373 protein-coding genes, 4 tRNA genes, 1 other RNA gene, 1 pseudogene and 2 riboswitches (1 of these 381 running past the window's edge) are annotated in these 461,373 nt (G+C 38.3%); of the genes and pseudogenes, 171 read left to right on the top strand and 208 right to left on the bottom strand.

Annotated features, from left to right (window positions below):
• Positions 1-46: 46 nt before the first annotated feature.
• Positions 47-544, bottom strand: a complete 498-nt coding sequence (locus AC1DNH_RS03690) for a hypothetical protein (RefSeq protein ID WP_477611243.1) — start codon at positions 542-544, stop codon at positions 47-49.
• A 107-nt stretch (positions 545-651) separates the two neighbouring features.
• On the bottom strand, positions 652-1,254 hold the full coding sequence (locus AC1DNH_RS03685; RefSeq protein ID WP_477585951.1) for a hypothetical protein: 603 nt from the start codon (positions 1,252-1,254) through the stop codon (positions 652-654).
• Positions 1,255-1,395: 141 nt separating this feature from the next.
• On the opposite strand from AC1DNH_RS03685, the gene gatB reads away from it, so the two are divergent.
• The 5 genes from gatB (at position 1,396) to AC1DNH_RS03660 (ending at position 7,703) form a co-directional block, all read left to right on the top strand.
• Positions 1,396-2,853 (top strand): Asp-tRNA(Asn)/Glu-tRNA(Gln) amidotransferase subunit GatB, encoded by a 1,458-nt coding sequence (gene gatB, locus AC1DNH_RS03680; protein ID WP_477625175.1) that lies wholly within the window; start codon positions 1,396-1,398, stop codon positions 2,851-2,853.
• A complete protein-coding gene (locus AC1DNH_RS03675; RefSeq protein ID WP_477611115.1) occupies positions 2,853-3,965 on the top strand; it encodes a redoxin domain-containing protein in 1,113 nt (370 codons plus the stop codon). The genes gatB and AC1DNH_RS03675 overlap by 1 nt, the downstream gene beginning before the upstream one ends.
• 103 nt (positions 3,966-4,068) lie before the next feature.
• A complete protein-coding gene (locus tag AC1DNH_RS03670) occupies positions 4,069-4,758 on the top strand; it encodes a response regulator transcription factor (protein WP_055913791.1) in 690 nt (229 codons plus the stop codon).
• A 356-nt stretch (positions 4,759-5,114) separates the two neighbouring features.
• Positions 5,115-5,837: an RluA family pseudouridine synthase gene (locus AC1DNH_RS03665; protein WP_029274339.1), complete on the top strand. Its 723-nt coding sequence runs from the start codon at positions 5,115-5,117 to the stop codon at positions 5,835-5,837.
• 75 nt (positions 5,838-5,912) lie between these two features.
• Positions 5,913-7,703, top strand: a complete 1,791-nt coding sequence (locus AC1DNH_RS03660) for a chloride channel protein (protein ID WP_477585005.1) — start codon at positions 5,913-5,915, stop codon at positions 7,701-7,703.
• Positions 7,704-7,781: 78 nt separating this feature from the next.
• Here the strand turns inward: AC1DNH_RS03660 and AC1DNH_RS03655 are convergent, their stop codons facing one another.
• Both AC1DNH_RS03655 and AC1DNH_RS03650 read right to left on the bottom strand, forming a co-directional pair.
• Positions 7,782-9,185 (bottom strand): sigma-54-dependent transcriptional regulator, encoded by a 1,404-nt coding sequence (locus AC1DNH_RS03655; RefSeq protein ID WP_477608527.1) that lies wholly within the window; start codon positions 9,183-9,185, stop codon positions 7,782-7,784.
• A 107-nt stretch (positions 9,186-9,292) separates the two neighbouring features.
• Positions 9,293-10,540 carry a serine hydrolase gene (locus tag AC1DNH_RS03650; RefSeq protein WP_477582829.1) on the bottom strand — a complete coding sequence of 416 codons (1,248 nt, stop codon included), beginning with the start codon at positions 10,538-10,540 and terminating at the stop codon, positions 9,293-9,295.
• Between the two features lie 84 nt (positions 10,541-10,624).
• Positions 10,625-10,819: riboswitch (cobalamin riboswitch) on the top strand.
• 97 nt (positions 10,820-10,916) lie between these two features.
• Between AC1DNH_RS03650 and AC1DNH_RS03645 the strand changes: the two genes are divergently transcribed.
• From AC1DNH_RS03645 to AC1DNH_RS03615, 7 genes are all read left to right on the top strand, one after another.
• Entirely contained in the window at positions 10,917-12,785 is a 1,869-nt protein-coding gene (locus AC1DNH_RS03645; RefSeq protein ID WP_477608524.1) for a TonB-dependent receptor plug domain-containing protein, read from the top strand.
• Between the two features lie 39 nt (positions 12,786-12,824).
• Positions 12,825-13,412, top strand: a complete 588-nt coding sequence (locus AC1DNH_RS03640; protein ID WP_477582831.1) for a DUF6580 family putative transport protein — start codon at positions 12,825-12,827, stop codon at positions 13,410-13,412.
• A gap of 125 nt (positions 13,413-13,537) precedes the next feature.
• The gene (locus tag AC1DNH_RS03635) at positions 13,538-14,479 is read left to right on the top strand and encodes an ABC transporter substrate-binding protein (protein WP_477582833.1); all 942 of its coding nucleotides are present in this window, start codon (positions 13,538-13,540) and stop codon (positions 14,477-14,479) included.
• A gap of 26 nt (positions 14,480-14,505) precedes the next feature.
• On the top strand, positions 14,506-15,192 hold the full coding sequence (locus AC1DNH_RS03630) for an SIR2 family NAD-dependent protein deacylase (RefSeq protein WP_477582835.1): 687 nt from the start codon (positions 14,506-14,508) through the stop codon (positions 15,190-15,192).
• A complete protein-coding gene (locus AC1DNH_RS03625) occupies positions 15,182-15,907 on the top strand; it encodes a Dph6-related ATP pyrophosphatase (RefSeq protein ID WP_477608523.1) in 726 nt (241 codons plus the stop codon). The genes AC1DNH_RS03630 and AC1DNH_RS03625 overlap by 11 nt, the downstream gene beginning before the upstream one ends.
• Positions 15,908-16,038: 131 nt before the next feature.
• Positions 16,039-16,533 (top strand): YMGG-like glycine zipper-containing protein, encoded by a 495-nt coding sequence (locus tag AC1DNH_RS03620; RefSeq protein ID WP_440821821.1) that lies wholly within the window; start codon positions 16,039-16,041, stop codon positions 16,531-16,533.
• A 92-nt stretch (positions 16,534-16,625) separates the two neighbouring features.
• Complete coding sequence (locus AC1DNH_RS03615) at positions 16,626-16,961, top strand: Dabb family protein (RefSeq protein WP_477583429.1); 336 nt, start codon at positions 16,626-16,628, stop codon at positions 16,959-16,961.
• Positions 16,962-17,410: 449 nt separating this feature from the next.
• On the opposite strand, the gene AC1DNH_RS03610 is transcribed toward AC1DNH_RS03615, so the two are convergent.
• The gene (locus tag AC1DNH_RS03610; RefSeq protein WP_477583427.1) at positions 17,411-17,662 is read right to left on the bottom strand and encodes a hypothetical protein; all 252 of its coding nucleotides are present in this window, start codon (positions 17,660-17,662) and stop codon (positions 17,411-17,413) included.
• 17 nt (positions 17,663-17,679) lie between these two features.
• Entirely contained in the window at positions 17,680-18,369 is a 690-nt protein-coding gene (locus tag AC1DNH_RS03605; protein ID WP_477583426.1) for a DUF3291 domain-containing protein, read from the bottom strand.
• Between the two features lie 131 nt (positions 18,370-18,500).
• Between AC1DNH_RS03605 and AC1DNH_RS03600 the strand changes: the two genes are divergently transcribed.
• From AC1DNH_RS03600 to AC1DNH_RS03570, 7 genes are all read left to right on the top strand, one after another.
• Positions 18,501-18,980: a GAF domain-containing protein gene (locus AC1DNH_RS03600; RefSeq protein ID WP_477583424.1), complete on the top strand. Its 480-nt coding sequence runs from the start codon at positions 18,501-18,503 to the stop codon at positions 18,978-18,980.
• A 13-nt stretch (positions 18,981-18,993) separates the two neighbouring features.
• Positions 18,994-19,599, top strand: coding sequence for a DNA-3-methyladenine glycosylase (locus AC1DNH_RS03595; RefSeq protein ID WP_477583422.1), 606 nt, complete (start codon positions 18,994-18,996; stop codon positions 19,597-19,599).
• Between the two features lie 65 nt (positions 19,600-19,664).
• On the top strand, positions 19,665-20,954 hold the full coding sequence (gene kynU / locus AC1DNH_RS03590) for a kynureninase (protein WP_477625174.1): 1,290 nt from the start codon (positions 19,665-19,667) through the stop codon (positions 20,952-20,954).
• Between the two features lie 28 nt (positions 20,955-20,982).
• On the top strand, positions 20,983-21,843 hold the full coding sequence (locus AC1DNH_RS03585) for a bestrophin family protein (protein WP_215128713.1): 861 nt from the start codon (positions 20,983-20,985) through the stop codon (positions 21,841-21,843).
• Positions 21,843-22,745 (top strand): histone deacetylase family protein, encoded by a 903-nt coding sequence (locus AC1DNH_RS03580; protein WP_477583418.1) that lies wholly within the window; start codon positions 21,843-21,845, stop codon positions 22,743-22,745. Before AC1DNH_RS03585 ends, AC1DNH_RS03580 begins: the two co-directional genes overlap by 1 nt.
• 41 nt (positions 22,746-22,786) lie before the next feature.
• Entirely contained in the window at positions 22,787-23,470 is a 684-nt protein-coding gene (locus AC1DNH_RS03575) for a pseudouridine synthase (RefSeq protein WP_477583416.1), read from the top strand.
• A 38-nt stretch (positions 23,471-23,508) separates the two neighbouring features.
• Positions 23,509-24,243: a hypothetical protein gene (locus AC1DNH_RS03570; protein WP_477610525.1), complete on the top strand. Its 735-nt coding sequence runs from the start codon at positions 23,509-23,511 to the stop codon at positions 24,241-24,243.
• A gap of 459 nt (positions 24,244-24,702) precedes the next feature.
• Here AC1DNH_RS03570 and AC1DNH_RS03565 read toward each other — a convergent pair whose 3' ends face one another.
• From AC1DNH_RS03565 to AC1DNH_RS03555, 3 genes are all read right to left on the bottom strand, one after another.
• Entirely contained in the window at positions 24,703-26,067 is a 1,365-nt protein-coding gene (locus AC1DNH_RS03565; protein WP_477583412.1) for an MATE family efflux transporter, read from the bottom strand.
• 190 nt (positions 26,068-26,257) lie between these two features.
• Positions 26,258-26,887 (bottom strand): AlbA family DNA-binding domain-containing protein, encoded by a 630-nt coding sequence (locus tag AC1DNH_RS03560; RefSeq protein WP_477625173.1) that lies wholly within the window; start codon positions 26,885-26,887, stop codon positions 26,258-26,260.
• A gap of 11 nt (positions 26,888-26,898) precedes the next feature.
• Positions 26,899-27,384, bottom strand: a complete 486-nt coding sequence (locus tag AC1DNH_RS03555; protein ID WP_057934675.1) for a DUF4442 domain-containing protein — start codon at positions 27,382-27,384, stop codon at positions 26,899-26,901.
• 80 nt (positions 27,385-27,464) lie between these two features.
• Here AC1DNH_RS03555 and AC1DNH_RS03550 point away from each other — a divergent pair, with 80 nt between their 5' ends.
• The 5 genes from AC1DNH_RS03550 (at position 27,465) to AC1DNH_RS03530 (ending at position 30,807) form a co-directional block, all read left to right on the top strand.
• Positions 27,465-27,773: a phosphoribosylpyrophosphate synthetase gene (locus tag AC1DNH_RS03550; RefSeq protein ID WP_477583312.1), complete on the top strand. Its 309-nt coding sequence runs from the start codon at positions 27,465-27,467 to the stop codon at positions 27,771-27,773.
• 126 nt (positions 27,774-27,899) lie between these two features.
• The gene (locus AC1DNH_RS03545; RefSeq protein ID WP_215128697.1) at positions 27,900-28,121 is read left to right on the top strand and encodes a coproporphyrinogen III oxidase; all 222 of its coding nucleotides are present in this window, start codon (positions 27,900-27,902) and stop codon (positions 28,119-28,121) included.
• Positions 28,122-28,223: 102 nt separating this feature from the next.
• Positions 28,224-29,456, top strand: a complete 1,233-nt coding sequence (locus AC1DNH_RS03540; protein WP_477583310.1) for an MFS transporter — start codon at positions 28,224-28,226, stop codon at positions 29,454-29,456.
• Positions 29,457-29,547: 91 nt separating this feature from the next.
• Positions 29,548-30,462: an oxygen-dependent coproporphyrinogen oxidase gene (hemF, locus tag AC1DNH_RS03535; protein ID WP_477583308.1), complete on the top strand. Its 915-nt coding sequence runs from the start codon at positions 29,548-29,550 to the stop codon at positions 30,460-30,462.
• Positions 30,463-30,807, top strand: a complete 345-nt coding sequence (locus tag AC1DNH_RS03530; protein ID WP_477583306.1) for a hypothetical protein — start codon at positions 30,463-30,465, stop codon at positions 30,805-30,807.
• 8 nt (positions 30,808-30,815) lie between these two features.
• Here AC1DNH_RS03530 and AC1DNH_RS03525 read toward each other — a convergent pair whose 3' ends face one another.
• The 6 genes from AC1DNH_RS03525 to gyrA form a co-directional block, all read right to left on the bottom strand.
• Positions 30,816-30,971, bottom strand: coding sequence for a PLDc N-terminal domain-containing protein (locus AC1DNH_RS03525; RefSeq protein WP_477583316.1), 156 nt, complete (start codon positions 30,969-30,971; stop codon positions 30,816-30,818).
• A gap of 62 nt (positions 30,972-31,033) precedes the next feature.
• A complete protein-coding gene (locus AC1DNH_RS03520; RefSeq protein WP_477583304.1) occupies positions 31,034-31,735 on the bottom strand; it encodes an endonuclease V in 702 nt (233 codons plus the stop codon).
• Between the two features lie 8 nt (positions 31,736-31,743).
• Positions 31,744-32,904, bottom strand: a complete 1,161-nt coding sequence (locus tag AC1DNH_RS03515) for an alpha/beta hydrolase (protein WP_477610435.1) — start codon at positions 32,902-32,904, stop codon at positions 31,744-31,746.
• Between the two features lie 193 nt (positions 32,905-33,097).
• Positions 33,098-34,243, bottom strand: a complete 1,146-nt coding sequence (locus AC1DNH_RS03510; protein ID WP_477625172.1) for a tetratricopeptide repeat protein — start codon at positions 34,241-34,243, stop codon at positions 33,098-33,100.
• A gap of 99 nt (positions 34,244-34,342) precedes the next feature.
• Positions 34,343-35,431 (bottom strand): tetratricopeptide repeat protein, encoded by a 1,089-nt coding sequence (locus AC1DNH_RS03505; RefSeq protein WP_477625171.1) that lies wholly within the window; start codon positions 35,429-35,431, stop codon positions 34,343-34,345.
• A 26-nt stretch (positions 35,432-35,457) separates the two neighbouring features.
• Positions 35,458-38,037, bottom strand: coding sequence for a DNA gyrase subunit A (gene gyrA / locus AC1DNH_RS03500; protein ID WP_477583298.1), 2,580 nt, complete (start codon positions 38,035-38,037; stop codon positions 35,458-35,460).
• 434 nt (positions 38,038-38,471) lie between these two features.
• Between gyrA and AC1DNH_RS03495 the strand changes: the two genes are divergently transcribed.
• Positions 38,472-39,683 carry a TCR/Tet family MFS transporter gene (locus tag AC1DNH_RS03495; protein WP_230149915.1) on the top strand — a complete coding sequence of 404 codons (1,212 nt, stop codon included), beginning with the start codon at positions 38,472-38,474 and terminating at the stop codon, positions 39,681-39,683.
• 137 nt (positions 39,684-39,820) lie between these two features.
• On the opposite strand, the gene AC1DNH_RS03490 is transcribed toward AC1DNH_RS03495, so the two are convergent.
• Complete coding sequence (locus AC1DNH_RS03490) at positions 39,821-41,173, bottom strand: PhoH family protein (protein ID WP_477625170.1); 1,353 nt, start codon at positions 41,171-41,173, stop codon at positions 39,821-39,823.
• A 756-nt stretch (positions 41,174-41,929) separates the two neighbouring features.
• Here AC1DNH_RS03490 and AC1DNH_RS03485 point away from each other — a divergent pair.
• Together AC1DNH_RS03485 and AC1DNH_RS03480 are read left to right on the top strand one after the other, a co-directional pair.
• The gene (locus tag AC1DNH_RS03485) at positions 41,930-44,089 is read left to right on the top strand and encodes an FUSC family protein (RefSeq protein ID WP_477610343.1); all 2,160 of its coding nucleotides are present in this window, start codon (positions 41,930-41,932) and stop codon (positions 44,087-44,089) included.
• Positions 44,090-44,206: 117 nt separating this feature from the next.
• On the top strand, positions 44,207-44,617 hold the full coding sequence (locus tag AC1DNH_RS03480; protein ID WP_108198657.1) for an organic hydroperoxide resistance protein: 411 nt from the start codon (positions 44,207-44,209) through the stop codon (positions 44,615-44,617).
• 207 nt (positions 44,618-44,824) lie between these two features.
• Here the strand turns inward: AC1DNH_RS03480 and bioB are convergent, their stop codons facing one another.
• From bioB to AC1DNH_RS03450, 6 genes are all read right to left on the bottom strand, one after another.
• Complete coding sequence (gene bioB, locus AC1DNH_RS03475) at positions 44,825-45,826, bottom strand: biotin synthase BioB (protein ID WP_477583115.1); 1,002 nt, start codon at positions 45,824-45,826, stop codon at positions 44,825-44,827.
• Positions 45,827-45,937: 111 nt separating this feature from the next.
• The gene (gene mgtE / locus AC1DNH_RS03470; RefSeq protein ID WP_215132336.1) at positions 45,938-47,287 is read right to left on the bottom strand and encodes a magnesium transporter; all 1,350 of its coding nucleotides are present in this window, start codon (positions 47,285-47,287) and stop codon (positions 45,938-45,940) included.
• A 51-nt stretch (positions 47,288-47,338) separates the two neighbouring features.
• Positions 47,339-47,635 (bottom strand): type II toxin-antitoxin system RelE/ParE family toxin, encoded by a 297-nt coding sequence (locus AC1DNH_RS03465; protein ID WP_477583117.1) that lies wholly within the window; start codon positions 47,633-47,635, stop codon positions 47,339-47,341.
• Positions 47,635-47,877 carry a type II toxin-antitoxin system ParD family antitoxin gene (locus AC1DNH_RS03460; RefSeq protein WP_477583118.1) on the bottom strand — a complete coding sequence of 81 codons (243 nt, stop codon included), beginning with the start codon at positions 47,875-47,877 and terminating at the stop codon, positions 47,635-47,637. The genes AC1DNH_RS03465 and AC1DNH_RS03460 overlap by 1 nt, the downstream gene beginning before the upstream one ends.
• Before the next feature lie 52 nt (positions 47,878-47,929).
• On the bottom strand, positions 47,930-49,051 hold the full coding sequence (corA, locus tag AC1DNH_RS03455) for a magnesium/cobalt transporter CorA (RefSeq protein WP_477583119.1): 1,122 nt from the start codon (positions 49,049-49,051) through the stop codon (positions 47,930-47,932).
• Positions 49,052-49,053: 2 nt separating this feature from the next.
• Positions 49,054-49,665: a WbqC family protein gene (locus AC1DNH_RS03450; protein WP_477583121.1), complete on the bottom strand. Its 612-nt coding sequence runs from the start codon at positions 49,663-49,665 to the stop codon at positions 49,054-49,056.
• A gap of 39 nt (positions 49,666-49,704) precedes the next feature.
• On the opposite strand from AC1DNH_RS03450, the gene AC1DNH_RS03445 reads away from it, so the two are divergent.
• Together AC1DNH_RS03445 and AC1DNH_RS03440 are read left to right on the top strand one after the other, a co-directional pair.
• On the top strand, positions 49,705-50,577 hold the full coding sequence (locus AC1DNH_RS03445; RefSeq protein ID WP_477609796.1) for a lysophospholipid acyltransferase family protein: 873 nt from the start codon (positions 49,705-49,707) through the stop codon (positions 50,575-50,577).
• Between the two features lie 5 nt (positions 50,578-50,582).
• Positions 50,583-51,596, top strand: coding sequence for a glycosyltransferase family 2 protein (locus AC1DNH_RS03440; protein ID WP_477583123.1), 1,014 nt, complete (start codon positions 50,583-50,585; stop codon positions 51,594-51,596).
• Between the two features lie 149 nt (positions 51,597-51,745).
• Here the strand turns inward: AC1DNH_RS03440 and aroQ are convergent, their stop codons facing one another.
• Entirely contained in the window at positions 51,746-52,162 is a 417-nt protein-coding gene (aroQ, locus tag AC1DNH_RS03435) for a type II 3-dehydroquinate dehydratase (RefSeq protein WP_230149900.1), read from the bottom strand.
• A gap of 49 nt (positions 52,163-52,211) precedes the next feature.
• On the opposite strand from aroQ, the gene xerD reads away from it, so the two are divergent.
• Entirely contained in the window at positions 52,212-53,111 is a 900-nt protein-coding gene (gene xerD, locus AC1DNH_RS03430; protein ID WP_477609798.1) for a site-specific tyrosine recombinase XerD, read from the top strand.
• A gap of 126 nt (positions 53,112-53,237) precedes the next feature.
• On the opposite strand, the gene prmC is transcribed toward xerD, so the two are convergent.
• Complete coding sequence (prmC, locus tag AC1DNH_RS03425) at positions 53,238-54,098, bottom strand: peptide chain release factor N(5)-glutamine methyltransferase (RefSeq protein WP_477585972.1); 861 nt, start codon at positions 54,096-54,098, stop codon at positions 53,238-53,240.
• Between the two features lie 80 nt (positions 54,099-54,178).
• On the opposite strand from prmC, the gene ribD reads away from it, so the two are divergent.
• From ribD to AC1DNH_RS03405, 4 genes are all read left to right on the top strand, one after another.
• Complete coding sequence (gene ribD, locus AC1DNH_RS03420; protein ID WP_477610701.1) at positions 54,179-55,231, top strand: bifunctional diaminohydroxyphosphoribosylaminopyrimidine deaminase/5-amino-6-(5-phosphoribosylamino)uracil reductase RibD; 1,053 nt, start codon at positions 54,179-54,181, stop codon at positions 55,229-55,231.
• Positions 55,232-56,101, top strand: coding sequence for an EamA family transporter (locus AC1DNH_RS03415; RefSeq protein ID WP_477610700.1), 870 nt, complete (start codon positions 55,232-55,234; stop codon positions 56,099-56,101).
• Positions 56,088-56,702 (top strand): IMPACT family protein, encoded by a 615-nt coding sequence (locus tag AC1DNH_RS03410; protein ID WP_477583857.1) that lies wholly within the window; start codon positions 56,088-56,090, stop codon positions 56,700-56,702. The genes AC1DNH_RS03415 and AC1DNH_RS03410 overlap by 14 nt, the downstream gene beginning before the upstream one ends.
• Positions 56,703-56,778: 76 nt before the next feature.
• Positions 56,779-57,639 (top strand): nucleoside phosphorylase, encoded by an 861-nt coding sequence (locus AC1DNH_RS03405; protein WP_477583855.1) that lies wholly within the window; start codon positions 56,779-56,781, stop codon positions 57,637-57,639.
• 246 nt (positions 57,640-57,885) lie between these two features.
• Here AC1DNH_RS03405 and AC1DNH_RS03400 read toward each other — a convergent pair whose 3' ends face one another.
• Together AC1DNH_RS03400 and AC1DNH_RS03395 are read right to left on the bottom strand one after the other, a co-directional pair.
• The gene (locus AC1DNH_RS03400) at positions 57,886-58,281 is read right to left on the bottom strand and encodes a DUF1398 domain-containing protein (RefSeq protein WP_477611239.1); all 396 of its coding nucleotides are present in this window, start codon (positions 58,279-58,281) and stop codon (positions 57,886-57,888) included.
• 3 nt (positions 58,282-58,284) lie between these two features.
• A complete protein-coding gene (locus AC1DNH_RS03395) occupies positions 58,285-59,334 on the bottom strand; it encodes an aldose epimerase family protein (protein ID WP_029274395.1) in 1,050 nt (349 codons plus the stop codon).
• Between the two features lie 76 nt (positions 59,335-59,410).
• Between AC1DNH_RS03395 and AC1DNH_RS03390 the strand changes: the two genes are divergently transcribed.
• The 4 genes from AC1DNH_RS03390 to AC1DNH_RS03375 all read left to right on the top strand — a co-directional run bounded on the left by AC1DNH_RS03390 (position 59,411) and on the right by AC1DNH_RS03375 (position 63,578).
• Positions 59,411-60,562 carry a galactokinase gene (locus AC1DNH_RS03390; protein ID WP_477583851.1) on the top strand — a complete coding sequence of 384 codons (1,152 nt, stop codon included), beginning with the start codon at positions 59,411-59,413 and terminating at the stop codon, positions 60,560-60,562.
• A gap of 198 nt (positions 60,563-60,760) precedes the next feature.
• Complete coding sequence (locus tag AC1DNH_RS03385) at positions 60,761-61,291, top strand: RNA methyltransferase (protein WP_477583849.1); 531 nt, start codon at positions 60,761-60,763, stop codon at positions 61,289-61,291.
• Between the two features lie 50 nt (positions 61,292-61,341).
• Entirely contained in the window at positions 61,342-62,004 is a 663-nt protein-coding gene (locus tag AC1DNH_RS03380) for a YdeI/OmpD-associated family protein (RefSeq protein WP_477583848.1), read from the top strand.
• A gap of 236 nt (positions 62,005-62,240) precedes the next feature.
• Positions 62,241-63,578 carry an OmpA family protein gene (locus AC1DNH_RS03375; RefSeq protein WP_477625169.1) on the top strand — a complete coding sequence of 446 codons (1,338 nt, stop codon included), beginning with the start codon at positions 62,241-62,243 and terminating at the stop codon, positions 63,576-63,578.
• 457 nt (positions 63,579-64,035) lie between these two features.
• On the opposite strand, the gene AC1DNH_RS03370 is transcribed toward AC1DNH_RS03375, so the two are convergent.
• On the bottom strand, positions 64,036-65,502 hold the full coding sequence (locus tag AC1DNH_RS03370; protein ID WP_477584643.1) for a glutamate synthase subunit beta: 1,467 nt from the start codon (positions 65,500-65,502) through the stop codon (positions 64,036-64,038).
• Between the two features lie 3 nt (positions 65,503-65,505).
• A complete protein-coding gene (gltB, locus tag AC1DNH_RS03365) occupies positions 65,506-70,005 on the bottom strand; it encodes a glutamate synthase large subunit (RefSeq protein WP_477625168.1) in 4,500 nt (1,499 codons plus the stop codon).
• A 422-nt stretch (positions 70,006-70,427) separates the two neighbouring features.
• Here gltB and ffs point away from each other — a divergent pair.
• Positions 70,428-70,527: signal recognition particle sRNA small type (gene ffs, locus AC1DNH_RS03360), an RNA gene on the top strand.
• Between the two features lie 87 nt (positions 70,528-70,614).
• Positions 70,615-71,274, top strand: a complete 660-nt coding sequence (gene fsa, locus AC1DNH_RS03355; protein WP_029274402.1) for a fructose-6-phosphate aldolase — start codon at positions 70,615-70,617, stop codon at positions 71,272-71,274.
• 947 nt (positions 71,275-72,221) lie between these two features.
• On the opposite strand, the gene AC1DNH_RS03350 is transcribed toward fsa, so the two are convergent.
• From AC1DNH_RS03350 to AC1DNH_RS03340, 3 genes are all read right to left on the bottom strand, one after another.
• A complete protein-coding gene (locus AC1DNH_RS03350) occupies positions 72,222-72,728 on the bottom strand; it encodes a D-glycero-alpha-D-manno-heptose-1,7-bisphosphate 7-phosphatase (protein WP_477586292.1) in 507 nt (168 codons plus the stop codon).
• 271 nt (positions 72,729-72,999) lie between these two features.
• Positions 73,000-74,286 carry a sugar MFS transporter gene (locus AC1DNH_RS03345; protein ID WP_477610886.1) on the bottom strand — a complete coding sequence of 429 codons (1,287 nt, stop codon included), beginning with the start codon at positions 74,284-74,286 and terminating at the stop codon, positions 73,000-73,002.
• Positions 74,287-74,390: 104 nt separating this feature from the next.
• Positions 74,391-75,512: a formylglycine-generating enzyme family protein gene (locus AC1DNH_RS03340; protein ID WP_477625167.1), complete on the bottom strand. Its 1,122-nt coding sequence runs from the start codon at positions 75,510-75,512 to the stop codon at positions 74,391-74,393.
• A 182-nt stretch (positions 75,513-75,694) separates the two neighbouring features.
• On the opposite strand from AC1DNH_RS03340, the gene AC1DNH_RS03335 reads away from it, so the two are divergent.
• The 5 genes and pseudogenes from AC1DNH_RS03335 to AC1DNH_RS03315 all read left to right on the top strand — a co-directional run bounded on the left by AC1DNH_RS03335 (position 75,695) and on the right by AC1DNH_RS03315 (position 79,609).
• Positions 75,695-75,767, top strand: a tRNA-Lys gene (locus AC1DNH_RS03335).
• A 161-nt stretch (positions 75,768-75,928) separates the two neighbouring features.
• The gene (locus AC1DNH_RS03330; protein WP_477610405.1) at positions 75,929-76,969 is read left to right on the top strand and encodes an SDR family oxidoreductase; all 1,041 of its coding nucleotides are present in this window, start codon (positions 75,929-75,931) and stop codon (positions 76,967-76,969) included.
• A gap of 43 nt (positions 76,970-77,012) precedes the next feature.
• Complete coding sequence (locus AC1DNH_RS03325) at positions 77,013-77,741, top strand: AraC family transcriptional regulator (protein WP_477584062.1); 729 nt, start codon at positions 77,013-77,015, stop codon at positions 77,739-77,741.
• Positions 77,742-77,756: 15 nt separating this feature from the next.
• Positions 77,757-77,927 (top strand): annotated as a pseudogene (locus AC1DNH_RS03320) (helix-turn-helix domain-containing protein); the annotation flags it as partial.
• Between the two features lie 350 nt (positions 77,928-78,277).
• Positions 78,278-79,609, top strand: coding sequence for a Gfo/Idh/MocA family protein (locus tag AC1DNH_RS03315; protein WP_477584064.1), 1,332 nt, complete (start codon positions 78,278-78,280; stop codon positions 79,607-79,609).
• Positions 79,610-79,988: 379 nt separating this feature from the next.
• Here the strand turns inward: AC1DNH_RS03315 and AC1DNH_RS03310 are convergent, their stop codons facing one another.
• The 7 genes from AC1DNH_RS03310 to AC1DNH_RS03280 all read right to left on the bottom strand — a co-directional run bounded on the left by AC1DNH_RS03310 (position 79,989) and on the right by AC1DNH_RS03280 (position 83,149).
• Positions 79,989-80,282: a hypothetical protein gene (locus tag AC1DNH_RS03310; RefSeq protein ID WP_477584066.1), complete on the bottom strand. Its 294-nt coding sequence runs from the start codon at positions 80,280-80,282 to the stop codon at positions 79,989-79,991.
• A 30-nt stretch (positions 80,283-80,312) separates the two neighbouring features.
• Complete coding sequence (locus AC1DNH_RS03305; protein ID WP_477584068.1) at positions 80,313-80,489, bottom strand: hypothetical protein; 177 nt, start codon at positions 80,487-80,489, stop codon at positions 80,313-80,315.
• A gap of 598 nt (positions 80,490-81,087) precedes the next feature.
• Positions 81,088-81,324 carry a hypothetical protein gene (locus AC1DNH_RS03300; protein WP_477585018.1) on the bottom strand — a complete coding sequence of 79 codons (237 nt, stop codon included), beginning with the start codon at positions 81,322-81,324 and terminating at the stop codon, positions 81,088-81,090.
• A gap of 37 nt (positions 81,325-81,361) precedes the next feature.
• Positions 81,362-81,655, bottom strand: a complete 294-nt coding sequence (locus tag AC1DNH_RS03295; protein ID WP_477585017.1) for a hypothetical protein — start codon at positions 81,653-81,655, stop codon at positions 81,362-81,364.
• A gap of 9 nt (positions 81,656-81,664) precedes the next feature.
• Positions 81,665-82,216 (bottom strand): hypothetical protein, encoded by a 552-nt coding sequence (locus AC1DNH_RS03290; RefSeq protein ID WP_477585016.1) that lies wholly within the window; start codon positions 82,214-82,216, stop codon positions 81,665-81,667.
• Positions 82,217-82,279: 63 nt separating this feature from the next.
• Positions 82,280-82,768, bottom strand: a complete 489-nt coding sequence (locus AC1DNH_RS03285) for a hypothetical protein (protein WP_477585015.1) — start codon at positions 82,766-82,768, stop codon at positions 82,280-82,282.
• Positions 82,769-82,786: 18 nt separating this feature from the next.
• Entirely contained in the window at positions 82,787-83,149 is a 363-nt protein-coding gene (locus tag AC1DNH_RS03280; protein ID WP_477585014.1) for a hypothetical protein, read from the bottom strand.
• Between the two features lie 742 nt (positions 83,150-83,891).
• On the opposite strand from AC1DNH_RS03280, the gene AC1DNH_RS03275 reads away from it, so the two are divergent.
• The 3 genes from AC1DNH_RS03275 to AC1DNH_RS03265 are packed head-to-tail and all read left to right on the top strand — an operon-like array spanning position 83,892 to position 87,316.
• Complete coding sequence (locus AC1DNH_RS03275; protein ID WP_477610274.1) at positions 83,892-85,268, top strand: sensor histidine kinase; 1,377 nt, start codon at positions 83,892-83,894, stop codon at positions 85,266-85,268.
• A gap of 8 nt (positions 85,269-85,276) precedes the next feature.
• Entirely contained in the window at positions 85,277-85,717 is a 441-nt protein-coding gene (locus AC1DNH_RS03270) for a response regulator (RefSeq protein ID WP_477585870.1), read from the top strand.
• A 12-nt stretch (positions 85,718-85,729) separates the two neighbouring features.
• On the top strand, positions 85,730-87,316 hold the full coding sequence (locus tag AC1DNH_RS03265; protein WP_477625166.1) for an ATP-binding protein: 1,587 nt from the start codon (positions 85,730-85,732) through the stop codon (positions 87,314-87,316).
• Between the two features lie 148 nt (positions 87,317-87,464).
• Here AC1DNH_RS03265 and AC1DNH_RS03260 read toward each other — a convergent pair whose 3' ends face one another.
• Together AC1DNH_RS03260 and AC1DNH_RS03255 are read right to left on the bottom strand one after the other, a co-directional pair.
• Positions 87,465-88,283 (bottom strand): hypothetical protein, encoded by an 819-nt coding sequence (locus tag AC1DNH_RS03260; protein ID WP_477580534.1) that lies wholly within the window; start codon positions 88,281-88,283, stop codon positions 87,465-87,467.
• A 115-nt stretch (positions 88,284-88,398) separates the two neighbouring features.
• Positions 88,399-88,749 (bottom strand): cupin domain-containing protein, encoded by a 351-nt coding sequence (locus tag AC1DNH_RS03255; RefSeq protein WP_477580536.1) that lies wholly within the window; start codon positions 88,747-88,749, stop codon positions 88,399-88,401.
• A gap of 217 nt (positions 88,750-88,966) precedes the next feature.
• Here AC1DNH_RS03255 and AC1DNH_RS03250 point away from each other — a divergent pair, with 217 nt between their 5' ends.
• The 5 genes from AC1DNH_RS03250 to araA all read left to right on the top strand — a co-directional run bounded on the left by AC1DNH_RS03250 (position 88,967) and on the right by araA (position 94,985).
• A complete protein-coding gene (locus AC1DNH_RS03250; protein WP_477580538.1) occupies positions 88,967-89,419 on the top strand; it encodes a VOC family protein in 453 nt (150 codons plus the stop codon).
• Between the two features lie 189 nt (positions 89,420-89,608).
• Positions 89,609-90,499, top strand: a complete 891-nt coding sequence (locus tag AC1DNH_RS03245; protein ID WP_477580540.1) for an alpha/beta hydrolase — start codon at positions 89,609-89,611, stop codon at positions 90,497-90,499.
• Between the two features lie 149 nt (positions 90,500-90,648).
• Positions 90,649-92,349, top strand: a complete 1,701-nt coding sequence (locus AC1DNH_RS03240) for a ribulokinase (protein ID WP_477580541.1) — start codon at positions 90,649-90,651, stop codon at positions 92,347-92,349.
• Positions 92,346-93,047: an L-ribulose-5-phosphate 4-epimerase gene (locus AC1DNH_RS03235; RefSeq protein ID WP_477608314.1), complete on the top strand. Its 702-nt coding sequence runs from the start codon at positions 92,346-92,348 to the stop codon at positions 93,045-93,047. The genes AC1DNH_RS03240 and AC1DNH_RS03235 overlap by 4 nt, the downstream gene beginning before the upstream one ends.
• 447 nt (positions 93,048-93,494) lie before the next feature.
• Positions 93,495-94,985, top strand: coding sequence for an L-arabinose isomerase (gene araA, locus AC1DNH_RS03230; protein ID WP_477580545.1), 1,491 nt, complete (start codon positions 93,495-93,497; stop codon positions 94,983-94,985).
• Between the two features lie 390 nt (positions 94,986-95,375).
• On the opposite strand, the gene AC1DNH_RS03225 is transcribed toward araA, so the two are convergent.
• The 18 genes from AC1DNH_RS03225 to AC1DNH_RS03140 form a co-directional block, all read right to left on the bottom strand.
• Positions 95,376-96,395, bottom strand: a complete 1,020-nt coding sequence (locus tag AC1DNH_RS03225) for a zinc-binding alcohol dehydrogenase family protein (RefSeq protein WP_215126998.1) — start codon at positions 96,393-96,395, stop codon at positions 95,376-95,378.
• Positions 96,396-96,482: 87 nt separating this feature from the next.
• Positions 96,483-97,271: an SDR family oxidoreductase gene (locus AC1DNH_RS03220; protein WP_477580547.1), complete on the bottom strand. Its 789-nt coding sequence runs from the start codon at positions 97,269-97,271 to the stop codon at positions 96,483-96,485.
• A 95-nt stretch (positions 97,272-97,366) separates the two neighbouring features.
• Positions 97,367-99,628, bottom strand: a complete 2,262-nt coding sequence (locus tag AC1DNH_RS03215) for a DUF5703 domain-containing protein (protein WP_477608319.1) — start codon at positions 99,626-99,628, stop codon at positions 97,367-97,369.
• A gap of 247 nt (positions 99,629-99,875) precedes the next feature.
• Complete coding sequence (locus AC1DNH_RS03210) at positions 99,876-101,303, bottom strand: sialate O-acetylesterase (RefSeq protein WP_477582906.1); 1,428 nt, start codon at positions 101,301-101,303, stop codon at positions 99,876-99,878.
• Between the two features lie 117 nt (positions 101,304-101,420).
• Positions 101,421-103,484 (bottom strand): aceric acid hydrolase, encoded by a 2,064-nt coding sequence (locus AC1DNH_RS03205; RefSeq protein ID WP_477582905.1) that lies wholly within the window; start codon positions 103,482-103,484, stop codon positions 101,421-101,423.
• 45 nt (positions 103,485-103,529) lie between these two features.
• Positions 103,530-103,796, bottom strand: coding sequence for a hypothetical protein (locus AC1DNH_RS03200; RefSeq protein ID WP_477582903.1), 267 nt, complete (start codon positions 103,794-103,796; stop codon positions 103,530-103,532).
• A gap of 16 nt (positions 103,797-103,812) precedes the next feature.
• The gene (locus tag AC1DNH_RS03195; RefSeq protein WP_477582901.1) at positions 103,813-104,121 is read right to left on the bottom strand and encodes a hypothetical protein; all 309 of its coding nucleotides are present in this window, start codon (positions 104,119-104,121) and stop codon (positions 103,813-103,815) included.
• Between the two features lie 24 nt (positions 104,122-104,145).
• Positions 104,146-107,583, bottom strand: coding sequence for a glycosyl hydrolase (locus AC1DNH_RS03190; protein ID WP_477625165.1), 3,438 nt, complete (start codon positions 107,581-107,583; stop codon positions 104,146-104,148).
• 107 nt (positions 107,584-107,690) lie between these two features.
• Complete coding sequence (gene fucP, locus AC1DNH_RS03185) at positions 107,691-108,992, bottom strand: L-fucose:H+ symporter permease (RefSeq protein ID WP_477608648.1); 1,302 nt, start codon at positions 108,990-108,992, stop codon at positions 107,691-107,693.
• A 169-nt stretch (positions 108,993-109,161) separates the two neighbouring features.
• Positions 109,162-109,605, bottom strand: coding sequence for a MaoC/PaaZ C-terminal domain-containing protein (locus tag AC1DNH_RS03180; RefSeq protein ID WP_477608644.1), 444 nt, complete (start codon positions 109,603-109,605; stop codon positions 109,162-109,164).
• A 395-nt stretch (positions 109,606-110,000) separates the two neighbouring features.
• Positions 110,001-111,083 carry a Gfo/Idh/MocA family protein gene (locus tag AC1DNH_RS03175; RefSeq protein WP_477608642.1) on the bottom strand — a complete coding sequence of 361 codons (1,083 nt, stop codon included), beginning with the start codon at positions 111,081-111,083 and terminating at the stop codon, positions 110,001-110,003.
• Positions 111,080-112,318 (bottom strand): extracellular solute-binding protein, encoded by a 1,239-nt coding sequence (locus AC1DNH_RS03170; RefSeq protein WP_477625164.1) that lies wholly within the window; start codon positions 112,316-112,318, stop codon positions 111,080-111,082. The genes AC1DNH_RS03175 and AC1DNH_RS03170 overlap by 4 nt, the downstream gene beginning before the upstream one ends.
• On the bottom strand, positions 112,311-113,474 hold the full coding sequence (locus tag AC1DNH_RS03165) for a CaiB/BaiF CoA transferase family protein (protein ID WP_477608638.1): 1,164 nt from the start codon (positions 113,472-113,474) through the stop codon (positions 112,311-112,313). The genes AC1DNH_RS03170 and AC1DNH_RS03165 overlap by 8 nt, the downstream gene beginning before the upstream one ends.
• 139 nt (positions 113,475-113,613) lie before the next feature.
• Complete coding sequence (locus AC1DNH_RS03160) at positions 113,614-114,765, bottom strand: CaiB/BaiF CoA transferase family protein (protein ID WP_477583875.1); 1,152 nt, start codon at positions 114,763-114,765, stop codon at positions 113,614-113,616.
• The gene (locus tag AC1DNH_RS03155; protein WP_477583877.1) at positions 114,762-115,922 is read right to left on the bottom strand and encodes an ABC transporter substrate-binding protein; all 1,161 of its coding nucleotides are present in this window, start codon (positions 115,920-115,922) and stop codon (positions 114,762-114,764) included. Before AC1DNH_RS03155 ends, AC1DNH_RS03160 begins: the two co-directional genes overlap by 4 nt.
• A gap of 240 nt (positions 115,923-116,162) precedes the next feature.
• Entirely contained in the window at positions 116,163-118,586 is a 2,424-nt protein-coding gene (locus tag AC1DNH_RS03150; protein ID WP_477625163.1) for a glycoside hydrolase family 2 TIM barrel-domain containing protein, read from the bottom strand.
• A 160-nt stretch (positions 118,587-118,746) separates the two neighbouring features.
• Positions 118,747-119,859, bottom strand: coding sequence for a glycoside hydrolase family protein (locus tag AC1DNH_RS03145; RefSeq protein WP_477625162.1), 1,113 nt, complete (start codon positions 119,857-119,859; stop codon positions 118,747-118,749).
• Positions 119,856-122,615, bottom strand: coding sequence for a family 78 glycoside hydrolase catalytic domain (locus AC1DNH_RS03140; RefSeq protein ID WP_477580728.1), 2,760 nt, complete (start codon positions 122,613-122,615; stop codon positions 119,856-119,858). The genes AC1DNH_RS03145 and AC1DNH_RS03140 overlap by 4 nt, the downstream gene beginning before the upstream one ends.
• A 275-nt stretch (positions 122,616-122,890) precedes the next feature.
• On the opposite strand from AC1DNH_RS03140, the gene AC1DNH_RS03135 reads away from it, so the two are divergent.
• A complete protein-coding gene (locus tag AC1DNH_RS03135) occupies positions 122,891-123,664 on the top strand; it encodes an IclR family transcriptional regulator (RefSeq protein WP_230140880.1) in 774 nt (257 codons plus the stop codon).
• Positions 123,665-124,441: 777 nt separating this feature from the next.
• Here the strand turns inward: AC1DNH_RS03135 and AC1DNH_RS03130 are convergent.
• From AC1DNH_RS03130 to AC1DNH_RS03015, 24 genes are all read right to left on the bottom strand, one after another.
• A complete protein-coding gene (locus AC1DNH_RS03130) occupies positions 124,442-126,607 on the bottom strand; it encodes an alpha-L-rhamnosidase-related protein (RefSeq protein WP_477580726.1) in 2,166 nt (721 codons plus the stop codon).
• Between the two features lie 88 nt (positions 126,608-126,695).
• Positions 126,696-128,285 (bottom strand): sodium:solute symporter family transporter, encoded by a 1,590-nt coding sequence (locus AC1DNH_RS03125; RefSeq protein WP_477580724.1) that lies wholly within the window; start codon positions 128,283-128,285, stop codon positions 126,696-126,698.
• 209 nt (positions 128,286-128,494) lie between these two features.
• Positions 128,495-129,580, bottom strand: coding sequence for a Gfo/Idh/MocA family protein (locus tag AC1DNH_RS03120; RefSeq protein WP_477580722.1), 1,086 nt, complete (start codon positions 129,578-129,580; stop codon positions 128,495-128,497).
• A gap of 184 nt (positions 129,581-129,764) precedes the next feature.
• A complete protein-coding gene (locus AC1DNH_RS03115) occupies positions 129,765-132,338 on the bottom strand; it encodes an L-rhamnose mutarotase (protein ID WP_477625161.1) in 2,574 nt (857 codons plus the stop codon).
• 13 nt (positions 132,339-132,351) lie between these two features.
• Positions 132,352-133,221, bottom strand: coding sequence for a sugar phosphate isomerase/epimerase family protein (locus AC1DNH_RS03110; RefSeq protein WP_477584968.1), 870 nt, complete (start codon positions 133,219-133,221; stop codon positions 132,352-132,354).
• A 65-nt stretch (positions 133,222-133,286) separates the two neighbouring features.
• The gene (locus tag AC1DNH_RS03105; RefSeq protein WP_477625160.1) at positions 133,287-134,747 is read right to left on the bottom strand and encodes an acetylxylan esterase; all 1,461 of its coding nucleotides are present in this window, start codon (positions 134,745-134,747) and stop codon (positions 133,287-133,289) included.
• Positions 134,748-134,913: 166 nt separating this feature from the next.
• A complete protein-coding gene (locus AC1DNH_RS03100) occupies positions 134,914-136,050 on the bottom strand; it encodes a sialidase family protein (protein WP_477608719.1) in 1,137 nt (378 codons plus the stop codon).
• Positions 136,051-136,143: 93 nt separating this feature from the next.
• Entirely contained in the window at positions 136,144-136,809 is a 666-nt protein-coding gene (locus AC1DNH_RS03095; protein WP_477580666.1) for a DUF3826 domain-containing protein, read from the bottom strand.
• A gap of 97 nt (positions 136,810-136,906) precedes the next feature.
• Positions 136,907-139,645 carry an alpha-L-rhamnosidase gene (locus AC1DNH_RS03090; protein ID WP_477580668.1) on the bottom strand — a complete coding sequence of 913 codons (2,739 nt, stop codon included), beginning with the start codon at positions 139,643-139,645 and terminating at the stop codon, positions 136,907-136,909.
• A gap of 552 nt (positions 139,646-140,197) precedes the next feature.
• Positions 140,198-142,978, bottom strand: coding sequence for a glycoside hydrolase family 2 protein (locus tag AC1DNH_RS03085; protein WP_477580670.1), 2,781 nt, complete (start codon positions 142,976-142,978; stop codon positions 140,198-140,200).
• Positions 142,978-144,312: a sialate O-acetylesterase gene (locus AC1DNH_RS03080; protein WP_477625159.1), complete on the bottom strand. Its 1,335-nt coding sequence runs from the start codon at positions 144,310-144,312 to the stop codon at positions 142,978-142,980. Before AC1DNH_RS03080 ends, AC1DNH_RS03085 begins: the two co-directional genes overlap by 1 nt.
• 194 nt (positions 144,313-144,506) lie before the next feature.
• Positions 144,507-146,339, bottom strand: a complete 1,833-nt coding sequence (locus AC1DNH_RS03075; RefSeq protein WP_477580674.1) for a six-hairpin glycosidase — start codon at positions 146,337-146,339, stop codon at positions 144,507-144,509.
• 147 nt (positions 146,340-146,486) lie between these two features.
• The gene (locus tag AC1DNH_RS03070; RefSeq protein WP_477608351.1) at positions 146,487-147,413 is read right to left on the bottom strand and encodes a glycoside hydrolase family 43 protein; all 927 of its coding nucleotides are present in this window, start codon (positions 147,411-147,413) and stop codon (positions 146,487-146,489) included.
• 278 nt (positions 147,414-147,691) lie between these two features.
• On the bottom strand, positions 147,692-149,092 hold the full coding sequence (locus tag AC1DNH_RS03065; RefSeq protein WP_477582277.1) for a glycoside hydrolase family 140 protein: 1,401 nt from the start codon (positions 149,090-149,092) through the stop codon (positions 147,692-147,694).
• Position 149,093: 1 nt separating this feature from the next.
• Positions 149,094-152,255, bottom strand: coding sequence for a DUF6298 domain-containing protein (locus AC1DNH_RS03060; RefSeq protein WP_477582275.1), 3,162 nt, complete (start codon positions 152,253-152,255; stop codon positions 149,094-149,096).
• A 172-nt stretch (positions 152,256-152,427) separates the two neighbouring features.
• Positions 152,428-154,059, bottom strand: a complete 1,632-nt coding sequence (locus tag AC1DNH_RS03055) for a pectate lyase family protein (protein ID WP_477625158.1) — start codon at positions 154,057-154,059, stop codon at positions 152,428-152,430.
• Between the two features lies 1 nt (position 154,060).
• Positions 154,061-155,716, bottom strand: coding sequence for a pectate lyase family protein (locus AC1DNH_RS03050; protein WP_477610756.1), 1,656 nt, complete (start codon positions 155,714-155,716; stop codon positions 154,061-154,063).
• A gap of 392 nt (positions 155,717-156,108) precedes the next feature.
• Entirely contained in the window at positions 156,109-158,124 is a 2,016-nt protein-coding gene (locus AC1DNH_RS03045) for a RagB/SusD family nutrient uptake outer membrane protein (protein ID WP_477625157.1), read from the bottom strand.
• 36 nt (positions 158,125-158,160) lie between these two features.
• A complete protein-coding gene (locus AC1DNH_RS03040; protein ID WP_477625156.1) occupies positions 158,161-161,397 on the bottom strand; it encodes a SusC/RagA family TonB-linked outer membrane protein in 3,237 nt (1,078 codons plus the stop codon).
• 543 nt (positions 161,398-161,940) lie between these two features.
• The gene (locus AC1DNH_RS03035; protein ID WP_477610837.1) at positions 161,941-162,870 is read right to left on the bottom strand and encodes a hypothetical protein; all 930 of its coding nucleotides are present in this window, start codon (positions 162,868-162,870) and stop codon (positions 161,941-161,943) included.
• A 24-nt stretch (positions 162,871-162,894) separates the two neighbouring features.
• Complete coding sequence (locus AC1DNH_RS03030; protein ID WP_477625155.1) at positions 162,895-164,733, bottom strand: RagB/SusD family nutrient uptake outer membrane protein; 1,839 nt, start codon at positions 164,731-164,733, stop codon at positions 162,895-162,897.
• A gap of 25 nt (positions 164,734-164,758) precedes the next feature.
• A complete protein-coding gene (locus AC1DNH_RS03025) occupies positions 164,759-167,896 on the bottom strand; it encodes a SusC/RagA family TonB-linked outer membrane protein (RefSeq protein WP_477625154.1) in 3,138 nt (1,045 codons plus the stop codon).
• A 505-nt stretch (positions 167,897-168,401) separates the two neighbouring features.
• Complete coding sequence (locus AC1DNH_RS03020) at positions 168,402-169,070, bottom strand: DUF3826 domain-containing protein (protein WP_477610373.1); 669 nt, start codon at positions 169,068-169,070, stop codon at positions 168,402-168,404.
• Positions 169,071-169,080: 10 nt separating this feature from the next.
• Entirely contained in the window at positions 169,081-170,715 is a 1,635-nt protein-coding gene (locus tag AC1DNH_RS03015) for a fucose isomerase (RefSeq protein WP_477585227.1), read from the bottom strand.
• Positions 170,716-170,938: 223 nt separating this feature from the next.
• Here AC1DNH_RS03015 and AC1DNH_RS03010 point away from each other — a divergent pair, with 223 nt between their 5' ends.
• On the top strand, positions 170,939-171,808 hold the full coding sequence (locus AC1DNH_RS03010) for an AraC family transcriptional regulator (protein WP_057935132.1): 870 nt from the start codon (positions 170,939-170,941) through the stop codon (positions 171,806-171,808).
• Positions 171,809-171,860: 52 nt separating this feature from the next.
• Here the strand turns inward: AC1DNH_RS03010 and AC1DNH_RS03005 are convergent, their stop codons facing one another.
• The 7 genes from AC1DNH_RS03005 to AC1DNH_RS02975 form a co-directional block, all read right to left on the bottom strand.
• Positions 171,861-172,793, bottom strand: a complete 933-nt coding sequence (locus AC1DNH_RS03005) for a dihydrodipicolinate synthase family protein (RefSeq protein WP_477610474.1) — start codon at positions 172,791-172,793, stop codon at positions 171,861-171,863.
• 57 nt (positions 172,794-172,850) lie between these two features.
• Positions 172,851-174,419 carry a sodium:solute symporter family protein gene (locus AC1DNH_RS03000; RefSeq protein ID WP_477625153.1) on the bottom strand — a complete coding sequence of 523 codons (1,569 nt, stop codon included), beginning with the start codon at positions 174,417-174,419 and terminating at the stop codon, positions 172,851-172,853.
• A gap of 98 nt (positions 174,420-174,517) precedes the next feature.
• Positions 174,518-177,952, bottom strand: a complete 3,435-nt coding sequence (locus AC1DNH_RS02995; RefSeq protein WP_477625152.1) for a malectin domain-containing carbohydrate-binding protein — start codon at positions 177,950-177,952, stop codon at positions 174,518-174,520.
• 227 nt (positions 177,953-178,179) lie between these two features.
• Positions 178,180-180,996, bottom strand: coding sequence for a glycoside hydrolase family 95 protein (locus AC1DNH_RS02990; RefSeq protein WP_477584654.1), 2,817 nt, complete (start codon positions 180,994-180,996; stop codon positions 178,180-178,182).
• 1 nt (position 180,997) lies between these two features.
• Positions 180,998-182,575, bottom strand: a complete 1,578-nt coding sequence (locus AC1DNH_RS02985) for a glycoside hydrolase family 28 protein (RefSeq protein ID WP_477608184.1) — start codon at positions 182,573-182,575, stop codon at positions 180,998-181,000.
• 169 nt (positions 182,576-182,744) lie between these two features.
• Positions 182,745-184,298, bottom strand: a complete 1,554-nt coding sequence (locus AC1DNH_RS02980) for an MGH1-like glycoside hydrolase domain-containing protein (RefSeq protein WP_477625151.1) — start codon at positions 184,296-184,298, stop codon at positions 182,745-182,747.
• Positions 184,298-187,033 (bottom strand): alpha-d-galacturonidase, encoded by a 2,736-nt coding sequence (locus AC1DNH_RS02975; RefSeq protein WP_477583816.1) that lies wholly within the window; start codon positions 187,031-187,033, stop codon positions 184,298-184,300. Before AC1DNH_RS02975 ends, AC1DNH_RS02980 begins: the two co-directional genes overlap by 1 nt.
• A 270-nt stretch (positions 187,034-187,303) precedes the next feature.
• Here AC1DNH_RS02975 and AC1DNH_RS02970 point away from each other — a divergent pair, with 270 nt between their 5' ends.
• From AC1DNH_RS02970 to AC1DNH_RS02950, 5 genes are all read left to right on the top strand, one after another.
• Positions 187,304-188,068 carry an SDR family NAD(P)-dependent oxidoreductase gene (locus AC1DNH_RS02970; protein ID WP_477583814.1) on the top strand — a complete coding sequence of 255 codons (765 nt, stop codon included), beginning with the start codon at positions 187,304-187,306 and terminating at the stop codon, positions 188,066-188,068.
• Positions 188,069-188,101: 33 nt separating this feature from the next.
• The gene (locus AC1DNH_RS02965) at positions 188,102-188,956 is read left to right on the top strand and encodes a fumarylacetoacetate hydrolase family protein (protein WP_477608180.1); all 855 of its coding nucleotides are present in this window, start codon (positions 188,102-188,104) and stop codon (positions 188,954-188,956) included.
• Between the two features lies 1 nt (position 188,957).
• On the top strand, positions 188,958-189,287 hold the full coding sequence (locus AC1DNH_RS02960) for an L-rhamnose mutarotase (RefSeq protein ID WP_477608178.1): 330 nt from the start codon (positions 188,958-188,960) through the stop codon (positions 189,285-189,287).
• Positions 189,288-189,299: 12 nt separating this feature from the next.
• Complete coding sequence (locus tag AC1DNH_RS02955) at positions 189,300-190,121, top strand: amidohydrolase family protein (RefSeq protein ID WP_477625150.1); 822 nt, start codon at positions 189,300-189,302, stop codon at positions 190,119-190,121.
• 223 nt (positions 190,122-190,344) lie between these two features.
• Complete coding sequence (locus AC1DNH_RS02950; protein WP_477584588.1) at positions 190,345-191,514, top strand: alpha-hydroxy acid oxidase; 1,170 nt, start codon at positions 190,345-190,347, stop codon at positions 191,512-191,514.
• Between the two features lie 156 nt (positions 191,515-191,670).
• On the opposite strand, the gene AC1DNH_RS02945 is transcribed toward AC1DNH_RS02950, so the two are convergent.
• Entirely contained in the window at positions 191,671-192,822 is a 1,152-nt protein-coding gene (locus AC1DNH_RS02945; protein ID WP_477625149.1) for an aldose epimerase family protein, read from the bottom strand.
• Positions 192,823-193,011: 189 nt separating this feature from the next.
• On the opposite strand from AC1DNH_RS02945, the gene AC1DNH_RS02940 reads away from it, so the two are divergent.
• The 3 genes from AC1DNH_RS02940 (at position 193,012) to AC1DNH_RS02930 (ending at position 194,647) form a co-directional block, all read left to right on the top strand.
• Positions 193,012-193,683 (top strand): HAD family hydrolase, encoded by a 672-nt coding sequence (locus AC1DNH_RS02940; RefSeq protein WP_477625148.1) that lies wholly within the window; start codon positions 193,012-193,014, stop codon positions 193,681-193,683.
• Position 193,684: 1 nt separating this feature from the next.
• Complete coding sequence (locus AC1DNH_RS02935; protein WP_477584590.1) at positions 193,685-194,383, top strand: NUDIX hydrolase; 699 nt, start codon at positions 193,685-193,687, stop codon at positions 194,381-194,383.
• 191 nt (positions 194,384-194,574) lie between these two features.
• Positions 194,575-194,647 (top strand) — tRNA-Lys (locus AC1DNH_RS02930).
• Positions 194,648-194,834: 187 nt separating this feature from the next.
• On the opposite strand, the gene AC1DNH_RS02925 is transcribed toward AC1DNH_RS02930, so the two are convergent.
• The gene (locus AC1DNH_RS02925) at positions 194,835-195,725 is read right to left on the bottom strand and encodes a PhzF family phenazine biosynthesis protein (protein WP_477584591.1); all 891 of its coding nucleotides are present in this window, start codon (positions 195,723-195,725) and stop codon (positions 194,835-194,837) included.
• A 98-nt stretch (positions 195,726-195,823) separates the two neighbouring features.
• Between AC1DNH_RS02925 and AC1DNH_RS02920 the strand changes: the two genes are divergently transcribed.
• The 6 genes from AC1DNH_RS02920 (at position 195,824) to AC1DNH_RS02895 (ending at position 210,206) form a co-directional block, all read left to right on the top strand.
• On the top strand, positions 195,824-196,177 hold the full coding sequence (locus AC1DNH_RS02920; RefSeq protein ID WP_029275327.1) for a winged helix-turn-helix transcriptional regulator: 354 nt from the start codon (positions 195,824-195,826) through the stop codon (positions 196,175-196,177).
• A gap of 1,309 nt (positions 196,178-197,486) precedes the next feature.
• The gene (locus AC1DNH_RS02915; protein ID WP_477625147.1) at positions 197,487-198,374 is read left to right on the top strand and encodes a hypothetical protein; all 888 of its coding nucleotides are present in this window, start codon (positions 197,487-197,489) and stop codon (positions 198,372-198,374) included.
• Between the two features lie 147 nt (positions 198,375-198,521).
• Positions 198,522-200,486, top strand: a complete 1,965-nt coding sequence (locus AC1DNH_RS02910; RefSeq protein ID WP_477625146.1) for a hypothetical protein — start codon at positions 198,522-198,524, stop codon at positions 200,484-200,486.
• Positions 200,487-200,512: 26 nt separating this feature from the next.
• Positions 200,513-201,337, top strand: a complete 825-nt coding sequence (locus tag AC1DNH_RS02905) for a phytanoyl-CoA dioxygenase family protein (protein WP_477609687.1) — start codon at positions 200,513-200,515, stop codon at positions 201,335-201,337.
• 82 nt (positions 201,338-201,419) lie between these two features.
• The gene (locus AC1DNH_RS02900) at positions 201,420-209,546 is read left to right on the top strand and encodes an RHS repeat-associated core domain-containing protein (protein ID WP_477625145.1); all 8,127 of its coding nucleotides are present in this window, start codon (positions 201,420-201,422) and stop codon (positions 209,544-209,546) included.
• A gap of 87 nt (positions 209,547-209,633) precedes the next feature.
• Entirely contained in the window at positions 209,634-210,206 is a 573-nt protein-coding gene (locus AC1DNH_RS02895) for a TIGR02466 family protein (RefSeq protein ID WP_477580274.1), read from the top strand.
• A gap of 287 nt (positions 210,207-210,493) precedes the next feature.
• On the opposite strand, the gene AC1DNH_RS02890 is transcribed toward AC1DNH_RS02895, so the two are convergent.
• From AC1DNH_RS02890 to AC1DNH_RS02880, 3 genes are all read right to left on the bottom strand, one after another.
• On the bottom strand, positions 210,494-211,243 hold the full coding sequence (locus AC1DNH_RS02890; protein ID WP_477609485.1) for an SAM-dependent methyltransferase: 750 nt from the start codon (positions 211,241-211,243) through the stop codon (positions 210,494-210,496).
• Positions 211,233-212,423, bottom strand: coding sequence for a cytochrome P450 (locus tag AC1DNH_RS02885; RefSeq protein ID WP_477580265.1), 1,191 nt, complete (start codon positions 212,421-212,423; stop codon positions 211,233-211,235). The genes AC1DNH_RS02890 and AC1DNH_RS02885 overlap by 11 nt, the downstream gene beginning before the upstream one ends.
• A gap of 173 nt (positions 212,424-212,596) precedes the next feature.
• Positions 212,597-212,971 (bottom strand): hypothetical protein, encoded by a 375-nt coding sequence (locus AC1DNH_RS02880; protein ID WP_477609487.1) that lies wholly within the window; start codon positions 212,969-212,971, stop codon positions 212,597-212,599.
• Positions 212,972-213,154: 183 nt separating this feature from the next.
• On the opposite strand from AC1DNH_RS02880, the gene AC1DNH_RS02875 reads away from it, so the two are divergent.
• Entirely contained in the window at positions 213,155-213,358 is a 204-nt protein-coding gene (locus tag AC1DNH_RS02875; RefSeq protein WP_477580267.1) for a DUF4160 domain-containing protein, read from the top strand.
• A gap of 12 nt (positions 213,359-213,370) precedes the next feature.
• Positions 213,371-213,745: a DUF2442 domain-containing protein gene (locus AC1DNH_RS02870; protein WP_477580269.1), complete on the top strand. Its 375-nt coding sequence runs from the start codon at positions 213,371-213,373 to the stop codon at positions 213,743-213,745.
• A gap of 232 nt (positions 213,746-213,977) precedes the next feature.
• Here AC1DNH_RS02870 and AC1DNH_RS02865 read toward each other — a convergent pair whose 3' ends face one another.
• Positions 213,978-216,131, bottom strand: a complete 2,154-nt coding sequence (locus AC1DNH_RS02865) for a GH92 family glycosyl hydrolase (protein ID WP_477580270.1) — start codon at positions 216,129-216,131, stop codon at positions 213,978-213,980.
• 224 nt (positions 216,132-216,355) lie between these two features.
• Here AC1DNH_RS02865 and AC1DNH_RS02860 point away from each other — a divergent pair, with 224 nt between their 5' ends.
• Together AC1DNH_RS02860 and AC1DNH_RS02855 are read left to right on the top strand one after the other, a co-directional pair.
• Positions 216,356-218,623: a glycoside hydrolase family 95 protein gene (locus tag AC1DNH_RS02860; protein ID WP_477625144.1), complete on the top strand. Its 2,268-nt coding sequence runs from the start codon at positions 216,356-216,358 to the stop codon at positions 218,621-218,623.
• A gap of 147 nt (positions 218,624-218,770) precedes the next feature.
• On the top strand, positions 218,771-219,124 hold the full coding sequence (locus AC1DNH_RS02855; protein ID WP_477584795.1) for a nuclear transport factor 2 family protein: 354 nt from the start codon (positions 218,771-218,773) through the stop codon (positions 219,122-219,124).
• Positions 219,125-219,544: 420 nt separating this feature from the next.
• Here the strand turns inward: AC1DNH_RS02855 and AC1DNH_RS02850 are convergent, their stop codons facing one another.
• Positions 219,545-219,739 carry a hypothetical protein gene (locus AC1DNH_RS02850; RefSeq protein ID WP_477584796.1) on the bottom strand — a complete coding sequence of 65 codons (195 nt, stop codon included), beginning with the start codon at positions 219,737-219,739 and terminating at the stop codon, positions 219,545-219,547.
• 172 nt (positions 219,740-219,911) lie between these two features.
• The gene (locus tag AC1DNH_RS02845) at positions 219,912-221,336 is read right to left on the bottom strand and encodes a glycoside hydrolase family 125 protein (RefSeq protein ID WP_477584797.1); all 1,425 of its coding nucleotides are present in this window, start codon (positions 221,334-221,336) and stop codon (positions 219,912-219,914) included.
• A 287-nt stretch (positions 221,337-221,623) separates the two neighbouring features.
• Between AC1DNH_RS02845 and AC1DNH_RS02840 the strand changes: the two genes are divergently transcribed.
• Entirely contained in the window at positions 221,624-222,811 is a 1,188-nt protein-coding gene (locus AC1DNH_RS02840; RefSeq protein WP_477609840.1) for an acetyltransferase domain-containing protein, read from the top strand.
• Positions 222,812-223,158: 347 nt separating this feature from the next.
• Here the strand turns inward: AC1DNH_RS02840 and AC1DNH_RS02835 are convergent, their stop codons facing one another.
• The 4 genes from AC1DNH_RS02835 to mutS all read right to left on the bottom strand — a co-directional run bounded on the left by AC1DNH_RS02835 (position 223,159) and on the right by mutS (position 227,550).
• Positions 223,159-223,764, bottom strand: coding sequence for a thioredoxin family protein (locus tag AC1DNH_RS02835; RefSeq protein WP_477580470.1), 606 nt, complete (start codon positions 223,762-223,764; stop codon positions 223,159-223,161).
• A 6-nt stretch (positions 223,765-223,770) separates the two neighbouring features.
• Entirely contained in the window at positions 223,771-224,238 is a 468-nt protein-coding gene (locus tag AC1DNH_RS02830) for a TlpA disulfide reductase family protein (RefSeq protein ID WP_477580472.1), read from the bottom strand.
• A gap of 156 nt (positions 224,239-224,394) precedes the next feature.
• Positions 224,395-224,892, bottom strand: coding sequence for a C40 family peptidase (locus tag AC1DNH_RS02825; protein WP_477580474.1), 498 nt, complete (start codon positions 224,890-224,892; stop codon positions 224,395-224,397).
• Positions 224,893-224,970: 78 nt separating this feature from the next.
• A complete protein-coding gene (gene mutS, locus AC1DNH_RS02820) occupies positions 224,971-227,550 on the bottom strand; it encodes a DNA mismatch repair protein MutS (protein ID WP_477625143.1) in 2,580 nt (859 codons plus the stop codon).
• Between the two features lie 613 nt (positions 227,551-228,163).
• On the opposite strand from mutS, the gene AC1DNH_RS02815 reads away from it, so the two are divergent.
• Positions 228,164-228,913: a phospholipase D-like domain-containing protein gene (locus tag AC1DNH_RS02815; protein WP_477580478.1), complete on the top strand. Its 750-nt coding sequence runs from the start codon at positions 228,164-228,166 to the stop codon at positions 228,911-228,913.
• Positions 228,914-228,988: 75 nt separating this feature from the next.
• Positions 228,989-229,303 (top strand): HPF/RaiA family ribosome-associated protein, encoded by a 315-nt coding sequence (locus tag AC1DNH_RS02810; protein ID WP_057935301.1) that lies wholly within the window; start codon positions 228,989-228,991, stop codon positions 229,301-229,303.
• Between the two features lie 100 nt (positions 229,304-229,403).
• Here the strand turns inward: AC1DNH_RS02810 and AC1DNH_RS02805 are convergent, their stop codons facing one another.
• The 4 genes from AC1DNH_RS02805 to AC1DNH_RS02790 form a co-directional block, all read right to left on the bottom strand.
• Positions 229,404-230,144 carry a menaquinone biosynthetic enzyme MqnA/MqnD family protein gene (locus tag AC1DNH_RS02805; RefSeq protein ID WP_477610596.1) on the bottom strand — a complete coding sequence of 247 codons (741 nt, stop codon included), beginning with the start codon at positions 230,142-230,144 and terminating at the stop codon, positions 229,404-229,406.
• A 39-nt stretch (positions 230,145-230,183) separates the two neighbouring features.
• Complete coding sequence (locus AC1DNH_RS02800) at positions 230,184-230,807, bottom strand: histidine phosphatase family protein (protein WP_477610597.1); 624 nt, start codon at positions 230,805-230,807, stop codon at positions 230,184-230,186.
• Between the two features lie 126 nt (positions 230,808-230,933).
• Positions 230,934-232,127 carry an aminofutalosine synthase MqnE gene (gene mqnE / locus AC1DNH_RS02795; protein ID WP_477580482.1) on the bottom strand — a complete coding sequence of 398 codons (1,194 nt, stop codon included), beginning with the start codon at positions 232,125-232,127 and terminating at the stop codon, positions 230,934-230,936.
• 498 nt (positions 232,128-232,625) lie between these two features.
• Positions 232,626-233,120, bottom strand: coding sequence for a hypothetical protein (locus AC1DNH_RS02790; RefSeq protein WP_477580484.1), 495 nt, complete (start codon positions 233,118-233,120; stop codon positions 232,626-232,628).
• A gap of 122 nt (positions 233,121-233,242) precedes the next feature.
• Between AC1DNH_RS02790 and AC1DNH_RS02785 the strand changes: the two genes are divergently transcribed.
• Positions 233,243-234,358: a trans-sulfuration enzyme family protein gene (locus tag AC1DNH_RS02785; RefSeq protein ID WP_477611342.1), complete on the top strand. Its 1,116-nt coding sequence runs from the start codon at positions 233,243-233,245 to the stop codon at positions 234,356-234,358.
• A 125-nt stretch (positions 234,359-234,483) separates the two neighbouring features.
• On the opposite strand, the gene AC1DNH_RS02780 is transcribed toward AC1DNH_RS02785, so the two are convergent.
• Positions 234,484-235,497 (bottom strand): hypothetical protein, encoded by a 1,014-nt coding sequence (locus AC1DNH_RS02780; RefSeq protein WP_477580488.1) that lies wholly within the window; start codon positions 235,495-235,497, stop codon positions 234,484-234,486.
• Between the two features lie 211 nt (positions 235,498-235,708).
• Positions 235,709-235,819, top strand: a riboswitch (SAM riboswitch).
• Positions 235,820-236,082: 263 nt separating this feature from the next.
• Here AC1DNH_RS02780 and AC1DNH_RS02775 point away from each other — a divergent pair.
• The 3 genes from AC1DNH_RS02775 (at position 236,083) to AC1DNH_RS02765 (ending at position 239,934) form a co-directional block, all read left to right on the top strand.
• Positions 236,083-237,414, top strand: coding sequence for an O-acetylhomoserine aminocarboxypropyltransferase/cysteine synthase family protein (locus AC1DNH_RS02775; RefSeq protein WP_477610470.1), 1,332 nt, complete (start codon positions 236,083-236,085; stop codon positions 237,412-237,414).
• Between the two features lie 45 nt (positions 237,415-237,459).
• On the top strand, positions 237,460-238,557 hold the full coding sequence (locus AC1DNH_RS02770; RefSeq protein WP_215127335.1) for a homoserine O-acetyltransferase family protein: 1,098 nt from the start codon (positions 237,460-237,462) through the stop codon (positions 238,555-238,557).
• A 132-nt stretch (positions 238,558-238,689) separates the two neighbouring features.
• Entirely contained in the window at positions 238,690-239,934 is a 1,245-nt protein-coding gene (locus AC1DNH_RS02765) for a homoserine dehydrogenase (protein WP_477580492.1), read from the top strand.
• Positions 239,935-240,012: 78 nt separating this feature from the next.
• Here the strand turns inward: AC1DNH_RS02765 and AC1DNH_RS02760 are convergent, their stop codons facing one another.
• Together AC1DNH_RS02760 and AC1DNH_RS02755 are read right to left on the bottom strand one after the other, a co-directional pair.
• Entirely contained in the window at positions 240,013-240,462 is a 450-nt protein-coding gene (locus AC1DNH_RS02760) for a hypothetical protein (protein ID WP_477625142.1), read from the bottom strand.
• A gap of 37 nt (positions 240,463-240,499) precedes the next feature.
• Positions 240,500-241,270, bottom strand: a complete 771-nt coding sequence (locus AC1DNH_RS02755; protein ID WP_477580496.1) for a queuosine precursor transporter — start codon at positions 241,268-241,270, stop codon at positions 240,500-240,502.
• A gap of 197 nt (positions 241,271-241,467) precedes the next feature.
• Between AC1DNH_RS02755 and AC1DNH_RS02750 the strand changes: the two genes are divergently transcribed.
• Positions 241,468-242,694: a multidrug effflux MFS transporter gene (locus AC1DNH_RS02750; protein ID WP_477610003.1), complete on the top strand. Its 1,227-nt coding sequence runs from the start codon at positions 241,468-241,470 to the stop codon at positions 242,692-242,694.
• Between the two features lie 289 nt (positions 242,695-242,983).
• On the opposite strand, the gene AC1DNH_RS02745 is transcribed toward AC1DNH_RS02750, so the two are convergent.
• Entirely contained in the window at positions 242,984-243,673 is a 690-nt protein-coding gene (locus tag AC1DNH_RS02745; RefSeq protein WP_477580500.1) for a PepSY-associated TM helix domain-containing protein, read from the bottom strand.
• A complete protein-coding gene (locus AC1DNH_RS02740; RefSeq protein WP_477625141.1) occupies positions 243,639-245,171 on the bottom strand; it encodes a DUF2271 domain-containing protein in 1,533 nt (510 codons plus the stop codon). Before AC1DNH_RS02740 ends, AC1DNH_RS02745 begins: the two co-directional genes overlap by 35 nt.
• Before the next feature lie 281 nt (positions 245,172-245,452).
• Here AC1DNH_RS02740 and AC1DNH_RS02735 point away from each other — a divergent pair, with 281 nt between their 5' ends.
• The 8 genes from AC1DNH_RS02735 (at position 245,453) to AC1DNH_RS02700 (ending at position 252,585) form a co-directional block, all read left to right on the top strand.
• Positions 245,453-246,598: a methionine aminotransferase gene (locus AC1DNH_RS02735; protein WP_477580504.1), complete on the top strand. Its 1,146-nt coding sequence runs from the start codon at positions 245,453-245,455 to the stop codon at positions 246,596-246,598.
• Positions 246,599-246,618: 20 nt separating this feature from the next.
• Positions 246,619-247,422, top strand: coding sequence for an amidohydrolase (locus AC1DNH_RS02730; protein WP_477580506.1), 804 nt, complete (start codon positions 246,619-246,621; stop codon positions 247,420-247,422).
• A gap of 31 nt (positions 247,423-247,453) precedes the next feature.
• Positions 247,454-248,488 carry a glycosylasparaginase gene (locus AC1DNH_RS02725; protein WP_477580510.1) on the top strand — a complete coding sequence of 345 codons (1,035 nt, stop codon included), beginning with the start codon at positions 247,454-247,456 and terminating at the stop codon, positions 248,486-248,488.
• Positions 248,489-248,531: 43 nt separating this feature from the next.
• Entirely contained in the window at positions 248,532-249,410 is an 879-nt protein-coding gene (locus AC1DNH_RS02720; protein WP_477609999.1) for a YegJ family protein, read from the top strand.
• 22 nt (positions 249,411-249,432) lie between these two features.
• Positions 249,433-250,194 carry a copper homeostasis protein CutC gene (locus AC1DNH_RS02715; RefSeq protein ID WP_477583551.1) on the top strand — a complete coding sequence of 254 codons (762 nt, stop codon included), beginning with the start codon at positions 249,433-249,435 and terminating at the stop codon, positions 250,192-250,194.
• Between the two features lie 463 nt (positions 250,195-250,657).
• Complete coding sequence (locus AC1DNH_RS02710; RefSeq protein ID WP_477611591.1) at positions 250,658-251,185, top strand: nuclear transport factor 2-like protein; 528 nt, start codon at positions 250,658-250,660, stop codon at positions 251,183-251,185.
• 100 nt (positions 251,186-251,285) lie between these two features.
• Positions 251,286-251,807: a hypothetical protein gene (locus AC1DNH_RS02705; protein WP_477625140.1), complete on the top strand. Its 522-nt coding sequence runs from the start codon at positions 251,286-251,288 to the stop codon at positions 251,805-251,807.
• A 163-nt stretch (positions 251,808-251,970) separates the two neighbouring features.
• Complete coding sequence (locus tag AC1DNH_RS02700) at positions 251,971-252,585, top strand: lysostaphin resistance A-like protein (protein ID WP_477583556.1); 615 nt, start codon at positions 251,971-251,973, stop codon at positions 252,583-252,585.
• A gap of 2 nt (positions 252,586-252,587) precedes the next feature.
• Here AC1DNH_RS02700 and AC1DNH_RS02695 read toward each other — a convergent pair whose 3' ends face one another.
• The 3 genes from AC1DNH_RS02695 to AC1DNH_RS02685 all read right to left on the bottom strand — a co-directional run bounded on the left by AC1DNH_RS02695 (position 252,588) and on the right by AC1DNH_RS02685 (position 254,908).
• Positions 252,588-252,980, bottom strand: coding sequence for a DUF983 domain-containing protein (locus tag AC1DNH_RS02695; RefSeq protein ID WP_215127369.1), 393 nt, complete (start codon positions 252,978-252,980; stop codon positions 252,588-252,590).
• Between the two features lie 138 nt (positions 252,981-253,118).
• A complete protein-coding gene (locus AC1DNH_RS02690; RefSeq protein WP_477583558.1) occupies positions 253,119-253,703 on the bottom strand; it encodes a Crp/Fnr family transcriptional regulator in 585 nt (194 codons plus the stop codon).
• Between the two features lie 218 nt (positions 253,704-253,921).
• On the bottom strand, positions 253,922-254,908 hold the full coding sequence (locus AC1DNH_RS02685) for a D-alanine--D-alanine ligase (protein WP_477583560.1): 987 nt from the start codon (positions 254,906-254,908) through the stop codon (positions 253,922-253,924).
• Positions 254,909-255,096: 188 nt separating this feature from the next.
• On the opposite strand from AC1DNH_RS02685, the gene AC1DNH_RS02680 reads away from it, so the two are divergent.
• The 5 genes from AC1DNH_RS02680 (at position 255,097) to AC1DNH_RS02660 (ending at position 258,527) form a co-directional block, all read left to right on the top strand.
• Positions 255,097-255,867, top strand: a complete 771-nt coding sequence (locus AC1DNH_RS02680; protein WP_230140703.1) for a PASTA domain-containing protein — start codon at positions 255,097-255,099, stop codon at positions 255,865-255,867.
• Positions 255,868-255,886: 19 nt separating this feature from the next.
• Positions 255,887-256,942, top strand: coding sequence for an endolytic transglycosylase MltG (gene mltG / locus AC1DNH_RS02675; RefSeq protein WP_230149768.1), 1,056 nt, complete (start codon positions 255,887-255,889; stop codon positions 256,940-256,942).
• Complete coding sequence (locus AC1DNH_RS02670; RefSeq protein ID WP_477583564.1) at positions 256,942-257,349, top strand: acyl-CoA thioesterase; 408 nt, start codon at positions 256,942-256,944, stop codon at positions 257,347-257,349. The genes mltG and AC1DNH_RS02670 overlap by 1 nt, the downstream gene beginning before the upstream one ends.
• A gap of 8 nt (positions 257,350-257,357) precedes the next feature.
• Complete coding sequence (locus tag AC1DNH_RS02665) at positions 257,358-258,347, top strand: YihY/virulence factor BrkB family protein (protein WP_307529608.1); 990 nt, start codon at positions 257,358-257,360, stop codon at positions 258,345-258,347.
• Between the two features lie 95 nt (positions 258,348-258,442).
• Positions 258,443-258,527, top strand: a tRNA-Ser gene (locus tag AC1DNH_RS02660).
• 181 nt (positions 258,528-258,708) lie between these two features.
• Here the strand turns inward: AC1DNH_RS02660 and AC1DNH_RS02655 are convergent.
• Together AC1DNH_RS02655 and AC1DNH_RS02650 are read right to left on the bottom strand one after the other, a co-directional pair.
• On the bottom strand, positions 258,709-259,110 hold the full coding sequence (locus AC1DNH_RS02655; RefSeq protein ID WP_477585844.1) for a VOC family protein: 402 nt from the start codon (positions 259,108-259,110) through the stop codon (positions 258,709-258,711).
• A 33-nt stretch (positions 259,111-259,143) separates the two neighbouring features.
• The gene (locus tag AC1DNH_RS02650; RefSeq protein ID WP_477611442.1) at positions 259,144-259,893 is read right to left on the bottom strand and encodes a DUF6597 domain-containing transcriptional factor; all 750 of its coding nucleotides are present in this window, start codon (positions 259,891-259,893) and stop codon (positions 259,144-259,146) included.
• A gap of 423 nt (positions 259,894-260,316) precedes the next feature.
• On the opposite strand from AC1DNH_RS02650, the gene AC1DNH_RS02645 reads away from it, so the two are divergent.
• Complete coding sequence (locus AC1DNH_RS02645; protein WP_131029825.1) at positions 260,317-260,766, top strand: SRPBCC family protein; 450 nt, start codon at positions 260,317-260,319, stop codon at positions 260,764-260,766.
• Positions 260,767-260,960: 194 nt separating this feature from the next.
• Here the strand turns inward: AC1DNH_RS02645 and AC1DNH_RS02640 are convergent, their stop codons facing one another.
• The gene (locus AC1DNH_RS02640; protein ID WP_477585621.1) at positions 260,961-261,875 is read right to left on the bottom strand and encodes a pentapeptide repeat-containing protein; all 915 of its coding nucleotides are present in this window, start codon (positions 261,873-261,875) and stop codon (positions 260,961-260,963) included.
• Between the two features lie 112 nt (positions 261,876-261,987).
• The gene (locus AC1DNH_RS02635) at positions 261,988-262,836 is read right to left on the bottom strand and encodes an AraC family transcriptional regulator (RefSeq protein ID WP_477625139.1); all 849 of its coding nucleotides are present in this window, start codon (positions 262,834-262,836) and stop codon (positions 261,988-261,990) included.
• A gap of 119 nt (positions 262,837-262,955) precedes the next feature.
• Between AC1DNH_RS02635 and AC1DNH_RS02630 the strand changes: the two genes are divergently transcribed.
• Complete coding sequence (locus AC1DNH_RS02630; RefSeq protein WP_477585618.1) at positions 262,956-263,969, top strand: zinc-binding alcohol dehydrogenase family protein; 1,014 nt, start codon at positions 262,956-262,958, stop codon at positions 263,967-263,969.
• 346 nt (positions 263,970-264,315) lie between these two features.
• On the opposite strand, the gene AC1DNH_RS02625 is transcribed toward AC1DNH_RS02630, so the two are convergent.
• The 27 genes from AC1DNH_RS02625 to AC1DNH_RS02495 all read right to left on the bottom strand — a co-directional run bounded on the left by AC1DNH_RS02625 (position 264,316) and on the right by AC1DNH_RS02495 (position 294,419).
• A complete protein-coding gene (locus AC1DNH_RS02625) occupies positions 264,316-264,615 on the bottom strand; it encodes a hypothetical protein (protein ID WP_029276618.1) in 300 nt (99 codons plus the stop codon).
• Between the two features lie 41 nt (positions 264,616-264,656).
• Positions 264,657-265,214 carry a hypothetical protein gene (locus AC1DNH_RS02620; RefSeq protein WP_477585221.1) on the bottom strand — a complete coding sequence of 186 codons (558 nt, stop codon included), beginning with the start codon at positions 265,212-265,214 and terminating at the stop codon, positions 264,657-264,659.
• Positions 265,215-265,368: 154 nt separating this feature from the next.
• The gene (locus AC1DNH_RS02615) at positions 265,369-265,785 is read right to left on the bottom strand and encodes a helix-turn-helix domain-containing protein (protein ID WP_051691792.1); all 417 of its coding nucleotides are present in this window, start codon (positions 265,783-265,785) and stop codon (positions 265,369-265,371) included.
• Positions 265,786-265,919: 134 nt separating this feature from the next.
• Positions 265,920-267,848 carry a polysaccharide biosynthesis protein gene (locus AC1DNH_RS02610; protein ID WP_477625138.1) on the bottom strand — a complete coding sequence of 643 codons (1,929 nt, stop codon included), beginning with the start codon at positions 267,846-267,848 and terminating at the stop codon, positions 265,920-265,922.
• 31 nt (positions 267,849-267,879) lie between these two features.
• Positions 267,880-268,938: a GNAT family N-acetyltransferase gene (locus AC1DNH_RS02605; protein ID WP_477609330.1), complete on the bottom strand. Its 1,059-nt coding sequence runs from the start codon at positions 268,936-268,938 to the stop codon at positions 267,880-267,882.
• A gap of 30 nt (positions 268,939-268,968) precedes the next feature.
• Positions 268,969-270,006 (bottom strand): GNAT family N-acetyltransferase, encoded by a 1,038-nt coding sequence (locus AC1DNH_RS02600; RefSeq protein ID WP_477585656.1) that lies wholly within the window; start codon positions 270,004-270,006, stop codon positions 268,969-268,971.
• A gap of 39 nt (positions 270,007-270,045) precedes the next feature.
• On the bottom strand, positions 270,046-270,540 hold the full coding sequence (locus tag AC1DNH_RS02595) for a GNAT family N-acetyltransferase (protein ID WP_477585654.1): 495 nt from the start codon (positions 270,538-270,540) through the stop codon (positions 270,046-270,048).
• Positions 270,537-271,508, bottom strand: a complete 972-nt coding sequence (locus AC1DNH_RS02590; protein ID WP_477625137.1) for a hypothetical protein — start codon at positions 271,506-271,508, stop codon at positions 270,537-270,539. Before AC1DNH_RS02590 ends, AC1DNH_RS02595 begins: the two co-directional genes overlap by 4 nt.
• An 11-nt stretch (positions 271,509-271,519) precedes the next feature.
• Complete coding sequence (locus AC1DNH_RS02585; protein ID WP_477585674.1) at positions 271,520-272,323, bottom strand: phytanoyl-CoA dioxygenase family protein; 804 nt, start codon at positions 272,321-272,323, stop codon at positions 271,520-271,522.
• A 52-nt stretch (positions 272,324-272,375) separates the two neighbouring features.
• The gene (locus AC1DNH_RS02580; RefSeq protein ID WP_477609324.1) at positions 272,376-273,530 is read right to left on the bottom strand and encodes a glycosyltransferase family 4 protein; all 1,155 of its coding nucleotides are present in this window, start codon (positions 273,528-273,530) and stop codon (positions 272,376-272,378) included.
• A gap of 78 nt (positions 273,531-273,608) precedes the next feature.
• Positions 273,609-275,009 carry a pectate lyase family protein gene (locus tag AC1DNH_RS02575; RefSeq protein WP_477625136.1) on the bottom strand — a complete coding sequence of 467 codons (1,401 nt, stop codon included), beginning with the start codon at positions 275,007-275,009 and terminating at the stop codon, positions 273,609-273,611.
• Positions 275,010-275,221: 212 nt separating this feature from the next.
• On the bottom strand, positions 275,222-276,313 hold the full coding sequence (locus AC1DNH_RS02570) for an NAD-dependent epimerase (protein ID WP_477584880.1): 1,092 nt from the start codon (positions 276,311-276,313) through the stop codon (positions 275,222-275,224).
• Between the two features lie 120 nt (positions 276,314-276,433).
• A complete protein-coding gene (locus AC1DNH_RS02565) occupies positions 276,434-277,516 on the bottom strand; it encodes a glycosyltransferase (protein ID WP_477625135.1) in 1,083 nt (360 codons plus the stop codon).
• 13 nt (positions 277,517-277,529) lie between these two features.
• Positions 277,530-278,423, bottom strand: coding sequence for a glucosamine inositolphosphorylceramide transferase family protein (locus AC1DNH_RS02560; RefSeq protein ID WP_477625134.1), 894 nt, complete (start codon positions 278,421-278,423; stop codon positions 277,530-277,532).
• A gap of 4 nt (positions 278,424-278,427) precedes the next feature.
• A complete protein-coding gene (gene asnB / locus AC1DNH_RS02555) occupies positions 278,428-280,269 on the bottom strand; it encodes an asparagine synthase (glutamine-hydrolyzing) (RefSeq protein ID WP_477625133.1) in 1,842 nt (613 codons plus the stop codon).
• 20 nt (positions 280,270-280,289) lie between these two features.
• On the bottom strand, positions 280,290-281,390 hold the full coding sequence (locus AC1DNH_RS02550; protein WP_477581880.1) for a glycosyltransferase: 1,101 nt from the start codon (positions 281,388-281,390) through the stop codon (positions 280,290-280,292).
• Between the two features lie 6 nt (positions 281,391-281,396).
• On the bottom strand, positions 281,397-281,999 hold the full coding sequence (locus AC1DNH_RS02545; RefSeq protein WP_477581878.1) for a sugar transferase: 603 nt from the start codon (positions 281,997-281,999) through the stop codon (positions 281,397-281,399).
• Complete coding sequence (locus AC1DNH_RS02540; protein WP_477581876.1) at positions 281,996-283,270, bottom strand: DegT/DnrJ/EryC1/StrS family aminotransferase; 1,275 nt, start codon at positions 283,268-283,270, stop codon at positions 281,996-281,998. Before AC1DNH_RS02540 ends, AC1DNH_RS02545 begins: the two co-directional genes overlap by 4 nt.
• 19 nt (positions 283,271-283,289) lie before the next feature.
• On the bottom strand, positions 283,290-284,507 hold the full coding sequence (locus AC1DNH_RS02535; protein WP_477581874.1) for a hypothetical protein: 1,218 nt from the start codon (positions 284,505-284,507) through the stop codon (positions 283,290-283,292).
• On the bottom strand, positions 284,504-285,598 hold the full coding sequence (locus AC1DNH_RS02530) for a glycosyltransferase family 4 protein (RefSeq protein ID WP_477581873.1): 1,095 nt from the start codon (positions 285,596-285,598) through the stop codon (positions 284,504-284,506). The genes AC1DNH_RS02535 and AC1DNH_RS02530 overlap by 4 nt, the downstream gene beginning before the upstream one ends.
• A 6-nt stretch (positions 285,599-285,604) precedes the next feature.
• Positions 285,605-286,474, bottom strand: a complete 870-nt coding sequence (locus AC1DNH_RS02525; RefSeq protein WP_477581871.1) for a glycosyltransferase — start codon at positions 286,472-286,474, stop codon at positions 285,605-285,607.
• Between the two features lie 14 nt (positions 286,475-286,488).
• Positions 286,489-287,646, bottom strand: a complete 1,158-nt coding sequence (locus AC1DNH_RS02520; RefSeq protein WP_477581869.1) for a DegT/DnrJ/EryC1/StrS family aminotransferase — start codon at positions 287,644-287,646, stop codon at positions 286,489-286,491.
• Positions 287,643-289,085, bottom strand: a complete 1,443-nt coding sequence (locus AC1DNH_RS02515) for a lipopolysaccharide biosynthesis protein (RefSeq protein WP_477625132.1) — start codon at positions 289,083-289,085, stop codon at positions 287,643-287,645. The genes AC1DNH_RS02520 and AC1DNH_RS02515 overlap by 4 nt, the downstream gene beginning before the upstream one ends.
• 4 nt (positions 289,086-289,089) lie before the next feature.
• Entirely contained in the window at positions 289,090-290,388 is a 1,299-nt protein-coding gene (locus tag AC1DNH_RS02510; RefSeq protein WP_477584689.1) for a nucleotide sugar dehydrogenase, read from the bottom strand.
• Positions 290,381-290,929 (bottom strand): UpxY family transcription antiterminator, encoded by a 549-nt coding sequence (locus tag AC1DNH_RS02505; RefSeq protein WP_029276571.1) that lies wholly within the window; start codon positions 290,927-290,929, stop codon positions 290,381-290,383. Before AC1DNH_RS02505 ends, AC1DNH_RS02510 begins: the two co-directional genes overlap by 8 nt.
• Positions 290,930-291,349: 420 nt before the next feature.
• On the bottom strand, positions 291,350-293,638 hold the full coding sequence (locus AC1DNH_RS02500) for a GumC family protein (RefSeq protein WP_477625131.1): 2,289 nt from the start codon (positions 293,636-293,638) through the stop codon (positions 291,350-291,352).
• Between the two features lie 22 nt (positions 293,639-293,660).
• Positions 293,661-294,419: a polysaccharide biosynthesis/export family protein gene (locus AC1DNH_RS02495; RefSeq protein WP_477610150.1), complete on the bottom strand. Its 759-nt coding sequence runs from the start codon at positions 294,417-294,419 to the stop codon at positions 293,661-293,663.
• A gap of 716 nt (positions 294,420-295,135) precedes the next feature.
• Between AC1DNH_RS02495 and AC1DNH_RS02490 the strand changes: the two genes are divergently transcribed.
• Complete coding sequence (locus AC1DNH_RS02490; RefSeq protein ID WP_477610148.1) at positions 295,136-295,813, top strand: acetyltransferase; 678 nt, start codon at positions 295,136-295,138, stop codon at positions 295,811-295,813.
• A 66-nt stretch (positions 295,814-295,879) separates the two neighbouring features.
• Here AC1DNH_RS02490 and AC1DNH_RS02485 read toward each other — a convergent pair whose 3' ends face one another.
• Together AC1DNH_RS02485 and AC1DNH_RS02480 are read right to left on the bottom strand one after the other, a co-directional pair.
• Entirely contained in the window at positions 295,880-296,269 is a 390-nt protein-coding gene (locus AC1DNH_RS02485) for a response regulator transcription factor (RefSeq protein WP_477585608.1), read from the bottom strand.
• Positions 296,270-296,313: 44 nt separating this feature from the next.
• A complete protein-coding gene (locus tag AC1DNH_RS02480) occupies positions 296,314-297,078 on the bottom strand; it encodes a DeoR/GlpR family DNA-binding transcription regulator (protein WP_131029794.1) in 765 nt (254 codons plus the stop codon).
• Positions 297,079-297,236: 158 nt separating this feature from the next.
• On the opposite strand from AC1DNH_RS02480, the gene AC1DNH_RS02475 reads away from it, so the two are divergent.
• The 3 genes from AC1DNH_RS02475 to AC1DNH_RS02465 are packed head-to-tail and all read left to right on the top strand — an operon-like array spanning position 297,237 to position 301,106.
• Positions 297,237-298,829 carry a glycerol-3-phosphate dehydrogenase/oxidase gene (locus tag AC1DNH_RS02475; RefSeq protein ID WP_477625130.1) on the top strand — a complete coding sequence of 531 codons (1,593 nt, stop codon included), beginning with the start codon at positions 297,237-297,239 and terminating at the stop codon, positions 298,827-298,829.
• 14 nt (positions 298,830-298,843) lie between these two features.
• The gene (gene glpK, locus AC1DNH_RS02470; protein ID WP_477582064.1) at positions 298,844-300,334 is read left to right on the top strand and encodes a glycerol kinase GlpK; all 1,491 of its coding nucleotides are present in this window, start codon (positions 298,844-298,846) and stop codon (positions 300,332-300,334) included.
• Positions 300,335-300,368: 34 nt separating this feature from the next.
• Positions 300,369-301,106, top strand: a complete 738-nt coding sequence (locus tag AC1DNH_RS02465; protein WP_477582062.1) for an MIP/aquaporin family protein — start codon at positions 300,369-300,371, stop codon at positions 301,104-301,106.
• Positions 301,107-301,219: 113 nt separating this feature from the next.
• Here AC1DNH_RS02465 and AC1DNH_RS02460 read toward each other — a convergent pair whose 3' ends face one another.
• Together AC1DNH_RS02460 and AC1DNH_RS02455 are read right to left on the bottom strand one after the other, a co-directional pair.
• Positions 301,220-302,503: a M16 family metallopeptidase gene (locus AC1DNH_RS02460; protein ID WP_477582060.1), complete on the bottom strand. Its 1,284-nt coding sequence runs from the start codon at positions 302,501-302,503 to the stop codon at positions 301,220-301,222.
• 11 nt (positions 302,504-302,514) lie between these two features.
• Positions 302,515-303,885 (bottom strand): M16 family metallopeptidase, encoded by a 1,371-nt coding sequence (locus AC1DNH_RS02455; RefSeq protein WP_477582059.1) that lies wholly within the window; start codon positions 303,883-303,885, stop codon positions 302,515-302,517.
• A 161-nt stretch (positions 303,886-304,046) separates the two neighbouring features.
• Between AC1DNH_RS02455 and AC1DNH_RS02450 the strand changes: the two genes are divergently transcribed.
• The 4 genes from AC1DNH_RS02450 (at position 304,047) to AC1DNH_RS02435 (ending at position 308,873) form a co-directional block, all read left to right on the top strand.
• Positions 304,047-304,724 (top strand): 3'-5' exonuclease, encoded by a 678-nt coding sequence (locus AC1DNH_RS02450; RefSeq protein WP_477582058.1) that lies wholly within the window; start codon positions 304,047-304,049, stop codon positions 304,722-304,724.
• On the top strand, positions 304,714-306,165 hold the full coding sequence (locus AC1DNH_RS02445; protein ID WP_477582056.1) for a DUF294 nucleotidyltransferase-like domain-containing protein: 1,452 nt from the start codon (positions 304,714-304,716) through the stop codon (positions 306,163-306,165). The genes AC1DNH_RS02450 and AC1DNH_RS02445 overlap by 11 nt, the downstream gene beginning before the upstream one ends.
• 123 nt (positions 306,166-306,288) lie before the next feature.
• Positions 306,289-306,618 carry a YegP family protein gene (locus tag AC1DNH_RS02440; protein WP_477582055.1) on the top strand — a complete coding sequence of 110 codons (330 nt, stop codon included), beginning with the start codon at positions 306,289-306,291 and terminating at the stop codon, positions 306,616-306,618.
• Positions 306,619-307,259: 641 nt separating this feature from the next.
• On the top strand, positions 307,260-308,873 hold the full coding sequence (locus AC1DNH_RS02435) for a discoidin domain-containing protein (protein ID WP_477625129.1): 1,614 nt from the start codon (positions 307,260-307,262) through the stop codon (positions 308,871-308,873).
• Positions 308,874-308,956: 83 nt separating this feature from the next.
• Here the strand turns inward: AC1DNH_RS02435 and rplT are convergent, their stop codons facing one another.
• The 10 genes from rplT to AC1DNH_RS02385 form a co-directional block, all read right to left on the bottom strand.
• The gene (gene rplT, locus AC1DNH_RS02430; protein ID WP_025144714.1) at positions 308,957-309,301 is read right to left on the bottom strand and encodes a 50S ribosomal protein L20; all 345 of its coding nucleotides are present in this window, start codon (positions 309,299-309,301) and stop codon (positions 308,957-308,959) included.
• 75 nt (positions 309,302-309,376) lie between these two features.
• Complete coding sequence (gene rpmI, locus AC1DNH_RS02425) at positions 309,377-309,577, bottom strand: 50S ribosomal protein L35 (protein WP_029279105.1); 201 nt, start codon at positions 309,575-309,577, stop codon at positions 309,377-309,379.
• A gap of 29 nt (positions 309,578-309,606) precedes the next feature.
• Positions 309,607-310,176 (bottom strand): translation initiation factor IF-3, encoded by a 570-nt coding sequence (gene infC, locus AC1DNH_RS02420; RefSeq protein ID WP_051691975.1) that lies wholly within the window; start codon positions 310,174-310,176, stop codon positions 309,607-309,609.
• A gap of 16 nt (positions 310,177-310,192) precedes the next feature.
• Entirely contained in the window at positions 310,193-312,118 is a 1,926-nt protein-coding gene (gene thrS, locus AC1DNH_RS02415; protein WP_477625128.1) for a threonine--tRNA ligase, read from the bottom strand.
• Positions 312,119-312,234: 116 nt separating this feature from the next.
• The gene (locus AC1DNH_RS02410) at positions 312,235-312,729 is read right to left on the bottom strand and encodes a hypothetical protein (protein WP_477584927.1); all 495 of its coding nucleotides are present in this window, start codon (positions 312,727-312,729) and stop codon (positions 312,235-312,237) included.
• Positions 312,726-313,823, bottom strand: a complete 1,098-nt coding sequence (locus tag AC1DNH_RS02405; RefSeq protein WP_477584928.1) for an acyltransferase family protein — start codon at positions 313,821-313,823, stop codon at positions 312,726-312,728. The genes AC1DNH_RS02410 and AC1DNH_RS02405 overlap by 4 nt, the downstream gene beginning before the upstream one ends.
• Before the next feature lie 218 nt (positions 313,824-314,041).
• The gene (locus tag AC1DNH_RS02400) at positions 314,042-314,938 is read right to left on the bottom strand and encodes a hypothetical protein (RefSeq protein ID WP_477611579.1); all 897 of its coding nucleotides are present in this window, start codon (positions 314,936-314,938) and stop codon (positions 314,042-314,044) included.
• Positions 314,939-315,295: 357 nt separating this feature from the next.
• Entirely contained in the window at positions 315,296-316,033 is a 738-nt protein-coding gene (locus tag AC1DNH_RS02395; RefSeq protein ID WP_477579844.1) for a (Fe-S)-binding protein, read from the bottom strand.
• Between the two features lie 22 nt (positions 316,034-316,055).
• Entirely contained in the window at positions 316,056-317,363 is a 1,308-nt protein-coding gene (locus tag AC1DNH_RS02390; protein ID WP_477579842.1) for an MFS transporter, read from the bottom strand.
• Positions 317,364-317,571: 208 nt separating this feature from the next.
• Entirely contained in the window at positions 317,572-319,464 is a 1,893-nt protein-coding gene (locus AC1DNH_RS02385) for a RecQ family ATP-dependent DNA helicase (RefSeq protein WP_477625127.1), read from the bottom strand.
• 72 nt (positions 319,465-319,536) lie between these two features.
• Here AC1DNH_RS02385 and AC1DNH_RS02380 point away from each other — a divergent pair, with 72 nt between their 5' ends.
• Together AC1DNH_RS02380 and AC1DNH_RS02375 are read left to right on the top strand one after the other, a co-directional pair.
• Positions 319,537-322,764, top strand: a complete 3,228-nt coding sequence (locus AC1DNH_RS02380) for an amidohydrolase family protein (protein WP_477625126.1) — start codon at positions 319,537-319,539, stop codon at positions 322,762-322,764.
• A 66-nt stretch (positions 322,765-322,830) separates the two neighbouring features.
• Complete coding sequence (locus AC1DNH_RS02375; protein ID WP_477609256.1) at positions 322,831-323,094, top strand: hypothetical protein; 264 nt, start codon at positions 322,831-322,833, stop codon at positions 323,092-323,094.
• 222 nt (positions 323,095-323,316) lie between these two features.
• Here AC1DNH_RS02375 and AC1DNH_RS02370 read toward each other — a convergent pair whose 3' ends face one another.
• Entirely contained in the window at positions 323,317-325,533 is a 2,217-nt protein-coding gene (locus AC1DNH_RS02370; protein WP_477579834.1) for a B12-binding domain-containing radical SAM protein, read from the bottom strand.
• A gap of 224 nt (positions 325,534-325,757) precedes the next feature.
• Here AC1DNH_RS02370 and AC1DNH_RS02365 point away from each other — a divergent pair, with 224 nt between their 5' ends.
• Complete coding sequence (locus AC1DNH_RS02365; RefSeq protein ID WP_477579832.1) at positions 325,758-326,474, top strand: hypothetical protein; 717 nt, start codon at positions 325,758-325,760, stop codon at positions 326,472-326,474.
• A 358-nt stretch (positions 326,475-326,832) separates the two neighbouring features.
• Here AC1DNH_RS02365 and AC1DNH_RS02360 read toward each other — a convergent pair whose 3' ends face one another.
• On the bottom strand, positions 326,833-328,023 hold the full coding sequence (locus tag AC1DNH_RS02360; RefSeq protein ID WP_477609258.1) for a BaiN/RdsA family NAD(P)/FAD-dependent oxidoreductase: 1,191 nt from the start codon (positions 328,021-328,023) through the stop codon (positions 326,833-326,835).
• 54 nt (positions 328,024-328,077) lie between these two features.
• On the opposite strand from AC1DNH_RS02360, the gene AC1DNH_RS02355 reads away from it, so the two are divergent.
• Together AC1DNH_RS02355 and purE are read left to right on the top strand one after the other, a co-directional pair.
• Entirely contained in the window at positions 328,078-329,217 is a 1,140-nt protein-coding gene (locus AC1DNH_RS02355) for a 5-(carboxyamino)imidazole ribonucleotide synthase (protein WP_477625125.1), read from the top strand.
• A gap of 81 nt (positions 329,218-329,298) precedes the next feature.
• Positions 329,299-329,805, top strand: coding sequence for a 5-(carboxyamino)imidazole ribonucleotide mutase (gene purE, locus AC1DNH_RS02350; protein ID WP_230149725.1), 507 nt, complete (start codon positions 329,299-329,301; stop codon positions 329,803-329,805).
• 307 nt (positions 329,806-330,112) lie between these two features.
• Here the strand turns inward: purE and AC1DNH_RS02345 are convergent, their stop codons facing one another.
• A complete protein-coding gene (locus AC1DNH_RS02345) occupies positions 330,113-330,676 on the bottom strand; it encodes a YqgE/AlgH family protein (protein WP_029277901.1) in 564 nt (187 codons plus the stop codon).
• Between the two features lie 46 nt (positions 330,677-330,722).
• Here AC1DNH_RS02345 and pdxH point away from each other — a divergent pair, with 46 nt between their 5' ends.
• From pdxH to AC1DNH_RS02325, 4 genes are all read left to right on the top strand, one after another.
• Complete coding sequence (pdxH, locus tag AC1DNH_RS02340; RefSeq protein WP_477610706.1) at positions 330,723-331,373, top strand: pyridoxamine 5'-phosphate oxidase; 651 nt, start codon at positions 330,723-330,725, stop codon at positions 331,371-331,373.
• 93 nt (positions 331,374-331,466) lie between these two features.
• Positions 331,467-332,360 (top strand): 3-hydroxybutyryl-CoA dehydrogenase, encoded by an 894-nt coding sequence (locus tag AC1DNH_RS02335; RefSeq protein WP_477582308.1) that lies wholly within the window; start codon positions 331,467-331,469, stop codon positions 332,358-332,360.
• A gap of 31 nt (positions 332,361-332,391) precedes the next feature.
• A complete protein-coding gene (gene ruvB / locus AC1DNH_RS02330) occupies positions 332,392-333,414 on the top strand; it encodes a Holliday junction branch migration DNA helicase RuvB (protein WP_029277907.1) in 1,023 nt (340 codons plus the stop codon).
• A gap of 281 nt (positions 333,415-333,695) precedes the next feature.
• A complete protein-coding gene (locus AC1DNH_RS02325) occupies positions 333,696-335,204 on the top strand; it encodes a bifunctional GNAT family N-acetyltransferase/carbon-nitrogen hydrolase family protein (RefSeq protein WP_029277909.1) in 1,509 nt (502 codons plus the stop codon).
• Between the two features lie 62 nt (positions 335,205-335,266).
• On the opposite strand, the gene AC1DNH_RS02320 is transcribed toward AC1DNH_RS02325, so the two are convergent.
• A complete protein-coding gene (locus tag AC1DNH_RS02320; RefSeq protein ID WP_477582305.1) occupies positions 335,267-335,473 on the bottom strand; it encodes a hypothetical protein in 207 nt (68 codons plus the stop codon).
• A gap of 138 nt (positions 335,474-335,611) precedes the next feature.
• On the opposite strand from AC1DNH_RS02320, the gene queG reads away from it, so the two are divergent.
• Genes queG through AC1DNH_RS02305 form a run of 3 tightly spaced genes read left to right on the top strand, consistent with a single transcriptional unit; the run spans position 335,612 to position 337,164 of the window.
• On the top strand, positions 335,612-336,547 hold the full coding sequence (gene queG, locus AC1DNH_RS02315) for a tRNA epoxyqueuosine(34) reductase QueG (protein ID WP_477582313.1): 936 nt from the start codon (positions 335,612-335,614) through the stop codon (positions 336,545-336,547).
• A 27-nt stretch (positions 336,548-336,574) separates the two neighbouring features.
• Complete coding sequence (vapB, locus tag AC1DNH_RS02310; RefSeq protein ID WP_116250987.1) at positions 336,575-336,778, top strand: type II toxin-antitoxin system VapB family antitoxin; 204 nt, start codon at positions 336,575-336,577, stop codon at positions 336,776-336,778.
• A complete protein-coding gene (locus AC1DNH_RS02305) occupies positions 336,778-337,164 on the top strand; it encodes a type II toxin-antitoxin system VapC family toxin (protein WP_477582303.1) in 387 nt (128 codons plus the stop codon). Before vapB ends, AC1DNH_RS02305 begins: the two co-directional genes overlap by 1 nt.
• Positions 337,165-337,325: 161 nt before the next feature.
• Here AC1DNH_RS02305 and AC1DNH_RS02300 read toward each other — a convergent pair whose 3' ends face one another.
• Positions 337,326-339,185: a M1 family metallopeptidase gene (locus tag AC1DNH_RS02300; RefSeq protein WP_477625124.1), complete on the bottom strand. Its 1,860-nt coding sequence runs from the start codon at positions 339,183-339,185 to the stop codon at positions 337,326-337,328.
• Positions 339,186-339,269: 84 nt separating this feature from the next.
• On the bottom strand, positions 339,270-340,223 hold the full coding sequence (locus AC1DNH_RS02295; protein WP_477582300.1) for an exonuclease domain-containing protein: 954 nt from the start codon (positions 340,221-340,223) through the stop codon (positions 339,270-339,272).
• Between the two features lie 184 nt (positions 340,224-340,407).
• Here AC1DNH_RS02295 and AC1DNH_RS02290 point away from each other — a divergent pair, with 184 nt between their 5' ends.
• Positions 340,408-342,381, top strand: coding sequence for a transglutaminase family protein (locus AC1DNH_RS02290; protein ID WP_477607592.1), 1,974 nt, complete (start codon positions 340,408-340,410; stop codon positions 342,379-342,381).
• Entirely contained in the window at positions 342,382-344,289 is a 1,908-nt protein-coding gene (locus tag AC1DNH_RS02285; protein WP_477607594.1) for a DUF3857 domain-containing protein, read from the top strand. It begins immediately after the preceding gene.
• Here AC1DNH_RS02285 and AC1DNH_RS02280 read toward each other — a convergent pair.
• The gene (locus AC1DNH_RS02280) at positions 344,273-344,395 is read right to left on the bottom strand and encodes a hypothetical protein (protein ID WP_255512125.1); all 123 of its coding nucleotides are present in this window, start codon (positions 344,393-344,395) and stop codon (positions 344,273-344,275) included. The genes AC1DNH_RS02285 and AC1DNH_RS02280 overlap by 17 nt on opposite strands.
• 340 nt (positions 344,396-344,735) lie before the next feature.
• Between AC1DNH_RS02280 and AC1DNH_RS02275 the strand changes: the two genes are divergently transcribed.
• On the top strand, positions 344,736-345,521 hold the full coding sequence (locus AC1DNH_RS02275) for a murein L,D-transpeptidase catalytic domain family protein (protein WP_477582387.1): 786 nt from the start codon (positions 344,736-344,738) through the stop codon (positions 345,519-345,521).
• Here AC1DNH_RS02275 and AC1DNH_RS02270 read toward each other — a convergent pair.
• Positions 345,518-345,961 carry a hypothetical protein gene (locus AC1DNH_RS02270; protein ID WP_051691878.1) on the bottom strand — a complete coding sequence of 148 codons (444 nt, stop codon included), beginning with the start codon at positions 345,959-345,961 and terminating at the stop codon, positions 345,518-345,520. The two genes, AC1DNH_RS02275 and AC1DNH_RS02270, sit on opposite strands and share 4 nt — an antisense overlap.
• Before the next feature lie 203 nt (positions 345,962-346,164).
• Here AC1DNH_RS02270 and topB point away from each other — a divergent pair, with 203 nt between their 5' ends.
• Positions 346,165-348,018, top strand: coding sequence for a DNA topoisomerase III (gene topB / locus AC1DNH_RS02265; RefSeq protein WP_477582388.1), 1,854 nt, complete (start codon positions 346,165-346,167; stop codon positions 348,016-348,018).
• A 54-nt stretch (positions 348,019-348,072) separates the two neighbouring features.
• Here topB and AC1DNH_RS02260 read toward each other — a convergent pair whose 3' ends face one another.
• From AC1DNH_RS02260 to AC1DNH_RS02245, 4 genes are all read right to left on the bottom strand, one after another.
• Positions 348,073-349,986, bottom strand: coding sequence for an AAA domain-containing protein (locus tag AC1DNH_RS02260; RefSeq protein WP_477607596.1), 1,914 nt, complete (start codon positions 349,984-349,986; stop codon positions 348,073-348,075).
• A gap of 182 nt (positions 349,987-350,168) precedes the next feature.
• Positions 350,169-350,552, bottom strand: coding sequence for a DUF3037 domain-containing protein (locus tag AC1DNH_RS02255; RefSeq protein ID WP_477582393.1), 384 nt, complete (start codon positions 350,550-350,552; stop codon positions 350,169-350,171).
• Positions 350,530-351,321 carry a HipA family kinase gene (locus AC1DNH_RS02250; RefSeq protein WP_477582394.1) on the bottom strand — a complete coding sequence of 264 codons (792 nt, stop codon included), beginning with the start codon at positions 351,319-351,321 and terminating at the stop codon, positions 350,530-350,532. The genes AC1DNH_RS02255 and AC1DNH_RS02250 overlap by 23 nt, the downstream gene beginning before the upstream one ends.
• 605 nt (positions 351,322-351,926) lie before the next feature.
• On the bottom strand, positions 351,927-352,115 hold the full coding sequence (locus AC1DNH_RS02245; protein ID WP_057934571.1) for a hypothetical protein: 189 nt from the start codon (positions 352,113-352,115) through the stop codon (positions 351,927-351,929).
• Between the two features lie 113 nt (positions 352,116-352,228).
• On the opposite strand from AC1DNH_RS02245, the gene AC1DNH_RS02240 reads away from it, so the two are divergent.
• Complete coding sequence (locus AC1DNH_RS02240; protein ID WP_477582395.1) at positions 352,229-352,609, top strand: hypothetical protein; 381 nt, start codon at positions 352,229-352,231, stop codon at positions 352,607-352,609.
• A 45-nt stretch (positions 352,610-352,654) separates the two neighbouring features.
• Positions 352,655-352,858 (top strand): KTSC domain-containing protein, encoded by a 204-nt coding sequence (locus tag AC1DNH_RS02235; RefSeq protein ID WP_477582397.1) that lies wholly within the window; start codon positions 352,655-352,657, stop codon positions 352,856-352,858.
• A gap of 294 nt (positions 352,859-353,152) precedes the next feature.
• Here AC1DNH_RS02235 and idi read toward each other — a convergent pair whose 3' ends face one another.
• The 4 genes from idi to AC1DNH_RS02215 all read right to left on the bottom strand — a co-directional run bounded on the left by idi (position 353,153) and on the right by AC1DNH_RS02215 (position 355,871).
• Positions 353,153-353,695: an isopentenyl-diphosphate Delta-isomerase gene (gene idi / locus AC1DNH_RS02230; RefSeq protein WP_477582399.1), complete on the bottom strand. Its 543-nt coding sequence runs from the start codon at positions 353,693-353,695 to the stop codon at positions 353,153-353,155.
• Positions 353,696-354,532 (bottom strand): phytoene/squalene synthase family protein, encoded by an 837-nt coding sequence (locus tag AC1DNH_RS02225; RefSeq protein WP_477607598.1) that lies wholly within the window; start codon positions 354,530-354,532, stop codon positions 353,696-353,698.
• A complete protein-coding gene (locus AC1DNH_RS02220; protein WP_477585272.1) occupies positions 354,516-355,418 on the bottom strand; it encodes a MerR family transcriptional regulator in 903 nt (300 codons plus the stop codon). Before AC1DNH_RS02220 ends, AC1DNH_RS02225 begins: the two co-directional genes overlap by 17 nt.
• Before the next feature lie 177 nt (positions 355,419-355,595).
• Positions 355,596-355,871, bottom strand: a complete 276-nt coding sequence (locus AC1DNH_RS02215) for a hypothetical protein (RefSeq protein ID WP_215127552.1) — start codon at positions 355,869-355,871, stop codon at positions 355,596-355,598.
• A 288-nt stretch (positions 355,872-356,159) separates the two neighbouring features.
• Between AC1DNH_RS02215 and AC1DNH_RS02210 the strand changes: the two genes are divergently transcribed.
• From AC1DNH_RS02210 to AC1DNH_RS02165, 10 genes are all read left to right on the top strand, one after another.
• Positions 356,160-356,900 carry a LytR/AlgR family response regulator transcription factor gene (locus tag AC1DNH_RS02210; protein ID WP_477585273.1) on the top strand — a complete coding sequence of 247 codons (741 nt, stop codon included), beginning with the start codon at positions 356,160-356,162 and terminating at the stop codon, positions 356,898-356,900.
• 266 nt (positions 356,901-357,166) lie between these two features.
• Complete coding sequence (locus AC1DNH_RS02205; protein WP_477607600.1) at positions 357,167-358,075, top strand: sensor histidine kinase; 909 nt, start codon at positions 357,167-357,169, stop codon at positions 358,073-358,075.
• 163 nt (positions 358,076-358,238) lie between these two features.
• Positions 358,239-358,997: a LytR/AlgR family response regulator transcription factor gene (locus tag AC1DNH_RS02200; RefSeq protein ID WP_477583237.1), complete on the top strand. Its 759-nt coding sequence runs from the start codon at positions 358,239-358,241 to the stop codon at positions 358,995-358,997.
• Positions 358,998-359,119: 122 nt separating this feature from the next.
• Positions 359,120-359,473 carry a response regulator gene (locus tag AC1DNH_RS02195; protein WP_477583241.1) on the top strand — a complete coding sequence of 118 codons (354 nt, stop codon included), beginning with the start codon at positions 359,120-359,122 and terminating at the stop codon, positions 359,471-359,473.
• 10 nt (positions 359,474-359,483) lie between these two features.
• A complete protein-coding gene (locus tag AC1DNH_RS02190) occupies positions 359,484-360,110 on the top strand; it encodes a hypothetical protein (RefSeq protein ID WP_477583235.1) in 627 nt (208 codons plus the stop codon).
• A gap of 127 nt (positions 360,111-360,237) precedes the next feature.
• Positions 360,238-361,611 carry an exonuclease domain-containing protein gene (locus AC1DNH_RS02185; protein WP_477583233.1) on the top strand — a complete coding sequence of 458 codons (1,374 nt, stop codon included), beginning with the start codon at positions 360,238-360,240 and terminating at the stop codon, positions 361,609-361,611.
• 16 nt (positions 361,612-361,627) lie between these two features.
• Positions 361,628-361,963 carry an MmcQ/YjbR family DNA-binding protein gene (locus tag AC1DNH_RS02180; RefSeq protein ID WP_477583231.1) on the top strand — a complete coding sequence of 112 codons (336 nt, stop codon included), beginning with the start codon at positions 361,628-361,630 and terminating at the stop codon, positions 361,961-361,963.
• A 297-nt stretch (positions 361,964-362,260) separates the two neighbouring features.
• A complete protein-coding gene (locus tag AC1DNH_RS02175; protein WP_477583229.1) occupies positions 362,261-362,677 on the top strand; it encodes a VOC family protein in 417 nt (138 codons plus the stop codon).
• Positions 362,678-362,762: 85 nt separating this feature from the next.
• Positions 362,763-363,080 (top strand): ArsR/SmtB family transcription factor, encoded by a 318-nt coding sequence (locus AC1DNH_RS02170; protein WP_477583228.1) that lies wholly within the window; start codon positions 362,763-362,765, stop codon positions 363,078-363,080.
• 2 nt (positions 363,081-363,082) lie between these two features.
• Positions 363,083-363,517, top strand: coding sequence for an SRPBCC family protein (locus tag AC1DNH_RS02165; RefSeq protein ID WP_477609470.1), 435 nt, complete (start codon positions 363,083-363,085; stop codon positions 363,515-363,517).
• 237 nt (positions 363,518-363,754) lie between these two features.
• Here the strand turns inward: AC1DNH_RS02165 and bioA are convergent, their stop codons facing one another.
• Genes bioA through AC1DNH_RS02150 form a run of 3 tightly spaced genes read right to left on the bottom strand, consistent with a single transcriptional unit; the run spans position 363,755 to position 366,487 of the window.
• A complete protein-coding gene (bioA, locus tag AC1DNH_RS02160; protein ID WP_477625123.1) occupies positions 363,755-365,059 on the bottom strand; it encodes an adenosylmethionine--8-amino-7-oxononanoate transaminase in 1,305 nt (434 codons plus the stop codon).
• 2 nt (positions 365,060-365,061) lie between these two features.
• On the bottom strand, positions 365,062-365,514 hold the full coding sequence (locus AC1DNH_RS02155) for an NUDIX domain-containing protein (RefSeq protein WP_477583478.1): 453 nt from the start codon (positions 365,512-365,514) through the stop codon (positions 365,062-365,064).
• Positions 365,501-366,487: a cation diffusion facilitator family transporter gene (locus AC1DNH_RS02150; protein ID WP_131031170.1), complete on the bottom strand. Its 987-nt coding sequence runs from the start codon at positions 366,485-366,487 to the stop codon at positions 365,501-365,503. Before AC1DNH_RS02150 ends, AC1DNH_RS02155 begins: the two co-directional genes overlap by 14 nt.
• A gap of 113 nt (positions 366,488-366,600) precedes the next feature.
• Here AC1DNH_RS02150 and AC1DNH_RS02145 point away from each other — a divergent pair, with 113 nt between their 5' ends.
• The gene (locus AC1DNH_RS02145) at positions 366,601-367,797 is read left to right on the top strand and encodes a pyridoxal phosphate-dependent aminotransferase (protein ID WP_209435043.1); all 1,197 of its coding nucleotides are present in this window, start codon (positions 366,601-366,603) and stop codon (positions 367,795-367,797) included.
• Between the two features lie 688 nt (positions 367,798-368,485).
• Here AC1DNH_RS02145 and AC1DNH_RS02140 read toward each other — a convergent pair.
• Positions 368,486-369,730, bottom strand: a complete 1,245-nt coding sequence (locus AC1DNH_RS02140) for an ABC transporter permease (protein WP_215127580.1) — start codon at positions 369,728-369,730, stop codon at positions 368,486-368,488.
• Between the two features lie 200 nt (positions 369,731-369,930).
• Here AC1DNH_RS02140 and queA point away from each other — a divergent pair, with 200 nt between their 5' ends.
• A complete protein-coding gene (queA, locus tag AC1DNH_RS02135; protein WP_029278727.1) occupies positions 369,931-370,980 on the top strand; it encodes a tRNA preQ1(34) S-adenosylmethionine ribosyltransferase-isomerase QueA in 1,050 nt (349 codons plus the stop codon).
• Between the two features lie 75 nt (positions 370,981-371,055).
• Positions 371,056-371,721, top strand: a complete 666-nt coding sequence (locus tag AC1DNH_RS02130) for a 2-C-methyl-D-erythritol 4-phosphate cytidylyltransferase (RefSeq protein WP_477583480.1) — start codon at positions 371,056-371,058, stop codon at positions 371,719-371,721.
• A 103-nt stretch (positions 371,722-371,824) separates the two neighbouring features.
• Here AC1DNH_RS02130 and AC1DNH_RS02125 read toward each other — a convergent pair whose 3' ends face one another.
• The 6 genes from AC1DNH_RS02125 to AC1DNH_RS02100 form a co-directional block, all read right to left on the bottom strand.
• The gene (locus tag AC1DNH_RS02125) at positions 371,825-371,983 is read right to left on the bottom strand and encodes a lmo0937 family membrane protein (protein WP_139180130.1); all 159 of its coding nucleotides are present in this window, start codon (positions 371,981-371,983) and stop codon (positions 371,825-371,827) included.
• 166 nt (positions 371,984-372,149) lie between these two features.
• A complete protein-coding gene (locus AC1DNH_RS02120) occupies positions 372,150-372,371 on the bottom strand; it encodes a DUF2795 domain-containing protein (RefSeq protein WP_010603503.1) in 222 nt (73 codons plus the stop codon).
• 85 nt (positions 372,372-372,456) lie between these two features.
• On the bottom strand, positions 372,457-373,005 hold the full coding sequence (locus tag AC1DNH_RS02115) for a cob(I)yrinic acid a,c-diamide adenosyltransferase (RefSeq protein ID WP_477583482.1): 549 nt from the start codon (positions 373,003-373,005) through the stop codon (positions 372,457-372,459).
• 72 nt (positions 373,006-373,077) lie between these two features.
• The gene (locus AC1DNH_RS02110; protein ID WP_477583484.1) at positions 373,078-373,836 is read right to left on the bottom strand and encodes an ABC transporter ATP-binding protein; all 759 of its coding nucleotides are present in this window, start codon (positions 373,834-373,836) and stop codon (positions 373,078-373,080) included.
• 113 nt (positions 373,837-373,949) lie between these two features.
• Positions 373,950-374,240: an Asp-tRNA(Asn)/Glu-tRNA(Gln) amidotransferase subunit GatC gene (gene gatC / locus AC1DNH_RS02105; RefSeq protein ID WP_029278731.1), complete on the bottom strand. Its 291-nt coding sequence runs from the start codon at positions 374,238-374,240 to the stop codon at positions 373,950-373,952.
• Positions 374,241-374,242: 2 nt separating this feature from the next.
• Positions 374,243-374,968 carry a lysophospholipid acyltransferase family protein gene (locus AC1DNH_RS02100; RefSeq protein ID WP_477625122.1) on the bottom strand — a complete coding sequence of 242 codons (726 nt, stop codon included), beginning with the start codon at positions 374,966-374,968 and terminating at the stop codon, positions 374,243-374,245.
• Positions 374,969-375,698: 730 nt separating this feature from the next.
• On the opposite strand from AC1DNH_RS02100, the gene trpS reads away from it, so the two are divergent.
• From trpS to kdsB, 4 genes are all read left to right on the top strand, one after another.
• Complete coding sequence (gene trpS, locus AC1DNH_RS02095; RefSeq protein ID WP_131031177.1) at positions 375,699-376,697, top strand: tryptophan--tRNA ligase; 999 nt, start codon at positions 375,699-375,701, stop codon at positions 376,695-376,697.
• A 118-nt stretch (positions 376,698-376,815) separates the two neighbouring features.
• Complete coding sequence (locus AC1DNH_RS02090; RefSeq protein ID WP_025144984.1) at positions 376,816-377,430, top strand: deoxynucleoside kinase; 615 nt, start codon at positions 376,816-376,818, stop codon at positions 377,428-377,430.
• Between the two features lie 14 nt (positions 377,431-377,444).
• The gene (locus AC1DNH_RS02085) at positions 377,445-377,645 is read left to right on the top strand and encodes a DUF5808 domain-containing protein (protein ID WP_477583517.1); all 201 of its coding nucleotides are present in this window, start codon (positions 377,445-377,447) and stop codon (positions 377,643-377,645) included.
• A gap of 1 nt (position 377,646) precedes the next feature.
• Positions 377,647-378,402, top strand: coding sequence for a 3-deoxy-manno-octulosonate cytidylyltransferase (kdsB, locus tag AC1DNH_RS02080; RefSeq protein WP_215127599.1), 756 nt, complete (start codon positions 377,647-377,649; stop codon positions 378,400-378,402).
• Between the two features lie 68 nt (positions 378,403-378,470).
• On the opposite strand, the gene AC1DNH_RS02075 is transcribed toward kdsB, so the two are convergent.
• Positions 378,471-379,424 (bottom strand): bifunctional helix-turn-helix transcriptional regulator/GNAT family N-acetyltransferase, encoded by a 954-nt coding sequence (locus AC1DNH_RS02075; protein WP_477583518.1) that lies wholly within the window; start codon positions 379,422-379,424, stop codon positions 378,471-378,473.
• Positions 379,425-379,530: 106 nt separating this feature from the next.
• Here AC1DNH_RS02075 and AC1DNH_RS02070 point away from each other — a divergent pair, with 106 nt between their 5' ends.
• The 9 genes from AC1DNH_RS02070 to AC1DNH_RS02030 all read left to right on the top strand — a co-directional run bounded on the left by AC1DNH_RS02070 (position 379,531) and on the right by AC1DNH_RS02030 (position 393,075).
• Positions 379,531-380,100 (top strand): DUF3575 domain-containing protein, encoded by a 570-nt coding sequence (locus tag AC1DNH_RS02070; protein WP_477625121.1) that lies wholly within the window; start codon positions 379,531-379,533, stop codon positions 380,098-380,100.
• A 59-nt stretch (positions 380,101-380,159) separates the two neighbouring features.
• On the top strand, positions 380,160-380,702 hold the full coding sequence (locus AC1DNH_RS02065) for a hypothetical protein (RefSeq protein WP_215127606.1): 543 nt from the start codon (positions 380,160-380,162) through the stop codon (positions 380,700-380,702).
• Positions 380,703-380,732: 30 nt separating this feature from the next.
• On the top strand, positions 380,733-381,071 hold the full coding sequence (locus tag AC1DNH_RS02060; protein WP_477586008.1) for a hypothetical protein: 339 nt from the start codon (positions 380,733-380,735) through the stop codon (positions 381,069-381,071).
• A 251-nt stretch (positions 381,072-381,322) separates the two neighbouring features.
• Positions 381,323-384,100, top strand: coding sequence for an outer membrane beta-barrel protein (locus tag AC1DNH_RS02055; RefSeq protein ID WP_477625120.1), 2,778 nt, complete (start codon positions 381,323-381,325; stop codon positions 384,098-384,100).
• 6 nt (positions 384,101-384,106) lie between these two features.
• Positions 384,107-384,868: a GLPGLI family protein gene (locus AC1DNH_RS02050; RefSeq protein ID WP_477584107.1), complete on the top strand. Its 762-nt coding sequence runs from the start codon at positions 384,107-384,109 to the stop codon at positions 384,866-384,868.
• 161 nt (positions 384,869-385,029) lie between these two features.
• On the top strand, positions 385,030-386,646 hold the full coding sequence (locus tag AC1DNH_RS02045; RefSeq protein ID WP_029274708.1) for a CTP synthase: 1,617 nt from the start codon (positions 385,030-385,032) through the stop codon (positions 386,644-386,646).
• A gap of 20 nt (positions 386,647-386,666) precedes the next feature.
• Positions 386,667-388,460, top strand: coding sequence for a membrane protein insertase YidC (gene yidC, locus AC1DNH_RS02040; protein ID WP_477625119.1), 1,794 nt, complete (start codon positions 386,667-386,669; stop codon positions 388,458-388,460).
• Between the two features lie 196 nt (positions 388,461-388,656).
• On the top strand, positions 388,657-391,515 hold the full coding sequence (locus tag AC1DNH_RS02035) for a S9 family peptidase (protein WP_477625118.1): 2,859 nt from the start codon (positions 388,657-388,659) through the stop codon (positions 391,513-391,515).
• A gap of 288 nt (positions 391,516-391,803) precedes the next feature.
• A complete protein-coding gene (locus AC1DNH_RS02030; protein ID WP_477609108.1) occupies positions 391,804-393,075 on the top strand; it encodes a nucleoside recognition domain-containing protein in 1,272 nt (423 codons plus the stop codon).
• A gap of 105 nt (positions 393,076-393,180) precedes the next feature.
• On the opposite strand, the gene AC1DNH_RS02025 is transcribed toward AC1DNH_RS02030, so the two are convergent.
• From AC1DNH_RS02025 to AC1DNH_RS02015, 3 genes are all read right to left on the bottom strand, one after another.
• The gene (locus AC1DNH_RS02025) at positions 393,181-393,423 is read right to left on the bottom strand and encodes a hypothetical protein (protein ID WP_029274704.1); all 243 of its coding nucleotides are present in this window, start codon (positions 393,421-393,423) and stop codon (positions 393,181-393,183) included.
• A 100-nt stretch (positions 393,424-393,523) separates the two neighbouring features.
• Positions 393,524-393,964 carry a PaaI family thioesterase gene (locus AC1DNH_RS02020; RefSeq protein WP_477625117.1) on the bottom strand — a complete coding sequence of 147 codons (441 nt, stop codon included), beginning with the start codon at positions 393,962-393,964 and terminating at the stop codon, positions 393,524-393,526.
• A 303-nt stretch (positions 393,965-394,267) separates the two neighbouring features.
• Complete coding sequence (locus tag AC1DNH_RS02015) at positions 394,268-396,724, bottom strand: TonB-dependent receptor (RefSeq protein ID WP_477625116.1); 2,457 nt, start codon at positions 396,722-396,724, stop codon at positions 394,268-394,270.
• A 554-nt stretch (positions 396,725-397,278) separates the two neighbouring features.
• On the opposite strand from AC1DNH_RS02015, the gene AC1DNH_RS02010 reads away from it, so the two are divergent.
• Complete coding sequence (locus tag AC1DNH_RS02010; RefSeq protein ID WP_029274701.1) at positions 397,279-397,737, top strand: MaoC family dehydratase; 459 nt, start codon at positions 397,279-397,281, stop codon at positions 397,735-397,737.
• Between the two features lie 2 nt (positions 397,738-397,739).
• Here the strand turns inward: AC1DNH_RS02010 and AC1DNH_RS02005 are convergent, their stop codons facing one another.
• Complete coding sequence (locus AC1DNH_RS02005) at positions 397,740-398,369, bottom strand: hypothetical protein (protein WP_477585441.1); 630 nt, start codon at positions 398,367-398,369, stop codon at positions 397,740-397,742.
• A gap of 1,086 nt (positions 398,370-399,455) precedes the next feature.
• Here AC1DNH_RS02005 and AC1DNH_RS02000 point away from each other — a divergent pair.
• The 3 genes from AC1DNH_RS02000 to AC1DNH_RS01990 all read left to right on the top strand — a co-directional run bounded on the left by AC1DNH_RS02000 (position 399,456) and on the right by AC1DNH_RS01990 (position 402,003).
• Complete coding sequence (locus AC1DNH_RS02000) at positions 399,456-400,145, top strand: phosphonatase-like hydrolase (RefSeq protein WP_477625115.1); 690 nt, start codon at positions 399,456-399,458, stop codon at positions 400,143-400,145.
• A 311-nt stretch (positions 400,146-400,456) separates the two neighbouring features.
• Positions 400,457-400,819 carry a nuclear transport factor 2 family protein gene (locus tag AC1DNH_RS01995; protein ID WP_057935321.1) on the top strand — a complete coding sequence of 121 codons (363 nt, stop codon included), beginning with the start codon at positions 400,457-400,459 and terminating at the stop codon, positions 400,817-400,819.
• Positions 400,820-401,109: 290 nt separating this feature from the next.
• Complete coding sequence (locus AC1DNH_RS01990; protein WP_477584803.1) at positions 401,110-402,003, top strand: phytanoyl-CoA dioxygenase family protein; 894 nt, start codon at positions 401,110-401,112, stop codon at positions 402,001-402,003.
• A 348-nt stretch (positions 402,004-402,351) separates the two neighbouring features.
• Here the strand turns inward: AC1DNH_RS01990 and AC1DNH_RS01985 are convergent, their stop codons facing one another.
• From AC1DNH_RS01985 to AC1DNH_RS01970, 4 genes are all read right to left on the bottom strand, one after another.
• Positions 402,352-404,367, bottom strand: a complete 2,016-nt coding sequence (locus AC1DNH_RS01985; protein WP_477625114.1) for a fibronectin type III domain-containing protein — start codon at positions 404,365-404,367, stop codon at positions 402,352-402,354.
• A gap of 2 nt (positions 404,368-404,369) precedes the next feature.
• Positions 404,370-411,674: a hypothetical protein gene (locus AC1DNH_RS01980; protein ID WP_477625113.1), complete on the bottom strand. Its 7,305-nt coding sequence runs from the start codon at positions 411,672-411,674 to the stop codon at positions 404,370-404,372.
• Positions 411,675-411,692: 18 nt separating this feature from the next.
• A complete protein-coding gene (locus tag AC1DNH_RS01975; RefSeq protein WP_477579175.1) occupies positions 411,693-413,369 on the bottom strand; it encodes a hypothetical protein in 1,677 nt (558 codons plus the stop codon).
• Positions 413,370-413,432: 63 nt separating this feature from the next.
• Positions 413,433-415,256, bottom strand: a complete 1,824-nt coding sequence (locus AC1DNH_RS01970; protein WP_477579173.1) for a collagen-like domain-containing protein — start codon at positions 415,254-415,256, stop codon at positions 413,433-413,435.
• Positions 415,257-415,540: 284 nt separating this feature from the next.
• On the opposite strand from AC1DNH_RS01970, the gene AC1DNH_RS01965 reads away from it, so the two are divergent.
• The gene (locus tag AC1DNH_RS01965; RefSeq protein WP_477579171.1) at positions 415,541-416,380 is read left to right on the top strand and encodes a helix-turn-helix domain-containing protein; all 840 of its coding nucleotides are present in this window, start codon (positions 415,541-415,543) and stop codon (positions 416,378-416,380) included.
• A 2-nt stretch (positions 416,381-416,382) separates the two neighbouring features.
• On the opposite strand, the gene AC1DNH_RS01960 is transcribed toward AC1DNH_RS01965, so the two are convergent.
• Entirely contained in the window at positions 416,383-418,506 is a 2,124-nt protein-coding gene (locus tag AC1DNH_RS01960) for an ATP-binding protein (protein WP_477579169.1), read from the bottom strand.
• A gap of 22 nt (positions 418,507-418,528) precedes the next feature.
• The gene (locus tag AC1DNH_RS01955) at positions 418,529-419,239 is read right to left on the bottom strand and encodes a LytR/AlgR family response regulator transcription factor (RefSeq protein ID WP_477610554.1); all 711 of its coding nucleotides are present in this window, start codon (positions 419,237-419,239) and stop codon (positions 418,529-418,531) included.
• Between the two features lie 266 nt (positions 419,240-419,505).
• On the opposite strand from AC1DNH_RS01955, the gene AC1DNH_RS01950 reads away from it, so the two are divergent.
• On the top strand, positions 419,506-420,084 hold the full coding sequence (locus AC1DNH_RS01950; protein WP_477582562.1) for a hypothetical protein: 579 nt from the start codon (positions 419,506-419,508) through the stop codon (positions 420,082-420,084).
• Positions 420,085-420,502: 418 nt separating this feature from the next.
• On the opposite strand, the gene AC1DNH_RS01945 is transcribed toward AC1DNH_RS01950, so the two are convergent.
• From AC1DNH_RS01945 to AC1DNH_RS01935, 3 genes are all read right to left on the bottom strand, one after another.
• Positions 420,503-422,701 carry a beta-glucosidase gene (locus tag AC1DNH_RS01945; protein ID WP_477625112.1) on the bottom strand — a complete coding sequence of 733 codons (2,199 nt, stop codon included), beginning with the start codon at positions 422,699-422,701 and terminating at the stop codon, positions 420,503-420,505.
• 415 nt (positions 422,702-423,116) lie between these two features.
• Positions 423,117-425,933 carry a TIM-barrel domain-containing protein gene (locus AC1DNH_RS01940; RefSeq protein WP_477582565.1) on the bottom strand — a complete coding sequence of 939 codons (2,817 nt, stop codon included), beginning with the start codon at positions 425,931-425,933 and terminating at the stop codon, positions 423,117-423,119.
• Positions 425,934-426,166: 233 nt separating this feature from the next.
• Complete coding sequence (locus tag AC1DNH_RS01935) at positions 426,167-426,865, bottom strand: DUF1826 domain-containing protein (RefSeq protein WP_477586028.1); 699 nt, start codon at positions 426,863-426,865, stop codon at positions 426,167-426,169.
• A gap of 457 nt (positions 426,866-427,322) precedes the next feature.
• Between AC1DNH_RS01935 and AC1DNH_RS01930 the strand changes: the two genes are divergently transcribed.
• The 8 genes from AC1DNH_RS01930 (at position 427,323) to AC1DNH_RS01895 (ending at position 433,350) form a co-directional block, all read left to right on the top strand.
• On the top strand, positions 427,323-428,222 hold the full coding sequence (locus AC1DNH_RS01930; protein ID WP_477609262.1) for a hypothetical protein: 900 nt from the start codon (positions 427,323-427,325) through the stop codon (positions 428,220-428,222).
• A gap of 311 nt (positions 428,223-428,533) precedes the next feature.
• Positions 428,534-429,136: a hypothetical protein gene (locus AC1DNH_RS01925; RefSeq protein ID WP_477583575.1), complete on the top strand. Its 603-nt coding sequence runs from the start codon at positions 428,534-428,536 to the stop codon at positions 429,134-429,136.
• A 148-nt stretch (positions 429,137-429,284) separates the two neighbouring features.
• On the top strand, positions 429,285-430,031 hold the full coding sequence (locus tag AC1DNH_RS01920) for an FRG domain-containing protein (protein WP_477583573.1): 747 nt from the start codon (positions 429,285-429,287) through the stop codon (positions 430,029-430,031).
• Positions 430,028-430,948, top strand: coding sequence for a hypothetical protein (locus AC1DNH_RS01915; protein WP_477583571.1), 921 nt, complete (start codon positions 430,028-430,030; stop codon positions 430,946-430,948). Before AC1DNH_RS01920 ends, AC1DNH_RS01915 begins: the two co-directional genes overlap by 4 nt.
• Positions 430,949-431,059: 111 nt before the next feature.
• Entirely contained in the window at positions 431,060-431,566 is a 507-nt protein-coding gene (locus AC1DNH_RS01910; RefSeq protein ID WP_477583569.1) for a hypothetical protein, read from the top strand.
• Complete coding sequence (locus AC1DNH_RS01905; RefSeq protein ID WP_477583568.1) at positions 431,556-432,197, top strand: hypothetical protein; 642 nt, start codon at positions 431,556-431,558, stop codon at positions 432,195-432,197. The genes AC1DNH_RS01910 and AC1DNH_RS01905 overlap by 11 nt, the downstream gene beginning before the upstream one ends.
• Positions 432,198-432,281: 84 nt before the next feature.
• Positions 432,282-432,719 (top strand): DUF4304 domain-containing protein, encoded by a 438-nt coding sequence (locus AC1DNH_RS01900; protein WP_477583566.1) that lies wholly within the window; start codon positions 432,282-432,284, stop codon positions 432,717-432,719.
• Positions 432,720-432,894: 175 nt separating this feature from the next.
• Positions 432,895-433,350 (top strand): JAB domain-containing protein, encoded by a 456-nt coding sequence (locus tag AC1DNH_RS01895; RefSeq protein WP_477610819.1) that lies wholly within the window; start codon positions 432,895-432,897, stop codon positions 433,348-433,350.
• 149 nt (positions 433,351-433,499) lie between these two features.
• Here AC1DNH_RS01895 and AC1DNH_RS01890 read toward each other — a convergent pair.
• From AC1DNH_RS01890 to AC1DNH_RS01870, 5 genes are all read right to left on the bottom strand, one after another.
• Positions 433,500-433,573, bottom strand: a tRNA-Arg gene (locus AC1DNH_RS01890).
• 229 nt (positions 433,574-433,802) lie between these two features.
• Positions 433,803-434,036 carry a hypothetical protein gene (locus AC1DNH_RS01885; RefSeq protein ID WP_477610820.1) on the bottom strand — a complete coding sequence of 78 codons (234 nt, stop codon included), beginning with the start codon at positions 434,034-434,036 and terminating at the stop codon, positions 433,803-433,805.
• A 256-nt stretch (positions 434,037-434,292) separates the two neighbouring features.
• Positions 434,293-435,462 (bottom strand): mannonate dehydratase, encoded by a 1,170-nt coding sequence (uxuA, locus tag AC1DNH_RS01880; protein WP_477585101.1) that lies wholly within the window; start codon positions 435,460-435,462, stop codon positions 434,293-434,295.
• A 53-nt stretch (positions 435,463-435,515) separates the two neighbouring features.
• Complete coding sequence (locus AC1DNH_RS01875; RefSeq protein WP_215127668.1) at positions 435,516-436,340, bottom strand: SDR family oxidoreductase; 825 nt, start codon at positions 436,338-436,340, stop codon at positions 435,516-435,518.
• A gap of 88 nt (positions 436,341-436,428) precedes the next feature.
• Positions 436,429-438,258, bottom strand: coding sequence for a glycoside hydrolase family 2 protein (locus tag AC1DNH_RS01870; RefSeq protein WP_477625111.1), 1,830 nt, complete (start codon positions 438,256-438,258; stop codon positions 436,429-436,431).
• 349 nt (positions 438,259-438,607) lie between these two features.
• Between AC1DNH_RS01870 and AC1DNH_RS01865 the strand changes: the two genes are divergently transcribed.
• Positions 438,608-439,624 carry a LacI family DNA-binding transcriptional regulator gene (locus AC1DNH_RS01865; RefSeq protein ID WP_477585248.1) on the top strand — a complete coding sequence of 339 codons (1,017 nt, stop codon included), beginning with the start codon at positions 438,608-438,610 and terminating at the stop codon, positions 439,622-439,624.
• Positions 439,625-439,900: 276 nt separating this feature from the next.
• On the opposite strand, the gene AC1DNH_RS01860 is transcribed toward AC1DNH_RS01865, so the two are convergent.
• Positions 439,901-441,130 carry an MFS transporter gene (locus tag AC1DNH_RS01860; protein WP_477611187.1) on the bottom strand — a complete coding sequence of 410 codons (1,230 nt, stop codon included), beginning with the start codon at positions 441,128-441,130 and terminating at the stop codon, positions 439,901-439,903.
• 170 nt (positions 441,131-441,300) lie between these two features.
• On the opposite strand from AC1DNH_RS01860, the gene AC1DNH_RS01855 reads away from it, so the two are divergent.
• The 3 genes from AC1DNH_RS01855 to aqpZ all read left to right on the top strand — a co-directional run bounded on the left by AC1DNH_RS01855 (position 441,301) and on the right by aqpZ (position 443,694).
• Positions 441,301-441,744 (top strand): MarR family winged helix-turn-helix transcriptional regulator, encoded by a 444-nt coding sequence (locus AC1DNH_RS01855; protein ID WP_477584915.1) that lies wholly within the window; start codon positions 441,301-441,303, stop codon positions 441,742-441,744.
• A gap of 47 nt (positions 441,745-441,791) precedes the next feature.
• Positions 441,792-442,628 (top strand): MBL fold metallo-hydrolase, encoded by an 837-nt coding sequence (locus AC1DNH_RS01850; RefSeq protein WP_477584916.1) that lies wholly within the window; start codon positions 441,792-441,794, stop codon positions 442,626-442,628.
• 358 nt (positions 442,629-442,986) lie between these two features.
• A complete protein-coding gene (gene aqpZ, locus AC1DNH_RS01845; RefSeq protein ID WP_477584917.1) occupies positions 442,987-443,694 on the top strand; it encodes an aquaporin Z in 708 nt (235 codons plus the stop codon).
• A gap of 71 nt (positions 443,695-443,765) precedes the next feature.
• Here aqpZ and AC1DNH_RS01840 read toward each other — a convergent pair whose 3' ends face one another.
• The gene (locus AC1DNH_RS01840) at positions 443,766-444,278 is read right to left on the bottom strand and encodes a glutathione peroxidase (protein ID WP_477584918.1); all 513 of its coding nucleotides are present in this window, start codon (positions 444,276-444,278) and stop codon (positions 443,766-443,768) included.
• Positions 444,279-444,872: 594 nt separating this feature from the next.
• On the opposite strand from AC1DNH_RS01840, the gene topA reads away from it, so the two are divergent.
• Together topA and AC1DNH_RS01830 are read left to right on the top strand one after the other, a co-directional pair.
• Positions 444,873-447,434, top strand: coding sequence for a type I DNA topoisomerase (topA, locus tag AC1DNH_RS01835; protein WP_477608881.1), 2,562 nt, complete (start codon positions 444,873-444,875; stop codon positions 447,432-447,434).
• Positions 447,435-447,518: 84 nt separating this feature from the next.
• On the top strand, positions 447,519-447,923 hold the full coding sequence (locus AC1DNH_RS01830) for a hypothetical protein (protein WP_029274671.1): 405 nt from the start codon (positions 447,519-447,521) through the stop codon (positions 447,921-447,923).
• A gap of 123 nt (positions 447,924-448,046) precedes the next feature.
• Here AC1DNH_RS01830 and AC1DNH_RS01825 read toward each other — a convergent pair whose 3' ends face one another.
• Positions 448,047-448,469, bottom strand: a complete 423-nt coding sequence (locus AC1DNH_RS01825) for a nuclear transport factor 2 family protein (RefSeq protein WP_477585704.1) — start codon at positions 448,467-448,469, stop codon at positions 448,047-448,049.
• 213 nt (positions 448,470-448,682) lie between these two features.
• Between AC1DNH_RS01825 and AC1DNH_RS01820 the strand changes: the two genes are divergently transcribed.
• The 3 genes from AC1DNH_RS01820 to AC1DNH_RS01810 all read left to right on the top strand — a co-directional run bounded on the left by AC1DNH_RS01820 (position 448,683) and on the right by AC1DNH_RS01810 (position 457,858).
• Entirely contained in the window at positions 448,683-454,274 is a 5,592-nt protein-coding gene (locus AC1DNH_RS01820; RefSeq protein WP_477625110.1) for an alpha-2-macroglobulin family protein, read from the top strand.
• A 68-nt stretch (positions 454,275-454,342) separates the two neighbouring features.
• Complete coding sequence (gene pbpC / locus AC1DNH_RS01815) at positions 454,343-456,721, top strand: penicillin-binding protein 1C (RefSeq protein ID WP_477625109.1); 2,379 nt, start codon at positions 454,343-454,345, stop codon at positions 456,719-456,721.
• A 156-nt stretch (positions 456,722-456,877) separates the two neighbouring features.
• Positions 456,878-457,858 carry an SH3 domain-containing protein gene (locus tag AC1DNH_RS01810; protein ID WP_477581074.1) on the top strand — a complete coding sequence of 327 codons (981 nt, stop codon included), beginning with the start codon at positions 456,878-456,880 and terminating at the stop codon, positions 457,856-457,858.
• 8 nt (positions 457,859-457,866) lie between these two features.
• Here AC1DNH_RS01810 and AC1DNH_RS01805 read toward each other — a convergent pair whose 3' ends face one another.
• Positions 457,867-458,406 carry a hypothetical protein gene (locus AC1DNH_RS01805; RefSeq protein ID WP_477581076.1) on the bottom strand — a complete coding sequence of 180 codons (540 nt, stop codon included), beginning with the start codon at positions 458,404-458,406 and terminating at the stop codon, positions 457,867-457,869.
• A 2-nt stretch (positions 458,407-458,408) separates the two neighbouring features.
• Positions 458,409-461,373 carry the 3' portion of an eCIS core domain-containing protein gene (locus tag AC1DNH_RS01800; protein WP_477581078.1) on the bottom strand. 743 nt of this gene lie beyond the right edge of the window, so the window shows 2,965 of its 3,708 coding nt (coding positions 744-3,708); its start codon lies beyond the right edge, outside the window — the gene reads right to left on this strand; it ends in the stop codon at positions 458,409-458,411.

Raw genomic sequence — 461,373 nt, 5'->3', positions numbered from 1 at the left:
GAGCTTCGAACGAAGCTCTTTTTAAATCGGTTAATAAAATTAGGTATTAGTGCTTTCCTTTACCATTTCCGTGGCCCTTACCGTTATTTCCTTTTCCATAAATCTTTTTAGCCTGTCCTGGAGGCATACCATGAGGATGTCCTTTTACGACATAATATTTGCTATCACGGCTATCCCTAATTACAAATTGCCCTTTATTGCCTTTATATTTTGCATACTTTACTTTATCATTCCTGAAATTCAAATAGGGTTTAGGCGAATTGATCACAACTTTATAACCATTGTATAAATTGTAATTACCATATTTTGCAGGTAAAGAATTTGCAAAAACCCAATCATTTCCATTTAAGTAAACAAACTGCTTTTGCGGAACATAATAATAACTTTCTACGTCAGGAAGATAGTAATAATCAACATGATCATAACCTGTTGGTCCCCAAAGCGGTTGCGAGCCGATGTTAACATTCACATTTAACTGTGCTTTAGCGGGGATGCTGAACAATGAAACCATCATCACTGCAGCAACTAAAAATAATCTTTTCATATTAATTCATTTAGTGTTTATTGTTTATAGCCAAACCACGTGCCAAATTAAGTGAACAAAAAAGGAGCCTCTCTCAAAGCTCCTTTATTTACAACTAAATATTAATATTAATGGCGCTCGTTACCACGGCCTTGACCGTTATTTCTTTCAGGACGATCATTCCCGCCTTTGTTATCAGTTTTGTGTTCATTGTTGCGGGCAGACCTTGAATTTTGATTTACCCTTACAACAGTTTTCTCCCTACGTATAGGGCGATTATTGTTAATCACGACAGTTTTGTTTCCATTATAGTTCGGATGTCCTTTAACTACATAATATTTGGTATCACGACTATCTCTTATAATACCTTGGCGACCACCATAATTTTTATATTTACCATACTTGGTTACATAAATATTGTTTCTTAAATATGGTTTTGGCTCGTTGATTACCACCTTGTAGGCGCGGTATAAATCAAAGTTCCTGTATTGAGTAGGCAAGCTGTTTCCCCAAACCCAACGTCCGCCATTCGAGTAAATGTATTGTGCAGAAGGCACATTATAATAGGCGTCTATATCAGGAAAATAATAATAATCTACATGATTATATCCTGTTGGCCCCCAAACTGGCTGAGAACCAATATTGATATTTAAGCTAACCTGTGCTTTTGCATTGTTTATGCTGAATAATGAAACCATCAGAACTGCAGCAAATAAAACTAACTTTTTCATAATGTTTTTTAATTAAAGGTTTCTTTTGTGTGTTTGCTGAGATAGACAATAGCTGTACACGGTAGTTTAATTAAAGCAATTTCATTTAACATTCTTTAACTATATTTGCCTCCATAATACATTTAAAGGGATCATTTTAATATGAGTTTAGGAACATCCGAAAACAATTACGAACTCGTTTCAGGACTAGAAATCCACGTTCAGTTAAACACCAACACTAAAATATTTTCTGCTGATAGTGCATCTTTCGGGGCTTTACCCAATCAAAATATATCTACGGTTTCACTGGCATTGCCTGGAGCCTTACCGAAGTTAAATAAAGAAGTAGTAGCAAAAGCCATCCGTATCGGTCTGGCTTTAAACTGTACCATTAACCAGATCAACCATTTTGATAGGAAAAACTATTTCTACGCCGACTTGCCAAAAGGTTATCAGATTACCCAGGATAACCAACCGATCTGCGTTAATGGTTTTCTGGAGCTGCAACTGGCTAATGGCTCTATGAAGAAAATCGGAATCAATCGCATTCACCTGGAAGAAGATGCCGGAAAAAGTATCCATGATCAGGATGATAACTATTCGTTGGTTGATTTGAACCGTGCGGGGGTACCTTTAATTGAGATTGTAACCGAACCCGATATCCGCAGTTCGGAAGAAGCATCTGTTTTATTAAGCGAAATCAGGAAACTGGTGAGGCATTTAAATGTAAGCGATGGCAATATGGAAGAAGGTAGTTTGCGTTGCGATGCCAATATTTCTATACGGCCACAGGGCACTACCGAATTTGGAACACGTTGTGAAGTAAAAAACCTAAACTCGATGCGTAATGTACGTAGAGCGATGGATTTCGAATTTGGCCGTCAGGTAGAAGTGATTAGCAATGGGGGAAGAATTATTCAGAGCACATTGAATTTTGATGCTGATAAAGGCACTACATCACCGATGCGTACTAAAGAGGAGGCGAATGATTATCGATATTTTTCAGATCCAGATCTGCAACCCATTTATATTTCTGATGATTGGTTAGCAGAGATTAAATCTTTAATGCCGGCTTTGCCAAATGAAATTTCTCAGCAGATGGTTGCTGATTTTGGGATCAGTAAAGCTGATGCGGCTCTTTTTGCCGAAGATTTAGACCTGTTAAACTACTTTAACCAGGCACAATCAGTCGTTCACAATAAAAAAAGCTTAATTAATTGGTTAATTGGTCCGATTAGAGCTGTTTTAAATGAAAAAGGGATTACGATCTCTGATTTCAAAGTCAATCCAGCACAACTGGCAGAAGCTATCAATCTGGTTGATGATAAAAAAATCACACAGCAAATTGCCATTCAACAATTATTACCAGCTGTTGAGCTGGAAGAAAATGCAAAAGTTACCGATTTGGCACAGTCATTAAACTTACTGATCTCTGAAAACGGAGACGAATTAAGTAGTTTTATTGATGAAGTGTTAAATAAATACCCACAACAGGTAGAAGCGTACAAGAAAGGCAAAAAGGGCGTTTTAGGTTTGTTTGTTGGTGATGTAATGAAATTAGCCAAAGGAAAAGCTGATGCTAAAAAATTAAATGAATTAATACTTGAAAAACTGAAATAATGAGATTAAAACAATTAAGCCTGATTATGCTGATCGCGATTGCCTTCACTGCATGTAAACCCAAAGATAGCTTTACGATTGACGGAACTTTTCAAAACCCAGGCACGGAGAAGAAAGTATTTTTATATGGGATGCAAAATAGCAATATGGTTGCAATCGATTCTACCAATCTATCAGAAAAAGGTGAATTTAAATTCATCCGCAAAACCCCATCGGTTGATTTCTTTAGGGTATCTGTAGGTAATCATGAGTTTATGTTAATTGCAAAAAATGGCGACGACATTAAATTAGAAGCTGATTTAGCCGACAAAACAATGGCATATAAAATTTCGGGGGCAAATGAGGTAGAAAAATTATCAGAACTAAATACGATTAGAAACAACTTTGCCAAACAGGTAGAAAAACTACAGGCCGATTTCGAGGCAAAAGTAGCAACACAACCTCAAAACAGGGCAGCTGTGCTAGAAGCAATGAAACCTCAGTACGAATCGTATATCAATCAATTAAATACGCAGATCATAAAATTTGCTAAAGACAATAAAGGTACGCTTGCCAGTTTCTATGCCATGAATACTTTGAGTCCGCAGGAATTTGAAGCAGAACTGGTACAATTTGCGGATGAAGTGAAAGAAGAAATTAAAGGCAATGCCACAGTTGATACTTTTGTAAAACAGATGGCACTTTTAAAAGCAGTTCAGGTAGGGCAGGTTGCTCCGGCATTCACCATTAATACAGCTGACGACAAACCTGTAAGTTTATCAGACTATAAGGGAAAATACGTACTGATTGATTTTTGGGCATCATGGTGCCAGCCTTGCCGTCAGGAAAATCCGAACGTGGTTAAGGTTTACAATAAATATAAAAATAAGAACTTTGATATCATCGGCATTTCGTTAGACACCGACAAGGCTGCATGGTTAGGTGCGGTGAAAGCAGATGGATTAACCTGGGCGCACGTTTCCGAATTAAAAGATTTTAACGGAGCAACCGTAAAAAAATACCAGGTACAGGCTATCCCAACTTCTTACTTAGTTGATCCCTCTGGGAAAATAATTGCTAAAAACCTGCGTGGCGACGAATTAGAAACGTTTTTAGCTAAAACGTTACTTTAAAACAAAATCCATGTTAAACTAATTTAAGTAATTAACAATTTCTTAACTTAGGCTTAACTAAATATTGCATCATAGACACTACTTTCGTAACAAATATTTAACTATGAACAACGCAGGTCAGAAAATATTAATTGTTGATGATGAACCAGATATTCTGGAGCTTATTGAATATAACCTTAAAAAAGAGGGTTATCAGGTTTTCACAGCTACCAATGGCCAAGAAGGAATTACTGTTGCGAAAAAGGTGCATCCGGATTTGATTATTCTGGATATTATGATGCCTAAAATGGATGGAATTGAGGCTTGCCGTTTAATGCGTGCAATACCCGAATTCAAGAATACATTTATGGTTTTCTTAACCGCCAGAAGTGAAGAGTATTCAGAAATAGCAGGTTTTAATGTGGGTGCTGATGATTATATCGCAAAACCAATTAAACCACGTGCTTTAGTTAGCCGAATTAATGCAATTTTAAGACGAAATACAGGAACAGAAGAAATATCTGAAAACAAATTGGAAATTGGCGATTTAGTAATCGATCGTGAAGCCTATTTGGTTTTTCAAGGCGGTAATAAAGTGGTATTGGCAAAAAAAGAATTTGAACTTTTATACTTGTTGGCATCAAAACCAGGAAAAGTTTATACCCGCGAATCGATCCTTAAAAATATCTGGGAGGATTCGGTAGTAGTAACCAATAGAACCATTGATGTTCACATCCGCAAACTAAGGGAAAAATTAGGCGAAACTTATGTATCAACCGTAAAAGGGGTAGGTTATAAGTTTGAGCTTTCTTAAATAGCTTTACCATAGATAGACACAGATTAGCACAGATTTTTTCTGATGATTAATCTGTGTTTTTTTATGCTGTCATTCTGAGGTACGAAGAATCTCTTACATTTTAGCTCTGCCGCTAAAATACCTCTGCTTTTTTTTCGATGCTTTTATTTTACAACACATTCTATGTCTTGGAGATTCTTCACTGCGTTCAGAATGACAAAATGCGCCAGGAAGACGAAACTCTGCGCAAAACCGTCAAACTATCGCCAATCTTACTTCCTCCATATCTGTATTTATCCTTTTTTATCTGCGGTTAATATCTTAACCAATAAAAATAAAATCGTATTTTTGCGCTTCATTAATTACAGCACAGTTTGAAGTTTCCAAATTTTAAAGACCTTATTCTTTTCGAAGACAACGATTTTATTGTTATCAATAAACCTCCATTTTTAGCCTCGCTCGATGAACGTGGTGGATCTGGAGAAACCAATGTGTTACGCCTGGCCAAACAGTATAGCGATGATGCACAGGTTTGTCACCGTTTGGATAAAGAAACTTCTGGCGCTTTAATTATCGCCAAAAATCCTGAAGGTTACCGTCATGCTTCTATGCAGTTCGAAAGAAGAAAGGTGAATAAAACCTATCATGCGGTAGTAGATGGGCATGTCATTTTCGATCAGTTAACCGTTGATCTTCCGATTTTGAACGATGGCAATAAAAATGTAACCATTGATAGGGCAGAAGGTAAAAGAGCAGAAACCATTTTCGATTCGTTAAAATACTACAAACATTATACACTGGTTGAATGCAAGCCAATAACTGGTCGTATGCACCAGATCCGTATTCACTTAGCAACACAAAGGGCAGCCATTGTTGGCGATGATATGTACAAAGGGAAACCTGTTTTTCTTTCGTCAATTAAGAGAGGTTATAAATTAACCAAAGGCGAAGAGGAGCAACCCATTATGAAACGTTTCGCATTACATGCCAGGCACCTGGTTTTTAAAGGATTAGATGACAAAGATATTGTGATCGATGCACCATACCCAAAAGATTTCGCAACCTTAATTAAGTTATTGGATAAATTTGATGCATAAAGGAAGCCTTTAAATTGGCTTCTCTTGTTGTTTTTGTTACTTTTGGGCATTCGCCCTCTATTAAAAAACAATAGGATGTATATCAGATTTGTAAATTACCTTGATCAGGTTAATCAGTACCGAAAATCTAAAATATCAAACCGTAATTTCTTAATTATCCTCGCTGTAATTGTTGGGGTTTTAGCAGGATTAGCCGCCGCCGCTCTAAAGAGCCTAACGCATCACATCGAAGAATTTCTTCAATCAGATTGGCACTGGAAATATAAATACTACCTGTATTTTGTGTTTCCGATGATCGGTATTTTCTTAACGGTTTTGTACATCAAGTATTTTATCCGTAAAACTAAATTCGAAACGGGTTTAACCCCATTGCTTTATGCCATTTCGAAAAAATCGAGCAAGGTAGAAGCACACAATATTTATTCGCAGATTATTACCGCAGCCGTTACGGTAGGTTTTGGTGGTTCAACAGGTTTGGAAGCGCCAATTGTTACCAGTGGATCGGCAATAGGCTCAAACCTTGGCCGTTTACTTGGCTTATCTTATCGCGAAATTACCATGCTAGTGGCCTGTGGCGCAGCAGCAGGTATTGCAGGAGCATTTAATAGCCCAGTAGCTGGGATTGTATTTGCTATCGAAATTTTATTACCAGAGTTTACCATCCCTGCGTTTATCCCACTTTTATTATCGGCTGCAACAGCTGCAGTAGTAGCAAGATTATTCTATACACAGCAACTTTTCTTTTTGGTTACAGAAGGATGGAAGGTGAATGCATTGTTTTATTATGTGATACTGGCTTGTTTTATAGGCTTATTCTCCATTTATTTTACAAAAGCCAATTATGCCGTAAAAGGCTTATTCTATAAAATAAAACATCCTTATACCAAAGTTATTGTGGGTGGTTTAATGCTTGGAGTTTTGGTTTTTCTATTCCCAACACTTTACGGCGAAGGTTATATCACAATAAAGGGACTGTTAAAAGGCGATTACCAAACAGTGATCAATAATAGTATTTTCTCCGATTACAATACCATTCCGGCTTTAGTGGTGTTGTTTACAGTAGTAACTATTTTCATGAAGTCGATAGCGACTTTGGTTACCTTGGGCGCTGGTGGTAACGGCGGAACGTTTGCGCCCAGTTTAATTATGGGCGGTTTAATCGGGTTTATCTTTGCCTATGTGGTAAATCTATCTGGTTTGGCGCAATTAAATGTTTCGAACTTTATTGTTGCAGGTATGGCAGCTGCTTTGGGCTCGATTATGCATGCTCCCTTAACTGGCATCTTCCTGATTGCCGAAATTACGGGTGGATATATCTTAATGGTACCACTAATGATTACCACTGCCATTTCTTATGCCATTAACCGCAGCGCTCAAAAACATTCTATTTATACAAAAGCATTAGCGGATAAAGGAGAACTGTTATCGCATGATGATAAGGATACGACTGTTTTAAATCAGATGAAACTAAAGTATTTGATCGAGAAAACCTATCCTCGATTAAACATGAATGATCAGATTTCGATTAAGATGAATGAGATCATGCAATCGCGTAAAAATATATGTGCTGTTACAGATGAACTGGGCGATTTTAAGGGCATCATTTACATAGAAGAGCTATTTAACGAAATGATTAATCACCCTGATAAGGAAAATTTGCTAGCTTCTTATTTGGTACAACCTGCACCGAACGCCGTCACCGAAAATGATGATCTGAAAATGGTATTAGAGAAGATGGAGCAAGATAATGTATGGATTTTACCCGTATTAACTGCGCAGAACCAATATTTAGGTTTCGTTTCTAAAACAGCAATCTTTAATAAATACAGGGCATTGCTGATGAGGCAGAATGATTATATGGGGTAGTTGTGGCTCATAAATAGAGGAGAAATATCATTAAACGAAAGAAGTCAAGTTTTTAAAACTTGACTTCTTATTATGATCTTACTCAGCTCTTTTTAAGCCAAACTTTTCAATTTTGCTGTACAAATGACTTCTTTGGATATCAATCTCATCCGCCGTTTTTGATACGTTCCAGTTGTTTTTTTCCAATTTGAATTTGATAAATTCGCGCTCTGCATGATCTTTATAATCCTGAAAATTATTGAACGAATCGAAAGAAAAAGCAAGGCTTGAACCGCCAGCACCTGCAATCTGTGCACTGGTTGCAGCACCAATGTTTGTACCACCGCCTGGATTAGCGAATGCACGTACATCATTTTCGGTAATTACCTTATCGCTCAAAATAATTAAACGCTCAATCATGTTATGTAGCTCACGCACGTTACCTGTCCACGGTAAGGCCTTTAAAGCAGCCATACCAGTATCATTTATTTTCTTAACCGGCATCCCATAATCACTGCATATATTCTCTAAAAAGTTTTGTGCAATAACCGGAATATCATCTGTACGCTCCGTTAAATGTGGAACATGGATATTGATTACATTTAACCGGTGGTATAAATCCATACGGAAGTTACCATCTTCGATTTCTTTCATTAAATCTTTATTGGTTGCCGCTAAAACACGAACATTTACTTCAATTTCCTTTTCGCCACCTACACGCGAAATTTTATGCTCTTGTAAGGCACGTAAAACTTTTGCCTGGGCAGAAAGGCTCATATCGCCAATCTCATCCAAAAATAGCGTACCACCATTAGCCAGTTCAAATTTACCAATACGTTGTTTAACAGCAGAGGTAAATGAACCTTTCTCGTGGCCAAACAATTCACTTTCAATCAGTTCTGATGGAATAGCGGCGCAGTTCACCTCAATTAGAGGGCTATCGGCACGGTTCGATTTTTCATGTAACCAACGGGCTACCAATTCTTTACCACTACCATTTGCACCCGTAATTAATACACGGGCCTCGGTCGGAGCCACACGTTCTATGGTTTCTTTAATTTTAGAAATACTTTCCGATTCGCCTAAAATCTCTCGGGTTTTACTTGCTTTACGTTTTAAAACCTTGGTTTCGGTAACTAAATTTCCACGGTCTAAACCATTACGAACCGTAATTAATAACCTGTTTAAGTCAGGTGGTTTCGAAATAAAATCAAAAGCTCCTTTTTTACTGGCTTCAATGGCAGTTTCAACTGTTCCATGACCAGATATCATAATGAATGGCAAATCGGGTTTGATGATCTGTGCCTGTTCCAGCACTTCCATACCATCCATCTTATTCATCTTGATATCGCAAAGTACCAGGTCGAAATTTCCTTTTTTGATCATTTCGAGGCCATCAATACCGTTATCGATATCTTCAACATCGTAATTTTCGTACTCCAGAATTTCGCGTAAGGTACTCCTTATCGCACGCTCATCATCAATTATTAATAGTTTAGCCATTAGAGATGTATCCTTTAATTTTGAAATGCGAATATATTATTTTTTAATTAATGTATAGTTTTTTATACAATTAATACGCAATAAACCTTAAAAGATGAGAAAGGTTTTTAATAAGTGTAATCCATCTTAAACTTATTTAAATCGGGCTTTTGTTTTTTAGCTCTTTTTAGTTCCAATTCGTAAATGGTTCTGCCCAGATTTTTCATAAAAGGAAAACAAACTGTTTCGTATTCGTATTTATTATCGTTAAATATGCCATCCTCATTACTATGAACAACAGCGGTTAGGAAATATTCAATTCCATTTTTAAAATCAACGAAATATGAGTTATCAATGATGTAGCCATAGCTATCGCCATATTTATTGAAGATGCGGATATTTGGATCAGGAGTTACCTGTTCCCGTCCATAGTATAACATTTTTGCATAGGTAGTCCAAAATTCTTTCGGATCGTATTTAGGAAAATTACTTTCGGTTGGATATTTACTCATATAAGTATAAATGAGCTTATAATCTTCTTTAGTAAGGTTAAACCGTTCTTTAAGCGGAAAAGCATCAGGAAAAATCAATTTCTGCATCAGTTTCTGTTGATCGTTAATGGCGAAAGCGTTTTTCCCCGCTAAACTGAAAGGTTTGTTTACCAGCTTGTTGGTACTATCCATGTATCCGGTACCCATTACCAAATTGCTTAATTTTAATTCATATTCTTTTGAATCGTACCGGGCAGCCTGATCATACACCAATTGTTCGCCATTGTAAAATTTGATGGGATTGGTATGTTTAGCTGATTCTCCTGCATCGCCAATGGCCAGGCGATTTAAAATGCGGCTATCGTATAATCCGTTAGCTTTCAGTTTTTCATTAATTTCGGCACGACCAATAAACTCGAATAAACGGTTAAAAGCATCATTATCACTGGTAAGCAAAATCTTTTTAACGTAATGCTCTATTGATGGAAGTCCATTTTTAGCACTTGTATCTGTTAAAACCTTCGTTTGTCCTTTATAGGCGCTATCGGTAATCATGGTACTCTTAGCCGTTAAGCCTGTATTTTTTAAGCGGTTTACTTTTTCCAAGGCAAAAATTACAGCGGCTAGTTTAACCGTACTGGCAGGATAAAAATAATGGTGTGGGTCTAAATTGTAGCTAAAGGTTTTAAAAGTGGGTTTATTCTTCGCACCACGGTTAATCTGGGTATAGAGAATCTGGATCTGGTTTTGATCAGGATGATGAAGTACAGCGGAAAAAAGCTCAGGCTTAGACTCCATCAGTTTCTTCAAAAAAACAGTATCGGTTTTTTGCGCCATAACAGATAGGCTTATTAATGAAAATGTAACAATTAATATTCTTCTCATGGGTAAAAATTTGATTCCTAATTTAGCTTTTTCTATTAAAACCACCATTTTCCATCATGCATTTTACATGTTGCTTAATTTTGTTACTTTTGCAGCGCTTTTGGTTTCCGGCATTACACCCGGAATTAAAAGGGAATACAGTGTAAATCTGTAACTGTCCCGCAGCTGTAAGCTCTATAACGGATTTCCAATCAATCTGCCACTGTTCCGACTTGTCGGGATGGGAAGGCCGGAAACCCGGGAGTAAGTCAGAAGACCTGCCTTCAGCATTTAATTTCATAGCTTTCGGGGATTGAAGCTAGGATTGAGATACTTAACGTTTTTCGTATTTTCATTTCCTTTTCTATCTGTTGGCTGTGGGCAAAACCACAATCAAATGAACAAAAAAAGAATGCTAACTGTAGCCAGTTTAGGGCTAGCACAGTTAATGATTAGCCAGGTGGCTAATGCTCAAACACAAGACAGTTTGCAGCTCAAAGATGTTGTAATTTCTGCAACAAAAAATGACCAGAAACAATCACAGACAGGTAAAGTGGTTACGATCATCAGTCGTGAAGTATTGGAGCGCAGTAACGGAAAATCATTGCCAGAACTTATTAGCGAGCAGGCAGGGATTATTGTAGCAGGTTCAAGCAGCAATCCGGGATTAAACAAATCGGTATTTTTTAGAGGTGCAGGAAGTGCTTATGCCGTGGTTTTAATCGATGGTATTGTGCAAAACGATCCATCAGGAAACGGAGGTGCATTCGATTTAAGATTGATTTCTATCGATCAGATCGATCATATCGAAATTTTAAGAGGCGGTCAGTCTACCATTTATGGTTCTGATGCCGTTGCAGGAGTAATCAATATCATCACTAAAAAAGGTGGCCCAAAAGGCAATACCATTTATGGTGTGGCCAGTGCAGGCAGTTACGAAACTTACAAAGGAACCATTGGTTTAAACGGTGGTGTTGAAGGTTTTTCGTATAATATTAACTATACCCACGCCAAAACCGATGGAATTTCAGAAGCAGCAACACCAGTGGGAAGTACAGCTGTATTTGATAAAGACGGCTTTAAAACTGATGCCTTAAATGCGAATTTCGGAATCAAACTGGATAAGCATTTCTCTGTAAATCCATTTGTACGCTACTATTATGGCAATTACAAGTTTGATGGTGGCGCTTTTACCGATGCAAACAATTATTCTATCCTGAAAAACTTTGCTGCAGGTACCAATGCCAAATACGAATTTGCAACTGGTAAAGTAACGTTAAACTATAGTTTCGAAAGTACCAGAAACGATGCGCATAGCCAGTACCCAAGCATTAACGAAGGAAGGGTATCACTATTGGATTTATTCTACAACCAAAAATTGGGTAACAAACTCGATTTATTGGTGGGTATCGATAACCGTGTGATGAAATTATCATCAGCAACAAATAAACCGGAAACCAACATTTTTGCCGCTTACGGATCATTATTCTTACACGATTTAAGTGTGTTTAACCTTGAAGTAGGCGGACGTTACAATAAACACGAACAATATGGCGAAAACTATACCTACTCAATTACCCCAAGCATCAATGTCATTAAAGAGATAAAATTATTTGGAACGGTTTCAACAGCATTTAAAGTTCCTACCTTAAACATGCTTTTTGGTCAGTTTGGTGCTAATTTGGATTTAAAGCCGGAAAAATCGAAGAATTACGAAGCTGGCGTTAATTTTAGCTTTGCTGGCGACAAATTTAGCTTACGTTTAGCAGGTTACAAACGCGATTTAACTGACGCCATTATTTATGCTTACCCTAACGGATACATTAACCAGGTAAGTCAGAAAACCAAAGGTTTCGAAGTTGAACCAGCAGTTAAATTCAGTGTGTTTAACATTAATGGCTATTACGCTTATGTAGAAGGCAATGAGTTCAACTTTGTTGATAATGCCGTTGCTAACTATCTTTTCCGCAGACCAAAACATACATTTGGCATTACTGCAGGTGCACAGGCAACAAGCAATTTATATGTGAGTGCAAATTACCGTTATTTCGGCAAACGTACCGATGGTAATTTTAACACGTATACAGTCGACAATCTACCTGCTTATAAATTGTTAAATGCTTATGCCGAATATGCATTGGCAAAGAAACGTGTAAAGATATTTTTTGATGCAAAAAATATTCTGAACGAAAAATACAGCGAAATTATTGGTTACAATAGTTTGGGCTTCAACTTTAATACAGGTGTAAGTTTTAATATCCGCTAATAAAAATTTAACTTTGTTTAAATATTAACCAGAAATAGCATGTCTCATTTAAAATTTAATCCACGCACTTTAATTTTGTTGTTAATGATATTGGCAATAACGGCTTTACGTTTGCTGGTAACATTCAACTCAGATGAATTAAAGTTTGCTAATTTTTCATCAATAGGAGCAGTAGCCTTATTTGGAGGAGCATATTTTAAAGATCATCTTAAAGCATTCGCTTTTCCGCTATTGAGTTTGTTTTTAAGCGATTTAGTACTTTATACAACCATCTATAAACAGTATGTAGATTTGTTTTTAGTTCAAGAACTTTGGACATACCTTGCAATTGCATTAATGGTTTTAGCGGGTCGTTTCTTATTAAAGAAGGTAAATATTGCCAGCTTATTCCTATCTACAATCGTAATTGTATTCATCCATTGGATTGTAAGTGATATCGGTTCATGGTATAAAAACCCATTGTATACGCAAAACTTAAATGGTTTTATAGATTGCTTAATTAAAGCCATTCCATTCGAGATCAGATTCTTAGAAGGAACAATAATCTATGGTGCTTTGCTTTTTGGCGCTTTTGAAATCTTAAAAGCAAAATACCCAGTATTAAAACTGCAAACACAAGAGCTGTAGAAAGATCCATTGTTTGGCATAACACCAATAAAGTAAAAACAAGATAGAAATCCTCTTTTGATTCGATTCAAAAGAGGATTTTTTTTAACTTAGAATATCAATTCCATTTTACCTTTTACATCCTAATGAAAGTTGTTTCCTTTTTACCTGCTGCCACTAAAATGATTTACGATATGGGCCTGCAAGAATACCTGCATGGCGTAACATTCGAATGCCCTAAAGAGGCTGCAGATCAACCAAAAGTTGTACGTTGCATATTAGAAGGCAAAAACTATTCGAGTATCGAAATAGACCGGATCTTTTCGGCATCAAAAGCGCAAGGCAAAAGTTTGTATTGGGTAGATGATGCACTGTTGGAAAGCATCGCACCCGATGTGGTTTTCACACAAGATATATGCGAGGTGTGCAACATCGATACTGTTTGTACCGAAACAGCCGTAATGAAGCTTAGCAAACAGCCAACGCTGGTACCTTTATCGCCAAATAACTTACAGGATGTTTTCGATTGCGCCATTACCATTGCCAGGGCTTTAGGAAAGGAAGAGGTAGCGTTAAACTATCTGGCAGGCCTGCAAAAGAAAACGGATCATATTTTAGATCAGCTTAGGGCAAACCGTGCACCGTTAAAAAGGATTATGCTAATGGAATGGATCGAACCGATATACAATTGCGGACACTGGATTCCTTTTCAGATTGCAGCAGCCGGTGGCGTTGATATGTTGTCCAATCCTGGTGGCGACTCTATTGTAACCCAGTGGGATAAAATCCTGAAATATAACCCAGAGGTTTTGATTATCGCACCATGTGGCTTTGATATGAAACGAAGCATGGAAGAAATGGAGCTGTTAACGTCAAAATCAGGCTGGATCGATCTTGAGGCAGTAAAAAACAATCAGGTTTATATTGCTGATTTTGATATGTTCACCCAACCTAGCGTAGGTACGCTGGTTGAAGGTATAGAAGCTTTAGCCTGCATGTTCCACCCGGAGATATTTAAGGCAGACGAAAACATAGCCAAAAAATTCATCAGCCACAGCCGGTCTGTGAAATCACTAAAATCAGTGTAATCATTTAATCTGTGTAATCATAATTTATGAAATTAGTTGTTTTAACAGGAGCAGGGATCAGTGCCGAAAGTGGGTTAAAAACATTTAGGGATTCTGATGGATTATGGGAGGGCTATAATGTTTATGATGTAGCTACCCCCGAGGCCTGGGAGAGAAACCCCGAATTGGTACAAGAATTTTATAATGAAAGGAGAAGACAGGTTTTAGCCGCAAAACCCAATTTGGCTCACCAGGTGCTTGCTGAGCTGGAAAAAGACTTCGACGTTGAAATTATTACCCAAAACATTGATGATTTACATGAAAGAGCAGGTTCTACCAAAGTTACCCATCTTCATGGCGTTATTACCAAGTCTCAATCAGATAGAAAAGCTGATTTAACTTATCCAATCGTTGGTTCAGAAATCAAAATGGGCGAGCTTTGCGAGTTGGGTTCTCAACTTCGGCCGCATGTAGTCTGGTTTGGTGAAGCTGTACCCATGATAGAGGTAGCCGCTAAACTTTGCAAACAGGCAGACTTGTTTGTACTGATCGGAACTTCATTGGCCGTTTATCCGGCGGCAGGTTTAATCGATTTTGTGCCTTCCTTTGTCGACAAATACATTATCGATCCAAGAACACCCGATGTAAAACGTTATAAAAACGTGATCAACATTGAGAAAAACGCTGTAGAAGGCATTACAGAATTAAAAGAAATATTAGTCAATGCCAGATAAAAAGCTTTGCATTTTTAATTGGAGCGGTGGTAAAGACAGTACATTGGCCTTACACTATGTCTTACAAGATCCTACTATCGAAATCCGTTACCTGATTACAACAGTTACCGAAAAATATAACCGTGTTTCGATGCATGGCGTTAGAGAAGCTTTACTGATTAAACAGGCCGAAAGCATTGGTATTCCACTGTATCAGATCCGTTTGGGCGAAATGCCAGATATGGAAACCTACGACAGTACCATGAAGCATCATCTTTCTAAATTTAAGGAGGAGGGTATTACCCATTCTATTTTTGGTGATATCTTTTTAGCGGACTTACGTAATTATCGTGAAAATAAATTAGCAGAAATTGGGCTTAAGGCTATTTTTCCGCTTTGGAAAAAAGATACAAAACATTTAATTGAAGAATTCCTAAACCTGAACTATAAAACCATCATTGTTTGCACACAGCAAAATCTCGAAAATTTTTGTGGAAAAGTAATCAGCCTTGATTTAATCAAGCAATTTCCTGCAGATATTGATCCATGTGGCGAAAACGGAGAGTTTCATACCTTTGCTTTTGAAGGACCAATTTTCAAGAACAAAATCACTTTCACCATCGGAGAGAAGGTATTCAGGACTTATAACGCACCAAGTAAAACAACTGCTAATGAGGATTCTCCTTGTTCAACAACAGCACTTTCTGGTTTCTGGTATATAGATTTATTGGAATAATTTTTCTTTTCAAAACATTTTGGCATCATTTTTTCTTTAGTATGGGTAATTAACTAAATCACACATCCCATTGAAACCTGTTTAGTGAGGTTAGGTAACTAAACAAGCGTCATATTAAAAAATTAAGAGTTATGAAAAAGATATTGGTAGTAATCGCATTAAGTTCTTCAGTTTTATTTGCTTGTAATAATAAGGCAAAAGAAGAAGCAGCATTAAAACAACAACAGGCCGAAAAACAATTGGCAATTAAAGCAGTTAAAGATAGTTTAAGGTTAGATAGCTTTAAAAAAGCCGAAGTGGCCAAAGTAGAACAGGAAAAAGAAGCTAAACACCAGGCAGAATTAGCTGCTGCAAGAAGAGCAAGCTCATCTAGATCTTATGCAAGCTCAGGTGGTGGTTCTAGCAGTGCTTACGGAGGTACACAACCAACAGCTAAGAAAAAAGGCTGGAGCGATGCAGCTAAAGGTGCTGTTATTGGTGGTGCAGCCGGAGCGGTTGGTGGTGCTTTAATCGATAAGAAAAAAGGCAGAGGTGCCATTATTGGTGGATTAGTTGGAGCTGGTGGCGGTTACTTAATCGGTAGAGGTGAAGACAGAAAATCTGGCCGTGTGCAGCCTAAAAACTAAAAAAAGGTTTTTAAAGATAAAAAAGTCCCGATGTAAATCGGGACTTTTTTTGTGTCAAAAAAAATGATTTATATATTAGCAAAAAAAGAACCATGATAGAAACCCAAACCGCAGATAAAGGACAGATCCAACACTTCGTAATGTTCTGGTTAAAACCTCAACTAACCAAAACCGAGATCACAGATTTCGCTAACTTCTTTGAAAGTTTAAAACCTATAAAATACATTAAAACGTTAAGTTATGGCTTAGCAGCAGGTACACCTGTACGCCCTGTTACCGATAACTCTTTTACTTATTCGCTAACCATTACCTTTGCAAACATTGCAGACCATAATGCTTACCAGGAAGATAAAGTGCATTTAGATGCTGTAGAAAAATTCTCTAATAACTGGTACAGGGTAGTGGTACACGATACAGTGATTGCTTAATAAGTTTTAGCTAGGGAAACATAGATTATAACATGGAAGATTTCTTTCTGTCGTCATCCTGAACTTGTTTCAGGATCTTTTCCACCCTAACATAAATGCGCTTAGATGAATCTAAATTCAGCTAAGCGCATTTTTTATTTGTCACCCTAAACGCAGCCAAGAACCTTTCARCTAAGTTCAAAGATTTCTCTCTCGAAAATTCGGGACTGCACTACTGTCGAAATGACGATTTACCCAAAACCTCCCATTTATTTGGCGAAATAAGGACTCGGAATTATATTTTGTTGGTAAATTTAAAAATAAGTATATCAATGAGTTATCTTAAATCACTTAAATAAAAACTGATATTCAGCATGTTGCTGATAGCGAATAATGGCTTTAAAATCAAAATATAATTTCGATAAACGATTAAATGAACTAGTAATCAGCAACTTACATAAGTTAAGTCATTAATATTGATGCCTATTATATGCAGCCGTAAAATCAGAACGCATTAGCTTAAATCGCGCTATTACTGCCTGAATAAATTCCTCATCAATAATTTCAAACACATCGTTAACACCACCTCCACTCAGATCAAGTTCAGCGAGTTTATAACTTTGCTCAAAGGTACCCTGCTCAAACTTTACAATGTATTTTTGATTCATCGAAAAAATCGTGATCTTACATTCCGGATGCGGAAGTTCTGCTACTACTCTCATTTATTTTATATTTTAATTTATAATTCAACAGATACGCCATTAAGCGTGCCCCAGCTATCTACAATCGAGAACCGGGCAAACAACTCTTCCTTATACCATTCGCGCTCCCTGGTAAGCTTAATCACGTCAGAATGATCAAAAGATCTGTAAGCATAGTTTTTCATGCTATCAGCATCGGCCCAGATTGAAAAGGTAGCCTGATCGAAAAATGGATTTTCGCCAATACCTGCCGACAAGATAAAACCCGGAGCAGTGCGCATGGCATCAGCTGCTCTTTTAATATTCCGCCTAAACTCTTTTAACTTATTAAATTTAATTGCCGCCCTTGTAATTACAGCAATCTTACCCGTATGGGTATTACTTATTTTATCGGATTTAAATGGCTCTACTGCTGACCATAAGCCATGAGTAGATAAAGGGTTTAATAAGATAGTAAAACTTTCAATCCCAAAGAAACCAAACCATTTTAGCACAAAAGAACGACGATAAAAATCATCACAATCCCTCCGGTTATCCCAGGTGGTAAGCACGGCCCAATGTTTATAATCAGGAGCTAAATCTACCTGAGCATCTTTTCCGCTCCCCATTAACTTCCAGAACCTGCATCTCTTATTTAACCACAATGGCAACCGTAAAACAGCCATCCCTACAAATGCAAAAGGAACGGTAAGGCCAGGGAATTTGGTAATGGTTAAGGCTACAATCATAAACTCACGGTTAATGATGCCAAAACTAAGGATTTTAAGAATAGATTGTCATTCAAATTTTCGTCATTAAAATTCACTATTGCCTTACATCTCACAAATCATAATTAACTTTGATTATAGAAATAAAAAAAATGGCAGAAGACTTAACCATCACCAGAAATACATCAAAGGAAGAGCAATATCAATCGATCATCCCTCAGATAGACGCTTTACTTTACGGCGAAACCGATTTTATTGCAAACCTTGCAAACGTTGCAGCAGCACTTAAAGAACAGTTTAACTGGTTTTGGGTAGGTTTCTATCTGGTAAAGCAAGGTGAACTGGTATTGGGCCCATTTCAAGGGCCGGTAGCCTGTACACGGATTAAAAAAGGAAAAGGGGTATGTGGAGCCTCTTGGCAACAGGCAGAAACCATTATTGTTCCAGATGTTGAAGAGTTTCCTGGTCACATTGCCTGTGCATCTGCTTCTAAATCAGAAATTGTTTTACCATTAATTGTTAATGGTGAAGTGATAGGCGTTTTAGATGTAGACAGCGAAGTATTAAATAAATTCGATGAAACAGATAAGGCTTATTTAGAGCAAGTTATATCAATTATATTAAATAGATAGTTAAAGTAAAATATTGAAACTAAAAGAAGAATATTATCTAAATGAAGACGTGGTTAGTCTGGCTAAAGATCTGTTAGGCAAAATACTCTATACCAAAATTGACAACGAAATCACCGCAGGCATCATCGTCGAAACCGAAGCTTATTTTGGTGTAAAGGATAAAGCTTCGCATGCTTACGGCGGCCGCAGAACCAACCGAACAGAAACGATGTATAGCAATGGAGGCATTGCTTATGTATATCTTTGTTATGGCATGCACAACCTCTTCAATATTGTAAGTTCGAAAGAAAACGACCCGCATGCTGTTTTGATCAGGGGTATAGAACCTTTGGTTGGCATCGACATTATTGAGCAACGTAGAAATATGCCGCATACAAAGGGCGCTATTTCGGCTGGCCCAGGCTCTGCCGCAAAAGCACTGGGAATAGATAAAGCTTTTAACGCCAAAAATCTAACCGGAGATGAAATCTGGATCGAGGATCATGCTATCCGCTACCTAGATGAAGATATTGCTGCCACACCTCGCGTGGGCATTGCATACGCAAAAGAGCATGCTTTATTACCGTGGCGGTTCTTTGTAAAAGGCAATAAATATGTGAGCAAACCAAACAAGGTTTGATAAAATAACATAAATTGAAAAGCAGGTTTGGAAACAATACCTGCTTTTTTTGTATTATTGAGGCAATGAATTTTGAAAACAACTTATTATTCGCACAAACACAAGACGAAACCGACCAGCTACGCGATTTCAGGTCTCAGTTTTTATTTCCAAACCATAACGGAAAATATTTTATTTACCTGTGCGGCAACTCATTAGGACTTCAACCTAAAGTAGCCAGTGAGGTTTTAAAAAATCAGCTTAACAACTGGGCTAACTATGCAGTAGAGGGCTGGTTCGATGGAAATGAACCCTGGATGTTCTATCACAAGGCACTCAAAAAGTTAATGGCCCCGATTGTTGGCGCACTACCATCAGAGGTATGCCCGATGAATACCCTAACTGTAAACCTCCATTTATTAATGGTTAGTTTCTATCAGCCTAAAGGTAAACGATTTAAGATCATCATGGAGGGTGGCGCATTCCCATCCGACCAATACGCAATAGAAAGCCAGGTAAGATTTCATGGTTTCGACCCAAAAGAAGCGATTATAGAGGTTTTCCCCAATGAAGGCGAAGAAATACTTCATACCGAAGATATCTTGGCTAAAATCAAAGAAAATGCAGATGAGATCGCTTTGGTTTTATTTGGTGGAATAAACTATTACACAGGACAATGGTACGATATGGAAACCATTACAAAGGCAGGGCATGAAATCGGCGCAATTGTAGGCTGGGATCTGGCGCATGCCGCAGGTAATGTTCCTGTAAAACTTCACGATTGGGATATTGATTTTGCCTGTTGGTGCTCATATAAATATCAAAATTCAGGTCCGGGGGGAATAAGCGGAATCTTTGTTCACGAAAAACATTTCAGCAACACCGAATTAAACCGCTTTGCAGGATGGTGGGGTTATCAGGAAAGTAAGCGTTTTAAAATGGAAAAAGGCTTTATTCCAGAAGCCGGGGCAGACGGCTGGCAGGTAAGTTGCACACAGGTAATGCCAATGGCTTTATATCATGCTTCACTTCAGATTTTCGAACAAGCAGGCTTTATTGAACCATTAAGAAATAAAAGTGTTACTTTAACTGCATATCTTGAATTTATTATAAATGAAGTGAATAAGGAATTAGGCATAATGCAATATAAAATCATCACACCTAAAGTAACTAAAGATAGAGGCGCCCAGTTATCCATCATCGCACAGCAAAATGGTAAACAGATTTTTGATGGCTTAATGGCAAACCACGTACTTGGCGATTGGCGCGAACCTGATGTAATCCGCTTAAGCGCAGTCCCTCTTTATAACTCTTTCGAAGATGTTTATTTGGCCGGACAAGCACTTTTAAAAGTAAGTAAAGAGGTTTTACGATAAAAGGTTCATCAAATAAAAAAGCAAGAAAATGATCAATTACAACCCTAAAGACTGGAGTACCTTCATTTTTCATATCCATAAAAGTGATACTTTTAGAAAACTGTGGCCATTAATGCTTGCGGTAGCTGTTTTTTCGGGCCTGGTTGCATTTGCCGAACTCAATTTTTTTCAACTTTCTAAAAGCAGCTATGTGACCAATATAGGCATGATGCATAGCTTATTGGGCTTTGTATTATCAATGCTACTGGTTTTCAGAACAAATACAGCATACGACAGGTGGTGGGAAGGAAGAAAGTTATTGGGATCGTTAACGAATGTGAGCCGCAACCTGGCCTTGAAAATAAAAGCGCTTAAATTAACAGAAGAAGATGTCCGTTTTTTCGAATACGGCATTCCTAAATATGCTTTTGCTTTAAAAGAACATTTACGCGAAAGGATGTATTTTGGCAAAAACAGTCTTTTGATAGAGGTTGAAGAAGGTAAGCACGTACCAAACCAGATTGCAGGCAGCTTAATTAACAGGTTATACGAACTACTCGAAAAAGGCGCTATTTCGCAGGAACAATTTATTGTGCTTTCTGGCGATTTTAATCAATTTACCGATATCTGTGGTGCTTGCGAACGCATTAAAAACACACCGATCCCATATTCTTACAGTGCTTTTATCAAGAAATTCATCTTTATTTACGTAATTACTTTACCTATTGGATGGGTATTTAGTTTAGGTTATTTTGTGGTACCCATTGTTCCCTTTATTCTCTATGTATTAGCGAGTTTGGAGTTAATAGCTGAAGAAATAGAAAACCCATTTGGAGAAGATGCGAACGATCTTCCTGTGGATCAGATCTGCACGAACATCGAAAAACACGTGGAGGAAATTTTAGGCTAATGATTAAGATTGCCTGGCATCCACTCTACGCACACCCCTTACCAGAAGGGCACCGTTTTCCGATGCTGAAATATGAATTGATACCCGAACAACTTTTACATGAAGGGACTATAGCACAGCAGAATTTATTTAGCCCAGAACCAGTTTCGGAAGATATTATACTCCTGACTCACGAAAAAACATATTGGGAACAGCTTAGAGATTTAACACTTTCAGCGAAAGACCAAAGAAGAATAGGTTTCCCATTAAACGCGCAGCTATTAGAACGCGAGCTGCGAATTGCTCAAGGTACAATCGATGCAGCCCATTTTGCAATGAGTAACGGAATTGCCTTTAATGTAGCAGGTGGCACCCATCATGCAGGCAGCAATTGGGGCGAAGGTTTTTGTTTGTTGAATGATCAGGCTGTTGCAGCTAATTACTTGTTAAATAAAAATTTAGCTAAGCGGATCTTAATTATCGATTTAGATGTACATCAGGGAAATGGCACGGCAGAAATCTTTCAAAAGGAGCCAAGGGTGTTCACTTTTTCGATGCATGGCGATAAAAATTTTCCTTTCAGAAAAGAAATGTCAAGTCTGGATGTTCCTTTAAATGATGGTGTACAGGATGAAGAATATCTATCATCTTTAAAGGTAAATTTGAAAAAGGCATTCGAAAGGACCAAACCTGATTTTGTATTTTATCTATCGGGGGTTGATGTGCTTTCTACCGATAAGCTGGGCAAATTGGCATTAAGCAAGGCCGCATGTAAAGAACGCGACAGAATGGTGCTGCAGGCCTGTAAAGATAAAAATCTGGCTGTGCAGGTGAGTATGGGCGGTGGCTACTCGATCGATATCAGAGATATTGTAGATGCGCACTGCAACACCTACCGCCTGGCTTTTGATTTATTTGGATAAGCTCATCCACAAAACCAGAATATCCTTATCTTCGCGGCCATATGTTGGAGATTATTTATCAGGACGAAAATCTAATTGCAATTAACAAACCCCATGGGTTATTGGTTCATCAATCTTCCATTGCAAGAGATGCCACGGAGTTCGCACTTCAGTTACTCAGAGACCAGGTAGGCAAACATGTTAGTCCGGTACATAGGCTAGACAGGAAGACAAGCGGAATCTTATTATTTGCTTTCGACAAAGTATCTGAAATCGCTATGCATCAACAATTTATGAATGCAGAAACCGATAAAAAATACCTGGCTATCTTGCGTGGTTTTACACCTGATACAATGGACATTGATTATCCATTAGCCAAAGAAAACGGAACGATGCAGGATGCTTTCACTTCGTTTAGAACACTTCAAAGGGCGGAGGTAGCCGTAGCTTTCGGTAAACATCCAACCTCACGGTATTCATTGGTAGAGGCCACACCCAAAACCGGGAGGATGCATCAATTGAGAAGACACTTTAGCCATATCCTACATCCAATTATTGGCGATAGGACACATGGCTGCAACAAACAAAACAAATTCTTTAAAGCGCAATGGGATATGACAACCATGTTGCTCCATGCCTCGGAGCTAGCATTCACTCATCCCGTTACAAAAGAAAAAATCCATTTAAAAGCCGGTTTACACGATGAGTTTAAAAGAGTGATGGATTTCATGAAAATGGAACATTAGCACAATTTTTGCCATCAAAATCTGTTTATATAACATCTATGATTAAATACTTACGTTTTACACTTCCAGTTTTAGCGCTTTTCGCAGCCAGTTGTTCTTCTGTTTATATGCCAAACGTACCAAATACCCCCATGTTAAGTAAACAGGGCGAATTTAGCGGCGGCGCGCACATCTCTTTAAAAGGCAATGCCAGTGTTAATGGTGCTTATGCGGTTTCTGATCACATTGGTGTACTTTTTAGTGGTTCGAGGATGAATAGTGAACGAAAAAGCAAAGATTTCGGGCATAAACTTATCGAAATTGGGGGAGGATACTTTGATACTTTTGGTCCGGATAACAACCGGATTATTGAAATTTATGCAGGCGTAGGGAAGGGCTGGAGTGATATTACCTTCCGCGATTATAAAAACGACATCCTCATCAGCAGCGAATTGCAGGAAGTAGATTACCGGAAAACATTTTTACAGGTTAATTACAGTTCGAAAAAGAAAAACAACCTTCGGTTATTTGGAACAGATTTCCCAATTAACTATGGTACAGCATTAAGGATTAGCCATATTAAGATGGATAGGTTCTTTTTAAACGGTATTGTTCAGCCGAAAGAAGATAATATTTTCTTTGAACCGGTTTTCTTTACGCGTATGGCGCTCAGCAAAACTTTTCAACTACAATATACCACCAGCAGTAATATTGGCTTAAAGAACCGTAAATACATGTCTGCAGGCAATTCTATCTTCACTATTGGTGTTGTGGTTAATGTAGGGGGTAAATAAAATGAGTAAAGGTCCTTCAACTGGCAGGAGACATCATAAATATTTAACTACGTATTAATCCCCCAATTCAAAAAGATTTATCATTCTGAGCCTGTCGAAGACCACTAACTAAGATTCTTCGCTTCGCTCAGATTGACAATTACCCCACACTCAAAGCCTTTGTTTTATTCTGAAAGCGCATAGGTAATAAAATAGACTCCGTTAATTTTTCGTTTCCTGGTTGTAGATCCTTCTATCAACATCGGATTTTACCTGCACAAACCTTTCATTATAAACCCGATAGCAGTAGATGCCGATTGTTTACCGAAAAAGTCGCCACTGAATCAGCATCGGCTGGAACGGATAGCGGGACTACTGTACCCCATGAAACACTGGCATTCATTTCCAAAACCTGATGGCGCTAAAAAGGTAATCAATGTTGATTTTCGCAAAGTAAATTAACCACTAGCTATTTAAAAATCATAACACACCTGCCTTCAAAGCCCTCGTTTTATTCTGAAAACGCATAAACAACAGGATAGAAGCCGTTAACAAACCCAGGGTTAATCCATACCAGATGCCATTAACGCCTAAGTTAAAATGAAAGCCTAATACATAACCAATTGGAATACCAACTACCCAATAGGCTAAAAAGGTAATAAAAGTTGGAATATTAACATCACCAATACCACGTAAAACACCTAGGCCAACCACCTGTGTGCCATCAAACAGCTGAAAAAAGCCAGCGATAATCAATAATTGGGCAGCAATGGGAATAACAGCCGCATCTTCCGTGTAAATGAAGGGCATGATGTTATTGGCCAAAACAAAAATCACTGCAGTAATAGACATAAACAACAAAATAACATGGTAGCTGGCTATGGCAGATTTACGTAAATCGTCGAAATTTTTCTTACCAAAGTTATTTCCCGTTTTAATGGTGGCTGCCGAAGCTACACCGCTGGCAATCATATAGGTCATGGCGGCTAAACTAATCGCGATTTGATGCGCAGCCTGTTCTACGGCCCCAATTGTACCGATAAGCACTGCAGCGCCGCTAAAAGCACTGATTTCGAAAGCGTATTGCATAGCAACAGGCATCCCGATTTTAGCAATCTTAATCGCCCTTATTTTATCAAAAAACGTGGCTTTAAAACTGATCAGGTATTTTTTGAAATGCTGAGAACGTAATACATAAAAACACATTACGGTGGCCATTAAAATCCTGTCGATTAAAGTACTTAACCCCACACCACTAACACCCATCGATTTAATGCCGAACATACCTTTTACGAAAATGATTCCTAAAATGATGTTGATCGCATTTCCCCAGATAGAAACAAACATGGCTTGTTTGGTAAATCCCAAACCTTCCGCAAACTGCTTAAAAGTCTGAAAAATCAGTAGAGGGATAATTGAGACAGATAAAAGATTCAGATAAGGTTTTGCATAACGCACTACCTCGGGCGTTTGCTCCAGGTGGTCAATCACAAAAAATATCCCTAATTGAACCAGTATGTATAAAAATATCCCCACACAGATATTAATAATTAAGCTGTTTGATAAAAGCTTTCCGCATTCATCATAATTCTGACGACCATTCTCCTGTGCGATAAGCGGCGTTAACCCATACGAAATACCCAAACCAATTACGAGGATAAGCATAAATATGCTGTTCACTAACGAAACAGCCGCCAATTGAATGGTATCAGTAAAATGACCTACAATAATACTATCGGCCATATGTACCAAAGTATGACCAACCTGAGAACCTACAATTGGCAATGCCAAATGAAGATTTTCTTTGTAATATGGCTTATATTTGGTGTAAATTTTAGAAAACATAGGGTTACAAAGGTCGCGTTTTTAAAGCTCAAAAAGTAGGTGTGTAGAAAAGTTAATGTTCGGTTTACAAAAGGCGATCGTCATGCTGAATTTATTTCAGCATCTTTCTTGTTAGTTTTTATATAATTAAAACCCGGGTAAAATAGATCCTGAAACAAGTTCAGGATGACGACCATCGAGAAAAAGCACCTTACCTCACCACCGTAAAGTATTCTTCTTTTTCTGAAGTATGCGATTTGATTACATTGGTTAAAATTAAATTAACCAAAACCTTTTGTGCCTTACGGTAAGAACTGCGTAACAGTTTACTAAACTCTTTCAGCGTAATCTTTTCGTTCTCTTCCAGGTATTCGAGCAGCTTTTTTTCATTTTCAGAATAGGAGATAAGTACACCATTGTTTTTATATTCCTGTTTCAACACTTCAAGAATAATGCGACTGGCGAGAACGCTTTTATCGTCTATGCGGATATAAGCCCACCATTTTTTTTGATCATCGAGTGCGTAATGTGGCTTAGTGTCACTTTCAGGAATATTAACTACCAATACCAATTTATCATCAACATAAATTTCTTCGAAGTAAGGCTCAATTGCCGGTTTGCAGAACTGATGTGCTGCAGTTAAAATCATGTATTTCTCTTCTTCTTCTGATTTTACCCCTTTAATAGATCCATCATCAGCAACACCAATCAATAGTTTACCACCTTTGTTATTGGCAAAAGCAACCAAGCTCTTGGCAATTTTCTCGGTATTGGTAATGGTTTTCTTGAAATCGAGCATAACGCCCTCGCCCTGCAAAATTAAACTCTTAATACTCGGCATAATCTAAAAAATTAGTAAGCAACTCTAGGGGTTTCGCCCTGATGCAGGTTTCGGATATACACTTCATTCATCACGGTAGCGCACAGCTCGCCATCCTTATTGGTAATTTCCATCGGGTAGGCCTTTACAAACTTTCCAACGGTTTTTAGTGCGTGCTCTGCTTCGTTCAACATCTCATCAGTTACGGTTATGGTAAAGTATAATGTAGAACGACCAGGCTTTAAATATTGTATAGAAGCGCTTTTTAGCCAAACACGGACTTTAAAGCCTCGGCGCTGCATTAACTGATCGAACAATAAGGCATAAAACGGATCTGTTGCTGCATAAATAGTACCACCAAAAATAGAACCGTTATAATTTTTATTCAAAAAACTCTTGCTCAGCTTAACCGTACAACTTCTAAATTCATTTTCAAATTTCTGAACCCAAATGCGTTGAAAAAATAGGGGTGGGTAAAAACGCATTACCCATTTCAGGGTGTTTTGAGAAATAATCATATTCACTAATATCAGAAAGTTTTATCACCTTTTAAAGTTTTGAAGATCTTGTTTTAGTAATATTTCCGTAATTTAGAATTATGCATGTTTATGATACCATTACCGACGCTTTAACAGATTTAGATAGTCGTGGTTATAATTTAGATTTCAATTTAACGGCAGAAAGTTTAGCATGTAAATCAGTCAATTTGTTCCTGAAACCTGAAGAATTTGAAATTGAAGAAGTGTACCGTTTCGAAGGAATGACCGACCCGGCTGATAGCTCGGTTGTTTATGCCATTTCATCAAATGTGGGAAATTTAAAGGGAGTATTGGTAGATGGTTATGGTGTATATGCTGAAAATATATCGCCAGAATTGCTGAATAAGTTAAAGATTCATCATGAATAATACATTTATTTGTTTCACAATACATTAATAATCAATACAATAGTTGAAAAATAACCAATATGGAATAAAAAAAAATAAAACCAAATGATTATAAGGTTGTTAGGTTAATAGATAACAATAAAAACTATGAAAAAAATAATCTTAAGTCTTGCTTTTGCGGGTTCTCTTATGATAGCCACTTCAGCATGCAATTCGTCTAAAAATATGGCTGGTTCTTCAGACAGTACTGCGACGGATTCTACAAAAATGATGGATACGACTAAAAAGATGCCAGACACAACCTCTAAAAAAATGCCTGACACTACCAAAATGCCACCTGATACCACAAAAAAAAATCCTCCAATGTAGGAAGGTAAGAGCCACTCTAAAACAAGAGTGGCTTTTATTTTAAAAATCTATTTTAAATATTTGTGTTATTGCGTACTTTCAGCGTTTAAACCAAATAATTAAATGGATCTTCAAGCAAAAGCAAACAACCGTAATGTAATTTTCTTAGTTATTGTAGCTGCTCTGGGTTACTTCGTAGACATTTACGATCTTGTTCTATTCTCTGTTGTTCGTGTTCAAAGTTTAACTGAAATTGGCGTTTCCCAGGCAAATATGCAATCTGATGGCTTTTTGATCATCAATTCTCAGATGTTCGGTCTACTTTTAGGCGGAATTTTGTGGGGAATACTGGGCGATAAACTGGGAAGGATCAAAGTTCTATTTGGTTCAATCCTTTTATATTCACTGGCCAATATTGCCAATGGTTTTGTCACATCGGTTAACAGTTATGCCATCATCAGGTTTATTGCCGGTATAGGTTTAGCTGGCGAGCTTGGTGCAGGGATTACTTTGGTTGCTGAAACCATGGATAAAGAAAAACGCGGTTATGGAACCATGATTGTTGGTGCTGTAGGTTTATTGGGTGCAGCCGTTGCAGCAACTGTAGCAGCCGAATTTACCTGGCAAACCTCATACTTTGTAGGTGGCGGAATGGGCCTGGTACTGCTTTTATTACGTGTTGGTACTTTCGAATCGGGCATGTTTAAACACGCCGCTAACCAATCAGAAGTATCAAAAGGAAATATCTTTATGCTGTTTAACAACTGGAAACGTTTTTCGAAATATCTCTATTGTATCTTAATCGGTATTCCTTTATGGTTTGTGGTGGGGATCCTGGTTACCTTAGCGCCAGAATTCGGTAAAGCTTTAGGTGCGACAGAGCCACTAAAAGCTGGTACCGGCATTATGTTTACCTATTTTGGAATTGCAATAGGCGATGTGGTTACGGGTCTACTCTCTCAGGTATTAAAATCGAGAAAAAAAACAGTCTTTATCTTCCACCTGCTTTCTGTTGCGAGTGTAGTTGTTTATTTAACCAGTTTCGGCTTAACGGGTAGCAATTTTATCTGGATCTGCTTGTTTATGGGCTTCTCTGTAGGTTATTGGGCCACATTTGTTACCATTGCATCAGAACAATTCGGCACAAACATTAGGGCTACGGTAACTACAACTGCACCTAATTTTGTTAGGGGCGCATTAATCCCTATTACATTCTTATTCGAATTTTTAACCCATAAATACGGATTAATTACTGCCGGATATTTAGTGATGGGAATCTTAACCCTGATTGCGATGTTTGGTTTGAGCCAATTAAAAGAAAGTTTCAACAAAGATTTGGATTATTTAGAAGAGTAATAAGCTCCCGACTTCTGACTAAAAACAATGTCAATAAAATGTACTATCTAAAGATAAATCAATATAGCTGCCTGAATAGCTTTAAATTTGTATGGAAATAGAAAGAGCCATCATGTTTAAAGAAGAAGTAGCGGAACGGTATAAGCAAATTCAGGATGAAATTTGCAGGGGATTGGAAATTGCCGATGGCAAAGGAAAGTTTGAAGAGGAACTTTGGGAAAGAAACGGTGGGGGAGGCGGACGCACCAGGATTATGCAAAATGGTGCAATTATCGAAAAAGGTGGCGTAAATTTCTCTGCGGTGCATGGTAAATTGCCCGAAGCTGTAAAAAAAGCCTTTAATGTAAGCGAAGATGATTTTTTTGCTACCGGAGTTTCAATTGTAATTCATCCAAACCATCCACTGGTTCCGATTATCCACATGAATATCCGCTATTTCGAACTTAATGAAGAAACACGCTGGTTTGGCGGTGGTATCGATTTAACACCACATTACGTATTCGAAAACGATGCCCGTTTTTTTCACCATAAATTAAAGCAGGCTTGCGATGATTTCAGTGGAGATTTTTATCCAAAATTTAAAACACATGCCGATGATTATTTCTTTATTAAACACCGTGAAGAAACCCGTGGTATCGGCGGTATTTTTTATGATAGACTGAAGCCAGAAAACACCAATTTATCATGGGAGCAGATTTTAGATTTTTCTATTAATATTGGCGAAACATTTTTGCCGATTTACACCGAATTGATTGATAGGAACCGCGATAAAGAGTTTACAGAAGCCCAGAAACAATGGCAATATCAGCGCCGTAGTCGTTATGTAGAATTTAATTTAGTTTACGACTCTGGAACAAAATTCGGCTTAGAAACCAACGGACGGATAGAATCTATTTTAATGAGTTTACCACCACAGGCTAACTGGGGTTATAATGTTCAGCCAGAAATTAATTCTGATGAATACAACACCCAGCAGCTACTAAAAAAAGGAATTAACTGGATCTAAATGACCGAATTAAAAGAATTTGAGCGTCTGCTACTTAAAACGATAATAAAAGATAATGCAGAAAAATTCGGCTATTTGTCTGAACACTTAGATTTTATAAGGATCGAAACTACTAAAACAACCGGTACAGGTTTGTACATAAATTTTGTCTACCTAAAGGAATTTCAAGAAGAAGAATTTGAAAACGGTTTACTCAGTGCTGAAGCAAAACTAACTGCTCCGAGCCTGAAAAATGAATTAACTTATTGCTTGGATGTTACGAACTGTAAAATAGATTCTCTAGAAATTTTAACCAATGAAAAAGAAAATTGGGACGGTGATTTAGAGAATTGTAGTTTGAATTAATTTCGGATTTAATTTTCGCTAAGTATTTTTTTACCAACCAAAAAATAAATTAAAGACCCAAAAAGAGGCAAGAACAATACCACATTGGTCCACATCCATTTTTGTCGTCTCTTGTTGTATGGGAATTTCGAAATGTCTAAAATAACGTAAATGTTTATCAACATGATAAGCATTACGACAATAGCGAGAATTATCAAATAAGCGTTCATACGTAAATATAGTCATTTTAAAACAATGTTAAAGATGGCGCCACCTCATGAAAGCCAGTTTTTAGTTTGCCAAGCCTGAAATCATTTACTAGGTTATGAGCCAGGCGTGTTGGTTCGGGGATACGATAATTTCCAACAGATTTTTTAATTGTATTTAAACTTTCTTCTTGCGTAATTAAATGTCCGGCAGAAATATAAACAGGTGCGCAATTGCGCTTTGTTCTCAATGCAAAACCAAGCATTTCGCCCGCATTATTTTTAATTTCTGCAGTACTAAATTTGACATTTTGAGGCTGATGGTTTTGTCCGTGTAAAAGACTTTTAGCACAGCCAATTGTGGCTTGGTTAGCAAGAATTCCAAAATGCGAAGCAACACCCATACGGCGTGGATGCAAAATTCCGTTTCCATCAAGCACTACAACATTAGGTTTATTGGGTATCAATTCCCAAACTTTCAATAATGCAGGAACTTCTTTAAATCCCAAAAACCCTGCTTTATAAGGAAAACTGGTTTCGTAAGTTTCTAATGCAAATGATTTTAAAACCATTCCTGGATAAGTTAAGATCACAATTCCCGCATACATGGTCGAACTGTTTTTATTGAAAGAAATATCTGCGCCAGCAATGGTTTCAATTTTGTTAAGTGACTGAAACTTTAACTGTTTGGCTAATTCAATTTGGTAAGCAGTAGCATCTTCAAAGCTGTAGTGGTCGTACATGGGATATCTTATTTCTGTAACTCCTGCAAGCGTAATTTAATTTCATTTGAACTGGGATTCAATTCACTGGCCTTTTTATACGAAGCGATAGCATTTTGCTTTTCTCCTTTCATCGCATATGCTGCCCCCAAAGCCGTGAAGGCCTTTGACGAAGATGGATAATTGACCGTATTCATTTCCAATATCTGTATGCCATTATCTAAGGTTTTCGGATTTTTTACCAACCATTGCGCCAAGCCGTTGAAATATGCTTCGTCAGGCAAAATTAGATACCCAAACCTTTGCGACAATCCTTTATAATGTTTCATAATAGCCTCTGAATTTATCTTTTCATCACTTACAGGAGGAAGAACCCATTGACGATAGACAAATCGAAGTCCGTCATAATACGATTTAATAGGGACTGTCATGTGGCTCTCAATTGGATAGCTCGCATATTCGAAATTTAATCCTTTAATATTGCGGCTTTTGAGCAGCGAATCAAATTTTAAAACATCTTTATGAAAAGGTGATCCTGGTGAAGAACCTTCATTTCCATCACTAAAAAAAAGCGTTTTTGATAAAGTTGACCCTGCTTTCAGTTTTTTATCAGCAAGTTTGAGAAGAAATTTCTGATCCCACCAGAAGGATGGGCTTACGGCAATATATGCGTTAAACATATCCGGATAATTAATCAGACAATTAATGGCTGTCAGACCTCCAAATGAATGTCCAGCTAAAATGCGGTAAGGTTGAGTTTTATAATTCGAATTAACATAGGGCAGGAGTTCCTTCTGGATGAATTGTAAAAAATGTTCATTTCCTCCGCTATTCTTATAGGGGGCGTTAGCAGTGGTATCCGGTTTCCCAGAATAGTCAAAATTGCTTTTAGATGGAGTGAGGTCACGAACACGGTCTGTATTTGTTATTCCTACAACAATCATTGGCGGGATAACATACACATCTTGCCGACTGAGGTATTTAGAATATTCTACCATTTGCATGAAATGATTGTCAGCATCCAGAACATAGATCACTGGATATCGTTTCTCGGGATTGTCAGGGTCTTTAGGTGTGTAGATTAATATCTTTCGGTCTTCGTTTAAGATGCTGGAATGCATCGTTACAACTTCGCCATAATCAGATTTTTGAGCATTTGTTTTAAATGAAAAAAGTAGAATTACGCTCACACACACGAATTTAAAAAGCAAGTTTTGCATAGTAGACAGCATTATTTTAGAATAAGTAACGAATAAACACATTAAATATATAAATAACGTATAAATCAAAGCAATAATGCTAATCGTAATTTGTCTTATAATTAATATTATGTTAAGTTAAATTTTCTAACACCATCCTGTCCTCACAAATTACTCAATAAAATTATAGTTCTTGAAGTTTACGGTTAAGCTCTTGTACTTTGTTCGTTACTCCCTTTTTAGTGTAGATATCGATCAGCAACTGTACAGTTTTTTTATCGTTCGGGTTAATTTCATTTGCGCGTTGCAAAGCAAACTGTGCACGATTGATGAGGCCTTTATATTTTTCAGTTTTATCAGCGTCATTTTTGCTCAAGATTTCATTGGCTGTATTGATGTAAGCCAAACTCAATTGGTACAATGCATCAAAATAATTTTGATCTGTAGACAAAGCTTTATCGTAAGCCAAAATTGCTGTAGCGTTATTTCCACCAACCTGTTGCAGGTAACCATAAAGAAAATAAAGTAGTTTATTTCCTTTTTCTACTTTTAAATTGTTTTCTATCAATCCCTGAGCTTTACTATAATTCTCGGTATCAAGTAATAGATTAATATAATCGTTTGTTAAAAAGCGATTGAACGGATTAAGCACAAGACCATCCTCCAAAGTTTTAATAGCGGTTTCATTTTCTGATTTCACTACATACATCTGCGCCATTTTCTGAAAAACCGATGGATTTCTAATTCCGTTTTCTTTTGCACGTTTAAAATAGGTTAAAGATTCGTCGTAAGACTGAATATTTAATGCGCAAATTGCTGTATTTAATGCCAATGTGGTATCTGCAGGGAAATTATCACATACTTCTTTCAAATCAGCAAATGCTTCTTTAAAATCGTTATTAAAAAAAGCTTCATTACCTTTTTCCTGTTTTTTGATGAGAATATTGTGATTAGAGGCTTTAATAAGGCCACCATTATCATCATAACGATCTAAAGACTTGGCTTTTGCTACAGCTTCAACAGCTGAATCGTAAAATTTATTCGCATTATTGGGATCAGTATCAATTAATGAAGCGAAAGAAGTAAGATAAGATTTAATAGACCAGGTTTCACTCCAGTTTTTAGTTTTATTATCTTTCTCAGCTGATTCTATTGATTTTAAGCCTTCTGTAATAATCGATAACTGTTTTTTTTCATCCTCTTTGTTGGCAATTGAAGCTTGTAGTTTACCAACAGCATTTCTGGCGATAAGAATTTGACTTTTTTGCGCTACAGCATTAAAAGAAACGAAAATTAAAGCGGTTAATGATATTTTAAGGCAATTCTGCATAATATAAATAATGTGGTAAAACCGTAATAAACGATAAAAATAAACATAAAAAAAAGAGCCCCGAAATTTCAGGGCTCTTTTTTTGGATCGATCAATAAATTATTGTTTAGGCAATGCGTCTAAACGTTTCTTGATATCTTCGTAATTTTTAGTATCATTTCTAAAAGCATAGATCGTTTTCAAGGTTTCTAATGCGCCTTGATTTTTGGCATCAACCTCAAGTGCTTTTTTGTAAAAAGGAAGAGATTTATCTAACAGCGCATTCATTTTGCCTGTTACTTCATTAAACTCTTTCACTTTTTTAGAATCGATTTTATTTCTATCGGCCTGTAATTTTAAAGCCTGACTGAAATAAATGTTGCCCAAAAGAACCTGATAGTTAGGGTTGTTAGGTTCTTTTGCAGCTAAAGCAACCAACATTTGCTCAGATTTGGCAGCATCACCCCTATCAATATAAATCTGGGTTTCAGTTTTAATCCAGTCGGTATTTTCGGGGAATTTAGCAGTTGCTTCTTTAATAACGGCCAAAGCAGCTGTTGTATCTTTTTGTTTAGCCAACGTGGTTGTGATAATCTCAGAATATAAATCTTTAGACTGTGGGGAATTTAAAGAGATTACTTTTTTGAATTGGCTAATCATGTTTGGATAATCCTCATTAAGTCTTGCCGCAATACCCGCATTTAGATACATGGCGGTATCGTTTGGATTAATTACTGTTGCTGCAACAAATTTTGCGTAAGCAGTTTTGTAATCTTTTTTATTGTAAGCAATTACACCACCATTTCTAACTGCGTTGCTAATATTGGTTTCAGCTAGATTAATATTATCTTTTTCACTCCCTTTTGTATCCAGTTTCTTGGCTTCAACAACTGCATCCTGAGCAATTTTTAGGTTTGCATCTGCATTCGCTGTACTTGTTGAATCCAGAATAGCCGCAGAAGAAGCAAATAAAGCGCGGTACGACCATGCTTCAGGCATTACTTTAGATTTTTCATCAGCAATTGCTTTGTCGGTATGGGCCAAGCCTTTTGCTAAGGCTTCAAGCTTTTTCGCCAACGGCGTAGATGCACTTGAAGAAGTTAGCTGGAATAAACCCCAGTCGTTTTTTGCCGCGGTTATTTCACTTTTCTGAGCAAATGCAGAGCTTACCGCACCTGCTAGAACTATACTTAGAAATACTCTTTTCATAATTTTTATTCTAATCTTATTTTTAGTTAATTTTCTTCTTCCGTTTCGCCTTCTTCTTCAGTATCATCTGCCTCAGGAGTAGTATCTGCTTCTACTTCTTCACCGTCAGTAACTACTACATCTGTTAAATCTACTGTTTCTTCTTCATCTTCTTCGTGATCAATTTTAGTAACTGACGCAATTTCGTCATCACCTTTTAACGAGATCAAACGAACCCCTTGTGTGGCACGGCCCATTACCCTTAATGCTGATACCGGAATTCTGATTACAATACCTGAACGGTTAATGATCATCAAATCTTCGCTATCTGTAACGTCTTTTATTGAAACTAATTGTCCCGTTTTTTCAGTAACATTAATTGTTTTTACCCCTTTACCACCACGGTTAGTTACACGGTAATCTTCAATATCGGTACGTTTACCGTATCCTTTTTCTGATACTACTAACACTGTAACTTCAGGATTGTTTACAGCAATCATGCCAACAACTTCATCCTGATCGTGTGCAAGCCTAACACCGCGTACGCCAGTAGCTGTTCTACCCATCGGACGAACCGTACTTTCGTTGAAACGGATTGCTCTACCAGAACGTAATGCCATTACAATTTCGCTTTGTCCGTTAGTTAAACAAGCTTCCAATAATACATCACCATCATTAATATTGATGGCATTAATACCATTTACACGTGGACGTGAATAGGCTTCAAGAGAAGTTTTCTTAATGGTACCTTTTTTAGTACACATAATAATGAAATTGTTCTCTAAATATTCCTGATCTTTCAGGTTTTTAACCTTAATGTAGGCTTTAATTTTTTCCTCTTTCGGGATATTGATAATATTCTGGATCGCTCTTCCTTTACTGGTTCGTGAACCTTCTGGAATTTCGTAAACCCTCAACCAGAAACACCTTCCGGCTTCGGTAAAGAACAGCATATAATTGTGGTTTGTGGCCACAAGCATGTGTTCAATAAAATCTTCGTTTCTTGAGTTACTGCCTTTAGATCCTTTTCCGCCTCTACCCTGTGCTCTAAATTCGGTTGCCGGCGTACGTTTTACGTAACCTTCGTGAGAGATGGTGATTACCACTTCTTCATCATCGATGAAATCTTCCATGCTCATGTCTTCGGCTGAGTGAACGATAGTTGTTCTACGCTCATCACCAAATTTCTGACGGATTTCTGCTAACTCATCTTTGATGATCTGCATACGCAAACCTTCATCTGCTAAGATAGATTTTAAATGCTCGATGGTTTTCATTAACTCTGCATACTCTTCTTTGATCTTATCGCGCTCTAGTCCTGTTAAACGACGAAGCGTCATATCCAAAATCGCACGTGCCTGAAGATCGCTCAGTCCGAATTTTTCCATCAAGCCTAAACGGGCATCTTCAGGGGTTTCGGAAGCACGGATTAATTTAATTACTTCATCTAAATGATCTAAAGCAATTAAATAACCTTCTAAAATGTGTGCGCGTTTTTCGGCTTCTGCCAATTCGTAACGGGTACGGCGAACAATCACATCATGGCGGTGATCCACAAAATGCACAATCAAATCTTTAAGATTTAACATTTGTGGACGGCCTTTTACCAATGCAATGTTATTTACACTGAAAGAAGTTTGTAATGCGGTATATTTATATAAGTTGTTTAAAACGATAGAAGCATTTGCATCACGTTTAATTTCATAAACGATGCGGATACCATCTTTGTTCGATTCGTCTTTAATATTCGAAATGCCTTCAAGTTTTTTCTCGCCAACCAATTCAGCAGTACGCTCAATCATCTGTGCTTTGTTAACCTGGTAAGGGATTTCGGTAACAATAATTACCTCGCGGTCTTTAATATTCTCGATTTCGGCTTTTGCACGCATTACAATACGACCACGACCTGTTTCGAAAGCTTCTTTTACCCCCGTATAACCATAAATAATACCACCGGTAGGGAAATCCGGAGCTTTTACAAACTTCATCAATTCCTCGATCGTAATATCTCTATTATCGATATAGCTTACCACACCATCAATTACTTCGGTTAAGTTGTGAGGTGCCATATTGGTGGCCATACCTACCGCAATACCAGAAGATCCGTTAACCAATAAGTTCGGGATTTTTGCAGGTAAAACGGTTGGTTCTTGTAAGGTATCATCAAAGTTTAACTGAAAATCTACAGTATCTTTATTGATATCAGCAAGCATTTCTTCGGCTATTTTCGAAAAACGTGCCTCAGTATAACGCATTGCAGCCGGAGAGTCACCATCAATGTGACCAAAGTTTCCTTGTCCATCAACCATTGGGTAACGTAAGCTCCAATCCTGAGCCATACGAACCATAGTAAAGTATACAGATGCATCACCATGTGGGTGATACTTACCTAAAACCTCCCCTACAATACGGGCAGATTTTTTATGTGGTTTATTACTGGTTACACCAAGATCGAGCATACCATATAAAACACGGCGGTGTACCGGTTTCAATCCATCACGTACATCAGGCAAAGCCCTCGATACGATTACCGACATTGAGTAATCAATGTAGGCCGATTTCATCTGCTCCTCTATATTAATTTGAATGATTTTGTCGTTCTGCTGATTTTCTAAATCTTCTGCCATAAATTATTATTCTCGCTACTTAAAACGATATTAAAAAGGGTATTACTATAACCTTGCGAATTTAACAAAATTTAGCCGAATTAAGGCATTGTGGAAAAGTTTTGACCTTTGTTATAGGTTTTTTATTCCCAATGGGATTTTAATTTATTGAGGGCCAGTTTAACGAGTTTTACAGCATTTGCAAAAAAATGGGTTGAAAGTTTTTTTGAAAATGTGAGGTTCTATTTCAGTGGCGGTCTGTAGTCCTGCTACCGCTGCAAGTCCTCGTTCGTACCTCATTGTGGGTTTTCCGCTATATCAGGTTTATATACAGAGGACAGTATTTCATATTTGGACCTAAACCTCGCAAGATTCAAAAACCTACGAGGTTTGTAGAGAACTAAAATTTACAATCTTAACTAATTCTGATACTTTTGCGTTTCAAATTACATATAATGGCAAACGGAAAGAAATCTGCAATGAGTTTTATTATGGTTACCCTCCTGATCGATTTTACGGGTTTTGGGTTGATCATTCCGGTTTTACCAAAACTTATTCAGGATTTCACTGGCGGTGGCTTTGGTTTAGCGGCAGAATATGGTGGCTGGCTCACCCTTGCATATGCATCAGTACAATTTATATTCTCTCCAATTATCGGTGCAATGAGCGATCGGTACGGACGAAGACCGGTATTATTAAGCTCTTTGTTCGGTTTAGGTATCGATTACATCTTTCTAGCTTTCGCCCCTTCTATTGTTTGGTTATTTGTAGGAAGGATTATTGCAGGAATAACAGGCGCAAGTTTTACAACCGCACAAGCATACATTGCTGATGTTTCTCCTCCAGAAAAAAGAGCGCAAAATTTCGGCCTGGTTGGTGCAGCATTTGGTGTTGGATTTATCTTAGGTCCGGTTTTAGGTGGGGCTTTCAGCCATTTTGGTACCCGGGTTCCTTTTATGATTGCTGCAGGTTTATCTTTAATTAACTGGCTTTACGGTTATTTTATACTGCCAGAATCTTTACCTGTTGAAAAACGCAGGGCTTTTGACTGGAAAAGGGCAAATCCAATCGGTTCGTTGTTAAGCATTGGCAAATACCCTGCATTATTGGGCTTAATGGCTACCTTATTCTTACTATACTTTGCCAGTCACGCTGTTCAATCCAACTGGACATTTTATACCATGGAGAAATTTAAATGGGATGCTGCATGGGTAGGCTATTCATTAGGTTTTGTGGGTTTGGTTGTGGGCCTTGTTCAAGGTGGTTTAATAAGGGTGATCCTTCCTAAAATCGGAGAAAAGAAAGCGGTTTACTTTGGTCTTATTTTATACATCATAGGCTTCATAGCTTTTGCTTTTGCAAGCAAGGGCTGGATGATGTTTGCTTTTATGCTTCCTTATGGTTTAGCCGGAATCTGCGGACCGGCCATGCAGGGCTTGATTTCGAATCAGGTACCTTCGAATGCACAAGGTGAAATGCAGGGTGTTTTAACAGGTTTACAAAGTTTAGCGGCCATATTTGCCCCTTGGGTAATGACACATATATTTGCTTATTTTATCGAAGGCAAGGCTCCGGTTTATTTTCCGGGCGCACCATTTATATTGAGTGCGGTGTTAACTTTAATCGGATTGTTTATCTGTTTAAGGAGCTTGAAGAAATACCATTAGTAAGCCTTAAACGCGGTCATCGTTGACTGAAGTAGACGCAACCCAAAAACCTACCCTGTTTGAATGAAGTCCCTGAAACAAGTTCAGGGTGACGCAACCATTGTAGTCCTTTTCTGTAGATGAACGGGAAAAAAAGCTTAAAGCAACTCATTAGCCAAATTAGCCAACTCGCTCCTCTCGCCTTTATGTAAGGTAATATGGGCATACAGCGGGTGGTTTTTAGCGTTTTCGATTAAATAAGACAGGCCATTACTTTCAGAATCTAGGTATGGCGTATCAATCTGATAAATATCGCCTGTGAAAACTATTTTGGTATGTTCGCCCGCCCTCGAAATTATCGTTTTCACTTCATGGGGTGTTAAATTCTGTGCCTCATCAATAATAAAGAAAATTTTGGTGAGGGTTCTTCCCCGGATAAAAGCCAATGGCGCAATCGCTATTTTTTCGGTTATAATCAGTTCATCAATCTTTTCCGACATTTTATCATCGCCGATAAACTGCTCTTTAATAAACCGCAGATTATCCCAAATGGGTGCCATAAAAGGATCAGTTTTCGATTTTGCATCGCCTGGTAAGAAACCGATGTCTTTATTGCTCAGGGAAACAATCGGTCGCGTTACATAAATCTGTCTAAAGTTTTTACGCTGTTCTAAAGCGCTTGCCAAAGCCAATAGCGTTTTACCTGTTCCGGCATTCCCTTGTATGCTCACCAGCTTAATTTCAGGATCTAAAAGTGCATGAATGGCAAATGCCTGTTCAATATTTTTAGGTTTGATTTTAAATATAGGATCAGTAGAAACTGCAGAAATTGTTTTTAAACTGTTGTTATAAAATACATTTGCTGTTTTTCTCTTATTCCTTAAAATATAAAAGTGATTGCCATTTTTAGGTGGCAGTTCTACTTCATTAGCATCAATAAAAAGTTGTTTTTTTATTTCATCTATAATTTCCACCGGAAAGTTGGCTATTTCGGTTTTTCCGGCGTAAAGCTCATCTACATTTTTAATTTTACCAGTTTCATAATCTTCTGCATTTAAATCCAAAGCTTTTGCTTTTAACCTCAGGCAGATGTCTTTCGATACCAGTACTACTTTCTTATCGGGATATTCTTCTTTTAAACTTAATGCTGCATTTAAAATCTTATGGTCTGTTTTACCTTTTCCATACACTTCTTCCGCATTTATAGTTAAAGGCCTTTCATTTAAAACCACCTTAAATTTTCCTGAATCAGGGCTTTTTAACGAAATCCAATCGCTGATGAGTTTTTGTTTTGAAGTTTCATCAATAAGGCGGATAAAACTTCTGGCCTCAAAATTCCGGGTATCGTTACCGCTTTTAAAATTATCGAGCTCTTCTAAAACCTGAATGGGAATAGCTACATCGTGCTCGTGGAAGTTATTTATCGCATCATGGTCGTACAAAATAACCGAGGTATCTAAAACGAATATCTTTTTTGACGGATTGGAGATTGATTTACCTTTTTTGGCCATTTGGTAAATTTAATATTTTAGGGATAATATGCGGAAGGATTCGCTATTCTTTTTTTGTTCGAAAGATCAAAATTTAAGGCAAAATAAAAACGGGGTTCTTCTTCTTTCGATTCAGTTCCCCGTTTTAACTTTAAAAACAACCGTAGTCGCATTTTAAAGCATCTAATTCTTGTTACTTTGATTTTTCCGTTATCGTTAGGTTTTGCAACTTTTGCGATTCGTGAAAATTTATTTCCAACTCCTCCGTCCGTAAACTTCCTAGTTTTCAATAATCTCTGTTTGGGCCTGTGCGATTTTCTTATGATCCAATCTTTCGATGGTTATATATATCCTTACTCGGTTTAACCCTTTCAGAAATTAATCGTTTTCCCTGTAAACACTCCGAAACAATTCCCCTTTCGGTTCTTTATCTCTTTTGGGTTGTTTTATCAGAATTCAAAGTACTTCGTATTTGATATGATCTAATTTAGTAGGAAAACACGCATTTGTCAAGAGAAAAATGAGAGTTTTTATAAACAAAGTTATCCACTTAAAATTGCTGGTTATCAACAGTTTATTGTTTTTAAAATGTCGTTTCTGAGCGCTTTTTGTGGGTTTTCGATTAGGTTATCAACATTTCTAAAATCACACTTATAAACAATTCATAATATTTTGTTAATCAAACCATTACCTATTTTCTGCTTAAAAGTTTAAAAAAAGCAAAAAACTTAATTTTAATCGCAACAAAAAACTTCGCTATTATGTTATTTTTGTATCATGCAGATTAGGCAACCCATTAGAAATATACAAGACTTTTTATTGAGTACGTATTTTGCCGACGGTCTCCGCATCACCATTGGTGTATTGCTCCCCTCTTTAATTCTTGCCCAGTTTGGCATGTTAAAGTACGGTATGACTTTATCATTAGGCGCTTTATGTGTAAGTGTGGTAGATAGTCCGGGGCCAATGGTGCACCGAAGAAATGCAATGCTGATTACTACTGCGCTCATCTTTACCTTCTCTATCATAACGGGGTTAACCAACAAGAACCATTATTTTATCGGCTTTTTATTGGCTGTATCCAGTTTTGTATTTTCGATGTTTTACATCTACGGTATTAGAGCTGCATCGGTTGGTACCGCGGTTTTACTGATTATGGTATTAAGCATTGATGATGTACGCCCATGGCAGGAAGTATTGCTACATGCAGTTATGATCCTGATAGGTAGCCTTTGGTATACTGGCTTAAGTTATTTTGTGTACCGCTTACGCCCCTTCCGTTTGGTGCAGCAATCGTTAAGCGATTCTATCCTGGAAGTTGCAGAGTTTCTACGCGAAAAAGCCAAGTTCTATCATCAAAATAACAATTACGATAAAACCTATTCAGATCTGTTGCAGCTTCAGGTTTCTGTTCATGAAAAACAGGATGCGGTAAGAGAATTGCTTTTTAGAACCCGCGAAATTGTAAGGGATTCTACTCCTGAGGGCAGATTTTTGTTATTGGTATTTGTAGATATGGTCGATCTTTTCGAGCAGGTAATGTCTACCTATTATAATTACCAGCATTTGCACGATCAGTTTGATAAAGCAGGTATATTATCAGATTATGAAATGGCCATTAAGCGGATCTCTTACGCCCTTGATGATATTGCTTTTGCCTTAAAAAGTGGTGGAATACCCGTGGTTTCAAAACGTTTATTGATTGAGATTGAAAGGTTAAAGATCAAAATCAACAACCTGGAAAAGAACAATCAAAATCAGGAATACAATACCTTAGGCATAATTGCCCTGAAAAATATTGAGGTGAACATCGAAAATATACTATCAAGGGTTAAAACTATTTTCAGCTATTTTAAAATCAGAAACAGCAAAGATATTAGACAAGCTGAGGTAGATACAGAGAAATTTATCACCAGGCAAAAATTCGATTTTAAACTGTTTACAGAGAATTTAACCTATACTTCTTCTACTTTCAGGCATTCGTTACGGGTTACTGTGGTGATGCTTTTGGGTTTTATCGTGGCGCAGATTCTCAATTTCTCACATAGCTACTGGATTCTCCTTACCATTCTGGTAATTTCGAAACCGGGATTTAGTTTAACCAAAGAACGTAATTATCAACGTTTAATCGGCACCACGATTGGGGCGTTCATTGGTATGGGTGTGATTACTTATATCCACGATCGGAATACTTTATTTGTGATCCTATTAATCTGTATGATTGGCTGTTATAGTTTCCAAAGGAAAAATTACGTAGTGAGTGTGCTCTTTATGACGCCATATATCTTAATCCTATTTGATTTTCTGGGTATGGGATCGATAGCGCTGGCCCGCGAAAGGATTTATGATACTTTTATAGGCTCTGGTATTGCGCTATTGGCCAGTTATTCTTTATTCCCGACTTGGGAGCATGAAAAACTCAAAGAGGCCATGCTCGATATTTTAAAGGCTAATAAGGCTTATTATGGACAGGTGATTAAATTGTATTTTGAGAAAAATTACAACAGAACGGAATATAAATTGGCACGGAAAGAAGTGTATGTAAGTACGGCAAATTTGGCTTCCCTGTTTCAAAGAATGTTTTCTGAACCAAAAAGCAAACAGTTGTTTATTAAAGAAGTACATCAGTTTACAGCGCTCAGCCATTTATTGTCTTCTTATGTTGCAACACTTTCGCTCTACAATAAGGAACATCAATTTATCTTCGAAAGTTTCGACTCCTTAAAGCCTATTGCCAACAATACCAATTATTTATTGGATACGTCTATTGAAAATCTGGAAAAAGGCGCCAGCACAATTGAGAATGTACCGTTAATCAGGCTAAATGATAACGGTTTAGCCATTAAAAAAGGAGAAGATTTGGTTCCCGAGCAATTCGACCTTATCCAGAAGGTGGCCTACGATATTTACAAACTATCGGTAAAAATCAAGATTTAGATCGATTTATTACGCAAGTAGTCATGCTGCATTAGTTCAGGATTTAAACTCTCAAATACCTTGTATTAAAAACAAAGGCCACTAAAAATTGTTAAGTATCCATATTAAGAAAACATTATGGAAAAGCTATATACGGCTGAAGTTACAGCTACTGGAGGACGAGACGGACACATTAAATCGAGTGATGGAATTTTAGATTTCGATTTAAGAAAGCCAAAAGAGCTTGGCGGTCAAGGAGGCGCCACAAACCCAGAAGAATTGTTTGCTGCTGCCTGGGGGCCATGCTATTTGGGAGCCTTAGGTGGTGTAGCGGAGCGAGAAGGTGTTGATATTAGTGAAGCAAATGTAAAAGTATTGGTTTCTTTTAATAAAGATGGTAATGCATTTGTTCTCTCTGCAGACCTGGATGTACATATTCCAGGGATTTCGCATGAGGAAGCACAGGCCTTGGCTGATAAAGCGCATAGGGCATGTCCGTATTCTAAAGCAACCAGAGGAAATATTGAGGTAAGGGTAACCGCAGTTTAAAGCGAAGCCGGATACCGGGATGTCAGATGTTACCATCTCACATTAAAATAGGATTCAACTTGGTGTCAGATAGAAATATATGATACCGCTATAAAAAAGTCCCGATTTTAGTCGGGACTTTTTTATTTACAGTACTTAAGAATCGAAACTTATCTTTGTGTCAGTTGGAAACAATTGACACCACGGATATCAGTTTATATTTTTTGATTAAATAGCTTCCTGTTCAATTCTTGTATTTGCTGGTCTGCCATTTTTAAAGGCGTCGCGGGTTTTTAGTCCCAGTAATTCAAACATGGCCATATCATCAACAAATGCAGGATTTGGTGTGGTTAATAATTTATCGCCTGCAAAAATAGAGCTTGCCCCTGCCATAAAGCAAAAAGCTTGTTCTAGCGTACTCATTTCGTTTCTACCGGCTGATAAACGCACCACCGAGTTTGGCATTACGATTCGTGCTGTAGCAATCATTCTTACCATATCCCAGATTGGAACACGGGGCTGATTTTCTAAAGGAGTACCTTTTACGGGCACTAAAGCATTAACGGGAACTGATTCAGGATGTTTTTCCATGTTTGATAAAGTCTGCAACATTGAAACACGGTCTTCTACCGTTTCGCCTAAACCAATAATACCACCACTACATACCGTTAATTTGGCTTTACGAACATTTTTAATGGTATTTAATCGATCATCGTAAGTTCTGGTCGAAATAATACGTTTGTAATCATCTTCAGAGGTATCGATGTTATGGTTATATGCATATAAACCAGCATCAGCTAAACGTTGTGCCTGGTTTTCGGTAAGCATACCTAAAGTACAGCAAACTTCCATATCCATATCATTCACGGCTTTCACCATTTCAATTACACGGTCAAAATCGCGGTTATCACGTACTTCGCGCCATGCGGCTCCCATACATAAACGTGATGCCCCCCCCTCTTTTGCCTTAACTGCGGCGCTAACCACTTGGCTAACCTGCATCAATGGTTGAACTTCTAATTCGGTATGGTAGCGGGCTGCCTGTGGGCAATATGAACAGTCTTCAGCACAACCTCCAGTTTTGATCGAGATTAATGAACTTACCTGAACTTCATTGTAATCTTTATTTTCTCTGTGGATGCTTGCGGCTTCGTAAACCAGATCTAAAAATGGTCTGTTATAAATTTCTTGTATTTCTTCTTTTGTCCAATCGTGTCTTGTTTTTTGCATCGGGATCAGATTTTACAGATTTAAAGTTTGTAGTCTAAGTTAAATTAACAGGCGCTCAATTTAGTTTTGCAAGTTTTAAATCTTGAAATCCTAAAATCAAGTAAATCCTGATTATAGTAAAAGTTTGCTGGCCAATCCTAAAATTAATAGGAAACCAAAAACGTCGGTAAAAGTAGTAATAATTATAGATGATGCAATGGCAGGATCGATACCTACCCGTTTTAAAATTAATGGAATACCAGCACCCGTGATGCCTGCAATTACCAGATTGCCCGTCATAGCCAGGAAGATAACCAATCCAAGCATTGGGTTTCCATCAAAAAAGTAAGCAAAAATAAATACGATTAATCCATTGGATGCACCATTTATTAAGCCTACGGTAAATTCTTTTAAAACGGTACGATAGGCCTGTTTATCAGTCAAGTCGTAAAGTGAAATACGCCTAACGGTTACGGCAAGTGCCTGGGTAGCTGCATTTCCACCCATCCCCGCAATAATGGTCATGTAGGCCGCTAAGGAAGGAATTAACTTAATGGTTGGATCAAAATAACGTACTACAGATGAAGCTAAAAATGCTGTACCGAGGTTGATAATTAACCATGGCAAACGCGATTTTACCGCTTCTACCCAGTTACCGCTCAATTCTTCATCTTCTGATACCCCCGAAATTTTCAAGATATCTTCGGTACTTTCAGCCTCCATTACATCGATCACATCATCGAATGTTACCCTACCGAGTAATTTCTGGTGATCATCTATTACTGGAATACTGGTTAAGTTATATTGTGAAATTAGGTTCGCCACTTCTTCCTGATCGGTATCGGGATGCACATAAACTGCATCTATTTTAACCAATTCGGTTATTTTGGCATTGTGTTTTGCTTTAATAATGTCTTTTAATGAAACAATACCTTTAAAAATCTCCTCATCATCCACTACATAAATGGTGTAAAACTCCTCCATTTCTTCACTCTGCCGGATGATCTCGTCGATTGCATCTTTTTTAGTGAGGTTGATGTTTACACAGATCAGCTCCGTATTCATCAAACCACCCGCGGTTTTTTCGTCGTAAGTTAAAAGGTTCCGGATTTCTGAGGCATGATCTTCGGTAAGGTCTTCTAAAATCTCTTTCTGCTCATGATCCTCCAGTTGGGAAATGATGTCGGTCGCATCATCATAATCCAGTTCTTCAACAATCTCCGTACGTTTATCGGGATGGAGCTCAAAAAGTAAATCTTCCGGATGGGATTCTTCATCCATCTCAGAAATAATCTCTGAAGCTATTTCTGCCGGAAGCAGGTTGATAATATGCCGCTGTTCGGATTTATCTAAACGCTCAAACAAAATCGCGATTTCTGAGGCATGGTACTCCTCTAAAACTACTTTTAAAGTTTCATCACCAGCTAAAATTGCATTTTTAACCTTGAGTACGTCGCTTTTATCTATTTCGAATGACTGCATCTATAACCTAACCAAAAACGCCCTAAAGCTACAAATATTAAAAATTGATTTTTACAATAAGTGACTTTTAATGTTAGTCATTTGATGTAATATTCTGATTATTTCCACTAAGCCATCCGCTCCCAGTTTATAGAATATTAGATGCGATTTAACCGCCGAACACCTATACCCCTTTAATATATGATCCATTATCTTTCCATATTCAAAATGGTTTGATATATATTCACACTCACTGAGTAATAAACCGTAGTATCTATCTGCTTGATCTTTAGACCAATTCTTAAATGTATATAACCAAATATCTTCCAGATCTGTCTGCGCAGGTTCACTGATACGGTAGGTAACCATTATAAATGCTTGCGGTGCAACTCCTGCAAATGTTTTACAGGGTCGAAATTCTTCACGAACCCACTTGCCTCTCCTATTTTTAGCGCTTCACGCAGCAATTCGATTTGCTTCTCTTCTTCCTCTAATAGCCTTAAACTTGTTCTAATTACCTCACTGGCTGAACTAAATTTCCCAGAGGCGATTTTTTCGCTGATAAAATTATCGAAGTGATCTCCTAGTAGTATTGATGTATTTCGTCCCATAACTTTATATATTTAGCTTAAATATACCAATAATTGGTATAAATACAAAACACTATTTAAACCAACCTTTGCGCCAAAAATAAATCACCTGCAAAATCGCTATTATAGCCATTACAATCCAGGTGTACAAATAACCATGTTCGGCGTATAATTCGGGCATATTGTCTTTTAGTATCTTTCCGGTTGCTGGGTCTTCCCTACTAAAGTTCATTCCGTAAATACCTGCAATAAAGGTTAGTGGAATAAATATGGAAGAAATGATGGTCAAAACCTTCATGATTTCGTTCATCCGGTTACTGATAATGGATAAATTCATATCAATATTGGCTGAAGCAATCTCTTTTAATGATTCGATAAAGTCAATGATCTGGATACAATGATCGTAGGCATCCTTCATGTAGGTTTTGGTGAGATCTGATATTAATGGACTATCGGTACGGATAATATCATTCAGTTTATCCCGCTCCGGCCAGGCTACTTTTCGGATCATGATCAATGACCTTTTAATCGCCTGTGTATCGTACATGATTCTCCTGTCAGGATGATCATATAAACGATCTTCAATTGTATCCAGTTCTTCGCCCCAAAAATTTAACAGGGAAAAATAATTATCCACTATCACGTCCATAATGGCATACATCAGGTAACTAATACCACCTATACGAATGTTTCCCTTCCCTATTTCCAAACGTTTCCTAACGGGCTCAAAACAATCGGCATAAGTTTCCTGAAAGGTAATCAATGTACGTTCTGACAGGATAAAAGAAACCTGATCATTATTTAAAATATTCTCCTCATTTAAAAACAGGTGCCTGCTAACTGCAAAAATGTACTTGTCATTATCATATTCATCCAGCTTGGGTCGCTGGTAAGAACTGGTAATATCTTCTAATACAAGCCTGCTGATACCTAATTTTGAATAAAGTGTTTCGAATATATTAGGATCTGCTAATCCTTTAATGTCAAACCAATAGCAGAAATCTTTATTTTCAATCAGTTTATCAATGTTATTGATATTCTCCAATTCCACTTTTTTATAACTTTTATCGTTATAAATATGAAGTACAATAATTGGCTTTAATGCATCTTCATCAATAGTGTATAAACCCGGGCTGGTACCTGGGGCTGGAACTTTATAGTGCTTATGGCGGTTACGCGGCTTATTTTTTCCCATAATTATAAATATAGCCGGGCTTGTGGACCCTGGTTAAACAACAAATCAACAATACTTAAGTTGGGCAAAAATTGATGTCTATCTTCAAAAACCTGATAATATGGCTTATTTTTTACAATATCGTCCTCCTTTTTAGGGTTCATAATGGTACGAAAATCCAGCTCAGGAGCAATATCATCAAAATATTCGGTAGTAACTTCGAAGCTTTTATTGAGCTTTAACTTTTTGGAGAGCCATTCTACCAATTCGAGGTTATAATCGAAAAGAAATTCAAATTTTTGATTATAGAACCGTGAAAGTTCATCTTCATAAAACTCAAAATAGGCCGAACTTCTATAGCAACTTTCTAAGCTCAACCAATGTAAACGTTGCCATTTAAAGTCATAACTAATCCGCACATCCTTCATTTGCGTGTGTGTTTTTGAACCTTTAACCACAGGAACGGTAATATCGAGTTTTCCGTTTGGAGAATAAATACTGGCCCTGTTGCGGTAAGTTTGCTTCGCTAAATGTTCATGTTTTTCGATTAAAAAATCTACCTCCAGCTTTTGTAATAAACTAAAATAGCCTACTGGTGGAAGATAAAATAATGGAAGTATAGCTGTATTCTGCATTTGAAAATTTATGTTTGTAGTTGAAACGTTTTAAAAATAATGATTAAAAGAGGGATTGCGCACGTTGGCGTATTTTTTTTATACCTGTTATCGCTGCTGCCTTTATCTTTGCTCTTTTTTTTTGCAAGATTACTATATTATCTGCTTTATTACATAATAGGCTATAGAAAAAAAGTTGTCAGGCAGAATTTAACCCACTCTTTTCCCGAAAAATCTCCGGTAGAAATTAAGGCTATTGAGAAAAAATTTTTCCTGTATTTGGCTGAACTTATTTTCGAAATTATTAAAATGAGCAGCATTTCAAAAGCTGAAACGCTAAAAAGGGTAAAGTTTACAGGACTGGAGCAGCTCGAAACCCATTTTGCGGCAGGAGAAAGTATATTGGCTTGTACAGGCCACTATGGTAACTGGGAATTGGGCACATTAGCTTTAGGGCTTAGTATTTCTGCCAAAACCATGGTGATTTTTAAACCCATCAAAAATAAAATTTTTGAAACCTGGTTTGATTGTATGCGTACAAAATATGGTAATGTTTTCATTGCCATGCGACAAACTTTACGGGGCATGGCCACCTATAAAAATGAACCTACGCTTTTGTGTTTCGCAAGCGATCAATCTCCTACAAGAGAAGAAACCAAATACTTTGTAGATTTTTTACACCAACAAACTGCTGCGCTTTTGGGTGTAGAAAAAATAGCAAAATCTACTAAAAGACCGATATACTACTTTAAAGTCAGTGTAGTAAAAAAAGGTTATTATCATGTAGAAGTTTTGCCCATGTGCCTCGATCCGGCTAACATGGATGAGTTTGCGATTACGAATCTGCACTTTAAGTTTTTAGAAAATATTATCAAAGAACAGCCTCAATATTGGCTTTGGAGCCATAAACGCTGGAAATTTAAACCCGAATAAAAAGAATGAACCCATCAGTAGCCGTTGTAATTTTAAACTGGAATGGAAAAGCATATTTACAGCAGTTTTTGCCCGGAATTTTGCTTTCTGAGTATGATAATCTGCAAATTGTTGTGGGCGATAATGCTTCCACCGATGATTCAGTTTTGTTTTTACAAGAAAACTTTCCTAGCGTTAAAATTATCCAGAACGACCAGAATTACGGTTTTGCTGGGGGCTATAACAAGGTTTTAGAACGTGTTGAGGCCGATTATTTTATCCTGCTCAATTCGGATGTAGAGGTAACCCCTAATTGGATAAAGCCGGTAATTGATTTAATGGAAAGCGATGCACAGATCGCAGCAGCACAGCCTAAAATTAAATGGCAGTTAAACAAGAAACAATTCGAGTATGCGGGTGCTGCCGGAGGTTATCTAGACATCTATTCTTTTCCTTTCTGCCGTGGCAGACTGTTTAATGTGTATGAGTTTGACAATGACCAGTACAATGATAAAACGGAAGTTTTTTGGGCCAGTGGAGCTGCTTTTTTTATTAAAAGTAAATGCTGGCAAGAAGCGGGCGGTTTAGATGCCGATCTTTTTGCTCATATGGAGGAGATAGATCTGTGCTGGCGTTTAAAGAACCTGAACTATAAAATTATGTACTGTCCGGACGCCGAAGTTTACCATGTAGGCGGTGGAACTTTGCAGACGGAGAATCCTTTTAAAACTTATCTCAATTTCAGAAACAACCTCATCATCATGCAGAAAAACCTACCTGCCAGTGATGCCGTTTTCCGAATAACAATCAGGATGTTTATTGATTTTATTGCGTGGTGGCACTTTTTGCTTACCGGAAAACCTAAATTTACAATCGCAGTTACGAAAGGCCATTGGCATTTTCTTAAATCGCTTTCAAAAACGAACAAAAAGCGGAAAACCGTTCAAAAAGCGTATAGCCAACATGCTGGAGTATATAACAATAGCGTTGTTTGGGCATTTTTTATTAAGAAAATTAAATATTTTTCGAACTTGAAGTAAATCGTGAATCGTCATTCCCAACCCGATTGGGAATCGTAATGCATAAGTTTTAAGATTCCCGTCTGCACGGGAATGACGACCAATCTTTTTGAACTTTTATTGGAGTGCTGTCAGATGTTGCCATCTGACAGAATTAATATCAGAATAGATTAAATCAGCAAACTTTCAATAGCTAAACGATAACCTTTTATGCCAAAGCCAGTTAAAACACCTTGACAGTTTTTACCGGTTAAAGAGACATGACGATATTCTTCGCGGGCATAAATATTAGATATGTGCACCTCAACCACAGGGGTTTTAATAGCTGCAATCGCATCAGCAATAGCAACGGAGGTATGGGTGTAACCTCCTGCATTAAGCACTACCCCATCATAACTAAAACCAACTTCATGCAATTTATTAATAATTTCGCCCTCAACATTACTCTGATAGTATTCAATTTCTATATCCGGATAAACCGTTTTTAATTCTTTAATATAATCTTCAATACTGGTGTTTCCGTAAATAGATGGCTCGCGTACACCTAATAAGTTTAAGTTTGGGCCGTTAATAATTTGTATTTTCATAATATAATGTTGTAACGTTGCAATGTTATAAAAAATCTCAAATAAAAGCATGCTTTTGCCATCATATATTAAAGGATTTAAATCGTATTTAAAGTTAGAGCGGTCGTTATCTGGTAATTCTGTTGATGCCTATCTGAGTGATATTGATAAATTGATCCAGTATTTTCAATCTTTAAACAAAGAGCCTAAACTAACTGACATTACCATCATTGATCTAAAATCCTTTATCTCTTGGTTGAATGAACTGGGTATGCAAGCCAGTACACAAGCCCGGGTAATATCAGGATTAAAAGCTTTCTTTGCCTATTTAATGCTCGAAGATGTAATTTCAACTGATCCTACAGCATTGCTCGAAGCACCAAAACTCAGCAGAAAATTACCAGATACTTTGAATATATACGAGATTAATGAACTTATTTCTGCCATAGATGCTTCAAAGCCTGAAGGCATGCGTAATAAAGCTATTATGGAAGTGTTATATGGCTGCGGCTTGCGTGTAACTGAATTAACCGAACTAAAGATCTCAAATGTGTTCCCACAGATCGAATTTATAAAAGTAATTGGAAAAGGAAATAAAGAACGTTTAGTGCCCATTGGAAGCGTAGCCTTAAAACTGCTCGATATTTACATCAACGAAGTACGTGTACATGCTAATATTAAAAAAGGGCATGAAGATTTCATCTTTTTAAACCGTTTTGGCGCTAAACTTTCGCGTATTTCGATTTTTAACCTGATTAAAAGCCTGGCTATATCTACCGGATTAAAGAAAACAATCAGTCCACATACGTTAAGGCATTCTTTCGCCACACATTTAATTGAAGGTGGTGCCGATTTGCGTGCTGTACAGGAAATGCTTGGCCATTCGAGTATTACCACTACAGAAATTTATACGCACATTGATAGAGATTATTTAAGAGAGGTAATTACGCAGTTTCATCCGAGGGCTTAGTTGAAGAGCAGAAAGACTAAAGTACCTTTAATTATAGATCCTGAAACAAGTTCAGGAGGACGAACGGCAGGGAATTTATTCCTTTGCAACATATCTTCAGACCTCCATCCTCGGACTTCAAATACCTTAAATCCCTGCCCTCACCATTCTGTCTTTACCTTGCATATCTTGTCTTAACTCAATATTAATAAAGCCTTTAGCTGCTAACATTTCAATTGTTTCGTTGCCTAAATATTCATTGATTTCAAAATAAAGTTGCCCGTTGGGTTTTAGGTTTGTTCTTGCAAAATCAGCAATAGCTTTATAAAATATTAAGGGGTTTTCATCACGAACAAATAATGCTAAATGTGGTTCGTACACTAACACGTTATTATGCATATCCGCTTTCTCTAAATCCCTGATATAAGGAGGATTACTTACGATGATATCAAACTTCTCTTCAGATTTGAAGGTCAAAATGTCTGCTTCAATAAATTTAATCCTCACATTGATCTGTTCTGCATTTTCTTTGGCTACTGTAATGGCATTAGCAGAGACGTCCAATGTAGCTACTTCAGCTTTTGGTAAATGTTTTTTAAGTGTGATGGGAATGCATCCAGAGCCGGTTCCAATATCAAGAATACTGATTTTATGGTTAGTGTCAACTGAAAACTGCGAACTGTTATCTGAAATGATCCAATCTACCAGTTCTTCTGTTTCTGGCCTCGGGATAAGCACTTGTTCGTTAACTTTAAACACAGCGCCATAAAAATGAGCTTCTTCCAAAATATGCTGAATGGGTTTTCCGATCTGCAAATCGTTGAGGATGCTCAAAAGTTTCTGCATATTGATAAAGCTGATATCGATATCTTTTTGCATGATCAGTTTAGCTGAAGATAAAGCCAAAACTTGCTCGGCAGCAATACTAAATAATGCTTTTGCTTCATTACTATCGTATAAAGGCTCAAGTTCGAGTTCGTAATGCGCCGCTAATTCTCCTATCTTCATATGTACAAAATTACTTAATTGGGATGATAACAGCTCTCTTTTGATAAGGCCATGACTCTTTTTTTACTACTTTTGCGCTAATGAGCGATGAATTTTATATAAAACGCTGTCTTGACTTAGCAGCCTTAGCTTTAGGGAATGTTAGTCCGAACCCAATGGTTGGCTGTGTTATCGTTGTAGATGGCAGAATTATTGGAGAAGGATATCATCAGGAATATGGAAAATCGCATGCCGAACCCAATGCCGTTAAAGCTGTTTTTGATAAACACGGCGATGAGGCCGAAAATCTCTTGAAACAGGCTACTGTTTATGTTAACCTAGAGCCCTGTGCCCATTTTGGCAAAACGCCTCCCTGTGCTGATTTATTGGTAAAACATCAGCTAAAGAAGGTAGTGATTGGCAATAGAGACCCTTTTTCAGGTGTCGATGGCAAAGGCATCGAAAAACTCAGAAATGCAGGAATTGAAGTGGCGAGTGGAATTTTGGATGATGAATGCCGCTATTTCAACAGAAGATTTTTTACCCGGATACAAAAACAAAGACCTTATATTATTTTAAAATGGGCCCAAACCGCAAATGGTTATTTCGCAACAAAGGATGGTCACCAGAAATGGATCAGCGGCGCTTTGGCCAAACGTTTGGCGCATCAATGGCGTAGCGAAGAAGATGCGATCCTGATCGGCAAGCAAACTGCCATTATGGATAATCCGCAATTAACCGCTCGGGAATGGACAGGCAAAAACCCAATCCGCCTGGTAATCGACAAGAACCTTCAGGTGCCAATAACGAACCATATCTTCAATGCAGCAGCCAAAACCATTATCTTTAATGAGGTTAAAACTGATGTTATAGAGAATATCCATTATATCCAGATGGAAGATATGCACTTTTATTTAGCCCAAAAAATCGCCTTTCAGCTTTACCTGATGGATATACAATCGGTAATCATTGAGGGCGGCGCCAATATTTTAAATCAATTTTTAAATACCAACCTATGGGATGAAGCACGTATTTTTACTTCATCTGCCAGCTGGAGCGATGGGGTTTCTTCTCCAAACATTAATGGAAATCTGCAGGAAACAGTTCAAATCGGAAATGACAAACTCTCTATCTATCTAAACGACATCAAATAAATGATCTACATTATTTTAAGCATTTGCTGTAGTGTTACCGTAGCCGTTTTATTAAAGCTGGCAAAACGGTACCAAATCAGTATTATTCAAGCCGTTACCATTAATTATTTTACTGCATTAAGCTTATGTTTTCTTTTTTTTAAGCCCGATGTTAAACTGATCACCTCTACCGCACCGTGGCCTATTTATATTGCCCTGGCTATTCTATTGCCGTCGATATTTTTATTCCTTGCGGCATCGGTAAAAAACCTTGGCATTGTTAAAACAGATATCGCACAACGTTTATCGCTATTTATCCCGATACTGGCGGCTTATTTTATTTTTAAAGAAGATTTTAATAACCTGAAAATTATTGGTCTGGCGATTGGTTTTGTGGCTATTTTTTTAACTTTTCTTCGGAAATCTGATCAGGAAGAAAGCAATAAAGGAAGCCTGCTCTACCCCATTATGGTTTTCGTCGGTTTTGGGGTAATCGACGTCCTTTTTAAACAAATTGCATTATATAAAGAATTGCCTTATACCACCTCGCTTTTTACTGTTTTTTGCCTGGCGTTTATTGTTTCATTGCTTATTGTAATTTCGATGGTAATGGCTGGCAAAATAAAAATACAACTGGTAAATGTGGTTTGCGGATTTATTTTAGGCTTCTTCAATTTTGGGAATATCCTTTTTTACATGAAAGCCCATAAAGCGCTGGCAGAAAATCCATCTACCGTGTTTGCAGCGATGAATTTAGGCGTAATCATAGTAGGCACCTTAATTGGTGTTATTGCTTTTAAAGAAAAGCTGAGCAAGTTAAATTACGCAGGCATCATCTTCGCTATTGCTGCTATTATTTTCATTACACTATCGCAAAATGCTGTTCGATGATTCTTATAAAACCATCGAAAGTGCCTCAGAGGGTATCTTTCGAGATAAAGGAAGCAAATTTATTGCATATGCCTATCCTATCCGTAGTGAAGTAGAATTAAAGCCGGTTATCACCAAACTTCGCGCAGAACATGTTAAGGCCAATCATTTTTGTTATGCATATCGTTTAACACCAGATCGATCTGTTTATCGAATGAATGATGATGGCGAACCTTCGGGTACCGCAGGCAGGCCTATTCTGAACTGTTTATTGTCAGAAGATATCACCAATACATTAATTGTTGTTGTACGTTATTTCGGTGGAACCTTACTGGGTGTTCCAGGTTTAATTAATGCATACAAAACAGCTAGTGTTGAGGCAATTAAAGCAGCTTCGGTTATCAGCAAAACCGTGAATGATGTTTATGAAGTGCATTTCGATTACCTTCAGATGAACGATGTAATGAAGTTGAGCAAAGAGGAGAACTTACAGATTTTGGCGCAACAGTTTGATACCAATTGCATATTGAAATTTGAAGTCAGAAAAGCACAACTCAACCAGGTTTTAAGTAAATTTGATAAAATTGAAGGTGTTAAATTAAAATACCTGCAAACCGTTTAATAACCACAGATTAAAAGGGTGAACACGGATGAAATCTGAGTGAATCATCGAAATCAGCGGGCAAAATAAACCAAATATGAAAATATCCGAAAGCGACTTAATCATCAATCCTGATGGGAGCATATACCACTTAAACCTTTTACCGGGTGATATTGCTGATACTGTAATTACCGTTGGCGATCCTGACCGCGTTGGCGAGGTAAGCAAATATTTCGACAAAATAGAATTTAAAAAAGGTAAACGCGAGTTTATCACCCACACTGGTTATTTAGGCAAAAAACGCGTTACCGTACTCTCAACAGGTATTGGTACCGATAACATTGATATTGTTTTTAATGAGTTAGATGCCCTGGTTAATGTTGATTTTGAAACCCGTGAAATTAAAAAAGAGCTTACTTCATTAAATATTATCAGAGTGGGTACCTCTGGTGCTGTTCAACCGGATATTCCGATGGGAACAATTTTAGCTTCTTCTTATGGCTTAGGGATGGATGCCTTAATGAATTATTACCTTCAAAAATTATCTGGTGATGAACAGATTTTAATGGATGATATCAAAGCACACTTTGGGCATCTTAAAAATATCAATCCTTATTTAACGGCAGCGAGTGAAACATTATTGAATACGATTGGAAAAGACATGGCGAAAGGCATAACCATTACGGCGCCTGGCTTTTATGCTCCACAGGGTAGAATTGTACGTGCTAAAAACGCGGTTCCCGATTTTATTGGCTTGATTAATAGCTTTAAAAGCAATCAGCACCGTATTACCAATCTGGAAATGGAAACCGCAGGGATTTATGCACTAGCCAAAGTTTTGGGTCATAACGCAATTTCAGTAAATGCCATTTTAGCCAGTCGTGTAAATTTCGAATTTAGCAAAGAACCAAACAAAATTGTAGCGCAAGCGATAAAAATGGTGCTTGAAAGAATTTAAATAAAAATCTATTGAATGTCAGATGGTAACATCTGACATTACAGAAATCGAAGCGTGGTAGATTCAAGGACGATCACAGACTAAGGAATCTGGATGTCAATCGCAGCAATAAAAAGACAGCTATATCATAAATATAGAATTGTCATCCTGAGCTTGTCGAAGGACATGCTTTAGATGTCTTACAAGGTGTTTCGACAGGCTCAACATGACAAATTCAAAGCAAATTACAATTTATGATACAGCCTCTTATACTTTTCGTATCTTCTCCTTCATCAGTTCATTGCCTTCAGCATCTAAATAAGTACAGGTCATTTCTTCGAGGTCGGTTACCCATTTCTCTACGCCCGCATCTGCGGCTTGCTTGCAAAAGGTAAAATAATCGGTTTCTCCCTGCTGATGTATTTTCAAAGCATGTGTTAACTTACCAGCAGACGCTTCATCATTTATAATCAAAGCCGGATACTCATCAGGACTGATCTGCTGTACATTATCTTCATCATCGAAATAAATCGAAAGGCCATCGGATACATATACATCGTTTCGCTTAACACCCATTTCCTTAATTTCTTTAATAAACTGAGGGAAATCTGCACCAGTTTTAATTTTTGATTCTGCTGCCCGGATGTCTTCGATGGTGAACATAATCTATCTGTTTAATGAAACTTTGTAAATTGTAGTTTGCGTGTACAAATCATCCGGTCTTAAAATGGTACTAGGAAAAGTTGGAACATTAACCGCATTTGGGTGGTGTTGTGTTTCTACACAAAAGGCTCCATAACTGTCATAATCTTTTCCACCTTTACCGTTTTTTACTCCTAAATATTTCGCTGTGTACAAATGGGCTACCGGTTCTGTGGTGTATACGCTTAAAACTAAACCACTTTCTTCTTCAATTGTTTTACTGGCCAGCGATAAATCGCCATAGATCTTATCCAAAACGAAAGTTTGGTCGTATCCTTCATCTTCATTCCAATCCTGCCCTATTGCTTTAGATTTCGTAAAATCCAATGGTGTACCTTCCACAGGAATTAATGTACCTGTTACCGAATAATTATCATCTTGCTCCAAATAATTTGAAGCGAAAATCTGTTGCTTATGGTTTTTGATGTTTCCACCCTCAGGCGCCAGGTTAAAATAACTATGGTGCGTTAAGTTAATGGCTGTAGCTTTATCTGTTTCGGCTTCATAACTTAAAATCAATTCATCATTTTCAGTCAGTTCGAAAGTTAAATCAATAACCAGGTTTCCAGGGAAATTTTCCTCTCCGTCTACACTTTCATATTGCAGGGTAACTGAAGGTTGAGGCCCATCATTAATTTCAACAATATCCCAAACTTTTTTATCAAAGCCTACTATACCACCATGCAGGGTATCGGTACCGGCATTTTGTGCCAGCTGATAGGTTTCATCATCAATAACGAGTCTTCCATTTTTTATGCGGTTGGCATATCGGCCAACAATAGCGCCAAAATAAGGATAGTTTGCCAAATAAGCAGGATCAAGGTATTCTTCAAAAGTATCGAAACCAAGAACGATATCCTGTTTTTCGCCTTTAGCATTCTTAACTACAAATTTGTTGATAATGGTGCCATAATTGAATATTTTGACATAAGTGCCTTTACTGTTGGTTAGTTCGATTGCGATAACTTCTTCGCCATCAATAATTTTTCCGGTAGGTATTTGCTGAACGCTCATAAATTGTAACTTAGGGCTTTTGTTTCCTAAACAAACATACTATTATTAATGCTTTTTATAAATATATTTTAGCCAAATGAACATTAACCTTGAGGAAAAATTTGCCGAGCAATACCATAAAAAAGCTGATGCCGTTTATTTTACCCCCGGGCGTGTTAACCTGATAGGCGAACACATCGATTATAATGGCGGTTTGGTTATGCCCTGTGCCATTACCTTGGGAACCTGGGTAGCCATTTCCTCAAATAACGATCATAAATTCAGGTTTAAAAGCTTAAACTTCGAAGTTCAAACTGAGGTAACAAGTAATACCACAAACGATAAAGATGGCAGCTTATGGGCCAATTACCCTATAGGTGTGATCAACGAATTTATTAATGATGGAAAAGAAATTAATGGCGTGGATTTTCTGTTTTATGGAAATATTCCAATCGGATCTGGTCTCTCCTCTTCAGCTTCTATAGAAATTGCCACTGCTTATGCTTTAAATACTTATTTTAATCTTGGTTATGATCAACTGGAACTGGTTAAAATCGCCAAACGCGTTGAGAATGATTTTATAGGCTTAAATTCTGGTATTATGGATCAGTTTGCAGTTGTTTTTGGCGAAAAAAACAAAGCGATTGTTTTAGACTGTGAGACCTTAAAATACAAAATGGTTGATGTTGACCTGGGCAATTATGTTTTGGCCATCATCAATACCAATAAACCAAGAGAATTAGCAGATTCTAAATACAACGAACGTGTAGCAGAATGCCAAACTGCACTGAAATTGCTGAACCAGGAAATAACACTTCATTATCTTTGCGAATTAACCGCTGAGAAATTTGCATTACACAGCCATTTAATAACAGATGAAACTATTTTAAACCGTACAACACATGTGGTCAAAGAAAATGATCGGGTTCATTTAGCGGCTAAAGCCTTAAACGGCGGAAACCTGGAAGAATTTGGCCGCTTGATGTATGCCTCGCACGAATCATTAAAAACATTATATGAAGTAAGCGGAAAAGAATTGGATACAGTAGTAGATTTTTGCACAGATTATGAGCATGTTATAGGTGCCCGTATGACCGGTGCTGGATTTGGCGGATGTGCAATAGCTTTGTTGGAGAAAGGCTTTGAAGAAGACTTTGCAAAACATTTAACCGATTATTACGTAGATAAAATTGGCTATCCCGCTGCGATTTACATTAGCGAAATTGGCTATGGGCCAATTAGATTATAAAATATTAACCACAGATTTGCACAGATAACCACAGATTTTGGTTAGAAAAATTTGCATTCTGTTTTTCATCAAGGTTAAACTTAATAAAAATATAGTAGACAAAAAACTGGGCTATCAGTTGATAATTATTTAGTTACGAACAAAAAAATATACCATCTGTGTTCATCCTGTTTATCTGTGGTAAAACATTAAATGTTAATGAGAAAATTAAAATTAGACGAGCTTAATCGTCCGGATATTGAAGCGTTTAAAGCACAGGAAAAATTACCTGTTGTGGTGGTGTTGGATAATGTGCGCAGTATGCACAACGTAGGTTCTATATTCCGCACAGCCGACGGATTTGCATTGGAAAAAGTTATCCTTTGTGGCATAACGGCTCAACCACCGCACCGCGAAATTGAGAAAACAGCGCTAGGCGCTACACAATCTGTAGATTGGATTCATTATACCGATACCTTACAGGCAGTTGATGCCTTAAGGGCCTTGGGTTATGAGATCATTGCAATAGAACAAGCCGAAAACAGTACCATGCTGAACACTTTCCAGCCCGATCAGAATAAAAAATATGCACTGATTTTTGGAAACGAGGTTGATGGTGTGAGCGACGAAGTGATGGCAAAAATTGATGAATGTATCGAAATTCCTCAATTTGGAACCAAACATTCCTTTAACATCGTAATCTCTGCCGGTATTGTTTTTTGGGATTTCTTCGCTAAATTAAGGTTGTAATCCATCTATTTTTTAACCACAAAGAACACAATGTTGATCAGACTTATAAAATGGAAAATTTATTATTAAAAAAACTTCAGGTTAAACCTAACTACACTGTTAGGGTAATAAATGCACCCGAGGATGCGCTTATCATTTTTGGTGAGGTCGATCCATATATCGCTATAAAATATACTGAAGAAGTTTATTTTAATGTATTAATCATTTTTACCACGAGCACAGATCAACTTAACCAGCAAATTGAAAGTAATATTTGCCATATTGATGCAAAAACTACTTTTTGGGTATTCTATCCCAAAAAATCTTCAAAAATCAAATCCGATCTTGATCTGATGAAAAGCTGGCAAGAGCTTAAAAAGTTTGGTTTAACACCCTGTGCTTCGGTTGCAGTAAACGAAACCTGGACTGCCCTGCGTTTAAAATTCATTACTGAAGTAAAGCCATCGGGCTTGAGAAATGATCATATTAAGACCAACGAATTTGGCGGATATATAGATCCAGTGAACAGAACTGTTAAACTCCCTGAAGATTTAAAAACCCTTTTAGAAAGCCATCCTAAAGCATTAGATTACTTTAACCAACTCGCTTACTCCCACAGGAAAGAATACGTACTTTGGCTTTTATCTGCGAAACAGGAAAAGACGCGTACAAACAGGCTCGAAAAAACACTGGAGATGTTACTGAACAATAAGAAAAATCCGTCAGACAAGTAGAATTTAAACTACTACACAAAGGTTCTTTTTAATTTTTTGTATAGAATACTATACAAAAATCAACGTGATTTCAGTTACGTAGTAATATTTTTGTGGAATTTATTTACCCTCCTAATCTTCTGATAACATGCTATTTGTAAGAAAAATAATGCTTTTGGCAGGGTTTTTTCTTAGTCCATGCAAAACAGTATGATGCAAAAACTGTTAAGAGACTAATATTTACAAAATAGAAAAACATGAATACAAGAATTACTAAATCAACAATGTTGATTGCTTTATTAGGTTTATCATCACAATTATTTGCACAGGAAACGCCAACCAGCACAAGCGCTGCAGGCCGTTTCTCTCCTACTCAATTCCGTACCTGGTCTATTGGTGTTCATGGAGGTTTATTAACCCCGAGAACTATTTTTGGCAATTCGAACCATCAATTTGAAACTCCGGTTGAGCACATCGGTTACGGTGGTTACATTAAAAAACAAATTTTACCTTCTTTAGGCATTCAAGCCGATTTCCTGGGCGGTAAAGTTGAAGAATTGAGATTGGCCAATGGAGTTGACGCAAATGGAAATACTACTTATGCTGCAAACACAGGTTATAAAACCAATATCCAATGGTCGGGTGCTTTATCTGCAGTTTGGAATGTAGCAAACATTAACATCAACCAAGAAAATGCAGTACTTATCCCTTATTTAAAAGCTGGTGCTGGTTATATGTCGTCAGGCGCTACCACAACTCCTAATACCAATGATGCCGGTTCTTACAGAGAAGGTTGGTTTGTACCAGTTGGTGCTGGTTTAAAACTAGGTGTAGCTAAAGGTATTAATGTTGATTTAGGTTACGATGTTAACTTTGTTAAATCGGCTAAATTTGATGGATTTAATGGTCCTACAAACGATAGGTTTGCTTATGCACACGCTGGTTTAGAGTTTGCCATTGGAGATAAATCAAAACCTCAGTTACAAAACTATAGCTCATTGGCCAATTTAAACAAGCAAACTGCTGAGGAAAGTGCTGAATTAAGAAGAGCATTATCAACCGCTGAGCAAAATGCACAACGCGATAGAGAGCAGTATGCTAAAGATCTAGGCGATGATGATAATGATGGTGTAGCAAACAAATTCGACAAATGCCCTGGCACTGCATCGGGTACTGTTGTTGATGGCTCTGGTTGTCCGATCAAAGTTCAACGTGAAGTAATTAAAGAAACCAGAGTAATTACTGAAGCTGACCGTAAAGTTGTTAAAGATGCGATTTCTAACTTAGAGTTCGATTTAGGTAAATCAACTATCCGTTCTAAATCATTTGCTACTTTAAATCGTGTTGCTGGTTTATTGGTTGAGAAAAACTTCAGCTTAAAATTAGCTGGTCATACTGATAATACCGGCGGTAGAGAATTAAACTTACGTTTATCTAAAGACAGAGCAGAATCGGTAAAAGCTTATTTAGTATCTCAAGGTGCAAATGCATCAAGAATTGAAGCTACAGGTTACGGACCTGACCAACCAATTGCAACAAACAAAACTGCAGCTGGCCGTCAACAAAACCGTCGTGTAGAGTTTACTTTATACTAATGGTAAATAAAGGTTAACAAAAAAGCTCCTCAGATTAATTTCTGAGGAGCTTTTTTTATATACGTTGCGTCATGCTGAATTTACTTCACTTTTGTCAGGTTAAAATTGATATAGAAAATAAATGGAGGTTTATTAGTTAGCTAATTTGTTTATGTTTTAAAATCTATTTCCAAGGTTCCCAATTTTAAACGGTCAGGGTGTGTACCTTGATCCCGCCCCTGTTTCCTCGTTCATCTTGCTGGTACTGGGCCCAGCGGGTATCCGTTGAAAAAGTATGCTGGTGAAAGAATTCACAATGAAGCGTTTATCATATTGCTTTAACTGGCTGTCTGGTAAAAGATGCTGATACCGTTTATACAAAAGCTCGTAATGAAACAAGGTCAGTATGACGACCGCATAAAAACAAAAAAAGGTCGTGGTGCAAACCACGACCCTAAAAATATAGAATTTAAACCTACTATGCGTATGCAACCGCATCTTTCGATGCCAGTTTGGTTGTTCCCATTAAGTATTCGTCTACCTTACGGGCAGCTTCTCTACCTTCTGAAATGGCCCAGACTACTAATGATTGTCCGCGGCGAACATCACCTGCGGCAAAAATCTTAGCAATATTGGTTTGGTAAGTGTGTTCAGATGCTTTTACGTTTCCGCGGTTATCCAATTCCACACCTAATTTCTCAATTAAACCTTCTTTTTGAGGATGTAAGAAACCCATTGCTAAAAGTACCAGTTCGCATGGAAGATCTCTTTCGGTACCAGCCACTTCTTTAAAAGTAACCGGACGTCCGTTTGCATCAATTTCCCACTCTACATCAACTACTTTTAATGCTTTAAGGTTTCCTTTTTCATCAGCAATAAAGTTTTTAGTATTTACCGACCAAGCCCTTTGTGCACCTTCTTCATGAGAAGACGTATTTTTTAGCAACATTGGGTAATTTGGCCAAGGCATATGCTCGTTACGTGCCTGTGGCGGCATTGGCATAATCTCGAATTGTGTAACCGATTTCGCACCATGACGGTTTGAAGTACCAATACAGTCAGATCCCGTATCGCCACCACCAATTACGATTACATTTTTACCGGTAGCCATAATATCTTCCGTTTCAACGGCTCTGCTCGCTACACGTTTATTTTGTTGTTTCAAGAAATCCATTGCAAAGTGAACCCCTTTGGCAGAACGGCCATTAATTGGTAAATCGCGTGGAATAGTTGAACCTCCTGCCAATACAATCGCGTTGAAATCGCGTAACAATGTACCGATCTCAACATTCTCGCCAACATTGGCATTACATTTAAAAATAATGCCTTCTTCTTTCATTAAATCGATACGGCGATCCACTACATTTTTTTGTAGTTTAAAATCAGGAATACCGTATCTTAATAAACCACCTGGAGCATCGTCACGTTCGAAAACGGTAACTTCATGCCCAACCTTATTTAACTGAGCAGCAGCAGCTAAGCCCGCAGGACCTGAACCAATTACAGCTACTTTTTTGCCAGTTCTGATTAATGGTGCTTTTGCTTTGATAAATCCTTTTTCGAAAGCAATTTCGATGATATGTTTTTCAATTTCCTCGATAGAAACCGGCGGACGGTTAATGCCTAATACGCATGCTGATTCGCATGGCGCAGGACAAATTCTACCTGTAAATTCAGGGAAATTATTGGTGCTTAATAAAATATTTGCAGCTAATTCCCATTTACCCTGATAAACGGCATCGTTAAATTCTGGTATCACGTTACCCAATGGGCAGCCTGATTGGCAGAAAGGTACGCCGCAATCCATACAACGGGCAGCTTGATTATTTAATTCTTTTGAGGGCAATTCATTTAAAAATTCCCCATAGTGTTTTACTCGTGTTGCAGCCTCTTCTCTGGTGGGCGCAACTCTATCGTATTCTTGAAATCCTGTTACTTTTCCCATGGCCTAGTGTGTTTTTACTTGTTGATTACGTTTGCTTAAAACTGCTTTATATTCTTTAGGGAATACTTTTACGAAATGAGCAGATTGAGTTTTCCAGTCGCTTAAGATAAACTCAGCTACTCTACTATCCGTTAAGCGGATATGCGTTTTAAGTAAAGCTAAAATGCGTTCTTCATCCTCAGCTTGTAATGGATCAAGATCAACCATTTCTTTATTGCATTTGCGTGCAAAAGTTCCGTTGGCATCATAAATCCAGGCTACACCACCACTCATACCAGCAGCGAAATTGCTTCCGGTATCACCAAGAATCAACACTTCACCACCTGTCATGTATTCGCAACCGTGATCGCCCACTCCTTCAACAACAGCTGTTGCACCAGAGTTACGTACGGCGAAACGCTCACCTGCTTTACCACGGGCAAATAACTCACCAGAAGTTGCGCCATAAAGGGCTACGTTACCGATAATGATATTTTGCTCAGGGATAAAAGTTGAGTTTGAGAAAGGATAAATGGCCAATCTTGCGCCCGATAATCCTTTACCTACGTAATCGTTCGCTTCACCTTCTAATGATAACGTTACCCCACGGGTATTGAAAGCACCGAAACTCTGCCCGGCCGAACCAACAAATTTAAAGTTGATCGTGTCAGGAGGTAAACCAGGGCCTAAATGAACTTTCGAAATTTCATTTGATAACATGGTACCCAGTGCACGGTCGGTATTTTTTACATCGAAACTGGCAAATACCGGTTCGTTATGATCAATGGCAGGTTGTGCAGCGGCAATTAATTTATGATCTAAAACATGATCCAAACCATGATCCTGGCCTTCAGTATTAAATAAAGGCAAACCATTTTCTTCAGCTTTATATAATATAGCTGATAAATCAAGGTGTTTCAATTTCCAGTCTTCAGCAGGCAATTCGCGTACTTTTAAAATATCAGCCTGACCGATCATTTCGTGGATCGTTCTGAAACCTAATTCAGCCATAATCTCACGTAACTCTTCCGCAAGGAAGTAAAATAAGTTCACTACATGGTCAGCATCACCGGTAAATAATTTTCTTAATTCCGGATCTTGTGTTGCTACGCCAACCGGACAAGTATTTAAATGGCATTTACGCATCATAATACATCCCGAAGTTACCAAGGCTGCTGTTGCAACACCCCATTCTTCAGCACCTAATAATGCAGCGATAGCGATATCTCTACCCGTTTTAAGCTGACCATCTGTTTGTAACACGATACGGTTACGCAATTTGTTTTTTACCAAAGTTTGGTGTGCTTCTGCTAAGCCTAACTCCCATGGTAAACCAGCATGTTGAATTGAAGTTAAAGGAGATGCTCCCGTTCCACCATCAAAACCAGATACCAGAATCACATCGGCATGTGCTTTAGCAACACCCGCGGCAATAGTACCCACGCCAGCTTTCGAAACCAGTTTTACATTGATCCTTGCTGCACGGTTAGCATTTTTCAAATCAAAAATTAACTGTGCTAAATCTTCGATCGAATAAATATCGTGGTGAGGCGGAGGTGAAATTAAACCAACGCCTGGTGTAGAGTGACGAACTTTTGCAATCCAGTCATCCACTTTGTGCCCTGGTAATTGACCACCTTCTCCTGGTTTAGCGCCCTGAGCCATTTTAATCTGTAACTCATCGGCATTGGTTAAATAGTAACTGGTTACACCAAAACGTGCAGAAGCCACTTGTTTAATTGCCGAGCGCATACTATCGCCATTTGGCAATTTAGTATAACGCATTTCATCTTCACCACCCTCTCCGGTATTGCTCTTTCCACCGATACGGTTCATGGCAATCGCTAAAGTAGAATGCGCCTCATGAGAAATTGAACCGAAGGACATTGCCCCTGTTGCAAATCTTTTTAAAATTGCCTCGGTTGATTCTACCTCATTTAAAGGTACCGATGGGCGGCTATAGTTAAATTCGAACAATCCACGGATGGTATAAGCTTGTTGTGTTTGCTCATTCACCAGTTTAGAGTACTGTTTGAAAATATTGTAATCGTTTTTACGGGTTGCGTTTTGCAACAAGTGAATGGTTTGCGGGTTAAACAAATGCGCTTCACCTTTACGGCGGAATTTATAAGTTCCACCTGCTGGTAACAGGTTTTCGGTTTCTGTTAACGGACCAAAACTGCGGTGATGTTTAATTAACGTTTCTTTTGCAATTTCATCCAGTCCTAAACCACCAATACGTGAAACTGCGCCGGTGAAATAAGTATTCACTACTTGTTTATTTAAACCTAAAATCTCGAAAATCTGCGCCCCCTGGTATGATTGCAAGGTTGAGATTCCCATTTTAGAGAAAATTTTAAGTAAACCGCTATTTACCGCATAGATATAGTTTTTGGTAAGCTGCTCTGTTGATAAGCCCGATTCTTCTTTAAACTCATTAATGGTTTCTAAAGCCAGGTAAGGGTTAATCGCCGTAACACCAAAGCCCAGTAATGTGGCAAAATGATGTACTTCCCAGATATCACCAGCCTCGATCACAATACCTACAGCACCACGGTATCCCTTGCGGATTAAGTGATGGTGTACAGCAGAAACCGCCAATAAAGAAGGCATGGCAGCATGCTCAGAGTCAATAGCCCTATCAGTTAATACAATTACCTGGAAACCATCTTCAACTGCATCAACCGCATAACGGCATAAACGGTCTAAGGCTTTTGCCATAGCGCCCGGTTTGCCATCAGCCCTGAAATAAGTCTGTAAAGTTTTCGCCTGGAAAACACCTGTATCAATACTTCTTAACTTTTCTAATTCCTGATTGGTTAAGATTGGGTGTTTAATGGCTACACAGTGCGCTTGTTTTGGAGTTTCTTCCAACAAGTTACCCATGCTACCCATAAAACTGGCCAAACTCATTACCACTTTCTCCCTGATCGGATCAATTGGCGGATTGGTTACCTGTGCAAATAACTGCTTAAAATAAGAAGATAAATGCTGAGGACGTTTTGATAAAATAGCCAATGGTGTATCGGTACCCATCGAGCCAATTGGTTCTTTACCTTCAATGGCCATAGGTTTAAGCAAAAGATCTACATCTTCTCTGCTGTAACCAAAAACCTGTTGATATTTGAAAATAGACTCTGTAGATAAGCCGGTGAACATTACACGTGGCTCAGGTAATTCCTCTAAACGGATCTGGTATTGATTAATCCAATCGGCATAAGGGCTTTTACCACAAACTTCTTCTTTAATTTCGTTATCGCTGATAATTCTACCCTGCTCCATATCCACCACGAACATTTTGCCTGGCGTTAAACGGCCTTTTTCAATTACAGTACTTTGGTCGATAGCTAATGCACCAGCCTCAGAACCCATAATTACACGGTCGTCAGAAGTAATGGCATAACGTGAAGGACGAAGACCATTACGGTCTAAAGTAGCACCTATTAATTTACCGTCGGTAAAAGCAATGGCTGCAGGTCCATCCCATGGCTCCATTAAAGTAGCATGGAATTCGTAGAATGCCCTTTTAACAGGATCCATATCTTCATTACCATCCCAGGCTTCCGGCACCAACATCATTAATACATGAGGCAGGGTTCTTCCAGAGTGAAGTAACAGCTCAATAACATTATCTAAACAGCCTGAATCTGAATTGGTTTCGTCAATTACAGGCAATAACATATCTAATTCTTCCGGCGTAAAGTAAGCAGAAGCAAAAGACTTAACGCCTGCTCTAAACCAGTTTAAATTTCCTTGTAAAGTGTTAATCTCACCATTATGTGCAATAAAGCGGAATGGCTGCGCCAACCTCCACGAAGGGAAAGTATTGGTTGCAAAACGTGAGTGAACTAAACCTAAAGCAGAAACCATGCGCTTATCGGTTAGATCGGTAAAATATGTACGTACCTGTAAAGAAGTAAGCTGACCTTTATATATAATGGTTTGCGCAGAAAGCGAAACAATATAAAAATCTTTACCACCATGAACGGTGTTTACGATCAGTTTAATCAGGTAATTTTTAAAAATATAAAGTTTACGTTCGAAATCTGCTCCTGGTGCTACTGCATAAGGACGGGCAATAAATACCTGCTCAATTTCTGGTTCAACAGAAAGGGCCATATTGCCAATATCTGTTGTGTCAACATCAACTTTTCTAAAGCCTAAAATTTCCAGGCCTAATTTTTCGGCGGCACGGTAAATCAATTCTCTGCACTCTTCTCTCGATCTGATATCTTTCGGCATAAATAACATACCTACACCATAATTATTGGTTTCTGGTAGGCTAAAGCCAGCTTTTAAACATTCGTCGTAAAAAAATTCGTGAGGAATCTGAATCATAATACCTGCACCATCGCCTGTATTTGGTTCTGCTCCACATGCCCCTCTATGATCTAGATTCTCTAAAATAGTAAGTGCATCAGAGATGATTTGATGCGATTTTCGCCCTTTCACATGTGCAACGAACCCAATACCGCAGGCATCGTGTTCAAATTGCGCATCGTACAATCCACTGTTTGGTTCCATTCTTTGCTCGTTAGTTGTTAGTGTATAGGAAACACTAAGATACGAAAAACAAATCTTAAATTACAGAGTTGACACGATTTTTAGAAAAATTTTAGTCCTTAAGTAATTTAAAGCTTTTAGATTAAAAAAATGATAATAATATGGATGAATATTTGTCAAATTTATAATGGTAATATTATACAATAAATGCGCTTTTTCTGCTAAATCTCAACATAAATCGTTTTAATTGTTGATTTATTTGTGAATATTTAATTTATATATAAATAGTATGCTTGAAAAATTATTTATCTTGTATTTCCTGCTAACTTCTAAAAATACACATTTTAATTTTATTAATTTACTAATCAGCTACATAGCCTAAAAGAGAAAAAAAATACAAAAATGCATTTTGTGTAACAACTTCTTTTTCTACCTTTGTGGCCGGGCAAGTCTTTTACGACCAGCTCCCTTTGAACTCCCCCAGGGTGGGAACACAGCAAGGGTAGAAGGTTGTAGCGGTGCGATAGAAGGTGCTTGCCCTTTTTTTTCTTTTCCCTTAATCCCCTGAAGGGGGAACTAAATTCTTCAGGGTTCAATCATAGAAACTCAAATATTTAAGAATTTATAAACATGAAATTTTTTATTGACACAGCAAATCTTGATCAAATCAAAGAAGCGCAAGATCTTGGCATTTTAGATGGCGTAACCACCAACCCTAGCTTAATGGCGAAAGAAGGTATTACTGGCGAACAAAATGTAATTAACCACTACAAAGCTATCTGCGATATTGTTGATGATAACGTAAGTGCTGAAGTTATTGCTACTACTTTCGATGAGATTATTAAAGAAGGTGAAGCTTTAGCCGCTTTAAACCCGAAAATCGTAGTAAAAGTACCAATGATTAAAGATGGTGTTAAAGCCATTAAATATTTCTCGTCAAAAGGAATTAAAACAAACTGTACTTTAATTTTTTCTGCCGGACAGGCATTATTAGCTGCTAAAGCTGGAGCTACTTATGTTTCTCCGTTTTTAGGCCGTTTAGATGATATTTCTAGCGATGGTTTGGTTTTAATTGAAGATATCAGAACTATTTTTGATAACTACGGTTACGAAACTCAGATTTTAGCTGCATCAATCCGCGGACCATTACACATCGTTAACTGTGCTAAATTAGGTGCTGATGTAATTACTGCACCATTGGCTGCTATTGCAGGTTTATTAAAACACCCACTAACAGATAGCGGTTTAGCTACATTTTTAGCCGACCACGCTAAAGCTGCTGGGAAATAAGAATTATAAAGTCGAAAGTCTTTTAGTCCTAAGTCTTGAGTCGGATTTCCGGTTTAAGACTTAGGATTTTTGTTTTATGGGCACTTACGAAATCTCAATGGCTAAGCGCCTGGAAGGATTTCGTAAGTATGAGGTGGGGAAAATCGTAATAGAATTTCAGAAGCTTCTGACTTGCGAAGTTATTCATCCGCTCCTTCCCTTTCTAAACTTTGTAAGTCATTGCGAAGTTTATTTTTTTGGAGCGCAGAAACAGTGCTCGTAGGCAGCTGTAGTCCTGCTTTCCATTATATTCCGGTGAATTTTCGATAAGGTTAAATAGTCGAATACCGGAATGCCATTTCAATCAGGTCTAGGTGGCCAGGTACTTACGAAATCTCAATGGGCAAGCGCATGGAAGGATTTCGTAAGTATTAGGTGGGGAAAAGCGTAATAGAATTCCAGAAGCTTCTGACTTACGAAGTTTATTTTTTTGGAGCGCAGAAACAGTGCTCGTAGGCAGCTGTAGTCCTGCTTTCCATTATATTCCGGTGAATTTTCGATAAGGTTAAATAGTCGAAAACCGGAATGCCATTTCAATCAGGTCTAGGTGGCCAGGTACTTACGAAATCTCAATGGGCAAGCGCATGGAAGGATTTCGTAAGTATTAGGTGGGGAAAGGCGTAATAGAATTCCAGAAGCTTCTGACTTACGAAGTTATTCATCCGCTCCTTCCCTTTCTAAACTTCGTAAGTCATCGCGTTATTTTGCGTTAACGATGGAAACGGCATCCTTTTTGGCTGTCATCCTGTCCAAAGGACTCCTGTGGAGAGTGTAGTCGAAGGACAGCCAAAAAGATACAGTGTACAGCGTGTTAAAACGCCCAAATGATCAAACTTTAATCAATAATCTAATCCATAAATCAATATAAATCTGGACTTAGCGTTTTTTATGCACTTTAAAAAGAGACTTTAGACTAAAGACTCACGACTAAGGACTTCCTTTATTTTCTCATAACTGATCTGCTCATCAGGTTCGATTAGAATACCTTTCACTCCTGCCCCATTTGCAGCTTCAACATCTCTTGGTTTATCGCCGATCATAATAGATTGTGCCGGGTCGATATCGTACATCTCAATTGCATCCAAAATCATTCCCGAAGCAGGTTTTCTACACTTGCATTCGCCACCAACAGTTGGATGATGCGGGCAATAATAAAAACCAGCAATATCGGCTCCTTGAGCAACAAAAGCATTGCGGAGCATTTGGTGCATAATGGCCAGCTCTTGTTCGGTATAACGTTTTAAGGCAATACCACCCTGGTTGGTAATTACGATTAAAAGATAACCTTCATCGAATAGTTTTTTTAATACTGGAATCTGGTAATCGAGGATTTTAAAATCTTCAACACGGCAGATGTAATCATATATTTCGTGATTGAGTACACCATCACGGTCTAGAAAAATAGCTTTATTCATTATTGAGATATGAGTATTGTGATTTGAGACGGTATCATAAATATAAATTTGTCATCCTGTCCAAAGGACTCCTACGGAGAGCCTGTCGAAGGACCTGTTTAAATGCCTCTCAGCGTTTCGACAAGCTCAACGTGACAAAATTCGAATGGAATAAATTATAACAAATGATACATCCTCTTTATAATTCGCCAAAATAACTGAAAATTAAGGACAAAAGAAAGCCCAATCTAATTAAAGACCGGGCTTAATCATAAAATTTATTTGGTTTTGGTTATTTCAGATTCAATCCTGCTTTATGGCCTTTTATAGCAAAATACAGAATGTACAAGTAACAAGGTAATACAGTTAAAAGATAAGCCAGTTGAAAGTTAACATGTAATTTTTCATTTAAGAAAGCATATAATAATGGCATTAAAGCACCACCTGCAATACCCATAATCATTATCGCCGAACCGATTTTGGTAAATTTACCCAAGTGGCTAATGCCCAGCGGGAAAATTGCCGGCCACATTAACGAATTGGCTAAACCCAATAAGGCTACAAAAATTACGGCAAACCAACTGGAAATAGCAAAAGATAAAACAGTAAATATGATGCCTAAAATAGCACAGATTCTAAGGGCTTTTTGCTGAGATATATATTTTGGAATGGTAACGATACCAATAATATAACCGATTAACATACTAAAAAGCGTAATAGAAGTTAGTTTACCGCTAATCTCTGGACTAATGCCTAGCTCGCGGCCATAAATACCGATAATATCGCCAGCCATAACCTCTGCGCCTACATATACAAAAATACAAAGTGCACCCAGGAACAAGTGTGGGAACTGAAAAATACTTGTATGTTTTACCACCTCTCCTTTGCTTTCGTCGATCACATCTTCTTCCACTTCAACTTCTGGAAGGTTGGTGAATTTAATAAAAACTGCAAAAAGGCAGAAAACGATAGCTAAAACAATGTAAGGCATATTTACACGGCCTAAAACATCGTTTAATAACTGCTCGTGAACAGCGCCGGTAGCCGCTTTGATCTGTTTCTCCACTTCAGTAGCATTTTTCAAAAACAGACTGCCCATAATTAAAGGCACAATCATTCCGGCAAATTTATTACAAATACCCGCAAAACTGATCCGTTTTGCAGCACTTTCTATTGGGCCGATAATGGTTAAGTACGGGTTTGATGCGGTTTGCAACAAAGCTAATGCAGCACCCTGAACAAAAATCCCGGTTAAAAACAAACCAAACGTTCTGGTTTGGGCCGCAGGTATAAATATCAAAGAACCCAGGCCTAAAATAACCAAGCCTAAAACAATTCCATTTTTAAAACCCACTTTTTTAAGTATCCACGATGATGGCAGCGCTAAAAAGAAGTAAGCCATGTACGATGCAAAGGTTACGAAGAACGCCTGTAAGTTTGATAATCCGAAAGATAATTTAAAGAAAGGAATTAATGTTCCGTTTGCCCAGGTTACAAAGCCAAAAATAAAGAATAGGGCACAAATGATAATAAGTGGTTTTGGCCCTTGCGTTTGACCTGATTTTGTTGTTTGTTGCATAAAGTTTTGGTTCGGTTTAATTTGTTTGGACCAAACTAAACAATAATATTTAATAAAATAAGGGTCAAACGTTTGCGTAATTTTAACTTTAACAGAAAAGGGCTTTAGTTGGTGCTCACACACCTAAAACCGGTATGCTCTAAGCCCGTATCAACAGAAGTTTTCATTCTCGAAGTTACCCGGTAACCTTTACAATAAGAGGCATTACACATAAAAGAACCACCCCTTACCACTCTTTTAGGTATAGTCGGCTCCATAGGGTCGTAGCTATCTGACGGACCTTTAGGATTGGTGCTCAACCCTGAAAGCGTGCTATAATAATCAGGTCGGTACCAATCGCTGCACCACTCCCACACGTTGCCCGCCATATCATAAAGCCCATAACCGTTCGGCTTAAATTTTTTCACTGCAGCTAAACCATTAAAACCATCCCAATTGGTGTTTTTAACCGGGAAGCTCCCCTGCCAGGTATTGGCTTTTACCTTACCCTTTTCTATATCTTCATTCCCCCATGGATATTTTTCATTTTTCAGAGCACCTCTTGCCGCATACTCCCACTCTGCCTCTGTTGGTAAACGTTTACCCGACCATTTACAATAGGCCATGGCATCATCCCAGGATACATGTACAACCGGAAAATTTTCTTTTCCTTTAATATCGCTGTTGGGGCCATGAGGATGTTTCCAATTGGCGCCTTTAACCCAACGCCACCATTGCGAGGCATCGTTTAAAGAGGTAACACTTTTAGGCTGATAGAAAACTAAAGAGGCTGCAACAAAAACACTGTCTGGCGGTTTTGGCGTACCTGCCGGAAGCTGTTTTTTCATTTCTTCCCAATCTGGTTTACGTTCGGCCGTAGTAAGATACCCGGTAGCATCAACAAACTTTTTAAAACTGGCATTGGTTACTTCGGTAGCATCAATCCAGAAGGAAGAGACTTTAACCTGATGTTGTGGGTATTCATCATCCCTGCCCTCTTTATCAGAAGCGCCCATGGCAAATTCGCCAGCTGGAATTAAAACCATGCCTTCATGACTTACTTTATTATTGGAAGCGAAACTTGAAGCATCTTTTACCGCACCAAAACGGCTTGGCATATTTTTTTCGCATGAGGCTAAAGAATCTTGCTTGTGTTTAGCCTTTTCTTCTTCCTTAGCATGGTTAGATTGACAGGAAAATATAAAGAGAAGCGGCAAAAAAAACAAAGCAGAAAGAAATCTATACATGATTGATATTAAATTAGGAGCGATAAAAATATCAATTAAGTTTAAAAAAGAGAAGCTAAATAATTAATTCGCCTATAAATCAATACACTAACGCATTTGGCAATTTTTTATTTGTAAGAAATGCTTCATAACCCTATATTTGCACCACTTTAAAGGAAACGGATAACGTTTTAAGCAAAGTAGATTCCGTAGCTCAGCTGGTAGAGCATTACACTTTTAATGTAGTGGTCCTGGGTTCGAATCCCAGCGGGATCACAGAAAACCTCACAGAAATGTGAGGTTTTTTTGTTTTATGTCTGTTGGGATTCGAACAGAAGCGCCGGCCTGGGTTCGATTTGTAAAAGGCTCAGGGCTGAGCCAATCCCAGCGGGATCACAGAAAATAGCATAAAAAATACGTAAAATCTTGTAGATCAAATGATTGCAAGCTTTTCATTTTATTTACCCGAAATGCCAAAATATGCAATAAATCGCATTTCGGCTACAAGAAAATACTTTTCGGCTACAAGAGTACAGAAACGAAATCTGAACTTTGCTTCATTAAATTATATCAAAATGAAAGTATTTGTTACAGGCGCTACAGGTTTCGTAGGAACTGCCGTAGTACAGGAATTATTAGCCCATGGGCACCAGGTTTTGGGATTGGCTCGTTCGCAAGAATCAGTAAACAAATTGATTGAAGCCGGCGCAGAAGCACACAGCGGAGATTTAAACGATTTTGAAAGTTTGAAATCAGGAGCTATCGCTTCAGATGCAGTGATTCATTTAGGATTTGTCCACGATTTTACAAGATTTGAGGAAATGTGTAAACTTGATGGAAAAGTGATTGAAACAATAGGCGAAGCTTTAATGGGAACAGACAAATCTTTTCTCATCACTTCAGGAACTGCACTTTTTTCAAAAGAGGGAATCACAACTGAAAAAGATCTTTCCGCAAACAATCCGCATCCCAGAATCGCAACAGAAAATGCAGCTGACGCCGTAGCTGCAAAAGGTGTGAAAGTTGCCGTTGTAAGACTCTCTCCATCTGTTCACGGTAAAGGAGATGTAATTGGTTTTGTTCCGACCTCGATTAATATTGCAAAAGAAAAAAGAAAGGCTGCAATTATTAATGATGGCAATAATTTCTGGCCTGCTGTCCACAGACTTGATGCAGCAAAACTGTACCGATTAGCTTTGGAAAAACCTTTTATAAGCGGAACTAGATATCACGCAGTTGCAGAACAGGGAATTCCATTTAAAGACATTGCAACTTTTATTGCAGAAAAATTGCAGATTCCACTTGTTTCCCTAACAAACGATGAAGCAGCAGCACATTTCGGCTGGTTTGCACATTTTGTAAAGCTTAACAATCTGACTTCAAGTGAAGTAACTAAGACAACATTAGGTTGGAATCCTCAACACCCAACTTTGATGGAAGATTTGCAAAATGATGTTTATTTCTCTGAGGCAAAATAGTCTGTACCTTTATATTCATTAAATTTGATTAAATATTAAACGGATGTCTGATTCGCCAATAAGAATAAAAACCATCTCTCAATTTCACACTTTGCGTGGCTTGCCAAAGCCAAAACATCCGCTCATCAGTGTGATTAATTTTGAAGATATGGCGCCGGCTTTGGAAAGCGGAAAGCAGCGTTTGATGTTTGATTTTTATATGATTTCTGTCAAGAGAGATATGAATCATAAATATAGATATGGGCAGCAGGATTACGATTTTGATGAAGGCGTGATGTTCTGTATGGCTCCACATCAGATTCTGAGCGTCATACGAGAAGAAAATGGCAAAAATCCGTCCGGATGGATGATGATGATTCATCCGGATTTTCTTTGGAATACGCCATTGGCAAGCGCAATCAAGAAATATGAATTCTTTGACTATTCTGTCCATGAAGCATTATTTTTATCCGAAGATGAAGAAATAAAAATCCAGCAAATTACTGATAACATCAAGCAGGAATATCAAACCAACATTGATAAATTCAGTCAGCGCATTATTATTTCTCAGTTAGAAACGCTTTTGAATTATTCTCAAAGATTTTATCAGCGACAGTTTATTACGCGTTATAAAGCGCATCATCAATTTTTGGAACGTCTGGAAATTCTGCTCAAAGATTATTTCAAAGGAAATAATCTCAAAGAACAAGGTTTGCCGAGTGTTCGGCTTCTTTCAGACAAATTCAATATGTCGCAATACTATATGCGGAGTCTTTTGAAAAATTTAACCTGACAAACCACGCAACAGCACATCCACGAAAAGCTGATTGAAAAAGCCAAAGAAAAACTCTCAACAACTGAACTTTCAGTGAGTGAAATTGCTTATGAATTGGGGTTTGAGCATTCTCAATCTTTTAGTAAATTATTTAAAGCTAAAACTGATATTTCGCCTCTTGAATTCAGGAAGTCGTTAAATTAAAATTATTCTAAGTCTTCTTAATTCATCAATTTTTATTCACAATCCCGAAATTTCCTGAAATTTTTCACTTAAAATATTTCATTAATAGCAATTGCATCTAAAACATATAGAGCGATTAGGTGAGTCAAAATTTAAACCGCATTAAATACTATTAAGTGCTGATCTTCGCACTAAGTGTACGTTTCAGCGCGATCATAGAAATGCTCCAACGAATTTGGCGGATTTTTTGTTTAAAAGGGATTCGAACAGAAGCGCCGGCCTGGTAACATTCTTATTAATTTTACCCATACCCTGGATGCTCCGCTAATTATTTTGTAATTTACTTTCAGTATAAATCTAACCTAAATTAAATGTTAAACCGTAGAAATTTCCTCAACTACGCTGCAACCGCAGTAGGAACCACTGCCCTGCTTTCTGCCTTAGACAATCCTGCCTATGCCCTTTTCAGTAAGACTATTAGCGCAAACGACCAAATCAATATTGGTGTAATAGGAATCAAAGGCATGGGATGGTCCGACCTCAAAGCGGCCCTCAAAGTACCGGGCGTAAACCTGATCGCCCTGTGCGACAGTGATGCCAATGTGCTTGATGAAAGGATGGCCGAATTAAAGTCGATGAATGTTGACGCCGCGAAAGTAAAAAGATATAAAGATTATCGTGCGCTGCTCGATAACAAAGATGTCGACGCCGTAATTATCGGCACACCCGATCACTGGCATGCCCTGATGATGATCCATGCAGTACAGGCAGGTAAAGATGTATATGTCGAAAAACCGGTCGGCAACTCTATTGTCGAATGCAGTACCATGGTCAAAGCGCAGGAAAAATACAATAAGGTTGTGCAGGCAGGTCAATGGCAGCGCAGTCAGCAACATTTTAAAGATGCTGTTGATTTTGTAAAGAGTGGCCAGCTAGGAAATATCAGAACGGTAAAAGTATGGTGTTACCAGGGCTGGATGAAACCTGCCCCCATAGTACCAGATACCCTACCCCCTGCAGGCGTTGATTATGCCATGTGGCTTGGGCCGGCGAATAAAAGAGCATTCAATGCCAGCAGATATCACTTCAATTTCCGCTGGTTCTGGGATTATGCCGGTGGGTTAATGACCGACTGGGGCGTGCATTTATTGGATTATGGCTTGCTGGGCATGAATTCACCCGTACCAAAAACCATATCTGCACTGGGTGGCCGCTTCGCCTATCCCGATCTGTATGAAGAAACGCCTGATACGCTCACTACCTTATATGAGTTTGACAAGTTCAACATGGTATGGGATTCTGCCATGGGCATTGATAACGGCTCTTACAACCGCAACCATGGGATTGCCTATATCGGTAACAACGGCACGCTGATCCTCAACAGGCAAGGCTGGGAAGTTATTGAAGAAAAGGTAAGCGGCAATAAAGTGAGTAAGCCCTTTGTTAAATCTTCAGACAATGGACTGGACAATCATATGGTCAATTTCTTTAGTGTGGTGAGATCCAGAAAAAAAGAAGAACTGAATTGTTCTATACAAGATGCTGCGCATGTAGCTACCGTTGCCCAAATGGGAAATCTTGCCTTCAGAAGCGGACAAAAATTATCATGGGACAATGCCAAACATCAGTTTACAGACCAGAAGGTAAACGATAAATACCTGTTGGCCCAGTATCACAACGGCTACAGCTTACCTAAAGTTTAACGCTACAGTCTAAACAGATCAGGAGGTATACATGTCCCTCCGGGATCATACTAAAGACCATCAAAATGTATCAAACCCTGCAATCGCACGATTAGCAGGGTTTTTGCTTTTGGGGATTGCCAAAATTCGCGCGAATTCACAAAAAATGGTGGGTGATTCGGTGTTAAAGGCAAAAGGGATAAAAAAACAAGGTCTTCTGTACCGCTAGTGCCAACAGCCGTCGAAATTGTCTAAAAATATGCCACTAATAAAGTTTGCCTAAATAGAGATTCGCTCTTTCCTGTGCGGAATTAAGAAAAAACTGACCTCGCACATTGCCGACATACATTTGCTGAGCGGGAATGGCCGGAGATCATTTCCGCTTTTATTTAAACGATTTCTAATTCAATTGTATAATTTCTTGCTTTAATTCCTTGGGAATGTTTGTCCATATAGTTTCGTCGTTCAATACCAGCTTATAACCACACTCATTATTCACTACGTCAACTATGTGTTTGTACCAATCTAAGTAACTCCATTCTCTCGGCTTCGGTGAAAATAGGAAAAGTCCGCTCGCATCCCAGTGTACTTCTGTAGCTGTTCTGTAAATGAGATCAAAACGGGCTGATGAGGGTTTTATGTAAAACCTTTGCTGCGCATCTATTCCAATTTCTGATATTTGATCAATTTTCATAAATCGAACTAAATTTCATAAGTACAAAAACTAGAGGTCATTCTTTTTTAAAGCAATCCCCTTACTTCCATTTCCGAAACCGTAAAGAACATTTTTTCGGATAACATATTTAGTGGAATCTGTAGTTAGATAATATTCCTTATTAGACTCAACAAACTTTCCTTCCAGAAATTCCAATGATGTGCCAGGATCTAGTTGTTCACTCATGCTAAAAGTACCTTCTGATTTCCAATGTACTATCTCATATATCCTGTTGTTATATTTGAATTTCCAACTTTCAAGTCGATTTCTCTGATGTCTACTAATTTCTGCACTAAAAAGAAAATTTATGATTAATGCTGAAATCACTGCATTAATCAAAAAAAATTTCGAGTACTGTTTTTTGAAGAAAAATAAAATTCCTGCGATAATAAGATTTATTACAATCACAAATGGAATTAGCAAAATTATGCCAATTGATACACTGGGATCGGGATCCATTGTTCTCACCCAGACCCATATAATGCAGAAGTCGATAATGACAAGTAATAATATTTTGGTCAAAAATTTCATTTGAATATTTACGAGTTGTAGTAAAACTACTATTTACTTTTATTCCTATCTAGATAATTCTCAAATACCTTCCCAATTATTCGGTCGATATTTGTGCTGTCTGCACCATCCCAGTACCACTGTACCTCTGATTCATTGAGATCACTTTTCGCAGAGTATAACAAATAGAAATCCATGTATTTTTTTTCCATATCTAACGCAATGCAGATGTCTTTGATTTCTCTAAGAACTGAAAGATATCTGGTTGGCTCATTTATAGTAGTTGAATAATGTAATAGACATAATTTGCAATCATCAATCCCTTGTCCTCATAGTCAAGATTAAGATCAGCGAAAACTTTATCTGTTAACCTTTGCATTTCAAACTGATGGTAGGGGCTGGTCATTCCTGCAAGCATATAAAGATTATCAGATTCATAGCCTGCCTGAATCATTTCCAAAGCCCAATCAATCCAGGCTTCATCAATATCTTCGTTAAAGGCCTTTTTCATTAAGACCCTGTAAGTTGAAATAACTTTATGGGGAAAATTAGTCATAAGTTACGTTACCAGAAATGACAAATTCTTCTTCGTTGGTATGCTCGTTTATTATGCTTCCGTTAACACCCACAGAATAATATTGCTGTAATGGTTTAAAGGTTTCGTTCTTCATACTTGGTGTGAGCATCAAGATATTACTGGAAAATGTTCTCCCTTTAATGCGTCGAGTAAGCCGAACCTTGAGCTTATCACCGCCACGTTCGGAAACAATTTCACCGAAAAGGTTACCTTGGTTCCATTCACTTGGCTCTAGTACAATAATTCTTACGGTAAGTCTATTCATTGGCTTCTTTTAGTTAATCTTCTTTTCAACCGACATACTTATCCAGTAAATTCCCATCTGTCCCCTGTTATCCATTGTGCCTTTTGGCAACTGATTTTTAGGACAGCTTAAAATGGAAGTATCTACCCCTTTTACAAATGCAGTTAAGGCTTCAAGTTTATGTTCTGAAAATGGAAGTATAGTGTAATCCCAACTGGAATAAAAAGATAACATCCACTTAAATTCTGCATCGATTTTTCCATTGATTAAATATTGATCTAAAATGGAATACGATTCAGATACGGTTGCATTGTCAAGATCTTCAATTCCTGTATAACAACTCGGTTCCACCAGAGCGTACCAATTTAAAAATATCATTCGCTTTAAGATCTCAAGCTTTGCAGTTTCATTATCAATGCGAAAATACAGTTCAAGATAAGACTTATGAATATTTCGATACTGCTCGAATATTTCTTCTGCGGAAAGTTTTTTAGTTACAAAATCCATTGTTCCATTTTGAGATTCAGCATAGTCCCAAATTTCTACTTCTCTATCAGATAAAATGTCGATTTCGGTTTTCATGGTATAATCGCTCTTTTCAGTTACTGGGCTCAATTATTGATATCTTCAATAAAACCAAATAGGTTATATGTTAAGTAACCTATTAACTTGCTTCCACTTCGGATCAAAATCTATTTCGTAGGTGAAAGATACCAATCTGTTTTCTGCAAGACTAACCTTTCTTAAAAATTGCTCGATAGGTTCATTCTTTTCCGAATAACATTCGATTTCCATTCCTCTGTCTGATACCAGCCTGGAAACCAAGTGGCAAATGCATATCCTCTTCAATTCATCTGAAAAGAAATCCTCAATTGTACCCATATCCAAGTCGGGATTATTCTCGGCAACTTTACCAGTGAGATCAATACTTATCCCGATATGATAAGGGCAAAATCCTTTGAACTCGTACTTTCTATATGATTTATCAACCCAGCCAGTGCCTAGCTTGCCATTTTGCATGGTTAACTTTAAGAGGGTAAAAGAATGTTTCGGATATATCTGATCCGAATATTTTACCATCTCCCAATCAACAACAGGAGGTTTGTTTCCAAAAAACTTGTTTAAAAAGTTCACTTTTTTAGGGGAGTATTGTTAGTTACGAGGCTTTTGCTTTTCGTCGTTGATCCTCCTGTAAAGCAGTTTAACTATCCAATCAAGTTCGCTCTGCTCACACCAATATTCACTAATATGTCCATAAGTCTGGTATGTTGATACGTTAAAGCCTTCCTCAATGTCGTTGTAATAAACTACTGCATTACCGAGGATTGCTACAACCCAAAATCCTCCGCCCTCGTCTCCATATTCGGTTTCCTGCCATTTACTGGGCTTGATTTTTATGAGATTCCAGAAGCTTAATATTTGACCACTCAGTTTTAATTCTCCACGTATGATTCTTGTATCTAACTCATCTATTGAAATAGGTGTCCACATGTTAAGCATTTTAGCAGCAAGCATAACAATTTTCTGAAGTATCCAACTCCATAAAATTTCCGGATTGCTATTGTTCTACATCAAAATTATTTATTTTTTTTATTGGTTGGAGTCTTCAATAAAGCAAATTTCCAATTTTCCCTTTTGGCGTTACTTCTCCGTTTTTGTACTATTCAGCTAAACATACACAAATTTGATAGCTTTTTACAACGATATTCGATCAGGTGTTTCCAGCTTAGCAATAGAATAATTCCAGTTCTCAATGCCCTTAATCTTTAATGCGATCTTGGTCCGCTCTTCCAGAAAATTTATTAAAGTGCTAAATTTTATTGTATTTGAATTAGGCAGGATTCTTGTCATCTGACTTAATACCGTTCTTCCAAATTCTGCTTTGAAATTTTTAAGAAAAATATAACTAGCTGTTCTAGTTTTTCTAATTGCCCTACAGAGTTAATATCTGTCAGTCTACTATTGTTGTCGATCTGGATCTTTTTCAAATTAACCAATCCCTTCAGGTCGGACTAATTATGTTTTTTACTGCTGCACTATTCAGTTATTTTGTGAGTAGTAAAAAAGAAAGCAGCTAGTTAAATTTATAAAAACACTAATTCATACCATTCATTTATACCTCTTTTTTAAGAATAAAATTATAAATCGAGCTTTGCTGCTTTTAATACCTTAGCTTTAGCAACTTACTACCGAATATTACTCAATCTTTAAAAGTAAGCTTATACTTAATTCTATTTAAAATAATGCATTTAAGTATATGAAAAAGGACGATTCTGCCAAATTGATTATTGCAAATAAAGAAATTGCTTCCCAGTTTAATGAAAACGAAACACTTGCCGCCGAATTGGTTATCGCCAATAAGGAACTTGATTTTCAGAATGAAGAGAAAGAAAATCGTGCTGCTGAATTGATCATAGCCAACAAAGAACTTATTTTTCAGAATGAAGAGAAAGAAAATCGTGCTGCTGAACTGATTATTGCCAATAAAGAACTTGCCTTTCAAAATGAGGAGAAAGAGAATAGAGCAGCTGAATTAATTATAGCGAATAAGGAACTTATTTTTCAGAATGAGGAGAAAGAAAACCGTGCTGCCGAATTAGTTATTGCCAATAAAGAATTGGCTTTTCAGAATGAAGAAAAAGAAAAACGTGCTGCCGAACTCATTATTGCCAACAAAGAACTTATCTTTCAAAATGAGGAGAAAGAAAAAAGAGCTAATGAGTTAATTATTGCCAACGAAGAGCTTGCCTTTCAAAACGAAGAAAAGGGCAAAAGAGCAGAAGAATTAAATATTGCCAATAAGGAATTAGCATTTCAGAATAAAGAAAAAGAGAAACGAGCAAACGAGTTACTTACTGCTAATAGAGCGCTTAAAGTTGCACAAGATAATATACGTAAGCTTAATGATGAATTGGAACAAAAAGTAATTGAACGTACTGCCCAATTAGAAGCGGTTAATAAAGAACTAGAATCTTTCTCCTACTCTGTATCTCATGATTTACGTGCACCAATTAGAGCAATTAATGGTTACACTAAAATAATAGCCGAAGATTATGGTGATAAATTTGATGCTGATGGCATAAAAATTCTCCAATCGGTAATGAACAACTCCAAAAAAATGGGCGAATTGATTGACGATCTGCTTGCTTTTTCAAAATTGGGAAGAAAATCTGTGGCTTTTGCCGATATAGATATGGTTGAGCTAGTTTCTACGGTAAGGGAAGAGCTATTATTTGAAGGAGATGGAAATATTCCTGATTTTAAAATTGCTGCTTTACCGGCTGCCAAAGGAGATAAATCATTAATTAAACAAGTTTGGGTTAACCTCATCTCTAATGCCATTAAGTACGCTAGCCATAAAAAAAACACAACAATAACAATAGACTCCTACACAAAAGATAAGCTGAATGTTTATTGTGTAAAAGATGAGGGAGCTGGATTTGATATGCAATATTATGATAAGCTTTTTGGTGTTTTTCAGCGATTACATTCTCAAGAAGAATTTGAAGGTACCGGAATAGGTTTGGCTATTGTACAAAAGATTATCAACAAACATAATGGTACGGTTTGGGCAGAATCAACACTAAATATAGGCAGTTGTTTTTACTTCAGTTTAAATCATACCACCAATTAAATAAAAATATGGATTACGATAACGTTGAAATTTTATTTGTAGAAGACAGTGTAGATGATGCCGCATTAACCATAAGGGCATTAAATAAAAGTGGTTTTACCAACAAACTTTACCATGTTAAAGATGGTGCAGCTGCATTAGATTTTATTTATTGTAAGGGTGATTTTGAAAACCGCAAACCAAAAGAGTTTCCAAAATTAATACTATTGGATCTTAAAATGCCAAAGGTATCAGGTATACAGGTACTAGAAAAGCTTAAATCTGACCCAGAAACAAAGTCAATCCCAATAGTAATGCTCACTTCTTCTAATGAAGGGCCTGATATTGAAAAATGCTTTTTACTAGGTGTAAACAGTTACATTGTTAAGCCTGTTGATAGTGATAATTTTTTTAAGGCCATTAAAGAAATTGGCTTATACTGGATGATAACAAATCAATCACCAAACTAACAGTTGCTTCAAATGTTAACTAAGCTTAAAATTCTTATTGTTGAAGATAATCAAAGTGATGCCGATTTACTGAAACGTGAACTAAAGAAAGCGGGATTGGATTTTATTGATGAAATTGTTCAAACACGTGTAAGTTTTGAGTATGCCTTAGTTAATTTTAATCCAGATATTATTTTATCAGATTATTCACTTCCATCTTTTGATGCAGTAACTGCTTTTAGGATTAAGCAGAACAAAAATGCGCACATACCTTTTATAATTGTTTCTGGCATTATTGGCGAAGAAAATGCTGTAGAACTAATTAAGGATGGTGTTACTGATTACGTTTCTAAAGCTAAGTTATTTACAGTATCTACTAAAATTAATAGAGCACTTAGTGATACGGCGATAAGAAATGAAAAAAATATAATTGATGGTAATTTAAAAATTCAGCAACAAGAATTATTAAAGTCTAATGGATTATTAATTCAACAAAAAGCCAAAGTTAAAGCAATTAACCTCGAACTTTCTAAATTAAATCTCGAACTAGAAGAACGAGTAGCAAATAGAACCAAAGCCTTGGCAGAAAGTGAATATAGGTTTCGCAACATGATCGAAACCATTCCTCAAATTGCCTGGACTAATACAAAAAAGGGAAAAGTTATTTTTTATAATCAGCGTTGGTACGATTATACCGGTTTAAACAATAAACAAACACAATTAGCGGGTTTTAATTTCGTAATCCATCCAGATGATCTTCAAAATAGTATCGTTTCATTTAGCGCAATACTAAAGACAAAAAAAGGTGGTGAGTTTCAAACCAGAGGCAAAAGTGCTGATGGATTCTACAGGTGGCATTTGGTCCGTTTAATGCCAATTTTGGATGAAGGTGGCGAGATGCATTTATGGATTGGTACCGCAACCGACATAGAAGAGCTGCGAATTTTACAACAACAAAAAGATGATTTTATTAGCATCGCTAGCCATGAGCTAAAAACACCAATTACCACTTTAAAAGCATCATTACAACTTTTAGATCGTTTAAAAGATAAATCAGCATCACCAACGTTGGCTAAATTAATAGTACAGGCTAATAAAAGCATGGAAAAAGTAAATGGTTTAATAGATGATTTATTAAATGCTAGCATGGCAAATAATGGTCAGCTTCACATTAACCAACAGCAATTTCTATTGGCTGATGTAATTACTGAATCATGTCAAGATATACGTGTTCAGGCAGAATATAACCTTATTACTATAGGCGATTTAAGTTTAAAAGTTAATGCAGACCCGATTAGGATTGAACAGATCATTATCAATTTTGTAAACAATGCCATTAAATACGCATCAAACTCAAAACACATAACAATCTCAATTGAAAAGCAGGGTATTATGGCTAAGGTTTCGGTTATTGATCAGGGAGCAGGAATTGCAAAAGAAAAATTGCCTTATCTTTTCGAGCGTTATTTTAGAGCAGAAGACAGAGTAACTAATTATAACGGTTTAGGGCTTGGGTTATATATCTGCGCAGAGATTATTAAAAAGCACAATGGAAAAATTGGTGTAGACAGTGTAGTGGGTAAAGGAAGTACATTTTGGTTTATACTGCCCCTTGTATAAAATTAGGATATAATGAAAGATAGTAGTCTTAAACAATTTGTTTTTATAGGTATTTCTTCCCTGGAATATTCTAGGAGTTTTTCCAACGGTCTATCTAATCACCGGGCCCTTAGCTGCTGATGTAATTCAGTTCTGGTCATTTGTTTTTTTATGAATTGACAACAGCGATAATCGCATTATTGATCGCGATATAAAGTGCTGAAGACACGGCTTCATATCGCATCTGGATTTGTTTATCTTCGAATCCCATATCGTTCCAGGAACCCATTCCCCCAAACACCCATGCACGCGAGGCGGCGAACAGCAGCTGTTGCGCTGCCAACCCATAGGCATTTTCAGGCAATAAGTCGCTGTGATAATAATCCTGGTCAGGATGTGCGGAGGTCAATGCCGCATTAGCTCTTTGGAAAACCTGGGAAAAATTTTCCAGGTCTATTTCCTTGGCAAATGCCTCTATTTCACTCAGTGCTTTTGAAAGGACTTCTCTTTGCATCCCTACGTTGAACTGAAGGTTTCTGGAATCAATCTCCTGCTCGATGCACCTGTATTCAACCGACCAGATGCGGTTATCCTCTGCATGTTCCCTGCTCACTATCCATTCGCCATACCAAAAATCCGAATACTTGGGATACATCGCCTCGATCAGCCAGGTACCTCCTCCGCCGATCATGCCGGCGAGTTTATGGTCTGCAGCACCCGAACTTCTATCCGAAGGCTCATAGTATAACCTCAGTGCCTGACATCCGTCCAGACCAAGATACCTGAACCATTCTTGCGGGTTTTCGGCAACGGTTGTACGTTTTCCTGCTGAAAAGAAATATTTTTTCTTTTCGGTAGTAAAAAAGACCTTTTCGCAGAACTGGAAAGTGCTATGATGTTGAACGAACTCTTGGTGTGTGCCCGGATCGGCAATACACTTGTTTCCATATGCAACCAAAGCGATGAGCTGGGCCAGGGTTCCTGTCATGTTTTATTTGAGTGTGTTAGATAAAAAATAGATCATGAAAGATATACCTTTCAATTGATTACTCAAAATTATTTACAGGTATGTTTATCAGAAGGCATAAACCAAAATGCAATGATCAACTTGCATCGCAGCTCACCGTTTCCATTTCAGCAAGTTCGAAGGTAAGGTTCACCGAACGTCCATCAAGCGGTCTGGTACAGTGCTTAACCCTTGCAGGAATGGTGAATAGCTGTCCCGGTTTCAGCTCAACCGTACGGTCCTCAAGATCAATTAATAAAGTGCCTTCAATGCCCATAAAGGTTTCATCACTATTGGGATGGTAGTGCCAGTAAAAGGGCTCCGTCATTACCCCAACCCTTACAACATGGTCATTAAAGAGGGTAAGCGGAATATTTTTGTATCTGCTTACACCAGCGGTTTCCTGCTCAATATCAATCACCGTAAGCTGAGGTATGGTCTTGATCATTTTTTATTTTAGCCTTAAAATTACATATTTTCTGATTTAAACCCTATTAACAGGTGACTACATCTTTAATACCGGAGTCATCAATGACTGAAAGGTAGCGGGACACCTGGTGCGCATAATGCATATCATACCCGCTGTTCCGATCTGTACAATTTATTCCATAAAGCATCGATTAGCTTTGTGAAATTCCTTAATTTTAAATTATAACCAAATCCTTATGGAACAGAACCAATTGATCAGAATGGATAATATGGGCATTGTTGTGGCATTGCTTGACAATGCAATCTCTTTTTTCACCGAAATCGGACTGAAACTTGAAGGCCGGGCAACAATCGAGGGAGAATGGGCAGGTAAGGTTACGGGACTGGGTAACCAGCACGTGGAAGTGGCCATGATGGTTACCCCCGACGGCCATAGCCGACTTGAAATTTCACGGTTTCTTACTCCCCTTACCATTTCAGACCACCGCGAAGCACCGGTTAATTCTCTTGGCTACCTGCGTGTAATGTTTACGGTTTCAGATATCGACGAGTTGTTGCCAAGACTGCAAAAACACGGCGCCACATTGGTTGGTGAAGTTGTTCAATATGAAGACGTTTACAAACTTTGCTACATCAGGGGATCAGAAGGTCTTCTAATCGGGCTTGCGCAGGAGCTTAAAAGAAGATGAGCGCATGGCTAAGCTGATAGCTTAAAAGATATTGGAATTGGACCTGTGTGATAATTCGGTACGGCTAAATTCAAAGCCTTAAGATATTTCATGTTAATTTTAGCCATATTGGCCCAATCCTTCCAAAGAAATTGCTAATTTTCGGCGAATCTGATCAATAAGATAGATTCTGCCTAAAACCGCTATTTAATGAAAGTACAAGCGTATACCTTTAAAATATTTTTTGTTACCTTATTGATTTTTTGCCAGCTAATGGCCATTGCACAAACCAAAAAACAAAAAGCTGTGAGTACCACTAAAGCTTTCGTGCTTGGTGTGGTAGACGAAATCCAATCAAAAGAATTGGCTGAGAAAAGAATCTTGAACATTTACCTTCCTGAAGGCTATCAACAAAACGATACCACAAAATATCCTGTAATTTATTTGCTTGATGGTTCTGCAGATGAAGATTTTATCCATATTGTAGGTCTGGTACAGTTTAATAGTTTCGAATGGGTAAATCAGGTGCCTAAATCAATTGTGGTGGGCATTGCCACTGTAGATCGGAAACGGGATTTTACTTTCCCAACATCTATCGAGGGCGACAAGAAAAGGTATCCTACAACAGGCCATTCGGATAAATTTATTTCGTTCATCGAAAAAGAGCTTCAATCCTATATTCAGGCAAAATATAAAACGGATGCGAACAAAACCCTTATTGGTCAATCTTTAGGTGGTTTGCTGGCCACTGAAATCCTGATTAAAAACCCTACACTTTTTAATAAATACATTATCATTAGTCCTAGTTTATGGTGGGACAATGCTTCGTTGTTGAATCAGGATTCCGAATTAAAGGAAAATACTTTTAAGCAACAAACTGATGTTTACATTGCTGTTGGTAAAGAAGGCCTAACGCCAACCGAAATACCCAGGGTGATGGAAGTGGATGCAAATTTATTGACTGAAAAAATAAAAGGTTTCAAAAACAAAAATGTAAAAGTATATTTTGATTTTTTGCCACAGGAGAACCATGCAACGATTATGCACCAGGCGGTATCCAATTCTTTTAAATTTCTATACCCGGCAGTGAAAAAAGAATAGGTTTTAAAAAATATCCAACACTGGTGGATACAAAAACCGATATACAAATTCATGCTACTAAAACGTTAAAATGAAGGTTTTTGATTAAAAAAGCAATAAAATTTTTTAATTCAAATAAATAAACGTTAATTAGACATTTATTTATTGTTATGAGCACAGCAAACTATGTAATTGGAGTGGATTACGGGACAGATTCTGTCCGGTCAGTTCTAGTCGATACCGCAAACGGAAAGGAAATAGCATCGTCTGTTTTTCTTTATCCAAGATGGCAGAAAGGTTTATATTGTAAACCGGCTGTTAATCAGTTCCGCCAGCATCCGTTAGATTATATTGAAGGTTTAACACACACTATAAAAGATTGTTTAACAAAAGCAGGTGGTGGCGATATTGCACATCTGGTAAAGGGGATTTCAGTTGATACAACCGGATCAAGTCCGGTGGCTGTTGATGCAACGGGTACTCCCCTTGTCCTGACCAAAGGTTTTGAAGAAAATCCAAATGCCATGTTTGTGCTTTGGAAAGACCATACCTCAGTTAAAGAAGCTGCAGAAATTAACGAACATGCTACTAAATTTAGTACCAATTACCTTAAATATGTAGGTGGTATTTATTCGTCAGAATGGTTCTGGTCTAAATTATTACACATATTAAGGGTCGATTCGACTATTAAAAAAGGTGCGGCATCGTGGGTAGAACATTGCGACTGGGTTCCGTTTTTGCTTTGTGGTGGAAACGACATTACAACAATGAAACGTAGCCGTTGTGCCGCGGGGCATAAAGCACTTTGGGCAGAAGAGTTTAACGGTTTACCTCCTGAAGATTTCTTTAGCAGTCTTGATCCGCTTTTAGCAGGCTTTAGAGATAAATTATTCACCGATACCTATACTTCTGATATTTCTGCGGGAACATTGAGCGAAGAATGGGCAACTAAACTGGGCTTAAGTACAGATGTAGTTGTTGGTGTTGGTGCATTTGATGCACACATGGGAGCGGTTGGTGGACAGATTGAACCTTACTACCTAAGTAAAGTAATGGGTACGAGTACCTGCGATATTCTGGTTGCTCCCAATCAGGATTTACATGGAAAATTGATCAACGGTATCTGCGGACAGGTTAATGGCTCGGTAATTCCGGGTATGGCAGGTTTAGAAGCCGGTCAATCTGCTTTCGGTGATGTTTATGCCTGGTTCAAGAATTTAATCAGCTGGCCATTAAACCATTTACTTACTGAATCTGATGTAATTGATGAAGCTACAGCTACTGCATTAAAGGCAGAGCTCGAAGGAAAAATAATCGCTAAGTTAAGCAACGAGGCTGCAGCTTTACCAGAGGGCGACTACGCCGAACTGGCAATAGACTGGTTGAATGGCCGTAGAACACCAGATGCAAATCAGGAACTTAAAGGCGCCATAACCGGTTTAGGTTTAGGAACAGATGCACCACGGTTTTTCCGTGCCTTAGCTGCCGCCACCTGTTTTGGTGCGAAAGCCATTGTAGATCGTTTTAAAGAACAGGGTGTTCCGGTTAAAGGAATTATCGGTATTGGTGGTGTAGCAAAAAAATCGGCTTATATTATGCAAATGATGGCGGATGTATTGGAAATGCCCATTAGAATCCATCGTTTTGAGCATACCTGTGCATTAGGTGCGGCAATGTTCGCTGCTGTAGCAGCTGGTATTTATCCAGATATCGAAGCAGCAATGGCGGCCATGGGAACAGGCTTTGAGAAAGAATACAAACCCAATATTAAAAAACAAAAACTTTACCGCCAGCATTACCAACAATATTTGGGACTAGGCAGGTACCTGGAGAAATACAATAAAAAAGATGTAAAACCTTACTTATCATGAGCAACTATCAAGATATAAAAGAGCAGGCTTACCAGGCCAACATGCAGTTGCCCAAATTGGGACTGGTACTTTTTACCTTTGGCAATGTGAGTGCTGCAGATCGGTCGAAAGGTGTTTTTGCCATTAAGCCAAGCGGCGTACCTTACGAAGATCTATCGCCGGAGAAAATGGTGATTGTAGATTTTGACGGAAATACTGTTGAAGGCAGTTTACGTCCCTCATCAGATACTAAAACCCATGCGGTTTTATATAAACACTGGGCAGAAATTGGCGGAATTGTACATACACATTCTACTTATGGCACAGCCTGGGCGCAGGCGCAAAGGGCAATTCCAATTTTCGGAACTACCCATGCCGACCATTTAACAGTAGATATTCCTTGTGCACCACCAATGGCTGATGAAATGATTAAAGGGAATTATGAGTACGAAACGGGGTTTCAGATCATGAACCATTTTGAAAGTTTGGGTTTAAGTTATAAGGAGGTCGAGATGATTTTGGTGGGTAACCACGCTCCTTTTACCTGGGGAAAAACAGCCGAGAAAGCGGTTTATAACAGTGCGGTTTTAGAAACCGTGGCGCAAATGGCTTTGTTAACAGAACAGATCAATCCGCAGGCACCAAAGCTGAAAGATTCGTTGATAGAGAAACATTACGAGCGTAAACATGGTGATGGTGCTTATTATGGACAGCTTTGAGGTAGTCTTTAGTCACGAGTCTAAAGTCTTTAGTCTTGGGTGCAGAGATAACGTTGCATAATAAGTTTTGGAAAGCAGGTACAGTAGTGCTTGGGGAACGAAAGCCCCGCCATTCGCTATAGTCCCGATGCTAATTTAGTGCCGATTCATCGGTAAAGAATCGGGAGCTGCCGCTGCTGTCGGGTTTAACTTAATAAGGTCTACCTAAGTAACCTAAACCTGATTGGAGTGAGCATCCCGATGTAAAATCGGGATAAAACGGAAAGCAGGACTACCCTAACCGATGAAATACGGAACCTTGCTTTTCAAAAAAAAAAGAATATGCATAATGTTCTGTGAGGACATAGCCCACGAAAGAAGAGTGGTAGGCTTTAAAAAAGATATACATAATGGTCTGTGAGGACACAGACCATGGCATTGAATAAATTAAAAATAACATAAATAGTAATGATTGATTTAAAAAAATTACAAGTTTGGTTTATTACAGGTACGCAGCATTTGTACGGTGAAGAAACCTTAAAACAAGTAGCGGAGCACGCTCAACAAGTGGCCGATTCGTTAAACCAAAATGGAAGTATTTCTGTTTCGGTCGTGTACAAACCGATTGTAAAAACTACAGAGGAGATTTTCGAAACCTTACAACAAGCCAATATTGATGAGAACTGTATCGGCGTAATTACCTGGATGCATACCTTCTCTCCTGCTAAAATGTGGATCAGGGGCTTAAATGTTTTGCAGAAACCATTATTACACTTACACACACAGTTTAATCGCGATATTCCTTGGAATACCATTGATATGGATTTCATGAATCTGAATCAAAGTGCACATGGAGACCGTGAATTTGGTTTTATGGTTTCGCGTATGCGTAAAGACCGTAAAGTAGTTGTAGGTCACTGGCAGGATGAAGAAGTAGCTAAACAGATTGATACCTGGTGCAGGGCTGCTGCCGGATGGCACGATTGGCAAGGTGCTAAATTCGCTCGTTTTGGCGATAATATGCGTTATGTGGCCGTTACAGATGGCGATAAGGTAGAAGCCGAAATGAAATTTGGTTTCGCAGTAAACACTTATGGTATAGGTGATTTAGTAGCAGTAATTAATGGAATAAGTGAGGAGTCTATTCAAGCGTTATTAAAAGAATACGAAGCGACTTACGAGATGACTGCCGATTTAAAAGTTGGTGGTGCCAGACATTCATCTGTTTATGAAGCGGCCAAAATTGAACTGGGTTTAAGAAAATTCCTGGAAGACGGAGGTTTTAAAGGGTTCTCTGATACTTTTGAAGATCTACATGGTATGATCCAGTTACCTGGGATTGCAGCACAACGTTTGATGGCCGATGGTTATGGTTTTGCTGGTGAAGGTGATTGGAAAACGGCTGCTTTGGTACGTGCCTGTAAAGTAATGGGTGCTGGTTTAGCGGGTGGAAATGCATTTATGGAAGATTATACGTATCATTTCGATCCGGCAAACTCGATGGTTTTAGGCTCACACATGCTCGAGGTTGATGCTTCATTGGCAAGTGGTAAAGCGAGTTTAGAGGTTCATCCACTGGGTATTGGCGGCAAAGCAGATCCTGCGCGTTTGGTTTTTAACGTTGCTGGTGGCGATGCTTTAAATGCATCTTTAATAGATATGGGCAACCGTTTCCGTTTATTAGTGAACGAAGTAAAAGCTGTTGAAGCTGAACATGATTTACCAAACTTACCGGTAGCCCGTGTATTGTGGAAACCACTACCTGATATGAAAACGGGTTGTGCGGCATGGATTTATGCTGGTGGTGCCCACCATACCGCTTATAGTCAGAACTTAACTACCGAGCATTTATTAGATTTTGCGAATATTGCCGGCTTAGAATATGTAAATATTGGTGCCGATACCAAAATCAATCAATTCAGGAATGAATTGCATTGGAATGAGGTTTTTTATAAATAATTTTAATAAATTAATGCTCAATAAAAAGCCGATAATCTTAGGGTTATCGGCTTTTTTATGCGATTATCATTCTGTGATTAACATCCCCTTTGACCGTCCTCCTGAACTTGTTTCAGGAGCTTAGCTTAATAGGCATAACCACGGTCATTCTGAAGCTTCGGGAAAGCGCTAAATAAATTGCTTTGGGGCGATAAAATCGCCATCCTCATGCATCCTCGTTACAAACGAGGACGATTTATGAGATAGTCACCCCTTGATCGTCCTCCTGAACTTGTTTCAGGATCTTTGAAAATGAATATTATATGTAATAGATGCTGAACTAAATTTACTGCGTAGCTTTCCGCTTTGCTACAGGTCAGCATGACGCCCCAGTAAAAGTATGGCTAAAGTTTAATTTCCTACACTAACCATCGCTTTAATCACTCCATTCTTTGGATCTAACCAGCTTTCAAACTCATCTTTTACTTCCTCAAATTTAACTTGATGCGTAATATAATTGGTAGGATTAACCAAACCAGCTTTCATTGATTTGATTACATGTTCAAAATCTTCAATGGTGGCATTTCTACTGCTCATTAATGTCGATTCGCGCTTATGAAACTCAGGGTGGTTAAAAATTAAATCTCCTTTTTGCAAGCCGATTAAAACGAACCTCGCTCCATGTGCCATATAGTTTATAGCATTGTTAATGGCCTTCTGATTACCTGTAGCATCGATTACTACCGTCGGCATATCGCCATTGGTAATATCACTCAGTTGTTGCACAACATCAGGCGAAAGCGCATTAACCACATGTGCTACCTTTAATTTATCTTTACAGAAAGCCAAACGGTCTTCGTTAATATCTAAGGCGATTACGTTGGCCCCGGCAATTCTGGCGAATTCCATCGTACCCAAACCAATTGGCCCGGCACCAATAACCAGAACAAATTCTCCAGGTTGAACATCTGCCCTACGCACACCATGCGCACCGATAGCTAATGGTTCAACTAAAGCGAGTTCATCATAACTCAAGCCCTCGCCATGTAAAAGTGTTCTTGATGGAACCTGTAAATATTCGCGCATACCACCATCAACATGTACACCACAAACCTGCATTTTAACACAGCAGTTTGGTTTGTTCATTCGGCAGGCAATGCATTCGCCACAATTAAAATATGGGATAAAAGTAACAGCCTCTCCTATTTTGAAACTATTGGCTCCATCGGCTTCAACCAATTCGCCAGATAACTCGTGACCTAAAACTCTGGGGTAGTTAAAGAAAGGTTGGGTACCTTCAAAGGCATGTAAATCGGTCCCACAGATACCGATTCTTTTAATTTTTATAATCGCATGGTCTTTTTTAAGCTCAGGTTTTTCTGTTTCTGAATATTCGAAAGTTCCAGGTGTAGTACAGGTAAGGGTTTTCATTGTAATTTATTTATTGTCAGTCTGAGCCTGTCGAAGACCATCAATAGTCCTTCGACAGGCTCAGGATGACATGATCTCGTAATTAATTTAAGCGTTCGCCAAAGCCCTGTCTAAATGAACATAGCCGCCATCAACATGGATAATCTGTCCGGTGGTATGACTTGATTTGTTAGACATTAAAAAGGCTGTCATGTTTGCAATTTCTTCAGCGGTTGTCATTCTATTTTCCAATGGAATTTTGGAAGTGATCTCTTTTAGTTTTTCTTCCGCATTATCTAAAGTCTCTATCCAGGTTTCGTAAGCAGGTGTCCAGCATTCGGCAACCACTACTGCATTTACACGGATGCCATATTTTAATAATTCAACAGCCCATTCGCGGGTTAATGCATTTCTACCTCCATTTGCGGCAGCATAGGCTGAAGTATTTCCTTGTCCGGTTTCGGCAGTTTTAGAGGTGATATTTACAATAGCACCTTTGCTTTTAATTAATTCCGGCAAGGCATGGTGTGCCATCAGATAATAATGCACTACGTTTTTATGTAACGAAGCCATAAAGTCTTTATAATTTCCACTTTCTAAACCTACTCCATCGTTAACGCCCGCATTATTTACTAAACCATCAATCCTTCCAAATTTAGCGACGATTTCTTTAACTACTTTTTCGCAATCCTCTGGATTGGAAAGTTCTGCAACAAATTGTTCCGCTTGTTTGCCTTGTGCAACAATCTCATCAACTACTTTTTGGTTATCTTCTGCTTTTCTACCTACGATTACCGCAATTGCATTTTCATTCGCAAATACTTCTGCAATGCTTCTACCAATGCCTTTTGCAGCCCCGGTAATGATAATAACTTTTTCTTTTAATTGTAAATCCATTTTTTACTAATTTTATATTGCTCGTCACCCTAAATTTATTTCAGGGTCTATCTTGTTGTTCAGATCCTGAAACAAGTTCAGGAAGACGATACCATTTATTTAATCATATTAATTACATCTGCCCTTCTTGATTCAGGCCATACTTTTAAATCTATTAATTTTCCATTCTTCAACTGCCCTTCAACGGTGGTTTGGTAAGGCGCATAGAGCTTGAAATGTACATCCCACTCTTTAGGCCATGCAGGGTAAAGATAAATTTTTTTTCCGTCTACCTGCATCAGCATTTCCTGTAAACCAATCATACCAGAGCCGCCCCAATTATGGTCTGGTGTCCAGTCGAAGCCAGGTCCCCAGAATGCCGGAAATCTCCTTCCTGAGTCTTTTAACTTTGCGGTGGTTAGATTTGCAGCATCTTCAGTTAAACCTAATCTGGCAGCAAAAATATTGTCCTGTTTCCAGCCTACAAAACTGCGGAATTTCAATACATCTGTATCGTATTTAAAGGTATTGATAGCGGTGTCTAAACCAGGTTTACCAATTCCATAAATGCCCCAGGGATAAACGGGATACAACTGCGGACTTTCGGTATTGTTAATGCGCTCCCAAAGTTTTGCCGGAGCAATTGTGGTGCGACCTTCAAATGCCCTAAAACTGATGGGTGGAATGGTTTTCAGCATTGCTTTCCATTCCAACTTTTGCTTTTCAGCTAAATTGGGACGCTCCAGAAGTCGTTCTAAAACGGTTTTTAGTGCGGCAATGGTTGAGGTGGCGTTATAGGCCATTTTATAGGTTTCAGCGCCCGATCCAGGATACAAAACCACATGTCCATCGGCATCTAAAACTTTTGCTCCGCGTTGTTTGGCTAAATAGGTATAATGTTCTTTAAAAAAGCTAAGTGAACTTTCAATCAATGGAAGATATTTTTCGATGTTATTGCCATTATACCTTTCTGTTTCCAATATCATCATACAGAACTCTAAAACAGTATCCCACTGGTATTCTAACCAGGCATTGTATTCCATGCCTTTGTTAAAATCGGCAGGACGTTTCCAGCCATATTCTGCTGGGTTTGGTAATCCAAAATTTTCCAATTGCTCTGTAAAACTGGCGCCATTATGTCCCCAGGCAGACTGTGTCCTGATTTCAGCATTTTTTAACAAATTCAGGTAGAAATCGAACTGAGGTTTCATCATTTCAAAATCGCCGCTTTTTAACATCGGCCAATAGACCAAACGTTGATTTTGAGCGGTGTGGGTACCTCCTCCCCAATTCCTGAAATCGGGTGTATATTTCAGCACCGTATCAGTAAGTTGTGGATCGAAGGTAAATAAACCGCCATTAAATTTCGTAGGGTATTTGCCAAAGGCATTGCAACCCAACATATACCTGAATAACTGATAATTTTTAGCCGATTGATTGGCTGATTCATCTTTCGAATCGATATAAATGAAACTCTTTTCAAAGTAATCATTCCACCATTTTATACTGGATTTATGCTTGTTATTGATTTTTAATGAAGTTAACTGTTTTTCCCAGTCAGAAATTGATTCAGTTTTAACTGTATGTAAAGCAATGGTAATGTGGCTTGAACGCGAAGGTTTTTTACTTTTCAACGTCCAGCCTTTAAAAGGTGTACTTAAATAGATACCTTCATCATTTCCTGCCTGAAACAGGTTATCTCCCTGCATCAATCCGCCGAAAATCATGTTTTTTAACGGATTGAACAATTCGGCTTTTCTATCATCAAGACCTTGCTGTTTTACTGTAATATCGAATACGGTCTCGGCTTTATTTTGATGGTAAAATTGAACGTTATTGTTTTTAAAAGCAATTTCATCTTTAAAGGTTTTTACAATGCCCTGAGGCGCCCATTTATACGAATTTTGGTTGTTCTCTTTGCCTTTTGTAATGCGGTCTTCAAAGCGCCAGCTTTCGTAACTGGCTTCTGTTGTGATGCTTTGGCTGGATTTAATGTCTAAATGGATAACGGGATTAAAAACATCTACCCAAACATTGATTTTCGTACTTAATTTACCATTTGAGCCTGAGATCTGCGCGTAACCATCTTTTAAGATCAGTTCTTGCTTAAATGTTTTCCCTTGAAAAGGGTTTGGGGATAATTTGAGTTTTACACGACCAAGTTTAAGCAAGGTATTATTCTCGTCGAAGGTGCCGCTTTTGGATAGATAGAGGTAAACATTACCATTTTCTACCCATAGGTTAAGGCCGATATCGCCACCACCTACAGGCATGGAGGCTGAGGAATTAAGGCTTTGGGTATTCCAAACCAAGTTAGGTGGGCTTTTTTCCTGTGAAAAAGCACTTGAAGTGAGGAAGCACAAAGACAGGGAGCACACCAAGAAAAGGTTGAGTTTTTTTGACCATATAAGGCCTATAACAACATATAAGTTTCTAAATGAAGTGCTTAGTGTGCTTTGTGCCTTTGTGGTTAGTGTTTTTTGGCCTGTGGTATTGAACCACCTAAGCCAGCTGAGAACACCTGAGGCATGGTTCAAAGACTTTGACCATATAAGACATATCAGAACATTTAAGTTCCTAAATAAAATACTTTGTGTCTTCGTGGTAAAATTCATTTTATAATTATTAATTCTCCCAATCATCGGTACGGAATGAAGAAACGGGTAAGCCATCGTTCCCAAATAAATCGCCGGTTACAAAATCTTTAAAGGCATAGCGAACAGCCACGGGTACTTTAACCTGCGCTGCTGAAACAGTGATGCTACTTCCGGTTATGGTTGCTTTTGCAGGGTAAAATATATGGTCTGCCCCCGCTACTTCAAATAAGGCCAAATCTTTGCCAAATGAAGTTAAGCCATTTGTTACATTTTGAAACTTGATCACGGCTTTATTTTTATCAATGTTCAAAGATTCATAGTTCGGGCTTAATGCACCAAAACCTTTTATACCATAAGTTTGAGATAAGGCCAGGTAAGCCAAACGGGTTCCGCCCTGTTTTTTGTTTGCGGGATGGATTGATTTTTCCTCGCCGATATCCATTAAAACTGCCATCCCCGAATTTTGAATTTTAGTTAGGGATTTACGTTGTGCATCCCGTAAAAAGGCCGAGTTAAATTTTCCACCAACATGGTAAGGCGGCAATTGGGCATAGTTGTAGGGCGCGATTTGCGCATAATAGAAGGGAAAATCGCCATTATCCCAATTTTTTCTCCAGGAAGAAACCATCGCAGGGAACAAATCTTCGTAGCGGTCTGGACGTTCATAATTCGATTCGCCCTGATACCAAATGGCACCTTTTATGCCATAACCGATTACAGGATAAAGCATGCCATTGTATAAGGTTGTGGGCGTTCTGCTTACTTCTTTTATACTGTCGGTTTTTGAGGGGATTTTAACCTCAGGGAATGCTTTTAAATCCTCAGGCGACATCCAGGCCTCAATTGTAGAACCACCATAACTATCGTTGATGATCCCGATAGGAACATTTAACATCTCGCTTAATAAGGAACCAAAGTAATAAGCGGTTGCGCTAAAATTGGCAACGGTTTCTGGGGCAGCTAATTTCCATTGCGAAGCTTTGCTGTTTTCTTGTCGTTCGGTGATGGAAGAACGCGGAACAGTATAAAGCCTGATGTTTTTATTGGTAGATTTTAGAATGGCCTCATTTGAACCAATTATCGGCTGACTTTTAAAACCTTTCATGGGCATTTCCATGTTTGATTGGCCACCACAGAACCAAACTTCACCAATTAAAATATCCGTCAGGACAAGTTTTTCACCATCATTTAATTCAATATTATATGGGCCTCCGGCCGATGGAGTAGCAATTTTTATTTTCCATTTACCGGCCTGATCAGTAATAACAGTGTAGTGCTGTTTGTTCCAGGAGGTATTGATTTTCACCTTGGTAGCAGCTTTGGCCCAGCCCCATATGGCAACATTGCTTTGTTGTTGTAACACCATATGATCAGTAAAAATCGACGCAGGCTTTACCATGGCTGATGCGATGAGGCAACATGCGAAGTTTAGGAATATGAAGAGTTTTAGTTTCATTTTTGTTTTTTATTTTTTTAGTCGGTCGTCACCCTGAATTTATTTCAGGGTCTTAATTGTGATGCTGCTTAGCATTAAAGATGCTGAAACAAGTTCAGCATGACGCGCCCTATTACATCATCTACTCACCGGCAGCCACACCGACATTTCTGAATGCCCTCTGTTTCCCCAGGCAAAGTATGGCACCAGTTTAATTTCTGTTATTGTATTTTTATCTTCAATCGGCCTGTACAACACATTTTTCCAGTCGTTTGTCGCTACCATTTTTGCATTTCCTACTAAACTCATCATTGCAGCTCCATCTATATTAATGGGTTTGACCTCAAATTTGGTTGAAGCTGGGATGAAAGCATTAAAAATACTTTTACCAGGTAAATCTGTCGATTCGAGGCAGTAAACAATTGGTCCGCGTTTTACCGCTACCTGATTCCTGTTTTCTTCGACCAAAGGATTGGCTTCAATCAAAGTGGCATCCATAGGGAGATTTAATTCTATTACATCACCTTTTTTCCAAACGCGGCTTATTTCTGCATAAGTCCCGGAAACGGCTTTAAGATTTTCAGTTTTTCCATTGATTGTGATCTGTGCATCATGTGTCCACGACGGGATTCTCAAAAATAACGAATAAGCTTTATTCCCTATTTCTTTAATGCTGATTTTGATCTTCCCATCCCAGGGATAATTGGTTTCTTGCGACAAAGAAATTTTCTGACCATTGGTTAATGTAGTATTTAAGTTATTGCCACCATATAAATTGAACCACAATCCTTTATCTGAAGTACTGTAGGCATAATCACTAACTTCTGCGATCGTTCTGACTATGTTTGGTGGGCAGCAATTGGATAACGCGATATAAGGCACCCTATCTTTCGACCAGCGTTGTTTAAAAGGTAAATCGTCTGATTGCGCCAAAGGATTGGTGTATAAGAAGTTTTTTCCATCCAAACTGATTCCAGATAAAACGCTGTTGTGCAAAGCGAGTTCCATTACATCAGCATATTTGGCATCGCCTGTAATCTGCAACATGCGCCAGTTCCAGAGTACGTTACCAATGTTGGCGCAGGTTTCGTTATGTGCGGTAAAATTTGGCAATTGAAAATCACGACCGAAAGCCTGGTGAATTTTCTGCACATCGGCCGGATTATAGGATGTGCCATCGGGCGAAGTCCCATCGTAAAGCGAGCCACAGCCACCCGTGATGTACATTTTGTGCTGATTGACATCATCCCACATTAAATTCAATGTTTTTAAAAGAGAATCTTTACCCGTTTCGGCATATAAATCTGCTACACCCGCATAAAGGTAGTTGGCACGTACGGCATGGCCCATGGCTTTGGTTTGTTGTAGAAAAGGGATCCGATCCTGGTTATCATCGGTACCATCATTAATTTTACCTTTTATGGCAATTAAATGCTGGGCCAGTTCTAAATACCGGGGATCTTTCGTGGTGCGGTACATTTCTATCACGCCCATGTAATGCGATGGACAAATGGCGTTTCGTACCAATGTCGGTGAAGCAGATTTATAGAAATTATACAGATAATCTGTCGCTTTTTTAGCAATGTTGAGCAAAGTAGTTTTTCCGGTTGCACGATAATGGATGCAGCCAGCTGTCATTAAATGGCCTATATTGTACGATTCGAAGCTCAACCTATCCTGAAACTGGTTTTTAGACCCTGTTTTGCGCTGCTCAATCATTGCTTTGGTATAGATGTAACCATCGTCGCGTTGTGATTTACCGATTACCACAATGGCTTTATCCATCATTTCGTTCAGTTTTGGGTTTTTGGTTGAAGTGTATAAAACAGCTACAGCCTCCAAGGTTTTGTAATAATCGCCATCATGGAAAGATGGACCAGCATGTGAGCCGGTATCTAAACCTGCTGCAATTTTGAAATTTTCAAAAGCGTGACTGATCTTTGGATCGTTATAAATGGCCCACATATTGGGTACCATGGTTTCGGTGGCTACTTTAAACCGATCGGCCCAAAATCCTTTTGTCCAGGTTACATCAGTCATATTGATGCTGTGCAATTTCGCGTAAGGCGAATTTGACGTATTTACCAAAGCTTTGTCTTGTGCTTTAGCGCTTAACGTTAGAAAAAGCGTTACGCAAATAATTACCTGAAGTCGTAGAGTCTGCAGGGCAAAATTTTTGGTTATATGGAGTAGCTTTTTCATTATTTTTTAGTTTTTAAACTGCAAATGCTTCTTGTTTTGGTGTTATTAATCTAATTTATTGCCAAAAGTCCTTAGATTCTGAAGCGTAGGTAATGGCCTGATCATTATTTTCTTTGTATTTTTCTTTAAGATTTTTTCGGAACCCAATAATGTTGTAGTTTCCGTTCTCACTCCTGTTAAAAGATTAAATACAGTCTCGGTTGTCGAATTTTTCCCATCATAAACGACACTAGAGACTTTAATCAACTGAAAAACTCCATTTTTGTAGATGAATTTATACTCAAAGCGAACATCATTTTTTTCAGTGTTCATTAATAAAAATCCGTCTTCAATAAAAAAAAAAAGGGATTTGATTTTTAGTATGTACACCGTTTACATATTGGGGTTCAATTACATCAGTTGAAGAGAAAACCATTTTAAATTTCTTATTTGGCTGTAATAAAAATATTTGTAACCTTAATGGGACCGCTGTATCAATCGTATCCATCATAATTATGGTTTTGTCCGTTAAACCATCTTTATTTAAATCGCCCTTTTCTAATCTGATCTGGACATTAAAATTATCCTTTACTTTCTTTTGTTGAGCGTAAACCACAGTTTGGGTAAATGCCAGAATTAATACAATTATTTTTTTCATATATTTTGAAATATTAAATCCCATTTACTCTTCCACTTGTATCACTACCGGCCCTAATAATCCCGCAGGATTTAAAGCTTTACCTTCCAATCGGAAAGGTGCAGTTGTTTTGGTAATTCTTTTATTTTCTGGCAATTTGCTATCGCCTATTAAACGGTTAGCCCAGGTATTTGTCACTTCGATGGTAATTTGGTTCTCGCCTTTTTTAATGGCTTTACTAATTTCTAAACGGTGCGGAGCAGTCCACAAAGTGCCGCAGTTTATTCCATTGATTTTTACTTCGGCAATACTGGAGAATTCGCCTAAATCGAGCCAGATCTTACCTTTAAAATCTTCATTGAAGGTGAAATTTTTACTATAAGTTCCAGTTCCTGAATAATATTTAACCAAACTATCTGTGTTTTGTGTCCAATCAGTTAAATCATTAAAAATAACAGGTTTTGATGGGCCAGCATAAGCCGTATTGAATTTTGCCTGCCAGGTTTTAGAAATATCCTGAATAGTTTTTAAGTTAGACCAGTTTTGGCCATTCTCGGCCTTAAGGAGAGTGTCTTTCTTGAAGATTACAAATAATGATTGATTTGGCGCAAATTTTAAATCTAAATAGGTGATTCCAAAAGGATTTCCTGACCAATGCTTTGGTTGCATATATTCATTCGTAACTGCATCATAAATGACTGGCGAAACCTTGTGTTGATTAAAAATTAAGTCAAGTACGCGCTCCCTATTTTCTTGATTTGAAATAAAATAAATTTCCTTATTATTTGATGATCTATGGGTAAACCCTACGTTTTTAGCATAAGTTCCTTCAGGGAGAACATCTTTTTCTGAAGCAAAAAAATCTGGGCTTACTCCCATTGCTTCAAATGTATCGTCAGTAATTGGAGCCTTGTAGATGTTTCCTTTTCCAATTTTTTTGAACAATGTATTAGTCATTACCGCATCAAATCTACTAGGAAATGAATCTATAACACTAAAACTTCCTCCCCAAATTTCTTCTACAACTTTATTAAATTCATTTGGATTAACTTGTTTAATTCCATTTTGATAGCGTGGTTTATCAGCAACAATTACCTTTGCGCCAGCTTTAATCAATTCTAAAAGTTTTTTAATCGTTTGATAGCTGATGTATTGATAATTTGGATTCATCTTTAATTTTCCGGTAAATACCAAAATTTTATAGGTTGCACCACTTTCGAAAACAACATTGCCATCTTTAACGCTTGCGGTACTCAATACATCGGGATTAAAACTATCATAAGCATATCCACGTAATGGATTTACCCAATTTTCAGGATCTGCCATATTTGCTGAATGTGTTACACCGGCTGGCATTTGCCTTAAAGGTTCACGAATATTTGCGAGGCGTTTCTTTTCAGCTTCCACTACATCTTCACCAAAAATACCGGGCAAGGTTTCTACCAGCCTATCTGGTAAAACAGAACGGCGTGGTAATTCTTCACCAGTAAAAACGGCGATATCTACAACAGGTTTGCCTTGCTGTAACAAGCTTTGCGTTCTTTCTGCATAATCTATCCATGCTTTACCAGCCTTCCACCAGGTTTGATCGCGTTGGAAATAAAGGCCAACACCATCTAAGGTCATTCCAGGTTTCCGGTCTGTCCAGGGATTATGTGTAAAAACGTGATACACCAGTTTATTGACCCCTAAAGCATAATTACGATCCTGTAAGGTTTTCATATTGGCTGGACTTTCGTTCCAGTCCATTCTGACTGTTGTAAAAGCTTCGGCCTGGATGATGTTTTTACCATAAATATGTGCGCCAGAAATGGCATCCAACATATCATTTGGCTTATCATGGGTTGGGCTGTTTAACCAAAATTCGCCCATGGGAATGTCAACCGTTTTGTAATGCATCAATCCGTCACTCATCATCGTTGGTGCAATACTTTCGGCCGTAAAAGTTACGCCTTGATCCTTTGCCAGTTTCGCAAGCGTTTTATAAAACTGATCTACAACCAATTCCGAAATCGTTTTTCTAACATCGTAAAGGAAATTTTCGGACACGGACACATTCTCTACGGGTAATCCGGTCATGATGGGTAAATAAGGCGTTAAATCGTAACCTCTACGCTTTAAAAATTCTGCTTTAAATACTGGCGACCAATTCTGGCTGCCACATTCCCAACTATCTACATGGAAAACGCTTAGAACTTTTTTGGCTATATCTGGTCCACCATGTTTTAAGGCTTCGCCATACCAATTCTTGAACTGTAATTTTACGGCTTCTGGATTAAATTTATCACATTCCAATCCTTTTCCACCACCACCTGTTGCGTTGGTATGCCCTGTTGAGGCATGCCCGATCCGTAAAATTGTCCAGTTTCCTTTCGGCGCTTTCCAGTTTAAGGTTCCATCTGGATTTAATTTATTTGTTAGGTTAATAATTTTATTTAACGGCACACAAAGTTTTTTTGCAATTTCTGCTTCTGTGCTTCTCTTACTTACCCGCCAAACTGAACCATTTTTGCCTTCGAACTGATTGAGCTGTGCTTCGGAAGATAATTCGAGATTTACGAGCTTTAATGATGGCTTCCATTTGGCTGCATCTAAATCCTCTGAACCTGGTTCTGATCCCTTTTTATCATAAATAAACCTAAAAAACTTAGCGGTGGTAGGTACAATGGAATGGGTAACATCTTCATCTGTGTCTTGCCAGCCATGGCGGGGCGCTTCCAACCTACCTATTGATCGGAAATTTTTACCATCATCACTTACCTCAATAGCCAAGCGTTGTGCCTGATAGTTATTGCCGCTGATTTTAATGCTTATCGTTCGGCAGGTGAAAGGTTTTTCAAATTCGTACTGAATATAACATGGTTCATTTGAACCAAAGTTTTTCTTATTCCCTGGCTGAACGAGACCAGTGGCATCAGCACCATTGCTGGCTGTAATTTTTGGGGCAACCGTTCTTGTTGAAATGCTTTCACCAATTGGTGAGGGGTAAGCGTAAACGGCAATATCTTTATAATAATTTTCTTTTGATTCTGGTTGAGGTAAATTGATCTTAGTAACTGTATTACTGATATTTATTTTTGACCAAACTACTTTCTGCATCGAAAATTCAGGTGTTATCCATGGGCCACCTGCCAACGCGAAACCATCGCTCACATGCATGCCTAATTTCAGATCCAACCGTTTCGCCTCACTCATTGCAAACTCAACCATTTTCCACCATTCGGGTGTTAGTTGAACGGCAGGCGGCGAATAAACTGGTACTTTATCAGGCCCCTGAATGCTCATTAAATAAGCACCCGCGATGCCGTTTGATTTCATGGCTTCCAGATCGGCGGTGATGCCGGCTTTTGAAACCGCACCTTTAACCCAATACCAAAATACCCAAGGTTTTGCACTTTCGTTCTGTTGCGCAAAAAGGCTTGTTGAAAAGCCAAAGCAAAACAACAGAATGAATATAAAAATCTTGCTAAACCTAAATTTCATTTTTTTTATTTTCTTGTAAATACCAAAGGTGACTTTCAACCCGCTCAACAATCTTTATTCGAGAATAGATTGCTACGTCGTTCCTCCTCGAAATGACGGACTTATATTTATTTGTGTGCGATTTTATATCCTCGCAAGCCGAAATAAAGAATCACCAGGAAACATACCAGCGGAATACTGTAGCCGATCTGAATATTATCTCCATACATATCGATTAAACTTCCCATTCCGAATGGTAAAATTGCGCCACCTACAATCGACATGATCAACCATGAAGAGCCTGGTTTAGTATCATCACCTATACCCTCGATTCCTAACGCGAAAATGGTTGGAAACATAATCGACATAAAGAATCCGACAGCACCTAAAGCATAAACTACATAAGAACCTTGTCCTAAAATGGCAACCAAACACAAGATTATTGATATAATTGCATAAATCACAAGCAATTTATTTGAAGATATGAACTGTAAGAGCGCCGTTCCAGCGAAACGGCCAGCGGTAAATAAAAATCCATAAACAACTAAATATGATGCAGCTGTTTTTTCGTCAAAACCACCGCCTTGTTGAGCCATTCTAATAAAGAAACTGGTAACACATACCTGCGCACCAACATAAAAGAACTGAGCAATAACCGCCCACTTTAAATGTTTGTGACGTAATGCACCAAAAAAACTTCCTTTAGCTTGTCCATCAATACTTTTGGTTTTGATTTCGGGAAGGTGAATAAAGTAAAATACAGCGGCTATTATTAATAAAACAATGCCAAGGGAAATGTATGGTGTTTTAACTGATGCTGCCTCTTCTAAGAAATAACTGTTTCTACCTGCCTCCGTCATGGCTGCCAATTCTTCTTTGGTGTGCGATTTACCTGAAAGGATAAACAATCCGCCAATCATTGGTGCCACCATAGCAGCCAATCCGTTGAAAGATGCAGCAAGGTTTAATCTACTCGTTGCTTTTGCAGGATCTCCCAATACAGCAGCATAAGGATTAGCAGAAGTTTCAAGCATGGTTAAACCACAGCCAATAATGAAAAGCGCAATTAAAAATGTAATGTATGATAAGTTATTGGCGGCAGGAACAAATAAAAATGCACCAAACGCAAAAGCCAACAAACCTGAGATCATCGTTGCTTTATAACCCCACTTTTTCAAAATCATTCCGGCAGGAATAGCCATTAAAAAGTAGGCAAAGAAAACAGAAGTATCAATCAATGTGGATTGTTTATTATTGAGGTTACATGCTTTCTTTAGGTGCGGAATCAGGATTGAATCGAGGTTATGTGCCATTCCCCAAAGGAAAAACAAGCTGATTACGAGTATAAAAGGCAATAGATACTTCTTTCCTGATGACGGATCGCCCTCAGTTACAATTTCTGGCTGTGTGGTTGTTGGTTCATTAGTCATTGGTTCATTGGTTAGGTTATTAGTCATTAGTTCATTTGTTAATAGCGATATGTTCAATAATTGTTTGGTTCATTAGTCATTAGTTCATTGGTGTCTGTCGATCGTTTTAATGATCTCTGGTAAGACTGTCGCTATAGGCGCCCAGACCAATGAACTATTGACCATTGAACTAATGAACCTTTTTCACCACCAAAAGATGGTCACAAACTAATACAACCGCTCCGTGTTGGTTGATGATTTCTACATGTTCGGTTACGGTGCCGTATTCGGGTCTTTTGCTCTCTCCTTTTTCAGTGATTGTGATTTCAGAATGAATGGTATCGCCGATAAAAACAGGTTTTACGAACCGCAATTTATCATATCCTTTACTCATGGCTTCAGGATTGATTTCTGAAGCTGTTAAACCGATCCCAATGCTAAAAATCATGGTTCCGTGGGCGATTCGTTGTTTGAACGGTTGTGTTGCACACCATTCGGCATCCATATGGTGTGGAAAGAAATCACCGGTATGGCCAGCGTGAACCACGAAATCGGTTTCGGTTATGGTACGACCTAGTGTTACACGTTTATCCTGTAATTGATAATCTTCAAAAAATGTTGATTTGAAATACATAGTTTTTAATTTATAGCGATACAATCGCTTATCTCGTGCATCCTCGTAACAAACGAGGACGATATATCATTTTAATTGTTAGCCCTTCAACCAACCTTTATTGCACCTTAAATTTTACATTGGCATTTCCATCCAATAAAGCCTAAGTAGTACGCCTACGTTCTACTTCAACCCGGCCTAATAAATTTTTCGGATTGCAGTCCCTAGCCTAAGCAGAAACTTTAAAAGAAAAATTTTAAGCCGGGAGTTTTGTTTTTTCATGGGCTTTTATGTTTTCAACTGCATTCAAGCTAGCTCTGCTGGTCTTTTGCGATCAAAAGAAAAGAGCCCGTCTGGCCAAGACATAGTGAATCAGATTGCTTCGGTTCGCTTATTCCCTGTCTCACAATAACGATTTAATTATTTAATTGTTCTTTAATCTTTACCCCACCAATATCACTCGATTGGTAGGCACTTTCTACCACGGCCATAGTTTGAATCACATCCTCGACACTGGTGTGTAAAACATCGCTTGAACCTTCATTATAGCGCATTAAATTGGCCATCGTACCTATAAATGCCTCCGGAAACCAAGATCCCTCTAACTTAACGGTTTGCCATTCTGGTGATTTTCCATCTTCTACAATACAGTATTCAAAAACATCAGGTACGCCATGCGGGTAATCCATCAATAAGCCAATTTTAGCCACAATGGCGCCTTTGGTTCCTTCCCATTTAATATAACTTTCCTGATGATTTGGACCGAAATCGTGGTCGTGGTTGGTGTTGATTACCGCATGCATCGTATCTCCATAATCGAATAAGATCGTAGAACGAGATGATGACAAACTTTTCGCCGGATGTTTTAAGGTTTTTGCTAAAATACTCTCAGGATTACCCAAAAATGACCGGATCAAATCAATATAATGAATGCTGTGGTATTGAATTTCTAACCTAGGGTGGATAATTACATGCGGAAAAATCTCCCACGGCGTTTTAATCGTTACGCGAACTTCCATATCATATAATTCGCCGATTAAACCTTTATCGATGATGTATTTTGCCGCACTTACAAATGGCGCAAAACGTAATTGAAAGTTTATAGCCGCTTTTAAATTCTTGGTTCTGCAGAGTTCGAGAATTTCTTTTGCCTGTGTAAAATCATCGCCCATGGGTTTTTGAATTAACACCGCACTTCCATCGGGCAACTGCTTTAATGTTTCGATGTATTGCTCAGGCATGATCGTTAAATCGTAAACTGTATTTGCTGGAGCAAGTTTAACCGCCTCATCAACAGAGTCATAAACGTTTGGAATACCAAAAACATCAGCTAATTTTTGTGCCCGTTCTTTCGTCCGGTTTACAATACCATGCACTTCAAAACCAGCAATTTTATAGGCTGGAAGATGCGCATCTGCCACTATTCCCCCTGCCCCAATAATAATGATAGGCTGTTTGGTATCTGGTAGTTGGGGTTTATATTTGATGTCAATACTCATTTGTCAATTTCGTTAATCTGGTTCTGTGCAAGCTGGATGAGCGCTTCAGTTGCGGCATCGGTATTGATGGCCTGTAAAACCATTTGGTCGATGATGGCGGCAATAGCAGCCCAATTTTGTTTCTGTGGCAACATATTGGCCACCTCGTGTAATTGTTCCAGTTTATGGTAATAAGGAATAATCTGGTTGATCTCTTCATCTTTCCAGGTCGAGATCCTGCAGCCGATTCCTCCTGCTAACGTGAGCTGTTTATCCTGTTCTGCAGCCAGTGCGAAGCGGAGAAAATCGTAGGCAATGTCTTTATTTTTACTGCCCTTTGCAATGGTGTAAAGCCAGTATACGTTTAACGAAGCTGAGTTTTTACCTGGAGCGCAAGGCAATCGTTCCACATCAATTTTTCCTTTTACCTTAGCGTTCGAATCTACTTCGCACATGGCCGCAAAACCGAACCAATTGATCATCATGGCGGCTTCACCTTGTGAAAAGGCTATTCCTGCAGCTACAGATTCGAATGCTGCAGATTTTGGATGAACAGCAGTTTTATCGTTAACAATTTTACGGTAAAAGTTTAAACCATCGATGGCTGCCTGGGTATTAATCTGGATAAAACCATTTTTATCAACCAGTGTACCGCCCCTCGTCCATAATTGCAAAGCAAAATCGAAAACGGTATTGTGGCCATCGGGATAACAGGCGAAAATACTGCCATATAAATTTTGCTCAGGACGGTTGAAAAAACGGGCAATCTGATGAAAATCTTCCCAGGTTTTAGGTATTGCTAAGGTTTTGCCGAATTGAGCAAAATATTGAGCCTTTTCAGTTTCACTTTCGAATAAATCTCTTCTATAAATAAAACATTCTGGTCCATCATGAAATGGTAAACCTACCACTTCCCAGCCGAAGCGCTGCAGTCCTAAAAGCGATTTGCTCCATCCCCTCGGGAAATCGTCGGGTTTGTTTTTGTTGATATATGGATTTAAAACTTCGAAATCATTGGCCGAATAGCCTTCCAAAACCCAATCGGTACTGATGTGCGCAAGATCAAAATCGCCTTTTGCCAAACCTTTTTGAGTGATGGTACTGTTGTAAAGTTCGTGCAGGTCCATTACCACCATTTCCAACTTTAGTGTACAGCCCGAACGGATACAATATTGTTCCCAGAATTTCTGCATCGCAGCTTCAAATGGCGCAAATTTACGAACGGCTATCCTGAAAGTTTCTACTTGGTTATGCATTTGCAATGGTATGCTGTGTTATAAATTCTTTGATAATTTTTTCATTATCCTGTCCTAATTTTGGCGAACCAATTGCTGAAGTCAATAATTCGCCATCAATTCGGATCGGGCATCTGGTGGTTTCATATTTGTAACCATCAATCATTTCCACTTCCTGAACCATCTTCAACACCTTAAAACCCTCATGGGCCATTAAAGCATTCCAGTTTAATACATCGGCACACCAAATATCGGCAGGTTCTAAAATGGAAAGCCATTTTTCGGTAGTCGCCGATAAAAGATGATCAGCCAAAATGGCTTTAATCTCATCACGTTTATCGAATGCTTCGCTTACTTCCACATATTCTTCCAATTTCTCGCAGCCAAGTAAATTTCCCAACTGTGGAATTGAACCCATCGCCAGGGCTAAATATCCGTTTTCTGTTTGATAAATCCCATAAGGAGCGCCTAAATATGCATTTGCATTGTTCTTTTTAGAACGTTGGGGCAAAGATCCGCCATCATTCATAAAAGTGGTGATGGTTTCAAACTGGAAATCGTAAACGGATTCCATCATGCTGATCTGTACAAAACCGCCTTCGTTTTTTAACGCTTTTCGGTATAAACAGGCCAGGATACCCTGCGCCAAATGCGCGCCCGCCAACATATCAATAATCGATAAACCCATTGCTACAGGACCACTATCGGCATTTCCGGTTAAACCGGTTAGGCCGGTAACCGATTGCAAAAGTAAATCCTGACCGGGTTTGTTTTTCCATTCCGTGTTGTTGCCATAGCCTGAAATTTCGCCATAAATTAGGGTTGGATTTAAAGCGATAACGGATTGATAATCGAAACCCAAACGCTCCATTACCCCTGGTCGGAAATTATGGATCATTACATCTGCTTTTTTAAGCAGTTCGCGTACCATTTCACAATCTTCTTCGCGTTTTAAATCAACTTCAAAACTTTCTTTATTCCTGTTGATGGCATGAAAAACAGATGATTCGCCATTCATAATCAGATTTGAGGTATAGAGCGTGCGGCAAATGTCGCCTACACCCAAACGCTCAATTTTGATTACACGCGCACCCATATCGGCCAGGCGCAAACTTGCTGATGGCCCCGATAGGAACTGGCTGAAATCGATAACTAAATAATCTTCAAGCGGTAGCATAATTTTGTTTATTTATTCTTAACTCGTCTCGTCATGCTGTCCCGAAGATTCGGGATCAGCATCTTTCCTGCTAGATAGACCCTGACCTGTAGCGAAGCGGAAAGCTACGCAGTAAAATAAATTCAGGGTGACGCACACTCTAACTCAACTCAAACTCCCTGTCAATCTCAGCCGTATCAAAACCAAGTTTTGGCGCAGCTTTCGAAGCAAATAACTTTTCATTATCCAATCTAATCGGGCTTACTGTTGTCTTTATTTTTTTGCCTTCATCTAAATCCAGTTCCTGTTCAATCTGTAGGCTTTTATAGGTATTCAATGCTGTAGCGGTTTGATAATTTAATACTTCTGCGCACCAAATACCATGGCCTTCCAAAAGATCAACCCAAAGTTTTGTATCTTCTTTTTTAAAGGTTTCGGCGAGGCGGACAATTAATTTATCGCGGTTTTCGAATGCTGAACCTGCCTCCACATACAGATCGGTAATATCGCAATTGATGATCGTACAAATATTTGGCAGGTTGCCCATGGCCATGGCAATATAACCATCATTGGTTTCGTACATGCCATAAGGAGCGCTTAAATAAGCGTGTGCACTGCCTTTTGCTCCGCTTCTATCGGGTAATTTACCACCATCGTTTAAGTAGGTGGTTAATACTTCAAACTGTACGTCTAAAATGGATTCGAGCAAACTCACCTCAACCAAAACACTTTTATTGGTTTTTGCCCTTTTGATCAAAGCGGCCATAATACCTTGTGCCAAATGGTTTCCGCACATAATATCCGAAACGGAAAGTCCGAAAGGAACTGGTCCGTCTACATCAACACCCGATAAAAATGTTAATCCTGAAACGGATTGTACCAATAAGTCCTGGCCTGGCTTGTTTTTCCACGGGCCTTCACTTCCGTAGCCTGTAACTACACCATAGACAATTTTAGGATTAATGGATTGAACATTTTCGTAATCCAGACCAATTTTCTCCATCACACCAGGACGGAAATTATGTGTCATCACATCGGCCTTGCTGATTAATTTTTTAAGTCTTTCTAAATCTTCCGGATTTTTTAAATCGGCGGTATAACTTTCTTTATTCCGGTTGATGGTGTGAAAAAGCAGGCTATCTTCATCAACGAAAAGATTTTTGATGGATAAAGACCTGCAAGCATCGCCTGTTTTTGGTCGTTCGATTTTAATTACACGGGCACCCAAATCGGCCAGTTTCAAGCCAGCCGATGGTCCTGCCAAAAATTGACAAAACTCTAAAACCAAAAGTCCTTCAAGCGGTCTGTTCATGATAACACTAAACTTTTAGATTGCCCATATAATTTGTTCATGGCTGATAAAACCTTGATTTCATCTCTACCATTTATTAAATAATCGCGCACCACATCGCCTGCATGATCTTGAAAATACATCGAACCATGGTAACGTGGACGGAGAAAAGCTCTTTGCAAGGCCGGTAAAGTATTCAGAAAATAATGCTGGCTCTGGCGGTTGACTTCTTCATTTTTCCATGCGGCCAAATGCCCTGGCTGACCACCACTCTCAAAAAACAAGGTAGACTGACAGGCTGGCGAACCTACGAATTCTACATATTTGGCAGCAATCTCCAATGCTTCGCATTTAGCAGAAATGGCTAAGCCTGTTCCACCCAATGTGCTTCTCAGATTGGTTTTACCATCTAAAGAAATCATATCGTGGAAATGCAAGATTTTGCGGGCATAACCATTACGCGAATAGTTCGAGTAGCCATAAGCAAACGGGCAATACGCAATTTCGTCGGTTAAAGTCATTGCTTCATATACCTGGATCGGATTTCTGTTGAAGTTTGCTTTATCTATTTTCGAGGCCAGTTCCCGATACATTTGCAAAGCCATGCTACCAATTTCCTTAGAGACCACCTCTTCGTTTCCTTGACAAGGATCTTCACCTAAAGAGCAGCATAGGGTATAAAAATTCATTAATACATCAATCGGAATACCTGCAAAGGCAACTAAACCTTTATCGGCAAGTGCCAATAGATCTTCAAAAGATTTAGGCAATAGCAAATCCTTTTGAGCTAATAAATCTGGTCTTGAGGCTGCTACAGGAGTTGCCGCATCTATCGGTAAAGCCCATAAGTGTTCATTATAAAAATAACTCTCGTAAGATTGACCTACAGAATTTTCTTCCTGATCTTTCAAATATTCTTTAGAAAGATAAAGATCCAAAGGCACTATTGATTTTGTTTTTGCGGCAAAACCTGCCCAAGGATGATCGATAACCAACAGATCAAATCGTTCTGCCAACTCCTGGATTGAAAAATCGGCAAATTGCTGCAAGCTTCTTTTCTCCCAGGTGATGTTTACATTTGGGTACAATTCAGAAAATCGCTGTGCCGTAGCCACCATTGGCAAAAGCCCACGGCTATGGTTCCAGGTTATTCCTTTTAAATTTATCGTCTTCTCCACTATATTTCTTCTTTTTATTTCTTTGTCATTCTGAACGTAGTGAAGAATCTTTCCTATTTCACAAAGCCTATTCAATTGCTGCCTTAGCAGAGCCTGTTTCCCATAGTTTGCAGATTCTTCGTTCCTCAGAATGACAATGCCTTTTATTGTTCTCTAATGGTTGGTGTCTCCACCGGCCATATTTTTATTTTACTTATTTCGGTTGCTGAGACACCAACCGATAGGTTCATTTCTGTTATTCTATTTTCCTGTTTTTATAATTATCGATGATGATGTTAAACCAGCTGATGAGGCTGTTAATTTTATGGTTCCGGTTTTTTCTGTTGATTGAAGAATGGCCAAACATAAACCATGGAAAGCTTTACGGTAACTGGCTTTAAAAGGCTCTAAACTTGCCTGAAACCCATTATCAACACCTGCAATAAAACCAACACCTTCAACCTGAAAATCAACCAGATTATCTGCATTTGGCACTACATTACCAGCAGCGTCTAAAACACGAACGGTTACAAAAGATAAATCTTTACCATCAGCTTTAATATTTTTCCGGTCTGCGATTAATTCAATTTTCGCCGGGTCCCCTGCGGTTTTCACTTCACGTACTAAAACATCTTTGCCACTTTTACGGGATACTGCTTTTAAAGTTCCAGGTTCAAAAGGCACATTCCAAAGCACATGTAAATCATCGCCCTGTTTTGATTTTTTCCCTAACGATTTTCCGTTCAGGTACAATTCTACCTCATCGGCATTGTTGTAATAGGCCCAAACTTCTACCGATTTTCCTTGTTTCCAGTTCCAATGAGGCAGAAGGTGTAACACAGGTTTGTTTGTCCACTCGCTTTGGTACATGTAATATGAATCTTTCGGGAAACCTGCTAAATCAACAATTCCAAAGTATGAGCTTCTTGCTGGCCACGGATAAGGTAAAGGCTCACCCAGGTAATCAAAACCCGTCCAAACAAATAAACCTGAAACATGATCGTATTTTTTAGCTGCTGCCCAGGTTTCTTCATGTGTAGAACCCCAATAAGCCGAAACATTATCGTAAGCCGATGCCGACCACTCGTTATTTCCCTCTGTAAATTTCGTTTTTCCATCTTTTGGCCAACGACGGATGGTATCGGCTGTATCGTAAAAACCCCTGGTTTCTAAAGCCGAAGTGGTTTCTGTAGCCAAAAACTTCACTCCAGGATAATTTTTAGGGAAATCTTTATACAGTTTGTGGTTGTAGTTTAATCCATAAACATCTAATGCATTGGCCTGATAGATGAAGTTCTTTTCAGCTTTTGTTTCCGTTAACGCCGAAATTACAGGACGGGTTTTATCCAGATTTTTAACGATTGAGACTAACTCTCTTGTAATCGCAATGCCTGTACTATCAAACTGCTCGCGGATTTCGTTGCCGATGCTCCAAAGGATAATCGACGGGTGATTACGATCGCGTTTAATCATATCTTCCAGATCTCTTTTATGCCAGGCTGGAAAATCTAAGTGGTAATCGTTTTTGGTTTTCTTTTTCACCCACATATCGAAAGCCTCATCCATAACGAGGAAGCCCATTTTATCACATAAATCTAAAAATTCAGGTCCAGGTGGGTTATGGGCTGTACGGATAGCGTTCACCCCCATTGCTTTCATTATTTCCAGTTGGCGTTCCATTGCCCTCACATTCACGGCAGCACCCAGGGCACCTAAATCGTGGTGTAAACAAACACCTAAAATTTTCATTGGTTTTCCGTTTAATGAAAAGCCTTTAGCTGCATCGAAATTGAACTCACGAAGCCCAAAAGGTGTTGTATATTGATCAATAATCTTCCCATCAGCTTGCGCAATTTCTACCACCAACTTGTACATGTTCGGATGATCAACTGACCACAGTTTAGGATTAACTATTCCAAGACCATTAATTGCCATTATTGTAGAATTTTCGCTTGTATTGAGCGGCCATTCCTTTTTTTGCAATTGGATATTTTTATCATCCAAAATGGTCGTTAGGATTTTATAAGCACCTTTTGTGTTGAATTTATTTTCAATCTCGATTTCCGCATTTACTGAAGCGATACTTTCACCAGGTTTTAATTTTCTGCTTTCGTTGCTTTGACCTTTATCGCCGCTGATTAGGAAGGTTTTCACAAAAGTGCCATTGCGTTTGATTGAAACTTTTGCTGCAGATGTAAGCCATACATTTCTATAAATCCCCGAACCCGAATACCAGCGCGAATCAGGCTGTGCTGAATTATCAACTTTAACTGCAATGATATTTTTCCCAGCTTTTAAGAATCTGCTGATCTCGTAAGAAAAAGAGCTGTAGCCGTAAGGCCTTTTGCCCAGATACTGACCGTTGATCCAAACCTCACTATTTTTATACACGCCATCGAATTCGATAGTGATTAATCTATCCTTAAAATTCGCAGGAGCTGTAAATTCTTTTCTGTACCAGCCAATGCCTGTGGGTAAACCGCCACCTTCAGGTTTTGCAGGGCTTTTCTCGTCGAATTTCCCCTCAATGCTCCAATCGTGCGGTAAAGTGAGTTTTCTCCATTTAAGATCGTTGTATGCTGGAGATTTTGCATTTGGTTCGTCTCCTAAAAGGAATTTCCAATCTTTGTTAAAGCTGGTTCTGATGCGGGGTTCCGGCCTAATCTTATATCGATTGGTCGTCATTGCGAGGCACGAAGCAATCTTACTACTATGGGTTGGCCGTTCTTTCGCATTAGGATTGCATTCCCGAAAAGTCGGGACAGGCAGTGCCTCGCAATGACGGGACGCCAACAAACCGAATGTCAGAAAAATTACAACTTTAAAATCAGGTAGCCTCTTCATCTTAATTCTTCCTTTCGCTTACAAAATTCACTTTACTCTTACCCAAATCTTTCGATGTGGCCACAGCAATGCCACGCTGATCCAGTTTATTAACTGCACAATAAAAATGGTATACTGTGCCTTTATATTTCAGTACAAAAGATTTATGTGCGTATAATTCATCATATTTTTCTGACGACTCAATCAGGTTACCACCGGTCCAATCGGTCCAGTTTACCAGGTCATTTGAGGCAGCAAAGCGATTAAATGAACCCTTTCTATCTTGCCAGAAAGCACCGAAGTAAAACATTACCCAGGTTCCATTAATGTTTTGAATTACAGCATCTCCTGTAATGCCAACAGGGTGATGAACAACAGGGTTTTTATTGAACCGTTGCCAATGAACCATGTCATCAGAAACCGCCATACCGATGCGTTCGTACCAGCGTGTTTTTTTATTGTTTGCTAAAGAATCACCTACAGCATTGTAGTACATTACAAAACGATGTCCTGTCAACTTCTGTTTATCTTCAATTACTGTGCTTTTAAATAATTTGTTCCGGTTTTCCCACCAACGTACATCTGCATCACCCGAAGTCAAAACAGGTTTGTCTAACCTATTCCATTCTTGAACCATTAATGGATCTTTTGTGGTATAAGCCATCCCGATAGATAAGGGTTCCACTTCATATCCTTTTTCTTTACCTCCGAAATACGACATCCAATATTTACCATCGAATTTATCAACACCATACTTTCCACCCCATTTGGTATCCAATAAAGCGTTGTAACCTGCTTTTTGGTTGTCGTCCCAATGGCCAGCATCTCCAAACGACATCAGTTTACCCTGATTTTCCCAGTGTAATAAATCTTTACTTTTTGCCAGCCAGGTTTCGTAACCACGACCGCTAAAAATAAGATAGGTCATGTACCAAAACTTTCCCTTACGGAAAACTGTTGGGCAATCCATTTTATGTTGATTGTCTTCGGGGACCATTACCAAGCCATATTTATAAGGCGTTTTTACTTCCTGATAAATCTTTTCCATGGTTTCGGCTGAAACAGGATTCGTGGTTTGAGCATTCAATGTTAATGCACTTACAAAAAGGAAAAATGCGAGGATTATCTTTTTCATTTGTACTTTAAATTAAACTTATAATAACCTGATCCTAGAGCAACCTTAGCTTTCCCCGCTTCTATACCTGCATCTGTAAACGTCGAATTGTATTCTTCGGAGATTTCATATTTCGGCAAAACCGGAAAGTAAATAGTTGCTTTTGTATTTACGGGGATATTCACCTCCAGTGTAAAAGTTCGGTCTGTTTTTTCCCATTTGCAAGAAATTTCGCCGTAGGGGGAATTGTAACGCACATCAGCTGAGGTTAAATCGCCCACCACTTCTGGTTCGATTTTAATATGGCTAAAAGCAATTGAATTTTCTGCCTGACGGATGCCGCCAACACCACTATACAGCCATTCCATTAAGTGCCCGAGCATAAAATGATTGTTGGATACGGTTGGCAAAGCGGCCCAAGATTCGGTTAAAGCCGTTGCGCCTTTGGCTAGCTGCATACCATAACCAGGTACATCCGAACGGCTGTTCATATCAAAAATCACATCCGATTTACCGGCATCTTCTAAAACACGTAACACATAACGATAACCGATATCGCCTGCTGTTAAACTGTTTTTACGATCTCTGATATCTTTAACCAAATTATCGATTACTGCATTTTTATGCTTTTCTTCAACCAGTTCCATATAAACCGCCATTGCATTTGCAGTTTGAGATCCTGTTGCATACTGTTTGCTTTTTGCATCAAAGAATTTATGGTTGAATGCATTTTTTACTTCAAGGGCAAGTTTTGCATAGGCCATTGCATCAGCTTTTTTGCCCAGCAGCGCAGCCGTTTTTTCTAAAATTTTTAAATCATAGTAATAAATGGCTGTACCCGTAATGCCCATTGGCGTTAACTGAGAAACGCCGGGAGGTTTTGGCCCCAGATCATACCAATCGCCTAAACCTTGCGATAAAATGTGGTTATTTGCTTTGGTGCCCAAATAATCGATGTAACGCTGCATCATTGGGTAATAATCAACCATAGCCTGTTTATCGCCATACCACTGATATAAATACCATGGTATTAAAATGCCACTGCTGCCCCATTCAGGCGAATCACGGAACATATCGCCACCCCATTCAAATTTTACATACTCAGGCGCAATTTCAGGGATCAAGCCGCTAGCCAATTGCGAGTTTTTCATGTCTTGCAAGGCTTTTTTAAACAAAGCTGCAGCATTGTAATTATATCTTACAGAACTGCCCATTAAATGCAATTCCTCTAACCAACCCAATTTTTCACGGTGTGGGCAATCGGTAAAAACACTAACCATGTTGCTTTTAATCGCCCAATCGATCAGGCTGAAAGTTTTATTGAACAACTCGTTAGACGATGAAAACTTACCTACCTGCTCAGCAGCATTTCGGATATGTAAAGCTTTTAAACCTTCTACTACCGATTTGTTAGATGGATTTTCTTTACCGTTTGGAACAGCCCCTTTAACCTGCAGATAGCGAAAGCCTGTATAAAAGAACTTAGGACGCCAGATTTCCAAACCATCTCCTTTTAAAATGTAGGTAAAATAAGATGGGCTGCCTATATTTTTTTGTGTTACCGAACCATCAGCTTTTAATAATTCGGCCGGGGTAATGCGAACCGTATCGCCTTTTTTACCTCGGACTTTCAATTCGATAATTGCAGAAGCGTTCTGGCCCATATCATAAACCCATTCGCCATGGGCAACCGGATTAATATTTTGAGGAGAAAAATTTTCGAAAATCTTTACAGGTTCTTCTCTTTGGGCATTTAGTTTCGGACCATCAGCTAATAACGACGATTTCCATCTGCTATCGTTAAAACCTGCTAAATTCCAGCCTTTTTGCTCGAGGTTGGCATTGTAATCTTCACCGCCATAAATGCTTGAAAAAGTTATGGGTGATGGCGCGGTTTTCCAACTTTGGTTACTGATGATATTCGCTGAAGTTCCATCCGTATATTCGATCAACAGCCTGCAGATCATTTTCGGATAACCATAAGCTACTTTTAATTTTCTATACCTTTCTTTAACTGGAGGAATATAATAAAAACCATTGCCCAGCATCACTCCTATTGCATTTTCACCTCTCTTAAGCTGTTTAGTTAAATCATAAGTCAGGTACAAGGCCTCTTTATCATACTTCGTCCAGCCGGGTGCTAAAAAGTCGTCGCCAACTTTCGCTCCGTTTAAACTCATTTCAAAATGGCCTAAACCAGAAATAAAAGCAGTAGCTTTTTTAATTGTCTTCGTTACCGTAAAACCTTTGCGGAACATCGGCAAGATATTATTGCCAATGTATTTGTCTTTTTTACCATCCGTTGGCAGACTATTTACGTTAGAGTCTGCCAGTTTTTCGTAGGCAATCCATTTTGCACCTTTCCAATCGGCTGTGTTGAGCAATCCCATTTGCCAAAAGGCCGAAGCGCTCCAGCCAGATTCATGCCCGAAATTATCCCAAACACGGACTTTCCAATAATAGGTTTTGCTTGATAATAACTTTTTACCTTTATATTTAATCTGTAATGATTGGCCTGAGTTTACTTTTTTAGTATCCCAAACATCCCCAATATTTTTATTTAAATTGCTTAAACTGCTAGAAACTACGATTTGATAGCTTGTTTGCATAATATTGTGTTTAGCTGATTGCAGTTTCCAGCTCAAACCCGGCGAAAGAACATCGATGCCAATAGGATTATTCCGATACGCACAATCCAATTGAGCAACCTTAATATCTTGCGCAAAAAGCGGGATGCTTAACAGATAAAGCCAAGAAAATATTACAAGTTTGCTCATTCACTATTGCACACCGTTTCGGATGTTTTGGTTAGGTTTATAAATGGTCATCAGCGATAAATTTTTTCAGAAATAAATTCTCAATTCTATGGAATTAAGCCTTATAAATTTATTAACTTTAAAATGCGATCACTAATTCAAATATAAATGTTTTTTTTAAATATGAAAACATATATTCGTATTTAAATTATACAAAATCTTCTCTTGGATAAATAAGAAAGCATTTTGTATGTTTGAAATTGTAAAAAATACGATACAGCCAAATTTAAACCCGCATGAACGAAAAAGAATCGAAGTACCAAGCCCCTGCTTTGGATAAAGGACTTGATATATTGGAGTATTTATCAGCACAATCTATCCCATTGTCTCAAACTGAAATTGCTATTGGTATTGAGAAAACGCCAAACGAAATTTACAGGATGTTGATGAGTCTGGAAAGTCGTGGCTATATTTTACGTGATGAAGTTTCGGGCAAGTATAGGCTATCGTTAAAGCTTTTTTACCTCTCGCACCGGCACTCGCCTATTGATGAACTGCGTAAAGCTGCCCAGTTTCCTTTAGAGGAACTGGCAAATAGTATCCGTCAATCTTGCCATTTGAGTATTTTGTACATGAACCAGGTAATGGTGATTATTCATGCGAAAAGTCCGGGGCCGATTGCGCTTTCTATCGAGGAGGGAAATTTGTTTCCATTACCTTTAACTGCATCAGGAAAGGTTTTATTGGCTTATATGCCCGAGGCTGAGCGTAGCACAACATTAAAAAACAATTCCATTTTTAAAAAATATGCTAAAGCCCAGCAAGAAGATTTTTTGACCTCATTGGAAGATATTCAGCAAACTGGCTCTTATTTCAAAAATAGTGATTCAGTTTCTGGTGTTACCGATCTTTCGGTACCAATTGGTATTAATGGCAATAATGGAATTATCGCCTGTTTAACCATTTCAATGTTAAATGCGATAAATGTAGATCAAGCGATTGAAAATGATGTGATCCTTGCCGAGGCCTATAAATGTGTTAAAAAAATAGAACAACGGATTGGGGTTTAATTGTTGATTTTACTTGTCAAGTCGTCATCCTGAACCCGATAGCTATCGGGTTGTTTCAGGATCTATCTTTTTATTAAAGTACTGATCCTGATGTAGAAATTGAGCGTGTAAGAAACCGCAATTCATTTGGGCGTTCCCCAAGCTACGCAAGGGTCCGGGCTTTTCAGGGCTGCGCTTCGCTCCGGTACCGATGAAAAATCGGTACTGAACCCTTACAATCCCTAACGCGAAGCTACCGTATCATGATATTTCGCTTAATTGCTTGCGCTCGTTTCCCAACGAGTGCATGAATAACTTTACGATTTTATCGTTTGTAAACGACAAGCTATTCAACGCTCGTTAGAAACGAGCGTTAGCCCAGAACCCTTACAATCCCTAACTCGGTATCTATCGCAATAAGCTATAGACAGGTTGATGTGTAGCCAAGAACTACTGAGTTTGGTTAAATAAACCTGATAGAACGGAAAGCCCGGAGCGAAGAATGAGTGAGGACTTGGAGGGAGAGCAGGACTTTCATAACCTAAAAGCACCGAACCCCGCTTTTCTAAATAATATGACCGGCTAAATAAAACCTCCGCTTCGCTCTGGTACCGATGAGGAATTGGTACAATCCCTAACGCGAAGTTACCGTATTGAGATTTTCGTTTCAAACCTCACAGGTTTATAAGCTTATAGTCATTGCGAGGAAGAATGACGAAGCAATCTTAAAGCGGTCGCTATAATCCATAGTAGTAAGATTGCTTCGTCGGCTGAAAAAGCCTTCTCGCAATGACGAAACTAGCCCGAATACTTCACGCTATAATCCTTGCCTTTTTCAATTGTAATTTCATACGAACCTTTCGATACTTCTTTCATTTCAGTGCCTTTCACAACTGGTTTGGTTTTGCTTTTTATCTTTAGTTTACCTACGCCTGTTGGAGAAGAAACTTTGATTTCTTTTTTACTGCAAAACACTGAAATATCACCATTCGCAGTTGGGACTTTGCCCTCCATCCAGGCTAAGCCACCCAGATTAGGTTCAATGGTGTAAGTTTCATAACCTGGTGTGGTAGGTTGTACGCCTAAATAATATTTTCCCAATAAATAAATCGGACTTGCACCCCAGGCGTGGCAAAGGCTTTTTCCAAACGGGCGGCCGTACATAGCCAAGTGTTCGGTTCCCTTTTTATCTGGGTTGTATTCCTCCCAAAAAGAGGTTGCGCCCAATTTTAACATGCCGCCCCAATAATTTTTCATTTCCTTTAATACATAAGGTTGTTCGCCCATGGCACATAATGCTTCGAGCTCATAAAAACGCATATAAGGTGTGGTAATTTTGGCAATCTGATCGTTTAAAAGCACATTCTTTTTAACCGATAACTTTTGTTCCGGTGTAAAATAATCAAAGAAAATCCCGAACATGTTGGCATAACGGGTTACATTATCTGTTTGTTTATCGTCAATCCGGCTGTGAACCAAAGCGCTTTTTTGCTGATTCCAATAAAGTTCAAAAATCTTGTTTTTCAGCTCTTTAGCCTGTTTATCGTATTTGGCAATGCCTTCTGCATCATTGGCTAATTTGGCACATAAAGCCATTGTTTCTAAACTCCTGGCATATAACAACTGTTCGAAACTTACTTCACCATCTTTACTTAGTTTATCTGCCCAATCGATAAAAATCCAGTCACCAGGCATCCATTCTAACAGGCCATTTTTATTCTTTCTTCCATCGATGTAAGTCATTAGCGACTGCATTCGTGGGTAAATATCCTGTACGAACTTCTGGTCGCCGGTAAATTTATAGTAATCATAAATCCCTAAAAACCAATAAAAAGAGTAATCCATAATGGTATTGATGTGCGCCGTTACGGGATCTTTTCCACGCTGAGCCAATAAAGTCCGTTTTACAGTTGGTGCATCAAAAAACGAGTAATAGTTCATCAAATAACTTTGATAAGCATCGCCACTCCACACCCAGCGATCGCGTTTTATGCCATCGATAAAGAACTCGCGGGTATTTAAATGGAAGGTATATTTGGCCACATCGTAAATTTTGTTTAGCTCCTCATCCGAAGATTTAAAACTTCCGCGTTCTGTTACTGGTGAATACTCATATAACATGGAAATAGAATCGACTGTTACATTTCCAGTTGTTTGGCGGTTCACATATCTAAATGCTTTCGAAAGTGGCATAATGGAATCCTTTTTCACAGCCAAATCAATATCCACATAATCTAAAGTCTCACATTTATCTTCAGAATAAGCTTCTTCAGCAGATTCACCATAAAATAAACTCAATCTACCTTTACCTTTTAAACCATGAACCTTAATGAAGCCAAAAGTTTCTTTTCCAAAATCTAATAGTTCTCCCCCCTCATTCTTTTTTCTACTTACCGCGGCAATACCTTTAACAGGCAATTTAAACTGTGATGGCAATTGAGTTGGATCAGTTAAATTCCATGAGCCTGCTAAAACAAAGGTAGTTCCCGATTTATCAGAGGTTTTTCCACTCGCATCGATCCATTCTTTATCCTCGAAAGTAGTGAGCCAGGTTTCATCAGAAACTACCGTTTTACCCTGAACAAAAATCGCCGGAACATGCGCCTGGTTGTAAACCTTCAAACTCAATTTGTGTTTCCCTGCTGGAATCTGAATGCTTTTTGGAAAACCCGCAATGGCCTGACCATCGATTTTAACGTTGTAAGTACCTTCTACAAACAATTTAACCTCTTCAGCCTGAGCAAGATTAAATTCTTTGTGAAAATCGACCAAAACATAATGACTATCCATTTTCCAGAAGACAGGGAAAAAGGAGCCTCTTTCGGTTCTGCGGTTCTGCATCACATTGCTCATGTAAATATCTAAATCGCCGGGGTACCAGATCCATGAGGCTTTTTGCGCGAAAAGCTGTGCTGCCGAGCAGGTGAAAATGGCAATGAGAATAAGTTTTTTTAAATTTTTCATATTATTGAATTTTTTAGCCACAGATTAACACAGATAAGCACAGATTTTTATATCTGTGTGCATCCTTTTCATCTGTGGTTCATTATTTTTAATGCCCATTAAATAAAATGTAAAGTGCAACCATTACGATGGCTAATGCAATCCACGAAATCCAAACTGTTCTTGCTGGTTTTTCTATATTGGCCTGGTGTTCTTCATTAACCGTGTAAATACTTGGTGATCTATCCAATAAAGAAATCAAAATCGCAATGATCATTAATCCTGCGAAAATGAAAAACGAAAGCATCAGATAATGCGGCCAGAAAGTGTATTTATCCGATGGTAAAATCCATAAATAAGTTACACCAACGCCCAAGCTTAAAATGGAGCCGATTGAAAGTGTAAAATTCACCGCTTTTCTTGTGGTTCTTTTCCAGAAAACAGTGAGTAAAAACACCACCGATAATGGCGGTGCAATAAAGCCCAAAACCGATTGAAAAACATCGAATAAATTCAATCCTTTAATATTGTCAATGGCCAAAACCACTATAACCGCGAAAATACATCCCGCAACAACTGCCCATCGGCCAATGCGGATGATCTGTTTATTACTCGCCTGTGGGTTGATTTTCTTTACATAAATATCCATCGTAAAAACGGTACTTAATGAATTTAAAGAAGATCCGATGGTACCCACCAAAACCGCAATCAGCACAACGATTACCAAGCCATTCATGCCAGGCGGGAATAAATTGGTTACCATGGTCATATAAGCTTCGTTCGGATCTTTTAATCCAGGAAATAACACATAACAAAGGATTCCTGTTCCAATAAATAATGGTAAGGAAAGGATTTTTAGCCAGCCAATAAAACTCACGCCCAATTGCCCTTGTTTTAAGTTCTTAGCACCCAGAACAGATTGAACCATCGATTGATCGGTACAGAAAAAGGCCACAGCTGCAACCGGATACCCCAACAAAATGGCGTACCATGGATATTTTGGATCGCTGGCGGGTTGGATTAAATTCCAGAAATGATGCGGTGTTTTTTGATATAAAGCAGAAAGTCCACCAACTTTATTCAGTCCCAAAAGCATGAGCGATAATGAAACGGCGATCAATAAAATCATTTGGAAAACATTTACTTTGGCAATGGCTTTTAAACCGCCGAAAAAGGTAAACAGTCCGGCAAAAGCGACCAATACGGTAACCGATTGCCACATCGGTATGCCCAAAATCTGGCGGACCAAAAAACCTCCGGCAAACAAACCGAGCGATAACCACGAAATTAAAATCTTAACCAGTGCATACCAGGCGAGGATGTTTTGTGTAGAATCGCCATAACGGTTGCCCATAAACTCGGGCATGGTACTCACTTTGGCGGCAAGGTATTTTGGAGCGAAAACGATGGCCAGTAAGAATAAAAAGATAAAGGCATACCAATCGAAATTAACGGCTACGATACCGGTGCTATAGCCAATACTTGCGAAAGCCAATAACATCGACGGACCTACATTGGTGCCCCACATGTTAAAGCCGATGCTACTCCAGTTTAATGATTTATTGGCCAAAAATAAGGTCTCATCATCGTTCTTCTTTTTAGAAAAACTGGCCCGATAACCAATGAAGATCAGGATGATGAGGTAAGCAATTACGATAAAGTAATCTAAACTGGTTAATCGTTCTACAATGTTTCCCATTAGGTTTATTTTGGTTAGTTATTTAGTTTTGCCACGGAATCACAGAATTCACGGAGTCCTGACGACCATTTTTATAGTTACGTCATGCTGAATTTATTTCAGCATCTATTTTACTGGACAGATTGCTTCGTGCCTCGCAATTACTGGTTCGTGAGACACAAACCATGGCGCATTATGTTCCGTGTTTTCTGTGTCTCCGTGGCAAACAATTACAATCCTATCGATTCCCTTGTAATGTGATTTGCTTTCAAAATTTCATCAACTTTTACTGGCAAACCGGTTTCTAAAGATTGATCCATTGCTTGTAATAGTGCCACAGTCCCGATGCCTTCTTTTAAATCAGGGTATGCGGTAAAATTATTGTTGATGCTATCTGCAAAATATTCTAAATAATTCTGGTATTCTCCGGCGTGATGGCTTTGCCCTTCGAAACGGAAATAGTGCTTTAAAGTAGAATCGCCCCAGGTGATGATCTTTTCTTCGCCGGTTTTGGTTGTAACAGAATATCGTAGTTCATGGTAATCGGCCTGGCTAGCGCCTTCTGTTCCTCGCAGGATACAGCTCATGCCACTATCGCGACTTGCAGGCTGTGTTGGACCAGTGTAAGCACCGCTAACCCGCGCAATTCTGCCATCTTTTGCTTTAAAAATAAAGTGCATGGTATCCTGATTTTTCAGTCCGGCTTTTAAACCGTTGCTACTCAACATGCCATAACCCATAACTTCTTCAATATCTGGCATGTACCACCTGATGAAATCAACAGGGTGACTTAAACCGCCATACAACCATTTAAATGATTGTTTTAACGACCAGCCTTTTTCCAAAAACCAGCGATGATCGGCATGGTAATGACTTTCGATAGTGATCAGTTCTCCGATTAAGCCCTTATCAAAATCTTTTTTCTGGCGCATGGCGGGTTCAAAAAAACGAGAGCTTTGCCCTACGAAAATCTTTTTTCTTGATTTCTTTGCTAACTCCAACAGCTCATTGGCCTGAGCTAAATCATCGATAAATGGTTTGGTACACACCACATGCTTCCCATGTTCAAGCGCCAGTTTAATGTGCTCAAAATGCAGATGATCTGGCGTGTAAATCGCAATCATATCGATTTTGTCGCTGGTTAACATATCCTCGTAATTGGTTGTCCAGTTTTGAAAATCAAATTCTAAAGCCCGTTCTTCGCAAAGCTTTTTATTGGCATCGCAAATCTGGATAAGCTTAAACTTTTTGCTTGCCAATGATGCAGAAATGGTACTTCTGCCCTCTCCTAAACCTAAAATCCCTAATCTTAACATGATATTATTTTTATAAGCGTTTTTGTTTTTATAAATTGTTGTCATTCTGACGCAGGAAGAATCTCTAACCTAACTGCGCCGAACCCACGGTTTTATTCGAGTTTTTTGTTGTACTGTACTTTAAGCCAGTTTTCCACTGTTAAAAGATCCTTCGTGCCTCAGGATGACATATATCTAAAAATATTTACTCAACCGGTTTAAAGAAAACCCAAACCTCTTCTGGTTTTGTTCCTTCAATCCCTTCCTGGTATTTTTTCATTATTGCATTCCATTCGTCTACTTTTGGATTGTTCTCAGTGGTTTTTGGATTCAATTCATCTAAACTTTTTCCTTTAGGAATACTAATGATCAGCATTAACTGTCTATCGTTTTTAAAGATGGCTAACCGCTGAAACTCGGCCTTACAAAATCCTTTCGATATCTCTGGCCATTTTTCAAACTGTGTTTTATGGTAAGCCAGATATTCTTTCTGGAGTTTTTCATCCTTTACCAAATTGGCTGATAAAATGATATTATCCCATTCTGCTACTGGTTTATCGCCACAATTCTTTTCTCTGTTGAAGTCGTAAAACAGATTGTCGTACAATTTAATTTCTGTCGCATTTAAGCGTTTTAAAGTTTGCTGCAAACTCTCCACTTTTAAACTTGAAGTATAAATTACCAATCGATTTCCCCATTTATAAATTGAACCTGGCAGGAGATTATTTTCTTTTGCAAAAGTTTTTAAGGCACTGTTACCCGGTAGATTACCTGTCTTATAAACCAATTCGAATACAACAGATTGATCTACGGCCTGATTGGTGCCTCTTTTTGAACAATTGGTTTTCTCTTTCAATAAATATTGAAAAGGCTTTTCTAAACCCGCACTTTGCTTGATATGATCGGCAACTTTTGGTCCGTTGCTTTCCCATAAATTGTCTGGTCCATTGGCATTTTGAAGATACTTTTCAGTTGGCGTCCAGTTATTTTTGATGGTAAAATACGAAGAACCTTCATCTGTATAAAGGTAAAACCAATGATCAGGCAGGTGCGAATATGGTGCTTTGTAAATGCTATCGACTACATTTTCGGTAATGAATGATCCGGGCTGAGCAGATAGTGTATAAATTCCGGCTACATCGTACATGTGTTTTCCGTAGTGATGAATCTTATTGCCGCTGATGGTATTGTTTTCCATCGCATTTCGGGTTTTCGTCCAGCCCCAACCTACGCTGATGCCTGAATAAGACACATCGCTAATTTCGTTATGCAGAATTTTAATCCCCCTAACATAACCTGCGCCTATACCAACAGCGCCCCAATCTTCGTTGGTCACATCGGTAATCAGGTTGTTCTCGATTTTATTGTTCGTCGAAATTTCTCTTTGGTCTGTGGGATTGTAAGGCAAATGCACTTCGGTCACTTCATCAGAGAAAGTTCCGATTAGAATGGCTGAACCACCAATATCCTTAAATAAGTTGCCATTGATTGCATTATCTGCAGTTCCTTTTTTATAATCCAAACCTGTTGACGCCAGGTGCTCGAACTGGCAAGATTCGAAAGCAGTGTGATTGGCATAACTCACTTCGACTGCAGCAACCGGACGGCCAACCCAGGCCTGATTTTCTAGCGTAGGTTTGTCTGGTGTCCCGGCTTTTTCGAGTTTATAGGCATCAAGCATGTACATGCCGGCCTGATGAGGAACATGACCTTGTTTTGATGGCCTTAACCAAGTGGAGTGCTGAAATGAAATGCCCTTGAAATTTACATAGGAAACCGGTTGATCAATTGTTCCTTCGATTTTAACCAGGTTTTCTAAAACGGGAGCAATTATTTCGGCATTTAGCATATTTTCTGATGCTTTGGGCCAATAATAAAGTTTGTGGTGCTGTAAATCTTCAAACCATTCTCCAGGTTCGTTCAAGAATTGAATGGCATTTGTAAGGTAAAAAGCAGAATTCCCTGTTTTGTCTGAAATCCATGGTGCTGGCCAGGGATGCTCGGATTGGATCCTGCTTTCGGGCTGCATAAAAGAAAGTTCTGCAGCATTTCCTATAATTTTAACAGACTTTACACGAAGATTTGCAATGGCCCACCATTGGTGGATCAGCATTTCCATTCCTTTGATACTGCCTAAACTGATGTTTTTTTGAAGTGGAATTTTACAGGTTTGCTTTTCGCTATCCCATGATAAAATCCTCCCCATTTCTTCTCCATTATAGTTTTTTGCGCGAACGGCCTTATTGCCATCTACCCATAGCTGTCTGAACTGTAGGTCGCCCCCATCTAAATTTGGAATATCAGCTACCCAAACCCTCCCTATAGATTCGTTTGGCAGACCAGCAATGGTGTGATTTAACTTTTTCCAGTTTTTTATTTGAATGCCTCCGCTCAAAATAACTTTTTCGTTAGGTGCTGAAATAATTGTTGTCGGACTATCTTTTGTACCAGAATCTTCAGGTCGAAGAACTACGGGTTCGTGCAATTGGTAAAAACCCTTGCCGATTATAATCCGGATTCCATCCTTAGTGGAAGCATCATCTAAACGCCTCAATTCGCGGGCTTTTCTGATGGCAGAATGTAGTGTGGCCAAAGGCTTTTCCTTGGTTCCTACATTAGTATCATTGCCATTTACGGATACGTAAATATCTATTGCATTAACTTTAAAACATAATAATGATAAAAAAATCAGCAGACTAAAGAATGGTTTAATTTGTTTGGTTCGTGGAGACACGAACCAAGGCAGCTGTATTGTTTGTATTATTGTAGTTAAACCCATTTTTATAATTCTACTATTGAGATTGCTTCGTGCCTCGCAATGACGATCCCTCACTTTGAAAAACTGATTTCAGGTAGCTTGTATTGGCACTGAAATTATATTTTACATTTGTTGGCTGTTTGGCATCCCTGCTTCTTTCTACAACCAGCCAACCACTCCAACCCATATCATCTAAAGTTTCTTTAACTTTGTTCAAATCAATTTTCGGATCGTTCTGTAACCAAACACCATCTTCATTTGTGGCATGGATCTGAACGATGTTCTTTTTGCCTAAAATTCTCAGCTCTTGGTGTAAATCCCTTCCATTCTTTATGGCATTCGAGAAATTGAAGTAGCTTTTAACATGCTTGCAATCAATATCTTTTAATAATTGCAATTCACCTTTTGCATCTAAAGCGCTTTCAATTCCAATAGTAATTCCCACTTTGGCAGCCATTTTTCCAGCAACTTTTAACCGCTCTATAATAGGTTCACGGAGTTCTGGGTTTTTAACCAAATCACCTTGAATACCCAATGGAAGAAAGACCACTTTAATATGCATTGCTTTAGCAGTATCTAAACAATCCTGGATCATTTTCTGATAAGTTGGTCGCTTGGCAAATGATTGCGCATAAAATCCGGTCATCGCCAACGAACAGATTTCAAGATTTAATTCCTTTGCCTTATCCAGATACTCCTGCCTGATTTTTGGATCGGCCAGTTTATTGTCAAATGTTTCCCGATCGCCCAAACCACCCATGTCTATTTCCAATCCGTCTGCACCGATTTCTTTTGCGAGTGGCAAAGCGCTGATTTTCTGACGTTTTAAAATCATTAAATCAATCACGGCAACTTTATAATCGTTCTTTTTCTCTGCTGCCAAAAGCAATTGATTCGGGATCATTAAAGCGCCTGTTAGCAATGTCACATGACCAATAAAAGACCTCCTGTTTTGATGCTCCATATCTATTATTTGCTTGTACTTAAAGGGAATAATTTTTCCAGATTTTCAAATCCCATCACTGCATTTTTAGGTAGTTTTTCGCCTTTATCGCCAAAAACATAAAGGGCATTTTCCTTTTCGATGGTTACTTTACTTTCATTGTATTTACCGGCTTTATCTTTAACTGCAGTACCATTTAGTTTGAAGTTTTTGATCAGGAAATCGTAAAGTGCAATGCGCTTATTAATGCCAAAATCATGTTTTTCATCCGGAAGATGAACATTCTCGACCTTATCTTTCACACCATAATAACTGTACATTTTTTGTAGATAAGGAAAATCGTGTTCTGGTGTGTGTGCTGTCCAGTCGCTACCATCTGACACCAATAACTGGGGCCGAGGTGCTGCCATTGCAGCCAGTTCTACATTATCAGTTCCACCACCACATTGGTGGATTGGCATTCCGCTTTCGCAAGGGCAGCCACCATAAAAGTAAGACGACATCGCCACTACGGGAGCACTTAGTTTAATCCTGTTATCCATGGCGGTCATTAAAATGGAATGACTTCCTGCACCCGAACCTCCACTGATGCCAATTCTGGCTGTATCGGTTTCTTTTAGCGCACTGAAGTAGTCTAAAATCCTGATTCCTCCCAAAGCCTGAATGGTTTGCGCTAAGCTTTTGCGATGATCTTCATATTTAAACTGGAGCATCGATTCGCCCCAGGCAAATAAGTCGTAGCTAAAGGCCATAGCGCCCATTCTGGCAATCATTGCACAGCGGATCTGACAATCAGGTCTAAAACGTTGTTTTTCCCAGTGTCCGTCAGGACTTAAAACCAATGGGATTTTTCCTTTAAAATTTAACGGTTTATATAGTGAGCCATTAATCCAAACCCCAGGTAAAATTTCTAATGCAATGTTTTCGACCGAATAACCGTCAAAAATTCTTTTCGCTGTCATAATCGGTTTTGAATTTGGTTTGGCAGGCAATGGCGATAACAATAAGGCTTGGTATAATTCGGGCTTTATTTGTGCCTTACGTTTTTCCCAACTGGCCTGATCGTGGTATTTTGTTGCCAAGCTATCCAAATAGGCCCATCCATCCTGAACCTCCCAACGGTAATATTCATATTCTTTCAATTTGTAAACACCTGGCTTTTCCTTGTTTACTTTCATATCCAACGGTGCAAGTACGTTTGCAAGAGTTTCATCAACGTTTGCACGGAAACGCCATTCTGCATAGTTCACCCATTTATCTTTTACCTGTGGTTCTGAATATTTGATCTGTACTTTGAAGCGTGTTTGGATCTCTTTCAAAACTTCTACAAGCGGCTTTTTATAGAAGTTATCGGTGTTTTGGATTTGGGCGGATGTGGCTAAAGAAATGGAGAAAAGCAGCATTAATGCTAAACTTATCTTTCTTCCAATCGATCGATCGTCACCCTGAACTTGTTTCAGGGTCTTAATAGCAAGGCGGCTTAACATGAAAGATGCTGAAATAAATTCAGCATGACGAGCGCAAAATCCATGACAAATAAATAGTTCATCAGCCGAAGCAATCTTTCTTGACAGGATAGATTGCCACGTCGTGCCTCCTCGCAATGACGATCGCAACAACCTCGAAATGACGTATCTCATTGAATCTATCATCTTAACCCTCCTCATTTTTAGTTTCAGTAATTACCGGAGCCGTATAACCTTTCAGTTTCGGCCAGATCCCATTTTTGATTTTCTTTAATTTTAGCTTCGAAGGATCAACCACAACGTGTTTAATTTTCTCTCTTCTCCAGGTATAAATGAAATGTAACATGCCATCAGCAGTTTGAATCACCGCAGGATAAGAATACTGGCTGATGGGCGAATCTTCCAGAATCAATGCGGCCGACCATTTTTTTCCGTCTTTTGAAACCGAAACATTTAATGGAGTACGTGGCCCTTTGGCTAAATCGCCCGGAGGCAAAACATGGTTGTAAACCAATACGTGGCGGCCATCTTTCATGGTTACGGCGTCTGTACCGGAGTTGTTATTGGGTAATGATGTTTTGGTTAATACCGACCAGGTTTCGCCGTTATCTTCAGACCAGGATTCTACAATGGCTCGATTTGCTGTTCTGGCCAATAGCTGCAATTTTCCATTTCCATGTTGTAAAATGCTCGGTTGAATGGCTTTGATTCCATTTTCGGGCAATGGGCCTACGGTTCTCCAGGTTTTACCATTATCCTTGGTTACCTCGAAGTGAATTTTCCAACCGTCGCCTTCTTTACTCGATGGTGCAAAGAGATTCCCGTTGCTTAATAAAACGGGTTTGTTTTTTACAGGGCCAATATAACCATCGGGCAATTTTGTAGCATCCGACCAGGTTTTACCGCCATCTTTTGAGGTTCTCATCATGCCCCACCATTCTGATGGTTTTGGCCCGATTTTATAAAACAACAGTAAATCTCCACTAGGAACCTGATATAAAACAGGATTCCATGTAGGTAATCTTTTACCATCAGGTTGGATACCATTAGCAGCCGAAACCGGTGCCAGCCATTTGCCATCCACAAAACGACTGATGTAGATTTCTACATCGGGATTCCGTTCTTTTGTGCCACCAAAAAATGAAGCGACTAAGCCCGTTGGCGTTTCTGCGATTGTTGCAGAGTGGCACGATGGGAATGGTGCTTTGTCGTATAGGAATTCTTGTTTTACGATTCCAGTTTGCCATTTCTCTACCTGAGCTTTGGCACTAAGTGTTACTGCTAAAATAAGTCCTATTGTGGTGTATATTTTTTTTGATATCATAATTCTTTCTCTTCGAGGTTGATTACACAGATTATTTGATTGCACAGATTTGCTTTATTACTCAAAAACTGAAAACTTTTCACTGGAAATTGCCTACTGCTTTTGTTTTGCTGCTTTCTCTTCCTTTATCTTTTTAGTGTAAGCACTATAAAGCGCTCTCCAGCTGCGACCGTTATTATTTAACATCTGCTCTGATTTCGTTTTGTAAATCTCGAAAATGGCCGAAATCTGCTTCATGTTTTTATAATCGACAGCTTGTTCCCTGGCTTGCTTCAAAAAAGCCAAAATCTTGGCTTCCTCATCGGCAGTTAAATCAGGAACAATCGCTTTGTAACCTTTCATCGTGAAATCAACCTTTCCGATGGTGTATTTGTCTAAAATGGTTTCTACCTGCTCTGGTGTTAAATTCTTTTTCAATCCATCCATAAGCGATTGATGAACCATTGATGGCATAGCAGAATCAGCAATGATCTGTTTATCTAAATCACTTAGTTTATTGCCGGTAACAGGGTTTATTCCGTCAGGAACAGTTGATGATGGGTGGTCGTTATGCCAATCTCTAATTGTGGTTAAATGAGCCGCAATTACATTTTCAACAGCAGATTTTTTTGTTGCATCACTTAAATTTAATGCAGAAGTCCATTCTTTTGCCTTTGTCAGGATTTCTTCTGGCACAACAATATCTTTGGTTTGGCTGAATGCATTTACTGCGGTGATCAGTAAGCTGAGTAGCATAAATGGTTTAAAAAACTTTCTCATAATTCTATTTTTCTTTAAGCGTCACCCTGCCCCGATTTTACATCGGGATCTTATCAAATAAGATGCTGAAACAAGTTCAGCATGACGACCGTAATAATTATTTTTTCTCCACCACAAAAGCATAATCGCCAGAACCAAGTTCATAAACAGCGTTATTATGCTCCATTTTTACAAATTTTAAATCCTTTATTGACTTATTTTTTTCTGAAACTTCATTTTTATTATTTGCAGGAATATAAACCAACGCCGTTGTATTTGCTGGGATGGTAATGTTCCAGTTAAACTGGTTAGCCGTTTTGCTATAACTGCTTTTGATTAACCCATAAACCGAATTGTAACTTGCATTTACCGAGTTTAAACCATTGATCATTTCAGGTTTCATGGTGATTTTTTTAAAAGCAGCCTCCTCCGATTTTATACCAGCCAGATTTTCGTAATACCAGATCAGCAGATCGCCTAGCATCATCACGTGGTTCTGTGAATTCATTTTCGGATCAGCCGTATTGCCATTCCATAATTCCCAAATGGTGGTTGCACCATTATCAACCATATAGCCCCAGCTAGGATAAGATTTTCGCGTAGCCACAGTATAAGCTAAATCTGGTCGCCCATAGTCGTTTAAACAGCGCATTAGCCACTGAATACCGACTAAACCATTACTTAAATGGCCTTTATTTGTCACTTCAACAGTATAAGTGATATTCTTAAAAACCTGATCTATTTTGTTCTGTGGAACCATTCCGAAATAAAGTGGAATGATGTTATCCGTTAAGGCATTAGAAGCATAATAACCTTTATCGTTATAATATTTCTGGTTGAAAGCTTCCTTGATTTTATTCCCCAAAAGTTCATATGCTTTTACATCTTCATCATTGCCGCTTACCTTAGCGAATTGTATCATCAACTGCGTGAAATGATAATAATAAGCCGTCGAAATTAATTCAGAAGGATATTTCTTGTCTGCGCTTTTGCCCTGGCCAAATTCGATGGTAATAGGAGGCATACACCAATCGCCGTAACTATCTTTAGTTAAAATATAATCTTTCATGTAGCGATCTTGCATGTAAGCTAACCACTTTTTCATTGCTGGGTAATTATCCCGAACGGCCGAAACATCACCGGTTTGTTTGTAAAGCATTTCGGTCACCAAAAGCATTGCTCCTGGCCAGGTCATGTTATCGCTGTAGTACCTCCAGAAAGCAGGTGCCACATCAGGAATAGCTCCATCTTCCTTTTGCGAGTTTCTGATGTCCTGTAACCATTTGGTATAAAAGCGTCCGTTATCAAAAAGAAAACTTTCTCCGTAAGCCACAGCGCCCCTATCGCCAAGCCAAGGCATCCGCTCGTTGCGTTGAGGACAATCAACCGGAATCCCCTTATAACTTCCGGCAATGCCCCACCAGGCATTTTTGAAGATCTGATTGGTTAAAGCATCTGAAGTTTCGAAAGTTCCGACCGTTTTAATGTTATCATAAATCATTTTGCCAAGAAAATCATTCACCGATGGTTGGTAAGTATATCCTGAAAGCTCTACGTATCTAAATCCGCGGTATGCAAAAGTAGGCCCCCAGATTTCTAATTCTCCTCCTTTTAAAGTGTATAAATCGGTACATTTCGCATTACGAAGATTAGCCGTAAAAAGTTCTCCATTATTTTGTAACGACTCTGCAAAACGCATTTTGATTTGTTTGCCCTTTACGCCTTTTACCTTGATCTGCAGCCAACCCACCATGTTTTGACCCATATCCAAAATATACCGGCCACCAGAAAGTTTAGTGATTGAAACAGGCTTTATTGTATTCATCACTTTCATGTTTTCATTCATCTGGGCTTCAATGGTTCCTGTTGGTTCTTGTACAAATTCGGCTTTTGCCCACTTGCTATCGTCAAAACCGACCTTATTCCAGCCTGGAGCTTCTTTTGTAGCATCGTATTCTTCCCCATCATATTCGTTATTGGTTCTGATAGGTCCATCTGCTGTGCCTTTCCAGCTATCGTCGGTATCAATATTTGCTGTTGTTCCATCGGTGTAAACAATGTTGATGTTCATCAGCATTTTCGGAAAACCAAATGTTTTAATTTTATAAGGTTTTTCATTTTGACGCATCGCGAAGAAACGGCCATTTCCGAGTATCGTGCCAACTGCATTTTTACCGTTCTGAAGGTAACTGCTTACATCGTAAGTGTTATATTTTACGTTTTTGGTATAATCTGTAGGCGATGGAGATAAAACATCATTTCCAACTTTTTTGCCGTTGATGTAGAGTTCGTACAAACCTAAACCAATGATTGATGCCGTAGCAGACTTGATTTCTTTCGTACTCTGAAACTCTTTTCTGAAATACCTGGCTGATAAACGCGAATCCGTTTTAATGTTATCCCATGGGAATGCCCTGTCAAAACCAATCCAGCCTTTCGGCCAATCTTTGTAGTATAGCAAACCCATAGAAAAATAGTTGTTAGCAGACCATTCGCTTTGCCCAACATTGGTCCACACTTTAACTTTCCAATAGGCTTTCATCCGGCTTTTAAGCACTTTTCCGTTGTAAGCTATATGAATAGATTCTGGTGAGTTAATCTTTCCTGAATCCCATAAATCGCCCTCATTAGCATTTAATTTCTCAGGCGAAGAAGATACCAAAATCTGATAAGCCGTTTGCATTACATTTCTTTCATTTGAGATGATATGCCATGCCAATCGAGGTTTCAAAACATCAATACCCAAAGGATTCTCGAGCATTTCGCAGGTCGTGTTTTGCAACGAGATCTGCGCCATCACTTTTGAAAAGGATAGAAACCAAATGCTGATGATCGCTATGTAGATTTTAATGTTCATTATACTTCGTGGTTGATTACACAGATTAATTGACTTCACTGATTTTCTACTTCTTTAATTATTCTTTCTTCTTTTGCTTTGCGAAAAACTTAGTGTTCTTTGCGGTTAAACATTTATTTGCTCCCGCTGATTTCGAAGATTTACGCAGACCAATAATTTTCTCATCTGCGTAAATCCGCGTTATCTGCGGGCTATTCTTTTTCTTTGCAATGCGAAAAACTTAGCGTTCTTTGCGGTTAAACATTTATTTGCTCCCGCTGATTTCGAAGATTTACGCAGACCAATATTTTCTCATCTGCGTAAATCCGCGTTATCTGCAGGCTATTTTTTCTTTGCTTTGCGAAAAACTTAGCATTCTTTGCGGTTAAACATTTATTTGCTCCCGCTGATTTCGAAGATCTACGCAGACCGATATTTTCTCATCTGCGTAAATCTGCGTTATCTGCGGGCCATTATTCTTCTTTACGCTTCGCGGTTGATTACATAGATTAATGGATTACACTGATTTTTTAATTCTTTAATTATTCTTTCTTCTTTTCTTTGCGGTTAAACCTATCTACCTGAAAAATCAAAATACAAGGTCATATTTAGTGCTCTATTTGGGGCTTTATCAAAATCGTAATAGATATTCTTCATTCCCATGGGGCCTGTAGTTTCTGGTTTTTGTGTTTTTGTGCCAATTGCCGAAATTGCGTTCATAAATGAAATATCACCATTCGGAAATGTCGGACTCATGTTATCATATTCTGTATCTTTCGATTTTTTTGGCGTAAACAACCTTAAAAACACATCTTCCCTATCTGTAACCACTTTAAAAGATTGTTTTTTACCAATAAACTCACACCAATACATGTTTGAATAATAGCCCTTAAATTCAGGGTATTGCCAAGGTGCTTCACCAGTTGCTGAATTATTATAATCCTTTTTCCAAATGCCAAAAGCTGTGCCCTTCATTCGGTTTTTCCAAACGCGGTATGGTCCGCTTCCTTTATATTCAACTGCTTTGATTTCTGATTCAGGATAAGAGAAGTTCAGTCCTACGAAAGTGGTAAAGTAATCTGATGGAAAATATTTCACTTCCATTTTTAACCAGCCTGATGGATAAATCGTCCATTGTAAAGTGTTCCAACTTTTTTTTTTATCAAATTTTGATGAAATCACTAAATTTTCACCATCCATTTTTTGAATGAAGTTTTTAAAATTATTTACACCCTCCTGTAAAATGGGGCCATTTGAAAACGGAATTACACCTTTGGCATTCTGTGCCTGTTGCAGCAAACCTGTTATTTTATCGAATGTTAAATCGATGCCGTTGGCAGATACCTGATAAACTTTCGCATCCTCTTTAATATTTACCTTTGAAGAACCTGTTTTTACAACAATCTTCTCTGCATCATCTTTAGGCAGTGTTATTGGGAAACTCCAGGTAAACAATTCCTTACCATCAGGTGCATTTGCAGTGAGATAAAGTGCATCAAAGTTCCTCCAGTCGCTTGGAAGATCGACTTGTAATTTTCCTTTTTCGAAAGGTTTTATATTTGGTGCATTGGCTCTTCCAGATTTGAATGCTGCATCTGTTCCCGCTTTTAATTTCTTTAATTTCCAGTTGAATGTACATTGATTGAGATTGGTAAATGCATAACGGTTTTCTAATGTAAACGAACCATCAAAACTGGCAGTCATTTCTCTTTTCTCTACAAAAACAGGACTCCAGACTTCTTTAATGGTAAAGAAACTACCTTCTTTTTCGTGGTAAGGTCCAACAATTCCGTCAGGGCCATGATTTCCATCGGTATCTAATTCGCCATTTTTATCGGTACGTACCACAGCCTGATCGGCAAAATCCCAAAGGAAACCACCTGCAGAAAGTGGATTGTTCCACATGGCATTCCAGTAATCTTCAATGCCTGCACCATGACCGCCATCCCACATGCCATGCAGAAATTCGGTCGGCATTAGAATATTGTGTCCGTGATCGTAATTGCCGATTCCGTAGTTAAATTCGCGGTAATGGGTGGTTTCGAAACCTCCAAAAACTTCCCAAGGGTGGATTAAAGGACGTTTTTGTATATCTTCTTCAGCAAAAAGGTGATCAAGTTCGCGGTTATGTCCGCCTTCATTTCCATTTGCCCAAAATATAATCGATGGATGATTTTCATCATTCAGCATCATTTCTTTCATCAATTTTGTTCCCGTAGGCGTATCATAAGTACCATGCCAGCCTGCCAATTCATCCATTACGAATAAGCCGAGCGAATCACAAACGTCTAAGAAGTGTCCATCTGGTGGATAATGCGACATCCGAACGGCATTCATGTTCATTTCTTTCATTAACAGCACATCAGCAATACTGATTTTTTTACTCGTTGTTCTGCCTGAGGATGGATAAAAAGAGTGACGGTTTACACCTTTAAATTTCATTTTCACCCCATTCACATATACACCATCACGTTCTTTTACTTCTACCGTTCTGAAACCTATCTTTCTAGAAAGCTGATGGATTTCTTTGCCATTTTTAACTAAAGTGAATGTTGCAGTGTAAAGATTTGGAAATTCTGACGACCACAATTCCGGATTAGAAAACTGATGGCTAAGGCTAAGCGTTATACTTTGTGTTCCTTTCTTTATTGAAGTGGTAAATCGATCTCCAAAACGTTTAGCATCTTTCGTAAAAACTTCTACTTCAACTTTATCGGCATCGCCAGTGTAAGCAAGTTTGGCATCGAAATTTCCGTTGGCTTTGGCATCGACCTGAATTCTATCGATATGTGTTAAAGGCAAAGATTCAAGATAAACTGGTCTGAAGATGCCACCAAAAATCCAGAAATCGGCCTTCCGTTCAGCCTCGTTAACGGATTGATTAGCTGAATGTTTGGATACTTTTACTTCAAGTAAATTATCGCCACCAAGTTTTACCAATTTAGAAATATCGTATCTAAACACATAAAACGAACCCTGATGTGTTTCTCCGGCAGATTTTCCGTTGATTTTAACTTCGGTATCCGTCATCGATCCCTCGAAAACAATATTGATTTTTCGGTTTTTCCAATCTGCAGGAACCTTAAATTTATGCTTATAAAGTCCTTGTTCTTTGCCTTTGTTTTCCTCTTTGTTGAAACCGTAATTATATTTTCCAAAACCTTGCAATTCCCAGTTTGAAGGCACGGGGATGGTGGTCCATTTGCCCGAATTTGCACCAGCTGTACAGAAGAAATCCCAGTTAACAGTGTTATCGTTCCCTGTTCCTGATAGGTATAATTTCTCCGTTTGCTGTGCTTTTAGGGAGCAAAACATGGTTGTTAAACACAAGAAAAGTATAAATCTGCGTTTCATTAATTGGTTTTAAATTGTTTTGATAATGGATTATCGGTTCTAAAAGGCAATGCTGGCAAACCGTAACAGTTAAAATTTCCTGTTGGATTTTCTGTCCAGTTATAGCGAACCACAGTTGGTTCGGCAATTTCTTTTGAAGAAACCACCACTTTATCGTCTTTTACGATAGCTTCAGCATTTACGAATTTACCCTCTTTCCCCGCGATTGTAAATCCTAAAATAGGTTTATTGTTTAATTCCAGGTATGTAAAATGGAGCAATGCTTTTCCGTTTTTAAAGGACGCAGACTGGTAAATCGGCCCAGAAAAAGGTATGTCTTTGTTGTATGTTTTTGCCAGCGCCAAAAGCGATAATCTTCTACCTATTTCCCATTTATAAGTTGGATGTAAATCTCCCCCATTATCGTTTAAATCTGATGTAGAAATCATCCCCGTATTGGGCAAAAGTAATAGCTGTTGTTGCGCCTCCCAAAAAGTTGGTTCCGTTTCGGCAGTTAATACAACCTTATCGCTTTTTTGTTTACTATAATCGAAAGGTGCAATTTGAACATAATAAAACGGCAGATCCTTTTCTTTCCAGGCTTTTCTCCAACTATTGATCAATACTTTCATTTTATAGGCGTAGCTGATTTTCTCGTTCAGAAAACAATTGGTTTCGCCCTGATACCAAAGAAAGCCGCGGATTTTAAATTGTGTTAAAGGTTCGATCATGGTCGGATAAAATTTACCAGGATCATTATTTACTTTTTGGTTTTTGAAGTAGTCTTCCTGCGCAAATGCATTTTCTGCTATCCAAGGTTCAATGGCGCTGCCTGGAATGGCCGAAGAGATCATGCCTACGGGAATACCTAATTTTTCCTGAATTTCTTTCGCGAAGAAATAACCTACGGCCGAGAAAGCACGTAATGCCGAATCTTGGGCTACAGACCAGCTTTTGTGGATCGAATCGGGTTTGTTTAATGTTTTACGGTTAACCAGGAAAATCCTGATCTGATTATTGTGTGCTTTGTCTACTTCGTCGGATGGAAAACCAAAGTACTCATTTTTGGGCTTGGGGATTTTAGCCAATTTCCGCATCGCGTATTCCATATTGGATTGACCTGAACACACCCAAACTTCGCCAACCAGAATATTGGTTAATATAATTTTATTTGAGCCTGTGATAGACATTGTTTGCGGCTTTGCTGATGTTTTGAGTGGAGCTAAAACAAGAAGCCAGTTCCCATTTTTATCGGTTATTGTCTGTTTTTTTTGTCCAGCAAAAGTGACTTCAACTTTCTCATCCGGAGATGCAAAACCCCAGATATTGATGGGTTTATCCCGTTGTAAAACCATATTGCTCGATAAGATCTGAGGCAAGAGTATTTTTGCACTGGTGGAGAGGGAGCATAAAGCAAGAATGGCTACGAGTAAGAAAGATTGCCACGTCGTGCCTCCTCGCAATGACGATGAGGCGGTCGGAATGACGAACGCTTTAGAACGCAACGAGGGGAAAACTGAAAACCTCAAACTAAAAACTGCCAACTGTCTCAAAATCCCTCCGTTTTTAAGTATTTAATCGAATAAACAGCTTCCGTTTTCTCTGATTCCCCTGCATTTTTCAAATCATAGGTTTGATCCGCAGGTGTATCTACATCAGGAAAACGACGAACATCGCCGGTGCGGAAAACAATTCTGGAAACATCGGCAACTGGCTGAAAAGCCAGACTTGTTAATGCATCTTTTCCATTTACGGTGATGGTGTAAAATCGGGTAAACGCATCTAATTTCAACTTGATATCATAACTTTTACCTGCTTCATATTTCATGAAGTTTTTATACCGTGCACCAGCTTTTGCGCTTAAAGTTCCTGCAGTATCAAAAGTCAGGCGTACAGTTGCCATTCCTTTCGTATCCTGCAATTCGATTTCCAACAAACCAAAATCATTTTGCTTTGGCGTAACCGAAAACGAAGCAACAATTTTTCTGGACGCAGGAAACAGTCTTTCGGCTTTTGCATAGTCGAACGGATCTTTATCTTTTAAAACCAAAGTACCGTTATCGACGTTAACAGGCGCCCAAAGCGGACTGTATATGTTCCACATTTCGAGCGCTTTATCAGCCGGCATTTTACTAAAATCATCATTTACATGTTGTGTAGTTTTGTCATTAACGGGTACCGGAACCGAAGAAACCCAGATGTCTTCTTTATTCATGCTGTAGGTTACCCATAATTTTCCATCCGCGGGTTTTCCGTTCCCTTCTTCAATACCACGAACATACTGCGGACCGTAAGATTTGTAATTGCCTCCGTAGCGCATTGGCGTAATTTCACCATGCACCAGTAAAAGATTGGTATAATCGAGTCCGTTTTTGCTTGTTGAAATGGCTAAAGGCCACCTATACTCTGAAGGATTATAAACCGTCGCGTAGTTACCATCAGCAGTTTTTTGACCCCATATTTTGGCATTGCTGTTTACAAAACCCGGTGCACGCGACGCGTTTTCAGGCCAGCTTTTACCGTTATCATTGCTGATTGCTGTTAAGGCATTTTTCCATAAACCAACTACTCTTCCATCAGGCAAGTGATAATAGCTGAAGGCTTTATACTGTTTTTGTAAAGTAATCAAAGGATCTTTTCTATCTGCCTCTTCATTCCATTGTTGCGTCATTAATTTATTAGTTAATAACTCATTACAAGCCTCAATAAAAGCTTTACTTTTACTTCTGGTGTACAATGGGTATTTGGTGTTTTTCTCCGAATAACCTGGATTGTAATGGATGAAATAAATCGGGCCGTATTTTCCGTCTGCCTGAATTTCTCTTACTGCCCTGCCAATCCCGTGACCATCGTTCGGATCATCTTTTGCATCAAAACTGATGGCGTAAAAACCCAAAACAAGGAACACGTTTTTAGAAGAAACATAAAAGCCCATGCGTTGATGCATCACGGCATCTAAATCTTTCGCTACATCAGTTCTACCCTCTTTTGTGGTTCCATCAGGAATTCTGTAAATCGGAAAAACAACATCCGGCTTAGTCCAGGTGTAACCATCTTTTGAGGACTGTAATAATGTTTGTCCTGGCGGGATACTTTCTCCAACTTTATCGCTCAAATATTCGATGTAAAATTTGTTGTTCCAATAAGCCAACATCGGCGCATGGTTGTAGGTCCAGCCAAAGTTTTCGGCCAGTTCTGGATGTTCTCTGTTTGCCCTGAAAGTTTGGATACTGTGTACGCCCATCACCGGCGAAAGTTGGCCATGATGATAGTCTGCGTTTACCAAGGTTTTACCTGTATAACGCACCGTATCCTGCGCCTGCGAGGTTGATCCTGCAAATGCCAATAGTAAGCTTAAACAAAGTATTTTAAATATTTTCATGTTTATTATCCTAAAATCTCGCGTCATTCTGAACTTGTTTCAGAATCTATTCAATTCTTGAATGATGCTGAACTGAATTTACTGCGTAGCTTTCCGCTTTGCTACAGGTCAGCATGACGATCGAGTATATATATTGCGTTAAGGTTCTTACCTCAATAATTTCTCAATCACTTTCCTTTTCACTTTTATAATTGTTCCGTGTTTATGTCCTTCGGGGATTGAAACCTCCGCAGTTACATCTTTAAAAGACTTAAAATCGGCTGTTTTATAAGCTGAATAAATCTTTTCTCCGTAAGCATCAAAATAAATCAACCAATCCTTTCCAGCTTTTACAACCGTTGGTCCCTCCGTTAATTTCGGACTAAAAGTTTCAGAAACATTTGCATAAGGACCTAAAGCATCTTTTGCAAAAGCAACTTTTAAATTCCTATTCGGGCGGGTATTATCTTTTAAAACCAGCACATAATCTTTGGTTGCGCGTTTCACAATCACCGCATCGATTACACTAAAACCAGGGTCGAGAAACAGTTTTGGCTTTGAGAAAGTCTCAAAATCTTTGGTTGTAATACTATACATCCGGTGGTTATTCTCCTCTTCTTCTATTCCTTTAGCAAAGCGGAACGGTATGGTTGAAGCCCAGATGATTACATATTCTTTTTTCTCGTTATCGTAAAAGATTTCCGGTGCCCACACATTTACCGTTTTTGGCTCACTTTCCATTACCGGAAGAAACTTTTGCGCACTCCAGTTGATCAGGTCTTTCGAACTTGCGTAACCGAAGCCCTTATCGCCTTTCCAGCTACAGGTCCAAACCAAATGAAAGGTTCCATCCGGGCCTTGAACGATTGATGGATCGCGTAAAACTTTCTGTGTTCCCACTTCAGGTTTCAAGAAGGTTTTATTTAAATCTGTCCAATGGTAAGCATCATAACTGTACAAAAGCCTCAAGCCTTCATTTGCGGGTTCATGGAAGGAGGTAAATATATAAGCCTGTTTTGTGCAGGATGTTAAGCCACAAAGCAGCAGGCCAATTATAGCTAAGCGAAATGATGATATGGAATTGGGTTTAAACACTGTTTTTTATTCTTTCGTTATTTTTTTCGTTTGATCGTCATTCTCGCGCAGGCGGGAATCTTAATGCAAACGCTTTAAGATTCCCCATCAAGTTGGGAATGACGACCGAAGTCGAGAAATCTATTAATCGTTGTGTATAGATTTCTCCATTCCGTTGCACTCCAGTCGAAATGACGTTTCTCGCGGTCGTCATTCCCGCGCAGGCGGGGATCTTAATACACAAACAATAGCCAAAGCATTACGATTCCCAATCAAGTTGGGAATGACGACCTAACTATTTATATCTCCTCCAACACCAATACCCAATCCTTGCCATTTGCAGGCTCGCCTGGTGGGTTAAACTCTTTTATTCCTTTATTTTCAAATTCTCCAATTGGGATGATTTTCCCTGTTCTTGGATCAAACCATGATGCTTTTACTTCGTCACCATCTATTTTGCCTAGCTGCACGCTGAAATTGCGCCCGGTATAAGTGTAAAGCAGTGCAAATTCTTCACCTCTTGTGGCAAGAATCCGATCGTACTTTTCGCCGTTTTTACCTGCTACCAAAGTCTGATCAGGCACACGGTCGAAATAAGGATGAGATAACATTAAATCTTTCAAATACTGCATTTGTTTAGCGCCTGGCGCATTTATGGCCGTTATCCATTGGTCTTTAGGGCCATAAGCAGGCTTTAAATCTGTTTTTTTATACATCTGCATCACCGAATTATGGCCATAGGTATAGCCAAAGGCACCCGCAAAAACCGACCAGTAACCATATCTTCTTACATCACTATCTGTCCAACGTGGTTGGAGGGTGTCGTGTAAACCTTGTGGAATATCCTCATAAGAAGGCTCTCCATCAATTGTCGGCTTAGTTGGTTTCAGTTTATAATCGGCTTCAATGTATTTCCAGTTATCTTCTCCATAATGTAATTTCTCATTTTTAGAGGTATCCTGATCGTAACGGCGGTGGCCAGATTGTACCATATCAAAATCGCACCATTTTGCATTCTGAAACCACTGTGATGAGGCTGTTCTTCCCCTAGGGTGAAAAGTAATAAGGTGATTGGGATCATTTGCCCTTAAAGTTTCGCCAATGGTATTCCAAACTTCTTTTTTATCGCTGCCTTTAATATCGCCGCCATTGAGCCAGATTATATTCCATTTCTCTTTATAACGTTTCGCCAAAAACTCAGAATAAGCTTTTGCTTGCTCCTTTTTAACTTTTCCAGCTTTAACATTTGTACCCCAAACAGGCACTAATGCCATATAGAGACCTTTTTCGGCGGCTTTATCGATAATGTAATCAACATGGTCCCAATAATCATAGGCTAAAGAATCTTTTGGATTATTGCCCGGGGTAAGCATCGGTTTTGAAACATCGGCATGAACAACTGAGGAATCGAGGTATACATTTCTCGATGGAACATCATGTAATAACATTACCTGGATGACATTAAAACCTTTTTGTTTGCGGTCTTTGAGATAAGTATTTGCCTCTTCTCTTGTTAACCTGCCAAACAATAACCAGCCAGTGTCGCCAAGCCAGAAGAATGGTTTACCATCACCGGTGGTTAAATATCTTCCATTCTCTGAAACCAAGAGACTTTTATCACCAAAATGCGATTTTTTCTTACAGCCAAAAGCTAAGCAAGAAACCACAACAAGCAGAAATATTTTAGATTTAATGTTCATGTTAAATTTTATTGATGATAATGACTTCGTCTCCTGATCCAACCTTCTCTAACTTAGCAATAGCGCCGGCATTAATTTTCTCTTCTTTAAGCAGTTTCCCTGTTTTGGAGTTCAGCACTTTCACATTGAATTTCCCAGATACTTTGCTCAAATCGAGGTTGATGCCATTAGCAGAAGCGTTATACAAAATATAAGCTTTGCCAGGGTTTTCTAAACCATATTGTTTTGCAGATTTATCTGTAGGTAAAAAGGGTTTCATCGAAGATGCCGCAGTTAAAATTGAAGCATCAATTACATCGACATTGGAGAGCGAACCTCCTGCCATTAAAATTGCCCAACCGAAACTGTCAAAGCTATCTCCTGAATAAATCACCGCTTTTTCGGGAAATTTATTTTTATACGCTGAAACAGCATCATAAACTTCTTCAAAAGATGTTTTTTTAGGTTTTAACAAACGTGCATGCTGACGTGGCGCCAAACTTAAACCACCTTGTGGCGCATAAGCCGTTCCATCGGCCTGGTAATGCCAGTACCTGATATCGATCAGATCAACAACACCAGCACGCTTTGGATCAGCCAAAATCGCGTCCTGAACATCTTTGGTTACGCTTAAACCGATAATTGGGTGCTTGCCTGTTTCTTTTTCCCATTCGTTAATGGTATCGATCCAGAACTGAACAAAGTGCAACGGACCTGTAAATTCGGCACCGATTAATTGGATAACGCCTGTGTTTCCATCAAAATTCTCTAAACATTTTCTGATATAAGCTTTATGGATTGCCTTGCGGTGTTCGTTGCTGATATCGTAAAACTGCTCAGCCATAAAAATGCGTTTGTCGCCGGCATATGGTACAGGTTCAGGGAAACCTGTGTCGTTTATGTTGTTTGCGGTACGCCAAGGAAAATCGGCATAATGCGCCCCGGCCTCGATAATGTTGTGTTGAAAATAGTTCTCGTGGATTAAAACCAAGCCTTTTTGATCAGCCAGATTAGCAAATTGCTTTAACCTGTCCCAATACCAAAGGTTGTATTTGGTAATATCATATTTGCTCAAACCATCCCAGGCTTTATCCTGTCCGCTACGAGCAAATGGCAATTCATAAAAAGGTGCCCAAACTTCGCCATCCATACGGCGGATGCGCTCGTGATCATCTCTTCTTCTATCGTACCATAGGCCATAATTGTGATCTAGCACTTTAACCTGACCGTTTTTCATGGCATCGGTCATCGAATCCAGATCATCTGTTAAACCATTACCTGAACGACCAGGAACGAAACGTGTGATATGAAACTTGGCATTTTTTAATCCATACGGACGGGGGCTTCCGTTCCACCAGGGCACATCCTGACGACCGCCGAGAACGATTTCGCTGCCACGAACCAACCAACCATTTTTGATGCCCATCGCACCCGCAAGAGCAGGTTGAATAACTTGATCTAAGCCGATCTTATCAATGCTCTTTGCCGAACCGGCATCTGTAGGGATTTTATTCCTGTCAGAAGCTGCATCAATATATTCTGAAACGGTTAAAGCAGGTTTGTAGGCTAATTTTGTCAGTTTTAATGCCACATCTACAGGCGGACTGCTTGATGCTTCCGTTTCAACAGGTAGCACAAAATTCCTGCTATCCGCCTCACTTCCCAATCTATCCTTTAGTTGGGCATAATATAAGCTTCGCGGCTGAATCTGTTCGTTTGACATATCCCAATAGCCATTTCCGGCAAATTGAGACCAGGTTCCAAAAGCCCAGTTTTGAGCTGTTGGTGGCTGAAAATTATCAACCCTTGCGGCGCTACATTGCCAAAAAACACTATTTGCAGCACTCCAGCCAGCACCTTGCCCATCCTGTCCACGGTTTAAATAACTCAACGCTTGTCCATCAATATTTACGATATCGAATAATACACCTGATGCCCAGCTATCAATTGCGCCGCTAAAACTGAAAGGTAAATAAGACTGACACTGCACAAAAACATTGGGGCCTGGAGTACAGAAACCTACTGCAAAATCATGGTAGCCATATTCTGAGTACAACCTTTGGAAAAGCGTTTGCTGACCGGTTGTTAAAAAGGTAAAACGGCGCTCGCCACCGATTTCGGAAATTGGAGCTAACGATTTACAATCTTCAACAGTAATCCTTTTTGAAGTTTCCAAAACATTTACTGCAGAACCTGCAAAATGCTCAAAAACCACCTGACGAACCCATGCATCTTGTACGTTTTCTAAACAGATAGCTGTCCAACGGTGATATTCGTCTTTAATATTTTCTTTATGATAATCTGATTCAATTTTCAGATTTTCAACACCAGATTGCGTAATTCTTCCATCCCATTTATATTTCGAAACAGTTGCGCCACCATATTTAGCATCTAAAGCTGTTGTAATTGGCACATCGAAAGTTATTGTATTGCCATTTATGGCGATAATTTTTCTATCCCAATGAATATCTCTTGTCCCTGGTTTCCAGCCCAAAGCACTTTCACCGCCCCCAAATTCGACCGTTTTGAGGATTTCGATCCATTCTTTAGTTGAAGGTCTGTTAATGATGATCTGATCACCTACTTTAAATCCATTGGCATTAGACAGTGTAATTTTATTTGCATTAACGGGCACATAAGGATCAGTAACCGCGATTGCCTGTTCTTCTATCCTGTTTTTTTGACCTATAATCCTGATTACACCAATCCGGTCTAAACCAGTTGCAAAAATCTTTGTACCGTTTTCACCCATTCCACTTCCCCGTAGTACCACCCCAGAAGCTGACAACCTTAATGTTCCGGCAACTTCGTAAGTTCCTTTTTCTAATAAAACGGCACCTCGTAAACCATCTTTACCAAGGGGTAATTTCGAAACATAATTAATTGCTGACTGAATCCTTAAGGTGGCATCGCCCTTTGAAACTGGAACAATGACCTTTATTGTTGCATTAGGAATGGCTTTTTCGCCTGCCATGTAACCAGCATAAGAAAAATCGGGAATCCGGTTTCCATCTGTATCCGGTGTATAAGCTATTTTGCCATCCTTCCCTTTAAAGATAGGTTTTGGTGGCTCTACCGGTTTTGTTTTTTGGGCAAACGAAAAGTTAGTCGCCAAAAGCGCCATTACCAAAAACGGTAAGGTTTTTAGTTGTATAACTTTTAATATGTGGTTAGTTTTTGGCATTGATGTTTTTTTCTTTGTCAACAATCTATGAACGGTCGTCACCCTGAATTCATTTCAGGGTCTTTATAGCATGAAAGATGCTGAAATAAATTCAGCATGACGACAGCCGAAAAGCAAAATTGCTATGCGACTGCCAAGCCTTTCCGCTTTCAACTTTGGCCTTTCTCCTTTCTTAAGGTCTCACTTTATTGATATCCACCAAGCTATTTAAATAAACTTCGATATTGGCATAACCTGATTTCGAAATTTTTGAGGCATCCTTAGCATCTTTCGGATTTAGTCCGTTTTTTGTTTCCCAGGCATCCGGTATTCCATCATGATCTGTGTCTACATAAGGTTTTCCTTTATATTCTGGATAACCGCCAACTTGTGCGATATCAGAAATGATACCTTGTTTATAGGAATTTGCCGGTAAACGGCGTTTTACATAACTTTGTTGAGCAGGCAATTTCCCATCTTCCACATGTTCAATTTTGCCTGTTGTAACCTGTTTAATAATACGTTGATCAACAGCGTCTCTAACAGGAAGAGATGCACCAGCATTGGCCAAAACATAATCATAAGCTTTTTTGGTATCGATGATGGAAATTTTCGCCATTGGCAAAGGTTTATCCACTTTCATCGAATCTAACAACTTTTGTTTATCTCTTTTGCTTTCAGGTTGAACACCACCATCCCAATTATTTTTGGTTACCTTTTCGTTTCCTTCTATAATATTTCCGGTTATATAAGCTTTACCAAATTCGTTGGCAAACTTTTTATCTCTGCCCGATTCAGGTTTTAAGATACGATAAGAAATCGGTTCCCCTGCAGGAGTAATCGGTCCTGGTTTATAGTAGTTGTTAATGAAACTATAAAATGAAGCATTATCGCCACCATCGGCACTTCTGTTCCACCAGTTAAAGATCACATTATTGGCAAAACCAAAATCCCCATACATCCCAACAGATGGATTCCGACTGATATTTGACGCCCAAAGGTTACGCATAAAAGTACTGTTCAAACCACCAATTGTACTTCCAAAAGCATGGTTATAGGTATCTAAAGCCTCAGAAAAGATCGAATTTTGAATGGTAACGTTTACCGTAGGCAATTTTACAGGTTTAGAACCGTCTTTTGGATCATAAACATGGCGGTAAATCGACATATTTTCATCTAATCCCCAACTTGTTGAAACGTGATCGATGATGATGTTTCCGACAGGATTTCCGCCAATGGCATCATCTCTACGGGTAACATCGGTTGCTCCCCGACGGAAACGCATATAACGGATCACTACATCATGGGTGTTGATCCAAACTGATTCGCCAGCCACACAGATCCCATCGCCAGGCGCACTTTGACCGGCAATGGTAATATAAGGTGCACGGATAATCAAGGGCGTTTTTAATTTGATGATCCCCGAAACATTAAAAACAATGATTCGGGCACCGCCTTGCTCGCAAGCCTCACGTAAAGTTCCGCTGCCCGAATCTTCAAGACTGGTTACTACGTAAACTTTTCCTCCGCGGCCACCAAAAGAATAAGCACCACCACCTTCAGCACCCGGAAAGGCCACTGTTTTAGCCTGCGGCAAATCGCCTGGTTTTGCTGCCCATGGAATATAAGGTTTACCATGTTTTGCTTCTTCATCTACAATGTGTTTTACTTTTAAAAATTGCAGTTCAGATTTTTCTTCAATACTTTTTAAAAGCGAATCGGCTTTCTTTTCCATAGCCTCTGGGATTACCGGATATTGTGCAAAAGCTACATTTCCAATGCCACAAAGCGCTATTATGCTAAAAATTGAACTCCAGATACGCATATTAGTTTGGCTTAACAATTGAAACGGGAACAACACTATTTAGATATACTTCGATGTTCGCATAACCACTTTTTGTAATTTTAACAGCATCAGATGCATCCTTAGGGTTTAAACCATTTTTAAGCTCGTAAGCATCGGGCATGCCATCATCATCACTGTCTTTATATGGCGTGCCTTTATATTCTGGGTAACCTCCAACCTGAGAAACTTCTGTAATGATACCTTGCTTGTAAGAATCGCCAGGTAATCTGCGGTGTTCAAATTGAAAAGCAGATGGTTTAGCATCAGGGTGAACTTCAATTTTACCTGTAGCAACCTGTTTAACTACGCGGGTATCAACCGGATCTCTTTTCGGTAAAGTTGCACCAGCATTTGCCAAAACATATTCTTTAGCTTTTAAAGTAGGGATAATGCTAATCTTAGGCATTGGAAACGGATTCTTAGCTTTCATCGCAGCGAAATATTTACTTGCTTCGTCGAACGACATTAAATTTCCTTTTTTATCTTCTAACTGAACACCTCCATCCCAGTTATTTTTGGTTACTTTTTCATTACCGTCAATTATATTTCCAGATACATAAGCCCTGCCAAAAACAACATAGGGTAATTTACTGCGTCCAGATTCTGGTTTTAAAATGCGGTAACTGATAGGATCTTTTAGTTCGGTAACCGGACCTGGTTTATAAAAGTTATTGATGATGTTATATTGTGCGGTATAATCGCCGCCATCGGTTGAGCGGTTGTTCCAGTTAAAAACCACATTATTAGCAAAATTAAAAATTCCATTCCAGCCAATTGATGGGTTACGTGCGCCATTATCTGCCCAAAGGTTACGAACAAAGGCACAGTTTTCTCCACCTAAGGTGCTACCGAAAGCATGGTTCCAATAATCTAGTGCCTCTGAGAAAATAGAGTTTTGTATCGTAATATTAACCGTTCCCAATTTTTCTTCGGTTTTACCTGTACTATCATTGTACATATGGCGGTACATCGACATGTTTTCATCCAATCCCCAGCTTGCCGAAACGTGATCGATCATAATGTTACCTACAGGATTACCACCAATGGCATCATCGCGACGGCCAACAAAGGTTTCACCCCTTCTAAAACGCATAAAGCGAACAATAACATCATGAGTGTTTAACCAAACCGATTCGCCGGCCACGCAAACTCCATCACCAGGTGCGGTTTGACCAGCTATAGTGATATAAGGCGCGCGGATAATAAGCGGGGTTTTTAATCTGATGATCCCTGAAACATTGAATACCACAATCCTTGCACCACCTTGTTCACAGGCATCACGTAAAGAACCAGGTCCTTTATCATTTAAGTTTTTAACCACAATAACCCTACCGCCATGGCCACCAAAACTATAGGCGCCACCACCTTCTGCACCTGGAAAAGCCAATAAATCTGATTGTGGTAAATCATTTGGCCTACCCGCCCAAGGAATATATGGCTTGCCCTGAGCGGCCTCTTTTGCAATAATAGGCTTTGCTTTCTCCCAGGCAATATCAGATTGGTGATAGGCTTCTTTCATCATCGAATCAGATGATTTTTTAATATCGGCGGGAATGTTTGGATATTGGGCAAACGTATAATTTGCGGAGAGTATTAACGCTGTTGTTAGCAACAGATTTAAAATGTTCTTTTTCATTTGTGTTGTTCGTTGGGAAGAGAAAGAAATTACGAAATATTTTTAACTAGCAGAAAAATCTAATTGCTGATATTGAAAATCGTGGCTCATTTCTTTGTCTATCCTTGTAAGTAATTTTGGTTAGAAAGTATATTATCTTTCAAATTTGCATGCAAAAAGCACCTGTTTAATGTATAATTTTGGCTATCTATTGTATCATCTTATCAATTGGCAAAAATGCCTGTAACAAATTAAATTCATTCTCGCAGCCATGTTACAAGATAGGAATAAAATTCATATATAAATGTAACATTCTTAAATAAAAAAAAGGAAACAAATTAATGTCCCCTTTTTCCAAACCAAATATAAAAAAACCGGGGTGGTGAGCAAACCGCCCCGAAGATATTCTGTAATTACTTTAATGGATCGAAGGTACCAGCACCATTCATGCTATCCCAACCTGTTGTTTGTTGGAGATATGGACTTGCTGATAATACCGTTTGATTGATGCCGAAGAAATAATATTGTGGGTACCATGTAAATTTCCAGTTAGCCGGGCTTGTTTTATCAAGATCGTCTCTTACACTGATCTTGAAATAGTTATCGTAAAGGTAATCAACGTATTGATCGTAGGTGGTAATTCCAGCAGGATAAGTTGCAGGATCTCTATCAATAAGCGGAGCCGTTCCTGAGGCCGGTTTTAATAAAGGATCATTTGCACCAACGTAATCAGCACCTGCAAGTGTTTTAACTCCAATATAAAACCCTGTTCTACGCGTGCCATTTAATGGTGTAAAACCTAACCTTGTGGCGGTAGGACCAGATTCAAAAAGCATCCATCTTCTTAGATCCCAGAAGCGTTTGCTTTCGTAGGCGAATTCTACTTTTCTTTCGTTTAAAGCAGCTGCAAATAATTGGTCGCGGCTTAAACCAACATCCAAACCATAAGACCCGTCTGTACCGGCTAAAATGCCTGCCCTATCTCTTATAGATTTAATGCCTTCAAAACCTTCGCTAAGTTTATCTGCACCGATAGCTGATTCAGCAAGATTTAGTACAACTTCTGCAAATCTTATCTCCATATAGTCGGTTGGACTATTGCTAAAGTTACCAATTGTATTGTTTGCGTTTGGATTATTTGCTTTACATAAATATATACCGCTTGCATTGGCTCCTTTTGTTTCAGTAGTGCCATTATAGCCAGCTGTTGACGTTTTTTTCCAAACATAAGTCCATTGCTTATAATTAGTTGCACCCGAATACGGCCAGATGGCTCCATTATATACAAATGTTTTATAAAACCTAGGGTCTCTGTTTTTGTAAAATTTAGCGTCCGAATATGGATATGCAGCAGATGAAGCATTAATAGATTTACCATCCCTCATCGGAAAAGCATCCACAATCTGTTTGGTTGGCGATATTGATCCTCCGCCATTAATTTCTCTCGATCTGGTAGCTTGTTCCCAACCGTTGTTTTTTTGTGGATTTCCGGTTGTTAATGCATTAAAGCCAAAAGCGAATACAGATTCGATACTGTTATCAGCTATAAACATATTTCCCCAGGCCACTCCATTTGCTGTTCCTCCTACTTTATATAAGCCAAAGCCATTAGCTTCTAATAAAGTTTTGGCTGCTAAATTTGCTTGGTAGGCTCTATCCCAACGTGCCCTGTCATCGGTGCGGTTAAAAAGTGGGCTTGCCCATGTTAACAATACCCTACCTTTTAGCGCAGCAGCTGCGCCTGATGTAATTCTACCATTATCTACTCCTGTCCATTTTCCAGGCAATAAGGAGATGGCCATATCCAAGTCTTTAACAATCTGTTCTATACAGGCAGAAGATGAGCTTCTTTGTATTTCATTCGCAGGTCCGGAAGAAACAATTGGATCTTGAGGCGTTAAAACCAGTGGTACCCCGCCATATAACTTTACCAGTTCGAAATATTGCCAGGCTCTCCAAAAGTACATCTGTCCTTTAAACTTATTGGTTATATCTGTTGTTAAACCATGCTTATCAATTTCCTGTAGAAAAAGATTGATCTCTTTCATGCGTGTCCAGGTGTTATTGGCTACACTATTTGGCAAACGTTGTCCAAAGTATTTTAATGCATTTGTATTTACATATGAAATTTGGGCCCATTCTTTATTCCAATCCGTTTCACCTGCCAGCTCATCGGTAGTTTGAGTAAATGCCGAACTGTAAGTGCCGTTATCTGTAGCACTCTGCACCTGCACATTTGGAGTGCCATTGTTTGCTGGTAAAAACAACCCGTATACATAATCTACATAGCCCTGAGCCAGTGAGGCTTCTTGAAAAACCTGCTCATTAAAGCCTGCATAATCTTTTTTCTCTTCTAAAAAACTGTCTTTGCAGCTCGCAGTTAATATAACCAGCGAAACCAAAACATATATTTTATTAATCTTTTTCATGTCTCTAAAATCTAATAGTACAACTATTTTTAATTGTTAAAAAGTTACGTTTAATCCAAAAGAAAAAGTTTTCAGATTCGGAAAAACGTCGTATGCTGTATCACTATCCCTATAAGAATATGGGTTATAGAAATTATAAGGGTTTAACGCGCTTGCGTAAACACGTACATTACTTACTTTAACTTGTTCGAGCCAGCGCTTAGGAAGAGAATAATTTAACTGTATGCTAGCTAAACGCATTCTAAATGAAGAAACCTTCCAGAAATTTGATGTTGGACTTAAGCTTGTAGCTTCCCAATTTGGGTTTGGCATAGTACCTGTTGGGTTTAGGATGGGATCATAAATATCGCCCCAGATCTCAGGCACACTTGCAAAAGTGCGTGAAATAGAATTGTTCATTTTTTTACGGGCATCGATTTCCGACCATCCCCCAAACGAACCTGAAATTACCGCCTCTATTCCTATTCCTTTATAATTTGCTTTTAATGTTGTTCCGTAACCATAATGGTTGGTGGCTTTTTTTGATAACTGTACCTGATCATTAAAGTCAATTATACCGTCTGGACCTGCAAAAGATCCATCAGGCTGTAAAGGTCCTCTAACATCTCTATAATAGAGCATGCCTGGCTTTAAATCTTTGGCCAACACTGCTGATCCGCTACCGGCAGCACCTGGATTTACGGAGGTAATTTTGTACTGACTTAAATAAGCATCGATTTCTTGCTGATCTTTAAACATGCCTAAATAATCATAACCCCATTTACCAACGTCAGATGAAGTTCCATTACGTGGATTCCAAGGATATAGAACATCATTTGCATTGTAATCTGCTTTGATTACTTTATTATCTGACCAAGCAAACCTAAAATCTACGCCATAACTAAAATCCTTGCCAATTTTATCGTTCCAACCAATTCCCAGTTCGTAGCCAAAGTAATCTGCTGTAGCATAATTTTGTGAGGCTACTGAACCACCAATCGTGATTGGAATATTAGATGTTACCTCTGTTAAAATATTTGTTGCGTGATTATAATAACCATCCAGAGATAATGTAAGTCGGTTTTTTAAAAATTTAGCATCAATACCCACGTTATTTTTAAGCTCGTCGCTCCAGGTTGCATCAGGGTTTGGAGATGCTTCCATTTTATAACCTGCAGTTGCATTTCCATCTCCACCAAATACTGCTCCTTTACCATCCTGGAAGGTGTAACGCTGTCTCCATAACCAGGCCTTAGTTTGGTCGTTACCTAATAAACCTATTGAGTACCTTAGTTTTAAGAAGTCAATACCAGGTACTTTAAAAAAATCTTCTTCTGAAATTACCCAGCCCAATGAGCCTGAATAGAAATTACCCCAATAGTTACCCGGTGCAAATTTGGTAGAAGCATCACTTCTAAACATAAATTCTGCAAGGTACTTATCTGCGTAACTGTAGTTTGCTCTTGCAACATATGATAGTGATCCTCCTTCTGATTTTGTAGTGCTTCCGTCTATCGCGCCGGTTGCTGAGTTAAACTGGCCATTCGTTTGTTGGATCGGATCTGCTTTAAATACAACCTCATTATTAAAGGCTTGCTCAGATCTTTCTACCGTAGCTAAAGCACCTATCGTATGTTTTCCGAACGACCTGTTATAGGTTAGCACAAAGTTTGATTGTGTTGAACTTTGTGTCGTATTGGAATAATATAACCGATTACCATTAGAAGCAACAAGAGCTGTTGGTAATGTTGCCCCGTCGTAAATATGTTCATTAGTACCTAATTTTTTAAAGGTGTAAACATTATATTTTGTTCCGATCTGTGATCCATTGCTACTACCCATATTTCTAGAATATGCAGCTCTTGCACTTAGACCTTTAACGAAGGGAATATCGTATTGAGCATTTAAATTTATCGTAAAGTTGGTATTTCTGGTATTCGCCAGATTGCCTAATTTTTCGATTTCGTAGAAATGATAGGTAGAAAAATCATTAGTGGTTCCCGGTAGTTTTACAGGATATCCATTAATGTACATCGGCACGTAACGAGGCGCAAGGATGAGGTTCCTGTAATCGTTGTCATCTAACTCACTACCAATTTTATTGAATGTTTTAATGAGTTCGCTATTGTTTCCTGAAACCTGCAAACCAACCTTCAGATTGGTTGCCACCTTAATATCGGCACCTGATCTAAAGTTCCAACGTTTAAAATCAAGACTCGAAAGGTTTCCATCTTGCTTGTAATAAGCTACATCACCGAAATAGGTTGCGCGGTCTGTACCTCCGGAGATACTTAAAGTGTGTTTCATGTTATAGGATGATTTCCAGGCATCTTCTAACCAATCGTAATTAATGTTTTTAAAATGCTCTAATTCGTCCTGACTAAAAAAACTATCAGCTGCTGAAGCGCCTGTTGGATTTACATTAGCTCCATTCGGTCCGTTCATAATGTTATAATACATCCCAAACTGATAGGCGCTCATCATTTTAGTTCGGTAAGCTTCATCATTAAAGGCATACGAGCCGCTATAACTGATGCGTGGAGGTCCGATTTTACCGCGTTTAGTTTTTACTAGTACTACTCCATTACCTGCTCTTGTACCATAAATAGCTGCAGATGCATCTTTTAGGAAAGATAAACTTTCTATTTCAGAAGGATCCAGGTTATTAAAGAGTGTAGCATCAGGTTGTCCGTTTTGAGGATTGATCTGAATTACATCATCAATTACATATAGCGGGTCTGTAGAACCGCCGTCTTTAGAGAAAATAGTGTTAGGATTTCTAATGGTCAACTTTGCTGTAGAACCTGGTCTTGAAATACCCCCGCTCACCCCAACACCTAATATTTTTCCAGCCAGTGCAGCACCGATATTACTTGCAGGTAAGTCCTCCACCTCGGTTGCCTTTATATCTACAACAGCACCTGTTAAATGACTTCTCTTTTGGGTACCATAACCAACAACAACCACATCTTCGAGGCTCTTGTTTTCCGGAACTAAACGAACTACAATATTAGTTTGCTTGCCTATGGTTACCTGTTGTCTTACATATCCTATAAATGAGAATACAAGAACATCTGCATCAGATTTTACCTGGATGGTGTAAACACCGTCAGAATTGGTGCTCACATTGCTTGGAACACCTTTTAGACTTACATTTACTCCAGGGATTCCCTGCCCATCTGCCTGATCGACAACTTTACCCGTAATCTTTCGGTCTTGAGCAAAAAGGATTGTGCTTGCCAGTAGCATAAATAGCAAGGACAAAGAAATTTTGCGTAAAAATTTTAAGTTCATCTTATTATTTGGTTAGTTTTTAATTCTATTTAGACAATTTCCCGTCTGCTTTTAATGGTGTGATCTCTTCAATGATCAAAAGTTTCAACCTTCAATCGATTGAGCAACTATAGTATCGTTTTAACTTTACAAATGGAGCGTATTAAGAGAGCAGAGAAAATAGATGTAAAATTATTTTATGATAAAAGAATCAACCACGGCTTCTAATAAAAAAAATCGGTGATAATATGGGTAATTTGGCTCATTTTTTACTTTGATCTTGGTATTTATTCTGGTTAGAAAGTATATTATATCTCAAAATTGCAATCAATAATCGGCTATTTACTGTATGATTTTGGCTACATATTATAGGCTATTAACGTAACTAAATCAAATCAATATAGTTCTTTGCTTGATCTGTATTTGATGATCTAAGATATGGAAATATATTCATATATAAATGTAACATTCTTAAATAAAAATAAATTAAAAAAAACGAGACAGATTTTGCCTCGTTTTAGATGAATTAAAGCCCATGTTATTGAGCGCTCACAAATGATAGTATTAATTCTGAATTTTCACATCAACGTTTAAGAATACACCGCCAGAAGAGTTGTTACTCGAAACAGAATTCACATAAAAAGCACCATACTTTCCGTCAGCAGTTAAAAAATAAAATAAACTCCCTGGAATCAGCCCGGTAGATATACCTTTAAGTGTGGGCTTTGCACTTTTACCTGCCGTAATAATCTGATCGCCTGTTCGAAGATTTAAAAAGGCGGCAGACTGTGCGGTTTTTGGTGCGGCAAATAACGTTGCTTTTTTGGTCCAAGCGTTAATGTCGTAGGAAGTAAAAGGAATCGGGCTCGAATTTAAAGCATAAACATTGTACAAATATGCATTTGGTGTCCCGGTTACGGGCGACCTATACAATCCCAGATCTATTTTATCAGAACTGGCTGCACCGTTACTGTAATTGAATAGTTCTCCTGTTGAAAGTGACATATAACAGTTCTTCACTTTACCTAATGTATCAGGAATATATAATTCTCTTGAAGACCAATATTTATAATCTGACCTTACCTCTATTGTAATCGTTTTGTAACCGTCACCCAAATAAACCCCTGCTTTATCCAAAGCCCAAATGCGATAGGATGTTTTGCCAACCCGGGTATTCATTTTCAGTTTTACAACTCCCGAATAATTTCTTCTTTGATTATCGTTAACTATAATTTTAGAGGGTATAGCCGCCGATGTTTCGAAAATACAGACAGCATACATATCCTCCTTTGCAGAAGTTATGGTGTAATCCAGATACACGCTATCACCTGCATTTACTTCTTTATAATCGGTTACTGCATAAGGGCTTGTTGAATGATAGGTTACTGTTACATCATCAAACATATTAAATATATTTTCTCCTTCTTTTTTACATGAAGAAAATACGACGGCTCCTACAGCCAAAAAGCCTAAATATTTTAAAATTCTTTTCATGATTTTATCTGTTTAAATAAAGAATTATTTTAAAGGATCAAAAGTGCCACCATCCCAACCGATTGTTTGCTCTAATAACGGGCTAGAATTCATAAATGTTGATGGCAAAGCATAGAAATAATAGGTATCTGGTATACTGAAGCCAGTTACGCCCTGGTTCAATATTGAGGTTTTGAAGTATTTCTCAAAAGATGTTTTGTCATTGACATTAACTCCTTCTCTAAACCGTGCTCCATTTGCCGTAACTACTTCAAGTTCAGTTTTTAGTGCTGCAGATTTTGTTTCCCACTGTATGGTTTGCATTGAGCCTTGTAAAAGATGGTAATTTCTGGTACGTCTTAAATCGTAGGCACGTTTACCTTCGAACGCAAATTCTATCATTCTTTCTTTCAGTATTAAATCTCGCATTAGTAATTTCGATGAAGCCAGATCTAGTCCGTAATTTTTTGTTCCAGCCTGAATGCCAGCGCGAATTCTGATTTCTTTTACTAAATTTTGTGCTTCTGCGAGGTTACCGATTTCATTGGCACATTCTGCCAAATTCATAATTACTTCAGCATAACGCAACTCTATCCAGTCTAAGCCATTCCCCCCAAAATCATTGGCATAAGCCACAGCGCCTTTCGCCAGTTCAGGATCGCAAAATCGTTTCATATAAAAGCCCTGCGGCGATGGTTCGGTAATGTTCGAAACATAATTCCATTGTCTCCTGCTGCTTGCACCGCTTAATTTCCAGCTGCTTCCATTGTAGGCTATCGTTGCATCCAATCTTGGATCGCGGTTTACCCAAAATAGCACAGGATCGTAAGTGAACGAGCTGGCCTGCCCAACCGGAACTCCATCCTTCATGGTATAAGTGTTTACAAGATTTAAGGTCGGAATAAATGCAGATGCACCACCACCCTCTTCTGTGGGCCTTGCTTTGGCTTCTACATTCTGACCTCTTTTTTCAACTTTATTAGAATAGGAACGGACAATTATAGCCTCCGTATTACTGGTTCCTTCCTTCAAAAAAATATCTCCATAGTTTGGTAATAAACTGTTACCTGAAGCTTTGCATATATCATAAGCTTCTTTACAAGCCTGATATGCAGTAGTCCACCTGCTTTGATCAAAGGGGTGTGATGGATTATCTAGGGGATTAAACTGCGGACTTGCCCAGTATAACAATACCCGGCCTTTTAATGCGGCCGCTGCCTTACGTGTAAATTTACCCCGTTCATTCCCGTCATTCCAGGTTACATTATTTAATAAAACCATTGCAGAATCCAAATCGCTCACAACAGATTTAAAACATGCTGATGCGCTGGATCTTCCACTTAACTCTACATTATCTGGATTTTGCGGTGTAAGTACCAGAGGAACACCACCGTAAAGTCGAGTCAGTTCAAAGTAAGAGAGTGCTCTCAATGCAAAAAATTGTCCCCGCAGTTTATTTTTAGAATCTTGTGCAAGGTTGCCTCCAGGAATTTCCTTGATGGCAACGTTACAGCGTGCAATGTCGAAATACCTGTTATCACCTTTTGTCCCCTGGTATTTCGTAGCAATAAACTTCACGTCGTTAGAAGTTAGGGTACCGTTTACGCCAATTGCTTTGCGCATAATACTTTCTGATGAAGAAAAACGGTCTTCATCACTTGCGTATATTACATTGTTAGCAGCCAACTCGTAAGGGAAATCGGGCATAACAACGTCATAGGTATCATTTAATAGGAACTGTATTGCCCCTTCATTGTCCCATATTCTGGAGTCAATCCCATTTCTGTCTTTTACATCGAAGAAATCTTTCTTACATCCCGAAAAAGATGCCATCAGCATAGCAAGCATGCCAATTGCCAAAGTATTTTTATATTTAAATTTCATTGTTCAGATTTTAAGTTTGTAACCTTTATAAACTTATATTCAAGCCTAAGGAAATTGTCCTCAGAGTTGGATAGTCATAAATTGTTGAAGAGTACGGATCTTTGTATTTGAGCGGATTTACGATAGTCCATAGGTTGTTTCCTGTTAAAACCAATCGAGAATCTGCGATACCGACCCTGCTAAGCAAGCTTTTGGGCATCTTATAGGTTAAGGTCATATTGTTTATCCTGATCATTGTGCCGCTTCTGGCCCAGAAAGTCGAATTCCAACCGGCTGCTATACCGGCATCATCAAACCTTGGAAATTCTGCATTTGGATTTTCTGGTGTCCAGTGATCGCGCCAATAAGCCGGAACATTAACCGTAGTACTTGCAGGTGCTTTTGATTTGCTATCAAAAAACACCTTTCCGCCAAACCTGGTTACAAAGTTTGTACTTAAACTCAATGTTTTGTAAGAAATGGCCACATTAAAGCCAATACCAAAAGAATTGGTAGACTCGAACATAGGAACCTGATCTTTTTCAGTAATTTTTCCATCGCCATTAGTATCTTCATAATACAGCCAACCAACTTGTGGTACCCTGTTGTTAATGGTATATGTTGGGTATTGATTGAGAAGTGCATCTACATCCGCTTGTGTTCTCAGCATCCCCTTCGAAATCAATCCATAGTTGCCACTGTTATATTTATTGGGATCCGTTCCGAACTGGTATTTTAAATCAGGATAGGTAATATCCCATAACTGAAATTCATTATAAAACATCTGATCAATCCGACTATTGGCAAAACCAAAGAGAATATCGGTATTTACACCCCAGTTTTTATCAATTTTTGCTTTATAACCTATTGAAAACTCATGTCCCCAATTGGTACGCTGCTGGTAATTTAGCAGTGGTGCTTCAAAGCCTGCATACATTGGGAAATTTTCATTGTTCCCTTTATCAAACATATCGTAAGAATACCTGTGGTAAAATTCGTAGGTGAAATTGATTTTGTTTTTCAAAAAAGAGGCGTCTAAACCTAAGTTGAAAGTACGGGCCTTTTCCCAGGTAATATCAGGATTAGGCATGATCTCAGGATTGAGTCCACCGGTTAATGTTTCATTATATAGGTATCCTGCCGGATCAACTGTGTATCTCGATTGCCATAACCTGGCATTAATCCTGCTTTCTCCCACCAATCCATAATTGGCTCTAACTTTTAAACGATCTACAAATTTGACGTTGTCTTTAAAAAAATCTTCTTCACTTATTGCCCATCCTAAACCAACACTTGGAAACAAGCCCCATCGGTTGCCAGGTGCAAAATTTGAAGATGCATCCATACGAGCAATTGCTTCAATAAAGTATTTCTTGCCATAATCGTAATTTAACCTGCCGATGTAAGAACGCTGAACCGATTCGAAAATGCTTTTGTTCTGTAGCGTGAAAGTTGAGCGATCGAAACCCCAATACTCGTCAATACCCGGTAAAACCTGGTTTCGCCAGTACACATTCAATTGCTCACTTACACCCTCTGATTGATCGAAAGCAGCTAGCACATTCAAGCTATGTTTTCCAAATGTCCTGTCGTAACTTAGTGATGCAATAGCCTGATAACTTGAAGATGAGTTTGTGCCCGAAGAGAGCTGCGTATTTGCAGCACCTACTGCAGTTATTGTACTTACAACTTCATTGGTGTAAAGTAAATTGTTTTGTCCGGTTGTTTTGAAATTATAAACGGTGTATGGTGGCACGTATTGGCCACTTGTACCGCTTCGGTTATTTTTGCCAAATTGCAGGCGCCCGGTTAAACCTGGTATAAATTTTGGTTTATAATCAACAGAAGCATTTAGCGCCAGTCCTTGAGATTTATCGAAAATATTATTTCCTGAATTTACAACAGCAAGCGGATTGGTATTGCTATTGTAATTAATTGGTTTGCCATCAATTTGAATCGGCACCCATTTAGGTGTTGTAATCAACTGTTGGAAAAAAGCTTGATCGTTTTCTCCGCCATTTTTATAAGTATCACTTGTCTTTTTCGAAAAATCTGCACTTAAGGTAACAGTAGCTGTTAATCCATCGATAATTTTAGCATTCATACCCGATCTGAAAGCATATTTACTGTAGTTAATACCACCGTAGTTACCAGATTCATCATAATAATTTCCTCCGGCGAAAAAGGTGATGGCTTCAGACCCTCCAGAAACATTCATATTATGCCGGTTTACCTTAGAAACCTTCCATAATTCGTCAAACCAGCCTTTAATACTGCTGTTTTTCAGTTGTTCTAAATCTGCAGCAGAAAACATAGAAGAAGTTGGCGAATTTGCAATTCTATAACCGTCATTTAGCAGCTGGGCATGCTCGTATGCAGAAAGCATATCTACATTTGCTGCATTATCCGAAAAGCCTAAAAACCCGGTATAACTGATTTGTGGCTTTCCTCTTTTTCCTTTTTTAGTAGTAATTAAAACTACTCCCTTTGCACCCGATGCGCCATAAATAGCTGCTGAAGCATCTTTTAGGAAAGAGATATCTTCAACCATAGTTAGATCTAAATTATCGAAATCATCGCGGGTAACTGTAATCCCATCAATTACGTATAATGGTTCGGTAGTCGCGCCCAGTAAGGCCGATTGTTCTGATCTTGATGCTCCTCTTATATTAATGGTAACCGAAGAACCAGGTTTGCCTGAAACAGAGTTAACACCAACACCAGCAATCTTATTCCGAAGTGCAGCAGCAATGTTCGGCACAGGTAAATCCTGAATTTCTTCAGCCCTGATATTGGCCACTGAACCTAAAATCTCACTGCGTTTCTTCGTTCCATAACCAATAACAACAACGGCATCCTGATCTAAATTCTGACTGTCTTCTACAAAATTTACCGTTAAACTGGTTTTTCCGACCAGTGGAATAGTTTGCCTGATAAAGCCAATATAAGAAAATACTAATGCGTCGGTGGCAGGATCGGCGATCAATGCAAACTCACCTTTATCATTGGTACTTACGTTGTTAGTTTTGCCGCGTATCCCGACAGTTACACCCGGAATGGGTTGCCCGTCTTTTTTGTCTACCACCTTACCGGTAATCTGTTTTTGTTGCGCAAAAACAGCGGCACATGTGAATAACATGAGCACTAAAACCCATGAGGTTTTTCGTAAAAATTTTGAGTTCATATTTGTTATTTGGTTAGTTTTTTTACTAATACAGCTAATCTGATATCAATCATGCATTGAGTTTGATTAATTTCATTAGCATATATAAGCTGTACAGGCAATTGCTATACAGTTTATTCAATAGTGTTTCCGGTTAAGGATGGGTTTGTTTGTATTTGCTTTTACAGCATGCTAGTTAGGCATAAGAATTAGACAGCGTTATTTTAAAAATCTATCTAACATTAATTGTCTTTGTGGTGGCTCATATTTTTGTTTTTAGATTAAAAAATTATTGGTTAGAAAGTATATTTTAACTTTACATTAATGAAGGAATATCAATTTTTCAAACAAAATAGCAACGGTTATTGTATAATTTTATCAATTAAAGATTAACCTTTTCTCTATAAGCTATTTAGTGATTTTATTCACAATACAATATAAGTATAAATTCATATATAAATGAAATATTCTTGAATAAAAAAATATAAAAAATAATGGAGCGTTTAAATACGCTCCATCAGCCATGCTAGTTTGTTTGCGCTTTTGCTTTTCTCCTTTTCTCCCACTCTGCTCCTTCTTTCTTCAGATCGTATCCGGCAGCTGATAAGTAATTGTTAATGCGTCCTTTGTATTTACCAAACCATGCATGCTTTTTATCTGATGATTCTGCATCCATAGCATGTTCACGTGCTTCGGTAAGCCAGATCAGGATCTGTTTTTTCTGATCTTCGGTCAGCGTTAAAATTTCTTCCTGATAAGCTTTGTAAGTGATGGGCAATACATTATAGGTCATACCGTTTTTAACCAGCTCAACCTGCTCATTAGTTAGTTGCGCAGAAAGTTTGCCGGTGTATTTTTTATGGAGTTTAGCTAATGATGTTTCTACCACACGGCTATCCTTAGCAAGGGCTGAATCGCGTTCTACTTTATTGTCTTTGTTTTTTTCTTTAATTGCTTTAACACGAATGTCGCGCGCGGCATAGATGTCGTTTAAATTGCTATATTGATCTCTGATGATTACCGTCACTTTTTCGGTTTTCTTCGCATCTGTAATTCCAAGATTGGCAACAATTTTAGCCGAACGCTCGGTAATCATTTTCACATAGGCTTCTTTATCGTTCACAGGATTGTTCTGAGCAAAAATTGCAGTAATGCTCGAGAAGGTTAACAGTAAGGCTAAAATTGATGATTTCATGTCTTTATATTTAAATTGTATTTATTTTTTTTAGGTTCACATCTCCGCAAAAGTGCACTTTTAAGCCAAGTTCATCCATTGCAGCTGCTTTAATGCGGCAAGCTTCGTGCGCTCCGGCTTCATAATTGGTATAAACCACCTGAATATGGTTAGCTTTATGTCTGGCCATCAACTGATCGCGGCTCACGCCTTTCAAAATGGCATGCATAATTGGCCATTCGGGTGTTGTTCCGTCCCAACGTCTTTTGGTTTCGGCCGCAGGCAAAGCTACTACTTCTCCAACGCCCAAATCGCAATGTAATTCGTTATCCATTACATAAACTCGGCTCCAAACAATGAAACCTGGTTTACTGATGCCTTTTAACGATCCACCACCTAAACGGAAATACATAGCTGGCTGCCTATCGCTGCTTGCTCCGGCATAACCATCAATAAAATGTGCAGGTGGTGCTGCTCCAGAGATTAAAAACAGCCAAACAAAACCGTCTACATCATCATTTTTGTAATATTCACCCCAACGGATGTCATGAAGGGTGTTTTCTCCGGTCATTCCTAATTCTTTCCAAAGATTGTAGGTTACCAGGGCATCTAAACCGGCACATTCGTCTACCTCGTTAAAATGTGGTAAAGCCCGTTTTGGGTAAAGTTCTTTACCATCTACAGAAAATGCCGGCGGACGGTCTTCGTTATTTAATAAACCCTCTACTAAATCGCTGGCTACAGTTAAATCTTTCAATCCTTGCTGATACTGGATTCCAATGGTATCGCAGCTAAAATGATCAGCAATCCTCAGGGCGGCGATATACATTTTACACTGTTCGAGGGTTTGGTTTTTAGTTAATTGTGTCTCCTCTTCAGTTCCCCAGTTAAAGGTCATTCCTTTTTGCAAAAGCCAATCTAAAACAGCCTCTGCTTCACCATTGGTAACCTGCAGCATACCTGCATATAATGCCGATTGACTTAAACGCTCTTTAAAGAAACCGGTTTTGTGCAGCAGTTCGTCAGGAATGATAGCATTGTACATACCCATGCAGCCTTCGTCAAACACGCCCATGATCACTTTTCGCTCTTTTAAGCTTTTGGCAAAAGTTCTTCCTTTCTTGTCGTCGCTTAGTGGGATCTTACTTAAGGCAAAACTTTTTACATGACTTTGATCGTAACTGACCTTGCCGGTTGTGAGCCATTCTTGCAGGCCATCGGTAAAAAAATCATCCGTAAAATTTTCACTCCATAAAGTACTATATGGAATTGCCGCTTTGGTTAAGCAACCGTTCAGATTTAACATGCCTACCAAACCAGGCCATTGTCCGCTCCAGTTGGCTACGGTTAGTATCGGGCCACGATGTGTGGTAAGCCCTGCAAGTACATGATGTGAGTATTGCCAAACACTTTCTGCTACAATTATAGGTTGGTTGGGATCAATATTTCTAAAGATATCCATACCCATTCTTTGCGAATCGATAAAGCCATGTTTTTTTGTTGAATTGTATGAATGGGCACGTTTAACTTTCCAGCCAAATTGTTCGATGGCTAAAGTTAATTTTCGCTCCATTTCGACTTGAGCAGCCCAGCAATTTTGATTTGCTGAAAGCCGTAGATCGCCACTTGAAACCAGTAGAATTTCTCCTTGTTTACCTTGTCTCATAATTTATTAATGAACAAATAATTTATATAAAAATAATTTGTCAGCTTATATTTTGGTTACGCCTATATGGCTATATACAAAACTCAACAATGAAAAACACTATTTTCTGATAGTTTTTATCAAATTAATATAGGATGTTATCATTAAACTCGTTAACTTTAGACCGCTGTGGTATAATTTGTAGAATATTGTAATACAGCCCTAACCAAATATTTATTTTTACATGAAACCTCATTTTCATAAAGTTCCAATTACCTTACAAAGTTCCTTTAGTATCCGTCATGATATCAAACCCGATTTTGGGAATATCTGGCATTATCATCCTGAGCTAGAACTGCATTATGTAATCAAAGGAGAAGGCGTTCGTTTTATTGGTGATAACATCAGTAATTTTGTGCCAGATGAGATGGTGCTATTAGGCGAAAATCTGCCTCATACCTGGCGTTGTAAAGATGAATACTTCCAGAATAACCCCGATCTTACAACTGAAGCCATGGTGATTCATTTCTTGCCCGATTGTTTGGGTAAATACATGCTTACTTTACCTGAAGCTTACCTGATCCCTAAATTATTCGAAAAAGCAAAAAGCGGAATGGTAATTAAAGGGAAAGCTAAAGATAAACTGGTTGATTTAATGCGGGCTGCAGTTGATGCAACCAATTTAGACCGGATCATTATCCTCTTATCTATCCTTAAAACATTGGCCGAGACGGATGAATTTTCGACAATTGTAACGAGCAAAAATACATTCTATCAAAGCAATGAGTCTGAAACACTCCGTATCAATAAAATATGTAATTATACCCTGAGTAATTATAAAAAGGATATTACATTGGAAGAAGTGGCTTCATTAAGTAACTTAAGTGTAACTTCTTTCTGCAGGTATTTTAAACTGATGACGAAAAAGACCTTTTATGATTTCCTGATTGAAATTAGGGTGAGTCATGCCTGCCGTTTTTTAATTGAAAACAAGCTACCAACCGAAATGATCTGTTTTGATTGCGGTTTTAATAATGTATCTAATTTCTACAGGCACTTTAAAAAAGTTACCGGAATGACACCTTTGGACTATAAAAGGAAGTATTTGAATTAGATTTCAATACCAAACCTCGCAGGTTTTTAAAACCTGCGAGGTTTAAACAAGACTATATAAAAACCTTAATATTTAAATTATTGCGTAATAAAGTGTAATCATCAAACAATGTTTCTACTTCTTTAACTACACTTGGCGTAAACGAGCCAACATTTCTGCGGGTAAAAGTTGAGATATTAAGCCCGCGCTTTTGCAGGAAATATTTCGACACCACTGGATAAACATTATGCATTACGTCCATGTTATCGATTAAAAACTGTTGTACCACTTGTACTTCATCTTTAAAAGCTTCATCATTATAATGGTCGCAAAGCCAAACAATCAATTCAGGGAAATAATTACCTTGAATGCACGATAAGCCCGAAGCTCCAGCTTTTAATGATTCTACCGCATGCACGATATAGGCATCGTACAATCCAAAAGCCCTGCCTTCAGTCAGTTTCAGTTTTTCTTTAATCTGACTAAGATCCAGGCAGGTATCTTTATGGTAAATCACTCTTCCGGTTGACACAAAATCGGCCAGTTGAGTAGGTTTTAATACCCTTTTATAAGGCACCGGACATTCATAAAATCCCAATGGAATTTTATCTGTTTGATCGATAAGATCGAAAACACGATCATTAAAAACCTCGTCCGATTCACTTTCATCAGCCAACAAGCTTGTAATGGCAATCACGGCCTCTACCCCTGCATCGCTCACTTCTTTTACAAAATCGGCCTGTTCGGAAATCGCGCCACCAAAAGTTCCTGTGGCTACCACTGGCACGGCGCCATTAACAACTTTAATCACATGTTTTATGGCCTGAATTCGTTCTTTACCAGTCAATTCAAACATTTCGCTCGACAGACAATTGGCAAATAAGCCTGATGATCCGGCCTGTAAATAAATCTCGGTAAGCTGTGTAAGGGCTGGGTAATCGATGTTCCCATTGCTTAAAAAAGGCGTGAGCATTACCGGGATGAACCCTTTTTGTGAGTTTTCCATTATATTCTGATATGGTAAATTGTTCTATTTAATTGCCTGATAAAGCCAGAATGGCTTTTAATGGGCTGTTTTAGTTTTTCTATCTTTAATTTTCGTCAGGAAAAGTCCTGCTAAAAAAATGGTTAAAGTGCCGATCACGATAATCATGTTTTTATGTAAAGGATTTCTAAAAATTTCATATTCTGGAGGAAGAAGTGAAGAAAATGTCATCCATATAATTACGGCAATGCCTATCATTGTTGCTGTTATGGCTTCATGGTTTTTAGTTTGCCTGCTAATAATACCCAAAAGGAATAGTCCTAACATCCCTGCAGCAAAAATCCCTGATAATTCCCACCACACATCTAAAATGCTTTTTACACCAATCATGGCAATACCAGCAATCATACCCAATAAACCAAAGCCAATGGTGGCCAAATGTAACAGTGATAAATTCTGCTTTTCGGTTACATCAGGTTTAAAATATCTTTTGTAAATATCTACCGAAAACACCGTTGCCGAGGCGTTCATCCCTGAACTTATGGTACTCATTGCTGCAGATAAAATGGCCGATACAATTAAACCAACCAAACCTATGGGGATTTTAGTCACCATAAAATGTGGCATAATTTTGTCACCATAATCCGATGGCTGTAATGCATGTTGTACCTTCAACACCTCTGCTGCCGAAGCATGTAAAGGCAAACGCTCAATAGCTACCTGGTGTTTTATCGACTGCACCAATTCCGGATTGATTTCATAATAGGCATACAAGCAAGATCCTATAATAAAAAAGAGCAATGATGCCGGGATATACAACCAAACACACAGCCAGATCGATTTCGAAGCTGCTTTACTTGAGGATGCAGTATGGTATCGCTGAATGTAGTTTTGGTCCATTCCGAAGTTATTCAGGTTGATAAAAAAACCATAAAGCAACACGCCCCAAAACGATGATCCTACAAAATCGAGCTTAAAACTACCTAAGCTAAACTTATTGGCCGATTTCCCGATCTCTACAATCTTAGAAACTCCTCCTGGCATATTCGAAATGATTAAGTACAGAATAAGCAAGGCGCCAAAAGTCTTCACTACTGCTTGTACCACTTCTGTCCATATTACCGCTTCAATTCCTCCTAAAACGGTATAAACAATGATACAAATGCCCATTACGATCATAATCATCTGCATAGAATAGCCTGTGAGTGCTTGTAAGCTCAAGGCAATTCCAAAAAATATCGATCCCATTCTGGCCAGTTGCGTTAACAAGAAACACACCACTGCGTAAACCCTCGCCCAGGCGCCAAAACGTTTTTCTAAATGCGTATAGGCCGATATTTCGCCGGTATTCCGATAAAAGGGTACAAAATATTTTGAAGCGATCCAGGCGGCCAACGGCATCGAAATGCTGAATACAAATGCATTCCAATTGCTACCAAAGGCTTTTCCGGGCACCCCTAAAAAGGTATTGCTACTTAAAAATGTTGCATAAATTGATAAACCTATCGCCCATCCGGGGATCAGGCCCGAAGCTTTTGTAAATTGCTCGGAGTTTTTATTTTTCCTCGAAAAATAAACCCCAACTAATATCATTCCAACAAGATAAATGAAGATTATTGCAAGATCGACTACAGGAAGTCCTTTCATTATTTGTTGGCTCGTTTATTAATTTGGTTAAAACAAATATGCATGTCTAAATATCAACATTAATATAAGATTTTGGCTACATATTGTACCATCTTATCTTATTGAACATCTAAAGCATCAACTGCCAGTCCTTTGGTTTCTGTAGCAATCAATTTGAGTTTATAAGTCCCTGCATTAATCATACTCCCGGTATTGGTACTGAGGTAGTTCCATTTTCCGGTTTTAGTTGGCGCAAATTCGACCATTTCTGTTTTCATTAATGTTCCATCTGCCGATAAAAACTCGAGTTTCCCTTTCAAAAGCTGCTCTGACGGGTTATGGTATTTTAGGGTTAAGGAATAGGTATCGGCAACGCCAACTGATAACTGCCAGGTTAAGCTCCCTTGGCTCGCTGCATTAAAAATTACACGCTGTTTATCCATTAAAATTGCTTTCACAACCTCACTGCCTTCTAAAATACCATCAGTAGCTTTATAAGTAGTTGTGGTTTTTAAATCGTAAGCGGGTTGTAAATGGGTAACCGGTAATACAAAAACGGTAGCTATTCTACTGTCAAAAATTATGCGCTCATTCGGAATAAGTCTTTTCCGATAAAGACCGAATATCTCATCCTTACTATTGGTTAGTGAAGTTTTGGTGTCTTCGAATCCCTGAGGCACACTACTATTGATATTCAGTGCCACAAACGTATCCACAGTATCAGTTGCAGTAAATTCGATACTTTCCTGTGCGCGTGATGCCTTTAGCCACTCGGCACCGTATAAATTCGAAGGCAGATCGGTAAAAGTTGAATTTTCACCTTTAAACTGCTCTTCTCCAATATCCAACCAATCGCATAGTGCTGCATTTTTAATTTTGCTCAGGAGTGATTTACTTGATGGTGCAGCTTGGATGTTTTGGTTCAGACCTGAAATTGCAATGGCAGAAATCACTGCCTGTGCAACTTTTACTTCTGGGAAATTAATATCCAAAAAGCCACCTTTAACAGTCGTTTTAATCGTTTTCTTTAGTAAGGTATTACTTCCTGCTTCCTTCCAGATATCTAAATCTTTAATAACCGTTTTACCATTAAATGCTACATCAAATAAACGCATGGCTTTGGCATCAAAACCTCCGCCTATACCCAGCCAAGGCTCTATAAAATAAAGTTCAACCAGGTATTCACCGTCTGGAAGCGGAAAATGATATTTTAACCGATCTCTGCCATATCTAAAAGTTTGAAAAAGCTTCCAATCTTTAGTCCCGTCTATAGGTTGAAAAGTACGGCGCTGACTAGCAAAAAATGTTGGAACACCAGTAAAATCCGCGGTCCAAGAGGTTGAGCCAAAGTTATCAGGAGCACTTAAATTTCGATCAGCAGACCATTTATTGCCATTGGTATCAATATAATCTCCACCACCACAATTTACGCGGTATACATATTTATATCCCTGTGTAGGAACGGTTAACTTTTTATCATTTATTAAAGCATTAAAATTTGGACTTTGGGGTAAATTCTGCAGCACGATTTTATCTATGGCTACTGCTTTTCCATTTACGTAACCCACGGCATACAATACATTATACCGGATATCAGGCTTGTTCCATTGGAAATGTGTGCCGATTGTACCGCGTTTTCTTCTACCTAAAGATTTGCCGTTTACATCATTAAAAAGTTCTACTTCATCGCAGTTAGAATAAACCACTATACTGTCTTTTATACCTGGTTTGTTCCAAAGGTTAGGCCAGGTATGAGAAACAATATACACCATAGGTTCAGTTTGTTTTGGTGCATAATTTGCCCTGAACATATAAAATACATCAGTAGGTTCTTCCCAAGGTGTAAACATGCCCTTGTAATTTACCGGGCCTACCCGATCCAGATCTCTCAATCCTTCACCACCCTGCACCCTGCCCGGGTTATCGTGTGAGCTATACAACCAGAAAAAATGACCAGCAGTTTTATCTTTTACCGACTCGGCCAAGCGTACCTTAGTCTCCATTAAATCGGTCATTTTGTTCTCCGTATAACCTTTTCCATTGGCATCGGGTTTGTGAAGATCAATTGTTCTCCAGGCACCGTATTCACCAACCAAAACCTGCCGCTGAAGATCTTCTCCATAAGTTAACGGATTACCACCATAGGTGCCGGTCCAGTTTTGGGGAACATCCCAATCCGTTCCTTTTCCGCCATTACAAGTGGTTACTTTTCTTTGTGATGAAGCTGTCGGATCGAGTTTTCTAATCAGCTCTGTACATTCTTTTGCGAAATCTTCAGGCAAAGTACTCTCGTTTTCCAAGCCCCATAAAACAACTGCCGGACTGTTTCTGCGCTCTTTTACCCAGTCTGTTAAAAGTGATTTAAAGTTCTTTCTGAATTCGGGTGTATCATACCAGATATGAGCAGCCATTTGGGTCCAGCATAAAATCCCTTCTTTATCCCAATAATCAGAATACAATAAATGATGTGGTTGATGTGCATCGCGGAAAGCATTAAAACCAGCAGCTTTAATTTGCCTAACTCTCGAACTGATCTGCTCGTTACTAAAAGCATGGCTCTGCCCGATTAGATGTTCATATTCGGCAATACCGTTAATAAAAACCGGTTTTCCATTTAACAGAAACTGTTTCTGGTTTGCTTGTTCACCAATGGGCCAGCTGATCCATCTGATTCCGTAAGGGGTTTTCAACTCATCTACAATCTTTCCATTTTCCATAATGGTAGTTTGTAAAGTATAGAGATACGGATTTTCTAACGACCAAAGTTTTGGATTGATGATCTTGTCTGTCTGCTGATCGATCTGAATTTCTTTTCCGACAGGAACAACAACAGATTTTTTCAGTTCTTTAATCTGTTTTCCATTCAGATCCAGCAATCTGTTTACAAGGTTTATATTTTTAGGCTTTAAACCATAGTTTTTAAGTGTGGTACTCAGGTTTAAAACAGCAGATTCTGCAGAGATTTTATTATCGTTCCAAATGTGAACACCAAAAGGTTCAACACGGATATCATTAGTCACAATTAAATGAACCGGCCGGAAAATGCCCATTGGTTGCGAACCTTCTGAAAAACCGCGTTCTGTAGAACAACCACCATCAACCCAGGGTAAATCCTGGATATTTGCAGGATGATCGGCCCTTACCGCTAGTACATTTTCCTGGTTATTTAATTTGATGGCTGAAGTGACATCCAAAGTAAAAGTTGTTCTCCCACCAGCGTGATAACCCACTTTTTTACCGTTTAACCAAACAGTTGCATACGAACCCACACCTTCAAAATACAGAAAAAAACGTTTTCCAAACTTAATTCCGTTATTTTTAAATGTTTTGCGGTACCAGGCATAGCCATGTTTATTGCCATGAAGTTTCCGTTGATAGCCTTCATATTGATCCCAGTTGTGCGGAACATTTACTTTTTTCCAGTTTAAGGTTTTGTAGCTGGCTAACTGAAAACCATCAAAAGTATTGTTGTTTTTTTCATCGGCAATACTGAGCCAGTTTGAATTTAATAAAACATCTTTCCTGGTTTGATTTTGTGCATAGAGTGAACTCACTCCATAAAAATTGATGAAGCATAACAGCAGTAAAAGCAATTGTTTAAATTGAATTCTTTTTGGTTCGTACGGGCTCAAACCGAGGCAACTAGCCAAGGTACGTGTCCCCACGTACCTCTTCGGGAAATTTCGCGGGGATGTGTTCAGGCAAATCTGGCGTGTGTTAATCCAGGCTAAGACTGACGAAATCTTCTCCCGCTCAGTCCTTTTAGATTTCGTAAGTTGATTCATCTCGCTTTCAAATCTCCATTCAACTTATAACTTTCACCAGCTTTAGTTTCGAACGTTGCATTATTGTTTTTGTAGCGGATTTTACAGTTTCCTCCTGTTTTAGATTTTATGGTAAGTGAGGTTAGTAAACCTTTATCCCAGGTTAAATCCAGTTCGAAACCTCCTCGGGCCAGAAGCCCTTTAATTTCTCCGTTTGGAATTGCCGTTGGCAATGCGGGTAAAATATCCAGATAGCCCTGGTGACTTTGCACAACCATTTCGGCAATTCCGGCTGCACCACCAAAGTTTCCATCTATCTGGAAAGGCGGGTGTGCATCAAAAAGATTCACATAAGAACCTGCGCCATTATTGGCTGGCTTCATTAACATTTTAACCAGTTTCATGGCATGATCGCCATCTTTAAACCTCGCCCAGAAATTGATTTTCCAGGCTAAACTCCAGCCTGTAGCGTCATCTCCGCGGTACAACAAAGACTGTTTTGCCGCTTGCATCATCTTTTCATTACTATCCCAGGTGATGTCATTTCCAGGATAAACGCCCCACAAATGAGAAACATGGCGGTGTTTACTTGCGGTATCATCTACATCGGTTAACCATTCTTGTAACTGTCCGTATTTACCAATCTGGTTTGGCGCCAGCTGTTTAACTTTTTCTGCTAGCGATTTTCTGAATTCGGCATCTACATTAAGCGTTTCGGCTGCTGTTATACAATTTCTGAAAAGCGATCTGATAATCTGGTGGTCCATTGTTGGGCCAGCCACTAAACCTCCATTTTCCGGTGAATTAGAAGGTGTACTAATTAACCAACCTGTTTTCGGGTCTTTCACTAAAAAATCTTCGTAAAATAAAGCAGCTTGTTTCATTAAAGGATAGGCTTCACTTTCCAGAAACTTACGGTCTTTACTAAATTGATAATGCTCCCATAAATGATCACTTAACCAACCGCCCCCACTTACCCAAATACCATGATTGGAGGCATTAATTGGTGCTGTACCGTTCCATAAATCGGTATTGTGGTGTAAAACCCAACCACGGGCATTGTAATACGCTTTTGCCGTTTCAGCTCCGGTTTTCGCCAGTCCTTTGATTTTGTTGAAAAGCGGCTCGTTTAAGGCTGATAAATTAAGAATTTCAGTCGGCCAGTAGTTCATTTCGAGGTTAATATTGGTAGTGTACTTGCTTCCCCATGGTGGTGTAAGCAGATCATTCCAAATCCCTTGAAGATTGGCTGGCTGAGTACCAGGCCTGGAGCTGGAAATCAACAAATATCTTCCATACTGCATATATAACGCAGCAAAAGCAGGATCGTTTGCAGTTGCAAATTTTGTTAATCTTTCATCTGTAGGAAGGTTTTCATTATCCGAACGGCCAAAATCGACATTAAAAGTGTTGTAATAGCTTTGATATTCTTTAATGTGCTTCTGTTTGATTTCGGTGTAAGGTTTACCTTTTAAACTATTGAGTGCTTTAACATTGGCGGCTGCAGGGTTCCCAGAAACATCCTGCGCATTGATAAAATTGGTTCCGCCCGTCAAGTAAAGTGTTACTTCATCTGCCTGATTGATGCTAATTTTGCCATTCATCACCTTCACAGATCCATTTTTGATTAAAGCCGTTAATCGACTCTCTCCCTTAATCGCACCATCTTTTACCTGAACAGATAAGGCAATCACATTATTCCCTAAAGCTTTTACGGACGATTTTCGGTGAGCGCTTGAAAGTTCAGCATCGAAACTAATGGATGCCTTTTTATCGGCCGTTAAATGGATTACAACAGCTTGATTCGGCTGGCTAGCAAAATACTCACGCACATAGTTTACGCCATTTAAAGTATAAGTGGTTTTCGCAACGGCAGTAGTGATATCTAAAGATCTTTTGTAATTAGATACAATCGATTTGGTCTGCTTGAAATACAAATTCAAATCACCAAAAGGCTGATAACTGCCCTGATATTGTGGAACGGCAGGTGGATCTTCGTCCTGAATTTTATATTTCCACTCTTTATGTAAGGAGATGCCCTGTTCTACACTGCTTCCAATAGGATAAATGCCAATCTTTTTTGTGGTGTCTTTATAACCAGCCAATCCGCCTTTATCGAAGTAGTTGAGTACCTGAATGGCAATTACATTTTTACCCTTTTTAATCAGCTTTACAGGAATAGTATATTTTCTTGGCTCCGTATTATCAGTATTACCGACCAATTCACCGTTTATATAAGTAAAATCCTGATCACGGATGCGATTAAGATCGAGTACAAGATCTTTTCCAACCCAGTTTTCGGGCACTTCAAAAGTGGTTCTGAACCAAACCGCGCCATCCAGATTGGCCAATCCTACAGTTTCCCAACCCTCATAGGAAGGCACTTTAATCGTTTTCCAAAGCTGATCATCAAAATTTGCCAAAGCAGGATTGCCTTGAATGCCTTTTCCGGCTTTCATTTCATTTACCCAAATTTTTCTGTCACCCGATGTACTTTGCAAGCTCATAAAATGTTCTTGTGCCAAAGCTTCTGCTGCTGCCTGTTTTCCTTCAAAAAGTAATTTCCTGATCTCAGGCAGATATTGGTAAGCTCCTTTCCGGTTATAATCCCTTGGTTTGCCTGTCCAAACGGTTTCCTCGTTAAATTGGATATGATCTACAGCCGCTCCGGCGAAAATCATGGCGCCTAATCTACCGTTTCCGATTGGCAAGGCATCCGTCCACTTTTCTGCAGCTTTATTGTACCATAACGTATGGTTGTTTTCTTGTGCAAAGCTGCAAAAATGAGCCGCCAATATTAAAAATGATGTACTTAATAAAAGTTTAAACCTCATATTATTGTCCTTTATCGCCTGAAATAATTTCGATGTTACTGCTTACTTCTTTTTCTTTTTTAACAGCCTCTTTCACACGTCTAAAATTATTATTTCCTAAGAATATATTTTTAGTCTCGGCCCCGCTTAATTTCAAATAAGTAACCGTTTCTTTCGTTGGGAAAGCATTGTACAGAAACAGATCAGATACATTGGTGATATCAATTACAGCAGCATTGGCATGAGGTTTATTACTTTTTAAACCATCAACAATTAAATTATTCACCTTTAATGCCTTTATCGATGCACCTAATTCGGTGTTCACGGTTACGTTATGAAACTCAATATTACTGGAATTTTGAATAGAAAAACCAGTTTTGGCGTCCATATTAATATCATTGAAGGTAATATTATCGATAGGCATTTCTTCTAAGCCATTTAAATAACCTGCCTGGTTAACCTGACCGGTGATATTGCTGAAATGGATATTCCTAAAAATCGGTGTACGATCAGAAACGGGCTCTACATTTGTTTTGGCGTATTGCATATCGAGCACAATCGCCTGATCTTTAATGTTTTTCATGATGATGTTACTCACCCTAATTTCTTCAACCACACCACCCCTGCCACGGGCTGTTTTAATGCGGATTCCCCTATCTGTTCCGTCGAAGACACAGTTCGAGATGGCTATTTTACGTACATTGCCCGACATTTCACTGCCGATAACCACTCCGCCATGACCTGATAACATGGTACAATTTGTAATCACATAATTTTCTGCAGGAACAGCCATTTTTCGTCCAGGCGCATCTTTGCCCGATTTGATGGTAATACAGTCATCGCCCACACTGATGTGGCAATCTGAAATGTGCACATTTTTACAAGATTCAGGATTAATGCCGTCTGTATTTGGCGAATGGGGATTGTTGATGGTAACGGCATGAACCTTAACGTTTTCACAGAACTCGGGATTTATGGTCCAAAAAGGCGAATTGCGGATGGTTATCCCATCTATCAGCACATTTTTACAGAACATCGGTTGTATAAACGGCGGACGAAGAAAACCGCGTTTCATCTGCTTAGGATCATCTGGCAAAATAATATCCTTGTTCAAGCCATCAAATGTGGTTTGCCATTTCGATCGCGCTTGCCCTTCCTTATAACCTTCTACAAAATCCCACCATTTTTTGCCATGTCCATCGATAATTCCCCTACCAATAATCGAGATATTCTCTGCTTTATAGGCATAAAACAAAGGCGAAAAACTGGTTACATCAACTCCTTCGTAACGGCTTTTCACCATGGGTAAATAATCGTCAAAGTTATCGCTGAAATGCAATTCGGCACCGGCATCAATCAATATAGTAATGTTACTTTTTAAATGAATCGAGCCAGTTAGGTATTTTCCCGCAGGAAAATAAACGGTTCCACCACCCGCTTTTGATGCCGCTTCTATCGCATTTTTGATCGCTGTTGTAGCCAGTTTACTGCTGTCGTTTTTAGCGCCGTATTTAACTACGTTGTAATAAGACTGGGCTTTTGCAGTTAAGCAATTAGCTATTACAATTAGGAAAAATAAGCTTTTGAAAATGTATTTCATTTGTTTTCGTTATTTAATAGTCGCGTCATGCTGAATTCATTTCAGCATCTGTCATGCAAAGAGACCCTGAAATAAATTCAGGGTGACGACGAGAGGTTAAAAATATCTATAGGCAACTTCAAATGGATGTTTAACTGAACTAATGCCCCATATCCTTCGACCATATTCTTTAATTCATCTGCACTTTTAAAGGCTTTAAATCCTTTCCTTTATAAATTTCTTTACCATCTGCAAATACCAATAATCCTTTGCCTTTATTGTATTTTTTTCCGGTTTTATCCCACAAAATGGTTAACGTTTTATGGTGATACGAAACTTGATCTAACATGAACCAATCCCACTGGTTTTTAGGGATTAATGGAAAAATCTCAAGCACATTATCCTGACGTGGTTTTATTCCGATCAGATCGTTGATGATTAGATCATTAAATGTAGAGTGATTGTAAAAACTGCTCCGTGGATTATCACCTTTTAACCATTCACCTATTTTTTCATCCTGATACTCACCGATGTAAGGTTTTCCATTTTTGACATGAGAAGCAGCATACTGGTGCAGTTCCCGGTAAAAGACTTCGGCATTCATTTTACCATTTTTTTTATAATTCGTGAGTAGATTTGCCAATCCTTTTAAAGTTTGTGAGCTGGCAAACGGCCAAAGTGCTCCATCCCATTCGCAACTGTGCCCTGTTCCCCTTGTTCTAAATGTTGGGTTTCTTCTTTCAGCCGTGGTTAAGCCCCAGGGTGCTTTAAATCCAGCAGTATCCAATAACTGATCCCAGGCTTTTGCATAATTTGACTGATCATCCGGCAAGTTAAATTCCCATGGCGTAAAACCGATGGCCTCTCTAACATCAGATGAACCTCCTTTGGCTTTTCTTGTTTCAAAAAACAAAGAAGAAGCATTCCACAAACTATCCTGAACCAGTTTTTTAAGCGCAATTGCTTTATTTTTGTATTTGTCAGCTAAGGTTTTATCACCTAACAGAACTGCAATTTTATCCAAAGCCATTGCATTGCCATACATATAACTGTTTATGGTTGGTCGTTGATTCTGGTCTTTTCGCGATCCGCTAATCGATTCTTCCATGCCATCCTTAACATCATGTTGCCAGAACAGGCCGTTTTTAAGCTGTCTTTCAGCTTCCCATTTGGCGTAATCTTTATCCAGCGCTGGCAAAATTTCCTTCAAAAATTCTTGATCGGGTTGTACCAGATAATTCTGATAAACAGCATCATCAACCCAGCTGCTAAATTGATGGAAACGTTGTTTCGTTTGGCCAACATCGGCATGGTAAAGCCAGAATTTGATGTAATCTTTTAAATAGCTATTATCCTTTAACCACCTGCCCTCGTAAATATGGTGACCTAATGCGCAGCTAATGGAATTATATTTCCCTGCATGTTTAACCGGTTCGATAAATTCAGTGAATATAAAACCATCAGGCGTTTTAACCAGGTGTTTGCGGTAAGTCCACCAGCGGTAATAATAGTTTTGCTCCAATACCGAATCTGGGCATTCGAATAAAGGTACCTGCTCAGCTAACCATGTAAAGGCTTCGGCATTGGGCACATGGTTTTTTACCGCCTCGGTGTCGATAGAATTGAAATAAGTAACATATTTCTTCAGCTTTTCGGTACCCAGAATTGATTTCTGTTGTGCAAAGCCTGTGATTGTCAATACCGACAATGCTGCTGTTGCAATTAAATTTATTGTATTCATCATTATTCAAATAACCAATCGATGTCTTTTCCTCTACCATCTAAACCTGCATTAAAAATCCGCAGTTCCTGTTTGTCATCAATAAACCCTAAAACCAGGCAGGCCCCTTTACCTAAATTTAAAGTATGTGTTCCTGCAGGGAAAGAATAAGCATGAACATTTACCGGTGGAAAACCATAAGGCACCAATGCATTCGATATCTTGATTTCAGACTGACCATAGTTATTGGCACTCGCATCTGTTTCCAGCTGTGGAGGAGCAAGATATTGAGGATCTTTCTGATTAAAAAAGCCTATCAGCAATTTTACAGGTGCTTTGGTGCTGAATCTAATTTCTGTTCCAATTTTAATTTGCTTTTCCTTTGTCAGCTTAATCCCCCTTAAACCCACCAACTGCGCTGCAACTTCTTTAATCTTAATTGCAGTATCTGCGAAAAGTGGTGCATCTTTGGCTATCACATAACTTTCTGTTTCATTTAAGACTTTAACATCAGCAGCTTTGTAAGGCACAATTGCAGTTACCGTTCCCTGTTTTATTGATTTCAGAGAATCGATACTTCTTTTAAAATGATTGAGCTCTTTGGCGAAAACCGGTAGCATCTCTTTCCAATGGATAAAGGTTTTATCCACACCACGCATCGGGATTTTCCGCTGTTTGGTTTGCATACTATTGGCATACAGGTAACTGTGTTCAGTCAATTTAACCAGTTTAGCATAATGATCTACGCTTTTTTGGAGAAAAGGCAATGCCTGCTCTAAATCAGCTACCTGGTTCGAATTTTTATACCGCAATATCCACAGGGCTGCCTTAACTTTCTCAGCATAAAAATTAGCCATTTCATCATAACAATAGATATCATTTCTAAGCCGCTTAAACTCTGCAGTATCTTTTGTTATACTGGGTGCAGCCTCATTAATAGATTGAATGGCTTTTTTGCCATGTTCAACCACTTCGCGTGCCACCTGAACCGGGGTTTCACCAATATGGCCTTGTTTCTTCCATTCTTTTTCGGCGTATTCGATAATCATTTCGCCTTCTGGGGCTTCCGATTCGTACATTAATGTAAACAACCCATAACGGAACGGATTAATGAGCTGAGTCATCAGCATGCCCAGGGTTAACGTTTGTCGGTTACCATCGGTAATGCCATACCTGCGCAAAAGTTTGGGTGATATCTCACCCGATTCTTCATAGGCATTCAGAATAGCTTTACCTCCAGTTAAATTAGCACCATATTTATTAGCCAGCTCATTTCCCCAATAGTTAATTTCTTCACTACGGTCTCTCTGCGAATTCCACGAATATCTTGCCCATTCCTTGTACCAGATCCAATCGCGGTCTACCTCCAATAACCTTCCTTTTACCTCATCAGCCGAATAAGGCCAATCCCAATAGCTGGCTTGAGGATATAAATGCAAGCCTTTTGCACCATAAATCTTGTTCATCGCCTGAACTGATTTCTGGATAAAGTCTGCCGAACCGTAGCGAAAAGGCTCTAAATTGGCTAAAATATGCACGTTAGAGATATTGATCGTACCAATAGCAGCTAATTTCCTGTTTAGATCTGCCCATGCCCCACGCGGGGTATAAGTAGTTAAAGCCTCACCATTAAACTTATTTTCGGTATATAGATTTTTATAAAAGGGCAGCGCTGCTTTCATCACACTTGGTGCGTCGGTATCATGTGCACGCAGTACAATCGGGGGTTCTTCCTTAATGCCGGCTGCTTTTAATCCATCTTTCACCCCGGGAATAATCGTTTTGGTAAACCAATCAATATCATCTTGACCAACACCCTCCATTGCCTCACCCAAAGCCACCATTAAACCAACGTTTGGGTACTTCTCTACAAAGGATGAAATCGATTTTCGGGTATAATCGGCAATTAAAGGAATAATCGGACGGTTCCGATCTTGTGTTTTCAGGCCATGTTTATCTGCAAATGGTTTAGGAATAATAATATTATAAAACATCTGGATCACCCAAATGCCACGTTTGTCAGCTTCTTTCGTTAAAAACTGGAAGATTTCTTCGTTCTTTTTTAAAGTAGCATCATCTACCTCTACTGCATAAGGATAATCTTTTAAGCGCAGTAGCGACGAAAAAGGGTGCCCATTCCATAGATAAAGTGAGTTATAGCGGTTTTCGACCATCATATCCAGGTACTTAATCCATAAAGCTTTATCATAAAGCCAGGGGAAAGTTTCAGGGGTATAAGGATATTCATAAACATCATGGCCTGGCAGGTAATCTGGTTTCTGCAGACCGATACAGGTACCTCTTAATACCATTTCAGGTTGATCGGAAAGTGCTATCCGTATAGGTAATTTACCCGTGCTGCTGATCTGATCGGCCAATTCTATACAGCCATATAAAGCACCGGATGCATCGTTGCCAATTACATAAAGCAGCCCGTTTTTCCCCGTGTAGATATGAAAGCCTTCTTTTTTAGCAACTGAGATTTTATTCTTGATTTCTAGCGGAAGGTGATTGATAAAAAGTTTATCAGAAAACACACCAATTGCAATAACATTGTTATTTGCGGTAAGTTTATTCTTTTGTTCGATTTTGGTCGAATAATTTAATTTAACTAAAGCTTTTAACAATTTTTCTGCGCCAAAACGCACACGAATATGATTTTCTGTAGAAATTACAATTGTTTTTTGCGCGCGCTCAGTAGCGTTAGAAAATGGTACAGCTAAAAAATAACAGGAAATAAAAATCAGAAAATTTCTCATTCAAATTGGCTCTAATAACAAAACCTATTTTAACAGGTTTTTTATGTGATATTTGGTTAATACTATATTTAAATATAAATATATTATTCAAATATAAGTAATAATACCGAATGGCTTTGTAAAATTTATGCAAGGTAAGGCTATTGGAATAGCCGGAATAACATATGACAATATCTGTTAATATTTAGGCAAGAAGATAAAATTTTTAATCAAGAATATTTATTTTATTTGTATTCGTATTCTAATCAATTATAATTTATAATCATATACATGTTTTCACTAAAAAACAAAAAAGCCGTAGTTACAGGCGGGGGAAGCGGCATAGGAAGAGCTATTGCAACTATTTTAGCTAAACAGGGCGCTGAGGTGCACATCATCGAACTGGGGACTGAACACGCCCAGGATACTTTAGATGAAATTAAAACAAATGGTGGATCAGCATTCAGTTATGGATGTGATGTTTCAGACCATAATGCAGTTCACGAAGTTTTTAAGCAGATCGGAAATATCAATATCCTGATTAATAACGCAGGTATTGCACATATTGGCAAAGCTGATACTACAGAAGAAGCTGATTTTGACCGTGTTATGCGCGTAAACGTAAAAGGTGTTTATAACTGTTTGCATGCAGCTGTCCCACAAATCCGTTTGTCTGGCGGAGGTGTAATTATCAATATGGCCTCAATTGCGGCATTAGTTGGTCTTCCAGATCGTTTTGTTTATAGTGCGGCAAAAGGTGCGGTAAAAGCAATTACCATGAGTGTGGCGAAAGATTATATTGGTGAAAACATCAGGTGTAACTCTATTTCGCCTGCACGGGTTCATACGCCCTTCGTGGATGGTTTCTTACAGAAAAACTACCCGGATAATATCCCTGAAATGTTCGAAAAACTTTCTAAAACGCAGCCTATCGGCAGAATGGCCAAACCAGAAGAGGTTGGTGCCCTGGCTTTATACCTATGTAGCGATGAAGCTTCATTTATTACAGGCTGCGATTACCCAATTGACGGTGGATTTACTACCTTAAACAATTAATAAATATTTTCAAATACAATAAAGCATTTTATAATGAAATTAATACGATTTGGCGAAACCGGAGCTGAAAAACCTGGGGTAATTATAAACGATAATTATTTCGATGTTTCTGCATTGGTTAGAGATTATAATGAAGAATTTTTTGGTGGTGATGGTTTAGCGCAATTAAAGGCTGCTATTGCATCGGCTGATTTACCACAGGTTGATAAAGGTGTACGCCTTGGTCCTGCTTTAGCCCGTCCTTCAAAAATTATCTGTGTGGGCTTAAACTATAAAGACCACGCAGCAGAAACCAATGCTCCTATCCCTTCAGAGCCCATTTTGTTTTTCAAAGCTACTTCAGCAATTGTTGGACCTAACGATGACCTGATTATTCCAAAAAACAGTAAAAAAACCGACTGGGAAGTGGAATTGGCCATTGTGATTGGTAAAAAAGCGAGCTATGTTGCTGAAGAAAATGCTTTAGACCACATTGCTGGTTATGTTTTGCATAACGATTATAGCGAGCGCGAGTTCCAGATTGAAAGAAACGGACAATGGGTAAAGGGAAAAAGCTGCGATACCTTCGCACCTATCGGACCATTTATTGCTACCCAGGATGAAATTGCCGATGTGCACAATCTTCGCCTTTGGTTAACGGTAAACGGAAAAACCCTGCAGGATGGTAATACCTCAAACCTGATTTTTAATGTTCCGTTTATGATTGCTTACATCAGCCAGTTTATGACACTTTTACCAGGAGATGTAATTACGACGGGAACACCGGCAGGCGTAGGTTTAGGTCAAAAACCTGAACCTTGGTATTTAAAAGCTGGTGATGTGGTAGAATTGGGTATTGATGGCTTAGGCTCGAGCAAGCAAACTGTTAAAGCCTACAGCGGAAACTAATATGAAAAGATACTGTTTAACACTCGATCTTGTAAACGATGAAAAGCTTATAGAAGCGTATAAGCAGTATCATCAATCGATTTGGCCTGAAATTAAAGAAAGTATTATTTCTTCTGGAATTGATGATCTGGAAATCTATTTATTAGGAAACAGGCTATTTATGATTATGGAAGTGAATGAAAGCTTTTCTTTTGAGGAAAAATCGAAAGCCGATTTAGCCAATCCAAAAGTGCAGGAATGGGAAAATTTGATGTGGAAATTCCAGCAGGCACTACCAGGTTCGAAACCAGGAGAAAAATGGATCTTGATGGATCAGATCTTTAAACTTTAAATTGCTTTTTTTATGATTGATACACACGTACATTTTTGGAATTTCGATCCGGTTAGAGATAGCTGGATAAATGAAGATATGTTTGCCATCCGTAATGATTTTTCTCCGAAAGATCTTATAGGGGTTTATAACGATCATCAAATCACGGGATGTATAGCTGTGCAGGCTAGCCAATCGGAAGAGGAAAACCAGTTTTTGTTATCGCTGGCAGCGCAAAATGAAATTGTAAAAGGGATTGTTGGATGGGTAGATTTACTCGATCCGAATTTAGACGAACGTTTAACTTATTGGAGTAATTTCAAGAAGATTAAGGGCTGGCGACATATTTTACAAGCTGAAAACGCAGATTTTATCCTGAATAAAAAGTTTATTGCTGGCGTTAATCTTTTAAAAAAATACAATTACACTTACGATTTATTGTGCTATCACGATCAATTAGCAGCTATCATACAAATGGTTGATCAAATCCCCGATCAACCATTTGTATTGGATCATTGTGGCAAACCGGATGTTAAAAGTCAGGAGATAAAATCTTGGTCTGAAAATATTAAAGTATTGGCTTCAAATCCAAATGTACTTTGCAAGGTATCCGGTTTACTTACTGAAGCAGACTGGAAAAACTGGACAGAAAAAGAGCTTTTTAATTGCTTTGATGTGGTATTCGAACATTTTGGTCCTGAAAGGGTAATGTACGGTAGCGATTGGCCGGTAATGCTGCTCAGCAGACCGTATCAGGATTGGTTTAATTTAGTTTATAAGTATGCGCAACAATTTTCCTCAGCAGAACAGAAATTGATTTTTAATGATAATGCAACTGCGTTTTACGGAGTTTAACAACATAATTTTGACCTATTTGTCATCCTGAATGCAATGAAGGATCTTTTTGATGGTGATTTATTTGCAAAGGATTCTTCACTTCGTTCAGAATGACACATCAAAACCCTACGCAAAAATCCTTAACTAGAATTAAAAAAAGCAGATAGAGCAGGACGGGAATTATAATATAAAATATTAGTTTTCGCTTTTTGAAATAGATCTGACCAATACAATATTAAATATGAGTAAAAAGATTACATTCCCTTACAATCCTCAATTCCCTTCTGTAGCCGACTTAAGAAAAAAGGCAAAGTCAAGGATTCCTAAATTTGCTTTTGACTACCTGGAGGGTGGTTGTAATGAGGGGCTTAATTTATCGAGAAATGAGAGCGACTTCGACAATATCTACCTTAAACCGAATTACTTACGCGTTGGTGGAGATATCGACATGTCGGTCGAATTATTTGGCCGTCGTTACAGTGCTCCATTTGGGGTATCTCCTATTGGTTTGCAAGGTTTGATGTGGCCTAATGCTCCCGAAATTTTAGCTAAGGCCGCCGCTAAAGCCGATATTCCTTATACATTAAGCACCGTATCCACCAGTAGTATCGAACGAATTGCCGAAGTATCTGAAGGAAAAGCATGGTTTCAATTGTACCACCCTACGGAGAATAGCCTGAGGGATGACATCTTAAATCGCTTAAAAGGCGTTGAATGCCCGGTATTGGTTGTGCTGGTAGATGTGCCTGCATTTGGTTTACGATATAAAGAAATCAAGAGCGGCTTATCCATTCCACCAAAAATGTCAGTCAATAATATCCTGCAGGCTTTTGCCCGTCCGTTATGGGGAATTAAAACCCTACAACATGGAATTCCATCGTTTGCTACCTTAAAGCCTTACATGGAAAAAGGAATGGATATGTCGCAACTTGGACAGTTCATGAACAAAACATTTACCGGTAAGGTTGATATTGAAAAGGTTTCTGCCATTCGTGATCTTTGGAAAGGACCTTTAGTATTGAAGGGAATCGCGACTGATGAAGATATGCAGGCTGCTATCCAAATCGGTGCCGATGGTGTGATTGTTTCCAATCATGGCGGCAGACAAATTGATGCAGGCGAATCCTCAATCAATTCACTGATCAAATTGGCGAACAATCCACTATACAAATCAAAATTGAAGATCATGTTAGATGGCGGTATCCGTTCAGGTGTTGATTTAGCAAGAGCACATGCCGTTGGATCTGAATTCAACTTTATGGGCCGGCCTTTTATGTATGGAGTTGGCGCTTTAGGTAATGAAGGAGGCGATCATACCATCAATATGTTCAAAACTCACTTATACCAGATCATGCAACAATTAACCATTGAGAAAATCACACAATTTCCTGATCGGTTATTAAACCCTTAAAGCCGAATTTGGAGTAAAATAAGAGGTTGTATCATAAACATAGTTTCTCTAGAAATTTGTCACGTTGAGCCTGTCGAAACGCCGTAACGGCATTATGATAGGTCCTTCGACAAGCTCAGGATGACAATTCTATATTTATGATGCAACCCGTTAACGTTATTTCAAAAACTTATAAGTAGTACTCGTTTTATATGTTTCGCCCGGTTTAAGCACTGTTGATGCAAAATTTGCATGATTTGGCGCATCAGGAAAATGTTGTGTTTCTAAGCAGAAAGCTGAACGGTGAGGATATGATTTCCCACCTTTACCGTCTTTATCAGCGCCTGTTAAAAAGTTGCCGCTATAAAACTGTAAGCCTGGCTCGGTGGTATAAACTTCCATTGTTATTCCTGTAACAGGACTTTTAACGGTTGCAATAGCCGTTTTGCCATCATGATGGGTCAATACAAAATTATGATCGTAACCTTTGCCGAACTTTAACTGCTGATCATTTTCTTCGATCGATTTTCCGATGGTTTTCGCTTTGTTGAAATCAAATGCTGTTCCAGCTACAGGCTGCAATTTACCTGTTGGAATAAGCGTAGAGTCTACTGGTGTGTAGGCATTTGCATCAATCGTTAATTCGTGATCTAAAATCGTATTGTTTCCCTCTCCATTTAGGTTGAAATAAGCATGATTGGTTAAATTTACCACAGTCGTTTTATCAGTAGTAGCTAAATAATCAATCTGCAAAGCATTATCATCAGTTAAGGTATAAGTTACCTTAACATCTAATTTCCCTGGATAACCTGCTTCGCCGTCATTTGAAACATAACTCAACTCTAATTTTTGTCCATCTAATTGTTTAGCATCCCAAACTTTCGAGAAAAAGCCATCTGTACCACCGTGGAGGGTATTAACACCATCATTAAGCTGTAAATCATATTCTTTCCCATCCAGCGTAAATTTACCTTTACCAATGCGGTTTCCGTATCTGCCAATTAATGCACCAAAAAATGGCTCACCTTTTTTGCGGTACGAACCTACGCTATCGTAACCCAAAACCACATCAGTTAACTTGTTATTTTTATCGGGTACCAAAAGTGATACTACCCTCCCGCCATAATTGGTAATGGAAACTGAAGCACCTTGTTTATTTTTTAAAGTATAAAGCTTCACACTTTTCCCATCAATAGTAGTGGTATATTTTAACGAATCAGTTTGCTCGGTTGTTTGTGTCCCTTTATCCGATTTTTGGTTACAAGAAGTAAAAGCTACAGCTAAACACAATGTAGCGAAGGGCAAAGCCTTAAGAAATATTTTTTTCATGGATTAAAAATTTGAGGAAGCAGACCTGCAATTGCACACAAAATTAGATACGGCTTCATATTGATTTATTTTTGGTTAAGGCTAATGTAGGAAAAAATTATTAACGTTAAAGTAACGATTATACTTATTTTTTCATAATATCGGTGAGGATTCTCAACAGTAAAAAAAATCACATAATTTAGCAGCCATATGCATAATTTAAATTTCAAGCCAAAGGCTTTTCTTTTTGATTTGAACGGCACTATGATTAACGATATGGAATACCATACCTTAGCCTGGTACAGCATCATGACAGAAGATTTAGGTGCCAAACTTGATTACGAAAACGTAAAAAAGGAAATGTATGGTAAAAACCACGAAGTTTTAGAACGCGTTTTCGGAAAAGATAAATTTAACGCTGAAGAAATAGAACGCCTTTCTATTGATAAAGAAAAGCGTTATCAGGAAGGCTACATGCCCCATTTAGCACTGATTGATGGACTCGATCATTTTTTGGAACGCACAAAAGAGGCTAACATTCCTATGGCGATCGGATCTGCTGCGATACCTTTTAATATAGATTTTGTAGTAGATGGATTGAATATCCGTCGTTATTTGGATGCAATAGTGAGTGCAGATGACGTAAAAACAAGTAAACCAGATCCAGAAACTTTTATAAAGGCAGCGGCAGCATTAAATATAACACCGGCAGATTGCCTGGTTTTCGAAGACGCACCAAAGGGCGTAGAATCGGCTTTAAATGCAGGTATGCCTTGCATTGTATTAACCACAACACATACTATCGAAGAATTTGAAGGTTATCCGAATATCTTGGGTTATATTACAGATTATAACGATGCTAAATTAAATACGCTATTTTAACATGGGAAAATATTTAAATCAAAAACCTGTTCTTGTTGCAGTAGACTGCATTATTTTTGGTTATGACGGCGATCAGCTAAAACTTTTGGTAATAAAAAGGGCAATAGAACCCGTAAAAGATAAGTGGAGTTTAATGGGTGGTTTTATCGGTGAACATGAAGATCTTGATGGTGCCGCCAAAAGAATTTTATTGGAATTAACAGGATTACACGATGTTTACCTGGAGCAACTTCATGCTTATGGCAGTCCAGATCGGGATCCTATCGAACGTACGGTTTCGGTAGTCTACTTTGCACTGATCGATATAAATAAATATAGTAAACAGATCAATGACCAGTACCATGCCGAGTGGTTTAAGCTAAAAGAAGTTCCCGAATTAATTTTCGACCACGATATAATGGTTAAGGCCGCTATGGATAAAATCCGCTATCAGGCAGCCCTCCATCCTATTTTATTTGAGCTTTTACCAAAACGGTTTACTATACCGCAATTGCAGGCTTTATACGAGCAGGTTTACGATTCGCCGATAGATAACCGGAACTTTATCCGTAAGATTACGGCCAGTGGATTGTTAATTAAACAAGCCGACAAGGACAAATCGAGTTCGCGCCGTGGGGCCTTTTATTTTAAACTGGACAAAAACAAACACAAGGCACAGTTTCAGTCTTTTCTCAATTTTATCCCAAAAGCGAGTGAATAGGCAATGATTTGAGAAAATATTACTCAAATAAAAATAAATTTTAAAATTGTTTTTGGGCTTACAAAATTTAAAATCAACCAGTTAGAAGCGCCAATTTTACATAGACTAAAAAACAATAAAAACATTTTCAAAAAATGTTTGCAAGAAAAGGATAAATCCCTATATTTGCACCTCCTTAAACAAAAGGAAATGATTCCGTAGCTCAGCTGGTAGAGCATTACACTTTTAATGTAGTGGTCCTGGGTTCGAATCCCAGCGGGATCACGAAAAACCTCACAGAAATGTGAGGTTTTTTTGTTTTATTCCTGCTGGCTTTGCATTGCTAATAGATTAAATTATAGATCGTCAAAAGGGTTTTTTATTGATTTATTATTTTGGTACTCAATTGCATTTTTTGTCATTTTGCTGCCGCTATGGAAAATCAATTTCCGAAAAGCTCCCCGGGTCCGAATCAATCTAAATACATTACACCTTCCATAACGATTATAGAAGATCCGCTTATCCAAATTCCATCGTCAACTACTTCTGCCTCAATAAAAGAGGGCCTCCTAACATGAGCACCTTGTAAGATGCGATAACTTTGGTTTTTTTCCACATAGCCAAGATTTTCAAGGTAACCGGTTAAAGGCCCCGCTGCAGTTCCGGTAGCAGGATCTTCATCAATACCAATACTGGGGTTAAAAAAACGTGTTTCTGCAAGAAATTCACTTTTGCCATGTTCAGTAGTAAAAAGATAGCAACCTTCAAATCCGAATTTGGAGGAAGCTTCTTTCAAAAGACTTTTATTCAATACTGCTTTGTTTAAGAATTCCGAATTCTTTATGGGAACCATCAGGTGTCCCACTTCTGTTTTTACAATATTGATATTCCAATCGTTAAGGGTAAGATCGTCGGTACCTAGTCCAATGGCTTCGGCAATTATGCTGGCAGGTACCGTTACCATGATTTCAGCAGGTCTCTGTTTCATGCCAACGTAAGGAATTCCATCCTTCTCAGTGACCTTAAGGGGAATCTTTTCACTTGCCATTAACACCCAGGTCTGTCCTTTTTGTTCGCGGAAAATATCCCATTTTTTTAAGATAGCCAAGCATACTGCACCCAAAAGATTATGTCCAGCTCCGGTAATCTCAAAATTCGCTGGCGTAAATGACCTTACGCTAAACACTTTCTCAGCTACCGAATAATTTACAAAAGAAGTCTCTGAATATCCAAACTCCCTGGCGATGTCATAATATTGTTCCAGTTCCAATTGTTCCTCAGTATAAACTACAGACAACTGATTTCCTTTAAATTTTTGATCCGTAAAAACATCCAATACGTAATAGTCAACTTTCTTTTTCATTTGTTTTCATTTTTATGATTTCAAAATTAGGACACAAAACTTTAAGTTTGTTATCGGTTAACTAATGGTTACCGGTTACCTTTTGTTAACTATCAAATATGGAAACACCAATCAAACGGGAAGCGACCTGCGAGCAGGAGCTGGCGGCTATCCGGGATAGCCTGGAAATACTTGGCGGCAAGTGGAAGCTACGGATTATGCGATATCTTAACAATCATATAGATGAAAAAAACACATTTAAGAAGATCCAGCGTGAGGTTGAGGGTATATCTGCAAAAATGCTTTCCAAAGAGTTGAGGGAACTTGAAATAAACCTCCTCGTTACCCGAACGGTTATGGAAACCAGGCCTATTACCGTGAATTATGCAATGACAGAATATGGGCTAAGTGTTTTCCCGGTCACCGAAACATTGGTTGATTGGGGATTAAACCACCGTGAAAAAATAAAGTAGCATTCAAAAGCATTATACCACAGTTCCGACTCGGTATTAAGAAAGGGCTAACGTTTAATACATAACATTTAAAAAAAACAATACTGCTCGCGACCGGGTTAATCGATACAGCAGGCAATTGATAAAATCGAATACAAAAGTATTCGAGATAATGTCGGGAGGATCATCAAATACCTCGATAATTTGAATAATCCCAAAGCCGTTTTATTGCCCCTTCACTCAGGCTGCTCCGACACAGCTCCAGACCAACAATACCTCACGATAACTTTCTCTTTACCTTTCATTTAGCTATTGTGAACTCGCTGATCTTAAGCGACGCAAACCTTTGACCTACCTGATCTACACCAGGGCTACAACTCAACCGAAGCATGTGCGAAGCAGTATGCAAGCAAGCCTGGCCGGAAGGTGGCCTAAACGTGGAGTAAATGTGGCGTAAAGGTGGACTTTAGAATATTTTTTTTGGGGAATTTTTAATCAGATGGATTGATTTGGGGTACCATCCCTTTTGATTATCCTAATATACTAAAATTATGGCTGCTTGGATGGAATTATCAAAATTAACGGGCAAACGGGACTTTTCTTTACAAACGCGGAATTAAGGTTATTTTAAGAAAAGAAATGGTAACAGCCTAATGGCCTTGAAGATTTGTCGAGACTTTCCTTCTACTTCATCCTGGACGATTCCATAAAAATAATCCTGCATTTGTCTTTTCGGGTTGATCATTCTTTACATCACAATCGCCTGTTCGGTGTGCATTGGTGAAAACACTGCCAAATTCTACAAACTAGATTTTTTAAATAAAATGGGGTGGTGTTTACAGTTGCTTTATCTTACTCGATCGTCTTGTAGATACTACGTGGTCAGCATCTTCCTGCTATTAAGACCCTGACACTAATACTAAACCACCTAAAGAATAGCGCTAAAAGYCAGATTGTTAATTGAGTTCAAGTTATATAATCCTTAGCATTAACAGGTTAGCAAGAGCTAACGCTCAAAGCAAAGAGCGTGTAGTTTAACAAAATCTATCCACAAAAGACGCGATGGAAAGAAAACTTCGATAATTATTTTTCATAGAAATACTGCCAAGATTCGTTCAATGGGCTGTTTTTACTAATTATCATCGAAATCATCAGCATTAATTTTAAAAAAAAACAATTAAATATTAGGAAATTAAAATATAAATATATTAATTTTATACAACAAAATAACTATAGTATTACATTAGATTATACATTAATATTACAATTTGTTTGGATATTATCTTACAATTCTTTTCTACTAAATTTTTAACCCTCTAAAAAACCTTCTATGTCAACCTCATCAAATTCTACCCCATTAGACGTGACAGTAAGTCCGTCAAATCCGCTGTACATCACGGACACTAACAATCAGTTCGGAACAGTAACCGTTTTACCTGGCGGACAAATTTTTGTCCAGACAACAGGTAAAATTTCTATTGCTGTCCTAATCAAATCAACTACTAATGCTGCGAAAGTATTAGCTGCGCAACAAGCCACCGGCGACATCAACATTCTTGGTGCACCAGGTACAGCGGGCACAAATGGCCAGCCAGGCGGAAGCGGCCAGAATGGCGTTGCTGGTCAGAACGCAAGTTGCAACTGGGCTTCCGGATGTAACGACGGTTCCAATGGTACTAGTGGTGCCATTGCTGGTAATGGTGGTAATGCCAGTGTTGGCGGCAACGGCGGCGATTCTCCCGCTACTACCATGTACATTGGTAAAGTTACCGGTACTTTCTCTGTTGTAGGCGGAGGCGGCAATGGTGGCGATGGCGGAAGCGGTGGTAATGGTGGAAGCGGCGGTAATGGTGGCAATGGTGGTAATKGCTCCAGTTCAGGAGCTTATTCCCGTGGTGGCTATAACGGCGGTAACGGCGGTAACGGTGGAGCCGGAGGAAACGGAGCTAATGGTGGCAATGGCGGTAATGGTAATGTGATCAATATCACTTACGGAAGTCTGGATGCTGGCTCTCAGCTTATTGGCCATCCTATAGCTGGTCTTCCTGGTAATGGAGGCAGCGGCGGTGTTGGCGGCACAGGCGGCACAGCCGGTACTGGCGGCTCATCAGGTGGCGCAAACGGAACACCAGGAAATACTGGTTCAAATGGCACATCCGGTTCAACAGGCAGCAATACGGGTCAGACTCCACAGATCAATATTCAACCAGGTGGTTAATTCATAATTTACGATTGTAACATTCTTCGTTTGCAATCGCAATTTAAACTATTCAAACCCCGCTGCTGATGTTCAAATCAGCTGTGGGGTTTATAAGCTCCTAAACCAAAATCTAATTTATCCTGTCTTCTCAACCTTAAAACTTATATGATTCGTAGTGTACGCCTCGGCCAAAAAGTTCAACGGCTTATTTCGCTTGCTGAGCGACTCCAACCTACGGCTAACTCTTTAACAGATAGCTGTTACCAGCTTCTTGATTCTGATTCTGGTACTGAAGATTTTATTACCGGTGCTTCATGCCTGAACAACGACGGTTCACCATTGCAGCTTTGCCTTACAACTTCCGGCAAGGGAACATCGCTCCGCGTTATTGGCGATCCAGGCGCATTTCATACTGCCACTGAATCACGTTATCATTCATCCATCAAAACACTTAGGCATGCTATTGACAGCAGCGAAAGCAGTGATTTGAAAGAGATTGCTGAAAAGACGATTGAAATATTATTGCCAAAAAATAAAGATGACCGCAACATTTACAAACAAGGATTTGTATGGATTGGCACAAGCCCGCAACAGGCTGGAATTGCTTTCTACCTGGAAATGGCACCCCTTAGCCAGGAAAAAGGATGGAATACTGTAACCACCTGGCTCAAAGCAATTTTACCTTCGGCCAATGATGCAATAACCATAATAAATAAATTAAAGGAACACTGTATTGTTGCAAGTGCGGGATTGGAAGGAAGCACACTTGAAAATTCAAGGGCGAAGATCTACTTCCGGATGCGCGAGACTACAGACTTTCAGCATTTAGGGATCGACCTGTTTTCATCGCAGGAAATGAAAGATTTCCTTGCCATTGCAACGGAAAAATATAAAACAGATTTGAATGGGTTGGTGATGAGTATTGGCTTTAATCTCCTGACCGGAGCTCATGCCGATGTAAAAGCAGACCTGTGTGGCCATTGCCTCAGATATACTTCTGACGAGTGGTCATCGATTATTAGCCAATTAACAACGCGATTTTTACTTACGCCTGTAGATACCGGCATGATGCTGAACTGTCAGGAATACCAGATAGCTTTCATTGGGTTTGGACTAACCACGGATCAAAAACCAAGGTTGAATCTATACCTAAAGCATGATGTACAAAACGGCATGCCGGAATCAGATGAAATATGGGGAGCGCTCAAAGATTCGATGCGGTACCTCCTATCGGTTCAAAACGAAAATGGCAGCTGGGACGATTATCACTTGCCTGTAGGTACATCAGACCAATGGGTTACCGCATACGCAGCACAGGCGCTGGCCCAGTATGGAAAAAAAAGCGGCAATAACGACGCTATTAATGCTGCAATCAAAGCTGCCAGCTGGCTAGCCGAAAAAAGAAGTTATAATTCCGGGTGGGGATTCAATGCCATGACAGGACCTGATGCAGACTCAACTGCAATGGCTGTTGCATTATTCGATGAACTTGCACTTCCCGTTGCAGCGGCTGACCGTTTATTTTTCCGGGAACACTGGCGGGAAGATGACTGTATTGCCACTTATACCGAACCTGATGCATGGGCCACAGGTCATTGGGATGTTACTCCCTGGGGTTATCACGGAATGTCTGCGGAAGATAGGACCACGTTTCTTGATCCGTTTCAAAAAGCTTTACACACCCACCGGATGGACAACGGCTTTTGGCGTTCCTACTGGTGGCGAAACCCCTATTACAGTACATTCATAACGTTGGAAGTACTGGATCGCTTGGGCCTACAGGAACCGCTGGATACTTATGAATATGATGTATCTTCTATTCAGATAGACAATGCTTTTGATCTTGCCTGTTATATCGGCATTGAATGCATCAGAGGTTATGCTGATGAAAAAATAGGCGCTCATCTTCGCACCTTGCTCAACTGGCAGGCAGAGAATGGGCAGTGGTATGGTTCGGCAAATCTCCGCGTGACAGATAACTTCTGTTACGAGCCCTGGAACAATCCTTCGGGAACATACTACGAAGATAAGAGGTCCATCATTACGACTGCAACTATTATGCGGGTACTTTCGAAAATTATTCCAACGAAAGCACCACACAACAGCAGCGTTATATATAACTGGATGTGATTTTCATTTTTTTAATCCAATAAATTATGGTACAAAATGTATTCGTTGACCAAAAATATAATGCAACTTTCCAGGAGCAGGGATATTTGGTTTTGGATCTTCTTAGCACAAAAGATATAGCAGACTTAAAGTCGGTTTTTACAACTGTGGAGGTGCAACATACATTCGATTTTGTTGCTTCTGTGGTACTTCAGGATATTGAAATGCGGCGTTTCATCCATCAAAATATCTTACCGGTTTTTGAACGGAGCCTGCTTCCTGCACTAAATGAATATAAATTTGTTTTAGGAAGCTTCGTGGCCAAGCGCGCAGACTCAGAATATGGTAAGTTCCCGCTGCATCAGGATCCCACTTTTGTAGAAGAAGAAAATCACACAGGACTTAGTATCTGGTGCCCGCTCGTTGACGTAGATAAAACCAATGGCTGCCTTGGCGTTTTGCCTGGAAGCCATCGCTTAAAAAATCTTTACCGTTCACCTACCATGCTACCTTATACCGAATGGGTAGACACTATTGAAGCCAGGCACATGCATTACATTCCTATGAAGGCTGGACAAGTGTTATTCATGAATACGAGAGCAGTCCATGGCTCACCGCCCAATTTAAGCATGGCCATTAGACCCGTTGCCGCAGGTGTGGCTATACCAGCCCATTTACCGCTGCTTTGTTGTCATGTAGACGAAGAGGCAGACCCCGCACAAACAAGTGTATTCCATGTTCCTGATGACTTCTATCTGAGGCATATGATGACAACCCTGCCCAAAGAAGGAACCTGTTTTAGAACCCTTCCAAGACAAATAGAACAAATTTCCCTAGAAAAGATAGAGAAACAGTTTACTGTTTTGAATTAAAATACTAGGTCTACATTTTTTAGCCAAATAACGCATCTCCAACTTCAATCACTAAAAGTTCTCAAATAAAATCCATCCTGTTATGTCTACTAAACCATCAAATAATGGCAGCGGTGCTGCTCAATCTGAAGTGCCTGCATTACACTCTTTTGAGTTTGATAAAACGGCAATAGGCAACATTAAAAGCAGCGTCAATAAATTTCGCGGCTGTGTATCTATGCCATTGGATCTGATGACTTTACCGGGGCTCGAAGGCCTTGATGTAAAGCTATCTGTTCTTTATTCCAGCAATATAAAAAACAACTTAAATACCTGGAATACAGAGGCTCCTACAGGCATCCTTGGGCTGGGCTGGCAGATGCCTATTGAAATGATTACAGTAGACAAAGGAGGAAGTGCATCGGTAACGTCTGACACCTACTACCTGGTCTCCGGAGGCAGTTCCAACCCAATGGTAAAAACCGGTGAAACCGTAAGCGGCAACTGGATATTTCAACTGCGGAATTTTCAGTTTTGGTCAGTACAGTATAATCCTGCACTAAAGATTTGGATCATTATAAAAGAAGACGGGTTCACCTACACTTATGGCGCGGGAAACGACACCGCTTCAAATGCAACCCAATGGGGTATAAGCTGGGGAAACTGGATCGGTTCCAGTAATGTTGGCGCAACGCAGGTGCTCTATCCCACGTCCTGGAATCTCGCATCCATTGTAACGCCAATGGGCAATTCAGTTAACTATCAATACACAAACGTAGCACAGAAATTAATTTCCTCCGGACTTGCGTATACACAGGCCTCTTATTTGGGAAAGGTAATTGACAGCTATGGCCGGGTCATTACTTTGAATTATGGAAATAAATTCGGCATCCTTAATCCTGGCGGTGCAAGTGACGGCACTCCAATTGTCGAATACCAGCCATTGCATACCCAGATAGCGCCCCCCTCTCCCAACGCCTATCAAGACAGGTATGAAACCTATTTTTTAGATTCTGTTGACGTGGCAGATGCAGATGGCAACCCACTCTCGGGTATGAAGTTCACCTACGAATTCATCAATAATGCGGCATCATCAAACAGCAATTATTCATTGATGTACAAACGGTGTCTCCAGTCGGTGTTTCAGTACACAAATAACGGCGAAACACTTCCGGCAATGAATTTTGAATATTTCCCGACAAATCCGTCCAGCATCAACCCTGGCGCCCTAAGTGCCGTTGTATATCCCGAAGGCGGCAAAGCGTCATTTGAATACAAGGCACAAACCATAACATCTACTAATTCATCAAAAAAAGTGCAACTGCAAAATCCGATCACCGGCAGTATTCCCCGAGTTTGGTTTGGTTCCAATTACGTTGTATTCACTTACCAGAGCAGCAACCAGGTACAGGTAAAAATCCAATCGTGGAATGGACAATGGGTTAACCAAACCATCAGCATTAGTAAGACTGTAGCGACCGGTAGCCTGATGGTACAAACAACGGAGAATTTCTTCGCGCTTTCCCTCCGCAATAGTTCCACAGGCAACGATGAATTGTACCTGTTCCGTAACGATGACGCAGGACAGGACTTAAAATTCGGAAACTGGGTTATGTACAATAATCAGCCTTTCGTGCTTACCGTAAAGGCCAATTCAGAAGCTCAGTCCGTTTTTGTTGCAGGAGACAGCTTTGTAATGGCTTATAACACCGATTATACCACCACCCGGGTACAGGGATTTTCGTATAACTGGCAGGATGGAATGTGGAACGGGAACGGATCTCCGCTGTTGCCAAATTCTTCTGATTGTGTACTGGCTGCCATTACTGCGGTTCAGAATTTTTATGCAGTGTCCTGTTATCTCCCGAGTTCCCGACAACTGAAAAATTATCTGTTTTACCGCGCTTTAGATGGCACATGGAACGCCGGCAGTACATGGACTTTAAGCAATATCGATATAGTAGTAGATCAGCCAACCAATATGGCCTTCCTCGCCGTAAGCCCCACGCCAAGCTCATTGGTACTTACATTTGCTACATCTACTACCGATACGGCTATTAATTATAGCCTTAGATTATTTAACTGGGACGAGAATTTCTTTGTCCTGAACACGTCATCACCAGGCATGGTTGATTTGTCTTCTCCTATAGTAAGCGGAAATTTACTCTATCAAATATTCCAGACATCTATAGTTGGATCCACCGTAAATAATAATCTCGCAATGTTGCGGGATGCCGGCGGCGATCAGAGCTATGGCTCGGTTTGGAATCCAAAAAGCTTTTCTTCTCCTGGCGCTACAATTGGTTTGAACATGGCCACTGGTGAGGATATATCCATTCTTTCTCCTGCCAGCGGTTCTGCAGCAAATCAATGGGCAGCGTTCAATCCCAATGCCGGCTCATGGTCTATTTTGTCAAATGTTCCATCCGGGACTAACCCGAGTGTTTCTGGTAATTATATGACGGTTGGCAAAACCATTTATTTCCGCGGCACAGATGGCACATGGCGATCATTGTCAACACAACTCAACAGTTTCAATTATCCGCAAAGTCTCCAAAACCGGGGTCCGAGATTTATTAGCTACCAGGATGCCAGCGACAATACAGCATCATCCTACGTAGCAGCTTTAAGAAATGGAAATGCACAAGTGCCGCAGAAGCTGAATAATGTAAAATCATATGTACCCGATGGCACTGCCGGAACAATGTTGGTTGCCGGCCGCTTTCTGGTCACCTATCCTTCGTCTGCAGCTTCTTTCGATGCAAGCCCTACAATGGATTTATGGAATCTGGATGAAGTTAATTTCAACCAGTCCGTGACAGATACACCCGTGGCATACCTTGTGATTGAGGATCAGTACGACACCACGCAAAGTTTTACACAATCCTACTACTACGCCAACTCCCCCGAATCTCAAATTGTTTACAATGCCTTAATGGGCGTGGCGCAGTATCCACTGGTAATTGTAGTTCCCGGTGTTAAAGAGATAGCTGCCTTACCAACATCCACACCAGAAGGAAGTAGTCAGTTTTATTATTCCAACGGATTGGCCCAGCAATCGACGCTTTATCCTTCCGGTGGGCTCCAGAATTTTCAGAATATTCTTAATGGAATTCAACTGGGCCAAAAAGATTTTGCAAACGACGGCAGTCTCGTATCGTCGCAGCTGAATTACTGGACCATCTATTCAAAAGATGTTTCCGGTAAATATCTTTTAGGCGGATATGCACGTTGCGAAAAGACGGCCAATATGAAAGATGGCATTGTACAATGGTCAACAGGCACTTACGACAAGACAACCGGCGTATTATTATCTCAGGAGAAATCTTATTATGATGCAGACGGTGTGCAGAAAAATCTCCGCATAGAAACCTTATACGCTTACCAGGTTCCGGCATATGCTGCTTCGTTCAACAAGCTGCACATGTTCTCTACGGTGGCTATGACAACCCAAAGTGTAGCGCCGGCAGATAATAGTTCAAGAAATTATGTGAAGAGCCAGGCGACCATTTTCCGTAACTGGGCGAACAATGTCGTGAACACCGATTGTACTGGTGCCGGTTCGTGCAAACTGGCTGCTTATCAAATTTTTGACTGGACAACACCAGGCACTGTGGCACCACAATTCCCATCCGACACGCCGACAGCTGCATGGCAATTAAAGACTAAAATCATTTCCAGATCAGGTACCGGTAACCTCATAACAGAGCAGGTAGATGGCAATGGACTTGTTTCGTCATTCATTTACGATAAAAACCAGCAGTCATTAGTTGCCAAATTTCCAAATGGCAGTCTATCGGGAAATGAAGTGAGCTATTATGATTTTGAAACTTACGAAACGCCAATTGGCTGGGTAATTGGATCTGGTGGGACTATTGTTCCTAATAGCCAAAATACCGTGGTGGATGCCCATACAGGCACTAATAGCCTAAGCATTGCAGCAGGCAGCCACGGCGCAGCAGGCGTGCAAGGCTCATTTACCCCTATTCGCCAGGATCAGCAATATATATTTTCTGCCTGGGTTAAAAAACCCTCAACATTTAACAATAGCGCCGGTAATGCCTCCTGGCAAATATCGGTTGCCGGCGGCACCCCGACTGTTCTCAACTTCCCCGATACCGTTGGTCAGTGGGTGTATGTATCCCAATTAATTGATCTTCCCAACCCGAAGGGCACTGCGCAGATTACAATTATTTGTGAAAATGCGAATACATCCTGCAACGTGCTTGTAGATAATCTGCGGTTCACACCATTGGCATGTATCTTCGAGGCTTACAGCTATAATAACACTTTAGAACAGCCTACAGCCGTACTTGGCGCAAATGGCGAAATAAGCCGTAAAGTATTGGACAGTTTCCAGCAGGAAATTTTATCCACCAATGCGGCAGACAGGACTTCAAAAATTCAAAATGGTTACTTGTCCCGTAGTGGAAACCTGGGGGTATTTGCTCCCGCAAACCCTAATGCTTCACTTACTATTACCGGGACCAATGGCGGCGAGCTCACCGAATTTACACGTGGCCCAGAGTGGTCGTCCGTATGGCAGCAAGGAGCCGGTAACTGGATTGTAACTGGAACCGTCCTTACGCAGCAATCAGCTGGTACAGCAGGCTCGCTCACATATGCCGACGGTAATTTGACCTCAGATTATGCGTTGGATGTTGAATTCAATCTGCTCGAAACGCCTGATGCGCCATTGGGAATCCACCTGGGATCGGTACTTACCATTCAGTGGAATCCGCAATTAACTTCCTGGCAATTGCTGGATTCGACCGGAGCAAACGTGCTGCCTGCTGTGGATGCACGCGCATTTAACCTTCCCCAGAATCCGTTTGCAGCCCAGCTTGATGCAGGTACCTTGTCCGCTGCTCTTTGCATTGCATTTAATAATGCCGGCTTCCTGCTTCCTGCAACATCTACTATCAGCACAGGCGCTGCCACGGGCAAAGGCTGGACGATTACCAGTCCCGACAACGCTTACCGTTATGCGCTGAAACTGGATGGTGCTAATATAGCAGTATATACCATGAACAAGCAGTGGACATTGCTTGCCGGCCAGTCAACTGCTGTTTTCTGGGCAGATGGAAAAATGATCTTCAGCTATACAGCATCTGCTAATTTGTCTGGTGTACCCACCATTTTCTTTGGCAACAAGGTAGCCATTTCACAAATCGCTACAGCAGTAACACCAATGGCTGCTATCTCATTCGACGATGCAAATGGCAAAAATATCCAGGCGCAGCAATATGCTGGCACACAAATGGTGGTTGGTCAGCTGGTATCCGACAATCTGGGCAGAATGGCCATAAGGACGAAACAGGCATATATTTCTCCCCAACAAAACCCAATGTTTAGCTACTGCAGCGATTTTGCCGCCATGAACTGGACTGCAGGAACCATGACAGGCCTAGTGAGCACGGCCTACCCTGCTGATAATGGTTATCCATTTGCAAGGCAAACATTTGAAACATCTCCACTTGCCCGAGTAGTCCAGGAAAGTGTGCCTGGCGAAGATTTCAGCGTAAATGGTGGCAAATGCACCTATACGAGTTATAGTGCTGTAGCTGGCCAGCCGGGAGTTATGATTTATTCGAAAAAGACAACAACGAATCCCAACGGCAACGTCTTCTACGAGGTAAGCACATTGCTTGATCAGGTGATCCAAAATGTGTCTGCTAACGGCACCGAAATCAAAAATGAAACCGGCTTTGATGATGCTGGCAACCCAACAATCGTCCGCTCTCCAAACTATTTCAACCCACCTGCCAATTCTGTGCAGAACGATTGGGTGACACTACAGACTTTCGATTATTTAAACCAGCTACTCACACTGCAGCAAGGAACGAATGCGCCAGCTACATTTATCTATGACCAGGCTGGGAATATTCGCTTTAAACAGGATCCGCAGGGAGCAGCAGACGGAAATTTCATTTATATAAAGTATGATCTCCTCTCCCGCCCTGTTGAAACCGGCTACATTGCGGGAACCTGGAACCAACAGCAGTTGCAGCAATATGCCAATACTAACCCACTCTGGCCACAGAATACGCCGACCTGGAGACAAAAGAACGTGTATGATGGAGGTGGTATTGGTTCAAATGCAATCGGCAGAATTTCTTCCATGCAAGYCAATAATGGTACTACCGGAACCGCAGATGTAACGGAAAACCTCGCTTACGATATTTTTGGCAATGTAATTTCCGACACCCTGACCGTGAATTCTTTTGATAGCGGTAACGACCGGGTTGTTAATTACGAATACAATGATTTTGGCACCATTACCCAAATTCAATATCCGAATGAAACCTATGACTATTCTATATTTTACCAGCTAAATTCATTGAACCAGATTACCGGCATTACAGACGAGATATCATCTCAGACACCGGGCCAATCGGGAACCAGTACGATCGGAAATTTCAGCTATGATGCAACGGGTACACCTTTGGAAAATCATTTGGCGCTCGCAAATGCAACTATCAAACAGACCTATGGTTTCAATGCACCAAACTGGTTGCTGAACATCAATAATCAGAACCAGGCAGGCTCAAGCCTTTTCCAGGAAACCCTTACTTATACATCGGGAGGCTATGGCGGCGCAGGATATTTTGATGGCACCATTGCTTCTTCTGCAGCCCAGGTTAGTGGCCAGGCCAATGACCAGCTACAGTATGCCTACGACTCCATTGGCCAGCTACAGAACGCGAAAGCCCTGACAAACCCACCAGCCAGCCCATCCGCGGCACCTGATGTAAGTTATGATTCAAACGGCAACATACAGAACTTTTCGGGCAGTAGTATCTCGTGTGCCTACGCCTATAACCAAGGTAGCCAACAGGTAAACACCATTAGTGACGTCAATAACTCACAGGTGATCGCACAGTTTGGCTATAACCATAACGGGAACGCCATTTTAATGACCACAGCTGATTCAAAGATCAGCAAACCATTTGCCCTGGGCTTTACTTACGACCCTGCTACTATGCTGGCTGTAAGTATTGCAGATACCACACAGGGTGGTGCCACGTTGAATTTCACTTACGGTTGCCGTAACGAACGATTGCTAAAAACCGTTACGGGAGGATCTACGCCTGCCGGCACAAAATTATATGTCCGGGGTACGAGCGCAATGCCATTACAGGAGATCTTTATCAGTGCAGATGGAAAAACAAGGTCCTCTGTGAACTATGTCTATGGTCCTGGTGGACTTATCGCTATGCGAAAGTTTGACGGTACTACTCTTGATCTGTATCATATCCTAAAAGATCATCTTGGGTCTGCGAGGGCGGTTATCGATCTCACTGGCAATGTGGTTGCCTCATACGAATACCTCACATTTGGCGCTTTGTCGAATGTCAATGAGCCGAGTCCCGGGTTCCTGTCTTATCTGTACACCGGTCAGGAATTTGATTCGGAAATAGGATTGTACAACTACAGGGCCCGTTTCTACAGTGCTGCCATCGGAAGGTTTATAGCAACCGACCCTGGTCGCCAGTATTTCAGTCCTTATATCTACGCATCCAACAATCCGGTGTTGTTTATTGATCCAACCGGTATGTTCTCTATCGGTAGTTTCTTCAGTGCCATCGGAGGAATAGTTATTGGAGCTGTAGAAATCCTAGTAGGTGTTGTTATCGACGTGGCGGCTGCTGTTATCGATGTACTTACGGTTGGATTGGGCACACCAGCTTCCGTTGGAATGGCGGCACTTTCCGGCTTTTTCTACGGAGCCGGTGTGAGTTCGATTACCTATTCGGCTTTTCACTTCGATGATTTTAGCTGGAAAGATTATGGTATCCAGATGGGCATTGGTGCGCTTACTGGCGCATTAAGCGGAGGTTTTGGAGCTGGTTTGGGTATTGCAGCAAAATCAGCCCAGGTAGCACTTACAGAATTTACGGCTACAGCGCGCGCTGCCGCAGGAGTGTTAGAAGTTTTCGGTCAGCCTGGAATGGCAACAGCTGTAAAGGCAGGAGCATGGGTTACCGAGAAAGGCGCAGCGCTTGCAGGGTTGGCTGTTAATGGGCCTGTAGCAGCCGGATGGGGAGCTTTGGCCAAGGGAATTGGAACCGGGATAATCAAGAGCGAGGCAATTGGAATTTCCAACAATACCATCAGTAACCTGGCATTTGGCAATAACTGGGATGCTGGTCTTGGCCAGGTCGTATTTAGCTCGGCACTCAGCGGATCAATTGGAGGATTGCAGGTTTCAAACCGGATCAGATATTGAGCACCTTATTGAAAATTGCCTTTGAAGATTTAACAGCTGACATAACGTTATTTTTCATTAATGCACGAATAATTAACTGACTTGTATATGCCTATAGAATATTTCTTTCCCAAAGCATTTTATTATAAGGATGAACTCATCAGTGAAGATGCGAATGAGCGACTGGTCGAAGCCGCTCATTCGCTAAGGCAGGAGTTTCCATTGTCTACAAGGTCCAACCTGTACACTACATACGGTTCTGTCCCAGACATTTTTGCGCGCAGCGAATTTAGTGTTTTGCACAATGGACTGATTAATGAGATCAGCCAATATCTTGATATCCTGGAAACCCGGCCGGGCAACAAGTACGCCATCTCCGATTCATGGGTCAGTATTTCCTCCCCCGGAAATTATGAACGTATGCACACACATGACGGATCTTACATCAGTGGTGTTTATTACATCAGGACGGCCCCGAACTGCGGTGATCTTTCGTTTGAAGAGCTATCGGACAATTTATGGGCATCAGCCCGTACAAAACCCGAAAACTTCAATACGGTAAGGTATGCACCGAAGGATCGGCGTCTTATTTTGTTTAACAGCAAAATACCGCATTCAGTAGGCCAGAATCTTTCATCAAGCGAGCGTATTGCGCTAAGTTTCAACATTATCATCGTATAGCCATTTCACAAAAATGTCTTATTAAGCCCCCATTCAACGCTGGCTTTCTGAAGGAGCTCGCGAAGCGCAGAAACCAACAAAATGGCCGGGTAAACGCATTCGAAAGCTTTAAGACCAAACAGGATCCCAACAATCTTCCTGAACGATTATGTACGGGCTATGCTTAGTTAACCCAAGCAGCCAGACATTCTTAAATAGTCTGGTATCCAGGTTGATGAATGCATCGTCGGAATATCAAACAATTTGTCGTTTAATTGTGCCCATAACGACCATCATTTTTTTTATGATTATTGTTTCTTCAAACTCGTTAGCAGGTAGGCAATAACCGAGTCTTCAAGCCCATCGGCGAGATCTGTCAGCTGCATTGAAGTACGGAGATAATTGCAAAATCCCTTTATGGAAAAATGCTTGATATCGATGCATTGGAGTAGCTGAAAGCCAGCGCCGATGCATAGTTTCGTATAATTATTTATATCAGTAATCAGGTTTGCAGCCGGCACAGACCAGTTTCCAACCCAATCGGTATTGTTCAACAACATGTCCGAAAAAATAAGTTGACCGCCTGGACGAAGTTTTCTGTAAGCGCAATCAAGAAAATCTTTTCGGGTATCAAAATGAAATGCAGCTTCAACACTGACGATTAAATCAAAATATTCGTCCGGGAATTCCATTCGTGTAGCATCCATCACCTGGAAATCAATACCAGCATGAACTTCCTGTGCAAACGAAATCTGCTTTTCAGAAATATTGATACCAACAACGTGCGCGTTACTGAACCGTCGGGCAATGACACTGGAACCCGTTCCCAGTCCGCATCCCGCATCCAATATCCTAATGGGATCCTGCTGCATTGCTACCTGATCAAGATGTTTTATGACGAGCGCCTCGCATGCAGCTTCCAGGGTCGCATGATTGTTGGTCCAATCGCCTACATTATAAAAACCTGAATTGCCATACATGGCTTTCATGGTTTCAGACAGGATCATGTGATCGTACCTCTCAATAAAACCACCCGCAGTGGCCAATTCATTTTTCATGATTCCAGTTTATATCCAATAAAATAGAAGATGGCCCTCTTTGAACGCTGAAATGACTCCAGCTTATATGATCAGCAACAGGAGCGTAAGTGCGCACATGCGCAAAAAAACGGTGCAGGCCAATACCGCCCTGAATTTGCGCAAGTCTCGCGCCTATACACCTAAAAGCACCCGCGCCAAAACCAAGATGGTTTGGTCTTCTGGTCAATATTAATTGATCCGGGTTGTCAAATTTTGCAGGATCCCTGTTTGCCGCACCTATGCTAATGAGCAATTGGCTACCGGCAGGAATAGTAGTGCCGTGAAGATGTATCGGTTCCTGAGTAATTAGCAAAACGGATTGTAGCGGAGAATCATAACGGATCAATTCATCCACGCTATTTATCGCAAACGGCAAGCTTTCGCGAAGCATTGACTGGTCTTCAGTTCTGTCTTGTAATGCTACCAAAGCATTTCCCATAAAATTCATCATATTCTGATGGCCGGCATAAAAAAGTAACACCATCAGTGAAATTATATAAGAATCATTCCGGTCATCAGCTGGCACAACGGTGAGGATAGCACTGCACAAATCCTTACCAGGTGTTTGCCGTTTCAACCCGATCAGCCTTCGCAGCGTGTCGATGAATGTTTTTTTTTGTTCGTCCCCACCATTTATCCATGATTTTTCATCAATAAAACTCAGGTATCCCCCTTGCAAGCGACTCACTATTTGGGAAAACGCATCCACCTCTTCTTGTGGCATCCCCATTACCCGGCAAATCGTTCCGAATGTAAATGGATGGGCATAATCACTCATGAATTCCATACGGGAGGAAAAACGAAGCGCATCGAAAATTTCATCTGCCTGTCGCTTCATGTCATCTTCATCGACTTGGAGCGTTCTGGCAGCAAGCTGGTGCATGATCTGCTTGCGAAATGCAGGCGTATTACCGGGTGCCAGCGCATGTAATGTTTGCGCAATGGCTTTTTCAACCGGACTCAAATACTGAAAAGTTCTGCTGTCCTGCCCCCAATGCGAACAGCGGGGATCACTTAATAACATCATTGCATCCTCATAGCCTGTGATCATCCACATACCTTCGGACGTTCTAAAAACAGGTTTTTCCTGTTGAACCCATTTATACCATGGGTAAGGATCAGCAATTGAATATCGAGGTTCGTCTGCGTTTATTATCATGTTATAGGTAATGGAATGACCAGATGGCTTAAATTTAGAAAATCAGATATAATGTAGAACAGCAGAAAAACAATAAGACATCATCCATTCTCTTCGTAAATGTAAGTAAATTTAATCAACCCCTCAAACCAAATACCAGGGAAGCTTTGGAAAAGATCGATACGTACGGATCACTAAGCTCTAAAGTCTATTCTTTCACTGCCTGTTTCGATATAGAAATAGCTACGATGGATAAAAAGGCTTATAATGAACACAAAGATGAGCGCTATCCAATGACTTAAGTCAGATTTGCTTACACTAGAAGCGAATATAAAGGCCAAAAATCCCCAAGCCAATGAAAAAACAATCGAAAAAATATAACGGAAAACTTTGAATCGAAAAAATAGCATTCCAATAGCGACAATACAAGTCAAGAAAATGGCAATGCCCATAATCCAATCCCAACCATAATGTTTACATAGCCAATAGGCCAAAAATATAGAGATGCCAGCTATCTCAATAAAAACAAGAGGGTACCTGCTTCTTTGTGTTACAGTATATCTTGCCATGCAATTAAAATTAATAAATATTTGAATCAACAAATCTGAGCTTCAGACAATATTTTATACTAAAATATTAAAATTTATTGTAATTGAATAAACACCGTTTTACATCAAACCTTTTCGGTAAGCTAGAGCTTACCATGTAATAGCTTGCTTGGTTAATAACTAAAATAACCATATTTTTGTTATATGCCTACAGTCTTTGAAATCTTCGGATACAGATTCTTTTTTTACAGTAATGAAAATAATGAGCCAATACACGTACATGTAGAAAAAGGTGACGCAGAGGCCAAGATTTGGATGAATCCAATTTTAGAACAATATGTATACGGTTTCAAGCCTCGTGAACGTGAAGAAATTATGGGATTAGTAAAAGAACATGTGATGGAATAATTAAAAGCTGGAATGAACACTTCAAAAAATAAAAATAAAAATACAGACAGTATTGTAAATAAAAGGTCTTCAGATCCGTTTGATAAGTTGATCTTTGAAAAAGGAATTCGCATTCAACAATTTATCATTAGCAAAGAATTAAACCTAATTGTTTTGCTTTTGACAAATAGTGCGGTAATTAAAGTTGCATTAAAGCATTTCCCTAGAATAAAAAATGCCAAGAAGAAAGAGTTAGAAACAGTTGAAATAAGAGGTAATGGTATTGGCCTCCGCTGGAGTTTGATAGATGAAGACATTTCATTAAAAGGTTTGATCAAGGAAGTAGGAATAAATGAAGCACTGAATCGATTACAATCAAAAGATAATCAAGAACTTGCTTTTGTATAATTGGCTCGCTATTAAGCTATTATTTTCTTACAATCTTGAATAAAGCAGATTAAGCATTCAGTAATTCTAACACGCTCTAATTTAAGAATTTTATGATACCAAATCTGCTTTTATTGATAGGGTTGTTTGTATTAGAAATTTGTTTTAACAAAAAAGCGGCTTCCTATTTAGGAGAACGCTTTGCTAGCCATATTTTCTTTCTTCAAATAAACAAATAGTTGCTTAAATAAACTTATCGTGTACCAATTTCTACCTTACCGCCGTTTTTAAACAGATCGTGGGAGATGAAATATCCGTTATTTGCTTTCCCGTTAACTTTAATGTTGGTGATTCCCCTTCCCTTTCCAGGTTTAGTTATTGTTAACAATTTTCCTGTACTGGTTTTCCATTTTACCTCATCAAAAAGTGGAGCCGTAACCAAATATTCGGCATCTGTTGCGGAGAATGGATACAAACCTAAAGAACTGAATACATACCAGGCCGACATTTCACCAGCATCATCCATCCCTGAAAGCGCCAAACCATCGCTCCCTATACCATATAGCTCATTTAAGATTTTATCAATAATTTTTTGTGATTTTTCTGGCTTCCCGATAAATGTATAAGCAAAAGGAGCTTCATGATCGGGCTGATTTCCCTGGCAGTATTGACCAATCATGGTTTCTACATTTCTTGCAATATATTTCGGGTTCCAGGGCACAGTAAACAGGGAATCTAGCTTAGATTCGAACCCTTTTGCACCACCATATAGTTTGATTAAACCTTTCATATCATGAGGCGCATAAAACGAAACCTGCCAGGCGTTGGCTTCCCTGTACATATATTCGTAATAAGGGTATTGTGGATTAAAAGGTTTGATCCAATCGCCATTCTCTAATCTGCCCCTCATAAAGCGCGTACCAGGATCAAACATGTTTTTATAGTTTTTCGATCTCGCCATCAAGGTGCGGTAATTGCTGCTATCACCCAGTTTTTTAGCGATTTGGGCCAGCGAATAATCATCGTAAGCGTATTCCAGTGTTTTAGAAACACCCGCCTTGGCTTTGGTTTCGACATGTGGATTTTTAACATCAGGGTCTGAGATATAACCCTTCTCGATATATTCTTTCACAAATGGACGGGCGCCACCATCTACATTGGCATTACGTAATAAAATTTGATATGTCCCCCTGATATCGAAATCATCTATTCCCCTCAAATAAGCGCCTGCAATAGAAGATGCGCCATGGTCGCCATGAAAAAACGTTGGGATGAAACCTGTTTTATCGCCAACCTCTTTCATCGATTTAATTACATCCAGGGTAACCTTAGGCGTAATTAAACCCAGCAGTACATCCTTATTGCGATAAGTATCCCAAAGGGAAGGTTCGGTATAATAGTTGAAATTACCCTTTACAACGTTGTGCTTAGCATCCTTAAATTCGCCGTTTACATCACTCCGCAAAGCCGGCCATAAAAAAGACCGGTACAAACAAGAATATAACATTTGCTTCTGCTTTTCGGTACCACCCTTTACCTGTATGGTAGATAAAAGCGTTTCCCATTTTGCAGTCGCTTCATTGCGAGTCTCCTGAAAAGTCTTGTTGCCAATCTCTCGTTCCAGGTTTTCTTTGGCATTAGCCGTACTTACAAACGATAAGCCGATTTTAAGTTCCACAGGCGCTGAACCGCCATCAGCCAGGTGCATAATCGCATAGCCTGAGCGTTTACCTACATCAGTCTGATCAAGTTTTTCGATCTTGGCATTTACCGTTGCATAGAAATATACATTTTCTCCACCTTGGAATCCCTGTATAGCAGAAGTACTAACTTGCTCGATATTCCATGTAGAAACCCTGCTATTGGCCTTTCCCATGTCGAAAAGAATCTGTCTGTTAGTGGTATTCTTATAGTCATATTGATGAAATCCACACCTCAAAGTTGAAGTAAGCTTTACATTTATCTTATAATCATTGAGATAAACCTGGTAAAAACCTGGTGCCGAACTTTCATTTTTGTGCGAAAATTTCGATCCGAATTTACCGTTAGCATTAGATAGTGGTAGAATTGGAATGTTGCACAGGTTCCAGTGCCCTTTATTGGTGTGCGCAAAGCCATAAATAGTATCATCTTCATATTCGTAACCTGCACCAGATCCAAATTCGGTAATCGGACTTAACTGCACCATAGCATTGGGTAATGAGCTACCTGGAAAAGTTAAACCCGCCCACGATCGCCAACCCTGTGGCAACTCATAACCTAAAATTTTAGAATCGGTTAAGGGCGCTGTGCCGATAAAAGTATTTACATACTTGGTAAAAGCTGTTTTGGATTGACTTTGAGCGGTATATATGCGCGTAAGGCTCAAAACCAAGATTAAGGTTAGCAATTTGGTTAGCGATTTCATTTTACATAAAACGTTTTAGTGTGTCGTATCAAATATAGAAAATCTATTAAAATCCATTCTAAAATATCATAATAGTTACCAACTAAAATTTCGCTAGTGCAAATTATCGCATGCTTAAATAATTGAATAGTATGCCAATAATCGATATATATTCATCTACTTAGCGGGCAGCGCAATCGTTTGATTATCTATATATTTGATTACACACTAATCAAATAACCAACATGTTTTTTAATTGCAAGCAAGCTATTCTCTGCACGCTAATCTCATTTTCAGCCTTTAGCTTTTTCACGCCTGTTTTCGCTCAACAGAAAGAAAAACCATCTTTATTGCTTTGGGACGATAAACCTGCAAAGAACTGGATGACAGAAGCCTACCCCATTGGTAATGGTCGCATTGGTGGTATGATTTTCGGCAATGTAAATCACGAACATATTCAGTTTAATGATAATACGCTCTGGACCGGAGATGAAAATGATCGCGGTATGTACCAGGCTTTTGGCGATATATTTATTGATTTCGATAATAAAGAACAAAATTTCAGCAATTATACACGGAAATTAAATCTAACGGATGCGGTCCATTCCATCAATTACACTCAAAATGGGACCACCTATAAACGTGAATATTTTTGCAGCTTTCCGGATAAAGTAATGGTTTTAAGGTTAACTGCTGATCAGAAAAAATCATACTCAGGCACGGTTAGGCTTAAAAACGCACATCAGGGCAATGTAACAGTAAACGGAAATACCATCCAGTTTACTGGCAAGTTATCCAACGGAATGCCTTATCAGGCCACTGCCTTGGTTAAAATCGAAAATGGCAGCAGCCATGCAGTTAAAGACGATGATGGCGAAAAATTAAAAATAGCAAATGCCGATGCCATAACCATCCTCTTTACCGCTGCTACGAATTATAGCAATAAACGTAGCGATAACTGGAAAGGAGAAGAACCGGCTTCAAAGATAGACCGCATCCTGAAACAAGCAAGTACAAAATCATATTCAAATCTGTTAAAAGCACATATTCAGGATTACCAGCAATTATTTAACCGTTTGGCTATTAATTTAGGTGAGCATGATATTAAAAACAACAGTTTACCAACTTATCAAAGGCTAATCAATTATAAAAAGACTCCTGATCCAGCCTTAGAAGCGTTGATTTTTCAATACGGAAGATACCTCTTGATCAGTTCATCAAGACTGGGCGGTTTACCGGCCAACCTACAGGGTCTCTGGAACGAAAGCAATACTCCGCCATGGGGCAGCGATTATCATTCTAACATCAATATCCAGATGAATTATTGGCTGGCAGGGCCGACCAATCTTTCTGAATGTCAGCTCCCATACCTCGATTACATTAACAGCATGCGGGAAGTGAGTGCTGTTGCCACACGCAAACAATATCCGAATACCCGTGGCTGGACCGTAAAAACTGAAAATAATATTTTCGGCGGAATGAGTTTTTTATGGAACACGCCTGGTAGCGCGTGGTATGCACAAGCACTTTGGGAGCACTATGCTTTTACAAAAGACAAGGATTATCTAAAGAATTTTGCTTACCCAATTATAAAGGAGATATCGGAGTTTTGGGACGACCACTTGAAAAGAAGACCAGATGGGACTTTGGTATCGCCATTGGGCTGGTCGCCAGAGCATGGGCCAACTGAAGATGGCGTAACGCACGATCAGCAAATTGTATACGATCTCTTCACCAATTATATAGAAGCAGCCGAAATTTTAGGCATTGATGGTGATTACAAAAAACACATTGCAGACCTTAAAGCACACTTATTAAAGCCTAAAATTGGCAAATGGGGGCAATTGCAGGAATGGGAAACCGACCGTGATGATCCCAAAGATCAACATAGACACATTTCTCATCTGTTTGGTCTGCATCCAGGGAGAGAAATCAGCACCATTAAAACACCAGAACTTGCCAAAGCCGCGAGGGTAACTTTAACTGCACGTGGCGACGAATCGACAGGATGGTCTATGGCCTGGAAGATTAACTTTTGGGCCAGACTACAGGATGGAAATCATGCCTACAAAATATTACAGAACTTCATTACACCAGTAGGTGGCTCAGGTACCGATTACAACAAAGGTGGCGGCATTTACACCAATCTTTTCTGTGCACATCCACCGTTCCAGATTGATGGAAATTTTGGTTATACTGCGGGCGTTTCAGAAATGCTCTTACAAAGCCAGGCTGGTGAATTGCAATTTTTACCTGCCCTGCCCGATCAATGGTCAACAGGAAGTATTCAGGGTTTAAGAGCAAGAGGGAACTTCGAAATTACAGATCTGCAGTGGAAAGATGGTAAAGTCATAAGACTGTCGATCAAATCGTTATCAGGCGAAGATTGCATTGTGAGGTCTCCTAATGCGTTAAAACCTAAGCTTAAAGGCATCGATGAAGAAAAATCAGGAAATGACTTTAAATACAGTTTTAAAACACAGGTTGGAAAAGTATATAGTTTTGAAGGCTAAAGCAAATGAGAGAATGATTGGGTTTTGAATGATTGAATGTTGGAGTAACCTGTTTAACCATTCCGTCATTCAATCATTCACTCATTCAATTATTCCCTTCCAAACATTTCTCTTCCAATTTTCGTTTAATCATAAATAGATTTTGTTATGAGCACATCCGATAAACTATTAACCGAACATAATGCTAAAGTTGTTGTCCTTGATTTTATCAATGCCTTAAACACCGAAAACTTTGAAATGGCCAGAGCACAACTGCATGACGATATGACTTTTAAAGGTGTTATGGGCGAAAGAAATGGCGCAGATATTTACATCGAAGACATGAAGAAAATGAAATTCAAATATGATGTTAAAAAAGTATTTGTAGATCAGGAAGAAGTTTGCCTTTGGTACGATATCAACATGGGTGAAAAAACAATCTTTTCAAGCGGCTGGTACAAACTGGAAGACGAGAAGATTAAATCATTCCAAGTGATTTTCGATCCGAGGCCTATATTGTAAGGGAGATGGAAACATTGTAGTATCGTCATTGCAAGAAGGCTTTTTCAGCTAACGAAGAGACCATATCAAATATATCGAATTATCATCCTGAGCCTGTCGAAGGACATAGTTAAATAATCTTTTATGTGTTTCGACAGGCTCAACATGACAAAATCTGGGAAGAAATTGTCTTTATGATACAGCCTCAATCTTAACACGATCGCTACAGGACACGCTTTAAGATTATTCATTTGTGCAGTTGTTTTTAAAGGCATTCATGAACTCAATCATTGGGTTATCTTCGGCCCCGCAATGACTAGCATTCTAAGAATATGTAAATGAGGACGTTGTCAAAAAATATTTACCAATTTATAGTTAAATAGGTAGTTAACAATAAGATTGTTCCATTCATGTTTAAGTAGAATGACGAATACTAATATACTAACAGACCTGCTTAAGCCTCCTAACAATGATGTGGCCATCTTCCAACTGAAAAAGAAACATTAAAAGCTCATCCGTTTCACTGATTTCAATACTTTTAACTGTGCCAGATTGGCCCTTTCCATCTGTTATAACCTCTCCTATTTTAATTTCTAAAAGTATAGAGGTAGGCAAATTATCATTTATTATTGTCATTTTGTAAAAGGTAAGTTCAGTGTGAATATGTTTTTTTAGACGTAAAAGATACCTTTATGGGCATTGGCAATTTCTGATACAATGTATGGAAAGATAAAACAAAACCGTATTGATTGGGAATTGAACTGAAGTCAATATCAGTCATTAACAACAATCAATACGGTCGGTTATATTAAGCTTTTAATAAAGCTGGTTTTTCGTGGTAGGTTCTCCAAAGTAACTCACCAAATAAGGTGTTAGACCAAGCAAACCAAGCCCTTGTAAAGTTTGCCGGGTTGTCTTTATTGAAAGACTCGTGCATAAAACCTTTACCAGCATGTGTCTTGCGTAACATTTCGATACAGGCTTTAATCTCTGCATCATTTTTTGAAGTTAAAGCACGCATTGTGATACTCATTGGCCAGATCATATCCTGACCAGCGTGCGGCCCACCAATTCCCTCGGCAGCTGTTCCTTTAAAGAAATACGGATTATCTTTAGAAAGGGCGAATTTCCTCGTATTCTGATAGATCGGATCTTCAATTTTCATTGCACCTAAATAAGGTAAGCCCAACAAGCTTGGTACATTAGAATCGTCCATCAGATACGAGCTTCCAAAACCATCTACCTCAAAGGCGTAAATTTTACCATATTTTGGATGACTAACGATAGCGTGTTTCTGTAGCGCTGCACTCACTTCATCAGCCAGGTTTAACAAACCGCTTTCCAAAGCCTGGTCATGCTGTAAAGCTTTAATCATTTCTGCTGCCTGCTTTAAGCTTGATACCGCAAAAAAGTTAGAAGGAACCAGGAATGGAAAAATGGTGGCGTCATCACTCGGACGGAATGCCGAACAAATTAATCCAACCGGATTTACCGGAAAACCATAACCCGCCATCGGTAATGAATCGGTAGGTTGGGTAGTTTCGCGTTGAAAATGATATGGCCCTTTATCCGTTTTTCGTTGTTGTTCTTTAAATGTTTTTAAAGTAGCTTCAATTCCTTTTTTCCAATTGGCATCAAAAGGGGTTTTATCGCCTGTTTTTTTCCAATAATGGTAAGCCAGACGGATTGGATAACATAAAGAATCTATTTCCCATTTACGCTCATGTACACCAGGCTGCATGGCCGTTTTATCGGTTTTCCACTCACCTACCTTTGTGGCATCGCCATAAAAAGCATTTGCATAAGGATCTTTTAAAACACATTTCGTTTGGTGGATAATTACGCCCGCTATCAATTTTTTAAGTGGTTCATCTTCGTTTACGAACTGAAGATATGGCCAAACCTGTGCGGAGCTATCGCGCAACCACATCGCATCAATATCACCGGTAATTACATAAGTGTCTGGTCTACCCTCTTTTTCTGAATGGTAAACCGTAGTATCTAAAGTATTGGGAAAACAGTTTTCGAACAGCCAGGCCAATTCGGGGTTTTTAACGTTTGCCTGGAAAGTTTTAATTGCGGCATCTACAGCTTTACTTTGAAAGTGCCGTTTTGCGGCAGCTACACGTACCACAGGGAATTCCGGTGCGAGATTAGCGGCAAAAGAAAATTTCGATGCGACAACTCCTGCCCCTAACAAGCCTGTGTTTTGTATAAATGTTCTTCTTTTCATTATGATGTGTTATGATATTTTGGTTTAATTTCTACTAAACGAAATCTATATATTATCGATTATGATAAATTTAGTGGTAAGATTTTATTCGGTTAGCGCTTAACAAATATTATTATAATTTTTCGAACATCAAAATCACTATAGTCAATTAAACTATTCCTAAATCGATTTTCTTATGCATCATACTGAAATTGATTCAGATAACATTTTTGACGGACCTAAAGGTAATAATTATGTCAGTAAAAATAATTTTGAATGAGTATATTTAAATAACCAAACCTATTTATATGAATGCTGATAACAGTCCCCTATCAAAACGAATTTTATCTATTGATATACTCCGCGGATTAGTGATGATCATTATGGCACTGGATCATACAAGAGATTTCTTTCATGTTGGCGCCATGACCGGCGATCCGCTAAATCCAGACACCACTACGGGGATGTTGTTTTTTACCCGTTGGATTACACATTTTTGTGCACCAACCTTTGTTTTCTTATCAGGATTATCTGCTTATTTATCGGCACAGAACAAAACGGCAGCCCAGGCGAGTTCATTTTTGTTAAAACGGGGTTTATGGTTAATACTGATAGAAATTGTTGTCATCACATTCGGGTTAACCTTTAATGGAACATATAATTTTATTATTCTTCAGGTGATCTGGGCTATAGGAACCAGTATGATATTCCTTGGATTGGCCAGTCGAATTTCGTATAAAACTGTGCTGATAACCGGCCTGATATTGGTTTTTGGGCATAATCTTTTCAATTTATTCCCTGCTCCACCAGATTCAAATGGTGGCTTGATCTTAAAAATATTTTTCACGGCATCAGGAACCGTTGTGCCGCTTTCTGCCAATCATTTTGTTGGTGTATTTTACGCCATCCTCCCATGGACAGGCGTGATGTTTGTGGGCTATGGCGTTGGTGCCTGGTATAAAAAAGGTTACGCCGCCGACCGCCGGCAGCGCAATTTATTAATTGTAGGTTTGCTCACTATCTTTGTGTTTATCTCCCTGAGGTTGATCAATATATATGGCGATCCCGTTCCGCGAAAAGAATATCACGATTTCTTTAAAAACGTGCTTGCTTTTTTTAATGTAAACAAATATCCGCCATCTTTACAGTATATCGCTATGACTTTAGGTCCGGCCATGTTATTTTTGGCCTTTACTGAAAAACTGAGCAACCGGTTTGCCAGGATAACTTCTGTATACGGTGCTGTCCCCTTCTTTTATTATGTAATACACTTTTATCTGTTGCACACCCTCTTAATTGTGATATTTTTTGCCACAGGACATAGCAACAAAGAAATTGTACAGGTTCCATTTTTATTTAGACCTGCAGCCTTTGGCTTTGGTTTACCAATCGTGTATTTAATATGGCTTTGCGTGGTGGCCTCTTTGTATCTTCCATGCAGGTGGTTTAAACGATATAAGGAAACACACAGGCAATGGTGGTTAAGGTATATTTAAAACCAAGAGGGGGTTCATAAAGGCGATTTCACCTCAGACGCTGTCATGTTGTCCAAAGGACTCCTACGGAGAGCCTCCGATGAAAATCGGGACAAGTCGTCGAAATACTTTAAGGCGTATTTAAACGGGCCCTTCGACAGGTTACTATTGACAGACTAACAGCGTCGTCGTCTTTCCCGCGCAGGCGGGAATCTTAAAGCGCTTGCATTACGATTATTCATAAGTTTTCCTTTGTTCAGAGGCACTCATGAGCACTTCGTGGTTCCCAATCAAGTTGGGAATGACGAACCGCCAAAACCTGTCATCAACCTCTCGAGATGCTAAATATTATAATACAACCTTTTTGTTTAGCCTTTTTTCCATTTTATACCACAGCCAACAGCTTTAGTTGATGCAATTGCAGGTTTTTTACCGATGGATAATTCGTTAACTGCATTTTTAACATACTCTACTTTTGTACTGTTTGCTTCTTCCGGATCGTTATCTATGGCACCAATGTACTCAACAACATTTCCTTTATCGGTTTTGTTCAGCACAAAAACATGCGGTGTTCTGGTAGCACCAAATTGTTTGGTTACCGCATGGTTGGGATCTAGAAGATAAGGGAAATTGAATTTCTTTTCTGTGGCCAGTGCCTGCATTTTTTGGAAACTTTCGTCCGGAACGGCCCCAGCATCGTTTGGATTAATGGCCACAACAGGATAACCTTTTGCAGCATAAGTTGCGTTTAAAGCAGAGATACGCTCCTGATAAGCTTTTGCCACCGGACAGGTATTACAGGTAAAAACCACAATATAGCCCTTTGCATCCTTGTAATCGGCCAAGGCAACCATTTTGTTGTTTACGTTTTTCAGCGAGAAATCTTTTACTACATCGCCCACTTTATAACCTTCAGTCTGGGCAAATGCGAATCCTGAAACCAGCATAAAAGCCACTAAAATCAATCTTTTCATAACGATCTATTTTAAGTTTAACAAAGTATTTTTCAGTTCAGTTTCTGTAAATTCCTTCTCGTAAAAACGTCTGGCTTTCTTGTTTACAAATAATGTAGCAGGAATAGCACCCGACCATTTTTTGTCTATCCGTTCAATATACTGTTGCTGATCGGGTTCGTTTAAAAGAAATACTTCGGCATTAATTTTATTGTTCAACACAAATGGAATCACTTCCTTTTGCAATTTTGACTTGAAATCTAAACTCACCAAAAGCACCTTAACAGGCTTTTTTAAATTGGCTAAACGTAATTTCTCGAAATTCGGCAACTCAGCCACACATGGTGAACACCAGGTGGCCCAGAAATTGATTACATAAGTTGTATCTTTTCCATTAGCGATGCGTTTATCCAACTCATCCAACTTGAGCAATGTTACCTGCGCTGTAGCGAAATAAGTGGTTAAAGATAAGCAGATTATGAAAAATATACGCATAAATGAATAACGAAATTTGGTGGGGATTGTTTTGTTTTTAACGTCCGTCACCCTGAACTTGTTTCAGGGTCTTTAAAAGAATAATACTCATTGTAATTCATTTTGAGTAATAAGATGCTGAAACAAGTTCAGCATGACGACAAGTATAGGAATTAACTAATTCACCGATCCCGATTTAACCAATACACGTTGATAAGCAGGAAGCGTTAAATCATCAACAATTACGCCTCTGGTAGTGCTGGCGTGTACGAAAAAACCATTATTGAGGTATACCCCTACATGATCTACATCATTACCGCCAAAAGAGAAAAACACCAGATCTCCTTCTTTTAAATTATCTATATTTTTACACTTCACCACATTAGCTTGCTCGCGGGAAATACGCGGAAGTGTAACTCCGTAAATTTCTTTCTCCAATAAAAAAGCAAAACCAGAACAATCAATACCGCCTTTATCTAAACCCCCAAAACGGTATTTTACACCTGTCCAATCGGTAATGAAACGATAGAGCGGTTTGCTCTGTAAATTTGCCATTGCATCTGCCGCTTTCGAAGCTTTCGTATCACTTTTAACGGTGTATTTTCTTGTTCCGCAAGAAGTTATGATGATTGAGAGAACTAAAAATAAAGAAAAAGAATATTTAGTTTTTATCATAATTTTTAATTCTTTTGATCACACATTCACACAGATATTTATAATACTAACATCTGTGTTCATCCTTTTTATCTGTGGTTAATTTTTAATTAATCGTTGTATTTCGTCCAGTTTCAACAAAGCTTCTACAGGCGTTAATGCGTTTACATCCAAATTATTCAATGTATCGCGGATTTTAACCAGAACAGGATCATCAATAGCAAACATCTGTAACTGATAAGCCTGGTTCTGCACTTTTTTAATGCTGTCTTTTATACTTTGACCTTCTGTACGGTCTATTTCGAGTTTTTTCAATATCTCATTCGCGCGACCAATTAACTTGCTTGGCATACCAGCCATTTTCGCTACGTGTATACCAAAACTATGCTCACTGCCACCAGGAACGAGTTTCCGTAAAAAGATAACTTTATTGGTCATTTCTTTTACCGATACATTAAAGTTTTTAATGCGCGGCATAGTATTGGCCAGTTCATTTAATTCATGGTAGTGCGTAGCAAATAAGGTTTTTGGTCTGGCAGTTGGATGTTGATGCAAAAATTCGGCAATGGCCCAGGCGATTGAAATGCCATCGTAGGTACTCGTTCCACGCCCAATTTCATCAAGTAAGATTAAACTGTCATCCGAAATGTTGTTCAGGATACTGGCCGTTTCATTCATTTCGACCATAAACGTACTTTCTCCTGAAGAAATATTATCAGATGCCCCTACCCGGGTAAAAATCTTATCTACAATACCTACTTCAGCATCTTTAGCAGGAACGAATGATCCCATTTGCGCCATCAGTACAATTAACGCCGTTTGCCTTAAAATGGCCGACTTACCCGCCATGTTGGGACCAGTAATCATAATAATCTGTTGACTTTCCGTATCGAGATATACATCATTGGTAATGTATTCTTCTCCAACGGGCAATTGTTTCTCAATTACCGGGTGGCGGCCACCTTTAATATCAAGCACTTTATTTTCGGTAACTTTTGGCTTGTTATAATGGTTTTTGGCCGCTAACTGTGCGAAACACAGTAAACAATCCAGCTGCGCAATTAAAAACGAATCGAGTTGGATCGGTTTGATGTAACTGGCTGTTTCGTACATCAGTTCGTTGTATAAACGGATTTCGATAGCCTGTATCTTCTCTTCCGCACCCAAAATCTGATCTTCGTATTCTTTAAGCTCCGGTGTAATGTAACGTTCGGCATTTACCAGCGTTTGTTTACGGATCCAGCCTGCTGGCACTTTATCTTTATGGGTATGGGTAACTTCCAAATAATAGCCGAAAACATTATTAAAGGCGATTTTTAACGATGGGATACCCGTTGCTTCTGCTTCACGTTTTTGTATCTGAACCAGATAATCTTTACCACCAAAAGCTATTTTACGCAAGCGATCTAGATCTTCATCAATTCCGTCTGCAATTACATTTCCTTTAATCAGCAAAGCTGGTGGTTCGGGCTGTAATTCCCTTTCAATTCTCTCCCTAATGGCTAAACACGGATTTAACTGATCCGCTATTTTAATCAGGAAAGGGTTTTTAGAATTGGCAGCCAGTTTTTTTACCGCCTCAATATGGTAAAGTGCGCGTTTTAAAGCAACCAATTCTCTCGGACCAACGCGTTGAAGGCCGACTTTAGAAATGAGTCGTTCTAAATCGCCAATCTGTTTAATGTTATTTAAAAATTCGCCTTGTAATTCTTCATGTTTTACAAAATACTCCACCATTCCAAGTCGCTCCTGGATGGGCTTCAATTCTTTTAAGGGCATGATGATCCACTTCTGCAACAAACGTGCGCCCATTGGCGTACAGGTATGATCCAAAATATCGAACAAGGTTACGGCATTGTCGTTAGGCGAATTCACCAATTCCAGGTTGCGAATGGTGAAACGGTCTAACCACATGTAACGGTCTTCCTCAATACGGCCGATCGAACTGATGTGTTGTAGATTACGATGCTCCGTTTCGCCCAAATAGTGTAGAATAACACCAGCAGCAACAATTCCGCTCTGTAAACGCTCTACACCAAAACCTTTTAACGAAGAAACCTCAAAGTGTTTCATCAGCGTTTCGTTCCCAAAATCAGTGGTAAAAGGCCATTCGTCTAAACCAAAAGTGTAAAAACGGTCGCCGAAGTGCTCGGTAAATGCCTGTCGTTTCGATTTCTGAAAAATAACCTCTGTAGGTTTAAAACCTTGCAAAAGTTTATCAATATAATCGCTGTTGCCCTGCGCAATTAAGAATTCACCTGTCGATATATCTAAAAATGAAACGCCCAGTTGTGTTTTATCAAAGAAAACACAGGCCAGGAAATTGTTCGATTTTTGGTTTACAATATTATCACCGTAAGCTACTCCAGGCGTAACCAATTCTGTTACACCACGTTTAACAATGGTTTTTGTGGTTTTAGGGTCTTCCAGCTGATCGCAAATGGCTACCCGTTGTCCTGCCCGTACCAGTTTGGATAAATAATTATCTAACGAGTGATGCGGAAAACCAGCCAGTTCTAAAGCGCCGCCATTGGGCCCGGTACCTCTTCTGGTTAATACTATGCCTAATATCTGTGCCGTTTTAATGGCATCTTCGCCAAAGGTTTCATAAAAATCGCCAACCCTAAATAGTAAAAGTGCGCCCGGATACTTCGCTTTAATCGCGTTGTATTGCTGCATTAACGGGGTTTCTTTATTCGTGTCTTTAGCCAAAACTGAAATTAATTTACAAAAGCCATAAAGATAACACGAATAAGCATTTTACAACTGTTTTGTTGAAAAGTTAAAAGATTGTTAGTTTGTTTAACCGGTTTACTGCTCAAGTCGGTTAATTGAGGCATATCACGGTGAACCGATTTCTACCGCTTGAACAATTAAACATTTCTTGAAAATTAAGGGTTCTGTACATTTGGGGGGCTGTGGCCCTGCTTTTTGCTTGTAGTCCCTCTTTTCAATCGGGAGCTACCGCTTCAATCAGGTTTATGAACTATGGGCTGTTTTAACCCTTTGCATCATAGTTCTCATTCTTCAATAGTTCACCAGTTTATACAATTTAAACAGTTAACTATTATTTGAAAATGAAGGGTTCTGTGCCTTTTGGTTGGTATAGTCCTGTTATCCGCTTTACTTCGTTACACTCGTGTTCGCTCCTACCAGGTTTAGCTACAATGGTTTGATTAATAAAATTCTTATTATTTGTCAAAAAATATTACCTTAATCATAATACTACTTGCATTAAATAAATATATTATAATGAGATAGTTAACAAAAACAGAAACTTAAGATCTCAGTTATGTACTACAATAACGCACTTTGTGATATTTATATAGGAAAAGGGGCAGGTAAAAAGTTAATGGATGATATGAGGAGTGCAAAACATTCTGTCAAAATCATATCCCCTTACCTATCACCATACCTAATTTCAGAATTGATTAATCTAAAAGATAAAAACATTGATGTTAAGTTAATTACCACAAACAATATCGAGGATTTTTATGGTGATCGTGAAAGAAATATCTATAAACTCATTATTCAGAAATGCAATACAGACTTTGATAAACAAATAATCAGGAATAAGTGGATTAAGCTTGCAGAAACACTTTCATACATTAGCTACGGCCTAATAGCACTATTGATTGTATTGGCTTATTATTTCAGAGACCTTAGAATATTCCTAGGTTTTATACCTATTATTATTCTATTCTTCATACGGGGTTTGTACAAGATAAAAATTAAAAACCTTCGGATCTATTCTTACAACTATACTCAGCTATTTCCTTTTAAAGTATATATGTGTAATGAAAAAACATCTTTAATTCACAGTAAAATATACCTAATTGATGGTCAAATCGCTTACATGGGATCGTTAAACTTTACCGCAAGCGGAACCCAGCACAACCATGAAACTCGAATTAGAACTTCGGACATTAACGCAATTGAGAAAATAAATAAGGAAATTGACGACCTTTTTGAAAACCCTTATATGCTTGCGGCAGATCTACAGCTATGGGGAAGACAATTATACATTGAACCTATTAACTAAAATTAACACTAATTTCAAAACGTTTTGGCCCTATTGCTGTTACATTAATATAAATTTATACCTAATATTTTAATTATGACGATCCAATTGAATACCGACAAAAACTTAACCATACACCAAGAATACGACGAAAAAATTCAGACACAGCTAAATGAAGGCTTGAGCAGATATAGCGATCTAATTACGCGCTTAGAAGTTCATCTATCTGATGAAAACGGCAGTAAAGATGGCTTAGATGATAAAAGGTGTTTATTAGAAGCCAGAATAACAGGAAAAGACCCTATAGCCGTAACCAATATGGGTAATACCTACGATTTGGCTATTACAGGTGCTTTAACAAAATTAAAAAGTACACTCGAAAAAGTGGCTGGTAAAATGAAAGCACACTAAATTTCTTTGGCGAGGCCGTCATTCCCGCGTAGGCGGGAATCTTAAAGCAGTCATAGCAATGCATTAAGATTCCCAATCAAGTTGGGAATGACGATTTTATTTATATACTTACTTTTTCCAATTCTTCAATATATCCCAAAAACAGATTTAATGCTTTTTTTCTATCATCGGTAACATCAAATTGAAGTTTGTAGTACAGGTAATCCTCCAGATCGAAATTCGGCACTTCAGGTAATTCCTGTAAAACATTTTTTCTATGGGCTAAGCCAAATTTTAAAGCGGCATTAAATTCAGCCTTAAATTCTAGTGAGATTTCTTTGTTGGCCACCCAGGCCGCATACATAAATGGTAATCCGGTAAAGTTTTTCCACTCCTCACCCATGTCGTAAGCGTAAGCAAAGTCTTCTTTTTTACCAAAGGTTCTATCACCGATTAAAACAAAAGCATCGGTTTTTGCAGCAGGGTCGGTAGTAAACTCCACTTCTTTTTTCCAATGAAACTTAAGCAATACCTTGGCTAAATTGTTCGAAGTACGCGAGTGGGTGTCCAGTCTAACCGTTTTAATTTCCTGGGCAGGAACTTCACTAAAAATGAATACAGAATTTACACCTCCATCACTTCCAATACAATAATCGGCTACAATATTGGCATTTGGAACCAAGGGAATAGCTGCTACAGGCATTAAACCGATATCAACCTGACCGTTAATTACTTTAGCTGCGCAATCTGAAGGAATATCTAAACTTAAATCAATTTTATTTATAATGTCCGAATGTTCTAATCCGTATATAAAAGCTTTGGTATTGGTATAGGCAACAGCCGATATTTTAATCTTATTCAAGGTGTTATGTTTTGCGCTTCGCGTTTGGCGTTAAGCGAATTATTCAATTACTAAACCGTCTAAATGAACGGCACTATTAAATTCAAGAACAGTAAATTTTCCATCTTCGAATCCCATTTTATAAAGCACCGTATTTTGATGTGGAAACTCGGTCATTTCGCTCAGTGGTTTACCCAACAATAAACACAAGAAAACGCGCATTGCTCTACCATGCATGCAAAGTAAAACTGTTTTCTCTTCAGGTCTGCTCATCAAAACTTCCATCGGTTGTTTTAAACGTTCGTAAACATCCTGAACGCTTTCGCCACCTTCGAAATGAGCAGTATAATCACCATCCTGCCAGCTTTGCAGCATCTCACGGAAAGCATCTCGTGCATCTTCTGTATTCGGTTTCCCTTCCCAAATGCCCCAGGCCAATTCGTCTAAACCCGAAAGTTTTTCCCAGGGTAATCTCGAATCAATAAACTTCTGGACGGTTTGCCAGGTACGTTTTAAATCCGAAGTGTAAATCTTATCAAATGGGACATTTTTATAGGTTTGATAAAACGCTTCGGCCTGTGCCCTACCTAAATCATTTAAGTCAGAATTTATACCTCTGCCCTGTACTATGCCTTGTCTGTTAAGTTCCGTTTCGCCGTGGCGTATAATGTATATTTCCTTCATCAATAATGATTGAATTTTGAATGATTGAGTTTATTGATTGTTTAATTAATGAATGATTGAGTTTTGATGATCGAATACCGAGTTGCCTATCACATTCACTCAATCTCTCATTCTTTCATTCGATTATTAATTCACAACGGGTAGCTTATAATACTGAGGTTTCTTTTCTTCTTCGAAAACTACGTGCTCGAAATCGGTAACCACATTATACAAAGTATCACGCTCTATTGCTTTTCTCCCCACTTGTTTAATCAGATTCACCAGCTCTTTGGTACTCATTGCGGGTGTTTGCTCTTCGGCTCCGGCCATTGAATATATTTTGGTGGTATCATCCAAGGTTCCGTCTATATCATCAACACCATAATTTAAGGATAGCTGAGCTGTTTCACGACTGATCATTGCCCAATAAGCTTTAATATGATCGAAGTTGTCCATATAAATACGGGCGATGGCGTAATTCCTTAAGTCTTCAATTACTGAAGATTCAGGCACATTACTCATCTGGTTATGTTGATTTCTGAATTTTAGTGGAATAAAAGTCTGGAAACCACCCGTGCGATCCTGCAATTCCCGTAATTTCTCCATATGATCTACCCGGTGCCAATATTTTTCAATATGACCATAAAGCATGGTGGCATTACTGCGCATACCAAGTTTATGCCATTCTTCATGAATATCAAGCCATTGCTGACCAGTACATTTATCTTTAGCAATCTGTTCTCTGATTTCAGGGTGAAAAATCTCTGCTCCTCCACCTGGTATTGATTCTAATCCGGCCTCTTTCATCAAACGCATACCTGTTGCATAATCGATTTTGGCTTTCTTAAAGATATAATGGTACTCAACAGGTGTTAATGCTTTCACATGCAAATCAGGGCGATGCTGTTTAATAGCCGAAAATAAAGCAGAATAAAAGGCAACATCATATTGAGGAAGTACCCCACCTACAATATGCACTTCCGTTACAGGTTCGCCATCATATTTTTTAACGATATCGAGCATTTGCTCCATTGTTAAGGCCCAGCCTTCTTCTTTTTGTTTGATTAAACGGGAGTATGAGCAAAATTTGCAGTCGTAAACGCAAAGATTGGTAGGTTCTAAATGGAAGTTCCGGTTGAAATAAGTTTTATCACCGTGTTTCTGTTCGCGGATAAAATTTGCCAGAATACCAAGGTAACCCAGTTCTGCATGTTCGTACAAGTGAACGCCTTCATCAAAGGTAATCCGTTCTCCGTGAAGGACTTTGTGTGCTATGTTTTGTAATTCAGTTGATAAATTGGTATCAGCTAATATCTTTTCAACTTGCTCAGTTGTATTCATTCCTGATTTATTTTGAACAAAAATACAATAATGAGGCGATTTGAAAATCATTTTCTTGTAACAAACCGCGATTTTTGAATGTTGGCTGTGAGAATCAACCACAGATGAACACTGATATTGATTGCTTTTAATGTGAGCTTAGCTGTAGGCGTTAATATTAGCCACGGAAACACGGAAGTCACGGAAAAATAACTGTCAAACTTCAGTATAAATTGATGTTCCCCGCTTGACGGACAGGCTTGTAAGACAAAACCTGATTCTAATTTATATCTGTATTAATCTATGGTAAAACCCTATTATAAAAGAGTCTAAGAAACTCCGTGTAAATCCGTGTTTCCGTGGCACCTAAAAAACAGTAAACAAAAAAAGCACCTCTTTTCAGAAGTGCTCTCACTATATGTTTTTCACTGGCAATTTATGTGTTTCAGTGATAGTAATGCTATCATGAACATTTATTATTAGTTATGAAGCCGTTCATAACGGTTACGTAACTAATGCTTAATTGGCTGCTGGAGAAAACGTCAACACGATATTAGCTGTTTTTCCACCGAATTCAATTGGCGATTTCATAACCATATTTCCTTTAGAAAGTTGAGTTAACACCAAACGGTAACCCTCTGTTACATTTTTAGCTTTATCACCTTCAAAAATTTTCTTGAATTGGAAAGTTTCATCAGCAGGTGTTGCCGACCAGAAAATAGTTTGCATTACTGAACCACAAGTACTTGATGCTGGTAAAGTATAAGAACCATTACCGCTATTGGTTAATTTCCATGTACTTCCCTGAAAACATTTATATGATTTTTCGCCGAATAAACCTTGAACAGCTTGGTCAGGCAAACCCTCTAAAGTTACATTGTTTAAAACCCAGGTACCAGTAATTGTTCCTCTACCACCATTAATACCTGTTGCAGCATTTTTAGTTGATGAACAACTTTGTAACATTACTAAAGTAGAACATGCTATTGCGATAGCTATAAATAATCTTTTCATTTTCGTTTAATTTAATTTCGTCAAACTTGTTACATAAATCTTGCCAAAACCATTACGAACCTTAAATTAGCGCCAAATTATTAAATTGCATCACCATATCACTTCGATCAAAATCAATTATCATGAAACCCGAAACCCTTGCTATTCACGCTGCTAATCTTGTAAAAAGCATTACTGGCGATGTTACCCTGCCTATTAATTTATCAACAACTTTTTTTCGTGATGAAGATGGAGGTTATCCCGGAGGGCATATGTATAGCAGGGTAAGCAATCCAAACCGGTCTGCTTTAGAAAACACTGTAGCCACATTAGAATATGGCGAAGATGCTGCTGCTTTTTCTTCGGGCAATACCTGTGGTATGGTTTTGTTCCAGGCCTTAAAACCTGGTAGCCACATTATTGCTCCTGATGATATGTATTGGGGAATTAAAAAACAGCTTCTTACGATTTTTAACGATAGTTTGGAATTTGATTTTGTTGACCAAACTGATTTAAACCTAATCCAATCGAGCATCAAACCTAACACCAAATTGATCTGGATCGAAACCCCATCCAACCCATTATTAAAGATTACCGATATCGAACAAATTGCCAAAATAGCTAAAGCTAAAAACATTACAATGGCCTGCGACAGCACCTTTGCTTCGCCTATTTTACAAAACCCGATTTTACTGGGTGCTGATATTGTAATGCATAGCAGTACCAAATACCTGGGTGGCCATAGCGATGTACTTGGTGGAATTCTGGCAACAGCAAAAAAAGATGCGTTATGGGAGAAAATCAAAAATATTCAGCAAACGGGTGGTGCGGTTCCTTCTCCCTTTGATTGTTTCCTGTTAACCAGAAGCATTAAAACACTGGCTTACCGCATGAAAGGCCACTGTGAAAATGGAAAAATCATAGCTGACTATTTAAACGGACATCCAAATGTTGAAGCTGTTTTTTATCCAGGTTTGGAAAGTCACCCACAGCACGAAATTGCAAAGAAACAAATGAAAGATTTTGGTGGGATGATGTCGTTTTTGGTTAAAGGAGGTGTTGAAGTGGCCCACAAAGTAGTAAATAAGGTTCAGCTATTTGCGCAGGCTACCAGTTTAGGTGGTGTAGAAAGTTTAATTGAGCACCGTTATTCGGTGGAAGGCCCTGATAGTAAAACGCCAAAAAATTTACTCCGTATTTCTGTGGGCTTAGAGCATGTAGACGATATTATCGCCGATTTAGCGCAGGCTTTGGGTTAAAAAGAATCGTCATTGCGAGAAGGCTTTTTCAGCCGACGAAGCAATCTTACAACGRTCGCTACTAGCGTGCGCTTTAAGATTGCTTCGTCGTTCCTCCTCGCAATGACGAATATTTGTTTTGAAATCTATTTAGGATTACAAATCGTAGTCAACTTCAACGAATAATTTGCCTCCAGAGGCTCATTAGTCTGCGCTAAACGTTGCGAGCCTGTATTAGCTGGGCAGGCAATGTCACCAGCAGCATCATATATTAATTTTGTACCACCAGCCAATAATTCTTTAGGTACATAAACCTGTACCTTGGTAATCGAATAACCAGAAGGAAAATAACGTACATAATAACCGTCAGGGTGTTTGGTCCAGATACCGCTTGGCACATCGCTTCTTGGTGGCGCCATACCCGCTATAATCGCATATTTTTCCATATCAGCATAAGTATAATTCCCAGACGAAACCAGTTGACGGATATTATTTTCTGTTTCAAAAACAGCCCTCACCCCCGATGGTAACTGGTCTTTAGCCTTTTCCATTACATCGAAAGGCAAAACACCTAAAGCACCACCTTCCAATTGTGTAAGTTGTTTTGGTGTTAATAATTTAATGGCAGTTACTTTAACCTGTCCGTTAAAATCGGCAAATTTTGTTCTTGCAATAATGGTCCATAATAATGCCTGAATATCGTGCTGGTCTACATCAGGATGTTTCTCAGCGCTTTTCAGTATAGAAACCACAATTTCTTCCTTCGGGCCTAAAACAGGTGCAAACATGTAACCATCACCCTTTGATGGGGCAAAAGTTCCTGCTTTTAGACAATAACTTTTATTGGTCATTTCGTAAAGCCCCTCACAAAGCACAAAACCACCATCTGGATTTTTAGGCAGTAAATACAAGGGCTGGGCTTTTAAATTTAATGAATTAATAAAATCAGGCAGCTTTTCGCCTTCTCTATTTACGTCTTCAAAATTAGTGGTAATGGCAGCAGGTTGTTTTAAAAACTTGTCTACGCCTAAAGCTTTAGCACCCTGGGCAGTGCCCACTTTTAATAATTTATCTTTTAAGCCTCCGAATTGAGCATTTACATTATTTAAACAAGCAATAGTAAACAACAGGCCTAAACATAGTGATTTTGTATTTTTCATCATAATTAATTTAGATAGGTACCACAAACTTAGAATTTTAAGCGTTAATTCAGTATTAAAGTTTCAGATTGTCATTGCATCATAAAAATACGCAATTCATTTTCAATGAGTTAATGTAATTTCGAAATTTTATTTTGTGGATTAAAATTAAATTCAGACATTTGAAATATTATTTGGCAGATAGCTAAATAAAAGTCAATCTTCACGGGTTGATTTATAAAGAAGTGGCGAGAGACTGGCTCGATGACCCACTGGCAACCCTCAGAAAGAGAAGGTGCCAATTCCTGACCGGATAACATGGTGTTATTTGGAGATATAAATTAGAACTGATGAAAACATTAAATCTTCAATCGCTAAGCGAACCCAGTACAGACCTTAAAAAGGTAGAACAAGCTTCTATTTCTTTTATTTGTTGTGATATGCGTGCGTTTACTTGTATGTGCTGTTGCATACAGTAATTTAAAAATCTTCCTTTTTTGTTTCTTTCAAATTGGAAGGTCCCGGGAAACCGGGATACGCCCTGCTAGGTTTTAGGATTATCCTAATTTCTGCTATCTAATCACATCAACTAAAAAAATAGAAATTATGTCAACATCATATAAATTTGAAACTTTACAACTGCACGCTGGCCAGGAAATAGATCCAACAACAGGATCAAGAGCTGTTCCTATTTACCAAACCACTTCTTATGGTTTTAAAAATGCAGAACACGGCGCCAATTTATTTGCCTTAAAAGAGTTTGGTAATATCTACACCAGGATCATGAATCCAACCAGCGATGTTTTCGAAAAACGTATTGCCGCTTTAGAAGGTGGCGTGGCAGCTTTAGCAGTCGCATCGGGGCAAGCCGCTCAATTTATCGCACTAAATAACATATTGGAGGCTGGTGATAGCATCGTTTCTTCATCTCACATTTACGGCGGAACCTATAATCAATTCAAAGTAGCTTTTAAGCGCTTGGGTATTCATGTCGATTTTGCAAATCCAGATGTACCTGAAGAATTTGAAAGTAAAATAACCGATAAAACAAAAGCAATCTTTTTAGAAACCATTGGCAACCCTGCATTTAGTGTGCCTGATTTCGAAAAAATTGCCGCAATTGCAAAAAAATACGATCTACCATTAGTGGTCGACAATACTTTTGGTGCAGGAGGTTATTTGTTTAAACCATTGGAACATGGCGCCAACATTGTTGTAGAATCTGCAACTAAATGGATCGGCGGGCATGGAACAAGTATTGGCGGGGTTATCGTTGACGGTGGAAATTACAACTGGGGCAATGGGAAATTCCCTCAATTCTCTGAGCCTTCAGAAGGTTATCATGGTTTGGTTTTCAGCGATGTTTTTGGTATCGGCGGACCATTTGGTAACATCCAGTTTATCATCCGTGCCCGGGTAGAAGGATTAAGAGATCTGGGACCTGCCCTATCGCCTTTCAATTCTTTTCTTTTATTACAAGGATTAGAAACTTTATCACTCCGCGTTCAGCGCCATGTAGATAATGCGTTAGAATTGGCAACCTGGTTAGAAAACCATCCACTAGTTAAAGAAGTTCAGTACCCTGGCTTAGCCAGCAGTAAATATAACAACCTGGCTAAAAAATATTTAAGCAATGGTTTTGGCGCAGTTTTGTCTTTCGAATTAGCTGGAAGCAAAGAAAATGCATCACAGGTAATTGATAACTTAAAACTGGCGTCGCACCTGGCCAATGTGGGTGATGCAAAAACGCTGATCATTCAGCCTTCTGCCACAACGCACCAGCAATTAAGCGAAACAGAGCAATTAGCAGCAGGAGTAAAACCGAATGCACTGAGGGTTTCGGTAGGCATTGAGCATATTGATGATATTAAAGCCGATTTCGAACAGGCATTTGCAACCATTAATGCTACAGTTCCCGCAGAGAATTTACAAGCCTAAACCCTAAACCCCTTTATGGGCTTTTAACAACAACAACATTACAAAATGCATAACAGTAAAAACGATAATGTAAAATCCACTTCAGGGAATTTTGCATCAACATATAGTTATAACAAACAGTTTAAATTAGAGAGCGGAAAAAAGATCCGTAACCTGCAAGTTGCTTATCAAACTTATGGCAAATTAAATGCAAATAAAGATAATGTAATTTGGGTTTGCCATGCACTTACCGCCAATGCTGACGTTTTTGAATGGTGGGAAGGTTTGTTCGGCGAAAATGCTTTGTTCAATCCCGAAGAGCATTATATCGTTTGCGCTAATGTTTTAGGCTCGCATTACGGCAGCACAAATCCATTAAGTACTAATCCCGTAACAGGCTTACCTTATTACCTTTCGTTTCCGCAGTTTACTATCCGCGATTTAGTATCGGCACACCAGTTATTGGCTTCGCATTTAGGCATTGATTATATTAAATTATTGATCGGAGGTTCTTTAGGCGGACAGCAAGCTGTTGAGTGGAGTATTTCGGAGCCGAATAAAATTGAAAACCTGATCTTGATTGCGACTAATGCAGCCCATTCTCCATGGGGAATTGCTTTTAACGAAAGTCAGCGTTTGGCCATTACTACCGATAGAACTTTTTATGCCAACCAGCCAAACGGTGGCAGCAAAGGTTTAAAAACAGCCCGTAGCATTGCACTTTTAAGTTATAGAACCTACAGTGCTTACGGCAGTACACAGGTAGAAAGCGTAAACGATAAAACCGACAATTTCAGATCCTCTTCTTATCAGAATTATCAGGGAGAAAAACTGATTAACCGTTTTAACGCCTACAGTTATTATTATTTAACCAAAGCAATGGACAGCCACAATGTGGGCCGTAACCGCAAAAGCATTGCTGATGCACTAAAATTAATTACGGCAAATACTTTGGTAATCGGGATAGAAAATGACGTTTTGTTTCCTTTATCGGAGCAAAAATACCTGGCCGATCATATCCCAGGAGCAGAATTTAGTGCCTTGCACTCAGATTATGGTCACGATGGATTTTTAATCGAAACAGATGCCTTGACTAACGTAATTGGAAACTTCATCAAAGAAAGCCGGAATAAAAAAATAATCAAACTACAGCATACCGCCTAGAGAGGTAAAAGGTAGAGGGTGTAAAGGTTGAAGGTGAAAAACTGGGTACCATAATAAAATTTAAAATAAATCACAAAATAAGAACAGCTATATCGGTGTAATCCATCTATCTGTGTAATCACAAAAATAACAATGAGTAAGAATTTAAAAATCGGTTTATTTGGTTTCGGTGTTGTAGGACAAGGTTTATTGGATATTATCCAAAGCCAGAACCTAAACCTGGAGATCATTAAAATTGCAATAAAAGACCCAAGAAAGAAGCGTACCCTTAATAAAGATCTGTTCACCACTGATCGCAACGAAATACTGAACAATACAGAGATCAATACAATTGTAGAATTAATTAACGATGCCGATGCTGCTTACGAAATTGTAACCACTGCATTAAAAAACGGTAAAAACGTAGTTTCTGCCAATAAAAAAATGATCGCCACACACTTAAAAGAGCTGGTTGATTTACAACAAGAGTATGGTACTTCTTTATTGTACGAAGGGGCCGTTTGCGGCAGTATTCCAATTATCCGTAACCTGGAGGAATATTACGACAATGAATTATTCCATGCTTTGAGTGGAATTTTTAATGGCTCATCTAATTACATTTTGTCGAAAATATTTAATGAGAACCAAAGTTACGACTCGGCTTTAAAAGAAGCACAAGATTTAGGTTTCGCAGAAACCGACCCGATTTTGGATGTGGGGGGCTACGATCCGAAATATAAACTGGCTATTGCCACAGCACACGCATATGGTTTATTTGTAAATCCAGATGCCATTTTAAACATCGGTATACAGAACCTTTCTAACCACGACATTAAATATGCGCGTGAGAAAAACTTTAAAATCAAATTGGTTCCTACGGCACGTAAAGTGAATACAAAAGATATCGTAACTTATGTACTACCGAAGCTGGTAGCTAAAGATGATTTCCTTTACAACGTAGAAAACGAGTACAATGCAGTTGCAGTTCAGGCGGCTTTTGCTGATAAACAATTTTTCTACGGTAAAGGTGCCGGAGGCCACCCTACTGGTGCTGCTGTACTTTCTGACATTGCTGCCTTGCGTTACGATTACCGTTACGAGTATAAAAAATACCACTCAGAAAATGGCGTAAAACATACGGAAGAAATTTTATTGGAGATTTACCTACGTTATGCGGATGAAGATCTGATTACACTGTTAGAATTTGACAACATCAGCGAACGTTATGCTGCAAGCAGCTATAAATATGTGGTTGGAACAGTTAAGTTGGAGAGTTTAATTAAGAACCGCGACTTGCTTTTGGATGAATCTGTTTTTGTGGCTTACACAGGCAGACAGATATACAAACAAGAGCAATTGAGTGAAAATGTATTTGCCCAGGAATTGGCAAGCCTATAATTTATTTTTAAGGTTAATTTTTTTATTTGTTTTGTTGTTAAGCACAAAGGTCGGAGCGAGTCCGACCTTTTGCGTTAATTACTTTACCTTAATGTATTTTTCGATAATCACCCGGTCTACCCCTGCTTTTTCTACCTTCTCAATGCCTTTCTGAATCAAAGTATCTTTATGGATAGCGAGTTTAAACTTAAAAGTTTTGCCTTCCCAATCTTTGTTTTTATAATATTCTAAATGCTCGGTATAATCATCTTTATCCAGTACATAACTTCCTCCACCAGCATCAAAACTGCTGGTATCTTTAGGATTAAGGCTGTGTTTTAAGAATGCAAAATGTGTGTYATTAAACATCTTGATCATTTTCAGCTTGCCGGAATAATCTGTTGTTTGGCTAGTTCCATTTTCGATGGTTGTAGCCGAAACTAACTGCCAGGTACCTTGAATATTAAGATCTGAACCTTTTTTGCCTGCATCTTTGTTAACACAAGAAAATAATGAAAGCACTGCCAATAGCATTAAAATGTTTCTCATAAATAGGATTAATTTGGTTATTATTTGTTTTAAATGTTTATCCCCTTCCAGCCATTTTGATCAGCTTGTGTGCGAGGTCTTTCCCTAAGTAACCATCAATTATGGCGTGTACGATATATAAAATCGGGGTCATTAAAATAGCCACAACGAACTTATAGGTATATCCTACTAAACCAATGGCAAAAACCTGTTGCCAGCTATAATGGTATTGAGGATTTATGTAAAATGCGATAAAAATGACCACAAAACTATCAATAAACTGAGAGACCAAAGTAGAACCTGTAGCGCGTAGCCAAAGTGCCCGCTCCCCTGTTATTCTTTTTATTTTATGGAATATCATTACATCAACCATTTGCCCGATAATAAAGGCCGTAATCGATCCTACAATGATCCACATCCCTTGCCCGAATATCCCCGCAAATGCATTATTCATATTGAGGTCTTCTCCGTTTATATTTTGATGCACCCAGAAATCGGCGGCAGTTAAATGCATCGATCCCCAAACCACAAGAAAGGCAAATGCAATTAATATGGCGGTAAGAATAGATAAGAACCGAACTTGTTTAACACCAAAATATTCATTGATAATATCCGTCATGATGAAAATAATCGGCCAGGTTAATACTCCTGCCGACATTACAAAGGATAGATGCGGAACACCCAGTAAGTTTATGTCGAACTTTTTAAAGCCCAGCGTTTCTTCAACACTGAACAATTTAACCCCAATAAACTCTGATAATATAGCATTTGCTACAAAAAAGCTACCCAGAATGAGTAGTAAACGGCTTTCTTTCGTCTTAAAAGTCATAGACTATAAATCTATAAATAAATAGCAGATTTAGCATAACAATCATCGTATTTTTAACAGGGCTAACACAAAGATTACGCAGCCACTCGCTTTAATCGTTCAATAATAAAATATGATTTTTACAATCGTTCGACGGTAAAAATAGGTTAGCAAATTAAATCTCCCAATCTTTGCGCTAACAAAATCTGGTAATCTTCATGGCTAAAAAACAACACTTCTATCTCATACTCATTTTAGGTTCATTGGCAGCTCTTGGCCCCTTCTCTATTGATATGTACCTACCTGGTTTTGTTGATATTGCAAAGGATTTAAGAAGTAATGAATCAACTGTAGCCCTATCATTATCAAGCTTTTTTATCGGGATTTCTGCCGGCCAGTTATTGTATGGTCCGCTATTAGATAAATTTGGGAGAAAGAAACCGTTATATTTTGGTTTAGCACTTTATATCCTTGCCTCTTTTCTTTGTTTGGCTGTAACTGATGTTAATCAACTAATTGTTTTACGTTTTGTGCAGGCCATTGGAAGTTGTGCCACAGCTGTAGCCTCTGTTGCCATGGTACGGGATCTGTTTTCGGTAGAAGAAAGCCCGAAAGTATTTGCTTCCTTAATGCTGGTGATCGCGGTTTCGCCTATGCTTGCCCCAACTGCAGGGGGCTACTTAATTTCGGCCCTGGGCTGGAAATATGTGTTTGTATTTTTAGGATTGATGGCCGTTTTAATGCTCCTGGCTTCAATTTTCAAGCTACCGGAGAGTTATAAACCTGATCCGAATTACTCTTTAAAACCAAAACCTATTTTAAACAATTTCTTTACCGTTTTAAAAGAGCCTCAATTTTACACCTATGCGCTAATCAGTTCGATTACCTTTTCGGGATTATTCGCCTATGTATCTTCGTCGCCTCAGGTATTTATGAAAATATATGAGGTAAGTAAAACAGGCTACGGCTGGATCTTCGCACTGCTTTCTGTATCATTTATTGGATCGAGTCAAGTGAACAGCTTGATACTAAAATGGTTTACCAGCAAAAATATTGTAACCTATGCACTTATTGCACAATGTATTTTCAGTTTAATCTTTTTGGTTTTCGCCTTAAATAACTGGTTAAATTTATATTCTACCATAGGCTTTATCGCCTTATTTTTGGCCTGCTTAGGTTTAATTAACCCAAATGCGGCTGCCTTGTCACTCGCTCCGTTTACCAAAAATGCGGGTAGTGCATCGGCCCTAATGGGTGCCTTACAAATGGGATTAGGCGCACTGGCCTCGGTAATGGTAAGTTTATTTAGCGAACACTCGGTTGTGCCTATGCCTTTGGTAATGACAGCAGCTGCGTTTATTGCTTTAGGCTGTTTGTTAATCGGTAGAAGGTTTATCACCACTGAAGTGGAGGCATCGCCTGATGCTGCTGTTGCAGCGCATTAATATTTTACCACAAAGACACCAAGAGGTTTTTAGTGCTATGTGTCGGCGAGGAATCGTCATTGCGAGGAGGCCTTTTCAGCCGACAAAGCAATCTTACAACTATCGCTAGTAGCGAGCGCTTTAAGATTGCTTCGTGCCTCGCAATGACGATTTATCTACGGAATCTATCAACAATAGCCTGTCGAAGGACTTGTTTAAATGCCACGCAAAGCGTTTCGATAAGCTCAGCGTGACAAGTTCGAATGGAATCACAAATATGATACAGTCTCTCCGTGTGTTGGAATTAAAACTATGGTACAAATAACTTGTAAATCAAATAGCAAACAATCGTACCCACTGCTGCGATGATGAAGCCGCTTAATCGTTTCTTTTTAATAAAACAGATTAAGATAATTCCTGAAATAGATACCAACGTCATCAGCACTGCCGAAATATCGATAATCCACGACCAGGCCTTACCAGAATCTCTTCCTTTATGCAAATCGTTAATCACAGCAACAACACCAAATCTGGTTGTGGTTAATTCGTATTTTCCGGTTTCACGATCAATAAAGGAATCGGCCAGGTAACCTGGTCCGTTAAAGGTTAAGCTCAGTTCCCTGTCATCTATCCTAAAATCGCTCAATGCGCCTTTAACCTCATGTTTACCCCTAAAAAATTCAACAATTTGTAACTTATTGATCTTATTGGTATCTGGTTGGTTTACCCATTTTAAACTTACTGATCCAGAATCTTTAGTAACCACTTCCTTACCAGAAGTAAACCAATCTGCATGATTTAAGGTTAAGCCCGATACAGCAAAGAATAGTAGAATCGTAAAACTCACCATCGATAAATAAATGTGCAACCAGCGTGATAAACCGGCTAAACGCTTTTTACCCTTACCTTTTCCATTATCTTTTTTAACCTGCTTTTTGCCCAGGCCGCTAGGTGCAACCGTTATCTTATTTTTTTGCGGTTCCGATTTTTCTGTAGTCAAGAGATGCTGATGTTAGTTCTGTATTTGGCGTTAATTCTATTCTTTTTGCTGAGCTGGTAAATTTCATTTCTTGAGCAATTACCTGATAAGTTCCATGTTCGCGGGCTACTTCAATAAAAACGGTGTAATTACCTGCTTTTACCAACTTCCCGCTATCGTCTTTTCCATCCCATGATAAGCTATATTTACCTGGGCCACGTGTTGCAGAACTTGTTGAGCTTAGTTTTCCTTCCGCTCCTTTTTTAAACTCATCGCCATTGGCACGGCTCCACGATTTTAAATCTGGCAACCAACGTGGTTTGTTATACCAAATAGCCAGATTACGCACTGGGCTTTTAGCTGCATCCTCAATCCATACTGCCACAAACGGACGACGGACACGTTTACCATCTGTAGATTCGATGTTGGCAATTTCTAAGTTTACCACTAATTCATATTTAGTATTCCAAAGTTTATCCGCTTTGTTTGCTTTTTCTAAAACAGGAGCTGGCTTATTTAAAGCAAGCTCGTAATTAGCCCATTCTTTGCTTTTAATTTCTTTGCCATCTTTAGTGATTAACAAGTAGGCGATGTCATTTCTAGTCGCAGTCAATGCCTCGATCTCGGCAATAGAAAGTACATTAAAAGAAGTAGCCAAAGCACCTGCTTCACTAGCATCTGGGCCAATAACCGTTGCACTAATTATTTCCGAAGCAGGTTTTCCAGTACGTGGATCAACAATATGCGAATACCATTTTCCATTTACATTAAAACCCCTGCGGTAATTACCACTGGTTGCCACGGCCATATTCGACACTTTGACTGTTGTTAGTGCGGCATCGTTCTCGGCATCAGCTTTAGGGTTTGCTATTTCGATAGCTTCGGGCTGATTTCCTTTAATTACCATATCGCCACCAATATTCACAACCACGTTTTCAATTCCCTGGCTTTGAAGCGCTTTCTCAGCAGCTTTATTAATGATATAACTTTTTGCAAAAGAATTTAATGCCAATGGTGCATCATCCAAACGGGTAACCGTTTTATCCTGTTCGTTTAAAATGTAGTGTTTTTGTTTAACCAAAGTAACTGCATGCGCTAATGCTTCAGCAGATGGTAAACGATCTTCGGCCGCTGCTTTTTTCCAAACATCACCTATTACTTTAGCTGATGCATCAAGTGCGCCATTGGTTAATACTTTATAATGCTCAAATTGCTTTAAAACTTCAAACAAATCTGCCGAAACTTTGGTGGTTTGTTTACCATTGCTCATCCATTTACTAAACTCGCTGTCAGCTTTATAAGCACTTAAAATATCATCTAACCTATCTATTTCGTTTAATGCACGCGCTTCGGCTACATCTGCATCGGCCTGATTGGTTGTTTTAAATTTTAATTCTAAGGATGTGCCCAATACATTTTCGTAGTTGGAAACAAATGTTCTTAAAGCTTTTTTCGGGCTAACAAATGCAGATGCACTTATTACCAGTAAAAAGGCAGCGGTTAAGTGTTTAAACTTCATATTTAATGAATAATTGAGATTTTAAAATGCAAAGAAAGGGGTTTATCTGGAATAATTTTAAATAAGCGAAAATATATTTGAAATAATACAAAAATTCCGAACTAAAATTCATTGACAACCGCCTGTTTAATACGCTGGTTATTGACGTTAATTTAACACGAGGGTTTAATGATTCTTAAAATTTTCTCTTTATGCAGAATTGCAATCGCACGATCAAGTAGCGGGGCTTTTGGCATGGGTTTTTACGCTTTAAGCTTTTTTTTCCTATTTTCGCTTATAAGATGCTTAATATACAATCTAAACTTCCTGGCGTAAGTACCACCATTTTTTCGGTGATGAGTAAACTTGCCGCAGAACACAATGCCATTAATCTTTCTCAGGGATTTCCTGACTACGCCTGCGATCCAAAACTAGTTGAATTGGTAAATAAAGCCATGCAAGATGGTTATAATCAATATGCTCCGATGCCTGGTTCTGGTTTTTTAAAAGAAACCATTGCTGAGAAAGTTGAAAAATTATATAACATAAAATATAATCCTGAAACAGAAATTACGGTTACAGCAGGTGGAACGCAAGCTATTTTTACAGCATTGGCCGCCATTATCAATGCAGGTGATGAAGTTATCATTTTCGAGCCAGCCTATGATAGTTACGCACCTACCATTAAACTTTTAGGAGGCCTGGTTAAAACCTACGAGCTTGCCCCGCCGAGTTATGCAATTGACTGGGATATGGTTAAGAAATTGTTTACGGCCAAAACCACAATGATCATCTTAAATACGCCACAAAACCCAACGGGTAGTATTTTATCGTCAGATGATATGAAATCGCTTATTAAACTGATTACAGGAACCGATATTTTAATCTTGAGCGACGAAGTTTATGAACATCTAATTTACGATGAACAAAAACACCAAAGTGTAATGCTTTACCCTGAATTAAAGCAAAGAAGTTTTATTGTAGCCTCCTTTGGTAAGCTCTTACATGCTACTGGCTGGAAACTGGGTTACTGTTTGGCACCAGAGAAACTAACCAAAGAATTTAGGAAGGTACACCAATTTAATGTTTTCAGCGTTAATAGTCCCATGCAGCAGGCTATTGCCGATTATATTAAAGAACCAAAAAATTATACTGAAATAGGCACATTCTTTCAACAAAAAAGAGATTATTTCAGAAGTCTTTTGGCTGAAAGCCGTTTTAAGCTTTTACCTTGCAACGGTTCGTATTTTCAATGCGCAAGCTACAGCAGTATCAGCGATGAAAAAGACACTGATTTTAGTATGAGGCTGATCAAGGAATTTGGCGTGGCCACCATTCCGGTTTCTGCATTTTACCAAAAAGCAACCGATCATAAAATTATCAGGTTTTGCTTTGCTAAAGAAAATGCTACACTTGCCTTAGCGGCAGAGAAATTAAAAAACGTTTAACCAGACTAAACCTATATACAATGGAAACACCTGTGTACACTCAAATAGAAAATCTGAAAGTAACTGTCTTTCAGGCCTATCTTTTTTGGGAAAACATTGAGAAAAACCTTTTGAATCTGGCACTTAGATTATCGATGGGTGTAAGGGAGAAAACCGATATTATTATTTTACCCGAAATGTTTAACACAGGTTTTAGCATGAACTCTGAAGCCTTAGCCGAAGAAATGGGTGGAAAAACGATGCAGTGGATGCAAAAAATGGCACATCAGTACAACTGCGTAGTTACGGGAAGCATCATCATAAAAGAAAACAATCAATATTTTAACCGTTTAATCTGGATGGAGCCAGATGGTAAAAACCAGCATTACGATAAACGCCATTTGTTTGGCATGGGTGATGAAGATCACCACTTTAGTCCGGGTAAAGAAAAACTTATTGTCGAACTTAAAGGATGGAAAATCAGATTAGCCATTTGTTACGATTTGCGTTTTCCGGTTTGGTTACGCAATGTAGATCAGGAATACGATATCTTACTCTTAGTTGCCAACTGGCCTGATAAACGATCGGCACATTGGAAAGCATTAATTCCGGCCAGGGCAATAGAAAACCAAAGTTATGTTATTGCTGTAAACCGCGTTGGGCATGATGGAAATCAGATTTACCACAGTGGATTATCCATGTGCTTAGATCCTTACGGTAATACCGTTTATTATAAACCGGAAGACGAAGATTTATATACATTCAGTATTAATTACGAAGAATTGGTCAAAATCAGAAGACAATTTCCATTTTTAAAGGATGCAGATCGGTTTACCATTAGTTAAATTAATAACACCACAAACAATAACCACACACATGTTTAACCGCCGCAAATTTATAAAAGCATCTGCCCTATCGGCTGGATTGCTGGCTATTGATAAAAGTAGTATCGCTAATGTAATTCCGCATGAAGAAACAAAAGCAGAAAATTTCCCGATTGTAATTTCGACCTGGGACTTTGGAATTGCGGCTAATGCTGATGCATGGAAGGTCTTATCAACCGGTGGACGTGCCTTAGATGCTGTAGAGCAAGGCGTTTGGGTACCCGAGGCTGATGAGAACAACCAATCTGTTGGATATGGTGGTTTGCCAGATCGCGATGGACACGTTACCCTCGATGCCTGTATTATGGATGAACTCGGTAACTGTGGCGCCGTTTTAGCACTCGAACATATTAAACATCCTATCTCGGTTGCGCGTAAAGTGATGGAAAAAACGCCGCACGTAATGTTGGCTGGCGATGGTGCTTTGCAGTTTGCGTTAGAACAGGGTTTTAAAAAAGAAAACTTACTTACTCCTGCCAGCGAAAAAGCTTGGAAAGAATGGTTAAAAACGGCGAAATATGCGCCTGTAATGAACATCGAAAATAAGCTCTACCAGAAAGCTGCGCCGCAAAAACTTCCTGGAAACCAATATAATCACGATACCATTGGCATGCTCGCAATTGATGCTAAAGGAAACATTTCTGGTGCCTGTACAACCAGTGGCATGGCCTATAAATTACATGGAAGAATTGGTGATAGCCCGATTATAGGCGCTGGCCTTTACGTAGACAATGAAGTTGGCGGTGCAACTTCAACAGGTGTAGGTGAAGAGGTGGTAAGAAACGTTGGATCATTTTTGGTGGTAGAATTAATGCGTCAGGGTTATACTCCCGAAGCCGCCTGTAAAGAAGCGGTAATGCGTATCATTAAAAAGAAACCCGAAACTGCCAAAAACATACAGGTAGGATTTTTAGCTATCAACAAAAAAGGCGAGTATGGTGCCTATGCCATCCAGAAAGGTTTTAGCTATGCCGTTTGCAATGCAGAAAAACAAGATCTTTTAATCAAAGGCAAAAGCTATTATTAATATGTTGAATTTTCCCAAACGATTAACAAAAATGAAACGGTAAATGGGATTATTATCCAAAATTTTCGGAAAGAAAAATGTTGCCGAGCGAGAGGGTGAGCCAGATATGGTTTATGTGCCGAGCGAAGATGAACGCATGAAATGGGCGATCGAAAAAGCCAATTTAACCCTTTGGTATTTCGAAGAAAGTTTAAAAAACAAACAACCTTACCAAAATTATTTTTCTATTAAAGTACTCATTACCGATGGTGATGAAGGCGAACATATTTGGTTAACAGACCCACATTTTGACGATGAAGGAAACTTATTTGGTACCGTTGGAAACGAACCGGTAAATATTCGTTCTGTAAAATTTAATCAAAAAATCGGCATAAAGCGCGATTTAATCTCTGATTGGATGATTATTGAAAACGGCAGATTAATTGGCGGTTATACCATACGGGCCATTAGGGATGGCGTTGCAGAAAAAGAGAAAGCAGCATTTGACAACAGCATAGGTTTATATATTGATGAGGGCGTTGATCATTTCAAAGCCAATCTCGAAACACCGGAAGGTGCAATTCTGGCGATTGAAAAAGCCTACAACAATAAAGATATTGATGCTGCCATAGCCTGTAAGGATTTTTTTGAAGAAGCTAAATCCTTACTTTCTGTGATGAAAATGGAGATTGATCAGGATATCATCAACGAAACTGCCGAAGTGCTTAAACTATCTTTCATCAACAATATAGAAGAACATGGTTTTCCTGATTTTTCCACTATCCAAAATGCTTTTCCGGAACGTAAAAAAGTTGACGAAACCCATTGGGTAATTACAGAGGTATGCTGGTATCCGGATGGCGGAAAATCAGTGCAGTTACTTAACACCTACAAATCGCCAAAGGGATGGGTAGTTTTAGGGCCAGCAGGGCCACAGGAATAATTTAAATTAATAAATCTATATAATGAATGAAGTGGCAATTGGTTGCTTAGAAGTATGTGCTAATTCCTATCAATCGGCATTGGCTGCGCAAAATGGTGGAGCAAAAAGAGTGGAGCTTTGTGATAACCTGGCAGAAGGTGGTACAACACCAAGTTATGCTCAAATTGCCCTGTCTAAGAAAAACCTATCCATCGAAGTTTGGCCAATTATCCGTCCGCGTGGAGGCGATTTTCTATATTCCGAAATCGAATTTGAGTTAATGAAAGAAGATATAAAAATCTGCAAATCATTAAATTGTGAAGGTATAGTTACCGGAATACTTAAAGCAGATGGCACTATCGATAAAGAAAGGTGTGCTGAATTAATTGAACTGGCTAAACCTATGGAGGTGGCTTTCCACAGGGCATTTGATATGAGCAACGATATGAATCAGGCATTGGAAGATTTAATCGCACTCAACATAAAAAGGGTACTTACCTCTGGAGGTGCTTCTTCTGCGATTCTGGGAGCAGAAAAACTAGCACAGCTTGTAAAAAAGGCCAATGGCCGGATTACCATCATGCCTGGTGCAGGTATAAATGAAAACAATATCAAAAACCTTATTAATCAAACGGGTGCCAGGCAATTTCATGCTTCAGCAAAGGAATTTGTGCCAAGTAAAATGGGATTCAGAAATACGGAAACCAAAATGGGCAGTATTGAGGATGAATATCGATACGAACTCACTTCCGAAATAAAAGTAAAGGCTTTGGTAGATGGTATTACCAGTACAATAAATAAATAATTAATTTCAATCGTCATTTCGACCGTAGTGTTCCAAAGGAACTCTTTCGGAGGAGAAATCTTTGACTGTACAGAAACATAAAACGGCCCTCGTTTGCAACGAGGACTGTTGAGATCCGCATTTGTAATGCAAAATGAACAGTTTAAAGGCGATAAAATCGCCCTTCCCCTCCATCCTCGTTACAAACGAGGACGATAAGCACAGCTTTAAATTAATGCGCTAACAAAATGAATAATCTTTAAACCCTATTCGTTTGTGATATTTTTATTCGTTTTTGCATTATTCTACAAATTGTTAAAATCATTTTTAGCATCCAATACTTTGAGCTGGCTTTACATTTTGTTAGCTGTATTATTTAGTTGTTCCTATTTCAGGTATGTAAACTCAGGGAACAAAAACTGTATACATTCCATTAATATTCAAGTAATTAGTTATATTTAATCAAACCAATAAACTAATTATCATGAAAAAATTATCATCCCTGATTATGGCTACCTTACTTTTTGCAGCATGTGAAAATAAGGAAGCTAAAACTACTGATATGGCAGTAGCAGCAGATAGTACCAAGTACCCCTATACCATTAAACAGGTGCAAAACTGGGAAATGAACCCCGATACAAAAAATGCGGTAACCGCAATGACCCTTATTAAAACATTCGAAAGTTTAGATACAGCCAGTATGAGCAAGGTGCTTGCCGACAGTGTGGCCTTAGACCTGGATGGTTACAAATTTAAGGGGACAAAATCTCAGCTCTTGAAAGAATTACAAGGCGAATTCGACAAAATGAAGAGTTTTAAAATCGACATGCAAGACATGGAATCGGTTGTGAACAAAGATAAAAGTGAAGAATGGGTAAGCCTGTGGTACAACCAGGTGTCTTCGACAAAAGATGGAAAAACCGATACAGTGGCTTTATTTAACGATATTAAATTGAAAAATGGAAAGGTTGTGAGACTATCTGAATATGTTCAGCACCCGATGAAGAAGTAGTTTTTTTAGAAATTACGACAAAACGGGGAAATATTTCCTCGTTTTTTTTGGATTGTTTTTTTTCAATTCTATATTTACACAAAATATTAACGCTCATATTATGGAAAACCAAAGCGAAAGCTTATGTAGTAGCTGCTACAGACCATTTGTTCCTTCAGATACCTATTGCAACAATTGCGGCTTCCCTTTTCAAGGAACCAAAGAAGAAAAAGACCATCACATTGCGAACAGAACCGTTAAGGAGATAGATCTTAGCGATTTGAATAGATCGRTAGAAAGTGCCTGTAATTCGCTGTATTGGATTGCTGGTATCAATGCCGTATCAGCTGTTTTCATTTTCTTTACTGCAGCACCGGAAGATCAGTTTACATTATTAATTATGAATGTAATCCTTGTAGGAGCATTTGTGGCTTTTGGTGTTTTAGGCAAAACCAAACCTATTACGGCCATGGTTTCAGGCCTATCACTTTATGTAATCATTCAAATCTTAAACCTTATTGCCGACCCAACTAGTATTTTTAAGGGCATTATTTTTAAAGTTGCGATCATCATTTATCTAATTAAAGGTATTCGGGCAGTTCTTGAAGCTGATAAAATAAAAAAAGAGCTTAATATCGATTAACTTGGAGGAGCTGCAAATTTCGGATAATTTATGTGATCATTGCTAAAATGAAGTTCCTGTAGGCCATAAATTCTGTAGCCATTGCGGTAGCGCCCAAAATTATAAGGAAGTTGTAATTCACAGTAAGAAGTGGCCAAACATACAACAAATCGGCCTGTTCTTTATGATAGAGATATTGTGCTGTGCAACTTCATTGCTCATAGAAGAACATTCTTTAACTACGTTTTTTTGTATCGATGGTATAATGGGTATCGCTGCCACTTTGTTCTTTTTTAATAGCTGGTCGGAAAATAAAAATATACTAAAATGGCCAGGTTTTTCTATATGGAAATTAACGGGCTTAATAACTGCTACTATTTTGGCTTCCATTATGGTCACATTTGTGGTTGACCATTTAAACGAACTTGTTTTTAAAAAGGAAATGGAGTATTATTCCATATTCGCATTTCATAAATATGGTACCTGGTTAATGTTTGCTTCTATTGCCCTCTACCCTGCTATATTCGAAGAATTGGCTTACAGAGGCTATTTAATGCAGAAGTTATTAAGTGTGGTTGACGAAAAAGAAGCTATTTATATTTCCTCTATTTTATTTTTCATCATTCATTTCAGCCTGATTTCGGTATTCTGGTTGCTGCCTTTTGCTTTATTTCTTGGTTGGCTCAGAATTAGAACTAAAACATTGTGGTATGGTGTTTTTATTCACTTTTTCTTTAATTTTACCGCTTGCTTTTTAGACCTCTACCCGCTGGAAGACCTTTTTGGATTAGTTTTTTAGCACTAATCCCCACTTCCGGGAACATAGTGCAATCCTGGTGTAAGGTAATGAAGCAAAATAACTCTCGAATAGCGGTAATTAATTGGAGATAACAATAAAACACCCGTTAAGATTAAACTTACATAATACCACAGGTTTTCATAAATTAAAGGCAAGCCTAAAACATACGATGCTACTCCAATGGTAATAATTTCTGCAACATTCATGGCATAACTTACAAACATCGCTACGTAGAAAAATCCAGGTTCACGTTCAAATTTTAAATTGCAATGCGGACAGGTAATATTTGTTTTTTGTAATCTGAAAGAATAAGCACTTCCGGTAAAGATATCTCCTTTGCGGCAGCGCGGGCATTTACACTGTAAAAATGCTTGAAATTTAGATAACTCAGCCATAATCTTCTAATTTGATACCACAAAGGTAAGGCTAAAATTAAAAACTAATTTATGATCTACGTCATGTTTGAGGGATGGTTTGTTAGTTCATTAGTCATTTGTTCACTGGTCATTTGTTTATTGGTTCCAAATAAAATGCTAAACCTTTACTATTTTCCCTTTAATGGTTTTGATCAGGCCTCTTTCGGCTAGTATTTTAGTGCCACGAATCACTGTTTCTACCCTTAAACCAGTCATATCGGCTAATTCTTGTCGCGTTACCTTTAAATTTTCACCCACAGCAATATCGTCGAGAAGGTAATTGATAATCGTTAACAACCGATGCTCTGCTTTTTCGCTTGCCAGTTCTTCCAGCATCATCGATTTATAAAAAAGGCGGTGACTTAGCGTCCGGATCAGGTGCATGCTAAAATCGGGTTCGTTTTTGATCAAATCAAAGAAATCTTCTTTATTTACAGCAATAATGTGCGAATCTTTATTGGTGATGGTAAAAGCTAAATAAGGCCTGTCGATCAATAATGCAGGTTCGCCAAAATATTGCCCTGTTTTAAAAACCCCTTGAATAAATTCCTTTCCTTCATCGCTAACGGTAACCATTCTTACCTCACCTGATTTGATAAAATACACGTAGCGCGGCTGCATACCGGGCTCGTAAACAACCGAATCTTTTGGATAGCTTTTGAGTTTTAAACCTTTATCAATCAGTTTCTGGAAGTTCATCATAATTTAGGCCAATAAGTACTTAAGTAGGTCTATAAAAGATCTTAAAGATTATTTTCGATATAATTATATGTCACTTGTCATTCTGAACGAAGTGAAGAATCCCTAGCCAATGAAACACCTAACCTAAATTACCTCGCTAACAAAGCCAATAGATCATAAAAGCATGCTAATATCTTAAAGATTCTTCATTGCATTCAGAATGACAAAGTTCACGAAGACTACCCTAATGTTTCTTTCATTAAACGGGTGTAAAACTCTTTCAGTGTAATACCCATTGCCGCTACCTGTTGTGGGATAAAACTGGTTGCTGTTTGCCCGGGAATGGTATTGATTTCGATAAAATAAAATTTACCAGTTCCTTCTTCCAGGAAATAATCAACACGTACCACTCCCCTGCAATTTAGTTTCTTATATACATCCTTTACCACCTGCTGTACGCGACTCACCTCTTCTTCATTCATTCTGCCCGGTGTAATTTCTTCAGTTGCGCCTGGCGTATATTTGGCTTCGAAATCAAAAAATTCATTTACCGGGATAACTTCTGTGGTTGGCAAGACAATAATTTTTCCTTCAGCGCCAAAAATGCCTATCGAAAACTCTCTACCACTAACAAACTCCTCAATTAAAATCTGACCATCCTCTTTAAAAGCCTTTTCTATAGCACTTTCCAGATCATCAGCATGTTTTACCTTACTCATGCCAATACTACTGCCACCACTATTTGGTTTAACAAAATAAGGCAATCTTAGATCTTGCTTAATTTGATTTAAATTATAGTTGCCACCTTTAAATATCTGAACAGATTTTGCGGTGTACAGGTTATCAATGCCTTCTACAACCGCTTTGGTGTAACCTTTATTCATCGTAATTGATGAAGTTAGTGCATCACAGGCCGTGTATGGGATACCTAACATATCAAAATAGCCTTGTAATTTCCCATCCTCGCCAGGCGAACCATGGATAGCAATAAAAACGCCATCGAACTTAATTTTTCTTCCTTCAAGCGTTAAGGAAAAATCATTTTTATCAATTTCAATTTTAACAGAATCAGCAGGTTCATAAAACCAGCCCTTTTCGTTCAGCATAATCTTATACACATCGTATAAATTGGGGTCGATATTTTGGGCAATAGTGGCTGCGCTTTTCACCGAAACAACCCATTCGCCTGTGGTACCGCCTGTTAACAATGCTATCGTTTTCTTCATGTTAAAAATCCTTTTATAAATAGAAATTGAATATAAATATATCCTCAAAAATATAAATATCTTTGTGCTTTAGTAATATTGAAGGAGAGAATTTATTGAATGATTGAATGAGGAAATGGATTCTATAATTCAATCAATCATTAAAATAGTTACATTTGAGCTTGTACGCATAACCCAAATTAAGATTCATGTCTAAATTTATAGATTATTTAAAAACCAAATCGTTTAGAAACAATATTTTAGCTGCAATAATAACTGTTGTTGTGCTTCTACTGGTTGCTTTTTTTAGTTTAAGATATTATACCAAACACGGACAGGGCCTAAATGTACCTATGGTAAAAGGCTTATCTTTTGAGCAGGCAGTTAAGAAACTCGAAGATGCCGGATTAAAATATGAAGTAGATTCTGTTTTTATTATGGATCAACCTGCAGGAATTGTAATTGATCAGGATCCTGATCCCAATACTTTTGTAAAAGATAACCGTACCATTTACTTAACCATTAACGCAGGTAAAACACCGAATACAAAATTCCCTGATATAGCGTTTAAGACCTTAAGAGAAGCACAGGCTATAATAGAGAGCTCTAGATTAAAACTCGGCGATACCACCTATAAGCCAGATGTAAGCCGCGATGTGGTTTTAGAAGCTTCTTTCGGCGGCCAGCCAATAGCAGTAGGACAGGTTGTGCCTGTTGGCTCCAGGATTAACCTGGTATTGGGCGATGGACGTGGAAACGAAGAAGTAGATATTCCACAACTAATGGGATTAACGATGGATGAAGCGAAATTTAGCCTAAGAGGTTCGAACCTGAGTTTAGGCACTATTATTTACGATGGCCCTATTACCGATAGTGCTGCTGCCATTATTATTAAACAAGATCCTATGCTGGTTGATTCGTTAACCAAAGTGGCTATAGGCACAAAGATTAACATTACCCTATCTAACAAACAACAATAAACACGTATCATATTTACAGATGACTGAAGTAGAAAAAAAGAACATGAGTACAGGCAAAAAAGTGGCAATAGTGATTGCACTTGTTGTTATTTTAATTGCTGGTTACTTTGCGTTAAATATTTACAGGCTTTACTTTGCCCCCAACGTTACCGAAAATCAAAAATATCTATATATCAAAACCGGAAGCAGCTACGATGATCTGATCGCAGAAATTAAAAAGAAAGATCTGGTAAAAAGTATCTCTTCTTTTACTGCAGCTGCCGGAAAAATGAATTTAGCTACAAGCGTTAAACCCGGACGTTACCGTTTAACCAAAGGAATGACCAACCGCAGTTTAATTAACTTAATTAAAGCTGGAAATCAAGATCCGGTTAAATTGAAATTCCATAACATCCGCAAGAAAGAAAACTTCGCTGCATATCTGGCCAGCAATCTGGAAGCCGATTCGTTAAGCTTTATCAATGTTTTAGATTCTACGGCGCTGATTAGCAAATACGGTTTTAACCAGGATAATGTGTATGCCATGTTTATTCCGAACACTTACGAAATGTATTGGAATATTTCGCCGGTTGACTTCTTTGAGCGCATGCACAAGGAATATGATAAATTCTGGACAGCCGACCGCAAGCAAAAAGCAGCAAGTTTAAACCTGACTCCGGTACAGGTATACACCTTAGCTTCAATTGTTGATGCAGAGGCGCTTTACGACAAAGAAATGCCCATTATAGCAGGTTTGTATTTAAACCGTTTGAATAAAGGCATATTGTTACAGGCTGATCCAACGGTAATTTTTGCAAACAACGATTTTACGGTAAAAAGGGTAACCGGAAAATTATTACAGGTACAATCGCTTTACAACACGTATAAATATGCTGGTTTGCCTCCAGGCCCTATTATGATGCCAAGTATTAATGCGATTGATGCTGTACTAAACCGCGATAACAACAATTACATTTACATGTGTGCCAAAGAAGATTTTTCCGGCTACCATAACTTTGCTGAAAATAAAGCACAGCACGAAATCAATGCAAAGAAATATCGTGAAGCTTTAAACAAAAGAAACATTTTTAAATAATGTATAGCCACAGTACAAAAATCAGGGTTCGGTATGGCGAAACCGATCAAATGGGTTATATGTATTACGGCAATTATGCACAGTACTACGAAGTAGGCCGGGTAGAAATGTTGCGTAGTTTGGGCATGAGCTATAGCTCGATGGAAGCTGATGGAATTATGATGCCAGTTTTGGAATTAAAATGCAAATATATTAAACCTGCCCTATACGATCAGGAAATTACGGTAAAAACAATCATCAAAACCTTACCTGGCATCAGGATCTTTTTCGAGTACGAGTTGTATAACGAAAAAGAAGAGTTGATCAACATTGGGACAACTACATTGGTTTTCGTTGATATGAAGAAAAACAAACCTACAAATCCACCCGAAAATTTTATGCAAAAACTATCGGTGTTTTTTAATTAACAAATACAATGGAATGGTTACATAGGCAATTATTACATCTTAAACTCTATTCTAGATTTATCGAATGGACGAAGGGATGTGTTTTGCCTGGTTTTAGCCCACTTCCATTGTATACTGTAGCTACATTTTTCTTTCGTGAAATTGGCAAAGATGCTTTGGTAAACAAATCATCATCATTAGCTTATAGTTTCATGCTGGCTATCTTCCCAGGCATTATCTTCTTATTTACGTTAATTCCTTTTATTCCAATTAAAGGCTTCCAGGATCAGCTGTTAAACTTAATACAGCTTGTACTGCCACACAATGCTTTTGATGCCTTTGAAACTACGTTAAAAGATATTATCAAAAATCAGAACAAGGGTTTGCTATCGTTCGGTTTTTTATCAGCCATATTTTTTGCTACAAATGGGGTTAAAAATTTAATGAAGGCTTTTAATAAATCATCATTGATTATCGAAACCAGGGGCTGGTTAAAACAACGCTTAATTGCACTGGTATTAACTACGATTATTTGTTTTTCCATCATCATCTGCATCAGCGCCATGACTCTGGGAGAAGTTTTACTGAATAAGATCACAAACGAACTCCACATTAAGGGTAGTTTCCTGGCCTTTGCCGTACAGTTTACCCAATGGGCACTATTGGCTATTTTATATTTTTTAACGGTATCGATCTTATATCGATACGGGCCAGCACATTCAAAAAAGTGGCGTTTCTTTAGTGCAGGTTCCTGGTTGGCTACCATTTTAGCTTTCCTCACTATTTGGGGTTTTTCTTTCTACATTAACCATTTTGCGTCATATAACAAAGTGTATGGTTCTATCGGAACATTAATCGTAATCATGATCTGGCTTTACCTCAATTCTTTGATTTTATTGATCGGTTTTGAACTAAATGCCAGTGTTGATGTGAGCAAAAGAAGTGTGAAGATTATTCGCCCTACCTTTAATTTGTTCAAAAAATCGGAACCAATTGAAGAAAATATCCAGAAGAAATAATTTTTTCTCCCTCTGTGTTAAGTAATTATCAAGTTTATATAAAAAAAAAGCATTCATAGTTTGCAGATTTAACCGGAGTTCGTACTTTTGCCTCCGGAAAGCTGGCAGAGTGGTCGAATGCGGCAGTCTTGAAAACTGTTGACTGTAACAGGTCCGGGGGTTCGAATCCCTCGCTTTCCGCCGAAAAATCAAAGCCTGAAATCGTAAGATTTCAGGCTTTTTTCGCTTATCGAAACATCCATCCCATTCTAGTACAGGTCTAATGTCAATATGGTAAGCCATTCGGCACAACAAAAATAATTTAAAACGCTTAACTTAACGATATTGAGCGCAAGTCTTGAAAAACCCTGTGCGTCTATTATTAATTATCGACTTTTTCCAATTCAGAATATAATTCAATTAAATTACCTTCGGGGTCTCTGAAGTGCACGACTCTAGTCCCCCAATCTGACATCGATTTCGGCGCTCCTAAAAAATTCACTTCCTTATTTCGAAGCGAAGCGTACACTTGATCCACACTGTCTACCTGCAAAATAATTACAGCTTTGTCTTGTTCAGACTCATTTTTGTTTACTACTTTATTTATAGCATGATTCATAAGGTCAGCTTTAAACAAAGCAAGTCCGGAAGGGCATCCAATATTGAAACTTGCATAATTGTCACCTAAACCGCCCCAAGAGCATTCCAAACCTAGAACGTCATTGTAAAATGTAAAGCATTTATCAAAGTCGTTCACTAATAGCCTGATATTACTAAATTTCATTTTGTATTTCTTTAATTGTTTAATAGTACAAAATTACGGTTCTTTCATCGTGGCTAATTGTAAAAATCGGTCGTTTTTGTTTTCAAACAGCTTTGTTGGATTGTTCCCCGTAAATTCTTTCAAATCTTTAATGAAATGTGATTGGTCGAAATAATTTTGTTCAGGAAAGAAATGACCCTTTTTAACGGATGAAAAAGACGCGAAACATTTCAAAATCTTGCAATATGATTTTAAAGGGATACCAAATCTATCTTGGAAATAACGATTGATTTGTCTACTGCTCCAAAATACGTGTTGAGAATATTCTTCAACTGACAGTCCGCCATTGGTCTGATACAGCAAATTGAACAAATTCTCTCTTCTAATGTCGATATCTTTTTGATTTGATGTGGTTGAAAGGATAGTTTTATTCAATTTTTCGATGATTGTTTCAACATTATGAAATGAAAGTTGGTCTAATTGCCAAAACATGCTATTCATTAATTGTTCACTATCTAAAAGTGCTGATATTTTCTGTCTTAAAATGTAGTCAGCTGCCAATAATTTGAACCGCACTCCAAATACTTGTCTGTTTGGCTCAATAGAAACATCCACTTGTTTTGTCCAAAGTCCTGTCAGCGAAATTTCTTGTTGCTCATAATTGTCAAGTGAAACGATAAGGTCAAAATAGCCATCCGGCAAAATTGTAAAGTCCAGTTTTTCAGCAGTGCAATTGTCGAACCACCAATAGCTCTTTATAAATTTGGTTAGTAATTGGTCTGGAGGAAATTCTTTGTAAATCACTTATTCTGACTAAGATTTTTTATTATCGGTGTTAAGGAAACATGAATGATATATTTCTGCGCATAGCAAAACTACAATATTTATATTTAGGTCATCAGTAAGTTTATCCAAAATCTCGATTAACCCGTTCTAACGCAAGTCTTAGTGCCTCGGACTTAATATCTTAATACGCTCGATATTGGCAGTTTAGCCTAAGTCTTAGTGCTTAAGGGACATTAAACCATAGAATGTTAGCTACCTTTAAATACAATTCACATCTTACGCCCAATATCAGCTAGCGCAAGTAACCCCTAATAAAGTCGCATTAACCCCCACTTGCCTTAACTTTTTACTGTCATCTTTGTTAAGAAAGTGGAGCAGCAACCATTTAAAAACGGGCGAACCGAAAAGCCAGATGAGTAGGATCAGAAAAAAATCTATTTTATGTCTAACAACCAAGTTTCATTACACAGAGTAATTAAGGCATCTCCTGAAAAGTTATATCGTGCATTCATCGAGCCTGTAGCGCTTGCTTCCTGGATGCCACCTTACGGTTATCTGGGTACGGTACACCAAATGGATGTTAAAGTGGGTGGTACTTTTAAAATGTCGTTCCAGAATTTCACCACGGGCAATAGCAATTCTTTCGGTGGAGAGTACCTGGAGGTTAAGCCGAATGAGCTGCTGAAGTTCACAGATAAATTTGATGATCCTAACATGCCAGGAACCATCGTAAATACGATCAGATTAAAAAAAACTTCAGTAGGTACAGAACTGGAAATTTTACAGGAAAATATACCAGCAGCCATACCTGCCGAAATGTGTTACCTGGGTTGGCAGGAATCGTTAGAAAAACTGATTAAATTGGTAGAGCCAGAAATACCTGAAGGTTAACTGGTTTATGATTGGCAGCTTAGAAAATGGGGCGCCATTGCGGGGAGGAACAAAAGCCTATGCCGACTTTCGGGGAAACAACCTTTCCTGGTGCGATAAGGTTGCTTCATCCGATAAAAAATCGGCCTCGCAATGACGATCCATCTATACCGATCATCTCACTTCCTTTTTTAAGAGGCATAGATATGCCTATATTACACCAGGTTAACCTTCGATAAATCGGCACCTAAACCTTTGAGTGAAGCATAGGTTAGCTTATCCATCGTTGCCCCTTCAAAGCAGATCGTTTTAATAGCCTTGTAATATTTATTGGTGAGGGCGAAGGTAGAGCGAAAAGATACATTTTTAAGGGTTGCACCTTTAAATGTAGTTTCGTTAAGTGCTGCGTTGTGAAACAGCACCCCTGTAAAAGTCTGCCCATCCAAACGCAGTCCACGCAGATCGGAATAGTCAAAGTCTACCCCCTCAAACACGCAGTTTTCAAAAACCGTTTTCCTTAAATCGGTCTTGCTCAGTTTTACCTCAGTTAGCTTGGTATTACTGATTTTTGCCCCCGCCAGTTCTAAAGCATAGAATTTTGTACGCACCAAAATGGCCTGATCAAAATTAGTGGCTGTAAGATCAGTAGCCGACAGGCTGCAATCAGTTAGGTTTGCAGCATGAAAACTGGCTTCACGTGCATCGCTACCCAGAAACGAACTGCCAGTCAGGTCAGCACCAGTAAAATCTGAGCCGCGTAAATTACTCCCGTTAAATTTCAGCTTATGTGCAATAACACCAGCAAAATCGGTTTTGGCCAGATCGTTTCCGCTAAAATTGGTCAGTAGCTGTGGCTGATGTGAATCTGTTAAACTGTTTACCTCTGGTATTGTCTCTTCAACCGCACTGATGGCATTTATAGAAGGGCGGTTTTCTGAAAAATAATTGAGGTCTACATCCAGAATCTTGGCGAGCTGGTTCAAGGTAATAATGTCTGGCATTGATTCTCCCCGCTCCCATTTTCCAACGGCCTGTGGGCTTACAAATACATGTCCGGCAAGTCCGGCTTGAGACATGTTTGTTTTTTTTCGTGCTCCGGCAATTTTGTTGCCGATCATTTTTGCATCCATACGTACTGTCTTTTTTTAATCTTTCGACATTGCAAATGTAGCCGGCCTGTTAACCAGATTCAGCAAATCAGTCGCTCATTATAGTTGTAATTATGCTACTTTTTGTTGCTTTTTAGCAACTGTAAGTTGTTTTTAAGTTTCTAAAAGCTTTAAGGCTTAATCCCCTTTGTGATTTGAAGAATTTATTCAAATGGCTTTCGTCCGTAAACCCCAACTCATATGCAATTTCATTGATCCGCATGTTACTGAAACGCAAACGTGCCTCAACCAGTTTAATCCTTAAATTGGCAATATATTGCTGAAGTGTTTCGTTGGTATGTTTCTTGAAATATTTACCAAAATAATTCTCAGAAATACCAAACTGGTTGCTCAGTTTTTCAGCCCTTAATTTCTCAGGGTTATAAATATTCGCCTGAATATAGTTTAGTAAGGCCAAGGTTTTCTCTTCAGCATCTTCTTTAATGGCAGCAGGCAGGTATTTGGCAATATTCCGGGCTACCACAACAATCATCGTATCTACCATTTTCGCAATTAACTCTTTGTTATACAGATCACGGTTTACATATTCGGCCATCATCGCATCAATAAGCGACCGAATAAAAGGTTTATCTGAAAAGTTTTTTAGGATACAGCCTGGTTGATGACTAGCATTCTGCAGAATATATTCCATCCGCTGTACATCATCGGTACGAAAATCCTTCGATCGGATATATACATTTCCAAAACGCAGAAAGAAAAATTCGGTAGTGGTTTCTATCTCAAACGAATGGCAATCTTCTGGCGTAATCAGAAACATATGGCCGGCATAATAATCAAATTTATTGTTATTGATGCATTGTTTTCCTGTGCCCGATAAAACATATATCAGTTCAAAAAATAAATGTTTATGGCCTTCTTTCGGACATTCATCTAGCTTTTTATAAACAATTTCAAAAGGTTCGTATAAAGTTTCTCTATTCATTTTGTGCTAAACCATAGCGCAAATTTACCAATTAAAAGCAAATTTATACTGAATAATAACACCATATCAGTTTATATTTGCCTTAAAGAAATTATAAAATTGCATATTAATATAAAGACATGAAAGCTATAGGATTTGAAACCTCACTACCCATTTCGGCAGAAGAAAGTTTTATCGAATTTGAAACAGCTGTTCCACAACCTAGCGGACGCGATATACTGGTTAAGATAAATGCAATCAGTGTAAATCCGGTAGATTATAAAATACGCCAGAACAGTGCTAAAGATACTGTATTGGAAACGCCTAAAGTGATTGGCTGGGATGCTACCGGAACGGTAGAAGCTGTTGGAGAGGTGGTTACTTTTTTTAAACCTGGCGATGCGGTTTATTATGCTGGTGACCTTACGCGCAGTGGCAGTAATACCGAATATCAATTGATAGATGAACGTATTGTAGGTTTAAAGCCAAGCACACTCAGCAATGCCGAAGCTGCTGCTATGCCCCTAACCGCGCTTACAGCATGGGAATCGTTATACGATCGTATCCGCATCAGCGAACAAAAAGATAAAGGAAAAAGTATACTCATTATTGGAGGTGCCGGTGGTGTAGGTTCAATTGCCATACAGCTCGCAAAAAAAATAAGCGGACTAAAGGTAATTACCACCGCTTCGCGTACAGAAACCAAAGAATGGTGCCTGGATATGGGAGCCGATTTGGTAGTAGACCATAAAAACCTGATTGAAGAAATACATGCAGGAGGTTATCAGGAAGTAGACTTTATACTAGATTTTGTTGATTTAAATAACTATTGGGATGCGATAGTAGAATTGATCAAACCTCAGGGACACATTGTTTCCATTACCGGTTCAGCCACTCCTATTGCGCTGAATAAGTTGAAAAACAAAAGTGTTACTTTTTCGTGGGAATTGATGTACACCCGTTCGATGTATCAAACCGATGATATGGAAGAGCAACACCATATTTTAAATAAACTCGCCGAACTTTTTGACAATGGCACGCTTAAAACGACATTAAACACCACGCTGAAAGGATTTACAGCAGCAAACCTAAAAGAAGCACACCGCTTATTAGAAAGCGGAAAAACGATTGGTAAGGTTGTAATCGAATATTAGGGATAATTTATTGCATAAAAATTAATATAAATGACATATAGATTTTTAGCTTATTGTAAGCTACGAGCAATCTTACAACGATCGCTACTAGCGGCGCGCATTAAGATTGCTTCGTGCCTCGCAATGACGAATTCTCTTTAGAATACGTCAATTGTAGCTTGTAGAAAGACAAGTTTAAACACTTAATTAATCGTTCCATACGATAGGATTTTCATCGTGACGGATTCGGATCGATTATAAATTATGTTGCAGTCTTTATTGCTTACGATAGCATGGAAACAAGAAAAGGCTACTCCTTTCGGAGCAACCTTCCCGTATTTTTGATCGATAAAATAAATTGGGCGGGTTATTTTTTCCCGCTCATATCCATAAAAATGGATTTGATACCTTCCAAAAGCTCTTTGCTCTCGCTTGCCAGCACCAATGGAAACCATTCGTCTGTGTGCAATTCTATCACATGCTCATGGATCAGGTAATGCCTGCCAGATCTAACCCTTCGCCGATTGCCGGGAATGACTGTTCCTGATAACATTTTGATTATAATTTTCGTAATCATCCTAATGTATTTCGGAGAATCCTCATATTTACAATCAATAAAAAGGATCCACAATCCGTTCATCGTATTGTATTGTATACTTGCTTTCATTTATGAAGCTTATTAAAGATGATTACTTAGGAATGCCCGTTTTATAAACTGAAGCCCCAGGCGATTCTGAAGCCTACAAAGTTGTTCGTATGGTCGCAGTGATAGAATTTGCCATTGCTTTCATAGCGTAATCCTGTATCGATATAATTATTGTTGTGCAGATAAAATATCATCCCTGCCTGTGGCGCGTATACAAACGCAGCTTTTTTGCCCTCAACACAATTTGTTTTATTTAAAAGGAAGGAGAAACCTATTTCCGACTGCAGATAAAGATTACTTCTGTAGAAATATTTTAAGCCTGCTTTAACTGGTACAAGCTGTAAATCATCTACCAGGTGGGAGTAGTTGCCCGATACAAAAATGTTATTGAATCCGGTATTTACCGAGGCATATAAAATGCTTTCAGTGATGGGAAATTCTGCCTGAACGGAAACGCCAAGCGGTGCCTCGTACTTTTTGGCCAAATAGCCAGTAGCCAAACCTGTTTCAATACCAACAGAATACCGGATACCGGTACCACCATAAACCTGCGATTGTGCTTTGGCGCCTTGAAAAGCAAACAATGGCAACAGTAGAGTTAGTGCGTTAATTGTTTTCATGATTTCGAAATTTTAGTGAATAGAAATCCATCACCATAATTGTACTTATGGTGAATTATTTAGAGAGATACTATAAAAAAAAGGGAGAGTTCACCGGGGATGGTAAACCCTAAGAAGATATGGGTTTAAAATAAATTAAAATACCAGCGATGGCTTAAGAAATAGACCGATTGTTATTTCTTGGCATAGTATGATGTGCAACCGTTTCAGAAACACTCTTATCTATGTTGTTATTGCTTAATATTTCGTTGTATTTTTCAAGTAACTTGATGTATTTATTCATCCAGAAGTATACAGAATTCGCATCACCTTTGGTTTGATCCCCTGTATGTGCATCTAAAGCTTCGTGGATATAGTTACTGTTTTTAGCAAAAGTTTCGGGTAACTCAACAGAAAAATCGTGACCGATTACGGTACCCACTTTCCAAATAATTTCAGGGTTTAGACTTTTCTGATCAAACCAATTGTAAATAGTTCTTCTACTTACATTTAATTTCCGGGATAATTCACTTATCCCCATTCTATCTCTGCGTACAACACGCTCAAGAACTTGGCCTACATTTAAACTCATAGCAGTTAATTTAATTTAAAATAAAACATTTAAACTCGATCAACAATCTGGGACGACTATTACTATTTAATGCAATTTAATAATTATTTCACGAACAAAAGTAAAATAATTTTATTAGGGTATTTTTACGGTAATTAATTGGCAACCAACAGGTCTAATTCTTCAAATCTTGAATTATTACTGATGTAATCGGGTATAATTTCTTTCATTTTTTTCACCATATTCAAATCGTTGCCATCGTTATTCAGCACTATCAGATCTTTAATAATCTGATTAACGTACAAATAATTGTAAGCTACTTTTTGCGATATTTTAATTTTTGGATGATGGGTGGGTATAATTTCTTCGTCAATAAGCAAAAGCTCTTCATACAGCTTCTCTCCTGGCCTTAAACCTGTAAACACAATATCGACATCCACATAAGGTGTTAAACCCGCTAATTTGATCATATTTACAGCTAAATCGACAATCTTAACTGGCTTACCCATATCGAAAAGGTATATCTCTCCCCCTTTACCCATTGCTCCGGCTTCCATTACCAATTGAACGGCCTCCGGAATCGTCATAAAATAGCGGGTAATTTCCGGATCGGTTACTGTTATAGGCCCCCTTTTTTCTATCTGGCTTTTAAACCTCGGAATAACAGAGCCATTTGAGCCTAAAACATTTCCGAAACGGGTAGTTACAAAACGGGTGCGCGAAGCTTGTGTGGTAATTTCACCAGTTGAAATAATCTCAGGACTGTTTAGTGACTGAATATAAATTTCGGCCAAACGTTTAGATGCCCCCATTACATTGGTTGGCTTAACGGCTTTATCGGTCGAAATCATTACAAACTTTTCTACGCCAAATTCCATTGATATATCGGCCATGTTTTTAGTGCCCAGTACATTGGTTAAAATGGCCTCAGCTGGATTATTCTCCATCATGGGAACATGTTTGTAAGCCGCAGCATGGAAAACAATTTCAGGTTTATAGAGTTCGAATAATGTTCTGATCCGGTTTAAATTCTGCACATTGGCCATAAATATCTTCACGTTCGCGTCCTGGAAGTTATCTTCCAGTTCGAGTTTTAAATCGTGAAGCGGTGTTTCTGCCTGGTCGCAGAGAATTACAGATTTAGGATTGTACTGTAAGGCCTGCCGAACAATCTCCGATCCGATAGAACCCGCAGCGCCTGTAACTAAAATACATTTACCGCTTAAATCTTTAAGAATATTCTTTTTATTGAGCTTAATCGGTTCACGTTCCAGCAGATCTTCAATTTTCAGATCACGTAATTGGTGCGAATCCAACTTCCCGTACAACCATTTATCTGATGGTGGCACCATAATTACTTTCATACCTTCGTTAACACAGATATCGATAATTTTCTTTTTATTTAAAGTGTTTAGTGCATCTTCTGCAAAAAGTATCTTTTTTATATTGTGTTTTTCTTTTAATAACGCTACCGAGCAAGAGTGGTATACTTTTTTCTGCTCGAGGTATTTATCAACCCGATCTCTGTTATCATCAACAAAGCCAATGATGTTCAGGTTAGAATCTCCATTCTGTTCTATTGCTTTTTTGATGAGAATCGCTTTTTTTTCTGATCCATAAATCAGAATATTCTCTTTGGTTTCTGATTTGAGTTCTTTAAAAAATAAAAACACTCCTTTTACCAAAATACGCATGAGAATAAGCAGCGATGAGGAGATAAAAAAGTTCAATATCAATGCCTTATCCATTTGATGCCAAAGCAATTGAAAACGTTGTGAAAGTATTTTATTTACACTAACAAAGAGTAAGCTGGTTACAAAAACCGCAAGGAAGACCCTCAAAATATCTTCGGTATTGGAATAACGGATAATACCGGTGTGTATTCTTAGTGAAATGAAAACACCTGCAGCGATGGAACAATAAAGTGCCACGTAAACTGCATTGCCTGAGTTAAAAACGTCGGTGTAGTTTAATGTATTGGTTAATACAATGGATATAAACAATGTCCATACAACGATCATCTGATCAATCAATAAAATTAACCACCTTGAGTGTGCTCTGTCTGGAAAGAAGAAATTTTTCATAATTGAGAATCATTAAATATTTGTTTAAAGTTTATTGAGGTATCATTCTATAGAGGGGGAAAAAGTCTATATCGGTATGTAACTGGTTACCCGATTTTTCTACCAACTGATTGTAAACGGCTTTATTGGCAATAAAACGCCAACTGCAATAATCTAAAACCATACTCGAAAAACCCAGTTTCCATTCAAATAGCGAATCTTCTTTATAACCAAGTCCACCACCTAAATGGTAGTATTTCATCTTCCATTTGCGACCTAACTCACTAATTTCATCGACCAAGAATTTAGCTGGAGAATTTTTAAGATAATGGGCATTAGTGGCAATTAAGTGTCCTTCTATAATGCTATTGGTACACATAATTATACTGCCACAAACTAAATCATCGTTCGAATAAACCAGGATTAACTTACAGTCGAATTCTGTAGCCTGAACAAGCTTGGTAAAGTATTCTTCAGTAAAAAGATAAAAATCAGCAGCACTAATACGGTTCATATTAGATTGATAAAGCTTCGTGAAAGCAGCGATATCTTCCTGACTGGCAGCCTCAACAGCAATATAACCAAACTTTCTACATTTCTTAATGCTATCTCTCGTTGTTTGCCTATACCGTTTACGCTGCTCTTCTATACTTTGTTGTAAGTTAATGGCAACTGTTTTTCCATTTTCATATATGCTATCAGTTTTTTGTAACAGCATATTTTGATCAAAAAAAGGGTGAAGCCTGGAGAAAACAGAAACATAGCTGCCTTTATATAAGAATGCTGAAAAAGCATTTAGAAAATTTTCTTTCAAACTATCGCTCATATCGGTAAATTTCAGGTTAGAAACAGGACCTGAATATCCGTAAACGCAATGCAGATCGTAATATGGCGTATCCTGGATTGCACGTTCCAATAAAGGCATAGCAATAAAATTATTGGCTTCGCAATACACAAATAAAATGGGCCTTCCGTTAGTTGCCATAGCATGATAGTGCCAGGTATGATAAAAATCATAATCGACAGCCAAGCTAATATACTTTACCCAATCGTCTTTTTGCGCTAAAGTTAATTGCAAAGTAGTGCCCGCAGCATTATTTTCAATCAGCATATCCATTTTATTAAAAGAAATAATAATTAATTACGAAGCAATTATAGGACTACGGTAGAGTGGAAAAAAATCAACAGTCGAAAAAGGATCTAGCGATCTTTCGTTTAAAAGTGCATTGTATAATTCATTATTGGCAATATACCGCCAGCTATTAAATTCGAAACATAAATTAGAGAAACCCATCTTCCAACCAAAAAGGTTATCTTCTTTAAAATTAACACCCCCACCCAGGTTAAAGTATTTATATCCTAATTGTCTACCAATTATGGTAATTTCATCAGTTAATAATTTAGCTGGCGATTCGAACAGGTAAGCGGTTCTGGTAGCCAAAAGGTGCACCTGCATAATTTCTTTGGTACAAACTACTATGGCGCCAGATATGGCTATCCCATCTTTATACACCAAAAAAAGCTTGCTATCAAATTCATCAGAAGAAAGTAGCGCAACGAAATAGGCATTATTAAAAAGGTAATGGTCTTTTGCGCCTATTCGAATCATATTTTCGGTATATATTTCAGAAAATATACCCGCATCATTAATATCGGTCGAAATTCGGACTTCATAATCGCGCTTTCGTAACCGCCTGATTTTTTCTTTTACGCTTTTTCGGTAGCCTGCCCTTTGACTTTCAATGGTTGTGGTTAAATCGATTGCCACTGTTTTTCCATTGGCATATACTCCAGAAAACTTCTCCATTAACCTTTCCTGATTAAAAAACGGATGCAATCTGGAAAAAACGGTTACATTTTGACCAGTTTCGAGATACGCTATGAATGTATTTTTAAAGCGTTCCATAAAATCATCGTCCAAAGAATTGAAGTCCATGTTTGAAATAGGCCCTGTATATCCATAAACCGATGTAAAATCAAAAAAATCGGAACCAGGAATGTTTCTCTTCAAAAGTGGGAATGCAATGTAATTTTCGCCTTCCTCATACACAAACAGTATAGGTAAACCACTTTTATCTAAAGAGTGATAATACCAGGTGTGATAAAAATCGTAATGCAAAGCACGCTTTACATATGCAGACCATTCTTGTTTATCATCAATTGTAATAATCTTTCTCATTTCGAGCTATTAAATTAGGGTAGATTTAAAGTAACTAGTTTAGTTTGTGGCAAGTAAAACAGATGAATTAATTACCATTTTTATGAAATCTTCCTGCTGTGAAACAGGTTGAAAGCCTACTTTTTTATAAATAGAATAAGCAGCCAGGTTATCTGAATGTACTTCTAAGAAAATGTGTTTAAGGTTAAGGTTATAAAAGGCATATTTTAACAACATTAAAGAGGCATTATAGCCTATGCCCTTCCCCCAGTATTTCTTTTCGCCGATGAAGAGGTGAAATTCTGCACTATCGTTTCCGATATCGAGCAACTGAATATTGCCAATGTATTCATTGGTGTTTTTTACGCAGATGGCAAAACGTTTTTCGTTGGTCAGATTTAGTTTATTTAATAGCCATTGTTTTTCAACTTCGGCGGTAATTGGCTCTTTTAACACAAATTTGGTGTACGACCACACTTCAGGATCGTTTCTCCACTTGTACGACACATCTGCATCTTTTAACGCTAATGGCCTTAGGTAAATCTGAGTGTTCATATGAGCGGTTTTAAAGCTTTAACAATTACTTTCATATCGGTTATGCTGTAGCGGTGATCAATTGGTAACGAAACAAGATGTTTAGCCAGAAAGTATTCATAACTATCAACATGTGCCCATTCGTAAACATTAGGCCAATAGGTGGCTACAAATATTTTTTGATTGATGAGCTGCTGTTTAATAGATGGATCTTCTCCCAGAAGTGGGTAAACCATCGGCACATCCTCTTCAGAAAAATTTAGCCTCAAAATATTTTCCTGCCCCAGGTGCTCATCCAGATAAGCAAAGTTCTTTCTTCTGATATCGGCGCACTTATCGTAATCGATGCTGGAAAGAATGGTTTTTGTTAATACCGACATCTTTTTGATTTCGTTATTGCACAGCTGCTTGTTGTTTTCTATATAATCGGCATAGCCCTCTTCAATATTGATATCGATACTTTTAATCAGGTGAGCAAACCGATCTGTTGATTGATCCTGTTTTAAATTTAAACCCAATGTTTTAGAGATATTAAGATAGGCGCCATCGGGTACGCCGAAAAACTTGCGGCATGAGTAGAAGGTATCGCAATTGTTTACCGGCTTAGAAAAAAATGCTTGGGCATTATCTATAATCAGGTTCTTGATTTTTTTAGCCAGCTTTTTAACGGTTTCCGTTTTAAGTCCGAAGTAATTGGTGTAAAGTAAGCAGCAATGTTCGCCTATTTCAAAATCTATTACCGGATCTAAATCTTCATCTATATGATAAAAGTGATATTGTACATTTAGCTTTTGTAGCGGTTCTAGCAAAACCTCGCAGGTATAGTATGGAAGATATATGGTGGAGTATTTTCTTGTCCTTAACACATACTCCAGTGCATTTCTGCCGGTATTAAGTGCAATTAAATCAGGGTAATAAAGTTCCCCTTTTGATAATTCTAGCGGGATGTAGCCACCTATCGTTTTGGGTGAGTGCGTTTCTGTTTCCATCGTTTTGTCCTCTACCCTTGATCTGCTTTATACATTCTGCTTTCTACAGGTCTGTAATATTCCTGTAAACTGGCAGGTACCCTGGCGTTGTAACCAATAATCTGCCTTAAATCGCTATCTATTTTTTCGCCAAATTCGTATCCCAAAAATCTGGGATAATCGAATTGTTGTTTGATGTAAGGTTTGGTAAAACCTAAGGTTAAAGCTCTACGCTGTTTGCGGGTGAAATTAATCCCCCCTGCATGCCAGATATTGGAATCGAATAATATAATGCTTCCTTTTTTGGCAATAGCTTGTTTAGCGAAAGCTTTAAAGTGCTTTTCTTCGGGTTTAATATCTAATTTATGAGAACCCGACAAAAAGTGTGTGGCGCCATTAAAAATGGTAAAATCATCCAGCACAATAATCATCTGGATCATAAACTTAGATTCAGCGGAAAATGTACGTACATCGCGATGGATATTCTGAATATAAGACTTGGCCTTCTTGGTGTTAATTACTCCATTTATCCCATTAAGAATGTAGTTTCCGCCCAAAAAATCACGGATTTCTCTGTGGCAGTACAATTTACTCAAAAGCTCGATAGCGAAATTATCTTTCTCAAGCAAATGATGTAATGTTCCCTCCATATTTTCTTCAATTCCATTTAAAACCTGTATTTCTCTTCTTAACAGATAAGAAGTTTCGAAACCTGTGGTTATTTCTGAAATTAATTTCTGATTGATTGCCTTTTCATATACAACCCATCCATACTCATCAATAGCTTCCCTAAAGTCGGCTAAAGTGGCTCGTTTGTAAATAAATGTATTGTTCACAATTTTAGGTTTAGTTTATTTATTTGGTTAGTTATTGGTGTGCAAAGGTTGGTTAAGCCTGTAAATGCATAATCTTAAAGAGTTCTGCATTCACGATATTCACATCAAACTTTGTTTTTGCAAATTCATGCCCTTTGTTTCCAAAAGCAATAATATCATCACTGTTATTAATAAAATATTCCATTTTATTGGCTAGTGCACCGGCATCTTTAATCGGGATAAGAAATCCATTGGCCTGCTTAAGGTCGTTATTAACAGTTTCACGGCACCCTACAGAGTCGCAGGTAATTACTGCCCTGCCTATGGCCATTCCTTCGAGCACACAGCGTGGAACGCCTTCTCCATAATAAGAAGGATGCACCATTACCGAAGAGCGCTCTATATCTGGACGCACATCATCAACCTGTCCGATGTATTGAATCGTATCTCCACTCGCAATTTTTTGATACAGCTCGGGTGCAATGGCGTCAATATTCGGATCGTATGGTCCAATGAGTTTAAAAACGGCTTGCGGAAACCTTTGCTTAACTAATTTAGCGGCATCGTAATATTCTTTAATGCCTTTTGCATTAATGAGCCGCGATACCATTAAAAAGGTTATGGGCGAGGTGCTTGGTTTAGAATAGTGATAATGACTTAAATCTACCCCCGATCCGTTAACCACATAAACCTGGTGTTTTTTATTCAGGATCTTCAGATCGATTAAGCGTTGAGAATCGTCTTTGTTCTGAAAAATAATATTTAAACGTGGATTGGGTTTCAGACTTAGTTTTAGTAATAACCTTGTTATTTTAACAATTAGTTTATTACCGGATGAATTATCGGTAAAGTTATAACCCAAGCCAGTAAGCATGGGGGCAATTAGTTTAACCTTGCATATTTTAGCTAAAAAAGAGCCGTAAATAACAGGTTTAAAGGTGTAGGGGAAAAAAATATCAGGTTTTATTTGCCTGATGAGTTTATATAGCGAAAAGATAAACCTTAAATCGGATATGATAGAAACATTACTACCATCTAATTTACTCTCGTAGGTAATTACATTCAGTTCTTTCAGTTTACTCCGAACAGATTCTTGTTCAATTTTTGGTGTAAACACAAAAACCTGGTTATGTTGCTGCATTTTTTCGATCAGCTTCCCTCTAAAATCGAGCAGGGATCTGGAAGAGTCGCAAACGATAAAAATCTTTTTACTTGTTATATTCATCATGTCAAAATTTTAATTTAAACTGCAAAGCCACCTATCCAGGTGGCTTATTACAGAAAAAATATGAAGGTTTTGCTTTACCTACCTGGCACCAGCATTTGCCGTAACAATTGCAGGCACACTCGCCGCATCGTTAAGGAATGATGCATACTCATACTCTGGAACCCAGGTAGAAACTACCGTTGTTATATTGTTTGCACCACATTTATCGTAAATATTGGTGGTAATACCGCTAAAATATCCTTCCGGATCACTTGCCACTTTTGTAGTTAATGGTTTAACACAATTTGAGAAATACTCATTATCTGTTCTCACTATACCACCTGCTCTTGTACCAATAGAGTAACCAGAGTTGTTAAGGTGATAGTTGTTAAACATGTGTACACTACCATAATTCATTGATGGCTCTCTTTCGGTAATATTGTACCACATGTTGTGGTGCATGGTTACATGTAATTTACCTTTATCTGCTTCGTGACCTTCGATACCACCACTAATTAGTACTGATAGGTTGGTATCGTGGAATTTACTCCAGGAAACAGTTACATAATCAGATTCTCTGGTAATGCAAATATCTTTACCCCAATATTCCCAGCCATGAGTACGATCTGTAGAGAAATCGCAATGATCTACCCAAACATGGTGAGCAGCATCTTTGATTTGCACTGCTGCCTGTTCTACGTAATTTTTAAAAGTGATGTTCTGAATTATAATGTTACTTACTGTATAAATAAATAGATTCACACCCTCAATAACAGCTCCAGATCTACCAATAATAGATTTGTTTGATTTTACATAAACAATATCCTTACCAGCGCCTTTAATGGTACCACTTACATAAATAGTACGTGTAATGTTATCACCAACAGCTGCTTTTAATTGATCAAGGGTTGTTACTGTAGTTTCGACACCACCCTGGCCACCTGTTGTTTTACCATTTACTAAAGCATAACCTACTAAGGCTACATTTATAGTTGTATTTGCAGGTGGAGTTACCGTTTCTGCCGGTGGTAAAACAGCACTTGTACCGCCCATTACATAGGTATAAGAACGGCCGTTAGTTCTTGGGTCGGTATTGTCAGACGCTGAAAATATTACCGTAGTACCCCAATGGCTAAACCTTCCTTTACCTAAATTCCTAATATCATCGTGTATGCTATGAGCAGGACCAAGTTCTACTCCGTTTTCAAATAATCTTAAAATTGATTGTTCTTTTGAAGTAGCATTGTCACCGCCAGAAATGGATTGTGAAATTTTATATGCATAACCTCCTTCAGACTTTACACCTATAAGGCTTAATTTACCTGTACTACCACTAATAGCTGCTAATACTGATGTTGAATCGCTTGAAAACAATTCTGTACTGTCGGCCAACTGATCATCGGCATTCACACTTTTTTTACAATTACTAAAGAAGATAATTGTCGTTAACATTAAACCAATTAAACTCACTTTTTTAAACAATTTTGTCTTTCTCTGCATTTTTTATTTTTTTTAAATTTACAACTTAACGCTATATGCGATAAATGAGTACATTTAATAAAATGCAGTTAAAACGCTGATAATTAAATAATAGGCTTAATATTCGGCATTACTTATACTGTAAACCAATTGCTTACAGATAGTAAAATGACAGTTTAATAATTCAGTTTTATAAAATTTATTATACATCTAGTTTACACAGTCATGACAAACTAAATTGCAACAACAGTTGTTTTAGGTTCCAACTGTAAATTTGGGTGATAAAAAGTTGTAAACCAGTTCACAAAATTCTTTACACCTTTGTGCACAGAAACAGATGGTTCATAATTTAATAAGTTTTTTAAATCATCAATATCTGCTGATGTTTCTGCCACATCGCCATCTTGCATGGGCATAAATATTTTTTGTGCGGTTAATCCCGTCTCTTTTTCAATTTCTTCAACAAAATCCAACAAGTTAACCGGTGCCCCCCGCCCAATATTAAATACGGCAAAAGGCGCTGCTGATGTAGCTGGATCAGGGTTTTGGTTATTCCAGTTTGGGTTTGCCTGTGCTGGTTGATCAAAAACCCTCACAATGCCTTCAATAATATCATCCACATATGTAAAATCTCTTTTCATTTCCCCGTTATTAAAAACTTCGATGGGCTTGCCTTCTAAAATCGCTTTTGTAAACAAGAACAAAGCCATATCCGGGCGGCCCCAAGGACCGTAAACTGTAAAGAAACGTAAACCAGTGGTTGGTAGATTAAATAAATGGCTATAAGCATGTGCCATTAATTCGTTGCTTTTTTTAGAAGCAGCGTATAGTGAAACTGGATGATCTACATTATCATGAGCAGAAAATGGCATTTTTTTATTTAATCCATAAACACTTGAAGAGCTGGCGTACAATAAATGGCCAATTTTAAAATGACGGCTACATTCCAGAATATTTAAAAAACCTTTAATGTTGGCTTCTATATAGGCATCTGGATTGGTTAAACTATACCGTACTCCTGCCTGAGCGGCCAAATTACAAACCGCATCGAACTGATAGGTTTTAAAACAATTTTCTAAACTTTCTTTATCGCAGATATCCAACTTTATGAAAGTATAATTTTCATACCTATCACTTACCTGAGGAATACCGTAAACCAAATCAGTATGGTTAATACCAGTTTGAGCCAAGCGGGCATGTTTAAGGTTTACATCATAATAATCGTTGATGTTATCAATGCCCACAACAACGTCTCCTCTTTCCAATAAGCGTTTAGCCAAATGGAAACCAATAAATCCGGCTGTACCGGTAATTAGAATTTTCATAAAATTTAAGTTTGAGAAACAGTTAAGAATGGCCTCACAGAAGGCTTAATTATTAGTTTTTAGGATACAGCAAAGCATCCCATCAGAAAATACGGTAATAGTTAGTTTAATATTTTGGATTTAGTTATGTTGCTGCAATGCGTTTAAAATAGATTGAGCAAATATTTCTGGTCTACGGCCGTACAGATACTGCATCGCCGTTTCGGCATCCTGATTTTGGTTATGTTTCAATTTTTCGCCCATCGCTTTGGCGAGGGCTTCTACATTGTTTACTTCAACTTTGGTAATAGTCGGAATTTCGCTGATGCCTCCTGCACAAAGTGTGGATACGACTGCGCTGTTTACCGACATCATTTCTAACAGTACATTCGGAAAACCTTCTTTTATGGAAGATACCACGCAAAGTTTTGCCTGTTTAAAATAAGGAGCCGGATTATCTATCTGTCCTTTTAAAAAAACCGAATCGCTTAAGTTATTCTCCTGAATAATATTGATTAATGATGCTCTTTCTTTTCCCTCTCCAAGTACGAGTAATTTCAGCTTGGGATATTCCTGCTGAATCAGTTTAAAAGCTTTGATCAAAATCGGAAATCCTTTTTCTGGGATCAACCTTCCTGCAGAGCAGATAAAATCGAGTTTAGCATCGCCATTAATTAAAGGCTGATCAGATTTAGCAATGATTTTATTAAAATCGACGGGATTGGGTTGAACCAATATTTTGTGCTTCGATAAAAAGCCATTATGATCAAGCAGTTGTATTTTCATTAATGTAGTTTGGCAAACTACTAAATCTACAGCCGGATAACCAATGCGGTAAATGATTTGATAAATGCGTTTTTTAATTCCGGTGAAACGGGTAAAAACAGAAGTGCATTCGCGTACAATTAATTTGGACCTGAGATAACCTATGCGTTTTAAAAAGCCTAAAAAAGCATTTAAGTACGGGTGCGTACTCATTAACACATCATCCTTTTTATATTTTCGGAGTATTGGCATCAGTTTTACAAAACCCCAAAAAATTGTTCTTTTAGATAAGTATTTTTTGGAAATCCCTTCAGAAATTTTAAGCCCTGTAAAAGGGTGTTTCTTTAAAAAGTACATTTCGCCATTAACAGCGGTAGCCATCATCAACAACACATTTTCAGCACCATTGGGGGCATCGGTTAACGAAATAAAAATCATTCTTTTTTCTGGTGTTGTCATTTCGAATGGCGATTTATTTCCTTTTAAGGTTTCGAGCAATTTTTTTGAACGGCATCATCAAGCTTATTACTTTCCGCTTGCCATCTATTACAATAATGTTGTTGGCGAAACTGATGTTATGGAGCCCTTTGTTGTAAGGTTTGTCTGGCAATATTTCGAATTTATTGATGGTTGAAAACGCTTTTTCGCTCAGTGTTTCAATTTCGTTAATGATAATTGAGCCTCCGTAGCGGTTAATTGGATTTTGTGTAGGGCGGTACAGTGATTTGCCAACTTTAAATAAACTCCCTGCAGCTCTGCAAAATTCTTTTTCTACAGGAATTGGGTTCTGATAATGCCCTGTGTATTGACCGTTTAGCGTTTTTGAATGATAAATATACAGGTGATGATGATCTCCGGATACACTGGTAAAAAGCCAATATCTATTTTCATGATAAATAATCGAGCTATCTACAAAAGCTTTTCCACTAACCAGCACTTTTATTTTGGTTAACTGGCTAGGATTCTCCTGGTCAACCTGATAGAGTGCTATTTCTTTCGCTTCTGACGTTTCGGGAATGCAGTATAAACAACCATTTTCTTCTATAAGATAGGGATAAGATAAATGGATCGCATCTGGCTTGATGCCCTGCACTTTCTTCTTGTTTTTGAAGTCGAATCCATCAATCATCATAATCTCGCCCTTCCCTTTCCAAAAATCCAGTTCTTCGTAATAAATCCTTGGTGCATTATTTACACTCACCACAAAAGGATCAGCGGCATAATCGATGTTGTCTTCTTGTAGCCAGTTTATCCCCGCATTTAGCTTTTTTGTGCTGATCAGTTCTTCAGGTGTTTGATAAATAAAACCAATATTCCATTTATCAGCTGCGAATATTTTATTAAAGAGGTTAACAGTTGCATTCATCTTGTTATGCTACTAAAGAAACTTTATCTGCAGTTGATTTATTTTTAATTAACCATTGAGAGAGTACCAGCAATTTCCATATCTGTGGATACCTGTTCCACTTCCCGGTCATATGCTCATTGATAATCTCTTGGGTTCTTTTCAAATGAATGCCAGGGATGTTCTTCAAATTATCGACTGATAAATTATCCATCACATAATCTTTTAATTCATTTCTGAACCAATGCTGGAATGGCATGGTAAAGCCAGCCTTTGGCCTATCGAAAATATGTGCAGGAACACGATCGAACAATAAATCTTTTAATATCCGTTTTTGGTTTCCATTGGTGTATTTAAATGCTGTGGGTAGGCTTCTAGAAAACTCTATCACTCTGTAATCCATTAAAGGAGAACGTGATTCAAGCGAAAAGGCCATTGAAGCACGATCTACTTTGGTGTTGATATCTCCGTTTAAATAGGTTTTAATATCAAAATCAGAAATCCGTTCTAACAAAGGTTTAGATGGATTGGTTAAAATATGCATCAATGGGTTATACTTGGCCAGATCGGGTTGTTTTACCCAAGAATTTTCCATATTGCCAAACATTTTTACATATAGCTTTTCTATATCTTCCATGGAAATACCCATGGCAATTAATTTATGGCGATAGCTCGGCAATTGGCTAATTAAGCCTGCCAATGCTTTTCTAATGCTGTGTGGCGCATAAAACAGGCTGTTAACCTGTTTAATCCATTTATAGCGATGATAGCCTAAAAAAGCTTCGTCGCCAGCATCACCACTTAAGGCAACGGTTACATGCTTCCTGGTATTTTTACTGAGCAACATGGTAGGTATAGCACTCGAATCAGCAAAAGGCTCGTCATAAAAACGGTTAAAGTTTTCAATCAAGTCAATGCCATCATTGTAATTACATTCAATGGTATAATGGTCGGTACCTAAGTGTTTCGCAACCTGATTGGCATAAGCACTTTCATCGAAACCTTTTTCATTAAATTTTATAGAAAATGTTTTAACGTGGTCGATTTCTTTTGTGGCCATAGCTGCAATTAACGATGAATCTATACCGCCAGATAAAAACACACCCAATGGTACATCAGCATTCATCCTGATTTTAACCGCATCGGCCAAAATAAGCGCTAAAGCTTCTTTAGCTTCTTCATAACTTCCATCAAATTTATTCTTCCAGCCATAATCTAAAGTCCAGTATTCTGTAATTTTAAGCTTATGAGATTTAAGGTCGTATTTAAAATAGTTGGCTGCAGGTAACTGTTTCACCTCTGCATAAATAGACTGAGGCTCTGGCACATAACCCCAGATTAAATATTGATTAATGGCTTCTTCGTTAACACTTAGATTCCTGTCTATATTGATTTGTGAGGGTTGACTTGCAAATTCGAACGACGAGTGATCGTGTGCATAATAAAAAGGTTTTTTGCCAAAGCGATCTCTGGCACCAAACAGCTCGTTTTTATGGGTATCATAAATCACAAAAGCAAACATTCCGTTAAAACGGGTTAAGCAATCGGCTCCATATTCTAAATAAGCTGCGCATATTACTTCGGTATCTGAACTGGTGTTAAACTGATAGTTTTTCCGTTCCAGGTCTTTTCTAATGTCTTTGTAATTGTATATTTCTCCGTTAAAAACAATATGGAGGTGCATATATGAAAAGGGTTGATTGGAGCGGGCATCAAGATCGATAATGGCCAATCTATTGTGTGCAAAAATAACCTGATCGTAACGTTGAACCCCTGTATAATCCGGACCTCGAAAACTGATTCTTGCCATTTTCTCACGGATAGTTCCGTTTGAGTAAGGTATGGTTGTGCCGTATATTCCACACATAGTGATAATATTTTAGATTGTTAACTAATTAATTCTTCATATTGAGCGCTGATTTTATCAAGCGCACATTTCTGATATACATTTCTCCTAATCTCAGCCGGGTTCCATTGGCCTTGAGTGCAGGCCTGGATAATTCGCCGCCTAAAGCCTGCCAGATCATCCTGTTCTAAAACAAAACCGTTAAAGCCATCGATAATTAATCCAGGAATGCCACTCACTCTAAAGGTTACTACTGGTAGGCCTACGGTAAGCGCTTCTAAAACCACATTCGGGAAACCTTCTGTATAAGAGCTCAACACCATTAAATCGTGCTGAACCATTACCTCGTGGATGTTTTTAATCTCTCCTAAAATTTTAAGTCTGTGATCGAGCTGCAGGTCCTTAATTTTAGTGTTAATCTGATCTTTTAGTGCTCCTGTTCCCACGAAATCGAGATGATAATTTTCGGGCAAATGCGCCATAATATCAACCAGCCGTTCTAAGCCTTTTTCCAGTGCAAAACGGGCCACAACTAATAATTTATAAATTTTATCAGGTGTTTTAGCCTCCTTTAACTTATTAGTTTTCAATACTGGATTGGCAATAACCCTGATCAGCTCCTGATTGACATTATAAGTATCAATCAATGATTGTTTCATTTCTTCTGATTGGCAAACGATCTGTTTGTAGCCCCGATAACTTGCGCTGGCAAAAAGCTCGTAAAACCTCGACTTAAATCCTTCAAACAATCTTTGTTCGTGCGGAATATTAGACGCCCTAGCAATAAGCATCGGAATTTTTAAAAACCTGCCAACCAGTGAGACTAAAATATTGATGTGATCGGTTGTAGAAAAAACCGCATAGGGTTCTTCTTTTTTTAGTAAGTTATAAAGCGCAAAAAAAGATTTAGATGCTTTTTTGGTTTTTAAATCGATAAAACGGACACCTTCCAGATCCATCGAGAAACAATTCACGGTCGAATCTAAAATCACAATGGTCACGTCAAACTTATCTTTGTTAAATCCTTGGGCCAAATTCCAGAACACCCGTTCTGAGCCGCCCGAAGTTAATGAGCTGAGTACAAAGAAAACTTTCTTTTTAAGCTTAACTTCTTCTTTAATAGTTTTTTGTGGAGCGTACATATCATTTTAGTTGATGACAATCCTATTAATCGTTAACCAAATAATTTTAAAATCGGTTAGGATATCATTGTGATTGATATACCTCATGTTCTGTTTAATTTTTGCGGGGATAATCCTTTCGATGTAATAAGTTTCAGGATCTTCGGCATGTTTTAGCAGCTCATTTTCATTGCAGAACTCAACCGATGCCCAATCAGTAATACCCGGTTTAACGGATAAAACGTAACGTTGTTCTTCATTGTAAAGATTCACGTATTTTCTAACTTCCGGTCTTGGTCCAACAAAACTCATCTGCCCTTTTAAAACATTCAATAGCTGGGGCAATTCATCTAACTTGTATTTCCGTAACCAGTAGCCTATCCTTGTAATGCGGTTATCCCTGTTCCCGATGGTGAGTAAGCTATTGTTACCCTGTATTACATACATGGTTCGAAACTTTGCCAAATGAAAATCTTTCATATTCCGTCCAACCCTGATCTGTTTAAAAATAACAGGACCTTTCGAGTCTAGCTTGATTAGGATGGCAATCAAGATTAAAAGCGGACTGAACAACACTAAACACAGCATTGCAAAAACCACATCGAATATTCTTTTTTTATTTATTTTCATGATGCTACTGCCATTTGTTTATGCCCTGAAAAGCCACTTTCTTCAATTTCTGAATGGCTATTTAATTGAATATGCACACAGCTGATTACGGAAGTGATGATAAATTCTACTTCTGTATCTGTTAATTGTGGATAAATGGGTAGAGAGATCTCACAAGCATAATTCTGATAGGCCATTGGATAATCTTCAATTTTATAACCCAGGTTTTTAAAGAGCGTAAGCATTGGCATCGGGATAAAATGCACATTGCTCGCAATCCCCAAAGATGCCAGGTCATCAATGATCTGATCTCGCTGTATCTCGGTTAAACCTTTAACCCTCAAGGGGAAAAGATGGTAACAGGATTCGCGTTGCGTACTCACTAAAGGTGGGGCAATAAACCAATCTTCGTGCTGAAAGCCATCGCAGTAATGCTGCGCAATTTTCTTACGCTTAGGTAAAAGATCTGGATTATATTTCCTGATCTGTGCTAAACCAATTGCAGCGCAGATATCAGGCATATTGATCTTTAGTCCCTGAAACAGGATGTCGTACCTCCAGCCAGCACCTCTTGATTTAGAAAGCGCATCTTTGTTCTGACCATTAAGTGTGTACATTTTTAAGTAGTTGTATTCTTCCTGAGGATCAAATGCAGCTGGCAGGTTTAAGCAGATCGCGCCTCCTTCGGCTGTGGTAATATTTTTAACGGCATGAAACGAAAATATCGTTACATCGCACAGCTGTGCCGCTGGTTTATCGTAATATAAACTGCCTATTGAATGTGCAGCGTCCGAAATCAGCAATATTCTTTTAAGTAAGAATTGTTTATCTGACTGACATTTAAATTTTTTCTTAACATCAACATGATTAATCAATTCTTTTAGCGCAGCATAATCACACGGCCAGCCGGCAATATCTACTGCAATTATAGCTTTGGTTTTTGTAGTAATTGCAGCCTTAACCTTTTCAGGATCGATATTAAAATCATCAAGCACATCAACCATAACCGGAGTTGCGCCGCAATGAAGCACCGCTAATGCTGTGGCACTATAGGTATATGCCGGTACAATTACTTCGTCGCCAGCTTTAACACCAAACCACTTTAACATTAAAATAGCACCCGATGTCCAGGAATTTACACAGATCACCTCATCAGTTCCAGTCATCGCTTTAATTTCACATTCAAGGGCTTTTACTTTTGGCCCTGTAGTAATCCATTTATCGTTAAGTGTTTCCAATACCTGATCAACAACAGATTGATCGATAAAGGGCGGAGAGAATGGGATATTCATATTCGTCAATTTATTTGTGTTAATTGTATTCAACCAAAATGGGGTCTACCATTTTGATTTTGGAGAGTTGTAGAATGGCAAAGTATAGGAACAATGTTGGTCCGCTCGTTGCCAAAAGCCATTCGTTATGAAAAAATGAGTTGATGGATATTGCCAAAAAAGAACAGCTCAAACAGACCAGAAGCGCATTTTTCTTATCTTTGATGTGCAGAAAAGCATAAAAAATGATCTTCCCTACTTTTCGATATAATAAAATGAGTAAAATAAAGCCCAGCAAAGGCCCCAAATAAGTAATAAACATTAAATAGGCATTATGGGATGTAATTACGATAGGCCCTTTTTTATAAACAAAATTGTGTTGCACTACATCGTTCCAGGTTTTTCCATAAAACAATAGCCCAAAAGGATATTCGGTTATAATTTGGATGTTCTCTCCCATTAAATCGCCACGCTCTTCTTTACCTTTCGCATTTTCGGCACTTTTATTTAAAATATTCTGTTGTTTTTTCCCCTCGGAAAATTGTTCAATTGAACTTTGCGCGATAAAAAATATGGCGCAAAACACACCGAATATTAAAATGGATTTGGCTTTATAATAGCTTAAAAAAAATAATCCGGTTACAACTGCAAAAGCGACCAAAACCGACCGTTGCATACCGAAGAAAATAAGAGAGAGCGATAACCCAAATAAGAGAAGGTTAATTAGCCAGCTTCGTTTAAACAGTAGAGCATTAATAACTAAAAATGGCGTTAAAGCAGCCATCTGGTAGCCGAAAGTAAAAATAGTGGTCGATATCCCTGCTGGTGCCTGTAATACGTCTTCCTGCACCAAAAGCGAACGGATAGCCGCCATATTGTACTGGTGATCGATAAACATTATGATTCCGGAAAGCAGCAATACACCAAAGAAAAATCCGACTGCGATGTTCATCCGTTTTAAATTCGTACCGATAACATAGTTGAACAACAAGGCAAAGCATGCAGCAACAATTAATAAGGCAAAAAAACCAGTAACATCTGCCTGACCTATGAGATAAAAAAACAGGGCGGCAATAAAGAAAATAAATAATTCTTTGCCATATAGAAACCCTGTTTCTTCTGTCCGGTAGAAATAGATTAAGGGCGCCAGGAAAACTATTGGTGCCGGAATTCTGAAGACCCCAGTCATGAAGATATTGAATGTTGTTGCATAAACATAGGCAAACAACAAAAAGAGAAACATTATTTTTTTAATCATGACATGATGAGTTGCTCCCAGTTGGCAGAAATGAGTTCAATAGAATTTGTTTTGTTGATCGATTTTGCTTTTGCTGAAAATTTATTTTTTAACTTACTGTTATTAAGTATCTTATCAATAGATAATGAAAGCCCTACTATATCTTCTTTAGCCACCAAAAGCCCGTTAATTCCATGTTCGATAATCTCTGAAGGACCAAACTCACAGTCCATTGCTACACAGGCACAGCCCATTCCCATCGCTTCTACCAATACATTTGGATAGCCCTCATTTCTGGAAGAAAGCACAAAAACCTCTGCTTGCGCATAATAATCCTGCAGGTTCGATTTAAAGCCGATCAATTTAACTTTATCTGTTAAATTTAAATCCGTAATCTGCTTTTCGAGGTTTTCTCTTTCAGGGCCTTCACCCGAGATTAAAAGATCAACATCGGATAACTCCAAGCGGCTATAAGCATTAATAAGCAGATCGAAACCTTTTTCGCGAGTTAATCTTCCAACAGAAAGTATAAATGCTTTATCATTTACGGTATCTTTATTTGGCTTTATAAACTGATTGATTGGATTATGGATGGTTTCAAAATTATTCAGTTTTTCGAATTGCTTAATCCTTTTAAATCCTTTAAACATTCCAAATGCTGGTAGCACAATGGCTTTTGATTTTCTATAAATATGGAATATAAACCACTGTAGTAATTTGTTGTATTGTTGTATGGTGCTATTTAGGGCCGTTCTTTCTGAAACCAGGTAAGGCAAACCTAAAATCATACAACATAAACCTGCCCACACGTTCGCCGATGTCATAAAACAAATGGTACAGTCCGGTTTTTCTTTCTTTAATAGAGAAAGTAACCGGTAAAAAGTTAAGTAAGCATATCTAATCCTGTTTAAGAGATTTTGACTTTCTTTTCTTTCTACAAGATTTACAATTTTAACCTGTTTATTGATCTGATATTTAACTTGAGCTGTATTAAGGCAAATCATTGTAACACTGCATTTTTTTTCACTGAAATGATTAGCCAGATTACTAATTACCCTTTCAGCTCCGCCACCTTCTAAACTGTTGATTACGAAGCATAATTTAGTAGTCATTTCGAATTAGTTTACAATTGTTTTAATGGTCTGGAAAGCGTTTCCAAAGGTTTTATATTTCACTTCGAAGAGGAAGTATTTTCTGAGGTAAAAGTTCAAAAGTTTAACTTTCTGTAAGCCAGTATATGTGAAGATTTTAATGATGATATAGAAATCACTCAGTTGCATCTTCTTTAATGGAATATAAGCAACCGGACTCCAAATCCCTCCGGGATGACGCCTGTAACAGCTCATTACTTCAGGTAAAACATATATTTTTTTACCCGTTACCCAGGTACAATAGAGTTTCAACAGTTTATCACAGGCATTGCATTTCAAAAACCAATCGTTTTTATAAAGATTTCTAATGGCTTCAATGTTGCGGTAAACAATAGTTGCGGTACAGGTTTCAACTTGCCTGTTTACAATCAGATCGCTAAAGCTATACTGTAAGGGAACAGGGTTAAAATCCATGTAAAACAGTTCAGTATCATCAAAATTTATTTCGCGTGTATAATGGCAGCACATTACATATTCTGGATTATTTTCTAAAAAATCTACCTGTTTCTGCAGTTTATATGGATCTAACCAATAATCATCACCATCGCATGTGGCTACGTATTTACCTTTGGTTTCTAGCGCAACCCGAATTACGTTTTGGGTAGCACCGATATTCTTTGGCGCTTTTAAACGCTTAATTTTATCAGGATGTTTGGCAACATATTCATCGATAATCTCTGTGGTTCCATCTGTAGAACAATCGTCTCCAATAATAATTTCTGTATTAAAATTGCATTTCTGCATCAGAAATCCATCCAGTGCTTTCGCAATAAATTTACTGTGGTTATAAGTGATGCAAAAAATGCTAACCATTATACCTGTATCGTCTTGTTTCATAATAGAAGCTGCTATTAATTGCCGTTAACCGCCATGCCTATGCTGCCATTAACCATGGTACTGTAATCAGCGAGTTTAAGCACTTGTTTTTTGCGGTAATTCTGGGTTCTCAAAATAATCCTGACTACTAAATCCTGATCGGCACTGGTTAACGTATGGTAAAGTGGCAAACACATAATGCGTTTAGAAATAGAATCACAGATCGGCATATTTACCTTCGCAATGTATGGCAAGGCCGATAAGGATGGGTAAAAGTATCGCCTACAATACACCTGAACCAGTTCTAACTGTTTCATGCAATCGAGCATAATTTCTTCCGATCTGAATATTACGGGATAGTATGCGTAATTAAATTCCGTATCGGCCTGAATAACCTGAAACTGGGCTTCAATTTTGTTTAAACGCATTTCGTAATGCTGTGATAGCTCTTTGCGTTTACTTAAAATCTGATCGATATGTTTTAGGTTACAAAGACCCATTGCAGCGTGAAACTCGGAGTTTTTAGCATTAGTTCCAATCTCTGAAAAGGTATCTACCCCACTATAACCGAAATTACGCATCAGCGCCATTCTCTTTAAAGTATCAGGATTTTGAGTAAAAACAGCCCCACCTTCAATGGTATGAAACAGTTTAGTTGCATGGAAGCTGGTTGTGCTTACATCGCCATAAGCGAAGATCGATTTACCTTTATATTTTGTGCCAAAACAATGGGCGGCATCATAAATTACCTTTAGTCCATGTTTTTTTGCAATGCGGTCTATCGCTTCAATATCACAAGGGTTTCCAAAAACGTGTGTAGCCAAAATTGCCGAGGTATTAGACGTAATGGCCGCTTCAATTTTATTGGGATCTATGTTAAGGGTATCTTCATCTATATCAACAAAAACAGGTTTGCAACCTTGCCAAACAATACTGCTGGTGGTAGCCACGAAAGAAAACGGTGTGGTAATAATTTCGCCTTTTACTTCTAATGCCTGTATGGCCAGCTGTAATGCGATAGTACCATTGGTTACATATAATAAATGAGGTAGCTCTAAGTATTGTTGCAACTTCAACTCCAGTTCATTTACCAAAGGACCATTATTGGTGAGCCACTGTCTGGCCCAAATGCTACTTACATAGCTTTTAAAATCTGCCTGTTTAGGCAAAAAGGGTTTGGTTACAGGTATCATTGTTTGAGGATTAATTGTTTAAAATCAAGGAGTGCAGCGAGTTTGATGCTGCTACTTATGCCGAGGTAAAAACTGCCATAGATGATGCTTATACCAGCAATGCGCAAAATATTGTTGATGTGATAATGTGTTAAACACCAGGTATCGAGGCAGTAACAAGCTAAACCTAACAGACTGGATAACATTAAAATAGGCACAATATCATGAAGCTGTTCTTTAATTGGGTAATTGATTAATTTGCCACTATATGTTGAATTGATATAATAGGCGAAAACAGTAAAGAAGAGCTGAAAATATAGAAGTCCCATGATGCCAAATGGAATTACACAGATAATTCCGATTACACTTAGCACCTTTTTTATAATTTCTAATTTCAAGAACTGTCCACTTTGACCTTTAACTTTTAAAATATTCAGGTTATATGCGTGTACCGGATATAGAATACCCGCAATACATAAAATCTGAAAATAAGGTACAGATGGCAGCCATTTATCGGTTAAAAGCAAAGAGATTAAAGGTTGGGCAATAAGTGCTAAAAAAATCAGGATGGGTGCATTCCAGAATAACACCTGCTGCATTAACCTGCGGTAAACCATTTTAAGCTTTACATCGTCATTGCTGATGTTCGAAAACATAGGATAGGTTACTTTACCAATTGCGGTAGAAATAATCCCAATGGGTAACTGACTTAAACTATCTGCTCTGGCATAAAAGCCCAATTGGGCTGCCGCATAAAAGCGACCTATAATAACGGTGTATAAATTTTGATAAATGGCATCCAACAGGCCAGAAAGTGTCATTTTGTAACCAAAATGAAAGTGCTTTCTGAAGCTTTTTTTATTAAAAATCAGTCGTGGTCGCCAGTCTGAATAAAACCAATGTAAAACGGTAGAAACACTCGCACTCAGCAAACTCATCCAAACTAAACTCCAGGTTCCATAACCATTTTTTGCCAGGTAAATACCTAAACAACCGCCTAGTACTACTGCAGGTATCTGAATGACCGTTTGCAGTTTAAATTTCATTTCCTTAGTTAATAAAGTACTCTGAATACTAAAAAAGGCATTGATTAAAAAGGTTAATCCATAAACCCTAACAATATCTGTAAGTGTTGGCTGCCTGTAAAAACCAGCTATTAGCGGTGCTGCAAAGAACAAAACACCATATACAATGATGCTTCCAAACAGGTTAAAAAAAAATATGGTAGAAAAATCCTTTTGTCCCGCCATCCTTGTGCGGATCAGTGACGATGTTAAGCCGCTATCCATTAAGGAATTACCAACAGCGATAAAAATAGAGAGCATTGCAATTAAGCCAAATTCTGCAGGACTTAATAAGCGGGCCAATATGATGGTAACGAACAGGTTTATGAATTTAACACTAAACTGCTGTCCGATCGACCATATAATGCCCGATCGCGCTTTATATGTTAAACTCATGACCTTACAATCGAACGGTTTCTAATGATTGTGGCAATACTGCTTTTATATCGTACACCACACATTCCGGTTTACGCAATGCTGTGATATTTAAACTATTAAAAGCTTCGTGCGCTACTGCCAGTATAATTCCATCGTACTTTCTGGTTTTTGATGAGCCATTTTCGCAGATAATGCCATAGTTATGCTTGGCTTGATCAGCATTTGCCCAGGGATCGTGAATGGTTACTTTAACTTTGTATTCTTCTAACCGCCTTACAATATCAATTACTTTGGTATTGCGTACATCAGGACAGTTTTCTTTAAAGGTAAAGCCCAACACCAGCACTTCTGCTCCCACAATATGGATGTTTTTAGCGATCATTTTTTTTATGATCTGATCAGCCACATATTTACCCATTCCATCGTTTACACGTCGTCCGGCTAAAATAATTTCGGGGTGATAGCCAGCTTCCTGTGCTTTTTGAGCCAAATAATATGGATCTACGCCAATACAATGTCCACCAACCAAACCTGGTTTAAAATTCAGGAAATTCCATTTGGTTCCGGCTGCCGCTAAAACCTCAGAAGTATCGATACCGATCTGGTTAAAAATCATGGCTAGTTCATTTACAAAAGCAATATTGATATCGCGCTGGGCGTTTTCAATTACTTTTGCTGCTTCCGCTACTTTAATAGACGAAGCTTTATAAGTTCCGGCAGTAATTACCGAACGATACAGCGCATCTATTTTTTCTGCAGCTTCGGGAGTAGAACCTGATGTGATTTTTAAGATATTGGCAACAGTATGTTGTTTATCTCCAGGATTAATACGCTCTGGAGAATAACCAGCAAAAAAATCTTTATTGAAAACCAAACCAGATCCTTTTTCTAAAATGGGTACACATTCGTCTTCAGTTACACCAGGATATACGGTTGATTCGTAAACCACTATATCTCCCTTCTTTAAAACCTTAGCCACAACTGAACTCGCTTTAATTAAAGGTGTTAAATCTGGCCTGTTATTTTTATCAACAGGCGTTGGTACTGTAACAATGTAAACCGACGAGCTGCGTAATTTTTCGATTTCATTGGTACAGTACAGGCCTTTTAAAGTTGTGCATTCGAAGGTTAAAACCTCATTCAATTCTGATTCATTAACTTCCAATGTATTGTCGTATCCAGCTTTTAATTCTGCTATCCTGCTCTGGTTAATATCAAAGCCAAATACCTTGTATTTTTTTGCAAACTCTACTGCCAACGGTAAGCCAACGTAGCCAAGACCAATTACCGTCATTTTCAGATTATCTTCAGCGTTATACATAATGTTGTTGCGTATTTACAGTTAATGTTAAGTTGCTTATTGGCACTCTGGTAACTAAAGCACAGTCTAAATGATCGAATGACATTAAAACATGCTTACCTTGAATCTGGATCACCTCTCCTTCCTGATTATGGAAGAGACCATTACTGATCCGAACACGGTCTCCTTTGGAAACACCGGTTAAACTCACTACATCTACATCATTGTAGGTATCCATAATGTGTTTCAACTTTTCAATCTCACTATCCCGAACCACTGCAGGTTTACCCATGTAATTAATAAAGTTTAAAACACCTAGTGTATACCTGATTTTGTAACCTTCACGCTCATCAATTTTCACAAATACATATCCGGTAAAAAGCGGAAGACTAACTATTTTCTTTCTATCGGCCCATTGATTTTCTACATTACGTACAGGGCAAAAAGATTCGAAACCTTGCTCTTGCAGCAAACGGTCAACTTTTTTCTCCCAACGTGGGCGAGTATAGATCACAAACCATTTTTTTGCGAACGAGGGCTTGATGTTAATTGTAGATTCCATTTTTTTGATGAGGTTATAGTTTTATTTTTTAGGTAATTTGATACAGCTTCGCTATATCACTTACATGACTATTATTGGTTAATTGTTTAAATTGTAGGAACCGGTTAATTGTAATTAGTATTTCCGACTAACCAATTAACCGCTTTACACAGTTAACCTGTTTAAACACTATTCTAAATTTGTTTGCTCACTGGATACAGCTTCGCTATATCACTTACATGACAATTTTTATTTTCAAATGTTATTTTGCTTTTTGGGCAAAAGGGCAATCTAATTGAGAGTTGTTTGCAAGCTGCTAATGCCTTTAATCGATGCACAGTTTATGCATCTAGGCCTTATTGTTTGTAAACAGAATTAAATCGTTTGGGGACGTTTATTTGGTAAAGGGTATTGGTATTCTCTCTTAAAAACCGGCTAACTTTAGTTTGCCATGGCATAACCGTAACCACCGTAGCTGTATTTCTGGCTTTTCTCCCGTTTGGCATCGTTAAAAACAACCATCGGATTTTTAAGCTTATTGTTTTCGCAAATATCTTTCAATATGGCGAGCTGGTATTTATTGGTGTAATTATACCGCACCAGGTAAATGCTTACATCGGCATATTCTGCCAAACTAAAGGCATCAGCCACCTGGCCAACCGGCGAAGTATCGATAATGATGTAATCGAACCTTTCTTTCAGTTCATTAAACAATAGATCCATCTTAGGACTCATCATTACTTCTGCAGGGTTTTCAGGCGATTGACCGCATCCTATAACCCAGATATTATCTGAAACACTGGTAGGTTTAATAATATCATCTAACACAGACTCACCAATTAAATAATCGGTTAAACCGTTAGTTTGTTTTAAACCAACTTTATTCAAGAGGTCAGGTTTTCTTAGATCGAACTCCAGTACAACAACTTTTTTATCAAGCATGCCTAAGGTAGTAGCCAGATTTACACTAAAGAATGTTTTACCCTCTCCTTTCATACTCGAAGTAACCAACATTACCTTATTCTCGATATTGTTAGACATCAGCCCTAAATTCATTCTGATATACCTAAACAACTCTGATATGGTAGAACGGTTGTCTTTTTGAAAAACAATGGTGCTTTTATCCAGGTTATGAGAAAGTTCACCAAGCATTTTGGCGCCGGTTAACTCAATAGTACTGGCATCCTGTACCTTATTGTTGAAAAATCCTTTTGCGTAAATTACTCCAGCTGGAACAAAAAAACCAAAAATGAATCCACACAGATATAAAAGTGGTTGTTTAGGGCTATTAGGAATAGTGTTGTAAGCCGGTTTATCTACCACCTGTGAAGTAGGAACGGTTGCAGAAAGCGATAATGCAGTTTCCTCTCTTTTTTGCAGCAAATACTTATATAAACCCGATTTTACACTTTGTTCACGGCTTCTTTCTAATAAGCCACGCTCTATAGTAGGTACAGATTTAATTTTATTATCGAATTGAGAGTAGTTGGCGCTCAGGTTGTTTCTTTCAATAACGAAACCTTGTTTAATACTAGATAAGTTTTCTAAGATATTGGTTTTTAAGGTTGCTATCTGCTCGTTAAGGTTGAGTACCAAAGGATTTTCTGCATTAGCGGTACGTAACATCCTATTTCTTTCCAGTTGAAGATCGTTAAATTTTGAAATCAACGAATTCAAAATCGGGTCTTTTAAGCCCATTGCACTTGGCGCCAGGTTATATTGGCTTTGTTTGCCTCTGAAATAATTTTCGATAGACCGTAATATCCTCAGCTGCACTGATGATGTTTCAAGTAACTGATTATACTCTCCTGAACGTGCAGCATTCATCTGCGCATCCATATTAACATCGGTAACACGATTTTGTTGTTTGTAGTTTTCTACGTCCTCTTCAGTACCTGTAAGATCTGCAACCAGGTATTTTAGGCGGTTATCGATAAATTTAATGGTATTACGGGCAATGGTATTTTTATTATTAACGTTATTGATGTTATAAGTTTCGATCAGATCGTTAAGAATATCAATTCCCCGCTGAGGAACCACATCGTTCAAACTAATGGTAATGGTATTGGCATCTTTAACAACCGGAACTATTTTTAATGAAACCAGGTTATAAGCCTCGGTCATTTTATATAAGTTTTTAAACTGAAGTCTAATTTTACCAAATTCGGTTTTATATGCTGGTCCCTTATCTATTTTAATCGCGTAGTTTTTGGTATTAATGGTATCGCCATACTTTACAATATTTGTTTTTAAGCTATCCTGAATGATGTAAGAGATTTCATCCAGATAAGAAACGTTAATTTTTCTTCCGTAAGCACCATTTTTTAAACTGATAGCAGTAACTACAAGTGGAGACGTTTTTCCGTAAAGCTCTTTTTCTCTAATCCCTTCTTTTTTAAAGTAGGCAGTTTCTAGATTTAGTTTTTTCAATACTTTAAAAATCAGATCTCTCGATCTTAAGATCTCAATTTCATTATCAACCGTTTTAACCGTTTGAAACATATTAAGATCACTAAAAGCGGTACTATTAGACATTGCTGCACCATTTTTATCATCAGAGATTAAAAGTGTGCTGCTCACTTTATATTTTGGTGGGGTAACGTATAGAAAAGCATATACGGCAGCCATAGAAATAATGATACTGATTAAGAAATAGTGCCAGTTTCTGGCAAATCTTGTCATAGTTTCTGCAAAATCTTTTGCGCCACCATTTGTACTTTGTTTAAGCATGATATAATGTTTTAAGAGACGTTTATCGACGAAGAACAGCTGTGATTAATACTGCAACTGCTGATATAGAAGCAATTACCACTGGCATAATGCGTGTATTGGGACTGTATTCAATCGCTTTTGATTTATCAGGCTCTACATATACGACATCGTTTTGTTTCAGATAAAAGAATGGAGAATCCATCACATCCTGATTGTTCAGGTTAAGTCTTTTCATGACCCTTTGACCATCCTGTTGTCTGATCACTAAAATATTTTCCCTTTTGCCATAAACAGTCATATCGCCCGCCATTCCTAATGCTTCTAAGAGGTTAATATTATCTCCCTGTACAGTGAAGGTTGATGGCCGGTTTACTTCTCCAATTACTGTTACTTTAAAATTGACCAACTGAACGTCAACTACCGGTTTTTTTACATATTTATCCAATTCTTTCGATATGGTAGTTTGTGCCTGCTCAATGGTTAAACCTTCCAGGCGAACGTTACCTACAACAGGCAGGTTAATCATTCCATCCTTACTTACCCGGTAACCTTCTACTTTATAATTGTTTTCAGCGCCTGCATTTTTGGTATTAACAGCAAATAAAACATTCGACTCCTGATTTAAGCTGTTTATGCTTACACTTAAAAGGTCGTTTTGCTGAATTTTAACTTCCTGACCTTGAAGCTTAACTTCGCTAGTTTGTTTGGCCAGGTTACTAAAGTATACAAGATCTCTTCTGGGAGCGCATCCGGTGATAATGCTTGTATATATTGCGATAAATAATATTACTTTCTTCATAGCTTAAGTAATGTTTAGTTTTTTGTTTTGATTTATTGAGAACTAAGCTATGCAATTAAGCGTCAATGTTTTATAGGCAGATTGGGGTTGTATTTAAATTGTATAAAATATGACCAGCATGCACAGCATTTTAAATACTGTGCTCATAAATTGCACATCATTTGTAAATTTTACAACGCGTAACTTGTATAATATTCGGCCTATATTTTTACTCAAAAAAGCCTGTTTTTTAGTGAGATCTTAATCGGTGAAACTCAAAAAACATCAGAAAATGTTTTAACATTTAAAAAAGCTATTTAATACTACAATTTATAGGGGGAATAAAATGATTTTATAAAATTTTAAAGAAAAGCTGCCGATTACCAAGGCTAGATTTACTGCTTAACCTATTATTTTTTCCTAACCAGGTAGTGAACAAGCCATGCTTCGCATATTTCTGTGCAAGCTGTTTTACAACACATTTTTAATTGTTTAAAAATACATTCTGCTTAACACGATTGAGTTTTCCTTAACAGCGATATGTTATTGGCGATCAAATCAGATAAAACGATTAACATAAAAGCAATATCCCTTTAAAGCAGCGCAAAAAGTAAAAAAATGCGCAACTGTGAAAGCTGTAAACAGGAATTAGCAAAATATGTACAGTATGCTTTAAAAAGGTTTAAAAGCCTGTTTTATGCATAAATTCGTTAGAAACCTAAAAACAAGAATTAAATATGAAAGTTATTATTTATGGAACTGGAAAAATGGCTGAGTTTATTTGTTACTCCTTTATGAATGACAGCGACTATAATGTTGTTGCCTTTTGTGTTGATGATGCGTATGTACCTCCTGCAGGAAGTATGCTATTAGGATTACCCATTTTAAGTCTCACCCAAGTGATTAAAGATTTCCCCCCAGAAACCCATAAAATGCATATTGCCATTGGTAGAAACAGTGCCAGGGAAAGCGTGTACCACAGGGTGGGCGAATCGGGCTATAGTTTTGCAAATTATATTTCATCGAAAGCCAACGTGTGGCCCGACTTGGTATTTGGACACAATACTTTTATCGATCAGTGCTGCGACATACAGCCTTTTGTAAGCATTGGTAATAATTGTATGCTTATCGGCGCGCGGATTGGTCATCACGCTACGATAGAAAACAATGTTCTGTTATCGGGCAATATCCTGGCAGGAAATGTAACCATTGGTAATAATTCTTTTTTAGGAATTAATTCTGCTGTAAAAGAAGATATTGTTATTGGCAGCCACAACATTATTGGCGCAGGCGTTTTTATAAACAAGAATACTGAAGATTACGCCATTGTTTCAAATGCAACAGTACCTCAACGCGTTGGCGATTCTAAACGTTTTGTGATGTTTAACAAAGCGCAAGATGTAAAACAGACCTAATAAACGCTATCCATAAAAAAAAGGGAAACGTTAATGTTTCCCTTTTTTATTAGGCTTAATTTTTAATTAAACTTTTGTTTTATTTTCAGCGCTTCGTTTCAGATGCGCATTAATACGCTCTAAAACATCATAAATATCAAAAGGTTTACTGATATAATCATCAGCAAATGCATCAATAGCTTTCTGTTCGCTATTATTCTGTGCAGACATTACGATAATTGGGATGTGTTTGGTAAAAATATCTGTTTTTAAATCTTCACAAATTTCTGCTCCGTTTCCATCTGGTAACATTACATCAAGTAAAAAAAGATCAGGCATTGCATCCTGGATATTTTTCTTTAACTCAGCAAATGATGATGAAAGCTGCAATTCGAAACCCTCATCTTTTAATAGAATTTCAATAACGTTTCTGATCTCTTGATCATCCTCTAAAATGTGTATTCGTTTTCTTTCCATGTTCAAATTATAATGTTTGGATTATACCGTTCGCGTGGAATGCGCTATACGATAGTAACAGTAACACCTAAACTCTCCAAATGTTTAACAATTTGTTCAGAAATTCCTTTATCGGTAATAATATGATCAATTTCTTCTAATCCACATATCTTTCCAAAGCCTCTTTTCCCAAATTTAGTAGAATCGGCAAGTACAATCGTTTTTTGTGATGCACCAATCATTTTGCGGTTTAAATGTGCTTCCATGGCGTTAGTAGTAGTTATTCCAAAATCAAGATCAATCCCATCAACACCTAGAAATAGTTTATTAAAATAAAAATCCTGCAAAACCTGTTCTGCATAAGCACCCATTACCGATGAAGAACTTTTCCTAAGCAATCCGCCCAATTGTATTACTTCAATACTAGGTTCGCGCATTAATTCGAGGGCTACATTTAATGCAGAAGTTACAACGGTTAAATTTGTTGCTGGCGCAATATTCTTGGCAAAATAAAGCACTGTAGTACCTGATGCAATAACGATAGAATCATTGTCATTTAACAATGCAGCAGCCGCAATACCTATTTTGTTCTTTTCTGTAGATTGTATTTTCTCTTTCTCATTAACCGGACGGTCTACCGTATATGGATTGTTTACAGTAGCCCCACCGTGGGTCCTAAACAATAGGCTCTTATCTTCAAGTAGTTTTAAGTCCTTTCTTATTGTTACAGACGAAACTTTCAACTCCTTACATAAATCGACTACATTTATGTATTGATCACGTTGCAGGCGACTTAATATAAACTGGTGCCTCTCAGCCAAATTCATCATAGTATATTTAATTAGCGTGCTGCAAATTAACAATAAAAACATTCTTTAAAATATTTTGCACAAATATTTAATAAATTTTTAACACACATATTATATTATTTCGATTATGATTTCTTATAATTGCGTATTGTTTCGTTTTATTATTTTTATAAATCTAAATGGGAAGATTACACCAGCATCACCTAACAGAAGACATAAATTGGGACTTCATTATTATTGGCGGAGGTGCCACAGGTTTGGGTACTGCATTGGATGCTGCGAGCCGGGGCTTTAAAACTTTATTGGTAGAACAATCTGATTTTGCCAAAGGAACATCCAGCCGGAGTACTAAACTGGTACATGGTGGTGTTCGCTATCTTGCACAAGGAGATATCGGTTTAGTTAAACATGCCTTAAAAGAACGTGGTTTATTACAACAAAACGCAAAGCACCTGGTAAATAAAGAAGAATTTCTGATTCCCTGTTACGATTGGTTCTCTGTTATAAAATATTTAACCGGACTTACGCTTTACGATTGGTTAGCAGGCAAATATAGCTTCGGCAAATCTAAGTTTTTCTCTAAAAAAGAAACCTTAACCATGATGCCTGGCATTAAAGAAAAGGGATTAAAAGGAAGCATCAGGTATTACGATGGAAAGTTTGATGACGCCCGTTTAGCGATAAACATTGCACAAACTGCTGTTGAAAACGGCGCTTCATTATTGAACTATACAAAGGTAACCGGCTTGTTAAAAAGTGGCGACGTAGTTACGGGCATTGAAACAGAAGACACCATAACCGGGATAACAGCTAAATATACTGGCAAAATAGTAATTAATGCAACAGGCGTGTTTGTGGATGACATCCTGCAAATGAATAACCCGAATTCAAAAAAAATGGTACGCCCTAGCCAAGGTGTACATGTGGTGCTAGACAAAAGTTTTTTAAATAGTGAATCGGCTTTAATGATACCAAAAACCTCTGATGGACGTGTTCTATTTGCCGTTCCATGGCACGAACATTTACTGGTAGGTACAACAGACACCCCYTTAAACGAACATAGTTTAGAACCCAGAGCATTAAAAGAAGAGGTAGATTTTATTATGAGTACAGCGGCGAGTTATTTTAACCGCAAGCCCATGGAAAAAGATATCTTAAGTGTATTCTCAGGTTTGCGCCCATTGGCCGCTCCAACCAACGGAGATGGAAATAGTACAAAAGAAATTAGCAGAGACCATAAACTTATTGTTTCTGCAAAGGGATTAATTACCATTACTGGTGGTAAATGGACCACCTATCGCCGAATGGCAGAAGAAACGGTTGATTTAGCCATTACTCATGCTGGTTTAGAATCGAAAGCATGCGTAACCCAAAATTTAAGCATACATGGTAGTTTAACCACTACAACAGATAGTCATTTGGCTATCTATGGATCGGATCGCAGTAAAATTGAAGCATTAATTACGCAAGATCCAAGTCTTGGCAATAAATTACATCCTGCATTCCCTTATACAGAAGCTGAGGTAATTTGGTCTGCACGAAACGAAATGGCCGAAACAGTAGAAGATATTTTAAGCAGGAGATTAAGGATCTTGTTTATTAATGCACAAGCGGCCAAAGATATGGCACCCAGGGTAGCTTCGCTCCTGGCCAAAGAATTATCTGCTGATAAAAACTGGGAAACTAACCAAATCGAAACTTTTAATAAATTAGCCGATGGTTATATTTATCATTCAACACCTAAAATAACCGAATCGGCTTTAGCCAATTAACCAAATTCCTAATTATGAGTAAATACATCTTGTCTATCGATCAGGGAACCACAAGTTCGAGAGCAATTATTTTTAATCACAATGGCGAAATTGTTGCCATTGCACAACGAGAATTCACACAGATTTATCCCAAAGCCGGCTGGGTAGAGCACGATCCAATGGAAATCTGGTCGACACAGTTGGCGGTTGTAACAGAAGTGATCGTTAAAGCAGGCTTAACCGTAGGCGATATCGATTCTATTGGCATTACCAATCAGCGAGAAACCACTGTGGTTTGGGATAAAGAAACCGGACAACCAATTTACAATGCCATTGTTTGGCAGGACAGGCGTACTTCTGCCTATTGTGATGAAATTAAAGCACAAGGGCTGGCCAATAAAATACAGGAAAAAACGGGTCTGATTATAGACTCTTATTTCTCGGCTACTAAGGCCAGGTGGATCTTAGAAAATGTTGCCGGGGCAAGGGAAAAAGCGGAAGCCGGAAAACTTGCTTTCGGAACCATCGATACCTGGTTAATCTGGAAATTAACAGCAGGCGAAAAACATGTAACCGATGTCAGTAATGCATCACGAACGATGCTCTATAACATCCACACTTTAAGCTGGGACGATGAATTGCTTGAGCTTTTTTCGATACCGAAAGCCATGCTTCCTGAAGTAAAATCATCAAGTGAAGTTTATGGTGAAACCGCAGGACGCATACTGGCAGCAAAAATTCCTATTGCAGGGATAGCCGGCGATCAGCAATCTGCTTTATTCGGGCAAATGTGCACCGAGATCGGGATGGTAAAAAACACTTATGGTACTGGCTGTTTTATGCTAATGAATATCGGGTCGAAGCCAAAAATATCAGCCAATAATCTATTAACCACTATTGCCTGGCAGATTAATGGTGAGGTAGATTACGCTTTAGAAGGGAGTATTTTTATTGGTGGTGCGGTGGTACAGTGGCTTCGCGATGAAATGGGGCTCATTTCTAAATCAGCAGATGTGGAAACATTAGCTAAAAAAGTAAAAGATACCGATGGGGTTTATGTTGTTCCTGCTTTTGCAGGTTTAGGTGCTCCACACTGGGACCAGCATGCCCGTGGTACCATAACAGGATTAACCCGAGGTACAAACAAATCGCATATTGCAAGGGCAGCCTTAGAAAGTATTGCCTATCAAACCATGGATGTTTTGAAAGCTATGGAAGCAGATGCAGGCGTAAATATTGCCGAATTAAGGGTAGATGGTGGTGCTACAGCTAACGATTTATTGATGCAGTTTCAGGCCGATCTGTTAAACTGTAAAGTAATCAGACCCGATGTAACCGAAGTTACCGCTATTGGTGCTGCATACCTCGCCGGATTAGCCACTGGTTTCTGGAAAAGTATAGATCAGATCCGCTCGCAATGGAAAATCAACAGAACTTTTGTTGCTGAGGAAGGAATTGATAATACCGAAAGAATAAAGGGCTGGAATAGGGCTATAAAAGCAGCCAGGGTAAATGCAGAAGACTAATTGAACAATTTTAATCGGATAAGAATTTAATTATATGAATGTATATCTCGCAGAATTTATTGGTACTGCACTAATGATTCTTTTAGGAAATGGTGTAGTGGCTAACGTAGTACTTAAAGGTACTAAAGGCAACGATAGTGGTTGGATTGTAATTACAACCGCCTGGGCACTTGCCGTATTTGTAGGGGTTGTTGTTGCCGGCCCGTACAGTGGGGCGCACTTAAATCCAATTGTAACCCTCGGACTTGCAATCGGGAAGGGATTCAGCTGGGCATTGGTGCCATTTTATATTATTGCACAACTGGCTGGTGCCATGACAGGATCTTTCCTGGTTTGGCTTATTTACAAAGATCATTTTGATGCTACAGATGACCAAGGTTTAAAGGCTGCTCCTTTTGCAACCGCTCCAGCCATCAGAAATATGTCGTCAAATTTGGTGTCAGAAATTATAGGCACTTTCGTTTTAATATTTGTGATCTTTTATTTTACTGATGCGAGTATGGGCACTAAAGAAACGGTTACCCCTATTGGATTAGGCTCAATGGGCGCAATCCCGGTAGCGTTTTTGGTGTGGGTAATTGGTTTGGCTTTAGGTGGAACAACCGGATATGCTATTAATCCGGCAAGAGATTTGGGCCCTCGGATTATTCACTTTTTAATCCCAATGAAAGGAAAAGGAAGTAGCGACTGGAGTTATGCCTGGGTACCTATTGTCGGACCGATAATAGGCGCTGTATTAGCTGCTGTGGCCTTTTTGTTGATTGGTAAATAAAGCGCATCCTCTTTATCGTCATTGCGAGAAGGTTTTTTCAACCGACGAAGCAATCTTTTAATTCATCTTATAAGATTGCTTCGTCGTTCCTCCTCGCACAATGACGAATGCTATTACTGAAAAGCTGCCCTACCTACCTGTTCATCACCTAGGTATATCCAAATGGCACCTTTTAAATATTTTCCGAAAGAATCTTTCATATTCTGCAAGCTTACCTTGTTAATATTAGCTACCATATTCTCGGTAATACTATAATCGCCAAGTACTTCAGCTTCACCCAAATCTTTCACAATCGAACTTGCGCTTTCCTGATGCCTGTAGTATCTATCCCGATGTTCTTTTTTTAATGCCTCAAGATAACGTTCACCATACTTCCCTTCTTTAATATTGTTGTATACCGTAATCATTGCTTTAAAAGCTTTTTTGGGTTGAGTGGTACTTACAAACATAGAGGTATATGGAATCTGTTGCACCTTAACGGTTGCTCCTGGTGCATATGATAAACCAAGTTTAGTTCTCAGTTCATAATTCATAGTGCCACTTAATGCGTTAATGGTTAGTACAAAAGCATAATAATCGGCATTCGTCATGGTTGGGGCATTCATAATGCAACTCATGTAATTCGTGGCAATATCTCTTTGTTCGATTACCAGATGCTCCCCTGTTAAAGTTTTACGATCGTAAACTGGTGGCGTATAAACTTTTCCTTTAAGCGCGCTGAAAGAAGCTTGAATCTTCTTTTCAAGTTCTTCTTTTGTGATGTTCCCAGCTACGACCAAAAACATTTTATTCTTATTCAACAATTCGTTATGATAATAATTACTAACCATTTCGGCAGTAAAACCACCAACAGTTTTGCTTGTGCCCAAAGGATTAGTGCTATAAGGCGAATCTTTAAACATACTTTCCATGCTCAATTGCTCAATCCTTGTTTCAGGATCAGATTGACTATGATAAATACCCGTAATCATACGTTCTTTAGTCGTTTGAAACTCTGTTTTATCAAAAGCCGGATTAATTACAGCATCCGAAAAAAGCTTCCAGCCTTGATCAAGATACTTAGAAATACAGTCCATGCTAATGGTACCATAATCAGTTGTAGATGAACCAGAAATATCAATACCATATTCATCAGCCAACTCCTGATAATCGACAACGCTATAATTTTTAGTACCACAGGTAGCGGCAGATGCTAAAGCCAGATTTTCAATTCCTGCCCTTTCCGCATTATAATTCATTACGCCACCTTTAAAAAACATGCTCATACTAACTGTTTCCTTCTGGGTAGGTTTTAAAATCACCTTTAAACCGTTTACATCAAATGAAATGGCTTTGGTTTGCGCGTTGGCAATATGAAAAACTAAGATAAAGTTTATAAAAAATATGAATCTTTTCATCGAGCGTTAGGTTATTTGGGTGATTTAAAAAATGTTTCTGGCTTCACTTCATTCATACCTGCTTTATCCATCATTAGGCCAGCGCAATAAGGTTTATCTTTAATATACTTGCGTACATAATCAAGTAAATCCTTTCTTGTTACTTTATTTACATTTTCTTCATAATGGGTATAATAATCAATCGATGCCGAAGCCCACCAGAAGGAAAGTAAATGTGCATAATCAGAAGTAACCTCTCTCCTTTCTACCTGTTCTATAGATAATAGTCTTTTGGCTCTTTCAATCTGCAGATCAGATAAATAATCTTCATTGGCCCAAAGCGAAATTTGCTTCAGCACCTCCTGGTAACATTCATTTATTTTTGCCGGATTAGGACTCACCATTAAACTAATTGGGCCTGTATATTTTTGCGTATAATAATTCACATCAGCCTGTTGGGCTAATCCTGAATTAATAAGCGCCTGTTTCATTTTAGAACCGTTTTGATTCACAATAAAAGAAAAAACATCAGCAGCATAAGTGGCCGGAATATCGTTTCTGGTATCTGGACCATGCCAGCTAAACAGCATAAACGGAACAGGGCTTTTATTCGATTCTACAAAATAATAATCGTTTTTTTGAAGCGGCTTAAACTCAGGTATTGGCCATTTCACAAAAGGATCAACCGGCGATCGTTTCCAGCTTCCAAAAACAGAATTTACATAACTAAAAGCTTCATCAACTTTAACATCACCAGCAATTACCAGAACTGAATTATTTGGCCAATAATATTTATTTTTAATGGAATCCATTTTTGATGGAGAAGCTGATAAAATTACCTCGTGGCTACCAATTACATTTTTGCGGGAATAATTTGCACCCCACATATGTCGCGAATTGGCCTCTATCAAAGCAAATACCGGACTCGATTCGTGTCTTGTAAATTCGGCATTTACCACTTCATTTTCCAAAGCCATATCTTCTTTTATGAATTTTGGATAACGGATTGAGGAATTCATTAAACTTAATCCGGGTTTTAAATTAGCAGCAGGAAGGGTAAAAAAATAATTAACCACTTCTTCCCGCGTAGTGGCATTCGAATTGATATCCAGATCGTTCATTCTCGAATTTAAACGTTCGAAATCGGGATAATCCTTGTTAGCCTTAAAGAATAAATGCTCGTAAAGATGACTTAAGCCGTTAAATTCGTCGGTTTCAGTAAAAGAACCATTTCTGCAGGCCATTTCGATGGTAACCAGTGGCACTGTCCGGTCTACAACAACCAGCACTTCTAAACCGTTATCAAGTTTTTTGAAATGCATGTTTTCTCCGAGCTTTTCCTGGGCAAAAGCAGAACCAAGGCACAATAAACAGGCTAAGGAGCTAAATAATAGAGAGCGCATATTTTAATTGAATTTTAACACCAAATAAGTGTTAATCTTTCACTTTAACAAATAAAAAAACACTTTATTTAACAATCGCCCTTATTAAAGGATATATGAATAATTACAGTTTATATTGTTAAATAATTACCTTTGAAATAGTTCATCTAACCACGTTAAAATTGCAAGAATACTTCCTCGTTGTTGATACCGAAACTTCAGGTCTGCCTAAAAATTGGACGGCGCCTTATTCTAAAGAAAAGAACTGGCCTCATATTGTCCAAATTGCCTGGATTATTTATGATCAATTTTATCAGGAAATTAAGCGGGAGAATCACTACATAAAAAATATAGATTTCACTATTGATAAGGCTGCATTAAAAATCCACAAAATTACCCCTGAATATCTGCATACACATGGCGAAAACAAAGAAAAAGTGATGTTACAGTTTTCTGAAGATATAGAAAAATACAAGCCTTTAGTGATCGGACATTTTATTGAGCTCGATTATCATATGGTGAATGTTGAATTATACCGCATCGGAAAGGAAAATATATTTAAAAACCTGGCTTTTTTCTGTACGATGAAGGCAAGCGCACCTTACATCACCAATACGGTAATCAGTCATTTAAAGCTGGATAAATTTTATACCATTTTATTTAATGAAGCACCCGAAAATACGCACAATGCTTTATCTGATACACTAAACACCGCAAAGATTTTCTTTCATCTTTTAAAAACAGGCAAAATTAGCTTAACTTCAGCCTACCATCAGGAGCATACTTTTAACCTGGAAAAGAAAAAGACAAAAGAATTTTCATTTAAAAGAATTTTACAGGGATTTTTTAATGGAAGATAAACTAGCCGATCAAATTTATACCGCTCGTATTGGAGACATTACTTTTAAAAAGATAGTAAGTTGCAGCCCAGGCACACCTATTTTTGAAGCTGCAATTAAAATGTCAGAACAGAAAACCAGTTGCCTCTTTATTAAAAATGATCAGGATGTTTATCTGGGCTTCGTAACCGATATTACTTTAAGGGATAATGTAATTGCCAAACAACTGAATTCAAATTTGCCTATTGACGAAGTTATGGATACCAATATTGTTACCATAACTCCGGATGCTTATGTGTATGAGGCGATATTGATGATGTTCAGCAAAAAGTCGCGCTATTTACTGGTAAACGACAATGGTAATTATGTTGGCTTTTTAAGCAGGAACCGCCTTTTAAGCGAGCAGGCAGAATCTCCATTGGTTTTTATCCAATCTGTTAAATCTGCTGTGAATACCGGCGATCTAAAATTAAAATGGCAAAAAGTACCAGGCATTGTATCGCAATTATTGGCTAGAGGTGTACATTCGAAAATTGTAAATGAGGTGGTAACAACTATTGCCGATACCATTTCCTTTAAAATTATTGAAGAGGTAATTGCTAAACTTGGTCCGCCACCTGCAAAATTTGTATTTATGGTTTTGGGTAGTGAAGGCAGAAAAGAGCTTAGCTTAAAAACCGATCAGGACAATGCCATTATTTATGAAGATACCGGAGAAGATAAAAGAGCGGCTGTACGTTCTTATTTTCTAGATATGGCTACCCAGGTTTCGGATAAATTAAATTTTGTTGGTTTTGTATACTGCGATGGCGATTATATGGCCACTAACCCAAACTGGACGCATTCACTATCGCACTGGAAATACAATTATAAAAACTGGATAGAAGAAGCTTTACCAGAAGCTGCCGTAAAATTTGCTGCATTTTTTGATTGCAGGGCCATCTATGGCGATTTAACCATTATGGAAAGCTTACGTGCTTTTGTTGATGAAGAACTGCAGAAACCCATCGAAAAATTCTACGTATATCTGGCCAAAAATGCCTTACTCTATGAGCCACCGCTCACCTATTTTAGAAATATAAGAACACAAAAAATCCATAAAAAAGAGGTATTCGATATTAAAACAGCCATGACCCCTATTGTAGATCTGGCAAGGGTTTATGCTTTACAGAACAGGATTTTCCAAAAAGAGAATACGGGCGAACGTTTAAAGGCCTTAAGAGAACTTGGTGTTTTTAGTGAAGAGCAGTTTAACGAACTTTCGCAGTCTTATTATTATTTAATGGGCTTAAGATTGAAACATCAGGCTAATCTGATTATCAATGATCAGGCGGCACCCAATAACTTTATCGAAATTGATAGTTTAACCAAAATTGAAAAAGTAACCTTAATCGAAATTTTTAAAATTATCCAGAACTTTCAAAGCGGTATTCGCATGAAGTTTACCAATAGCCTGGGTTAAATTATCATTAATTCTCTTGTCTGCTTATTGTAATTGGCTACAAACTTTAATAACTTTAGGAATAACACCTGCTTATTATAAGATTAAAATACTAACCAAGTACTTAATTTAAAAATCAGACTTATGGGAAAATTTGTAATTACCAAAAGATCAAACGGAGAATTCCAGTTTAATCTTAAAGCCAGCAATGGCCAGACCATTTTAACCAGCGAAGGCTATTCAGCCAAATCGAGCTGCGAAAATGGAATCGAATCTGTTAAAAAAAATGCGCAAGATGATTCTAAATTTGAGAAAAAGACATCGTCTAATGGCAAGTACCATTTTAGTTTAAAGGCTACAAATGGCCAGATTATTGGCTCCAGCGAAATGTACGAAAGTACAGCCGCCAGAGATAACGGTATCGAATCGGTTCAAAAGAATGCACCAGACGCAGAAACAGACGATCAGAGTTAATCATCATAATTTCAATAGAAAAGTCGTCATCTCGACTGTTGCGCAGTCCCGATTTTCGGGAGAGAGCTTTATTTTTTTTTAGATTTAGCTTCGCTGAGCCTTCGGGTTCTCGGCTACGTTGCGCTCCGCTCGAAATGACGACACTTAATGACATTGCCCTCCCTCTCTTTAAGGCTACCCTGAGGGCGCAAAAATTCAATACTCTCTTCTAGAACTTTACATTCGGATGTAAACATCCATTTACTAGCAAATCAAACAGCGAATACAGGCCTATCAAACGTTTGCGCGTCATAAACTTTAAGTTCATTTTAAATAGCTAATCATAGAGCTGTAAAGCTAGGCTAACCTGCACTTCTATCATATAATTTAGCGCTATTACATTTCATCCCACACAAACGTTTGCGCGGTTTTAATTCAATCTACTGTATAAGTTTGTTTGTAACTTAAATTCAGATAAGGTAAAAATCTATTTACAATACGCTCTTTTTAAGGTTTGGAACAGTGGCCAAGACTGGCAAATTATGGTGATATAAAATCTTCGCATTAAAATCGACAAGATTAGGTAAAGAGGCTGAGTGCAGCATATAAAAAGCAACAACAACCAATTCCAAATATTATCAACCTAAACCTAAAATTATCGTATGAAAAAAAACAGTTTACTTTTAACAGGGCTATTCTGTGCCTGCCTGTTCGCCCTATCTTGTAAAAAGGCCGAAGTATTACAACCAGAGGAAAAAACCTTCTCTATTAACAAAAAATTAGCTACAACCAACATTATTACCCAAAGCCGCAATGTAAATGTTGTTTATTTTGTACCTAACGACCTCGATACCCTTGCGGGTTATAGAAAAAGGTTGAGCGATCTTTTATTATGGACACAAGATTGGTACAAACAAGAAATGAACCGCAATGGTTATGGCAATAAAACATTTGGCCTTGCTGATGATGGCACAGGAAATGTAAAAATCCTAACCATTAGAGGAACGTTGCCAAAAGCAAGTTATCCATATTCTGGAGGTAGCGGCGCAGTGGCAAGCGAAGTAAACGCTTATTTTGCTGCGCACCCCGCAGATAAAACCAGCGATCATACCTTGATCATTATTCCAAGATATTCTATCGGCACTGATGGTACACCAAGCGGAGGTCCGTTTTATGGTACCGGCAGATGGTGTTACGCGCTGGATTATGAAGAAATGGACATTGCAAATCTTGGCTTAAGCACTACCGTCGGCAACCGCTTCAGTGTTTGGTTTGGAGGCATGGTACATGAACTTGGTCATGGATTAAATCTACCGCACAACAGACAGAAAGTTTCTGAAAACTCAACTTTAGGTATGGCATTAATGTGGGCAGGTAATGGAACCTTAGGAAAAAGCCCTACATTTTTAACCGCTGCAGACGCGGCTATTTTAAATGCCAATCAGGTTTTCAATAATAACGCTAACACCTATTACGGTTCGGTAACCAGCAGCATTAATAAAATATACGCCAGCTACTCCAGCACTTTGGCTTCTATAGTGGTATCAGGTAAATTTACTTCAATCGGTAATGTAACCAGCATTTTATACTATAATGATCCGAATGTAAACAATGAAGGTACAGGTGTAAACCATGATTATAATGCCATTACGTGGGAATCGAAGAAAATCGGCACAGATAGCTTTAGGGTTGTAATGCCAATTGCCGATTTGCAGGAAAAAGCCGATGGTATTCCATACGAACTGAAAGTTAAATTGGTACATGACAATGGAACCGTAACCGAACAGATTTATGCTTATACTTTTTCAGGAGGCTTACCAGTATTAAATTTTTCAACGAAAAATGAGTTAAGCAAAACAGGGTGGAGTATTGCTTCATTTAGTTCTGAAGAAACCAGCGGCGAAGGTGCTACAAATGGCAGGGCGATCAGATTAATCGACGGAAACGCAAGTACTTACTGGCATTCGAGATGGAGCAGCTCAGCAACAAGCTATCCACATACTATAGTAATTAATTTAGGAGCTTCAAAAACCGCAACAGGTTTAAGTTTAACACAGAGAAGTGGTTTAAGCAGGGCTGTGAAAAACTTTGAACTACTAACGAGTACAGATGGCGTAAACTTCACTTCTGTTAGCAATTATGTAGCTCAAAATATAAATGGTCCGCAGTACTTTGAGTTTGGAAGCGCCAAAACATTCCAGTATTTTAAAGTTATTTTAAATTCAGCACAGGATGGCCTACAGTTTGCCAGTCTTGCAGAATTGGGATTATATTAGATTTTCAAAACCAAACAACAAAAAAGGTCCCGATTTTACATCGGGACCTTTTTTAAATATGATTATCGCCTAAGCGAAAATTTCTATTTTACTGCATCAATTACAGCTTTGAAAGCTTCTGGATGATTCATTGCTAAATCAGCCAATACTTTACGGTTTAAACCGATTTCTTTAGAAGCTAGTTTACCAATTAATTGAGAGTAAGAAATACCGTGCTGACGAGCACCTGCATTAATACGTTGGATCCATAATCCGCGGAATTCTCTTTTCTTAACTTTACGGTCACGGTATGCATATTGCAAACCTTTTTCTACTGTGTTTTTAGCAACAGTATAAACCTTACTTCTTGCTCCCCAATAGCCTTTGGCTAGATTAAGGATTTTTTTTCTTCTTCTTCTCGAAGCTACTGCGTTTACCGAACGTGGCATGTTGTTGTTGTTTTTTGGCAAGCGGCGTTCCGTTTAACCGGAAACTTAAAGCCTGATACCTGGTGAATTAATAAATTACTTTCCGATACAAAGCATACGTTTAACGTTACCCATATCAGCATCAGATACGATACTTGCTTGACCTAAGGCACGTTTACGTTTAGTGCTCATCTTTGTTAAGATGTGACTTTTGTATGCGTTGTTTCTTTTGATTTTACCTGTTCCAGTAAGCGAAAAACGCTTTTTAGCACTGGAATTGGTTTTCATTTTTGGCATAACCTGTTTTTTAATTTATAAACCTATTTTTATTTTTTTGCTACTTTAGGCGCAACTGTTAGGAACATCCGTTTACCTTCTAACTTAGGTAACAACTCTACTTTTCCTACATCTTCTAAAGCCTGAGCGAATTTTAACAATAAAATTTCTCCCTGCTCTTTGTAAACAATTGCTCTACCTTTAAAATGCACATAAGCTCTAACTTTCTCACCGTTCTCTAAAAAGCTTACTGCATGCTTCAATTTAAACTGGAAATCGTGATCGTTGGTGTTAGGACCAAAACGGATCTCCTTAATTACAGTTTGTTTTGCATTAGCTTTAATTTCTTTCTGCTTTTTCTTCTGCTCGTAAACAAATTTACTGTAATCAATAATTCTACAAACTGGTGGTACGGCATTTGGAGATATTTCTACCAAATCCAATTCCAGTTCATCAGCAAGTGCCAAAGCTTTTGCCAAAGGATAAATCCCCGGTTCAACATTATCGCCAGCTAAACGCACTTCGGGCGATTTAATATACTGATTAATGTTATGCTCTGCTTCTTTTTTCTTAAAAGGTGGACGTGGTCCCCTGTTAAATCCTGGTCTTCCTAATGCCAAATTTGTACTATTTAATTTAAACTGTTATTTCTTTTCTTAATAAATTGTTGAACTCTTCCAACGTCATTTCGCCTAAATCTCCCTCACCATGTTTGCGGACAGAAACTTTTCCTTCTGCCATTTCCTTATCACCGATAATGAGCATGTATGGGATCTTTTTAACTTCCGAATCGCGTATTTTGCGACCGATTTTCTCATCACGAAAGTCAATCAGCCCGCGAATATCGGAATTATTTAGTTCATCTAAAACTTTTTTTGCATATTCTTCATATTTTTCTGAAATAGGAAGAACAATAAATTGCTCCGGACTTAACCATAACGGGAAGTTTCCGGCACAATGTTCGATCAAAACAGCAATAAATCTTTCTAATGAACCAAATGGTGCACGGTGAATCATTACTGGTCTGTGCTTCTGGTTATCGCTACCAGTGTATTCCAATTCGAAACGCTCTGGTAAATTATAATCAACCTGAATAGTACCTAACTGCCATTTTCTACCTAAAGCATCTTTCACCATAAAATCGAGCTTAGGGCCATAGAAAGCGGCTTCGCCATATTCTACAACAGTATTTAAGCCTTTTTCTGCAGCTGCTTCGATAATGGCATTTTCAGATAGTCTCCAATTTTCGTCAGAACCAATATATTTCGATTTGTTCTCCGGGTCTCTTAATGAAACCTGAGCAGTATAGTTATCAAAACCTAATGATTTAAATACATAAAGCACCAAGTCGATTACTTTTTTAAACTCTTCTTTCACCTGTTCTGGCATACAGAATAAGTGTGCATCATCTTGAGTAAAGCCACGTACACGGGTTAACCCATGTAATTCGCCACTTTGTTCGTAACGGTAAACCGTGCCAAACTCGGCAAAACGAACCGGAAGATCTTTATAAGAACGAGGTTTTGTTTTGTAAATCTCACAGTGGTGAGGGCAGTTCATCGGTTTTAGGAAGAACTCCTCTCCTTCTTGTGGCGTTTTAATTGGTTGGAAGGAATCTTTACCGTATTTCTCCCAGTGACCTGAGGTTACATATAAATTTTTGTGTCCGATATGTGGTGTTACTACTTGCTCGTAGCCTGCTTTAGCCTGTGCTTTAGTTAAAAAGTTCACCAAGCGCTCGCGCAAAGCAGTTCCTTTAGGCAGCCATAAAGGCAAGCCCATTCCTACTTTTTCTGAGAAAGCAAATAACTCCAGCTCTTTCCCTAATTTACGGTGATCGCGTTTTTTTGCTTCCTCAATCATTAAAAGATATTCAGTAAGCTCGCTCGCCTTAGGGAAAGTTACCCCATAAATACGGGTTAATTGTTTTTTGGTTTCATCGCCTCGCCAGTAAGCACCAGCTACATTCATCAGTTTTACTGCCTTCACAAAACCAGTATTCGGAATATGTGGGCCACGGCATAAATCGGTAAATGAACCTTGGGTATAGAAAGTAATCTTACCATCTTCCAGGCCATCAATTAAATCCAATTTGTACTCATCGCCTTTTTCGGTAAAATATTTTACCGCATCAGCTTTGCTCACACTTTCGCGTACAAAAGTTTCCTTTTGCTTAGCCAGTTCGATCATTTTGGTTTCGATGGCCTTGAAATCGTCCGAAGAAAATTCACGGTCGCCAAAGTCTACATCATAATAAAAACCAGTTTCGATAGCTGGGCCGATACCGAATTTGGTACCCGGATAAAGTGCTTCTAAAGCCTCAGCCATTAAGTGAGCTGATGAATGCCAAAAAGTCGATTTTCCGGCAGTATCATTCCAGGTCAATAATTTTACTGATGAATCAGATTCGATTGGTCTTATTGAATCCCAAACTTCGCCATTAACCTCAGCGGCTAATACGTTACGGGCCAAGCCCTCAGAAATTGACAATGCAATTTGGTGGGCAGAAGTGCCCTTTTCATACTGACGGACAGAACCGTCAGGTAAAGTAATGTTAATCATCTACAACTATGATTTAAATTTTAAATAAAAAAGTTTTAAAGATCACTTACAATGTGATTTTATTTTGTGCAAAGGTACGAAATTTATCCTGCTATTTAATACTGCCGCTTAAAATTCTACTTCGGCTGCAGTCCTACTTCTTGCAGATAAACTTTCTGAATAGCCAGTAACTGATCAGGATAGGTATTCAGTTTTTCATATTTAACGGCCAGCAGGTCATAGTATTTTCGTTTTTCGTCAATGGCTTTTACATGCAGCATTTCCTTTGCTGTTTTGCCATAATCGTTTATGGCAGTGAGGTATTGTATTACACCTTCGTTAAATTTTGCAGCCGCTTTACTTGGTTTCAAACGTGCGATATCAAGAAGGTCTATTTTTGAATTATTGATCAGATTGTCAGCCTTGTGCGACAGGAAAATAGAATCAGGAAAACCTTTTGCATATACCTTCGAAGTATCTTTAAAAACACTATCCGTTTCATCGATCTGTTTCATTTCCCGCAAAAAAATTGAAGTTACTTTTTCGTTGTAGGTATAATCATTATTTGATGGCTTGCAGCTAAACAGCATAATTAAGAAAAGGAAAAACAAGGCAGGTTTTAAAGATTTCATATTCTGTTATCGTTTAAAAATTTTTGCTTAAGGTATTTGCGCAAAGGAATATCTACAAATCTCATTACCATATAAGAGAAAACAATTAAAAGCAGTACAGAAACCGGTATCACCACCCAAAGTGAGGATGCTGGTGGCTGAACTTCGGCTACATAGGTTAAAAATATCCAAACAAATGGATAATGTACCATATAAAGCGGATATGATATTTCGCCTGAGAGATTACAGATCTTTTTAAACGATGGGTTTAATACGGTACCTGCTCCTAATGCCACTAAAAGCGGAAAGTAAAACAGCACAAGTATCGGCTCGGTAATCCAATTGTATTTATCATTAAAAGGAACTAAAAAGGCTGCGAGCAAAAGTACGATCATGCCTAAAAAGCCAAGTTTATTTTTGATCACCCAATTTAAACGGTAAACCAGCATACCGGCTGTAAAAGAATACAGCACACGTGCTCCACCGTCCCAGAAATTCTGTCCTCCCCAGCCGCCACCTACGTTGGTAGCGCGAACAGCTACATAACAAAGGCATACCGCTCCTATAACAACCAAAGCGATCAGTGATTTTTTACCCAGGCGGTAAAGTATAAAAATGTAAAAGATATTGGCAATATATTCCCAAAATAACGACCAGGCCGGTGCATTTAAGCAGAATAAGTTGGTATACCGCTCGGGCATGGCCGGATAAGGGATTAAAAAAGCTGAAGATAAAAATAAAAGAAAGGTTTTCCCGAATCCATAAACCTCATAAAGATCGCTGTATGGATCGATCAGAAAAGTGATCAGTCCTAAAACGGAACCAATAACCACCAGCGGGTGCAAACGGATAAGCCTTAATTTAAAGAACTGTGTAATCCCGATATGTGGTGCACGGCTATCGTAAGCATAGGCAATTACAAAGCCGGATAAACAGAAAAAGAAGTCGACAGCGAGGAAACCATGTGAAAGAAAATTCTTGTTATAATTGGTAATCGCGATTTCCATAAAGTGATAAATTACCACCACAATGGCAGCTACGCCCCTTAATCCATCTAAAATTTCGAAATGTTGCTTGGTTGCTAATAAATTTGTTTTGTTCTCGGCTGTAATCACTTTTGGCTAGGTTATATTTAACCCCAATAATAGTTATTCTCAGTTTAGATGCAAAAACTAAAGTCAACCTTTTCAAAAATGATACAAAAAAAGCCCTGAACGCTTGCAGTTCAGGGCAACAATAGAATTATTATGGTGGTAATTTATGTAAAGACATCCGAAGTTCGCATGAGACACAGGCCTATACTCAAACTTCGGATGTCTGGCAACGAACTGAATTAATTCATACCAAATGATCTTACCTGGCCACCACCTGGTCTGTTCTGTCTAAAACGTTTCATCATGTTCTCCATTTTAGTTTTATACTCTTCAGCAGTGATCAGTTTTGCTTTTTTAGGTGCGGTTACATCTTTTGCACTTACATTCCTATATTCGATGCTTTTGGCAATTGAACTATTACCTCTGCCTTCGATCGCTAAAACTGCACCTTCAGTCCACATATTTGGGTTTGGAGAAAAGTCGAACCCCAAATCTTTTGTATACCAGATTTTGGTTTCTTCTACTACGTTTTTATCCATATCCAAGATTTTAATAGCCCTTGTAGATCTTATAATCGCCTGGTGACAGGTAAAACCAATAATCTGTTTAGTAGAATCTGTTTTAATCACTTCTATGGTTGGTGCCGGAGCTGGTTTTGCTGTAGTGGTATCATTAGGATTTCTACCGCCCATTCTCATTGAGCCAATCGGACCAGAAGTAGATAAAGTTAATTTACTCGGCATGTAATATGTCGTATCGTTCAGATCAAAAACCTCCGTAAGGCCCTTATCTGCAAAGGTATAGTAATATTCTCTGTTACCTCCACCACCACCAAAACGCATCATCATACGGCCCATGCCGCCACCGCCACCACCTGCTCCATTACTATCCTCAGTTTCTTCAACTGGCATATAACTGGCATTTGTAGCCGTAAATAACAACTCGAAGTTGCTTTTGCTAGATGAGGGCATTCTGGCTTTCATCTGATCGGTTAGCTGGATACCACTTGCCGAAGCCATAGCTGCCGGATCGATAATATTTTCAAATTGTATGGCTCCTGAAGTTTTTTTCTGCTGTGCATCTGCAATTGATGCGATTGATAAAACTCCCAGTAAAGCGAAGATTATTTTTTTCATTACGATTTTGTTTTGTTTGTTAGATACGAAAGCCTTAAAAAGGTTTAACAAAGATATTGTAGTTTGTAATGTAAAACGTGTTAAATTGTGTTAAAATCAACTGCTGAATTGGCTGAGCAAGCTGTTTAAAGGCAGATGTAATTTATTTTTTACAATAGAGCTTGTTTTTGAAAAGCAATTGCAATGGTTCTTTGGTTGCGGTAGTCCTGCCCTCTGCTTAATCCCGATTGAACATACTCTCTAATTTAAAATTGATCTTTAAATCGGGATAACGCTGACGGTCAGGTTTATTTTACACAAAACAGTGGTTCTTTCAAAAGAAAACCTCGCAGGTTTTTGAAACCTGCGAGGTTTAAACTAATATTCTGTACTTTCCAGCCAGCCATTACACAATACATCGGCGATGTGCATGGTCTTGATGGGGAGGTTATTTTTATCGATATAACCTTGAAGATGCAAAAGGCAAGACAAATCGGTCGAAATTATGTAATCTGCCTGTTGTGCCAGCGCATGATTAACTTTCTGCTCGGCCATTGCAGATGATATAGCGTCAAATTTAACCGCAAATGTTCCGCCGAAACCACAGCACATATCGGTATCTTCCATTTCGATCATTTCTAAGCCGTGTACTTTAGAAAGCAACTGGCGGGGTTCATCTTTGATTTTGCACTCACGCAATGCGCTACACGAATCGTGGTAAACAGCTTTTCCTTCCAACTCAGCGCCGAAATAATCTCTTTTGGCTATGTTTACCAGAAAATCAGAAAGCTCCCATATATTAGATTGCAAACTCCGACATTTGTTGTGCACAATGGTATTGGTAAACAGATCGTTAAATCCACCTTTCACCATGCCTACACACGATGCTGATGGCGCTACAACATAGGTGTTTTCGGTAAAATCGTTTAAGAATTTTGTACCCACTTCTTTAGCCTCATCCCAATAACCCGCATTGTATGCAGGTTGCCCACAACAGGTTTGTTTTGAATTGTAGGTTACATCACATCCCGATTTTTCTAATAATCTCAAAGTATTAAAAGCGGTTTCAGGATAGAGCTGATCTACAAAACAAGGCACAAATAATTCTACTTTCATAATATTCTTAACGACTGCAAACTTACAATTTTAGCGATTCTTTATGTTCGTTTTTTCTTAGAAGTACTAAAAGAACTAATCCAACAATAAAAAATGATGCCAAAGCGATAATTGAGTAGCGAATATTTCCGGTTAAATCTTCAATGTAGGCAAAACTGAAAAGGCCAATTACAATCGCCAATTTCTCCGTTACATCGTAAAAGCTGAAGAATGAAGTGCTATCTTTTGTATCAACCGGTAAATATTTAGAATAGGTAGAGCGCGATAAAGATTGGATTCCGCCCATAATTAAGCCTACAATTGCGGCCAATGAGTAAAATTGATACTCGCCAGTGATGTAATAACCAAAAACACAACAGCCTATCCATACTACAACTACCATAATTAACACATTTATATTCCCTATTTTTTTAGCTAAATACGACATGAGCATGGCGCCGGGGATAGCAACAAGCTGAATGATCAATATCACTGCAATCAATTTTGCCGTTCCTAATTTTAATGTTTTTTCAGCGAAACCAGCAGCAGCAAGCATAATGGTTTGTACACCCATAGAGTAGAAAAAGAAAGAAACTAAAAATCCTTTTAAAACCCTCATTTGTTTAACCTGCGCCCAAACTTTCGATAGTTCGCTAAAGCCATCTTTAAGGATATTCGTTTTTATTTTATCGTGCTGAGGTGTTCCGTTCGGAAGTGCTGAAAAAGGAATCTGAGAGAAACCGATCCACCACACGCCAACCAATAAAAATGATAACCTTGGTGGAAATGAAGCATCAGTAATACCAAACCATTCCGGTTTTAACACAAATAGAAAACAAATCAGTTGGAGTAAAACCGAGCCGATGTACCCATACGAAAAACCTTGTGCACTCACACGATCCTGATGTTCTTCGGTTGCGATTTCTGGCAAATAAGAGTTGCTGAATAATACCCCGCCGATATAACCCATTGCTGCTAATGCAAACAAAATGATACTCATTTCGAGCGTATCTAGCTTAAAGAAATATAAACCGATGCAGGCCGCCCCACCTACATAGGTAAAGAATTTCATAAAAGACTTTTTATTCCCTCTTCTATCCGCAATGGATGAAAGCATTGGCAAAGCAAAAGCCATAATCAAATAAGCAAGCGATAAGGCATAATTGGAAAGCGAGGTATTTACAAAGGTCCGGCCAAAGAAATCCACTTTATCACCATGTTCTTTAGTGGTGGTAATAATGGTATAATAAGCTGGAAAAATAGTAGAAGTGATGACTAAGTTATAGGCAGAGTTTGCCCAATCGAAAAATGCCCACGAACGGATGGTTTTCTTATTGTTTTTTGTTATCATTTGTTTTTTCGCTTCGCGGAAGATTACATTGATTGTTTGATTGTACAGATTAAATAGTTCATTACAAAACTAATATTTTATTGGTAACTTGATTGGCATTTTTCTCACATCTCACATCTCACATCTCACATCTCACATCTCACATCTCACATCTCACATCTCACATCTCACATCTCACATCTCACATCTCACATCTCACATCTCACATCTAAAGATAATATTTCTTCCCATCTGTTTTAATCTTACCGGCATCTAATAATTCTCTAATGGCATCAATTCTTTCAGCTTCGGCTCCATTTTTAATATTTACAACCAGATCATCAAGACTTAAAGGCTGTTGTTGCAGTAAAGAAACGATCTCAAATTCAATCTCCTCTTCCATCTGACTCTGATTTTCAGCTCTTTTTTCAGCCAAACAAACATCGCATACCCCACATTTTGTAGCATGCTGTTCGTCGAAATAATGAAGCAGTTGAATACTCCTGCATAAATTTGATGAAGCATAAGCTACCACTGCGTTAATCTGTTTGTGTAGGATTTCCTTTCTCAGTTCGAGGTATTTCACGTCCAGATCGAAATGGTCCATATCTACTCTCGGCCTAATGTATTGCAATTGCGGCTGATCGGTTTGCTGAGTATAAGTAAGTAACTCGATGGCCTGCAATTTGTTAAGCAGTGCGATAATTTCTTTATACGACAATCCTGTTTTCTTGGCTAAATCGGCTTCATTAATCTTAACAAAACCGTCGAAAGCACCTCCATGCGAACGCAGAATGGTTTTTATAATGCCATCGTAAGCTTTGTTTTCAATCTGAAAACGGTAAATGTCTTCATGACTGGCAATAAACATCATTCTCGATGGTAGAAAAACACTTTCAGATAAGGTGAGGTAGCCATCGTGTTCTAAAAACTTCAAAGCAGAAATTGTTTTTAAAACACTAATATTAAACCGTTTACAGAAATCAGCTATATCAAAAGTAAAAGTTAAACCTTCGCCTGCACCAAATGCCAATTGAAAATAATTACCGAGGTAGTGATAGGTTTTTCTGATCTCATCTGGAGTGGGAAAACTATCGAGATACCTGGATTCTAAGCCTAAAACATCAGATTGATTAGCTAGAAGAACCGCGTAACTTCGTTTTTCGTCACGTCCTGCCCTGCCAGCTTCCTGGTAGTAAGCTTCTAAACTTTCGGGTAAATCTAAATGCACCACAAAACGAACGTCTGCCTTATCAATTCCCATCCCGAAAGCATTTGTGGCCACCATAATTCGGGTTTTGTTATTTTTCCACTCTTCTTGTTTTAAGAAACGTACATCCCGTTCTAATCCTGCATGGTAAAAATCGGCTTTAATCTGATTCCTATTGATAAAATTAGCAACCTCAGCAGTTTCCCTGCGGTTACGTACATAAACTAAACCTGTACCCTTTACCTTTTGGCAAATATCGATCAGCTTTTTATATTTGTCTTCATTGCCGAAAACCACATAACTTAAATTATCCCTGGCAAAACTTTTAACAAAAACCTGTGGGTCTTTCATTTCAAGCTTCTCTACAATATCTTTCCGAACAAATTCAGTAGCGGTTGCGGTAAGTGCCAAAACCGGAACATCTGGAAGGATTTCGCGAAGTTTGGCAATCTGTTGGTATGGTGGACGAAAATCGTACCCCCACTGCGATATACAATGCGCTTCATCTACAGCTATTAAATTTACGTTCATGTACGAAATGCGAACCCGTACTAAATCAGACAATAGACGCTCTGGAGATAAATAGAGGAATTTTATTTTTCCGTAAATACAGTTATCCAGCAAGATATCGATTTCGCGTTTACCCATGCCTGCATAAATGGCAATGGCTTCAATCCCTTTCGATTTCAGGTTTTCTACCTGATCCTTCATCAAGGCAATTAAGGGCGAAACGACAATACAAATCCCCTCTTTAACCAAAGCAGGAACCTGAAAACAGATCGATTTACCCCCACCTGTAGGCAATAATGCTAAACTATCCTTTCCCTCTAAAACCGAAGAAATAATATCTTCCTGTAAAGGCCTAAAAGCTTGATGTCCCCAATATTTTTGTAAAATCTCTATTGCTGTCATAAATCGGCAGTACCAAAACTATAAAAAAGCTGTTGATATTGCTAAATTGCGCCACAATTAATCAAAAATTTGATGAAACATCTCTATTTCCTATCCGCTCTTTCCCTATTATTTTTTAGTTCAAACGCCCAAGAGAAAAAATGGGATATTGAAAAATACCAGGGCACCACAAAAAACTTCACTTTAAATACTGATGAAGGTACCTGGATGAACCTTGATGTAAGTGCTGATGGACAGGAAATTGCCTTTGATTTACTTGGCGACATTTACGTGATGCCAATTAGCGGAGGAGTAGCAAAACTAGTTAGTGGTGGCATTGCCTGGGACGTTCAACCCCGTTTTAGTCCTAACGGAAAATACATTTCTTACACCAGCGATAAAAGCGGTGGAGATAATATATGGATTATGAACCGTGATGGTTCTGACAAAAAACAGGTTACCAAAGAAAATTTCAGACTGTTGAACAATGCTACTTGGATGCCAAATAGCGAATACATAATTGCAAGAAAACACTTTACTGCTGGTCGTTCCTTAGGTGCCGGCGAAATGTGGATGTATAGTATAAACGGTGGAGATGGCGTGCAGTTAACCAAACGTAAAAATGATCAGCAAGATGCGGGCGAACCTAACGTTTCGCCAGATGGCAAATATGTTTACTTTAGTGAAGATGTAAGTCCTGGTCCTAATTTTGAATATAGTAAAGATCCTAACGGGACTATCTATGCGATCCGTCAACTGGATTTAACAACAGGAAAATTAACTACTTTAATTAATGAACAAGGTGGTGCCTGTCGCCCGCAAGTTTCTCCGGATGGAAATTTAATAGCTTTTGTAAAGCGCGTAAGGTTAAAATCTACTTTATATGTTCAGAACCTGAAGACTGGCGAAGAATGGCCGGTTAATGAAGATTTATCCCATGACCAGCAGGAAACCTGGGCTATTTTTGGCGTTTATCCAAATTTTGCTTGGACTCCAGATAGCAAAAGCATTGTTTTCTATGCAAAAGGAAAAATCAGAAAAACAGAAATTGGTACACTGATCAACAGCACTATTCCTTTTCAGGCGAATACGATTCAAACTGTACAAAAAGCATTACATTTTGAACAGCAGGTTTTCAGCAATGAATTTTCAGCCAAAATGTTAAGACAATTAACCACTTCGCCCGATGGAAAAATAATTGTTTTTAATGCCGCAGGATACTTATACAAACAAGAATTACCAGCAGGAACACCAGAAAGGTTAACCAACGGATTGGATTTCGAATTTGAACCTGCTTTTAGTCCCGATGGAAAATATGTTGTTTATACCACCTGGAGCGATGAATTACGTGGGGCAATAAAGCGTACGGATGTAAAATCGGGAAAAACCATTATGCTAACTGATGAAAAAGGTTTTTATTATTCTCCTCAATACTCAACAAAAGGCGATAAAATCGTTTTCAGAAAAGGAAGTGGTAACGATGTTTTAGGTTATAACTATGGTCGCGGAACAGGTATTTTCATGATGCCAGCCAATGGTGGTGCTAAAACTTTGATTTTAGATAATGGAATCCGTCCACAGTTTAATAATACCGATACACGCATTTATTTCCAGAGTTATACAGATGGCAAAAAAGCATTAAAAAGTATCGATTTAAACGGGGCGAACGAAAGAACACACTTTACTTCTCAATATGCAAATCAGTTTGTTATCAGTCCGGATAATAAGTGGGTGGCATTTAACGAATTGTTTAACGTTTACATCACACCAATGATCAATATTGGTACTGCACAGGATGCATCGGCGGGTAATAAAGCCATTCCGGTTACAAAAGTGACTACCGATGGTGGAACATATATTCAATGGAGCGCCGATAGTAAAAGCTTACATTGGACGTTGGGGCCGAAATATTTTACCGTTGATGTAAATAATGCTTTCAACTTTGATGGAACTACACCTAAAACCGAAGCATCTTCTATCGACATCAATTTAGTTTTAAAATCCGATATCCCTACCGGAATAGTGGCGTTGAAAGGTGCAAGGATTATCTCGATGAAAGGTGACGAAGTTATTGAAAATGGAACCATTATTACCGATGGAAATAAAATTACTGCAATAGGAAAAGCAGATGCAGTAAGCATTCCGGCCAACGCCAAAGTAATTGATGTTAATGGCAAAACCATTATGCCAGGCATTGTTGATGTTCATGCCCATTTGCGTACCAGTCCTGATGGAATAACACCACAGAGCGATTGGAGTTATATGGCCAATCTGGCTTTTGGTGTAACCACTTCACACGATCCATCGAGCAATACCGAAATGGTTTTTAGCCAAGGCGAAATGCTTAAGGCCGGCAGAATGGTTGGCCCGAGAGTTTATTCAACCGGTGGTATTTTATATGGTGCTGATGGCGATTTCAAAGTGGTGATTAATAGTTTAGATGATGCTTTGGCTAATCTGCGCAGGTTAAAAGCAGTTGGTGCATTTTCAGTAAAATCGTATAATCAACCGCGTAGAGAGCAACGTCAGCAGATTTTAGAAGCAGCCCGACAGTTAAATATGGAAGTTGTACCTGAAGGTGGCTCTACTTTTTTCACCAACATGAATATGGTTGCCGATGGGCATACCGGGATAGAACATAGTATTCCTGTTATACCGGTTTATAAAGATGTGACCACGCTTTGGAACAACACCGATGTAGCTTATACACCTACTCTAATTGTAGCTTACGGCGGTCAATGGGGCGAAAATTACTGGTACGACAGAACCAATGTTTGGGAAAATGAAAAATTAATGACTTACACCCCCCGCTCGATTATAGATGCGAGAGCAAGACGAAGAACGACTTCTGAATACAGTGATTATAACCATATCGATATTGCTAAGGCTGCTAAACAAATTGCAGATGGTGGTACAAAGATTAATCTTGGTGCACACGGACAAATCCAAGGTTTAGGTGCACACTGGGAGCTTTGGATGTTTGTTCAGGGAGGTTTTACGCCAATGCAAGCCATCAGGGCTGCAACCTTAAACGGTGCAAGTTATTTGGGCATGAACAAAGAAATCGGATCGCTAGAAGTTGGAAAACTAGCTGACATGGTGATTATGGACGCCAATCCTTTAGATGATATCCGCAATTCGGAGAAAATTAAATATGTAATGATCAATGGTCGACTTTACGATAGTGCTACCTTAAATGAAGTAGGAACCAGAGAGAAACTTAGAGGTAAATTATGGTTCGAGAATATCAGAGGAAATGGCTATATTATTCCAAACGGAGAATCAGAAACCTGGACTTTTACTGTTCCGCATTGTGATTAAACTATAAAATTTTGAGCCATGTAAAGGGTGCGATTAAATCCTCTTTACATGGTAAATTAAATCAACATGAAACCGAATAAACTCTATAATACCGCCTCTGTTGTATTCTTAGTGCTCAGTGCGCTCGTTTTTTCATACAACGGATATTACATTTTGGGTATCCAAACTGTAAACTTATTCCTGGCGCTAATTGCAATGGCTTACATTACGTCTTTTATAGCGGTGATGAAAGACCGGAAATCGATCATTTCCTGGTTACTGTTAATCTTAAATTCAATTATATTAATCTGCATCATCTATTTCCTGACGCATTTTAAAATGAAGATGTAGTAGCCTATGCTTTAATTTATGATTTGTTCTTACAGTTCTTTCTAAACTTTTTTTTATAAGCGGTCGTCACCCTGAATTCATTTCAGGGTCTTAATAGCTAGAAAGATGCTGAAATAAATTCAGCATGACGATCGAATTAGGCAAACCAGCTAAAAAAAGCAGTATAGCTCAGGTACAATAAAATATAAGCTTACGTTTGTTGGAAACGAGCCTAAGCAAAATTTACAAAACCAACAAGCCGTATTCTCGAAGCGTGTTGATCGGTTTAGAATACCAGAACAACTCAAAGTTTTCCATCTCATTTTCAAAATCTGCTTTAACCTCCTGAAATGTAAAGACTTTTTCATTGGAGATCGAGATTTTATTTAAAATAGTGCTCAGCCAAGCGCCTTCGTTTTTGTTGGTTTGTACTGTAAAGGTTTCTTTTTTATCGTGAAAAGTTAATGATGCCATTTCCCAGGTATTACCCTTTTTCGATTTGGTAAAATACTCGGCGGAGGGCTTTCCTCCTATCCAAACTACTTTTGCGGTAGGTTTCGTATTAAACTGATCTTCATCATTTAAAGCTCTCTCAATAAAATCTGAAGGAATTTTCGTCCTAGGAATTTTAAAATCAAACCAATCCTGCAGTTCATAATCAAAACAGATACCATGCATAAAATTGAAGAGTGACTTTTTCAACCCGAAACTGAATTTATTATGGTCAATGCCCGTTTTATCGGTATAATTGATATCGTTATTGGCAAAAGTGCCAATCACTTCAGTGTCTTTCACCACACCAAACTTTTCCGGGTACATGCCTACCGGACTATGTGCCGTCATGGCAAACTGGTGCCAAAAGCCTGACTGTAATATCCCAACCTCAAACAACTGACGTACCATCTCTAAACTGTCGATCGTTTCCTGTACTGTTTGTGTGGGGTAACCATACATTAAATAAGCATGCACCATAATTCCAGCTTCGGAAAAATTACGCGTAACCTTAGCCACTTGTTCTACCGTTACACCTTTATCGATCAGCTTTAACAAACGGTCGGATGCCACCTCTAATCCACCCGAAACGGCAATACAACCCGAAGCCTTTAACAATAAACATAGATCTTGAGTAAAGCTTTTTTCAAAACGGATGTTCGTCCACCAGGTAACCGCTAACTTTCTTCTGATGATTTCCAAAGCTACCTCACGCATAAGCGCAGGTGGTGCAGCCTCATCAACAAAGTGAAAGCCATTTTGCCCGGTTTTTTCATATAAATCTTCAATCCGATCTACAATCAATTTAGCAGCAACCGGTTCGTAAACTTTAATATAATCAAGCGAAATATCGCAGAACGTGCATTTGCCCCAATAACAACCATGGGCCATCGTGAGTTTGTTCCAGCGCCCATCACTCCACATACGGTGCATCGGGTTTACGATTTCAATTACTGAAATATACTTATCTAATAACAATCCAGCATAATCTGGTGTACCAACATCAGCCTGCTTATAATCATTTCTGAAGGCATCGTTACGGTAAACCACCATGCCGTTTTCTAGCAGAAAAGTCCTTTTATAAAAATGGGCTTCAGCCGGAATAGGATGAGTAATATTTTGATATAAGAGTTCAATTGGTAATTCGCCGTCATCTAAGGTAATGTAATCGAAGAATTCAAAAACCCTTGCATCCGATAATGATCTTAATTCTGTATTCGGGAAACCACCGCCCATAGAAATTTTGATTTCCGGATGATTGGCCTTGACCCATTGTGCACAACGGAAAGCACTATACAAATTGCCCGGAAAAGGAACAGAAATCAAGAACAATTTAGGCTGAACAGTTTCAATTTTCTCTTTTAAAACCGAAATCAGGATCTCATCTATGTAGGTTGGCTTTTTATACAAAGCATCGTAAAGTTCATCAAAGGAATTAGCACTTCTGCCTAAACGTTCTGCATAACGGCTAAAACCAAAATTTTCATCAACACGCTCTACTATGTAATCAGATATATCTTCAAGATAAAGTGTAGCCAAATGTTTCGCTTTATCTTGCGTACCCATTGCGCCAAAAGCCCAATCTAACTCTTCTAAAGCTGCAAAACGCGAAGCTTGGGGCAGAAAATCATCACTACAGATCTGCAAGGCCAAAGTTGGATTCTTACCCTGTAGAAAAGCAATTACCGCATCGATGGTTTTTAAATATTCGTCTTGCAATGCAAAAATACGTTTAGCATTATCGCTTTTTGGATTTTCATTATCAACGCATAAACTTCGCTCAGTGTGATTGAACAGATCTTGCAATCCTTTTTTAGAGAACAGCTGTAAAATAACTTCAATACCTAAATCGGCCTGTGTAGCGCTGATATTTTTAGTATTCAGAAAACCTTTTATATACGCCGTTGCTGGATATGGGGTATTCAGTTGGGTAAATGGCGGCGTAATGGCAAATATTTCGGTTTTCAAAGGGAATTGTTTTTTCAGCAAAAGTACGGGAATTTTAAGGATTATCGCTAAATGCATGAAGAAACGACTTTACGATTAGAAAATCGTAAACTGTTTTTTAAAAGTCTAATGCACTACAATACCCAATCAAGTTGGGATGACGGATTTATCGGGATATACAACTATCTTAAACTAAAACACCAATCTAAACGTTTTAACCCTACATCAACACGTTTTCTACCTGAATGAAAGTTTTTTGTTTTTACATCCTGATGGTCTGTGTGCAAATCAGCTTTGCACAAAAAACATTTGTATTCCCCAAAATTAAAACACAAGGCGCTTCTATTGAACAGTTTACCCCCTCAAACTGGATCGTTATCGATCGGGTTTATGGCGACTTAAACAATGATGCTTCAGATGATTTAGCAGTAGTTTTTGAGTTTAACAGATCAATTGATGAAACCCGTGTTTATGGAGACAACAATACAGATATCATTAAAGAAACCCAGAAACCAAGAATATTGGCTATATTTTTTAAAGATAAATCAACAGGTAATTACAGTTTATCTACCCAAAACAACGATTTCATTTTACGTTCAGAAGAAGGTGGTAAATTGGGCGATCCGCTACAACAGATTGCCATTAAAGACCAACAACTCTACCTCCGTTTCCAGGGTGGTTCCGAATGGCGTTGGGAACTGGGCTATACCTTTAAATTTGAAAATAAGGACTGGTTTTTAACAAGCGCGATCAATCTTTATTTTAACCAGAACAGTGGCGATATGACCGAAAGGGTGTATGATTTTAAAACCCGCGAATTATTTACCACTGTTGGTAATCTGCACCGAAGGGATATTGCAAACCGAAAAACAAGTGAGGTTTTATATTTTTCGCAGCTCAGAACGTTCAAAACCTTTAAAAAGCCCTGGGCATGGGAAATTATGCCGAATGTTTATTTGTAGATCCAAACCTACCAGGTTTTCGAAACCTGATAGATTTGATTGTGTTATTTTTCTTTCCAGGAAGCCGTCACTTTGTTAAATAAACCTGATAGAACGGAAAGCCCGGAGCGAAGTATGAGTGAGGACTTGAAGGGATAGCAGGACTGCACTATCCGAAGAGCGCCTACCAAACATTTCCAAAACAATATTGACTACCTTAGTCACCTGAGGATATAAGTAGCGCTATTTACAAACCTATAACGTTTAATCCAGGGTATTTTTGTTTTCATCTGTCTTATTGAGGGCTACGCCGCTTAAAAACATGAGAGACTTAGATAGACCCTGGACCCGATGAAAAATCTGGACAGGGTGACGGATATTACAAATTCTGCGCAATTACAAAACCGCTTGCCCAGGCCCATTGAAAATTATAGCCGCCAAGCCAACCTGTAACATCTAAACATTCGCCACCAAAAAACAGGTTCGGAATCTTTTTACATGCTAAAGTTTTAGAAGATATTTCGTTAGTGTCAATTCCACCCCGCATTACTTCGGCTTTATCATAGCCTTTATCACCTGCAGGTTTAACCTTAAAATGGTGAATGGTTTGTTCAATTAAATCGATTTCTGATTTTGTTAATCCTGCAACAGGTTTGCTTAAAGGTAAAAACTTACCTAATGCATCGGTAAATTTCTTGGTATAAATCCTGTTTAAAAACGTCGACAATAAAGTTTTACCATTATTTTTTCTTTCATCATCCAACAGCGAAACAATATGTTGATTTGGCAACAGATTTAGGTTAATTGTTTCACCCCTCCTCCAAAACGAAGAAATCTGCAAAATAGCAGGCCCACTTAATCCCCAGTGCGTAAAAAGGATATTTTCTTCGAACGAAATCTCATCATTGCTTACTTCGCAAAAAACAGAATTTCCCGAAAGCTGCGCAAACCATTCTTCATCCTTACCAGTTATGGTCAAAGGAACCAAAGCGGGGGCCGTTTCAATTATTTTTAGATCGTGTTTTCTCGCAAAACGTAAGGCGAAATCTGTAGCACCCATTTTTGGGATGGGTAAACCTCCAGTGGTAATCACCAACTTTTCCGCAGTTAAAACTACGGTTTTACCATTTTTTTCATAAATTACTTTAAAGCCTTCTGGCAATAATTCAATATCCTTTACATCTGCGTTACACCTAATTTCTTGCCCGAAATCTTCGCAAACGGATGTAAAAACCTCAACAACATGTTTCGCATTTTTATCATCAGGAAATAATTGGCCTAAAGTTTTTTCTTTGCCTGTAATGCCATAAGTTTCAAAAAAGCCAATGGTATCGTCAACTGTCCACTGCGTGAAAGCAGATTTGATAAAATGTGGGTTTGCTGATATAAACTGCTCAGCTGATGCAAATTGATTCGTATAATTACAGCGGCCTCCACCCGAAATTAAAATTTTGGCACCGGGTTTGTCATTTTTTTCGAGCACAATTACTTTCTTGCCCAGATAGCCTGCCTGCACCGCACACATCAATCCGCAGGCACCTGCACCAATAATTATTGCATCAGCATTCATCAATAAAATTTATTATGGTTACTTTTGCACAAAAGTAGCATTATTTTCAAGCGCATGGCAAAACAGATTAGCGAATTAAAATTAGGTATTTTAGGTGGCGGACAATTGGGCAGAATGCTCATTCAACAAGCAATCAATTACAATGTAACCACATTAGTTTTAGACCCAGATCCTGATGCCCCTTGCAAACACATCTCTAATTACTTCGAAAATGGCTCAATTACCGATTTTGACACCGTTTACGCTTTTGGAAAGAAAGCCGATATCATTACCATTGAAATTGAAAAGGTAAATATCGACGCACTTGAGCAGCTTGAAAAAGAAGGCAAAAAGGTATTTCCACAATCTAGGGTGATCCGTTTAATTCAAGATAAAGGTGTACAAAAACAGTTTTTTAAAGAAAACGATATCCCAACCTCTCCTTTCCAGATTGTAAATACGAAGGAAGATATGGAGAACAGTACTATCCCTTTTCCATATATTTTAAAACTGCGTAAAGATGGTTATGATGGCAAAGGTGTGATGAAAATCAATAGTGCAGCCGATCTGGCCAGAGCTTTCGATGCACCTTGTATTATTGAAAAACTGGTCGATTTTGAAAAAGAAGTTGCCGTAATTGTTGCCCGTAATGCCAACGGCGATATGAAAACTTTCCCGATGGTAGAAATGGAATTTAACCCAGAGGCCAATTTGGTTGAGTTTTTAATTTCCCCATCTACTTTTGCCGAAAGCTTGCAACAAAAAGCAGAAAACATTGCTAAAAATATTGCCTCAGCAATGAACATCACCGGGATTTTAGCGGTAGAAATGTTTATTTGCAAAGATGGAGAGTTGCTGGTTAACGAAGTGGCTCCTCGTCCGCACAATAGCGGTCACCAAACTATCGAGGGCAATTATGTTTCTCAGTTCGAACAACATTTACGTTCTATTTATAATTTGCCACTTGGCGATACTACGAGTATTACCAATGCCATTATGATTAACCTACTTGGCGAAAAAGGCTTCGAAGGTGTGGCTAAATATGAAAATCTGGAAAAAATACTAGCGATTGACGGTGTTTTTGTTCACCTGTATGGCAAGAAATACACAAAACCTTTCCGTAAGATGGGCCATGTAACCATTGTAGATATCGATAGAGAAAAAGCCATAGAAAAAGCACGCTTTGTACAAAAAACATTAAAAGTAATCGCATAAAACTCCTAGCCCTTTAAATGGGAATTAAAAACAAGGTGGAAATGCAAAAGTTTAAAGAAGTTAAAAAGAAATAAAATAAATATGAGTCAAGGAAATTCAAATTCGGCATTAGTTGGAATTATCATGGGTAGCAAATCAGATTTACCTGTTATGCAAGATGCTGCTGATGTATTAAAAGAATTTGGAATAAACTATGAAATTACGGTTGTTTCTGCCCACAGAACACCAGAACGGATGTTTAATTATGCTAAAGAAGCACAAGGCCGTGGTTTAAAAGTGATTATTGCCGGTGCCGGTGGTGCTGCCCATTTACCAGGAATGGTTGCTTCTATCACCACATTACCAGTAATTGGTGTTCCGGTTAAGTCATCAAACTCTATCGATGGCTGGGATAGTATTTTATCGATCTTACAAATGCCGAATGGTATCCCGGTGGCTACAGTGGCATTAAACGCTGCTAAAAATGCAGGTTTATTGGCCACTCAGATTTTAGCTACAGCTGATGATTCTTTAACAGTTAAAATGCAAGCTTATAAAGATGAACTGAGAAGAAAGGTTGAAGAAAGCGCTGATAGTCTTGAGTCCTAAGTCAGGAGTCTTTAGTCTATTCAACTAAGTTCGATTAATACAATATTATGGGTCGTCACCCTGACCTGTAGCGAAGTGGAAAGCTACGAAGTAAATTCATTTCGGGGTCTATTGCAGGAAAGATGCTGAAATAAATTCAGCATGACGATCTCATTAAGACAATTTGAAAGAAATGATCAGTATAATAATAACTAAACTTATTTAAACATAAATATAAAAGGGCGATGTAAAAATAATTTCATCGCCCTTTTTATTATAATACTATTTTTATTCACCTAGAATCTGTTAACTGAAAATCGCCAACTAATTAGTTCAGATTCGGGTCAACGGGAAAATTACTGATATGTGCATATTTTGGTCCTAAATTTACGATCACATCCCGCCAAAGTTTTTCATCATCGTTACTAAAAATGAGATCAGGATTAAAGGTATCGCTCACCATCCAGGCGTTCTGCTCTATTTCGCGATCGAGCTGTCCATGGCCCCAGCCAGAGTAGCCCATAAAAAATTTTATTTCCTCAGCGCTTATGGCATTGGTATTTAAAAGGATTTTAAGTGTTTCAAAATTCCCACCCCAATACAGTCCATTCCCAATAGGCTCACCACTCTGTAGTTTATCATAACTACGATGAATGAAATGTAAGGTATCTGCAGCAACAGGTCCGCCAAAATAAATGTAGTTTTTTGCATCCCATAAATCTTGTATCACATCATTCAGCATAAGATTACCTACCTGGTTAAGTATATAACCTACAGTTCCATCATCGCCATGCTCTGTTAATAGCACAACAGATCTTTTAAAATTAGGATCGGCCATAAATGGCTCTGAGATGAGCAAGCGGCCTGTTTTAGGTTTTATATTGTTCAGCATGATGATAATCATTTGTTACACCGTAAAAGATGTCTATTTTTGTTAAATGCAAGTTACAAATGAATTTCTACAAAACCTGCGCCAAGATTACAAAAGCGCTTTGCTGGATGAATCTGACGTTGATCAAGACCCAATTATCCAGTTTAAAAAGTGGTTTCAACATGCTGTTGATGCCCAGATATACGAACCCAATGTAATGACTTTAGCTACAGCCGATAAAGCCGGCAGACCCGATGCCCGTATTGTTTTACTTAAAGGCGTTGATACAGATGGATTTAGATTTTTTACGAATTACCTAAGTGCTAAAGGAAAAGAGCTAAAACGTAATCCATACGCAGCTTTAGTATTTTTCTGGCCTGAATTGGAAAGACAGGTGAGGATCGAAGGAACGGTAGAAAAACTAGATAAGGAAACTTCCGAAGAATATTTCAATACGAGGCCAATTGACAGTCAGATTGGAGCCGTAGCCTCTCCACAGAGCCAGGTTATTCCAAACAGAGCATTTTTAGAAGAAAAATTTGAAGAATTAAAGGCTAAAAGCACCGATAAAGGTATTGTAAAACCTGCGCACTGGGGCGGTTATATTGTAAAACCTACAAGGATAGAGTTTTGGCAAGGAAGAAGCAGCAGGCTGCACGACAGGATAAATTTCGAAAAGGTTAAAGGAATCTGGACTAAAACAAGATTGGCACCATAACTTAATATAATAAATAGAGATCGGGCTATCCGGCAAGATCTCTATTTTAACTAATCGTTTACTATTAAATTCTCTTTTTTTAATCTCTTAAAGATGAAACAAATCGCAGTTATAGGATCTGGCACGATGGGAAATGGCATCGCTCATACCTTTGCACAATTCAATTATCAAGTCAACCTGATTGATATTAATCAAGCTGCATTGGATAGGGCCATACAAACCATTACCAAAAATTTAGACAGACAGGTTGCCAAAGCCACATTAACAGAAGATCAGAAAGCGGCCGCTCTTAATAACATCACCACCTATACCTCAATAAAGGATGGCGTTCAAAGTTCCGATTTAATTGTAGAAGCCGCTACCGAAAATGTGGACTTAAAACTGAAGATTTTTAAGGATTTAGATGAGTACGCACCTGCACATGCTATTCTGGCTTCTAATACCTCCTCTATTTCCATTACGCAGATTGCTGCCATAACCGGTAGAGGTGATAAGGTAATCGGGATGCACTTTATGAACCCTGTTCCGGTAATGAAGCTAGTAGAAGTAATAAGAGGTTATGCCACCAGTGATGAAACAACCAGTACTATTATGTCGCTATCGCAAAGTTTGGAGAAAGTTCCTGTTGAGGTAAATGATTATCCGGGTTTTGTGGCTAACCGCATTTTAATGCCAATGATTAACGAGGCCATTTACACTCTGTATGAAGGCGTTGCAGGCGTTTATGAAATCGATACCGTAATGAAACTTGGAATGGCACATCCGATGGGGCCCTTGCAGTTAGCCGATTTTATTGGTCTGGATGTTTGTTTGGCAATATTAAAAGTATTGAACGACGGTTTTGGTAATCCTAAATACGCACCATGTCCATTATTGGTAAATATGGTTGCTGCAGGTAAAAAAGGTAGTAAAACTGGCGAAGGTTTTTATAAATATACTGCCGGATCAAAAGATCTTGTCGTTTCTGATAAATTTAAAAAATCCTAATTTTTTTAGCATTTAATTTTATATTTGCTGTATGAATGAGAATCTGGATCCTGAAGCAAGCAACCTAAGCCCAACCGATCGTGATATTGAAAGGGTTTTAAGGCCACAGGCTTTTGAAGATTTTACGGGACAGGAAAAAGTGATGGAAAATCTGAAGATTTTTGTTCAGGCGGCGAAACTCCGTGGTGAGGCTTTAGATCACGTTCTTTTGCATGGTCCTCCCGGATTAGGTAAAACCACACTCTCTCATATCATTGCCAATGAAATGGCTACTGGCATCAAAGTAACCTCTGGTCCGGTATTAGACAAACCTGGCGATTTGGCTGGTTTATTAACCGGCTTGGATGAAGGCGATATCCTTTTTATTGATGAGATCCATCGTTTATCTCCTCTTGTGGAAGAATATCTATACTCTGCCATGGAAGATTTTAAAATCGATATTATGCTCGAAACTGGCCCGAATGCCCGTTCTGTACAGATTTCGCTTAATCCTTTTACTTTAGTAGGTGCTACCACCCGCTCCGGATTGTTGACTGCTCCGTTAAGGGCACGCTTTGGCATCAATGCCCGCCTGGCTTACTATGACGCTAAATTGCTAACCACAATTGTGCTACGCTCTTCTGATATATTAAAAACGCCGATCAGTGATGAAGGTGCCTACGAAATTGCCCGCCGTAGCCGTGGCACGCCCCGTATTGCCAATGCACTTCTACGGAGAACAAGAGATTTTGCGCAGATTAAAGGAAACGGAAATATCGATACTGAAATTGCCCGCTATGCCCTCAATGCATTAAATGTAGATGAACATGGCTTGGATGAAATGGACAACAGGATCCTGGTTACCATTATCGATAAATTTAAAGGCGGTCCGGTAGGTTTAAAAACCATTGCGACAGCTGTTGGAGAAGATGAAGGTACTATTGAGGAGGTTTATGAGCCGTTTTTGATTCAAGAGGGATATATTATGCGTACTTCACGGGGTAGAGAAGTTACCGAAGCGGCTTACAAGCACTTAAAGAAAAATTATCCAGGCCAAACCGGGAAGCTGTTTTAATACAAGATTGTTTCTTGCCAAATCGTCATTTCGACTGAAGTGCAACGGAATGGAGAAATCTATTGTCGTTTTATAAACGATTTCTCTTCTATGATTGAATAAAAAAAAAGACCCTGAAATGAATTCAGGGTGACGTTACTCGGGTTACTATTGCATCAAATCAAACATTCCGTCCTCCTGATCCGATAGCTTTCGGATTTGTTTCAGGATCTTCTAAGAAATATACAATCCATCTGAACATTTAAGCCCTTTTGGTGTTCATAACATAGAAATCAAACATTATGAATATTGAATTACGTAAACTAACGCTCGAAGATTACGAAGATCTTAAAGAATCGATGCTCCAGGCCTACGACAGTATGGGTGGTTCCATCTGGCCAAAATCAAGTATTGCAAAACTTTTAAATATTTTCCCAGAAGGACAGCTCTGTATCGCTGTTGATGATAAGGTTGTAGCCTGTTCATTAGCCATTATTGTAGAGTACGACGAATATGGAGATCGGCATACCTACAAGTTGATCACTGGTGATTATTCTTTTACGACACACGATCCAAACGGCGACACCCTCTATGGAATCGAAATTTTCGTGCACCCTGACTTCCGTGGTTTGCGCTTGGGAAGAAGGTTATATGAGGCACGTAAAGAACTCTGCGAAAGCCTAAATCTAAAAAGCATTATTGCCGGTGGCAGAATTCCGGGTTATCACCAATATGCAGAACAGCTTAGCCCAAGGCAGTATATAGACAAGGTAAAAGCAAAAGAAATTTACGATCCTACATTGACTTTCCAGATCTCTAATGATTTTCACGTAAGAAAAGTATTGAAAAACTATTTACCTGGTGATAAAGAATCAAAAGAGTATGCTACCTTAATTGAGTGGAATAACATTTATTATCAAGGTATTGATGCTTCAGCCCGTTCGGCAATGACCATCCGTTTGGGTTTGGTGCAATGGGAAATGCGTTTATTCCCCAATATGGATGCATTTTATGAGCAAGTAGAGTTTTTTGTTGATGCGCTAAGTGGTTACAAATCAGATTTCGTGATGTTCCCTGAGCTATTCAACACGCCCTTACTGCAACCTTATAATCATTTGCCAGAGATTGAGGCCATGCGCAAACTCGCCGAAAAAACAGAAGAGATTGTACAAAAAATGCATGAGTATTCCTTGAGCTACAATACTAACATCATTACAGGCAGTATGCCACTTATTGAGGATGGCAAACTTTATAATGCCACTTACCTTTGTCACCGTACCGGTAAAATAGACGAGTATAGAAAAATCCACATTACACCGAATGAGCAAAAATATTATGGTATGATCGGTGGCGATAAAGTACAGGTATTTGATACCGATTGTGGTAAAGTGGGCATTTTGATCTGTTACGATGTAGAATTCCCTGAATTAAGCCGCATTTATGCCGATCAGGGCATGCAGATTTTATTTGTACCATTCTTAACGGATACACAGAATGGTTATACACGTGTTCGCCATTGCGCACAAGCAAGAGCTATAGAAAACGAATGTTATGTGGCCATTGCAGGCTGCGTGGGCAATTTACCGAAGGTAAACAACATGGACATCCAGTTCGCGCAATCGGCAGTTTTTACACCTTCTGATTTCGCTTTCCCTACCAATGCCATAAAAGCAGAAGCTACGCCAAATACGGAGATGGTTTTAGTGGTAGATGTTGACCTGCATTTACTAGACGAACTGCACCACTATGGAACAGTAAAAGTGCTAAAAGACAGGCGGAAAGACCTTTATCAGGTTAAACTATTAAAATAAAAACACATAAAAAATGCCGGTCAAATTAATTTACCGGCATTTTCATTTTAATCTAAAGCTAATTATTTTCTCATCACAAACCATATAATCAAACCAATGATAATGGCTATCGGTAAAACCCATTTTAAGGCTTGACCGCCACCGTTTTCATCTTTCTCAGTAACGGCAGGTTTTGCCGGCCCCGGGTTTTCTTTATGACTTTCGTAATCTTTTTCGATCGGTTTAGGAGCTGCTCCTGATTCCGTATGTTGTGGATCTATATTTTCCATAGCTAATACTCTAAAAGTTCGTCCTTTCCTAGTGTAATTTCAATCAGGATGAACCATAATTAATTAATTTAGTTTCTGTATTTAGAACAAGTGATTAATGAAAATGTTTTAAATCCTAAGCCTTATCTTTGCAGATCGGTGTACAACAATTCTGCAAAATATAGCCAACTCATCAAAGATGAAGCCCTGCGTTTGGGTTTTATGGCCTGTGGCATTTCAAAAGCTGAATTTCTTGAAGAAGAGGCACCAAGGTTAGAAAAATGGCTGAATCAAAACCGCCATGGTGAAATGAAATATATGGAAAATTATTTCGATAAACGCCTCGACCCCAGACTTTTAGTTGAGGACGCAAAATCAGTAATTTCCTTATCCTTAAACTATTATACAGAAGAAAAACAATCAGATCCTGATGCGCCAAAAATTTCCAAATATGCGTACGGACAAGATTACCATACAGTAATAAAAGATAAATTAAAGGAATTAACTCATTTTATTGAAGAAAACATTGGTGAGGTTTCGGGAAGGGCATTTGTAGATTCTGCTCCGGTTTTAGATCGTGCCTGGGCGAAAAAATCGGGTATTGGCTGGATTGGTAAAAATTCTAACCTGATCAGTAAAACTGATGGTTCCTTTTTTTTTCTTGCAGAGTTGATTGTTGATCTGGAGCTAGATTACGATCACCCATATCAAGCTGATTATTGCGGAAGCTGCACAAGATGTTTAGATGCCTGCCCAACTGATGCCATTATTGCACCTCAGGTTGTAGATGGAACCAAATGTATCTCCTACCTCACCATTGAGCTGAAAAATGAAATTCCCAATGAGTTTAAAGATAAAATGAGCAACTGGATGTTCGGTTGTGATATCTGTCAGGATGTTTGCCCATGGAATCGTTTCTCTAAAGCACACAATGAAGAAGCTTTTAAGCCTGAGAACGGCTTACTGGATTTGAACGCAAAAGATCTGACTGAAATTACAGATGATGTTTTTAAAAAGGTCTTTAAAGGATCGGCAGTTAAGCGCACTAAATTCTCCGGACTAAAAAGGAATATCGATTTTCTGAAACCTGAATAGTCACAAATCTTTTTTATATTTGATATTATGACTGACATTCAATTATATACAAAATTAGCAGACTTACCTACCGGGCTAAAAAAAAGGGTATCAGATTATATTGATTCTTTAATGGCAAAAGAGAAATCAATTGATAAATCAAAAAAAAGAGTATCTGGTTTAGGGAAAGGTCTAATTAGCATAAAGGATAATTTTAATGATCCTATTGAAGGTTTTGAAGATTACCTATAATGAATCTTTTACTTGACACGCATATTGTAATCTGGTTTATCACTAATGATGATAAACTTTCAAAAAAAGTCAAAGATCTTATTGAAGATTCAAAAAACAAGTGTTTTGTTAGTATAGCTAGTTATTGGGAATTATCCATTAAATATGCTCTAGGAAGGTTGAATTTAAATTCAACAATTGAAGAAATATTTAATATTATAGAAAAAAGTGGATTTGACATACTACCTATTACATTGAATCATATCATCCAACTTTCAAAGCTACAGCATTTCCATAATGATCCTTTTGATAGATTGATGATATCTCAATCAATTACTGAAAATCTAAGCTTAGTAAGCAATGACAATTATTTTCCAGCTTATAAAATACAACTCATTAATCAATAATGCGTTATACTCAATTTATTTCAGCATCCACAATCAAAGAATTAAGTTTAATAGATCCTGAAACAAGTTCATTATGACGATCGCCATAAAACTTACCTATGTTAAGGAAGTCAAGTTTTTGGGCGATTTGCTCAGTTCAACTTAACTTCCTCCGTATTCATCTAATTCAATGAAAAACCATTATCGCTTTTCACTTTATCAGGGGTGTGTGGGTTTCCCATCACTACTTTTGATAATTTCTTGCTTGTTTTTATATTTATTTTCACTTGCGTATCCCCTTTTTCCCAAACACCAATAGTGTTATGGTTATTTTCGACAGAACCATCGTCATAAGTCAGGGATAAATCGATTGGCAACGGCTTAACGCTTTTGTTCTCAATGGTAATTGTATATCCACTTGATGTTTTGTCAACTGCTTTAATAGCCATATCGGTAACGCCATCTTCAAAAAACCAGTCTTTCCAGAACCAGTTTAAATTTTTACCGCTTCCCTCATTCATGCTATTAAAGAAATCGTATGGCATCGGGTGTTTACCATTCCAGTTTTTAATATAAGTATGCAAAGCTTTGGTAAACAGTTCATCTCCTAGGTAATCTTTAACAAACAAATAAGCCAAACCTGGTTTAGGGTACGAATTGGTAAAAGATCCTGATCCTTTTAAATCTGGTGTTAAAGTCATTATTGGGGTATCATCTTTGCCGCCAGATGACGAAGCAGTAGGTTGTACGCCGTATTCATCAACAATTGTAGAATCAATCATCGGAGAAATCAACCACTCGCCTATTGTGGCCCAACCTTCGTCCATCCAACCATATTTTGTCTCATTTATGCCCATGTAAAAAGGAAACATAGTATGAAAAATTTCATGGTCGGTTAAAGTAATCGCATCTGTGCGGTTATCAACCGGGTTATCGTTCACCATCATTGGGTATTCCATTTGGTCCAAACCATCGAATATCGTTTCATGATTGTATGGAAAAGGCCATTTAGGAAAAGTATAACTCATGGCTTCAACCGTTTTACGGGCGAAATCAATCACTTCGTAATAATCTTTATGTTTTGGATTAAAAACAGCATCAACACGGGTTCTTCTTTTTGTTTTAGGATCAACTACTAAACTGCTCGATTTCCACAGGTAATGATCGCTTAGCGCAAATACAAAATCAGTAACGTTTTTAGCCTCGAATTTAAAGGTATTAAAAGCATTCTGCTGAGTTACTTTTTTATCAGCTAAATCTTTGTCGGTAATCACATCAATTACAGCGTCATTTTTTTCGGCAGATAACATTCTGGAAACAATATCTTTCTGGAAAACTTCTGAAGGGTTTTTCAGGTCGCCGGTTGCCCAAACTCCATATCCACCTGGAACCGTAATTGAAGCATTGAACTGGTCAAAATCGTTATAAAACTCCTCAGCTCCTGTGTAAGGGAATTTATTCCACCCGTCTACATCATCATAAACCGCAATACGCGGGAAAAAGTAAGCCACGAAATGAGATCCCTCATCTACCTGACCTGTACGCATATGCGATCCTTTATTTAAAGTATAGCTATAATCTATAGAAAAGCTAATGGTTCTGCCAGGAACAACCGCAGGAACATTCACCGTCATATTGGTTCCATCAATTTTAAAATCAGTGATTGACTTTCCGTTCGTTGCCAGTTTTTCAATATCAACTCCATCACCCAGGTCAGACTCTGCCAATTTTGACTTTCTTGGTGTTCCTTTTTTATATAGATTTGGGTAAAGCTTAAACCATATCTGCTTCAGCGTATCAGGACTATTATTGGTATAAGTTACCTGAACCTTACCTTTTAACAACCTGCTGGTTGGATTAAAATCTACATTAAGATCATATTTTGAAATATTTTGCCAATAATTTTTCCCAGGTTTTCCGTCCATATTTCTCGTTTCCTTTTGATAGGTTTTTTGAAATTCAGGTGCTATTGATAAAGTAGTCTGCGCATTAGCGTAAAACGCTGTACACAATAAAAGGCTAAATATTTTTATAGATTTCATTTTTTGAGTTTAGGGCAAAGCGCTTTGCGCATAGCGTAATCTTATCTTTTAATAAAAAATCAATATTAACCGATTAACCAAAATCTACTTACCAAACTTCATTTTCAACTGCTCCAACATATCTGTATTAATCGGCTGTGCAGGTTTTTCTGTCTTTGGTTGAGGTTTCTGTTGATATTGAGGTTTATTGGCAGGTGTATTATTTTGAGGTCGTGCTGCCCTGTTCTCATTTTTCTTTACATTGAATTTTGCCCACTCCTCATCTAATTTCTTCTTTGTGTACAAGGGGAAATCGCCATTCTTCATCCAGGCATAATAACTAGGTTCTACTGAAAATACCTGTGCTGTTGTTTTACCTTTATGTTTACCAAAATTGAAACACACTTCATCATTATCATTATACACCAATCTACCAGCAAAATCTACCGGTTTATTAATATTGGTAAAAATATGCAGTGCATCTACGTCATTTACAACGGGAATACTTTTTACACCTTGTTTGCTCTCAAACTCGGTTTCTTTGTACATTTCTAACTGTCCAAGTAAAACCTTATAAGTGGCAATAACATCTGCTTCTGCAGCATGTGCATTAATTAAATCTTCCTGACAATAGAATTTATAAGCCGCTTTTAAGGTACGTTGCTCCATTTGATGGAATATATTCTGTACATCAACAAACTTGCGGTTATTCATATCAAAATCTACTTCAGCTCTTAAAAATTCTTCTAAAAGCATCGGGATATCAAATTTATTCGAATTGTATCCCGCCAGATCACTTTCTCCAATAAATTCGGCAATTTCGGCTGCCAAAGTTTTAAAGGTAGGCTCGTTTGCAATGTCTTCATCATAAATACCGTGTATTAACGAAGTTTGCAAAGGAATCGGCATTTCTGGATTTACACGCCAGGTTTTAACCAGTTCAGAACCATCTGGCATGGCTTTTAAAATCGCTATTTCAACGATTCTGTCGGCTCCAACATTAATTCCAGTAGCTTCTAAATCAAAAAATGCTAATGGGCGCTTTAAATTTAATTTCATTTCTTATGATGTGAGATTGGCGACATTAGATTTGAATCGGAATGTCAAATTCTTTTTTTTCAAAAGTGCTAAAAAGGTTTCATTAGTTCTGTAAAACAGCTTTATTAATTTATAAATTTAATTGTCAAATTATTTCAGAATGTTAGTTTGTAGGATTAAATTGCGACAATTTATATACGCTCAAATGAATAAGACATTAGCCATACTATTCCTCCTATTTTTATCATTAACTACTCATGCTCAAAACTTTGACTTTGGCGCAATCACTTATGATGATTACGAATTCGACAGAAAAAAATTAGACAGTAATGCCAACGCTATTGTTTTAAAAGAGTTTGGTACAGCATCTATCCAAAGGGATGATAATACTGGAAGTTTAGAACTGATTTTTGAGCACCATGTGAAAATCAAAATCTATAATAAAGAAGGCTTTAAGGAAGCTAATATTGTTATTCCAACCTATAAAGACGAATCTCGCGAAGAAACGATCAATGATTTAAAAGCTTCTACTTTTAATTATGTAAACAATAATTTTGTAGAAACCGTAATGGACAGAAAGGCTGTTTTCACTGAAAACCGGTCAAAATACACCAGACTAACCAAGTTTACGCTTCCAAACCTCAAAGAAGGCGCTATAATTGAATATAGTTATAGGTTAAAATCGCCCAACTTATTTAATTTCAAAACATGGGAATTTCAAAGCAGCATTCCAAAGGTGATTAGCGAATATTTGGTTTACATCCCAGGCATTTACAATTACAATGTTTCCTTACGTGGATTTCAAAAACTGACGGATCAAAAAGCAGAACTGAGCAAAGAATGTTTAAGGCTTTCAGGCGTAGCTATCGATTGCTCAAAAATCAACTACATGATGAAAAACATTCCGGCATTTATCGAAGAGGATAACATGACCGCGCCCAGTAACTTTAAATCGGCTATTTATTTTGAGCTTTCGGACGTACAGAATTTGAATGGAGCAAAAACTTCCTATACTAAAACCTGGAAAGATGTTGATTATGAACTGTCATCGTATAAAACCCTGGGCGATCAGATGAAAAGGAAAGATGTTTTTAAAGACCTCATTCCAGAAATTACGAAAGGAAGCACTACCGATTTAGATAAAGCAAAAGCCGTTTATAATTACATTAAAAAACAGATCAAATGGAATAATTATTACGGAAAATACGCCGAAGATAACATTAAAAAAGCACTAGAAAACAGATCGGGCAACGTAGCAGATATTAACCTGAGCCTAATTGCGGCACTTTCTGCAGCTGGTTTAGATGTAGAGGCTGTTATCCTTTCTACCCGTGATAATGGAACAGTAAACAAGCTTTATCCGGTAATGAGTGATTTTAATTACCTGGTTGCTAAAGTAAATCTTGCCGATAAAAGTTATTTACTGGATGCTACAGAACCACTTCTACCCTTCGGATTGTTACCACTTCGGTGTATTAACGACCAGGGCAGGGTAATCAATTTAAAGAAACCATCTTACTGGATTGATTTAAAGGCCAGCCAGAAAACAACTACCAGTTATATCCTAACAGGAAAAATGACAACTGAAGGAAAAATCATTGGCACTTTAACTACCCATACCATGGGTTACGCGGCATATGGCAAACGTAAAGATATTCTTCGATACAATTCGCCGGATGAATATGTCGAGAAGCTTGATGAACGTTTAACCAGAATTAAGATACTTGATCATCAAATTTTGAACCTGGATAGTGTAGAAAATTCTTTAATAGAAAAATACGAGGTAGAGTTTACCATAAACGATGGTACAAATAAAGATCAGTTTTATTTTAGCCCATTTTTTATCAATACCATTTCGAAAAATCCATTTAATTTAAACGAACGTACCTACCCAGTTGATTTGGGTGCAGCGTCTGACGAGCGCATTATCATCAATGTGCTTTTACCAGAAAAATACCAATTGATAGAAAAACCAAAAGATATGGCAATAGCTTTACCCAATTCTGGTGGAAAGTATTTATTGCAAACAGGTTTAGATGGAAACACTATTTCGATGAGTCAGATTTTACAGTTTAACAATGCTATTTATCAGCCTGAAGAATATCTTTTCTTAAAGGAATTCTATAGCAAGATCATCCAAAACCAGAAAACAGAGTTTTTATTAAAAAAAGCAAATTAAATGAGATTCTTATTTACCACATTTTCCTTGCTTTTAGTTTCTGTTGTTGGCTTTGCGCAAGACAACTATGATGTTGATTTAATTCCCGCTAACCTGCGCAACCGCGCCAATGCCTGTATCAGGAATGAAGAAACAACCATCGATATGCGCTCGCCTGATAACGTAATGCTTAATGTAAAAAAAGCCATTACGGTATTTAACCAAAATGGAGAGGACGAAGCACGTTTGGTACTCTATTACGATAAAAATATTTCAATTAAAGGGATAAGAGGAGAAGTTTACAACAGCGTTGGCAAACTCACCAACAAGTTTTCTCAAAACGATTTTGCTGATATGAGCGCGGCCGATGGGTTCTCCCTATTTGTTGATAGCCGCGTAAAACACTATCTACCACCGGTAAACCAATATCCTTACACCCTGGTTTACAATTATGAAATTAGAAATAAACAAAATCTGATTATACCCGATTGGAGCCCGAAACCAGCAGATGATGTTTCAGTAGAGAAAAGTACTTATACCTTTATTTGTAAGCCAACAGATCAGGTAAGAATAAAAACCCAGAATTATAGCGGAACACCAGAAGTACTAACTGATGAGAAGCAGAAAAAAACAATTTGGAAGGCAAATAATATCCTGGCGGTTAGAACTGAACCCTATAGCCCGGCGCACGAAACTTATGCAACCAACATCCAGATTGCCCCGCAAGCGTTTTATTATTACAACCATAAAGGCAGTTATACCAACTGGAAAGAGCTAGGCAAGTGGATTTATGACGATTTGTTAGCAGAACGCAAAGCCTTGCCACCTGCCACCATCGAAATGATAAAGGATCTTGTAAAGAACGAAAAAACGGACAAGGATAAGGCGCGTAAAATCTATCAGTACTTACAAGAGAAAACAAGATACATTAGTGTACAGATTGGTATTGGTGGTTTTCAGCCGATTGCAGCCAGCGAAGTAGATCGGTTGGCTTATGGTGATTGTAAAGCTTTAGTAAACTATATGCAAAGCCTGCTCAGTGCAGCAAATATAGATTCTTATTACTGCGTAGTATCGGCTGGTTCTGAAAAGAAAAGTATGGACCCGAACTATGCCAGTATGGTACAAGGCAATCATATTATTTTATGCATGCCGTTAAAGGGCGACACAACCTGGTTAGAATGCACCAGCCAAAAAATCCCCTTTGGCTTTTTAAGCGATTTTACGGATGATAGATTGGTGCTTGCCTGTACTAACGAGGGAGGTAAACTATTGCATACACCAAAACTAACAACTGCTGAGAACTTGCAGATACGTAAAGCCAACTTAACTGTTCAGTTAGATGGCACTGTATCTGGAAAAATGAATACCGTGTATGCTGGCTCACAATATGAAAATCAGGAATCGCTGATTGGTAAATCAATAACCGAACAGCATAAACTACTAAAAGAAGCTTATAACATTGACAATATTGATTTCGAAGCAGTGTCCTTTGCGCAGAAAAAAGATATATCGCCCAAATTAACTGAAGAAGTAAGCATTAATATCAGAAATTATGCGCCTGTTAATGGAAATAAAATGTTTTTACAGCTCAATGCCTTTAACCTGAGGCGGTCAATTCCTGAAATAAAGAACAGAACACTGCCTGTTTACATTAACCGTGGATATACAGACGAAGATAGCATTGTTTATACCTTGCCAGATAATGTAATTACAGAATTGATTATTGGACAAGATAAAGCTTTTAAAAGCCCTTTCGGAGAATATGTATGTAAGGCCAGCTTAGTAGGCAACAAACTAACCTATTACCGGAAATTTATACTAAACGATGGTACATTTCCTGCAGCGCAGTATAATGAGTTTTCGAAATTCATTAATGATGTAAATGCTGCAGATTATTTAAAATTAGCACTTAGCTTAAAAAAATAATCCCGAGGCCAATACCAATAATCATGATCAGGTACATCAAAATTTCTGTTGAAGCAAATCTTTTGTATTTGGTCCAGAAAGAGTAATCATTTTCTTCGTTTGGCATTTTACATTTTTATGCAGCAAAAATAGGAAAATAGATTTAAAGAAAAATTAGTAAGTTTTCCCCCGCAGATTAAAGCGATTAACACAGATTATAATTTAATTAGAGAGGATCATTTCCGTTAGGCATGACAAGCTACTCAAATCTGTGTCCTTCTGCGATTCTGCGGGAAACAACAGATATGATATAGCTTGCCGCCTCACATTCCTAAAAGCTATATTATTCCGCTTTAAGTCACGAAAATGTAAAACCAAATGTATTTGAAACGCTACAGAATTGATTTGGGCAACATTTGAGCAAAACAACCGTATAAATAGCTCAATATCAAACTAAACCATACTGAATGAAGAAATACATCCTGGACATTGCTACGATTTTTTTGATGGGTATGAGCATTGTCGGAACAAGTTGGAAAGCAGCGGAGCTTCCCCATACACAACAAGAAGTAGTTAAGTACGTAGCTACAGATAGCTTATACAATCAATATATCTCAAATATTTACCATCAGGTTCATTTAGATTCTGCCGGATTAAGTGAACAGGTTTTTGAAAAAGCCCTAACCGGTTTTTATAACTTAAAATATTCTGGTCTTTTAAATAGCAAATCTATTTTAACCATTGCCGATTTTGATCAGGAAAGTTCTAAAAAACGCCTGTATATTATCGATCTTGCGAGCAAAAAACTGGTATTAAATACTTGGGTAGCTCATGGGCAAAACAGTGGTGGCGATAAACCAGCCTACTTTTCCAACAATATCAATTCGAACCAGAGTAGCTTAGGTTTTTATTTAACCGGTGAAGTCTACTACGGAAAACATGGCCGTTCGCTTAAATTGGATGGTATGGACCAAGGTTTTAACAGCAATGCAAGAGAAAGGTCCATTGTGGTTCATGGCGCCAGTTATGTAAGTCAAAAAAGCATCGATCAATTAGGCAGACTGGGCAGAAGTCAGGGTTGTCCTGCTGTCCCGGCTAAGTTGGCCGATCAGGTGATCAATACCATCTCTGACCGAACGGTACTGTTCATCAATAATTCAGAACAACAATACAATTCATCATTTTTAAATGAAACACTGGCAGCAAGTGTTGTATTAAATCAGGAACAGATTTTAGCAGCCCAAATGGATTAATGTTGTTTAATATTTTTGGCGTTCAGGTTTTTAGGTAAAATCCAGATAAAAAACGATTTGCTACTGGCTAGTAAATCCCAAACCCAACGGTTACTGTCTACCCCCTTTTCGCCGCAGTCTACAACTTCTGCCCGTTTGAGCAGTTTTTTAACCAAAGCTTGAATCCATTTTATTTGCACCATGCGATTGAAGGATAGTCCCAGATAATCGCAATACACATGTACCAGGATTTCTACAATAAGCGAAGCGTTAGAAATCGCTAGTGCTTTACCGAAATGCTGTTCATAATCGGCTTTAATTGTATTTATCAAAAGCTCAAACCTTGCATCTGCTTTTCCATCAAGATAAGTCCAAAGTTGAGCATTACTATACACGCGGATTAATTGTGGTTCGAGCCCTACTTTAATTTTATTACCTGCCAGTTCATAAATTTTATCCATTCATTAAAAATCAATTGTAGCTGTTAGATAGTGATATTACCGAATTGTTAATCAATCCGATATATAAATTTCTGACACAAATGATGGACAAAGTTATCTGATAATTGTTTGCCCAAACGAATGTTAAGTAGCATTGTGAGTAATTTTTTTAATCGGTTGCCAATATTTTAATCATCTTTGGGGTTGAAAAGATAAGCCCATTCATGAAGATTGTAATTGCAGAAAAGCCCTCTGTTGGTCGTGAACTTGCTAAAGTTTTCGGAGCAACCACCAGAAAAGATGGATACATTGAAGGTAAAGGATATTCTTTTACCTGGGCATTCGGGCATTTATTACAATTGGCTCCCCCTCAAGATTATGGCTTTATTGGCTGGAGGAAGCAACATTTACCCATGCTTCCGCAAAAGTTTAAACTTGCCATTAGAAAGATTAAAACAAAAGATGGTTTTGTAGAAGATCCGGCAGTGCGAAAACAATTAGACACCATAAAAAAACTTTTTGATGAGGCGAGTGAAATTATTGTGGCTACGGATGCGGGGCGTGAGGGTGAATTAATTTTCAGGTACATTTATTATTACCTCAAATGCAAAAAACCTTTCAAACGCCTTTGGATCTCTTCGCAAACAGATGAAGCTATAAAAGATGGATTCAGAAATTTAAAACCCGGAACCGATTACGATACCTTGTTTAATTCGGCCCATTGCCGCTCAGAGTCAGACTGGCTGGTGGGAATGAATGCCACACAGGCGCTAAGTATTTCGGCAGGTAACAGAACAGTTCTTTCATTAGGGCGGGTACAAACGCCTACCCTGGCCATGATCTGTGCTCGTTTTTTGGAGATTAAAAATTTCGTTCCTCAAACCTATTATCAAATCAGTATTTTACTTTCTAAAGATGAACAGGTTTTTAAGGCTATATCAACCTCGAATTATAAAGAAAAGGAAGAAGTAGAAAAGTTATTTGCGCTTGTAGAGGATGTGGCTTCTGGTTTTCCAACCGGCGGAAACATTACAGCTGTAGAAGCAAAGCCAAGAAAAGAACCACCTCCCTTATTGCACGACTTAAGTAGTTTACAGCAAGAAGCCAATAAGAAAAAGGGATATACTGCTGATCAAACACTTAATATTTTGCAAAACCTGTACGAGAGCAAATTGGTTTCTTACCCCCGTACCGGATCGCGCTACATTGGTGATGATGTTTTTGCCGGAGTTCCAGATTTGATTGCAAAATTTACCGATCATGCTGATTTTGGAAAGCAAGCACAGTTTTTGCAAACCATCACTTTAAATAAGCGAAGTGTTAACGCTAAAAAAGTAACCGATCACCATGCTGTTTTACCAACCGGCGAACAAGCTTATGGGCTAAGCTCAGATAAACAAGCTGTATACGATATGGTTGTTGGTCGGATGATTGAGGCTTTTCATCAGGAATGTATTAAGGAGTTAACCAAAATAACCATTCAATCAGGAGTTACGTTTGTGGCCAATGGAACGGTAATCCGCTCTGCAGGCTGGCGGGCTGTTTTTAACGACCCTGAAGATGATAAAAAAGATGAAGACAATGTAGCTTTACCAAAGGTTGCTGTTGGAGAACTATTGCCTATAACAGAAAAATCTCTTTTAGAAAAGCAGACTAAACCAAAGCCAATGTATAACGAGGCTTCGCTATTAAAAGCGCTCGAAACCTGTGGTAAAGAGATTGAAGACGAAGAACTGCGTTATGCCATGAAAGATAGTGGCTTAGGTACGCCGGCAACTCGTGCATCCATTATCGAAACGTTAATCACCAGAGAATATATTACAAGGGAAAAGCGAAATCTTGTACCTACCAATAAAGGTTTGGCTGTTTATGAAGTAGTGAAGGACAAGCAGATTGCACAGGCTGAACTTACCGGACAGTGGGAAAAAAGATTGGAAGAAATACGTTCAGGCTCATCCGTAAAAGATTTTAAATCAGAAATTACAGAATATACCAAAACCATTACGCAAGAACTGTTAATTGCAGGGGCCAGTATATCGGGCAAACTCGCAGAAGAAAAGAAACTGGAAAAGGTTTAGCATCAACTTGCGTCATATCATGTGAAGCAATTGTAAAAAGCAACAATTTTACGGTTACAGCTCCATAAATTCCCAGGCGCTGTGGTATGCGTTCAATTGCTCAGCATACTGGATAAATTCAGCATAAAAATTAGATTTCGATAAAGTAGAACTATCGCCAATAACAACCAGCTTTTTCTTTGCCCTTGTCATGGCAACATTCATTCTCCTGGTATCTGACAAAAACCCAATGCTTCCATCACCATTACTCCTGGTGAGGCTAATATAAACCACATCACGTTCCTGCCCCTGAAAGCTATCAATGGTGTTAACTGCAATGTTATTGCGATATGGATTTAAAATTTCATTTTCCTGAACCAACGCATTTAAAATCTGAACCTGCTGTTTATAAGGGGAGACAATGGCAACAGACGGAAAACTATCAGTTAAGGTTTTATCTGTCAAACTAGCAACCAAATTCGTTAAATGTTTGACCAAAAATGCAGCTTCATCAGGATTGGTTGTACTTGTTCCATCTAATTTTTCGTCAAAACTACAACCTGCAGTATCGATAAATTGAATCGGTTGATCGCCGGTAAACAATAAATGATCGGCAACAGAGTGATGCGCTATTAACTCATTTTTATAAAACACCCGAGATGAATAACCCATAATATTTTTGTTCATTCTGTATTGCTCTTTTAACAACACAACCGACTCTGGATGAAGATTTACTGCTTTTTCGAGTAAAGTATTACTTAAACCATTTCTGGCTGCTTCATTTGATTTTATAGTTGGAGAAAGCTGAAAATGATCACCAGCTAATATTACTTTCTGTGCTTTTAAAATCGGTATCCAACAAGCAGGTTCCAAAGCCTGGCCAGCCTCATCAATTACAATGGTATTATACTTTAAATTCCGAACAGTATAATGGTTGGCTCCCACCAGGGTGGCGGTAATAATCTGTGCTTTAGTAAACAGATTATCCATAATATACTGCTCCGTTTTTTCTACTTCCTTTCCAATTTTATGCGCTTCATCAAACAAGGCCTTACGTTGCTCCCGTTCTGCTTTGCCGAAGCTCCGCTTGTATTTATGAGCCATGTTTTTATACTCACTGGCTTGTTTTTTTAAAGCCTTAATCGTTTTCATCTCCGGATGATCGGCCATTTGATGATCAAGAGTAGCCGCAAGCAATCTTTCTGAAACCCTTGCCGGATTCCCCACACGGATTACTTTTAACCCTTCAGCCGCTAATTTTTCAGTAAGTAAATCAACAGCAGTATTACTTGGTGCTACCACCAGGATTTTTTGATCGCTGTGTTTAACCAACGATTTTATAGCGTGCACAAGTGTTGTCGTTTTTCCAGTGCCTGGTGGACCATGAACCACAGCCAAATGATCGGCTGCAATAATTTTATTCACCGCTAATTGCTGCGAGTCGTTTAGCGTATTTGGAATGATAAATTTCTCTTCGCCCCGAAATGAAGGTTTTTCTCCTTTCGTTAAAATACGGATCAGTTTATTTTCTGATTCATTTTCTGCCAAATGTGTAGCCTGTTTAAGGGCACTCTGCATTTCGTCGTAACTGTTATTATCAAAAAGTAAATCTACACCAAGTTTGCCATCTCTGGTCCAGTCTGGTAATTCATCAACACGGAAGCTGATTTTCATCCTGCTGCCACTTTGGTGATTTATAATCCCCTCTATCCGATCTTCCTTGGCATCGTGATTAGAAAATAATACCACCGCCGAACCAAAACGGAACTGATGCGAAAAATCCTGATGGGTAGTCCTTTCCAACTCTACAGTTAAATAATCGCCACGGCCTATTTCGGTGTTCCTGATTGCAATAGGATACCAGGTTAAACCCAAGGCTCTCCTATCGGCAGCCGAAGTATTTTCAGTAAGTTTTAAATACGATTGTAAATCTTCGTTGCGCTCAGTATTGAGCAGATCTTGGAGTTTTTTGAAATATTCTTTTGGCAAGGATAAACTGGTTAATTGTGAAAATTGGTTAACTGGTTAATTGTTAAATTGTTTGATTGCTAACTAAAAACTGCCAATTGTAAACTGATTAATTGCTTAATTGTTAGATTGATGTATTCTTCAAGAGCCGAAAATATTTGTTCTTAAAGGTAAATCAAACGCTTAGCGCCATGCACATAGCGCTATAAAACAAGCTCGTTATGCAGTCTTAATAGAGTTTCTTCGGCATCATCGCAAAAACCAGGGTGTACTTTTGAGCACTGCACTACCGTACTTCTGGTTGCCGTGAGCCACCTAAAACGGGAAGCCTGGTCGTATTGACCAATGGGACCTGATCCTTTTGCGGCTGTACTTATTCTTTCAAAAGCACATAAGTTCTCTTTTAGCTCTTCTAAATCTATCTTCGCAGAAAAAGCCTTTACTCTTGTCTCATCCAGGAAAAAAACACTTTTTAAAAACTTTTGCTTGGCACAAAACAAAATAATGCCCACATTAATAAATTCTTCACGTTCTACCCTGGGCATTACGCGAATCACAGCGTACTCAAATAAGAATTTCCCTTGCATGCTGTGCTTCCTTTAAAAATATAGTTGAATGAGTTAACCTGGTAGTAAGGAAATGCGTATAGGCATTACGGTGTGCTGCTTTACTTTCAAAGTTCGTTTCGCCTTCCAACCAGTCGTCAGGGATTAAATTAATAACAGATTTGATCTTTTCAGGGCTAAGTAGTTTGCTGAATTCATCATTTACACTTTCCAGTTCAGTTGCCCATGGTAACAATACGTGGTCTTTTACCAAAAAGAAGGGTTTAATAGCCTGTTCTTCCCAGTTTTGCCAAGAATGATGAAAATATAATGCAGCACCATGGTCGATTAGCCAAAGCTCCTTATGCCACAGCAACATATTGGTATTTCTGCACGTCCGGTCCATGTTGGTTAAAAAACAATCTAGCCATACAATCTGCGAGGCAAGTTTAGCATCAACAGTAGTTACAGTCGGATCGAATGTTATTGCGCCAGATAAATAGTGTAATGCCAAATTTAAGCCCACGCTGGCTTTTAGCAGATCTTGGATTTCTTCGTCGGGTTCTGTTCTCCCAAAAGCTTCATCTAAATTGGCAAAAACCAATTCAGGTACACGCAAACCTAAATAGCGGGCTATTTCGCCACCAATTAGTTCGGCAATTAAAGCCCGGGTACCCTGTCCTGCCCCTCTAAATTTAAGTACATATAAAAAGTTATCATCAGCTTCCGCAATGGCAGGCATAGAGCCACCCTCGCGCAAAGGCGTAACGTATCTGGTTACATTTACCGTTCTAAGTTGTAAATCGTTCATATCTGCAGATAGAATGGCCTTTTATTTTATTTAGGGCACAATTCTAAACTTGCTGCAAATTTAGCAGAATTCCAACAATAAATTGGTCAAAGTTTAGTCGTAAAGATTCTGATGGGAGGGATGCTGATCAATCGTTAAAAATAAACAGTTATTTTTTTGAAGCGCAAAGCCAGTAGCCATTAGGGAGGGTTCAGTCCTGCTGTCCATTCCAATCCTTTTGGTTAAAACCCGATATTAAACAATGCAAGGGGCGTCCAAAAGGGATTTCCATTGCCATCAGGGCTATATGGCTTTGACCATTATTTAGTCCGAGGTCCAAAGTCAGCGTTCTTGAGTCAATTGTCAAGAGTAAATTGCCTATCGCAAGGAAAACTGGCATAAAAGCAAAAACAGGAGTAAGCTAAACCCGACCATAGTGAAATGCCACGATTCTTCATCGGGGCAGAAACGGGGGCGGGACTACATTAAACGAAGAACCACTCCAACTGCTTTCCAAATTATAGAGATGATCAATTTATTTTGACGCTCTCCTTTGCACAAATGAGGTCTTAAAGTTTTACCTTCCAAACAGAACTCAATCAGATTGCTGAATTCTTTAACCCCAACTAATCATGCCCCAAATAAGCATTTCCGGCAGGCGTCATAGCAGACGACCATTGTACCGATTCGCGGTTAATTTTAATCAGGCCCATACTTTCTAATTCTTCATACTCTTCTTCCATCCCACCTAAAACCGAAGAACTAACCTGTTGATTGATTACCTCTAAAAGAGATATAATTTCTGATCTTTCCATAACAATAAGTGATTAGATATATCTTAACTAACATAAATATACTCAAAATGTTTATCGCTTAACTAAACATTTTCAAGGCTTTAAGGTTGTACTTATACCTGAATTTGATCATCATGGAAGCACACATCTATTATCTCTTTATTATGGCCTTACCCGTAGCTTGCATCGCATGGACAGTTACCAAAGAAGAAATATTTAAAGAACCACGTGAATTTTGTGTAGACCGTTCGAAGAATTGTAGTAAGTTATTTAAACGAAAGTTTTTCTATGTTTTTACCTGCGAATATTGCTTCAGTCATTATGTAACCGCTATTCTGCTTTTTATTACCAGATTCACTTTACTTTATCCCGATTGGCGTGGTTACGTTATTTCTTTCTTTTCGATAGTATGGGTGGCAAATGTTTATATGAGTTTGTACAATATCATCAGAATTGACCTTAAAAAAGAAAAAATTAAGGCAGCGAAAGAAGAATCGGCACTCAAAAACGATTAAAACCATTTTTAATAGCAGCTGTTTTTTAAGGTATAAATTAATATTATGCCATCATCAGTAATCAAATATTTTAGTTATGATGCAGCTACAGAAACATTGAAAATCATCTTTGTAACCGATATGATTTATCAATATAAAAAGGTCCCCGAAAAAATTTATAAGATGTTAAAGGCTTCCGGATCGAAAGGAAGATATTTTAACCGTCACATTAAGGATAAATTTAAATTCCAAAAATTAGAGGATGAATAATATCACAGAAGCGCTTCTCGATCGAGAAAAAAGAAGTTAGCAAAACAGATTGATAAACCTAAAACTGTAACAAATATCATAAAATGATATGTCTAAGAAAAAAAATATTTTTTAGCACTTATCTCTGTCCAAACTTATAAATACCTATATATTAATACCTTAATTTACAGATCAACATAAATCCAAACTGCGAACTATAATCTTAAAGTAAAAGAAATGTTAAACTTTTAGGAATTTTCTAAACTAGTCCTATATTTGTCCCCGAGAGCGTTAATTTAGATACGGGTATATGGCTTAGGCTGTATGCCCGTTTTTTGTTTTAGCCGTTGATGCGTGCGTTACAACTTTATCCAAGCAGATTCTTAACCACGGCGTATAAGCACTCGGATTAATCGCAATATCCTGTGCCAAGGTCTCCAAATCCATATACTTAAAGCCTTCTACTTCATCATGATTTATAACTGGTAATTCATCACTCATGCCAAAAAAAACATGATCAACTTCGTGTTCCGTTAATCCATCTTCAAATATTGCCTTGTAGGTAAATTTAAACAGATAGTTCAATTCACAGTCCATCCCCATTTCTTCCATCAATCTCCTTTTTGCTGCATGGATATTACTTTCTCCAATCCGAGGATGACTGCAACAGGTATTCGTCCATAAACCTGCAGAATGATATTTGCTCATTGCTCTCTGCTGCAGTAATAGTTCCCGTTTAGAATTAAAAATAAAAACAGAAAAGGCACGGTGCAATACACCTTTTTCGTGTGCTTCCATTTTATCCATCTGTCCTTTCGGTACATCCTCCTCATCAACCAGAATAACTTGTTCTTCCATTTAAATTACATTTAACTTATTGCGGATAATAGAACCAAACATCAAACCAACTTTACGCGTGTTCGAGATTCTTATCCTTTCAGTCATAATTTTTTCAGCACTTAAGCGCTTTATCTTAGCAAATAATTTTTTATAATAGATATAAGACAAATATACACCATTTCTGGATGCTGTGGGCAACTGCTTAATACCAGTTAAGGCCATTGCAAATTCGGCTTCAATTTCTTTTTCGATTTCTTTTTTTTGATGATCGCAGAATAGGGCTAAATTAACATTGGGAAAATAATTCCGGCTAAGTGTTTGATGATCAGCCTTCACATCCCTCAAAAAATTAACCTTCTGAAATGCAGAGCCCAATTTCATGGCGTAAGGCTTCAATTGTTCGTAATCCGCAATACTGCCATTGGTAAAAACCTTTAAACACATCAAACCTACCACTTCTGCGGAGCCTAAAATATATTCGTTGTAAAGTTCTGGTGTATATTCTTGCGTAGAAAGATCCATCTCCATACTCCTCAGAAAAAGAACAATCAGCTCCAGATCTATCTGGTATTGATTTACAACCCTTTGGAATGAATTTAAAATGGGGTTTAAACTAATGCCCAGGTTAATGGCTTCGAAAGTATCCTCCTTAAATTTTTCCAGTAAAAAATTCTTGTCATAGTGATGGAAACTATCTACAATTTCATCTGCTAAACGTACAAAGCCATAAATGGAGTGTATGGGTTGACGCAGTTCTTTACCAAGAAAATAAATACCATAAGAAAAGCTGGTACTATACAACTTAGTGGTAAGCCGGCTACAATTGGCAGATAGTTGATCAAAAATTTCTTTCATGTAAAAAAGGGTATTGTATTGTTTTTTCAAATTCATCGAGCGTTTTAAACCAGTTGATGTGGCCGATATTGTTTAGTTTACCAATAACATCACTATTTCCCGCAAGATGGATCTTAGCGGATGAGCATATTTCAGACAATTGATCTATGTATTTTTGTGCGGCAGGTTCTAATCTTGACTTTATCATAAAAAGCAAAACATGACCTACATTTAATGTGGAAAATATCCACTTAATTGAATCCAATGGAACTTTGCTGCCTAAGAAAATAACTTGATGATGATGCATCCTCAGCATATAACTGGCAAAAAGCAGCCCAATATCATGATCCTCGTCTTCCGGTAAAAAAAGAAGCCAACTTTCGCCAGCATGCCTTGTTAAAGGAAGATTATTGATATGTGTAAATATTTTTTGACGGATAATGTTTGATAAAAAATGCTCGTGTGCAGGGCAAATATCGTCTTTTCGCCACATTAAGCCCAAACGGACCAATAATGGATACATTATTTTCCGGTAGCAATCAGAAAGTCCCAACTGATCAATGCTTTGATCAATTAAATGATTAAATGAGTGCTCATCAAAAGCCAAACCATGCCTAATGAGTTGCGAAACATAATCTGTCTGCTCATCATCAGTAGGATATGAGAACTGTTGGTCGAGAAGTTTATCAATCGCTTCATCAGAAAGGCTGCAGATTTTAGAAATTTTTAAACCGCTTTTATTTAAGCTTACGATGTTTAATAGTCTTCGAAGCTGCTTATCATCATATAAACGCGTATTGCCTTGAGATCGCATCGGACTCAGTGCATTGTACCGCTGCTCCCAGATCCTGATGGTATGAGAATGGATGCCCGAAAGCTGTTCAAGATCTGAAATAGAATAAGTCATTATTTTGTTTAAATATATTCAATAAAATTTAAACAAAAAGAAGAAAAAAAAAGTTTTTACTAAAATGCCCTAAATATATCGTCTGATATTGCAACGCATCGCAATAATTAAGTTCGCATGAAATACCTGCTAAACACAGTAAATTTTAACTACTGATTAAAGGCATAAAGTAAGCGGTTAAAATACTTTTTCGGTAAGCAGTACACCTCTTTCACCATTTCCTGTTTCAATAGTATGTACATTTTTATAAGAATGGCTAAAGAAATCGTAGCCATGTTCCCTTTGTTTAATAGCAACCGTACTTAGCGGATAGCTTAAGTTAGTTTGCATGCACTGTAAACTACCGTTAGCCAGTAGCAGAAAATCACAGTCGTAACCTTGCTCCTGTAGTTCAATAACCTTTTTGGTAATAGACACGTTTAATCTATTGGCGGTGCGGGTTCTATTTTTCATGGGATATTGTTTTAGGTGATTAGGGATGATTATTTTGGTTATTAAATATATCTATTAATAACTACGATTCAAAATACAATATATTGTTATACAAGTAATTAAATAAATTTGTTTTATTCTTTTTGTAAAAACCTTCATCATCGGTTTTCGCTGATCATGTTTCTTGCATAAAAAAACATATACATATCATATTTACTACAAAAACCAACTAAACATCGTTGCAGGCCTAAAATAATTTCTTTATTTAAAAAGCAACCTATAATTTCGTTTAACCTTAAAACACGCCTAATGAAATTAACATGTATCGTAATTGATGACGACATTCACGCCGTCAACGGTATAAAATCATATATCAATCATCTTGCAAACGTTCATTTAATAAACTCGTATACAGATCCGTTACAGGCATTAAACGAAATTACAGCAGGAGATAACGTTGACATTGTTTTTATAGATGTTGATATGCCTATGATCTCGGGCTTAGAATTATCAAAAGCAATAAGGCATAAAACAGACAAATTAATATTTACCACCTCCCACTCTAAATATGCTTACGAGGCTTTTGAAATGTATGCTAGTGCTTATTTATTAAAACCATACACTTTTGCCCGTTTTGCTGAAACCATAAATAGATTATTCCCTTATAGCCCGAGTGTACCAAACCTAACAGTTAAGCAAGATGATGATTATTTTTTTGTTAGGAATAAAAGCGAAAAAAATAACTTAATTAAAGTAAGGTACACCGACATTGTAGCCGTAGAAAGTCTTCAAAACTATGTACGCATTTTTACCATAAACGAAACGATTGTATCATACATTGCGTTATCAGAGATAAAAATCATTTTAAAAGACTATCAGAATTTTGCCCAGGTACATCGCTCATTTATCATAGCCAAGAATTATATTGAAAAGGTAGAGGGCAATACCTTAAAAATGATCAATAATCTAACTATTAATGTAGGAAATAGTTACCGTGAAAGCATACAGGACTATATTAAGGAGAAAACAATTAAAACAAACCGATCTTAAACTAATTTTTTAGTATTTTAGTTATCAAAAGAAGCAAATTACCAAAGTTTCTTTGTTAACCCTATGTACCCGCTCCCAAATTAACTTGCTAAATGAACTTAATAAGTAGGAAAAATAAATTTCACAAAATTCTAAGCTGGATATCAGATAAAAAACTCCACATTATATGTTGGACCATATTTATATTTTACGAGGCCGTTATCATTGGTATTTTTATAGGGAAATTTCAACTAATCAGTAATTACATTACTTTTTATAGTTTCAACGTGGCAACCTTTTATTTTCATGCCCACGTTGTATTGCCGTCTGCATTAAAAACGCTAGGTGGCCGATGGTGGAGATTGCCATTATTTATCTTACTGGAGCTGGTTGCGTACCTTATATTAATTGTAATTTTAGATTATATCCTTCTCAACTACACATCCTATAATGGTCCGTTTAAGATTGAATTTACAGCATCGTTTTTTGCTCATCCAATTTATCGTGCTATCTATTTTATGAGTTTCTCTACCAGTTATTACTTTCTACTTAATTTCCTGGAAGAGCGAAAAAAAATCGAAGATTTAGAAAAGCAACGTTTAAATAACATCATTCAAATCGCAAAATCAGAGAATGCTTTTCTAAAAGCCCAGATACAGCCCCATTTGTTATTTAATACCCTGGATTTTATTTACCAAAATGCCAAAGATTCTTCTCCGGTTGCAGCAGAGGCCATTCATTCTCTTGCAGAGATGATGCGCTATTCGGTTGATAGCAATCAGGATAAAGAATTTATTTTGCTTGATGAGGAGATTAACCAGGTAGAAAACCTCATCAACCTGCATCAGCTTCGTAAAGATCACCATTTACAGCTCCGTTTCTGGTACGATGATGAAATACGTAACACTAAAATCATTCCTCTAGTATTAATCACTTTAGTAGAAAACATGTTTAAGCATGGCGAGCTGCTTACACCATCACATCCTGCCGAAGTGAGTTTGAGAATTGAAAATGGTCAACTTATCATAGAAACTTCAAACTTAGTAAAAGCAATTAAAGACAACTCAGGCTTAAGTTCCGGATTGGAAAACATAAAGAAGCGTTTAGCTTACAGTTATGGTAAAAATGCTGAATTCAGCTACTTTACTGATTCAGACCAGTTTTTCAAAGTAATGCTGGTTATTAAAATCAAATAAGAAAGCGTGCTTTAATAACTTTAGTTTAAAATTTCAAATTACACAATAACCTCAAAAGAAAAGCTGATTTTCCTTGCTGAATACATAAAAATCCGTTTCGAATATGTTTTTTTTTCATTTTAATGGTTGAAATTGTAATTTGCATCAACTAAACCTATAAAAAATGTCAATAAGTTGTATCGCTATTGATGACGACCCTCATTCCCTAGAGAGCTTAATAGCATATATGGAGAAACTGCCTGATTTAAAGCTTATCCAAACTTTTACTGAACCACTCCAAGCCCTGGCAGAAATATCGGTATCTAATCCTGTCGATATTATTTTTATGGATGTCGAAATGCCTTCACTTTCCGGAATCGAACTGGCAACCTTATTAAGACAAAAAACAAAACACCTGGTTTTCACTACGGCGCACCCACGGTATGCCATTGATGCTTTTAAAGTTGATGCGGATGCTTATTTGCTTAAGCCCTACTCTATTTTACATTTTACGAAAACAATAAACAACCTCTATCCAACTGGAAAAAAAGAACAACATCCTTTTTCCATTTTCGCCGATCATTTCTTTTACATCCCTTTACAAGGAGAAAATGCTGATTTGGTAAGAATAGATCTGAATGAATTGATTGCAATAGAAGAAATGGGGGAAGATATTCAATTTAAAACTACAAAAAATGCTTTTCTAAGTTCAAAATCTAATTTTACCAAGACTTTGAAAATGTTAAAGAAGCATTCGGCATTTATCCAGATTAACCCTACTGTTGTTATTGCAAAACAGCATATTAAAAGTGTACTCGGTAATAAAATACTGCTTTCTGGCGAAACATCGTTTACTGTTTCGGGCACATATATAGAACTTTTCGCAAATTTTATCAAGAACAATTTACTTCAGGAAAAGCCCCGTCCCGGCACCATAATATAGTCTTTAATAGTTCGAACATCAGCATCGGATCAATTTTTAAGGCATAATCAAAACATTACGTCTAAAACTTTGTATTAGGATAATCTATTTTATTATTAATTGATTTATCTGTTTTGAAAAGAGTGTTGGTTGTGGATGATGATCCAGATGTATTAGAAGTTTTCCAGAATGTATTAGAAACCGAACATTATAAAGTTTATCCGTTACTATCGCCACGACATATTTTTAAAACAATAAGAGATTTTAGTCCCGATCTGATAATTCTAGATATTATGTTAAATGGGATGGATGGGCGTGCTGTGTTTAAAGAGTTAAGGTTAAATCCTGAAACAGCGCGCATCCCTATTATTATGGCATCGGCGAGGTACGATGAAAACTATATCACATCGCAACAATACCATCCCGACGATTATTTAGAAAAACCCTTTAACATGGCAGATTTGCTCCAAAAAGTAAGTGCTTTAACCGAAAATTAAAAAATCAGATATGAAATTAAAATTACTACTATCTCTTCTGTTGTTATGTGCAGCATTATCAATCAAAGTAAAAGCACAAAGCAGACCAGATAAACTCTATTCTATGAGTGGAATTGGCTTTGCATTCCCAATGGGCGAAACTTCGGATTATTTTAAACCAAAATTTTCAACATCTTTAGGTTTAAACTTGGGTTTGGGTAAAGGTGGTTTGTTCTTATACCCTAAAGCAAGTTTACATGCTTTTACTTTTAACCAGATAACGCCAGATGCGGGCTACACCTATACTTTACAAAAAGGCAGGGCAACCACCTACTTGCTAAATGTTGCTTTAGGGTACCGTAAAATTGTAAACAAATGGGCTTTTTATGGTTTTGCAGGTGCTGGTGGCGGTTTTATTCTTACGCCTCAGGCTAGCGTTAATACCACAACCCTGCAGGTTACCCAAGATAATAAATCGAATGGTTTGGGTATTGCCGAAGGTGGGGCCGGTATTGAATATAATATTGGAGGTGCCAATTTATTTGTAGAGGCCAGTTACATGTATGGCTTTAGTAAAATCCAGAACAGGGCTTTTAACACTGTACCGATTTCTATTGGCATCAAACCTAATTTAAGCAAGCTACTAAGTAAACTTTAAATATTTACATACAAAATACCAGAGCGGTTACGTTAAATACATAACCGTTTTTTTTATRCTAAAGAAATAATCAAAATTATTTTCATACTAATTATTTTAGCATAGATTTGTATTTCAAATTAATTTAATGTTATACGCAGTTGTAGATATCGAAACCACTGGTGGTCATGCCTCAGCAAATGGTATTACCGAGGTTGCCATTAACATCCATGATGGCAATGAAATAGTTGAATCTTACACTACCCTAATTAATCCGAAGCAGCCTATACCCGTTTACATTACGGCGCTTACAGGTATTGATGATAACATGTTGTTGGATGCCCCAACTTTTGATGATGTTGCTTTACAGATTTATCAGTTATTAAACGATAAGGTTTTTGTGGCGCACAATGTAAACTTCGATTATTCCTTTTTGAAGCATCATTTGGCAGCTGCAGGATATGATTTACAATGCAAAAAGCTGTGTACGGTAAGGTTGAGCAGAAAACTAATTCCTGGCAAATCTTCATATAGTTTAGGAAAACTTTGTACAGCCTTGCAGATTCCGATTCAAAACCGACACCGGGCAGCGGGAGATGCAGATGCAACAAGTATCCTATTCAATTTATTGCTAGAATACGATCAGGAAGGCATAATTGCGGAAATGCTGAAGAAAACATCAAAAGAGCAGGCTTTACCGCCGCACTTAGATAAAGCTTCGATTCTGAGGTTACCTCATCAACCTGGTGTATATTATTTTAAAGATAGTAAGGGCAAGATTATTTATGTTGGAAAAGCTAAAGACCTTAAGAAACGCGTAACCAGTCACTTTACAGGCAATACACCTAACCGGCAACGCCAGGATTTTTTACGCACGATTCATCATGTAGACCATGTAATCTGTGGTACCGAATTAATGGCACTCATTTTAGAAGCCAATGAAATAAAACGGCTTTGGCCTGAAAACAACCGGGCAATGAAGCGTTATGAGCATAAATATGATTTATATGTTTTCGAAGATCAAAACGGCTATTTGCGCTTAGCGATAGATAAACATAAAAAAAACAATAACGCTTTTCAGAGTTTTAACAGCTTATTGGAAGGTTATAATTTCTTAAACCAACTTGTTGATAAATACCAGCTTTGTGCTAAGCTCTGTTACCTGCAAAAAACGGCCACTAAATGTTATGCACACGAAAATGGGCAATGTTTTGGTGCCTGCAGCGGAATAGAAACTGTAAGTGTTTATAATAAAAAATTAAACACAGCATTGGCCGATATCCAGAAACAACAACCAAGTTTCGCATTGGTGGATGAGGGCAGAAAAGACAACGAGTTTAGCTGTTTGGTTGTAGAGAATGGAAAATTTTATGGAATGGGCTACTTCACCGATAAGAACTATCTTGCTGACGGTCTGGCGCCAATCAAAAATGATCTTTCTATCTATCAGTCCAACAGTTATATCTTAAATTTAATTCTGAACTACGCGGAACAACACCCACAGAAATTGTATAAATTGTAACGTTTAACTACACGCCATGGATTCATCAATATTTATAGCTCATTGCCTATCTTTTGATGAAGTTATTGAATTGCCACATTTCGAAAAAACTTCCTTCCGGGTAAATAAAAAGATCTTTGCTACGCTAAATACCCAGAAAAAGCAGGCAACATTTAAATTATCAGCAATTGATCAGTCTGTTTTCTGTGATTTTGATCGGAACAGCATATGGCCAGCTAGCGGGGCTTGGGGCAAACAAGGTTGGACAATTTTTGACCTAACAGCATTAACAGACGAAATGCTTATCGATGCACTTACACTTTCTTATTGCAATGTGGCCTCAAAGGACCTTTCAGAAAAGTACAAAGCTTAAGTACAATTCTTAACATTATGAGCTGAAATACCCTTAAATGCCGTGCATGGCAAGAATTAGTACAATAACTTCACTAACCAGTTAAGCCCATAAGATTATAAAACGCAGGCTAATAAAGTACTATGCTTCACAAGGCGCAATATTGCCGCAATGCGTTAACCATATAAGGAATAGAAGAAAATATAAGCTAATCACGATAACCTGAATTGTCTCAAACAGCCCTGTTAATTTTCTTTTTTAGCAAGGACAACTCTATAGCTGCTTACCTATCTTTACTTACATCAAATATAAAACGTTATGACAAAATCACTTTGGATAAACCTTCCGGTAAAAAACATTAACCAGTCAAAAGCATTCTTCACGCAACTCGGTTTTACGCTTAACCTCCAGTATGGCGCCCGCGAAGATTCGGCGTGCTTTTTAGTAGGAGAAAGTAATTTAGCGATTATGCTTTTTGAAGAGGCTTTGTACGAAGGGTTTGCAGGAACCAGTATTGCCGATAAACGCAATGGCGGCGAAGTATTATTCTCCTTTGATGCAGAAAGTCCGGAGGAAGTAGATGATCTGGCTGAAAAAGTTGTAGCTGCCGGTGGCACACTTTATGGCGAGCCCGGTTATAAAGACGGCTGGATGTATGGCTGTGGTTTTGTTGATCTGGATGGACAAAGATGGAGTATTCTATATATGGATATGAGCAAAATGCCCTTGGGTTAATTTTATTATTTAAAAATAAATTAAAATTTGCGTAAGCAATTACTTACATTTATATTTGTAAGCAATTACTTACGCAATTAATTTTATGAGAAGAGATGTATTTCAAGCCATTGCCGATCCTACCCGAAGAGAAATCATCAATCTAATTGCGCATAACACCTTAAATTTAAATGCGATTGCCGAAAATTTCGACATGAGCCGACCTGCCATTTCACAGCACATTAAAGTTTTAACAGAATGTGGTTTAGTAGAAGTTACCCAACAAGGCCGTGACCGGTACTTTAACATACAATTTCAAAAATTAGCAGAAGTATCTAAATGGGTAGAACAATACCGTATTTTTTGGACAAGCAAATTAGATGCTTTAGAAATACACTTATCAAAAGACACTAAATCAAAATAAAGATGAAAAACGAACCAGTTATTGTAGAACGGGTGTATAATGCGCCTATCGAAAAAGTTTGGAAAGCTTTAACCGACAACAATGAAATTAAACAGTGGTATTTTCAATTGGAAAACTTTAAACCCGAAGTAGGCTTTAAGTTTGAGTTTTCTGGTGGACCGGATGATGGTCCTCAATATTTACATCTCTGCGAAATAACAGAAATTGTTGAGGGCAGGAAACTCGCCTACAGTTGGCGGTATGACGGTTATCCGGGTAACTCTGTTGTAAGCTGGGAGTTATTTGAGCAAGGCGAGCAAACAAGGCTGAAATTAACACATAGTGGTATAGAAAGCTTTGCTGAGAACGGCCCTGACTTTGCCAAAACAAGTTTCAATGGCGGCTGGACTTATTTCGTTAATGATGCACTTAAAAATTATTTGGAACCAGGAGCGTAATTCGCCCGTTTCGTCATTCTGAGAAGTCAGTTTCAGGAAAAACAAAGGAGTTTGAATGACAGATTTAGTCGATTCGTCATTCTCAACTTGATTGGGAACCACGAAGTGCTCATCGAAGATAATCTTAATGCTTTAGCTTGATTTGTAAGTTGCTTTAAGATTCCCACCTGCGTGGGAATGACGACCATTCTAAAAAACAAATACTGGTCGTAGCAACTAGCTACGACCTAAAAGCACCTATACCTCTTCTAAAGCCGATTTTATGCCTGCATAAATATAATCGAGATCTTCATCGCTGATTACATACGGTGGGAGGATATAGATAATATTGCCCAATGGCCTCAATATAATTCCCTTATCTAAAAAGTACGCATACAATAAATTACGCAGATTACTTAAATAAGAGGTTTCATTGCCAGTCTCCCACTCTATTGCAATAATTGTTCCCGTTTGCCTAATTGCTTTAACTTTAGGATGTGCTTTAATTTCTTCAAGAAAAACAGCATGTTTGGCTTCTACACGCTTAATATTCTGAAGTGTTTCGCTTTTTAACAGAATATCTAAACTCGCTAAAGAAGCTACACAGGCAATAGGATTCGCTGTAAAAGAGTGTCCGTGGTAAAGTGTTTTTAATTTATCGTCACTTAAGAATGCTTCAAAAATCTCCTTCGTACAGGTGGTTACCCCTAATGGCATTGTTCCACCGGTTAAACCTTTGCTTAAACAAATAATATCAGGCTTGTTAGTTAATTTCTCGCAAGCGAAATAAGTTCCTGTTCTACCGAAACCTGTCATCACTTCATCAGCAATGGTTAAAATTGCTGCATCTTTACAGGCAGATAAAAGTTGATCCAAATATTTAGCTTCGTACATCAACATCCCGCCCGATCCTAGAATGAGTGGTTCGAAGATAAAACAAGCGGTATCTTTAAGATTCGAGATATGAGATGTTAGATATGAGATGTTATTTTCGTTTGGCAGATCGATAAACTCGACATCAAACAATAGACTGTTAAAAGCATCGGTAAAAATACTGCGGCCGCTAACAGACATGGCGCCAAAAGTATCGCCATGATAGGCATTTTTAAAGGCTAAAATCTTCGTTTTTGGCGTGCCCTTATTGTCCCAGTACTGCAGGCACATTTTTAAGGCTACCTCTACTGCTGTTGATCCGTTATCGGTATAAAAAACTTTATCCTGTTTGCCAGGCAATATAGGTAAAAGCCTTTCTGCAAGTAGCACAGCGGGCTCGTGCGTAAAACCTGCAAAAATCACATGTTCAAGCACATTGAGCTGTTCGGCTACTTTTTGTGCAATATAAGGGTGTGAATGACCATGAATGTTCACCCACCAGGATGAAACCGCATCGATATACCGTTTACCATCCTCATCAAAAACGTATACCCCCTCGCCCCTAATAATTGGGATATGAGGAAGTGCATTTTTCATTTGGGTATAGGGATGCCAGATTACCTTTTGATCGCGTTCAGTTAAGTTGAGTTTAGAATCTGGAGTATGGAGTTTGGACGAATCGGGCATCATGATTATAATATAACTGAATATTGATTTTTTAGAAGTTGGCCTACGGTTTTATCTGTTTTAAAGGTAATATCCTCAATATTTAAATCTTCAATTTTCACCCACCTGAAAGCCTGAAGAATTTCACCTTCTCCATCGAAATCGTAAATAACATCTTTAAAGGTCAGCTGCAAAGGAGCTTTTTCTTTAACAATATAATACACACTAATTACCTGGCTATCGTTAAATGACGATTTTTCAAAAAAATCTGTAGTATAAAAATGAGATAATACTTCAATTTCAGCATCGCATTCTTCCACAAACTCACGTTTTAATCCATCGATTAATCCTTCGCCAAGTTCTAAACCGCCACCTGGAAACTTACTGAAACGAAAGCCATATTCTTCCTCATCACTTACCAAAACCTCATTATTTTGGTTAATTAACAATCCATAGACCCTAACATTAAAGTAGCTCATTTTCGAAATGCTTTTTATTTTTAATTACTATTTCTGGTGTCCATACAATTTCCTTTTTAAAGGCCTCTGCCCTCACTGGGCATTCACTCATGTGGCAATAATGGCAACATTCAGGCAAGCATGGATCTGCATGAATAAAGAGTTCTGCTTTGCGAAAGCCGTTTTTATTGATCAGTTCATCAATCTGCGAGATTTCGCGGTGAACTTTATTTAAGTCAAAATAATAAGGCAATGTTACATGGCAATCGATATGAAATTCAGGGCCATATTGCTGGGTACGCAGGTTGTGCACATCAATCCATGGGTTGTGCCTGTTCTTTTGTAAAACATCTACTACTTCTTCAACAAGTGTAAAATCACTTTCATCCATTAATCCACCCACCGAACCACGGGTAAGTTTATAACCAGAATAAACAATGTAAAAACCTACCAAAAAAGAAAGCAGGCTATCTAGCCAAATAATATTTGTTAGCTGAATTAATATTAAACCAACAACAATCGCCGCGCTGGTGTAGGTATCAGTTAACAAATGTTTACCATCAGCCTGCAATGTAACCGAATGCTCATCTTTACCTACATTGATGAGGTATAGGCCCACAATCAGATTAATCAGGCCCGTGATGCCAATAATCAGCGTTCCTGTTAATAGTTCCCCTACCAAATGAGGATAGATAAGGTTGTACGAAGATTTGAAAATAATAACCACTCCTGCGATCAAAATCAATATCCCTTCTACAAAAGCCGAGAAAAACTCAACTTTTCCATGTCCATAAGGATGATTTTCGTCGCGGGGTTGTGTGCTTAGGTAAATGCTATAAAAGGCAAAACTCCCTGCTATTACATTTACAATACTCTCTGCTGCGTCTGTTAAGATGGCGTTTGATCCCGTAATAAAGTACGCAACAAACTTGGCCAACATCAGCACCACACTCACCACCAGAGAAATTATTATAGCTTTCTTTTTTACCGACACCAGGATATTTTTTTCAAAAATACGCTTATCGAATAAATTAAATGAGAAAAACTATGTCTTTTTTAGTGCAGAATAATATTTGGTTTATATATTTGCGCTCAAAGTAATTAACCATGAGCACCTTATCCAAAAGAATCAACAGTCTATCTGAATCCGCAACCCTTAAAATGACCAAACTTGGTCGCGAGCTAGCGTCTAAGGGCATTAACATCATTAGTTTAAGCGTTGGTGAACCCGATTTCAATACACCCGATCACGTAAAAAATGCAGCTAAAAAGGCATTAGATGAAAATTATACACGTTATTCGCCGGTACCGGGCTATCCAGACCTGCGCCAGGCAATCGTAAACAAGCTAAAAACAGAAAACAACCTGGACTATGATATTTCTCAGATCGTGGTTTCAACAGGTGCAAAACAATCTTTATCGAATGTTATTTTAACTTTGATTGATCCTGATGATGAAGTAATCATCCCTACTCCTTACTGGGTTTCTTACTCAGAAATGGTAACCCTTGCAGAAGGAAAATCTGTTTTTATCGATACCGATATTGAAAGTGATTTCAAAATCACTCCTGCGCAATTAGAAGCAGCCATTACGCCGAAATCGAAATTATTCATGTTTTCTTCGCCATGTAACCCAACAGGTTCGGTTTATAGTAAAGAAGAATTAGCAGCGCTGGTTGCCGTTTTCGAAAAACACCCTAATATCTACATCTTATCTGATGAGATTTATGAGCATATTAACTTTGTTGATAAACATGAGTCTATTGCTCAATTCGACAGCATTAAAGACCGTGTAATCATTGTTAACGGTTTCTCTAAGGCTTTCGCCATGACAGGCTGGAGATTAGGTTATATTGCCGCTAATAAAGAAATTGCAGCAGCTAACGATAAATTACAGGGACAAACCACTTCTGGAACCTGTTCTATTGCGCAAAGAGCAGGAATTGTTGCTTACGAGCAAGGTTTAGCCAGTGTTTTAGAAATGAAAGAAGCATTTTTGCGCCGTAGAGAATTGGTTTACAATTTATTAAACGAAATCCCAGGTGTAAAAACAAATCTTCCTGATGGTGCTTTCTACTTTTTTCCAGAAATCAGTTCGTTCTTCGGTAAAAAAGATGCTGACGGAAATGTAATTAAAGATTCTTCAGACCTGGCTTTATATCTATTAAACGTTGGTCACGTAGCAACTGTTGGTGGCGATTCGTTTGGTAACAACAACTACATCCGTTTATCTTATGCAGCATCTGACGAGAGTTTGGTTGAAGCATTAAGAAGAATTAAAGAAGCTTTAGGTAAGTTAGCCTAACAAGTTTTCAGTTAACCGTTTGCGGTTAGCAATATCATCATAAAAATCCATGTTAATTAAGTTTAACATGGGTTTTTTATTTATATTACCGTTATCTCAAGAAAAAAAGGTTCGTCATCTCGACTGAAGCTCAGTCCCGAATTTTCGGGAGAGAGATCTATTGCAACAGATTTAGCTTCGCTGAGCCTTCGGGTTCTCGACTGCGTTGCACTCCGCTACCATTGACGTTATTTTACATAACTACTAATAATCAACATTTTAACCGATTTTGTGTTTCCGCCCAACTAGGCCTCACCACGGTATCCCCGTTGTACTTAAACCCGGCCTAACAAATTTTTCGGGCCGCACTCATCAAGCCAACCCACTAGCTTCGAAAGAAAAATTTTCAGCCGGCATTTTTTGCTTCTTTTTGATGCCAAAAAGAAAGAGCCCTTCGGTGGCGGCGAGCCGAGGCAAGACCGCGCCTTAGGGCAAAAGAAATCAATTAAACGTCACTCATATTGATTTTTATAAAATAAATTACCCCTCGAAATGACGATATGGTTTTTGGAAACGAAAGCAAGCATTTCATCGGAAAATTCAGTCCTTCTTTCCGTTACATTCCTCGCTGCGCTGCGGGCTTTCCACTGCAATAAGGTTTATCAACTAAGGGCATTGCAACTGAAAACCAGAAACCGTTAACTGCAAATTAACTTCTAATCGCCTCTACCGGGTCTAACCTTGATGCTGAATATGCTGGCCAAAAACCAGAGATAGTGCCGATGATTATTGATATGCCAATACCTAAGGCAATATTGTTCAAGCCCAGTATAATATGAAAATCTGTGGCCGCACCAATCCCCAGGGCGAGCAGAAAGACCAGTAATAAACCCAGCAAACCACCTAAAATACAAAGCGAAATCGATTCGAATATGAATTGAAGCAGGATAAAATAGTTTTTTGCACCCAGCGATTTTTGGATGCCGATAATATTGGTACGTTCCTTAACCGATACGAACATGATATTGGCAATACTGAAACCACCAACCAGGATCGAAAACCCACCAATTACCCAACCGGCAATATTTACCATTTTAAACATCGAATCTAACTGGTTAGAAATAATGGTGGTTTTATTTAGTGCAAAATCTTCTTCCTGGCCAGGTCTGATCCTGTGGATGGAGCGCATTAAACCTTTCAATTCGCTTTCTACCTCTTCTAAATTCACATTATCCTTACCACGAACTGTAATCTGTGGACCATAACGCTCGCTTTGGATATCTAAAACACCTTTCGCAAAAGCAATCGGAATATTTACGTTTTTATCAAGAGAGGTACCTAACATATCTTCTCCTTCTTTTTTGAAAACACCAACAACAGTTAATCTTCTTCCTAAAATCTGTACCTGTTTACCTACTGGCGCACCTCCATCAAAAAGCCCGTCGGCTATATCAGAACCTAAAATACAAACAGGTGAGCCGTTTTTACTCTCATTTTCGGTAAAATACCGGCCGTCCTGAAGCTCGAAATTCCAGGTCTTATTAAAATCGTGCGATGCTGCCCATACCGAAATCCCTTCTACTGAGTTACTTCTGTATTTGATCGTCCTATCGTTAGTTGATATTTCGAATGTAACGCCTTGTGCATTTTCAATTCTCTCGCGGAGGGCTTCAAAATCGCGCAATGAAGGCTGAGGGCGGTTCATATATTTCCACCAAGGGTAATTATCACCAAAACTCCAAGGCCATTTTTGAATATAAATAGTATTGGAACCCAGTTTATCTACACTGGACTGCAATTTACCGCGAAAGGTATCTACTGCAGAGAATACAGCAATGATGGTAAAAATACCGATTGTTATAGCCAAAAGCGATAACATGGTGCGTAATTTATTCTGGCGCAACGCATCAAATGCAAAACGGAAACTCTCGCCTATTAGCCTAAAGATTATCATAATTAAAGGTTAGATGCAAAGCTTTTCAAAAGGTTACAGCTTATCTTCAAAACTAATTAATTTTATGTCTACAATGCATTAATCGCCCTGTATTATTTGATTTAAATTGATTAAAACATAATATACATAAATTGCGTTTGATAAAATACGAAAAAGAAAAATTAAATTCGTATTTTTGCACCTCAAAAAATTCATCAAGAATGAAATTATCACAATTCAAATTCAACTTACCAGAATCATTAGTAGCCAACAATCCGGCAGAACAGCGCGACGAAGCTCGCCTAATGGTTTTACATAAAGACAGCGGTAAAATTGAACATAAAATTTTTAAAGACGTTTTAGGTTATTTCGATGACAAAGACGTAATGATATTAAATAACACTAAGGTTTTCCCTGCCCGTTTATATGGCAATAAAGAGAAAACCGGTGCAACCATCGAGGTTTTCTTGCTACGTGAATTAAACAAGGAATTACGTTTATGGGATGTTTTGGTAGATCCGGCACGTAAAATCCGTGTAGGTAATAAATTATATTTTGGCGACGACGATTTATTGGTTGCTGAGGTTGTAGACAACACCACATCACGTGGCCGTACCATCCGTTTCCTATTTGAAGGTACTGACGAAGAATTTAGAAAAAACGTTGAAATTTTAGGTGAAACTCCACTTCCTAAATACATTAAACGCAAAGCTACTGCTGAAGATAAAGAACGTTATCAAACCATTTTTGCTAAGCACGAAGGTGCTGTAGCTGCTCCAACTGCTGGTTTACACTTTAGTCGTGAGTTGATGAAACGTCTTGAACTTAAAGGTATAGAATTTGCAGAAGTAACTTTACACGTTGGTTTAGGAACTTTCAGAACTGTTGAGGTTGAAGACTTAACCAAACACAAAATGGATTCTGAGCAATTTATTATCGAGCAAAAAGATGCAAACATTGTAAACAAAGCTTTAGAGGAAAAAAGAAAAATCTGCGCGGTAGGTACTACTTCAATGCGTGCTATCGAATCGGCTGTTTCTGCTAACAGAACATTAAAATCGGCTAACGATTGGACCAGTAAGTTTATCTTCCCTCCTTACGATTTCAGTATTGCAAACTCAATGATTACCAATTTCCACACCCCAGAATCTACTTTATTGATGATGGTAAGTGCATTTGGCGGATATGAGAACGTAATGAATGCTTACGAAGTTGCAGTAAAAGAAAAATATAAATTTTACAGCTATGGCGATGCCATGCTAATTATATAGATTTGAGTATTGAGATATGAGATTTGAGTTAAACCAAGTCTCATATCTCAAATCTATAATCTCACATCTTAAAACATGAAATACTACGCTATAATTGTAGCAGGCGGTTCTGGCAATCGGATGCAAACGGAAACCCCAAAACAATTTCTACTGCTCAAAAACCTTCCGGTTTTGATGCATACCATAAAAGCTTTTGCACAAAGTGATACCCAACCTAAAATTTTATTGGTTCTAAACAAAGATCAACAAGCTTACTGGACTCGGTTATGTGAGGAATTTAATTTCCATGTACCACACCAGGTTATCGATGGCGGCACGGAGCGTTTTCACTCTGTGAAAAATGCAATCCATGCTATCGAAGAAGAAAGTTATGTTGCCATTCACGATGCCGTTCGTCCGCTCGTTTCCAAATCTCTTATCGACAACTGTTTTAATGAAGCTGAGCTACAGGGAAACGTTATTGCAGCCGTACAATCAAGCGATAGCGTACGCTTGCTTAGAGACGATAAAACAGCGGCATTAAAACGCGATGAGATCTATTTAGTACAAACGCCACAAACTTTTAGCCTTAGCATTCTTAAAGAAGCTTACAACCAAGAGTTCGACGCTCATTTTACAGATGACGCAAGCGTGGTAGAATCTATTGGTTATGAGATTAATATCATCGAAGGAGAAAGAGGAAATATTAAAATTACCTATCCTATTGATCTTGAACTTGCCGAATTGTTGTTAAAAAATTAAAAATATAAAAAGGAGTTTCAAAAATGAAACTCCTTTTTTAATCCATCCATTTCAAAGCGTCCCCTACTTCTAAACCAATGAATATCGGTGCGATATATTTTTTTTACGCTGCCCGTCCAATTACTTTAAGCAGAATTGCAATAACTGCGATTACCAATAAAACGTGGATTATACCGCCAACGTCTCCGAAGCCGTGAAATATAAATCCGATCACCCAGAGTATTACCAATACTACTGCGACTAAATACAATAAATTTCCCATAGTGTTAATTTTTTAGCAATGTTATATTATTGGTGTATTAACACTTGGCTTTTCACTTTTGTTTAAAAAATGTAATTATTTTATCGGTATGACGAATAGTATGGGAAATGAAAGCATAAAAAAAACCTCCCAGTTTAGCTGGAAGGTTTTTTATAGTTTCTAATGTTTAGTATTCGTCCTCGTTAAAGAAGAAATCTTCTTTAGTTGGGTAATCTGGCCAAATTTCCTCAATGGTTTCATAAGGTTCGCCATCATCTTCTAATGCCTGTAAGTTTTCAATTACTTCTACTGGGGCACCAGAGCGGATACCATAATCAATTAATTCGTCTTTAGTTGCAGGCCATGGTGCGTCTTCCAAGTGCGATGCTAATTCTAATGTCCAATACATATCGTCAATTCAATTAAATTCTTGTTCTTATTATTGCGCAAAGTATATTAAAATTTTTGAGCAAAACAAACTTATTTTTCCACTATTAAACCCGCGGAATCCAAATATTTTCTTCCGTCTTAAAATACACGGTCAGTTTTCGTGCCAAAACGAATAAATAATCGCTTAAACGATTCAAATAAACTGTTACACGCTCATCTACAAAGCTATTTTCTGCAAGTTCAACTGTGAGTCGTTCTGCCCTTCTACAAACACATCTAGCAATATGGCAGTAAGAAACGACAGTATTTCCGCCAGGTAAAACAAAATGTTTTAAAGCAGGCAGCTTTTCGTTCATCAGATCCATCTCATTTTCCAACAAGGTAATATCAGTATCGTGCAGATCGGGGATCTTCATTTTAGATGTTTCAGGGTCTGCTGCAAGCGATGAACCAATAGTAAATAACCTATCCTGAATTTCTTTTAATAGCTTCTGGTCGTGCGCCTCAATATCCTGGCACATAATTAAACCTATGTGCGAATTTAACTCGTCAACAGTTCCATAGGTTTCGATACGTAAATGATATTTAGGTACACGGGTACCACCAATGAGTGATGTTTTGCCCTTATCGCCAGTTTTAGTGTAGATTTTCATTTAGAAAGGTTGAAGGTAAAAGGTAGAAGGTTTAGGGTAAAACCTTACGCCTTAAACCTTATACCTTAAGCCTTAATTAATTTTCTCCCAATCGCTGCCAGTATCATTCAAAGCCTGTAAACGTGGAGATACATTTTTTACATCTGTATTTAAATAATCGTTTTCAATCAAGCCATCACGCATACGTACAATACGGTGAGCATGCTGCGCAATATCTTCCTCGTGCGTAACCAGAATAATGGTGTTTCCTTTACTGTGGATTTCTTCAAGCAGGCCCATTATTTCAATTGATGTTTTGGTATCTAAGTTACCTGTTGGCTCATCGGCCAAAATAATAGATGGATTATTGATCAAAGCCCTGGCTACGGCCACACGTTGACGTTGACCGCCCGATAGTTCATTTGGCTTATGATCCATACGATTGCCTAAGCCTACATTTTCTAATGCTTTAGCTGCTCTTGCATCCCTGTCCTTTTTACTTGTTCCAGCATAAATTAAAGGTAAGGCAACATTATCTAAAGATGTTGAACGTGGCAATAAGTTAAAGGTTTGAAAAACGAAGCCGATTTCCTGGTTGCGCACTTCTGCCAAGGCATCATCACTCATGTGACTCACATTGGTTCCATTTAAAACATAGGTTCCGCTTGAGGGTGTATCTAAACAGCCTAAAATATTCATCAGGGTTGATTTACCGGAACCAGATGGGCCCATCAATGCTACGAATTCGCCTTTATTAATATCTAAAGAAACTGATTTTAAAGCGTGAATCACTTCAGATCCAATAACATATTTACGGCCAATTTCTTTTATAGTGATGAGTGGTTTCTCCATGTTTTTTCTTTTTTAGACAAGCGTAAAGGGTAAGATGTTACAAGAGGGTTAAAAATTACTGCACAAATGTTAATCTTAAAGATGCTGAATTAATCAGCATGACGATTACACCATTATTTCTCAATAATTTTTGGTACCATAAAAAATTGGTCGGTATGCTTTGCTGCATTTTTCAAACCATCAGCTGTAGCTATTTCCTGCTTAACCACATCTTCCCTCCAAACATTAACCGATTCGTTCATATAAACCAATGGTTTCACGTTTGAAGTATCCAGTTCATTTAACTTTTCCATGAATGACAAAATTTTGTTCATTTCAGGGATCAGTGTATCGACCTGTTTTTCATCAATATGAATTCTGGCCAGATCGGCTATTTTATGGATGGTTTTTGCGTCTAAGTTCATATTTATACTAACTTGCTATCAATCAATCTGTAAACCTTTTCTTTCAGTACATCAGAATCAACATCTGCCAAAGTTGATGTATTTATGGGTTTGTGGACGTAAATATCGCAAATTCCTGGCTTACTTCCATACTTTGCTCCATCATCCCAATTAATTTTCCAAACATTGGTAATACTCACAGGTACGAGCGGTATATTTTTATCGATAGCCAGGCGGAACGGACCATTTTTAAACTCACCCAACTTTGGTGGGTAATGGTCGTCTATTTTACCTTCCGGAAAAATAATCAGGCTCATCCCCTTTTCTAGGTTTTCGCCAGCTTTTTTAAATGCTTTAAAAGCCGAAATCTTACTGTCGCGGTTTACAGAAATATCGATGGTTTTAAAAAAAATGCCTAATACGGGATTATTCAACAATTCGTCCTTTCCCATAAAATGGAATTTACCATGCCCCATGATACAGAAAATCATAATATCCAGGTTAGAGGTGTGGTTTGCGCAATAGATGTAAGTTTGTTTGGGATTTAGCTTTTCTTCATATTGATAACAAAAAAAAACACCTGAAAACAAACTGCACAAAAAACTGTTGGCTTTTCTGAAAAAATTGAGCGTACTGTAGTACTTCTCATTACGTGAGGTAATGTAATATATTGGATAGAACAGAGCGAAAAAAAACAGTATCCAGAATAGAAACCATATCCGGTGTACTTGTCTTAGAAGATAAATCATAGATAACCAAAAATATAAAATAGTTTGATATTTCAAACAACTGATTGCATTGGGCTAAGATTATGGTTGTATTATACCAAGCACTGGCGAAACCCGTTCTAAAGATCTCTCCGCTACATTACACTCCGATCGAGATGACGAAAAAAATAGTGAGATGACGAAAGGTACTTCTCCACGGTTCCGTCCCCGCAAAAACCGCTGTTGGTAAACCTTATTGAAGTGTAAAGCCCGGAGCACAGCGAGGACTTGCAACGGAAAGAAGGACTGTAGCTCCCGATGAAATACCGGCTTTCATTTTCAAATTATGGTTATATTGCTCGCTGTGGTTGTTGCGGCACCAGCGCTAGGAAAAGATCTCTCCGCTACGTTACACTCCGATCGAGATGACGAAAAAAATAGTGAGAGATAACGATCGAAAAGGTACTTCTCCGCAGTTCCGTCCTTGCAAAAATCACTGTCAATAAACCTTATTGAAGTGTAAAGCCCAGAGCGCAGCAAGGAATATAACGGAAAGAAGGACTACAGCCTCCGATGAAATACCTGCTTTCATCTTCAAATTATGAGGATGCAGCTTTTTGGTCGATGAGAGGTCAACCACTAGGAAAATAAAAATTTCAGCTTATAGATCTCTCCGCTTCGGTAGAGATGACGACGACACTAAAAAAATCTTACCATTAAAATTGAAGCGATTTATGATTTGCTTGTATTTTATTTTTAATTTCGTGCCATTATGAAAGAAACAGTGGTGAGTGGTATCCGCTCAACAGGAAAATTACATTTGGGTAATTATTATGGTGCAGTTAAAAACTTCGTTCAAATGCAGAACGACTACAATTGCTACTTTTTTATCGCCGATTTACACTCTTTAACTACACATCCTACTCCAGCCGATTTACATGGAAATATTAAACATGTTTTGGTTGAATATCTGGCCAGTGGAATTGACCCAGAAAATAGTACCATTTATATACAAAGTGATGTTCCGGAAATTGCAGAGCTTTATCTATACTTAAATATGAACGCTTATATGGGTGAATTAGAGCGCAGCACATCTTTTAAAGATAAAGTGCGTGCCAACCCAGATAACGTAAATGCAGGTTTATTAACCTATCCCGTATTAATGGCCGCCGATATTTTAATCCACAAAGCTACTAAAGTACCTGTTGGAAAAGATCAGGAGCAACATTTGGAAATGGCGCGTACTTTCGGGAACCGTTTCAACAGGTTATACAATACAGAATATTTTCCTGAACCTTACGCTTTTAGCTACTCTGACAAACTGGTTAAAGTACCTGGTTTAGATGGTAAAGGCAAAATGGGTAAATCAGAAGGCGAAGCCAATGCAGTTTACCTATCTGATGACCCTGAAACCATTCGTAAAAAAGTAATGAGAGCAGTTAGTGACGGTGGCCCAACGGAAGAAAACCAACCAAAACCTGAACCTATTCAGAATCTTTTTGATTTAATGAAAGTGGTTTCGAGTGCGGATACACTTGCACATTTTGAAGATTTATATAGCAAAATGCAGATCCGTTACGGCGATTTCAAAAAACAGTTGGCAGAAGATATGATTATTACGACTGCACCTATGCGTGAGCGTATTTTGGATATTGCCAAAAATGATTCATATTTAAGGCAGGTAGCCAAACATGGTGCATTAAAGGCCCGCGAAAGCGCGCAAAAAACCATCAGAGAGGTTCGCAGTTTAATCGGGTTTAAAAGTTTTTAATAATTTTAATAGATTTGAGATATGAGAAACTAGATTTGAGATATTAGATTTGAGATTAATTCTCAGTCGCATATCTCGAATCTCAAATCTCATATCTCAAATCTCCAATCTAAAGAAAATGCACATAGCAATTGTAGGAAATATAGGTGCCGGTAAAACTACCTTAACAGGTTTATTAGCCAAGAATTATGGATGGGAAGCTTTATACGAGGCTGTGGACAATAACCCTTATCTGGAAGATTTTTACAGCGACATGAAACGTTGGAGCTTTAATCTTCAGATTTATTTCCTAAACAGTCGTTTTCAGCAAATTACCGACATTGAAGTAAATAAACGCAACGTAATCCAGGATAGGACCATTTATGAAGACGCACATATTTTTGCAGAAAACCTGCATGATATGGCATTAATGACCACCCGCGATCATGATAATTACAGGGCTATTTTTGATAACATTACCTCTTTTATTAAACCACCCGATTTATTGGTTTACCTGCGTGCATCGGTACCTACATTGGTTAATAATATCCAACGTCGTGGCCGTGAGTACGAAGCAGGCATCCGTATCGATTACCTGTCTAAACTGAACGAAAAATACGAAGCCTGGATTAAGGGTTATAACCTGGGGAAATTACTGATTTTGGATAAAGATAAATTAGATTTCACCAACAACCCAGAAGATCTAGGTACGGTAATTCAATCTATTGAGGCGGAGATTAACGGTTTATTTTAATCTGAACGAATAAGGTGGGCAAAGATTTTCAGCACGAAAACCCATTAAACTGGAAATGGGGAATTATTTATTTCAATAAATCAGATTCCAGGGTTTTGGTTCCCAAGCGCAATAAAATTTTGGGCTGGACATTTAACTTTGCTCATCCAATTTCTTATGTAGTTATGGCGCTTATTATTGGTGCGGTTGTCTTATTAAGAACTTTAAATAAATAGTATGTCTAAAATTATCGGAATTATTCCTGCACGATATGCCTCTACCCGTTTTCCGGGAAAGCCTTTAGTAGATATTGCCGGAAAAACCATGATCCAAAGGGTTTACGAGCAAGCATCGAAAGCCGAAAGCTTATCGAAAGTAGTAATTGCCACCGATGATGTACGGATTGCCGATGAAGTAAAACGGTTTGGTGGGGAATTTATCTTTACCTCAACTAATCACCAAAGCGGAACTGATAGATGCGCTGAAGTGATTGAAACTTTACCTGGGTACGATATTGTGATCAACATCCAGGGTGATGAACCATTTATCGAACCTGCTCAGATTGAATTACTGGCAAGCTGCTTTACTGAAGAAAAAGTACAGTTAGCAACATTAATCAAATCTATCCAGAGTCAGGAAAGTGTATACAATCCCAATAGTCCTAAAGTGGTGATCGATGTAAACGGTCGCGCCATGTATTTTAGCCGTAGCCCAATTCCTTTTATCAGAAATGGAGAACCAGGTGTATGGGCAGAAAAGCATCAGTTTTACAAGCACATCGGAATTTACGGTTACCGCACAGAATCGTTAAAAGCCATTACCAAATTACCACCATCTTCTTTAGAAATTGCCGAAAGCTTAGAACAACTTCGCTGGATCGAAAATGGATTTTATATCCAAACAAAAGTAACTGACTTAGAAACAGTTGCAATAGATACACCAGAAGACTTATTAAAACTGAATAAATTGCTTAAGGCTTTGAAACTAGACTAAGTTCCATTTAAACATTGGTTATAAGTTTAGAGTTTAGAGGTTAGCGCTACCCCCCTAAACACTAAGCTCTACCTAATCACCAGTTCCATCTGAATATTACATCGCGTGTACGGTGTGGGCTTACCTGCCACTTTTTGGAAACCCAGTTTATGGTAAAGGTTTATGGCTGGTTTTAAAATGGTATTGCTCTCCAAATAAATTTTAGATGCGCCTAACGATCTTGCCTTATCAATAATGGCATTTGCCAATAGAAAGCCCACATTTTTTCCTTGTGTTTTTGGCGATACCGCCATTTTGGCCAGTTCAAAATCATATTCGCCATCATACATCTTAATTAGTGCACAAACACCCAAAGGCTCACCTTCGTAAAGAGCAACCAATATAAAACCTCCTTTATCTAAAATATAACCCTGCGGATTATCCAAAGCTTTATAATCAGATTCTTCCATGGTAAAATACTGTGAAATCCACTCTACATTTAGCGACCTGAATATTTCCTGGTATTTGGGCTGGTAATCTACAATCTCAATCTTTAAGCTATCTCTTTCTTTTTTCTTTTCAATTACTCTTCTCAACAAGGTTTTTTGCTCCAATAAAAACTCCCACTCGCCTATTGCTTCCCAAAGTTTATTTTGTGATTGGCCCGAAATCTCTTCAATGGCAGCATTTACATCGATTAGCTGATCTTCAATTTTTTTAGAGATCTCTAAACCTGCAGGAGAAAGGCTCACCACATTCCTTCGTCCATCGGTTTTATCTTTTCCCTCTTTAACGTAACCCTTTTTTAGCATTTCGCTAATGATTTTACTCACCGATGGATGAGAATGGCCAATATCTTTAGCCAGTTCGGTAATTGTTTTTTCTTTCTCTTGTGCCAAAGCATAAAACACAGGAAACCACTTAGGTTGCATATCAATATTATACAACTTATAAATCTGCGATGCGTCTTCAGTTACTTTATCGGTTAGCATTCTTAACCTGCTACCTATAGCTACTTTACCAGTTTCTTCGAAAAAATTCATAATAATAATTAATTACGTAATCAGTTACGTAAATATAAGAACTAAATTTTGGTTTGCAACAGTTTTAATTGCTTGAGGCTAATATTTTAGTATTTTCGTCCTTATTATGAAAAAGAAAACGCTCCTATTTATATTCATTTTATGTGCCTATTCCAGCTTTGCACAAGATGAACCTGGCTTAACGATAAAGACAAACATTTTGAATTTAGTAGCCAAAAGGCCTACAATAGCCATGGAAAAGACTTTTTCAAACCGCTATGGTTTAGAGCTCGCATACACCTCAGGCGAAATTAAAAATCTGGGCTACCGAGATTATCTCCATTACGAAGGCTTCTTACTTCGTGCAAAGAAATACATCCGCCCGATCAAAAAAAGAGAAGCCAATGCTTTTTATGGCGTTTATTTCGGAAACCTCGATAAAACTGCTGTCTCGCATCGCTCCGTTGATGAAACCGGTATTTTCAGCTGGGGCCGAAACAGGGATTTTAGTGCAGGTTCTTTGCGTTACGGTGGAACATTTGGCGTATCATTTATTCCGGGAAAACATTTTCTTTTAGAGGGCTTAACAGGCTTAGGTTATGGAGATTATTATCATGTTCAAAATAATTTAAAGAATAGGCTCCCAGGTGGTTATTTCGACTTTCAATTGTGGTTATCTATCGGCTATTCCTTTTAAATTAAGGGATATCATAAAATATGGACATGAACTAAAACATAAAATTTGTAGTTTTGAATATGAGAAATATACCGCTCTTTGTTGCTATCTGTCTGTTAGCGCTCGTTGCCTGTAATTCGAACAGCAAAAAGGAAACCAATGCCATTGAGTTTAAAAATGTTAACCAGCGCCTCGCCAAATCTTTTTCTGATTTAAAACGTTTGGACACTTTTAAGATCGAACTTACTGGTAGAAAACCCGAAGAAATGGTATTGAATTTCACAATCAAAAACGCCGACGGAAAAGAAATTTACAATACCAAAATAAAAGGAACTGAATTATTGGGCAGTACCGATCCAAATGTTGATCTTTCAAAAGAAAAAGACCAGATTATTTTCTTAAAAACCATTGCTGATGATTTTTTTAGCGATGATAATTTTCTCGAACCTGCAGTAATGCCTGAGGATAAAGCCGATAATTATACACCTGACAAAGCCCTTTATGAGGAATTAAAAAAATCGGGATTAAATGGCTTTAAGTATCGTTTAGGAAAAGAGAACAACATTTACATTGCCTGGAGCGAGAAAGAGCAGAAAGTGAAGATTTATTATAACTGCTGTTAATAGATATAAATCAACGCCAGGAATTTAGAAATGAAAAGATCTGAATTTATTGCAAACCGATTAAGAGAAGTTTTATTAAATGGTTATTGGATTGTCCACACCAACTACCAGGCGGCCTGTTGGAAATTAAAGATCAGTATAGTTTTGACTGCCGCCAATGCAATCAGAAGAAGATTGGAAAAAGCTGTTGAAGAGTTTTTGGCTAATTCGGCAGCTTTCGCCGGTGAAGTAGCACAAATGCCAGATGAAAAATTAGATCAGGTATTTGTAAATGAAAGGTATGGCACCTATCTGCGTAAGCTAGAAGGTGTAATTGAGCACAGTTACTACCATTTTGGGCAGATTGTTCTGATCAAAAAAATGATTTAGCAGTAACAAAATAAATGTTGCTACTGATGGTGAAGCGTATCAATCTAAAATGCCCTCATTAAACGCATAACTTTTACTTCTTCCCCCCCCCGCCTCTTCTTTTTTAAAGATATTATTCTCCGCAAATCATGTGCTTATATTCTTTTTTAAATAAAAAAATTTTATTTTTATTTGCGATAACTAAATAAATAGTTGTATTTTCAGGCACTTAACCAAACGCACTATTTTATTAACGCTCCTTCAACACCTACATGCTCAAACAACTCTTCTCGGCTCTCATTTTTTCATTACTATTTTTTCCGGCACTGGCGCAAAATGCTAGTATAAAAGGCGTTGTGATTGATACCGTTGAAAAAATAAAATTACAGAACAGTTCTATCCTGCTAATAAGAAGTAAAGATTCCATTTTAGTTAAAGATGCACGGACCAAGGTTAACGGTGAATTCGAGTTTTCGAATTTAAAAAAAGGAAATTATACCCTGGTGGTCACTTTTCCGAGGATGGCCGATTATATTAGAGACATCCAATTGTCTGATTCATCAAAATTTAACCTGGGTAATATCGCGATGGATAGCAAAGCCACGCTTTTAAACGAAGTGGTAATTAAAGCCCAAAAGCAGGCCATTAGCATGAAGGGCGATACCATAACCTACCAGGCAGATAGTTTTGCGGTAAAACCACATGCTAATTTACAGGATTTATTAAGACGCTTACCTGGAATTGAGGTTGATAAAGATGGCGCCATAAAAGCTGGTGGAAAAGATGTAAATACACTTTTGGTTGATGGCGAAGAATTTTTTGGCGACGATCCACTTCTGGCCCAGAAATACCTGAAAGCCAATGCCGTTAGTGAAGTGCAGGTTTATGACAAAAAAACCAAAGAGGAAGAATTATCTGGTATAAAAGAAGGTGATGCCAAAGAGAAGGTAATGAACATCAAACTCAAGGAAAACGCCAAAAATGGGTATCTCAGCACCCTGGATGCCAATAGCGACCTTAAGCATTATAAAAATATAGGTGGCATGGCGGGCATTTATAAAAACAAATTAAAGGCCGCGGTTTTTGGCTCTAACTCCAATACCAATCAAGATTCGAAAGCCAGTGCTGCCATGAGCAAGCTAAAAGGCAATGATTATGATGTTATTGAAGTTGGCGATGACGGCAGTACAGTAATGATCAGCTATGGCGGCAGCCGTGATGAAGATGATTTTTCACCATCAAGCGGACTACCTGATGTAACGGGATATGGGGCGCATTTTTCTGACAAATGGAACGAAAACAAAGTTGGCCTAAAGCTCAATTATAAAGGCAGTGACAGAAACATATTGGACAGAACAACTTCTAAAAACCAGTCGTTACTGCCCAACGGAACGAATTTTTTTAGCGAAGGCAGCTCAAACAGCGAAACCAGAAATACCGGACAGAGTTTAAAAGGCAGTGTCGATATTAAATTAGATTCGCTTTCTACCTTAAAAATATCCTTTGCAGGTAGCAAACGCAAAAACAGCAGCCAGTATATCAGCAAGAACGAAACTAAAAATGACGCAGGGATATTTGTAAATAATAGTGATCAGTCTAATGATAGCAATGGCGACAACGACTTGTTTAACGGAAATATTAATTACGCTAAAAAGTTTGTAAAAAAAGGAAGAACACTCTCTATTGACATACAACCTGAAACCAAAAGCAGCACGAGTTTGGGCACCAGTTTAAGTGTAACCAATTACTATGATGGGAATGGAACAATCAACAGAACTGTCAACCAAAACTTTCTGAACGATAATTCGGGAAGTGAAAGCTCTCTTGGTACCAGAATATCATATACCGAACCTTTAGGCAAGCAATTTTCATTACAAACAGCATACAGCTTTAAAACAGTAACATCAAATAGCCATAAACTGGTATTCGATAAATCATTAAATAATAAACGAATCGATTCACTGAGCAACAATTTCGATTTCAATAATTTTTCGAACATTGGTAAAATTGTGTTGCAATACAGATCAAAGAAGTTCACGCTATCTGGTGGTGCGGAGGCTACCGAAACGACATTCGAGCTGAATGATCTGGACCGCAACAATAAATTTAACCGAAACTATTTAAACTGGGCCCCACAGAGTAACTTTAACTATAAACTTGGTAAAAACACCAGTGTATCATTAAACTACAATGGTAATACCCGACAGCCGAGTTTAGATCAGTTGCAACCTATCAGACAAATTAACAATCCACTTTACGAAATAAAAGGTAATCCAAATTTAAAACCATCTTTCAACAATAATTTTGGCTTTAATTTTAATACGTATCAGCAAAAGTCACAGATGTATGCGTATGTGTATGGTGGCTACAGCTTTACCAAAAATGCCGTTGTAAGCTCAAGAACAGTCGATGATGTGAATAAAACCATCAGCAGTTATATCAATTTAAATGGTAATAATAATTTTTACGCAGGTGCGAGTTTTAATAAAAGTTTTAGCAAAATCCACTTTAACGCAGGTTTAAATGCCAATTTCAATCATTCGAACTCCGTTTCAATCTTAAACAATAAGTTGAATGAGAATGTGAACAATAGCATTAATATACGTCCTCGTTTTAGCTATTATGGAGATAAAGTTCAAATCCAGTATAATCCATCGGTTACTTTTTCGAACAGCCGTTCGTCAATCGGTTCGATAAATAATGGTAAAAACTTTAGCCACAACCATGATATTTCTGGAAACATAGAACTTCCATACAATACAGAATTTAATACATCGATATCCTTGTCATATCAACCAGCAAATTCTTCTTTTAGCACACCAGTAAATATTGCCTTATGGAACGCTTATTTATCAAAAAAGATGCTCAAATCACAAGAATTAGAGCTTAAAGTATCCATTTCTGACATTCTAGCTGAAAAAATCGGCTATAATCGCTACGTGGGAGGCAATAACATCAGTGAATACACCAATAGCTTTATTCCGAGGTACGTCCTAATTGGCATCACCTATAATTTAACCGGAAACTTTGTTAAACAAGACAAAAAATAATTGAAGATGAAAAATTTAGGACTAACCATAATCTTGTTTTCTGCAGTTATAGTAGTGCGTGCACAAACTGTTTTCATCAAAAGTGCCAAAATAACTTTCGAGAAAAAGATCAATCAAAAACAGCAATTGGCATCAAACACCTGGATATCAGACGATGCCAGGGATAAAATGAGCAAATACAGGATTTCCAATTGGGATTATAGCTTTAACGACAGTAGCTCCATTTATAAGATTAAACCAAAAGAGACCTTGAACGACAATAATTTCTTCTTTATTGCTGGTGAGAATACAAATGAGCTGTATACCGACTTTAGCAAAAAAGCAAGAGTAATCAGAAAACCAATAAGAGGCGAAGATTTTATTTTAAAAGATACTATCCCCCATCTCAATTGGAAAATCATGCATGATGTACGCCAAATTGCAGGTTACGAATGCCGTAAAGCAATAGCAGTAATAAACGATTCGGTTACTGTAGTGGCTTTCTATAGTGAAGAAATTTTGTTAAAAGGTGGCCCTGAAGGATTTACAGGCTTACCTGGAATGATATTAGGCCTAGCCATACCTCGGTATAATACTACCTGGTTTGCCACCAAGGTTGAAGCTAAAAACGTTCCTATCTTTAACATTGCTCCTCCTGCAAAAGGTAAAAGAACCGATACCGAAAAAGATTTCAAAAAAATGATCGACCTCTATACCCGTTATGAGGATAAAAAGAACCCCAGAAAGATAGAAGACATTAAAAAAGAACTCTACACGCTGATACTTTAGGTGATCACCTTACCTAAAACAGTCACTATCAGAGATATAATATGGAGAAAAAATATTCTGGCAAGTATCTAATCGAGCGATAATTTTTTGTACCTTTGTATCCCGTACAAAAACAATTAACCAGGTCCAAAACACCTGGTTAATTCCACAAATTATCAATCATGACAAAGTATATTTTTGTTACGGGCGGTGTTACTTCCTCTTTAGGTAAGGGCATCATTTCCGCATCTTTAGCTAAACTTTTACAGGCACGTGGCTACCGTGTAACCATTCAAAAATTCGATCCGTACATTAATATCGATCCAGGAACTTTAAATCCATACGAACATGGCGAATGCTTTGTAACCGAAGATGGTGCTGAAACCGATCTGGATCTTGGTCATTATGAGCGTTTCCTTAACGTTCCAACATCACAGGCAAACAACATTACTACCGGCCGTATTTACCAGAATGTAATTAATAAAGAGCGTAAAGGTGAGTATCTGGGCAAAACAGTTCAGGTTGTACCCCACATTACCGACGAAATTAAACGCAACATGCGTATTTTAGGTGATAGCGGTGAATATGATATTATAATTACAGAACTTGGTGGAACTGTGGGTGATATCGAATCGTTACCATTTATTGAGGCTGTTCGTCAGTTTAAATGGGAAGAAGGCAGTACCAATGCTATTGTAATCCACTTAACCCTGGTGCCTTATTTAGCTGCTGCAGGTGAGTTAAAAACCAAGCCGACACAACACTCGGTTAAAGCTTTGTTGGAGTACGGAATACAGCCGGATATATTGGTTTGCAGAACCGAGCACCATATTAGCCCTGAGATCAGAAAAAAAATTGCTTTATTTTGTAACGTTAACATCAATGCCGTAGTCGAATCGATGGATGCATCTACTATTTATGATGTGCCATTGTTGATGTTAAAAGAACAATTGGATAAAACTGTTTTATCGAAATTAAAATTACCGACCAAAAGCGACCCTGATATGGAAAGCTGGAAAGACTTCCTGGGCCGTTTAAAAAATCCTACGGCAGAGGTTAAAATTGGTTTAATCGGTAAGTATGTAGAATTACCTGATGCTTATAAATCAATTATAGAATCTTTTGTACACGCAGGTTCGAAAAATGAATGTAAGGTTAAGGTAGAATATATACACTCTGAAGGCATTTTCCCTGATAATGTAAAAGATAAATTAGGTCACTTACAAGGCGTTTTAGTTGCACCAGGTTTTGGTAGCCGGGGTATTGAAGGTAAAATTGATGCTATAAAATATGTTCGCGAGAACAATATTCCTTTCTTCGGAATCTGCCTGGGTATGCAATGTGCTGTTATCGAATTTGGACGGAACGTTTTAGGTTTGAAAGATGCACATACTACAGAAATTGAGGAAAATGCTGCAAATCCGGTAATTAACATGATGGAAGAGCAGAAAAAAATAACAAATAAAGGTGGAACAATGCGTTTAGGCTCTTATCCTTGTGATATCAAAAAAGGAACAAAAGCTTTTTCTATTTACGGCAAATCACACATCAATGAGCGCCACCGTCACCGTTACGAATTTAACAATGCTTATTTAAAGCAATATGAAGATGCAGGAATGATTGCGTCAGGTATGAATCCGCAAACCAATTTAGTTGAAATTGTGGAGCTTAAAAATCATCCATTTTTCGTTGGCGGGCAGTTTCACCCAGAATTAAAATCAACAGTTGCTAATCCTCACCCACTTTTTGTTAAATTTGTCGCCGCTGCGATGGAGTTTGCGAAAAAGAAAACGAATTAAAAGCAGTACATACATAAATAATGGATAGAAATACCTTTACAGGACTGTTCCTGATTATGATCATTTTGGCAGGATCATTCTACTTTTTGAAGCCGAACGCGGTGGAAATTAAAAAAGCCAAAGAAAGAGACAGTATAGAATTGGCAAAAAAAGCTGGCGTTACACCAGTACAAAAAGATACTACTAAAACAGCTGCGATTGCTAACCCAGTTGTAGATTCTTTAGCCCTAAAAGGCCCTTTTGGTACCGCAATTACTGGTACCGAAGCCAATACTGTTCTAGAAAACGAGAAATTATTAATCACTTTAAGCAATAAAGGCGGTAAAATTACCTCGGTTGAAGTTAAGGGCCAGAAAACCTTTACCGGTAAACCACTGATTTTATTTGATGGTAACCAGAACAAATTTGGTTTAAACCTGAATGCTGCTGGCAAAGTAATTAATACCAACGATTTATACTTTACCCCGACAAAAACCGGAAATACAGTTACCATGCGTGCCAATTATGGTGCAAACGCATATGTCGAATATGTATACGATTTAAAAGCGTTAAGTAACAAAGTCGCTTTCAACATCAATTTAGTTGGCTTACAGCAAGTAATTGCAGGCAATAATATTGGCTTAAACTGGCAGACTACTTTATTACAGCAAGAAAAATCGATCGAAAGTGAGCACCGTTATTCTGCTCCTTATTACAAGTATTTAGATGGTGATGTGAACCACCTAAGTGTTTCGAAAGATGAGAAAGAAGAGTTATCGAAAGGTAAAATTCAATGGTTCTCATTCAAGCAGCACTTTTTCTCAGCTTCTTTAATTTCAAAACAGGCTTTCGAAAAAGGAAGTTTAGAAGTTAAAATCCCAACCACTCCTGGCCAGGTGAAGTTTTATGATGCCAATATGCAATTGCCTTATGCACATACAGCCAACCAGGTTTATGAAATGGAATTCTATTTCGGAACCAATAAATTCTCTGCCTTAAAAGCTCAGGGATACGATTTAGAGCAACAGGTTGATATGGGTTACTGGCCTTTAAAATACATTAACCGTTTCATTGTATTACCTGTATTTAACTTCTTAAACAGTTTTGGCTGGAACTACGGATTAATTATCTTGGTATTAACCATTTTACTAAAACTTGCTTTATCACCACTTACTTACAAGTCATACCTATCAATGGCTAAAATGAGGGTTTTGAAACCAGAAATGGATGAGATAAAAGCTAAAGTAGGTGAAGATAATCCAACATTGGTTCAACAGGAATATTTAAAACTATATAAGAAAGCTGGTGTAAATCCTCTGGGTGGATGCCTGCCAATGGTATTACAGTTGCCTTTGGTAATGGCCTTCTTCTTCTTCTTCCCTAACTTGTTTGAGTTACGCGGTGAGAGTTTCCTTTGGATGAAAGATTTATCTACTTATGATGAGTTCATCAAATTTGGCGTAAAAATCCCTTTCATTGGCGATCACTTAAGTTTAATGTGTGTATTGATGACGATCTCTACATTGATTATGACTTACTTTAACAATCAGGTTTCTGGTGCTACAGGCCAAATGAAATACATCGGTTACATTATGCCGGTTATTTTCTTAGGTGTATTGAACAGCTACCCTGCCGGATTAAACTATTATTATTTCTTGGCCAACTTAATGACTTTCGGACAGCAGTTCTTAATCCGTAAAATGGTTGATGATGATAAAATCCACGCTTTAATTCAGCAAAATAAAGCCAGACCGGCTGATGAGAAAAAGAAAAAATCTAAATTCCAACAACGTTTAGATGATTATATGCGTCAGCAACAACAAGCTAAAAAGTAATTTAGCCTTTAATAATATGAAAACCCTCGATTGCTTAAAGTAATCGGGGGTTTTTGCTTTACCACAATCTCCGACCTCTGACTTTCCAACTAAATGCTTTTAATTGTAATATTTGGCATACAAGTTTCCTAATAAGCTAAAAAAATCCAATTTTAGAAGATTAAATCTCAACCAACAAATTAATTAACTTTTAAAAATGCAAAAGAGACTAACTATTATTCTGTTTTTCGTTGTCAGCTTTGCCTACGCCCAAAAGAAACCTTTAGATCATTCGGTATATGATACCTGGGAATCAGTAGGAACAAAGCAATTATCAAATAATGGTCAATGGGCCATGTACAGCATCTTACAGCAAGAAGGTGATGCACAATTGTACCTTACCAATATTAAAACGAATGCGAAGATTAATATACCAAGGGGAATGAACTCACAGTTTAGTAATGATTCTAAGTTTGCTGCTTTTAATATCCGTCCCTTAAATAAGGATTTACGTCAGGCTAAAATTAAAAAGAAAAAGCCAGATGAATTACCAAAAGATTCGTTGGGCATTGTCAACCTCAGCACCAGTGCCGTTACAAAAGTGGCAAGGGTAAAATCTTTCAAATTCCCTGAAGAAGGTGCAGGTGTAATGGCTTATCTAACTGAAAAGCCGGATACAGCAAAGAAAACTGTAAAACCGGCTGAGAAAAAGGATGGTGAAATGGATTTTGCAGATGATGAACCTGCCGGAAAAGGTAAGACCGACGAAGGAACCGATTTAGTGGTGAAAAACCTTTTAACGGGCACAGATAAAACTTATAAATTCGTTACCGATTATTATTTCAGTAAAGATGGCAAACAGTTGGTTTTTGCCTGCAGCGGGTCTAAAAAAGACAAAACGGCCCCACAGGGTGTATTCTTGCTCAATACAGAAAAAGGCATATTAAAAAGCCTGATTAAAGGTAAAGGAAGTTTCAAAAACTTCACTTTTGATGAGGAAAGCGAACATGTGGCTTTTGTGGGCGAGCAAAGTCCGGAGAAACAGGAAATAAAAAATTACAACATTTATTACAACTCTTTAACACTAGATACGGCGCAGATACTGGTTGATTTTGATATGCCAGGACTACCTGCAAAATGGTCGGTTAATGGCGATGGTAAAATAACCTTTAGTAAAGATGGCAAGAAATTGTTTTTCGGCATCTCCCCTATCAAAAAACCAAAAGACACCACTATTGTAGATTTCGAAGTGGCCAAAGTTGATGTTTGGAATTACAAAGACGATTACTTGCAACCTATGCAGCTTAAAAATGCAGATAGAGACGGTAAAAAAAGCTATTTATCGGTGATTGATGTTTATAGCAGTGATCCAAAAGTAATTCCATTAGCGGATTTAAAATTGCCTGACGCCAATCTGATTGCTGAAGGTGATGCGAATCTGGTTTTAGCATCTACAGACTATGGCCGCAGGATCGAATCACAATGGAGTGGTTCTACGTCAAAAGATTATTATCTAGTTGATACTAAAAATGGCCAGAAAAAGAAAATCATTGATAATTTAAGCGGTTATGCAATGGCTTCTCCTGGCGGAAACTATGTTTTATATTTTGATAGAAAAGCAGGTAGCTGGAATACTTATAGTGTAACCACCGGAAAAGTAACCGTATTAACAGCTGGATTAAGCGAAAAATTTGTTGATGAGGAAAACGATGTACCGGATTTACCTTCCCCTTACGGTTTAGCAACATGGACCGAAGGTGATAAAGCTGTTTTAATTTACGATAAATACGATATCTGGTCGTTCTCACCAGATGGAAAATCGGCACCAAAAAATATTACTGCCAGTTTTGGAAGAGCAAACAACATTACCTTCCGTTACGAAAGAGTACAACAGGATAACAGGTTTGAGCGCAATGCAGATAGCAAATTTGTAAAAGTGAACGAAACGGTTTGGTTAGATGGTTTTAATAATTTAACTAAAGAAAACGGGTTTTACCGTACCAACGTAGGTTCGGCTAAAGCGCCAGAATTGGTAGTAATGGCTAAGTTTAAATATTCAAACCTGCTAAAAGCTAAAGATGCTGATGCTTATATTTACGATAAAGCCAATTATGTAGAATCGCCAAATGTTTATATCACTACCGATTTCAAAACTGAAACCAAATTAAGCAATACCAACCCTCAACAAAAAAACTACAATTGGGGCACGGCTGAGCTGGTTAAGTGGACCACGCCGAAAGGCTATAAAGCCGAAGGTATACTGTACAAACCGGAAAATTTCGATCCAAATAAGAAATATCCGATGATTGCGTATTTCTACGAAAAACTAACGGATGGTTTATACACTTATCAAGCGCCAGCACCTACTCCATCTCGATTAAATATTTCTTATTTCGTGAGTAACGGATACCTGGTTTTTGCGCCAGATATTAGCTATGAAACTGGTCACCCAGGTAAATCTGCAGTTGAATTCATCAACTCTGGTGTAGAAAGCCTGAAGAAAAATAGCTGGGTAGATGGTAGTAAAATCGGTATCCAAGGTCAAAGCTGGGGTGGTTATCAAGTAGCCTATCTCATTACGCAGAATAACATGTATGCTGCCGCTTGGGCCGGTGCGCCTGTAGTCAATATGACTTCTGCTTATGGTGGTATCCGTTGGGAAACTGGTATGAACCGTCAGTTTCAATACGAAAAAACACAGAGTCGTATTGGTGCAACACTTTGGGAAAAACCAGAATTATACATCGAGAACTCACCACTATTTATGTTCCCGAAAGTAAATACCCCTGTTGTGGTAATGGCTAATGATGCAGATGGAGCTGTGCCTTGGTATCAGGGTATCGAAATGTTTACCGGTCTGCGCCGTTTAGGTAAACCAGTTTGGATGTTAAACTATAATGGCGAAGCGCATAACCTGGTTCAACGCCAGAACCGTAAGGATATTCAAATCCGTGAGCAACAGTTTTTCGATTATTATCTAAAAGGTGCGAAAGCGCCAGCCTGGATGACAAGCGGAGTACCTGCAACTGAAAAAGGAAAAACCTGGGGTTTTGAACTAACAGATGATAAACCATAGTTAGTCCGAAGTCCAGAGTCAGAAGTTCATGGTTGATAGCTTAATACTATTGGCTATGGACTTTTCTTTTGGTTAATGGCTTGATAGATCATAGTTGATGGCCTTATAGTTTATAGCATATTGTTTAAAAACCATAGCAATCAACAATTTAACTACTGACTATCAACCATTATTTAGCTTGCATAATCTGACTTCAGACTAAAGACTGTAGACTCCAGACTCTCCCTCTATGAATTTTCGCTTAAAAGCGGTATTTTAACCCATTCAAAATAAAACTAAACAACCCCAATGGCATTAAGCAGAATTTGGTCAGCATTTATTATCGTGGCTATTGTAGTAGCAAGTATTAAATGTTTCTTTTTCGGACATAGCGATATTTTTAACTGGATGGTAATCGGTAAATCATCCGATCCCTTAAACCCTTTAAAATTAGACGGCATTATCGAAACCTGCTGGATTGCGGTTGACCTTTGCATTAAATTAATTGGAACACTGGCTTTATTTATGGGGTTAATGAGCATCGCCGAAAAAGCAGGTGGTATCCGTTTATTATCCAGAATTATTGGCCCTTTTTTTTCAAAACTCTTTCCTGAAATTCCAAAAGGACATCCGTCTATGGGGCACATGATCATGAATTTCTCAGCCAATTTATTAGGCTTAGATAATGCCGCCACTCCATTTGGTATAAAGGCGATGGAAAGTTTGCAGGAGCTTAATCCAAATAAGGATGTTGCCAGCAATTCGCAGATTATGTTTTTATGCTTGCATGCCGCAGGTTTATGCTTAATTCCTGTTAGTGTAATTGCCATTAGGTCAACCCAAAATGCGCAAGACCCAACCGATATTTTCATTCCGTGTTTGATTGTAACTTTTGTTGGTACCATGGCCGCCATGCTCATTGTATCCTTTAAACAAAAGATAAACCTACTTCAACCCGTTATCATTACCTGGGTATTAAGTATCTCGGCAGTGGTTGGTTTACTGGTTTGGTACGTAAGTAAGTTAAATGCAGAAAGCATAAAATCATTTTCAGGCTTATTAAGCGGTGGAATAATTTTATTGATCTTTTTATTGATTGTATTGGGTGCACTATATAAAAAAATTGATGTTTTTGATGCGTTTATTGATGGCGCCAAAGGCGGATTTGAAACTGCACTGAAAATTATCCCCTATTTAGTTGGAATTTTAGTTGCGGTAAGCATGCTCAGAACCAGTGGAACTTTTGATGTAATCATGAGCGGGATTAAAAACATGTTTGTGTTTTTTGGAGCCGACACCAAATTTGTTGATGCGCTGCCCACAGCTTTGATCAGGCCTTTAAGTGGTGGTGCTGCCCGAGGAATGATGGTAAGCACTATGATTTCTAGCGGACCAGATTCATTTGCCAGTAAATTATCGGGTGTTTTTCAGGGTGCGTCTGATACTACTTTTTATGTAGTAGCGGTTTACTTTGGTTCTGTTGGTATAAAGAATACACGTTATGCCATCGGTTCGATGTTATTGGCTGATTTAGTTGGGGTTTGTACAGCTATAGTGCTTAGTTATATGTTTTTTGCGTAGTTTTTAACTACAGACAGAAGGGCACAAAGTTCACAGAACTGGGTGTGTAGTCAAAAAGCAAAAACATTAATCTACAGCTATTTTCTAAATCTGGGGAAACATAAATTAGCAAGATTGTTGTGGGATAGATATCCTGTTAATGATTTCATCAATAGCATCAGGATCAATCGCTACGTTTTTCGAAGCACACCATTTTTCTGTTTTATTATCCAGCCAGATACAAAAAGAATGATAGCCATCTAAAACAACGGCATAAGTTTCATGAAAATCATCTTGAATACGCATGCAAAATCCCTTAAAAATTTTGCCTCTAACAATGAATTGCAGGGTGGAATAATTTTCTAACATGGCTCATTATATTTTTGGTTAATTTACAACAAATTATAAACGAGAATGTTTCGTTAATTTAAAGGAATTAATAATTAATTCTTAAACTACAAGGAAAGGCTTAACCTATGTTTAACATATTCGAGTAGCCTTTAGCTATTAAACGCTTTTTTGAAGGTAAAAATATCTCGCATTGCAGATTTAATATCGTGCGTCCTTTTTTCACTATTGATGTTTYGGCGATTACTTCATCTCCTTCGCTTGCAGGGGCAAAATAATCGACATAGTTATTTACGGTGGTATAACGTTCGTTCAGTCCCATTGTAAAAACCGTTGCACCAATTAAATCATCAATAATGCCTGCCGTTACACCACCATGTAAAATTTGATAAGGATTGGTCATTTCTTTACGGATGGTATACTGGCAAACCAACATACCGTACTCTGCTTTAACTAAAACAGGAGCCAGCCAGTTCATAAAGTTAGACGGCGAATTGGTAATTACCTTGCCAATTGATTGCCTTAAAAAAGTTAAACGCTGTTCGTTTAAAGAGGGTTCCATATAGGGTAAAAATAGGCAAAATAGTTTATTAGTCCGTAAGGTGGAACGGTTGGTAGAAAAAAGGTTTGATGGCAAAAGAAAATGGAAGATATAAATACCTCCCATTTCCTAAACGAAACATTTAACCCTAAAACATGATTATATAACCGTGCTATAGTTCCCATTAGAAGCTTATGGTCAATGGTTTTTTGGTCAATAGTTTATAGCCATTACCTACATTTCCATCTGCAGATATTTTATTGATCATAAGCCATTAACTATCAACTATGATCCATCAACCATTTCATCTTACATTATCCATCCTTAAATCGGAATAATAACTTTAAAACTTAAGTTCCTGCCCATATTGTAAATTCCTGATCTGCCATTTGGCGAAGGGTTATAATATTCGAAATATTTTAATCGATTTAAATTTGATTGGTATGCGATATTGAAAATATTATCTGCCTGAAGAAAAATATCACATAAGGTCTTTCCTTTTTTAGTTTTCAGTGTTGATCCTATTCCTCCGTTGATTAAGGTATAACCTGGCGTAAAGGTTTCAGTATTATCTAAAGCATAAAATTTATCCTGATCAGCGAAAAAAGCAGCATCAATTTTAATATAAGGCTTATCAAAAATGCCTATAGCCTTTTGAGCGGTCGCCTTGATCTCTGTTCTCACCTGCAATGGCGGAATAAAGGGTAGGTATTTAGCTTCCTTACCATGTTTATTTAATAATTCCTGATTCTGGTTCAACCCAACCACGTAAGCCAAACTATTGTTAAAACTTAACCATTTCATCGCTGAAGGATGTAGATTTACCGAAATTTCTGCACCATATAATCTTGCTTTCGACTGCTGATACTGATAAGTTAGGTTTCCAGGAACTATAACCACTGGATTCCCATTGGCATCGGTCAAGCGCGATTGATAGATGTAGTTCTGAATATTGTTATTAAACAGTTCCATACTTATTTCAGCATCTTTTAAGTAAGCAATAACGCCTATATCTTCCTGAAGGTTAAACTCTGGTTTAAAAGTCCTGTTGCCCAAATACACAATGTGCGCACCGGGATCTAATCCATTTGAACCGATTTCTGTAATGTTTGGTGCACGGTATCCCCTGGCAATATTGGCTTTAATGAGCAGTTTTTCAGAAATGTTATAGGTTAAACCCAAACTTCCTGACAAGCCATAATAGTTTTTATCAAAAGAAGGGAATTGCAATTTTCCAGTGGCATCAGTCGAGCTCACCTGTTTACCAAAACCTGTTTGTGCATTGGTACCTACATAAAAATCACTCCAGTGTATATTTCTTCTGTCTATCCTGATTCCTCCGGAAACATCGATTTTACCCATCGATTTCTTTGCAAAATAAAAAGCACCGATATCGAAAAGATCATAATCGGGAATGGGAAAATCGGTAGCAGCCTTGCTCCTGTTTCCCTGGTACATACCATTTACTCCAATGGTACTTTCGATACCGGCAAAATCTGGAAGGTTGTATTTAAGATCATAATTAAAAGTGTTTAACACTACATAAAGCCCGGCCTGACTTGGCAATGTTGGGTGATTATATTCTCTCCTTACACTTTGCTGTCCGCCAATCAATAAATTTAAATCACTCGTTCCAAATTTAAACTGACTGGTGTTATAAAATCGGTAATGTTGAATGTGCTGATGTAAGGGATTAATGGAGTAGGTATTCAAATCACTTTCAGGCACAATAGGCCTGTTTTTAATATCATCTCCGTTATCTAAAACCTGCCTGGTAAATCGTCGTGATAAAGAATCTCTGCTACCATCAGGAATTTCCATTAAATTATCGTAATAGGTAACGGCAGTTTTAGAATAACCCCAGGCTTTATCTACTCTGGCACTGGCAGATAGATTGTATTCTCTAAAAGCTGTTCCGTAAACCAATCCATCAATTTTGTTTTGGTAATTATGTGCTGTTTTCCCAGTCGCCCTAAACGTATATTTCCAATCGTTTTTAATGTAGGCCAATCCGAGCGACGAACCGATCATGCCATTATTACTTTGGTAATTTGCTGTAAAATCGCCTTTCAATTTACCATCTTCAAAATTCGGGCTGTAAGGAATCATATTAATTACACCTGCTAAGGCATCAGAACCATAGGTTAAACTGGCCGGACCTTTTACAACTTCGGCCCTGGTAATACCATATTCATCTACCTCAATACCATGTTCATCGCCCCATTGCTGGCCCTCCTGCCGTAAACCATCATACAAAGTTAACACACGATTATACCCCAAACCTCTAATAAAGGGTTTAGAAACATTTGGCCCCGTGGTAACAGCTGTAATTCCAGGAACGCCTTTAACAATAGCTTCGATCAGGTTAGTATTCACATTTTGATCCATTGATTTTTTCGAGAGGACCGCAATAGGTACAGGGCTTTTACGCAGCTGTGTGGCCCGGTTAACCCCGGTAATTACCACATCGCCTAAATCAGATGCTAAGCTTAACAGATCAGCGTTAACCAGTGCAGTATCTCCGTTTAGCGTTACTTTGATTCTTTTGGATTGATAACCTATGCCCGAAAAAATGAGGTCATAATTTCCGGATGGAATACCACCTAATTGATAGGTACCCGAAATATTTGATTTGGTGGATCCCTTAGATCCTAAAATTTTAATGGTGATATTTTCTACAGGTTCATTTTGGGAGGTGACCAAACCTTTAACCATAACTTTTTGCGCGATGGCATTTAGCGATATAAAAAAACAGAAGCAGTATAGTAAGAATGGTTTCATGAACAGAAATGATTTGTCTAAATATAATTTTAGACAAATCTAAATTTTAATTTAAATATATCAAATTAAATATTTAGATAATATTTAACAACCTTAAAATCAAAACATTTAAACAAAAAATAAAAGTACTTAGCGTTGAGTGAAGCGCTTTTATTTTCGAACCCGAGTAATAGTTAGCAAGACATCCATCATCCATTTTACATCTCTCCTCTTACATTCTCCATCTCATACTACATTTCCTCCAGCGCCATTTATTAGCCCACTGGCCAGGTTAGCATCCTTTGCTTCCAGTTACTTCTTTTTTTTAAAATTTAATCGATTTTGAGTAAACAGCGATAATGCTTATCTAGCTGATTATAAACAACCTGCACTTGCTGTTCATAAATCAATGCAAAATGGACAGAAAAATCTTTTGAATATTTTCAACCATATCCTGCAAATACACCGTTATTATGATTATAATTGAATACTAAAGAGTGAATAAAACTATAATACCTGAAGGATTGTTATGCCTAAAGGAGTTTTAAACAGTACTAATCTTATAAACAGAATATATGTTGGTGATTAATAATTTCGAAGAGTATGAATCACATCTAGGTAAAGAACTAGGTGTTTCTCAATGGCATACCATAGACCAAGAACAGATTAATAAATTTGCCGATGCAACCTTAGATCACCAATGGATACACACCGACCCGGAAAAAGCTAAAAATGAAGGGCCATTTAAGGCAACAATAGCACATGGATATTTAACCTTATCCTTAATTCCTTATTTATGGAAACAGATTGCGGATGTACGTAATATTAAAATGGAGATCAATTATGGTATTGAACGTTTTAAATTTGGTCAGGCAGTTTTAGTGGATAGCGAAGTGCAATTAAAAGCAAAATTAAATTGCATTAGCAATTTGAGGGGAATAACTAAAGTTACGATTCAAGCAACGCTTGTGATTAAAGACCAACCCAAACCAGCATATGTGGGCGATGTTGTATTCTTGTACCACTTCATCTGATATCATTCAATTTTGGCTACATAACTACGCTTAGTTTTCATATCGGGATTCTTGATATCGGGTAACTTGATTTTGGCTAGCGACATTTCTATCGATACAGATGCATCCCGTTTTCTGGCTTCGGTGGCTATGCTTGAAATGATATTTTTTAAGGTATTCAGTGCTGCAAAATACTGACGATCCAGTGTTTTAATGGCATTCATATCGCGATTTTTCTGTTGGTATTCCAGGTTTGCTTTTTCACAACAATTGTACTGAATCTGATCTAAATATGCTAACTTTTCGGTTATTATAGACAGTGCTGACGCGGATAACTTAAGTCCTTTAATGTCAACAACTTTATCATCCTTAACTAAATAATTTAAGCCATTGAACGAAATGGTTTTGAGCGGAGTATTGTTAATAATTGCTGTGGGTTTTGGAAGCTGTTTTTTTGAATTAAAACCATCTTCAATCAGCGCTTTGTTGTAACTGAACCGATCGGCTAAAAGTGAATCAATTAACTGGTTGCCATCCTTTATTTGCTCAGCAGTTGTACTGATAGCATGAGAAGCCGTCAGATTCTTAGTTGAGTTACAGCTAAAACAAATGAATAAAATAACCCCCAAAAAAGGCAAAATTTTATTTTTCATATCCAACAATTAATCAAATGCAAATTATGGAATTAACGGTTTATTGCACTTCACAATTGACGAACAATTTACTTTACATTTATTTAAGCTGTGCTGTAGAAAAGTATATTCTTGCCAGCAATTATATTGTTTTAATGATTACCTACATTTAAAACATGTGGGTAGAATTTCGATTTTTATAAAATTATTCGAGTTACCGAATTACAAAAAACGTTTTTTTAGATGATTATTTTACCGTAACAAAAAAACCATTTTAACGTATGCGCAAAACTAGTATAACTATATGTTCTATGTGAGTAAATAAAAGCTATACTGACAAATAACGGGTGAAAATCCTGTTAAAAAGGGCGCTCTCTTTCAGCAATCCTTAATGTTGATCCTGTTATAGGAGCCAGTTTATCACAAATATGAGAATACAAAGATGGACCAGCCGTGCTGAGCTTCAAACGCTCCGGGAGGGTGATTATATTACATACGAATCATATTCAGGACCGATAAAAAAAATAGAAGTGCATCATTTTAGAAACGAACAACATTTTTATATTAAGATTTATAATTTAAAACAAACCATACTGATTATCACATGATCAATATCTAAAAAACCAAAGATATTTTAATGATCCACGTAAAATATCCTATTCTCAAACTAATCAAATCTTGCATGTGCAGGCGTGCCTTCGCTTTTTTCGCACATTTATTTTAGAACTACTAACGGCCTATCGTACTGGCGAATGCACAAGATGATCCAAGTAATTTTGATATTTTCGATTTTACAATTAACGCCCCGCTAACCTCTTAAGTTAAATGGTTTTTCTGAATACTTTCTTTGAGCAATGTAAATTCGCAACTAATTAGATTGTATTTTTCATATTTATCTTTTTCTGTTAATTGAAATCTAGCTATTCTTGTCCATCCTTTATTAATGACCAAACAATAATACACAAATGGACTTTTAGTGTTTAGCTAAAGTAAATAAATGTTAACCTAAATGTTAACTATTGCTAAACATTTGTTTAGTAAAACTACCGATAGTATATTTGACGATAAAGTTCAAAAAATTAATTTATCCAATTTAATAGAAAGCAGATGTACCCTGAAATTAAAATGGTAGTATTCGATATGGCTGGCACTACAGTGAACGAAAACAACCTAGTTTACAAAACCCTAATGGATGCAATAAATGTCGCTGGTTTTTCATATTCCCTTGATCAGGTTCTTGCTGTTGCAGCAGGAAAGGAAAAGAAAGAAGCAATCAGATCGGTACTTAAAACTTACGAAGGTTCTTTTGATGAAGCCATGGTCTTCGATATATATGAAAAATTTATTGGCAAACTGAAACTGGCGTATGAAACTGAGGAAATTTTACCTCAACCTGGTTCGATTGAACTTTTTGAAAAACTTCGGAAAGAAGGAATAATTTTGGTACTTAATACAGGTTACGACAGGGTTACCGCAGAGGCTATACTGAGCAGACTGGGTTGGAAGGCAGGTACCGAATTCGATACACTCGTTACTGCTTCTGAGGTCGGCCAAAACAGACCAGAACCTGATATGATTTTATTGGCAATGAGACAGCATGGTCTTACCGATGGTAAATCGGTTGTTAAGGTTGGAGATTCAAGTATTGATATTGAAGAAGGTAAAAATGCAGGTTGCGGCTTAAGCATTGGCATTACCACAGGCGCACATACACAGAAACAATTAGAAAAAGCTAAACCTGACGCGGTAATAGACAATTTAATGGAAATCTATGCTATGGTAACCAAGCACAACTAAATAATTGAAATGATTAAATAATTACAACCGTATATGCTAACATACAAATGGGGCAAACGATTGTAATTAAACATAAAAGGCTCCTGGTATTATACCAGAAGCCTTTAAATTAGAATTATGGTAAGCCCTCTAAAGGGATTCCTTTGGAATATTGCGGTCGAGATGTGATTGCATTTCTATTTACGCAAGACTAATTATCACGAATTTTGATGCTGCAATCGTTCATTAGTACTTCAACCTAAACATAAAACCTTTTAACCAGGTAAAGCGTTTATTTTTAGATAACTTAGATCACAACTAAATATAAGCATATGAATACACAGGAAGTAGCTGACAAACTGGTGCAGCTTTGCCGTGAAGGCAAACACGAACAAGCCATTGATGAACTTTACGCCGATAACGTTGTAAGCAAAGAGCCAAAAGGCTCGCCAATGGAATTAACAGAAGGCAAAGATGCCGTTAAAAAGAAAACCATACAATGGGAAGAAAGTGTTGAAGAGATACATAGCTCTTCGTGCTCAGAACCAATTGTAGCAGACAATCATTTTGCTATTGTAATGAACATTGATGCCACTTATAAAGCCCATGGAAGAATGGCCATGAGTGAAATCTGTGTTTATGAGGTTAAAGACGGAAAAATCGTAGCCGACGAGTTTTTCTATCGCATGGGTTAAAATATAAAAAGCCCCGATATCCATCTGGGCTTTTATAATCAACTAACCTAAACTTATAAATACTAACCAAATATTTATACCGCAAAACTAATGACCGATTATTAATTCAATGTTAAATATTTATCACTTGTTATCTGAAATTGGTTACACCGCATTAGCTCATTAAATCGTAAAACACCGCTTATCGGGAAAAAATTAGAATCAAATTTGCCTTGCCTGTTCTGTGAAGGAAAATGTTTTATTACCTTTAAATAAATGAGCAATTTCTAACCATAAACCGTATAAAATTGATGACCATACCCAATCTGCAAGACCTTTCAAAAAAACATCAACTCATTTCCGATCTATTTAAATGGCCCACCAAAGCTTCTGAGTGGGAACAATACAAGCTCAGCAACGAGCAACTTGATTTTTTTAAGACGTTTGGATACGTTAGCGATATAAAGTTATTGGAGGAATGGCAAGTTGAGCGGTTGAACAAGGAATTAGCAGAAATTATAGATCCTGCACACCCCTTAAATGGGCTGTTTCATGAGTTTCACAGCAATGAATCTGCAGATCCTAATTCAGTTTTATTTCATGCTTTAGGCGCCTGGCGAATTACAGAAGGCTTTCATGATGTGATATGGAATCCCGCTTTTGCGATGGCGGCCAGTCAGATTTTAGGTAATAAAGGCGTACGTTTCTGGCACGATCAATTGTTCTGTAAACCAGCAAAACATGGAGGAGTTGTAGCCTGGCACCAGGATTATTCTTATTGGACACGCACCGGGCCCATGCAACATTTAACCTGCTGGGTTGGATTAGATGATGCAACTACCGAAAACGGTTGTTTATATTATGTACCTAAAAGCCATAACTGGGGCTTGCTGGATAAACCAGATTTAGCTGGGGATATGGAAGGCTTAATGCAGTATTTAACCGAAGAGCAGAAAGCAGAATTTAATCCAGTCCCAATCGAACTTAAAAAGGGATATGCTACGTTTCACCACCCATTAATGGTTCATGGCTCGTTCGAAAATAAATCACCACGTTCAAGAAGTGCTTTCGTTTTAAATGTATTTACTGACGGTACCGAATCGAATACCGACGAAGCCTTACTTAAGGGAGTGGAACCTATTGGTGCAGGACATAAAATGGAAGGGCAGTTTTTTCCTTTGATATTTTCTCCCGACAGCCTTTAATCGCACTATTTCATTTTTTAAAGCTTTATGTGCTGATCAATTAACCTGGAATACCTTGCATTTAGCTACGGAAGCACTGATACACGGAATATTCATGGCTTTGCCTTGTCTTTAATCTGATCTGGAATCTTAAATATCCTTTTTTTCGTTTCGTTTTCACGAGAATGGCGGTATTTACAATTCCCGCTCAATTTGCATGAGGTTTTTGGGCCTACGAGAAAGTGGCAGATATTGATGTGCTCTTAGCTAAAAAATAAAAAACGGCCTACAAATGTAGACCGAATATTGAGCGAAAATTTATTTTCCCGAATTATTAAATTCTTTAAGCCAGACAATTGCCTACTTAACTTAACGGTTACCCACATATGTTTCTGCAGATGGTAAAGACGTTTTACCATTCACTCCTATCGTTTTAATAAAATAATAGTTGTTTTTTTCTTTAATGAAGTTTGCATCTATGTATGTAAAAACTTTTGCATTAACATCAGCTATTTTTGTTGGGTCTGTACCTCTTACATATCTATAAATTTCATATTTGGCTACTTCGCTTTGTGAGGGTTGCCATTGTAAAATGATGCTTTTATTATCTTTGCCAGTAAAGGATTTTAATGAATTTGGGGCATAAACCGATTGACTTGTGTTTACCGTTATTTCATTGCTAAATTCGCTTTCCTTATCTGCGTCAGTTACACCAGTTATTTTATAGCTCACTTCAATATCATTAAAAAGAAATTCATCCTTAAATGTATTTTTGAAGCCTAGAACAGGTGTTTTATTAACTTTAACATAAGATGAATTTCCAGATTTCCGATAAACATTATAACCAGCTATCTGTTTTACAACAGTTGTATCTTGCCAAAAAAGATAAATACCTTTTCCATCTTTTTTAAAATCTACGATAACTGGTGCCGCAACGCGAAAATTTGGATTACTTAGGTAAATAATTTTAGAAAAACCGCTTCTGGTATTACTTAAATTCTCAGACACAAGGGCATAGCCAACTGTTGGTGATAAATTACTTGTTGTATCGGTATAAACGTAATTTCTTTTGGCTTTCTCATCAAAATATATCATTTCTGTAATCGGTTTCATGTCTCCCCCAACTTCATTGGTACGATATACATAGTATCCACGGGTATCGTTATTGTAATCTGTCCAACTAACTACATTATGTTTATTCACATTTCTAACAACAACATTTGCTGGCGGATCTGATTGTTTGATTTGATGAACTAAGCCGTAAACTTTAATCCCTCTTTCTGTAGCTCTTCCAAGTTTATCTACAACCACTAAATAATAATAATATTTCTGACCAGGGATAATGGTTTTATCAATATAATTGTATCCAGCGGTTGAGACTAAAAGTTTATAACCACCTTCATATTCAGTTGAGCGATAAATATTTACCACACTCACATAATCTGGTTTTATAAAAGCCCAATTTAGTTTTATGTTATTACCAATTGAATCGGCAGTTGCCGTAAAAATTTTAGGTATTAACATTTGTTGATCCAAAGAAGCTACCCGAAGTGTATCTGAAAGTATTTTTGCACCACCTCCAAAACGGTTTACCGGACTAATGGTATATTGATAAAGCACATCTTTACTTACTTGATTATCTTCTACGGTGTATATTATGCTATCACCACGATGCTCAATATTATAAGTTGTTAAAATTCTATTGAACGGCATTTTAACGCCATCGCTTCTTTTCACCAATAAAACTTCCGGTATCTGTGCAGTAGCTTTAGCGCTCCATTCTATTCTAAATACATCTCCAGTGGTTTTTCTATTGGCGCTTTTTGGTTTATTGGTTATAAAAAAATCATTAGCAGAAACAGGTGTTGAGGTATATTTATGCTGTTCGGTTCCATCTCTTTTAAGCTGTATTACCCTGTATTGATAAACCACATTCTGTTTCGCAGTAGTATCAACCAATAAAATATTAAATGCAATTGCTAATGGCTGTTGAGTAAGATAAACAGAAAGCGAATCGTAATTAAATTTCTTTTTAAATATTGGCCACACCTCATCTGCCGTATAAGTAGTAGTTGGATTGTATTCAAAAACTTTGTTTCTTGCTGCCTGATAATTATTCTTTAGTTCTTCATAATTAGAAGGGGTACTAAATTTATATAGCGCTTGCCAATTGGATTCATTTTGTGCTTTTCTATCTAAACGAAAAGCAATTACATCTCCATCTGGGTGTTCGGCAGAAGCAGGTTTAAATAAATTGTATATATAAGTGCCTTTATATCCATTAAAGGCAACTTTACCTTCCTTTTGAGCGTTGGCCTGTAAACCAATTTGTACGAAAAGCATAATCAATAAACTTTTAACTACTGGAATTCTATACGGTTTCATAACTATTGATATGTTTTAGATTGATTTGAAATGAAAATACCTTTGTTATTTACTCCTGCTTGTACACCTAATACCAGTGTTTTATTAAGGCCTACCCTAACGCAAGGTATTGGACTACAGATATCTGTAAAACCTATACTTACGCAAGGTGTTTCGCAACTGCTATTGCAAACACCTCCGCCTACATAAGCGCTACCTTCTAATACAAATGTAAGCCCCATTGTTGCAGAAAACTCTCCTTTTAATGGTGCTAAATAGCCATTAATATCTGCATAGGTTTTGGCACCTAAATTTATACCTGCACAAGCTAAACCTATACTTGCACCGGCGCTTAATTTTACAAATGCACCTACTCTGCCGCCTACCGAGATGGCAATATCCTTAGGGTTTGAGGTGAAATCTGCCTTTAAATATGCCGCGGCAAATAAACCGTGGGTAAATGAGCAGTGTGCAACAGGATCGAGATCTAAATCGAAGCTCGGTAAGAGTGGTATTGGCATTTCGGCCGATACGACTAACAACACTCCTTGCACCTTTGTAAATGCTGTTTTTGTAGCATCGGTTACATCGGCATTGCCAAAATGTTTATAAAATGAGTTTTTTTGTGTTTCGGTTAGGGTTTTATTACCCACCATAAAACCAACGCCTATGCCTGTAAATGGCGTGTATTTTACATCGGCCAGGCCATTACTAAAAATGTACCATTCGCTGGAGCCTAATTTTAATTCTGCATCTAAATCTAAGCTGGCAAAATCTGTATTTTGGTTAAGGTGACCAGATCCAATTAATGCGTTTTCAGTAAAATCGTAAACAATACTTAAACCTTGTACGCCACCTGCACTCATATTATTTACGCCAAGGGCAGATGGATTTGCTACTATATCACCTTTTATGGTAAAACTCATTGGCGATGGTGCTATTCCGTTTGCCCCTGTCATGTCGCCACCGAAGGTAAAGTATTGCCACTCTTTACCTACAACCATGCTTTGTCCGGTTGCTTTATCTAAATAGCTTCCAGCTTTTTCGCCTTCATTGAGGTATATTTTGGTATCTTTTGGTACAGTTAGTTTAGTTTCGGTTTTTGTTTTAGTGAGTTCTACAGGAATTTTATACTTGCCTTTAAGGTCTTTATCTGTTAAATAACCTTTTAAGTAAAGTTCACCGTCGTTAAATCGTTGGTCGCCATCAAATGTTACTTTTATCCCTTTGGTATCTAACCCTAAGTTTTGAAACTTCACATCATGTTTATGTGCTAACTTGCCATTTTCTGCTTTATAGGTTAAATCGTAGGTTACTAAATCTAGTCCGGTGAAACCTGGAATATCCATGTTTAAATCGCCTCTGAAAGTTACAAAATCAGCGCCGCCCCAAACTGTGCTTGGTTTGTATTTCGCAATGCCGTTTAAGGTAACTGCTGGTTGTTTTTCGGACAGTAAAATTCTGGTGTCGTTTTCGTTACCGGTATCATAAAGATTAATATTGTTAATTTTAATTTCATCGGTAGGTTCTAAATCAGGCAAACCTTTAAGACTAGCTAATGAGGTGATGCCAGATTTTGTGATGAGCGATACCGACCATTCTCCTTTATCTTTTGAGTACCCTTTATCGTAACCAAAACTGGTGTACACATCATTTCCGTTTATGGTAATCGGAAATGCATTCAGCAGTTTTAAACTATTAACTTCAAAATCTCCAAAACCAATTTTAGTGCGGCTAACTTTTAAGTTTGAGAAAGGAAAAGTTAAGCCCAAGGCGTTAAGACTGCCTTTAAGGGTAAGGCCTTCGGAGCCAAAAGTCCAGGTTGGAGCCTCTAATTGCCATTGGTTTAATTTAATGGTAATTTTTTGTTGGTTCTCCGATTTGAAACCATTTTCGTTTAAGGTAAACTTTGCTTTAGCTTGTATATCCCGATTAGTTGTGTAAGCTAAATCGGTAGTTAGTGTACCCAAAAATGAAATACCTGTATTCGTTAACATTACGTTTGCATCTGGTGTAACACTAATATCATCTGCCCCAATAAACTTTGGTTTAGCGCGTGTATTGCTTGATACCAAAAATTGGGAAGAGGTCAGGTCAGAATTACCGGTAGAAAATGTATATAAATTATTCGTCTTTTTATCTGCTGGCAAAGCAGTAATCAACGCGTAAGACGCATTTGCATTGTTGAGGTATAAATAGTTGGTATCGCCAACATTATCTGATGATGAAGTTTCTACTCCTTTAGCCAACGATGCAGCATCTAAACCTATTTTTCCAAATATGCTGGCTGTTGTAGCGGTTTGAGGATATAAAGCCAGCCCACCTTTATCCAAAATTTTAATATCGTATTTAGAAAATAACACGGCTTCTAAATCATTTTGGTTGAAAACCATTCCATTTGCCAAGGTAAAAAAGCGGTCTTTTTCCTGTCCCGATGGTGCTTGGTTTACGTTTACCAAAATATCGGTAAATTCAAGTTTACGATCCACATATTTTCTTTTCAGGGTGCTTTCGCTTACATTACCTGTTGGCGTTAACTTGCCCGATATTTTATATTGTGTATTAGTTACATACTGAGCTTTGGTTAGTTCGATTGGAAAACCATACATGCTGTTTACATTCATATTAGGTGCTTTTACAAAGTTGAGCATAACATTAGCGTTTGCACCGCCTGGGTTTATGGGCTGTGTACCTCCAATATAATCTGCTTTAGTACCAATAATTGTGAATGATCTGTTGGCAGGCAACCTGCTCAGCGTTATGGTATAATAGGTTTCGGTAGAAAAAGTTGCTTCATTTTTTGGTATGGCTATTTCATTTTCTGTTATCGCATTATCATCATAACCATTGATTTTTGTTTCGGTAGCGCCATCGGGCGATACCATATCTTTAGCTAAATCATCATCATTTTGCTGTACAGCGCTGTAATAGTTATTATTTTTAGGCGCTGCCGATGCCATTTCAGTTGTACTGGCTTTTTTAAGCGCTCCTAATTTTATCTTTTTGGGTAGTTTATCTGTTTTCGGTACTACTTTAATTTCTTCTTTAGCTGAGTTTGTTACTATAGTTACTTTTTTACTGGTTTTATCATACTCATCTTCATCCATACCTTCAACGTAGGTATTGTACTCGCCATTTAAAGGTTTGGTTTCCCAATTACCGAAAACTTCTTGGGCATTAACTGTTATGCTAACGGCAGGTTCTACTTCTACGCTAACAATTACATCTGTAAGTCCATCTACATGTACTTGTGTTTTTGCGATGGTGTAATTTTTATCGGTTGGTACTATTTTTAACTCGAACTGGCTACCGCCTGCTGCAATTTCCACGTAGTTGTAATTTTTCCCTAAAAAAGTTCCTTTAGTTTGCAAATAATTACCAGTGTTTAAAACTGTTACGGTACTTTCTAATGTGATTTTTGTTCCTTTTTTATAACAATACACCGTAATGTTGCGGGTGTTCTTCTTAACCTTAAACTTTACGGTTTGGTTTGCTATAACATTATCTAACGTAACAACGGTTGTTTTGTAATTGGCTCTATCTACAGGAATTATGGTAAAAGCTACTTTGCCTTTTGGCGATTGTAGCGTTGTAGGGTAACCGGTTTCGGGTTTATAATCGTTCCAGCTAAAATCATCGCCAACAATAATGCGGGCGGCTACTGTATTTTCTTTATCATCAACCACTGTTGTAGTTAACATAATTGGTAAATCCATGTAAACTTTACCCAGATTTTCACGTTGCCCCTTTACCAATGGTTTACCACTATTTAATACTTTATAGGTAACTAAAAATCCATTTTTGGTAAGGCGGAGTAGTTTCCAGCTATCGTATAACCAACTGTTAATATTTTCGAATAGGAAACGACCATTTGTGCCGGTTATAAGATCTTTTTGTGGTGTTTTACCTTTTAAATAAGTTTCGATTTGGCTATTGGTTGCTGTATTTGATAAGCCAGACATATTAAAAAGCTCTACATGAACACCTGATAATACGGATGTGCTTGCGTTACTGCTTGGGTAAACGGCTCCGTCTATGTAAGGCGCCAAAGGAACTACGGGTACGTGTGTGTATCCAATATTGTAATCTTGTGTAGAAAAGACTTGTTGATCGGTAAAACTACCTTGTTTTTGTGTTTCGAAATTGAGCACACTGGTAACCGAAAAAGCATCTTGCGTAATGTAATTGTCTTGACTGGTGCTTATTGGCTCGGCAAAAATATAATACTTATCGTTAATATCGGCTGGTACAATCAATCTATCGAAAGCAAAATAACCTTCTTTTCCGGCAGAGCCAAATGAAACCATTTTATCTATAATTTCGTATTTCTCTGTTTCATTATATGCGTTTTTGCGTTCCCAAATCTTTTTGAAATAGGTTCCTTTATTTGGGTCGCCATCATTTACAGGTCGGCCGATAGGTATTTCATCGCCAATTTTTCGGCATAAATAAACATCCATACCTGCTATTGGCGTAATTGGCGGTGTAGCACCCGGTCCATTGTTTACAGCAAGTTTAGATTTGAAACTATATTGTTGTACCGTTGCGGTTAAGTCTGGTACGTTAATATTTTCGTTTTGGTTATAGGGAATGGGATGAGGTTCTGAATAATACTGATTACTTTGGATTACAACAACTAAATTATAGGTTTGCCCATCGTTAAAGGTATTGTAATCTTGCATGCCCACTTTAAAAGAATATTCTCCATTTTTTTTAACAGTGGTAGTGGCTATTACGCGCTCATCTGATAAAATAGTTCCATCTTTTAAAAGATCTTTTTGAGCTAAATTTCCTTTTAGCAGTTTTAATTCTGTTCCTTCTGGTAATGGCAATGGTGTGTTGGTTTTGCCGTAAGGCTTTGCCCATTTGTAGGTGTACCTGCCAGAAACGTTCATAGAAAGGAATTTTGGTCCAAACTCAACGGTTTCTGTTAAGTTTTTATTGGCAAAATTTGTAGCTTCAAAAGCATTTGTTTTACCACCAATTTTACTTACCGTTTGTGGGCTAAAATATAAAGCATCTAATTCATCAGTTGGCTCAAAAAACACCGTATAAGTATCATTTGCATTTACAGCGCTTACTAAGTTTGAAAAAGAAGTGTTAAAATTATTTGCATCTAACTCGTTAATATCAGTGCTGCCAACCACTACATAACTTTTGGTGCTTTTTTTAATTATATCTTTACCCAGCACGGTTGAAGATTTGTAAATGGGTATTTCTTTAGTTTGCCCTATTATATTTTCAACCTCCCCATCAAATACACTTTCGGCTTTGCGGAGGATATATAATTTGCCTTTATAATTACGTTGCGCTGTGGTAGTTAGCTTGGTATTTACTTTATAACTATATGCTTCAACTGTGTTTTCGGTTAAGGTAATGCTTCTATTATTTGCATTAGGTACCACAAACCAATTTGGATCTGACAGGTGATTATCGTCTATTTTCACCACTAAACCTTCTACAAAAGCGTAGCGTTTACCCGATATAGTTAGGGGTTCTGAAACTTTAAATTGAGCTTGGTTAATTGGGACATCGATTTTTAAACTGCCTTTTCCATCGGTTAAATTACCCATTGCATCGGTTTTACCTGTTGCTACAACTGTTGCCGATGGAATTGTTGGTGCGCCATAAGGGTAGGTTAATAAATCGCTTACCGATGCAATGCTATCCTGCTCCTCTGAATATATTTTTTCGACACCGTTTTCCATCACTTTAACACTTTTGGTTACTTTAAAAACTGGTGCCAACAATTGTACTTTTAATATCTGTACATTTTTATTAGCCACAGGAAAACCTTTTTCCAGCTCTGTTAAAACAACATTTTTATCAAGTTCTGCTTTTATTTTCATTAACTCAGCTTTAGATTTTGCATTCTGCAATTGCGTTTCGAGTTTGATTTTTAGCTCTTTATCTTGTTTTATTTTGTTAAAGCCTGTTGCATAATTATCATAAAAATTATACTGCAAAGTGCCTGATAAGGCGATTGTATAATCTGTAATATTTTTTTCGGATTTTACTGTAAATATTCTTTCTTCTGATAATACACCAGTCGCTATATGCTTTACTTGCCAGGTATAATTGTTACCATCTTTTATATATGCAGCCATTGCTGGCGATGATTTAAAATCTATAGTTTCTTTATTTACAGGAATAAAAATGCCGTTATCTTTTGCTGCATTTTGCTTGTTACCGCCCAATCCTTTAGTCAAATTTGCTTTCTTTTCGGCCGCTAAATCTTCTGCATTTTTTACTTTAGTAATGTGCAATTCGTATTTAGCAGTAACGCCAAAATTGTTTTGTTTCATGGCAACTGGCCCGTCATAAAAACCAACATTGTCATTTTTGGAAGAATTATCGGTGAAAGTCCAGTTAAACTTTAAGTCATCTAAATTTTTAATGGCGATATTTGCTTTGGGCGTATCTAACTGAAGTGTTGAGGTGATATAAGGATTTTCTCCATACCTAAACTCATTGGCACGGCTTATTCCATTATTCTTAAAAACTATTTTTCCACTCGGATCTGTAGCAATTACCCGCCAGGCATAACGTTTACCTTCTTTTAATGGTGGATCTGATGGTAAAAGCGGTGTACTGGTAACGGTAAATATTTTTCTGTTGATGACAGGGAAAGAAGTTGAATTTAAAACCTGGTTAGGATCTGTTTTCACATCAGGCATTTCGGCAACCTGTAAAGTATATTCCATTCCCATTGGTAAGATAACGTTGTTCCCCCAGCTGAATGACATTGTTTTAATGGCCGGCACCGAAACATTCGGTGAAGGGTTCATCAAAAACGGGGCATCCGGATAAATAATGCTGATGGATGAACAGCCCAGTGGTGCACCTGTAGAAATGACCTGATTATTGGCCATATCTACTGCCTGGATACAAAAAGTGTAATTGCCTTCTGGCAAACGCGAGGTCCGCACCAGCTTTACTTTATCAATTCCATATACATTTAGTGTGTTTAAATCGAAAATATCTTTTAAAGCCAGTCCGTTGAGTTGTTTGGTTTCATTTGGATTTAAAATGATTGGCTGTAAAGGAGTATAAGTTGACTTAGTGGAGATTGTGATGCCATTATCTCCACTTAACTGACCAGTCAGCTTAATTTTTTTCTGGGTTGAGGTTAGGTTTTGTACAATCAATAATACTTTGGATGCATTTTGGCCAGCATAATCTGCATAAAAAGGCGAATAGGGCGGCGAAATGCTAACATTGATGTTAACTTGTGCAAACAAACCACATGAAACCATCATTAAAAAGGCAATCAAAAGCAAAGTTGTGCTTCCTTTAAAACGCTTTATAATTGGGGAGAACTTAGTCATAGCAATTGATGTTAAAATTTAAAAGGAATGTGTTAAACCAAGATTTGACCTCAATTCGTTAAATGAAGGAAGCGTTACATCTTTTGAATTGCTCTTTAAATAATTGAGCGTTAAATTGGCCGCATTTCTTTTGCCAAGGCGATAAGAACTGTTAAAATTTACATTAAAAATATTCCCGGCATCGATGTTGTTATTGCGTTGCGATTGATAGCTAACCGAAGCACTTAAGCCCAAATTACCTTTATCCAGCGCTTGGCTAACGCCTAATGTTGGTCCATAAAAAATGGTTTTGCCAAAAGTTACTTCTGCTACCGTATAACTTAAATTGGCGTTGGCGCTAAAAGATTTTTTGGGCAGACCGAACTGATAAGATAAATTGGCCATTTTACTGTTCGATTTGCTATTGGGCTTCGTTAATTCATTTAAATCGACTAGCGATTGCAGATTGCCGACGAGTACAAAACCATGGGTAATACTTTCGTTATTAATATTATAACGTAACATGGCACTTAAATTATGATTGGTTCTGGCCACACGGAACATATCTATAATGGGGTTTAATCCCCGATCTTGTGTGATCCCGAAATTGGTATAGCGGAGGTCTGCACCATAATCAGCTTTATTGAACGAGATATTCGCAGCGCCAATTTTTCGGTTAGACCGGACTGATTTATCGTGCAGGATGTTGTCATTTTGCAGACCAAAACTTCCACCCAATTGCAACTGGCCCTTCATTAAACGCAACATTCCCTCAACCGTATAATTCTGTACATCCGTTTCGAAATAATAAGCGCCCATACTTTTATAATCAGGATCTACCCTACGGTACCTGAATCTTACATTGTAGCTGGTGGCATTGTAACCAATACTGGTTTGTGCTGCTGTTAATAATTGGGTAGAGGAATTGAGCGTAATCAGGTTTTTAATAAAATCAACTTTATCCAACTTTAAGTTTTTAACGGTATCCGATAATACATTTCGGGTATAGATACTGCCTGAAACATCCATATCAAAAACAAAATGTTTCAGAAAACTAAATTTTGAAGAAATGCCCAGCACCATATTTTCTGATGGGCTTAACTCAGTAGAAATTGGTGTAGCGCTTAGAGAACCTACATGGTCTTTGGCATTCAGAAAAATTAGATCCACATGGTTACGTTCAGTACCCCAGCCCAATTTGGCACTGTAACCTGTTCTCTTGTACGCGGCCTGTTGTGCCAAAGCGAGCGGCTGATTCAGATCTTCTTCTATCGCTTTATTAAACCGACCGTAAATAAATCCAAACCTTAATCTGCCAGGATTAAGTTCTATGCCTCCACCCAAAAAATTATGACCGGCCAAGGTAAATGGCGAAAATTCTAAACTTTGCCAGCCCGCATGAAAGGTGGCCCATTTATAAGTCGGACTAATGCCATACTGGTTAAAGGGTTGCGTATAACTCCGTTGTTGATCGCTAACTACAATAGAAAATGGGAACGATATACCGTAAACGGTTAAAGTTGGTGCTCCATTAAAAATATAAGAGAAATCCCTTTGTCTGGCCGGAATTCCATTTACATTATATGTGCCAAGCCCGAGGCCAACGGTACCGTTAATGACAAATGGCTTTTGCTTTGCTATTTGACCTAAATCTTGCGACTTAGCCAAATAACAGGCAGCGAATAAAAACAACACTAAAAGTGATATACGTTTCATAAATTCTACGTTTGTTGGAATAAAGAATAATCAGCAACTTTTTAATCAGCTACATGAATGTGATCACTTTAATGCTTTAAAATCCTTGTCATTTAGATTGAGCTTTTGCATGGTCTGCAACAATGGTGTATTATTAGGATTTATACTTAACACCCCTGTTGTACTTTGTGGAATGATGACTATCCTAACCTTATCAACTGGATAGGCAGTGAAAGTTGAACCAAATCCATTATAAAATGAAATCCTAACTTTTGCGGTAGTTGCATCAACCCTCAACGAATAGCTATAAATTAAATTTTGATTTGGATTTTGGCTTAAATCTGTATAGTTCAACTGTTTCCAGCTATAAACACCCGGTGTTTCTGTTTTTCGCATATACACCATTACAATACCTTTATTTACAGCAGTTAAATGTATGGCGGGGATGTTAAATACCGATGTAGTATCGTTAAATGAGACCCCATGTTTCTTTAAAGCATAGGTATTGAAATTAGCACCTTCACCACTCCAGTTAAAGGTTACATTATCGGGCGTTTCTAAAGAGACTACATTAGCATTCCCATCTGCACCTTTTAAAGATGTACCCGGAAAAGGCCAAGCGCCACCTGTTTTAGGGCCATACATAACATAACTTGTTAAGTCTATGTAAAAATCACCATCGTTACCTAATGTATTTTGCGGAAAACTGCCTCCGCTTAAAATTCTATTTCCATTGGTACCATTAGTTCCATTTGTGCCATTTGCACCATTAATTCCATCCGCACCTTTTAAATTGGTACCGTCACCCCAACCAAAAAGAGCTGTTTTAGGGCCATAAATCATAACCGGAAGCCTTGAAATGTAGAAATCTCCATTTTTCCCCAAATTAGGATCCGGGGCAGTTTCTCCACTATAAATAACAGTTCCATCGGCACCTGCCGGACCAGTAGGTCCCTGAGCCCCAGCTGCGCCACGCAAAAGAATAGGAACACCCCAGCCTGTATTATCTTTAGGGCCGTATAATAAATAATTGGTTTTGTCTAAATAATAATCGCCAGTTACACCAGCAGTTGATCCGGGTGCGCCATTTCCACTTAAGGTTGTACTACCATTTGTACCGTTGGTGCCGTTCGTACCATTAGCCCCATTTGTGCCGTTAGCTCCATTCGTACCATCAGTTCCGTTAGTGCCATTAGCCCCGTTTATACCATTAGTGCCTTTCAGTACAATTGGTGTACCCCAAGCCCCAGCGGTTTTTGGTCCGTATAAATTACCCGTCGTTTTATCTAAGTAATAATCTCCGTTGGCTCCTACTGTAGCAACTGGAACACCCGAACCACTATAAATAATGCTGCCATCTTTACCTGCAGCGCCTGTTGGGCCTTGTGCACCATCAGCACCACGCAATAAAATCGGGATGCCCCAGCCCGTGGCTGTTTTTGGTCCATATAGTTGATAATTGGTCTTATCCAGATAATAATCTCCTGTTATACCAGCCGATGAAGATGGAATACCATTTCCACTTAAAGTAGTGCTGCCATTGGTTCCATTTGTACCATTAACACCATTCGTACCGTTTGTACCATTGGTTCCGTTGGTGCCATTCGCACCAGCTATCCCCATTAAAGTAATTGGCGTAGCCCAGCCAGCAGCTATTTTTGGTCCGTAAAGGTTTCCTGTTGCCCGATCTAAATAATAATCGCCATTTGCGCCAAGTACTGTCGGAGGTGTACCTGTTCCACTATAAATGATGCTGCCATCTTTGCCTGCAGCGCCTAACGGGCCAGCATTTCCTGCCACTCCTTGTGGTCCGGCTGGGCCTTCTGGTCCTTCCAATCCAGTTTCAGAACACGAATTAAATAAGATAGCAATAAGGCAGATGATTAAGAAAGCGTAAAAATTTTTCATAAGGGTAATTTTTGATTGATTGAAGATATTGCTCAATACACAACAATTTGGAACCTAATCGATGAACGGAACGAAATAATCGGTAAAGGGTTTGCCTGGCATTTGTAATCCACACGATCACAGATCAAATTTATCCCAGAATGAGGTTTGACACATAGTACAAACACGACAACCTCAAGCAAATGCATGTTATTTAAAGAGAAGTGTAAAATTCTGATATAAATGCTTAACTTGGATATTGTAAATATTATCCTTAACCTCTCACCTTAAAAGGTCAAAATATTATGGGTTTTACCTATTTTATGCCTGAACCAAGTCTGCAACAATATGTAGAGAGCATTATTGTTATAGACCTCAATTTCAACGAAGATTTCATTAAAGAGATCACAATCGTTCCCGATTACAGGTCTTGCTTATGTTTTATACTCGAAGACAAAATCAGCGCTTATGAAAACGGGCAATTGGTGGAAAGAGAAAACGTGATTCTGGCCAGCTTCCATTTATTTTCTACGATCATGAATCTCGGCAAAAAACACCGGGCGGTCTGTGTGCAATTTAAGCCTATCGGCTGGAACAGTTTGATGGAAAACGTACCTCAGAATGAAGTGCTGAACACCTGTTATGATGCAAAACTATTTTTAGGGAACTATGCAGCTATATTAAGCGAACAGTTGGCAGAAGCAAGTTCGGCCCCTATACAAAATGATATTATTCAGTCCTTTTTGAAGGAAAAACTGAACAGCTTAGCTGCAGCCTCTCCCTTCGATCGGGCCATTGATATTTTTATCCGGTCGGGCGGTAACCTGACCATAGAGCAGACGGCCTCTCTCGCCTGTTTAAGCCTGCGGCAGTTTGAGAGGCTATGTAACCATAAAATTGGTGTTTCACCGCGAATGTTTGGGCGTTTAATTAGATTTTCTAACACCTATAAACTTAAAGAACAACATCCAAATCTATCATGGAACAAGATCGCGTTTCATTGTGGCTATTTCGACCACATGCACCTCATCCGCGACTTTAAACAGTTTTCGGGTACCATACCCACTATTACGGAAGATGAAGACCATTTTAGGTCATTCCCTTACGAAAGCCATAAAAATAATCTTTCGATCAACCCTCTCTAGTTTTAAAAAACCAAGGTAATTTCGGTGCCATTTTCGATACCGCTGCTGATGTTAAATGCTGCATTAATTTTTAAGGCAAGCTCCTTAACAATCAATAACCCATAACCAGATGATTTGCTTTTTACCTGCTTATTATCTATTAACGCCTGGATCTGATCAGCAGGGATTACCCCACCTTGATTAATTACAGCGATATAAATCTGGCTGTTTTGATTTAAACCTGCCCTTAAATAAATTGTTGTTCGGTTAAAAGCATGATTGATTGCATTCTGCACCAAATTGCGTAAGATAATCAGCAATAAATTTTGATCGCTGTTTAAGCTGCCTATCCCCTTAATTTCTGTGATTAGCCTTATCTCTTTGGCATCGGCCTGATTTTGCATCAACAAGACGGTATCGCTGAACAATTGGGCCAAATCAACCTCGTCAATGTCGAGTTCAAAATTTTCCATCTGACTTTTGGACCAGAGTAATAGATCTTCCATTGTTTCTAAGAGATTTTTCGAAGATGTTATTAATTTTTGTCGGTGTTGATCCCGCTCTTCTTCAGAGACCTGAATATCATTTTTTTGCTGGAGCTTTAAAAAAGTGAATAACTGGCTTACAGGACTTCGTAAATCGTGAGAAATAATACCAAATAATTTTGTTTTGGTTAAATTGGATTCATTAAGTTTTTTATTTAGAATATCTAATTCCCGGTTTTTTTGATCTAATATATTGGCCGATTGCTTTTTATTCCTATAAATGGCATATAATAATACTGCAACCAAACCTGATAGTAAAAGACCTGATATGAGCCACCATTTTTGTTTTTTGGCAAATAGCAGTTGTTCGTTCTGAATATCGATCAATTGCTTCTTTTCTTTATTTTGATATTTTTCTTCGGCTTCAGCGAATATTTTTTTGGTATCAATTGCAGTTAAAGAATCTTTAACCATGCTTAGTTTTTTGCTGTAGGCATATGCTTGTTTCCAATTGCCTAAACCTGCATAACAATTTGCTATGTTTTCTATCGAGGCGATGCGCATATCTTGATAGCTCCAGGCAAGCGCCAATGGTTCGGCTTTTTTAAAATAAGGCAATGCTTTTGTATAATCCTTTAAGGCTAAGTATACTTTTCCATTCACGTAATTTAATTGCGCTTTATAAAAATCAAAGGCCCAGATTTCACCTATTGTATTGGCGTGCGTACTGTATTTTAAGGCCTCTTTGTTTTTACCGAATTTGATAAAACCCTGCGCAAAGTACATATCAGCATCTAAACAATTGTTCCATAATTCGGCATTACTGTATTTTTTGCAAATATTTAATAAGCTATCATAGTATAATTCTGCCTTACTCATTTTCTTTGTGATCACTAGGTTTTTGGCAGTATACAAATAATAGTAGCTTAGCAAAACCTTATTTTTAACTAAATACTTGCGCATCTCCTCCAAATAAACCTGTTGTTTAGCCTCCTGGTCCATATTACCATAAGTTCTAGAAACGATTACCGCTGCCTCCGCCACTTCGTCTGAGCTTATTTTTTTCGACTGGTATAATTCCTTATAATTTGAAAATGCGTTTAAGGCATATTGAAGTGCTTTCCCGTCGTTGCCGGTCAGTTTATAATACCTCGAAATAAACAAGAGGGCAACTGCCACAGCATAGTTATCTTTTTTGCTATCAACCACCGTTTGCAAAACCTTTGCAATAGAATCCCTCCGGGCTTTGCCTGATTTCTTTTCCGGATTGCAAAGCGACAAGATAGAACCTAAAGATTGTGTAATGATTTTTGTATCGGTAACCTGCCTGGCATATTTTAGTGCCTGTTCATAATTTTTGATACAAGAATCAGAAGAAGCCGTACTTGATTCGGTTAAAAGACCTTTGTAAAACCAAAAACGGCACAAATGCTTCGCATCGTTTTTGGGGGTAATTTTAAATGCCGTAGTTAGGGTTGTTCCGAGTAATTTATTATCTCCCGCCAAATAAACAGAATCGCACGAAAGAAGTAACTTTTCTAAATAATCATTAATATTATTTGCCGATTTTATTTTAGGAAAATCTGGTTGTTTTTGGGCAAATACCCCTGCACAATAAAAGAAAAGAAAAAAAATAACGATGTTAAATAGGTATTTTTTCATCATTGATATTTAAAGTCAACCATCAATTAAAAATTTTCTTAGCTTCCTTAACATACGTTTTACCTACCGGAATAACGCTTGCCCCCATATCAATACTTTTTAAACTCGTACCTTGAATTTTATTAATAGAAACCACGTAGCTTCGATGAATACGGATAAATTTGCCGCTAGGCAACGACTCTAGAAATGCACTCAAGGTAGTTAAAGTTAGATAGTTTTTATTTGAAGTAACAACTTTCGTATAATCGCCAAAAGCCTCTAAATAAATAATCTCATTTACATTTAGTTTAACCGTAGCATACCCCTCCTTAAAGATAACATTTTCATTTTCGAATAAAATATCATATAACTCCGCCTTCTCTTTAAGGATAACAAAATCAGTTAAGCGCTTCATACATACATCAAATCGATCGCTTTCTACAGGCTTTAAAATGAAATCAAAAACCTTGAGCAAAAAACCTTCTAATGCATACTCAGGGTGAGCCGAAATAATAACATTAATGGTACTGGTATTGTTAATGGTTCTGATAAATTCGAGTCCATTAATATCAGGCATATCTATATCCACAAACAGAATATCTGGATGGTGCGCATTGAAAAAACTCAATGCTTCAATACAGTTGTCAAAACTTCCAACTAATTTTAAATCTGAACACCTATCTATTTCATTTTCAACAGACTTCCTATCTAAGTCAGAATCATCGACAACAATACAAGATAACGGGACTCTCATACGATTAGCGGATTAGATGTATAAACATAGCAAAAAAATTACAGTCTGCACATCAAAAAAAACTTTGAATAAAATTACCCACAATATTAAATTTTGCTAATATTTTCAGTGATTGAATGGTGTAAAATGAATGATGGACCTCAGCGTCTCGCCAAAGAAAAAATTAATTACCTCTTGTTGATCACTTTACAACAAAATTATCAATTCGTTTTCCATAGGCGCTTTATATCACTTCAACTAAGCCGTACATTTGTAAAAAAGAAACAATGAACGATATTACAGATTACCCTGTGTTGGCATATGTTGTTAAGCTCATCAAAAACACCATTACCGACATTAAAACAGAATATATTGCCCCAGCTAGCGTAGAACTTAAGGACGGCAATGACACGATATACCTTCAACAGCGAATGGATGAAAACGGTAATCCTTCAACAATTTTCATTAACGATCCTAAAGATATCATCTTCAGTGAAGACTTGCTTCCCTCTTTGAAGAACCTACAGGAAGGAGCTGAAGGAAAAACAGCACAAGAGCTGTTGAATGCCAGGGTGATCATCAACGAATTGGATGTAGAAACACACCTGATCTTCCATGCAGTAAAGGATCATTTTGACGAAATCAGCAACAGCTATGAATTTTCTAAGGCAATTGAAAAACAGGCAGACAAAATAAAAAGCAAATTTAAGTTCGGGAGTCATGCCTTTGAACTTACTGTGACCAATCATGCACAGCTGATCTCCGTTACAGCAGATTTCCCTCCTTCATTTGACGAGTCTATCAAAAAAACCATCGAAAATGACGCAGCTAAGGTTCAACTGGCCGTCCAAAAAATATTTAGATAAAGTAACGATAGCAGCATATTAAAGATTGAAACTAAAAGAAATGAGGTTGTATCATAAATATAGATTTGTCATCCTGAAGGATAATTTATTTTATGAAAATTAATATTAATGACATAAGGGGTTTTTATCCTATTTTAAGCTGCGAGGAATCGTCATTGCGAGAAGGCTTTTTCAGCCGACGAAGCAATCTTACAACGATCGCTACCAGCGTGCGCATTAAGATTGCTTCGTACCTCGCAATGACGAGCTTTCCATGGAAGTCTGTCATTGATAGCTTGTCGAAGGACTTGTTTAAATACCCATTAAGGTGTTTCGACAAGCTCAACATGACAGCATCTGAGATGGAGTTGCCTTTATGATACAATCTCATTTCTCTCCAAATAATACTGTTTTATTTTACGTTCTTCTTCTCTGCCGGCTATTTAACAGTTATCTTCAGTTTCTGGGAAATATTATTGGATGAATTTCCAAGCTGCAGGATAAAGTCTCCAGGTTCAACGTTCCAATCCTTTTTACTTTCATCATAGAAGGCAAGATCTGACACTTTTACATCCATTTCAACAACTTTCGTTTCCCCTGGCTGCAGGAACACTTTTTCAAAGGCTTTCAGCTCTTTTACCGGGCGAGGTACGCTGCAAACAGGATCGTTCATATACAACTGAGCAACCTCAGCCCCATAGCGTGCTCCTGTGTTCTTAATAGTAAACCTGACCTTGATGATATCGTTTTTACTATAAACCGATTTATCTGCAGAAAGAGTGCCTAAATTAAAGCTGGTGTAAGAAAGGCCGTATCCGAAGGCGTATTGAGGCACTATTTTTTTTGTATCAAACCAACGGTAGCCGACCAAAATATCTTCCTTGTAATATTGGTTAATACTATCTCCAGGATAGGAAATTTTACCGTAAAAATGTGCACCGTTATCTTCCAGCTTTTTTGGAAAAGAGAATGGCAGCTTACCAGAAGGGTTTACCTCCCCCGAAATAACATCAGCCAATGCAGATCCAGCCTCTGAACCAAGATACCATCCCTGAATAATGGCTGGCACCTTATCTACCCAAGGCATCGATACTGCATTACCACTAAGCAGTACCACAGCCATGTTTTTATTTACTTTCAATAAAGCATCAATCAGTTTATCCTGGCCGAAAGGAAGACTTAACGATTTACGGTCACCACCTTCACAATCCTGAAAGTGGTTTTTATTCAGTCCTCCGATAAAGAATACAATGTCGGCATGTTTAGCAACTTCGATTGCCGCATCCATCAAAGAATCAGCATTTAGCTTGGATGGTTCTTCACGTCCGTACATTGATGGCCCCGAAGCATATCCAAGACTGTATGTTATATGGTCTTTCCCATATTTAGCAATCAACCCATCCAATGGCGATTTTTCATAAGCCACCTTCAGTGATGATGATCCACCGCCGATTACCAGACTGCGATCGGCATTTTCACCTATAACAGCAATCTTTTTGAATTTACCGTTTGTAACAGGAAAAAACTGTTTATCATTCTTTAAAAGCACAATGCCTTCCTGAGCTATTTTACGGGCTGCTTCACTGTGTTCGGGAGAAACGAAACGGCCAAAGGGCCTGTTGGCGCTCATGGTGGTACGGAAAATCAAACGTAATATCCGGCGGGCTTTATCATTAAGCAAAGCGATATCATATTTCCCCTCTTTTATGCCTTTAAGGAACGGATTGGCCAGATAGTAATCCGAGTAAGGAAACTTTCCCTTAGTTGTTAAACCATCGGTGTAGGTACCCATTTCGAGATCCAGCCCGTTGTTAACCGCCTGATCGGTGCTATGAACACCTCCCCAGTCGCTAATCACCACACCATCAAATTTCCAGTCTTTTTTTAAGATTTTATTCAAAAGCAGATCATTGTGGCAGCAATGCTCGCCTCTAAACTGATTGTAAGAACCCATAATAGACCAGGCTTTCCCTTCTTGCACTGCGGCCTTAAAAGCAGGTAAATAAATTTCATATAATGCACGGTCGCTCAGATCAACATTGATATGCCCGCGCCATTCTTCCTGGTTATTCAGTGCAAAATGTTTTACACATGCTGCTACGCCAATGGATTGAACACCCTGTATATAAGGCACCACCATACGTGAACTGAGATAAGGATCTTCACCCAGATATTCAAAATTACGCCCGTTTAATGGTGTACGGTAAATGTTTACCCCAGGGCCTAACAAAACGGTTTTATTGCGGTAACGCGCCTCTTCTCCTATTGACTTGCCATAAAGCAGCGATAATTTAGGATTAAAGGAAGCCGACAGACAGGTAAGCGCAGGAAAGGCCGTACAAGAATCATTTGTCCAGTTGGCCCCGCCCCATTCATCCCATAAAACTTCCTCACGGATACCGTGGGGGCCATCATCCGTCCAAACTTCAGGAATTCCTAAGCGGGGTACGCCTTTTGAACTAAACTTAGACTGGGCATAACAAAGCGACACTTTTTCTTCGGTGGTCATTGCTGAAAGTGCATTTTCAACCCGCTCTTCTATGGGTTTATTTATATCAAGGTAAACTGGCAGCTTTTGTTGCGCGTTAACCATTAACCAGGCTCCTGTTGCTACTATAGTTAAAAATATCGATTTCATTAAATTATATTCTTTTGTGTTTAGTTTTTATCGTTTTTGCCTGAAAGATTTACTGGTTGCCTACCTGGAAAGCCAGCAAAAGGGCTGTTTTTGATTACCCCTGCTTTACCTGTTCTTTACCCTTTGTTGCTACCAGGTTAACCCCAAGCTTACCCCGGGGTTACCTTTTCTTTACCTAAAAGGTAAAGCCAGAGCTTGTATTCGCAGAATAGCGCCACCGCTTACGGTTATGCTGCCCTTAAGCAGTGCGCCACAAGCGGCCAAGCACTTGCACTGCCTGCCACGATTATGACGGCCCATTTTAGCTCAATTTAGCTCAAAATGAGGTGCCAATGCTGCTAATCTGCTAGGTTTGAACATGGATTTAAACAAAAAAACAAAATTATGGCAACGCATTTGCTTATTAATCAAGTCTTCAGAGTTTCACCACTGTTTTAGCACCATTGTATTGAACAACTTTAGCCTCTTCAGCTGTATTACCAATGGCAATCACTCTAAAAATTCTTTTGGTTAACATCCCTTCGTAAGTACCCTCACGATTGCCGATTGTTAGCGTACCATCGGCATGGTTGTACTCAAAATTGATCGTTGAAAATGCACCCTTTTCGTAATTATAGTTGTTTCCTTCGTCTTCGTATAAACTGAACTTTCCATCTTTACCTTTGTAAACCCTGATCTCTATATCATCAGCTTTCTTTTCTGAAGTATATTGCATCACATCACCAACAGGCAAAATAGTACCTGCAGGAACAAAAAGAGGAATACGCTCAAGTGGTGCTTCTATATTCAACTTTTGGCCGCCTTCAATCTGCTTTCCTGTATAGAAATCATACCATTTGTTTCCTGCCGGAAAATAAACTTCGCGGCTACGTGCTTTGTAACTATAAACAGGACAAACCATCAAGCCTGAACCCAAAAGGAACTGATCACTCACGCCATAAGTTTGTTTATCGGCAGTATAATCCATTGCGAGCGATCTCATCAGGGTATAATCCTTATGATACGCCATTCCTGCCAACGAATAGATGTAAGGCATTAAGCGGTAGCGTAATTCATCGTAATAAACCAGACTTTTGTAAACCGGATGGCCTTCTGGAGCAAGGTTATAGATTTCGCGGTAAGGAAACTGGCCATGACTGCGGAACAGTGGGCAAAATGCCCCAAACTGGAACCAACGCAAATTTAACTCACGCCATTCTTTCAGGTCAGCATTCTCATTGCCAGTCTCGTCAAAAATAAGCTGGCCATCTCCATAACGTTTCTCCACACAGAAGCCGCCAATATCCATTGTCCAGAACGGAATACCCGACATTGCAAAATTAAGCCCGGCAGGAATCTGTGCTTTTAGGTCTTCCCATCTTGAGGCGATATCGCCACTCCAGGTAGCGGTAGAATACCTTTGTAAACCCGCAAAACCAGATCGCGTTAACAGAAATACCCGTTTGTTATTATCCGCTTCACGCTGCCCGTTATAAATAGCGTTGGCGTTCATCAGTGCATATGCATTAAAGTATTTTGTAGAAGAACCCAGCGCGGTAGGCCCGCACAGTTTCTTGCGGTAGTCCATGTCGGTACAATCACGAATGTTGGGCTCAGAAGCATCCATCCACCAGGCATCGAATCCCTTTACGTAAAGGTTTTCTTTCATCTGTTTCCAAAAAAGTTTTTGCGCATCGGGGCTGTAGGCATCGTAGAAAGATCCTACATAACCCGGGCCTATCCAATCGCGTACACTATCCTGCACTGCCTGCATATACATCCATCCTTTTTGCTTAAATTGTTTAAAATGATCTGTTGTAGCATAGAATTTTGGCCATACCGATATCATGATATTTGCATTTTCTTTATGCACGGAGTCTACCATTCCTTTGGCATCAGGAAACCGTTTCAGGTCAAACTGATGGCTTCCCCAGGCATTTTCGGGCCAATAATTCCAATCAAGCACAATATTATCAAGCGGAATCTTACGCTTCCGGTATTCACTTACAACGTTTAATAGTTCATCCTGGGTTTTGTAACGCTCACGGCTCTGCCAAAAACCCATTGCCCATTTGGGCATAATACTCGCCTTGCCAGTCAGGGTGCGGTAACCACTGATTACATCGTCCATGTTTTTGCCGGCCACGAAATAATAATCCATCTTATCGCCCATTTCTGACCAAAAGGATATATTACCGTTTTTTTCTATCGGAGATGAAGAAAGTGCTTTAAGGCCAACATAGGAAACACCTCCATCGGGTTTCCATTCTAGTCTTATTTTGGTGCGTTTTCCCTTTGTTAGCGAGAAAGGAAACCGATAAGTATTCGGATTCCATGAAGTTCTCCAACGCTCCGGTACTACCAATTTTCCATCAAGCCATACTTTGGTATAACCTGCATAATAAAGACTAAACTTGTAAATATCAGTTTGGTTGGCAAGAATTTCTCCTTCCCACACTACAGAACCATTGTTAAAATTAAAATCTGCAGGAAATTTCTTCACAGTTGTGAGGTTTTCATAGTCGATTGCCGACTCCTGACGGATAATAGGCGCGTTATTTTTTTGATTATACGTAGCGGTAAGGAAACCTTTTTTGCCTTGTTTATTAAAGAGGGTAAACTGGTTCAGGTCTTTATAATCTCGGGGATCGCCGTATTTACTCTGCGAATAATTATCCCACAATACCCCATAGTTATTTGTAGACATGATGAATGGCACCGCCACTTTCGTATTGTACTGGAAGAGGTCTTCGCTTTTATGTTTATAGTTAAAATCGTCAGACTGATGCTGTCCGAGCCCATAAATGGCCTCGCCTGGAGTACCCGAGAAGACCTGTTGCATGGTATATCCTTTATCGTTTTCAACATTAATAGGACTAAAACTTCTTTTTGCCTCCTGTAGTACTACTTTTCCAAATTTATCAGTAAATGAAACCTTACCTGTAACAAGGGAAACCTTAACGGTAAGTTCCTGGGTAGAGAGTTGGGCAAATTCTGCATTTCCTGTTACTTTGAAAGGTACTGTCGGAGTCAGCCCAGCTACTACGCAAAGGCTTGTAACCTGGGGAATAGTGCTTTCGGGTGAAGCCTGTACCCTAACAATACGGCTGTTGATCACATTTATTTCAATAGTTTTGGCAGCTCCTCCCTTGGGGTGTACCTTCATTCCATTCTCCAGCGTCTCAACAGCTTCAGCAGCAAGCAGTCTCCCAGCAACAAATAAAAATATAATAAAGAAAGAGAATCGTTTCATAACGGAACAAAGAATTAATTGGTTAGAATATGGTGGTATGTTTTTATGATGCAAAACTACAATGCCATATCATGACCACAGAGCAGTAATGTTAAATTAGTAAGCAGAAATGTTAACTACGAAACTTTTCGAGGGGTATTTTTTAAACAGAAAGATTGCCATGCAGATAATTAATCTGATGTAACCTATCTGATTAACAGCTAATAAAGGGGATTAGATTAGAAAATTTAATTTTAGCAGATCAGAAGCAATCTATACTCACCATCTTTTTCGTTGGGTGCGCGGTGCACGCATGGTAAAACCTGTTTACCAGGATAATCTACTGCCAACCTCCATAAATGCCCCAATCCCAAATTAATAGGCCTTGCATCAGCTTTGGCCTGGTAATGCAGGTCAAAATAATGTTCCATCAAAAAGCTTTCAAATTCCGATTCCGGACCGTTATGCAGCTCTTTGAGCTTTTGCCGGATTTCAGGGACCAGGATTTTTTGTTCAGCCTGATGATTAGCGATGATTTCACTTGCCGCACCATAATAGGTACATAAAAAAGTATCCGTACCGATAGGCGAACGGTCTACATGGAATGAATATACATCTGTTGAAATGAAACCGAGTTCCTCATCCCGCTGATAACTTTTGATTAAATTGAGCGAAGGCGATGCTCCGGAGTCTGCCAACAACTGAAAATCACTTAAGATAACTTCCCTTGCCATACTACCTTGTTCCGATAGCTTAAGCGCATGGAGATCTTCCATAGAAACTTCAGTGAGGTCCGCTTTCAGTTCAAGTTTGGATACAATTTCCTTAAAGTCGCCAACCAGGTCTCTCTGCCAGCAAATTGCATTTATATCTCCCTTAAAATTCGTATTCAAAAGATGAGAAAAAGTGGAAACCACCGCAACCTGTTTGCTGTTAGAAAATCTATTATCCATTTCTTAATTAAGCTATTTGGCCATAACCTCCAGCAAAAATAAGGAATAGCTCAGAGGATTGTTGGAAATGAAATCTATTTTTCAAAAATCATGGTTGATCGGAGTCATTTTTGCCTGTTTGGGATACACCTTGTGGTCTCCTGGCATAAGAAAAAGTGGTTTATGGTCGCCACAAGAAATACCCATTCAATAAGTTTCTGTTATGGTTTTAATTTTGGCAATGCAGATGCCTTCGTGAGCCTTCTCTCTATCTTTATCTAGGATCTGCTTCGCTTTATCCTGGATAAATCTAGTCAGGCTCCACTTTTCAGCTCACCATGCGTAATCGAAAATGCTGCGCTACGCTTGTGTTAAAACATAGATCGAATCCTGTTGCTTTGCAGCTACTGATTCTCACACATTTTCTCAGTTCGCAGGCGGTGAGCAGTATATTAAATGTAATTTGTATCTTAGATAGATGGACACTAATAGTAAGGAAATTTTACTTTCATTGATCAAGTATTCGAGTGAAGATCGTCTCAAGCAACTTCAAAGAGGCGAACTGTATTTTAATATTTTGGAGTTCTTTGAAGGCTGTGATAATAATGCTGTTGGTGATAAATATGAAAGGGTATACAAACAAACTATAGGAAAGGGCGTCACAATAGACCTTAAAAGGGAGTTCTTTGATATATCTGTTGAATCAATCCGATTACCTGATGGAAATTACCTTTCTACCTATAGAAATGAAGAGCTGTTTATAAATATCTTTTGCCTCTACGCAGTCACCAGCCAGAACGATTTTAACATGCTACATGAACAACTTCCTGCTGAAATGAAAGACTTTGGTTCTCACATGCTTATTATACAAGGCGTGGCAGAATTTATAAGACGCGTTGAATTGTCACTGACCAAACTTAACTTGAACTTTCATACAAGTCCTGTTAAGTATACAGACTTTGGCATGACGGAAAGATCAAAAAGCTACTTCGAAAAGCCATTAAGATATAAGTATCAAAGAGAATTTAGATTCGCATTCAAAAATACGGTTAAACGCGCTGAAATCATTGATATTGGAAATATCGAAGACATATCAATACTCTTGAGTATTGATAAATGCAAGTCAATAAGAATCTATCAGAAAACCGATGATATGATTGAGCACTTAGTGGAGGTGCATAGGACGCTAATGAAAAATCACTTTGATGCTATCGTAGCTTATAATAATCACATAAATTCCAACGGAGGCGGTTGCGAACTACCTAGATTGTTAGAAGATTTTAATGTTGCTGTATACCAGCTTAAAGCGTTCGAGGAGTCACACGGTCTAGTTGAGTACAGAGAAAAAATCTCGAATTCAATATTGAATGGTAGGTAAAAACTGCAAGACGATGCACATTTCCCTGTCGTATCTGTTTTATTACCCTCTTCAAAATAAAAATGTGCAACGAGTGGTCAGCATTATGATTGTCGTTTTAAAAGGTAAACAACTGTTTGGAGCACTCCTGACCTTGTAAACACAACATCGATATCTACACCTTTTCAGCATATCCAAAAACTGGTAACTCTCCCCTAAAGTAGGTTAAGTAAAAAATCTTGGATATTGATAAGATGGATTGGTTGACTTGCAATCATCTCTCATTCTATTATCTTTGCATAACTAAATCTCTCTTATAAAGTTAACGCTCGATGAAACGACACATTCTATCTTTAAAGGCAACTTTAGCAATTATGATTATGCTGACAGTCTCGGTCATAACATTCGCACAAAAGCCAACCTCCCAACACTTAACTTTCAAAGGCGTACCGATAACTGGCACCTTGATAGATTATGTATTTAAGATGAAACAGAATGGTTTCAGCCACATCGCAACTAAAGATGGGACAGCGATCCTCCAAGGAGATTTCGCAGGTTATAAGAATTGCGTAGTTGGGGTTTCAACGCTTAAGCAAAAAGACTTGGTCTATCAAATAGCTGTTGCCTTTCCAGACAGAGAAACATGGTCAGCACTATACGGAAATTACAGTAGTCTGAAAGAGTTGCTGACAGAGAAGTATGGGAAACCAAGTACCAAAGTTGAAAAATTTGATGACGAGCGTCAGGATGATCATAATAAGATGTATCAAGTTCAGTTTGATAGATGTAAGTACTACTCGATTTGGCAGACGGAGCAGGGTGACATAGAAGTTTCGATTGAACATAACAGTATAACAAGTTGTTTTGTTAAGCTAGCTTACTTAGATAAAATCAATGGAGCTATCATAAGAGCCAAAGCAAAAGACGACTTATAGAGTAGAAAGGTGGTTAACCGTAAGTTATAGCACTAGGTAAACCATATCCGCTTATACACCATCTGCAATTAAGAGATCAATAACTAAATCCAGGAGTTCATCAGATGGAAGCGTGCATGTAAAAGGCTATGCTCGTAAAGATGAGCATATGTTAAGCTACATACAAGATCAGCACCAAGAAGATATTAATCACAAAATGAAAGAAACTATAATAGCAGATTTGACAATGTTTCATAAGAAGCTAGCGACTTTAAGGAAATCAACTACCTTTAAGTTCAGAGGACAAAGTAATGCTGATTGGAAACTCGTTCCCAAAGCTGGCAGAGATGAGTTTTCTCATTCAAATGATGAAAAGTTATTTAAGCAATGGAAACGCAGAGCAGTATCTCTCCTTAACAATGACCGTTATAATGACTGGGAGTTACTGTCAATTGCACAACACACAGGTCTACCAACTCGAATGCTTGATTGGACTCATAATCCTCTTACAGCTGCTTTTTTTGCATCAGCAGATAATTTGGATGTTGATGGTGCTATCTACATACACAAAGTTACCCGATTTGTAAATGTTGAAAAAAACCCTAATCCTTTCTTAATCAAAGCACCATCCATAGTTATTTACCAGCCAAATACACCAACTATGAGAATCGCTAATCAATATGGTTACTTTTCCATTCATAACCAACCCATTCTTGAGTTTGACAACAAATCATTCAAAGGGGAGTTGGAGAGATTTATCATTCCAAAGAGTCTAAAGGAGGAAATGGTACATATGCTTAATCATTACGGCATTAATTACCTCAACTTATTCCCTGATCTTGAGGGGCTATCAAAACATTTGTGTTGGTTTGCTGAGCATTACAAATTTTGGGATGGTACAATACTGGACGAATGAACGAACAAACTCAACATGCATTCCTTGAATTAGAACAGTATGGAGTCTCGAATACTGAGGCAAAAAAGATACTTATTAAAACACTGCTAGACAATGGCGTCCGATCTCCCAAAGGTGGATGGGAAAGAGCGACCTTTGATATATCTAGAAACGGTGCTACTAATAAAGTTTCTTTTAGAGAGCTGTTAGCAGATGTCAAGGCCAATGGATATGAATCTGTCTCGCAATCTAATGCTGATAATAGAGATGAAATCTTTGGAGGTATGTTCGGGATAACAACGCCAACTATGGGGTTTCTAAAGATCGAATCCACATATGCTGGACATACAAAATCCCTTACACCGCCGATGACCAATATACCTGTGGAAATGGCTCTCTCTGAAGACATTCTATTTTATAGAGAAGAAGCCTGTATGTACAGCGATGAGTATGATTTTGTAATGTGCACAAGATATTATAGAGCATATCTTACTGCCTGTATTTCACTTGTTGATGCATTCATTAATCGGCACATATTGATATACAATCATAGTGGTATTAAGTCTCCGGTTCTTGACGAACTAAAGGTGACTTCTAGATTGGAAGACAGATTAAATCTTTTTATGGCATACTCCGCAGGTGGTAGTTTGAATGACATTAACGAAGGAAATCAATGGACTCAATTCAAGGCTCTTCGCAGGCTTCGTAATGAAATGACACATATAAATGAACCAAGTTTAGGCTATTCAATACATGAGTTCGCCGAGCATTTAAACTATGTAAAGAAAGGTATAGGTGGGCTGCTTAAATTGATAAGAAACAAACAGGGTAAACCTAGTTTGGCTTTCATTGAAAGACTGTATTATGCACCTTTAGTGTACTTTAATGAAATTACGCATAAAGAGGATGGCAACCACATTATAAAGAGAAGAAGATGACGACAACCCATGAGGGCTAGTAAGGAAGTATCTATCCAACTATAGCACCAATATAAGCTTATCCTCCCAATACGTTTAAAAGAACTATTATTAAACACTACTTTCTCTAAAATGCGTCCATTACCAAATTCTACAATAAGGGTTTTAGCTTATAAAGCATTAGATCGTGACTTTGACAGGACTTGGTCTGATTGGGCAGTTGAAATGCTAATGAATGGTTATGATACTGAACATCTTGTTATCTTGGCAGGTATGGGTGAGCCATTCGATTACTTTGAAATGCAGACCTTGACTACAAAAGCACTTAATGAATGGGGCTTGGACTTCTCTGATAAACTCCAAACTGTATGGAATTATGTCAATTACCTTATACAGATGCGCCTTGATGGTACGCTAGAATCAGTAACAGTTCTTACTGAGCTTAGAGATCTTTACCTTGAACTTGATTATGAGAAATCACTTCAGGAGTTCTACTTTCTGTATTATGCCAAGAGTGATTTAATAAGTGACGAAGTACAATGGTATATTGATGGAGTGGACAGAATCAATATTGATGAGACAGTAATCAGGTACTTTAACGAGTGGTTAAAACTAAAATCACATACAAATGAACAATAAGAAGTTAATTGTACTGATCTTTCTAATAGTAGGATGCAGGTCACCATTTGTAGATTCATATAAACAGATTCAGTCATCGATAGAGAAGTCAAATGCTATCTTACAAGTCTCAAACCGGAAGATATTAAAAGAGATTAAGGCTAAGGAAATTAATGCAATTTCAAACGAGGCTGATTCTATACAGTTTGCTAATCAAGATCTCAATGGCTTGATTGACGAATACAAAAAGCAAATCGAGAACCTTGATCTAATTGGATCTGATGTAGATATCGCCTATAAAGTCCTTGCTACTCCAGATTTTATTAAAGGTGCTTTAATGTCTGCTACTTCCACTCTTGTTGAGAGAGTTTCAAAAGTTGAAGCTGAACAATCAATGAAGAACCATCTTGATAGTCTCATACTCGAAGTTGCTCAGGCTCATACAAACTCATTATATTTTGAACAACGTTTCAAAGGCATCCCTTCTGCTAACGCCTTGGTAGAACTTGCTAATCTACAGTTACAAAGCTCGGAAATGACAAATATCAGTTTAGCGTCTCTTGATAAAAAGTGTTTGCTTATAAAGCATGGAGTTGGCGGCTCACCTTTAAAAACCAAAGACGGATATCCAAAACTAAAACCTTCCCCTTAAAAGAAAGAAATAGATTGAAAGATGGATATTAGGAAGTAAGGGGTAACTGCCAATTCCACTTATCAGAAAACTAAATGAGAGCCAATGAGCAGTTCTAATAGAAACGATATGGTTAAATGTTTGAATCAAACTGTGATACCAGTCTTAAGAAGTTTAAACTTTAAAGGCTCTTTCCCACACTTTAGACGGCAGACAGATGAACGGATTAACCTTTTAACGTTTCAGTTTGACAGAAGTGGTGGTGGATTCGTAATTGAAATTGCCAATTGCCAACCAAATGGCATTATAACTTCTTGGGGACTCGAGATTAAGCCTAATAAAGTAACTGCTCATGATGTTAACAAGCGAAAGCGTATTCAAAGCAACATGAATACCGAGAGTAGTCTAAACGAAGATTGGTTCCGTTACGACAAAGATTATCTATTTGGGCTAGGTAACGTTTACAAGAAGATTTGCAAAGAGGTGCTGCAAAGAATACCCATTGCGGAAGACTACTGGAAAAACGGAGAAGTTAATGATTGATATTATGGTATCTATCTAACTATTGCACCAATTTAAGCTTCTCCCCTCAACACATTTCAAGAAATTCCGGCATAAACGCTCAGATAGCCACCACACTGGCTATTTATATCCGTTGCTTCTTGATTTAGTTGAGTTGAAAGCTTGGTACATGTGCCATATTTAAATAGATACAACTATGGTACAAGAACAATTTAAAGTAGCTGAAGTGCAGGTAAGCTACAAACCAGATTACAATATCACGGATCGCCCTAAGATTACCTCATCAAACCAAACGTTTCAGCTTTTAAAGAGTCAATGGGATATGGGGAGGATCGCATTTCTCGAAGAATTTAAGATCTTGCTTCTTAATAGAAGTAACCGAGTGCTTGGTTTTGTTGATATCTCAATGGGTGGTGTTAGCGGTACTTATGTTGATCCAAAGATAGTGTTTGCTACTGCCTTAAAAGCTAACTGTTCATCAATTATATTGGCTCATAACCACCCAAGTCAAGATCTTAAACCGAGTGATGCAGACATTAAATTAACAAATAGATTGGCCGAGTGTGGAAAGTTGCTAGATATTAATGTATGGGATCATATCATTATAAGCGAAAACAGCTATTACAGTTTTGCTGACGATGGAATGATCTGAATAATTTGGAATTGAAAACCAAACAAAATAACTTTGATTTAATTAAACAATTTTAAACAAGCGCACCAGTTGCGCGCCAAATGCGAAACAAAACAGTATAGCATGTGAAATAAAAAATGGCTCTCAGATGATCTGAAAGCCATTGACTGTACCCCGGAAGGGACTCGAACCCCTGACCCTCGGTTTAGAAAACCGACGCTCTATCCAGCTGAGCTACCGAGGCTCATTTTTTAATGAGCTGCAAATATAGAAGTTCTATTTAATATGTAAAAATATATTTTAAACTATTTAGAGGGTACTTTTTCTATTTCAAATAAGTATTTAAGAACGAAGCAATTAAAATTAAATTTGGGCGGAATAAATTTGATTTCACCCCATAAAAAACGTTGTTTTTCACCCTATTCTGTACCAAAAGTACATAGCGAGTATCCAAAAAACAGGATAAATCTAAATTACGCGTCTTCTCCGTTCCAAATATCATCATCGGCATGCCGAATTTTGTCGTGACCGACGGTTACACTCTTTAATTCTTCATGGTGATAATTTCTTTCAGGATTTTCTGGCAATCTACTGTCGTGATTTAGTGGCACCTTCCGTAAATGCTCAGGCTTCTTAACCTCAGGTAAATCATCATGTACAACAGAAGGCGTTAAGATCTTCTTCTTGGGGTTATTGCTGTTTTCCATAATTTTAAGAGACTCAAATTTCAAGCCACAAGCAAAGGTGAGTTAAAATTTCGGGAATTGGTGTGTATTTATGGATAATAAGGATCAGCGCTAAGTGTTTGTCGGTTGGCGAAAGGCAGATGCAAGCTCAGCCATTACAAAAAATGCGCACAAATAAATAAGTTTTATTTGTGCGCTTATGTGTTAAATTAACGCTAAAAGATCCTTCGACTACGCTCAGGATGACAAAGCGAATGTGTTTCTCTAGGAAAATTGTTTAGTAATTCCCTGTAACGCCTATTTCTAAGCCTCTTAATTCGGCTAAACCCCTTAATCTGCCTATCGCCGAATAACCTGGGTTGGTTTCTTTGGCCAAATCATCCAACATTTGGTGGCCATGATCTGGGCGGAAAGGAATTGATTTATCGCGCAAAGCATTTTCTTCTGATAAGGCTTTCATGATTTCATACATGTTCACATCACCACCTAAATGATCTGCTTCGTAAAAACTACCGTCCTCATCTTTTTTAACGTTACGCAAATGCGCAAAATAAACACGTTCCTTAACTGCATTGAAGATCTCTAAAGCATTATTCCCCATTCCGGCACCTAATGAGCCTGTACAGAAACAAACACCGTTAAAAGCCTGGTCTACTTCTTTAATAATATAATTAAAATCTTCGAGCGTACTCGCAATTCTTGGCAAACCTAAAATAGCATAAGGGGGATCGTCAGGATGGATGGTCATTTTAATACCTTCTTCTGTACAAACATCAGCAATAGATAACAAGAAAAATTTCAAATTTTCTTTTAATCCTTGTCTTCCAATGGCTTTATATTCATTAATGCTATTACGCAAAGTCTCCAACTCGATTTCTTTTTCGGTCGGGATGCCCATTAATACATTGATGCGAAGATCAACTAAATCCTGCGCTGTTAAAGTAGCATGTTTAGCTGCTGCCCTATCTAAAATAGATTGCGAATAATCTGCTTCTGCACCTTCTCTCTTCAAAATATAGAGATCAAAAATGGCCAGATCGATCCAGTTAAAATAAAGGGCTTTCGATCCATCGGTCATTTCCAGGTCCAATTGTGTACGTGTCCAATCTAAAACAGGCATAAAGTTGTAGCACACAGTCTTAATTCCGCAGGCCGACAGGTTACGCAAAGAGGTTTTATAATTTTCGATATACTGCCCTGCATCTGCCCTACGCGTTTTAATCGCTTCATGCACGGGAACACTTTCTACTACCGACCAGGTTAAACCTGCTGCCTCGATAATGGCTTTTCTTTCCTGAATATCATGTAATGGCCAAACTTCACCATGTGGTATATGATGCAGTGCGGTTACAACGCCCGTAGCTCCTGCTTGTTTAACATCTTGTAGGCTAACTGGATCGTTCGGACCATACCAACGCCAGGTTTGTTCTAATTTTTTATACTTCATTGTATTTGATTGCACAGATTAAGATTACACTGATTATGTGATTGTATTGATATCTAAACGCCAGAAAATGCTGTAAATCCCCCATCCACGGTAACATTCTGTCCATTTACAAATTTAGAGGCATCACTTAGCAAATATACTAAAGCGCCAATCAATTCTTCTGGCGCTCCAAACCGTTTAAAGGGTGTTTTAGAAATGATGGCCTGCCCTCTTGCAGTCAAAGAACCATCTTCATTGGTTAATAACGCCCTGTTCTGGTTAGTAATAAAAAAGCCGGGTACAATGGCATTTATCCTGATTTTATCCTGATAACGATTGGCTAATTCAACAGCCATCCATTTGGTATAACAATCTATAGATGTTTTGGCCAATGAGTAACCCAATACGCGTGTAATGGCCTGATTAGCAGAAACTGATGAAATATTCACAATACTACCCCCATTTTTCGCGATTTCTTTACCGAAAATCTGTGTAGGCAAAATAGTTCCAAATAAATTGAGGTCAAATGCTTGTTTTAGGGCTGGAATATTAAGATCAAAAATATCACTTCCGGGCTGAATAACGGCTTCCGCCACATTTCCACCTGCTGCATTAATCAGCGCATCTATGCGACCAAATTCTTTGATAATGATTTCATTCGCATTAAGCAGATTCTGCTCATCCAATACATCAGCAATAATATAAATAGCTTTTCCTCCTGCGTTTGTTACATCAGCAACCCTTTGCTTTGCAGCGTCTTCATTTCTTCCTATAACAACGATTACAGCACCAGCTGCACATAATCCATTTACAAAAGCCTCGCCCAAAACACCTGTAGCACCTGTAACTACTACAACCTTGTTTTTCAGCGAAAACAGACTTTCTACTTCTTTTACCATTTGTTTAGTTCTTTTTAAGTTTATTTAACAGCGCCATCGAAAGCATTATTTTAGGAGCAAAACTAGTTTTCTGTAAGCTGTTCATATTTTATTTGTATTTGACCTGCATCTGGTCGTAAAAATCTTTCAGCACGAAGAAGGCTTTCTTTTTTTTACCTGTTTCGCTGATCAAGCCTTTACGGTTCCAGAAATTCTGATAAATAGGATGTTGTCTTCTTGGTGACCTGAAATCGGTCAAAATCCATGGCGTCATGCCTCTTAAAGCCCCAATTTTGCTTAACATAGCAATCTGATTTTTGTACAACGCCTCTTGGTATTCTTCGCTCCAACGTGTATTTTCATCGGCGTGGAAACCGCCCAAAGCATCGCCCCCAAACTCAGTAATTACCACAGGTTTTTTATATTTAATATCGAAATTGTATTTGGTAATTTCGGATGGATTACCTCCCCAGTACCAACCAGCATATTCATTAAAACTTACCAGATCGATTTTTTCGCCCAGGGGATCGTTTAAAATGATGTTATTTCCCTCGCGGTGTACTTCTAAAGCAGCAGCCACTAAACGGGTATCATCCAAAGAGCGGGCAGTTTCTGCCAAATTGCTCATAAAACTCAAACGGGCATCGCTTAACGGGGTTTCGTTGCCAATAGACCAGACGATCACACTTGCCCTGTTTTTATCTCGTACGATTAAATCAGTCAATTGCTTTTTTGCATTGGCATAGGTTGCCGGATTTGTCCAGCTGATGGTCCAGTAAACAGGAACTTCAGCCCAAACCAATAGTCCCATTTCATCAGCAAGGCGAATCATTTCTTCGTTATGCGGGTAATGCGCCAGGCGAACGTAGTTACAGTTCATTTCTTTTGCCCATTGCAACATCATACGCATATCGCCTTCTGAGCGTAAACGACCAGCTAAAAGCGGGTTTTCGTCATGTAGTGAGATTCCTCTTAAAAAAACAGATTTACCGTTTAACAAGATACTATCGCCATCAACCTGAATGGTTCTGAAACCAATTTTATCGTTGATATTTTCTTTATCGGTTTTAATATTTACCGCATATAATTTTGGTGTTTCTGGCGACCATAAACTTAAATTGTTCCAGATAAACTCATCTACAATTTTACCTTCGCTATCTGTTTTGTATTTCTTTTCGAGCTTCAGCTCTGGAATAGAAAGCATAATTTCCTGTCCAACGGTTGCATCAGCAAGTTTTACCGAAAAATTTAATAAGTTATTGCTTCCTTTAACAAGCTGAAGTTTATAGTCACTGATAAAATGTTCAGGAAATTCGGCTAAGTAAACATCGCGTGTAATGCCGCCATAGTTCCACCAATCGGTATTTACAGTTGGAATTTCATCCTGTTTACGGATATTATCAACTTTAAGCACAATGGAGTTTTCGCCAATTTTTAAGTTGCTGGTTACATCGAACTGGAAAGGTGTAAAACCGCCCTTGTGTACCCCCAGTTTTTTACCGTTGAGGTAAACATGGGCTTCGTAATTTACTGCACCGAAATACACGAAATATTTTTTCCCTTTTTCTGGTTTTGCATCAAACTTTTTGCGCAGCCAGACATTGCCTTCGTAAAGCTCTAATTTTTCCGATTGCGAGTTCCAATCGCCAGGAACATTCATTTGTGGCGAATGATCGAAATCATACTCGATCAGTTCTGACTTGTCTTTCTGAGTTTTATCATCGTAATAACCTCCGGTTCCGGTTTTCGACTGGTCGAATGGATCGTGACGATAATCGTAATAACCGTTTTCGTAAGGATCAACAATATAATTCCATTTACCATTAAGGCTCTGAATTTTCCGTCCCTGAATGTTTTGTATAGCGGTAACCTGACCGTAACTGATTGATGAAAGGAGCGAAAAGCAGATTAAAAATACGCTATAGGTTGTTTTTAGCATAACTTAAGTTTTAATATTAATTAATTGATCGTTTCAAAACTAACAATTAATTAACAGACGGTGTTTCCACTGCCCTCCTAAATTTGAGCAAAATTTAGTTTTTCATTAATAAGGAGTGATTTGCTGCAAAAGCATAAGTTAGGTTTTTGGCAACATTTGCTGGCAGCAGGTAATGATTTCATCATGTTTATTTGGGAAGTTTGTGCTCGTGATTACGAATTTAGAAAAGCTTAAAAAATTAAACGTTTTAAAATAGGCCAAAACGTAATAAAATCCATTGAAACAACATTTCAAACGTTTGAAATAATTGCGTTTTTTTCTTAACTATGCACTGAGATTGGAAAAGATAATGAATAATACCCCTGTTACACTAAAATTCTTGGCTGAAAAGTTAAAGATGTCAGTATCAACAGTATCAAAGGCCCTTAATAACTACCCAACCATAAACGAGTACACGAAACAACGTGTTCAGGAAATGGCCCGCGATTTGCATTTTACGCCCAATAAATCAGCTATTAATTTAAAGGAAAAGAAATCGCACATTATTGGTATTATCTTACCCAATCTTTTAGATCACTATTTTACCAGAAGTATTTATGGTGTAGAGCAATTTGCCACACAAAATGGATATAATGTTATTATCAGCCAATCTCACGATGACCTGAAAAAAGAAATCCAATCTGCAAATATGTTGTTGCGGAGCCGGGTTGATGGTTTAATTGTGGCTATTTCAAAACACACGCAAGATTTTTCGCATTTAGACCAGTTCGAAAACATGGGCACTCCGGTAGTGTATTATGCCCGAAACCCGAGTTTTAACTTAAGCTGCCATAAAGTTTTGGGCAATACTTTTCAGGGCAGTTATCAGGCTACAAAGTTTTTAATAGACAGGGGGCATAAAAAGATTGCTTATTTAGGCGGTCCAAAAATGATTAATTTTACGCACGATCGCTTTAATGGCTACATCAATGCTTTAAATGATAATCAGGTTCCTTTTTCATCAGAATTGGTTGCTTACACCGATTTCGACAAAGAAAATACGATCTCAGCAATTAAGAATTTATTTGCCAACCCAGAAAATATGCCTACTGCGCTCGTGGCTTTTAAAGAACCTATTATGTTCGATGCGATGAAATACCTGAAATCGATAAACCACCCTGACTTTGACAAAATTGAATACGTAGGATTCGGGAACACCTCTTTTATCAGTTATCTCGATTCACCACCTATTGCCTCTATTGAAGAAAACCCCGAATCAGTAGGTGAAAACGCAATTAAACTATTGATACAATTGATTAGCAAAGAAATTGATATTCATAATTACCAGAAAGTAATTGTGGATTGTAAGCTGATTGTGCACGGGTAAACGTTTGGCGCATGGCGTCTAGCGTTTTGTGCACAATGTTGTATCTACTCGATCGTCATGCTGTCCCGAATGTTCGGGATCAGCATCTTTATCTATCTATTAAGGAGGGTGTATCATAAATATAAATTTGTCATCCTGAGCTTGTCGAAGGACCTGTTTAAATACTCTTTGAGGTGTTTCGACAGGCTCAACATGACAGCTTCTGGGCTGAAATCGCCTTTATGATACAACCTCGACGACCACTCGTACCCAAATTAAAAAATTCCAGATGACATATTAATTTAACGACATTGCACTACTGTTCAATTGATTCCTGTGCTTTTCATTGTACACAAACGCAGCTACAATCAACAAACCCGCAACACCTTCAAAAGCAACTACAGTCTGCGTACCAAAAAGATGCGCTAAATACCCCATCAATAAACTGCCGATTGGCAATACGCCCTGGTAAGCCATAATATAATAACTTAAAGTCCTTCCCCTCATTACATCATCGGCATGAGTCTGCAGATAAGTATTGATAGATGAGGTTTGAGCCATCAAACCCAAAGCAGCTAAACCGGTACAGATTAAAGCCAGAACAAGCGATGGTGATATAGCCAGCGCTACAACCGAAATGGCCAGCAAAATACCCGACATCATTACAATTTTCTGCAGGTTTTGCTTCACTTTTAATGTAGCCATATAAATGGCACCGAAGAATGCACCAAATCCTGCTGCGCTTTCAAACCAGCCAAATGTTGTGGCATTTCCATTAAAAATATCTTTGGCAAAAACAGGCAATAAAGTTGTGAAAGGAATTACCAATAAACTCGATGCAGCCATCATCAATACCATGGATGCCAAATCTGGCGATGATTTAAGATAATCGTAACCTTTTTTCAGGTCGATCCAGATATTTTCTTTCGATTTTTGATGTACGGTGAGTTTAAGCTTCATCATCACCATACAACCCAGTACAGCAATAAAGCTCACAAAATTGATCAGGAAACAGATATCTTCACCTAAAGTACTCAAAATTACCCCTGCCAACGCCGGGCCGATTAGCCTGGCGGCATTAAACATGGAAGAATTAAGCGCAATGGCATTTGGTAAATCTTCTTTATCATCAATTAAATTTACCATTAAAGATTGACGGGCAGTAACATCAAAAGCATTTACCAAGCCCTGAACCAGTGAAAGTGCTGCAATCCAGAACATATCGTATACTTTAAACCAGATCATCAAAGCCAGGGCACCTGCCTGCAGCATCAGGATCACCTGGGTAATCACCAATATCTTATACTTATTATGTCTATCTACATAGCTCCCAGCATACGGTGCAAGTACCAGTGAAGGGATTAAACTCAAAAAAGTAATCAGTCCCAGCAAAAAAGCCGATCCTGTTAAACGATATACCAACCAACTGATGGCTACACGCTGCATCCATGTGCCGATTAATGAAATAGCCTGACCTGTAAAAAATAACCTGTAATTATAGTGCCTTAGCGAACGAAAAATACTCATGTTTAAAATAGTAAAGTAACTTTACAAAAGTACAAAACTAAAATCAGATCAAAAAACCAAAAACAGAAAGTTTTATCACGTCAGAATCACAATTCAAACAAAACAAAGACCCATATTAGTTTATCTACAAAATTAAAAGCTTATATTTGTAAAGTTTATTTACCATTAAGATGCCTACTCAAACACAAGATATTGCCGCAAAACTAAGAAACACAGTTACCCGCTTAACCAGGCAGCTACGCAAACAGAACGTAAGTTCAGACTTTAGCAATGCCGAACTGTTAACGATGTCGCTGCTCGAACAACATGGCAAAATGTTATCTACAGAGCTGGCAGATATGGAAAGGGTGTCAAAACAAGCTATTTCACAGATCATCAACCGCTTGTTCGATGCCAAATGTGTGGAACGCTTTCCAAGCAATGAGGATAAACGAAAGGTTTTTATCGGCTTAACCAAGCTTGGCGAAAAACACATTATTGCCAGCAGAAAAATAAAAGAAGAATGGCTGGCACAAACCATGGAAAAAATCTTCTCCTCAGAAGAAATCAACTTGATTCAGGCTTTTCTACCCCTCCTTTCGCGTTTGGTAGAACACAATGGCGCAAGAGTATAGTTTTCCTTTTTCCTTCGCCAAATAAGCCTTATCTTGCAGGCTGAAAAATGGCACTATATTTTACATCAATTAATTCGGGCAGTAATGGCAATTGTTACTATGTGGGTAACGATAATGAAGCAATTTTGGTTGATGTTGGCCTAACCTGCAAAGAGGTTGAAACACGGATGAACCGTTTGGGTTTATCAATCAGTAAAGTAAAAGCCATTTTTATCTCACACGAACATAGCGACCACATTAAGGGGCTGGCGGTATTTGCTAAAAAACATAAACTCCCGGTTTACATTAGCACAGCTACCCTAAAAAGCAGCCGCTTGGCTTTGGACACAAACAATACCTTTTCATTAAGCCATTTACAGCACATTCAGATTGGTGGTTTAAAGATTTCTGCTTTTTCTAAATTTCACGATGCAGCTGATCCTTATAGTTTTACTGTTGAATGCAACGAGGTAAGAGTGGGTGTTTTTACAGATATTGGCTCAGTGTGCGATCGTTTAATTGCCCATTTCAAAAACTGTCATGCCGCTTTCTTGGAAGCCAATTACGATACAGAGATGCTGGAAAATGGCCGATATCCTTATTTTTTGAAGCGGAGGATTACAAGTGGTCACGGTCACTTAAGCAATACACAGGCGCTGGAGCTTTTCATCAACCATAAAGCCCCATACATGAGTCATTTATTATTGAGCCACTTATCAAAAGATAATAACGACCCACAGCTGGTTGAAAATCTTTTTAAAAATGTTGCCGGCAATACTTTTGTTAAAGTAGCTTCAAGATATGAGGAAACAGCGTTGTATTATGTAAGCAATACTCAAAACACACCCGAAGTTTACAATTTCGACCCTAACCTATACCAGCCAGAACAACTCAACCTATTTTAACACCCTAAAGTCAAAAATAGCTTGCCGTTTTCTATCAATTTAGTTACAGTAGGACTTATTTTGAGCAAAAAAATGGCAATTGACTAGACAAAAGCATAATTACCCGCAAAAATTGTAAATAATTTTAATTTTCATCAAAACATTTTATTCTAATATGGGTTTTATATAAACTTCATAAATAGTTTGTTTGGTTTAAATGGGGCTTATGGATTTAAGCCCCTTTCTCTTGTCTAAAATTCCGTAATTCAATCAGACTAAATCACCAGCATTTTATTCCATTTTTATATTCTAAATTTTTAGTTATATTCGATTGACAATCATCCGGATATAATATTTAAACCTTTAAATAATAAATTATATGGAGACAAGTAAACTTTCTAAATTCAGTGCCGAATTTCTAGGCACGCTCGTGTTGGTTTTAATGGGTTGTGGTAGCGCGGTTATAGCTGGCGCAAATGGCACAACTGGCGTAGGCTTATTAGGCATATCTTTTGCCTTTGGCTTATCGGTCACCGCAATGGCTTATGCTATTGGGCACATTTCAGGCTGTCACATTAATCCGGCAATTTCAATCGGAATGGTAATCGCTGGCCGGATGAAAATTACTGAAGCCGCTTATTACATTGTGGCTCAGGTATTAGGCGGCATTGCAGGCGCATTTATCTTACTGCAAATTGCCTCAGGAAAGCCAGAATATTCTTTGGCAACAAATGGATTAGGGCAAAATGGTTTTGCAGCACTATCTCCACAGCATTACAGCCTACATGCTGGTTTTATTGCCGAAATTGTACTCACCTTTATTTTCTTATTGGTTATTTTCGGCTCAACCTCTACTAAAAATATCAACGGCGGCTTTGCAGGGCTTGCAATCGGCTTAAGTTTAACACTCATTCATATTGTGGGCATTCCGGTAACGGGTGTATCAGTAAATCCGGCAAGAAGTATTGGCCCCGCACTTTTGGTTGGCGGAGAAGCCTTAAGCCAGGTTTGGCTGTTTATTGTAGCACCCATTATTGGTGCGGCGCTCAGTGCCTTGGTTTGGAAAACAGTTTTGGAGAAAAACTAATTTAAATGGAATTGTTAAAGGGTTAGCGTTTAGAGTTTAGCGCCTAAACACTAACCCCTAAACGCTAAGCTTTATAGGTTCTTTACAATCGCCTCGTCAGTAGGTTTTGTTTTAGAACGGAAACGGTGTACCAATTCTCCTTTTTCATTAATTAAGAATTTCTCAAAGTTCCATTTAATATCGCCTTGCTCTTCTGTATTGGTTTGAGAGGTTAAATACTTGAACAATGGACTGATATCATCACCTTTAACACTGCTTTTCTCTGCCAACATAAAAGATACATTGTACTTTCCGGTACAGAATTCTTTAATCTCTGCATTGGTAGAAAACTCCTGTCCGCCAAAGTTACCCGCAGGGAAACCAATTAATACTACCTTTTTGCCGTATTGCTTTTGAAGTTTTTCCAAATCTTCATACTGTGGTGTAAAACCACATTTAGAAGCGGTGTTAACAATTAAGATTTTTTTGCCTTTAAATTTCGATAGTTTAATTTCTTTACCATCAATGGTTTTAAAGCTGAACTCGTAAACATTTTTTGGTGGAGATACCAATAAGTTTAGTAGGATTAGAATTGTGCTGATCATCGTTGTTTTATTTTTATATACGAATATAGGCACAAATAGGTTGTGCCAACGTAACGTTGTTGTAAATTAAATGTAGCAAATTAGGTAAGAGAACTGGCCAATAGAACAAACTGTGAGCATGATTTGAAAATGAAAGCATATATTTCATTGCTCAAATAAGTGTCTTTTTTGATTAGGAAATTGAGGGCAGTGGTTCTTGGTGGTTTACGGCCCCGCTATCGCTTATAGTCCTCGCTACGCTGTGGGCTATTCCGCTCTATCTGGTTTAATTAACAAAGCCTGATCCCTTTTGTACCTTCAGCTTGGCACAACGCCGTTAAAACCTAAATAGCAGTAAACACATGCCACCTAAACCCGACCGAAGCGAAAAACCCGCAGACCGAGGAACGAGGTTGAGGATTTGTAGCAAAGGGCGGGAGAAAGCCTTACCTACAAATTACTAATATTGCTTTCCAAAAAAAGATTAAAACCACATTAAAATCAACCTATAAACCAACATATTTCCGCTGCATTTAATAAAAAAATTGTATTTAATTCTATTCATGTTTTGATTTATGCTTTAATTATAGCTTTATTTGCACAAAAACGTATTTCATGGCCAAAAATTTATTAATCGTCGAGTCACCCGCAAAAGCTAAAACTATAGAAGGCTACCTAGGCAAAGATTTTCTTGTAAAATCTAGCTACGGCCACATCCGCGATTTAGTTAAAGGTGATATGGCTATTGATATCAAAAATAATTTTGCGCAGACATACGAGGTACCCGCCGACAAAAAAAACATTGTCGCCGAGTTAAAAAAACTAGCTAAGGAAGCCGAAATGGTATGGCTAGCATCCGATGAGGACCGTGAAGGGGAAGCTATTTCGTGGCACTTATTCGAAACTTTAGGCCTAAAAGTGGAGAAAACAAAGCGCATCGTTTTTCATGAAATTACCAAACCAGCAATTTTAAAAGCAATCGATAGTCCGCGCGGAATTGATTATAATCTGGTAAATGCGCAACAGGCACGTCGTGTATTAGATCGTCTGGTGGGTTTCGAACTTTCTCCTGTTTTATGGAAAAAGGTAAAACCATCATTATCTGCGGGCCGTGTACAATCAGTTGCTGTACGTTTAATTGTTGATAGAGAAAGAGAAGTTCTAAACTTTAATGCTGCTGCTGCCTATAAAATTACTGCCCAGTTTGCTACCGGCAAAGGAAAAGAAATTGTAAAAGCAGAATTGCCACAACGTTTCGAAAATGAGGCTGATGCTGAAAAATTTCTTCAGGACTGTACAAATGCCAGGTTCGATATTACCAGTTTAGAAACAAGGCCGGCAAAACGTAATCCTGCAGCCCCATTTACCACTTCAACCTTACAACAAGAAGCCTCCAGAAAATTAGGATTTTCGGTAGCCAGAACCATGCAGGTTGCACAAAGACTGTACGAAGCAGGTAAGATTACCTACATGAGAACAGACTCTGTAAACTTATCCGAAACTGCATTAAATGCTGCTGCTGCCGAGATTAAATCTGCTTACGGCGATAAATACCACCAACACCGCGTTTATAAAACAAAATCTGCTGGTGCCCAGGAGGCTCACGAAGCCATCCGCCCTACTTATTTCGACAGACACAGTGTAGACGGCGATATTTCCGAAAAACGCTTGTACGATTTAATCTGGAAACGCTCTATTGCTTCACAAATGAGCGAAGCATTGTTCGAAAAAACAACTGCTCAGATCACCGCCTCAACCCGAAAAGAACACTTAGTTGCCGAAGGTGAGGTATTAAAATTTGACGGTTTCTTAAAAGTTTATCTGGAATCTACCGATGATGAAGAAAACGAAGAAAAAGAAGGTGGCGCAATTTTACCTCCATTAAGCAAGGGGCAGGAACTATTTTTAAAAGAAATGCAGGCAACCGAGCGTTATTCTCGTCCGCCAGCAAGATATACAGAGGCCAGTTTGGTTAAAAAACTAGAAGAATTGGGCATTGGCCGCCCGTCTACTTATGCACCAACCATTTCTACGGTACAAAACCGTGGTTATGTGGTTAAAGAAGATAGAGATGGCAAACAACGCAAGTTTACTTCTATCATTTTAGCTGACGGGCAAGTAAAAAAAGAAATAAAATCAGAAATTACCGGTGCGGAGAAATCAAAACTCTTCCCTACCGATATTGGTGAGGTAGTAAACGATTTCCTGGTAGAACATTTCAAAGGCATTGTCGATTTTAACTTCACGGCAAAGGTGGAGAAAGAATTTGATGAAATTGCCCAGGGTTTACAAGAGTGGACTAAAATGCTGCACTCGTTCTATAATCCATTTCATAGCGAAGTAGAAACTACGCTTGAAACTGCAGAACGTGCCACTGGCGAGCGCTTATTGGGCTTAGATCCGGCCACGGGTAAAAATGTATACACCAAAGTAGGTAAATTTGGACCATTGGTTCAAATTGGAGAGCTTGATGAAGAGGAAAAACCTCGGTATGCGAGCTTAATGCGCACACAATCTGTTGCAACCATTACTTTAGATGATGCGCTGGAGCTGTTTAAACTTCCTTTCCAACTTCCTGATTTTGAAGGTAAAGAAGTAATGATTGGTGTTGGCCGTTTTGGTCCTTATGTAAAATGGGGCGAAAGTTTTATTTCCCTTCCTAAAAACGAGGAGCCTTTATCGGTTACTTATGAAAGAGCAGTTGAAATTATCCGCCAGAAAATGGATGATGATGCACCTATTGCCTATTACGAAGGTTTAGGTGTAACAAAGGGCAAAGGCCGCTTTGGTCCGTTTATCAAATGGAACGATCTCTTTATCAATATTCCCGCAAAAGGATACGATTTCGACAATTTAACACAAGAAGATATTAATACCTTAATCGGTAAAAAAGTAGAAAAAGAGGCTAATAGATACATTAAAACCTGGGATGCTGAAAAAATATCTATCGAAAACGGCCGTTGGGGACCATTTATCCGTTTTGGCAAGTTGATGCTTAAATTAAGGAATAATGAGGCTACCAAGCAAAAATATACACCGGAAGAATTGATTGATATTGATTTGGAAGTTGTTAAGAAAATGATTGTAGAGCAGGTGCCTAATGCTTTCGAAACGAAGAAAAAAGCACCGGCAAAGAAAAAAGCCCCAGCTAAAAAGGCTGTAGCAAAGAAAAAATAAAAATAATTCGTCATGCTGAACTTGTTTCAGCATCTTTTAATAAAAGACTCTGAAATAAATTCAGAGTGACGTCAAATAGTGGTTATGAAAGCAGATTTACCAGAAAATACAGTTGAAGATATCGCAATGGCCGTTGTATTGATGGGCGAAACACCTGAAGTAAAAAGCTGGACGGTTTATCTTGTTAATTTAAAAAACGAACCGATAACCAATGTTTTAATCAGCTCTAAAGGTTATGGAGAAAAAGACGGAAAGCAGGTAAAAACTTCTGTTTTAAGACATTTTGTAGGCGACATGGAAGCAAATTCTTTTGCAGGCGTGGAAGCCATTGATCCTGAAGTTTTTGGCTTAACTAACGAATATTGGCTAAGCTATTACATTGGTAGCACTATTTATGATAAGAAATTCATTTTCTTGCCCGAAAGCATCATCGATTCCAATATGATCAAGATTCCGCTGGTAAACAGACCTGGGGTGATGATTAAATAAATTGGGAATTTTGAGTGGTGAGTTTGGAGTCACTTCCTCATAGATTTTAAGTATGTAACTTTAATACTATCGCTAGTTCTGCATCCAAAACTGAGAACTCCAAACTGTAAACTCCAAACTAATCTAAGGCACCTTAACAGCCTGTCTTCCAATTAATTTCCAGCCCGATTTTTCTTTACTCCAGATTAAAAGAATATACAATTTCACATTTCCTGGAATATTTTTATCATTTGTTTTGGCATTTAGTGTATGACGAACCAAAGCTGTTTTGTTCTGAACAACGACAGTTTGATCAGTTAAATTAATATCTACAAAATCAGATTCTCCAGAAAGTAACGAATGCATAAATTCCTGCTTGGTTTGAATCTTTCCACTCGAATGCCCGTAACTTAGGTTATTCAAAATTATTTTATCAAGCGCCAAACTATCTGGTGTAACCATCAGTTTGGTTAATTTGCTTACGGCATCTTCTACTTCAGTTTTTTGGGCAAAACAAAAACTGGTCGAAATTAACAGGCTCGAAAAAATCAAGAGTTTCTTTATCATATCTGGTTGTATTGGGGTTAATGTTGTAAACTTATCCAAAACCATGCAAAGGAACAAACCCTAAGCGTTAATTTTCAACATAATTTATTTTAACGTGAATTTTAGTTTATTTTCGGATGGAATATAGGGTTTCGGATGCAAAGGATAAATTGCGGCACATCCATTGCTTTTACCGTAACATTATATCCCCATTTATCTTAACGAATTTCAAACATGGAACAACCATCTACCTACCAATCTTCCTCTAAAAAGAAATTTATCTTCATCGGATTACTTGCTGTTTCTATAGCGGCAATTGTATTTATCTATTTCAATAGAAAGAAAAAAAATCATGAAGAAAATCAGGCTTATGCAAAATATATCGAAGCCTATACTTCCGGAACCATTTCCAAAAAAAGTTTTATCAGAGTTCATTTAGCCAATGCGGCAACAGGCATGCAGGATCTGGGCAAAGCAGATTCACGCGAACTGTTCGACTTCTCCCCTTCTATCTCGGGCAAAACCTATTGGATAGATCCGCAAACGGTTGAATTTAGACCTGATGAAAACCTCAAACCTGGCAAAAACTACGAAGCTACATTCAAACTTTCGGAAGTTTCTGCTACAGAAAAAGGCCTTGAAGATTTCGACTTTGAGTTTAAAGTAATTACCCCAGGGATTATGCTTTCGCAAAACGGATTGGTTTCGCAGAACAATACTGCGATGGATTATATGAAATTAACCGGCGAAGTGGCTACTGCTGACGTAGAAGAAACCAATAAAATAGAGAAAACGATTTCATTGGATTTTGACCAAAAGCTAAAAATCAAATGGCAGCACGATCCAGCAAAAAACACTTCAAAATTCACTATCGATAGCATAAAAAAGACTGGAAACGATCAAAATTTAAAAATAGATTGGGATGGAGATGCCATTGACGCAGAACAAAAAGGAGAAGTAGAAATCCGTGTTCCGGCGATAAATAAATTCGAAATACTGGATATGAAGGCTATTCAGGGCGAAGAAGATTATGCATTGGTGCAATTTTCAGAACCCATTGGTGTTGGGCAGGATTTAACAGGTATGATTACACTTGGCAATCTGAGCGATTTAAGGTATACCATTGATGCCAGTCAGGTTAAAGTTTATGCTGCCGAAGAACTTAAAGGCAATTATACTTTAAGTGTGAATGCAGGAGTAGAAAACATCAATTCGAAAACACTTCCAAACGGTAAAGTAGTCAATCTTGTTTTCGAGGATAAATTACCGGCCGTTACCATTGCAGGTAATGGTACCATTTTACCCAACTCCGGAAAGCTGGTTTTACCTTTCGAAGCGATTAATTTAAAGGCTGTTGATGTTACCGTGATCAAAATTTACGAAAACAACATACCGCAGTTTTTTCAAACGAATAGTTATAAAGATGGTAACGAATTGCGTAGGGTGGCCAAACCTATTCTGCAAAAAACGGTACGATTAGATGAAGATAAGGCACTTAACCTCCATAAAAAGAACCGTTTCACCCTTGATCTGGATAAAATGATCCGTACTGAGCCCGGTGCCATGTACCGCGTTACCATTGCTTTCAGACAGGAATACAATGCTTACAATTGTAAAACCGGGGAAGAAAAAGCCGATGGTAATGAGGAAGAAGCCGAATATGGAGATTACGAAGGTTATGGTGAAAAGATTGACGAAGACGATGACTTTTGGCAACGTTACAATAATTATTACCCGCCAAATTACAGGTGGAATGATAAAGACAATCCATGTACGCCATCGTTTTACACCAACCAGCGCTGGGCCAGCAGAAACTTAATTGCCTCGAATATTGGTTTGGTGGCCAAACGTGGTAACGATAACAGCATGCTTATTGTAGCAACAGACTTATTGACGGCAAAACCACTAAGTGGTGTAAACCTTGAATTGATGGATTACCAAAAACAGATCATTTTCACGACTAAAACTGATGGTGATGGTTTTGCAAGTTTTGACCTGAAACGTCAGCCTTTCTTATTGATCGCTAAAAATGGTTCAGAACGTGGTTACCTTAAACTAGACGATGGAAGCTCACTTCCGTTAAGCCGCTTCGATGTTGGCGGTGATGTAGTCCAAAGTGGCTTAAAAGGCTTTATTTATGGCGAGCGTGGTGTTTGGAGGCCAGGCGACAGTTTATTTGTTTCTTTCGTACTGGAAGACAAACTAAAAAAACTGCCAGCCAATTATCCGGTAACCATGGAATTCTATAACCCGAAAGGTCAGCTTTACAAAAGATTGATCAATGACAAACCTTTAAATGGATTCTACACCTTTAAAACCGCTACTGAAAGTACAGCGCCAACTGGTAACTGGATGGCGAAAGTTAAAGCAGGTGGAGCTACATTTACCAAAACCCTAAAAATCGAAACCGTAATGCCAAACCGTTTGAAAATTGATTTCAACGTTGGCAATAGAGCATATTTAAGTTCAGGAACATCAGCCGCTACCCTATCGGCCAAATGGCTATTCGGTGCTGTTGCGCAAAACTTAAAAGCGAAGGTTGATGTAAACTTAAACACTACAGAGACTAAATTTAAAGGTTTTGAGGGTTTTAGTTTCGATAACCCAACGGTTAACTTCGAATCGCAGGTTAAAACCATTTTCGAAGGCACTTTAAACCAGAACGGTACAGCTCAGATTAACACCAACCTCAATGAGAACAATACCGCTCCTGGTGTGTTAAGGGCAAACTTTACAACCAAAGTCTTCGAACCCGGAGGTAATTTCAGCATCGATAATTTCAGCATACCCTATCATGTGTATAGCAGTTATTTGGGTATCCGACCAGAAAAAGGCGACCGTTTGAGTGGTATGCTGGTTACTGGCAAAGCGCATAAAATCGAAATTGTAAATGTAAATACCGATGGAAAACTGTTGAGCGGAACCAAAACCGTTCAGGTAGAATTATATAAAACACAATGGCGTTGGTGGTGGGAACAGGACGATCAATATACCTACGCTAACTTTACCCAAAACCAGTATAACAAATTGGTAGAAAGCCATCAAGTGAATCTGACTAACGGAAAAGGGAGCTGGGATTTACGTGTTGATGAACCAGAATGGGGCCGTTATTTAATTTTGGTGCGTGATGCCAATGGTGGACATGTTACCGGAAAATCTGTTTATGTAGATTGGCCGGGCTGGGCACAGCGCGAACAGGGCAGCAACCCAACTGAGGCATCTATGTTATCTTTCACTGCTAATAAGGAAAAATTTACTGTTGGAGAGGATATTACCTTAACCATCCCAACTGGTAAAAACGGAAGAGCGTTAATCTCCATTGAAAATGGAAGCCGGGTATTAAAAACCTTCTGGGTAGATACCAAAGCCGGACAAACGCAATTTAAGTTCAAGGCTGAGAAAGAGATGGCACCTAATGTTTTTGCCAATATTACTTTATTACAACCGCATGCACAAACGGTTAACGATTTACCAATCAGGATGTATGGCGCTATTCCGCTTTCGGTTGAAGATCCGCAGACCATCCTAAAACCAACCATAAAAATGTTGGATAAAATCAAGCCTGAAACCGAAAACACCATTACTGTAGCTGAGCAGAACGGCAAAGCAATGACCTATACCATTGCCCTCGTAGATGAAGGTTTATTAGATTTAACACGTTTTAAAACACCTGATCCACATGGTGCATTTTATGCCCGCGAAGGTTTAGGCGTAAAAACCTGGGATTTATTCGACTATGTATTAGGCGCATGGGGAGGGAATTTAGAACGCATTTTAAGCATTGGTGGTGATGGTAGCATCAACAAGAACTTAAATCCAGCAAAAGCCAACCGTTTTAAAGCAGTGGTTAAATTTATGGGGCCATTTACTATTGGCAAAGGCGAAAGTAAAACACACAAATTTAAATTGCCTCAATATATTGGTGCGGTAAGAGCTATGGTAGTTGCCGGGCAGGATGCTGCATATGGTTTTACCGAAAAATCGGTTCAGGTTAAAAAGCCGTTAATGGTTTTGGCTACTTTGCCAAGGGTTATCGGTCCGGGAGAAAGTTTCACCTTACCAGTAACCGTTTTTGCTACAGAGAACAATCTTAAAAATGTATCAGTACAACTCCAGGCAAATAATTTAATTGTTCAAGGCAGTAACAAACAGCAGCTTTACTACAAACAAACAGGTGAGCAAATGACCTATTTCGAGGTGAAAGCACCCAACACAGTAGGCATTGCCAAAGTAAAAGTGATTGCACAAAGTGGAGCTGAAAAAACAGTTTACGATGTGGAAATGGATATCAGAAATCCAAACCCATATGTAACCAATGTAGTGTCTGCAACGGTTCAGCCGCATACCAAATGGGCGGTAAACTATTTGCCAATCGGTATGACAGGAACAAATTCTGGTTCACTAGAAGTTTCTTCTATCCCTGCGATCAACCTTGGTAAAAGATTGAGTTACCTTATCCAATATCCGCATGGCTGTATTGAGCAAACTACTTCGGGTATATTTCCTCAACTCTTTTTGGATAGATTGAGTCCGTTGAATGAACAACAAAAAGCTACAACAGAGAAAAACATTAAAGCCGGTATAAATAGGCTGAAAGGTTTCCAAACTACAGATGGCGGTTTGTCTTACTGGCCTGGCGAAGGTAGTTCTGATGAATGGGGAAGCAATTATGCCGGACACTTCCTGGTTGAAGCACAAAATGCTGGTTATACCCTTCCTGTTGGCCTTTTGGATGAACTGTTGCGCTTTCAAAAATCCAAAGCGGCAAACTGGGCGCCAAACAGTAATAATTTTTATGGAGGAGATTTGTCTCAGGCCTACCGTTTGTATATGCTTGCCTTAGCTAAAAAACCTGAAATGGCAGCAATGAACCGTTTAAAAGCTTTTGAATATTTGTCAATCGCTGCAAAATGGCGATTGGCAGCTGCTTATAAACTGGCCGGACAAAATGATGTTGCTCAAAATATGATCAGAGGTTTAGATACATCTATTCAGGCTTACAAACAATTGGGTGGAACTTATGGCTCCGATGTGCGCGATGAAGCCATGATTTTAGAAACCCTAACCCTACTCGGTCAGAAAGCAAAAGCTGCGAATTTACTACAACCTTTAGCTGCTAAACTTGGCGAAAACACCTGGTACAGCACACAAACAACCGCTTATAGTTTGTTGGCTATTGCAAAATTCTGTGGTTCAAACCAATCGGCAAATAAACTGCAATATCAGTATGTACTAGACGGAAAATCGGCACCTGTAAGTTCAAATCAATACATCAACAGTACACCTGTAACCTTTAAAGGAAATACGGCTTCTATTACCAATAATGGCAATAATGTATTGTTTGTCCGTTTGGTTTTAGAAGGACAACCAATTGCTGGTCAGAACAATTTCTTGCCAAACCGACCGGAGGTATTGGATATGAACGTGACTTACAAACGTTTAAACGGTAAAGTCCTGGATCCAACCACCTTAAAACAGGGAACAGATTTTTATGCTGAGGTAACCGTAAAAAATCCTGGCAGAATGGGATATTATGAACAAATGGCGCTAACACAGATTTTTCCTTCAGGTTGGGAAATTATCAATACCCGCGTTAACGATAATCAGAGCATTTTAGCCTCATCTCCTTTTACCTATCAGGATATCAGAGATGACCGCGTTTTCACCTATTTTAATGTAAGGGAAGGTGAAAGTTTAGTTTACAAGGTATTACTTAATGCCTCTTATCTAGGTAAATATTATTTATCAGCCGTTCAATGCGAAGCAATGTACAATAATGATATTTCGGCTACAGAAGCAGGCAAATGGGTGCAGGTGGTGAAGTAGAATAAAAATTAGTTTTAAACCTCGCAGGTTTTTAAAACCTGTGAGGTTTCTTATTTTTAAAAAATTAAATGAACAAAATCTCAAAAGCTTTCCTCATTTCGGATGTTATCTGCTTTGCCCTGCTTTTGGCTTTTCTTTTTTCGTTACCCTCAAAACTGTTCAAAACACCTACTTCGTTTGTAATTGAGGCAAGCAATGGTAATTTATTAAGTGCAGCAATTGCCAGCGATGGACAATGGCGGTTCCCTGTGGCGGACAGTGTTCCTGTAAAATTTAAAGATTGCATCATTGCTTTCGAGGATAAGCGGTTCTATAGTCACTTTGGCATTGATTTTCTGGCCATGAGCAGGGCCATGCGCCAGAATTGGAAAGCTAAAAGCGTGGTTAGTGGCGGGAGTACATTAACTATGCAGGTAATCCGTTTATCGCGAAAACAAGACCGAACGGTTTGGCAAAAATTATTGGAAGTGACTTTAGCTTTACGCTTAGAAACAAAATATTCAAAAGAGGAAATTATAGGCTTATATGCAGCAAATGCGCCCTTCGGCAGCAATGTTGTGGGCTTAGAAGCRGCAAGTTGGCGATATTATGGTCGCAATGCCAAAACCCTTTCATGGGGTGAAATGGCGACATTGGCTGTATTGCCCAATAGTCCTTCTTTGGTACATCCGGGTAAAAACTCGACGCGATTAATTAAAAAAAGAAACGATTTATTAGATAAGCTGGCTAAGTTAAAATACATCGATCAGGCAACTGCGAATTTAGCCAAGTTAGAACCCGTTCCGGGCAAGCCTATGCCTCTACCCCAAAATGCGCCGCATCTGTTGAACCGTTTTAAAATAGAACGAGCGAGTCTTAAAATCTCCTCTACCAGAATTACTTCTACACTGGATGAAAATATCCAGCTAAAAGTTAATGCCATATTAAAACGGTACAATAACCGTTACCGGGCAAACGACATCAACAATATTTCAGCATTAGTGCTGGATGCAAGAACCGGTCATGTTGTAAGTTATGTAGGCAATATCTACCAGCCAGAAAATGCTGACCTACAAAGCCACGTGGATATGATTAAAGCACCACGAAGTCCTGGCAGTACCTTAAAACCCTTGCTTTATGCTAGCATGATGAATGATGGCTTTATATTACCGCACACATTAGTTCCCGATATCCCAACTCAAATAGCGGGCTATTCACCACAAAATTACGATCTGGGCTATGATGGCGCCATTGCTGCAGATAAAGCGTTGAGCCGCTCCTTAAACATCCCTGCAGTAAAAATGCTGCAACAATACAAATATGAACGTTTTTACGATAAACTAAAAAAACTCGGAATAGGAACACTTAACCAACCAGCAGATCATTATGGCTTATCGTTAATTTTAGGCGGTAGCGAAGTTACGATGTGGGATTTGGCTAACACCTACATGGGCATGGTACGTACGTTAAACCATTTCAATACCTATAAAGGTTTGTATAACCCTGAAGATTATAAACCTGCAAGCTATTTCAATGGCGAAAATAAAGATGAAAAAGATTATCAGCGCACCTCCTTTTTAGACCATGGCTCGATTTGGGCTACTTTTAATGCAATGGAAGAGGTAATGCGACCAGGTGATGAAGGTTTATGGGAGCAGTTTTCTTCATCGCAAAGAGTTGCCTGGAAAACAGGAACGAGCTTTGGTTTTCGCGATGCTTGGGCTGTTGGTTTAACACCGAATTATGTGGTTTGTGTTTGGGTAGGCAATGCCGATGGAGAAGGAAGACCAGGCCTGGTAGGAATTGAAGCAGCTGCCCCAGTCCTATTTGACATTTTTAGGTTACTGCCTAATGGAAAATGGTTCGAAACACCAGCCACCAAACTTAAAAAGATAAAAATATGCAAGCAGAGCGGTTATAAAGCTGGAGAATATTGTACCAATGTGACAGAAGAATTAGTGCCGGCTGCAGGAGAGAAAACTGTCGTTTGTCCTTTCCATAAATTGGTTCATTTGGACAGAACAGGCACATTTAGGGTTACCGACCAATGTGAAAGCATAACCCATATGCAGCACAAAAGCTGGTTTATTTTGCCGCCAGCAATGGAGTATTATTACAAAATAAAGAATAGCGACTATAAATCCCTTCCTCCTTTTAAAAGTGGCTGCGACCTTTCGGGTGGAAATAGTGTAATGGAGGTAATTTACCCGAAAAACAATGCAATAGTTTACATTCCCTTAGAACTAGATGGAACAAGAGGCAAAATTGTGATTAATGCAGCCCACAGAAATTCAGGTTCTAAAATATATTGGCATATTGATAATGAATATGTTAGCACCACTACTAATTTTCATCAACTGGCCATTAGTCCACCGCCTGGTAGACATACTTTAACCCTGGTTGATGAAAATGGAGAAAGGCTGGTACAGGTTTTTACAGTTTTAGATAAAGAAAAAAACAACAGATAAAAGGCAATTTAAAAGAGAAAATAAAAAAACACAACAAACTGATATTAAAAAACTTACATTGATTTAAACTACTTTAAGTATATTTAGTAGAACATTTAGAATTTCAAAAATTTTCATCCTTGTAACAGTTAAGTTTTACCTTAAACCAATCTTGTTATGACTAGTAAATTCGGTTTTACCAAAATGGATATTAATGAATTTGAAACGTGGATTTCAAATTTAAGAGTTGCCCGAACCATCATACACATTCAGGAGCATCATACCTGGAGTCCGAGCTACATCAATTTTAAGGGTAATAATCACTTTGATTTGCAGCAAGGAATGAAAAATTACCACGTTAGTCATAATGGTTGGATGGATATCGGGCAACATTTTACTACTTTTCCCGATGGTACAATTTTAACCGGTAGAAACCTTGAAAATACACCTGCTTGCATTTTAGGTTTTAACAGCCACGCCATTTGTATTGAAAATCTTGGGGACTTCGATACAGGAAAGGATTTAATGACCGCTGAACACAAAAATACTATTGTAAGGATAACGGCAGCACTGTGTAAAAAATTCGGTATCACAGTTAACAGCGATAACGTAGTTTATCACCATTGGTTTAATTTAACGACCGGAGTAAGAAATAATGGAACGGGCAACAATAAAACCTGCCCGGGCACTAATTTTTTTGGCGGTAACAAGGTTGAAAATTGCAATCAAGATTTCCTACCACTGGTAAGTGCAGCTTTAAATGGTGTCGTTCCACAACCTGCGCAGAATATTATAAAATATGTTGCAGTTACCGCCGATAGCTTAAACATTAGGGAAGACGCGAATGCCCAAAGTAAAAAAGTTACCGGAGTTGAGCCAGCAACCTTAGGGGCTATTCTCCGCGTATACGGAGAGAAAAATGGCTGGTATAAAATATCAGCATCGCAACAACATTGGGTAAATGGAAGTTTCACCAAAAACGTAACCAGGGCAACAGTAAATGCCACTACCCTAAATGTAAGAAGCGGGCCAGGCACCAATTTTCCGAAAGTTTCTGCACTTACAAAAAATCAGGAGGTTTTTATCGTTGAAGAAAGTAATGGCTGGTGTAAAATAAGTAACGATAATAAATGGGTGAAGAAGGAATTTTTAAATTAATTATTTAGCTATTGAAAACTTTCTTTCCACTCGCCAAAAGCTTTTCTTAATTTAGTAGTAGCCAAAAAACTTTGTATTGGATCTTCTATTTTACCAACACCTTGTTCATCAATAAAATTATACAGCGCATTATAATCCGGATAGTCTGTATGAAATCTTTGCAATTCCTTTTCGAGGTAATTTTTATCAAAACGTTTTAATGCCTGCTTTTCTGTTTGCCCCATCCGTTTTGCAAAATCCAAGAAAGTTAAGCACTGATATATTAAACCTGTACCATAATACAACAGTGCCAAAAAAGTTTCAAAATCCTTGGCTGCAATATCAAAAGGAACACCTTCAGAACTTATTAAAACAACGGGCAAGGCATTTTCATGCTTCCAGATCGCCCAGGCAGAGCCATTATTTGATTCTGTGAAAACCTCCAAATCGTTCTTATCATAATTGGCTATTAATTTAGTTAATATGCTATTGTCTGCACGCTCCAAATCAACTAAAAAGCCCTGTTGATTGTCCAAAAAAGCTTGAAATTTACTTACAAGATTTTCCATACTTATGTTTTATATCGATCTAAATTTTGAGCTAACATAGCTTGTTCACCTTGTAAAATACGCGTTTTTAATTCGTTATATAAATCGGTTTTATCGGTACCTGTAAAACCTACCTCACCCAAATCTTTCCAGTTATCGTGGCTTTCTGCCTGATTAACCACTCCCCTCATTGCCTGAACATCTGCACCCAATTCTTTTTTCAATAGATCTACATTATCCGACCGTTTTTGTTTAGGAGTTTTAGTTTTATCGTGCCTTATGGTATCAACAGCAGCCGTAAAGGCTTTCAAAATCGGATTACTTTTATGTCCAAAAGTTCTACCAGCTTCATGCCTATATTTGTGTAAATTGATTACATAGGCTGAAGGTGCATGGCTGCCGTCTAAAACATCTTTTATCGGATTACTTGGCGGGAAATAAGGTTGCGCCGCCGAATAAATGAGTGCCGCCGCCTGAGGTTGGTGATCGCCTGTCATTTGATCTCCTTTTGGTATTGGTACACTTCCATAGGTGCCAGCCAAACCTTCTAAGGCATAACGATCTCGAGCATCTGATAAATTTTCTCTTCCTATTAACGACCTTAAAATAGTAGTTAAAGCGATAGAGTTTGTCCAAAAATCATTAGCGTATTTTTCCAAATCTGCTTGTTTACTTGGATCTATTGCTCTACCCGTATTGTCATCAACTTTAATGGTATTTAATTTTTGCAGATTTGGTGCTACGCCCGTACGGTATAAATTTTGTGCGGTAACGGCCTGAATATGTTTTGGATCTGTATCAGAAGTTGTATCAATAATATCCTGTAAAAATTTCTCTATAGTAATTGGCTCACTGGCCATCATTTCTATCCGATTCCCTTCGGCACCCCTTATAAAGACTAAATGATGCTCATTATTTACATCATCAAAAGGTTCGGTTCTATCATACCAGGTATCATCGTTATAGCCGAATGGGGAATCGCAAGTTGGCGAAAACACGGATAACGCAGCGGTGGTGTAGGTTCCAACCGGAATTACGGTATGGTTTCTGTAATGGTAATATGGGTACATTACACCATGCACCACCGACATTCTTGGTCTGACAGTAAAATTGCCACGGTCAATGTAAGTATCTGCTACCGAATCAGGCAAAGTTGAGATATATTTTAAATCATCAGGCACACCCGTTGCGGCCTGTGCCTCAGCCTGGCAATCTGTTTTATAATCTGTCCAGCGCTCACCTCCTGCAGCAAAATCGCCTGATGGTGGGCTAACGCTATAGTGGTAAAAATCTAGACCTACCTCATTATTTGGGCCTACTCCAGGTCCTGCCGAAGGCAATGGTTTTGCAAATGTGGCAAAGTACATTTTCCCATCGTAAGGTGGCAAGCCAAATGCCCACGCCGGGCAATTTCCGGCCAGGTTATTACAAGCACATTCAATATTTGCGGCCATGTGCCAAGGTAAAATCATGGCCCAGTTACCGGTTTCCCCTTTAACATCAGCAGCCCAATCAAAACCGGCATCGTGTTCTCTGCAGCCATCATGTGTATTGCAATCCTGAAAATCATCATATTGCCAGAAAGTTCCGGTAGCGGGATCAAAAATTGTTATGGTACCCAAATGTTCGCAGGTATCACAATTTACCCCACAAGCACCTCTGCATTCAGCCTTGCTGGCAGTTCCTGGCACTTTTTGATAAGCTTCTATCGGTCCTGCCAATCTCGGCCCAGGACCAAAAGAGCCACTTCCAGGAGCACCGGTTGCATTCCAATCCCAGCTACCACCATTTTGAGATGGCAGGTAACCTAAAGTGCTTAAAATGGCACATAAGCCACTTATAAGTGGGCAATCATCTGTAAAGCCCTGGCTACGATCAATAGCCAATGCGGCATTGTCAAAAGGAATTCCCGTAATTGTTGGCGTAGCCACACTTACCCCCGTAATGCCATGACCAGGCACACCGCTAATGCTACCCGATAAACCAAGTGAGGCTGCTGCATCACCATGCCATTCGTATGGTTGCCAGTAAATCCGGCAAAGATTAAAACCAAGCACGCTCAGTTGAGCATAAGCTCCAGCAAATAGATCGGCAGCAATTCCAAAATCCAGATCTATATCAGGACTGGCCGTAATGGTACCTCCACCATATGATAATGAGCCACCAATGTGTGTGGTTTGCATGCCAATAGCCCTAACAAATACAGCTGGGCCACCTTCGGCACTTAAGAGCGGAATACTTACTGGTACGGGCACAGGACCAACTGGTATAATGCCGCTTAAGCTAAGCTCGCCTTTTATTCCACCCCGTAATTCTGCACCTAATGATAAAGCGCTTGTAATGCTAATACCACCGCTAATACTGTAGTTGCTGGTTAAAGGATTGATTAAAATATGTGTCGGGTCAAAACAAATTGGCCCTATCTGTACCTGAACTTCTGGTGTAATACTACCCGTAAGCCCTACTTCGCCCGAAATGAAAACATCTGGAGCGATTGGCATGGCAAAAATTGGGATCATAAAATCCTGGTCCATAGCATCTAACGTAAACTGCTGACTATGGCCATCCAACGGACAACCTCCAGGAATATCGATTTCTAAACCACTGGTGGTTATCCTTACATCCACACCTAAAGCATCGGCCAATGCCTGTGCCGCCTGTCCCGCTTGGGTTGCAAGCCAATCTACTGCATCTACACCTGCATCGTAAACGGCACCTGCCGCATCAGATACAGCTCCACCTACAGCACTTGCGGCATCTCCAACAGCACCAGCCGCATCACTCAATCCTTCACCTACAGTATCAACTCCTCCAGCTACATCATTGGCAAACTCATCCCAGCTATATCTTTGTATTTCTGGGGATGCCCCTTGCTGCATGGTATGCGTTAACTCATGTGCCAACAAAAATTTTCCGCTCTGCGAATTTGGGTTATACTCGCCTTTATTAAAATAAATATTATTGCCAACTGTGAATGCCCTGGCATTA

This window comes from Pedobacter sp. 01N310, assembly GCF_056399805.1.
This window is presented reverse-complemented; position numbering and strand designations above follow the sequence as displayed.

Coding starts and splice junctions, on each gene's coding strand:
- AC1DNH_RS02550 (WP_477581880.1), bottom strand. CDS start 281,390: ATGTACGCTCCACAAAAAACTATTAAAGAAGAAGTTAAGCTTAAAAAG.
- AC1DNH_RS03550 (WP_477583312.1), top strand. CDS start 27,465: ATGCATGTTTATGATACCATTACCGACGCTTTAACAGATTTAGATAGT.
- AC1DNH_RS03400 (WP_477611239.1), bottom strand. CDS start 58,281: ATGTTCACCATCGAAGACATCCGGGCAGCAGAATCAAAAATTAAAACT.
- AC1DNH_RS03510 (WP_477625172.1), bottom strand. CDS start 34,243: ATGCAGAATTGCCTTAAAATATCATTAACCGCTTTAATTTTCGTTTCT.
- AC1DNH_RS03670 (WP_055913791.1), top strand. CDS start 4,069: ATGAACAACGCAGGTCAGAAAATATTAATTGTTGATGATGAACCAGAT.
- AC1DNH_RS01865 (WP_477585248.1), top strand. CDS start 438,608: ATGAATAATACCCCTGTTACACTAAAATTCTTGGCTGAAAAGTTAAAG.
- AC1DNH_RS02435 (WP_477625129.1), top strand. CDS start 307,260: ATGAAAAAAAACAGTTTACTTTTAACAGGGCTATTCTGTGCCTGCCTG.
- AC1DNH_RS03295 (WP_477585017.1), bottom strand. CDS start 81,655: ATGAATAGACTTACCGTAAGAATTATTGTACTAGAGCCAAGTGAATGG.
- AC1DNH_RS02235 (WP_477582397.1), top strand. CDS start 352,655: ATGCCATCATCAGTAATCAAATATTTTAGTTATGATGCAGCTACAGAA.
- AC1DNH_RS03060 (WP_477582275.1), bottom strand. CDS start 152,255: ATGCCAAAAACTAACCACATATTAAAAGTTATACAACTAAAAACCTTA.
- AC1DNH_RS02680 (WP_230140703.1), top strand. CDS start 255,097: ATGTCTAAATTTATAGATTATTTAAAAACCAAATCGTTTAGAAACAAT.
- AC1DNH_RS02065 (WP_215127606.1), top strand. CDS start 380,160: ATGAGAAATATACCGCTCTTTGTTGCTATCTGTCTGTTAGCGCTCGTT.
- AC1DNH_RS02955 (WP_477625150.1), top strand. CDS start 189,300: ATGATTGATACACACGTACATTTTTGGAATTTCGATCCGGTTAGAGAT.
- AC1DNH_RS03150 (WP_477625163.1), bottom strand. CDS start 118,586: ATGACGACCAATCGATATAAGATTAGGCCGGAACCCCGCATCAGAACC.
- AC1DNH_RS02170 (WP_477583228.1), top strand. CDS start 362,763: ATGAGAAGAGATGTATTTCAAGCCATTGCCGATCCTACCCGAAGAGAA.
- AC1DNH_RS02825 (WP_477580474.1), bottom strand. CDS start 224,892: ATGATAAAAACTAAATATTCTTTTTCTTTATTTTTAGTTCTCTCAATC.
- corA (WP_477583119.1), bottom strand. CDS start 49,051: ATGGGAAAAAATAAGCCGCGTAACCGCCATAAGCACTATAAAGTTCCA.
- AC1DNH_RS02305 (WP_477582303.1), top strand. CDS start 336,778: ATGAATCTTTTACTTGACACGCATATTGTAATCTGGTTTATCACTAAT.
- AC1DNH_RS01930 (WP_477609262.1), top strand. CDS start 427,323: ATGGACACTAATAGTAAGGAAATTTTACTTTCATTGATCAAGTATTCG.
- AC1DNH_RS02380 (WP_477625126.1), top strand. CDS start 319,537: ATGAAACATCTCTATTTCCTATCCGCTCTTTCCCTATTATTTTTTAGT.
- glpK (WP_477582064.1), top strand. CDS start 298,844: ATGAGTAAATACATCTTGTCTATCGATCAGGGAACCACAAGTTCGAGA.
- AC1DNH_RS02700 (WP_477583556.1), top strand. CDS start 251,971: ATGATAGAGATATTGTGCTGTGCAACTTCATTGCTCATAGAAGAACAT.
- AC1DNH_RS03050 (WP_477610756.1), bottom strand. CDS start 155,716: ATGAAAAAGAACATTTTAAATCTGTTGCTAACAACAGCGTTAATACTC.
- AC1DNH_RS03195 (WP_477582901.1), bottom strand. CDS start 104,121: ATGAAAAAAATAATTGTATTAATTCTGGCATTTACCCAAACTGTGGTT.
- AC1DNH_RS02215 (WP_215127552.1), bottom strand. CDS start 355,871: ATGAAAAATAGAACCCGCACCGCCAATAGATTAAACGTGTCTATTACC.
- AC1DNH_RS02750 (WP_477610003.1), top strand. CDS start 241,468: ATGGCTAAAAAACAACACTTCTATCTCATACTCATTTTAGGTTCATTG.
- AC1DNH_RS03280 (WP_477585014.1), bottom strand. CDS start 83,149: ATGCTTGCTGCTAAAATGCTTAACATGTGGACACCTATTTCAATAGAT.
- AC1DNH_RS03640 (WP_477582831.1), top strand. CDS start 12,825: ATGTCTCATTTAAAATTTAATCCACGCACTTTAATTTTGTTGTTAATG.
- ruvB (WP_029277907.1), top strand. CDS start 332,392: ATGAATGAGAATCTGGATCCTGAAGCAAGCAACCTAAGCCCAACCGAT.
- pdxH (WP_477610706.1), top strand. CDS start 330,723: ATGCAAGTTACAAATGAATTTCTACAAAACCTGCGCCAAGATTACAAA.
- AC1DNH_RS01875 (WP_215127668.1), bottom strand. CDS start 436,340: ATGGTAAAAGAAGTAGAAAGTCTGTTTTCGCTGAAAAACAAGGTTGTA.
- AC1DNH_RS02835 (WP_477580470.1), bottom strand. CDS start 223,764: ATGAAAAGATTGATTTTAGTGGCTTTTATGCTGGTTTCAGGATTCGCA.
- vapB (WP_116250987.1), top strand. CDS start 336,575: ATGACTGACATTCAATTATATACAAAATTAGCAGACTTACCTACCGGG.
- AC1DNH_RS02280 (WP_255512125.1), bottom strand. CDS start 344,395: ATGCCAAACGAAGAAAATGATTACTCTTTCTGGACCAAATACAAAAGA.
- AC1DNH_RS02790 (WP_477580484.1), bottom strand. CDS start 233,120: ATGAAAAGATTATTTATAGCTATCGCAATAGCATGTTCTACTTTAGTA.
- AC1DNH_RS03560 (WP_477625173.1), bottom strand. CDS start 26,887: ATGCCGAGTATTAAGAGTTTAATTTTGCAGGGCGAGGGCGTTATGCTC.
- AC1DNH_RS03040 (WP_477625156.1), bottom strand. CDS start 161,397: ATGAACTTAAAATTTTTACGCAAAATTTCTTTGTCCTTGCTATTTATG.
- purE (WP_230149725.1), top strand. CDS start 329,299: ATGAGTCAAGGAAATTCAAATTCGGCATTAGTTGGAATTATCATGGGT.
- AC1DNH_RS02440 (WP_477582055.1), top strand. CDS start 306,289: ATGGGAAAATTTGTAATTACCAAAAGATCAAACGGAGAATTCCAGTTT.
- AC1DNH_RS03245 (WP_477580540.1), top strand. CDS start 89,609: ATGAAAGTACAAGCGTATACCTTTAAAATATTTTTTGTTACCTTATTG.
- AC1DNH_RS03395 (WP_029274395.1), bottom strand. CDS start 59,334: ATGAGCGTTCAGCAAATACCTACCGGAAAAATTATTGATGGCGAAGAA.
- AC1DNH_RS02775 (WP_477610470.1), top strand. CDS start 236,083: ATGTCAACATCATATAAATTTGAAACTTTACAACTGCACGCTGGCCAG.
- AC1DNH_RS03495 (WP_230149915.1), top strand. CDS start 38,472: ATGGCAAACGGAAAGAAATCTGCAATGAGTTTTATTATGGTTACCCTC.
- AC1DNH_RS02245 (WP_057934571.1), bottom strand. CDS start 352,115: ATGGAAAGATCAGAAATTATATCTCTTTTAGAGGTAATCAATCAACAG.
- AC1DNH_RS02810 (WP_057935301.1), top strand. CDS start 228,989: ATGACGATCCAATTGAATACCGACAAAAACTTAACCATACACCAAGAA.
- AC1DNH_RS02910 (WP_477625146.1), top strand. CDS start 198,522: ATGATTCGTAGTGTACGCCTCGGCCAAAAAGTTCAACGGCTTATTTCG.
- AC1DNH_RS02495 (WP_477610150.1), bottom strand. CDS start 294,419: ATGAAGAAAGTAATATTATTTATCGCAATATATACAAGCATTATCACC.
- AC1DNH_RS03375 (WP_477625169.1), top strand. CDS start 62,241: ATGAATACAAGAATTACTAAATCAACAATGTTGATTGCTTTATTAGGT.
- AC1DNH_RS03200 (WP_477582903.1), bottom strand. CDS start 103,796: ATGAACACTGAAAAAAATGATGTTCGCTTTGAGTATAAATTCATCTAC.
- AC1DNH_RS02525 (WP_477581871.1), bottom strand. CDS start 286,474: ATGAAACAAGACGATACAGGTATAATGGTTAGCATTTTTTGCATCACT.
- AC1DNH_RS03160 (WP_477583875.1), bottom strand. CDS start 114,765: ATGAACAGACCGCTTGAAGGACTTTTGGTTTTAGAGTTTTGTCAATTT.
- AC1DNH_RS03350 (WP_477586292.1), bottom strand. CDS start 72,728: ATGAATAAAGCTATTTTTCTAGACCGTGATGGTGTACTCAATCACGAA.
- AC1DNH_RS02115 (WP_477583482.1), bottom strand. CDS start 373,005: ATGAAAATCTACACTAAAACTGGCGATAAGGGCAAAACATCACTCATT.
- AC1DNH_RS03170 (WP_477625164.1), bottom strand. CDS start 112,318: ATGCATAACCAAGTAGAAACTTTCAGGATAGCCGTTCGTAAATTTGCG.
- AC1DNH_RS02110 (WP_477583484.1), bottom strand. CDS start 373,836: ATGGAGAAACCACTCATCACTATAAAAGAAATTGGCCGTAAATATGTT.
- AC1DNH_RS02300 (WP_477625124.1), bottom strand. CDS start 339,185: ATGAAATCTATAAAAATATTTAGCCTTTTATTGTGTACAGCGTTTTAC.
- AC1DNH_RS03300 (WP_477585018.1), bottom strand. CDS start 81,324: ATGAAAAAGGCCTTTAACGAAGATATTGATGAAGCCTGGATTGATTGG.
- AC1DNH_RS03055 (WP_477625158.1), bottom strand. CDS start 154,059: ATGCGTATCTGGAGTTCAATTTTTAGCATAATAGCGCTTTGTGGCATT.
- AC1DNH_RS03310 (WP_477584066.1), bottom strand. CDS start 80,282: ATGAAAATTGATCAAATATCAGAAATTGGAATAGATGCGCAGCAAAGG.
- AC1DNH_RS03645 (WP_477608524.1), top strand. CDS start 10,917: ATGAACAAAAAAAGAATGCTAACTGTAGCCAGTTTAGGGCTAGCACAG.
- AC1DNH_RS02925 (WP_477584591.1), bottom strand. CDS start 195,725: ATGAAAAAGAAAGTTGACTATTACGTATTGGATGTTTTTACGGATCAA.
- AC1DNH_RS03260 (WP_477580534.1), bottom strand. CDS start 88,283: ATGACAGGAACCCTGGCCCAGCTCATCGCTTTGGTTGCATATGGAAAC.
- mgtE (WP_215132336.1), bottom strand. CDS start 47,287: ATGCAGTCATTCGAAATAGATAAAAGCGACGTACTCAAGGTTAAAAAT.
- AC1DNH_RS02920 (WP_029275327.1), top strand. CDS start 195,824: ATGGAAACACCAATCAAACGGGAAGCGACCTGCGAGCAGGAGCTGGCG.
- AC1DNH_RS02070 (WP_477625121.1), top strand. CDS start 379,531: ATGAAAAAGAAAACGCTCCTATTTATATTCATTTTATGTGCCTATTCC.
- AC1DNH_RS02000 (WP_477625115.1), top strand. CDS start 399,456: ATGTACCCTGAAATTAAAATGGTAGTATTCGATATGGCTGGCACTACA.
- AC1DNH_RS03095 (WP_477580666.1), bottom strand. CDS start 136,809: ATGAGAAAGTTTTTTAAACCATTTATGCTACTCAGCTTACTGATCACC.
- AC1DNH_RS03390 (WP_477583851.1), top strand. CDS start 59,411: ATGAACATTAACCTTGAGGAAAAATTTGCCGAGCAATACCATAAAAAA.
- AC1DNH_RS01870 (WP_477625111.1), bottom strand. CDS start 438,258: ATGCTAAAAACAACCTATAGCGTATTTTTAATCTGCTTTTCGCTCCTT.
- AC1DNH_RS03530 (WP_477583306.1), top strand. CDS start 30,463: ATGACCGAATTAAAAGAATTTGAGCGTCTGCTACTTAAAACGATAATA.
- AC1DNH_RS02255 (WP_477582393.1), bottom strand. CDS start 350,552: ATGCAAGGGAAATTCTTATTTGAGTACGCTGTGATTCGCGTAATGCCC.
- AC1DNH_RS02580 (WP_477609324.1), bottom strand. CDS start 273,530: ATGATGAATATAACAAGTAAAAAGATTTTTATCGTTTGCGACTCTTCC.
- AC1DNH_RS02015 (WP_477625116.1), bottom strand. CDS start 396,724: ATGAAACCATTCTTACTATACTGCTTCTGTTTTTTTATATCGCTAAAT.
- AC1DNH_RS02605 (WP_477609330.1), bottom strand. CDS start 268,938: ATGCTGATTGAAAATAATGCTGCGGGCACTACTTTGCAATTAACTTTA.
- mutS (WP_477625143.1), bottom strand. CDS start 227,550: ATGCAGCAATACAACGCGATTAAAGCGAAGTATCCGGGCGCACTTTTA.
- AC1DNH_RS02055 (WP_477625120.1), top strand. CDS start 381,323: ATGCTCAAACAACTCTTCTCGGCTCTCATTTTTTCATTACTATTTTTT.
- AC1DNH_RS02685 (WP_477583560.1), bottom strand. CDS start 254,908: ATGAAGAAAACGATAGCATTGTTAACAGGCGGTACCACAGGCGAATGG.
- gatB (WP_477625175.1), top strand. CDS start 1,396: ATGAGTTTAGGAACATCCGAAAACAATTACGAACTCGTTTCAGGACTA.
- AC1DNH_RS03305 (WP_477584068.1), bottom strand. CDS start 80,489: ATGAGTGAACAACTAGATCCTGGCACATCATTGGAATTTCTGGAAGGA.
- AC1DNH_RS02270 (WP_051691878.1), bottom strand. CDS start 345,961: ATGGATAAAATTTATGAACTGGCAGGTAATAAAATTAAAGTAGGGCTC.
- fsa (WP_029274402.1), top strand. CDS start 70,615: ATGAAATTTTTTATTGACACAGCAAATCTTGATCAAATCAAAGAAGCG.
- AC1DNH_RS03340 (WP_477625167.1), bottom strand. CDS start 75,512: ATGTATAGATTTCTTTCTGCTTTGTTTTTTTTGCCGCTTCTCTTTATA.
- AC1DNH_RS02615 (WP_051691792.1), bottom strand. CDS start 265,785: ATGAGTTTAAATGTAGGCCAAGTTCTTGAGCGTGTTGTACGCAGAGAT.
- AC1DNH_RS03250 (WP_477580538.1), top strand. CDS start 88,967: ATGGAACAGAACCAATTGATCAGAATGGATAATATGGGCATTGTTGTG.
- AC1DNH_RS03345 (WP_477610886.1), bottom strand. CDS start 74,286: ATGCAACAAACAACAAAATCAGGTCAAACGCAAGGGCCAAAACCACTT.
- aroQ (WP_230149900.1), bottom strand. CDS start 52,162: ATGAAAATACAAATTATTAACGGCCCAAACTTAAACTTATTAGGTGTA.
- AC1DNH_RS03010 (WP_057935132.1), top strand. CDS start 170,939: ATGAAACCTCATTTTCATAAAGTTCCAATTACCTTACAAAGTTCCTTT.
- AC1DNH_RS03000 (WP_477625153.1), bottom strand. CDS start 174,419: ATGAAAGGACTTCCTGTAGTCGATCTTGCAATAATCTTCATTTATCTT.
- prmC (WP_477585972.1), bottom strand. CDS start 54,098: ATGAAGATAGGAGAATTAGCGGCGCATTACGAACTCGAACTTGAGCCT.
- AC1DNH_RS02720 (WP_477609999.1), top strand. CDS start 248,532: ATGGGATTATTATCCAAAATTTTCGGAAAGAAAAATGTTGCCGAGCGA.
- AC1DNH_RS02210 (WP_477585273.1), top strand. CDS start 356,160: ATGAAATTAACATGTATCGTAATTGATGACGACATTCACGCCGTCAAC.
- araA (WP_477580545.1), top strand. CDS start 93,495: ATGATTGATTTAAAAAAATTACAAGTTTGGTTTATTACAGGTACGCAG.
- AC1DNH_RS02390 (WP_477579842.1), bottom strand. CDS start 317,363: ATGATAACAAAAAACAATAAGAAAACCATCCGTTCGTGGGCATTTTTC.
- AC1DNH_RS02360 (WP_477609258.1), bottom strand. CDS start 328,023: ATGAATGCTGATGCAATAATTATTGGTGCAGGTGCCTGCGGATTGATG.
- AC1DNH_RS01855 (WP_477584915.1), top strand. CDS start 441,301: ATGCCTACTCAAACACAAGATATTGCCGCAAAACTAAGAAACACAGTT.
- AC1DNH_RS02865 (WP_477580270.1), bottom strand. CDS start 216,131: ATGAAATCGCTAACCAAATTGCTAACCTTAATCTTGGTTTTGAGCCTT.
- AC1DNH_RS03165 (WP_477608638.1), bottom strand. CDS start 113,474: ATGCTACCGCTTGAAGATTATTTAGTTATCGATTTCAGCCAGTTCCTA.
- AC1DNH_RS03005 (WP_477610474.1), bottom strand. CDS start 172,793: ATGGAAAACTCACAAAAAGGGTTCATCCCGGTAATGCTCACGCCTTTT.
- AC1DNH_RS03570 (WP_477610525.1), top strand. CDS start 23,509: ATGATTAAATACTTACGTTTTACACTTCCAGTTTTAGCGCTTTTCGCA.
- AC1DNH_RS03555 (WP_057934675.1), bottom strand. CDS start 27,384: ATGATTATTTCTCAAAACACCCTGAAATGGGTAATGCGTTTTTACCCA.
- AC1DNH_RS02885 (WP_477580265.1), bottom strand. CDS start 212,423: ATGATAATAAACGCAGACGAACCTCGATATTCAATTGCTGATCCTTAC.
- AC1DNH_RS02890 (WP_477609485.1), bottom strand. CDS start 211,243: ATGAAAAATGAATTGGCCACTGCGGGTGGTTTTATTGAGAGGTACGAT.
- AC1DNH_RS02030 (WP_477609108.1), top strand. CDS start 391,804: ATGGCATTAAGCAGAATTTGGTCAGCATTTATTATCGTGGCTATTGTA.
- AC1DNH_RS03580 (WP_477583418.1), top strand. CDS start 21,843: ATGATTAAGATTGCCTGGCATCCACTCTACGCACACCCCTTACCAGAA.
- AC1DNH_RS02765 (WP_477580492.1), top strand. CDS start 238,690: ATGAGTAAGAATTTAAAAATCGGTTTATTTGGTTTCGGTGTTGTAGGA.
- AC1DNH_RS02840 (WP_477609840.1), top strand. CDS start 221,624: ATGAATGCTGATAACAGTCCCCTATCAAAACGAATTTTATCTATTGAT.
- AC1DNH_RS03315 (WP_477584064.1), top strand. CDS start 78,278: ATGTTAAACCGTAGAAATTTCCTCAACTACGCTGCAACCGCAGTAGGA.
- xerD (WP_477609798.1), top strand. CDS start 52,212: ATGCTTTTGCCATCATATATTAAAGGATTTAAATCGTATTTAAAGTTA.
- AC1DNH_RS03270 (WP_477585870.1), top strand. CDS start 85,277: ATGGATTACGATAACGTTGAAATTTTATTTGTAGAAGACAGTGTAGAT.
- AC1DNH_RS02155 (WP_477583478.1), bottom strand. CDS start 365,514: ATGAGCTACTTTAATGTTAGGGTCTATGGATTGTTAATTAACCAAAAT.
- AC1DNH_RS02445 (WP_477582056.1), top strand. CDS start 304,714: ATGGAAGATAAACTAGCCGATCAAATTTATACCGCTCGTATTGGAGAC.
- AC1DNH_RS02800 (WP_477610597.1), bottom strand. CDS start 230,807: ATGAAGGAAATATACATTATACGCCACGGCGAAACGGAACTTAACAGA.
- AC1DNH_RS02665 (WP_307529608.1), top strand. CDS start 257,358: ATGGAATGGTTACATAGGCAATTATTACATCTTAAACTCTATTCTAGA.
- AC1DNH_RS03485 (WP_477610343.1), top strand. CDS start 41,930: ATGCAGATTAGGCAACCCATTAGAAATATACAAGACTTTTTATTGAGT.
- AC1DNH_RS02385 (WP_477625127.1), bottom strand. CDS start 319,464: ATGACAGCAATAGAGATTTTACAAAAATATTGGGGACATCAAGCTTTT.
- AC1DNH_RS03685 (WP_477585951.1), bottom strand. CDS start 1,254: ATGAAAAAGTTAGTTTTATTTGCTGCAGTTCTGATGGTTTCATTATTC.
- AC1DNH_RS02375 (WP_477609256.1), top strand. CDS start 322,831: ATGAAACCGAATAAACTCTATAATACCGCCTCTGTTGTATTCTTAGTG.
- AC1DNH_RS02460 (WP_477582060.1), bottom strand. CDS start 302,503: ATGAAAAGATTCATATTTTTTATAAACTTTATCTTAGTTTTTCATATT.
- AC1DNH_RS02490 (WP_477610148.1), top strand. CDS start 295,136: ATGAAAGTTATTATTTATGGAACTGGAAAAATGGCTGAGTTTATTTGT.
- AC1DNH_RS03610 (WP_477583427.1), bottom strand. CDS start 17,662: ATGAGAGTAGTAGCAGAACTTCCGCATCCGGAATGTAAGATCACGATT.
- AC1DNH_RS02275 (WP_477582387.1), top strand. CDS start 344,736: ATGAAGAAATACATCCTGGACATTGCTACGATTTTTTTGATGGGTATG.
- AC1DNH_RS02730 (WP_477580506.1), top strand. CDS start 246,619: ATGGAAACACCTGTGTACACTCAAATAGAAAATCTGAAAGTAACTGTC.
- AC1DNH_RS03385 (WP_477583849.1), top strand. CDS start 60,761: ATGAGAAAATTAAAATTAGACGAGCTTAATCGTCCGGATATTGAAGCG.
- AC1DNH_RS01885 (WP_477610820.1), bottom strand. CDS start 434,036: ATGGAAAACAGCAATAACCCCAAGAAGAAGATCTTAACGCCTTCTGTT.
- AC1DNH_RS02395 (WP_477579844.1), bottom strand. CDS start 316,033: ATGAAAGTAGAATTATTTGTGCCTTGTTTTGTAGATCAGCTCTATCCT.
- AC1DNH_RS02880 (WP_477609487.1), bottom strand. CDS start 212,971: ATGGCAAGATATACTGTAACACAAAGAAGCAGGTACCCTCTTGTTTTT.
- AC1DNH_RS03205 (WP_477582905.1), bottom strand. CDS start 103,484: ATGAAAAAGCTACTCCATATAACCAAAAATTTTGCCCTGCAGACTCTA.
- AC1DNH_RS02530 (WP_477581873.1), bottom strand. CDS start 285,598: ATGACTACTAAATTATGCTTCGTAATCAACAGTTTAGAAGGTGGCGGA.
- AC1DNH_RS02145 (WP_209435043.1), top strand. CDS start 366,601: ATGAGCACCTTATCCAAAAGAATCAACAGTCTATCTGAATCCGCAACC.
- AC1DNH_RS02485 (WP_477585608.1), bottom strand. CDS start 296,269: ATGGAAAGAAAACGAATACACATTTTAGAGGATGATCAAGAGATCAGA.
- AC1DNH_RS02365 (WP_477579832.1), top strand. CDS start 325,758: ATGAAAGTTTTTTGTTTTTACATCCTGATGGTCTGTGTGCAAATCAGC.
- AC1DNH_RS02845 (WP_477584797.1), bottom strand. CDS start 221,336: ATGAAAAGAAGAACATTTATACAAAACACAGGCTTGTTAGGGGCAGGA.
- AC1DNH_RS02220 (WP_477585272.1), bottom strand. CDS start 355,418: ATGACTTATTCTATTTCAGATCTTGAACAGCTTTCGGGCATCCATTCT.
- gatC (WP_029278731.1), bottom strand. CDS start 374,240: ATGAACTTAGACGCAAAAACCATCCATAAAATAGCCGATCTGGCCAGA.
- AC1DNH_RS02670 (WP_477583564.1), top strand. CDS start 256,942: ATGTATAGCCACAGTACAAAAATCAGGGTTCGGTATGGCGAAACCGAT.
- AC1DNH_RS03450 (WP_477583121.1), bottom strand. CDS start 49,665: ATGCAGAATACAGCTATACTTCCATTATTTTATCTTCCACCAGTAGGC.
- AC1DNH_RS02545 (WP_477581878.1), bottom strand. CDS start 281,999: ATGAAAATAAATAAAAAAAGAATATTCGATGTGGTTTTTGCAATGCTG.
- AC1DNH_RS03145 (WP_477625162.1), bottom strand. CDS start 119,859: ATGAAAAAGATAATCCTCGCATTTTTCCTTTTTGTAAGTGCATTAACA.
- AC1DNH_RS02905 (WP_477609687.1), top strand. CDS start 200,513: ATGGTACAAAATGTATTCGTTGACCAAAAATATAATGCAACTTTCCAG.
- AC1DNH_RS02520 (WP_477581869.1), bottom strand. CDS start 287,646: ATGATACCTGTAACCAAACCCTTTTTGCCTAAACAGGCAGATTTTAAA.
- AC1DNH_RS01805 (WP_477581076.1), bottom strand. CDS start 458,406: ATGGAAAATCTTGTAAGTAAATTTCAAGCTTTTTTGGACAATCAACAG.
- AC1DNH_RS02325 (WP_029277909.1), top strand. CDS start 333,696: ATGAATATTGAATTACGTAAACTAACGCTCGAAGATTACGAAGATCTT.
- asnB (WP_477625133.1), bottom strand. CDS start 280,269: ATGTGTGGAATATACGGCACAACCATACCTTACTCAAACGGAACTATC.
- AC1DNH_RS02465 (WP_477582062.1), top strand. CDS start 300,369: ATGAATGTATATCTCGCAGAATTTATTGGTACTGCACTAATGATTCTT.
- AC1DNH_RS03545 (WP_215128697.1), top strand. CDS start 27,900: ATGAAAAAAATAATCTTAAGTCTTGCTTTTGCGGGTTCTCTTATGATA.
- trpS (WP_131031177.1), top strand. CDS start 375,699: ATGAAAGAAACAGTGGTGAGTGGTATCCGCTCAACAGGAAAATTACAT.
- AC1DNH_RS02850 (WP_477584796.1), bottom strand. CDS start 219,739: ATGACAATAATAAATGATAATTTGCCTACCTCTATACTTTTAGAAATT.
- AC1DNH_RS02565 (WP_477625135.1), bottom strand. CDS start 277,516: ATGACAACACCAGAAAAAAGAATGATTTTTATTTCGTTAACCGATGCC.
- AC1DNH_RS02345 (WP_029277901.1), bottom strand. CDS start 330,676: ATGCTGAACAATATAAAACCTAAAACAGGCCGCTTGCTCATCTCAGAG.
- AC1DNH_RS02965 (WP_477608180.1), top strand. CDS start 188,102: ATGAAATTAATACGATTTGGCGAAACCGGAGCTGAAAAACCTGGGGTA.
- AC1DNH_RS03290 (WP_477585016.1), bottom strand. CDS start 82,216: ATGAAAACCGAAATCGACATTTTATCTGATAGAGAAGTAGAAATTTGG.
- AC1DNH_RS03490 (WP_477625170.1), bottom strand. CDS start 41,173: ATGGCCAAAAAAGGTAAATCAATCTCCAATCCGTCAAAAAAGATATTC.
- AC1DNH_RS02940 (WP_477625148.1), top strand. CDS start 193,012: ATGCATAATTTAAATTTCAAGCCAAAGGCTTTTCTTTTTGATTTGAAC.
- AC1DNH_RS03370 (WP_477584643.1), bottom strand. CDS start 65,502: ATGGGAAAAGTAACAGGATTTCAAGAATACGATAGAGTTGCGCCCACC.
- AC1DNH_RS02090 (WP_025144984.1), top strand. CDS start 376,816: ATGCACATAGCAATTGTAGGAAATATAGGTGCCGGTAAAACTACCTTA.
- AC1DNH_RS03380 (WP_477583848.1), top strand. CDS start 61,342: ATGGAAAATTTATTATTAAAAAAACTTCAGGTTAAACCTAACTACACT.
- AC1DNH_RS03525 (WP_477583316.1), bottom strand. CDS start 30,971: ATGTTGATAAACATTTACGTTATTTTAGACATTTCGAAATTCCCATAC.
- topA (WP_477608881.1), top strand. CDS start 444,873: ATGGCCAAAAATTTATTAATCGTCGAGTCACCCGCAAAAGCTAAAACT.
- AC1DNH_RS02655 (WP_477585844.1), bottom strand. CDS start 259,110: ATGAAATTTAGTAATATCAGGCTATTAGTGAACGACTTTGATAAATGC.
- AC1DNH_RS03235 (WP_477608314.1), top strand. CDS start 92,346: ATGAGCAACTATCAAGATATAAAAGAGCAGGCTTACCAGGCCAACATG.
- AC1DNH_RS02690 (WP_477583558.1), bottom strand. CDS start 253,703: ATGATGAACTTCCAGAAACTGATTGATAAAGGTTTAAAACTCAAAAGC.
- AC1DNH_RS02515 (WP_477625132.1), bottom strand. CDS start 289,085: ATGAGTTTAACATATAAAGCGCGATCGGGCATTATATGGTCGATCGGA.
- AC1DNH_RS03225 (WP_215126998.1), bottom strand. CDS start 96,395: ATGAAAACCCTTACCTGTACTACACCTGGAACTTTCGAATATTCAGAA.
- AC1DNH_RS03615 (WP_477583429.1), top strand. CDS start 16,626: ATGATAGAAACCCAAACCGCAGATAAAGGACAGATCCAACACTTCGTA.
- AC1DNH_RS03410 (WP_477583857.1), top strand. CDS start 56,088: ATGCTGTTCGATGATTCTTATAAAACCATCGAAAGTGCCTCAGAGGGT.
- yidC (WP_477625119.1), top strand. CDS start 386,667: ATGGATAGAAATACCTTTACAGGACTGTTCCTGATTATGATCATTTTG.
- AC1DNH_RS01825 (WP_477585704.1), bottom strand. CDS start 448,469: ATGATAAAGAAACTCTTGATTTTTTCGAGCCTGTTAATTTCGACCAGT.
- AC1DNH_RS01910 (WP_477583569.1), top strand. CDS start 431,060: ATGCGTCCATTACCAAATTCTACAATAAGGGTTTTAGCTTATAAAGCA.
- AC1DNH_RS02985 (WP_477608184.1), bottom strand. CDS start 182,575: ATGAAATACATTTTCAAAAGCTTATTTTTCCTAATTGTAATAGCTAAT.
- AC1DNH_RS03675 (WP_477611115.1), top strand. CDS start 2,853: ATGAGATTAAAACAATTAAGCCTGATTATGCTGATCGCGATTGCCTTC.
- AC1DNH_RS01970 (WP_477579173.1), bottom strand. CDS start 415,256: ATGAAAAATTTTTACGCTTTCTTAATCATCTGCCTTATTGCTATCTTA.
- AC1DNH_RS03415 (WP_477610700.1), top strand. CDS start 55,232: ATGATCTACATTATTTTAAGCATTTGCTGTAGTGTTACCGTAGCCGTT.
- AC1DNH_RS01840 (WP_477584918.1), bottom strand. CDS start 444,278: ATGATCAGCACAATTCTAATCCTACTAAACTTATTGGTATCTCCACCA.
- AC1DNH_RS02975 (WP_477583816.1), bottom strand. CDS start 187,033: ATGAGAAATTTTCTGATTTTTATTTCCTGTTATTTTTTAGCTGTACCA.
- AC1DNH_RS03575 (WP_477583416.1), top strand. CDS start 22,787: ATGTTGGAGATTATTTATCAGGACGAAAATCTAATTGCAATTAACAAA.
- AC1DNH_RS02715 (WP_477583551.1), top strand. CDS start 249,433: ATGAATGAAGTGGCAATTGGTTGCTTAGAAGTATGTGCTAATTCCTAT.
- AC1DNH_RS03045 (WP_477625157.1), bottom strand. CDS start 158,124: ATGAAAAAGATTAATAAAATATATGTTTTGGTTTCGCTGGTTATATTA.
- AC1DNH_RS02540 (WP_477581876.1), bottom strand. CDS start 283,270: ATGAATATCCCATTCTCTCCGCCCTTTATCGATCAATCTGTTGTTGAT.
- mqnE (WP_477580482.1), bottom strand. CDS start 232,127: ATGAATACAACTGAGCAAGTTGAAAAGATATTAGCTGATACCAATTTA.
- AC1DNH_RS01975 (WP_477579175.1), bottom strand. CDS start 413,369: ATGAAACGTATATCACTTTTAGTGTTGTTTTTATTCGCTGCCTGTTAT.
- AC1DNH_RS02240 (WP_477582395.1), top strand. CDS start 352,229: ATGGAAGCACACATCTATTATCTCTTTATTATGGCCTTACCCGTAGCT.
- AC1DNH_RS02595 (WP_477585654.1), bottom strand. CDS start 270,540: ATGAACACTCAGATTTACCTAAGGCCATTAGCGTTAAAAGATGCAGAT.
- AC1DNH_RS02575 (WP_477625136.1), bottom strand. CDS start 275,009: ATGCAGAGAAAGACAAAATTGTTTAAAAAAGTGAGTTTAATTGGTTTA.
- AC1DNH_RS01920 (WP_477583573.1), top strand. CDS start 429,285: ATGTTAAGCTACATACAAGATCAGCACCAAGAAGATATTAATCACAAA.
- kynU (WP_477625174.1), top strand. CDS start 19,665: ATGAATTTTGAAAACAACTTATTATTCGCACAAACACAAGACGAAACC.
- AC1DNH_RS02120 (WP_010603503.1), bottom strand. CDS start 372,371: ATGTATTGGACATTAGAATTAGCATCGCACTTGGAAGACGCACCATGG.
- AC1DNH_RS03635 (WP_477582833.1), top strand. CDS start 13,538: ATGAAAGTTGTTTCCTTTTTACCTGCTGCCACTAAAATGATTTACGAT.
- AC1DNH_RS03025 (WP_477625154.1), bottom strand. CDS start 167,896: ATGAACTCAAAATTTTTACGAAAAACCTCATGGGTTTTAGTGCTCATG.
- AC1DNH_RS02710 (WP_477611591.1), top strand. CDS start 250,658: ATGAAAAAATTATCATCCCTGATTATGGCTACCTTACTTTTTGCAGCA.
- gltB (WP_477625168.1), bottom strand. CDS start 70,005: ATGGAACCAAACAGTGGATTGTACGATGCGCAATTTGAACACGATGCC.
- AC1DNH_RS03690 (WP_477611243.1), bottom strand. CDS start 544: ATGAAAAGATTATTTTTAGTTGCTGCAGTGATGATGGTTTCATTGTTC.
- AC1DNH_RS02225 (WP_477607598.1), bottom strand. CDS start 354,532: ATGAAAGAAATTTTTGATCAACTATCTGCCAATTGTAGCCGGCTTACC.
- hemF (WP_477583308.1), top strand. CDS start 29,548: ATGGAAATAGAAAGAGCCATCATGTTTAAAGAAGAAGTAGCGGAACGG.
- AC1DNH_RS02740 (WP_477625141.1), bottom strand. CDS start 245,171: ATGAAGTTTAAACACTTAACCGCTGCCTTTTTACTGGTAATAAGTGCA.
- AC1DNH_RS02400 (WP_477611579.1), bottom strand. CDS start 314,938: ATGAAAAAAATAATCTTCGCTTTACTGGGAGTTTTATCAATCGCATCA.
- AC1DNH_RS02060 (WP_477586008.1), top strand. CDS start 380,733: ATGAAAAGATCTGAATTTATTGCAAACCGATTAAGAGAAGTTTTATTA.
- AC1DNH_RS03460 (WP_477583118.1), bottom strand. CDS start 47,877: ATGGGACGAAATACATCAATACTACTAGGAGATCACTTCGATAATTTT.
- AC1DNH_RS02130 (WP_477583480.1), top strand. CDS start 371,056: ATGAAATACTACGCTATAATTGTAGCAGGCGGTTCTGGCAATCGGATG.
- AC1DNH_RS02510 (WP_477584689.1), bottom strand. CDS start 290,388: ATGTATAACGCTGAAGATAATCTGAAAATGACGGTAATTGGTCTTGGC.
- AC1DNH_RS02980 (WP_477625151.1), bottom strand. CDS start 184,298: ATGATGAATACAATAAATTTAATTGCAACAGCAGCATTGTCGGTATTG.
- AC1DNH_RS02640 (WP_477585621.1), bottom strand. CDS start 261,875: ATGGATGCAAAAATGATCGGCAACAAAATTGCCGGAGCACGAAAAAAA.
- AC1DNH_RS02560 (WP_477625134.1), bottom strand. CDS start 278,423: ATGAATGCAACTGTTAACCTCTTTAATAAAATATTCGCAGCTGATAAA.
- AC1DNH_RS03020 (WP_477610373.1), bottom strand. CDS start 169,070: ATGAAATCATCAATTTTAGCCTTACTGTTAACCTTCTCGAGCATTACT.
- AC1DNH_RS03035 (WP_477610837.1), bottom strand. CDS start 162,870: ATGAAAAGAATTTTAAAATATTTAGGCTTTTTGGCTGTAGGAGCCGTC.
- AC1DNH_RS02645 (WP_131029825.1), top strand. CDS start 260,317: ATGTCTAACAACCAAGTTTCATTACACAGAGTAATTAAGGCATCTCCT.
- AC1DNH_RS03605 (WP_477583426.1), bottom strand. CDS start 18,369: ATGATTGTAGCCTTAACCATTACCAAATTCCCTGGCCTTACCGTTCCT.
- AC1DNH_RS03180 (WP_477608644.1), bottom strand. CDS start 109,605: ATGTATTTCAAATCAACATTTTTTGAAGATTATCAATTACAGGATAAA.
- AC1DNH_RS03220 (WP_477580547.1), bottom strand. CDS start 97,271: ATGGATTTACAATTAAAAGAAAAAGTTATTATCATTACCGGGGCTGCA.
- bioB (WP_477583115.1), bottom strand. CDS start 45,826: ATGCAAAAAACAAGACACGATTGGACAAAAGAAGAAATACAAGAAATT.
- AC1DNH_RS02505 (WP_029276571.1), bottom strand. CDS start 290,929: ATGGAATCTACAATTAACATCAAGCCCTCGTTCGCAAAAAAATGGTTT.
- AC1DNH_RS02535 (WP_477581874.1), bottom strand. CDS start 284,507: ATGATTAAAAAAATAATGTTTCTCTTTTTGTTGTTTGCCTATGTTTAT.
- AC1DNH_RS02935 (WP_477584590.1), top strand. CDS start 193,685: ATGGGAAAATATTTAAATCAAAAACCTGTTCTTGTTGCAGTAGACTGC.
- AC1DNH_RS02050 (WP_477584107.1), top strand. CDS start 384,107: ATGAAAAATTTAGGACTAACCATAATCTTGTTTTCTGCAGTTATAGTA.
- AC1DNH_RS02630 (WP_477585618.1), top strand. CDS start 262,956: ATGAAAGCTATAGGATTTGAAACCTCACTACCCATTTCGGCAGAAGAA.
- AC1DNH_RS02335 (WP_477582308.1), top strand. CDS start 331,467: ATGAAACAAATCGCAGTTATAGGATCTGGCACGATGGGAAATGGCATC.
- AC1DNH_RS03075 (WP_477580674.1), bottom strand. CDS start 146,339: ATGAAAATATTTAAAATACTTTGTTTAAGCTTACTATTGGCATTTGCA.
- AC1DNH_RS02870 (WP_477580269.1), top strand. CDS start 213,371: ATGAACACTTCAAAAAATAAAAATAAAAATACAGACAGTATTGTAAAT.
- AC1DNH_RS02725 (WP_477580510.1), top strand. CDS start 247,454: ATGTTTAACCGCCGCAAATTTATAAAAGCATCTGCCCTATCGGCTGGA.
- AC1DNH_RS03480 (WP_108198657.1), top strand. CDS start 44,207: ATGGAAAAGCTATATACGGCTGAAGTTACAGCTACTGGAGGACGAGAC.
- AC1DNH_RS03275 (WP_477610274.1), top strand. CDS start 83,892: ATGAAAAAGGACGATTCTGCCAAATTGATTATTGCAAATAAAGAAATT.
- AC1DNH_RS03625 (WP_477608523.1), top strand. CDS start 15,182: ATGCCAGATAAAAAGCTTTGCATTTTTAATTGGAGCGGTGGTAAAGAC.
- AC1DNH_RS03255 (WP_477580536.1), bottom strand. CDS start 88,749: ATGATCAAGACCATACCTCAGCTTACGGTGATTGATATTGAGCAGGAA.
- AC1DNH_RS01945 (WP_477625112.1), bottom strand. CDS start 422,701: ATGAAATCGATATTTTTAACTATAGTAGCAACAGGAGCCTGGTTAATG.
- AC1DNH_RS02025 (WP_029274704.1), bottom strand. CDS start 393,423: ATGTTAGAAAATTATTCCACCCTGCAATTCATTGTTAGAGGCAAAATT.
- AC1DNH_RS03655 (WP_477608527.1), bottom strand. CDS start 9,185: ATGGCTAAACTATTAATAATTGATGATGAGCGTGCGATAAGGAGTACC.
- AC1DNH_RS03630 (WP_477582835.1), top strand. CDS start 14,506: ATGAAATTAGTTGTTTTAACAGGAGCAGGGATCAGTGCCGAAAGTGGG.
- AC1DNH_RS02045 (WP_029274708.1), top strand. CDS start 385,030: ATGACAAAGTATATTTTTGTTACGGGCGGTGTTACTTCCTCTTTAGGT.
- AC1DNH_RS01895 (WP_477610819.1), top strand. CDS start 432,895: ATGGTACAAGAACAATTTAAAGTAGCTGAAGTGCAGGTAAGCTACAAA.
- AC1DNH_RS01925 (WP_477583575.1), top strand. CDS start 428,534: ATGAAACGACACATTCTATCTTTAAAGGCAACTTTAGCAATTATGATT.
- AC1DNH_RS03135 (WP_230140880.1), top strand. CDS start 122,891: ATGAACGAAAAAGAATCGAAGTACCAAGCCCCTGCTTTGGATAAAGGA.
- AC1DNH_RS03465 (WP_477583117.1), bottom strand. CDS start 47,635: ATGGTTACCTACCGTATCAGTGAACCTGCGCAGACAGATCTGGAAGAT.
- AC1DNH_RS03110 (WP_477584968.1), bottom strand. CDS start 133,221: ATGATCCCGAATCAATTGCTTTTGGCAGCAGAGAAAAAGAACGATTAT.
- AC1DNH_RS02735 (WP_477580504.1), top strand. CDS start 245,453: ATGCTTAATATACAATCTAAACTTCCTGGCGTAAGTACCACCATTTTT.
- idi (WP_477582399.1), bottom strand. CDS start 353,695: ATGGAAGAACAAGTTATTCTGGTTGATGAGGAGGATGTACCGAAAGGA.
- AC1DNH_RS02165 (WP_477609470.1), top strand. CDS start 363,083: ATGAAAAACGAACCAGTTATTGTAGAACGGGTGTATAATGCGCCTATC.
- AC1DNH_RS03540 (WP_477583310.1), top strand. CDS start 28,224: ATGGATCTTCAAGCAAAAGCAAACAACCGTAATGTAATTTTCTTAGTT.
- AC1DNH_RS01955 (WP_477610554.1), bottom strand. CDS start 419,239: ATGAGAGTCCCGTTATCTTGTATTGTTGTCGATGATTCTGACTTAGAT.
- AC1DNH_RS02455 (WP_477582059.1), bottom strand. CDS start 303,885: ATGCGCTCTCTATTATTTAGCTCCTTAGCCTGTTTATTGTGCCTTGGT.
- AC1DNH_RS03405 (WP_477583855.1), top strand. CDS start 56,779: ATGAAAATATCCGAAAGCGACTTAATCATCAATCCTGATGGGAGCATA.
- fucP (WP_477608648.1), bottom strand. CDS start 108,992: ATGACTAATGAACCAACAACCACACAGCCAGAAATTGTAACTGAGGGC.
- AC1DNH_RS02100 (WP_477625122.1), bottom strand. CDS start 374,968: ATGATTTATCTTCTAAGACAAGTACACCGGATATGGTTTCTATTCTGG.
- AC1DNH_RS03120 (WP_477580722.1), bottom strand. CDS start 129,580: ATGTTAAGATTAGGGATTTTAGGTTTAGGAGAGGGCAGAAGTACCATT.
- AC1DNH_RS02590 (WP_477625137.1), bottom strand. CDS start 271,508: ATGGAAACAGAAACGCACTCACCCAAAACGATAGGTGGCTACATCCCG.
- AC1DNH_RS03565 (WP_477583412.1), bottom strand. CDS start 26,067: ATGTTTTCTAAAATTTACACCAAATATAAGCCATATTACAAAGAAAAT.
- AC1DNH_RS02190 (WP_477583235.1), top strand. CDS start 359,484: ATGAAATTAAAATTACTACTATCTCTTCTGTTGTTATGTGCAGCATTA.
- AC1DNH_RS03140 (WP_477580728.1), bottom strand. CDS start 122,615: ATGAGCAAACTTGTAATATTTTCTTGGCTTTATCTGTTAAGCATCCCG.
- AC1DNH_RS02035 (WP_477625118.1), top strand. CDS start 388,657: ATGCAAAAGAGACTAACTATTATTCTGTTTTTCGTTGTCAGCTTTGCC.
- AC1DNH_RS02610 (WP_477625138.1), bottom strand. CDS start 267,848: ATGAAAAATTTCTTCTTTCCAGACAGAGCACACTCAAGGTGGTTAATT.
- queA (WP_029278727.1), top strand. CDS start 369,931: ATGAAATTATCACAATTCAAATTCAACTTACCAGAATCATTAGTAGCC.
- AC1DNH_RS02290 (WP_477607592.1), top strand. CDS start 340,408: ATGAATAAGACATTAGCCATACTATTCCTCCTATTTTTATCATTAACT.
- AC1DNH_RS03330 (WP_477610405.1), top strand. CDS start 75,929: ATGATTGCAAGCTTTTCATTTTATTTACCCGAAATGCCAAAATATGCA.
- thrS (WP_477625128.1), bottom strand. CDS start 312,118: ATGATTAACATTACTTTACCTGACGGTTCTGTCCGTCAGTATGAAAAG.
- AC1DNH_RS02140 (WP_215127580.1), bottom strand. CDS start 369,730: ATGATAATCTTTAGGCTAATAGGCGAGAGTTTCCGTTTTGCATTTGAT.
- AC1DNH_RS02815 (WP_477580478.1), top strand. CDS start 228,164: ATGTACTACAATAACGCACTTTGTGATATTTATATAGGAAAAGGGGCA.
- AC1DNH_RS02320 (WP_477582305.1), bottom strand. CDS start 335,473: ATGGAAAATATAGATCCACAACATACGGAATCAGGAGCAGCTCCTAAA.
- AC1DNH_RS02695 (WP_215127369.1), bottom strand. CDS start 252,980: ATGGCTGAGTTATCTAAATTTCAAGCATTTTTACAGTGTAAATGCCCG.
- AC1DNH_RS02755 (WP_477580496.1), bottom strand. CDS start 241,270: ATGACTTTTAAGACGAAAGAAAGCCGTTTACTACTCATTCTGGGTAGC.
- AC1DNH_RS03030 (WP_477625155.1), bottom strand. CDS start 164,733: ATGAAATTTAAATATAAAAATACTTTGGCAATTGGCATGCTTGCTATG.
- rplT (WP_025144714.1), bottom strand. CDS start 309,301: ATGCCACGTTCGGTAAACGCAGTAGCTTCGAGAAGAAGAAGAAAAAAA.
- AC1DNH_RS01935 (WP_477586028.1), bottom strand. CDS start 426,865: ATGGATAATAGATTTTCTAACAGCAAACAGGTTGCGGTGGTTTCCACT.
- AC1DNH_RS03265 (WP_477625166.1), top strand. CDS start 85,730: ATGTTAACTAAGCTTAAAATTCTTATTGTTGAAGATAATCAAAGTGAT.
- AC1DNH_RS02855 (WP_477584795.1), top strand. CDS start 218,771: ATGAGCACATCCGATAAACTATTAACCGAACATAATGCTAAAGTTGTT.
- kdsB (WP_215127599.1), top strand. CDS start 377,647: ATGTCTAAAATTATCGGAATTATTCCTGCACGATATGCCTCTACCCGT.
- AC1DNH_RS02200 (WP_477583237.1), top strand. CDS start 358,239: ATGTCAATAAGTTGTATCGCTATTGATGACGACCCTCATTCCCTAGAG.
- AC1DNH_RS02970 (WP_477583814.1), top strand. CDS start 187,304: ATGTTTTCACTAAAAAACAAAAAAGCCGTAGTTACAGGCGGGGGAAGC.
- topB (WP_477582388.1), top strand. CDS start 346,165: ATGAAGATTGTAATTGCAGAAAAGCCCTCTGTTGGTCGTGAACTTGCT.
- AC1DNH_RS03440 (WP_477583123.1), top strand. CDS start 50,583: ATGAACCCATCAGTAGCCGTTGTAATTTTAAACTGGAATGGAAAAGCA.
- AC1DNH_RS02175 (WP_477583229.1), top strand. CDS start 362,261: ATGACAAAATCACTTTGGATAAACCTTCCGGTAAAAAACATTAACCAG.
- AC1DNH_RS02875 (WP_477580267.1), top strand. CDS start 213,155: ATGCCTACAGTCTTTGAAATCTTCGGATACAGATTCTTTTTTTACAGT.
- AC1DNH_RS03115 (WP_477625161.1), bottom strand. CDS start 132,338: ATGGGTTTAACTACAATAATACAAACAATACAGCTGCCTTGGTTCGTG.
- AC1DNH_RS02780 (WP_477580488.1), bottom strand. CDS start 235,497: ATGAAAAATACAAAATCACTATGTTTAGGCCTGTTGTTTACTATTGCT.
- AC1DNH_RS01900 (WP_477583566.1), top strand. CDS start 432,282: ATGAGCAGTTCTAATAGAAACGATATGGTTAAATGTTTGAATCAAACT.
- AC1DNH_RS02830 (WP_477580472.1), bottom strand. CDS start 224,238: ATGCGTATATTTTTCATAATCTGCTTATCTTTAACCACTTATTTCGCT.
- AC1DNH_RS03650 (WP_477582829.1), bottom strand. CDS start 10,540: ATGAGAAGAATATTAATTGTTACATTTTCATTAATAAGCCTATCTGTT.
- AC1DNH_RS01950 (WP_477582562.1), top strand. CDS start 419,506: ATGAACGATATTACAGATTACCCTGTGTTGGCATATGTTGTTAAGCTC.
- AC1DNH_RS03085 (WP_477580670.1), bottom strand. CDS start 142,978: ATGAAACGCAGATTTATACTTTTCTTGTGTTTAACAACCATGTTTTGC.
- AC1DNH_RS03520 (WP_477583304.1), bottom strand. CDS start 31,735: ATGTACGACCACTACAGCTTTGAAGATGCTACTGCTTACCAAATTGAA.
- AC1DNH_RS03125 (WP_477580724.1), bottom strand. CDS start 128,285: ATGGGAAACATTGTAGAACGATTAACCAGTTTAGATTACTTTATCGTA.
- AC1DNH_RS02785 (WP_477611342.1), top strand. CDS start 233,243: ATGAAACCCGAAACCCTTGCTATTCACGCTGCTAATCTTGTAAAAAGC.
- AC1DNH_RS03240 (WP_477580541.1), top strand. CDS start 90,649: ATGAGCACAGCAAACTATGTAATTGGAGTGGATTACGGGACAGATTCT.
- AC1DNH_RS01965 (WP_477579171.1), top strand. CDS start 415,541: ATGGGTTTTACCTATTTTATGCCTGAACCAAGTCTGCAACAATATGTA.
- AC1DNH_RS03325 (WP_477584062.1), top strand. CDS start 77,013: ATGTCTGATTCGCCAATAAGAATAAAAACCATCTCTCAATTTCACACT.
- AC1DNH_RS02500 (WP_477625131.1), bottom strand. CDS start 293,638: ATGCTTAAACAAAGTACAAATGGTGGCGCAAAAGATTTTGCAGAAACT.
- AC1DNH_RS01915 (WP_477583571.1), top strand. CDS start 430,028: ATGAACGAACAAACTCAACATGCATTCCTTGAATTAGAACAGTATGGA.
- AC1DNH_RS01960 (WP_477579169.1), bottom strand. CDS start 418,506: ATGAAAAAATACCTATTTAACATCGTTATTTTTTTTCTTTTCTTTTAT.
- AC1DNH_RS02355 (WP_477625125.1), top strand. CDS start 328,078: ATGGCAAAACAGATTAGCGAATTAAAATTAGGTATTTTAGGTGGCGGA.
- AC1DNH_RS02285 (WP_477607594.1), top strand. CDS start 342,382: ATGAGATTCTTATTTACCACATTTTCCTTGCTTTTAGTTTCTGTTGTT.
- AC1DNH_RS01850 (WP_477584916.1), top strand. CDS start 441,792: ATGGCACTATATTTTACATCAATTAATTCGGGCAGTAATGGCAATTGT.
- AC1DNH_RS01940 (WP_477582565.1), bottom strand. CDS start 425,933: ATGAAACGATTCTCTTTCTTTATTATATTTTTATTTGTTGCTGGGAGA.
- AC1DNH_RS03660 (WP_477585005.1), top strand. CDS start 5,913: ATGTATATCAGATTTGTAAATTACCTTGATCAGGTTAATCAGTACCGA.
- AC1DNH_RS01995 (WP_057935321.1), top strand. CDS start 400,457: ATGAATACACAGGAAGTAGCTGACAAACTGGTGCAGCTTTGCCGTGAA.
- AC1DNH_RS02635 (WP_477625139.1), bottom strand. CDS start 262,836: ATGAATAGAGAAACTTTATACGAACCTTTTGAAATTGTTTATAAAAAG.
- ribD (WP_477610701.1), top strand. CDS start 54,179: ATGAGCGATGAATTTTATATAAAACGCTGTCTTGACTTAGCAGCCTTA.
- AC1DNH_RS02295 (WP_477582300.1), bottom strand. CDS start 340,223: ATGAAATTAAATTTAAAGCGCCCATTAGCATTTTTTGATTTAGAAGCT.
- AC1DNH_RS03100 (WP_477608719.1), bottom strand. CDS start 136,050: ATGATATCAAAAAAAATATACACCACAATAGGACTTATTTTAGCAGTA.
- bioA (WP_477625123.1), bottom strand. CDS start 365,059: ATGATGCCCGATTCGTCCAAACTCCATACTCCAGATTCTAAACTCAAC.
- uxuA (WP_477585101.1), bottom strand. CDS start 435,462: ATGAAGTATAAAAAATTAGAACAAACCTGGCGTTGGTATGGTCCGAAC.
- AC1DNH_RS01990 (WP_477584803.1), top strand. CDS start 401,110: ATGACCATACCCAATCTGCAAGACCTTTCAAAAAAACATCAACTCATT.
- AC1DNH_RS03190 (WP_477625165.1), bottom strand. CDS start 107,583: ATGAAATTTAGGTTTAGCAAGATTTTTATATTCATTCTGTTGTTTTGC.
- AC1DNH_RS01830 (WP_029274671.1), top strand. CDS start 447,519: ATGAAAGCAGATTTACCAGAAAATACAGTTGAAGATATCGCAATGGCC.
- AC1DNH_RS02990 (WP_477584654.1), bottom strand. CDS start 180,996: ATGAGGTTTAAACTTTTATTAAGTACATCATTTTTAATATTGGCGGCT.
- AC1DNH_RS02860 (WP_477625144.1), top strand. CDS start 216,356: ATGTTTTTTAATTGCAAGCAAGCTATTCTCTGCACGCTAATCTCATTT.
- AC1DNH_RS03015 (WP_477585227.1), bottom strand. CDS start 170,715: ATGAGACAAGGTAAACAAGGAGAAATTCTACTGGTTTCAAGTGGCGAT.
- AC1DNH_RS02950 (WP_477584588.1), top strand. CDS start 190,345: ATGAGTAAAAAGATTACATTCCCTTACAATCCTCAATTCCCTTCTGTA.
- AC1DNH_RS02075 (WP_477583518.1), bottom strand. CDS start 379,424: ATGAATTTTTTCGAAGAAACTGGTAAAGTAGCTATAGGTAGCAGGTTA.
- rpmI (WP_029279105.1), bottom strand. CDS start 309,577: ATGCCAAAAATGAAAACCAATTCCAGTGCTAAAAAGCGTTTTTCGCTT.
- AC1DNH_RS03445 (WP_477609796.1), top strand. CDS start 49,705: ATGATTAAAAGAGGGATTGCGCACGTTGGCGTATTTTTTTTATACCTG.
- AC1DNH_RS02250 (WP_477582394.1), bottom strand. CDS start 351,321: ATGAACGATTTACAACTTAGAACGGTAAATGTAACCAGATACGTTACG.
- AC1DNH_RS03175 (WP_477608642.1), bottom strand. CDS start 111,083: ATGAGTATTGACATCAAATATAAACCCCAACTACCAGATACCAAACAG.
- AC1DNH_RS02895 (WP_477580274.1), top strand. CDS start 209,634: ATGCCTATAGAATATTTCTTTCCCAAAGCATTTTATTATAAGGATGAA.
- mltG (WP_230149768.1), top strand. CDS start 255,887: ATGACTGAAGTAGAAAAAAAGAACATGAGTACAGGCAAAAAAGTGGCA.
- AC1DNH_RS03585 (WP_215128713.1), top strand. CDS start 20,983: ATGATCAATTACAACCCTAAAGACTGGAGTACCTTCATTTTTCATATC.
- AC1DNH_RS02600 (WP_477585656.1), bottom strand. CDS start 270,006: ATGAGAAAGATTATTACAATTGATGATAAACAAGAATGGTCTGCATAT.
- AC1DNH_RS02770 (WP_215127335.1), top strand. CDS start 237,460: ATGCATAACAGTAAAAACGATAATGTAAAATCCACTTCAGGGAATTTT.
- AC1DNH_RS03130 (WP_477580726.1), bottom strand. CDS start 126,607: ATGAAAAATTTAAAAAAACTTATTCTCATTGCCATTTTCACCTGCTCG.
- AC1DNH_RS01980 (WP_477625113.1), bottom strand. CDS start 411,674: ATGACTAAGTTCTCCCCAATTATAAAGCGTTTTAAAGGAAGCACAACT.
- AC1DNH_RS01820 (WP_477625110.1), top strand. CDS start 448,683: ATGGAACAACCATCTACCTACCAATCTTCCTCTAAAAAGAAATTTATC.
- AC1DNH_RS03210 (WP_477582906.1), bottom strand. CDS start 101,303: ATGAAACTAAAACTCTTCATATTCCTAAACTTCGCATGTTGCCTCATC.
- AC1DNH_RS02180 (WP_477583231.1), top strand. CDS start 361,628: ATGGATTCATCAATATTTATAGCTCATTGCCTATCTTTTGATGAAGTT.
- AC1DNH_RS02185 (WP_477583233.1), top strand. CDS start 360,238: ATGTTATACGCAGTTGTAGATATCGAAACCACTGGTGGTCATGCCTCA.
- AC1DNH_RS03505 (WP_477625171.1), bottom strand. CDS start 35,431: ATGAAAAGAGTATTTCTAAGTATAGTTCTAGCAGGTGCGGTAAGCTCT.
- AC1DNH_RS01810 (WP_477581074.1), top strand. CDS start 456,878: ATGACTAGTAAATTCGGTTTTACCAAAATGGATATTAATGAATTTGAA.
- AC1DNH_RS02480 (WP_131029794.1), bottom strand. CDS start 297,078: ATGATGAATTTGGCTGAGAGGCACCAGTTTATATTAAGTCGCCTGCAA.
- AC1DNH_RS01905 (WP_477583568.1), top strand. CDS start 431,556: ATGAACAATAAGAAGTTAATTGTACTGATCTTTCTAATAGTAGGATGC.
- AC1DNH_RS03080 (WP_477625159.1), bottom strand. CDS start 144,312: ATGGTTTTACAACGGGATAAACCCATCAATATCTGGGGTTTTGCATCT.
- AC1DNH_RS02410 (WP_477584927.1), bottom strand. CDS start 312,729: ATGAAATCTTTAAAACCTGCCTTGTTTTTCCTTTTCTTAATTATGCTG.
- AC1DNH_RS02620 (WP_477585221.1), bottom strand. CDS start 265,214: ATGAAAACAATTAACGCACTAACTCTACTGTTGCCATTGTTTGCTTTT.
- AC1DNH_RS03620 (WP_440821821.1), top strand. CDS start 16,039: ATGAAAAAGATATTGGTAGTAATCGCATTAAGTTCTTCAGTTTTATTT.
- AC1DNH_RS02960 (WP_477608178.1), top strand. CDS start 188,958: ATGAAAAGATACTGTTTAACACTCGATCTTGTAAACGATGAAAAGCTT.
- AC1DNH_RS02945 (WP_477625149.1), bottom strand. CDS start 192,822: ATGAAAAAAATATTTCTTAAGGCTTTGCCCTTCGCTACATTGTGTTTA.
- AC1DNH_RS02625 (WP_029276618.1), bottom strand. CDS start 264,615: ATGAAAGCAAGTATACAATACAATACGATGAACGGATTGTGGATCCTT.
- AC1DNH_RS03065 (WP_477582277.1), bottom strand. CDS start 149,092: ATGAACATTAAATCTAAAATATTTCTGCTTGTTGTGGTTTCTTGCTTA.
- gyrA (WP_477583298.1), bottom strand. CDS start 38,037: ATGGCAGAAGATTTAGAAAATCAGCAGAACGACAAAATCATTCAAATT.
- AC1DNH_RS03600 (WP_477583424.1), top strand. CDS start 18,501: ATGGCAGAAGACTTAACCATCACCAGAAATACATCAAAGGAAGAGCAA.
- AC1DNH_RS02005 (WP_477585441.1), bottom strand. CDS start 398,369: ATGAAAAATAAAATTTTGCCTTTTTTGGGGGTTATTTTATTCATTTGT.
- AC1DNH_RS03090 (WP_477580668.1), bottom strand. CDS start 139,645: ATGAACATTAAAATCTACATAGCGATCATCAGCATTTGGTTTCTATCC.
- aqpZ (WP_477584917.1), top strand. CDS start 442,987: ATGGAGACAAGTAAACTTTCTAAATTCAGTGCCGAATTTCTAGGCACG.
- AC1DNH_RS01860 (WP_477611187.1), bottom strand. CDS start 441,130: ATGAGTATTTTTCGTTCGCTAAGGCACTATAATTACAGGTTATTTTTT.
- AC1DNH_RS03105 (WP_477625160.1), bottom strand. CDS start 134,747: ATGTTAAGCCGCCTTGCTATTAAGACCCTGAAACAAGTTCAGGGTGAC.
- AC1DNH_RS02010 (WP_029274701.1), top strand. CDS start 397,279: ATGTTGGTGATTAATAATTTCGAAGAGTATGAATCACATCTAGGTAAA.
- AC1DNH_RS02570 (WP_477584880.1), bottom strand. CDS start 276,313: ATGAAAATTCTAATTACCGGTACAGCCGGATTTATTGGTTTCCATTTG.
- AC1DNH_RS02125 (WP_139180130.1), bottom strand. CDS start 371,983: ATGGGAAATTTATTGTATTTAGTCGCAGTAGTATTGGTAATACTCTGG.
- AC1DNH_RS01985 (WP_477625114.1), bottom strand. CDS start 404,367: ATGAAACCGTATAGAATTCCAGTAGTTAAAAGTTTATTGATTATGCTT.